This window comes from Kribbella sp. VKM Ac-2571, assembly GCF_004362255.1.
GTDB classification, from domain to species: Bacteria; Actinomycetota; Actinomycetes; order Propionibacteriales; family Kribbellaceae; genus Kribbella; species Kribbella pratensis.
The window spans coordinates 1-450,365 of record NZ_SNWS01000003.1 but is presented as its reverse complement, the minus strand read 5'-3'; the positions used below and the strand labels follow the sequence as shown (position 1 = coordinate 450,365).

Below are 450,365 nucleotides of genomic sequence, written 5' to 3'. Positions count from 1 at the left end.
GTTGTGCCAGGGCCCAGTGTGCTGTTCATTGTCGGGCGGGCGCTGGCGGTGGGGCGGCGGGAAGCTGTGCTGACGATGGTGGGGAACACGCTCGGGGCCGCGATTCTGCTCGGGGCGGTGTCGCTCGGGCTCGGGACGTTGATCGCGGCGAGTGCGATCGCGTTGACCGTGGTGAAGCTTGTCGGGGCGGCGTACCTGATCTATCTCGGGGTGCAGGCGTTTCGCTCGCGGAAGTCGCTGGTCGAGGCGATGCGCGGTACGGCGAAGCCGAGCACTACCCGGCGGACCATCCGTCAGGGGTTCCTGGTGGGGGTGACGAACGCGAAGACGGCGGTGTTCTTCGCCGCTGTGCTCCCGCAGTTCGTCGACAAGGGGGCCGGCGCGCCGGCCTGGGCGCAGATCTTGGTGCTCGGAATGATCTTCATCTTGATCGCGCTCTGCTCGGACAGCGTGTGGGCGTTTGTGGCCGGCACGGCGCGCGAGTGGTTCGCTCGCTCACCGCGCCGACTCGAGCTGGTCGGCGGCACCGGCGGCCTGATGATCATCGGCCTCGGCGCGAGCATTGCGGTCACCGGCTCTAAGGAGTAGCGGTACGGCGGCCTGCTGGCACGCCGAGGAGTGCGAGCAGGGCCGGCAGGCCGAAGGCGACCAAGTACGCCAGTACGGCGGAATGCGGTTCCATTGCGGCGAACAGTGATCCGCCGATCGCGAGGATCGTTGCGGTCGACAACGAGTCGCTGAGCTGCAGGGCGGAGCTGTTGGCGCCTTGTTCGTCGCGTTCGGAGTACTCCAGGACCAGCACCGACAGGGTCGGGAACACGGTCCCCATGCCCAGACCGGTCAGGCTCCAGCCGAGGATGCCCACCAGCACCGGCACGTCCGGGTTGAGCGTCAGCGCTGCCGTGACGATGCCTACGAGGATCGCGAGCATGCCGGCCTGCAGGAAGACCGCATGCGTGAACGGCTGGTTCGGCCGGCCGCGGTACCACGACGCGGCGGACCAGCTCAGCGCGCTGACCGTCAGCACGAGACCGGCGAGCGCCGGCGACAGGCCGCGTTGCCGGGTGAGCATCAACGGCAGGAACACCTCGGCGCCGAACCCGGACGCCGCCACCAACCCGCGCAGTGCGACCACCGACGGCAACCCGCGCCCGAATGCGAACGTCCCGGACGGCAACAGCCGCGGCCCGAACGCGATCACCCCGGCCAGACCGATCACGAGCAGCACGATCTGTACGACGCCACGCTGCTGCCCGCCGTAGTGCAGCAGCCCGACCCCAACCGCGGCCGCGACTGCCCACAGCGCCCGCTTGTCCCACAGCTTCCCCGGACGTACGTCGTACACGCTCCCGCGGGCCAGACCGGGACGCATCACCAGCGCGGCCGGGATCGCGATCGCCGGTACGGCGAGGAACACGAGCCGCCAACTGGAGTGCTCGACGATCAGGCCGGCGATCGCGGGACCGACGAGGGACGGTACGACCCAGCCGGTCGCGAACGCGGCGAAGATCCGGGGCCTGAGGCGGGCCGGGTACAGCTGGCCCACGACGACGTACAGCGCGACCGTGAGCAGGCCGGAGCCGAAGCCTTGGATGATGCGGCCCGCGACGAGGATCTCCATCGACGGCGCCAGGCCCGCGATCAACAGCCCGGCCAGGAACCACGCCGTACCGTGCCAGAGCGGACGGGTCGGGCCCTTCAGGTCGCTCCAGGTGCCGGAGACCACCATCGCGACCACACCGGAGGCGAGCGGGCCGCCGAACGCGAGCGCGTACAGGTTGAGGCCGTCGAGTGCCTGCGCAACGGTCGGCATCGCGGTCGCGACGGCCAGGGACTCGAACGCGACCAGGGTGATCAGCGCGACCATCCCGACGGTCAGTGCGCGGTACTGCGGTGAAAGGACGCCGCCTGTCTCAACAGTTGGCTCGGCAACGGTGGTCATGACGACGACCATCGTTGCTCAAGCGCACTTCAAGTCAACTAGAGAATCGCCGCGAGAACGAGCGCGAGGATCGGCGGCACCGCCTGGGTGGCGGCGGCACGGAGCATGCGACGGTCGGAGGCGAGGAGCACGATGCCCGCGCCGGCCATGCATGCGCACGCGAAGAGCGCGATCGCGTGGCCCTTGTCGCCGCCCCAGATCAGCCCGCCGAGCGCACCGATCGCCAGGAACAGGTTGTAGAAGCCCTGGTTGAACGCCCACGGCCGAGCGGTCTCGACCTCGGTGTCCTTCACCAGGAACCGCCGGTAGGTACTCGGCTTCCGGAACAGCACGCTCTCCATGGCGAACACGACCACATGGAACACACCCGCGACACCCACGAAGATCTGCGCGATCAGACTCATCCACGTCCTCGCTTCGCTGCGGGCGCGGCTGAGGCACGAGACGCCCTGTGCTGGATGATGAATTCGCTTCGCTCATTCATGCGGGGAAGGTACCGCTACGCGCGCCAATCCGTGGCGAAGGCGCGCGCCGGGTTGTTCCGGAACACGGCGTCGGCGACGTCCGCACCGAAGTACCGCGTGATCCGCGGCTTGAGGTGCGTCAGGAGGTACGGCATCCCCGGCCCCTCGCCGGTCGCGGCTCGAGCGCGAGCCGTCGTGGTGTCGCCGCCGAGCAGCAGACGGTCCGCGAACCCCGCGTCGATCAGCGCCGCGAGGCAGTCGGTCAGCCGTGGGTCGGTCGCGTTGTTGGCCCGCGACGGCCCGTCGAACGCCAGCCACGCACCCCGCTGCGCCAGCTCGAGATGGACCCGATGGTCGGGAAACCGGTTGAGATGCCCGAGGATCACAGCGGCCGGGTGTACGCCGAGTTCGTCGACGAGCAGATCGAGTACGGCGTCTGCGGCGGAACCGAGCTCGTGGTGGACGGCGATCGGCGCGTTGGTCGCGTGATGGGCCTCGGCCGCTGCCCGCATCACGAGCTCGGCATGTCCGTCGAGGACGTGGAACCCGCCGGCCACCTTGATCAGCCCGGCGCGGACCGAAGTGTCGCCGATGCCGGTCGTCAGCTCGCGGACGAAGATCTCGGCCAGCTGATCCTGCACCTTGTCGACGTACCCGTCCGGGTAGTGCTCGCGCCGGTGCAGGCCGGTCGCGGCGACGATCGAAACGCCTGTGCTGGTGGAGATTCCGGGCAGGAGACCGGCCCGCCGGTTCAGTCCGTGCGGAGTCCATTGCACGATCGCCTGGCCGCCCGCGTCCGCAAACGCCCGTACCTCGGCAACCGCTGCCGCCTCGTCGTCCAGCTCCTGCCCAGGCAGCGCAGCCGAGCGGAAGAACAAGTGGTCGTGCGAGTCGGTCACGCCAAGCGCTTCCGGCACGAGGTCGTTCAGGACCGTACGGATCCGCATCAGAGCCTCTCTGTCAGGTCACGGCACCAGCACTGGAACCGTAACCCGACAGAGGTGCCTTGAATGTGTCAGCGTCCTCGGCGGGAGCTGCCGGCGCGCGAGCCTGCGGAGAACGCAGCGGCTCCGGCGGGACGAGCGGCCGATCCCGGAGTGCTCGTGCTGTAGCTCTTTGGGCCGCCCGAGTTGGCGCGGGACTTGGAACGACCGGAGCTCCGCGAGCCACCGGCAGCACGAGTCGCCTGGCCGGAACCCGTCTGGCTTGACCGCTTGCCAGTCGCCTGCTGAGCGGGGCCCGAAGCGCGCCGGCGGCGACTACCTCGACCCGATCCGCTACCGCTCGCGCCCGACACGCGGTCTTGCTGGACCGGCCTGGCCGTCGGCTCGACGAAGGTTCGTTCGCCCGGAGCCAGCTCGGCGAGCAGCGGGTGGTCAGCGTTGAGCTTGGTGACCGTCGGAGCGATGCCGGCCTTGCGGGTCAGGTCGCGGACGTCGCGAACCTGGTCGTCGGTCATCAGGGTGACAACCGTGCCCTCGGCGCCGGCGCGGGCGGTGCGGCCCGAGCGGTGCAGGTACGCCTTGTGCTCGATCGGCGGATCAGCGTGGATCACCAGCGTCACGTTGTCGACGTGGATGCCACGCGCCGCGATGTCGGTGGCGACCAGCGTCTTCGCCGTACCGTCGGAGAAGGCCTCCAGGTTGCGCGTGCGGGCGCCCTGCGACAGGTTGCCGTGCAGCTCGACCGCCGGGACGCCCTGGGCGATCAGCTTCTTGGTGAGCGACTTGGCGCCGTACTTCGTCCTGGTGAACACCAGCGAGCGACCCGGCGCGGCGGTCAGGTCGACGAGGACGGGGAGCCGGGTGTCGGGCTGGACGTGCAGGACGTGGTGCGTCATCTGGGAGACCGGCGAACGGGCCGAGTCGACGCTGTGCGTGACCGGGTCGGTCATGAAGCGCCGTACGAGAACGTCGACGCCGGCGTCCAGCGTGGCGGAGAACAGCAGCCGCTGCGCCGTGGCGGGCGTTGCTTCGAGAATCCGGCGTACGGCGGGCAGGAACCCGAGGTCGGCCATGTGGTCGGCCTCGTCGAGCACGGTGATCTCGACCGCGCCGAGCTTCGCGTGACCGGCCTGGACGTGGTCCTCGAGCCGGCCGGGGCAGGCGACGACGATGTCGGTGCCCTTGCGCAGGCCGGTGATCTGCGGGCCGTGACCGACACCGCCGAAGATCGTCATCGAGCGCAGGCCGAGCGCGTCGGCGAGCGGCGTGATCGAGGCCTGGATCTGGGTCGCGAGCTCACGGGTCGGAGCGAGGATCAGCGCGCGCGGGTGGTTCGGCCGGCGCTGGCTGCTGCTCGATGCGAGCCGCGCGAGAACCGGAAGCACGAACGCGTAGGTCTTGCCCGATCCGGTCCGTCCGCGGCCGAGGACATCCTTGCCGGCCAGCGAATCCGGCAACGTGGCCGCCTGGATCGGGAACGGGTTCGACACGCCGGCGGCGGCCAGCGTGGCCACCAGCCGATCGGGTACGCCGAGCTCCGCGAAGCTGCGGTTGTCGGGGGCAACCGTTTCGGCCACCTCGTCATCGTTGCTGATGACAACTTCGAGCTGCGGCTCGGTGCCAGGCGACTGCGGGTTGCGTGCGGCACCGGAACGGCGCCGGCGCCGCGGCCGTGACTGCCCGGCGGACTTGCCGGACTGGGGAGCGGACTGGTTGGACGTGGTTGTAGACGTGAGGCGGCTAGCCGCCATAGTGGTACTCCAAAAATTCGGGGGGTCGTCCTGCCCGGCGCGGCCCTCGGGCCGCGGCGCGTGGTGGTCGACTGCTGGCGCACAGTAGTTGCGCTCACCGGCCCGAGGCAGAACTGGGCGGGCCGTCGGAAACAGTCTACGGCACGACGGGGCCGTTTCTCACGGGACGCTCGTCACACGGGTAGGTTCTGCCCGTGACGGAACAGTTTCGGGCCGACCCTCCGACGGTCGCCGACGAGCGGGTACTACTGCAGGGATTCCTCGACTACCACCGCGGAACGCTGCTGTGGAAACTCTCAGGACTCACGGGCGAGCAGCTCGTCCAGCGCGCCGTGGAGCCGTCCAGTATGTCGTTGATCGGACTCGTGCGGCACCTGAGCGAGGTCGAGAAGTACTGGTTCCATCGCGCGCTGGCGGGCCATGACTCGCCGCCGAAGCACTGGTCCGCCGAGCACCCGGACGGTGACTTCGACCTCGCCGATCCCGCCGCGGCCGAGCAGGACCTCGCCGAGTTCCGCGAGATCGTCAAGACCTCGGACACCCTGGCCGCGAAGTACGCGTTGGACGACACATTCCTCCGCCCCGGCTACGAAGCGCCGTACTCGCTCCGCTACCTCTACATCCACATGATCGAGGAGTACGCCCGCCACAACGGCCACGCCGACCTACTCCGCGAACGCATCGACGGCGCGACCGGCGAATAACTACGGCTTGATCGAGTTGATCAGGCCGACGATGTCGTTGGTGACGCCTCGGACGCCCGGGATGCGGGTCAGGCGGAGCAGGCGGTCCACCAGCGGGACGGCCCGGTCGATCAGGGCACGGCTTCGGCGGACGTCCTCGGACTGGTCGTGGACCCAGAACAGGACCACGCCCATCTGCAGGAGCCAGAGCAGTTCGGGCAGTTCGGCCTTGAGATCGGCGGCCAGCTTCAGGTCCGAACCATCGACGACCCGCCGGAAGACCTCGACACTCGCGTCTCGCGCCGGGCGGGATTCCTCGCTGAACGGCGACAACGGGCTCCGCGGATCGGCCGCCGTCTTGAAGAACGTGCCGGCGAACTCGTGGTACGGCGCGGACACGTCCAGCCAGGTCCGCAGTACGCCGGCCAACCGGGGCACGAACGCCTTCTCGGTCGCGAGAATCGGCTCGACCGCCTCGCGGTGCTGATCCTGCAGCAGGTCGTAGTACGCCTGCATGAGGTGGTCCTTGGAACCGTAGTAGTAGTACGCGTTCCCCACCGACACACCCGCCTCGTTGGCGATCGCGCGCATCGTGGTCTTCCCGTACCCCTGCTCCCGGAACAACCGCAACGCCGTCGACAGGATCAGCTCACGCGTCTGCTCACCCTTCGCGGTCGCACTGTCCGTCACACCCGTCAGCGTAATCACCTCCACTCAACCACCGCAGCCCCGCGGCCGCCTGAACCATCGCCCGCGCCACCGGCCGCATCGCCGGGCTCGCCAGTCGTACGGCGGTGTGCCGGTGCTCCACCGTGGCCCACAGACACACGATCCAGGCGCGATCGCCGACGTACACGGACCCGTCGTCAGCGACCACGGTCACGTCGCGCAGCGTCGCGTCATGATCCAGCGCGGGGTAGCGCGTCCGCGCATCCGTCGAACCCGCCGCGACGAACCGCAGACGCACCACCCCGCCGTACCCGTCCGGCGCCGGATGCTGTGCCGCCAGCCAGTCCTTGAAGCGGCGGCACATTCCGCAATTGGCGTCGTACAGAACTGTCAACTGACGCATCTTCAGTAGCCGTACCGCGCGGCCTGCTCGGTCATCGTGAGCGGCTGGATGTTGTCGTTCGGCGGCACCGGCGGCCGGGTCATGCTGTCGAGCCGGCTGCGGGTGCGGATCTTGTTGAAGATCCACACGTTCGTCAGGTGCACGACTCCGAGCACCAGCATGACGATCCCGAGCTTCACGCTGAGCTGCTCGAACACCCCGCTCGCGTCCACCACCGCGCTCCCGCTGCGCAGGAACAGCGTCACGAACCCGAGGTTGATCAGGTAGAACCCGACCACCAGCAACCGGTTCACCGCGTCGGCGAACTCGGCGTTGCCGTGGAACACGTCGACCAGGAAGATCCGCCCGTTCCGGCTCAGCGTCCGCGCCACCCAGATCGTCAGCGGCACGGCGATCAGCAGGTAGACCAGGTACGTCGTGACTGTCATGTCCATCATGATCCCCACTTCTTGAACACGTTCAATTCTTTTGGTCCCGACCGTACGCCGCTCTTTTGAACATGTTCAAGTAAGAGGTGGCGTGATCTGGATCTCCCCTGGGCGAGAATTGCCCTCATGACGACCTGGGTCTTCGAAGGAACCGTTCTTCCGTCCGGCGAAACCGCCCGCCTGTCCTTCGGCCAGGACTCGTCGAGCGAGCAGCTTCCCGGGCGGTACGCCGTACCGGGTCTGGTCGACTCGCACTGCCATCTGACGCTGGCGGCCGGCCCGAACGGACCCATCCCGCGCGGCGCGGACTTCGCCGCCGAGCGCCTCGCGGAGCTCGCCGACGCCGGAGTGAGCGCGGTCCGCGACGTCGGCGGCAACCGCGAGGTCACCCTCGAACTCGCCCGGACCGCGGACCCCGGCCGTCCGCTCGTCCTCGCGGCCGGCCGGTTCCTCGCCCCGAACGGCCGGTACTTCCCGGACGCGTACGAGCCGGTCGCCCCGGAGGACCTGCTCACCGCGGTCGAGGCCGAGATCGCCGACGGCGCCACCTGGCTGAAACTGGTCGGCGACTTCCCCGAGGTCGGCCCGGACGGACCGATCCGCGGCAGCAAGGTCAGCCCGTCGTACGACATCGAGGTGGTCGCGGCGATGGTCGAGCTGGCTCACGCGCGCAACGTCCGCGTCGCGGCGCACGTCAACACCGACCATGTCAGCGAGCTGATCCGGGTCGGCATCGACTCGGTCGAGCACGGTACGGCGCTCACCGAGCAGGACCTGCAGGCGCTCGGAGCGAGGGGCGGTGCGTGGACGCCGACACTGTGCGCCTCGGTCAGCCCGAGCCCGGACGAGACCCCGGAGAGCAAGGCCAGGCGCGAAGAACGGTCGGCCTACCTCGCGTCGGTCCTCCCGCTCGCCGAGCGGTACGGCGTCCGCGTGCTGACCGGATCCGACGTGGTCGGCACCGTCGCCGCCGAGATCGACCAGCTCGTCCGGCACGGGCTGACCGTGGAGCAGGCGATCACCGCGGCCTCGACCGGCGCGCAGGACTTTCTGGGGCTGAGCGGTGCCGGCAACCTCGTCACGTACGAAGCGGATCCGCGCGAGCATCCCGGCGTACTGGCGACTCCGGCGGCAGTCGTCCTCAACTATCGGCGGATCTCGTGAAGGAGAAGGACCTCGACCGTTGGGTCGACAGATATCGGAGGGCGTGGGAGAGCAACGATCCCAAGGAGATCGCGGCGCTCTGGACCGAGGACGCCGCGTGGTACCGGCGGCCGGACGAACCGCCGGTGACCGGCCGCGACGCGATCGTGGCGGCTTGGCTCGAGATTGCGGATGCACCCGGCGAGACGACGTTCGAGTACGAGGTGCTCGGGTTCGGCGACGGTGTCGCGTTCGTCCGCGGCTGGACGACGTACCTGACCAATCCGCCGGGCGAGTTCAGCAACCTCTGGGTGATCCGGCTGGAGAAGGATCGCGCCTACGAGTTCATCGAATGGTGGATGGAGAAGCCGCGTTGAGCTAATCTGCCGGTAGGCGCTTCAGGGTGCCACCGGTCCGCGGGAAGGGCTCAGCCCACCTGGACGATCGCTGTGGTGTGGCACCAGTTCACCTCCTTTCTCGCCTGACGATGCGGACAGCAGGCTCGTAGAGAGGAGGTCGGCGATGCCGACCCGAAATCTTCCGAACGACCCGCATCTCGATCACCTGCGCGGTCAGGCCAAGACCCTGCTCAAAGGCGTCCGCGCCGGTGAGAGCGCAGCGCTCGCACTGGCCGCGGAGTTCCATCCGGTGAAGACACTGGCGGACGCACAGCTGGTGATCGCGCGCAGCTACGGATTCCCCAGCTGGCCGCGGATCGTGCGGCATCTCGAGCTCGTGGACCGCTACAGCCGCTCACCCCACCGGCAGTCCGTCGGCGGTCCGCTCGATACTCCCGAACAACGCGCCGACGAGTTCCTACGGCTCGCGACCTTGCACTACGGACAGGACGATCCAGCTCGCCAACAGTCCGCGCGCGAGCTCCTGGAGCGTTACCCGGAGATTGCCCAGAGCAACATCTACACCCAGGTGGTGGCCGGCGACCTGAACGGCGTACGGGCGAACCTCGCGCAGGCGAGCATCGAAGGCGGACCGTACCGCTGGGGACCGCTCCTTTACCTCACGTACAACCGCCTCGACGCACCGAACCAGCTCGAGATCGCCCGCCTCCTGCTCGAGAACGGCGCCGATCCGAACGCCGGCTACCTATGGCAGGGCATGCCGTCACCGTTCACCGCCCTCACCGGTGTCTTCGGCCGCGGCGAAGGCGATCAGCCACCGCACGCGCACCGCGTCGAGCTCGCACGACTCCTCCTCGACGCCGGCGCCGACCCGAACGACAGCCAGACGATGTACAACTGCGGTCCCGGCTGTCCCCCGCCGTACGACGACGTGCATCTGGAACTCCTGCTGGAGTACGGATTGGGCCGCGGCGACGGCGGCCCGTGGCACGAACGGATGACGACCGCACACCCGACCCCGCAGCAACTGCTCGAGGACGAACTGGTCTTCGCGTCCTGGGCAGGCCTGCTGCACAGGGCCGAGCTGGTACTTGCCCAAGGCACCGATCCGGAGGGCGTCGGGACCAGGCACCCGGTGTTCGGCGGCCATCGCCCGTACGAACTGGCCGCCGTACAAGGGCACATCGAGATCGCAGAACTGCTCCGCGCTCGAGGTGCCGCGCCGCTGGACGAGATCCATGAGGTGTACGCCGCGGCGATGCGCGGCGAGACGCCCTACGTCGACGCCGACCTGGCCGCACGGGCGGTTGCCCGCACCCCGCATCTGCCCGTGCGCGCCGCCGAGGTCGGACGGGCGGAGGCGATGGATCCGTTGCAGCGGCTCGGGTACGACCTGAGCGGGGTCTCGGGCGGTGCGGCGCCGATCCACCGGGCCGCGCTCAACGGTCATCTGGAGACGGTCAAGAAACTGATCGAGCTGGGCGCCGACCCGGACGTACGCGACCCCAACTACAACGGGAACGCGCTCGGCTGGGCCGAGCACAATCACCAGCAAGCGGTGATCGACTACCTCAAGGGCTTACCGCAAGGAACAGGAACGCACTGAACACCGCGAGGTGAACGGCGCCCTGTAGCAACGTCGCCCGGCCCGTGGAGAGCGTGAACATGCCGGTCACGACGGTCAGTGCGAACAGCACCAGTTCCTTGCCGCCGAGCCCGAGGATGAGAGGTCCGTCGAGCCAGATGGAGGCGACCGCGATCGCGGGGATGGTCAGGCCGATGCTGGCGAGCGCTGAGCCGAGCGCCAGGTTGACGCTGGTCTGGAGACGGTTCCGCAGTGCCGCGCGTACTGCGGCAACCGTCTCCGGCAGCAGCACGAGCAGCGCGATCACGACGCCGACGACAGCCAGTGGCGCACCGGCCGACTCCACCGCGGACTCGAGCTTCGGTGACACGGTCTTCGCGAGCCCGACCACCGAGATCAGGCACACGAACAGCAGCCCGAGGCTCAGCAACGCGGTCTTCCCGCTCGGCGCGGCCGCGTGATGGTCCTCGTCCTCGTCGACGTCACCGTCCGGGGCGACCGGCAGGAAGTAGTCCCGGTGCCGGATCGTCTGGATGAACACGAACACGCCGTACATCACCAGCGACGTCACCCCCGCGAACGCCAGCTGCGCCGAGCTGAACCGCGGCCCCTCCGCGCTCGTGGTGAACGTGGGCAGCACCAAGCTCAACGTGACCAGCGCGGTCGTCACCGAGAGTGCGGAGTACGACGCCTGCACCCGGAACTCCTGCACGCGGTGCCGCAGCGACCCGACGACGAGCGCCATCCCGAGGATCCCGTTGCAGGTGATCATCACCGCGGCGAACACGGTGTCGCGGGCCAGCGACGCGGCCTTGTCGCCGCCCGACGCCATCAGCGTGACGATCAAAGCGACCTCGATGATCGTCACCGCGAGGGCGAGGATCAGCGTGCCGAACGGCTCACCGACACGGTGCGCGACGACCTCCGCGTGGTGCACGGCGGCGATCACGGCGGCGCCGAGACCGAGACAGACCAGAACCAGCAGGACCGCGCCCAGGTCGCGGTGCCAGGTCCCGAGCAGGACGACGAAGGCGAGCGGCGGCACGGCCAAGGTCCAGCGCGGCAGCCCTTGGATCACGGAGTTTGTCATCCTCAAACAGCCTATCGGGAATCCCCCTTGGCAACCGGCGCATCTCGGGTGATGCTTCTCGCAAGATGACTGTTGAAATCAGGAACGCAACCGCTGACGACTGGCCGGCCATCTGGCCGTTCTTCCACGAAATCGTCACCGCCCGCGAGACGTACACCTACGACCCCGACCTCACCGAGGAGCAGGCCCGCGAGCTCTGGATGTCTCCGTCCAGCTCGCCGCTCGCGCGGACCACCGTCGCGGTCGATGCCGACGGCACCGTTCTCGGCAGCGCGAACATGTACCCGAACCGTCCCGGTCCCGGAGCGCACGTGGCCAGCGCGAGCTTCATGGTCGACCGGAAGGCCCGCGGCCGGGGCGTCGGCCGCCTGCTCTGCGAGGACATGATCGCGTGGGCCGGCGGATCGGGGTTCCGCTCGATCCAGTTCAACGCGGTCGTCGAGACCAACGAACCCGCCGTACGTCTGTGGCAGTCCCTCGGCTTCCGCATCGCCGGCACCGTCCCGGAAGCCTTCGACCACCCGACGCGCGGGTACGTCGGCCTGCACGTGATGTACCGCCCGCTCCCATGAATCGCGCGCGGCGGATGTGGAAGGCCCTGGAGCCCTACCACGCGATCACGTACTTCTCCCCCGAGACGCGGAAGGCGACCGACGCGCTCGGTCTGAAGGGCGGGTGGATGAGCTACTTCGGCTGCCGCGCCGCGCCTCTCGGCCCGGTCGGTCCGGAGATCGTGGCCGCGGTGTTCTACAACTTCCACCCGGCGATGGTCGCGCGATCACTTCCGGACGCGTGGAGCTACGCCACCCCGGCCCGGCTCCTCGAGGCGCGCCTGACGGCTGTGGACAACGCCGTACGCCGGTTGTTCCCGGACTCTGATTTCGGGCGGGCGGCCGAGCTGGGGCGGCGTGCGGCGGAGCTCGCACCGGTTGCGGGGCGACCGATCGCGGCGGCCAACGCGGCATTGGAGTGGCCGGACGAGCCGCATCTGGTGCTCTGGCACGCGACCACGATTCTGCGGGAGTCGCGGGGTGACGGGCATGTCGCGGCGCTCGTCGCTGCCGGCCTCACGCCGTGCCAGGCCCTGGTGACGCTTTCCGCGGCGGGCGGACCGTCGAAGGAGATCTTCCAGCTCAACCGCCGGTGGAGCGATGAGGAATGGTCGGCGGCCTCGGACGACCTGCGAAGTCGTGGCCTGCTGGACGCCGACGGAAGCCTCACCGAGAGCGGGCGCGCATTGCGGCAGCAGGTGGAGGACACCACAGACTCGTTGGCTGACCAGGGCTGGCGGGCGTTGGGCGACGAGCTGACCACCGAGTTGCACGACCTCGTTCGTCCCCTGAGCGCCGTACTGATGTCCAACGGCCTGATCCCGTCCGACAACCCGATGGCTATGCGCTGGGACTGACCCGAAGGCCGGCCTCAGCGGCACGCAGCACCGCGGCCGTGAGTGCGTCGAGGACGTCAGACTCGAGCTTCCAGTGCTGCCAGTACAGCGGTACGTCGATGTACTTGCCCGGAGCAACTTCCACGAGACGGCCCGCGGCGAGCTCGGGTCCGGCGACCTGGTCCTCGATCATCCCCCAGCCGAGCCCGATCCGGACCGCTTCGTGGAACGGCGCCGACGCCGGGATGGCGTGCGACGGCGGATCCAGCTTCCGCCGGGTCACCTTGCGGACCAGCCGGTGCTGCAGCACGTCCTTCTCGTTGAACACCACCATCGGGGCCTCGGCGAGCGCCTCCGGCAGCGGCTTGCCGGCCAGCCAGCGTTCGGCGTACTCCGGGGTGGCCAGCGGCAGGTACCGCATCTTCCCGAGCCGTACGACGCGGCAGCCCTGGACCGGTCGTGGGTCAGCGGTCACCGCCGCCAGGACCGTGCCGTTGCGGAGGTACTCCGCCGAGTGTTCCTCATCCTCCTGATGGACCAGGAACCGGGCCTGATGCGTCCGGGAGAGATCGAGCATCGCGGGCAGGAACCAGTTGTTGAGCGAGTCCGCGTTCACCGCGATCGGGATCCGCTGCGCGTCGACAGTGCCGCGGACGGCGGCGATCGCCTCCAGTTCGAGTAGCGAGACCTGGCGGGCGAGCCGGAGCAGGGCGGCTCCCGCCGCGGTCGCTCGCGCCGGCTTGCCGCGCATCACCACGACCTGACCGAGCCGGCTCTCCAACGCCTTGATCCGTTGGCTGACTGCGGAAGGCGTGACGCGCAGCCGCCGGGCAGCGGCGTCGAAGCTGCCTTCGTCGAGGACCACCACGAACGTCTCGAGCTGCACGGAGTCGAACTGCATGATGAAGCAATCCTAATGGTGCATCAGAATCTTTAGCTGGTTTGAAGCAGACCGGCTGCCTACGGTCGAAGACATGCCCCTTCTCGCCGGTTTCGCCACGGCACTGTCGCTGATCGTGGCGATCGGCGCCCAGAATGTGTTCGTCCTCCGCCAAGGTCTGCGGCGCGAGCACGTCCTCCCGGTGGTCCTGACCTGCGCACTGTCCGACGCACTCCTGATCTCCAGCGGCATCCTCGGCCTCGGCGCACTCCTCACCCGCAGCCAACTGGCCCTCGAAATCGCCAGGTTCGGCGGCGCCGCCTTCCTCTACACGTACGCGTTCCTCGCCGCGAAACGCGCCTTCAACCCCGGCACGATGACAGCCGCCGACCACGCCCCGGCCGCCCTGCGCAGCGTCGTACTGGCCTGCTTGGGCTTCACCTACCTCAACCCCCACGTCTACCTCGACACCGTCGTACTCCTGGGCTCGCTGGCAAACCAACGAGGCACCGACGGCCGCTGGCTCTACGGCCTGGGAGCCGTCACCGCCAGCTTCACCTGGTTCTTCTCCCTGGGCTTCTTCTCCCGCAAACTAGCCACCCTCTTCGCCCGCCCAAGAGCCTGGCAATTCCTCGACACATCCATAGCCCTCCTAATGACCACCCTCGCCACCTGGATGCTGCTGGCCTGATGCCGCCAGCCCCAGCTCGCGTTCGGTATCCGTGGTCGGCCGATCGCGTTCGACCCCGAACGCACGCTTCCCGGAACATTTTCGCCGCCGGCTGCCACTTTTGTTCCGCAAACCACCACCCACGGAACGGGTCACAACCGCCGGACAACCCCGCGGCTCTCGGACCCACCCCGCAGGTCCCGATAGGCTTTGAGCAGCAAGACCAGCCCCTCTGCCTCCGGGCACGGGCTGGTCGTCGTTCCGGGGGAATTCACTTGCTTGCTACACCGAGCTGCGCCGGGCAACCAGACTCGTCGGCGATGGGCCTTCTTTTCGGATGGGGTGTTGGCCGTGGACGTGATGGTGTTGTGTGATGCGGTGGCGGTGTTTCCGGAGGCGGTTTCGGAGGCGTTTCCTGGGTGGGGGGATGAGGCGGCGGCGTGGACTCGGCGGGTGATGGCGGGGAATGTTCGGGGGGACGGGTGGTTGCTGCACTTTCATAGTTATTTGGTGGTGTCCGAGTCGGGTGTGGTGTTGGTGGATGCGGGGGTTGGGCCGGCTGGCGGGGAGGCGGCTGAGTGGTTGGGGGTTGCGGGGCGGTTGCCTCAATTGATGGGGCAGGTGGGGGTCGAGGCGGCGGATGTGGATGCGGTCGTGTTGACGCACGTGCATCTGGATCATGTGGGGTGGGCGTCCGACGGAGTGCGGGCTGGGTTTCCTCGGGCGGAGTACGTCGTACAGCGGGATGAGCTGGAGCATGTGCGCGGTGGGTCGACGTACTCGAAGCGGATTCGGCCGATCGAGGACGCGGGGCAGTTGCGGGTGGTCGACGGGGAGGTCGCGCTGCGCGGGATGCGATTGGTGCCTACGCCGGGGCACACACCTGGGCATCAGTCGGTGGTGACTGAGCGGGCGATCCTCGGTGGTGATGTGCTGGTGCATCCGGCGCAGGCGCGGTGGCCGGAGCTGACGTACGTGTACGAGCGCGACCCCGCCGTCGCCGTCACCTCACGCCGCGACCTCCTCGCGCTGGCCGCCGCAACCGGCGTCCCTGTCGCAGCCGCGCACCCACACGCCCCGCTGTCGGCCGACGCCTCGCCCGTGGCGGTTCCGGCCGGCGGGGACGGGGTGTGTGCGCCGTACCGGCTTTAGCGGTAGCCGGTGGTGTCGGCGGGTTTGCCGGCGTTTTCGACCTCGACGATGTAGCGCCAGGCGTCGGGGCGGGAGCCGTCGAGGTCGGTGAAGTCGTAGACCTCGGCCAGTTCGCCGCTCGACGTGGACTTGCCGTTCCAGCGTCGTACGTCGGGGTCCGCCGCGAGCGCCGCCACCGCGCGGCCGACGTACGACGGGCTTTCGGAGATCGCGAAGTGCGGGATCCGTTCGGTCGCGTCCCGCCAGTTGTCCTCGCGGACACCGAAGCCTTCGAGCATCGCCTCGGACCGCAACCACCCGGGCGTGAGTAGTACGGCGGTCGCGTCGTACTTGTCCAACTCGTGCGCCAACGCGAACGCGATTCGCCCGACCGCGCCCTTCGCGACGTCGTAGAAGAACGAGACGCGGTAGTTGTCGGCGTTGAACTCGTTCGTGCCGTCGGTCATCTCGATCACCAGCCCACCGGGTGACTTGATCAGCAACGGCAACGCGTAGTGGCTCGTGATCACGTGCGTGTTCACGCCCAACTGCAGCAGCCGCAGACCGCTCTCAAGATCGCTCTCCCACACCGTCTTGTCCCACTCGGGCTCACCGTGCTGACCCCAAATGTCGTTCACCAGGATGTGCAGCGCGCCCTGCTCGCGCTCGATCCGTTCGACCAGCGCACGGACCTGTTCCGGATCCAGATGATCAACAGGTACGGCGATGCCGTGGCCGCCGGCCTTGTCGACCAGCTCCGCGGTCTCCTCGATCGTCTCCGGCCGATTCATCTCGGACCGCCGGTCCCGCGTGCTGCGACCGGTCACGTACACGGTCGCGCCCGCCGCGCCGAGCTCGACCGCGATTCCGCGTCCGGCTGCCCGGGTCGCACCGGCGACCAGCGCCACCTTCCCCGCCAACGGCTGCATGCCGTCCTCCTTATCCATACGTTGTACGATTATGTACCATACGTCGTATGGTTAATGACGGCAAGCGCTCCGGGCGGCCCCGTGCCGGGGAGGAGCGGCTGAGCCGGGACGCGATCCTGACCGCCGCGCTCGGGATCGTCGACGACGAGGGCATCGACGCGCTGACCATGCGAAGGCTCGCGGCAACACTGAAGGTCAACCCGATGTCGCTGTACCACCACCTGCCGAACAAGGCCGCCGTCCTCGCCGGACTCGCGGAGCTCGTGTTCGCCGGCCTGGAGCTCCCCGACCCGGGCGACTCCGTTCCGTGGGACGAGCAGCTCAAGCAGGCGGCCCGCGCCTACCGCGACGGTCTCCGCCAGCACCCGAACCTCGCGCTGCAGGTCCTGTCGGACACGTCCGCGGTGTCGGACGTGGTCGTTGTCACGATGGAGCCGTTCTACCGGGCCCTCGACCGCGCCGGCCTCGGCCCGCGCGAGATCTTCGAGGCCGCGAACACCCTGATCGACTTCATCCACGGCTTCAGCCTCGGCGAGGCGTCGGTGCGCGCGGAGACGTTCGAACTCGCCCCTGACCTGCTCACCCGGGTCCGCGCACTACCCGCCCACAAGGCTCCGACCCTGACCCGCATCGTCAACGCCCTCGGCGCGGACGGCCTCGCCTACGACTTCGACAGCGGCTTCGAGTCCGGGCTGTCCACGCTGACCACGGGCATCGCGGCGACGGCTCGCCGCCGATAGCGCGAGATCGCGACCCCACCGAGACACAGCACGCCGCCGGCGTAAGCGAGCGGCACGGGGCTCTCACCAAGCAGCAGCCACCCGAGGAAGATCGTGATCGGCGGGACGAGGTACGTCGTGGCACCCATCCGGCCCGCCGTCGTCCGAGCCAACGCGTAAGCCCACGTAGTGAACGCGATCGCGGTCGGAAACGCGCCGAGAAACACCACCCACCAGACGGTGGCCGGACGCGCATCGGCCGCCTCACGCAGCAGCGTCGGCCCGAACGGCAAGCAGGCGACGGCACCGATCACGCACGACAACCAGGTCACCTCCAGCGCGGGCAGGTGAGCGAGCAACGGCTTCTGCGACACGACACCGATCGCGTACGCCGCCGCGGCCACCAGGCACAACATCACGCCCCAGGCGTCCGCGCCACCGTGCGACGAGGAGAGAGCGATCACCACCACGCCGGCGAACGCGACGACGCTGCCGATCACCAACTGGCGCGGGAACCCCTCGCCCAGCAAGATCCCGGCCAGCAAGGCGATCAGCAACGGTCCGATGTTGACGAGCATCGCCGTTGTCCCGGCGTCGAGGTGTCGCTCGGCCCCGTTCAGGGCCACGTTGTACACCCCGAACCACAGCAGTCCGCACGCCAGCAACAGTTTCCAGTCCGCCCGGGCCGGCCGGCGCCGCGGCCGGGTGAACACGAAGATCCCCAGCAGCACACTGCCGACCAGGAGCCGCCCGAGCGTCAGCGCACCGGCCGAGATGTCCTGACCGACATGGCGGATCGCGACGAACGCCGACGCCCACAGCACCACCGTCACCGCGGCCGCGCCGCCGGCGAGCACGCCCTGTTTCCTCATACCTTGAGAACGCCTTCGCTACTCATGATGTGAGGCTAGGTGTCCGACGCTTCGGTATTCACCGAACTTCGCGGTGACGGTAGTGCGAAGGGTACGACGAAGGCCGTCAGCAGCACCGGGATCGTCAACGCTGCCACGAGGATCGACATCGTGAACCACACCGATCCGAGCGCGAACCCGCCGTACACCGCGATCGCGGACACCTCGGCGAACAGCCCGGACACCGATGTCACGGTCGCCCGCGCCGGGCCTGTGATCGCATCTTGCAGGCGTGACTCGGACACCACGATCACCAGCTGCATGAGTCCGTACCCGAACGCGATCGGCAGGAAGCCCCAGGCCGACCGGCTCAGCGATCCGGTCGCGATCAGCACCGCGGTCGCCCCGAGTGCCGCCGCGAAGATTGCTGCAGGCAACTTGTATGCCGGTCCCGCGAGCGCACTGCCGATCGCCTGCGCCGCAACCGTTCCCGCGATCAGCAACGGGATCACGCTTGTCGCCGCACCGGTCTCCCGGGCGAGCAACGGGAAGTACTCGTCGAACGCGAGAAAGCCGCCGAGCAACGCGACCAACGCCACGGACCGGCGGACCAGCCGACTCGTCAGTACCTCCGCCACGCCGGACCTCAGCATGTGGAGATAGTTGCCGAACGCCGCCCGTGCACCCGGCTCGTCCGACTCCCGGGCGTCCTCGACGGGTCGCGCCTCAGGCAACGACCACGCGACGCCTGCCTGCAGAACACAGCTCAGCACGCTGACCACACCGGCCAACGTGTATCCACCGAGGTTGAACAGCGGAGTTGCGAGCGCGGTCGCGGCCAGGTTCATCACGAACGACGCGGAGCGCGCGCGACCGAGGAGCGTCGGGTAGTGCTCGGTGCGATCCCGTGCCGCGAGTTCGTCGTACACGAACGCCTCGTAGGTCCCGGACATCAGCGCCGACGAGGTCCCCCACAGGACGAAGCCCAGCGCGAATCCGGCGTACGACGGGAGCGTGATCCAGGCGGCGTACCCGAGGCCGCTGAGCAGCGCGCCGAGGATCAGCAGCTTGCGCCGTGAGTACGCGTCCGCCCAGGCGCCGGACGGCACCTCGAGAACGAACCCGGTCGCCGACCAGATGACGAACAGCGTCGAGATCTGGGCAGCCGACAGCCCGTGATCGGCGAACAGCAACTGGTACAGCGGGTAGAGCGGGATGAAGTCCTGCAACGCCTCGAAGGCGACGATGCGGACCGACAACCCTCGGTCAGAGGGTCAGGGGTGCGGGCGCGGAAGTGTCATGTGACGACGATACGGCATAAATCAGGAGCGGATCAGGGGAATTTTCGGACAGAGTAGAGCGATGGGAGACGTCAGCGAACGATTCTGGGCAAAGCTGCCGGACGGCAGCCGCGAGGCCCTCGTGGACGGGTTGAGCCAGTCGGAGTTGCAGTCCGTCCTGCTGGACGTGACGCGTCGGCGCGCGGCCAAGGTGACGCCGGCGCGGCTCCTGCAGCGCTGGCAGCAGGACCGGTTCGTGCGCCCGTCGACCATCGATCCGCGGGAGCTGGTGCAGACGCAGCAACGCTTGTGGGGGCTGCTCCCGGAGAAGTTCGACGGCGTGCAGCTGTCTCCGGTCACGCCGCTGGGCACGTGTTCGGCGATCGCGACGATCAACCAGCACCAGGTGGTCGGCACGATCCGCGGCACCGAGGTCGCCAGCGATCCGACCAACGAGCTGGCGATCGAGGCCGCCGTACGACGTCGCGCCGGGCAGGAGCGCGTACACCTGGCAGCCTGTCAGCGGGTGGTGCGGGCGCAGCCGTTCGACGGTCCGGGGATGTCCGCGCACTTCGAGCTGTTCGTGCTCGTCTCGAGCGCGCGGGACACCGGGTCGTGCCGGACGGAGGCGGAGTTGCTGATCGACCACCTGAGCTTCTGGCACGCCGTACTCGGCGACAAGGCCGAGCTCACGTTCACCGCCTTCACCGAGTCGGCGCTGCGCGACCGGATCGAGGACACGGTCCGCCCCGCGCTCGGTGTCGCATTCGCCGAGGACACCGAGCGGACCAAGAGCGCGGGCTACTACGCCGGCACCGCGCTCGGCATCGACCGTGCTGGCGAGGGGCTGGGCGACGGCGGCTTCACCACGTGGACCGCTGACCTGCTCGGCGACGCCAAGGAACGCTGTCTGACGTCCTGCATCTCGACCGAGCGACTGACCGTCATCGGAGCTTGAGCAGGCCCGCGTCTGTCGGACGGAAACCGCACGCATCCTCGTAGAAGGCTTTGAGGTGCGGCTCGTAATCGACGTGCAGCCACTCGCACCCAGCCTTGCGGGCCTCCTCGGCCGCAGTCAGCACGAGTTGCTTGCCGATGCCCTGCCGCCCGTGATCCGGATGTACGGCGGTGTCCAGTACGAACGCGTGGGCGCCGCCGTCCCAACACACCTGCACGAACCCGACCAGTCGATCGTTGCTAAAGGCCCCCACCCAGGTCAGCGCCCACCGCGCCAACCGCTCCGCCCACGCCTGCACCTCCAGCTCCCCCTCGAACGCAGCAGCATGCAACGTCGACAACTCCAGATCATCCACCGGAAAACGTACGACGTACCTCACAGCATCACCACCGCAGCTTCGAGACGAGCGTTCCACTCTGCACCCCCACCATCGGGCAGATCCGACATGCTCAGATACCCCTGCACCATCACCGACCGCAGCACCACGTCCAGCCCGTCGACGTCGCCGTACGCCGTCAACGCTTCCGGCCACCGCGCCGGTTCGACGGACGACACCAGGAACCACGCGAGATCCAGTACGCCGGGCGCCGCCGACACGTCTTCCCAGTCAAGCAACGCCACTTGCCCGTCGGGACTGGTCCGCATGTTCTGCGCCGACGCGTCGCCGTGGACCAACGTCAGTTCCCCTGCCCGCGCCACGTCCGCCTCGGCCTGCAGCACTCGCCCGACCAAGTGCTCGCCGTACGCACGCACTGGTTGTGACAGATCGGACCGCGCCGCCAAGGTCGGCCACGTGCGGTCGTAGAGCTCGGCGACCAATACGTCGCCGGCACCGGGCGCTCGAAGCCATGGCCACTCGCTGTGCGCTCGTCCCCGCCAGCGGTCGTGGAGTTCGCGGAGCGCCCGTGCTCCGGCGGCCGGCTCGGCGCCCGGCGTCCAGTCGGACAGGTCCTCCAGGACCAGTAGTGTTCCGTCCGCGCCGGACTCCGCCTGGTAGCAATCCGGCACGCGGATGCCTACGACAGGCGCGATCTCGCGGTAGAAGCGGACCTCGGACTCGAACATTTGCAGGGCAGCGGGGATCGAGCCCGGTGCGGCAGGCGCACGGCGCTTCACATGGTTCGGCACCAGGTCAGGCTAGGGACATCGGCCGCCTGACGTGACTGATTTTCTAGGCGACGAGCGTGTACGCCGTAGGCGGGCCGGAGTACGCGCGTGGACCGGACGGGATGCGCCGGGACGCAGGGTCCTCGACGCGGATCGCGGCGGTCTGCAGACGGATCGGCAGCGTGGACCGGACCGCCGTGGTCAGATCGAACTGCACCTCGGCGAGCAGGTCGGACAGCTCCAGATCGAGCGCCCGGCAGATCGCGGCGAGGATCTCCGAGGACGGCTCCTTGCGGCCGCGCTCGATCTCGGACAGGTACGGCACCGACACCTGGGCCAGCTCCGCGAGCTCACGCAGGGTGATGCCCCGCTCGCGCCGCAGCCGGCGGAAAACGCTTCCGATCACCTGGCGTAGCAACACGTCTGGCCCTCCTCGCCTCCGGATCTCCTGTACCGAGTGTGCCATCCCCCGAAGGTCCACCGCCCCGAATCTGCCCTGAGCAGATTCCCCACACCGTTCTGCCCGCAGCAGAATCCAACTTTGAGAAGCCACCAACCACTTTCGCGGTCGAAACATGGTTGGTGGCTTCTCAAAGTTGGGAAGTCAGGCGTGGGTGAGGGCTTGGGCTAGGTCGGCCGTGAGGTCTTCGGGGTCTTCTAGGCCGAGGCTCAGGCGGAGTAGGGCGTCGGTTGGTTTGGCCTTCGGTGCGACCAGGCGGTGGGTCAGCGCGGCGGGGTGCTGGATGAGGGTGTCGACTCCGCCCAGTGAGACGGCGTGGGTGATGAGCTTCAGGCCGCTCGCCACCCGGGACGCCGCTTCGTAGCCGCCGCTGAGTGTGAACGCGAGTACCGCGCCCGGCCCTGCCTGCTGCCGGCCGATCAGCCCGGCCGGATCGGTCAGGCCCGGGTAGTGGACCCGCTCGACGGTCGGCTGCGCCGACAGCCAGTCCGCGACCTTGATGGCGGTCGCCTGCTGCGCCCGTACTCGAACAGGCAGCGTCTGCAGTCCCCGGTGCAGTTCGTACGCCGCCAACGGGTGCAGCAGGCCACCTGTCACAGCGCGGATCTGCCGAAGCCGGCCGACCCACTCCACGCCGGCCGCGACGACGCCACCCATCACGTCGCCATGACCGCCGAGGTACTTGGTTGCCGAGTGCAACACCAGGCTCGCCCCGTGCCGAGCCGGTTGCTGCAGGACCGGCGTCGCGAAGGTGTTGTCCACCAGGACCGGTACGTCGCCGGCCGCGGTGGCGACGTACGCGATGTCGACGAGGTCGACGGTCGGGTTCGCCGGGGTCTCGACGATCACCAGACCGGTGTCCGGGCGGATCGCTCCGGCGACCTCGCTCGGCTCCGCGTACGTGACAGTTGTCCCCAGGAGGCCTGTGGACAACAGGTGGTCGGTGCCGCCGTACAGAGGTCGGACGGCGACCACGTGTGGACGGCCCGCGGCGACACTGGCGAGCAGGCACGCGGTGAGCGCGGCCATGCCGGACCCGAAGGCGACCGCGCCGTCGCAGTGCTCGAGCTCCGCGAGCGCGTCCTCGAAGCGCGCGACCGTCGGGTTCCACAGGCGCTGGTAGACGAGGCTCCCGCCGTCGGGCCCGCGACCCTGCGTGAGTTCGTCGTACGACGAACCGCCGGTGTGGACGTCGGGGAGCGGATAGGTGGTGGACAGATCGATCGGCGGGACGTGAACGCCGAGGGCGGCCAGGTCGTCGCGACCGGCGTGGACGGACCTGGTGTCGAGTTGGGTCATCGCTGCCTCCTCCACCTGTGGACAAGTGAGGAGACTGTGGAATCTTCTGCGAGGTTGACGCAATAGTTCCGAAGAAAATTCGTCCACAGGGTCATCCACACGCTGTGGATTCTGTGGACGAGCTCTACAGTGGAGGCATGCCGAAGGATCGTCGGAGCCCGGGACCGGCTCCGCGGGCTGCGCCTGGGACCGGGCCTGAAGGGCTCGACGAAGTGGACCGGACGCTGGTCAACCTGCTGACCGCGGAAGGCCGGATGCCGAACAACGCGCTCGCCGAGGCAGCCGGCATCGCGCCGTCGACGTGCCTGACCCGGGTGCGGTCACTCCGCGAGCGCGGGGTGATCCGCGGCTTCCACGCCGACGTGGACCTGGCCGCGCTGGGTCAGCCGCTGCAGGCGCTGATCGCGATCCGGATCGGCGCGCACTCCCGCGACGAGATCGACCGCTTCCGCACGAACGTCCCCCGGCTCCCCGGGGTGCTGTCGCTGTTCCACGTCAGCGGCGCGAACGATTACCTGCTGCATGTCTCGGCGGCGACGCCGGACGCGCTCCGGGAGTTCGTGCTCGACCACCTGACCGCCGATCCAGCGGTCAGCCACGCGGAAACGAGCCTCATCTTCGAACACGTCCGCGGGACACCGGACGCCCACCACTCACCAAAGTCACGGACGTCAGCCAGCTGACGCTCGAGCGACCCGGGGAATCGGTCGTTCGCGCGGGTTGGTGAGTGCTACAGGTCCGCGGTCAGCGCGGCTTGAGGCCCCAGGCTTCGGCGAGGAGCTGGAACGAGCGGCGGCGTTCCGCGGGGTTGTGGATGTTCGTGGTGATGATCAGCTCGTCGGCGCCGGCGTCGGTGGCTTTGCGGCGGAGCTCGTCGGCGACCTGGTCCGGCGTACCGACGGTAACCAGGCCGGTCCAGTCCTCGATGGCAGCCTCTTCCGCCTCGGTCCACGGGTACTCGGCCGCTTCCTCGGGGGACGGGAGCGGGCCGGGACGGCCGGAGCGGAGGCGGAGGGTCGAGAGCGCGTTGGCTCGGGCGAGTTGTGCGGCGCGCTCCTCGGTCTCGGCGACGATCGCGGCCAGGGCGAGGATCGCGTGTGGGCCGCCGTCGTGCTCGAGGCGCTGGTAGTCCCTCCTGTACGCCGAGATGACGCCGGCCGGATCGAGTGTCCCGAAGTGGCCGGCGTACGCGAACCCGGTCCCGAGCGCGGCGGCCGCCTGACCGCCGTACGTGCTCGATCCGAGGATCCACACCGGCGGCAGCGGTACGTCGTCCGGTTGTGCGCTGATCGGCTCGAACGGATGCCCCGCCGGGAACCCTTCGGCGTACGCGCGGAGCTCGGCGTACTGCTCGGTGAAGTCGTCCGCTCCGAGCGCCTCACGGCTACGGCGCAACGCGAGCGCCGTGCGCTGGTCGGTGCCCGGTGCGCGTCCGAGGCCGAGGTCGATGCGGTCCGGGTACAGCCCGCCGAGGACCCGGAACGTCTCGGCGACCTTGAGCGGGGAGTGGTTCGGCAGCATGATGCCGCCGGATCCGACCCGGATCGTCGACGTCGCGGCCGCCACAGCGGCGATCATCACCTCCGGGCTGGTGCTCACCACACTCGGGATGTTGTGGTGCTCCGCGAGCCAGAACCGGTGGTACCCGGCGGCCTCGGCGGTGCGGGCCAGTTCCAGCGTCTCGTGCAGCGCCTCCGACGGCCGCGTACCCGTCGGCACCGGCGAGAGATCGAGCACGGACAGGGGCATCGCTTCGGCGGTCACGTTCAACTGCCAACGACTGCCTGGTGGAACCTATTCCGGGACGGATCTCCAGCACTCATCAATTGACTGCACGAGGGCCGTTTGAGCGTCGGGCGGGCGGCCGGATCGCAGTTGTGATGGGCTGGCGGTCCGCTAAACCGGATATGGCTGACTAGCGCGGGCGTCGCGCAGGGAGCGGGCCCACCAGGCGAGTTGGTGGAGGAGGGCGGTTGCGGCCGCGGTGGTCGTGGGGTCGGCCGGCTCTGCGTCGATGAAGTCCTCTTCGCGGAAGCCGAGGCTGTCGCGGATCGTCACCGCGTGCAGCTCGCCGAAGACGAGCCGGAGCTGCTCGGCCGCACGCAGTCCGCCCGAGCGTCCGCCGTACACCACGAAACCGACCGGCTTCGCGTACCAAGGCCGGCGTACGGCGTCGATCGCGGTCTTCACGTCCCCCGGGTAGGCGTGGTTGTACTCCGCCGTGACGATCATCACCGCGTCCGCGTCCTCGATCCGCCCCGGCAACTCGGTGAGCGGGACCGTGCTCAGGTCGATCAGATCAAGTTTGAACTCGTCCGCGCGCTCGACCTCCCGCGCGAACCACCGCGTGACCACCGTCCCGAACCGCCCTGCCTCGAGATTGCGCGTCAGCACGACGAGCCGGAGCGGATGAACTGTCACGACGCGACGCTAATACCTCAACAAGACTTGAGGTCAAACCGTCTCATCTGGGGGCCGGTACCGGTGCGGACCGCAATCCCTCGATCGCCAGCCCCACGGCCACCAACGTCACCGCCGCGAGCGGCCATCGGACCGGCGCGATCAGGAACACGCCGAACATCATGAGCATTCCGGCACAGGCCGCGGCCGCAAAGATCGCCACGCCGAACCCGGACCGCCTGCGACCGTTCAGCAAACCCAGCGCGATGAGGGCGACGATCACCACGAGCGCCGTCGGGAAGACACTGAAGATCGCCACGTAGCCATGCGGATCACACGTCGGGGCGTCGCAAGGAATCGACAGCATCGTCACGGGCTGCAGGATCGCCGCGATCGCGATCGCCAGCATCCCGACCGCGTTGGCGGGCCAGAGCCAAGGCTTCGTATTCACTCGACACGCGCCCGCTCGTCAGCCGGCTGCTGGTCGGGTGGGGCGGCGGGTGGGGTGGTGGTTTCGAGGTTGGTCTGGGCGGCGTTCATGAGTGAAGTCTGGTCCCCCAGAACGCCGACGGTTTGCCAGGCCTTGGTCACCGCGGCGAGTTGCGCCGACTCGTCACCGAAAAGGTCGCGCGCCGCGGCCTCGGTCGCGGCAGCAAACTCCTTGAAGCCGGCCGACGCCGCGAGGTTGCCCGACGTCAGCGTCGAGTACCAGATCTTGCCGGTGTCGTCGTACGCGTTCCCGCCCAGCTCCGCCGCGGCCAGGTAGAACGCCCGGTTCGGGATGCCCGAGTTGATGTGTACGCCGCCGTTGTCGTCGGCAGTGTCGACGTACCCGGACATGTCGGCCGGCTGCGGATCCTTCCCCAGCCGCGGATCGTCGTACGCCGTCCCGGGCGCCTTCATCGACCGCAGCGCGACACCCTGCACACCGGGCAGGAACAGCCCCGCCCCGATCAGCCAGTCGGCGTCCGCGGCATTCTGACCGAGCGCGTACTGCTTCGCGAGCGAGCCGAAGACGTCCGAGATGCTCTCGTTCAGCGCGCCCGACTGGCCCTCGTACACGAGGTTCGCCGTGTACTGCGTGACGCCGTGGGTCAACTCGTGGCCGGTGACATCGATCGACGACGTGAAGTTCCCGAAGATCTCGCCGTCCCCGTCGCCGAACACCATCTGCGCGCCGTCCCAGAACGCGTTCGCGTACCCGCGGTCGTAGTGCACCGTCGACGTGAGCACCAGGCCGGCGCCGTCGATCGAGTCGCGCCCGAAGCACTCCTTGTACAACGTCCAGGTCGCGCCCGTGCCGTCGTACGCCTGGTTCGTCGCCTGATCCTGGACGGGGTCGTCGCCCTCGGAGCGGACCAGCGTCCCCGGTAGATCGGTCCCGTTCGCCGCGTCGTACACCTTGCGCTGCCGACCGCCGCCCTCCGCCGCGGCCGCGCGCTCCCGGCCGGCTGCGGGCCGCGTTCGCAGCACGGCGTCGTGCTGCAGCGACTGCCTGATCCGGGCACGAACGCTGGGGTCACCCGCGGATCGCTCGAGCTGCTCGAGGAGGTACGGCGGGACGATGGCGTGGAACACCACTACAGGAAAACCCGGGCACCGGATAAACTCAAGGATTTGTGGCTGCCGCCGGGAGAATTCCACAAATGCGGCTTGAACCAACGGCACGGATTTTAACACAAGGGACAGGAATTGCCGAATCCAGTCGAAACCGAACAGGCCAACCTCATCACGTTCTACGCCGCGCTGGACGCGGAGCGGGAGCGCACCGACGCACGCGCGGACGACGAGCAACTGGTGCACACCCGCAACGCCCAGGCGCTGCACCAGCGGGACGGCCGGATCCGTGACCTCAAGCTCCGGCAGGCCCGGCTGAACGCCGCCGAGGAAGGTCTGTACTTCGGCCGCCTCGACGCCGCCGACGGCGAGGTCCTGCACCTGGGCCGGATCGGTCTGCACGACGACGACTACGAACCCCTGCTGGTGGACTGGCGTGCCCCGGCGGCGCGGCCGTTCTACATCGCGACCGCGGTGGCCAATCACGACGTCGTACGCCGTCGGCACATCCAGACCCGGCTACGGCGCGTGGTCGATGTCCAGGACGAGCAGCTCGACCTCGGGCGGGACGCGGCCGATGCGTCGAAGCCCGGCACCGGCGTGATCGGCGAGGCCGTGCTGATGAAGGCGCTGGAGGCTCGCCGGACCGGTCAGATGGAGTCGATCGTGCAGACGATCCAGGCCGATCAGGACCGGATCATCCGCTCCGAACTGCCCGGAATCCTGGTTGTCCAAGGCGGTCCGGGCACCGGGAAGACAGCAATCGCTCTGCACCGGGCGGCATTTCTGTTGTACACACATCGTGAGCAACTGGAAAAGCGCGGAATTCTCGTTGTCGGGCCGAATGCGGCGTTCCTGCGATTCATCGGCCAGGTACTCCCGTCGCTCGGCGAGGAGGGCGTCCGGCTCGTCACGCTCGCCGAACTGTTCCCGGGCGTGAACGCGACCCGCCCCGAGTCACCGGAGAGTGCCGAGGTGAAGGGCCGGACGGTGATGGCCGACGTGATCGCGAAGGCGGTCGCCGATCGGCAATGGCTCCCGGAGCGCCCGGTCCACATGACCGTCGAGCGCACCGAGCTCACGCTCGACCCTTCCGTGTGCGAGACAGTCCACGCACGTGTCCGCAATCGCAACCTCACCCACAACCAGGCGCGCCCCTTTGTGCTCAACGAGATCACGGACCACCTCACCCATCAGTACGCCGAACTGATCGGCACCGATCCGCTCGACGGGGAGCAGTTGCTCGACGAGTACGACCTCGCCGAACTGCGCAGCGAGGTGCTCGCCGAGCCCGCCGTACAGGCGCTGCTCGAGCAGCTCTGGCCGTTGCTCAGTCCGCAGCGGCTGCTGGAGGATCTGTACGGCGACGAGGATCGGCTCGCGTCCGCGGCGCCGCAGTTGTCCGCGCTGGATCGCGAACACCTGTTGCGGTACGGCGACGACTGGAGTCAGTCCGACGTACCGCTGCTGGACGAGGCGGCGGAGTTGCTGGGTGACGACGGGTCCGAGGCGGCGCGGGAACAGGCCGCGCGGGCGCGCGCGATCGCTTATGCACAAGGTGCTTTGGACGTGCTCGCCGGTTCGGGGTCGACCGACTTCGACGAAGACGACGAGGCCGAAATCCTTACTGCCAAGGACATTCTCGACGCCGAGGCGTTCGCCGAGCGGTTCGAGGCGGAGGACGATCGGACGCTCGCGGATCGCGCGGCCGCGGATCGGCGGTGGACGTACGGTCATGTGATCGTCGACGAGGCGCAGGAGCTGTCGCCGATGGCGTGGCGGGCGATCGCGCGGCGGTGCCCACTGCGGTCGATGACGGTGGTCGGCGACGTGGCGCAGACGAGCTCGATCGGCGGCGGTACGTCGTGGGCGTCCGCGCTCGGTGAGACGTTCGGCGATCGCTGGCGACTCGCGGAGCTGACGTTGAACTACCGCACGCCGGCCGAGGTGATGGAGCTCGCGCACGCCGTACTGCGCGAGGTCGACCCGTCGGCGCAGGCGCCGCAATCGGTCCGCTCCACGGGCGTGAAACCGTGGCACGTCGACGTACCGGCGGCCGAACAGGCCTTGTACGTCTACAAGATGGCGGCAGAGGAGACGGCGTACGGCGAGGTCGGCGTGATCACGTCCCGCAGCCGGCTCGAGCTGATCCAGGAGGCCGTCGACGGACTCACCGGCGTCACGGTCCTCACCGCCCGTGAGGCCAAGGGCCTCGAGTTCGACTCCGTCCTGGTCGTCGATCCGGACGGCATCGTCATCGAGTCACCCCGCGGCCTGCGCGACCTCTACGTCTCCCTGACCCGCTGCACCCAACGCCTAGGAGTGGTCGGCGAGCTACCCGACGTACTCGAGCACTCGACCGCGTGGGATGAGGAGCCCGAACCGTAGACAACGGAGAGTGACGGGGCTTGAATGGCTGGCGGGGGGAATCATGAATGGAGAACCGTCTACACGCACGCATTGTCAGCGGGGGAACGCGACGCTGGCAGCCCTGGGAGGGGTGGCGGTCGGCGTCATCCTGGTGCTGCTGACCTGGCTCGTGGTGCTGATGACGAAGGACGATCCGGCGCCACGGGCGGCTGACACGGCACCGGTTGCGTCGGCGCCGGTCGCGTCGGCGCCGGTGTCGGTGACCACGAAGACCGTCGTACCGAAGCCCACGGTGAAGGGGACGTCGAACCCGGCGCCGGCGGTTGGAGATGTGCGGTCGCTGCCGGCCGGGTTGTTCTGTCGCGATCTGAAGGCCAAGGGATACGGCTACGTCGCGGCGGTGGACTACTGGCGACTGCACGGGCAGCCGAATCAAATGGATGCCGACCGCAACGGAATTCCGTGCGAGACCGTGTATCCGCGCAGCGACGTCGCGGCGTACTGGAACGGGCGCGAGATCAGCGGTGTCGTGTTCTGGTCGGCGGGGCTGTACTGCCGGGACCTCGTCGCGCGAGGGGCGTCGTACTCCGAGGCCGTTCGGTACTGGTGGTACTACGGGATGCCGGACCGGATGGATGCGGACAGGAACGGCATACCGTGCGAAACGGTGTACTCCGCGGCGACAGTTAACGCATTCTGGTTCCTGTGACGCGACGGGCTTGGGTTGCTTTTCTGCTGGCTGTGGTGATCGTGGGCGGCGGTGGGTGGTTCGGATTGTCGGCGGCCGGCGTCTTCGACCGGGCGCAACCGACCGCCGTATCAAGTACGCCTCGATCCACACCACCGACCACTGGTGTGTCACAGCCGAGTGTGCGGCCACGGTCCAGCAAGCCGGCACAGTCGAAGGCACCGGCCGTTACGACCAGTCCACCGCGTGCTTCCGCCGTACGGCGGTATGTGTTTCCTGTTGGTGGTTGTCGGGCGGATGCCTCGCAGAGTCATCATGACTATCCGGCGTCGGACATCTTTGCGCACGTCGGTTGTCTGTTTGTTGCGCCGGTTGACGGGCGGGTGGACGAGGTGACGCGGGTCGACTCGTGGAATGCGAAGACCAATCGGGGTGCTGATCGGGGCGGGCTGTCAGTTTCGGTGGTGGGGGCGGATGGCGTTCGGTACTACGGCTCACACCTCTCGGCGATCCAGCCCGGGATCGCGCCAGGTGTGCCGGTGCGGGCGGGGCAACCTCTTGGACGGACCGGGAAGACGGGGAGCGCCCAAGGGACACCACCACATCTGCATTTCGGGATCAGCTGGCCGACGGCGCCCAACATGTGGTGGGTCCGGCGTGGAGCGGTGGCACCGCAGCAGTTCCTGAACAGCTGGCATGACGGCGGTCAGCTGTCCCCCGTGGCGTTGGTCGCGGCGCGCCATCGGGCGTACGGCGCAGACCACGGCTGCCGCTCGTACTGCTGACAATTAGCGAGCGCGGCCCTCGCGGAGGGCGGCGATCGACTTCTCGATCCGGCGGGTGCGGGTGGCCTCGGTCTTGGCGGAGGTCACCTGGAGGGTGTGCCACTGCCGGTTGCTGTAGCTGAGCGTGTCCCAGAACGCCTTCGCCTCCGGGTCGGCGGCGAGGGCCGTTGCCAGGGGTTCGGGGATCTCGAGTTCGCGTGGCGCTGTGTCGAGTTCGACGTCGACCTCGAGTACGTCGCCGGGCGTGACGCCGGCCTCGGTACGGCGGTCCGCGCTGAATCCGAGCAGGTAGCGTCCGCCCATCCGCGCGATCGACGTACGGAAGGTGTACCCGTTGACCGTCACGCTCACCTTCGGCCGGCCGCCGCCACCGAGCGACTCCACGACCGTTTCGGGCACCTCGAAGCCGGCGGTGTTCTTGCCTGTGGACAGCAGTTCGGCAGTGAACTTCATCTGTTCATGATGCGGGTCGCGCAGGTCATGTCGAGAGTCGGCCGGCTGTTCCGACGTACCGGCGTCAGTGTCAGGCGGAGAGGAAAGATCGTGATTCTCAACAGCATGTTGCTCGGTAGTGCGGACGCGGAGCGGTTGAAGGCGTGGTACCGCGACGGGTTCCGGGCGGAGGTCGACGGGTACGGCAACCTGGACCTCGGCGGGTTCGGCCTGGTGATCGAGCAGCGCGACGACGTCGCGGCCAAGAACGCCGAACCGGGACGGCACATCGTGAACTTCGCCGTCGACGACATCGAGGCGGCGGCCGCGCACCTGCGGACGCTCGACGTCGACTGGCTGGTGCACCCGGAGGACCGCGGGATCGGCTGGTTCGCGACGCTGATCGACCCGGACGGCAATTACGTGCAGCTCATCCAGATGAAACCGGAGTACTACGCGCAAAAGTGAAAAACGTTCGCACCGGAGCTGGGGGATCCGGTGCGAACGGGGTTTTTCGTCAGGCGCATTACAGGGGAGAAATTGGCGGCAAGCGAGGGGCAGAACGCCCGCACTCGCTTGCCGCCGCGTGCCCTTGGAAGAGCACCGCACCGGTTCCTTTGGTTGGTCGAGGTGAGGCGACTCGACCTGGCGACGTTCCGCGTGGGTTGTCTGGTGAGGTACGGAACGCGAAAGGTACCGGAGGTTTTCTCAGCGGGGAGCTACGTCCCACATGCGCTCGCCGGGCAGGGGGTCGGGGAGCTTGTCGACGTCGGGCATCGGGTCGTTCGTGACCCGAAGACCGGCGAATCGACGGCTCATGGCGTCTGCGTACCGCTCGGCCAACGCCGGCTCGGCGTTGTAGTCGGCGATCACGTGCTCACCGAACCAGACACGCACGCGACGACGCGAAATGGTCTGAGTGGCGGTGGCGGTTGTCACTGGTCCTCCTGGCTGATACTTCGAGGGTGGTACGGCCTGGAAAACGCGGGCGAGCGCGGTGCCGGTGCGCCGTGTTGTGTTCACCGTCACGTCACTTCCAACGGAGGACGCAGAGCAGAGGTCACGCCCGGATTCAGATTTTCTGGCCGGTCGCCAAAACTTTTTCGGACCCGCCAGGACCCCATTCTTTCGCCACTTTGTTCGATTACTCGAACGGGCCGCGCACGGAGACGCCGCCGTCCAGCACGAGCTGCTGTCCGGTGATGTACGACGCCGCGTCGGAAGCCAGGTAGACCACTGCCCGGGCCACCTCTTCGGAACGCCCGAACCGGCCAACCGGAATCTCCTCGACGACCTCGGCGGCGACATTCGCATTGGCCACGGCCGTGGCGATCGCTCCAGCGGCGGCGACGTTCATCCGGATCCCGTCCCGCGCGTACTCCGCGGCGACCGTGCGGGCGAGGCTGAGCAGGCCGGCCTTCATCACGCCGTACGCCGCCTGTTTGGGCGCGGCCATGAACCCGGTGACGGATCCGACGCTGACGATCGCGCCGCCGGTGCCCTGGTCGAGGAAGACTCGGAGCGCGGCCCGGACCGCGCGGGCGACGTACCGGAGGTTGACCTCGTAGATCGTGTCCCAGTCCTCGTCGGCCATCTCGTGCAACTTCACCGCGGGCACGAACGCGACCTGCCCGCCGACGACAGTGACGAGTACGTCGAGTCCGCCGAGCTTCTCGACCGCGCCCGCGACCATCGCCTCGATATCGGTCACCGAGCGGACGTCACCGGAGATCGGGTACGCCGTACCGCCGGCTGCCCGTACCGCGTCCGCGGCTTCCGCGGCACGGTGCGGATCGAGGTCCGCGACCATCACCGCGGCCCCTTCGTTGCCGAAGGCTTCAGTCGTCGCCCGTCCGATCCCGCCCCCGCCGCCACCGATCACCAGCACTCGTTTCCGCATGGGCGGAGCGTAGATCAGGGACGTCGTGATATTCACAGGGATTCCTCAGGAAAGACACGCCGAAGCTGTCGGAACGGCTCCGTACGCTGGGACACGTGACCATCGAAGACGCTGGAATCAGGCCGCTCACCAACGGATCCGCGGACAGGGGATCCGAGGACCAGCCGGTCGTGGCGAACGGCCTCGTGGTGCCCGAGCGGATCATCGGCGGCGTCGTACCGTCACCCGTGCGGCCCGGTCCGACGGGGATCGCGGCCGTCCAGACCGAGCACCTGATCAGTGACGTCGGCGATGCGCTCCGGCTCCTCGACGCGGTGGAACGCGTGCGTGGTCACGCGCACCCGCTGATCCTTGGTCTGCAGGAAGCGATCGGGATCAAGATGCCTGCCGCGCTGGTGCTGAGCGCGATCGCGAACGGCCGCACGTCAGCGGACGAGGTCGCGAAGCAGGTCGGCATCACGCCCGGCGAGGCGGAGCTGGCGATCGCCGACCTGGAAGCGCTCGGCATGGTCCGGACCACGCCCGAGTTGGTCGTCACGTCGATGGGTCAGGCCCGTCTCTCCCAGCTCGACGGTCTCACCGTCCGGGTCCTCGACGTCATCACCGGCATCCTCGGCCCGACCGACGCCGCCCACCTGGTCCGCCTCCTGCACACGGTCGCCGACGGCCTCGAGTCCGCCTCGGTAGCCGCCGCCGTAAACCCCACCCTCCCCCAGGCCCTCCACAACTGACCCCGGGGTGTCGAGAACGGGGTGACGGTCTCGACGTAGCTGGTGTCAGACGAGACAAGGAGGGCATCAGATGTTGAAGGACAGCAAGGCGTTCAGTGGGTTTTCGGTGGATGACCTGCCGCGGGCGAAGGAGTTCTACGGCGAGACGCTGGGGATCGAGGTCGCCGAGGAGAACGGGTTGTTGCACCTGCGGACCGGTGGTGGGAACACAGTTCTCGTCTATCCGAAGGACAATCACGTCCCGGCGGAGTACACCGTGCTCAACTTCCCCGTCGACGATGTCGAGGCCACGGTGCGGGAGCTGACCGCGCGGGGGATCGTGTTCGAGAGGTACGTCGACGAGCAGGACGAGCTCGGGATCAATCGCGGTCCGGGGCCGTTGATCGCGTGGTTCAAGGATCCGGCGGGGAACGTGCTGTCGATCATTCAGGAGTGAGGGATCGGGTCGTCGTACTGCCCTAGGCGGCCTTGGTAGCCGGCGCCGTTCAGGTACGGCCAGGCGTATGCGTTGCAGCCGTGCAGGCCGAGCGTCTGCTGTTGCATGACCGGCGCCGGTTGACCGGGGCCCCGGCACAGCTCGTGGCCGCGGCCGAGTCGGTGACCGGTCTCGTGGTTGACCATGTACTGCCGGTACGTCGTCAGTGGGGCGGCGTAGTTCCGTACGCCGTGCACCCACCGCGCCACGTTCAGCACGACCCGGTTCCCGATCCGGCAACTCGTGTATCGATCCCTCGCCCCGCAGAGCGCACTCCGCGTCTGGGGCGTGACCAGCAGCAAGGTGAAATCGGGAATCGTCCCCGGTCCGACCTGCTGGAACCGCCACTGCCCGTGCGACGCCCACCCCTGGGCCCCGCCGTACGTCGCCCGCACGAAGCGCGCGAACCCGCCGCGGTCGATGCCGCTGATCCCGCCCTCGATCGCGATCTGAAACCGCATCAGCTTCCCCGCCCGCCCGATCACCGCGGGGTCCCCCGGCAGTACGGCGTACGACCGCGTCCCCGCCACCGGGTACGAGATCGCCTCCGGAGGTCGCTGCGAAACCACAGACCGTGCCTGCGGCTGCACAGGCCTCGACTGCGCGGGCTGGACAGGCTGGTCCGACTGGACCGACACCGGTACGACGCCACGGCCTGGGTACCCGTGCCTGCCGGATGGGCCGGCAGACACAGCTACCCAGACGGCGACCACGACGGCGATCGCGACGACAACGGTCCAGCGGCGCATCCGGTGAGCTCCTCCCAGCACGCTCGGGGCGGGGTGTTCTGACTCCTTCCTGCCAACTGTGCCCCGAAAACCTTCTCCGCCCACGGGTGGAGACCGGATTTCCATCTGCCGCTTTCTGCTACCCCTGCGTAGTTTCGATCGAAGAAGCACACCTGTATCAAATAAGGAGCCTTCGATGAGACACTGGACCGCAGGCATCACGACTCTCCTGACCGTCATCACTGCGTTGACGGCGTGGACTACGGCGCCGGCACCGCGGCTGACCGCCGACGTGAACCGCGACGGACTGCTGACCCACGCCGACGACCCGGCGAAATCGACCTGGACCGACGCCCGCGGCGCGATCTTCCTACCCAACCTGGACGACGACGAGCACCGTTGCACGGTCGACCCGGCGGACCTCGACGCACCCGGCCGCGCGGTCGACGACAAGCTCGCCGCCTGCAACGACGCCGCCGACGACCGCATCAACGGCGCCCGCGACCTAGCCGACCTGGCACCGCTCACGATCGATGCCCAACGCAACCTCTCCGACCACGCAACCGGTACCGTCACGATCTCCCCGGCGGACAAGGGCCGCGTCTTCGCCAATGGCCGCCCAGTCAGCACACTCACCGCAACAGACCTGCAACGCGGCGTCCGGCTGCAGCTCGAAGGCCGCGACATCGTCCGTAACCCCAAGCAATGGGACGGCCAGATCACCGTGACCGTGTCCGTCACCGACCGCGGGCGCACCGGCACCGACGCGGTCCGGATGCGCGTCGCCCCGCTGATGCTGCAGAACGATCTCCAGCGCGCACAAACCGTCCTGGCCGGCCGGCCCGCCAAGGGCCAGGGTTGGTGGGGCGGCACACCGCCGTACCAGGACGGCGTACCCGGCGAGTGGCGACAGTTCGCCAAGACATTGCGTCAGGCAACCAAGGTCCAGTTCGTGAAAGGTACGCCGAAAGGCTGGAAGGACATGTGGTTGCAGGACACGTTTGAGCCGGCGAGCGCGAGCATGCCGGCCGTGGGCGGTCCGCACACGATGCGCATCCTGATCCGCTCGGGCACTGTCTGGGAAGTCCCCGGCGCCGACACACCACGCCCAGCCGGACGGCTCCTCTACCGCGACCTGCGCGGACCCGACATCGGCGTCGTCCAGGAGCTCGGCGACAAGGCCTCCCCCGGTCTCGACGACCTGCTGAACATGGGCGGCAACCTCGAGGCCCTCCCGCCGTACGACGGATTTCCGCACGGGCGGATCGTCTACGGGTCGGGCGAACGGCACCCCGATCCCGGGTTCATCACGATGGTGACGAGCCAGGGGTACCAGCCGCCGGTCGTGATCGACACGTCCTGGCTGATGGTCGGGCACGCTGACGAGACGACGCACGTGGTCCGCGCGAACAACGCCCGCGGCTGGACGCTCGCGGTCGCCGACCCTCGACTCGCCGCCCACCTGTTGCGTGACGTGCAACGCCAAGGTGGCGGCGGTCAGCGACTGTTCGCGGACACCAACTCCACACACAAGCCGACGGTCGACGAACTGCTCAGCACTGGACTACGAGACAACGAGGCAGCGGCCAAGCACATCGACGACCAACTGAAGGTCCTGCTGAAGGCGACCGGTCTCCGCGAAGACGAACTGGTCCGGCTGCCGGTGTTCTTCACCAAGGTGCCCGGCTACGGGTTGCTCAAGGCAATGACTCCGGGCTTGGTGAACGGGTTGTCGATCACCGATCGCCAGTTCGCGGCACCCGATCCGCATGGGCCGCGGCTGCACGGCCGGGACGTTTTCCGGCAGGCGACGGAGCGTGCCCTCGCGCGTAACGGCGTACGCGTGCACTGGGTCGAGGACTTCTTCTGGGCGCACCTCGGCGGCGGTGAGGTGCACTGCGCAACCAACGCGCTCCGCGACACCAGCGGCGCTACGCCTTGGTGGTCCGGAAACGCAGGGTCGGGTACCTCGACTCGGTGAAGCCGAGCCCACGGTAGAGGTCGATGCCGTAGGCGGTCGCATGCAACTCGACCTGGCCGACGCCGGTCTCGTCCCGGAACCAGTCCATCAGCGCGATCACGCAGGCACGCGCGAGACCCCGCCGCCGGAAGTCCGGTTCGGTGCTGACGTTGAACAGGTGGCCGCGAAGAGTGGTCAGGTCGTTCGGGCCCGGCGCGTGCACGTACACGTTGCCGGCCGCTCCCGCCACCACGCCGGCGCTGGGGTCGTCGACGACGTACGCCGCGAACGTGTCCGGCGACGCCAGCTGTCCGGCGAACCACTCGAGCGCGGTCGTCCGCCACGGCGCGTCCGGTCCGCCGATGTCGTTGCCCATCGCGGCGAGCATCAATCCGCGTAAGTGGACCAGCGACTCCGCATCATCCGGTTTGGCTCGGCGTACCTGAATGTCGGTCACTTGGCCGATCATGCCAACTTTTTGCCGACTCAGTGAATCGAAGAGGGCATGGCCCCGAGCAGAGCGATGCGCGCCAACCGCGCGCGTCGGCCGAGTCCACGCCGACGATCCGCCTTCGCCGCCCTGACGATCGCCGTCCTCGGCGTGCTCCTGCCCGGTACGGCGTACGTCGTCGCTCGCCGGACCAAACTCGGTTCGACACTGATCGTGCTGAGCCTCGCGCTGTACGGCGGTGCGGCGTACGTCGGGCTGCGGCAACGGGACGCGGTGATCTCGTGGGCGCTGAACCCGGCGTTCCTGAACTGGATGATCGTCGGCCTGACCGCGATCGCCCCCGTGTGGATCGTCGTCCTGGTCACGTCGTACAAGATGCTCCGGCCGCTGGCCGTCGGACCGGGCTCCCGGCTGCTCGGGGCGCTGGTGATCGGCGTGGTCTGCTTCGCGATGACGGTGAGCACCGCGACCGGCGCGCAGACGTTGATGGCACAGCGGAACCTGGTCACGAAGGTCTTCGGAGGCGATGAGTCGAAGAGCCAGACGCGGCCGACGATTACCCCGAAGAAGGACATCTGGCAGCAGCTGCCGAGGCTCAACATCCTGCTGCTCGGCGCGGACGACGGCGAGGGTCGCGGGGGCACGCGGACCGACACGGTGATGGTCGCGAGCATCGACACCAAGACCGGGAACACCTCGCTGATCTCGCTGACCCGGAACTTCATGCGGATGCCGTTCCCGGCGGACTCGCCGCTGCACAAGAAGTTCCCGACCGGCTTCTGGGATCCGAACGGCCCGAAGGAGCAGTCGGAGTTCTACCTGGACGCCATGTACCGCAACATCCCGCGGATGTATCCCGGCATCCTCGGCCCCTCGGACAACGAGGGCGCGGACATTCTCAAGGTGTCCGTCGGCGAGGCGCTGGGGCTGCAGATCCACTACTACGTGCAGATCAACCTGGCCGGGTTCGCGCAGCTGGTCGAGGCGCTCGGCGGGATCACGGTGAACATCAACTACCCGGTCCCGGTCGGCGGCAACGACGACAAGAAGATCCCGCCCAGCCGCTACCTCGCGCCGGGTCCGAACCGGAAGCTGAACGGCACCGACGCGCTGTGGTTCGCGCGCGGCCGGTACAAGGTCCCGACCGCGGACCTCGCACGCCAGGCCCGGCAGCGCTGCACGATCAAGGCGATCGTCGAGCGCGCCACCCCGCAGAACGTGCTGACGAACTACGACGCGATCGCGAAGGCCGGCGAGCAGCTGATCCGCACCGACATCCCGCGCAACCAGCTGGGCGCGTTCGCCACCCTGGGAGCGCGGGTGAAGACGGCGAAGATCACCAACGTCGACCTCGACAAGCAGAAGAACTTCCCGACCGGCCGCAACCCGAACTACGCCGGGATGCGCGAGATCGTGGCCAAGGCGCTCAACCCAGCAGCACGCACGACGCCGGTGCCCCGCACGGTCAGCTCACCCCGGCCCCCGACCGCGCCCCAGCCGAAGGCCACCCCCAAGCCCGCCGCGGACGACCTGACGTCCGCCTGCGCCTACAACCCAGGCATGCCCCGCTAGGCCTAGCGGACGTCGGGTTCTACTGTCGCGTTCCGGTCAGGATGCAGAACTCGTTGCCGTCCAGGTCGGCCATCGGGATCGCGTCCGCGCCCTCCTGGCCGCTGTCCAGCCGGGTCGCGCCGAGCCCGATCAGCCGCTCGACCTCGGCGTCGATGTCGCCGTCGGCCGGGACGGTGAGGTCCCAGTGCAGCCGGTTCTTCGGTGCCTTCGGGCTGACCGGCCCTCCGCCCCACGCGACCTTCGGCCCGCCGGACGGCGCCTGGATCGCGGTCTCGTCGTTCTGGTCCCAGACCAGCGGCCAGTCGACCGCCTTGCTCCAGAAGTACCCGACCGCCCGGGTGCCGTCCGAGGCCAGCTCCCCGAGGAACGCGGTGTCGGCGAGGAACTTGTTCCCCGCCTCGATCACACAGAACTCGTTGCCTTCCGGATCCGCGAGGACGATGTGCTTCTCCTCCGGTTTCTGCCCGACGTCGAGGTGCCGGCCGCCGAGCTCGAGCGCCCTCTCCACCGTCTCCTGCTGCTGCTCAGGCCGTTGGCTGGTCAGGTGCAGGTGGATCTGATTCGGGCGATCCTTCTCGACGTTACTGTGCAAGAACCGCAGCCGGAAACTGGTGTCGGCGTCGGGCAGCAACTCGTTCCCGTCGGCCTGCTCCCACCCGAGCAGGCCCGCCCAGAACCGCGCCAGCCCAGCGGGATCCTTCGCGTCGATCGACAGCGAGTAGAAGTTGACACTCATCGAATCTCCCAATCGGCCGGGGATGTCACGGTATGGCGGGGCCGATCGACGCCGCAAAGCAATTAGCGGACCGACGCCGCGGCGATCCGCGCGTGATGATCGGCCTGCTCCCGGGACATCGGCTGCCTCAGGAGGACCATCTGGTGATAGAGCGGCGCGGTCGCGGTGAGCAGGAGTTGATGGGGATCGGTGCCGTTCGGGATCTCGCCGCGCGCGACAGCTCGGCTGACGACCAGCGCGGTGCGCTCGTAGCGGTCCTCCCAGAAGCGGGTGAGTGCGTCGGCGGCATCCGTCGTACGGAAGGAGGCCGCGATGACTGCCTGGGTGATGGACGGCCGGGCGGTGAGCGCGGCGTGGATCTCGCGGTTGACGGCGATCAGATCTCCTTCGAGCGAGCCCGTGTCGGCCGGCTCCCACGAGTCGTCAGCACCTGCCTCGAGCAGATCGACCAGAAGGCCGGGGACCGTCTTCCAGCGCCTGTACAGCGTCGTCCGGTGTACGCCGGAACGCGCGGCGACCGCGTCGATCGTGAGCCCGTCGTACCCGTGCTCGGCCACCTCGGTCTCCACCGCCGCGAGCACGTCCGAGCGCACGCGGGCCGTCCGTCCTCCCGGCCTGCTTGCGCGAACCTCAGCGATCATGACATCATCCTAACGCAACGTCCGTCGCATTTAGGGAGTAGCCGGTGATCTTCTGACCCGCCGTTCGCCAACCACGAACCCGCGAGAGGTCAGGAGGATCCTCATGTCTACACAGCTGTCCCTGCACGACGTCACCAAGTCCTACGACCACCGCCTGGTGCTCGACCAGGTCACGTGCGCCTTCCCGCCCGGGCAGGTCAGCGGCCTGATCGGAGAGAACGGCTCCGGCAAGTCGACGCTGCTGCGGATCCTGGCCGGCCTCGAACCGGCCACGGACGGCACGGTGAACGCCACCGGGAGCATCGGCTTCCTGGCGCAGGACAATCCGTTGCCGCTCGACCTCGACGTACAGGCGCTGGCCGATCACGCGCTCGCCGACCTGCGCCGGATCGAGGCGCGGATGCGTTCGCTGGAAGGCTTGCTTGCCGAGGGACGCACCGACGTCCTGGATGAGTACGGCGAACTTCAGACGGTGTTCGAGATCCGCGAAGGGTACGACGCGGACGCACGGTTCGCCCGTGCGACGTACGGGCTCGGGCTGTCCACGCTGCCGGGCGATCGGCGGTTGTCCGAGCTGTCCGGCGGTGAGTTGGCGCGGCTGCACCTGGCCGCCGTACTCGCGTCGTCGCCGGAGGTCCTGCTGCTCGACGAGCCGACGAACCACCTGGACGTGTCGGCCGCCACCTGGTTGGAGGACCACCTGCGATCCCGGCGCGGTACGACGGTTGTCGTCTCGCACGACCGCGCTTTCCTCGAGCGGGTCGCCTCGACACTGTTCGAGGTCGACGGCGACACGCACCGGGTCACGCGGTACGGCAACGGCTTCCAGGGTTACCTGCAGGAGAAGGCCGCCGAGCGGGCGCGACTCGAGCAGGCCCGGCAGCAGTGGGAGGACGAGGTCGCGGAGATGCGCGTGCTCGTCCGGACCACCGCCGACCGGGTCGCGTACGGGCGACCGATGAAGGACAACAACAAGGTGGCGTACGACCGCGCGACCGGTCGCGTCAACGAGGCGGAGCGGAGCAAGATCCGCAACGCCAAGGAGCGCCTGCGCCGCCTGGAGGAAGACCCGCCGCCGGTGCCGGCGAAGCCGCTCCGGTTCAAGGCGTCGATCCGCACGACCGGCGCTCCGGCGGGGCTGGATGCTGTCGGAGTCGCGGTCACGGACCGGCTCCTGCCGACGTCCCTCGACGTACCCGCTGGTGGTCGCGTACTGATCACCGGACCGAACGGCGCCGGCAAGTCGACCCTCCTCGACGTCCTCGCCGGTGCGCTCCAGCCGGACTCCGGGTACGTCGATCGCCACGGACGGATCGGCTACCTGCAGCAGGAGGTGACCGAGGCGCGCCCCGACGAAACGTTGCGCGAGGCCCTTGCACGCCATCCCGGCGCGGCGGCTCTGGGGCTGTTCCGTCAGGAGCAGTTGCTGACCCGGGTCGGTGCGTTGTCGACCGGGCAACGCCGACGGCTCGCGTTGGCGCGAGTGCTGACCACGCCGTACGACGTACTCCTGCTCGACGAGCCGACGAACCACCTGTCCCTCGTGCTGGTGGAGGAACTGGAGGCAGCGCTCGACCGGTACGCGGGCGCACTCGTCGTAGTCAGCCACGACCGCCGCTTCATCTCCCGCTGGCGCGGCACCATCGTTGATCTCGAGGAGAACACCTATGTCAGTCAATGAGTTCACGGTCGACGGCGCGCCGTACGGCGTCGTCGCGGCGGGCGGTGAGGTGTGGACGACGCTCGTCCACACCGGCCGCGTCGCGACCGTCTCGGGCCGCGTGTTCGACCTCGACGCACCCGGGTCCCGCCCGAGCGTGATCGTCGACGGTCCCGACGACGCCGTCTGGTTCACCCGCAACGGCGACGACCGGATCGGCCGGATCGGGTACGACGGGGCGGTGTCGGCGATCGAGCTCGCGGGCGCGCCGTACGGACTGTGCGTCGGTCCCGACGGCGCCTTGTGGTGCACGTTGATGAGCATCGACGCGATCGGGCGGATCACGGTGGACGGCGAGGTGTCGACGTACCCGATCGGTACGGCGGGCGCGTTCCCCGGGATGATCACGACGTACGCGGGCGATCTGTGGTTCACGCTCAACCAGACCAACGCGATCTGCCGGATGACCACCGGTGGCGAGGTCACGACCTATCCCCTGCCGACGCCCGCCGCCGGTCCGGTCGGTATCAGCGCGGGACCGGACGGCGTCTGGTTCACCGAACTGCTCGCGAGCCAGGCGGGCCGGATCGGCGCCGACGGGTCCATTTCGGAGTTCGTGCTTCCGGCCGAGTCCAAGCCGCATGCCGCGGCGGCGACAGCTGATGGTGGTTGCTGGCTGACGCTGTGGGCGGCGGCCGCACTGGTCCATTTCGATGCCAAGGGCAACATCACCGAACAGGTCGCGTTTGCTGAAGGCGCCGAACCGCACGGTCTGTACGTCGACACCTCGGTGTGGGTCGCGCTGGAGAAAGGTTCCGTAGCTCACATCCAACCGGGCGGGTGAGCAGGTTCACTCGGTGGAGGGAGGACGCGAGGGCCTGTCCGGGAGCACAGTGGTGATGTGAGCACGGACGTGCAGGTACGCGGCCCGCGGGTTCGTGATGTGATCGCGGTGGGCCGCCCGGCGTTCTGGGTGGTGTCGATCGTGCCTTATTACACGGGGATTCTGCTTGCGACGCATCGACTGATCCCGCCGTTCGGGGAGTGGCCGCGGCTGATCGTCGGGGCGGTCGTGATGGGCCCTCTGGTTTGGCTAGCAGTGCTAGCGGTCAACGACGCGTACGACCTGCCGAGCGATCGGCTCAACCCGCGGAAGGCCAAGTCGCCGTTGCTCGACGGGCGGATCACGCTGCGAGCGGCTAAGCGGCTGGCCTTCGCGGCGGCCGTGGCGGCGGTCGGACTGAGCCTGCATGTCGGGATCGTGTTCGCGCTGGGCGTCCTGCTCGCCGTACTCCTGGGCTACGCGTACTCCGTCCCACCGGTGCGGTTGAAGACCCGCGCCGGCTTCGACGTCGCGGTCAACGCCCTCGCCCTGGGCGCCTTCGGCCCGCTGGCCGGCTGGGCCGCGATCAACCCGGACCTGAGCGACTTCCCCTGGCTGATGGGGCTGCAGGGAACCCTCGCCGCGATCGGCCTCTACCTCCCCACGACCCTCGCCGACCTCGACGCGGATCGCGCCGCCGGCTACCAGACCATCGCAGTCCGCTTCGGCCCCCGCACGACGTACCTGATCGGGTACGCCGCCTGGATCGCAGCCGCCGCCCTGTCGGTAATCCTCGCCGCGACCAACACCATCATCCCCCGCACCATGCTGCCCCTCGAGTTGGTGATGGTCCCCGTCCTCGTCGCGGCGTACGCCAAACTCATTGGCCCGCGTCAGTCCTTCAAGGGCATCATCGTTCTCGCCTCCCTGTTCCTCTTCCCCTGTGGAACATTCGCCCTCACCTACACCGGAGTTCTGTAGATGTATCCGGACATCGAGCCGTACGACCACGGCCTGCTCGACGTCGGCGACGGACACCGCGTCTACTGGGAAACCTGCGGCAACCCGGCGGGCAAGCCTGCGCTCGTCGTCCACGGCGGCCCGGGGTCCGGAGCCGGCGCCTGGTGGCGCAGGTACTTCGATCCCACCAGGTACAGGGTGGTTCTCGTCGACCAGCGCAACTGCGGCCGCAGTACGCCGGACGCCGCCGAGCCGACCGTCGACCTGAGCACCAACACCACCGCGCACCTGATCGCAGACTTCGAGCTGCTCCGTCGACACCTCGGCATCTCGCGATGGCTCATTCTGGGAGCGTCCTGGGGCGCGACGCTCGGGCTTGCGTACGCCGAGCAGCACCCGGACGCGATCTCCGAAATCGTCCTGTTCAGCGTCACGAACACCTCCCGCCGCGAGGTCGCGTGGCTCACCCGGGACATGGGCCGGATCTTCCCGGAGGAGTGGGAGCGGTTCCGGGACGGCGTACCGGAAGACCAACGGGACGGGAATCTGGCGCTCGCGTACAGCCGTCTTCTGCACGACCCCGACCCGGCCGTCCGGGAGAAGGCTGCCTGTGACTGGTGCGGCTGGGAGGACACTCATGTCCGCACACATCCGGGCTGGCGGCCCGATCCGCGGTTCGACGATCCCGTTTTCCGGCTGCGGTTTGCGCGACTTGTGACGCACTACTGGGCGCACGCGGCCTGGCTGGAAGAGGACGTTCTCGTGCGGGAGGCGGGGAAGCTGGCCGGGATCCCGGGTGTCCTGATCCACGGCAAGCTCGATATCAGCGGCCCGCCTGATATCGCCTGGCGGATGGCCCAGGCTTGGCCGGGCGCGGAGCTGCACCTGGTCGAGCGGAAAGGTCATGGGGCGGGAGGTTCCGGAACGCAGGACCTGATCCTCGGGGCCTTGGATCGTTTCGCGTTACGGGCCTGACCGGTATTTGGGGCATGCACGTGCACGTGCACGGTGGGCAAAGATTTGATCACTGATCTTTACAGCGATGAAACGTTCATGAACTCTTGGGTCCCATGACTCTGACCCGCCCGGAGCTCGAGACCGATTACGCCCTCAGCCGGTCCGACATCGCACACTTCAAGCAGCACGGGTTCGTGAAGCTGAAGAACGTGCTCAGTGCGGAGACGATCGCGGAGTACGAGCCGGAGATCACCGACAAGGTGATCGAGCTGAACACGCAGGAACAGCCGCTCGACGAGCGCGACACCTACGGCAAGGCGTTCCTGCAGGTCACGAACCTCTGGCAGGACAGCGAGCGGGTGCTGGAGTTCGTCTCGTCGCCGCGGCTCGCGCGGATCGCGGCGCAACTGCTCGGCGTGCAGTCGGTGCGGCTGTACCACGACCAGGCGCTCTACAAGGAGTCCGGCGGCGGCGTCACCCCGTGGCACGCGGACCAGTACTACTGGCCGTTCGCGACCGATCGGTGCGTGACTGTCTGGGTCCCGCTGCAGGAGACCCCGATGGAGATGGGGCCGCTGTCGTTCGCGGCCGGCAGTCACACGTTCGAGCACGGGCGGGACCTGCCGATCAGCGACGAGTCGGAACGCGTGCTGCAGGAGGTGCTGGCCGAGCAGAACTTTCCCGAGGTCTCCGAGCCGTACGAGCTCGGCGAGGTCAGCTACCACCTCGGCTGGACGTTCCATCACGCGCCGCCGAACACTACCGACATCCCGCGCCGGGTGATGACGGTGATCTACGTCGACGCGGCGATGACGATCTCGCAGCCGTCGAACGCGAACCAGGTGGTCGATCTGGCCAGCTGGATGCCCGGTAACCAGCCCGGCGACACCATCTCCTGGCCACTCAACCCGATCCTCTACTGAGCGACCCCGCTCCGTCGCCGGCGACGGAACGCATTCTGTACCTATTGGTATGTACGATGCTGCCATGAACTCATCGATCAGCCGGGTAGTCGTCCTGGATCAGCACCTGCCGGAGGCGCTGCCGGTGCAGCGCGTCGAGATCCGTCGGATCACGATCGACCCGCACACCGCGCTCGGCGCCCACGTCCACAACGGCCCCGTGTTCGGCAACATCGTGTCGGGGTCGGCGATCTACCAGCAGTCCGAGGACACCGAGCCGCAGGTCCTCCACCCCGGCGACGTCTTCTACGAGCCCGCCGTGGAACGGATCGCCCGCTTCGACACCGCGGAAGAGGGCGTCACGTTCCTCGCCTACTTCCCACTCACCGCCGGCCAGGAGGCGACCCTCGACATGGTCGAGCAATAGTGCGATGTGCAAGCTCGACAGGACGTGTGCCCCACGGTCGGTCGGCCGACGGCTGCCTGCAGCCTGCGTCGACTGCGAGTCCGCGGACATGTCCTGTCAAGCTTGCTCAGAGCGTCCGTTTCTGCGGGTAGATCGTCTCGCCGCGGGCCAGCTGCTCGACGTACAGCGCGATGCGCTTGGCCCGCGTCTCCGGACGTTTGGCGTCGTTCACCCGGAAGACAACCGCGAATCGATTGGCTTTGGTCAGGATCTCGAACATGGCCTGCGCCTTCGGATCCGCGGCCAGCGCGGACGCGAGATCATCCGGGACCTCGAGCGCGCGGGACCCGCCGTACGCGTTGTCCCAGCGGCCGTCGGCCTTCGCGCGTTCGACCTCGGCGCGGCCGGCTGGGCGTATCCGGCCTTCCTGTTCCAGCCGCGCGATCAGGCCGACGTTCCGTTTCGACCACATGCTCCGCGCGCGCCGCGGCGTGTACCGCTGCACGAAGGTCTGCTCGTCGCGTCCCCGCCGTTGCCCGTCGATCCACCCGTGACACAGGGCTTCCTCGAGCGCTTCGTCGTACGTCAGGCCCGTGGGCGTCGTCACGTTCTTCTTCGCGAGGACGAGCCACACGCCATCCGATTCCGCATGATGCTCGTGCAGCCAACTCCCCCAGGCGGCAGCATCCACGACGATCAGTTCCGCGGTCATGAGGCAGCCTCCCGATAGCGCGCGGCCAACTGCGTCGCCGCAACCTTCAACTCTTGAGGACCAACAAACTCCAGATCGCACTCGAACATCCCGAACGTCGCAGCCAGCCCCGTCCACGACCATCCGCTGAGCGCGAGCCGGCAACTCGTCGGCGTGAGTTCCTCGACGACGGCACCGTGGCCGGCCCATTGCGCGATGTCCGACGCCTTCGCCTGCAGGATCGCCTCACCACGGCAGGGGTTGCGGTCCTGTCCGCGGAACTTGCTGGAGATGTACGTCGCCACGTCGGGCGCCGGTAGTTCACGCGGCGCGAACCGCGGTCCGGTCGGCGTCTTCGGCGTCATCCGATCCACCCGGAACGTCCGCCAGTCGTTGCGATCCAGATCCCAGCCGACGAGGTACCACCGCCCGCCCCACGTCACCAGATGATGCGGCTCCACCTTCCGCGGCGGCACCCATTCATCGTCCGCTGCACCAGGTGAGGCGTAGTCGAACCGCAGTACTTCGTTCGCGCGAACCGCCGTGCCGATCGCGATCAACTGTTCCGAGTCGACCGTCGTACGGCGGTTGGCGTACCGGTCGACCGTGGTGACCTGCAGGGCGTCGACCCGTTGCCGCAACCGCGCCGGCATGACCTGACGAACCGTGGCCAGCGCCCGCAGCGCGCCCTCTTCGATCCCGGTGACTGTGGTTGTCGCGGTCTGCAGGGCGACCGCGACCGCGATCGCCTGATCGTCGTCGAACAGCAGCGGCGGCAGATCCGCCCCGGCATCCAGGCGATAGCCGCCGTCGGGTCCCTTGGTCGCGCGCACGGGATACCCGAGGTCGCGCAGCCGGTCCACGTCCCGGCGGACGGTGCGCGGGCTGACTTCCAGGCGGTCGGCCAGCAGCTGCCCTGGCCAGTCGCGGCGGGCCTGGAGCAAGGAGAGCAGCGCGAGCAGTCGGGCTGAGGTCTCGGACATGACTTCAGATTGCCATGAGTAGCGGCCAGAACCTGTCCTCTTTCCCTGGAAATGTCTGCCGTAGAGACCCTGACCGAAGGAGAGATCGTGATCAGCACCCGAGCGCTCACCCGGGACTTCGTGGTGAGCCGTACCGAGACCGTGCACGCGGTCCGCGGCATCAGCCTGGACGTCGAACCCGGTGAACTGGTCGCCGTCCTCGGCCCGAACGGCGCCGGCAAGACGACCACGTTGCGCATGCTCACCACCTTGATCACGCCGACCTCGGGCACCGCGACGGTGGCCGGGTACGACGTGACCACGCAACCTAGCCAGGTCCGGCGCCGGATCGGGTACGTCGGACAGGGCAACGGCGCCGGCCACTCGCAACGGGTCGGCGACGAGCTCGTCGGGCAGGGCGTCATCTACGGACTCGACCGCCGTACGGCCAAGCTGCGGGCCGGCGAACTGCTCGAGGCCCTGGAGCTGAAGGACCTGGCGCGGCGCAAGGTGTCGGAACTGTCGGGCGGGCAGCGCCGCCGACTCGACGTCGCGATGGGTCTGGTGCACGGGCCGTCCCTGCTGTTCCTGGACGAGCCGTCGACGGGCCTCGACCCGCAGAACCGGGCGAACCTGTGGGACCACATCCTGCGGATGCGCGAGCAGTACGCGATGACGATCGTGCTGACCACGCACTACCTGGACGAGGCGGACTCGATGGCCGAGCGCGTGGTCGTGGTGGATCACGGCGAGGTGATCGCCGACGACACCGCCGACGGCCTGAAGGCCAAGCTGGCCGGTGACCGGCTTGCGGTGACCGTTGCTCCTAGCAACATCGCGCGGTTGAGCGAGCTGGCCGGGAAGTTGCCCGGAGCCCGCGAAGTGATTGCCGTCGGCGACGAGGTGAGCGTCCGGGTGGCGGACGGGCCGGCCGCGCTTCCCGAACTGGTCGCGGCCGCCCAGCGCGGCGGCGTACCGATCGCGACCGCGCAGGTACACCGCCCGACTCTCGACGACGTGTTCCTCAACCTCACCGGGCGCAGCCTGCGTGAAGACTCGAACGGAAAGGCAGCCTGATGACCACCCTGACCCTGTCGGCAACCTCCACCGCGACCACGGCCCAGCCCTCACGGAACCTGCTCCGCGACATCCGGATCGTGATGGCGCGAGAACTCAAGCCGGTACTGCGAGACCCGTTCAGCCTCCTGTTCGGAATGATTCAGCCGCTGGTGTTCCTCGCCCTGTTCGGGCCGCTGCTGTCCGGATCGATGGGCGGCACGTTCGGCGACGGCGTGTGGCAGTGGTTCGTCCCGTCGATCCTGGTGATGACCACGCTGTTCGGTACGTCGACCACTGGGGCGAACCTGCTGTTCGAGTTCCAGACCGGTGCGCACGAGCGGATGCTGGTCACGCCGCTGTCCCGTTCGTCATTGCTGATCGGCCGGGCGCTGAAGGAGATGGTGCCGCTGTTCGGGCAGGCGGTGATCGTGATCGCGGTGATGACGCCGTTCGCGTTCGACCTGCACCTCGTCGGCGCGCTGATCGGGCTAGCACTGCTAGCGGTGTTCGGGGTCGGGCTCGGCTCGTTCAGCTACGCACTGGCGATCGCCGTACGCAAGCAGGACTGGATGTTCTGGGTGGTGCAGCAGACGTTCCTGTTCCCGTTGATGATCCTGTCCGGGATGCTGCTGCCGCTCGAGACCGGTCCCGGCTGGATGCGCGTCGCCTCGAAGTTCAACCCGCTGTCGTACGTCGTCGACGCGGAGCGGACCCTGTTCTCGGGCGACGTACTGTCCAACGCGGTGCTCTGGGGATGCGTCGCGGCGATCGTGACCGCGGCACTCGGCCTGACCGTCGGCATCCGCGCAATGCTCCGCTCAGCCGACTAACCCAAACGCGTCCCCGCTGCGCCGCCCTCAAGGACGGTCTCATGAGGCCCGCCCCGCACCTCCGGCGGGCGCGGAGGCGGAGCGCCGCTCTCAGGTGGGCGGGGAGGTGGAGCGCCGCCTGCGGGTGGGCGGTTAGCGCACCGGCGACCTCCGGTGGTGGGGCGGCGGCCGTCCGCAGGGGTGTCGAGCGGGCTGTCGCGCTTCGGTGGTGTGGGAGGCGGACGTGCAGCACTCATCAATTGAGGTCTGCGCGGGCGGTTGAGCGTGTGGCCGACTGTGATTCCGCAGTTGTGTAGTGCTGGGCGTCCGCGCCTACCCAGCCCAGACACCGGTCGCCGCGGTCTCGCGGGCCCAGGTGGTGAAGTCGCGGGGGGCTCGGCCCAGGACCTGCTCGACGCCGTCGGAGACGTACTCGGAGCGGTGGTTGCGGATGACGGTGAACAGGTCGCGGACGGCGGTGGCATCTTCGGGCGTGAGACCTTGCTCGGTCAGTTCCGCGACGTGGGTCTCGGGGTCGAGGTCCACGTACTTGATCGGGCGGCCGATTGCGGTGCTCAGCTCGTCGGCGATCTCGGTCATCGTGAGGGTGCGTGGACCGGAGATCGCGATCGTCTGGCCGACGTACGACTCGTCGAGCAGAGCGGTGGTCATCACGTCGCCGACATCGTCGGTGTCGATCCACGCCTCGCCGCCGTTGCCCGCGGACAGCCGGATCTCGCCCGCCAGCACGTGGTAGCGCAGGAAGTCCTCGCTGAAACCCTGCGCGAACCACGCCGGCTGGACGATCGTCCAGTCCAAGCCGCTGGCCCGCACCACGTTCTCGAGAGCGAGCTGCCCGTCGTACACAGCGAAGTCGCGTCCCGAACTGCCGACGCCACGACCCGACAGCAGCACCACGCGCCGCAGCCCGTCGGCCTGCTCGACCAACTTGCCGGCCTGCGCGAGTCCGGTAGGCCCGACCGGCGGCGCGAGGTACGCCGTGTCGGTGCCGCGGATCGCCTCCGCCCAGGTGCTCTCGTCGTACCAGTCGAACCGTCGCTCGCTGGAGCGGGACGCGAGCCGGTACAGGACGCCCCGCGCCTCGAGTTGCGCCGCGATGCGACGGCCGGTCTTGCCTTTGCCACTGAGGATCAGAATCGGGTTCATGACTCCAGTCCACCGGAGGAAGGTGAGACAAACCGTAGCCGTGCGCCGCAATTCGATGTTCGGAACGCTCAACCTGACATAGGCTCGGCGCATGGATGTGCTCGACGAACTGCTGGCCGGGACCCGCGCGCAGGACGGGGTGTTCAACCTGACGATCCTGGATCTGCCCTGGGCGCTGGAGATCCGCGACGAGGCGCCGCTGGCGCTCGCGATCCTGATCCGCGGATCCGGCTGGATAATCCGCGAGGACCTCGAGCCGCAGCGGATGGAGCAGGGTGACGTCGCGATCGTCACCGGCCCGGAGCCGTACGTCGTCAGCGACAGCCTGACCACCGCACCACAGCTGCGGATCCACCCCGGCGGCATCTGCGAACCGTTGCCCGGGGCACCGACCGACTACTCCGCCCGGCTCGGTGTGCGAACGTACGGCGCTCGCAAGTCGGGTGAAGTGATGGTTGCCAGCGGCACCTATCAAGTGGCCGGCGACGTGAACCGACGGCTCGTCACCGCGCTTCCGCCGGTGCTCGTCGTACCGGCGGCCGAGGTGGCTGGGTCGGTGATGGACATGATCACCAGCGAGATCCAGCGGGACGCGCCCGGTCAGCAGAGCGTGCTGGACCGGTGGCTCGACCTGGCGCTGATCACCACGCTGCGGGCGTGGTTCGCCCGGCCGGACTCGCACGCGCCGGGGTGGTACCAGGCGCAGACCGATCCGGTCGCGGGTACGGCGTTGCGCCTGCTGCACGAGGATCCGGCGTACCCGTGGAACGTCACCGAGCTCGCGGACCGGGTCGGGATCTCGCGCGCGTCGTTGGCCCGGCGATTCAGCGCGGTGGTTGGCGAGGCGCCGATGAGCTACCTGACCGGGTGGCGGATCACGCTCGCCGCGGACCAGCTGCGATCGACGCGGGACACCGTCGAGACGATCGCCCGGCGGGTCGGGTACGCGAACGCATTCGCGTTGAGCGTTGCGTTCAAGCGGGTCCGTGGTGTCACGCCTACCGAGCATCGCCGGGCGGCGTGACTCGGTGACGTCACGTGACTGGCGGGGCCGACCCGCGGTTCCGTGCCGAAGGCACAGAACCTGTTGGCGAGCGCACACCGGCAAGAACGGGTTGTTCAGCGCGCGGGTTTACGCCTGCGCTCCGTGAGATGCCCGAAGACGTAGGAGCGATCGTCTGTCCTGAACAGCTCCGCGCAAGTGGTCAGGGTGATCAGAGCCCTGGTCGGCACGGCCCCGGGCCTACCGGGCACCGGGTCGACGATCCACGACTCCGTGAATGGCACGTGGTGATCCGTGCCCGAGTCGTCCAGCGTGTAGATGAGTACCTCGTCGCGAGTCTCCACGGAGACCTTGTCCCCCTTCCGCAGCCGCGGAAAGTCGCGGAACGGCTGTCCATGGGTTACCCGATGCGCGGCGATCGCGAAGTTCCCGGGCTCACCCGGGCGCTGGCTGTGCGGAAACCAGCCGGCTCCTGAGGCCAGCGACTTGTCGTCGATGCCACGGATGATCGGCACCTCGTAGTCCTTCCCGAATCGTGGCACCCGCAGCAGCGCGAACCCTCGCCCGGGATCGACCGAACTCTGGCCGGCCCGCCACTCCTGCTGCAGCGTGCTCTTCGTCTCCTGCTGACGATGTTGGGCGGTCACGTTCGTGCCGACGTACTCCCAGCCGATCCACCCGGACAGGCCTACGCCAGCCGCGAGCAGGGCCACCGCGACCGCCATGGTCGGCGTCCGCCGCCGGGGGCGCCGGCCGGATCGCCGCTCGCTTCCGTCGAACGAGTCTCTCCTCGACCGATTCACCCACCCTCGCTTCGCCGATTCATCCACCAACGCATCTGTGCTCCGGTCCACCGGCCGGATTCACCGGATACCGAGTTGCCGGTCAGACGCGTGGGATGCCTCTCTCTTGGTCGTACGCTGCGCCCGCCCCGCCGCTCCCGATCGGTGCGACGAGGCGGGCTGCGTCATCCTGGCTCGATCAGTCGACGGCTTGCCGACGACGTTTCAGCGCTACTCCGCCGACGAACAGTCCGGCTCCGGCGATGATCAGTACGACAGCGAGGACGATAAGCCTTGGATCCAGATCGCCACCGGTATTGGGCAGATCGCCCTCGTGGTGGACGGTGTGGTTCGTCTTGCAGCCGACCGACTCGTCACAGGTTCCACTCTTCGACGGGCTGGTGACCACGTTGCTCAGGTGGCGGTCACCGGCGTCGGTCACCGTCACCGAATACGTGATGGTGACCTTTGCTCCGACAGCCAGGTCGCCCCTCCACAAGAGCTTCTGGCCCTCGACCTGGACCGTGCCCGCACTGGCCCTGGCATCGCCGTTGTAGCGCGCGTCGTCAAGGACCTTGGAGAGATCGTCCGTGATCGTCGCGTTCTCGACCTGACCGGCGCCGAGCTGAGCGACGCGGACGGTGTAGGAGACCTTGTCGCCGACCTCGACCGTCGATCCGCTTCGCGGATCCGACGTCTTGGAGAACTTGTACCGGCCATTCGTCGGCACGATGTGTTCCGTCGTACAGTCCTTCACTGCCGCGCAGCCGGGCGAGGTGACCACATTCTTCAAGTGGAAGTCACCGGCCGTGTCCCGCACCGTGACCGAGTAGGTGACCACTGCCTTGCCTCCGGCCGGCAGCCTACCGCTCCAGACAACGGCTCCGTCCTTGTACTGCGCGATCCCGGTATCGGCACGAACGTCGCCGTTGTACGACGCATCGTCGAGCACCTTGCTCAGATCGTCTGAGAACTTGGCGTTGACCGGACCGGGCCCTCGCTGCGTCACAGTCACGGTGTAGACGACCTTGTCGCCCGGCATCACGGTCGAACCGCTCTTCGGGTCGGACGTCTTCACCGTCCGGTACGAACTGACCTTCACGTTCGCCGGATCGCAACTCTTGTTGGCGCTCGCGGCGGTCGCGCAGGCGGTGTTCACCACCGAGCCCACCGGGCCGGCCTTGACGGCGTACTCCTTCGACTTGCTCGCCCCGACCGCGAGGCTGTCGATCGTGAAGTTGCCGAGCGGGTATTTGTCGTCCTTGACGGCGATGTTCGTCAGCGGGCTGCGACCGGTGTTCGTGACGACGATCCGGTAGCGGATGGCGTCGCCGGTCTGGAACTGCGCCGCCGACGCCTCATCGTTCGCGTCGTACCACTTGCCGTCGCGGCCTTGTAGGTACTTCTTCAGCTGCATCGCGTGTGACGGCGCGAAGACGAGCGGCGCGGACGTGCGCATCACCAGTTCGGTGTGGCCCGCTCTAGCCTGGGCCCGGTTGACGTACTTGTCGCCGCCGAATGCACCCTTCGTGGTGATCGGCACCTTGAATTCCTGGACGGCACCGGGGGCCAACGCCGGCCCGATCACCCGGACCGCCGTGGCATTCGGCGTGTAGGTCGTCGTCCACCCGACCGTGTTGCCGGAGATGTCGCCCGCGGAACCGTTGCTCGGATCCGCCGGGTCGTCTTTCAGCGTTGCCGGCGCGGCCGTGGTGTAGTACACCGTCGCGCCCGCCACCCCCGTCACCGTTCCTACGGTGTAGGTGCCGTTGTACGCCGTACCTCGGCCATCGCCCTTGTAGGGCAGGATGTCGATCGTGTCGGTGAAGCTCTGGGACAGCGGATCGAACGAGCGTAGAGCGACCGTATACGTGCCGGTTCCTGTGCCGTCTCCGTCAGGGTCGGGAATCAGTTGGGCGTTCGGTGTCTTCAGGATCGTGGTGTAGCCGGACGCCGAGACCGTTACCTGTGCGCACGCCTGGTCGCTCTCCCTGCCGATCGTCGCCCGCACGCAGTTGTTCAGCGCCTGGCCCGGTCGGACGGAGGCACCAGCGACCGCCTTGAACCGCAGACTGAACCAGGTGTCGGTCTTGACGTTGCTGAGCCGCCACGTCAGCACCTGCTGACCCGTCGAACCGGTCGTCACAGTCGGCTCCGGCGTGGCAGAGCCCGGCACGTAGGTGACGCCTGCGGGAAGCGTGTCGGTCAGAACGAAGCCGTTGACCGCCGGCCTGGAGTAGTCCGCCCGGTACCGAAGCGTGTAGGTGAACGGCGTACCCGGCTCGACGACCTGGGGCGTCGCGGTCTTGGTCACCGACGGCACAGGCCCGACGACGTGCAGCACATCCCGAGCGCCAGTCGTGTACGGGTAGCGTCCTCCTGGCACGGGCGTGATCTCGGCAGCGGCGCCAGGCGCGGTATCCCGGCCGTGATCGATCCACTCGGATCGACCCGCCCCCGGGTTCCACCGCAGCGACGATCCCCAGGTCCAGACATCCTGACCGATGGGCGCGTTGGCCTTGATCGTCTGCTTGAGCACCAACTGGCCGGTGTAGCCGGCAGCACTCGCCTTGCGGTAGGTGGCCCGCACGGCCTTGATCAGGGCGAGGTTCGCCGGCTTCTGCGTGGTCCAGCCGGCGTTTCCGGCACAGCTGAACGTGTTCGGGTTCGCGGGAGCCGGACCGACGTAGTACTGCGTTGTCGCCCCGGTGAGTGGAGTCGCGACGTTCGTGGTGCGGTTGATCTTGATGACGTCGTGCGAGACGTACGTCGAGAACCGGCTGTCGATCACGTCGCAGTCGCCGATGAAGGCAGTGTTCGGCACCGTCGGCGTCTCGCCGTATCGGTTGGTGGTGACGCTTTCAACGAGCTCACCCTGCGGTACGCGGTAGGTGTTGTCCCACGGCGTACCGCCCGAGCCAGTGAACTGGCGGACCCAAGCATGCGACCATGCGCCTGCCAGCAAGACAGTCTTACCTTCGGTGTTGTTGGTCGGAAGGCTGCAGCCAGGCGCGCAGCGCTGCGCCGCCGGCGACGCAGACACGTACGTCGGCTCGTTCGCCTGCAGCGTCACGCCGGTGGCCTGGCGAATGCCGTGAACGGTGAACCAAACGGACCCGCTGGCCACCGGTTCCCAGGCGGTGCCCAGCGAAGCGCCCGTCGAGTCCTGGGTCGGCTTCAGCACCTTGGAGTAGTCGATACCAGACAGCGTCAGCCGGAAGATGTCTCTGCCCAGTGCATCCCTGCGCAACTTCACCAGGGTGCAGTCCTTCACGAAAGGTGCCGTTTGGTTCGCCACCTTCCGGCCCGACCACGGGTGGCCCGGCGCGGCGCTGATGTCGAACGGTGTACACGGTGCCCGGACAGGTCCCGTTGCGGCGGTGGCGCCCGCAGTGAGCACCCGGCTGTCGTTGTTGCTGACCGTCAGGGTGTAGGTGAGCGTCTGTGGTCCAGGGTCGCTGCCGGGCCGAGTCCGCAGCGTCCACTCCACGTCGATGCCGTAGTCGCCGGTCTCCGGAGGACCCTGGCTGTAGTCCGACGCCGCGCTCCACTGCATGTCCATGCCGAACGTGTTGCGGATCTCCCTCGGCGGTAGGCCGACGGTCTGACCGCCGATGGTACCGGTCGCAGAGATCGCCTGGCCGGTGAATCCGCTGACGACCATCGGCGCCTGCACCACGTACGCCGTGCCCATGCGCTGCGTCCCGAGGTTGCAGGTCAGAGTCGCCCCGTCAGCCGAGATGGACGATGGCGGCGTGACTCCGGTTGTCTTGCATCCACCGGGGATCGCCGTGAACTTCCCATTCGTCGCGGTGACCTTCAGCGTCACGTTCGGCACCGGGTCGTTCGCCGGCGGGTTCGCGCCGTCATTGACGTTGATGCGCCAGACCCCGGTGACAAGGTTGCCGTTGGCCACGACTGCCGGCGTACCGGCGACCCACTGCCCGGTGATCTGGTAGACCGGCGCGGCCCAGGCAGGCGTCACACCCACGCCGATCAGCGCGGTGGCGGCCGCCAGCGCGATCGCCACCAAACGCCTCCCACTGGACGCCATACGTGGGTCCGCCGCGGTTCTCCGCGTCCGGGAACGGCCCCTTCGTCGGGCAGGCCACGACAATGACTTCGGCATATATCTCCCCATCCAGTCGCCACAGGACCACTACTCGATCCGACCCAGGCGGAGGTGGGAGTTGATGTCGCATTCAATCAGAGGACTAATCGCAGGATGGCGGATCTATCACGTTGCGTGACCATCTTTGATCAAGCTGTAACATCTCATCGTGGGTCATGGCGAAATCCCGCTCAGAACCAAGGCGATCCGGACCGCCACGTGGGCCGCGCTGAAGGCGGCCGGCCAGAAGGAGGATCCGGGCCGCCGGGACCACGAGGCCGTTGCCGTTACGACGAGGCGGCCGGAGGGCTTTCGAAGCGCTGACGCCATTGACCCGGGGAGCTGCCGCTGTGCCGCCGAAATGCCGTGGCGAAGGCGAATTCGTTGCTGTATCCAACATTTCGTGCGATCGTCGCCAGCGGCGCGCTGGTCCTGGTCAAGGCGTCCTCGGCGCGACTCATCCGCAACTCGGTGAGGTAGCGGCCGGGAGATACGCCGACCAGGTCGCGGAACGTGGCCGCGAACGACGCCCGGGACCGGCCGGCAAGCTGCGCCATCGTCTCCAGCCTCCAGTCCGCTGCCGGATTCGCGTGCAGGCTCTCGAGCACACGGCGCAACTCGGGATGCGACAGACCCCGGAACCAGCCCGGCGCCTGACCGCCGGACTGCTCCCACCACGCGCTCAGCGTGTAGATCAGGTTGAGATCCAGCAGCCGATCCAGGACCGCCTGGTGACCTGGGGCATCGCGCTCCACCTCCGCCGCGAGGAGTTCGATGGCAGCCAGGTGCGACGGGTCCTGGTCAGCGGCTCGAACCAGCACAAGGTCAGGAAGGCCGTTCAGCAAGGACGCCGCGACACTGCCGTCGAGCACGTAGGCGCCACACAACAGTTCCGACGCGGCGCCGACGCCGTGATCGGAGCCTTGCCTGCGCGCTTCGTCGATCGGGATCGCCGCGACACCGGGCGTGCTGCCGACGACGTATGGAGGACCGGCTGGGACGAGCACGACGTCGCGGGCACCGAGGTGCACCGGCTGTCGACCTTCACGCTCGAGCCAGCCTTGGCCCTCGAGAAGCAGATGCGCGGTGAGCGGCCGCCTGCCCGCGAACCGCACTCCCCAGGGGTGGATCCGACGCAAGATCGAGAAGACCGCTCCCTGTGCACGGGCTCGAGCGAGTTGATCGCTCAGGATGTCCATCCTTGGACGATAACGAAGGGATCTGAGCAGATGGCACATCTTCCGTCCACGCAGCCGTTCCTACGGTGGCGGTATGACTCATCTGATTCTCGGTGGCAGCGGCAAGGTCGGTCGCCGACTGACCCGACTTCTCGACCACGCCGGCCACCCGACGCGTCCCGCGAGCCGGGCATCGACCACCGTCTTCGACTGGCACGACGAATCCACCTGGGCAGCCGCTCTGAACGGCGTGACCAGCATGTTCGTCATCGGCCCTGGTTCGTCCGCCGACTGGAGCCCTCAGCTGACCCGGCTGCTCGACCTCGCGAGCCACGCTGGCACGAACCAGGTCGTCCTGCTGTCGGCGCGGGGCGTGGAGTTCCTACCTGACGGCGCGGTCGGGCGCGCGGAGCAGGCGCTCCAGCAAGGTCCGATCCCGTGGACCGTTCTGCGCCCGTCACACTTCGCGCAGAACTTCACCGAAGCGATGTTCGCCCCGGTCGACGGCCGCATCGTCGCCCCGGTCGGCGCCGGAGCCGAACCGTTCATCGACGTCGAGGACATCGCCGCCGTGGCAGCCGCTGTGATGACCAGGCGCAGGTACGACGGACGCATCTTGTCACTCTCCGGCCCGGAAGCGCTGACCTTCGAGGAGGCGGCGACGCAACTCGAGCAGGCCACTGGTGTGAGCATCAGCTTCCAGGACGAGAGCGACACCGACCACATCCAGCGTCTGCGCGCCGCCGGTACGCCGGAGATGTACATCCAGTGGCGGATGGCGATGCTCAACGGGATCAGGTCCGGCGCCGACTCGTACGTCTCGGCGGGCGTGGCGGACGTACTGCACCGTCCCGCGACCAGCTTCGCCAACTGGGCCCAGCGCGAAGCAGCTCCCGTCTTGTCCCACTGACGTCCGACCTCACTCGATGTGCTGCAGCACGGTGGTCATCTGCCAGTCCACGGTGCTGTGGTCGATCGCGGCATGCACCGGCGAGTCACCCATCTCGCCGGTGATACCCCCGGCACCCGCGCGGGCATGCTCGATGCTGTCGTACGCCACGATGTCGAGAATGGTGTCGTCGTCGCGCAGGACGATTCGGCGCCACTGGAACCCCGGCCGGCGCTTGAGGTACTCATTGATGTCCGCGTTCGCTGCGACAAAGTCCTCCGGCGTACGACCGGGAGCGGGGCGGAGACTGGTCACTTCCAGGATTTCGGGCATGGCGCGACGCCTCTCGATAGTGGTGGTCCTGCTGGAGCGCCTCAAGTGTCGAGCCTGGGCCGAGGGGCTGGAAGGGACTGTCACCCAGGGGGTACGACACCTGGGCTGCGAGCACCTGTCAGACCGGCTCCGCGGTCGAGGCGAGACGCCCGATGGCGACGTCGCCGGCGGTTCCAGGCTCCGGGCCCCCGACCAGCAACAGCTGGCCGGGGGGCGTCCAGCACCTCGAAGGTCTGATACGTCAGCTCGATGCGTCCTACCACCGGATGGATGAAAACCTTGAACGCTCGGGCCAGGCTTCCGACCTCGTTGTCGTCCCACAGCGTTCGGAATCGCGGCGAAACCTTGCTCAGCCGGGCCACAACATCGGTGATGGCCGGATCGTTCGGTAGCCGACCCGCGTTCAGGCGTAAGGCATGCACGGTGCTGCGTTGCCGGAGCTGCCAGTCCGCGAAGACGACTTCGGCCTGTGGATGGGTGCACAGGATCCACGGCATGTTGCGCTCGTCACCGAACGGAGACAACAAAGCGTCGGCGATCGGGTTCGCCGCGAGCACGTCGAACGCCGGGCCGAGCACGTAGGCCGCCGAGCGTGGGAAGGAATCCAGGAGCCGAAGCAACGACGGGTGCACGACATCCAGAGGACGGTCCGGCGCGGGGACAGGAGGGCAAGACCGGCGTCCGCCGGCTCCAAGCGTCCCCGGGTGGCTCGGAGAAACGGCCCGAGCTCGTTGTCCCGTTGCGCCATGGGATCGATCGTAACCCCGTTCAACGACTTTCTCCGCCGTCCGGAGCCGCTCCAGGACCTGACCCTCGGTGTCCCACACCTGGGTTCCCGGTCCCTTCTTCCGGGCCTGCGGACGCAGTGGAGTTGAGCTGCGGCCACCGTCGCCACACAACACTCCGAGGGAGCAACAGCAGTGAGCACATCGACAGATTCGAAGACCGTCCTGGTCACCGGCGCGAGCAGCGGGATCGGTGAGGCCACCGCCCGGCGGTTGGCGAGCCTGGGCCACGCCGTCTTTCTGGGCGCCCGACGCACCGGCCGGCTGGCATCGCTCGCCGAGGAACTCCGTGCCGGTGGTGCGTCCGTCGCCTACCGAGAGCTGGACGTGACCAGCCTCCAGTCGGTCCAGGCATTCGCCGCCGCAGCGGTGCAGGAGTACGGCCGGATCGACGTACTCGTCAACAACGCCGGCGTCATGTCGCTGTCCCGCATCGCGGAGCTGCGCATCGCGGAGTGGGACCAGATGATCGACGTGAACCTGTGCGGCGTCCTGTACGGAACCGCCGCGGTCCTGCCTCAGATGCGGAAGCAGGATGGTGGGCACATCGTGAACGTGTCGTCAGTGTCCGGGCACCGCGTGGACCCCACGGCAGCCGTCTACAGCGCGACCAAGTTCGCCGTGGCGGCCCTGTCCGAGGGACTCCGGCAGGAGAGCCGGGACATCCGCGTGACAGTTGTCAGCCCGGGATTCACGCAGAGCGAGTTGACCGACCGGGGTGGTTCGGCCGAGGCCCAGGCTGCTGCTCGAGAGGTGGCCGCACAGCTGGCCATCCCGGCTGCCGCGATCGCGGATGCCATTGCCTTCGCGGTGAACCAACCGGCCGCCGTGGACGTCAACGAGCTGATAGTGCGTCCGACTGCCCAAGGCTGAGATCGCGGGGTGTGATGCCGCCGACGGCTCAGGCGACCGTCGACTTCATGAACGCGAGCGCCTGCGGCCACGCGAGCCGGAACGCGTCCGCGTTGACGTCCTTGTCGTGCCGCGACTTGTCCGAGAACCCGTGGTCCGCACCGGGAAGGTACTGCGCGAACGTCGCGCCGGCGGTCCGGGCCTGCAACACGGTCTGCAACGTCTCGAAGTCCGCATTGGGTACGGCGGCGTCCGCGCTCGGGTAGCTCACCAGCACCGGCGCCGTGACCCCGGCGGCCTCCGCAATCGCGTCGTACGTGTGATGCGGTGGCCGGTTCGACGGCACGGTCGGGTGGAAGGCGACGACGTTCGCCACTCGCTGGTCGCGGGCCCCGAGCAGGAAGGCGAACCGTCCGCCGAGGCACCATCCGATGACGCCGACCTTGCTGCACCCGAGATCGTCGAACAGATAGTCCAGTAACGCGCGCTGCTCGGCGAGCGCGGCGTCGTCGTCCATCTCCCGCAGCATCCCGCTGAGCTCTTCCCGGGTGGCGTTGTCGGTGCTGCGCCCCTTGAACGGGTCCCACGCCAGCGCGGTGATCCCTTCCCCGGCAAGCTCGTCGGCCCACTCGCGGATCTGCTCACCGATCCCGGTGATCATCGGCAGCAGCAACATCCCGGCCCGCCCGACCCGCGCGAGATAAGCGTCCTGCTCCCCAACCGTCACAGTCACACCCATGCGGGAATCTTATGGTCAGCTGACGCCGACCGTCTGGTGGTCCACCTCGATGACGCCGATGACGCGTTCCACGTCGCGGCCGTAGGGCCGGCCGATGTACTTCTGGGCGATCTGGTCGACGAGCTCCCAGCCCGCGTCACCGTCGATCCACTCGACGACGCGACCGCGGACGATGACCGGCTCGTAGGGGTTGTCGACCGGCGCGAGGGATACCGCGACGCGCGGGTCGCGCTGGAGGTTGCGCGCCTTCTGCGAGGTCGGACCGGTCAGGAAGATGATCTTGTCGTCGAGCGAGCTCACCCAGAGCGGGATGGAGTGCGGCGACCCGTCCGGCAGGACGGTGGCCAGGTGGGCGATGGAGGTGCTCTCGACGGCGCTACGTACGGCGGGCTTCAACACGACTCTGCTCCTTCAGCAAACGAGGTTTCAGCGGACGATTTCGTAGTGGAGGTGGGTGACGCCGGGGGCGGGCACTGCCTCGATCAGGTTCAGACGGACGTGCTCCGGGAGCTCCTGGAAGAACGGCCGGCCGCCGCCGAGCAGGATCGGCACCTGATGGAGCACGAGTTCGTCGACGAGGCCTGCCCGGAGTGCCGCGGTCGCGACCCCGCCACCCATCAGGCCGACATCCTTCCCGCCGGCCAGCTGACGCGCAGCGGCGATCGCGCCGTCGATGGTGCCGGCGAGAGTCTGCCGTTCGCTGATCTCCGCCACCGGACCGTGACTGAGGACCACCAGAGGAGCCTTCGGGTGCGGGCTGCCGCCGCCGAAGTGGCCCGAGTCGTCGTACGTCTTGTGCCCGGCGACCATGGCGCCGACCCGGCCGGCGAGCGCGTCGAAGATCCGTGCGCTCGGTGCGCTCAACTTGAAGCCGTCGAACACCTGGCTCGGAGTGTCACCGTCGAAGTACCAGTCGAACAGCATCGGCGCGTCGCCGAGGCCGTGATCCGGACCGGAGCCGCGTCCGGTGATGTATCCGTCGACCGAGACGGCGAGGGCGCAGACCACCTTGCTCATCGTGTTCACCTTCCCTTGGGGTTCCTTGAAGGAACGCTAACACGACGGAGTTCCTTTAGGGAACCCCAAAGGCTAGACTGGTGCCATGCAGCGAACGAATTTCTGTGAGATGGCGTGCTCGATCGCGCGCACGTTGGACGTGATCGGCGAGCCGTGGTCGCCGCTGATCCTCCGCGACATCTGGGTCGGCCTCTCCCGGTTCGAGCAGCTCCAGGCGGACCTCGGGATCTCCCGCAAGGTACTCACCGAGCGGCTGAACCACCTGGTCGACCGGGGCGTGCTGGAGCGCCGGCCGTACGACAACCGGCCGCGGTACGAGTACGTGCTGACCGACCGCGGCCGCGAACTGCTCGACGTCCTGATCGTGATGGTTGCCTGGGGCGACAAATGGGTGGCCGGCCAGGCCGGACCGCCGGTCCTGTACCGGCACCACGCCTGCGGGGAGATCAGCCACGTCGACCTCGCCTGCGCCCACTGCGGCAAGCCGATGCACGCCGACGACATCGACGTCCTCCCCGGGCCGGGTGCCGCAGCCTGAGACAGGTCCTAGCTGCAGTACTGGCGGAACACCTCGAGGTCGCTGTCCACGCGGGCGATCCGGTCGAAACCCCAGGTGTCCACGCCGGGTCGATCGACCTCGAACATCACCCGTGCGGACATGTCTCGCAGGCCGCGGGCGAGGAGCGCGAACTCGAGATGGTCGACGTCCAGGTCGTCAGCGCCGTACTCGTCGAGGAACTCCGCCAGCCGGTCCCCGTCGGCTCCGACCCACACGTCGTACTCACGGGGCCCGATCACGGCGTTCTCCCAGTCGAGGATCGCCGCCACCTCACCGTCGTTGTCGATCAAGACGTTCAACCCGTGAAGGTCCGTGTGACACAGGACGACGCGCACCGGCTTGAGTCGTGTTCGTACGTCGTCCAACCGCGCGATCGCCGCAGCCACCACGTCCGCACGGTCCGCGATCCACGGGTGCTGCAGGTGCTGCCCCAAGGTCCTGATGTGGGGTTCGCTGACGTCTGCGGGCGGCAATGTCACCTGCAGCGGCGCCTCATGGATCTGCCGCAACGCCCGAGCCACTGCACGCCGGTCGTCCCAGGTCGCCGTACGCCCTTCGACATAAGGGAAAACTGCGACGTTCTTCGCGGACAGCTCACCCTGCAGCGTCCGCAACGGCTCCACGACCGGCAGTCCGAGAGCGTGCAACTCCGCCAACTGCGACAACCCCGACGGCTCCTCGCCTTCCTTCCACACCTTCACGAACCACCGCCTGTCCGCCACCCACCCGTCGGTGGCGAACCCGCCGGGGTGCGGCTCCAGCGAGGAGACAGTCAGGCCGTAGTCGCGTTCAAGGTCCACACGCGCATCACATCATCTGCGCTGCGCGGCGAGCATCCGGATTACGGCGGCGTTCACCAGGATCAGGATCAGCGCCGAGAAGAGCAGCAGCGCGACCTCGGCCGGGAGGAGCGCGATTCCCAGGCCGATCGCGAGGACCGGGATCGCAAGTCCGGCGTACGCGATCAGGAAGAGGGCGGCCAGCACCTCGCCGCGCGACGACGGGTCCGCGAGCGAAGCGGCCGTTGCGACGGCGCCGCGGAAGACGAGGCCTACGCCGGCGCCGGCGACGATGCCGCCGATGACGAACAGGTACAGGTTCGGGAGGAGACCGCCGACCGCCACGCCCACCAGACCGACGGACATCGCGACCAGCCCGAGGCGGAGCTGAGCCGGGCGGGAGAGCCGGACGAAGACGGCCTGGCTCGCGGCACCCGCGATGAAGACGGCGAAGGTGACGACACCGGCGAGCAGGCGGGACGTGTGGTGCAGGACGCCGGCCAGGAACGTCGGCGCCAGCGACGTGAAGAGACCGAAGATCGCGAACGCCGCGAAGGCGCCGATCGCAGACGCGAAGAAGAGCGGACGGGCGGACGAGGGCAGCGCCACCCGTTGCGGCCGGTACGCCGGACGCTCCTCCAACCGCTCCACTGTCTCCGGCACCAGCGCGATCCCCACCGCGCTGATCAACAGCAGCACCAGGAAGATCTCGTACGGACGCTCCAGCGGCGACGACACGTACTGTGCCAGCAGTCCGCCCACGAGCGGACCGAAGGCCAGCCCGCCGAGGTTCACCATGCTCGAGATCAGCGCGGAGCGACTCGGGTCCTCACCGGGACGCGCGACCTGCCGCAGCTCGGAAAGATGCGCGGTCGCGGTCGCTGTCAGTACACCGACGCCCACCCCGCAGATGAACCGAGCCAGAAGCAGCCCGGGAACCTCCGGCCAGATCAGGAAGATTGCCGCCGACAACGCCTCCGCGAGTACGGCGAGCAACGCGATCCGCCGCCGCCCGAGCCAGTCGCTGACATGCCCCGCCAGGTACAGCGACGCCATCACCCCGACCGCGTAACTGGCGAAGATCACCGTGATCACGTATGTCGGGAAGCCGTCGCGCTGCTGGTAGATCGCATAGAGCGGCGTCGGGATCGTCGAGAAGGCCATCGTGGTGAGGAAGGCCGCCGCGATCACCCAGAACCCCGGAGCATGAGCGAACCGGATCCGTACGCCGGCCCGCGAAGACGTCATGGTGGACATGTTTCTAGGGTGCCGCGCTCCATCTATCGAGTCCAACGAAAGTTCTTGCACGCTCTTATCGCCAAAACCGATAATTGAGCCTGTGGACAGTCGCCAGCTGGAGTACTTCGTCGCCGTCGCCGAGGAACTGAGTTTCACCCGCGCAGCGCACCGGCTGTTCACGGTGCAGTCCACGGTCTCGGCCGCCGTACGCGCACTCGAGACCGACCTGAAGACGACCCTGTTCGACCGCTCGACGCGGCGCGTCGTGCTGTCGGCCGCCGGTCAGGCGTTGCTGCCAGAGGCGAAGGCCGCGCTGGAGGCGTTGGACCGCGCGCGGGCCGCGGTCGAGGAGGCGTCGTCGGGGTTGCGCGGCAGCATCCGGATCGGGACGCTGGCGCGGCTCAGCCTGGTGAACATGGCCGAGCTGCTCGGGGCGTTCCATCGCAAGTACCCGCTGGTCGAGGTGCAGGTCGCGACCTCGCCGACCGGATCCACCGGCCTCGCGGACGACGTACGGCACGGTCGTCTGGACATCGCGTTGCTCGGGCTGCCGCGTCCGGAGTTGTCCGGCCTCGAGGTGCGCGACATCGCCACCGTTCCGTTCGTGGCGCTGGTCCCGTCGTCGCATCCGCTCGCCGGGCGCACCGGCGTCGGACTCGGCGAGCTGGCCGCGGAGCGGTTCGTGGACATGCCGGCGGGATTCGGGAACCGGAAGATGGTCGACCGGGCCTTCGACACGATCGGGACACCCCGGCGGATCCAGGTCGAGGTACCGGAACTGACCACGATCCCGGACTACGTTCGGGCCGGTCTCGGCGTCGGCGTCGTACCGGATCTCGAACTGGCCGAGGAGCCTGGCGTCGCCAAGCTGGCGATCACCGGCGCGGAGCTCACCTGGACGTTGTCCGTGGTGACGATCGCCGGACGGCGACCGAGCAGGGCGGTGAGCGCCCTGCTCGACCTGATCGGCGAATCGATCCGGCCCGAGGGCCCTTATTTCTAGCCGATCCAGATCTTCCAGTCCGGGAGTTCGACGAAGCGGCGGAGGGCTGCGACTCCGTAGAGCCAGCCGGTCCAGGCACCGTACGGCGGGTTGGACTCGTCGAACCCGCTCATCACGAACGTGAGCCGGGTCTTGCCGTCGGACTCGGCGAGCTCCCAGGTGCTGATGCCGCCGTCACCCCAGTCCATCGACATCTTCCGGCCCTCGACGAGGTCGACGATCTCCACGCCCGGGCCGGCGTCGAACCCGCCCATCGCGAACCGGCCGCCTTTCCGGAGGTCGATGTCGACCGGGTACCCGAACCAGTCCGACGCCTTCGCCGGCTCGGTCAGCGCCGAGTAGACCTCCGCGACCGGTGCGTCGATCAGAGCTTCGCCCTCGAACGTCGACGAGGTGAAGTCCGGCCTGGTGGTGAGCTCGCGACCCTCCACGTGGTCGACGAGGTTCGCAAGGGCCAGCGACCAGAAGGTCTGCAGTACGCCGCGGATGTTCGCGCCGCTGATCGCATCCGCGAAGTCGAAGCCGGTCTGCGACAACTCCACCACCGTCGCGTCGTCGCCGTCGGGCGTCAGCGTGATCTCCGTGGTCGTCTCCTCGCCTCCGAGCGTCCACGCCAGGGTCAGCGTGCTTCCGTCGTACCCGACAACTCGCTGGTGCGGCGCGTCGCCCTCGGGAATGTAGCGGCCCCAGAACTCGAACGTCCCGGGCAGGTCGACGGTCGAGTGCTCGCCGAGCCAGAGGTTCAGGGCCTTCGGATCGGTCAACGCCTGCCGGACGTTGTCGATGCCGGCCTTGGCGCGCGCTTGCAGGACAAGTGGTTCAGTCATTGGTTCGGTCTCCCTTGGGGTAACAGGCCACGGCGAGCTTGAAGGCGTCGCCCTCACTGCCGCCGTAGCGCTCGAAGAGGTCCTGCAGCGTGCCGCGCAGGTCCTCGAAGAACTCCCGCCGCCGGTCCGGTGGGACCCGGATCTCACCGGACACCCCGATGGACGGCAGCTCCGGAGCCGACCTGTCCAACGCGGCGATGTCGGTCTGGACCTCTTCCATCAGGTCCAGTACGTAGCCGAGGCTCAGCTCGTCGCGGGTCCGGCGGAGGCCGCCGATCCGGCCGACGAGCGTCGGGGACAGCCAGTACGAACGGGCCGTCGCCTGGTAGATGCCCTCGCGAATCCCGCGCACCTTGCGCTCGTCCACCTGGGTCACCAGTCCCGCCTCGACGAGGCGCTTCACGTGGTAGTAGACGCGCTGCGGAGTCTGGCCGAGCTGCTCGGCCACCTCGCCGCAGGTCGCCGGCTCGGCCAGCCGGCGCAGCACCTCGATTCGCTGCGGCTTGAACAGGGCCTCGGCCTGCTCGAGCTGCTCCAGGTGCATCACGTCTCTCATCACACAAAGAACTTTGTACGTAAAAAACTTCTTTGTCAATCGCGAGATTTACATCACTCGGGAATGTAAATGGGCCGGCGTTCGTTGTCAGCTGTGCTCGGTGATGCGTCACCAAGCAGACACCCAAGACCTGGGGGCCTTTGCTACGGATCGTCCGGCACGTTCCTGCCGGCGAAGGAAAGGAAGCGCGACATGGCAACTGTCTCGTTCAAGGGAGCCACCCGGGTCTACCCGGGCACCGACATCGCGGCGGTCGACAAGCTCGATCTGGACATCTCCGACGGCGAGTTCATGGTGCTCGTCGGGCCGTCCGGGTCCGGTAAGTCGACGGCGCTGCGGATGCTGGCCGGGCTCGAAGAGGTGAACGAGGGAGCGATCTTCATCGGCGACCGGGACGTGACCAACGCCCCGCCGAAGGAACGCGACATCGCGATGGTGTTCCAGAACTATGCGCTGTACCCGCACATGTCGGTGGCCGACAACATGGGCTTCGCCTTGAAGATGCAGGGCATCCACAAGGACGAGCGCGCCCAGCGCGTGCAGGAGGCGGCGAAGCTGCTCGGTCTGGAGGAGTACCTGGACCGCAAGCCGAAGGCGCTGTCCGGTGGTCAGCGCCAGCGCGTCGCGATGGGCCGCGCGATCGTCCGTAACCCGCAGGTGTTCTTGATGGACGAGCCGCTGTCGAACCTCGACGCGAAACTGCGGGTCCAGACCCGCACGCAGATCGCCGAGCTGCAGCACCGGCTCGGCGTCACCACCGTCTACGTCACCCACGACCAGGTTGAGGCCATGACGATGGGCGACCGGGTCGCCGTCCTTCGCGATGGCGTGTTGCAGCAGGTCGACACCCCGCTGAACCTGTACGACCGGCCGCGGAACAAGTTCGTGGCCGGCTTCATCGGGTCGCCCGCGATGAACCTGATCGAGGCCGAGATCGTCGAGGGCGGCGCGAAGATCGGCGACTACGTGGTCCCGATCGCCCGCGACGTACTGGCCAAGGCCGGCGACGACAAGACGCTGACGCTGGGCATCCGGCCCGAGGCGTTCCACCTCGCCGACGAAGGGCTGCCGGTGAAGGTCGCGGTGATCGAGGAGCTCGGATCGGACGCGTTCCTGTACGGCACCGCGGAACACACCGACGAGAAGCAGCAGATCATCGCCCGGATCGGCACCCGCCTGCACAACGACAAGGGCACCCTCGTCCATCTGGCCCCGGACGCCGACAAGCTGCACCTGTTCTCCACCTCGACACAGGAGCGCCTCGTCGTTTGATTCCCGTCCTCCTGCTTCCGGCTTGTAGTTTGACCTTGTGGGTCGTTGGGAGAAGGACGCACCAGGTGTGATGGAGCTGCCGTCGGGTCGGCTCGTGCGCGGACGCGGTCTGCGCCACGGCCCGGCGGCAGACCCGTTTCCGACGTACGGCGTGTATCTGCTCGGCGCGGAACCGCCGGACGTGCCGTGGGAGACGCGCTGGATCAAGTGGCCCGACTTCCGGCTGCCGGTGGATCGCCCGCAGGCGTTGGCGACCTTTCGCGAGGCGTTGGAGCGGACCGGGACCGGACGGGTCGAGTTCGCGTGCGGCGGCGGACGAGGGCGGACCGGGACAGCGTTCGCGTGTCTCGCCGTACTGGACGGGCTGCCTGCGGATCAGGCCGTCGACTATGTACGTCGGGGTTACGACAAGCGCGCGGTGGAGACGCCGTGGCAGAAGCGGTACGTGCTAAATCTGTTGACCCGGAGCTGACGCATCGAGTTGGGTCGAGGCGTGACCATCGAGCGGAGCAATCCCGACGGACTGCATGCGACGCCTGGGTATCACCACGTGACGCGGGTGCAGGCGGACACCTTGATCTACCTGGCCGGGCAGTGCCCGTTGCAGGTGTCCGGTGAGTTGGCCGCGGGCGGTCTCCAAGGGCAGACCGCGCAGGTGATCGCGAACATCCTCACCGCGCTGAAGTCGGTGGGCGCCACGCCGGAAAACGTCGTACGCACGGTGATCTACGTGGCCAGTTCGGACCGTGCCGACCTGGGCGCGGTGTGGGCCCAGCTCAACGAGTCGCCGCTCGCTCCGGCCTTCACGACCGCGAGCACCCTGCTCGGCGTCGCCCAACTCGGCTTCACCGGCCAACTCGTCGAGATCGACGTGACGGCGGCCCTGTGATCGTTCCCGCCGAGGTTGTGGACTACGACCCGCGGTGGCCGCGCTGGTTCGCGGAGATCAGCGCGCGCCTGGCGCCGTACCTCGCCGAGCTCCCCCACACCTGCGAGCACGTCGGCAGCACCGCCGTACCCGGTCTGGCGGCGAAGCCGATCATCGACATCGACATCGTCGTCCCGTCTCCCTCACTCGTGCCGCCGGCGATCGAACGGCTCACGGAGGCCGGTTATCGCCATGAGGGCGATCAAGGAATCCCCGGCCGGGAGGCGTTCGCGTTGCCGGCGGACGCGGTCCACTACCACCATCTGTACGTCGTTGTCGAAGGCAACAAGGCGCATCGGGACCACGTGGTGCTGCGTGATCATCTGCGCGCGGACTCGGCCGATCGCGAGCGGTACGCGGCCCGCAAACGCGAGCTGGCGCACCTGCTCACCACCGACCGCACCGCGTATGTCGACGGTAAAGGTGCGTTGGTCGAGGAGCTGATCGCTAGAGCCGGTGGTTCGGCTGCAGACGACGGGTCGGGTCGTAGCGGCGCCTGAGCACGACGAGCCGCTCGTAGTCGTCGTACGCCTCGGCCACCTCTTCGTCGGTGAGCTTCGCGAAGGTGAAGTTGAGGGCGCGGCCAACGGTTGACGAGGCCCACGGTTCGAGTACGTCCGTCCCAGCCTCACCCTTGCCGGGAGTGAGGACGGTCAGCGAGTACGCCGCATCTCGGTGACCTACCGCGTTCGGGATTTCCGGTTGCCGGGCGAGCGCGCCGCCGAGGTGCCGGATGCCGATCACATGCATCCTCGACGCCTCCGGACCGGCGAGCTCGGGCAGCGTCTCGAGCGCGTCGAGATCCTTCAGCAGCACGTTGAGCGAGGTGTAGCTGTCGGGGCGCTCCGGCTCCGCGAAGATCCGCCCGGAGTCGACGTACGGCAACTCCCCCACGGTGTCGAGGACCGGCTTGCCGATCGCCCGGAGCGGTTCGATCAGCTCCTCGCCACGGTCGCCGAGGATCGCGAGTTGCACCTGCCCGACGTACTTGCCGCGCAAAGGCGCCGGCACCTGCGGGATGTTCGGCATCGGCAGGATCGCGATCGCCGACGTGATCTCCTCCGGCACGGACCTGGTCCACTCCCGCCACGTCTCGGGCACGGTCGGGTGCTCGGCGAGGTCGAAGTACAGACTGCCGCCGAACAGCGTCGGTACGTCGAAGAGGTCGATCTCGATCCCCGCCACGACACCAAAGTTGCCACCGCCGCCGCGCAGCGCCCAGAACAGATCCGGGTCCTCTTCGGCGTTGCGCCGTACGCCGTCCGCAGTCACGACCTCGATCCGGCGAACATGGTCCGCGGCGTACCCGAACCGTCGCGCCATCAGCCCGAGCCCACCGCCCAGCGTGTACGAGATCGCACCGACGCCGGGTGCGCTGCCGGACAGCGGGGCGAGACCGTACGGCGCGGTCGCGTCGAGCACGTCCCGCCAGGTCGCGCCCGCCTCGATCCACGCCGTGTTGCGCTCCGCATCAACCGTCACACCGTTGAATGCACCGGTCGCGATCAGCACGCCACCGTCGATCCCCTGCGTCAGACCGTGCCCGGCCGCCTGGACGGCGATACGCAGATCGTGGTCGATCGCGTACCGCACCGCCTCCTCGATCTGGGCCGTGCTCGTCACCGGAAAGATGGCCGCGGGCCGGTGCGCGTCCCGTCGCTGGAACCCGAGCCGCGCCTCGTCGTACCCCTTACTAGTCGTCGTCAACATCATGCAGATCACGTTAGACACCCTTGCGGACACATCTTGTCCTCAAGGCATGATTTGTGGATGAGTGCTCGCAAGGAGATGCCTGGCCGGATGCTGCGGCTACTGTCGCTGCTGCAGAGCCGACGCGAGTGGTCCGGCCGCGAGCTCGCCGAGCGGCTCGGCGTCACCGAGCGCACGGTACGGCGGGACGTCGAACGGCTCCGGTCCCTCGACTACCCGGTGACCGGTACGACCGGCACTTCGGGCGGCTACCGACTCGGCTCCGGAACGCATCTGCCACCGCTGCAGCTGGACGACGACGAGGCGATCGCCGTCGCGCTCGGACTGGTCGGCGCGGCCGGTGGCGGAGTGAGCGGGATGGCGGAGAGCTCGATGAGCGCGCTGGCCAAGCTGGAGCAGGTGCTGCCCGCGCGCCTCCGTCCCCAGCTCGCCGCAGTGGGCTCGGCAGCGGAGGCGATCCCGCGACCCGGCGTACCGCAGGTCGATCCGGACGCTCTCGCCGTACTCGCACGCTGCTGCCGCAACCACGAGATCGTTGCCTTCGACTACCACGGCCGGCAGCGCGGTACGACGCGACGCCGGGTAGAACCGCATCAATTGCTGACGTTGTCGTGGCGGTGGTACCTGCTCGCGTTCGACCCCGAACGCGACGACTGGCGGATCTTCCGCGTCGACCGGATCGCTTCCGTGACTCCCGCGTTGCACCGCTTCACGCCACGGGTGCTGGACGGGCCCTCGTACCTACTCGAGTCCTTCGTGTCGGCGCAGTACGAGCACACGGTCGTCTTGACGGTCGAGGCGTCGTCGGTCGAGGTGACCTCAACCTTCGAAGGGGTCGTCCGCGGCATCGTGGAACCGCTCAGCCCTTCGTCGTGCAAGGTCCGCTTCAGCGCGGACTCCCCCGCCATGCTGCTGACGCAGGTGGCCGCGATCGCTCACCTCGGTCCCTTCACCGTCGACCAGGCGACCCCGGAAACCGCCACCCTCATCACGGAGGCCGGCGAACGCCTCACACAGGCGTTCGCCGGGTTGCGTTAGGCAACAATCAGCCCGATACCGAGCGTCAGTACGCCGACAGCCAGCGATGCCGCGCCGACCCAGAGGATCCACAAGAACTGGTTCGGCGCGGTGCGGTCCTTACCGGCGGACGAGGCGAAGAAGCCGCCGGACATCAGAATCGCGGCGACCGGGATCCCGAGCCGGCCGACCCACAACCACAATCCGGTCAGGCCGGTCTGGTCGACGTACAGCAGTCCGACCAGGCTGAGGATCACCAGTACGCCGGCGTGCGCGTGACCGGCCCGCGCGAACGACTTCTGGAACCCGGTCATCGGGACCTGGCCGCGGACGATCCTGGTCATGAAGTAGCCGCCGAACTCGATCGTCACGACGGTGAGCAGGATGACGCCGGCGATGACGCGGGACACGTCGGTCATGCGTGGACCTCTTCTCTGGACAAACCTTCTTATGGATAGTTCAAGTATCCGTTTATGGATACTGATACTATCCATCACAGACAAGAGGAAGGCAAGCGATGCGAATCGGGGAACTCAGCAAGGCCACCGACGTCCCGGTGCCGACCATCAAGTACTACCTGCGCGAAGGCCTGCTACCCGCCGGCGAACTCAGTAGCCCGAACCAGGCGTCGTACGGCGACACCCACGTTCGCCGGCTCCGCCTGATCCGCGCGCTGATCGAACTCGCCCAGGTTCCGGTCGCCACGGTGAAGGAGATCCTCGAGTCGCTCGACTCCGACACCGAGCCGCTGCATGAACAGATCGGCCGTGCCCATCGCGCACTCACGCCGACCCGCCGCCTGTCCGCCACCGACGAGGCGCGGACTGCCGCTACCACTCAGGTCACGGACCTCATCGCCGCCCGCGGCTGGTCCGTCGACCCCGCGGCGCCCGCGCTCGCCACACTCATCGACACCGTCGCCGCGCTCCGCACCCTCGGCCAGGACAACCTCGTCGCCCACCTCGACACCTACGCCGAGTCGGTCGAAAGCTTCACCCGCTTCGAGATCGAGGCCGTCACCACGAACCCGACCCGCGACCAACTCGCCGAATCGGTGGTCATCGGCACCATCCTCGGCGAAACCCTCATCTCCTCACTCCGACTGCTCGCCCAGGAGTCCATCTCCGCGGACCGCTGGAAGAACCGCTAGCTGTCGCCGAGGAGTCTCGGGAGGAGCTTCGTCATCGTCTTGTGCAGAGCACGGCGGTCGGTCTCGGTCAGCGGGTCGAAGACGAGTTCGCGAACGAGTTCGACATGTCCTGGGGCAGCCTTCACCAACTCGGCGTACCCGTCGTCGGTGAGGATCGCGTTGGTGAAGCGGCCGTCGTCCGGGTCGGGTTCACGACATACCAGGCCGCGGTTCTCCAGGCGGCGGATCAGGTGGGACAGCCGGGAGAGCTCGGAGTTGGTCAGGATCGCGAGCTGACTCAGGCGCATCGTGTGATCGGGCTGATCCGAGAGGCCGGCCAGGACGTAGTACTCCAGGAAGCTCAGGTTGGAATCGCGCTGCAACTGCTCGCCGAGCGCAACCGTGAGCAGCGACATGACGAACTGCAACGTCCGCCAGGTCTCCAGCTCGTCGGGCGTCAGCCAGCGAGGCTCGGCCGCCTCCCGTGCCGCTTCGATCCCCATGGCTGCAGCATAGCCACCGATGGCATGACTTGAATGTTCATGTATCGTGGTCGGTGACATGAACATTCAAGTCAACCCCTCTGAAGGAGTCGTCGCCATGAGCGACCTGAAGATCGCGATCATCCTCGGCAGCACCCGCCCCGGGCGGAACGGCAAGGCGGTGGCCGACTGGGTCCTGTCCCAGGCCCAGCGCCGGACCGGCGCCACGTATGAGTTGATCGACCTCGTCGACTACCCGCTGCCCCACCTGGACGAGGCCGTGCCGCCGTCGGCCGGGCAGTACGCCGGCGACCACACGAAGGCGTGGGCCGAGAAGATCGCGGCGTACGACGGGTTCGTGTTCGTCACGCCGGAGTACAACCACTCCACGTCCGGCGTACTGAAGAACGCGATCGACTACCTGTACGCCGAGTGGAACAACAAGGCTGCCGGATTCGTGTCCTACGGCTCGCTCGGCGGCGCGCGGGCGATCGAGCATCTGCGCGCCATCAGCGCGGAGCTCCAGCTCGCCGACGTACGTCAGCAGCTGTCGTTCTCGCTCTTCACCGACTTCGAGAACTTCTCCCAGTTCCGCCCCGGCCCGCAGTACGCCGACCAGGCAACCACCCTGTTCAACCAGCTCGAGTCATGGGCACGCGCCCTCAAGCAGATCCGCGTCGTTCAGCCGGTCGCGGCCTGAATATCACAAGCTGATCGGTGACCTACGTCCCCCGCGATCCAGTCGATCGCCTCTGCCGTCCCCCGGCGGCCTGCAGTGTGCTGGCCTCACCAGTCGGCGCCGAGCTCGCCTGTCGGGGATCGGCGGACGACGCTCGTGGCCTGGAGCCGGGGAGGCATGGATGAGATCCGTACCAGCTTCGCATGACAGAGCACACCGACCAGCCGTCGACGAATCGGGGTGGGGTCCGCTCTACCGAGCCGGCAGCATCGCAGCGGGTCTCGCCGTGGTCCTGTACGGAGTCGCGCTGGTCATCGTCAGCATCACGACGTCCCCGCCGACCTCCGGCGGAGCGGCCGTGCTCGAGTACGTCGCCACTCACCGGTCGACCTACATCGTTCGGCAATTGCTGTGGCTGACTCCGAGCCTCCTGCTGATGGTGACGTTCCTCGCGCTGGCCGTCGCGCTACGCCATCGCGGCAGGGGTCTCGCTGCGATCGCGGGCCTGATCGCGGTGGCGTCCTGGGCGGTGTCATTGGCCTGGCCAACCACCGGTGACGGATCCCTTGCCATGGTCGTCCTGAGCGACAAGTACCTCGCCGCCGGTCCCGGCGATCGGGCACCCTTCGTCGCCGGCGCCGAGGTCCTCATCGCGCTCAACGACGTACCGGCCGTTGTCGGCGTCGTGCAGACGATCGGCATCCTCCTGGTCGCCCTCCTGATGCTGAGGGACGTTCCCCCTCAACTCACGGGCGCCGGTAGGTCGTTCTCCCGCAGACTCGCCTGGCTCGGCGTGGCAACAGGCGCGATCGGGATCATCTCCGAGGTCCTCCGCCCCGTCCTCGGTTGGGCCTACGCGACCTACGGCCTCCTCCTGTTCGCCTGGCTCCTCTGGCTCACGATCGCGCTCTGGAAGCACGCCTCCAGAACCTCGGAACCGCCCCAACGAACAGGTGCCTGGTAAGGCAGCACCTCACCCGTCGTGGGCCATGTCTACGAAGCGGGAGTAGTGGCCCTGGAATGCCACGACCACGTCCGCAGTCGGCCCGTTCCGGTGCTTGGCGACGATAAAGTCCGCCTCCCCGGGCCGGGTCGACTCACGTTCGTACGCATCCTCCCGATGCAACAGGATGACAACGTCGGCATCCTGTTCGAGTGAGTTGTGGAGAGCGACTCCGTTGGCCACGAAGTTGTGGGTGCCCAGGACTGTGGCGTCGTACACCTGTTGGTTGCCGAGGCTTTCGACTGCGGTGACGGTGTCCCAGAAGATGTCGTTGGTGGCGAGGACCTCAAGGTCGGCGTCGTCGAGGATGTCGGCGACCTTGGCGAGGCGCTGTCGGCTCGGGGCGTGCTTCCACATCGTCGAGCCGGAGAACTGTGTCCCCAGGGCGGCCGCGAACTCGCGGTGCGTGACGTTGCGGTCGGCAAGCACCTCGCGAACCTGCGACCAGACCTCCTTCGGAACAGTGTCGAGGTTGGTGTTCGCCTTCACGTCCCGCAGAGCCGCCGCGACTTCGAGCGCCTTCAAACCCCTGAGGCCGTGTACGCCGATCGCGTCGCAGAACCGCAGCTGGTTCTCAGCACCGTAGATGTACAGGTGATAGCTGTCGCGGTAGCCCGCCTTCTTCGCGGTCTTGATGCGGCTGAAGATGTTGTGGCGGAGAAGGAGGCGAGCCAGGTCGTCGACCAAACGGCGGCTGGTGCTGGCGTAGTAGATGCGTGCCTGGCCGGCCTTCTCGTCCCAGCGGACGGAGCCGTCGGTGGCCCAGAGGTGGCGGATGAAGTGGGCGACCTGCTCCTTCGGGAGGCCGAACACACCGTCAGGTACGAACTTCTCATGGCTGCGCAAGCCGAACAGGCCGAGGCCGTCGAGCCAGGCTGCGATCGGGTTCCGTTTGCCGCGGGCGAGCCGGTACGGCGCCGGGAGGCGAAGCGTGGTGACCCGGGCGGCGGCGTACTCGTCGCGGATCGCGGTGATGCCGAAGCGCCGGTGTGCCGCCTCAGCGACCGCGGTCAGGTTGGCCTCGTCGATGCTCGCGTACCGGATCGGCTGCCGCTTCACGAACGAGCCGTCGCCCAGCAAGTGAGCAAGCAGCGTGATCTCGTCCTCGTCCCACGGCTTGACGTCGAGCGGAGCCGGAACGTGCCGGAGCGAACCCACACGAGCGCCCGGCGTCAGCTCCCCCAGCGGTTTCCATCCGTTGTACGTCAGGAACGGGTGGTTCGCGGTGGCCTCGATCTCCCGACCGGACGCCAGCTTTACCCGGAAGACCTCCTTCACCCCACTCGGGAAGGCGTGCGTCAACGTGCGCGGCACCAGCTTGAGCCGGTCGTCGAGCGACCAGACCGGAATCTCACGGGTATCCGTCGCGAGCAGTTCACCGAGCGAGATCTCCGCACCGGTATCGGCCCGCATCAGCCGGGTGTCCGCGGTCAAGCAGCCCGATTCGCGGAGGTCGGAGGCCATGGGGCGTTTGTCGGAGCGTTGTTCGGAGCCTCGGTTGAGCTGGCAGATGGCGACTACCGGGAGCTCGAGTTCCTTGGCGAGGAGCTTGATGGAGCGGGAGAACTCGGAGACTTCCAGCTGGCGGGACTCGACCTTCTTGCCGGACGTCATCAGCTGGAGGTAGTCGATGACGATCAGCTTGAGGTCGTGGCGCTGTTTGAGGCGGCGGGCCTTGGCGCGGATCTCCATCATCGTCAGGTTCGGCGAGTCGTCGATGAACAGCGGGGCCTCGGAGACCTCGCCCATCTTGCGGGCCAGGCGGGCCCAGTCCTCGTCGGTCATCTTGCCGTTGCGCATGTGGTGCAGCGGGACCTTCGCCTCCGCCGACAGCAGTCGCATGGTGATCTCGTTACGGCTCATCTCCAGCGAGAAGATGCACGAGGTCAGGCCGTGCTTGATGGACGCCGAGCGGGCGAAGTCCAGACCCAGCGTCGAGTTGTGGGTCGGGATCATCGTCTTGCCGGCCAGGTACAGGTGGTCGGGGTTGTCGACCTCGACGCAGCGCACCGGCACGCTGTCGACCGGGTCGACCCACTCGAGCCGCCGCTCGCCCTCGCCGTGCAGCGCGGCCGGGAAGCCGTGCCCGGTGATCTGCCGCGGCGCCGACCCGGGGATCGGCGGTGTCAGCCCGGGACTCGCCGACATCGCCGTGTACAGGTCGGCGGTCGTGCAGACCACCGGGCGGCCGCCGTCCTCGACGCGCCACTGGTGCTCGGCGTCGGCGACGATCGTGCTGCCGTCGGAGAACGACAGCCGGAAGCACGGCCGGTCCGCCATCACCTCGGTCGCCGCGACCACCGTGGTCGGGAGCCCGTCGGCGTCCAGCAGCTGATCGCCGACCGCGACCTCGGCCATCGTGGTCCAGCCGGTCGGCGTCGGCAGCGGGGTGTCGAGCGCGAGCGCCTTCCCCATCGCGGGACGGGCGGCGACGATGATCATCTGGCCGGGGTGCAGGCCGTTGGTCAGCTCGTCCAGATCGGTGAACCCGGTCGGTACGCCGACCATCGCGTCACCGCGGGAGTCGATCGCCTCGATCTCGTCGAGGGCGCCCTCCATGATGTCCTTCAGCGGCGCGTAGTCCTCCGCGGTCCGTTTCTCGGTGACCGAGTAGATCTCCGCCTGGGCCTCGTCGACGACGTCGTCGACCTCGCCCTCACCGGCGTACCCGAGCTGGACGATCTTGGTGCCGGCCTCGACCAGGCGGCGCAGGATCGCCTTCTCCCGGACGATGTGCGCGTAGTAGCTGGCGTTGGCCGCGAGCGGGACCGACGCGACCAGGGTGTGCACGTACGGCGCGCCGCCGATCCGGGTCATCTCGCCGCGCTTGTTGAGCTCGGCCGCGACCGTGATCGCGTCGGCCGGCTCGCCCCGTGCGTAGAGGTCGGTGATCGCGTCGAAGACGGCCTCGTGCGCCGGGCGGTAGAAGTCCGTGCTGCGCAGATTCTCGATCACGTCGGCGATCGCATCCTTGCTCAGCATCATCGCGCCGAGCACACACTGCTCGGCCGCGAGATCCTGGGGAGGGGTGCGGTCGAAGCCCATCTCCGGACGCCGCTCTTCGTGGCCGCCGTCCTGGCCCCCGCGGAACTCCGCCACGCTCACTTCGTCCGACCTCCTCGCTCGCCGCTGCCCCAGCCACCGCCGGGCCGGGTTCGAACATCTATTCGAACCATAGCCACGGCCCACCGACAGTTTCCGGAGCCAGGCCTCGCGACCGTACGCCGGTCGCGTCACCAAAGGCCACTCGGTCGTCCACACCCCCTGTGGACGAATCGTGGATAACCCCCGGAAGGGGTGTGCACAGGTTGGGCACAATCCTGTGGATATCTGGGGACAAGAACCCACAACAGGCCCGTGACCTGCGGTTTCTCTAGTTCACAACTGTGGAGAAGAAAAAGTCTGAGACCAATTTCCGACGCGCCCGCGCGTCGTGGGTAACCTCGCTCCGGTGAGACGTCGACAGTGGGTGGGCGGACAGGACCGGGAGATCCTCCGGCTGGCCGTCCCGGCGTTCTTCGCGCTGGTGTCCGAGCCCTTGATGCTGCTCGCGGACTCCGCGATCGTCGGTCACCTGGGCACCCCGCAGCTCGCCGCGCTCGGCGTCGCCGGCACCATCCTGCAGACCCTCGTCGGTATCTGTGTCTTCCTCGCGTACGGCACCACGTCCGCGGTCGCCCGCCGGATCGGTGCCGGCGACCACAAGGGAGCCCTTGCCCAGGGCATCGACGGACTCTGGCTGGCGTTGCTGCTGGGCGTCGTACTCGCGCTCCTCGGACTGGCGCTCGCGCCGCAGGCCATCGCGGCGTTCGACCCGTCGCCGGAGGTGGCCGACCACGCGGTGACGTACCTGCGGATCTCCTGCTTCGGCATCCCGTCGATGCTGCTCCTGCTCGCCGCCACCGGCGTACTGCGGGGTCTGCAGGACACGAAGACCCCGATGGTCGTCGCGATCACCGCCAACCTCGCCAACATCGGGCTGAACGTCCTGCTCGTGTACGGCCTCCGTCTGGACATCGCGGGCTCCGCCCTGGGTACGGCGCTCGCGCAGACCGGCGCCGGTGTCGCGCTGGTCGTGGTGGTGGTCCGTGGCGCCCGCCGCGACGGCGCCAAGCTCCGCCCCGATCGCCCCGGGATCCTGGCCTCCGCGCAGATGGGCGTACCGCTCGTGATCCGGACGCTGACGTTGCGCGCGGCAATCGTCCTGCTCACGTTCGTCGCCACGGCCCTGGGTACGACGTCCGTCGCTGCTCACCAGGTCGCCTTCACACTGTGGTCGTTCCTCGCGCTCGCCCTGGACGCCATCGCGATCGCCGCGCAGGCGCTCACCGGTCGCGCGCTGGGCGCCGGCGACGTCGCCGGGACCCGCGCGATCACCCGCCGGATGATGTGGTGGGGCCTGTTCTCCGGGCTGATCGGCGGCCTCGCGCTCTGGGGACTGCGCGACGTCTACGTCCCGTGGTTCACCAGCGACCCCGAGGTACGTCGTACGCTCGCCGCCATCCTGATCGTGTCCGCCGTGTGGCAGCCGATCAATGGGGTCGTGTTCGTACTGGACGGCGTACTCATCGGCGCCGGGGACGGACGGTACCTCGCAGCGGCCGGAATCGTCGCGCTCGTGCTGTACGTCCCGTTGGCGCTGGCGGTGCTCTGGCGCGGCGGCGGGATCGTGACGCTGTGGTGGGCGTTCGGCGGGTACATGCTGCTGCGATTCCTCACCTTGACCACGCGTGAGCGTCGCGACGCGTGGCTGGTCACCGGAGCTACCCGCTGACCCCGCGGTGCGGCATCGTGGAACAGAAGGAAAGGAGCGGCATGCCCGACACCGACGACGACCAGTCCGTCGAGCTCGAACCCGACCAGCGGGAGCAGGGCGACGACGACACCGAGGCCGCGCGTGAGCGGAAGGCCGCCCAGGCCCGAGCGGAGGCCGACAGGTACCCGACCCACGACCTGGCGGAAGAAGCCGAACGCCGGGAAGAGGCGGACGAGCAGGCCGGGCAGGAAGAGGACGCGGAGGCGCGCGCGGAACAGCTCGACGAGCGTGCTGCCAAGGAGCAGCAGGAGCTCACGGAGCGGCGCAGCCGAGAGGAGCTCCTCGATGCCACCGCGGAGACCTCTCGGGCGTTCCAGCTCGCGTACGCCGACGAAGAGGCTCGCGACCGGTACCGGCAGTACGCCACGAACGACGTACAGCGGGGTGTCAGCGACCGGGCCCACGGCCGGCACGAGCTGGACGAGGCGGCAGCGCACCGCGACGAGGTCGGATCGGCAGGGCTGGTCGCGGAAGGTCGCCGGTACCAGAACGCAGCCACCATCGAGGAACGCAAGGCCGTCAGCGACGACAGCATCTCCCGCGAGTACGACGCCTCTGCGCGGGAGCACCGCCGCGAGGCGCAGCCGAACCCGAGCGAGGCCGTCCGCAAGGCACCGGAGGAAGCGCCGGAAGCTCAGCTGCCCCAGGCGCGCCGCCACGTCCGCGGCCCCGGCCGGGTCCGGACCAAGCAGGGCAAGGTCGTGAAGCCGAACCGGGCGAGCGAGCCGGACCTGGAGATCTGATATGGGGTGGGGGTTTGTCAATGGGCAGGGTGAGGCGCCCGTCGCGGTGGTTGGGTTCCGGGCGGGCGCCTCTAGGGGTTTGCTGGGGGGCCGTTCGGGTTTGAGCGTGTCGTTGGCGACGCGTGGTCAAGTCTGATATTCGCGGGTTTGGTTATCCGGCAGTGCGGGTGTGTTCGGCAGGAGCGGGTCGCGTGTCTAGGGTCGAGCGTGGCCCGGTTGAGTGTTGCTGTGCGGGCTGCTTCATAGATCTGACGCGGATCGCTCCACGCGTTGCTGTCTCCCTTAGGTTTCCTTGCAAAACCCCTTGCTTACAAGGGCATCAGTCCATGATCGCGAGCGACCAGCACCAGCCGGCGAGTTCGCGGGCGACCGCGACGTTGGCGATCACGGTGCGTTTGCGGCGCAGGTTGAAAGCGACCCAGCGGGCGTGCAGACGCCGGTTGCCGGCGTCACCGCGGGCTCGGGCCGCGGGCGGGGCGAGCTCCCATCGGTCACGCATGGTCTTGCCCGGCCGGTAGGGGGCGCGGTGGTGCCAGGCGGCCTCGATGAGGAGCCGGCGGACGTGGGTGTTACCGGTCTTGGTGATCGGGCCCAGTGCCCCTGAAGCGCCGGAGGACTGCTCGCTAGGCACCAGCCCGACAAACGCGCCGATGCTGTTGCCGGTGAAGCGATGCCAGTCGCCGATCTCGACCGCGAGCGCGAACCCGGTCAGGGTCCCGATCCCGCGCAGACAGCCCAGCCGCTGCACCACAGGCGTGAACTCGCTGTCGGCCGCAAGAGCGGTGATCGCGGCATCGAGCCGGTCGCGGCGGGCAGTGATCGCCAAGACGGTGTCATGGTCGGACTCGAACGCCAACTGGGCCGTGGGCGGATCGAAGTGCTGGCGCCGCAACCACCTGTCGTGGGCGTCGGTCCAGGCCGCCCCGCCGGAATAGACGATCCCTTGCCGCAGCAGCAGTTTCGACAACCGGTGCCGGGCCCGCATCAAGTCACCGCGGCAATCCTCGCGGGCCCGGACCAGATCACGGGCTGCCTCCTGCTCCACGCTCGGGATCACCACCGACGTGATCTCGTCCAAGCGCAGCAACCGAGCCAGATGGACCGCGTCCTTGGCGTCGGTCTTCACCCGATCACCTGCCGGGCGTTGCAGCTACGACGGCGCCGCCACCTCACACCGCACCCCAGCCGACGTCAACGCCCGATACAGCCCGAACCCGGTCGGCCCGGCCTCATACGTCACCGCAACCGGACCCGGCAACTGACCGATCCAGGACCGGATGTGGTCATAGCCAGGCGTCAGCCTGGCCTGCACCAGCTCGCCGGTCACACCATCGATCGCCGCCGCCGCGACCGACCTGGCGTGCACATCCAGCCCAACACTCGTACGCTCGATAAACACCGGGGCCTCCCCACACATTGTCGGACAGGCCGAGCAGCCGAAATCTGCTCGGTAACCCACGAATCTGTGCGCGCGAGGCCCCGGCCCACAAGCCCTCACCTGCCCGACCCCACAACTCACCGTTTCCTGCAGGCGGCCGAACAACCAGCCGGTGCGACGGAGTCAACGTGGAGCACGCGCAGCGCAGCGAGCATGAACGACGTTGACACCGGCCCACCGACCGGCTTCACAATTCACCCGCCCGGAAACGGGCCACCCCCGGAGCGCAGAATCCGTACGTCACTCCATACCGTCTAGCTCGGCTTCGTCGGCTGCAGCTTCTGCGTGTGGATGATCAGGAGGTTCGCGGCGACCACCACGACGTACCCGACGGCGAGCAGCGGGTGCCCCAGGCTCCACAGGGCGGCACCCGCCAGGCCGAAGACGAGAACCTTCACGATCCAGCGCGCCGACGTCCCGCGCGACGCGGTCGGCGCCGCGAACATTCCCCAGACGACCGCGGCCACCAGCGGTAAGCCGATGACGAGCAGCCACCGCACGAGCGTCGTACCGGCGGTGTTCCAGCCCCACCAGCCGAAGATGCCTAGGGCAACCACCTCGACGACGAAGGCGACCAGGAGGTTGGCACCCTTCCACATCTCAGATGCCGCGGATGTTCGGCTGCCGCTGGTCGAAGAACAGGCCGGCCGGCGGCTCCTGCACCGGGAGCGGCGGGATCGGGTAGTCGGTGTGCTGGTTGTTCCGGCAGGCGGCGAACGGGCCGTCCGGGTCCAGCAGCGACATCATGTGCGGGTCCGCGTGGTCGCGCCACCAGACCGACATACCGGTCGCCGGGTCCAGTCGCAGGTGCTCCCAGGCACGCCAGATCGAGTCCAGCCGGCTCAAAGCCTCCGCGTGCCGGTACCACTCGGGGCACCAGATGAACTGCTGCCCGAGCCGACGCGTGTAGAGGTAGATGAGCCGGTCTTCCACGAACGCCGCGACGTGCGGGTAGAACAGCTCCTGCTCACCATCCACCGCGGTTGTCTCCCTCGTTCTGCTCCCAGACCGGTCGCTCCGGTCCACGCTGCGGAGGCGCCTGGATACTCGAAGCCACCCACGGGTTGTTGCTGACCTGAACGTTCATTGCCGCTCCCGGATCGTACTTCGCCAGCGACGCCTTCACCGCACCGGCGTCCGGCCGGGTGAACCACGGCACCGTCTTCACCAGCGTGGCCGGGATGCCGGACGGGAATACGACCGCGCGGCCGGGCGGCATCGAGGCGAGGTCGGAGACCTCCATGATGTTGTGCCGCTGCACCTGCTGGCTGGTGCCGCGCTTGCCCTCGTTGTACGACACCGAGCTCGAGCTGATGTCGTAGTCGCCGATCATCTTGCTCAGGTTCTCGAGGAAGGACGCGTCGGCCGCGCCACCGCCGTACACCCGGATGTTGGCCGAGCCCCAGAGCTTCTGCATGCCGTGGTCGCCCCAGCACTCCTGGCCCTGCGCCCAGGACTGCAGGATCGTCATCAGCACGATCCCGCGGGAACCGAAGTGCGAGTACAGGTCGGGGAGGTTCTTCCACCGGCACACGTTGGCGGCCTCGTCGAGTACGCCGACCAGCGGGCTGGGCATCCGCCCCATCGGGCAGCCGCGGGCGTACTGCTCGGCGGCCTCCACGACGGCGACCGTCAGCGCGGTGACCAGCGGGCCCGCCGTACCCGCGCCTTCCTTGGACAGGCTGTACAGCGTGCCGCCCTGCCGGACGAACTCGTGCGGGTTGAACTGGGGCCGGTTGTCGTTCGGGCCGTTCGGGATGACCCAGCGGGTCACCTTGCGGTTGACCAGGAACTGGGCGCTCTGCTGCGCCGTTCCGTAGACACCGGCGCGCTGCTTGTCGGGCGCGTTGATCACACCGGACAGGGCGTCCGCGGACAGCTGCAGCCCCGGGGTGTTGCGCAGGATCCGCTCCGGCTCGTCGTTGCGCTGGTCGGCCAGCCAGCTGTAGACCTGGGTGATCGGCCGCTTGGCGACGGCGGCAGCGAGCAGCAGACCGGCCAGCAGGTCCGTACCGGCGGCGTCGAAGAACGCGTCGGTCTGGGCACCGACCTGACGCTGCGAGGCGACGAAGTGCTCGGCCAGCTCCCGCGCCTTGGTCTCGTCGGTGATGTAGGTCAGCGGGTTCCACCACCAGTTCGGCGGCTCCTCACAGACCTCCTGCGGGTCGAACACCCACAGCGGGCCCTTCTCCGAACGCGGCCCGCGGGTGGCGTCGACGATGTCCCGCTTGTTCGAGGTGGCGACGACGCAGCCGGGCGCGTCGAGGATCGCCGGCACGGCGCGCGACGTGGTCTTACCGGTTCGGGGGCCCCAGATGTCGACGTGCATGTCTTCCCAGTTGCCGAAGACCTCCAGGTTGTCCCGGACGGTCCGGCCGATCAGGATGCCCGGCCCCGCGTGCCCGGCGCCGAGCTGGTTCGCCTTCTCCTGCGCGCCTTCCCGGGTCAGCTTGTAGATCTCGGACCGCTTCGACATCAGCTGCGCCTGTCGGTCGACCCGGCCGATCGAGCGTTCCCGGTTCCGGAAGAACATCCACCCGCCGCCGACCAGGCCGAGCAGCACGACGATCTCCACGACCAGGATGCCGGTGGCCGCGCCGGACCACTCCAGGTTCCCCTTCGACAGGTCGACGATCGCGTCGAACGGGTTCCCGGGCGTCCGTGAGCCGTTGATCGCGGACGCGACCTTCAGCGCGCCCCACATCGAGAAGACCACCAGCGCGACCGCGCCGATGATCGCGAAGATCAAGACCGCCTCGGGTGAGATCCCGCCCGGGCCGGTGCTCTTCCTGCCCTGCGCCATGACTCGTCAGCTCCCCACGCGCGTGGTCGGGTCGGGCGGTGGCAGCAGCATCGGGTCGTCCAGGCTGTACTCACCGACGACCTGCTCGGTGCCGTCCGGCGCGACCTCGATCTTCTGCGGCTTACCGTCGTTGCCGGTCGTCCACAGCTTGTTGGTGTCGTTGATCTCGCGCTCGACCGAGGTGAGGCCGACGTGCACCGGGATGCCCGGGCGGCCACCGACCTTGATCAGGAAGTTTCCGCGGCCGGGAGGTGCGGCCTCCTTGCCGGTGGCCGGGTCCCACGCGGGCGGGTCCTGCCAGCCGACGAGCATGTTCTGCTCCTCCATGGACATCGACACGACCTCGGTCAGGTTCTCCATCTCGGCGCGCGGCAGACCGCCGCAGATGACCATGCCGGACCGCTCGACGAAACCCTTCGCCTTCATCCGGTCCTCGGGGTTCGGCAGCGCGAGCAGGTCGGACATGGTGTGCGAGATCATCGCCATGCCGACACCGCGTTGCCGGTTCAGACGGGTCAGCGCGTCGACGCGGTCGACCAGACCGCTCCCGGCCCGCAGCACCCGCCACAGCTCGTCCAGGATGACGAAGTAGTGCCGCCGCGGCTCGAGTCCGGCGTCCGCCAGCGCCTGCGAGACCGCGACCGCGCCGAACCCGTACGACCAGCAGGCCAGCAGTACGGCGGCCTGCAGGCTGGTCTCGGAGTCGTCGACGTTGGACACGTCGAACACCACCGGGCGGTCCATCTGCATCGGGTTGTCGGTCGGTGCGGAGAAGATCTCGCCCAGCCGGCCGCCGCCGACCAGACCGATCAGCGACGCTTCCAGGCCCTCGGTGATCTGCCGGTAGCGGTCCAGGCTGCCGCGGTCCAGGGCGACGTTGCGGACCCGGTCCGGGGCGTCCTGGATGACCTGGAGCAGGTCCTTCAGCACCGGCGTACCTTGGAACCGCTCGTCGAGGACCTTGAGCGCCTCGTCGAGGATGGTCTCCTCGCGGTCGTTCGGGTTCTGGTTACGCATGATCGCGATCAGCGCCGAGACCATCGTCTGCCGGCGGCCGTGCGCGTCGGCCTGGATCGCCTCGCGGGCCTTGCCGGTCAGCCGGAGCGCGGCCTCCCGGGACTCGCCCGGGTCGAGCACGTTCAGGTGACCACGACCGCGGCCGAGCTGGATGACCTGACCGCCGAGGGCCTCGATGAGGTCCTTGTAGTCCGGCTTCAGGTCACCGAGCACCAGCGGCATCACGCCGTACCCGGCCATGCCGAGCGCCATCCGCCGGGTGATCGTCGACTTGCCCAGACCCGGCTTGCCGAGCACGAACATCGACGGGTTCGAGATCAGCTTGGCCCGCATGAACCAGCTGATCGGGTCGCAGCACATGGTCGCGCCGGACAGGATGTTCCGGCCGATCGGTACGCCGACCATCGGGCTGCCGGTCCCGGCCGAGAACGGCCACATTCCGCAGACCTGGACCGTCGTACCGCGCCATTCCTGCGGAGCCTGCAGGTACGTCGAGTAACCGCCGCCCATACCGGGCCAGCCACGGGGCATCGGCCGCCGGCCGCGGCGGCTCGGGTCAACCGGCTTCTTCTGCTTCTTGCTCACTGTGACCCCCCAGATGTCACTGTGCGAAGTCTCATCATAGGGATTCCCGCAGCCCGGCCGGCACTGCGAGGTGGTTCTGTACGACGACACCCAGCGGCAGCGCGGCGACGAACGCGGAGTCTTGCGAGCCGTACACCGGCCGCAGCAGAACACGCGCGGTGGCGCCGAGGTTGTCGATCGCGGCGACCATGTCCGGAATCTGCTCGGCAGTCATCACGGTGCCGGTGACGGCCATACCGAAGTTGACCAGGCCCGCGCCCCGGGCCTCCTCCTGCGCGGAACGTTCGGCGGCCCGAGCCTCCGCCAGGTTGCGCGCGGACGGCCGGGCGGACGCCGTGGCGCGGAACGACGCGTTGCGCTTGTCGGCCTCCACCATCCGGGCCGCCGTACCGGCGTCGAGCGGGCGGTAGAGCAGCGTCACGCGCTTGCGGTCGATGTCGGGGTGCGGCGCGACCAGCTGCGACAGCACCGACGAGAACACCTCGCCGCGCGGAGCCTGCGACATCTGCCAGGTCACGGACCAGGCCGAGTCGTGCCGGTACTTGTCCCAGAACGCCTGGGTCCCGGCCGGGCCGACGTCGGTCCATTGCAGCTCGGGCGGCATGCCCTGGGCACGCGCCTCGTCGATCAAGGCGGCGGACGCCGGGTCGTACGCGATCCGGATCGCCTCGCACAGCTCCTGCGCGCTGACCGGACGAGCGGCGCCCGCACCGGTCGCGTTCAGGCTCTGGGTCAGCGCGGGCAGCCGGGCTGCGAGTTCGCGGCCCATGTCGTCTTCCTTGCGCCGCTTGCCGCTCCGGTCGGTGCCCTTGAAGGTCAGCGCGACCCGGGCCGAGACCAGCGCGGAGCCCTCCGGGTACGTCTGCACGACCTCGGTCAGCATCGCCCGGGCGATCGCCGGGGACCCGTCGACCATGTTGTTGCCGACCTCACGGCGCAGCCGGATGCCGGTGTCCGGTGCGCTCTCCACCGTCACCGAGGCGGCGACGATGCCCGGCTCGTGACCGAGCGAGGCGAGCCACTGGCCCCAGTGCGCCACCCAGATGTCCACCTGCTCCTCGTCGACGAGCGAGGCGCCGTCGGGCTCGGCGTTGATGACGACGGTGAAGTGCCGGGTGCTCGGGTAGTACAGCAGTGCGAACGGCCGGCCGTAGGAGTCCTGGTACTCGCTCAGCTGGGAGGCTGCGGCGAGGCCGGGAAGCTGGAACTTGCCCCAGGGGGTCCGGCCGAGCGGCCCGGAGCGGTAAAGGTTGTGCTTAGCCATCTTTGCTCGTTGCCATCCAATGTGGGTCGAGAGCCGTTGCAGCGTGGAGAACCCGTGCTTGTCCTTCGTGATCAGCAGTCCGAGCGCCGCACCGACGATCAGCAGGCTGACGAGGGCCGCCCTGATGCCGCCCACCATCGTCGAGATGACGACCAGCAGCAGGCCGCCCATCATGATGCCGGTGCCGAGCATCCCCAGGCCGGCGATGCCCGCCGAGGCGGGCCTCCGCCAGTTGCCGTAGGTGCGAGGTGCGCGTCGTACGTTCTCAGCCGCTGCCACTTGGTCCGTCCGGTGGTGGTGGGGGTGGTTGGTTGTTTCGGTCGTCGTCACGGTAGTCGCGAGCGCGGTCTCGCTCGCGGCTCAGGTCGCCGCCACCGCCGCTGCCGGTGGGGCCGCCGCCATCGCTGCCACCGCCGCCTCCACCGCCGCCCCCGCCTTGCGAGCTCTGGTCCATCTCGTCGTTGCCGATGGTCTCGGATGCGGCCGTCTGACCGACCGCCTTGGTGGCATCCATGCCGGCCTTGACCGCGACGACCGCGACCGCGGCCGGTCCAAGCGCAGCCGCGGCACCACCGGCAGCTGCGCCGCCTGCGGCTCCACCGCCGGCAGCACCACCAGCAGCACCGCCTCCCGCAGCACCGCCTGCAGCAGCGCCTTCGCCTCCGGCGGCCGCGCCTTCACCGCCGCCAGCGCCACCTGTGCTCGGGGCCTGCTGCGACGCCCTCCCGACGTTCTGCGCACCGGTCGGACCGTCACCCCCTCCTCCGCCACCGCCACCGCCGCCGCCTTCCGAGCCCTCGCTGACGCCCTTGTTCGCCAGGTCACCGAGCTTGTCCATCCCGGCCATCTTGGCCGCGAGCATGCCGGCGCCGGCGCCGCCCGCCGTCGCGCCGACCATCGGCACGATGAACCGCATCAGCGCCGGCATCGCGAACAGCGCGAGCACCAGCATCGTGAGCCCGGTGACCACGTTCATCACCATGTGGCCGATGTTGTCGGGGTTCAGCAGGCCGTCGCCTTCGGTGATGTACTTGAACGACAGTTCGCCGTTGTTCGAGACCAGCCGGATCGCCGTCGCGTAGATGATCGCCGCCACCGGTTTGTACAGGATGAAGGCGAGCAGCCAGGAGATGATCCGTTTGAACCAGTTCCGGCCCATCTCGGTGTTCGTCGCGGCGGCCGCGATCGGCAGCACGCCGATCAGCAGGATCAGCATGGCGCTGCGGACGACCATCAGCACGATCTGGATCAGGCTCGCGATCACACACAGCAGGCCGATCGCGATCATGATGCCGATCAGCAGCGGTGAACCGGCGATGCCGGCGACCACGCCGAAACCGAGCACAGCCGCCATCGTGTCGCCGAAGGCTTTCGCGTCACCGGACCCGATGTCCTGACACCCGTGGACCCAGGAGCCGGCGGTGGATTTCGAATCCAGAGCGGTGCTGATGATGCAACTGGAGAACATGTCGCCGGCCGTGATCAGCGCCTGCGCGACGGCGATCGAGAACGCCGCGGCGACCGCGAGCGTGATCAGCGACCGGAGGATCTCGCGGGCCGCCTCACCGCGCTGGCTCCAGGCCATCTGCACGGCGCCGAAGATCAACCCGATGGCGGCGATGAAGAGCGCGATGAACTCCGTATGGCCCCAGATCCAGGCGACCGTGTCGTTGGACGGCTTGCCGCTGGTGTTCGGATCGCTGCCGTCGTTCCCGATCCCGATGGTCGGCACATAGACCCAGAAGGTGGCGATCGTGCTCATGAGCGTGCCGACCGCATGGGCGATGGCATCAAGGATTGGCTTGAACACGTGCGAGAGTATCCATTCCACGGCGGGGCCGAGGACAACCCCGAGGATGTCTTTCATGAGGTTGATCGCCCAGTCGAGGACGCTCAGCTGGATCATGTCAGGACGTCCTTGGCGAGACGAAGCGAAGGATGGCCGGCAGCGCGACGATGGCCACCAGCATCAGGGTGACGCCCATGATGATCTTGAGGATGTGTCCAGTGCCTTCCGAACCCATCAGACCGATCGCGGTGGCATAGATGATCGCCGCGACGGGTTTGTAGATGATGAACGACGCCAGCCAGGCGAGTGCGCGCTTGAACCACATCATCCCCATTTCGGTGTTCGTCGCGGCCGCGGTCAGCGGAAGCATTCCGACCAGCAGCACGAGCATGCCGTAGCGCACGATCATCAGCGCCAGTTGGATGACGGCGGCGATCACCATCAGGATCCCGACGAGGATCACCAGTAACCAGCCGAACGGTTCGTCCAGCGTGTCGAGCAGATTCTTCGCGTAGTTCTGGTCGTCCTTCTTCAGCGCCGCATTGACGATCCAGGACGAGAAGCCGTCGGCGGCCGAGATCAGCGTGCTCGCGAAGACCGCCGCGGAACCCGTCACCACGACCAGGGTGATCAACGATTTGAGGATGTCGCGGGCCGGCTCACCCCGGTGCGAGATCGCCATCTGGACCGCACCGACGATGACCGCGAGCGCGGCGATGAACAGCGTGATGAATTGGATGTGTCCCTGGATCCACAGCGCGGGCGTGTTCTCCGCGATGTTCGGGGTCGGGATGTAGACCCAGAGCAGACCGATCGCCTTCATGACCGCGTCGACGGCGTCGATGACGACCTTGGCGATCGCGTCGAAGATGAAGTCGAAGACCTTGCCGAAGGCCCACTCGAGCGCCGTCTTCAGGCCTTCCTCGAAGCAGTCGTCCCAGTCCCAGGGCCACCCCGAACAGCCGAGCGCGATCATGCCGCACCACTGAACCGGACGTAGCCGCTGAGACTGGACAGGATGTCCGGCTCGAGCGAGCCGTTGAAGCTGCCGTCGGTCTGCAGCTCGACGTACCAGTCACCGCGGTACCACCGCATGGTGATCGGCATCGCGCCGTACGCCCTGCCGTTCAGGTCGGCGACGATCTGGATGATCGCCCGGGTCGCGTTCGTCGGGTAGTCGAGCACCTTGAAGGCGGCGAACTGGAGTCCGCCCGTCATGGCCGACGGCGTCGTGCTCGTCTTCCTGGCCTCGGCGAGGGCCGCGTCCCGGCCCGGGCCGGGGTACACCCGGCTCCGCAGTGTGGCGACGCCGACCTCCGGGTTCTGGAGTTGGCCGAGCGCGACCATCGCGGCGAGCACCGCACCCGTCGGCGAGTGCGAGAAGCAGGAGCGCACACCGTTGGGGCTGGTGGTCGCGGGGCCGTTCGCGGCCTGGATGGGGATCAGCATCTGTCCCTCGAACTGCCACGAGACCGCGACCGGGGCGGCGAGCCTGGGGATCGCCGGGTTCGGGTTCTTGTTGTGACAGCCGCCGTCGCGGCTGTTGGCCGGTGGCGGCGTCGGCACCGTGCCGGTGGGTACCGCGGTCGGCGACGCGGGCGGCTGGTTCGTCTCTTCGGTGGGCTGTCCGGTAGGAACGACCGTGCTCGGCGTCTGGCTGGGGTTGGCCGTCGGATTGTCCGAGCGGCTCCCCAGCATGAACCAGACGACCAGGCAGATCAGCACCGCTCCGACGACGATCGCCGACGCGATGAAGCCACGCTCTTCGAGGAACGTGCTCTTCTCGCCGTCGGAGTCGTCGCCGGAGTCCGGGTCCTTGCTGAACAGTCCCACCTAGGATCAGCCTCCGACCAGCTCTGCCTGCGCCCGGATCACTTCAGGGCGTCGACGAGGGCGGTCGCCGCGCCGATGACGATGCAGGCCGCCAGGACCCAGCCGAGCCGGGCGGCGTGCTCGCCACCCTCGCCGCGGCGCTGACCGATGGCCATCATGCCGCCGGCGATGATGATGCCGAGTGCACAGACCAGGTACGCGATCCACTTGACCCAGTCGAGAACCTTGTTCAGGCCCTTCGTCACCTCTACAGGCGGAGCCTCCAGAGGCAGCGAGTTCGGAAGCTCGGTAACCAGGTGGTGAAGCAACATCATTGTCTTGGTGCCTTTCAGTACGGGGCGGGGTAGTCCGCTGGGTTTGACGCGCGAAGTGCGTAGATGGATTCGAGAACTTCGAAAACCTCGTCTGGCGTGTTGTCAGGCGTGGGAGCCTCCCCTCTGCGCCACTCCTCGATCCACGGAATGTCCCAGACCCTCGGAACACCTCCGCCGACGATGTCCGCGAAGTCGTCGAGCACGCGGGGCAGCCGGCCGGGAGCGTCCGCGATCAGCACGAGGCCGAGCACGGCGACACCCTGGACGACACCCGAGGCCCACTCGATCGCGGCCCGCTGCGCGGCGCGCAGACCGGACCCGTGGGTCCGGGCAACCAGGATCACCGGCGTCGGCACCGGCGGCGGCGGGATCGGCCAACGGTGGTTGGACGCCCGGGTCCCCGGCAGCAGCACCGACATGGTGGTCTCGCCGGAGCCGCCGTGGACGCCGACCCACCACAGGGTGTCGGCGGCCGGAATCGCGAATTTGGGCAGGCGCTGATCCTCCGCGGGCGCCGGCACTCCGTGCTGGGGCGCCGACGGCCCCCGCGGAGTGATGTCCGGCCGAGGTCCGGGGCCCGGCGACGGCGGCTGCGGCCCCGGAGACTGCTCCCGTGTCCACGGGTTCTGCGTCATGGCCCCTCCTCTCGCGGTCCGTCACAGGCTGTTGCCCACCGTATTCTCTCGCTTTCCGGGTGTACTTGCGTGACCCATCCACAGGCGAGGATGTTTCTACCCCCTTGTCGGGGTCAGTCGAGCCGACAGGCCCGCGTGGTTTCTGCATGCCCGGAATCCCCGGTATGCCCTCATGCGGGGGCCATGCTAGAACGAGGGCGCCGGAAGCCGATGATCGAGGGAGACCTGTGGCGGGAATGAGAGGACATCGTGGCTGAGAAGATCCCTTCCTGGCCCAAGGTCACGATCCGGCTGTACGACGACCACAACGCCGAGGTGAAGATCGCCGGGCGTAGTCACCCGGTCAACCACCACGATCCGCGGCAGGCTGCGATCCAGCTCGTCAGCGAGCAGGCCGCGCAACTGGGCCGTGCGGTGAAGGCGACCGCGATCGAGGCCGACGGCGCTTCCTGGCCGTTGGTCATCCACCCGGACGGCCAGGTGGAGGCGATCGACACCGACCCCCGCAAGGGAAAGAAGCCGATCTGGCCGATCGTGCTCGCGATGGTCGTTGCGGTCGTCCTGATCGCCGGTACGACGCTGTACATCACCGTCTTCAGCAAGCTCGGCGAAGGCAAACCGCAGGTGACCGAGTCGCCCAAGTTGCCGGTGCTCCCCGGCCCGAGCGTGCGCCCTGACGAGTTCCCCCCGAGGACCCAGCCGAAGGGCTACTCGACGCACGCGGGCTGGACGGTCGACCTCGCCGAGGACAGCACGCCGGCGCTCAAGCCGGACGGCACCGAGGTCGCCATCCTGACGACCGACGGGAAGGTCGCCGTGTTCGATGCCAACGGCAAGGTGTTGTGGCAGGACAAGGTGCCCAAAGACGCCGAGAACCCGGTCTACACCACGATCGACGGGAAGCAGGTACTGGCGATTGCGACGCCGAGCACCCTGTATTACTGGGCGGGCGGCGGCGCCGAGGCGAAGACGATCGAGTTGCCGGACAGCGCCAAGGTGCAGTTCTTCGGCAAGTCGCCGCTGGTCCTGCTCGGCGACGAGTCCGGGGCGATGGTGATCTCGGGCGGCGAACTCAAGACGGTCCCGGATCAGCCGCGCAGCTCCACGATCCTGCTCGCCGAAGGCGACCGCACGCTGATGGCGCAGTACCTCGGTCCGCTCTACTGGACGCAGCCGGGCAAGCCGATCGTCACCGTGAATCTGCAGCCGCCAGGTGGCGCCGGCCAGCTCATCCAGGTGGTCTCGGCGAGCCCGGACTACGTCCAGGCGCTGTGGACCAACGCCAAGAACCCGGCGGAGGAGTCGATCCCGGCGGTGCACTCGACCGCGAGCGGCAAGGTGGTCGCGAGCTGCGGAACGGTACGCAACGGCGACACCGACGGCTGGGACTGGGTCCCCGACCCGAACCGCAAGTTCGCTGCCTGGGGCGAGTGCCTCGTCAACCTCACGCTGACCAAGAACAACACCAGGCGGCTCCCGGGCTTCCAGCCCTTGTCGGTCAGCGGATCGATGCTCTACGGCACGATCAGCAGCAAGCCGTACGCCGTCTCGCCGAACTGGAACACCTACCCGATGAACGAGGGCACCACGCGGCCGTGGGGTGTCGCCGGCAAACGCGCGGTCGTCGTGTACAACTCCGTTCTCTACGCATTGGATCCGGCGAAATGAACCGTCGAACGCGCCGCGCGGCGCGAGTCACGACCGCATTGGTTGCCGTCGGCATCCTGCTGGCGCCCTCGCAGGCGCTCGCCGACACCATCGAGCCGGAGCCGGTCGAGTGGCCCAAGGTCAAGCCGGCCAACGGACCGGTGGTCGAGCCCCAGCCCGTCGACTGGCCGACTCCCGCGAAGCCCTGACAGCGATGCCGGCAACGACAAGGCCCGCGTCCCCCCAACCGGAGGGAACGCGGGCCTCGAACGTCAGGCTGAGATCAGCCGGCCGCGACCTCGAGGCGGACCGTGGCGGCCACCTCCGGGTGCAGCTGGACGGCAACCTGGTGCTTGCCGGTGGTCTTGATCGGCGACGCGATCGCGATCGCGCGCTTCTCGACCAGCGGGCCGCCGGCTGACTTGATCGCCGTGGCGATGTCGGCCGGGGTGACCGAGCCGAACAGCCGGCCGGTGTCGCCGGCCTTGACGGCCAGGGTGACGGAGAGCTGCTCGAGCTGGTTCTTGACCTCGCTCGCGTGCTCCTTGCCCTGGATCGCCCGGGCGTCGCGCGCCCGCTTGATCGACTGGATCTGCTTCTCGGCGCCGCGGGTCCAGCCGATGGCCAGGCCGCGCGGGACCAGGTAGTTACGGCCGTAGCCGTCCTTCACCTCGACGATGTCGCCGGGAGCCCCGAGGCCCTCGACCTCCTGAGACAGGATGAGCTTCATGGTCCGCGCCTCCCTCAGCGAGCGGTGCTCGTGTACGGCAGCAGGGCCACCTCACGAGCGTTCTTGATAGCGGTCGCGACATCGCGCTGGTGCTGCACGCAGTTCCCGGTCACCCGGCGGGCGCGGATCTTGCCGCGGTCCGAGATGAACTTGCGCAGCAGAGCGGTGTCCTTGTAATCGACGTACGTCGCCTTGTCCTTGCAGAAGCCGCAGACCTTCTTCTTCGGCTTCCGAATGATCTTGGCCATTGTGGTGCTCTCTTCCTACTTCCAGAGCCCGGCACGGATGCCGGAATGGTCGTATGCGGGATTGCGGGCCGATCAGAACGGGGGCTCCTCCATCGAGCCGCCGCCCTGGCTGGCCCAGGGGTCGTTCTGCGGGGCGGACTGGCCGCCACCGCCTTGTCCTGCACCTTGCGGGGTCGCCCAGGGGTCGTTCTGCGCGGCGCCACCCTGGCCGCCGCCCTGGCCACCTTGGTAGCCACCGCCCTGGTTGCCGCCACCTTGGTAGCCACCGCCACCCTGGTTGCCGCCACCGAAACCGCCACCGTCGGAACGCGACGTCTTCGAGATCTTCAGCGTCGCGTACCGCATGCTGGCGCCGATCTCTTCGACATCACACTCGAACACGGTGCGCTTGTTCCCGTCGCGGTCGTCGTAGCTGCGCGCCTTCAGGCGCCCGTGCACGACGACCCGGGAACCGCGGGTCAGCGACTCGGCGACGTTCTCGGCGACCTGCCGCCACACGGCACACGAGATGAAGAGGGTCTCGCCGTCTTTCCACTCGTTGGTCTGCCGGTCCAGCGTCCGCGGAGTAGAGGCGATCGTGAAGTTCGCGACCGCGGCCCCGGACGGCGTGAACCGCAGCTCCGGATCACCTGTCAGGTTTCCGATCAGAGTGATGGGTGGTTCACCGGCCATGACAACTTCCTCCTGTACTGCAGACGATGGGTGGTGTGACGCCAGACCACCTGACGCCCGAGGTTCAGTGCTGGTCCGGCCGGATGACCTTGGTGCGCAGGATCGACTCGTTCAGCGTGAGCTGACGGTCGAGTTCCTTCACCACCGCCGGCTCGGCGGTCAGGTCGACGACGGCATAGATGCCTTCGGACTTCTTCTTCACGTCATAAGCGAGCTTGCGACGACCCCAGATGTCGAGCTTCTCGACCGTGCCACCTTCCTTGCGGACGATGTTCAGGTACTGGTCGATGGACGGCTCCACGGTGCGCTCATCGAGCTCCGGGTCGAGGATCACCATGACTTCATAACGACGCATGCGCGAACTCCACCTCCTTCGGACTTGGCGGCCACGGTCTCTCCGTGGCAGGAGGGCGATGCGGTCTGCTCCGCGCCGGCACTTGCCGCCGACGCCAAGCAACGAGCCCGGTCGATGGACCGGGCCACGTCAAAGAGAATACCAGCGTTCGGACGGCCGACGGACCATATCCACAGGCCTGTTCCGGTGACTCCGCGTCATCGCGCCGCGACAGCGAGCTCAGATCGGCGTGTCACCAGCACGAGCAACGGTACGACGAGAACGACCGAGACGACTGCCAGGACCGGGAACCCGCCGAGCGTGAACAGCCACGGCGACGAGGCGGTGGCGAGCGCGGCCACGGTCCAGATCGACGACTCCACGCGACTCTCCAGCTCGGCCGATCCCAACTGGGCGCTGCCGCCGAGGTAGCAGAGATTCCACGCGTACCCGAGCAGGAACAGCGCCGGCGTGAAGACCAGGCCGCTCCGGGTGACCAGCACGGCGGACACGAGCAGCCCGACCAGTCCCGCGAGCATCACCACCCGCGGCCCGAAGCGGTCGATGCACCAACCTGTCAGGGGCGACAACGCGAACATCCCCAGCGTGTGAACGGACAGCATCACCCCGAGCAGCCCCAGCCCGTCGTGGTGCTGGTGCGTGTGCACAGGGACAGCTGTCATCACAGACACCATCACCAGATGCCCCACGATCATGACTCCAGCTGCCAGCAGCACAGGTCGCCCGCCGGTCGCCTGACGGACCTGCGGTGAGTCGGTCGAGCTGGTACGCCGGACGTACGTCGACGCGACCAGTGCGGCGAAGACCGCAGCCAGAGCAAGCAGGAACGGACCTGCGATCGCGGGCAGGCCGAACCCGGAGGCGAACGACTGTGACGGCGCCATGAAGAACGGTCCGCCCGCCGCGCCGAGCGTGCTGGCCCAGACCACGGTGCTCATCGCACGTGCCCGTTGAGCAAGCGGTACGGCGTCTGCGGCGGCGTACCGCGAGAGCAGACTCGCTGCGTTGCCCACACCGAGCAGGAACATGCCCACGAAGAGCAGTGCGACCGGTGCGCCGACAGCAGCGAGCACAGTGAACGCTCCGCCCGCGACGCCGACGCCGTACCCGGTCCGGAGAGCCTGTGCGCGTCCGAACCGCGACGTCCAACGGCCGACCGCCATAGCGCCGACAGCGGTGCCTAGGACGCCTGCGGTATTGGGGAGCCCGGCCAGCGCCGGACCGAGGTCGTCGGCGATCAGGATGGCGCTCACCGCGCTGGCGGCGACCATCGCAGCGTTCATCAGGGCGGCGGCGAGAACGACGGGGATCAGCATGCCAACAACGCTAGAAAGGCCGCCCGCTGCGAAGAATGCCCGAAACAAGGCGTCTGCCCTTGTGCACCGTCGATATCAAAGGTGTTCTGGGGCCATGACCTTTCAGGAGCGGGAACTCGACTCCACCGACTGGCAGATCCTGACTGCGCTGCAGTCCGACGGCCGGCTGTCGTTCAACCAGCTCGGCAAGCGGGTCAACCTCTCGCCGCCCGCGGTGGCGGACCGGGTACGACGCCTGGAGGAGGCCGGTGTCATCACCGGCTACCGCGCCGAGGTGGACCCGGCCAAGGCGGGCCAGCCGCTGTCCGCGTTCGTGCAGATGCGCTGCACGACGGGCCGCTGCCTGCTCAAAACGACCCGTGCGGAGGACTTCCCCGAGGTCCTGGAGATCCACAAGCTGAGCGGCAACTCCTGCTCGATGCTGCGCGTCCGCGTCACCTCGATGCGCCACCTCGAAGGCCTCTTCGAACGCCTCGGCGAACACGGCGAGATGAACACCCACATCGTCTTGTCCACAGAATTCGAGGGCCGCCCCGTCCAGCCCCCACTCCCCGAACAGCGCAAAATAACCCGCTCAGCCGGCTGGTCGACCGACGCGGATTGAGCTGCTGAGCAGTTTGTCGGTGGGCGGTTCTAGGGTGTGGGTATGACTGTGAAGCTTGGTGCGCACGTGGACCAGGAGGACCCGTTGGCCGAAGCGGCCGATCGGGGGGCTGACCTGGTGCAGTTCTTCCTGGGGAATCCGCAGGACTACAAGGCGCCCAAGCTCGCATACGCGGACGGCGAGGAGGCGCTGAAGGAGCGGGCTGCCGCCGCGGGCGTCGACCTCTACGTGCACGCGCCGTACCGGCTGAACGTCGCGAACACGAACAACCGGATCCGGATCCCGAGCCGCAAGCTGTTGCAGCAGACGCTGGACAAGGCGGCGGAGATCGACGTCAAGGGCGTGATCGTGCACGGTGGGCACGTCGGCGACGAGGACGATCCGGAGGCCGGGTTCGACAACTGGCGCAAGTGCATCGAGCGCGCCGAGCTGCCGGTGCCGCTGCTGATCGAGAACACGGCCGGCGGGGAGAACGCGATGGCCCGGCAGCTGGACCGGATCGCGCGGCTCTGGGAGGCGGTGCAGGCGTCGGGCAACGACCGGCTGGAGAACGTCGGGTTCTGCCTGGACACGTGCCACTTCCACGCAGCCGGCGAGGAGCTGCCGTCGATCGTCGAGCGGGTGCTGGCGATCACCGGGCGGATCGACCTGGTGCATGCGAACGGCTCCCGGGACGAGTTCGGCTCCGGCGCGGACCGGCACAGCAACTTCGAGGACGGGCACATCGACCCCGCCGACATCGTCGCCGTCGTGCAGGCCGCCGGCGCCCCGGTCGTGGTCGAGACCCCGAACGCCGACAACGGCCAGAAGGCCGACCTCGACTACCTGCGGGCGCACCTCACGTAGTCGGGGCCTTCGTCAGGCCGTGCAGCCAGTAGGTCACGGCCCACGGGAGCAGGATCGCGAGCGCGGCGGTGTTGTTGGACGGCACGAGCAGGCCGCAGATGACGACGATCGCGACCACAAGGGTGCTGGCCTGGAACAGGTCGGCGGAGCCGAGGACCTTGGTTCGCAGCGTGATGCGGTTCAGCGCGCAGGCGGCGTACGCGGCGATGAGGGCGAGTAGGCCCAGAATCGCCACTACCGCGCCGAGCCAACCGAGAACGTTGTAACCGCCGTCGGCCTGGAGCATGCCGGACAGCAGGAACACACCGACCATCACGGTCAGCCAGGCGCTGGTCCACATCAGGCGGTCGACCGTGCTCCGGGCCTTCTCGGGATCCGGCTTCGGCTCGGCCTCCTTCTCGTCCACAGCCTTCTCGTCCACAGCCTCCTCGTTGTCCACAGCCTCCTCGGCGACCGGCTCGGAGTCGGCGGCCGCGGCGGGCTTGGGGTCGGGGTCTGGCTGCACCATGGCAGCGACGGTAGCGCAGAATGAGGTTATGCAGACCTGGGCGGAGCGGTTCCCCGACCTGTTCGCACCGGGCTACTGGGAGTGGGGCGACCTCGATGTCCGGTACACCGTCGAGCAGCCGCCGGACGAGCTGATCAGCAACGTCCACGTCGTCGGCCGCACCACCGGCGGAATTGTTGTCTGCACCAACGATCTGGGCTGGCGCTTCCTGCCCGGCGGCACCCGCGAACCGGGCGAGACGATCGAGGAGCTCGTCCACCGCGAGCTGCTCGAGGAGGCCGGCGCGCGACTGACCGGTCCGCTTACCTGGCTGGGCGCCCATCGGGCTGATCACCGTCGCCCCGGACCGTACCGTCCACACCTCCCGCACCCGGTCTCGTACTGGGCGAACTACGTCGCGGACATCGTCATCGAGCAGGAGCCGACGAACCCCGAGGACGGCGAACAGGTCACCGACGTACTGGTGCTGCCGCCGGACCAAGCGGCGGCATACTGGACGGGCAGCCCGAAGAGGTGGGATCGATCGTCAGACTGGCTCAGGCAATGCAGCTGGTTTAGCCGCGCGCCAAGGCAGCAGTACGGCGCTCAGCGTGCAACAGATGCCCGCGACCCACAGCGCACCGCGCATCCCGACCACCGTCGCGAGCACGCCGCCGAGCGCCATGAACGCGGGCTGCACGCACCGCGAGCTGATCGACCACGACCCCACCACCCGCGCCATGAACCCGTCCTCGGTCACCTCCATGCGGTACGTCGCGAACGACGGGTTGAACGCGCCGGCTCCCACCAGCAGCGCCGTCTCCGCCAAGGTGAGCAGCACGAACCCGCCCCACCCGTGCGGCGCCAGCGGGAAGAGGAGCAGCCACGGCGCCCGCAGTAGGCCGAACACCAGCAGCATCCACTGCAGCCCGTACCGCCGGGTGAGCCGCGGCGCCATCCGCGCGCCGATGACTCCGCCGATGCATGAGATCCCGAGCATCACGCCGTAGCTCCACGCGGACAGCCCGAGGTCGCGCAACATGAAGACCGCCAGCAAGGGCGAGGTCATCATCACCGGCCCGCCGAACAGCTGCGAGTTCCAGAACAGGATGCGCAGCCCGCGGTGGCGCAGGATGTACCGCCATCCTGCCGTGATGTCGCGCCTGCCCTCCCGCTTCACCGGCTCCGGCTCGGGCTGCTGGATCCGCCGGATACCGAGCGCCGATCCGAGGAACGAGACCGCGTCGACGGCCAACGTGACGGTCGCACCGACCAGACTGACCAGCACACCGCCGACCGCCGGACCGATGCTCAGCGAGACCCAGTTCGTCTGCTCGAACCGGCTGTTCGCCTCGGCCCGTCCCTCGGCCGGCACGAGCGCCTTCAGATGCGCGCCACTCGCCGACTGGAACGCGATCGTCCCGGCCGCTTGAAGCACGCCCGCGACACACAGGTGTGCATAAGTCAGTACGCCGAACGCCGCGGAGACCGGCACCGAGACCAGGGCCGCGAACCGCACGAGATCGGACGCGATCATCACCGGTCGCTTCCGCCGCTGCTCGATGAAGTCGCCCATCGGCAACGCGAGCGCGGCGCCGGCCACCGCCGACAACGCGGCGAGCATCGAGACCTGGAAGGTGCTGGAGTCCAGGGCGAGTACGGCGACCAACGGCAACGCGCCGAGCCCTACCGCCGATCCGAGCGCACTGACCGTGAACGCGACCCACAACCGACGGAAGTCCCGACCCAAAGACATCCCGCGATCGTAGAAGCCGTCACCGACACAAATTCATGCCGCCGTCGAGCATGATCACTTCACCAGTCAGGTAAGCGTTGTGGACAACCGCCGAGATCAGGTCGGCGACGTCCTCGGGCCGGGCGGCGCGACGCATCGGGCTCGAGGTTTTCCACAGGTCCTGGGCCTCGGTCCACGACTCGGTGAGCGGCGTGTCGACGAGTCCGGGTGCGACCGCGTTGACTCGGACGTCGGGTCCGAGCGCGGCAGCCAGCAGTTTCGTCACGTGATTGAGCGCGGCCTTCGAGGCGGCGTACGCGATCGAGCTGCCCTTGGGGCGGACGCCCGCGTGGCTCGTCACGTTGACGATGCATCCCCCGTACTCGCGGAGCGTCGGGAGGGCCGCCGTACACAGCAGCCAGGGTGCGATCAGGTTGACGTCGAGCAGTTGCCGCCAGTCGGACGCGGTCAGCCCGTCGAGGTCCGCATGTGGGACCGGCCAGCTGATGCCCGCGTTGTTCACCAGTACGTCGAGCCGCCCGTGCTCGGCCACCACATCAGGCACCAGCGCCTGAGCAGCAGCGTCGTCGGACAGATCTGCCTGGTGGTACGACCCGCCCAACTCCGCGGCCAAGGCTTCTCCGGCGGACCGGCTCGATCGCGAGTGCACCGCGACGGTCATCCCGTCCGCGGCCAACCGCCGTACGGTCGCCGCTCCGATGCCTGACGCGGATCCGGTCACCAACGCAACCTTCATGCGCGGTACCGGAGGCCGTCCATCAGCAGGTCGAGCAGACGCCCCGCCTGCTCGCGGTCGTCGGCGGCGGCACCCGCGACACCACTGATGCCGACCAGCATGTCCCCGGCCGAGATGTCCGGCCTGATCTGACCGGCCGCAGCGCCCGCGTCGAGTAGCGGCTGCACTGCACCGACGAGGAGCTCGAGGCTCTGCGCGTACGGGTTCGCACCGGAAGCGAAGACTGCTCGCAGCGCGTCGGCCATGCCGCGTTTGCGGGCCATGTAGTCGATGAAGCGGTCCATCCACGCCCGCAGCGCCCGGTCCGGCGGCAGCTGCTTCAGCAGTTCCACGGAGGCTTCGCAGACCGCCGCGAGCTCATTGCGGTACGCCGCCTCGATCAGCAGCTCGCGGGTCGGGAAGTGCCGGTAGAGGGTGCCAATCCCGACCCCGGCGTCCTTCGCGATCCCTTCCAGCGTCGCCTCCAGACCACATTTCGTGAACGCACGGCCCGCCGCGGCCACGACCAGGTCCCGGTTGCGCTGGGCATCCGCACGCAGCGGCCGCTCGCCGATGCCGGTCATCTCCCCCACCTCCCGTAACCCCACAACCTAGCGGACCCAGGTTTGATCAGAAACCGGCTCCGCTACGGATCAGGTGGCTGGGCCGGTAACCTGACCCACCGTGAGTGACTTGAGCATTCGGACCATCTCCGCGGACGAGCACGCCGCCTACATCGCGGCGCAGCCGTCGGCGAGCTTCCTGCAGACCCCGGGCTGGGCTGCGGTGAAGAGTGAGTGGAAGGCGGAGTCACTCGGCTGGTACGAGTCGGGAAATCCCGGCAACCTCGTCGGCGTCGGCCTGGTGCTCTACCGGCAGATGCCGAAGGTGAAGCGGTACCTGGCCTACCTGCCGGAAGGCCCGGTGATCGACTGGGATGCGATCGACCTCGGCAGCTACCTTCGCCCGCTGGCCGCGCACCTGCAGGAGCGCGGCGCGTTCGGCATCCGGATGGGTCCGCCGGTGGCGACCCGGCGCTGGACCGCGCAGACGATCAAGGACGCGATCGCCGGCGGTCAGCAGCCGCGCCTGGGCGACGTCCGCCCGGACGTGATCGAGCCGTCCGGCGCCACCGTCGCCGAGAAGCTCCGCAAGCTGGGGTGGAAGGCGCCTCGGATCGCGGAAGGGTTCGCGGCCGGGCAACCGCAGTACGTCTTCCAGGTGCCGCTGGCCGGCCGCACCCCGGACGACCTGCTCAAGGGCATGAACCAGCTCTGGCGGCGCAACATCAAGAAGGCCGACAAGGCCGGCGTCGAGGTGACGCAGGGCGGGACCGAGGACATCAAGGCGTTCCATCAGCTGTACGTCGAGACCGCCGAGCGCGACCACTTCACGCCGCGGCCGCTGCCGTACTTCGAGAAGATGTACGCCGCGATGGCCAACCAGCCGGCCGATTGCTGTGACTTCCGGATCTACAACGCCCATCACGAGGGCGACCTGGTCGCGTCGACGATCTGGGTCCGGGTCGGCGGTCATTCCTGGTACTCCTACGGTGCCAGCTCGACCGCCAAACGAGACGTGCGCGGATCGAACGCGATCCAATGGCGCATGATGTCGGACGCGCTCGCGGCGGGTGCGTCCGTGTACGACCTACGGGGCATCACCGACACCTTGGACCCGAACGACCCGCATGTCGGGCTCATCCAGTTCAAGACCGGGACCGGCGGCGAGGCCGTCGAGTACGTCGGTGAGTGGGATCTGCCGTTGAACAAGGCGCTCTACACCGCATTCGACCTCTACATGAGACGGCGTTGACACCATGCCCCTAGTCCTGCACGTCGATTCCGATCGATGGCGTGATCACCTGCGTTCCACGTGGAACCCCGACGTCGTCCCGGTCGCCAAGGGCAACGGGTACGGGTTCGGCAACCACCGGTTGTTCGCAGAAGCCCGCGCGCTCGGCGCCCGGACGGTCGCGGTCGGCACGTACTTCGAGGTCCCCGCGGATCCTCGCGAGGACGTCGTGGTCCTGTCGCCGTGGCGGCCGTTCCTCGAGGTGCCGCAGAGCAAGAACGTCGTCCACACGGTCAGCCGGCTGGCCGACCTGGTCTCGATCCCGGCCGGCAGCCGGGTGCTGATCGAGGTGATGACCTCGATGCGTCGGCACGGCATCGGCGCCCGCGAGCTGCGGCACACGATGCTGCTGAACGCGCTGGACCGGATCCGGTTCGAGGGCTGGTCGCTGCACTTCCCGATGGGCGCCGGCGGTACGTCGGCCAACCTCCGCGAGGCTCAGCAACTGGCGAAGGCGGCCCTCGACGTCCGCAAGGGCACGCTGTGGGTGTCGCACGTACCTGCGCAGAAGCTGGCCGACATCGGTCCGGACGTGAAGCTCCGGATGGGCACCGGACTGTGGCTCGGCGACCGTGGTGCGCTGTCGGTCCGGGCGACCGTCCTCGACGTGCACTCGGTCCGCCGCGGCGAGCGCGTCGGCTACCGGCAGCGCCGGGTCAGCGGCGACGGGCACATCCTGATCGTCTCCGGCGGTACGGCGCACGGCGTCGGCCTGGAGGCGCCGACCGCGGCGGCGAGCGTCCGGCAACGCGCGATCGCGATGGCCAAGGGCAGCCTCGACGCGGCCGGCATGGCGCTGTCGCCGTTCACCATCGAAGGCAAGCAGCGCTGGTTCGCCGAACCGCCGCACATGCAGGCCAGCATGCTGTTCCTCCCGTCGTCGGTCGCCCCGCCCGCGGTAGGCGACGAGGTCGACCTCGACGTCCGCTACACCACCACAACCTTCGACAAGGTGTCGATGGACTGATCACCGGCCCGAGAGCTTGCGGTTGAGGGAGAAGATCCGGCCCAGAACGGGCATCAGGACGATGTTCAGTCCGTGCAGGACGCCGATGATCAGCAGGATTCCGCCGACCCGCGCAGCCTCGAAGCCGACCTGCGCGGGCAGCACGCCGAGTCCCCAGGACTCGCGCGGCTCGAAGCTGGCCGTGAACAGGATGTAGGCCGTGAAGATCAGGTAGTACACGATGTCGGTCAGCACGATGTAGCTCTTGCCCGTCTGCGGATTGTCGTGAAACACGTCGGCGGCGTACGCCCGCCCGAACCGCTTGATGAACGGTCCGAGCCAGAGCGCCAGCCCGATCAGCAGTCCGGTGGTGAGCAGCTCGAGGATCCACCAGTCCATCAGCAGGTGTCCGTTCTTCCGGGGCGTGACCAGCAGGACGATTGCTACCAGCAACAACACGGCGACGGTTCCCAGGACGGCGGAACGCCGGATCCGCCGCCGCCGGATCCGGTCGTCGGCGATGCTGCCGAGGACCCGATCGAACAGGTCTGCCGCGGGCGGCGGGGATTCGCCCGGCCCGAGGGCGTCGTGCAGCCGGCGTTCGACGCCGGAGCGCTCGCCGGGGCTTGATCGACTGGTCATCGTGGGTCCTCAAGGTCGGTTTTCAGCGCGCGCAGACCCCGCTGGAGATGGGTCTTCACGGAGTTCGGTGACAGGCCGAGCGTCTCGGCGATCGCGCCGACGGACAACTCGAGGTAGTAGCGCAGTACGACACAGTCGCGTTGCCGTCGCGGCAGGGCCCGCAACGCTGCGATCACCTCGCGGCGGCTCTCGTCGTCCGCGACGAGATCCTCCGCCGAACGGTCGTCGACCTGGGCAGGCGGCCGGTGCCGCAGCGAGACCAGGCCGCGCCGGTTGTGGTCGCGGGCCAGGTTGATCACGATCGACCGCAGGTACGCCGCCGCCCTGGCGGGCTCGTTGATCCGGTGATGATTGCGGGCCAGTCGCAGGAATGCTTCCTGGACCAGGTCCTCCGCGGCCGTTCGGTCGTCCACGAACCACCGAGCAAGCTGCACCAACCGGGCTCCCTCGGTCCGGAACAGGGTGACAACCAGCGCGTCGGCATCACGCCGTACGCCGCCGGCAGGCAATCCGGCGGCGGCCGCGTCCATCTCCCCCATCACAGCCCCCATCACCCCGACGGACGAGCGAGCCGCCGGAACGGGTGACACAGGCAGATTTCCGGCTTCTGCGTCACCCGGCCGGGGATCGCACCCCGTCTGTTGCAGTGATCCGTGTTCCCAGCATGGACATCGAGGGGGAAAGATGACAGCACAAGCACACACCACCCTGTCCGCCGGACAACCGCCGTCGGGTGTCAGGTGGACCATTCCGCGCGCAGCGCTGGCCGGCCTGGGTCTCGGTCTTGCCTGGGGCGTCGCCGCCCGCATCTGGATGCGGCTGATCTCGACCGAGCACGAGTTCAGCTGGAGCGGCACCGGCATGATCATCGGCGCGATGGCCGTCGGCGGGCTGGTCCTCGGATTCCTGTACGGCGTGCGGAGTGCGGGGCGCTCGCGCTGGTGGCGCCTGCTGGCCGTGGTCTGGCTGGTCATCCTGGCCGGACCAGGCACGCCGTTCCTCCCGGCCTTCCTGCTCGGCGGACTGATCTGGCTTCAGCGGACCTGGATTCGGGCAGTGGGGGCGGCGGTGCTGCTGGCCAACCAGGTCGGGTTCTGGCTGCTCATGCGCGGCGAGATCGTCAATCCATGGGCTTTGTACGGCGGGTTCCTGCTGCTCTCGTTGACCCTCAGCGCCGGCTCCGCAGAGATCTTCCGCCCGCGCGGGCGCGCCAGTGACTGTTGACTTCAGGTCCACCTGAAGTTGCAACGTGGAAGGTATGAGTTTTCTGGAGCTGATCGAGGAGCGGCCCGGGGCGGCGGAGTTGCGGGTGGCGTCGTACCGGATGCTGGGGCTGAAGCGTGGCGCGACCTGTGTGGATGTCGCGTGCGGGGCGGGTCACGCGGTGGCCGAGCTGGCGAAGAAGGGCCTGAAGGTGACCGGGGTCGACGCGGATCCCGACGCGATCGAGGCGGCCCGGGAGCGGGCGCCCGGGGCGATGTTTCACGTGGCACATTCCGATGAGCTGCCGCTCGAGGGCGAGTCGATGGACGGCTACCGCGCGTTACGGCTGTTCCATCTGCTCGAGGATTCCGCTCCGACGGTGGCCGAGGCCTATCGGGTACTTCGTCCCGGCGGGCGGATCGTGCTCGGCGGGCAGGACTACGGCTTCGTCCTGATCGACAGCTCCGACCGTGACCTGACCGACGTGATCCGCCTCGGCCTCGAGTCCCGCACGGTGTCACCGCGCGCGGTCCGGACACTGCGCGACGTCCTGCTCGACACCGGCTTCACCGATGTCGAGGTCGCCGTACACACCGAAGTCGTCACCGACTACGAACAGATGGCTCCGCAGCTCAAGAGCGCCGCGGAAGCCGCCGTCGACAAGGCCCTGATCACCCAGGAGGACGCTGCCGGCTGGCTCAGGGAGCAGGCCGGCCGCGGCCGACGGGACCGCTTCCTCGCCGTCATCCCGACACTTCTTGTCGGAGCACGCCGCTAGCGTGTGGTGAATGAACCACAAATACGCGTTGAAAGGCGTCGTACTGGACGCGCCCGACCCGCGAGCGCTCGGTGAGTTCTACAGCCGCGCGCTCGGCTGGGAGCTGAACGCTCACGACGACACGTGGGTCACGGCGACCGACCCCGACGGCACGACCGGCCTGTCGTTCCAGCTGGAGCCGAACTATCAGCCGCCCACATGGCCGAGTCAGACCGGTGTCCAGCAGATGCAGCTACATCTGGACATCCAGGTGGACGACCTCGAGTCGGCGCACCAGCGGGCGATGGACGCCGGGGCGCGGCTGATGGAGTTCCAGCCGCAGCCCGACGTCCGGGTGTACGCCGACCCGGTCGGTCACATCTTCTGCTTCTTCACCGATTGAGGTGACCTGTCCAGCGGACGGTCGGTAGCAGGGCGGCCGGGTCGACGCGGTCCTTGTTGGCGGACACGATGTCGAACATCGACTCGATCAACGTGTCCGACAGCAGGTGCGGCTGCAGGCCCAGGCCGACCAGCCCGGTGTGCTTCACGTTGTAGTAGTGCTCGGCCTGCTCGACGCGCGGGTTCTCCAGGTGCTCGACCTGGACCGGGCCAGGGAAGCACTCCGCGACCAGGTCCGCGAGCTGGGACACCGAGTAGCTCTCGGTCATCTGGTTGAAGACCCGGAACTCGCCGGCGTCCGCGGGGTTCTCCACCGCGAGCCGGATGCACTCGACGGTGTCCCGGATGTCCAGGAACCCGCGGGTCTGCCCGCCGGCGCCGTAGACGGTCAGCGGCTCCCCGAGTACTGCCTGGATGACGAACCGGTTGAGCACTGTGCCGAACACGGCGTCGTAGTCGAACCGCGTCGCCAGCCGCGCGTCCCGCACGGTCTGGTCGGTCTGCTGTCCGTACACCACGCCCTGGTTGAGGTCGGTGACGCGCATCCCCCAGATCCGGCAGCCGAACTCGAGGTTGTGCGAGTCGTGCACCTTGCTGAGGTGGTAGAACGAGCCCGGCTTCTTCGGGTAGAGCATCCGGTCCTTGCGCCCGTTGTGCTCGACCTCCAGCCAGCCTTCCTCGATGTCGATGTTCGGCGTCCCGTACTCACCCATCGTGCCGAGCTTCACCAGGTGGATGTCCGGGTTGGTCTCGGCGATGGCGTACATCAGGTTCAGCGTGCCGACCACGTTGTTGTGCTGGGTGTAGACAGCGTGTTCGCGGTCGATCATCGAGTACGGCGCGGCGCGCTGCTCGGCGAAGTGCACGATCGCGTCCGGCGCGAACTCCCGCACCACCCGGTAGACGAAGTCGGCGTCGAGCAGATCACCGACGTACGCCGGGATCCGCCGGCCGGAAACCTCTTCCCAGGCTGCGACCCGGCTTTCGAGATCCTCGATCGGGACCAGACTCTGGACGCCCAACTCGCGGTCGTAATCACGCCGGGCCATGTTGTCGAGGACGGCCGTGTCATGGCCACGGTCGGAGAGGTGCAGTGCAGTCGGCCACCCTAGGTAGCCGTCACCGCCCAGGACGAGTACGCGCACGGTTCGGCCGCCTTCCGTCGGGAAACGTCGTCACGTTCCTTCCTATCCCGAGTACCCGCTCCAGTAACGTGATCAGAGCCACCTATTAGCTGGTAATCGGCTGAGAATTCCCGGCGTACTGCCGTCGACTGGTGCGCGGGTGCAGAATAGGCCGGGATGCGCGTACTCACCAAGGCCTATCTCTCCCGCAGCCGATTGTTGCTGTGGGCGAAGTACTCTGCGTCGTCCGTGATCGCCACCGTGGTCAGCCAGTTGGCGTTCGCTCTGTGCTACTGGTTCGGCACGGCGGCGATTGTCGCGAACCTGGTCGCCTGGATCTCCGGCGCGGTGCCGAACTACCTGCTGAACCGTCGGTGGACCTGGGGTCGCAGCGGGCAGAAGTTGCCGTACACAATCATCGTGGTCGCGTCGGCGGTCATAGCCGCGGTGGTCACGTCGGTCACTGATCACCTGGTCCAGCCGATCGAGTCCCACGCGTGGCAGACAGTGCTGGTGACCGGGTCGTACCTCGCGACGTACGCGGTGCTGTTCATTGTGAAGTTCGTGCTTTTCGACCGGCTGGTGTTCGCCAAGACTGCTTCCGACCCCGTCGAAGTACGTACTCCCGTAGCCACGTAGTCGTCATCACCCGCCCGTAGTTCGCGCCGTACACGATCCCCGGGCCCTTCTTGCTGCTCCCGTCGCCGCGGCGGCGCATCGTCATCGGCAGCTCGACCACGCGGGCGCCGAGCGCGAGCGCGCCCAGCAGCAGCTCCGACGACTGGTACTGCGGTTCACGCAACGTCACCGCTGTCGCGAGTTCAGCCCGCATCGCGCGGAACCCGAACGAGGTGTCGGTCAGCTTCTTGCGCGTCAGGATCGACGCGAGTACGGCGAACACCCGGACGCCGACCCAGCGCAGCCGGCTGTCCGCGTCCTCGGCCCCGAGGCGGCGCGACCCGGTGACGAAGTCGGCCCGGTCGAGCAGGATCGGCTCCAGGAGGGTCTCCAGCTCGTCGTTGTCGTACTGACCGTCCGCGTCCGTGGTGACGACGTACCGCGCTCCGCCCTGTGCTGCCAGGTGATACCCGAGCCGGAGCGCTGCGCCCTGACCACGGTTGCTCGGGGCAATACACACGTACGCCCCGTGTTCACGGGCGATGTCGGCGGTGTTGTCGGTCGCGCCGTCCACGACGACCAGGACGTCGACCTGGAGGCCGGCACAGGTACGCGGCATGTCGGTGAGCACCTGGCCGATGCCGCCGGCCTCGTTGTACGCGGCGATGACCACCACGACCGGGGCGAAGTTCGGCTTGTCCTTTATTGCTTGGGAATCCACGGCGTCTGGGAAGTCCGCCATCGCGGGTCGTGCCTGGTCCTTGCCGAGCAGTGCCCGGAGACCGATGGCGCCTGCGAGCGGGAAGAACACCAGTCCGGGCAGTTGGTAGCGCCAGGAGAACTCGAACGCAGCTGAGCCGAGCAGGAGGATCACACCGGCCGCTACAGGGAACAGCGTGGCCGACCGGAGCTCTTTAGCTCTTGCTACTGCAGCAAGAGCGATCAGCGCGCACAGCGCGAGCAGTGTGCCGGACGTGTAGCCGCCGTGGAGCTGGTAGGCGCGCAGAATGACCGCAGGTACGTGGGAGACGTGTGGCTCGGACCCTCCCCATTTCACTGCAGCCTCTGTGGTGTTGGGGTCCTTGAGGTTCGGGTAGGTCAGCTGGAACTGCCAGCGGTCCAGCGGTACGTCGTCCGGTGACGTGGTGCGTGTCGGCGCGAAACCTTTCGCGAAGTCCTTCAGCGCAGCCCACGTGACGTCCAGCGGCTGGTGCTTGATCACGAGGTGTGCGAATTCAGTCGCCAGTTGACGCTTCGTTGTACCGGGTGGAAGCGGGCCGGGCCAGTTCGGGTCGCCGTAGTGGTTGTGGGCGTAGTTGTCCACGCCGAGGCGTTGGCCGAGCGGTTCCTTCGGGCAGAACAGCCGCGTGCCCTCGTCGAGCGGGAGCTTGTCGCAGTTGGCGACCGTCGCGGTCCGCCCGTACAGGACCTGGTTCTCGGCGCCGGTGAACCCCCAGCGGCCCGTTTCCGCATGGTAGTAGCCGGCGTACGCGGCGAAGACGACACCGAATCCTGCGACGGCGGCAGCGGTACGGCGTACGCGCTGTTTGCCGACCACGATCAGGTAGAGGACCACTGCGATCAGCAGGACCATGCCGATCGCGCGCACCGTGAAGGCGGCGCCGACCAGTACGCCGACGACGGCCGTGCGCCGCCAGCCCGGCACACCCTTGCCGAGGAGGAGCCAGAGGATCGCCACCAGGATCACGTCGAACGTGGTCTCGGCCATGATGTTCTGCTCGATCTGCACCTGGTACGCGTCGAGCAGGATCGGTGCGGCGGCGAACGCGGCCAGCCAGCGGTAGACGGTGAGCCTGCGCGCCAGGGCGTAGATCGCGACACCGAGAAGCAGCCCGGCGAGGTGCTGCACGATCACGACGAAGGTCAGCCCGCCGATCGCCACCAGCGGGCCGAGCGCGAAGTCGTACCCGATCGGGTTGAGCTGATCAGGGCTCAGCTTGCCCATGTTGGTCAGGTACTGGACCGAGTCGGTGTAGATGATCGCGGGCCGGTACGCGACGGTCGCCAGAACCCGAAGTACCAGCCCTGCAGCTAGGAAGACGGTGAGCAGCCAGTGCTTCCTCACCGCTCCTTGAAGCTTGCTCACTGGTTCTTGAAGTACTGCCACGTCCGGGCCAGACCGTCTTCCAGCGAAACCGTCGGCTCGTAGCCGAGATCGTTGGCGATGTCCACGACCACGGCCGGCATCTCGCCCGCCGGCGCCTCGATGTGCTCGGCCGGCACCGGGCATCCCGTCACCGCACGCACCGCGTCGATCATCTCGAGCACCGACACCGACCGCCCGGACCCGATGATCGCGCGCCCGTCGTACTTGCTGTCGAGCGCGAGCAGTACGCCGTTCACCACGTCGTCGATGAAGACCAGATCCCGCCGCTGTTTCCCGTCGCCGTACACCCGCACGCCGCCACCGCTCAGCGCCGCCCGCATCATCCGCGGCACGAAGCTGTCCTTGTGCGACATCCCCGGCCCGTACACATTGGTGAACCGCAGCGCCGCGGTCGCCATCCCGTAACTACCCGAGTACGCCGACAGCAACATCTCACCCGCCGCCTTCGTCGCGCCGTACGGCGTCAACGGCCGCAGCGGAAGGTCGGCGGTGATAGTCGACGTACCGACATCCCCCACGACCGCATTGGTCGACGCCAACACGAACCGGTCCACGCCACTACCGCGACTCAACTCCAGCAGCACCTGCGTGATCGTCACGTTCTGCGCAAAGGTCTGCATCGGCGCATCCACCGACCGCAACACCGACGTCAACGCCGCGAGATGCACCACCGCGGTAGGCCGAGTCTCGAACGCCGCAACACACGTCTCCTGCTCCGCAAGATCCCCCGTCACCACATGCACCCCGCCATCCCACGACGAATCCGGCGACTCCCGATCCACCGCAGTAACCAACACCCCCCGCCCCCGCAAGGCCCCCACCAAAGCCCGCCCCACAAACCCCGACGCCCCCGTGACCAACACACGCTCGTCCATACCCCTCAACCTACCCGCGCCCCCACACTCCTCCCACCCCCTACAAACCACCCCCCGGAACCTCCTCCCCCGGATACAACTCCCCCCACAACCAAGCGAGGAACTCCTCGTCACTGCCCCACTCGTCGTACTCCGCCGCGGTGATGATGGCCTGCGGATGCAGACCTTCCCGATCGCCTCGCAGCACCCTCGCGAGCTCGCTCTTGAACGTCGCCATGTCGCCGTCGGCCGGATCGGCAAGCCTCGCGCGACTGACCAGATACTCGAAGTTGTCGTAGTGAACCTCGGGGCTGTAGTACTTCTCCAGATACCTCAGGAGCGTCCCGAACGGCACAGACTTGTCATCGAGCCAATACCTCTCGATCAGCGGCATTCCCGTTCACCTTCCTAGTTATCGAGTACCGGCGGCTCAACGAACAAGGTGTTGATTTCGTAACCGCTGCCGTTGGGCTTGAACCGAATAATTGCGTTGCCACCCGCGAACGACTCGATGCGCGTCGCTCGTGGCTCAGGCATACCAGTGACGTCCTCGCCCTGTGCGCGCGCCTGGAGCCATTCCTTGCGCGCTTGCATCGCCTCCGGTCCACCTTCCAGTCGATAGCCAGAGCAGTATTTGTGGCCATCGGGTCCGAGGAGGGCAGCGATCGGCACCTTCACCGGATCCGGAGGATCTATCGTCGGCCCGAGCGGCGTGGCCAAGGCTGCCTGGACTTCTGGCAACTTCACAGCAGCCGCGAAGGCTGCGGCAAAGGCCCCAGCATCGTGGATGCGTGTCGCCTCCCAACTGCATCGGTGCTTCTTGGTCGGATTGAGTCCGTCGATTCCTGCCTCGCGCTTGACGATATCCGTCTGGGCGGGGTCCTGGAGGCGAGCGACTCGGTCGGCGTAGAGCTGGTCGTCGCCCATGGGACCGTGCCGAATGTGGGCATGGCCGGAGCCTTGGTCGATGGCGGTGAAGATGCGTTGAACGGCGGGCGATGCATCGGCCACCGGTTCGAGCCAGGGCCTGGTAGGCGATTTCTCAGCGATATATTCGGCGGCACCTTGATATTCGAGGATGCGCCGAACCTCCGGGTTCAACGACTCGATGGCGTGAGGGCTGAGGGATTTCGCGGATTCGGGGAGCCGGCCGGGTGGGAGACCGGCTTCGGCGGTGTCCCAGCGCTCGTCGTGCTCGGCGATTCGATCCGCGAGTTCACTTTCGAATGTGGCTTCGTGGGCAAGCTCGGGTTCGTCGGTGCTCTCTACCTCGCCGAGATGGTCGCCTTGATTGGCGTCCGATGCCGTGTCGCCCAGCTCACTGGATGTCGTCGCGGCCGCGCCTGCTTGCGTGCTGTCACTCTCGGTAGCAGCCTCGACCTCGTCCTCGGCCGCATCGTCCTCGGCTGCATCGTCCACAGCCGGCCGTTCGCCTGCGGGCTCGCCCGTTTCGTCCGCCGTCTGCTCGGCGGTCTGGTCGGTGGGCTCGGTCGCCGCGCTGTCCGTAGGTTGGTTCTCTGCTGGTTCAGCCTGCTCATCTGGATGGCTGACCGGCTGTGGCTCCGGTGCCTTCTCGGGATCGGCGGGTTGAGGTCTGGAGGTGATCTCGGGTTCGGGTAGGGGGTTGCTGAGGTATTGGAGGCGGGACAGGGTGTCGTCGTGGTGCATGTGGGCGCGGAGTTCGGGAGGGTACGACGCGAACGGGTCGGGTTGAGCGTCGGTTGGCGGTGACTCGACGGCTCGGTCTGGCGAGGGACGGTCGGTCTCGTGGCGCTCCTCGTGCTGGTCGGGCGCTCTGTGGCGGTCGGGCTCGCTGTGCTCGTCGGCGGGGCTGGGGGGCGGCGGGCGGTCGTGCGGTTCGGTGTTGGGCTTGGGTGGGGCGGGTTGATCTGTGTGGTGATCGGGAGTGGGATCGAGGTCGTCTTGAGGCGCGGAGTTGTCGTGGTGTGGGGTGGTGGGCTGGTCGGGGATGGAGTTGTCGGCGCGGTGGCGGCGGCTATCCATGGTTGCCGGTGGCCTCGTCGAGGACTCGTACGGCGTGGGCGTACTTCTGGCGCAACCGCTCTTGGGTCGCTGCATCTAGTTGGCTCTGGCGGGACGGGCTGCTGTTGTGTTCGATGTCGGCTCGTTTGACGAGGACGGCATCGGGGGTTCGGGGGAGTCGCGTCAGATATGCGTCGTGGGATTCGCCGGGCCGACGGGTGAGGGCGTCGACCATGTCCACGACAGGATCGGGGACGCCGAGGTCGCGGAGTTGGGCAAGTGTGCAGACGGTGTCTTCCACGGTGTCGTGAAGGAGCGCCGCCATCTGCTGGTCCGTACGGGCGCCGTTCGCCCGCGCAATCGCCGCAGCGCCACGGACATGGTCGACGTACGGCTGCCCGCTCTTGTCGACCTGCTCCCGGTGAAGGGCCGCCGCGAGTTTGTCGGCAGTCTCGATGCTGTCGACCGGACCCGCCAGGTACGAGTACGCGTCCGCCCAATGCGTGAACAGCCCATCCAGCCGCTCATCCACAGACGCCAACGGAACGAATCGCTCGACGGTCTCCGCATAGTACGAGCGCTGCGTCGCGACCCGCGGATGCGTATGCAGGCGCTGCACATTGCTGTACCGATCCGACAGCTTCAACAGCAACACCTCCCGAGGCGCCCGCGCGAGCGTCGCCAGGTACGCCGTCCGCACCTCGTCCTTCGACTCCCCCGCCCGGACCTCCGGAATCGTGACCGCCTCCACCAACCCCGCCGTACGCTCCCCGAACCGCGCCACCAGATCGGCTCCCGTGCCCGCCGTGTCTTCCACAACGTCGTGCAGCAGCCCCGCCCTCAACAAGTCGATGTCCTTGACGTCCAGATGAAACGCAAGGATCTGCAACACCTGCAGGAGGTGCTGCCAGTAGGGCTCACCCGCCGGTCGGGTCTGACCCTCGTGCCAACCCGTCGCGGCGTCGAACGCTGCGGCCAATTCGCCAACGATCTGATCGGAGAGGAGCGCTCGCAAGTCGTTCTCCGCAGCGCTCCAGTCGTCCCAACCAGGGAAGATGCGCAGGTCAACCACGGAGCACACGCTCTCGGTATTCGTCCCACCCGGGAAGATCGAACGGAACTGGCTCATCGGCCGTGACCTCGTGGAACTCGAACTGGCCTGCCTGCCCGCGCTCCCGCAGCGCCGACCCGGCCTCTTTGATGACCTCGCGCGCGACCGCGTCATCGGCGTAGCGGCGCGCATCCACGACGAACGCCGCCTTGAGGTCACCATCGACCACCGCATACCCGATGCCGACCCACAGGTTGTCCGCGTCAGTCATGCCATCTGCTCCTTGTCTCGTCCTGGTCCAGGGCCGCTGCCTCGGCCTGCATCCGACGGATCTTGTCCTGTTCCGCGGCCGTCGGGCGGATGTACGGCTTGTAGACGGTGTTGTGTTCGAGATCGGACGCGATCGAGGCACGCCACGTGCACAGCTGCAACTCGAACGTGTACGGCGTTCTGTTGACCTCTACCGCGATGATCAAGGGAATGACGCGGTACGACGGATTGTGCGGCTTCGGTCCGGCGTACATGTTCTCCAACTCGAGGATCCGGCCGCCCTCGCCGGATCCGAACCGCTCCTCGATGGTGGCCAGCAGCCGCTCGAGCCGGTCGGTGTCGCCGACCGTTATCCGGGCTCCGACCGCGTCGATCACGTCACCGATCTGGTAGTCGGGGCGGGTGGGCCGATCTTCGGAGCCAGCCGACATCCGCTCGACCTTGTCCAGTAGTCCGTCGGCATCCTTGGCTCGGATGCTCCCGCGGCCTTCGGCCTCGACCGCGAGCTGACGAACTTCGCGCCGCACCTGCGGTACGACGTCGTCGACCAGTCGACGACCGTAGTCCTGAACGAGCAGCCGATCGTCCGTCGACGGATTCGCCCCGACCGTTCGCGCGGCGTCGGCACTCTTGCAATGGGCAACGTACGCCGACTTGCGCGACTGACCGTCCTCTTGATGGTTCACCTCACGGCGAACCGGCTCGAACAGAGGACCGCGTCCCGGACGCTCAGCGGTGAAGTCGTCCAGTCCGCGATCCGCCAGTAGCCGCTCGTCGGCGAGCTCCCGGATGGTCGCCAAGGCCTTTGGCCGACGGTCTGGGTTGTTGAGGCTGGCCACCACGTCCAGGGGGTGTTCCTTGTCGGTGACCAGCCGTTCGACGACGCCTGAAACATCCGCATGACGATCGCTCAGCGCATTGCGTATCTCGCGGATCGTCTCCGCCATGTTCGGTCTGCGGTCGTCGGAAGGTCCCGGCGATTCCTTCACTTCCGGGACATCGTCCGAGGCGTGGTTCTTGGACCGGCCGTCAGGTTGGTCGCTGGCTTCGGCCACTCGCTGCGGGGAGGGAGCGCCCGAGGTTCCTGACGCGATTCGGGTGTCGGCGGGGCGGGAGGTTTCTGGCGTGTCGGGTTCATGGCCGGGCTTGCTGAGGTACTGCAAGCGGGCCAATGTGTCGTCGTGGGCCATGTGGGCTCGGAGCTCATCGGCTGTTCGCCTTGTTGGTGGTGAGGTCGGCTCGGTGGGTTGATCCGGTGCAGGGGATGTATCGCGACTCGCTCGTTGGTCCGGCTCAGGACTCGAACGGGGCGGCTCGCGTCGCGCGGTGGGGTCCTCGGTCGGTGCGGGACGTGACGGGTCGGCTGGCTGATGACCCCTCGGCTGGTCGGGGTCCGACGGGACGCGGCGGAGTTCACTCATGTGGGGCGGTGGTGTGGAAGGGGGTGTCTGCGGTGGTGGCCAGGTCAAAGATGTAGTGGTGCCACGCGTCGGGGATGTGAAGGCGGGCGGCGGCAGCGATGAGGCGGGACGTGGGATCTGACGCGCCGGAGAGTTGGTCGATCGCGGTGGCCAGCTGGCCGTCGCCCCAGAGGAGCTCGGCGGCGGGCAGTCGGCTGCCGGGGCGAACGGCGTACCTCAACAACTGCTCGTCGATGGTGGCGCCGTCCAGATCCAGACCGCGGTCGCGCCAGGCGGAGGTCATCGGATGCGGCCGGTCTCGACGGCCCTGCCAGTGGTGCAGGACCTGCGGTACGTCGGTGAAACGGTAGCGGCCGGCCTGCCATTGGGTCTCCGCGGCGACTGGACATGCCGGAGCGCCCCCGGACAGTGCGCGCGTGACTGTGTCCGCCAGGTGCTCTGCCAACGTGGCCGGCGCGTAGTCCGCGCGAATCAGATGCGATCGAGCGGTGACCGCCCGGGTGACCGCTTCGGCGACGACACATTCCCGGAGGCGATCGGACATGTTGTCCGGAAGCGGCGGGCCAGCCAGCAGCACCGGCCTGGGTAGACCTGCGACGTGGGCGACTGTGAGGAGCTCGACCCACACGGTCAGGTGCGGAGAGTCGGCAAGTAGCGCGGTTGCGTCGCCGATTACGCGGATGCTGCAGGGAGCGTCTCGGCAGACGGCCCCACAGGCAGCGCTCCGACAGGCCGTGGTGGCAACGGTCGGTGGTAAAGCCAAGCGTCTTTCGCGGGGTTCGCCGTGGGGGATTCGGAGGAGGATGGGGCGGTCCATGCCGTCGGCGAAGGTGGCAGCTTGGCCGGGTTGGAGGGAGACCACGGCTCGGGATTGGGGGGTGTCGAGGTTCATGGTGGCGCCGGCGGTTTCGCGGTCGTCGGCGGCGGGGAGGCGGTGCAGGATCTTGAGGGCGGAGTTCTTGACGACGTCCGGAATTACCTTGCTGGGGATCTGCTCGGCGACCACGATGCCTTCGCCGTACGCGCGGATCTCGGCGAGTAGGCCGGCGAACATCTCGACCGCGTGACCGGCCGTTCCGCCGGAGTCGCCGGTGCTTGCCTTGAGCAACCGGTGGGCCTCTTCGACAACCGTGACGTGGCGCAGGCCGGAGGCCGGTCCGCGGCGGACGCGGAGATGTTCGATCAGGCGGATCAGGACGACGCCCATGCAGAACGCCTTGTCCTGGTCGTCGCCGACGTCCTCGAGTTCGAGTACGACGTTCCGGCTGAGCAGGTCCGCGACGTCGAGCGGGTGGCCGCCGCCGAGGAACCGGCCTGGCGTCCCGAGCAGCAACGAGGTGAGGCGGACGTCGACGAAGCCGCGGACATCGGCGGCGAGTTCGGCGCCGTACCCGATGTCGTCGACCACCTGGCGTGCGGTGAGCTGCAGGTCCGCGAGCGTCGGGTACTGCGGGCCGCCGCGGCTCAGTGCGAGGTCCCAGCCGTACGACGTGTAGCACCGGGTCAGCGCCTGACTGAGGACCTGTGGAAAAGGCTCGTTCGCCTCGAAGGCGGCCAGGAACAGCGCGCGGACCAGGTCCAGGTGCGTCTGCAGCGGGAACCCGGCCTCCGGTTCCAGCGGATTCAGGCTCAGCGGTACGGCGTCCGGATCGCCGAGGCGGACGACCGCGACACTCGAGTCCGAACCCAGCCGTCCGGCCATCCCGGCGTACTCCGCCTTCGCGGGCTCGATCACCAGCCACGGTACGGCGGCTGCCGTCAGGCCCTCGAGCAGGTAGCGGATCGTTTGCGACTTGCCCGAACCGGTGGCGCCGGCAACGAACGCGTGCCGGTTCAGCGTGTCCCGCGAAACCGTCATTGTCCCGACCGCGTGCCCCGACGCGTCGATGACGTCGCCCAGCGGGATCCCGTCCGTCGGCGTCTCGGGCGTCAGGTCGAAACGCACCTGTTCGACCACGCGAACACCGGCGATCTCCCTCACCGGCGGCCGCGCGACCGCCGCCAGCAACTCCCCAGTCGCCTCGAAAGCGCGACTCTCAGCCTGAACCGTCAAGGCGTACGGCGTAGCGTGCAAATCGGCCGCGCCGGCGAAGGTCTGCGCCACCACCAGAGCACCAGCTTCATCCACACCACCAGCGAGAATCTCCACCGACCACAAGCCGCCCTGCGCCGCGGAGAAGTCCCGATAGCGAGCGCGACTCCGCTCGAGCTCGAGCGCGTCCCGCCCCGAGATCTTCTCCCGGTCCAGCCCGATCGTCATCCGCAGGTGAAGATCGTCCAGCAACTCGCCGCGCTCCTGCACACCAAGAGGCGACGCCCGCACCAGCCAAGCGAAGGCCGGCAACGCCTCCGCAAGATCCTCCAGCGTCCCCGCAGGCTCGACCTCGGCCTCGGGAAGCGCAGTCAGTACGTCGTGGACGCCGTCCACACCCACCCAGCAAGGGAAATCGACTGCGTCCGCAGCGACTGCCCGCGCACCCACCGGATAGGAAATCGCGCCGTCCACAGGCTCGATACCGACCCGAACCTCGATAGGCCCACCGGCCACCGCGCGAGTCCAGCAACAACTGAAGGAACGCCCCGCCGACGCTTGCAGCATCAAGGCCGGCAACAACCCGCGCCGAAGTGCCGTCAGCCGTTGTGCCAGGTCCGTGTCCGGCCCCCCGGCCAACGGCACCGAGGTGATGCCCCATCGCGGTACACCGGGCGCAATCACGAAGCACCCAAGCGCGGATCGCAGTCGCCCAGCCGCGGACTCGCCGGATCGAGCGGATCCACCATCACAAAGGCGGTCGGCGACAACCCCTGCAACACGGTCGGCTCCACGGAGTACTCGTACGTGCGCTGATACCCGACCGACGTACTCTCCGTGGTCCCGCTCGACGCCGAGCTCGAGGTGGACTCCGACCACGACGTACCGCCAGTGATCGATGATGAGGACTGCTCGCCCGAGGTCTTGGACCCGGACCGATGCCGCCTGCTGAACAGGAGCCCGAACGTCGCCTGCCGGCTGTCCGACGTCTGTACGCCGACCGAATCGCTCGTCGACGAACTGTTGCCGCGCGTCGTGCTGTCCGACGTCGACGTGGACGTGTTCGTCCCGTGTGAATAGGTGAACTGGCTCGCCACCAACCGGTGCTGCCGCCCGATGAACGTGGCGGCCTGCTCGGCCTCCTTCGCGTTCCCGAGGCGCATGAACAGTACGGCGTCCCCGCCGCCGAGGAGCTCTACCGCGCTGTCCCGCAGATGCGCGAACAGCAGCAGAGACGGATCCCGTTGCGCCGGCAGATGCTGTCGAACCGCTCGAGCTCCGGCCGCGCCACCGCATCAGCTCCGGCGATCACCATGATCCGCTCGCCGCGCCCCGACAGCTGGCCGCGCTGGATCCTGACCATCGTGATCTGGAACAGCAGATGCCTGAGCAACGAGGCGGTCAATTCCGGCTCGCGATGCGACAGCTCGAACACCCGCAGCGAGACGTCGTCGTCCTCCCACCCGTCCATCGGCGCATCACCCGTGACCGCCGCCAGCCGCTGCACGCCCGCAGCCAGCCGGAACAGCCGGGCTTCCGCCGTACGCCGGGCAGCCTCGCTCAAGAGGTCGGACAGCCTCGTGTACTCAGCTCGCGTCAACGAAGCCCGCTGATCCGGCGTCAGCTGCCGCAACACCACCTGGAACGCCAGGTGCAGTCTCGTGAAGGTGACCGGGGCGTCCGTCAGGCACTCGACGACCTGCTGCACCAGGGTCGCGTCGACACCCCGCGACTCGGTCTGCTCGGGCTCGGCCGCGCGCAAACCTTCTGCGACCACGACACCGATCTCATCATCGCTCAAGCCGGCGAGAGGGTTCAGCGAGCGCGCTTCGTCCGGTACGACGGCCGACCGGATCGGTGCACCGTGGTCCGAGGCCATGCGGTGCAGCGGCTCGATCACAGAGTCCTGCGTGAGGTCGAGAACCACGAGACGCCCGCCGGCGCTCATCAGCGAGCTCCCCATCGCGAGCAACGCAGCACGCCAGCCCGCGGCGGTCCCGCCGTACAGGTCGACGCGCTCCTTCGTCACCGGGCCGACCGGCACCCACGGGCGTACGGCGCTGACCTGGAGGGACTTGGCCTGCTCCCGGTCGCTCAGGTCCTGTTGCCAGGCCTGTACGTCGCGCTCGAACCGCGCCATCGTGCTGACGCAGTGGGCCAACCACAGCTGATGCTCCTTGGCGGTAGCCCGTCGGAGCAGCTCCGGCCGTCCCCAGCACAGCCAGCCGAGACCGATCGCCACGACGACAGGCACCAGGGCGATCAACGGGTCCACAACGACACCGACCACACCGGTGGCTGCGACGGCCGCGACCATCGTCCAGATCAGGACAGGGCGCATCCGTACGGCGGCAGCTCGTTTGGTCTCGAGCGTCGCGAGCTCCGTCGGCGGCGGTACGGCGGGAACGGGCGGGTCTGACTGCTCGACGACCACGATCTCGCGTCCGCGGTACTCCCAGCCCCACTGCTCGGCCTCACGAGTCGCGACCATCGGCTCAGCCATGCGCCGCACCGTTCAGCCGGTCCAGGACCACGCCACGCGCCAGATCCGCAAGGATCGCCTCGGCGTCCTGGACCGTTTCCGCTGCACGGTTGACCGTCGTGTCCCGTTCCGCATCGTCAGCTGTGATGAATCGCCGACGACATCCCGCACAGTGCGTCGCCGACAGGTCGGACCACGCTCCGCAGGACGAGCACCGTCGTGCCTGGAGCATGCGCTCGGCTGTGGATAACCGTCGACGTTCCAGCAGTGCACGCTGCCACCGCGCCTGCGCCTGTGGCAGGTACTCGACCAGTTGACGGTCCGTGAAGCTCTTCCCGCCGCCCGCCAGCACCGCCGAGGTCAGCCTCGCAGCCGCGTCCCGGTGAACCCCGGTCGCCTTCCCAATCGGGCCCACGGTCACCAGCAGCGGGAACCAGCCGAGCGTCTGCAGTCGCAGAGCGGCGTCGCCACGGTTCCAGCGCAGGGACATCGTCGACGTGTCGTCCGGATCCGCGGTCCAGCCGGCCGGGCGCAGCGCCACCTCGAACAGGGCTCGCTGCGGGGCGTCCAGCGCGGCATGGGGCAGGAGCAGATGAGTGTGCTGCCGACGGACCAGCCCGGCACGTTCGACCGCCACTACGTCCTCCCGAGACCGTGCGGCCTCCCCAGCGGACCGCGCAAGGTAACTGTAGTTGCCGCCTGTGCCTGTCGCAGCCCGATCGCGTTGCCACTTGTGGAAAACTCCGGCCCGAGGCGGACCGAACGCGACGAAGTCTTGACCGCGCGTGATCGGCGGGAGACGATTCCGGCCGGGCGCGGGCTGACAACCTTGTCATCGGGGCCGCGTACCTACACCGGTGGACGGGGGCGTCCCGTCGCGCCGGCCGGATGTGCAAGGAGCGTCGATGAATCTCCGCCGCCCACTGGGGCTCGTCACGTCTCTCACGCTGGTTGTGACACTGTCTGTTGCCATGACGCCAGCGCATGCCGCGTCATCTGCTGCCTCGGAGCAGCCGGTGATCAGCGGTTCGTCGTACTTCACCTCGTTCGAGCCAGGCCAGCCGCAGCCGGGGTACACCGACGCTGTCGAGACCGGCCCGGACGGGAAGCCACGCACCGACGGGGTGCGCGGACCGACGCCGACCGGGATCGGCGGCAGCGAGATGGACAAGGTCACCAAGGTGACCGCGAACGGCGAGAACACCGGTGGCGGCGAGATCGCCACGAACGCCGCCGACGGTGACAAGTTCACCAAGTGGCTGGTGTTCCAGCCGACCGGCTGGCTGGTCTACCAGACCTCGGCCCCGGTGGTGATCAAGAAGTACGCGCTGACCTCGGCGAACGACGCCGACGGCCGCGACCCGCAGAACTGGACCGTCTCGGGTTCGAACGACGGCACCACGTGGACCACGCTGGACACCCAGACCGGTCAGAGCTTCGAGAACCGGTTCCAGACCAAGGAGTACAGCTTCGCCAACGACACGGCGTACACGTTCTTCAAGCTGGACATCACACTGAACCACGGCGAGAACATCGTCCAGCTCGCCGACTGGTACCTGTCGAACGGCGCCCCGCTGCCGCCACCCGGCCCGGTCGCCGAGTCGCGGCTCGACTCCGGCCCGACCAGCGCCTACAACGCCCGCGCCCGCGTCGGCTTCACCGGCGTCAAGTCCTTCCGGTACGCCGGGCACCAGGACGCCGAGGGCCGTGGATACACGTGGAACAAGGTGTCCGACGTCGACCTGAAGGTGGGTAAGGACACCCGCCTCTCGTACAAGATCTTCCCCGAGCACGTCGAGGGCGACCTCAGTTACCCGAGCACGTACGCCGCGCTCGACCTGGCGTTCTCCGACGGCACCTACCTGAGCGACCTGAAGGCCAAGGACCACCACGGCTTCGAGCTCAGCCCACGCGGCCAGGGCGACTCCAAGGCGCTCTACACGAACCAGTGGAACAACGTCGAGGCCGATCTCGGCAAGGTCGCCGCCGGCAAGACCATCACCCGGATCCTGGTCGGGTACGACAAGCCGTCCGGACCGGCCGAGTTCCGCGGCTGGATCGACGACGTCCGCATCGCCGCGGCGATCAACCCGGACCGCGCGGCGCAGAAGACCGCGGCCAAGCACCCGTCGGACCTCGCGCTGACCACCCGCGGCACGAACGCGACCGGCGGTTTCTCGCGGGGCAACAACTTCCCGGCAACCGCCGTACCGCACGGCTTCAACTTCTGGACGCCGGTGACGAACGCCGGGTCCACGTCCTGGCTGTACGACTACGCCAAGGGCAACAACGAGGCGAACAAGCCGACCATGCAGGCGTTGTCGATCAGCCACGAGCCGAGCCCGTGGATGGGTGACCGGCAGACCTTCCAGGTGATGCCGTCGACCGCCGCTACGCCCACCGCGGATCGCAAGGCCCGCGCCTGGTCGTTCAGCCACGACAACGAGATCGCCCGTCCGTACTACTACGGCGTCACGTTCGACAACGGCAACGCGGCCGAGATCGCGCCGACCGACCACGCCGCGATGCTCCGGTTCAGCTTCCCGGCCGGCAAGGCGTCGCTGATCTTCGACAACGTCAACAACAGCGGCGGCCTCACCCTCGACCCGGCAACCGGCGTGGTCACGGGGTACTCCGACATCAAGAGCGGATTGTCCACCGGCGCCGGCCGGTTGTTCGTGTACGGCGTCGTGGACCAAAAAGTTGTTGCTTCGGGCAAACTGTCGGACGGCGGCGGGGCGAACGTCGGTGGATACTTCGGCTTCGATCCCAAGGTCACCCAGGTGCACCTGCGGATCGCGACCTCGCTGATCAGCACCGCTCAGGCTGAGAAGAACCTCGGGCTCGAGCTCCCGGACGGCTCGAAGTTCAGCAAGGTCAAGGACGCCGCACAGCAGCTGTGGGACAAGAAGCTCAGCACGATCGAGGTTGAGGGCGCGACGGCCGACCAGCTGACCACCCTGTACTCCAACCTCTACCGGCTGTTCCTCTACCCGAACAACGGCTCCGAGAACACTGGAACCAAGGACAAGCCGGTCATCACCTACGCGTCGCCGACCTCCCCGAAGGTGGGCACCGACACCCCGACCACGACCGGTTCGAAGATCGTGGCCGGGCAGACGTACGTGAACAACGGATTCTGGGACACGTACCGCACGGTGTGGCCGGCGTACTCGCTGTTCGCCCAGGACGAGGCGGCCGATCTGGTCAACGGATTCGTGCAGCAGTACAAGGACGGCGGCTGGATCTCCCGCTGGTCCTCCCCCGGCTACGCGAACCTGATGGTCGGTACGTCGTCCGACGTCGCCTTCGCGGACGCGTACCTCAAGGGCATCAAGGGGATCGACGTCCAGGCGATGTACGACGCGGCGGTCAAGAACGCGTCCGTCGTACCGCCGTCGCAGAACGTCGGCCGCAAGGGCATGGACCTGTCCACGTTCAACGGCTATACGGCCAACACCACCGGTGAGGGCTTCAGCTGGTCGATGGACGGCTACATCAACGACTTCGGCATCGCGAACCTGTCGAAGGCGTTGTACGACAAGGCGAAGAAGAACGACCCGCGCAAGCAGGAGTACCTGGACAACTACAAGTACTTCCTGAACCGGGCCCGCAACTACGTCACGCTCTACGACCCGACGGTCGGCTTCTTCCAGGGCAAGGGCCCGGACGGTGTCTGGGGCAACTCCCCGAGCACCTTCGACCCGCGGGACTGGGGTCACGACTACACCGAGACGAACGCGTGGAACATGGCGTTCTCCACTCCGCAGGACGGAGCCGGCCTGGCCGCGATCTACGGCGGCAGGGACGGTCTGGCGAAGAAGCTCGACGAGTTCTTCAGTACGCCGGAAGACGCGCTGCACACCGGCGGGTACGGCGGCACGATCCACGAGATGCTCGAGGCGCGTGACGTCCGGATGGGGCAGTACGGCCACAGCAACCAGCCGTCGCACCACATCACCTACATGTACGACGTGGCGGGGCAGCCGTGGAAGACGCAGGCTCTCGTGCGTGAGGCGTTGTCGCGGTTGTACACCGGCTCGGAGATCGGACAGGGGTACCCGGGTGACGAGGACAACGGCGAGATGTCGTCGTGGTACCTGTTCAGCTCTCTCGGCTTCTACCCGCTCCAGGTCGGTTCACCGTCGTACGCGATCGGCTCGCCGCTGTTCACCAAGGCGACGGTCCGACTGGCCGGCGGCAAGAAGCTGGTGATCAGCGCACCGCAGAACTCGACGAAGAACATCTACGTGAAGAGCGTTCGCGTCAACGGCAAGAACTGGACTTCGACAGCGTTGCCGCACGACCTGATCGCAGGAGGCGGCAAGATCGAGTTCGAGATGACCGACCAGCCGACCAAGTGGGGCACCGGCCGCAACGACGCCCCGCCGTCGATCACCAAGCCCGGAGAGGACCCGATGACCTGGCGGGACTCGACCTCCGACACCGGCGCGGTGATCGGTGCGGGTGGCGCGGATGTCTCCGCTCTGATCGACAACGACTCGACGACACAGGTCACGCTGACCGGCGCCCAGCCGACGGTCACGGTCGCCCTGCCACAGGGGCGTCCGGTCGGCATGTACACGCTGACAAGCGGTGCGACTGGCACAGCTCCGTCGGCGTGGACACTGGAGGGCTCGAACGACGGTACGACGTGGACGACAGTGGACCGCCGTACCGGGCAGAGCTGGGCGTGGACGTCGTACACCAGGTCCTTCAGCATCAGCTCGCCCAAGGCGTACATGCAGTACCGGCTGGTGCTCACGCCGGCGGCCGGGGCCGACGGCGTCACACTGTCCGAGATCGAGCTGCTCGGCACGCTGAAGGGCGTCGAGACCGGCACCCACCCGAGCGACAAGCGCGTGGCCGAGACGAAGCCGACCCCGACCCCGTCCCAGTCGATCGACCGCAACTACGGCTAGGACCTGAGCATGACGCGAGGGCGACGGCACCGGCCGTCGCCCTCGTGTGGTCCAGCCGGCGGAGCCTGCCCCTGAGAGGTTCCGCCGGCAGTACTTACCGCAAGTAAGGAGGGGTGGCGGTCCCCGCCCGGACTGCCACCCCTTCACTCCTATCGACGCTCGAACCCTCCCGAGGGTTGCCTCACCCCAGAACTGTCCACATGCCGGACAACGACAGGAACCAGACCAGGTTCACGACGAGCACTCCGGCTGTCGCTGCGACCGCGAACACCCACCCCAGACCGGCCCGCAGAGCCAGCACGGGCAGCGCCAGCGTCGTCGCCACACCCCCGAGCTGTACGGCGAACAGCGCGCCACCGCTCTCCACGGCGCAACTCACCCCGGTCGGCGGGCACAGCGGCGCACCGAACTGACGCATCAGCGCGTACGCGACACCTGCCATCACGCCGACGAAGACCGCCTGCAGGGCGACCCTGCCGATCGTCCGGGCTTCCATGGGACCACGGTAGGTACGGGACGGGGCCAGCGCCTGAGCAGAACTACTCAGCCCGACCAGCGGCCGGTGAAGAAGGCGGCGGCCCAGATGGCGGCCAGGGGTATCGCGACGGCCAGGTAGAGGCGGCCGATCCACGGTCTGCGTCTGGCGAGGACCGCGAGGCCGATCCACAGCGGCCACATCAGCAGGGTGGCCCGGGTGAGTGAGTAGATCCAGAACGACGTACAGAACGCACCGATCGTGGCGGCGACCCAGGCTGCCTCGCCCCAGGATCGGCGCCAGAACAGCCAGGCGAGCAGGATCAGCCCGACGAACAGCGTGACCAGCTCGGCCCGGAACATCCAGGTCCAGTCGCTGCGGTCGGCCGGGAAGTGGCCCTTGCTCGCGGCCTCGAAAGTGTGCACCAGCGAGATCCACGGCCAGGTGAACTCCCGCGCCCAGCCCTTCTCCTGCGCATCCTGCCAGGCGAACCAGGAGCCGTGAATCTGCTTCAGGTACGCCATGAAACCCAGCACCGGTACGGCGGGCAGCGCCAGCCACGGCAGCGACAACCAGTCACGCTTCTTCGAGGTGACGAACTCGACGAGCAGCGCGAAGATCAGGAAGATCCCGGACACCCGCACCGTGGACGCCAGCGCGACGAGAACGGCGGCGCGGGCCCAGCGTCCCTGCCGCGCGGCCAGCCAGGCGGGGAACGCGAAGGCGCAGAACAGCGCCTCGGTGTACCCGGCCGCGAGGAACACTCCGACCGGGGCGCCGTACCAGATCATGGCGGCGTTCGGGCCGATGCCCTTCAGCTCCGGGAACTCGTACTGCGCCAGCCGCGCGAGGTACACGCCCGCCACGGCGCTGGCGACTGCCGACACCACGATGCCGGCGGCAACGTAGCCGATGCCGGTGTAGCTGACCAACCGGACCAGCAACGGGAAGCCCGGGAAGAAGGCAGCCAGCGGCGCACCGGAGGGTTCACCGTGGTTGTAGCCGAACTCGGCGACCGCCTTCAGGTGCCAGACGTCCCACTGCAACCAGGCCTTCCACACGTTCGGGTAGTCGCTGCCCCGGTTGAACAGGAGCGGCGCGGAGACCGACACCACGAACAGAGCCACCCGGGTGACCAGCCACCACCCGAGCACCTCGCGCGCCAGCGGAGTCGGCATCCACCGCTGCCAGCCAACCCCGTCGACCCGGGCTCGCCGAGCCCGCCCCGGCTTGGGCTCGCCGGCAACCGAGCGCTCAAACACGCCCCCACCGCCGGCCACCGCAGTCCACCCGAGTCACGCCCCCATCGTCCCTCATCCAGGTTCCAGCGCGATCCGGCCGGTCGGTCACCGCGAGCAGCCGGCCATCGAATTGAGCCAGGACAGCTCCGTTACCCCGGCGTCTGCGGTGTGTCGGTGGGTTTGGGTTTCGTTGTTCCGCCCGTCGGCAGAGACGGGATGACCGGAGTCGTCGTCGTCCGCGTGGGTTTGGTCTTGGTCGGGGTGTTCGTCGGTTTGTCCGGCGTCGACGGGGGCGGAGTGCTCGGCGGCGGAGTGCTCGGCGGCGGAGTGCTGGGCGGCGTACTCGGCGGCGGAGTGCTCGGGGGCGGGGTGTACGTCGGGGTCGACGTGTCCTTGATCTGGTCCTTGTCCGGGTCCGCGAACTCGGCCTCGGGTACGCCGTCGAGGGCCGACTTCATGAACGCCAGCCAGGTCTTCAGCGGCCAGTTGCCACCGAAGAAGGCCGGGTCGTCGCTGTACGGGTCGAGGTCCGATTCACCAGTCGCACCGGCCCGGTACAGCACGGAGGTGGACTCCTGCGGCGTGTAGCCAGTCCACCACGACGTCAGGGTCGCCGAGCCGTTCTTACAGCCGTCGCACTTCGCGTTCTCCTTGCGGTCCTCGACCGCGACACCACCGGCGGTGCCGGTCTTGCCGGCCACCGCACGGTCCAGATCCTTGGCGCCGGTCCCGGTGCCCTTCTTGACCACGTTCTGCAGGGCGTAGTTCACCAGGTTGGCGATCTCCGGCGTGAAGGCCTGCTTCTGCTGCTTCAGCACGCTCGCGTCCGACCACAGCACCTTGCCGTCCGGGCCGCGGACTTCCTTGATCACGTGCAGCGGCGTGTACTTGCCCTCGGCAGCGAACGTCGCGTAGGCGTTGGCCATGTCGACCGGCGAGGCGTACGCATCCGGGCCGAGCACCGTGGCCGGTGCCCCCCGGTCCTTCTCCAGCGTCTTCGACGCCGGGATGCCGGCCGCCTCGGCGGCGTCGACGACCTTGGCCGGGCCGTTCTCCATGGCGTTGTCGACCAGATCGTAGAAGGCGGTGTTGATCGACTGCTCGGTCGCCTTCATCAGGGTGACGTCGCCGTAGTCGGTGCTGAGCTCGTTGCCGAACTTCTGGCCCTGGATCGTGATCGGGCTGTCGCCCTGGTAGACGTCCCAGAGGGACTTGCCGTCCTTCAGCGCCGCGGCCAGCGCAAACGGCTTGAACGACGACCCCGGTCGCGCCTTGGTCGTTGCCCAGTTCAACTGGCTCTTGAGGAAGTCCGGCCCGCCGTACATCGCCAGCAACTGGCCGGTCCCCGGCTGTACGGCGGCCATCCCGACATGCAGGCCCTTGTTCTTCTCAGGCAGCTCGTTCTGGGCGGCGGCCAGTATCTTCTTCTGCTGGTTGTAGTTGAAGGTAGTGGTCACCTTCAGGCCGCCACCGGTGATCTCGTCCTCGTCGAACCCGCGCTGCGCCAGCTCCTTACGAGCCATGTCGAGCAGGAAGCCGTTCGGCCCCTTGTAGCGGTCGCTCTTCTTCCTCAACTTCGACAGGTCCGGCAGCCGGTTGGCGTACTGCTTCTCCTGGACCTCGGTGATCGTGCCCATCTGCTGCATGCCGTCGAGGACGTAGTGGTACCGCTCGATGATTCGCTGCTTGGTACGGGGATCCGTGTCGGTGACGTCGAACAGGGACGGGTTGTTCAGCACCGTTGCGAGGAGCGCGGCCTGCTGGACGGTGAGCAGCTTCGGGTTCGGCTGCTTGAAGTAGACATCGCCGGCGGCCGCGATGCCGTACGCACCCTGGCCGAAGTAGATCGTGTTCAGGTAGCCCTCGAGCGTCTTGCTTTTGTCCTGCTGCCGGCCGAGTTTGGTGGCGATGAACAGTTCCTTGAGCTTGCGGGAAACCGTTCGCTCCTGCGTCAGGTACATGATCTTCACGTACTGCTGGGTGATCGTCGAACCACCCTGCAACTGCTCACCGCGGGCGATGTTCACCGCCGCCCGGACCATGCCGCTCGGCGAGATTCCCGGGTTGGTCCAGAACGTCCGGTCCTCTGCCGCGATCACCGAGTCCTGGACGTGCTTCGGGATCTGCGCCAGCGGCACCGTGTGCCGGTTCTGCTCGAAGAACGAGCCGAGTGGCTGGCCGCCGTCGGAGTAGGTCACCGTCGTGGTGTTGGTGGCGAACTCCTTGTTCGGGTCCGGGATCTTGGTCGTCTGGTAGACGACGAAGAAGGCCGCGACCGAAGCGATGATGCCGAGGAAGAGAAGTGCTGCGAGCCAGCCGAGCACCCGGAGCGCCCAGTGCTTCTTGCGCCGGGGCGGCGGGGCGGCCTTCCTACGAGCTTCACTCACTGTGCAATCCTCGACGTTCTCGCTGAAGTCATTGCCCCACAGACTACGGTGGGTGTGGTAACAGGCCCGAATCCGCTTCGGATGCTAGCAAGCAGATCCTGCCGCACCCAAAGTCGCTGCAAGCGGTTACCCCGTAACGTGCGGTGCGAGCAATGTCACGGCGATCAGCGCGGCCGGGAAACAGGCCAGGAACATCGTGAACGTGTAACCCATGATGTCGCGCGCCTTGAGGCCGAGGATGGCGAGCGTCGGCAGCATCCAGAACGGCTGCAGCAGGTTCGCGCTCGCCTCACCGAGGTCGTACACAACGACCATCCAGCCCGCGTCGACCTTCAGTTCGTTGGCGGCCTGCAGCACGTACGGCGCCTCGATCACCCACTTGCTGCCGCCGCTCGGGACGAAGACGCCGAGGATGCACGAGTAGATCGCGACCAACGGCGGGAACAGGAACTGGTTGCTCGCCTGCACCAGCCACCCGGCGAGGCGCGCGGAGATCCCGGTGTAGGCGATCATCCCGAAAATCCCGCCGTACAAGGGGAACTGGAGCAGTACGCCGGCTGCGGCGGGCGCACCGTCGCGCACCGCACGCGCCATCCGCCACGGCCGCCAGTGCAGGAGCATCGCGAGCAGGAACAGGATCAGGTTGACCGTGTTGAGGTCCAGCGCGTTGAAGAAGCTCTTGCCGCTGAAGTAGCGGACCAGGTAGACCGCGCCGAGCAGGACGATCAGCAGACTGAACACTGGCGAATGCTCCAGCCAATCGCCCGGCCTGCGGGCTTCTCCTCGTTGACCGTTGTACGCCGATCCGCGGCCGATGAGCGGTTTGAGTTCGATCCCGATCTGCTCCGCGGTCCGCGCGTTGCCCTCGCCCGGGGCGATGAACCACGCCATCCCGACACCGACGGCGTACACGATCAACGTCGCCACGATCGCCTGCCAGGTGAAGATCGTGTCGGTGAGCGGGATCAGACCGCTGGCGTGACCGCCGGCCTTGATCACCTCCTGCACCGGCGCCGGGCTGCTGCTGGCACTCGCCACCTGCAACGCCGCCGAACCGGACAGCCCCTGCGCCCACACGGTCCCGAGCCCGAGGAACGCCATCGCACCGAGCGCGCGGTAGTCCGCCCTCGGCACGTTGCGCGCCACCTCGCGCGCCAGGATCGCCGCGAAGATCAGACTGAACGCCCAGTTCAGGTACGACGCCAGCATCGCAACCGCGGCGACGAACGCGACCGCGGTCCGCGGGCTCTTCGGGATCCGGGCGAGCCGCGTGATCAACCGCGCGATCGGTCCGCTGGTGGCGACGGCGTACCCGCCGATGATGATCATCGCCATCTGCAGGGTGAAGGTGATCAGCGACCAGAACCCGATGCCCCAGGCATCGATCATCCCGAAGCCCTTGGTCGCGGCCGGGTCGTCGGGACGCTTCAGCAGCGGCTCACCGGTGACGAGGCCGAACAGCAGCACCACGAAGGTTCCGACCAGGACGAACCCGAACGCGTCCGGCAACCACTTCTCGGTGAACGCGGTGAACCGCAGCGCCAGCCGGGCGAGTGGACCCTCGGCTTCCACGTCGGACTTGGCGTGCTTCCCATGACTGTCGGTCATTACCGTCCGCTCCCGGGCTACGACGCTGGGTGTCATTCGATTAACGCAGATCGGCGTCTGACGTAACAGGTTTCTAGGCGTGCCGCTCGGCGAGGGTGACAAAGGCCAGCTTTGTCAAGAGTTGTCCACAGGCCCTCCCTCTGCTTACAGTGGCGGCACGATGTATCGAACCGATACATCAGGTCATGACAAACTAGACCGAGGGAGGTGGCTCATGGGAAACCGCAGTGGGGTCCTGGAGCTCGCCGTACTCGGTCTGCTGCACGAAGCGCCGATGCACGGCTACGAGCTCCGCAAGCGCGTCAACGCCCAGTTCGGCTGGGGACGCGTGCTGTCGTTCGGTTCGCTGTACCCGTGTCTGAAGGCGATGCTCCGCAACGGGCTGATCACGGCCGACCCCGGGACGCCGGAGTCGGGCCGCAGGCCCAAGATCGTGTACACGATCACCGCCGACGGCAAGGACTACTTCGCGCACGCGATGCACGAAGCCGGCCCGTCGGCCTGGGAGGACGACACGTTCGGCGTCCGCTTCTCGTTCTTCGGCCGGACCGATCCGGCCACCCGGTTGCGCATCCTCGAGGGCCGCAGGGCCCGGATGGAGGAGCGGCTGGCCAACTTCCGGGCGGCGATGAGCCGGACGGCGGAGCGGGTCGACGCCTACACCCTCGAGCTGCAACGGCACGGCCTGGAGTCGGCCGAGCGCGAGGTCCGCTGGCTGAACGAGCTGATCGACGGCGAGCGGCGGCAACAGCGGCCCCCTGACCAGCACCACCCGCCTACCCAAGGAGATTCCAGATGACCTCGATTCGCGTAGCGATCGTCGGCGTCGGCAACTGCGCAAGCTCGCTCGTCCAGGGCGTGCACTACTACCGTGACGCGAAGCCCGAGGAGCGCGTCCCGGGTCTGATGCACGTCGTGTTCGGTGACTACCACGTCCGGGACGTGGAGTTCGTGGCCGCGTTCGACGTCGACGGCAAGAAGGTCGGCCTGGACCTCGCCGACGCGATCGGCGCCAGCGAGAACAACACGATCAAGATCTGCGACGTGCCGCCGACCGGTGTCACCGTCCAGCGCGGTCACACCCTCGACGGTCTCGGCAAGTACTACCGCGAGACGATCACCGAGTCGGACGCGGCGCCGGTCGACGTCGTCCAGGCGTTGAAGGACGCGCAGGTCGACGTCCTGGTCTGCTACCTCCCGGTCGGTTCCGAGCAGGCGGCGAAGTTCTACGCCCAGTGCGCGATCGACGCGAAGGTCGCGTTCGTGAACGCGCTGCCGGTCTTCATCGCGGGCACCAAGGAGTGGGCCGACAAGTTCACCGCGGCCGGCGTACCGATCGTCGGCGACGACATCAAGTCGCAGATCGGCGCCACCATCACGCACCGCGTGCTGGCCAAGCTGTTCGAGGACCGTGGCGTCACCGTCGACCGCACGTACCAGCTGAACGTCGGCGGCAACATGGACTTCAAGAACATGCTGGAGCGCGACCGGCTGGAGTCCAAGAAGATCAGCAAGACCCAGTCCGTCACGTCGCAGCTGGTCAATGACATCGACCCGCGCAACGTGCACATCGGCCCGTCGGACTACGTGGCCTGGCTGGACGACCGCAAGTGGGCGTTCATCCGGCTCGAGGGCCGCAACTTCGGCGACGTACCGCTGTCGCTGGAGTACAAGCTCGAGGTCTGGGACTCGCCGAACTCGGCCGGCATCATCATCGACGCGATCCGCGCGGTGAAGATCGCGAAGGACCGCGGCATCGGCGGCCCGATCCTGTCCGCGTCGTCGTACTTCATGAAGTCGCCGCCGGAGCAGTACGCCGACGACGTCTGCCGCGACCTGGTGGAGAAGTTCATCCGCGGCGAGGTCGAGCGCTGATCTAGGCAGTAAGCACCGCCCCGACACTCGTCCCTGGTGTCGGGGCGGCGTGCCATCATGACGCCGGATGACCGAGATCCGTGAGTACCGCGAAACGGACTCCGCCAGCTGGCTGCGCTGCCGCCTGCTGAGTTTCTTCGGCACCGAGTACTACGACGATGTCGTGACGCAGCGCCCGGCCTTCGACAACCCGGCGCATCGACTCGTGGCCGTCGACGACGACACAGTGGTCGGGCTGATGGACGTCGAGATCTTCACGGACCGCGCCACCATCGACGTACTCGCCGTACATCCCGATCGCCAACGCCACGGCCTGGCCACGCAGTTGCTCGAGGCGGTTCTTCCTCGGCTTCAGGTCGACGTACTGGACGCGTGGACGCGAGGAGATGCGTCGGCGAACGACTGGTACCAGCGGTCGGGGTTCACGGAGAACTACCGATATCTCCATGTCTACAAGTCCTGGCAGGACGACTCCTCTGGTTTCGAGACACCCGAGGGCCTGGGCAGGCCGGTGACGGCGTTCATGCATGCGCCGACCGCGCTCGAGGCCGCGATGCGTGAGCGGTTCTCGCGCGTGCACATCTGCAGGCAGTACGTTCGATCGCTGTGAACATGCAGCTGTACGTCGGTTGCGCGCAGTGGACTCATGCCGCGTGGCCGCAGCCTTCCCGGGACAAGCTGCGCTCGTACGCCTCGTGGTGCAACGCGGTGGAGAGCAACACGACCTTCTACGCGACACCGTCGCGGTCGACCGTCGAGAGCTGGGCCGCGCAGATCCCGCCCGACTTCCGCTTCGTGGTGAAGTTGCCGCAGGTCATCACGCATGAGCGCCGACTCAACAACGTGGCCGCCGAACTTCGCGCGTTCCTCGCCGCGATCGAGCCGCTCGGCCCGCGCAACCATGCGGTCTGGATCCAACTCCCGGCCGCGTTCGCGCCGACCGACCTCGGTGCCCTCGCCGCGTTCCTCCACCAGGCACCCCGCGAACACCGGTACGCCGTGGAAGTCCGGCACCGCGACTTCTTCGCCGATCCCCGCGCCGCGGGCAACCTCGAACGCGTGCTCGCGCGGGCGGACGCGGAGTGGATCCCGTTCGACACCGGCACACTCTTCGCCCGCCGCCCGACCAGCCTCGCCGAGCGCGACGCCTGGATGAAGAAGCCACGAGTCGCCCGCCGCACCCGCGCCCTGACCGGCCACCCGATCGTCCGCTACATCGGCCGTGACTCCGTGGACGAAACCGTCGACGGCTGGACGTACCTCGTCGAACTGGTCATCAGCTGGCTCTCCGAAGGCCGCTCCCCCACGGTCTTCCTGCACACCCCCGACAACGTCGAAGCCCTCAACCTCGCCCGCCGCTTCCACGCAACCGTCACCGCAGCCGTCCCCACCCTCGCGCCCCTCCCCGACCCCCTCGACCCCGAACCCCCAACCCTCTTCTGAACCGCAGGCCCCTCCAGGCCGCCCCGGCCCCAGATGGGCGACCTTCGGGGACTGGGGACAGGCACTGGTGACTGGGGACAGGCAATACCGGGTGCCGACCCACCATTGCCTGTCCCGCGACCCTGCATCGGGCTGATCACCACCCACACATCGGACATCCAGGCTGGTTATCCACAGTTCCAAAGTGCCCTGCAGATTTGGGGCCCGATCTCCGTATGTTCTCCGCCGACTTCACGACTCGGGAGGACATCTCATGGAGCATTCGACCGGTACGCCGACCAACCCAACCCCGCACGCACCACTCAACCCGCCACCGCCCACGACACAGGCACAAGCCGCCGCGCATGCAGGAACCGCGGCGCAGGCGCAAGGTGCGGCACAGACCCAAGCCGCCGCGCAGGCTGCGGCGCAGGTGCGCGCTGAGCGGCGGGCGCGCGCCGACTGGCTGATCACCGAACTCAGCCGGCTAGCGGCTCAGGCCGATAACCCTAACGATCGCGTGCGAATTCGCCGCACCGCCGACTCCCTCACCCGGCTCGCGACCGCGTTCCGCCCGTGACAACGACCGCGGTGGCCGCCCACCCGACCTCGATCGCCGAACTGTTCGCGCAGAGCGCAGAGACAGCTCGCGCACTCGCCGGCGCCGAGCAATCCGCGTGGAACGGCCACATCATCGAGTCCTCCAGCGTCATGCTCGGCCTCGCCCACTGGGACGGCACCCTCTATCTCGACCGCGAGTCGATCGTCGACCCACTCCGCCACCTCTACGAACACGCCGGCGCCACCCGTCCGACTCCGACCCTCATCGCCTACCGCGAATCCTTGGCCACCCTGCTCCACGAGCACGCCCACTTCCTCGGCCCGGCCGATGCCACCCAGGAAGCAGCCCGCGAAGCCTTCACGAAACTCGGCAGCCGCCAACTCGAGGAAGGCGTCACCGAAGCCTGGGCCCAGGACCACCTCGACGACTTCATCCACCGCTTGGGCATCGACAAGGTTGCCCCCGGCATCGATTCAGTCCGCTCCAACGGCTACTACGCCGCCTTCGTCCCCGCCGTCCGCGAGATCACCACCGCACTGGACGCCCGCAACGGCTTCCCACCCGGCGAAACCCTGTCCGTTCTCAACCGCCAAACCGCCGCCGGCCAGTTCCCGCTCCTGGTCGACGCCGTCTACAACTCGACTCGTCTTCCCGACCTGGAGCCACCCGACGCCGACACCCGATCCCGCCTGGAGTCCATCCTCCGCTCCGGCCTCGCCCACCTCGAAACCTACGAACTCTCTCCCCCGGACCTGGCCACCACCAACTCCCTCGCCACTGCCAACCAAGTCCTTTCCCACCTCGACCACGAGACCCACACCGCAGAAGCCACCTACACCTTGAGCCAGCCCGACCCCTGCGTCCTTCCACGTCCCACACGCCGCATCCCGTCCCCCCACGAGGCAGCCCTCTCCGGACTAACTCCCCCAAGCCCCGCCCGACCCTCACCCACCCTGTCGTCAACCTCTCACCCTTCACCCAGCACCCACCACCACGCCCACCCCCGCAGCTCACCACCGTCCAGGCAACCGCTCGCAAGACACGGATAGTCAGCCGCGACACCAGCCAGCGCAGCCATAGCTTGTCAGTTGTAGGTGCTGTGGCAGGCTGGCGGGCGGGGTCTGGCGTCAACGTCGGGCAATGGGTATTCGAAGGAGCGAAACTGATGAGTCTCGTCGAGGAAGCGACCGCGATCGCGCCCGGGCTGATCGAGCTGCGGCGGGAGCTGCACCAGGTTCCCGAGGTCGGCCTCGAGCTGCCGAAGACTCAGGCCCTGGTGCTCGACGCGATGGCCGGGTTGCCGTTGGAGATCACCACCGGCAAGGAGCTGACTTCTGTGGTCGGCGTACTGCGTGGCGGTCGGCCCGGGCCGACGGTGCTGCTGCGGGGCGACATGGATGCGTTGCCGGTGGTCGAGGAGACCGGGCTCGCGTACGCGTCGCAGAACGGGAACATGCACGCCTGCGGCCACGACCTGCACACCACCGGGCTGGTCGGAGCGGCGCAGTTGCTGAGTGCGCATCGCGACGAGCTGAGCGGGAACGTGATCTTCATGTTCCAGCCAGGCGAGGAAGGCCTCGGCGGTGCCGGGTACATGCTGCGGGAGGGCCTGTTGAGCGCCACCGGCGACAAGCCGATCGCGGCGTACGCGTTGCATGTCTGGTCGCAGGCGGCGAAAGGGACGTTCCAGCTCCGTCCGGGCACGATCATGGCCAGTTCGAACCAGCTGCACATCACGGTGCACGGCAAGGGCGGCCACGGGTCGACGCCGGACCGGACGATCGACCCGGTGCCGGTGGTGGCGGAGTTGGTGCTCGCGTTGCAGACCTACGCGACGCGGCGGGTGAACGTGTTCGATCCGGTGGTGATCACGGTGACGCAACTCGAGGCGGGCGTCGCGATCAACGTCATCCCGAACACGGCCCGGCTCGGCGCGACCGTGCGGACGCTGTCGGACGCGATGCTGGAGCAACTGACCCGTGAGCTGCCGGCGCTGGCGGAGCGGATCGCGGCGGCCCATGGATGCACGGTCGACGCGCGGCTCGACCCGCAGTATCCGGTGACGGTGAACGACGCCGGGCGTACGGCGGAGACCGCGAGCATCCTCACCGACCTGTTCGGCGCGGAGCGGGTGCAGCAGTTGGACAATCCGTTGATGGGCGCCGAGGACTTCTCGATGGTGCTGCGGGAGGTGCCAGGCACGTTCGTGATGGTCGGAGCCCGACCGGACGACGTCTCGGAGGAGGAGGCGCCCTCGAATCATTCCAGCCTCGTCCGGTTCGACGACGCGGTCCTCGCCGACCAGGCCGCCGCCCTGGCCCAGCTGGCCGCCAAGCACCTGATGCCGGCCTAGAACGACCAGGTAGGCCTAGAACGATCAGGTAGGCCTAGAACGATCAGGTAGGCGGACCTGCCAGGTGGGTGTTGACTCGGTTGAGGAGTGCAAACAGCTGGTCGCGCTCCTCGCGGGTCAGCGGCGCCGTGATGTGGGCGTTCACGCCGGCGAGCACCTGATCCAGCTCGGCAAGCCGCCGTACGCCGGTGTCCGTGATCGTGATGACGTTGCGCCGTTTGTCGGCGGGGTCCGGCGTACGGCGGATCCAGCCGCCGTCGGCGAGCTCGTTCAGGACTGCGACGAGATCGCTCTTGTAGACGCGAGCCCGGCCGGCGAGCGCGGACTGACTCGCGGGACCGAACTCGGCGAGCGCGGCGAGCACCACGAAGTGGTCCTTGTGCGCCCCGACCGCCCGGAGAGCGTCGCTGGAGGCGCGGGCGGTCTGGGCCGCCGTCAGCCCGACCAGCCGTGACAGCTGCGCCTTGATGCGCTCCGGCGTCTCCGCGCCACGGTCGAAACGCAGTTCGTCGCCGTCCTCCATGGCGTTCAGCATACGCCTTGCGTTAGTCGGACTAACGATCTACATTCATTGGTACAGCCAACGTTAGTCAGACTAACCATTCAGAGGAGCCCGCTATGACCGCCACCGAAACCCTGATCCGCGAGCTCGCCGACCGCAGTGAACTGGCCTACCTGGTCTCGCGCCACAGCCTGTGGGTCGACGAGCACCGGTACGACGAGAGCGACCGCCTCTTCACCGAGGACGTTGTCGTCAAGTCCCGCGGTGGCGAGGCCGTCGGCATCGAGGCGATCGTCGACATGGTGCGGGCGCGTCACGACGACTACGTCCGCACGCTGCACAACAAGACGAATCTTGTGATCGAGGTCAGCGGCGAGACTGCGACCGTGCGGGCGCACGACGTCGCGGTGTACGTCCTCGACGACAAGACGGAGTCGATCGCGGCCGCCGTACATCACTACGGCGCGCGCCGGACCGAGAACGGCTGGCGCTTCGACCGGCTCGAGGTCAGCCCGGTCGCACTGACCGCGGCGCTCGACCGCAAACTCTAGAACGGGCCTGTGGCTGGTCGGTCCGCCAGAGGCCGACCAGCCACAGGGTTCAGGAGGGCGAAACTCCGAGGGTGTGGGCGCCGCGACTGCCGTACGTCGAATAGCCCGTGTTGAGCGGGTCGCCGTAGCCGACGTTGTCGGTCCGCAGGTAATACCTACCCGGCCGCAGGCTGCCGCTAACACTCGCACCGAGACCCGTCGGCGTGCGGCGAGCTCGCGGAAGAAGAGTTTGCTGTCGGCATCGAGCCACGCGGCCTGGTCTGTGGCAAGGATCTGCCGCAACTGGTCCCGTCGGCAGACCGTTGTGCGCGGCAACCTCGGCCAGCCGCGGCTGGACCTTTCCGAGCGCCGAGCCGCCGGCGGGTTCCTCCTCACGTCCCTCCGGTTGGGCGGGCCCTCAGAGACCCCGGGGCCGTCGGTCTCGGTGGGATCGGCGGCCCCGGGGTGGTCAAAGTGAGGTGTCAGCCGGTGGTGACGCGGACGGTGTAGGCGCCGCGGCTGCCGTACGTCGAGTAGCCGGTGTTCAGCGGGCTGCCGTACCCGGTGTTCTCGATCCGGAGGTAGTAGCGGCCGGCCGTGACCTGGCGGCTGAGGCTCGCGCCCAGTCCGGTCGGGGTGGCCGAGTTGGACTGCCCGGCGGCCGGATCCGCGGTGGCGACGACCCCACCCGACGAGTTCAGCAGCTGGAGCTTGATGTCCAGGTCCGCTCCGGACGCGGCCGCGGAGGCCGCGAAGTTGAAAGTGCCGGCCGCGAGGTCGATCCGGAAGATGTCGACGTCGGAGTCGTCGGCGTACACACCCTTCACGCTCGTCCCGAGTGTCAACGCGGTCGCATCCGAGGTGCCGTTGCCGTGGTCGTCGCCCCGCAGCGCCAGCCCGTTCTGGCCGATCACCGCGAAGTCGTCTTCCTTGTTGTTCGCCCCGGTGTATTCGCCCTTGCTCCACTGACTGATCGCCTTCGAGTACCCGACGCCCATGATCGGCGCCCAGGCCCCGTGGCCCGCGTAGTACCCGACGGACGCAGTGCCGTCGTGCGAGAGGCCGACGTTGTGGCCCGCCTCGTGTGACGCCGCTTCGGCGATGTTCTTCGCACCGGTGCCGACACCCTTGGTGAAGACCAGTGCGGGCTGGTAGTACGCGTGGTTGCTGGTGTTGTCGTACACCCCGACATACGCAACCCCGCCGCATCCGCAGCCGGACTGGTACCAGGTGGTCGGGTCGATCAACACCCGCGTCCCGTACTGCTGGTCAGACGCACCTGACCGCGTGATCGCATCCGCGGTCGGCTGCTGCGTCGTCACGTCCACGTCGAACGGCGCGTAGTCCTCCGCGACGCGAGCCCAGACATCGTGTACGACGTCCTGCTCCGCCGTACTCCAGTTACTGGTGTTTCCGTCGGTGTCGTACGGCGTGACGTTCACGGTGGACGGCTTCCCGTTGGTGTTCCACGCCGTACCGGTGACCGTGTGGCCGTCGAAGTCGAGGTAGATGACGCGGTTCGACCCAGGCTTGCTGTGCAACTCGAAGGCCGGACCGGTCGCGGCGACGACTGCCTGCGTGGCCCAGCGGGGTGACGCCGCGGCTCCGGACTTCCGCTCGACGGCGGTGGCGACCGGCTCGCGATAGAACAGCTTGCCGCCGCGGTCCAGCCAGGCGGTGCGGTCGCTCGCGAGGATCTGCCGCAGGTGGTCTGTGGACAACTTGTTCTGGTCGGCGATCTCGGCGAGCCGGGACTGGACCCGGCCGAGTGCGGCCTTGCCCTGCAGTTCCTGGCCGAGCAGTTGGTCGATGGGGAGCGGAGTTGGCTGCTGGGCGTCGGCCTGGTTACCGACGACGACGGCCAGGGCTCCGAAAACTACGGCACCGGCGACAGCGAGCGCACTGATCCGGCGGGGGCGGGTGAGCATAACTGGGGTCCTCCTCAGGGACTCCGGGCGGCACATCACATCTCGTGGGCGGAGATGCACTGTGCGTAGCCTGCCCGAAAGCGCGCATAGCTGTATAGATTCGTCTCGGGAATTAACGTCGACTTGGGAGGGTCCCGATGCGCTTCATGATGGTTTTCAAGGCCTCCGAAGAGTCCGAGGCAGGACTGCCGCCGAGCGAGGAGGGCCTGACCGCGATGGGCCTGGTGATGGCCGAGATGGCGGAGAAGGGTGTCCTGCTCGCGGGCGACGGACTACTGCCGAGCTCGCACGGTTTCCGGCTGCAACTGGAGGACGGGAAGCGCCGGGTGGTCGACGGTCCGTTCACCGAGACCAAGGAGCTGATCGCCGGGTTCTGCCTGATCGAGGTCGCGTCCCGCGAGGAGGCAGAGGAGTGGGGCTGGCGCTGTATCGCGGCGGACGCCCGCGGCTCCGGCGACCCCCAGAACTCCGGACTGCTGGAGATCCGCCCGGTCCCCACCGCCGACTTCTTCGGTGACAACTACACCGACGAGGCCCGGGACCGCAACGAACACACTTTCCAGAAGGCGGCCGAGAACCTTCAGAAGAGCAACACCTGACGGATCGACGCGCCGGCGGCCAGGTCGTCGAAGGCCTGATTGAGGTCGTCGAGCCCGACCGTGGCGGTCAGCAGCCGGTCGACGGGTAGGCGGCCGGCTCGGTACAGGGCGACGTACCGCGGGATGTCGCGGGAGGGCACGGACGAGCCGAGGTACGAGCCCTTCACCGTGCGCTCCTCCGCGACCAGGCTGACCGCGGGCACGCTGAACGCCTGCGACGGATGCGGCAGTCCGACGGTGACCGTGGTCCCGCCGCGGCGCGTGGCGGCGTACGCCTGCTCGAGTACCTTCGCGCTCCCGACCGTTTCGAACGCGTAATCGGCGCCGCCGGCCGTCGCTTCACGTACCTGTTCGACCGCGTCAGGGGAACGCGCGTCGACGACCGCGGTGGCACCCAAGTCCTGGGCGAGAGCGAGCTTCGACGGTACGACGTCCACGGCGACGATCGGATGCGCTCCGACGAGAACGGCGCCGAGCAGCGCGGACAGGCCGACGCCGCCGAGGCCGAAGATCACCGCGCTGCGTCCGGCCCTGACCTGTGCCGTGTTCACGACCGCGCCGACGCCGGTCATCACGGCGCAACCGAAGAGCGCGGCGATCTCCGGTGGGAGCGACGGATCGATCTTCACGGCTGAACGCGCCGAGATGACAGCGTGATCCGCAAACCCGGAAACGCCCAGGTGGTGGTGCACGTCGGAGGAGCTGGTGCTCGTCAGGCGGCGGGTGCCGCTCAACAGCGTGCCGGCTGCATTGGCAAGGGCGCCAGGCTCACACAACGCGGCGCGGCCCTCGGAGCAAGGGGCGCAGGTGCCGCAGGACGGTACGAAGGCGCACACCACCACGTCGCCAGGCGCGAATCCCGGCGCCTCGGACAGCACGACCTCGCCGGTGGCCTCGTGGCCGAGGAGCATCGGCATGACCCGCGGCCGCGACCCGTCGATCACCGAGAGGTCCGAGTGGCACAATCCGGCCGCGCGGATCCGGATCAGCAACTCCCCCGGACCCGGCGGCGCGAGTTCCAGCTCTTCCACGTGCAGCGGCCGAGACTCGGCGTACGGCGCCGGCAGGCCCATCTCCCGCAGTACGGCGCCGTGCACGATCATCCCGTGATCCCTTCGAGTGCCGCGCGGATCTCGTCCGGCACCGGGACCGGGACGCGGTCCTTCCGCCCGACGAAGACGTGCACGAACCGGCCGGTCGCGGCCGGTTCGTCCGAACCCTCACGGAACAAGGCGATCTCGTAGCGCACGCTGGAGTTGCCCAGCTGCCCGCACCGCAACCCGGCGTCGACGACACCGGGGAACTCGAGCGGTCGCTTGAACGTGCACTGCGAGTCCACGCACAACCCGATTACATCACCGCGATGGATGTCGAGCCCACCGACGCGGATGAGGAAGTCGTTGATCACGGTGTCGAAGAAGCTGTAGTACTCGACGTTGTTGACATGGCCGTAGACGTCGTTGTCCTTCCACCGCAGCGTGATCGCCAGGTGGTGCGGATACGCGTTGCGGATCACGGCTTGCGGCCGACACCCACCCACAGACTGCACATGATGTCGGTGAACTCGCCCGTGTCGACGAGACGCTGGGTCTCCTCGTCGGGGTACCAGCGGAACGGCGACACGACGCCGGGCTCGACCAGCTCGGTGCCCTCGAAGAACCGGGTGACTTCTTCCTTGCTGCGAACCTGCGCCTCGCCACCGTCGGCCTGGTACACCACCATCGCCCGCTCCCACAGCTCCGGCGCGAAGTCGGGCGTGCAGTGCGAGAAGATCAGCAGCGATCCGGGCGCGAGCGGCTCGACCAACTGACGGACCAGGTCGTACGGCTTGAGGTGGTCCGGCAGGTAGTGGAAGACGCCGACGATGCTGAGCGCGACCGGCTTGCCGAAGTCGATCAGCTCTTTGACCTCTTCGGACTGCAGGATCGCCTGCGGGTCGGTGACGTCGGCCTCGAGGTACGCCGTCCTGCCTTCCGGCTTGCTCACCAGCAGCGCCCGCGAATGCGCGAGCACGATCGGGTCGTTGTCGGCGTACACCACGTGCGCCGACGGGGTGATCTCCTGGACGACCTCGTGCAGGTTCGGGCTGGTCGGGATGCCGGTGCCGATGTCGATGAACTGGGTGATGCCCTGCTCGGCGGCGTACTTCGCGGCGCGGTGCATCCACATCCGGTTCGACCGAGCGGCGGTGCGGAAGCCCGGGAACGCCTGCAGCAGGTGCTCGGCGGCCTGCCGGTCGATCGCGAAGTTGTCCTTCCCGCCGAGGAAGTAGTCGTACACCCGGGCGCCGTGCGGCCGGTCGAGCTTCAACTGCTCGTACATCCGCGGGTCGACGTCGGCATCCTGCGATTCAGTCATGAAATTCCCATCCGCGCTGCGGCCCAGAACTGAAGGGACATCGTAACGGGTCCACAACGGACTGTGACACCCGGCAGCACGACATTACCGCTCCTCGGCGGCCATGCCACCAGCTCGGGCGCGTCCTCCAACCGGCCTTTACACAGGATTGATTCCGCCCTCCGTTCTGCCGTGGTGCACTGTTCGCATGGGCGAGGTGATTGCGGGGCGGCAGACGGCGGCGTACGACGGGGAGGTGGTCGTGTTCCTGATCGGGATGCGGGTCAACTCGCTGGTCAAGGTGCGCGAGTGGATTCCGGTGTTCCGCGCGATGGGGCCGATGCTGCGGCAACTGATGAAGGACAAGGAGAGCGGGCTGCTCGGATTCCGGACGCTGCCGACGTGGCGCGGGATCACGCTGATCCAGTACTGGAAGTCGGTGGAGAAACTCCAGGCCTTCGCGAACGACACCGGCCGGACACACCGGCCCGCCTGGGTCGAGTACTTCCGCAACTCGTTCAAGAGCGGCGCGGTCGGCATCTGGCACGAGACATACGTCGTACCGGCCGGCAACACCGAAACCATCTACGGCAACATGCCCCTGCTGGGCCTCGGCAAGGTCAGCGGCGTAGAGCCGGTCAGCAAGCGGGGCGATACCGCCGCGCAACGCCTGCATCAGGCGGAATAGCTACAGTGCAGTCGTGCGGTTCATGCGGGACTTGCGGACGCTGTTGCGGCGGCGTGATTTCCGGCGGTTGTTTGCGGTTCGGCTGACGTCTCAGTGTGGGGACGGGGTCTTCCAGGTCGCGTTGGCGTCGTACGTGCTGTTCTCGCCGGAACGAGCGCCGGACGCAGCTGCGATCGCTGGTCTGTTCGCGGTCTCGCTGTTGCCGTACTCGATCCTCGGACCGTTCACCGGCGTACTGCTGGACCGCTGGTCGCGCCGCCAGATCCTGTTCGCCGCGAACCTGACGCGGGCCGCGCTCGTCATCGGCGTCGGCGCGATCGTCGCGGCCGGCAACGCGGGCGTGCTGTTCTACCTCGCCGTACTGCTCACCCTCGGCGTCAACCGCTTCCTGCTCTCCGGCCTGTCCGCCGGCCTCCCGCACGTGGTCGAGCGCGACGAGCTGGTGATGGCCAACGCGGTCACTCCAACGAGTGGTACGGCGTCCTTCCTGATCGGTGGCGGGATCGGCGCCGGGGTGAAGCTGCTCGTCGACTCCGACCTGGTCGTCCTCGGCCTGACCGTCGTCATCTACACAGCCGCCGCCTTTCTCGCTCTTCGGTTGCGGCGCGACCAGCTCGGCCCGGATCTGAACGGCGACGAGCCCGGCATCACCGAAGCACTCCGTACGATCGCGACCGGCCTCGTCGACGGCGGCCGACACCTCCGCGAGCGCCCGCAGCCCGCGCTCGGCCTCGCCGCGATCGGATCGCTGCGGTTCTTCTTCGGGTTGATGACGGTCGCGATGATCCTGCTGTACCGCAACTACTTCTACCGGCCGGGCCAGCTCGATCAGGCGTTCGGCGGACTCGCGATCGCGACCGGTGCGGTCGGTGCCGGTCTGTTCGTCGCCGCACTGGTCACGCCGTGGGGCACCCGGGTGATGGCGCTGCGGCAATGGATCACGGTGTTGTTCGCGGCCGCCGCGGTGGTGAGCGCCGTACCGATCGGGCTCTACACCAAGCCCGCGATGGTGGTCGGCGGGTTCCTGACCGGGTTCTGTGCGCAGGGCATCAAGATCAGCGTCGACACCCTCGTGCAGACGGGTGTCGACGACGTGTACCGCGGTCGGGTGTTCTCGCTGTACGACATGATCTTCAACGTCGGGCAGGTCTCCGCGGCCGCACTCGGCGCGGCGATCCTGCCCGACAGCGGGAAGTCCTACCCGGTGCTCGCGCTGATCATGGTCGGCTTCGCGGTGAGCTCCCTGGTGTACGGGCGACTCAGTTCACGTGCCGCGCAGCGCGGTGATCGGCTGGATGGCGGAGGCCTTCCAGGCGGGATAGGTGCCGGCGACCAGACCGATGAACGCACCCAGCAGGGGTGAACCGAACGCGAGCCGGTTGTCCAGGATCGGCGTCCAGTCGCGGACCCAGGACACGCCGACGGTCAGGATGACGCCGACCGCCGTACCGAGCAGTCCGCCGAGGAAGCCGACGATCACGCTCTCCACCAGGAACTGGACCGCGATGTGTCTTCGGGCCGCGCCGAGTGCCCTGCGCAGACCGATCTCCGAGATGCGTTCCAGGACGGACAGCAGCGTGACGTTGGCGATGCCGAGTCCGCCGACCAGGAGCGCGACCGCACCGAGCAGCAGGAACAACGCGTTCAGGTCGGACTCCACACCCTTGCGTACGGCGCCCTGCTTCGGCGGAGCGTCGACGGTCAAGGTGCTCGGGTTGTTCGGCTCGATCGCGATCGGGGCCTGCTCCGCGATCAGTTGCGCGGCGCCGACCGCCGTACGGATCTCGACCGCGTCCGGGGACTCGAGGTCGTAGGCCTGCTTCGCCGTACCGTTCGGCATGATCACCGCGTCGTTGAGTTCGGCGCGGCCGGTGACCGAGTCGAGGATGCCGATCACGGTGTACGGCTCGTCGCCGATGAACACTGCCGGCTGCGAGTCGACCCGGTTGATACCGAGCCGCTCGGCCGCGTGCTTGCCCAGGACAACCACCTTGTCGGCACGCCGGTCGTGACCGTCGTCGAAGAACCTGCCGGTTCTGAGCACCGCGCGTACGGCGTCCCAGAGACCGGAGGAGCCGGCCATCACCTGGAGCGCCTTGCCCGTACCGCCGTCCAGGCCGGTGACGTTCTCGACCAGGTCGTCACCGATGTGCAGGCTGCTGACGGTCCCGACTGCTTCGACGCCGTTCAGCCGCTTGATCCGGTCCGGCGCGTCCCACGGCAGTTGTGTCGCCGCCTCTCCTTCCTGCCCACCTTTGTCGTCCGGCTGCACTACGACTCTCGTCGCTGCGGCCAGGTCGAACCGCTGCGTGATCTGCCCGGCCGCCGTCTGCCCCAGCCCGACCGTTCCCACCAGCGCGGCCACTCCGAGCACGGTGCCGAGCGTGGTGAGGATGAGTCGGGTCGGACGGGCGGCGACGCCGGCCAGCGCCTCGTCGAGGAGATCTCGTACGGCGGGGCGGGACCTGAGCCGGCGTCGCCGGGAGCGGGTCGGGGTGGAGGACGACTCCGCTCCCGGCGAGGTGGACGGCCCGCCGGTCGGGTCCGGGGGGCCTGCTTGGGTTACCACTGGAGGGTTCCGTCGACGATGCGGACCTGGCGTTGCGCCCGGCGGCTCACGTGGTCGTCGTGGGTGATGACGGCCAGCGTCATCCCCTCGGAGTGCAGTTCGTCGAACACCTGCAGGATCGCCTCCGCGTTCACACTGTCCAGGTTTCCGGTCGGTTCGTCCGCGAGCAGCAGACTGGGTTCTGCGACGAGCGCTCGCGCGATCGCGACGCGCTGGCGCTCACCACCGGACAGCGTGGTCGGCGCGAACTCCATCCGGTGCGACAGCCCGACCCGTTCCAGGGCCACCCGCGCCCGTGCCATCCGTTGCCGCCGCGGCACTCCGACGTACACCATCGAGAGCGCCACGTTCTCCAGGACGGTGCGATGGTCGAGCAGATGGAACGACTGGAACACGAACCCGATCCGCTCCCCCCGCAGTACGGCGCGCCGTCGCTCGCGCAGGCTCATCGTGTCCACGCCGTCGAGCCGGTAGACCCCGTCCGTTGGGTTGTCCAACAACCCGAGCAGGTGCAGCAACGTCGACTTCCCGGACCCGGACGGCCCGACGATCGACAGGTACTCCCCCTGCCCGATGGTCAGGTCGATCCCGTTGATCGCCTGTACTTCGGGCGGCCCCGGAAAGAACCGTCGTACGCCGATCATCTCGACGACCGGCGCCGGCAAAGCAACCGCGTAGCTCATCCACGTCCTCGCTTCGCTCCGGGCGCGGATGAGGCACCGACCGCGCTGTGTTTGATGGTGAACTCGCTGCGCTCCTTCACTGCCCGACCACCACCTGGTCGCCTTCGGACAACTTGGCGTCGCCCTTCGGCGTGACCTGCGCGAACCCGTCCGCGGTCAGCCCGACCGTGACCGGGATCAGCTCCACCTTTCCGTTCCGCAGTACCTCGACCCGCGAGGCGCCATCGGACCCGGACGACAGGGCAGCCACCGGTACTGCGAGCACCTTGCCGCTGGTGCTCTTGATCGGGATCGTCACCCGCACGTTCGCGTCCCGCAGCAGCGCGAGCTGACTCGCCGTCAGCGCGTTCGGCGCGACGACCACGTCGTACTGGTTCCCGTTCTTGGTGACCCGGCGGACCTTTCCGGCGACGGACACGCTGTCACCGAGATCGAGCGTCGCCGCCATACCTGCCTTCAGCCGCTGCGCGGTTTCCGCGTCGACCTTGACCGTGACGACCAACGACGCACCGCTGGCCGACATCACCACACCGTTCACTGTTCCGCCGCGCTCGACCTTCACGTCGTCGACGCGGCGCGGCAGTGTCTTCACATAGACCACTTCGGACACGGGCAACGGCGTACCGGCCTTGAACTCGGCCTCGTTCTGCGCTTCCTGCGCGTCCGCGAGGTTCTCCTCCGCGTCGTCCACAGCGCCTTGCTGCACAGACGTGTCTTTCGCCTTCGCATCCTTGGCGGCCTTGAGCTGCGACTGGGCCTGGCGGAGCTGCTTCTTGGCCCCGTCGACCTGCTGCTTCGACTGATCGACGGCCTGCTTGAACTTCTCGTCCGGCTCCGGAGCTTCGTATCCGGCGTTCTCGTACAACTCCTCCACCGCGGCCGACGTGTCCAGCGTGTACTTGTCGTCGACCGTCCCCGGGTCGTACCCGAGCCGGTCGAGCGTCTGCTCCAGCTGCAGCACGTCCGGACCCTTGGACCCGGGCGACAGCGTCCGATACATCGGCAGTACGCCGGCCAGCCCGATCACCGGCCGCCCGGTGATCTCGAGCAGGGCCTTGCCCTCGGTGATCGTCGACCCGACCGCAGGCACCTTCCCCGTGACGATCGGCGGTGTCGTCAGCCCGCCGGTCTCGACCCGGATGTTCACCGCGCCGTCGAACGACGCGTCACCCCGGCCGACCACCTTGCTGGACAGCACCTTCTTCGCCACCGGCACGGTGATCTGGGACGCCTTCGGTGCCGCGGTCTTCGCGGCGGCGTCCTCCGGCGAGCTGATCCGGCTGCCCGCGGCGACCCCGACTCCGAGCGAGACGGTCGCGACCGCGGACACCCCGACCAGCACCCGGCGGCGGGACTTGGGCGAAGCGGTCACCGGTTCGCCGTCTCGTCGCGGTACGCCTCGAGCTCGGCCTTGTGCTGGTCGACGAACTCCTTCTCGGCGGCGTATTGCACCTTCTTGTACGCGTCGTCGTACCCACTGGCCTTGCACTTCTGGTCCGCCACCGCGAGCGCGATCTCGGACTTGCGCAGCTCGGACAGCTTCGCCGAGTCGACCTTGTCGAACGACGGCGGGCCGGTGATCGTCTTGGACGGACCGCCCTTCGCGGGCGGCTTGTTCCCGGTCAGCGTGTCGAGTTTCTGCTGGATCTGCTCACGCGGGTCGTCGACCTTCGTGAAACCGGAGTGCCCGGCGTCGGCCATGCAGTCGGCCCACGCGCTGGTGGCGTCCACCACCCGCTGGTCGGTGTCGATCCGCTTCTGCAGCGCCTGGATGTCCTTGAACAGGCTCTCGAACTTCTTGAAGTCCATGCCGCGGTCCTGGCCGTACACCTCCTTGATCGCCTTGCCCCGACAGCCGAGGTCCTGCTGACCGCTCGAGCTCGGGCCGCCCTTGCCGCCCTCGACGACGATCGCCCCGTTGCCGGTCGCGTTCGGTCCGTTCAGCGCCTTGTCGTACGCCTTCTGTGCGGCTGCCGACAGCGCGCTACGGATCTTGGTGTTCGGGTTCGAGTCGTCGTCGCCGCCGGCCTTGGACCAGTCGATCGTGCTGATCCCGTACCCGTACTGCTCGGCGAACTTGTCCGGCGGCAGGTTGAACGCCTCGCTGAACTTGCTCTTCGCGTTCTGCTCCGGCGGTACGGCGACGTACTCGAAACCGGCCGTCTTCATACAGGCGGCGGTGGCGTCCTCGACCTTGCGCTGCTTGGCCAGATCCTCCTCGGACGGTTGCTGCGCGCCGCCGGCCCGGACCGCCATCTTGAACCCGCCGCCGGACGAACTGACGAAGCCGTCGCCCATGTACTCCGCGAGCGGACTCTTGTCGCTGTGCTGATCGGACGCGACCGGCGCCTTGTCGTTCCCGCAGCCGGCGAGTGCCAGGACCGCCACCATGGCGAGGGTTGCTCGTGAGGTCTTCATGGCAGTGGAGCGTGCCGTCGGGGCGGTGAAGAACCTGTGAAGGTCCCGTTTGCACCTGATGCTCTCAGCCGATCTTCATCGGATTCTCATCAACTTCGGGGACATTGAGGACTATGCCAGCGCGGATCCTGGTCGCCGAAGACGACCTCAAGCAGGCGGAGTTGATCCGGCGGTACCTCGAACGGGAAGGGCACCTGACCGTCGTCGTGCACGACGGCCGGGAGGCGATCGACGAGGCCCGCCGGCGCAGTCCTGACCTGCTGGTGCTCGACGTGATGATGCCCAAGGTCGACGGTCTCGACGTCTGCCGGGTGCTGCGCGCAGACGGCGATATCCCCATCATCATGCTCACCGCCCGCTCGACCGAGGAGGACCTGCTGCTCGGGCTCGACCTGGGCGCGGACGACTACCTGACCAAGCCGTACAACCCGCGCGAACTGGTCGCGCGAGTCCGATCGGTACTGCGCCGGACCCGGAGCAGAGCAGAAGGCGAGGTGTACCGGGTCGGAGAGCTCGAGATCGACCCAGCCAGGCACGAGGTCCGGCTGGGCGGGGAGCTGATCGAGCTGACACCTGCCGAGTTCAAGATCCTCGCCTGCCTGGCGGCGTCGCCGGGGCGGGCGTTCTCGCGGCAGCAGTTGCTCGAGCACGCGTTCGGCTTCGACCACTACGTGTTCGACCGGACTGTCGACGTACACGTGATGAACCTGCGGAAGAAGATCGAGCCCTCCTCAGGCGCACCGGCGTACCTGAAGACCGTGTACGGCGTGGGGTACAAACTCGCGGACAAGGCGGTGAGCCATGCGTCGTAGCGTGCTGGTCAGGTTCCTCGGGTTGTCGCTCGCGGTCGCGCTCGGGGCCGTGATCGCCACCGCGGTGATCGCGACGTACAGCACGACGGAGAAGCTGCAGGGAGAGATCGACGCGAACACGGGACAGCTGCAGGTCGACGGCGAGATCTACGGCGAGTTGTCGAAGTACGCCGCGGATCATCCGACCTGGTCCGGTGTGGACAAGCTGGTGCACGAGCTGGCCGACAAACTCGGACGCCGGGTCGCGGTCACCGCCGACGACGGCTCGGTGATCGCGGACTCGGCCCGGATGCTCGGCGCCGCGCCGGAGCTCCCGTCGGTGCCCGCGGCAACGATCGACGTCCGTAGTTCCGGTGGCGCGAAGCTGGCCGGGCTCTCGAGCGTGCTGAACGTTTACACCGCCCGCAAGACCGTCGCGGCCGGCGCGGCAAGTGGGTTCGTCACGACCGCGACCGCGATCCCGCCGTTCGTGGCCGCGCCCGACTGGGGGTTGACCGAAGAGGAGCAGCAGACCAAGGCGAAGCTCGCCCAGCAGGCAGCCGACTGTTACACCGCGAAAGGCAAGCCCGCGAGCGTCGCGCAGACCGGCGGAGCGGTCCCGCAGGTGATGATCGAGTCGAAGCAGTCCCTCGCCGGCGCGCGCGTGATGGAGAAGCCCGGAGCCGCTTCCAAGGACGACAGCTGTTACTCGCCGGCCCTGTACGCCCCGAGCGCCAAGGCCAAGCTCGTCAACGACGACGAGATCCGCCGCGCGGTCGCCTGCCTCGATGCCGCGGGCATCAAATACCAGATCAACGATTTCGAGGGACTGAAGTCGGTCGATCCCCTGGCCAAGGGTGACTTGACGGAGAAGTTCATCGACTGCACCAGCCAGGCCCGCGCGCAGGCGTTGACGCCGTACGTCGCTCCGCCCGCGAAGCTGTACCTCGGGGCGAAGAGCACGTTCAACGTCTTCTCCGGTGAGGGACTGCTGCGGACGGCGGCGACCGCGCTCGGTGTGCTGCTGATCGCGGCGCTAGTGATGTTCTTCGCCGGGCGTCGACTGGTCCGGCCGATCGTGGCCTTGACGGGTGCGACGCAGCGGATGCGGAACGGAGACCACGCGGCGCGGGTGCCGGTGAGCGGGAAGGACGAGGTGGCGCGGCTCGGGCACGCGTTCAACGACATGGCCGAGTCGATTCAGCGGCACGACTTCCAGCGCAAGGCGATGGTCAGCGACGTGGCACACGAGCTGCGGACGCCGCTGGCGAACATCAAGGGGTATCTGGTTGCGTCCGAGGACGGCGTCGTACCGCTCGATCAGTCGCTGGTCACGTCGCTGCTCGAAGAGACCGGGTTGCTCGAGCACTTGGTCGCCGACCTGCAGGACCTCGCCCTCGCGGACGCCGGCATGCTCCGGCTGCACCCGGCATCACGCGACCTCTCTGAGGTGGTCCAGCAGGTCGTCTCCGCGCACGGACCCGCCGCGGACACCGCCGGGGTCACTCTCACCGCTTCGGTCGCCGGCCCGGCTCTTGCCATGGTCGACAGTGCACGCATTCGCCAGGCTCTCGGAAACCTGGTCTCGAACGCGATCCGCTACACGCCACCCGGCGGCCAGGTCATCGTCGGCCTACGACAGGTCGACGGCAGCTACAACCTGACCGTCACGGACAACGGCACCGGCATCGCCGCGGACCACCTCCCGCACGTCTTCGACCGCTTCTACCGCGCCGAACACTCCCGCAGCCGCACCACCGGCGGCAGCGGCCTCGGCCTCGCGATCACCAAACACCTCGCCGAGGCTCATGGCGGCCGGATCACGGTCACCAGCCGCCTCGGCTCCGGCTCGACCTTCACGATCTGGATCCCCGGAGCTGACACACTGTCGCCGTGACACAGCCCCCGAACCCCTACGGCCCCCCGAACAACGGCTGGCAACAACAACCCGCCCAGCCGCCGTACGGCGCACCCGGCCCAGCCGCCCCCGGCCCCGGACCGAGCTATGGACCGAGCTACGGACCGGGTGGACCGGGCTATGGACCGGGGTACGGGTCGGGCGGTTACGGACCTGGTGGGCCGCGGCGGTCGCGGGCGCTGCTGTACGTCGTGATCGCGGTCGTCGGCGTCTTCGTGCTGCTCGGCGCCGTCGCCCTGATCGTCCCGAAACTCATCGGCAGCGACGACGACCAGGCTGCCCCGACCGCGCCGTCCCCTGCCTCGAGCCAACCAGCGGGCTCGCCCCAGCCCACCTCCGAACCCTCGTCGGCACCCTCGTCCGCACCGGCCACACCCGGGCCGCGCCTCACCGAGGCCAGCACACTCGCCACCAAATTCCTCGCTTTCCTCAACGCGAACGATCAGACGCACGCGGTGGCACTCGGTTGCGCGGACAGCAAGAACCTGCTGGCCGGCCAACTCCTGGTCATGATCGACCCACCGACGAAGCTGTCGGTCACCGGACCCGCAGCCTCGGTGAGCAGCTACTACCCGCGGATCTCGGTACCGTTCTCCGGCACCACGAAGGGCGGCGCACCGCTGGCCGGTACCGTTGACATCATGGACGAGCCGTCCCAGCCGCTCTGCGTGCGTCTGACGTCGCTCGCGCGCTGATCGCCCTGGACTGATTCGGATGGCACCGAGGAAAGCGCGCGTGGCCGACGTCCACGAGATCGCGTCGTCGATGCCGCACGTCACCAAATGGGAGCGGGACGACGGGACGGATCGGCCGGTGTACCAGGTCGGTGGGAAGTCCTTCGTGTTCTTCCGTACGCCGCGACCCGACGCGGTGGATCCGGTGAGCGGCGACAAGTACGACGACGTGATCATGATCTGGGTCGAGTCCGAGAACGAGAAGCTCGCACTGCTGTCGGACGACTCGAACCCGTTCTTCTCCACCCCGCACTTCGACGGCCACCCGTCGGTCCTCGTCCGGGCCGGCCGCCTGGGCGAACTCACCAAGCAGGAACTCACCGAGATCATCCAGGACGCCTGGCTCTCCCGAGCCTCCAACCGCCGCGCAACGACCTGGCTACGAGAGCACCGATTGAGCTAGCTCTGGGGTGCGAGGGAGCGGGCGGTTTCTAGGAGGTTCGTGCCGGTGGGGAGGGTGGCGATGATGGGGGTATCGAGGCCGTTCTCTACGTAGCGGTTGATGTGGGCGCGGCATTCGGCGGGGGTGCCGTGGACTATCAGGGCGTCGATGAGGTCTTCGGGGATGGCGGCCATGGCGGCGTTGCGGTCGCCGTTCGCCCAGGCGTCGCGCATCGGTTTCATGATGTCGCCGCGGCCGAGCCAGTCGTGGAAGGCGGCGTACCCGGGCACGGTCAGGTACGTCGCGATCAGGAAGCGGCCGATGTTGCGGGCCATCTCGGCGTCCTCGGTGACGCAGACGAAGATGCGGGCAGCGAGTTCCTTGTCCGGGCCGAGTTCCTCGCGAACCCGGCGTACGTCGTCGGCCGACAACCAGTTCGTGATCGCGCCGTCGGCCTCGCGCGCGGCCAGTCGCAGCATCTGCGGGCGGAGCGCGGCGAGCATGATCGCGGGCGGTACGTCGGGTGCCTTCTCCAGCCGGAACCGCCGGATCGTGAAGCTGTCGAACTCCCCGTCGACCTTCTCGCCCGCGAACGCCTGCCGTAGGAACCGCAGTACGTCGCGGGTCCGCGCCAGCGGAGGGTCGTACGCGATCCCGTTCCACCCGGTCACGATCGTCTCCGACGACGCCCCGATCCCGAGCACGAACCGCCCCGGCGCGAGATCCGCCAACGCCGCCGCGCTCATCGCCAGCGCGGCCGGCCCGCGCGTGTGAACCGGTACGACTGCCGTCCCCAGCCGCAAAGAAGAGTCCCACTCGGACGCGAGCACCAACGGCGTGAACGCATCCGCACCGGCGACCTCCGCCGACCACAGATCCGTATACCTCAACTCAGCCAGCTCCGAGATCAGCGCACGGTGATCACGCAGCGGTACGCCGGTCAGCGGGACGGTCAGACCCCAGCGCATTCAGATCATCCTCTTCAGCAACGGCAGCGGCGCGAACCGCATGACCTGGGCGAGCGGCCACCACGGCCGCGCCGGCACGTACGCCTTCGCCTTCTCCGCCTCGATCGCGGCGACCATCGCGCGCACGCCCGGTTCGGTGTCGACGATGAACGGCGCGTGGGCCACCCGCTCGTTCATCTCGGACCGGATGTACCCGGGGTAGATCGTGCTGACCTTGATCGGCTTGCCGAGTAGCTCGAGCCGCAGCCCTTCTCCGAGCGAGGCGAGCCCGGCCTTCGTCGCGGCGTACGTCGTGACCGTCTTCGGGAATCCGCGCAGCGCGGAGATCGACGCGATCAGCACGAGATGGCCGGCGTTCCGCGCCCGGAACAGCTCCATTGCCGCCTCGGCCTGGGCGAGCGCGCCGACGAAGTTGGTCAGTGCGGTGTCGCGGTTGGCGTCGAACCGGCCGGTGCCGAGCGGCGCGCCTTTTCCGAGTCCGGCGTTCACGACGATCCGGTCCAGCGGCAGTTCGGCGTCGACCTCCCGGAACACCTTGAACACCTGGTCGTGGTCGGTGACGTCAAGGCTGTGGACAACCACCTTGATCTGTGGATAACTGGCCGTCAGTTCGGCGCGCAGCGCCTCCAGCCGCTCGGTACGCCGGGCGGTCAGCGCGAGGTCATGCCCCTTCGCCGCGAACTGCCGGGCCATCTCCGCACCGAGCCCGGAGCTGGCGCCGGTGATCAGGATGTTCCGTCGCATCGGGAGTCCTATCTGTACGTGAGCAGGTCGGCACCGACGTGGACATGCTCGTTGTAGCTCATCACAGTCAGCCCGCTGCGGCCGGACACGACCTTGGTGATCGCGGTGTTGATCGTCACCGGGTTCAGCTTCGCCCACAGTCCGTCGCCGCCCGACAGCAGCCGGCTCACCACGGCCGCGATCGGCCCGCCGGACGTGAAGACGATCGCAGTCTCACCCTTCCCGAGTCGCTCGGCGGTCCGTCGTACCGCCGCCTCGGACCTGTCGCAGAACGCCTGGAACGTCTCGGTGTACCCGTCACCACGGTCGATCCACCGCTGGGTCGCCGCGGTGAACACCTCCTGGAAGGCACGCTTCGGATTGCCGGACCGCGCAAGGTCGGCCACCATCACCGTGTGCCGCCGGTACGCCGGTTTGTGCGCGACGAGCACCTCCTGGTGATCGAACTCGTCGAACCCCGGATCCATCTCCGCGGTGAATCCCGCCAGCGACGCGGTCTGCTGGTGCCGGTGCATCGAGCCGGACAACACGAGCTGCGGCTGGACCTCCGCAAGCGTCTGCCCGAGCCGCTTCGCCTGCTGCTCGCCCAACTCCGACAACTTGTCGTAGTTGCGCGCACCGAACGACGCCTGCGCGTGCCGAATCAGGTAGATGACCGCCACTCACGCCTGCCGGATGATCTTGCGGCAGCGCCGCTCGAGGAGATTCACCGGCAGCCAGAAGTTCTTGAACCGCGGGTTGCGGGTCTGCTTGTGGTGATAGCGGTAGTAGATCTGCTGCGCGATCACCGCCAGCCGGAACAGCCCGAACACCTCGTAGAACGCCCAGTTCTCCGCCTCGAGCCCGGACCGCTTCACGTAGTACTCCACGATCTCGTCCCGTGTGAGCATGCCCGGTGCGTCCGACGGCTGCAGCCGGAACCGGCGGAACGCCCAGTCGTCGTCGGCCTGCACCCAGTACGCGAGCGCACTCCCGAGATCCATCAACGGATCCCCTAGCGTTGCCAGCTCCCAATCGAGTACGCCGACCACGCGGAGCGGATCGTCCGGCGCCAGTACGACGTTGTCGAGCCGGAAGTCGTTGTGGATAACGCAGGTGCGGACGTCGGCCGGCTGATGAGCGGCGAGCCACTCCATCACGCGCCCGTAGCTCGGTACGTTCCACGTCTTCGCCTTGCGGTAACGCTCGGACCAGCCGCTGACCTGGCGTTCGACGTACCCCGCACCTCGGCCGAGGTCGGACAGCCCAGCCGCCTCGGGGTCGACCGCGTGCAGCTCGGCGAGCGTGTCGATCAAGGTGAAACCCAATTGCCGGGTCTGGGTTGGAGTGAGGTCGACGCCCAGCGCGTGATGCCCGGGGATCGTCCCGACCACCCGCTCCATCACGTAGAACTCGGAGCCGACAACCGTCTCGTCCTTGCAGTAGGCAACCATCTCCGGGACGTAGCGGAACACCGGCTTGAGACCGGCCTGGATGCGGTACTCGCGGCCCATGTCGTGCGCGCTCTTCGCCTTCGTCCCCGCCGGTGGGCGGCGCAGGATCAGGTCATGGCCGGGATAGCTCAACAAGTACGTCAGGTTCGACGCGCCGCCGGAGAACTGCTTCACCTCCGGCAGTCCGTCCGGGACCGAGGTGTGCTGCCGCAACCAAGCGTCGACCGCAGGTACGTCGAAGGCGTCCTCGTCGCGCACAGCGCGAGCGCCGTCCGCCACCCCTGTCACGACCCGTCCGGCGGACGGGTCTCCACCCCAGCCGCTCCGCCGGCGCGCTCCGCCCGTTCCTGCGCGCGAGCGGCGATCTTGCGCATCTGCCGGTCGTACAGCGGCCGGGCGAAACGCTTGGTGCGCCACGCCAGCGCGGCCGGCCGGTCGGGGATGATCAGGAACCGCTTCTTCTTGATTCCGTCCAGGACGACGGCGGCGATGTCGTCCGCGGACCGCGGTGACTTCTCGATCAGCTGGCGCGCGGTCGCGCCCATCGCGGTGTCCGCGCCGCGGATCGAGTCCGCGAGGTTGGTCCGGAAGAACGAGGGGCAGACCACCGACACGTTCACGCCGTACGGATGCAGCTCGTGCGAGAGCGTCTCGGAGAGCGCTACGACGCCGGCCTTGACCGTGTTGTACGAGCTCATCATCGGCGGGTGGACGAGGCCGGCCGCGGACGCGGTGTTGACGATCTGACCGGAGCGCTGCCGTTTGAACAGCGGTACGAACGCGCGGCAGCCGCGGACCACGCCCATCAGGTTGATGTCGACGACCCGGTCCCATTCGTCGAGCGTCTCGACGTCGATCCGGCCGCCGGTCGCGATCCCGGCGTTGTTCACCAGGATGTCCAGGCCGCCCCAGTTCTGCTCGCACCACACGACCGCCGCGTCCCAGTCGGCCGGGCTGCGGACATCGAGCTTCAGGTACGCCGTACCGCCGTCGAAGTCCTCGGCCATATCCGTGCTGAGCATCTGGTGGCCGTCAGCAACGAACCGCGCGACCAGCGCGGCGCCGAGCCCGCCGGCCGCGCCGGTGACGAGGACCCGACTCACTTGGCCTCCTGAACTGCCGAGAGGTACGACGCGAGTTCGATCCTCGCGATCACCCCACGATGCACCTCGTCGGGCCCGTCGGCCAGCCGCAACGCGCGGGCGCTCGTCCACGCCGCCGCGAGCGGGAAGTCGTCGGACAGCCCACCGCCGCCGTGCAACTGGATCGCCATGTCGACGACGTCCTGCGCCATCCGCGGTACGGCGACCTTGATCTGACTGACCTCGCTCAATGCGCCCGCGAGTCCCTGCGTGTCCAGCAGGTACGCCGTCTGCAGCACGAGCAACCGTGCCTGGTTGATCGCGATCCGCGCGTCCGCGATCCGCTCGCGGTTGCCGCCGAGGTTGACGAGCGGCTTGCCGAACGCGGTCCGGCTGGTGCCGCGCTGCAGGGCGAGCTCGAGCGCCTTCTCGGCCAGACCGATCAGCCGCATGCAGTGGTGCACGCGGCCCGGTCCGAGCCGGCCCTGGGCGATCTCGAACGCCTTGCCCGGTCCGACCAGGATGTTCGCGGCCGGCACGCGGACCTCGGTGAAGGACACCTCGCCGTGGCCGTGCGGTTCGTCGTACCTGCTCATCGCCGGGAGCAGGCGCTCGACCTTCACGCCCGGGGTGTCCCGCGGGACGAGGACCATGGTGTGGCGTGCGTACCGGTGGGCGTCGGGATCGGTCAGGCCCATGAAGATCAGCAGTTGGCAGTCGGGGTGGCCGACGCCCGTGCTCCACCATTTGCGGCCGTTGAGCACGACCTCGTCGCCGTCGAGGACGGCCGTCGCCTGCATGTTGGTGGCGTCGGAGGACGCGACGTCCGGCTCGGTCATGCAGAACGCGGAGCGGATCGTCGCGTCCAGCAGCGGCTCGAGCCAGCGCTTCTTCTGGTCGTCGTTGCCGTACCGGAGCAGGACCTCCATGTTCCCGGTGTCCGGCGCGTTGCAGTTGAAGATGTACGGCGCGATGAACGAGCGGCCGGTCAGCTCCGCGATCGGGGCGTAGTCGAGGTTGCTGAGGCCTTCGCCGTACTGCTCGTTCCCCGGCTCCGCCGGCGGGAGGAACAGGTTCCACAGGCCTGCGTCCCGGGCTTTCGCCTGCAGGTCCTTGATCATCGGTTGCGGCTGCCACGGGTCACCGGCGGTGCGGATCGCCGTGTGCAGTTCCGCCTCGACCGGCTCGATCTCGCTGCGCAGGAAGCTATCCACGCGCGCGATCAGATCCTGAGCCCGAGCCGTTGGTTCGAACCCCATCAAGACTCCTCCCTGTCGCCTTGACCGTAGCTCAGCTGCTAAGCAATGCTCAATGGCATGGATCACCGACTGTCAGCGGAGGACCGCAAGAAGCAACTGGTCAGAATCGGCCTGATGATGCTTCGCGACCAACCGATCCACGAGCTGTCGGTCGACGCGATCGCCGCCGAGGCCGGGATCTCCCGCGGGCTGCTGTTCCACTACTTCCCGAGCAAGCGTGACTACTACTTGGCCGTCATCGCCGCGGCCGGCCGTCGCCTGCTCCGGGTCACGAAACCGGACGAGACGCTGGCGCCGGAGCAGCAGCTCCGCGAGATGCTGGTCCAGTTCGTCGCCTTCATCGCACGTCGGCGTACCGCATATATCTCGTTCGTCCGCGGTGCCGCCGGCGGCGACGACTTCGCGGTCGAGGTGTACGACGAGACGCGCGCGGGCCTGACGAAGCGCGTCCTCACCTACCTCGACACCCCCGAGGTCGCCGACGAACCCGCGGCCCGCGAGTACCTCCGCATCCACGCGTGGCTGTCGTACGTCGAGGACCTCGCGATCGAATGGTCCGGCCTCCCCGAGTCCGACCGCCCGTACACCGCCAACGAACTCGTCGACCACTCGATCGAAGCCCTCTACCTCCTCCGCAAGCTGTAACGCGGTGGGTTGGGGAGGTTTCTTGCCCGATACGGGTAGAAAACCCTCCCCAACCGCTCACTCCAAGGCGCGATCAGGCCGATGGCAGGAGTTCTACCTTCAGGTCTGGGTCGGTCATGTCTGGGTCGAAGGGGAAGAGGGGGCGGAGTACGGCGTGGTGGCCCAGGCGGAGGAGGTCTTGGTCTACGCCGCCTGGGGTGAGGGCCAGGAGCCAGTCGGCGGCGAGGTTGTAGAGCTCCGGTTCCAGGTAGCCGATCTTGACGATGACCAGGTCGGTGGCCGCGGGGTCGAGGCCGAGGAGGGTGAAGTCGGCTAGGTGGTGGTACGGCTTGCGGCGGGTCGTGAGGATCGAGTGCAGCCCACCGACCTGCACGACCGCGACCGTGCCGCCGACGGGATCCTCGGAGATCGAGAAAACGGTGCCGGACAGCGCAACCGGACCAGCGGGACCGGAGTCGACCTTGCCGCCCGCGGTGACCTCGACCGAGTTCCCGACACCGGCCGCGACACAGGCGGCGACCGCCTCGGCGTCGGCGATGCTGGCATGGATCGCGGTGGCCTTGCCGGAGGTCAGTTCCTCGATCGTGAGCAGCTGACCGAGCGTCCACGACGTGTCGCCCGCGCCACCGGCGGTCGGGTTGTCACCAGAGTCGCTGATCAAGAACGGCCGGGCATCGCTCGCGAGTCCGGCAGCGACGCACTCCTGCAGCGTCCCGGTCGGCGCGACGAAGGCGAATCCGTCACGGGCGTCCCAGTAGGCCTTGGCCAACTCGGCGGCACGCTCAGTGATCCGTGCGTGGTCGTCGCCCGTGACAACCACGGCCGCACGACACCGCGGCTCGTCAGCCCACGCATACCCGACCCATACAGCAGCATCCAGTACGCCGGGCTCGTCCGCGATCTCGCCCACGCGCCGATAAATCGACTTGGCCGGCTCGAGCCGCGTCGACGTCTTCTCGCCCGGCAGCAGCACGGGCACCTGGATCCACGCCTTCCCCGGCTTCCCGAGTCCGGACCGCAACCGCTCGACCAGGTTGCGCAGCGCCCGCTCACGGCTCTCCATCGCGTCCTCGTGCGGCGCCATCCGGTAGCACGTGATCAGATCGACCGCCGTACCGAGCTCGCGGGACACGTTCCCGTGCAGGTCCATCGACGCCGACACGAGGACCTCGGGACCGAGCACGGAACGGATCCGTGTCGCCAGGTCGGCCTCCGCGTCCTGCCGCCCGACGACGCTCATCGCGCCGTGGATGTCGAAGAACAACCCGTCCAAGGGCCCGGCGTCCTCGAGGCGCGTGATGATCTCGGCGGACAGGTCGTCGTACACCTCCGGCAGGACCGCTCCGCCGGGGAGGGACCGCGCGTGCAGCAGCGGGACCCACTCGATGCCCTGCGCCCAGTCCTTGCCGAGGAAGTCGTACCGCTCCAGCAGGTGGTCACCGCGCCGTACGTCGAAATCGGCCAGGCCGGCCCGGTGAGGCGAGAACGTGCTGGACTCGATAGCGATCCCGGCAATGCCGATCCGAAGGTTCATGTCTAAAACCTGCCACAACCGAGCCGTTTCGCGCACGGCCCAACTCCACATCTGGACACCCGCCTCTCTCAGTGGTCGAGTCGTGGCGCTGGGCGAGCATCCCGGCCAATTGGTGAAGCCTGGTGGATCTACAGCTGAGCCTCGATCCAGCAGGCGACCGCGGACGTCTGTTCGTTGCTTGCGGCAATGACCTGGAGGCCGACGGGCAGGCCGTCGGTTGGAATCGGGAGGCTGACGGCCGCGGGCCTGGTGAGGTTCGCGAGGCGGGTGTTGTTGAGGAGCTGCCGGCGTACGTCGACATCGGCCGCGGTCAACGGCGGCGCGGTGGTGAGAACTGTCGGGGTGAGTACGGCGTCGACGTGCTGGAAGACCGCATCGAGCTCGGCGGTGATCCGGGCTGCGTCTTCCTGTGCTCGTCGATAGTCCTCCGGCTTCACCTGTGCCGCTTCGATCAGACGCTGACGTACGTCGGGTTGGTACCGGTCCCGTGAGCGGCCGCGGTGGTTGGCCACCGCTTCGGGTCCTTGGAGGTTGGCTGCGGTCGAAAAGCTGTGCGACCAGTCCGGGAGCCGCACGTCGACGGCGTCGAGTCCCGCCAGCGCAGCAGCCCAGGCACTGCGGACCTCAGGACTCAGTTGCAGGTACTCGGAGTTCGTCACCACTCCGAGGCGGAATCTGCGGGTAGTCGCAGATCCCATACCTGCCAGCACACTCAGGGCGTATGCGGCGTCTGCTGCGGTGCGGGTCAGGACGCCTACGTGGTCGAGGCTCTGGGACAACGGGAAGACCCGATCGGTCGGCAAGGTGTCGTACGACGGTTTGAAGCCGACGACTCCGCACAACGCCGCCGGGATCCGCACCGAGCCCGCCGTGTCCGTCCCGAGCGCGAGCGGCACCACACCGGCCGCGACGGCAGCAGCGGATCCCGAACTCGATCCACCGGTCATCCGCGACGGGTCGTGCGGATTCCGGCACGGTCCGACGCGGTTCGACGTACCTGTGCAGCCGTAGGCGAACTCGTGCGTGTGGCTCAGCCCGATCACGATCGCCCCGGCAGCACGCAACCGGCGTACGACTTCCGCGTCCTGTTGCCCGATCTCGTCCATGGACGCGGATCCGCAGCGGTACGGCAGGCCTCCGACCTCGATGATCTCCTTCACCAGCACAGGTACGCCGGCCAGCGCACCGGTCCGGGTGTGCGCGGCGGCCACCTTCCGCGCACCGTCGACGTCCAGGTGCACGATCGCGTTCAGGTCCGCCGTGTCGGCGGCCCGTTCTAGCGCGTCCTCGACCAGCTGCACCGGATCCAGCGCACCGTCCTGTACGCCGGCCGCGATCTCCTCCAACGTCCTCACTCACCCATCAGACCATGGAGAGAAGACGGAAACAGGAGCGTCATGCCATGTTGCTACCGTCCTATGGCATGGTGATCGAGGGAGTGGAACTGCGAGCAGCGCCGCCGACCGACGCGGAGGTGCTGGCCCTGACCACCGCGCAACAGGCCGAACTGGCAGCGATGTACGGCGAGGACCAGCCGCTTGTCGGCCTGCATCCTGACATCACCTTCACGGTCCTGGCACTGGAAGGAACACCGGTCGGCTGCGTCGGCCTACAGCCGGTCGGGCCCGGGCTGGGCGAGATCAAGCGGATGTACGTCGTACCGTCGGCCCGCGGCTGGGGCCTGTCGCGCATGCTCCTCGAGGTCGTCGAACAGCAGGCCCGAACAGCAGGCCTCACCAGGCTCCGCCTCGAAACCGGCACCAAGCAGGTCGAGGCGATCGCCCTCTACACCAACCACGGGTACCAGCCGACCCCGCCGTACCCGCCCTTCGAAAACGAGGTCGTCTCCCTCTGCTACGCCAAGGATCTCTAGAGGTTCAGCACCAGGTCTTCGCCTTCGCGGCGGAAGCCCAGGGTTTTGAGGTACGGCGTGGAGTCGCGCATTCGGGGTGGGGCTATGACCTGGTGGAAGCCCTGGTCGGTGAAGACGTCGCTGCGGCGGTAGACGAACTCACCCGGGGTGAAGTCGCGGTACTTCGGCACCACGTAGTCGAGATCGATCTGTGCGCGGCCGGCGCCCGCGTCGTGGGCGAGGACAACGCCGACGGTGCGGTCGCCGTGCTGGACCAGGAACGCGTATGGGCTCGTGGGGAGCGTGAAGCCGGGGTTGAACCGGGTGATGTCCTTCTGGTGCCGCTCGAGGATGTAGCCGAGGTACGCGTCGGCGGCGTTCACCGGGAGCACCTGGTACTCCGCCTCGTCGTGCCGGTGCCGCAGCAGTCGCCAGAGATGTACGACGTTGATGATCGCGAGGACCGCGTTCATACCGACCATCGGCCACACGCCGACGACCGCGTTGAACCCGACCAGGATCACGCAGCCGATCAGGTTCAGGATCCGCAACCGAAGGATCCGGGTCTGCAGCAACGACCACACGACAAGCGCGGATCCGCCCCACCCGATGATGCTCCACACGTCCACACCGCGAGACTAGACGTCGTGAGCGATTTCCTGTTGCTGGACGGCGCCCTGTTACCGACGATCGACCCGAGGTTGCTGCGAGCAACGTCGTACGGTCACTTCACCTCGATGCAGGTGCGCGACGGTCGGGTCGACGGGTTGGACCTGCACTTCGAGCGTCTGGACCGCAGTACGCGGGAGGTCTTCGGCCGGCCGCTCCCCGAGGGCCGTGTCCGCGCCGACTTGCGCGCAGCGCTCGACCAGGCGGGCTCCGGCGACCTGTCGATCCGCGTGAACGTCTTCGCCGACGACGAGCTCCACCTACTGACCCGAGTCGGCCCGCCGGTGGCTCCTGGCACCCAACCGCTCCGCCTGCTCGCCTATCAACACGAACGCGCCGTCCCGCACCTCAAGCACACCGGCACGTTCGACCTCACGTACTACGCCCGCGCCGCCAAGCAGGCCGGGTACGACGACGCCGTTTTCCACACCGCAACGGGCGAACTCTCCGAAGCCTCCATCTGGAACATCTGCTTCGCCCGCGGCCCGCACCTCGTCTTCCCCACCGCGCCGACCCTCCCCGGCATCCGCCAGCAGGTCCTCCAACGCGGCCTCGAGTCCTTCGACACAGCCCCGATCCCGCTCGCCGACCTCCCGACGTACGACGCCGCCTACCTCACCAACTCCATCGACCCCGCGCTCCCCGTCGCATCGATCACAACAGCCACAGGCACCACGACGTACGCCCCACACCATCCCTCAGCGACCACCATCACCAAGGCCTACGCAAGCCTCTCCGGCCAACCGATCTGACCGCAAACGGTCAGGTGCGCTCGGCCCACCAGTGGAGGAGGGCTTCGCGGGCCTGGTCTTCGCCGAGGGGGCCCTGGTCGAGGCGGAGTTCCATGAGGAACTTGTAGGCCTCGCCTACTTCGCGGCCGGGGGAGATGCCGAGGATCTGCATGATCTGGTTGCCGTCGAGGTCGGGGCGGAGGGCGTCGAGTTCCTCCTGCTCCTGGAGGCGCTCGATGCGGGATTCCAGGTCGTCGTACGCGGCACGGAGTGACTCCGCCTTGCGGCGGTTGCGGGTGGTGCAGTCGGCGCGGGTCAGGATGTGCAGCCGCTCGAGCTGGTCGCCGGCGTCGCGGACATAGCGGCGTACGGCGGAGTCCGTCCACTCGCCGTCGCCGTACCCGTGGAAGCGCAGGTGCAGCTCGATCAGCTTGCTGACCTGCTCGATCTGCTCGTTGCTGAACCGCAGCGCCTTCATCCGCTTCCGCGCCAGCTTCGCCCCGACCACGTCGTGGTGGTGGAACGTCACCTTCCGCGCGCCCTCGAACTTCAGCGTCTTCGGTTTCCCGATGTCGTGGATCAGTGCCGCGAACCGAACGACGAAATCGGGCGTCGGAACAGACAGACGAGATTCCAGATCGATGGCCTGATCGAGGACGGTGAGTGAGTGCTCGTACACATCCTTGTGCCGATGGTGCTCGTCCTTCATCAGCTGCAGCGCCGGCAGCTCGGGCAGCACGTGCTCGGCCAGCCCGGTCGAGACCAGCAGATCGAGCCCGACCCGCGGGTGGTCGGCGCAGATCAGCTTCTCCAGCTCGTCGCGGACCCGCTCGGCGGACACGATCGTGATCCGGTCGGCCATCGCGGTCATCGCCGTCACCACGGCCGGGTCGGGCGTGAACTTCAGCTGTGCCGCGAACCGGGCCGCCCGCATCATCCGCAGCGGGTCGTCGGAGAACGAGTCCTCCGGCGTACCGGGGGTCCGGATCCGCTGGTGCGCGACGTCCTCCATCCCGCCGTACGGATCGACGAACTGCCGCGACGGCAACCGGATCGCCATCGCGTTCATCGCGAAGTCCCGGCGGGCCAGGTCGCCGTCCAGGCTGTCGCCGTACGACACCTCCGGCTTGCGCGAGGTGGGATCGTAGATCTCCGACCTGTACGTCGTGATCTCCAGGACCCACTCGCCCTTACGACAACCGATGGTGCCGAACGCCTTGCCGATGTCCCAGACATGGTCCGCCCAGCCGGACAGCAACCGCTCGATCACGTCCGGGTGCGCTGACGTGGTGAAGTCGAGATCCTTGCTCCCCCGGCCGAGGAGAATGTCCCGGACAGGACCGCCGACCAGGGCGATCTCGTGGCCCGCGTCGGCGAACCGGTGGCCCAGTTCGTCGACCACTGGAGCGAGTTCCAGCAGGGCCTGGACTGCTCGCCGCTGTACGGCGGGCAACGATCCGGCGGAGGCTGACTGGTCGGCAAAGGGTGACACGGGGAACTAGGTTACGGTGACGGCGTGTTCAGACGGCGACTGAGGCTCTCCGCGATGGCGGGGGCCTGCCTTGTGGTTGCTGCCTCGGCAGCGACTCTGGGCGCTCCCGCCGAGGCGGCGCCCGCCGACGAGCCCGCGGTCCAGGTCACCATCGACTCGTTCGGCCCGACCGCGCCGAAGCCCGGCCAGCCGGTCGTGATCAAGGGCCGGGTGACGAACACCAGCTCGGTGACGTTCGAGGAACCGCAGGCGCTCGCCTGTATCGACCGGACCCGCCTGGCCAGTACGACGGCACTGGACGCGATCTCGACCGAGCAGAACATCCCGATGAGCGAGCGCGACAGCTGCCGCAACCTGACCAGCGACGAGCAGACCTTCCAGCCGTTCGACCAGCCGCTCGCGCCGAAGGAAACAGTCGACTTCACGCTCACGGTGCCGTGGAAGGAATGGCGGATCAACGACCAGACCGGCGTGTACGTCGTCGGCGTCGCGTTCCGGGGGCAGCCGCCGAACAGCTCGCGGATCATGGCCGGCCGGGCCCGCACCCTGATGCCGGTGCTCGGCAAGGAGCCGCTGACCCGCCCGGTCAACACCGCGCTCGTCGTACCGCTGCGGCATCGCCCGACCCAGCTCGGCGGCAAGAACTTCGCCAACGACTCGCTGGCCACGTCGCTGGCTCCGGCCGGATCACTCGGCCGGCTGCTCGCGCTCGGCCGGCAGCACCAGGTCACCTGGCTGGTCGACCCGGCGATGCTCGACGAGATCCGGCAGCTGGCGAAGGGGTACGTCGTCGTCGGCGAGAACGGCCAGACCACGCCCGGGACCGGACAGGCTGTCGCAACCACCTGGCTCAAGGAGTTCGACGCCGGACGGGCCCGCGGCAACCAGGTCGTGCTGCTGCCGTACGGCGACCCGGACGTGGCCGGTCTCCTGGACGCCGGCGACCCGCTGAAGAAGCTCGTTGCCCAGGCCCGCACGAAGACCGAACGGTCCGGAGGCGAACTGGCCCCGGGCTTCACCAACGGGCTGTCGCTCGAGGGCGGCGCGGCCGCCGGCCGCTACCTGGGCGCGGCATCCGGCGGTTTCACCGGCGCCACCACCGACGATCTGAACCTGGTCAGCAGCTCGTCGTGGTCGGCCGCGACCCGCCCGGTGCTGACCACCTCCCCCGTGTACGACGTCCACACGCCCGAAGGCCCTGCTCAGATCGTCCGCACGGTGATCGCCAACTCTTCCCTGACCACTGGTGGCCCGGATCCGGAGACCGCCGAGAGCCCGCTCCAGGTCCGGCAACGGTTCGCGGCCGTGACCGCGCTGATCGCGGCCGGCGGCAAGGGCGCCGCGTCGGTGGTCGTCGCACCGCCTCGCGGCTGGGACAGCGACGGCCTCGCGACCACCGCGCTCGCGGGAAGTCTGTCGCTTCCGTGGATCAAGGCCACCGACGTGGCCGGCGTGGTGGCTGCCAACCCGAAACCGCTGACCACCAGGGCACCGGCCGCGGCGAAGACGAACGGCGTACTGACCGAAACGCAGCTGGACGGCATCAAGCAGCTCGACGAAGCGACCACCACGATGCAGAACCTGCTCGTCGACGGGAACGCGTTGCCGGAGGTGATGACGCAGGCGCTGCTGCGGTCCACCTCCTCCGGCTGGAACGGGTACCCGGAAGAGGCCCGCCGCTTCGCCGCGATCGAGCTCGGATCGGCCAACCAGCAGCTCGGCAAGGTGCACCTGGTCAACGCGAGCGTGGACCGCGGGCTGCGCAAGGAGATCAAGGTCAACCTGGCCGGCAGCAAGGGCACGTTCCCGCTGACGATCACCAACGACACCGACTGGTCGGTCCGGGTCGGCATCGTGGTCAGCTCGGCGAACCGGTCCGACCTGAAGATCAAGCGGCTGCCGACCGCCGTCCTCGGCCCCGGTCAGAAGTGGACGCCACGGATCACCGCGAGCGCCGAGCAGAACGGCCTGATCCGGGCCAGCGCGCAGGTGACCAACGCGGACGGCAAGCCGGTCGGCAAGCCCCAGGAGCTGCTGATCCAGGCCAGCCAGTACGGCAGCGTCGGCTGGATCCTGGTCGGCGCCGCCTGCGCGCTGCTGTTCGGTACGTCGTTCGTCCGCATCTACCGCCGGGTCCGCACCGAGCGCCGCAACACGGCCGCCGCGACCACGGCCGCCACCGACAGCAGCACCGACAGCAGCACCGACAGCACGACCGCTGATCCCGCCCACGATCGCCCCGAGGCGAACGGCGTACCCGAAGCTCCGGATGCGTCCCTGAAAGAAGGAGTCGGTTCGAAGGATGGCTGACCGCACCCTGCGCTCCGCGGCGGTGATGGCAGCCGGAACGGTGCTGTCCCGCCTGCTCGGATTCATCCGGATCGCCCTGCTCGCGGCCGCCATCGGTACGGCGCTGCGCGGCGACATCTTCACCGCCGCGAACACGATCCCGAACAGCCTGTACATCCTGCTGGCCGGCGGCGTCTTCAACACCGTGCTGGTCCCGCAACTGGTGCGCGCGATCAAGAACCACGACGACGGCGGTCAGGACTTCACGAACCGGATCCTGACCTTCGGCTTCGTCGTCCTCGCAGTCGTCACGGTGGCCTGTGTACTGCTGGCACCGGCGATCGCCGAGCTGTACCTGCCGAAGGAGCTGCACGACCCGTCCCGGGTGACCGAGAAGGCGAACATGATCATGTTCGTCCGGCTCTGCCTGCCGCAGATCTTCTTCTACGGCGCGTTCGTGCTGGTCGGGCAGGTGCTGAACGCGCGTCGCCGGTTCGGTCCGATGATGTGGGCGCCGATCGCGAACAACATCGTCGCGTGCGCGTCGATCGTGGTCTTCCTGCTGATCTACCGGGTCGGCGACAACCCGCCGACGTACAGCCACGGCGAGGAGCTGCTGCTCGGCCTCGGGCACACGGTGGGTATCGCCGTACAGCTGCTGGTGCTGCTGCCCTATCTGAAGGCGAGCGGCCACACCTACAAGCCGAAGTTCGGCCTCCGCGGAACCGGTCTGGGACACACTGCCCGATTGGGCACCTGGACAGTTCTCTTCGTCGCCGTGAACCAGGTGACGCTGGTCGTCGTCACCCAGCTCGCGATCGCCGGTAGCGCCTCGAGTGATCCCGGCGCGAAGGCCGGTCTGTTCGCGTACAGCACCGCGATGCTGATCATCCTGGTGCCGCACGGCATCGTCACGGTGTCGCTCGCGACCGCGGCCCTGCCGCAGATGTCGGCGCTGGCGGCCGACGGGGACACCGCCGAGGTGGGGCGGATGTCCGCGCGGTCGATCCGGCAGACGCTCGCGATCGTCGTACCGGCGGCGGCCGCGATGATCGCGTTCGCCTATCCGATCGTGACGATCATCGCCGGGTACGGCTCGGGTAAGAACAACCTGACGCTGATGTCGTACACGTTGATGACGCTGGCGCTCGGGATCGTGCCGTTCACCGTGCAGTATTTCCAGCTCCGCACGTTCTACGCCTTCGAGGACACCCGTACGCCGTTCTTCCTGCAGTGCGTGATCGCGGCGACCAACATCGCGGCAGCGGTGATCGGGGTCCGGGTCCTGCTGGACCAGGCGCACCTGCGGTTCAGCGGTGTGGTGCTCGGCGGGGCCTATGCGCTGGCGTACCTGGTCGCCGTACTGATCTCGCGGCCGGTCCTGCGGCGCAGGGTGCCGCGGGTTCCGGGCGCGGGGATCGGGCTGCCGCTGCTCGCCATGGTGATCGCCGCGGTGGCCGGCGCGGGTGCGGGCCGCGTGGTGCTCTGGCTGCTGAGCCTGGCGATCGACTGGTCCGGACCCCTCGGTGCGATCCTCCAACTGGCAGCCGCGGCGGCCGTGATGCTGCCGGTGTACGCCGCCGTGTCCCGGGTACTCCGTATTCACGAGGTCAACGACGTGGTGTCCATGGTCACATCGAAGTTGCCGATCCGCCGCTGATCCGAACCGCTTGTGCGTTAGTGCACCACCCGTGCGGTCGGTGGGGCACTAACATGGGGCCTGCGATCAGGCCGCTGGGCATCAAGGAGGGCGAGAGACACCGTGTCGAACCAGACCGTGAGTCCTGGTGCCCTCCTGGCCGGGCGGTACCGGATCGCCGAGTTGCTCGCGGAGATCGACGGTGCCCGGGTATGGCGTGCCGTGGACGAGGTTCTCAGCCGCGCGGTCGTCGTCGACGTCCTGCCGGTCGGTGACCCCCGGACCAATCTGCTCTTCGACGCCGCCCGCCGGGCCGCCGCGGCGAACGACCCGCGGTTCCTGCGGGTGCTCGACTGCGACATGCACGACGGCGTGACGTACTGCGTTCGCGAGTGGGCGGGCGGCCGGACGCTGGAGCGGATGCTCGACAGCGGACCGCTCACCGGACAGCAGGCCGGCTGGCTGGCCCGCGAGGTGTCCGAGGCCCTCGAGAACCTGCATCGCACCGGTTACGCGCATGGTGCGATCAGCCCGGCGACCGTGGTGATCACGGACGCCGGCGCGATCAAGGTCATCGGTGTCGCCACCGAGGCGGCCCTGCGGTCGTCCGGTGCCGGTTCGCCCGAGGAGGACGTCCATTCCCTCGGCCAACTGCTCTACGCGTCGCTGACCGGCCGCTGGCCCGGTCCGGCACCGGCCTGGGGCATGCAGCCCGCGCCCGTCGAGCACGGCCGGCTGTTGAGCCCGCGCCAGGTGCGCGCCGGCGTACCGCGCTCCCTGGACGACATCTGTGACCGCCTGCTCGGTGACCCGCCGCGGCACCACGCGCCGCCGATCACCAGCGCGGCCGGCCTGTCCGCGGCGCTGTCCGGCGTCGTCGGCAGCTCGCACGAGCCGCCGAACCAGATGGACGCGACCGTCCAGGTCGCCCGCCAGAACGGCAGCGTCGACGACGCGACCCAGGTGGTACCGCAGGCCCCGCCGCCGGCGATCGACCCGACCCCGCAATCGACGTACGACGCGGAGCAGAACGGCTATCAGCCCCCACAAGCGGCGTACAGCCCGGCCACCGACACCCGTCCGCTACGCCGGCAGCCGCCGCCCGCGAACGGGAACGGCCGGCGCCGGCACGAGGAGCCGAAGGCCAAGGGCGGCTGGGGCGGCCGGATCCTGATCCTGCTCGCGATCCTGGCCCTGCTGTCGGTGATCGCGATGGCGCAGTTCCTGCTCAAGGGCGCGATGAACAACGACCAGAGCGGCGACGGCGGCACGAAGAACAGTGCCCCGCCGCAGACCAGCACCACCCCGTCGGCGACCACCGGCGGGAAGGCGACGATCGCGAGCGCCAAGGACTTCGACCCGGACGGCAACGGCAACGAGCACCCGGACGACGTTGCGAACACCTACGACGGCAAGGCCACCACGACCTGGACGACGATGTCGTACAGCCGGCCGAACCTCGGCGGCGAGAAGCCCGGTGTCGGTATCTACTACGACCTGGGCTCGCCCACGGATGTGTCGAAGGTGCTGGTCGCGCTGAAGGGCGACGGCACCAGCGTGCAACTGATGGTCCCGAAGAGCGACGGCGGCTCGGCGCCGACGGCGACGGACGGCTGGAAGCCGGTTGCCACCCAGGAGAACCAGCCTGAGGGTACGGTGACCCTGACGCCCTCGGCACCGACCGAGACGCAGTACGTGCTCGTCTGGCTGACGAAGCTTCCGAAGGAAGACGGCGGCAAGTACCGGGGCACGATCTCGGAGGTCACGATCCAGAAATGACCGCTCACGTGGACTCGGGCAATCCGCCGCCCCGGCCGGACGTCCCGCGCATCGGCGCGGACGCGCCGGTCCCGCAGGGCGCGGCCCAGCCTGCCGCAGCGATCGGTCAGGCGGGCGGACCGGTGAGCTACGACCAACTGGACGACCACGAGCTGCTGCGGATGCACGTGGCCGGCAACCCGGACACGTTCGGGTTCCTGGTCAAGCGGCACCGGGACCGGATGTGGGCGGTCGCGATCCGGACCCTCGGCGAACCCGAAGAGGCGGCGGACGCGCTCCAGGAGGCATTCATCTCGGCGTTCCGGCGGGCCGACTCGTTCCGCGGGGACGCGAAGGTGACCACCTGGCTGCACCGGATCGTGGTGAACGCCTGCCTGGACCGGATCCGCCGCCGTCAGGTGCGTGCCGCCGACCCGCTGCCCGAGGACGAGGACCGCGCCGCAGAGCTGGCCGGGCCGGCCGAGGACGACCCGGCCGAGGTCCGGGAGCGCCGGCTGGACGTGCTGAACGCGCTGAAGCAGATCAACGAGGACCAGCGCGCCGCACTGGTCCTGGTCGACATGGAGGGGTACTCGATCGAGGAGGCGGCCGCGATCCTCGACTGTGCCCCCGGCACGGTCAAGTCGCGCTGCGCCCGCGGTCGCGCCAAGCTGCTCCCGCTGCTGCGTCACTGGCAGACGACCCGGCAGACCGACGTACCGGAGAAATCCGCCGCGGAAGCGGTGGGAACCGAATGACCCGGTTCCCCGTCCTAGCGAAGTCGCCTGCCTCTGGCGACCGGACGACTGACGCCTTCGACCGGAGCTTCATATGACCACCCCGCGCACCTCCCGTGAGGAGGCGAGCCCCTGATGACCGATCCCGGTCTGCCGACCAGTGAGCACCTCGAGCACCTGGACACGGACACGATCGCCGACCTGATCGAGAACCTGCTGCCTGCCCCCGAGGCGCACCGCGCTCGTGAGCATGTGAAGGCATGCCCGGAGTGCCAGCAGACGTACGACGCCCTTCTGCAACTGACCACCGACCTGGCCGAGGAAGGCCGCAGCGACATCCCGATGCCGACCGACGTCGCCGAGCACCTCGACGCCGTGATCGTGTCCGAGTCGGTGCTGCGCGCGTCCACCGTCGGGGTGCACTCGCTGGCCCAGATCCGTGAGGAGCCGCGCCGGCACCTGCCGAAGCTGCTCGGCGCCGCGGCCGGTGTGGTGCTGATCGCCGCACTCGGCGTCGGCGTGGTGATCGCCACCAAGGACCAGGCAAACGAGGGCTCCGCCTCCGCCGACCCGAACACCCCGCCGGCCGACGCGGTGGCGGTCAGCACGAAGGACATCGGTCCGTCGACCCAGCGGTGGCTGGATCACACCCCGAATTCGATCATGCACGGCTCTGCCGACGAGCAGTCGTGCGCCCGGTCGTTCGCGACCGGCCAGGCGAATTCGAACGTGCGGCTGGTCCAGCCCGCCAAGATCGACGGCAAGCGGGCCACGATCATCGGATTGCAGGGTTCCGGGCCGGGCGAGGTCCAGGTCTTCGCGGTCACCGGATGTAGCGCCCCCGGCGGCGTAGCCACCTCGTTCTTCGAGACCACAGTCACGCTGCGCAACCGCTGAGTCCACGCGCCGTGCGGCAATGCGGTACGGCGGCCCGGCGATGGGTACCGTATTCACACGGTCCCACCCCACCACCCGGCTCCGGGGAATGGTCGGCCTCTAGGATCCGTTGAGTACGACGTCACTGTCTCGACGACACGAGGAACGCCTGCATGAGCGACACAGTTCGCAACGTCATCATTGTCGGCTCCGGCCCGGCCGGTTACACCGCCGCGGTGTACGCCGCCCGCGCGGCACTGGAGCCGTTGGTCTTCGAGGGCTCCGTCACCGCCGGTGGCGCGCTGATGAACACCACCGAGGTGGAGAACTTCCCCGGCTTCTCGCAGGGCATCATGGGCCCGGCGCTGATGGACGAGATGCGTACGCAGGCCGAGCGTTTCGGCGCCGAACTGGTGGCCGACGACGTGACCAAGGTCGACCTGACCGGCGAGATCAAGGTCGTCACCGACTCGGCCGGCACCGAGCACCGCGCCAAGGCCGTGATCCTCGCGATGGGTTCGGGCTACCGCAAGCTGGGCCTGCCCGACGAGGACCGGATGTCCGGGCACGGTGTGTCCTGGTGTGCGACCTGTGACGGCTTCTTCTTCCGTGACCACGAGATCGCGGTCGTCGGCGGTGGCGACTCCGCCGTCGAGGAGGCCACCTTCCTGACCAAGTTCGCGAAGAAGGTGCACCTGGTGCACCGCCGCGACGAGCTGCGGGCCTCGAAGATCATGGCCGACCGCGCGTACGCCAACGACAAGATCGAGTTCCACTGGAACTCCGCGGTCGACAAGATCCACGGTGACGACAAGCTCACCCACCTGACGTTGAAGGACACCGTCACCGGCGAGACCCGGGAGCTGCCGGCCACCGGTCTGTTCATCGCGATCGGCCACGACCCGCGCTCGGAGCTGGTCAAGGGCCAGGTCGAGCTGGACGCGGAGGGGTACGTGCTGGTGAAGCCGAACAGCACCGAGACCAACCTGCCCGGCGTGTTCGCCGCCGGCGACCTGGTGGACCACACCTACCGGCAGGCGATCACCGCGGCCGGCACCGGCTGTGCGGCCGCCCTGGACGCCGAGCGCTTCCTGGCCACCCTCGAGGACGCGGCGACCGCTGCCGCCGCCGCGGCCACCCAGCCCGTCTCTGTCTGACCTGACACCACCACCTGAAGGAGATACGCCCGTGGGCGAGAAGATGAACGCTGTCACCGACGCCGAGTTCGACGCTACGGTGCTGAAGAGCGACAAGCCGGTCCTGGTCGACTTCTGGGCCGAGTGGTGTGGCCCGTGCCGCCAGGTTTCCCCCATCCTGGAAGAGCTGGCGCAGGACCACAGCGACAAGATCACGTTCCTGAAGATGAACGTGGACGAGAACCCGGTTACCCCGAGCAACTACCGGGTTACCGGTATCCCTACCATCAACGTCTACGTAAACGGTGAGCTGGCCAAGTCCATCGTCGGCGCCAAGCCGAAGGCGGCGCTGCTGAAGGAGCTGGCCGACTTCACCGCCTGATGCAGCACGGCCTGAGCACCACCCGCCGCACGGCAAGGAGTAGTGACTGATGGAATCCCCGCACGGCGTCTACCGGATCGGCGACAGCGGTGAGGCCGTCGCCGAGATCGTCGGCAAGCTGCAACGGCTCGGGCTGCTGACCGGCGGCCACGACGTCTACGACGAAGCGGTCGCGAACGCCGTCCGGGGATTCCAGCAGGAACGTGGGCTGATGATCGACGGGATCGTCGGCCCGCAGACGTACCGGGCGATCGACGACGCGCGCTGGCGGCTGGGCGACCGGCTGCTGACGTACGTCCCGTCGCACCCGATGAGTGGTGACGACGTCCTGAGCCTGCAGGCGAAACTGCAGGAGCTCGGGTTCGCGGTCGCCCGGATCGACGGGATCTTCGCCGCGGACACGCAGCGCGCGGTGACCGAGTTCCAGCGCAACATGGGTCTGCCGGCCGACGGCACCTGTGGGCCGTCGACGTTCAAGGCACTGCAGCGGATCCGGCCGATGGCTACCGGCGGCCGTCCGGACGCACTGCGCGCGCGGGAAGCCGTCCGCGCCGCCGGCCCGCGGCTGTCCGGGAAGACCGTGGTGATCGACCCGGGTCACGGCGGCTTCGACTACGGCTGGGAGGGCTACGGCCTGCGCGAGTCCGACATCGCGTACGACCTGGCCGCCCGGATCGAGGGTCGGCTCGGCGCCACCGGCGTACGGGCGTATTTGTCGCGTGGGCGCGATCAAGGGCCGGACGAGCTGGCCCGGGCCGCGTTCGCGAACGAGACGGACGCGAACCTGTGCGTCTCCCTGCACACCGACGGGTCAATGAACCCGGCCGCGCAGGGCGTCGCGACGTACTTCTACGGCAACGACCTGCACGGCGCCACGTCGAGCGTCGGCGAGCAGTTCGCCGGCCTGGTGCAACGCGAGATCGTCGCCCGCACCGACCTGCTGAACTGCCACACCCACGCCAAGACCTGGGATCTGCTGCGCCGGACCAAGATGCCGGCGGTGCGCCTCGAGATCGGGTACGTCACGAACCCGCACGACTCCGCCCGCCTGGCCGACCCGGCCTTCCGCGACGTGATCGCCGAAGCGATCGTGGTCGCCATCCAGCGTGTCTACCTCCCCCCGGAACAAGACGCCGCCACCGGCATGCTCCGCTTCGGCCAACTCACGGTCTAACCAGCTCCTACAACACACGAGCCGGCTGCGCCGACCCAGCGAACCCCCGACCGGCGTTCAGGCACCCGCCGTCCTCGAGTCGTGGATTTCGGCAGCCGACCGCAACCTCGCCCCAAGCGGTGAAGGGCGGCGCATGCATTCTGAACAGGAGGTGTCCCGTGGCTGGGTAGTGCACCTGAGCGTGATTGTGTTCGTGCGTACGGTGTCTCGCTGGTGCTCTACCTGTCGAGCTTGCACACCATCGGCCGACTGGCGGGCACCGGGACTGTTCAGGGAGGGTTCATGGCGCATCCAGTCGTTCATGCCGAGATCAGGTCGGCGGATCCCGACAAGACCCGGGAGTTCTTCGCGGAGTTGTTCGGGTGGAAGGTCGCGTCCGAGGGCGCGGTTCCTGGATACACGTTCATCGACACCGGAGCCGAGGGCGGCCCGTACGTCGCCATCAGCCCGCGGCAGACCGCCGAGGACGAGGTGCTGTTCTTCGTGGCCGTCGAGGATGTCGCAGCGACTCTTGCGCGCGCCGAGGGGCTGGGCGGACATATCGTCCAGCCGGCTCGGCACGTGCCGGGCACCAGCTTCGGTGTGTTCGCCGACGCGCAGGGCCACAAGATCGGAGTCGCCGCCACCGAGTGATGGGCTACTCCTTTTCGAGTGCGATCTTCGGGAGGGCGCGGTCGAGGCTGCTCGGTAGCCACCAGGCGCGGTTGCCGAGTAGCCGGAGTACTGCTGGGACGATGACGCAGCGGATCAGGAGTGCGTCGAGCAGTACGGCGGTCGCCAGGCCCAGGCCGAACTGCTTCAGCATCCGGTCCGGGCTCAGCAGGAAGGCGCCGAAGACCACGATCATGATCGCGGCCGCCGCCGTGATCACGCTGCCTGTCGTCGCCAGCCCTTCCCGGACCGCGACCTGTGCATCGCCCGTACGCCGCCACTCCTCGTGGATCCGGGACACCAGGAAGACCTCGTAGTCCATCGACAACCCGAACACAATCGCAAAGATCATCACCGGGACGAACGCCTCGATCGGTCCGGACTGCGCACCGAACCAGCCCTGCTGGAACACCAGTGTGATCACCCCGAGCGAGGCGCCGATGCTGAGCAGATTGAGTACGGCGGCCTTCAACGGGATCAGCACCGACCGGAACACAGCCATCAGCAGCAACGCCGACAAGCCCACCACGACCAGCACGAAGATCGGCAGCCGCTTGCTCACCGCGGCAGCGAAGTCGTCCGCAGCTGCCGTCGACCCACCGACCAAGTACGTCGCATTGGTCCGTGACTCCAACGTCGGCAACGTGTCGTCGCGCAACCGCTGCACGAGGTCGCTCGTCGCCGCGTCCTGCGGAGCCGACTTCGGGAACGCCAGCACCGTGGCGATCTTGCCGTCCGGCGTCACCTGCGGCGGCGTCACCGCGGCGATCCCGGGATCAGCGGCCAACGTCTGCCCGAGCGCCTGCGCCGCAGCCTGATCCCCCTCGGACACCACGACCAATGGACCGTTGAACCCGGGCCCGAAGCCTTCCGCCAACAGGTCGTAGGCCTTCCGGCTCGTCTTCGCCGGATCGTCCGTCCCCGCGTCCGCGAACCCGAGCCGCATCCCCAACGCCGGAAGCGACAACGCCACCAACGCGAGAACGCCGAGCACCAACGGCACCCACGGCCCACGCTGCACAACGCCGGCCAGCTTCCGCCAACCGTCGCCAGGCGTACGCCGTTGCTTCGCGGCATGCTTGCGCACGCTCCGCTCGATCCGCTTCCCGAAGAGCGTCAGCAACGACGGCAGCAACGTCACGGCAGCGAGCATCGTCATCAGCACGGTCAACGTGACCCCGAGCGCCACGCCTTGCAGCGAACCGAGTCCCAACGCCAGCAGGCCGAGCAGCGCGATGACGACGGTGCAGCCGGCGAACATCACCGACCGGCCCGCGGTGTCCAGGGCAACGACCTTCGCGTCGGCCTCGCCGTTCAGCAACTCGTGGCGATAGCGCGAGAAGATCAGCAACGCGTAGTCGATGCCGACACCGAGCCCGACCAGCATCATCACCGGCGTCGTGTACTCCGGGACCGTGAACAGGTGCGACGCGAGCATCAGCAACGCGACCGTGCTGCCGACCGCGAACACCGCGGTCAACAGCGGAAGCGTTGCCGCAAGCAACGATCCGAAGAGGAACACCAGGATCACCAACGCAGCCAGGATTCCCGCACCCTCGGACGCGCCACCCGAACTCTCGGCAGCGTTCCGGGCCAGATCTCCCCCGGCCTCGACCTGGAACCCCGGCCGCGCGAAGTCCTGCGCTCGATGGATGATCGTCCGGACGTCGTCCACCGGCATGTCCGCCACGGCGACATCCAGTCCGACCGTCGCATACGCCGTACGTCGATCTGTCGACATGGCACCCGGACCGGCGAACGGGTCGGCGACCGAGACGACGTGCGGGAGCCCGCGGACCACCGCGAGCATCGACGCGACCCGCGACTTCTCCGCGTCGAGGCCGCCGTCAGCCTGGAAGACGAGCTGGACCGAGGCCGTGTCCCCCTTCGGCTGGTGCGCCGTGAAGATGTCCGTCACCCGCTGGGAGTCGGTGCCCGGCAACGAGTTGTCGTTCTTGTAGGTGGCGCCGACCACCGTCGCCGCCGCGGTGACCGCCGCCAGCACGAGCACCCAGAGCAGGAGCGCCAGGCCGGCGTGCCGCATCGCCCACCCGGACACCCGGTGCAGCAGACCGGGCCGGGCGGCTTGTCGGATCTCGGTGTCCATCGTCATAGTGAATCCCTGATAAGTAGATTGGCTACATGTTGCCTCTCGACAGTAGCAGGCATATGAGTAGACTGGCTACATGAAGGCGGATGCGCTGCGTGGACACCTGGACCCGATGATCCTGGCGGTCGTCGAGCACGAACCGCTGCACGGCTACGCGATCATGGAGGCGTTGCTGGAGCGCAGCGGCGGTGAGCTCGATCTGCCCACCGGCACGCTCTACCCGGCGCTCCGGCGGCTCGAGCGGGCCGGTTACCTGGCCAGCGAATGGAGCACGGTCGGCGGGCGGAAACGCCGTACGTATCAGCTCACCGGCGCCGGTACGAAGATGCTTGCCTCAGGCAAGCAGGAGTGGTTGACGTTCCGCGCGGTGGTGGAAGGCGTGCTACGCCCGGGCCAGGCGTAGGCAGCGTCCCGCGTGCAACGCCACCAGGAACAGCGGCAGGACGACAAAGCCGACGACGACGGTGAGGTCGAGTGATCCGACCGGGCTCTGGCTGCTCACCGGCATCGCGAGGCTGATGAGGCCGACCGCCGTCGCACCGACAAGCGCGAAGATCCCGGTGACGCGGCTGACGTGGTCCCGGACGACCGGGTGGCGCATCCCGATGCCGGCCGCGAGGACAGCCAGCACGGCGCCAGCTATGACCACAGATCCGACGCCCCGCACAAGGTCCTGGAGGAAGTCGTTCAGCGGGGACCTGGTAGGCGCGTCCTGACTCCACGCCCAGACTCCTTGCCGCCAGATGAGCGGCTGGACGATCAACGACGCGAACAGCAGCATCGCGGTTAGCCGGCCCTGGCTGACCGCCAGCTCGGCCCGATAGCCCGGCGCGACCTCCTCGAGCGTCCCGAACTCGGCCACCGCGTGCTTCTCCGCGTCGTACCTGTCCAGCCCGTCCGCCTCGAAGGCCTCGGTGGCGTCGGTCAGGTGGTCGCGGGCCTCGGCCAGCAGGTCCGCCTTGCGGCGCCGAGGCCCCCAGAGTTCCTTGCTCAGCGCAGCCAGGTACTCGTCGATGGGCACCCCTCCAGTATGGGGACGACTCCGGGGTTTCACGTCCGGGGTCCCACTGACTCGCCCCTGAGCTTCGTCGTACGGCGCCGTACGACGAAGAATCCGACGTACCCGATCACCACCAGGGCGAACCCGACCTTCTCCGCGACCGGCGTCGCACCGTCGGGCCACAGCCAGCCGTTGAGGTAGTGCTGGATGTAGCCGCCCGCGTACACGCTCTCGCCGCCTTCACGGCGGAAGAACTTCTCGGTCGCCGTCACCGGGCAGCCGAAGTCGACCAGCACGATCACCAGGTTCCACACCACGATGCCGAGGTGGACCCAGATCAGCTTCGGCCAGCGCCACGCAAGAAACGCGCCGATCGCGAAGAACAACAGCAAGGCACCGTGCGCGATCATCACCACGTCGGCCAGCGCCCGCCACACCACTGGCTACTCCGGGCCTGATCTCAGGGCATCGCGAACCGTCACCGGCCCGGCCGGGGCCTTCTCCGGCCTGATCGCGCCCATCAGGCGCTCGACGGCGGCCTCCATCTCGCTGCGCCAGGTGATCGCCGAACGCAGGTCCAGCCGCAGCCGCGGATTGCGTGGGTGCTCTCGTACCACCGTGAAGCCCACCGCGCACAGGAAGTCGGTCGGCCAGACACAGCCCGGCCCGTCCCACCGCGAGTCCCCGAACGCCTCCACGGCCCGGAAGCCGCGCTTCAGGACGTCCTTGGCGACCGCTTGGACCAGGATCTTCCCGAGCCCGAGTCCCAGGTACCGCGGGCGGATCCGGCCGGTCGCGAGGACGACGGCGTCCGGGCTGACGGGCGCGGTCGGAAACGCCTGAATCCGGGGCAGGTACGTCGCCGGCGCGTACACCGCGAACCCGGCCGGCTCGTCGTCGACGTACAGAACGATCCCGGCGGTCCCCCAGTCGAGCAGCAACTGGGACAGCCAGGCTTCCTTCTCCAGCCCGGTGTCACCGTCCCGGGCCGCCTGGCGCGCGGCCACCGGGTCCAGTTGCCAGAACACACAGTCACGGCACGGCACCGGAAGCTCACCGAGATTGGCGAGCGTCAGCGGTTCCACCCGTCGGGCCATCAGCGCATCCGATCGGCAATACAGGCTGTTAGCTTCGTCACGGTCCGTATGTCATCGGGCGGCTGGCTCGGCCGCCGGTTCGGGGACGGGGACCGGGGTCCGCGCGTCCGTGGTGCGGGTCGCCTGAGGAGCGACGTACCGCTGCTGCACCTGCCCTGCGGGTTGCCGCCTGAACAGCTCGCCCGCGAACCCGGCCAGCACGCCCACCGCCAAACCACCGAGCGTCCAGCCGGCTGTCCTGCCCACGCTCATCCTTGATCCGCCTTCCGAGTCCACCTCTCAGGCCGCACCAGCCGGGCCGGCTGTCTCAGCAGCCAGATTCCGGCATGGTCGAACCTGCCCCTATAAGGCATGGTAGTGAGAGGTCACGCCGATCCCCAGCCCCGACTGGGGTCTGTCGACGTAACCTGGTGACTTCCCCCTCGATCACCGTTGGAGTGGCCCCCGTGAGTGCTGACGTGCCCGATGTCCGGCAGACCCGACTCGACAACTACGTCGAGGCGTACGCAGCCCGGACCAAGGGCATGACCGCATCGGAGATCAGAGCGCTGTTCTCGGTCGCCAGCCGGCCGGAGGTGGTGTCGCTGGCCGGCGGCATGCCGAACATCGGCGGTCTGCCGCTCGACGTCGTCGGCGGCGCGGTCCGCGACCTGGTGACCGACAACGGCGCCACCGCGATGCAGTACGGCTCCGGGCAGGGCGATCCGGCGCTCCGCGACCAGATCTGCGACATCATGCGGCTGGAGGGCATCGAGGCCCATCCCGACGACGTCGTGGTCACGGTCGGCAGCCAGCAGGCCGTCGACCTGGTGACGCGGGTGTTCTGCGATCCCGGCGACGTGGTCATCTGCGAGGCACCGTCGTACGTCGGCGCGCTCGGCGTCTTCCGCGCGTACCAGTGTGAGGTCGTACACGTCGCGATGGACGACGACGGCGTCGTACCGGAGGCGCTGGAGCAGGCAATCGCGTCGGTGCGGGCGGCCGGCAAGCGGATCAAGTTCTTCTACACGATCCCCAACTTCCACAACCCGGCCGGGGTTTCGCTGTCCGACGAGCGGCGGGCGCGGGTGCTGGAGATCTGCCAGCAGGCCCAGCTGCTGATCCTCGAGGACAACCCGTACGGGTTGCTCGGGTTCGAGGGCGAGCCGCAGCAGGCGCTACGGGCGGCGGATCGCGAAGGCGTCATCTACCTCGGTTCGTTCTCGAAGACGTTCGCCCCCGGGTTCCGGGTCGGTTGGGCCGTCGCGCCGCACGCCGTACGGGAGAAACTCGTGCTGGCACAGGAGTCCGCGACGCTGTGCCCACCGACGTTCAGTCAGCTCGCGATCTCGTCGTACCTGGTCCGGCACGACTGGATGGGGCAGGTGAAGCAGTTCCGGGAGATGTACCGCGAGCGCCGCGACGCGATGCTCGCGGCGTTGACGGAAAAGATGCCAGCGGCAACCACCTGGACGCGGCCGACGGGTGGGTTCTACGTCTGGCTGACGTTGCCGGAAGGGCTGGACGCGAAGGCGATGCTGCCCCGGGCGGTCACGGCGCGGGTCGCGTACGTGCCCGGAACGGCGTTCTTCGCCGACGGTTTCGGCTCCCAGTGCATGCGGCTGTCGTACTGTCATCCGACGCCGGAGCGCATCACCGAAGGCGTCGGCAGGCTCGCCGCGGTGATCAACGAGGAGCTCGAGCTCCGGCAGACGTTCGGCCCACTGACACCAGGCGCCGGGCACGGCTACGACGCCCCAGGGCCAGAACTGAGCTAGGTTCCGGTTCGCAAAGGTTGCGCAAGGGACCTACGGGCGGGCGGGGGTCCAGGATGCGGTAGGGGTACCGTTCGAGTGGGCCTCGGGACCGGCGACCGTGCCGGAGTCGCCCACGAGTGATCGGGATATTTGTGATGAGTGATCTGGGTCGAGTGCTGGTACTGGCAGGTGGACTGTCGCACGAGCGGGACGTCTCGCTGAGGTCCGGCCGCCGAGTGGCGGACGCCCTGCGCAGTGTCGGCGTGGAGGTCGAGCAGCGCGACGTCGACGCCTCCCTGGTCGATCGTCTGCGCCAGGATCCCCCGGACGCGGTCTTCCCCGTCCTGCACGGCGTCACCGGCGAGGACGGCGCACTCCGCCAGGTCCTCGACCTGTACGGCGTTCCGTACGTCGGAGCCGACGCGGCAGCGTGCCGCACGGCGTTCGACAAGCCCGTGGCCGCGACGGTCGTCGGCGCTGCGGGCCTGCACACCCCCGCGTCGGTCGTGCTCGGGCATGACACGTTCCGCGAACTGGGTGCCGCCGCGCTGATGGAGGCGGTGATCCAGCAGGTCGGTCTGCCGCTGGTCGTGAAGCCGGCGCGGGGCGGTTCGGCGCTGGGTGCGTCGATCGTGCGGTCTGCCGAGGAACTGCCGTCGGCGATGGTGAACTGCTACGCGTACGGTCCGGTCGCGTTGATCGAGCAGTACATCGACGGGACCGAGGTGGCCGTGACGGTCGTCGACGTCGGCGACGGACCGCGGGCACTGCCTGCGGTGGAGATCCGGCCGGACTCGGGTTTCTACGACTACGAGGCGCGCTACACGGCTGGGGCGACACAGTTCGTCGTACCTGCGCGACTGGAGCCTGAAGCCGCCGGTGCGTGCGCTGCAGCCGCTGTACAGGCGCACCAGGCACTGTGCCTGCGTGACCTGTCCAGAACGGACCTCGTCGTGGACGCGGCCGGTGTGCCGTGGTTCCTCGAGGTGAACGTGGCGCCCGGAATGACCGAGACGTCACTCGTCCCCCTGGCCGCCGAGGCAGCCGGCATCGAACTCGGCGTCCTCTGCCGCGACCTCCTCGCCACCGCAGCAGCCCGCTGACCCCCGAAGTCCCCATGCCCGACCCCCACGACCCACCGCCCCCCGCCCCCGCCAGCACATCCGATACCAGGGCCCCCGGCACCACGGATGTCGTAAGGTCCGACGCCACGGATCCAGGGACCTCCGGCGCCACGGGTCCTGCGAGCTCCGAGGCGGCGGGTCCCGGACTCTCCGGCGACGCGGGTGGTGGGAGTTCTGGTCGGCCGCTGTGGCGGACGGCTTTGGCGCCTCGGTGGGTCGGGCTTCTCGTGCTCGCCCTGGCGCTCGCGTCGGTCATGACGGTCATGGGGGTGTGGCAACTAGGTGTGTATCGGTCGAAGACGGCCGACGCCACCGCCCAGCGCGCTGCCGCACCTCCGGTCCCTCTGCAGTCCTTGTTCTCGATCGACGACGGCCTGCCGTCGAAGGCTGTCGGCCGTCGAGTCACCGTGGACGGCACCTGGGGCCCGGCCGCGGACCAGGTCCTCGTCGCCGACCGCCTGCAGGACGGTCGAGCCGGCCTGTGGGTCGTTTCGCCGTTGAAGCTCTCCAGCACCGACGCGGTGATGATTGTCCGCGGATGGGTCGCTTCACCTTCTGACCCGGCCGTCACGCCGCCCTCAGGACCGGTGCGATTGAGCGGGTCCGTGGTGGCATCAGAGGCCGAGGACTCGTCGGACGATGCCGCCAAGGGACGAGTGCTGTCGTCACTGCGGATCCCGACAATCGTGCACCTGGTGAACTACCGGGTGTACGACGCGTTCGTCGTACAGTCCGCCGTGGACTCAGGCGTCGTACCCTCCCCCGCACCCGCGGTCGTCGCACCACCCCCGCCCCCCACAGACCACGCCGGCCTCCGCAACGTCGCATACGCCGTCCAGTGGTGGATCTTCGCCGCCTTCACCCTCTGGATGTGGGCCCGCATGGTCCTGGACGCCCACCGCGAACCCAAAGAAGCCACGCCAACCACCCCCGGCCCAGACGCCCCCGCGACAGACGGCTCCGCGCCGGGCGACTCCGGGACCGGCGACTCCGGGACAGGTGACCGTGTCGGGGAGGGTGTGGAGTCAAGCGGTACCGTTTCAGCGTGACTTCCTCTGCCGACCCCGCCACCTCCGCCGGCGCGCAGCCGCTCACCCCGGCCGTCCGCGGCGCGCTGACCCGCTACCGCGTGATCGCGTACGTCGTCGGCGTGATGCTGCTCATGCTGCTGTTCGTAGCGATGCCGCTGAAGTACCTGGGCGACAACCCCGGCGCGATGAACGTGATTGGCCCCCTGCACGGCTTCCTGTACGTCGTGTACCTGCTCGGCACGTTCGACCTCTTCCGCCGAGTCCGCTGGTCCTTCCCCCGCCTGGTCCTGATGGCCGTCGCCGGAACAATCCCCTTCCTCTCGTTCTACGCCGAACGCAAAACCACCCACGAACTCCTCGGCCGCTAACCTCATCACACCGCTCCGTTACGCGCGACCGCGACCGCCTCGCCCACCCGCCGCGCAGATCGCTCCAACCACTGACGGGTTGTGTCACCGGTAACGCGGACTACATCGCGCCACCGACCACATAACCCGCCATCGGTCGCCCGAGCCAGCACCGGCGAAGGACACGAGACCCGCGGGCAGGACGCGAGACCCACGGCGGGGAGCGAGACCCGCGGGGCAGGACGCGAGGCCGGGGGCGCACGCCGCGAGGCCCGGGCAGGGCGCGAGGTCCGGGGGCCGGACGTGGGACCCGCGGCGCAAGGGGCGAGACCCGCGGCGCAGGCCGCGAGGCCCGGGCGCAGGCTGCGAGGCCCGGGGCGCAGGCCGCGAGGCCCGGGGCGCAGGCGCGAGATCCGGGGGCCGGACGTGGGACCCGCGGCGCAGGCCGCGAGGCCCGGGGCGCGGGAGGCGAGATCCGGGCGCAGGGCGTGGAACCCGCGGCGCAGGGGCGAGAGGCCCAGGAACCGGACGCGCGGTGCAAAGCGCGCCCGGGGGCGAGAGGCGGAGACCGGACGCGCGGTGCACGACGCGGACGGCGGTGATCGGGACTGGGAACAGGAAGCGGCTACTGGGCACCTGCTATTTCATGTCCCCGGTAGCCGTTTCCGTCTCCGCCCTCCACCAGTGCCCCCACCGCCGCCCGCCCGCGTACTGCTCCGCAGTCGACGACTCGGTCCGCTCGAATGCAGAGCTTGACCCGCGATCCGGACGAGGCCGTGGTGGACTCCGTGTCGATGGCCGAGCTGCTCAAGCTGCGGAGCGGCGTCGCCGCCGACACGGTCCTGCTGGAGCGCCTGTCCCCGACGGAGCGGGCCACATTCATACCCCGATGGATGTTCGGGTTCGCCCGACAATCCGCGACTGCCGAACCGGACATCTACCCGACGCCGCCGCGAAGTAGGCGCCAACCCACCCTTCTCAACCGGCCTTCCCAACCCACCCACACGCAATGTTTCACATGAAACATTGCGCCACGCGCCGACATAGATTTGTCGACATATCTCCCTGGCGATCTATTGCACTAGTTCACGCCACGAACTAGCTCTGTGAGCGTGATCCTAAGCCGCCTCGGCGAACTTACATCCCTGTGATTCCCGGCCCCAATCCCACCGAGAGCCGCCTCAGCAGCCCCCTTGACGGCCGGCTAGGCCCCAAAATCACGCCGTACGGCGTAATGGAGGCGAACCGCGCCGGCCGCGTCCGACTGCGCCGACAGCAGCTGCAGTCGCGTCGGAGACTCGCCGACCGCGAGTGGCGATCCATCCATGACCGATGGCGTCCCGAGTCCACCGATCAGTGCGGGCGCCAGCGTCAGGTGCAGTTCGTCGATCAGATCTGCCCGCAACAGCGCACCGTTCAGTCCGCCGCCGGCGTTCGACAGGATGCACGTAACACCGAGTTCCGTTCCCATCGCAGCCACTGCTCGGCTCAGATCGACACGCTCCTCGCCGACCACGAGGTAGCAGATGCGTTCCCGGCGGAGGTATCCGAGATAGTCCGCGGGAGTCGACCGCGCCACCAGGACCAGCGCGTCCCAGTTCTCGTGTCTCTCCGTCCAGCGCACCCGTCCGCGACTGTCGACGACGGTGAACCACATGTGCAACGGCGATCGCTGCTCGATGACCTCCGCCGGAAGGTAATGCTCGTAGAGCCCGACCGGGTCCCCGTCGTACGCGGGCAGCTCAGTAGGGATCTCGTCCTCACTCACCAAGCTGCCGCTGCCCTCCAGGACGGCATTACACCCATACCGCTGCCTGACGACCTCCATGACGTCGATCGCAGCCGAGTCCGGCGACTGCGGCTTCATCGATGCCCACAGTTCCGAACTCGGCCGATGCATCAAGAGTGCGTTCCGGGTGAGCGCGACTTTGCCGTCGACACTCGCCTCCACGTTGACCACCACACGCGGTCGCTTCTGCACTGCGTCCTCCCCCAGGTCGCTGAATGGGTGGACGCCAAGTTCTACCAGCGGCCGCCGACAATTCGGCAGGCTTACTCGGAGCTGGACCGCGGAAGTGTGGTCAGGCGTCGGTCGACTTGCCGGGGTCCATCAGACTGACGATGCGCTCCAGGTCGTCCACGGAGGCGAACTCGACGGTGATCTTGCCCTTGGTCTTTCCGAGGTCGACCTTGACGCGGGTCTCGAACCTGTCGGAGAGCCGGTCGGCCAAGTCGACCAGCCGTGGTGCGACTGGCTTGTTCCGGCGGCGCGCCGGAGTGGGGTCCTCGGCACTCATGTCGCCGAGCGAAACGATCTCCTCGACCGTCCGCACCGACAGGCCCTCGGCGACGATCCGCTGCGCGAGCCGCTCGATCGCGTCTCCGCTGGGAAGACCGAGCAGCGCCCGCGCATGGCCGGCGGACAGCACACCGGCCGCGACCCGGCGCTGAACAGAGGCCGGCAACTTCAGCAGTCGCAGGGTGTTGGAGATCTGCGGCCGCGACCGCCCGATCCGCGTCGCGAGGACTTCCTGCGTGCACCCGAAGTCGTCGAGCATCTGCTGGTACGCCGCCGCCTCTTCCAGCGGGTTCAGCTGGCTCCGGTGCAGGTTCTCCAGGAGCGCGTCCCGCAGCATCGCGTCGTCCGACGTGTCCCGCACGATCGCCGGGATCGTCGCGAGCCCCGCCTGCTGCGTCGCCCGCCAGCGGCGCTCGCCCATGACGAGCTCGTACGAGTCGCCCTCGAGCCGGCGTACGACGATCGGCTGCAGGAGTCCGATCTCCTTGACGGAGTGGACGAGCTCCTCCATAGCCTCCTCGTCGAAGACCGTCCGTGGCTGCTTCGGGTTCGGTGTGATCTTGTCGACGTCGATCTCCGCGAACGACGCCCCCGGCACCGCGGCCAGTTCCGGCCCCTGGGGCTCCACCGGCGTCGTCACCGGAGGTGCCCCCGGGATCGAGCTCGACTTGCTGCCGAGGGTCGTGCTGCCAGGCGCCGGCGAGCTGGGGATCAGCGCACCAAGTCCGCGTCCGAGTCGGGTGTTCATCGCGCTCCCTCGAGGTCGACATCCTGCTGAGCTACTGCTGGCCTACCACAACGCGCACCGGAGTCCGCTACTCCCGTACCGGCTCCCGTGTCCCGTTTCACGTGAAACGGCTGCGTCAGGCGTTGTTCCGCATCGCGATTTCGCGGGACGCCTCGAGATAGGACAGTGCACCGGCCGACGCCGGGTCGTACGCGAGCACGGTCTGCCCGTGGCTCGGAGCTTCCGAGATCCGCACCGAGCGCGGTACGGCGGTCCGCAGTACGGCGTCCTTGAAGTGGCCACGTACCTCGGCAGCAACCTCGCCGGCCAGCTTCGTGCGGGCGTCGTACATGGTCAGCAGGATCGTCGACACGTCGAGCCCGGGGTTCAGGTGGGACTTGACCATGTTGATGTGGCGGAGCAGCTGCGACAGCCCCTCCAGCGCGTAGTACTCGCTCTGGATCGGGACCAGCACCTCGCGTGCGGCGGTCAACGCGTTCACCGTCAGCAGGCCGAGCGACGGCGGGCAGTCGATGAAGACGTAGTCGTACTTCTCGCCGGCGGCCTCGGTCTCGGCCAGGTGGGCCTCGAGCACGGTCTTCAGCCGGCTCTCGCGCGCCACCAGGCTGACGAGCTCGATCTCAGCGCCGGCCAGGTCGATCGTTGCCGGGACCACCTGGATCCCGGGGTGTTCTGCGCACGGCTGGATCAGCTTGCTGAGCGGCTCACCTTCGATGACCGCCTCGTACACCCCCGGCGTACCTTCGGCGTGGTCGATACCCAGGGCCGTCGACGCGTTGCCCTGCGGGTCGAGATCGATGACCAGGATCTTCGCGCCGTAGAGAGCTAGGCCGGCTGCGACGTTGACCGTCGTCGTGGTCTTGCCGACACCACCCTTCTGGTTGGCGACGACGAAGACTCGGGTCTGGTCGGGCAGCGGGAACTCGCGGCCCATCGTGCGTCCTTCATTCACCAGCAAGGTCCGTTCGGTCGCGGCGGCGATCGGAGTCTCGAGGAGTCGTCGCTGAAGCTCGTCCGACGTGGCCCGCGCGGCGATCTGTGCGGCAGTCATAGCGCCCATTCCAATAGGTGCGGGACTTGGCCCGAAGAGGATGTCTGTAGGGGTCGGAGCGGGTCTACCCCCAGCTCCATCCACAGGCTTCTGTGGATGAATTCCCGTCTGCGAGGGCAGTTTCATGCGGTCGTCATCCACAGGCGGTGGAGACTCCGAAAGGTCCGGCTCGACGTCCACCAGTGACGCCGAATCAGACCCGGAACCATCATCCCGCATGTCCGGCGTTTCACGTGAAACGGACGCCGGGTCGTCGGCCACCGGACTGTCGAGACCGGCTGCCGCAGCGGCCTGGAGTCCCGAGGTGTCGATCGGTGGCGACAGGGGCGGCTGCTCGGCAGCCGGTGTCGAAGAGGTCGGCACTGCGGCGGTGGGAGCGGGCTCGTGACTCACCACACGAACGGCGGAGTCTGGTTCGGTCGGCCAGCCGATGCCCTGTGACGACGTCGGCACGCCGGTGCTCTTCTCGGGCCACCCGAGGGCACGACTCACCAACCCGCTCACCTCCCGTGTCTTCCGTGCCGGGATCCCCCTGCAGCACGTCCGGCCACAATACTCACCACAGTCGTGGGGTTGGCCAGTTCCTCGCCGCCGAGTTGGTGAATATGACAAACCTCTGCGCCGAGCTTCATCAATTCGCGCTCTGAGGCGTCCAGTTCCTCCTCTGCAGACGCCCCTTTCATCGCCAGCATGAGTCCGCCCTCGACACACAACGGCAGACACCACCTGGCCAGCTTGGCCAACGGAGCGACGGCCCGAGAGGTCACCACGTCGTACGAGGCCGGCGGCAGGTCCTCCGCCCTCGCGCGTACGACTGTCGCGTTCTCCAACTCGAGCAGGTCGACCGCTTCGTCGAGGAAGGTGGTGCGTCGCAGCAACGGCTCGACGAGATCGACCTGGAGATCGGGGCGGACGATCGCGAGCACGATGCCCGGCAGGCCCGCACCGGTGCCGACGTCGGCGACCGATGACTCCTCCGGGATCAGCCGCTCGACGACGGCACAGTTCAGCAGGTGACGATCCCAGAGCCGCGGTACCTCCCGCGGCCCGATCAGTCCTCGCAGAGTCCCCTCGGTCGCCAGCAACTCGGCGTACACCGAAAGCGGCACCGCCGCCCGTGGAAACAGCTTGTCCACGAGCGGCGGTGTTTCACGTGAAACGTCGTTCACGACAGCACAGTCATGGTTGGATCACCACGCGGCGGCGGGGTTCTTCGCCCTCGGACTCCGACGTCAGGCCGGCGGCCGCGACGACGTCGTGCACGACCTTGCGCTCGAACGGCGTCATCGGGTCCAGCCGCACCGGGGTGCCGGTTGCCTTCGCCTCCTCGACCGCCTTGCGACCGACCTCCTCGAGCTCCGCCTTCCGGTTGGCCCGGTAGTTCGACACGTCGAGCATCAGTCGCGACCGCTCACCGGTCTCCCGGTACACAGCGAGCCGGGTCAGCTCCTGGAGCGCCTCCAATACCTTGCCGTTCTCGCCGACCAGGTTGGTCAGCTCGGCGCCGACGATGGAGACCGCGGCCCGGTCGCCGTCGATGTCCATGTCGATGTCACCGTCGAGATCGGCGATGTCGAGCAGTTCCTCGAGATAGTCCGCCGCAATATCGCTCTCGGCCTCGAGCGCCTTCAGGCGGTCGGCGGCGGAGTTCGTACCGGCGGACTGCTCCGCCGTGTCGGTGTTCTGCATGCCGTCAGTCACGGGCACTCCTTTAAAAATTGCTCACAATGTCGGGATCCGCCTCACGGGGACCCCGTCGTCCAAAAGCGCCGCATTCACAAGCAAAAGGGACTCGAGGTGCGCGGGTCAGCGCGAACCGCCGGAGCGCTTCTGCGCCGCCTTCTTCTGCGCGGCCGACTTCGCCGCGGGCTGGCGCTTCGCTCCCGTGCCCTTCTTGCCGGCCGGCTGCTTCTTGGCAGCACCGGCCTGAGTCTTCTTCGGAGTGTCCTGCGGCCGGGGAGCGTCCTCCGGAGCCGACGAGGACGTCTGGCCGTTGTTCGACGCGGCCGGACCGCTTCCCGCCGGACCGGTGGTCTTCCGGTCGCTGCGAGACTGCCGCTTCGGCTGCTGCCGCTGCGCCGGACGACGGTCGGTCGTGTCGGTGTCGGTCGCAGCGTCCGCCGTACCCGGCACGCCCTCGTCGGCCGAGCGGCCGTGGCGCAGGTTGCTCTCACGCTTCCGGGCCTGCATGGCGTCGTACGCCGGAGTGCCCGGAGCGGGGTTGCGGCGGATCACGTAGAACTGCTGGCCCATGGTCCACACGTTGGAGACGAACCAGTAGATCAGCACACCGATCGGGAAGTTGAAGCCACCGACGAGGAAGAAGATCGGGAAGACGTACAGCATGATCTTCTGCATCTGCGCGGCCTGGCCGGTGAGGGCCTCCTTCGGCATGTTCTTGCGCATCAGCTGCAGCTGCGTCGTGAACATCGTCGCCGTCATCAGGATGATCAGCACGATCGCGACGACCTTGACGTTGCCGGCGCCGTCGCCGTTCGCCTTCAGGAAGGTCTGCGAGATCTCGGCGCCGAAGATCTTCGCGTGCTGCAGCGACTGGACGTGCGAGTCCATGATGCTGCTGTGCGTCTTGCCCTTCGACGCGTAGTCGAGCACCCGGAACAGGGCCAGGAAGATCGGCGACTGCAGCAGCAGCGGCAGGCACGAGGAGAACGGGTTGGTCCCGGTCTCCTTGTACAGCTTCATCATTTCCTGACCGAGCTTCTCCCGGTCGTGGCCGTACTTCTTCTGCAGCTCCTTCATCTTCGGCTGCAGCAGCTGCATGTTCCGGCTGGAGCGGATCTGCCGGACGAAGAGTGGAATCAGCAGCGTCCGGATGACGATCGTCAGGCCGGCGATCGAGAGCGCCCAGGCCCAGCCGCTGTTCGGGTCGAACACCTGGCTGAGCAGCCAGTGCCACCCGACCAGCAGTGCCGATACGGCCCAGTACAGCGGCGTCATCACCGTGTTGAACAGGTCTACGATCCCGTCCCACACCGCGAGCCCGGGGATGGCCAGAAGAGTCACTCACACACCTCGCTGCACAGGCCCGGCGTCGGCGGACGGTCCGGGCTGGTTGGCGGAGACAGTGTGGTGACCGTCTCCGCGCTGGTCGACATCTCTGGGAGGAACGGGGTCGTAGCCTCCGGGGTTCCACGGGTGGCAGCGAAGGAGTCGTCTCCCCGCCAGCCAGCTACCGCGCACCGCACCGTGGCGTTCGACCGCTTCCAAGGCATACGCCGAACAACTCGGGTAGAACCTGCAGACCTGCCCGTAGAGCGGGCTGATCAGCAGTCGGTACAACTTCAGGAAACCGATGATCCCGCTGCGCACGGGATTGACGCGCATCATGGCCGCAGCACCCGGCTCAGGGCGCCGTCGACGTCGGCCGCGAGCTCGTCGTACGACGCCGCGGCGGACGACGGGAGCGCGCGGACGACAGTCAGGCTGCCGGCCGGGAGATCGGACAGCCGCGTGGCCATCACCGCACGCAGACGGCGGTGGACCCGGTTCCGCAGAACCGCGTTGCCCACCGCCTTGTTCACAACGAATCCGACGCGCGCCGGGCCGGATTCACCGGCCTGCGCCAGCACGTGCAGAACCACCACGCGTCGCGCCGCGCGCCGTCCGGACCGGACGGCGCGACGGAAGTCGTCGGACCGGCGCAACCGGTTCGACGCGGGCAACACGAGGTGGTCACCGTCAAATGGGTCGCTCAGGCCGCGAGGCGCTGACGACCCTTGCCACGGCGGGCGGCGATGATCGCGCGACCCGCACGGGTACGCATCCGAAGACGGAAGCCGTGCTTCTTGTGCCGACGACGGTTGTTCGGCTGGAACGTCCGCTTGCTCACTGGAATGACTCCGGTTACTCGAGAACACAAAATGTCGACAAATCCACTGATTGGATCTGTCCAAGGTGCCTGTCCTGCACACCGTCGGAGAACCAGAGAACAGATCCCGCAGGGAGCGCAGCACGAAACGGCCGGCTCAACACCGACCGATCCACGGTACGTGGCACCTTGTGGACAGGTCAAACCAGGTATCCCCAGACTTTTCCACAGGCTTGTGGACAGGATAGTGGGCAACCGATCGGGCCAGTGTTCGTCACTGTCCGACCGGAACGACGACAGAGAGCGATTTCGCACCACGGCTACGCTCCGGCGTCTACCCGACACGCCGCAGGTTGCCCCCAATTTGCTGTTCATAGCCTGTGGATGACGGCTTGAAGGTGCCTGCTCGGACTTGTTAGCGTCACTCCCTCACACCAGAGGTCCCACACCCCGCGATCGGTAACCAATCTGCTCCGGCGGTCGTTCACAACTGTGGACAACCGTGTGGACAGAGGCCGTACGGTGGTCGGGTCGAACGGTCGCGCAGCCCGGGATCAACTCCGGATCGCGCCGGCCACCGCAGCGACGAAATCGGGGAGCAACGCGTGGTCGAGGACCATTCCGCCAGTGCGGAATTCACACCGGTGGAATTCACCCCCGAGTACCGGGCGGAGTACGGCGCGGACGGCCGGCAGGACCTTCGGCCCGAACCCGACGCCGACATCCGTCCCGAGCCCGAGGCGAACTTCCGCACCGAGGTCCGGCCCGTGCCGGAGCCGCTGTCGCGCGCCGAGACCGGACCGGTGACGCCACTGCAGCCACCTGCACCAACGCCAACACCAGCGTCGGCACCGACCCAGGCGCCGACACCGCGGATGGACCCTGGCGACTATCTGAGCCCGTCGCTCCCGATCCCGATGCCCGAGCCGCCGGCCGCGGGGTACCGCCCCGCACCACCCGCATCTCTCTACGGCTACCGCTCCGACCTGGAGCGCGCGGCCACTGATCTTCCGTCCGGCCCAGCTCAGTCCACGGCAGGTACGACGTACTTCGGTGCGGCGCCGGCCGTCAATCAGTACCCCGGTGCGGGCGACGCCTGGGGTATGACGGATTGGGGTACTAGGGGCGATGGACCAGGCGCGGTACCGATCGAGGGGGAGGCACGTGTGGACGATGCAGCCACCAACCAGTGGTCACCCGACAGCCGGCCGACGCAGGAGAGCGCGGCCGCGCACCCAACCGCCGAACACGCTCCAGCCGAGCTCCCTCTACCTGAGCCTGTAGCTCCAGAGCCGACCGCCGACCAACTCTTCGCCGAGGCGCAGCTCCCGGAGCAGCACACACAGGACCACCAGGTGCCCGAGCAGCAGGCGCCGACTCAGCAGGCACCCGTCGAGCACACGCCTGACCAGCAGCCGGCAGAGCACAACCCCCCGCAAGAGCCCGTGGCCCAGCAAGAGCCCGTGGCCCAGCAAGAGCCCGTGACTCAGCAGCCGGCCCAGCAACAGCCCGCTCAGCAAGAGCACGTGGCTCAGCAGCAGGTCCCGCAGCAGCACGCTCCGCAAGAGCACGCTCCGCAGGCACCCCAGCAGCAGGCACCTGAGCAGCACACTTCGCGCGAGCACGCTCCGCAGGCACCTCAGCAGCACGTGCCGCAACAGCAGGTGCCGCAACAGCCCACACACCAGCCGATTCCGGCAGCTGCGCAGAACTCTGCGCCCCAGGACGCAGTTCCTCAGCAGTCGTATCAGCAGCCAGCCCAGCAACCGCAGTACACCCAGCAGCCGAGTGATCAGCAGTCAGCTCCGCAGCACCCGGGCTCACACCAGCAGGCTCCGCAACAGCAGGCCCCGCAACAGCAAGCCCCGCAACAGCAAGCCCCGCAACAGCAGACGCCACAGCAGCAAACCCCACAGCAGCAAACCCCACAGCAGCACGCGCCCCAGCAGGCGCAGCCGCAGCAAGGGCAGGGGCAGGCGCCGGCTGTTACGGATCTTGGGGAGGCTTGGGCTCGGGTGCTTGCGGGTCTGCCGCCGAACCAGCGGGCCTGGCTGACCAACTCGCGTCCGGTGACGTTGCACGAGAGCACCGCGATCGTCGCCGTACCCGACGACTTCACCCGCGGTCAGCTCGAGACGCGCCTCCGTCCCGACCTGGAGCGGATCCTCACCGAGAGCTTCGGTCGGGACATCCGGATCGCCGTCACCGTCGACCCGTCGCTCGACCCGGAGGTCCGCGAGCAGCAGGCGCCTCAGCAACCGCAGTACACGCAGCAGCCGGTGCAGCACCCACAACAGCACTCCCAGCACGCACCGCAACAACAACCGATGCAGCAACAGCCGATGCAGCCGGCTCAGCAGCAACCTGCCGCACGCGAACCGCTCCGCACCGACGGCGCATTCCAGCCGACCATCCAGTCCGCCCTGACCGACCCGGACAACCAGTTCAGCCAGCCTCCGGCCCAAGCGCCGCAGCACTACCAGCAGCAACAGTCCTCGTTCGGCCAGCCGCTCGGATCGGTCGCCCCGCCGCCGAACGGCTCGACGCAGTCGGCCACCGAGGCGCAGGGTGAAGCTCGGCTCAACCCGAAGTACACCTTCGAGACCTTCGTCATCGGTAGCTCGAACCGCTTCGCCCATGCGGCCGCGGTCGCTGTCGCGGAGGCGCCGGGCAAGGCCTACAACCCACAGCTGATCTACGGCGACTCCGGTCTGGGCAAGACCCACCTGCTGCATGCGATCGGGCACTACGTCCGCAGTCTCTACACCGGCGCTCGCGTGCGGTACGTCTCCAGCGAAGAGTTCACCAACGACTTCATCAACGCGATCCGCGACGACAAGGCATCCCAGTTCCAGCGCCGGTACCGCGATGTCGACGTACTGCTGATCGACGACATCCAGTTCCTGGAAGGCAAGATCCAGACCCAGGAAGAGTTCTTCCACACCTTCAACACGCTGCACAACGCGAACAAGCAGATCGTGATCAGCTCCGACCGCGCGCCGAAACGCCTGGAGGCGCTGGAGGACCGGCTGCGCAACCGGTTCGAGTGGGGCCTGATCACCGACATCCAGCCGCCCGACCTCGAGACCCGGATCGCGATCCTGCGGAAGAAGGCCGCCACCGAGCGGCTGACGGCGCCGCCGGAGGTGCTGGAGTTCATCGCGTCGAAGGTGCAGACGAACATCCGGGAGCTCGAGGGCGCCTTGATCCGCGTCACCGCGTTCGCCAGCCTGAACCGCCAGCCGGTCGACCTGAGCCTCGCCGAGATCGTGCTCAAGGACCTGATCCCCGAAGGCAGCAAGCCCGAGGTGACCGCGAGCATGATCATGGGCCAGACCGCGTCGTACTTCGGTCTCTCGATCGACGACCTGTGCGGTTCGAGCCGCAGCCGGGTGCTCGTGACGGCCCGTCAGATCGCTATGTATCTGTGCCGCGAGCTGACCGATCTGTCGCTGCCGAAGATCGGCCAGCAGTTCGGCGGCCGCGACCACACGACGGTGATGCACGCCGAACGGAAGATCCGGCAACTCATGTCGGAACGGCGCAGCGTCTTCAATCAGGTCACCGAACTGACCAACCGGATCAAGCACCAAGCCAAGCAGCAATAACCACACAGGCTGGGGACACAGCTGTGGAAAACTGTGGGTACCGCCGTGGAAAGGTCCGCTCAGGGTGTGGATCGGCTGTGGGGACAGATTTCGCCGTCCACGGCCGTCCCCAGCACAAGCGAGCGTCGTCCACACGGCGTCCCCAGCCCAAAACAGGGTCTGACCTGCGAAGTCGGGGCTTTTCCACAGTATCCACCGGTGCGAAGAACACTATGGAATCTGTAGAGAGATCGAAGGCCACAAAACGATCGAGCGGCCCGATCTGGGGAAAACCCCGATCTCGCGCCGGCTTGCCGGACCTGTCAGGCTGTTCCCGGAAGCACGAAAAGCACGACCGGTACGGCGACGACGCGACCCGCCCGAAGCGCCACGTCTGGCCCGATTGGCGCACAGCACACTTGTCCGTGGCAGGATCTGCCTGGCACACAGCCGAAACAGGAGGCACCCAGCGGTGAAGTTTCGCGTCGAGCGCGACGTACTGGCCGAGTCGGTGGCCTGGGCCGCGCGCAGTTTGCCCAGTCGTCCCAGCGTCCCGATCCTTGCCGGCCTGCTGGTCGAGGCCGAGGACGGACAGATCACCCTGTCCGGCTTCGACTACGAGACCTCGGTCCGGGTGACGGTCCCCGCGCAGGTGGCCGACGCCGGCAAGTGCCTGATCTCCGGCCGGCTCGTCGCCGACATCTCCAAGAGTCTTCCGAACCAGCCCGTGGACTTCGCGGTGGACGGCGCGAAGGCACAGGTCACCTGTGGCAGCTCGCGCTTCACGCTCCAGACGCTTCCCACAGAGGAATATCCGGCCCTTCCGGAGCTTCCGGCGGCCAGCGGCACGGTGAAGGCCGACGTCTTCGCCCAGGCCGTCTCGCAGGTCGTGACCGCCGCCGGCCGTGAGGACACACTCCCGGTGCTGACCGGTGTCCGGGTCGAGATCGAGGGCTCCACGATCTCCCTGCTGGCCACCGACCGCTATCGGCTGGCGATCCGTGAGCTGGAGTGGAACCCACAGTCCCCCGACGCCTCGGCTGCTGCGCTGATTCCGGCACGTGTGCTGTCCGAGACAGCGAAGGCGATGACCGGCTCGGACGTGATCGTCTCGCTGGCCGCGCCCGGCACCGGTGACGGCATCGTCGGCTTCGAGGGTGAGGTGGCCGGCGGCAGTCGCCGCGCGACCACCCGGTTGCTGGACGGCGAGTTCCCGAAGGTCCGCGGAATCATCCCGACCGACGCGGCGATCGCGACCCGGGTCCGGATCGACACCGCGACCCTCGTCGAGGCCGTCAAGCGCGTCGCCCTGGTCGCCGAGCGCAACGCCCCGGTCCGGCTGACCTTCGAGGAGGACACCGTGACGCTCGACGCCGGCAGCGGTGACGAGGCGCAGGCGTCCGAGTCGCTCGAGGCGCGGGTCGTCGGCGAGCCCGTGACCGTAGGCTTCAATCCGACGTACCTGCTCGACGGTCTGGGCGCGATCGGTACGCCGGTCGCGCACCTGTCCTTCACGCAGGCCACGAAACCGGCCGAACTGACCGGTGTGAGGGACTTCGACGGCGAACCGATCAGCGAATTCCGCTACGTGCTGATGCCGGTCCGCCTGAACAGCTGAACACCAACAGAACAAGGGGATTCACGATGGAGCTCGGCCTTGTCGGTCTCGGCAAGATGGGCGGCAACATGCGCCAGCGGATCCGCAACGCCGGTCACACGGTGGTCGGATTCGACCACAACCAGGAGATCTCCGACGCCAAGGACCTGGCCGACATGGTCGGCAAGCTCACCGCGTCCGGCCAGCCGAAGGTGGTCTGGGTGATGGTCCCGGTGCAGGCGATCGACCCGGTCGTCACCGAGCTGGCCGAGCTGCTCTCCCCCGGCGACATCGTCATCGACGGCGGCAACAGCCGCTGGACCGACGACACCCGTCGTGCCGCCCAGCTCGCCGAGAAGGACATCCGGTTCGTCGACTGCGGCGTCTCCGGCGGTGTCTGGGGTCTGGAGAACGGCTACGCGCTGATGTGCGGCGGCGAGCAGGACACCGTCGACATCGTGATGCCGATCTTCGAGGCGCTGAAGCCCGAGGGCGACTTCGGGTTCGTGCACGCCGGCAAGGTCGGCGCCGGACACTTCTCGAAGATGGTCCACAACGGCATCGAGTACGCGATCATGCAGGCGTACGCCGAGGGCTTCGAGCTGCTCGAGGCCGCGGACATCGTGGACAACGTGCCGGAGACGTTCGAGTCCTGGCGCGAGGGCACCGTGATCCGGTCCTGGCTGCTGGACCTGATGGTCAACGCGCTCAAGGACGACACCCACCTGGACAAGATCCGCGGGTACGCCGAAGACTCCGGCGAGGGCCGGTGGACCGTCGAGGCCGCGATCGACAACGCCGTACCGGTGCCGGCGATCGCCGCATCGCTGTTCGCCCGGTTCGCGTCCCGGCAGGACGACTCGCCGGCGATGAAGGCGATCGCCGCGATGCGCAACCAGTTCGGCGGGCACGCGGTGAAGGGCGCCGAGGCGGCCGACCCGTCGTACGCGACACCGCCGACCACGCACTGAGGTGTACGTCACCGCCCTGGGTCTGCTCGACTTCCGGTCCTACCAGCAGGCGGAGGTCCAGCTCACTCCGGGCGTGACGTCCTTCGTCGGGCCGAACGGCCACGGCAAGACCAACCTGGTCGAGGCGATCCACTACACCGCGACTCTCGGTTCGCACCGGGTGGCGAACGACGCACCGCTGGTGCGGGCCGGCGCCACCCGGGCGATCGTGCGGACCGAGATCCGCAGCCAGTACGACCGCGACGTGGTGGTCGAGCTGGAAATCAATCCTGGGAAGGCAAACCGGGCCCGGGTCAACCGCTCGCCCGTGCCGCGGCCACGCGAAGTGCTCGGACTGCTCCGCACGGTGCTGTTCGCGCCGGAGGATCTCGCGCTGGTGAAGGGCGATCCGTCCGAGCGTCGGCGGTTCCTGGACGAGCTGCTGACGCTGCGGTCACCGCGGATGGCCGGCGTACGGCAGGACTACGACCGGGTGCTGAAGCAGCGGAACTCGCTGCTGCGGAGCGCCTCGCAGGCCCGCCGGCAGAACCGCTCGAGTGCCGCCGAGAGCCAGTTGCGCACCCTCGAGGTCTGGGATTCGAACCTCGCGCGCGCCGGGTCCGAGTTGCTGGCGACCCGCCTGGAGTTGCTGGAGGCGCTGCGCCCGTTGGTGTCCAGCGCGTACGACGCTGTTGCCCGGGGCAAGGGTGATGCGCGGCTCGAGTACAAGTCGTCCGTGCTGCTCGAGCCCGGTGTGGTGTCGCGGGAGCAGCTCGAGGAGGTGCTGCTCGCGGCGGTGCGCGACAAACGGCAGGACGAGCTCGACCGTGGTGTGTCGCTGGTCGGTCCGCACCGCGACGACGTCGTACTGGGGCTCGGGGACTTGCCCGCGAAGGGGTACGCGAGTCACGGTGAGTCCTGGTCGTTCGCGCTCGCGCTGCGGCTGGCGTCGTACGACCTGCTGCGCGCGGACGGAGGTGAACCGGTGCTGATCCTCGACGACGTGTTCGCCGAGCTCGACTCGCAGCGCCGGGACCGGCTCGCCGAGCTGGTCGCGCCGGCCGAGCAGGTGCTGGTGACCGCGGCGGTCGGTGCGGACGTGCCCGATGAGCTGAGCGGGGCGCGCTTCGAGGTGGGTGAAGGGGTCGTTCAGCGTGCCTGAACCCCCGGATTCCTCTGAGAGCGGCTCTGAGAGCGAGCAGGTCCACGACAAGCAGGGCCTGGAGCTGGCGAAATCGCTGGCAGCCCGGCTGAAGCAGCAGGCGGCGAAGGGCGGCATCATGCCGGTCAAGCGCCGCCGGCGGCCGCGGATCGGCGGTGCCCAGATCAGCAGCGCCCGCCCCGACGACCGCGACCCGCAGCGGCTGACCAACACCCTCGGCCGGCTGATGCGCGACCAGGGCTGGGAGGTCGACGTCGCCGTCCACGGCGTGATGGCCCGCTGGCCGTCCATCGTCGGCCCGGAAATGGCCGAACACTGCAAGCCGGAGTCGTACGACGACACAGTGCTGACCGTCCGTACGTCGTCGACCGCGTGGAAGGTCCAACTCGACCTGCTGGTCCCGCAACTACTCTTCCGGCTGAACGCCGAACTCGGCGAAGGAACCGTGTCCCAGGTGAAGGTCCTCGGCCCCAACACCTACACCTGGCGCAAGGGCCCCCGCACCGTCCGCGGCGGCCGCGGCCCCCGGGACACCTACGGATAACGGCCTGAGTTGCCGGGAGGACCCGGCCCTCGCCTAGGATCAGCCGCGATGCGTACGCTCGTTGACGGCTTTCGCGAGATGGTCCACCTGATCGGAGACACCTTCCGGCTCTGGTGGAAGAACCTCCTGCCCATGACCACCTGGTGGCTCGCCGGGTTCGTGGGGTTCACGGTGTGCGCACAGGGTGCGATCTGGCTGGCACAGCACCTGCACTCGAGTCTGGGCACCGGCCTGTTCGCAGTCGGCGTACTGCTGCAGATCACCGCGTCGGTCGGCATGATCCGGACCTGTGCGATGTCGCTCTACCGCTGGCGGGACGCGGCGAGCAACGAGGCCGAGGAGACGTCCGACCCGACGCAGCGCGGCCTGCTCGAGCTGCTCGCGGTCACGCTGCTGCCACTGGTCGCGGTCTGGTCGGCGTGGGGCTTCTTCGACGCGCAGGTCAGCCAGTTGAGCGCTTCGTTCCTGGTCCAGAACGGGATGCAGCCTGGCTCGTCCTTCTTCAAGGTCGGCAATCACAACTGGCACGGATACCTGCCCGCACTCGCCGTACTGCTGGTGCTGCGCCGGGTGTTCCAGGCCATCGACGACCGGTGGCCGAGTCGTCCGGTGAAGTTCGCCCAGGTCTGGGCCGAGGCCTTCTTCGTGCTGCTCACGTTCGTGATCACGCCGTTCGCGATCGGCCAGGGCAAGGAGTGGTTCAAGGACCGCTCCTTCTGGTACTGGTCGCTGAACTGGTGGGACGACTTCAAGGGCTTCTTCGAGAAGATCCACATCCCGATCCCGGCCGGTATCGAGTTCCTCTGGGGCTTCTTCTGGGAGTCCCTCTGGCCGCTGTTCAAGCTGGGCGTCGCCGAGCCGCTGACGTGGCTGGCGATCACCACCGTGGTCTTCGGTCACCGGGTGCTGTCGGGCGGCGGTGTCTTCCGGGGGACGCGGCTGGAGCGCCGGCTCGGTGCGCACGCCGAGCTGCAGCAGGCGCCGCAGCGTGGCCGGCTGGTCGGCCTCACCTACAAGGCCCCGGACCTGCTGCTGGCGGGCGTGCGGGAGAAGTTCTACCCGGCGATCAACGCGTTCCGCCTCCTGGTCCGGGTCGGACCGGTGTTCCTCGGCGTGGTCTGCCTCGTCTACACGTTCTGGGTGCTCGGCAACGACTGGGCGTTCGTGGTGTTCCAGCGAATGTTCGGCATCCACGGGATGCACTGGGGCCTGATGTACCACGAGATCGCCAACCTGATCCAAGGGCTGCTCTTCGAGCCGCTGCGGATCGCGCTTCTGGCGGCCGCCTTCGACCTGTGCATCTCGGTCGGCAACGAGCGTCGCGCCGAGGCAGCGGCGATCGCCGAGGCCAAGGCGCCGCCGCCGGCCAAGCAGCTGGTTCCCGCGAACGCCTGACCGCAGCCCGCGGTCAGGGAGTGATCAGCACCCGTCGGTGGAGGTAGAAGTCCTCGACGGTCAGGCCGATCAGGTTCGGTACGGCGCTCTTCGGGACGATGTAGACCTTGGCGACCTTGCCCGGCTTGTCGATCGTGAACGGGTGGTCGTCGTCGCCGCAGAAGGTCGGCAGCGGGTAGCCGGTCGCCAGCGTGTCGTCCCAGGTGTTGCCCTTGCTGTCCCGCAGCATCGCGTCACAGCTGAATCCCTGGTCGTCGAGGTGGAGTCCCTTGCGCGGCGTCACGGTGAGCGTGGCCAGCACGAAGATCGACCCGGCCGGTGCGTCGAGCTCGATCGCCTCGCCGTCCTCGTTCAGGATCGACGTGTAGGCCTTCATCGAGTCCAGTTTCCACTCGATGTCCTGGACCGTCACCGGACCCTGGCTGACGACCTCATCGATCCGGCCCTGTTTGTAGAGGTCCTCGTCATCGCTCAGATACGGCTGGACCACGGTGAACACACCCAGGCCCAGCAGGGCCACCATCAGCGAGATCTGAACGGCCAGCCGGCTGGCCCGGCTCGCGAGGTTCACGACGCCACCCGGGTGACGCTGTCGTCGACGACGTACTGGTCGACGGCGCCGTCGACCATCTGCTGGGCGATGGCCTCGGTCGGGACGCCGAGATCGACGCGGATCTCGGAGTTGTACACGTTGAAGAGCATGGTCGGCTTGAGTCTCAGGGTGAGGCCCTTCAGATCGGCCGGGTTGGCCTCGAAGACGACGGTCCCGGTGCTCGCGAAGCCGGCGTCGGGAAAGTCGATTCGGCTCTCGCTGGGCTCGCTGACCTTCTGGTACACGCTGCCCCCGTCGGTGATCAGCGTCGGGGTGAACGAATCGGGATCCTTCACGCCGCGGACGGCATCCCACTCGACCGCGACGAAGACGCCGTTGGTGTCGAACGGCTTGTCGTCGTCACTCGCATCGGCGCTGACGATCGACTTGGCGAACTTGATCCGGACGACCTTCATCGTCGACCCGCTGCCCGCGTACGGGAGCGCCTCACCGATGGTGCCGTGGACGACCTTCAGGTTCTGGTCCTCGCCGTACACATGGTCGGGACCGGCCAGCCGGGTCACCCCGCCGAGCAGGACGAACAGCAGGCCGACCAGGATGGTCGCCGGGCGGTAGAGCTTCATCGGTTCTTCCCGTCGTCGACGACAACGGTCGGCTTGAGCCGTACGACGGCCGCCGCATCCTCGTTGTGCCAGTACGGCTTCTCGTTCAGTCCGAGCGAGCCGTTGTCACCCTCGTAGTGCTCCTGGAGGACCCCGATCTCGACGACGTCGGCGGCGAAGTCCGGATCGACGTCGAACTTGGTGCTGCACTCTTCCGGCGGCAGCCCGTAGACCAACTCCCAGTTCAGGCCGCCCTGGCAGTCACCGCCGTTGGAGTCGATCAGGTCCTTGCCCCCGCCCGGAACGAACTTGAGCAGGCCGCCGCTCACCGACTCGCTCTTCTGTTCCTCGGTGTCGATGTTCTTCGCGGTGAAGTACACCCGCAGCGTGGTCTCAGCCGCGCTGTAGTCGGTCTTCGGCTTCCGGACGATCTCCGCTTTGGTGAAGTTGAACTCGAACCGGCCGGCCGTCACCGTCGCCGGGGCCTCCAGAGTCGGGACCGTGCGGCCCTTCTTCTCTTTCCAGCCGCCGGTGGCCAGCACCACCAGGGCGGCCGCCACGATGAGGGCGATCAGCAGCAACCAGATCCGCCGGTGCCGGTGAATCACCCGGTCGGCGATCATCGCGTCGATGACCTCGTCGAGACTTTCCACGGCTGCGATCCTAAGGGGCGGTGGGTGCGCGCCGGGCACCCGTCGTCCCGGCTCCGCCTCGTACCGCCTCGAACGGGCCTGAGCGGTCTGGACCGGTGAGTGCCGGAGCGGTCAGTGGCGAAACAGTCGGAGGCCACTGAGTGCCCGTGAGCGCTTTCTGGCCCCCCACCCGCGAGAGGGGACTGGAGATGAGGGAGAAAAGACGCCCTGAGGTGAGTTTCGGGCGGCTGGTGGCAGGTTCTGCTTCGGTCGACGGGTAGAATGGACGGAGTAGAGCGAGCCGCACCTCTGCCATCACCGTGGAGGGCGGCTCAACTGTGCCGCGATGCCTCGCGAACGCGGGGTCCGAGGAGGACAACAGCCGGTGACCGACGAGCCGACCGAGATCGACGCCAACCAGTCCGCCGACCCCATCGGCACCGCCGCAACCAGCGAGGAACTCCCCGCGTTGGTCGACGCCATCCCGTCGAACCTCGTTGAGCGCGAGTACGACGCGAGCGCGATCCAGGTGCTCGAGGGTCTGGACGCGGTGCGCAAGCGTCCGGGTATGTACATCGGGTCCACCGGTGAGCGCGGCCTGCACCACCTCGTCACCGAGGTGGTCGACAACGCCGTCGACGAGGCGATGGCCGGGTACGGCGATCGGATCGTCGTCACCCTGCTGCCCGACGGCGCGGTCAGCGTCGAGGACAACGGCCGCGGTATCCCGGTCGACATCGTCGAGTCCGAGGGCAAGCCGGCCGTCACCGTCGTACTGACGGTCCTGCACGCCGGCGGCAAGTTCGGCGGCGGTGGTTACAAGGTGTCCGGTGGTCTGCACGGCGTCGGTGTGTCCGTCGTGAACGCGCTGTCCACCCGGCTCAAGGTCGACGTGCGGTTGAAGGGCAAGCTGTACACGCAGTCCTTCACGCACGGCGTCCCGGACGAGGACCTCGCCGAGATCGGTACGTCGGAGTCGAACGGGACGACCGTGACGTTCTGGGCGGACCCAGACGTCTTCGAGACCACGACGTACTCGTACGAGACGCTGGCGACCCGGTTCCGCGAGATGGCCTTCCTGAACAAGGGCCTCGAGATCGTGATCCGGGACGAGCGTCCGGACCACACCGAGGACGGCCACCCGGTCGAGCAGTCCTTCAAGGCCGAGAACGGCCTGGTCGACTACGTGAAGTACCTGACCGGCATCCGCGAGACCGTGCACCGTGACGTGATCTCGTTCGAGGCCGCGGCCAACGGCGAGAACAGCATGAGCCTCGAGGTCGCGCTGCAGTGGAGCGGCTCGTTCCAGGAGTCCGTGCACACCTTCGCGAACGCGATCAACACGCACGAGGGCGGCACCCACGAAGAGGGCTTCCGGGCCGCCCTCACCTCACTGGTCAACTCGTTCGGCGAGGACCAGGGCATGATCAAGAAGAAAGAGGACAGGCTCACCGGTGACGACATCCGGGAGGGCCTGACCGCGATCATCTCGGTCAAGCTGGCCGAGCCGCAGTTCGAGGGCCAGACGAAGACCAAGCTCGGCAACACCGAGGTGAAGGGCTTCGTCCAGCGAGTCGTGAACGACCGGCTCGGCGCCTGGTTCGAGCAGAACCCGGCCGAGGGCCGCGAGATCATCCGCAAGGCGACCGCGGCGGCGAGCGCCCGGATCGCGGCCCGCAAGGCCCGCGACCTGGCCCGCAACCGCAAGGGCCTGCTGGGTGGCGGCGGCCTGCCGGGCAAGCTGGCCGACTGCCAGTCGACCAACCCGGAGGAGTGCGAGGTCTACATCGTCGAGGGTGACTCGGCGGGCGGCTCCGCGAAGGGCGGCCGGGACCCGAAGTTCCAGGCCATCCTGCCGATCCGGGGCAAGATCCTGAACGTCGAGAAGGCCCGGATCGACAAGGTCCTGCAGAACAACGAGGTCCAGGCGATCATCTCCGCGCTCGGCACCGGGATCCACGAGGACTTCGACGAGGAGAAGCTCCGGTACCACAAGATCGTGATCATGGCCGACGCCGACGTCGACGGCCAGCACATCCGGACACTGCTGCTGACGCTGCTGTTCCGCTTCATGCGCCCGCTGATCGAGCGCGGTCACGTGTACGCCGCGCAGCCGCCGCTGTACAAGATCCGCTGGAGCAACGGGCCCGACGAGCTCGCGTACACCGACCGGGAGCGTGACGGACTGCTCGAGGCGGGCTACGAGGCGGGCAAGAAGCTGCCCAAGGAGAACCCGATCCAGCGCTACAAGGGTCTGGGCGAGATGAACGCGAACGAGCTGTGGGACACCACGATGGACCCGGCCAACCGCGTGCTGCTGCAGATCACACTGGACGACGCGATCCGTGCCGACGAGACGTTCCAGACGCTGATGGGCGACGACATCGAGGCGCGGCGCAGTTTCATCCAGCGCAACGCCAAGGACGTCCGCTTCCTCGACATCTGATCTCGCCGCTGCTCACCGACGTACTGATCTGAACGGGACCTTTTCATGACCGAGACCCCCACCACGCCGGGCCACGACCGCGTCGAGCCCCTCGACCTGCAGACCGAGATGCAGCAGTCGTACCTCGACTACGCGATGGCGGTCATCGTCGGCCGCGCGCTGCCCGAGGTCCGCGACGGCCTGAAGCCGGTGCACCGCCGCATCCTTTATGCGATGTACGACGGCGGTTACCGGCCGGACCGCGGCTTCAACAAGTGCTCCCGCGTCGTCGGTGACGTCATGGGTCAGTACCACCCGCACGGCGACTCGGCGATCTACGACACCCTGGTCCGGCTGGCGCAGCCGTGGGTGATGCGGGCGCCGCTGATCCAGGGCCAGGGCAACTTCGGTTCACCGGGTAACGACCCGGCGGCCGCCATGCGGTACACCGAGTGCCGGATGGCGCCGCTGGCGATGGAGATGGTCCGCGACATCGACCAGGAGACGGTCGACTTCCGGCCCAACTACGACGGCAAGTCGCAGGAGCCGGTGATCCTGCCGGCCCGCTTCCCGAACCTGCTGGTCAACGGCTCGTCCGGTATCGCGGTCGGCATGGCGACGAACATCCCGCCGCACAACCTGCGCGAGGTCGCGGCCGCGGTCGACTGGGCGCTGGAGCACCCGGACGCGACCCGCGAGGAGCTGCTCGACGCCTGCCTGCAGAACATCAAGGGCCCGGACTTCCCGAACGGCGCGCTGATCGTCGGCTACAAGGGCATCGACGACGCCTACCGCACCGGTCGCGGCTCGGTCACGATGCGCGCGGTCGTCGACATCGAGGAAGACGCCAAGGGCCGGACCAGCCTGGTTGTCACCGAGCTGCCGTACATGGTCAACCCGGACAACCTGGCGCTGAAGATCGCCGAACTGGTGAACACCGGAAAGATGAGCGGCATCGCCGACATCCGTGACGACAGCTCGTCGCGGACCGGTCAGCGACTCGTCATCGTGCTGAAGCGGGACGCTCAGCCGCGCGTCGTACTGAACAACCTCTACAAGCACACGCCGCTGCAGGACACCTTCGGCTGCAACATGCTCGCGCTCGTGGACGGCGTACCGCGCACGCTCAGTGTGGACCTGTTCATCAGCCACTGGATCGACCACCAGATCGAGGTCATCCAGCGGCGGACCCGCTTCCGCCTGCGCGAGGCGGAGAAGAACGCGCACATCTACCGCGGATACGTGAAGGCGCTGGACGCCCTCGACGAGGTGATCGCGCTGATCCGGCGCAGCCCGGATGTCGACGAGGCGCGCACCGGCCTGATCCAGTTGCTCGAGATCGACGAGATCCAGGCGCAGGCGATCCTGGACATGCAGCTGCGCCGGCTGGCGGCCCTGGAGCGGCAGAAGATCATCGAGCGGTTGCAGGAGCTCGAGGCGATCATCGCCGACCTCGAGGACATCCTGGCCAACCCGGTGCGGCAGCGGTCGATCGTCAAGGACGAGCTGGCCGAGATCGTCGACAAGTACGGCAACGAGCGCCGTACCGAGATCATCGCGGCCGACGGCGACCTGTCGGTGCAGGACCTGGTGCCGGACGAGGACGTGGTCGTCACGATCACCCGCGGCGGGTACGCGAAGCGGACCAAGACCGACCTGTACCGGACGCAGAACCGCGGCGGCAAGGGTGTCCGGGGTGCGCAGCTGCGGGCCGAGGACGAGATCAGTCACTTCTTCGCCACAACGAACCACCACTGGATGCTGTTCTTCACCACCAAGGGCCGGGTCTACCGGGCCAAGGTCTGGCAGCTTCCCGAGTCCGCGCGGGACGCTAAGGGTTCGCACGTCGCCGGCCTGCTCTCGTTCCAGCCGGACGAGGAGATCGCGCAGGTCCTGACGCTGCGCGACTACGAGCAGTCCGACTACCTGGTGCTCGCGACGAAGCGGGGTCTGGTCAAGAAGACCGCCCTGCGGGACTACGACTCGGCGCGGCAGAGCGGCATCATCGCGGTCAACTTCCGCGAGGAGGACGACGAGCTGATCGGCGCCGACCTGGCCACCGCCGAGGACGACCTGCTGCTGGTGTCCCGGAAGGGCCAGTCGATCCGCTTCACCGCGAACGACGAGCAGCTGCGACCGATGGGCCGGGCCACCTCCGGCGTCACCGGGATGAAGTTCCGGGCCGGCGACGAGGTGCTGTCGATGTCGGTGATCCGGGCGGGTGCGGACGAGGACTCGCAGTTCGTCTTCACGGTCACCGACGCCGGGTATGCGAAGCGCTCGAAGGTGTCGGAGTACCGGCAGCAGGGCCGTGGCGGTCTCGGCATCAAGGCAGTCAAGCTGAACGACGAGCGCGGCTCACTGGTGGGCGCGATCATCGTCGTCGAGGAGGACCAGGTGCTGGCGATCAAGGCCAGCGGTCAGGTCGTCCGCAGCCGGGTCGACAGCGTCCCGGTCAAGGGCCGCGACACGATGGGCGTCCGGTTCGCCGGGGTCGGCGAGTCCGACGCGGTGGTCGCGATCGCCCGGAACACCGATCTGACCGTCGTCGGGGAGGAATCGGAAGCGGCCGAGGAGGGTACTGTCGCTGAAGGTGCCCAGAATGTGGACGGATCGACAACCGAATCCACCTCTCAGAGCGTCCAGTCTGATGACGAGCGTTCGACGGATGTGGACGGCGCGGCTACCGTCGAAGGCGACGAAGCCGGCCAGGAGGGTGACTGATGACCAACCGCGCGAGGCCGACATGGCCTGAAGGTGCGGCCGACAGCTCCAAATCCCAGCGCACCGCGCAGGGTGGGAAGCCGTCAGCTGCCCCGGCCAACCCGGCTTCCAACGGTCGTTCCAACGGCGTTCCCAGCGCCGGCGGCCAAAGGACAGGTACACCGAACGGCCAGCGGCCGTCCGAGTACCGCCCGCAGGCACGCCCCGGTACGCCGGGTGTCGCGCCGGTGCGTCCGCAGCAGCCGGCCCCGAGTACGCCGGGCCGCCCCGAGCCGTGGTCGCCCCCGTCGACAACCCCGCCCGCCGCCGGCACCCCGTCGTACGACGGGAACGAGGCGAAGACCGAGTCGTTCGGTGACCGGATGAACTCGGCGCGTCAGGCCGTCCTGGACAAGGCCGCCGCGGTGAAGTCCGACAAGGCTGACCGTGCCGAGGCCAAGCAGGAGCGGCAGGCCGAGAAGGACGCCAAGGCGTCGGGCCGGCCGCAGACGCGCAAGGCGCGGCTGCGGATGTCCCGGATCGACCCGTGGTCAGTGATGAAGACGGCGTTCCTGCTGGCGATCGCGTTCGGGATCGTCACCTGGGTCGCGGTCTTCATCGTCTGGTCCGCGATCGGCGCGGCCGGGGTGTTCGACAACATCAACTCGACCGTCCAGGAGGTCCTTGGGACGCCGGCGGGCGAGCCGTTCCGGGTCGAGAACTACATCAACACCGGCAAGGTGATGGGTTTCACCACGCTGCTCGCGTGCGCCGACGTACTGATCATCACGGCACTCGCGACCCTCGGATCGTTCCTCTACAACATCGCCGCCACGCTCCTCGGCGGCCTCGAAGTCACGCTGGCGTCGGAGGACTGACCGGGATTTCGTGCTCCGGCCGGGGCTGCTGTGAGCCCGGCCGGAACCGGTTTGGGAGTAGGGCACTTGGTGCGGTAATCTCTCCCGGGTTCGACACCGCAGTACGCGGGCCTATAGCTCAGACGGTTAGAGCGCTGCCCTGATAAGGCAGAGGTCACTGGTTCAAGTCCAGTTAGGCCCACCCTCACGTTGTTTCGCAGCCAGATCCGAGGAGTCTCCAGTGCTGAGAAAGTTCCTGCTGGTGCTGCTGGCCGGCGTCGGTGGATACTTCGTGTACAAGAAGACCCAGCAGTCCCGCGCCGAGAAGGACCTCTGGGCCGAGGTCGCCGACCCGGTAACCCCGGGCCACTGACCACCCCAACGGGGGCGTAGCTCAACTGGCAGAGCACTGCCTTTGCAAGGCAGGGGTTAGGGGTTCAAGTCCCCTCGTCTCCACTTCTGTGCGTACTGTGGTCGGCCCAGCGCGGTGCTACGGGCGGCTCCTCCGTCGCCGTCCTCCGCGCCGCTCCCGCCCACCCGCGCTTAGCGCGCGTCGACCGCCCGTCACCACGCGATCGCGTACTGCTCGAGCAGCTCGTGAAGCCCGGACCCCCCGCGCCGGCTAGCCGCATCGCCGACCAGACCACCGACGTACGGACCGCGGGGCTGCTCTCCCATCGGACGGCCGTCGCAAGCGGTACGGGCAAGCTGTCCGACGGACGGGAGAGGTGACCAGCGAGTCTTCCGTCTTGGGCGGCGCCGGACTCGTGGTGATCCGGCGGAACGGCGAGTTCTCCCAATCCATTTTTCGTAGTTTTGGGCCGCAACTTCAAGACTTATGTTTCGGCGCGCAGCGGCGCAGACTCGTGTCCGCACAGCTGACGACTCCGCGCTCGGCCGGCGGAAGGAAGAGGTCCAACAACTGTGACCGCACCCCTGCATCTGACGTGGCCCAACTGCCTCAACGTCCGCGATCTCGGTGGTCTACCCACGAGTGACGGTCGCCACATCGGTTCTGGCGCGTTGATCCGTTCCGACAACCTTTCACGGTTGACGGAGGCCGGCGTCCAAGCGGTGCGGGAGGCTTCTGTGAGCCGCATCATCGACGTACGGACCCCCGCGGAATGCGACGGTGACCCGTCACCCTTCGCATCTGAGCCTCTCTACCGCAACATGCCGCTCTACAACGCAGACGATCCCTACGATCCGACGCAGAGCATCGACCAGCAGTATGTGGCGATGCTCGACCTCCACCCCGAGCTGTTCGCCGCCGCAGTCGGGGCGATCGCCGATGCACCCGGCGGTGGAGTCGTCGTCCATTGCCATGCCGGAAAGGACCGTGCCGGGACCGTGGTCGCACTGGCTCTGAGCCTCGCCGGCGTACCGACTGAATGCGTCGCCGCCGACTACGCCGTCCTGGACGACCGCATGCGCGATCACTTCGACGAACAGCTCCTCCTCATCGACGATCCCACCGAGCGGAGCCATGTGGCTGAGTCCTTCACCGCCCGGCCGGAGACGATGCTCGCAGCCCTCAAGCACCTCGAAGACAGGTATGGCGGGGTTGAGCCGTACCTGCGTCACGGAGGCCTGAGCGACAACCAGGCCAACGCGCTAAGAGCCCGACTCATCGAGCGACGGACCTGACAGTAGGGCAGGTCCGTGCCCGCTGCGTGCCCAAGCCAGGAGTCGACAGCGGTAGGTAGCGAAGGGCCCTTGCAAGACAGGGCTTTGGGGTTCAAACCCTCTCGTCTCCTCCAAGAGTCGGTGCTTCCGAGCAACCGACTTTCGTGCGTACGGCGGTCCGCCCGCCGCAGCGCTCCGGGCAGACTATGGTCAGCCCGGACGCGGTGCTACGGGCGGCTCCTCCGTCGCCGTCCTCCGCGCCACCCACCCACCCCCGCGCTTAGCCCGCGAATACGCGCTATCGCGCGTCGACCGCCTCGCACCACGCGATCCCGGGCGAGGACGAGGACTGGCGAGCTCACCGCCTCGTCTCGTACCTGGTCATGACCACGTCGCCGGGAAACGTTCGCGTCTCCACCAGGTTCAGGTTCAGCCAGCTGTCCAGCGTGGTGAAGAAGGGTGTGCCGCCGCCCACCAGCACCGGATGGGTGACGATCTCGTACTCGTCGACCAGCCCGGCCCGCATGGCCGCCCCAGCGAGTGTGGCGCCACCGACCCTCATCGGCTCGCCGTCGCCGGCCTTGAGTCGGGTGATCTCCGGGATAGCGTCGCCGGTGACCAGGCGGGTGTTCCAGTCGACCTTGTCGATCGTCGAGGAGAACACCACCTTCGGCGTGTCCCGCCAGTTCCGCGCGAACTCGATCTGCGCCGGGGTGGCGTCGGGCTGCTGGTCGCCGGTCGGCCAGTGGGAACTCATCGCCTCCCACAGCTTGCGCCCGTACAAGAACAGCCCGATCGCCACCTCCCGGTCGAGCCACCACTGAAACAGCTCGTCGCTCGACCCGCCCCAGCCGATGTCGTCGCCGGGCGCGGCGATGTAGCCGTCCAGGGTCAGGTTCATGCCGTAGATCAGCTTCCGCATGGCGCCACGCCTTTCTGTCAGTCCGGCGGGCCTTTCTCCGGCCGCCCGTCACTCCTACTACGAACGCCTCACCCCGGAACCGACAGGTCATCGGCAGAACTTCTCACGAGGCTTCACCGTCCCCGCCTCTACGGCAGTCGCACTTGCTGGGACGGCGCCGATGAGCTCCTTTGACTCCGGGTATGGACCGGCCGGTCCGACCTGGCGGGTCAATTGCGGTTCAACGCCGGACCAACTCGACCCGTGCTGTGGTTCAGCAGCTCCAAGTCGACCATCACCATTGCGACCCTCTCAGAGGCGTCGCGCCCGATTCGGATCGGATAGAACCCATCGCCCATACCGCAGCTGATGAATACAGCGGCTGTCCCACCTGAGGCGTCGGGAATGGCTGCGAATCCGGCATCGCTGGCTTCGCCTAGAGCGGCGTCGACCCGGTCCTCGTCCTCACTAAGCAGCGCGAGCAACTCTCGCTGGGAAGCGTCGTAAAAACAGGCCGTTCCGGCGTCGACACCGATTCCAAGGACCTTGCCATCCGCTCGCTCGTCGACCCAATCCCACTTAGCGACTGGGTTGTCGCTGATTTTGAGTGTGGCCGCCGTTACGGTACGGCGAGGTCGGTGAGTCTCCTCGGTCGAGGGCCATGCGACGACGGAGAGCAATATCGGGTAGGTACCTGGAGGCACCTCGGCGACCACCGGCCGAGCATCATCGAAGCTGTCGAAGTAAGCGGGATCTACGGCGACGACCCGACCTGTGGCAAGGTCCAGATGGCAAACCTCGGCAACCTCTAGCGTGGATTCGTGCCCCTCGCGCCATTGATGGCGCGCTCCCTGTTCCAGGAGTGCCTCGGCATCCAGCCACTCATCAAAAGCCATCCGCCCACCTCCCTAGTGGCGCCTCAAGCTACCAGGACAGTGCGCGGCCGTTCCGGACACGGAGGATTCCGCTGGGGTGGTTTCAGGGGTGCCGCGGTGGGGCGGTAGGTGTAGCCGTTCTTGGTGAGGATCTAGCGGGTTCAGTGGTTGGTGAGAGGCGAAATGGGACATGGTCCTGGAGCCACGGGATGAGCGTGGCCAGGTCCGTCTGTTGCTTCTGGAATCGGCAGGCCGTCGTAGACCACAGCTGACTGAATTTGCTGCGCCGCCCGACTCTCCGATCCTGTCGGTCGGGCCCATCTGCGAGGCTGTCTGGGTGAGTGCACGGTTGAAAGGTAGGCGGCTACGTGCGGAGGCGGCGATCGACGGCATCACCGCCTGGGCGCAAGTGCAGACCGACGTTCAGGGGCTCGCCTTGGTTGGTTCGTACGCATACGGTCGGCCTCGGATGGCGAGCGACGTGGACATCGTCCTGGTTACAGCGGACAAGGACCGCCACATCAGTGGAATGGAGTGGGCACATTCCATCGACCGCAGACCTCGACTGATTCGCTGCCAGGACTGGGGTCCGCTCACGGAGCGGAGGACTCGCCTCAGCAGCGGGCTCGTTGTCGAGCTAGGGGTGGTCACCGAGGAGTGGCTTTCGACTCCTCTAGACCCAGGAACCGCGAAGGTCCTTCGCGATGGGTGCCGCGTCCTGTACGACCCGGAGAACCTCTTCGGTAGCGCCCTCCGCATGCTCTAGCGAGAACTGGTCGAGTCCCACGCCCAGTGGGTCTGCCGGTGCCCTCAACCCGTTCCCTTACACGCCTCCGCGCTGAACTGCTCGTACGACAGCACGGTATCCACGTCTCTGTCCTTGGCGGGGACGTAGGTCTGGGTGACTACTTGACCGGGCTTGAGCTTGGAGAGACGTTCCAGCGTGAACTCAACATGCCACTAGGGGCGGGCCGGCCAACGCACGGATCTTCCGATGTAGAGCCGTGACCCGACGCGCGTTTCGGGCCTGTCGAGCTGCTGTGCGAACGTCGATCGTTGGTACTGTCCCGTCCGTGACTACGAAGGTGCGGGTCCCTGGCAACGCGCTCGCTCTTGGGGGATGGCGAGGTCAGATGGAGATCCTCGGTGACGTTCTTCGAGTAGTCGGCGAGGATCCAACGAACCAACTCGAAATAGATTGCGCCCAGGTGAAGCGCTGCTCCTTCAACTCGAACAACGGGCTCTGGGCCTTCCGCATGAAGGACGGCAAGAAGCTCTATCTGCAGACGTCAGGCCTGATCCTGTCGGCGGACCGAAGTGAGGCTGGGCGGGCGGCCACCGAGTCGATCGCGGGGCTGCTCGCGAAGCACGGCGTACGCGGCTTCTCGGTCTGACCTGCTCGTCCGATACCCGCCCGGTCTCTGTCATCGCGGCGGGGTACTCGCCGGCGTCATCTGAACTGGTCGAGTTCACGCTCAGGAATCCGACGCAACGCCAGGTGGCAGGAGCGTCAGGTGGGGGTGTCCCACTCGTAGTAGTCGGGGGTTGGGTCGACCTTGAAGCGGACGGCGTTGATTGTTTTCAGGCCGTTGATCCAGGCTTTGGAGATTCTGTGGCCGCCGTCCATCAGGCGGCCGTCTGCGGACAGGATGACTGGGTAGCTGAGGTCGGCTTTCTGGATGAGGGCGGCGTGGCGGGCGACCATGCGGCAGGTGACGGGCCGGCCGCCGAACCAGCAGTCCTGATCGAACTCCGGGATTGCGTCGATCGGTACGGATTCGACCGGAAGACCTTCGGACAGCTTCCAGAGGCGTTCGGTCAGGTAGAAGGCACGGCCGCCGGGCACGGGACGTGAGTGCTTTTCAGGCATCGCACCATCATCACGCGTCAAGTCGCTGGCAGCCTGCCCTTTTACCTGCCTAGCATGCGGGCATGCCGGCACCAGCGAGGTACGTCGTTGCGGTTGACTCGGGGGTACTCAGACAGGTAGCTCCCCGGATGCTGAGGCTGCGGTATCTCGGCTGGCTGAGGAGGTTGCAGTTGCCGCGCTCGGTCCGCTCCGTGCTGCGGCGTTGATGGCGTTGGAGCGCGTCGGCGTACCTCGCTCTCCCCAACTCGTCAGGCGATTGCAGACATCGACCGGTCCCGGTGTCGAATTGCGCGCGTCTTGATCGACGCAGTGGTGAGCAACAGTCATTCAACGTCTTCTGAGGAGTTCATCATGTCGCAGGACGACCGCAACGACAGCCGAAGCCAGCGCAAGGTTGTCGGGGGCTACTTCGTAACTCTCGATGGGGTGGCTGAGGCTGCTGATCGGTTCCTGACCGGTTGGGACGACGAGGTGGATGCCAGAGGCGCCGAGCTCATTGCCAACCAAGACACGATCATCCTCGGCCGTCGCACCTACGACGAGTGGCTGGGGTTCTGGCCGCGCAGCGACGTCGAGCCGTTCGCGTCCTTCATCAATTCCGCTCCCAAGTACGTCGCAACGTCGACTCCGCTCCAGGGCGACTGGGCCAACTCGAGCGTGATCGACGGTGACCTGGCCGAATTCGTGAAGCACCTGAAGACCCAACCAGGCGGCGACATCGGCATCCACGGCAGTATCTCGGTCACCCAGACGCTGCTGGCTGCCGGCCTCGTCGACGAACTCCAACTCGTCATCGTCCCGACCATTGCCCCGGCCGCCGGCCAGAAGAAGCTGCTCGACAACCTGCCGCCCATCCAGCTCGAAACGATCAGCAGCAGCACGACGCCGAGCGGCTACCTGTTGGTCTCCTACCGCGTACTTCGCTGACCTCATCCAGCGCACTGCCGATGTCCACAGGCTTCCCCACAGCCGTGAACAACCAAGCTCTCAGCGCAGTTCGGTCGGTCGTACGCTGAGTCACGACCTGCATCTGATCCGGTCGGGAAGATTTGTTGTGGGATGGTGTCGGATCGGGGCGTTGGCGTTCGTGGAGTTGGTGTGGCGACCGTTGGGGTCATCGCGCTGAGAGGAGACGGCAGTGGCTGAGTATCTGATCGCGTTCAACGACGAGTGGGTGCCGGATCAGACGGAAGAGGATCTGCGCACCAAGAGTGCCGGTGGGAGGGCGGTGATCGCGGAGATGGAGGAGGCCGGGGTCTTCATCTTCAGCAACGGCGCGCTCGACGCCTCCACCGCGATCTGCAGCGTCGCGGCGAAGGACGGCGAGCCCATCTTCAGCGACGGTCCGTACGTCGAGACCAAGGAGCACCTCGGTGGCTTCGCCGTCATCGACGTACCGGACGACGAGACGGCACGCTACTGGGCCGGCCGCCTCGCCGTCGTACTCAACTGGCCGCAGGAGGTCCACCGCTTCCCCAACCGCTATCGCCACGACCAGCCGACCGCCTGAACCTGCGCGGGTGGGCGAGCCCCCCGCTCGCCCACCCCGCTGCACTGAGCCGGCGCAGGTACAACTCGCTGGTCAAGGTGTCGGGCCGTCGGTAGGGTCGCTGGAATGTCGGTCTGGAGTGTGCCTGAGCGGGTTGAGCCGCCGAACGATCCGGTCGACGAGCGGGCTGCGCTCGAGGATCGCCTCGAGTTCCAGCGGACCACGCTGCTGCTGAAGTGCGGTGGGCTGACGCCGGAGCAACTGGTGCTGCGGTCGGTGCCGCCGTCAACGATGTCGCTGCTCGGCCTGGTTCGGCATCTGTCCGGAGTCGAGGCCTGGTTCCATGCGTACGACGGCCAACCGGATCACCTGTACTTCTGGGACTACGTGCCGGGGGCGGCAAACGGATTCGACGTCGATGTGGCACGCGCGGCGGACGACCTCGCCAGCTATCAAGCGAGTGTCGCCCGGTCGCGGGCTGCGGTGGCAGGTCTCGGGCTCGACGAAGTGAGTCCTGGCGAGGACTACACGCTGCGGTGGATCTACCTGCACATGATCGAGGAGTACGCGCGCCACAACGGCCATGCGGACCTCCTCCGGGAGCGCATCGACGGCGCTACCGGCGAATAGCTGTCAGCTTGTGAAGGCCCAGGACGCCATGAGGGGGAACTCGGCCCGCCAGAACGGGTCGCCATGGTCTCCTTCGCGTTCGGTGATGATTACGTCCACGTCGGCGTCGCGGAGGGCGTCGGCCCAGCGCGTGGCGTTCTCCATGAACCAAGGTTCCAGCGTGCCGGCGACCAGGTACGCGCGTGGGAGCGGGCTCGGCATGACCTCCGGCGGCCGGTAGCCGCCACCAGGTGAGGCGGCGAAGATCGCGCCGTAGATGTCCGGGTGCCGAACGCCCGTGGCCAGCGCGAGTTCCGCGCTCGCCGAGACGCCGCACACCGCGGTCCGTTCGGGCGGCAGAGCGACGCCGAAGCGGGATCGCACCCAGTCGCGGACGTCCTCGACGAAGAACTTCTCGTGCGCCGCGAACCGCTCCTCGTTGAACGACGGCGAGTACTCCTCGATCCGCACCATCTCGTCCGAGTCGTCCGTACGGTACGCGCCGACCACCATCGTCGGAGGTACGTCGGCCTGCTCGAGATCCCCGCCCCACTGGGTAATCAGTTGACCGTCACCCGCGAACACGATGGCTTCCGGCGGATCCGCCGGCACGTAAACGGCCACCTGCCGCCCACCGTCGTACTCGAACGTCTCGGTGACGAGTTCTCCCATTGACCTCACCGTTCCAGTGGGCAAAGCGTCGCGATGGCCGCGTCGATCGGGTACAGATCGGTCAGCAGCTCGCCTGGGTTCCACCAGAAAGCCTCCGACATCTCGTCGTTCGGTGCGAACGGCTGGGGCGTGTCGACGTACCCGCGGTAGATGGCGAGAAACTCCAGCCGGTCGTCAGGGGCGACCCGGATCTTCACCACCCCGGCGAAGTCGAGGGAATCCGCACGCTGCCCACTCTCTTCGTCGAGTTCCCGTACGGCGGCCTCACGAGCCGACTCCCCCGGGTCGATCATGCCGCCGGGCAGCTCCCAGGCCTGATGGAACCGATTGAAGACCATCAAGCACTTGTGACCCCACCAGAGCACAACCAGTGAGGCGGTCAGCGGCACGGAGGGGTCCAGCGTGCTGAGGTCCTCTTCACGGAGGCGGTCGAAGGTGAGGAGTGCTGAGCCTTCGGTGTTTTGGACCGGGAGGGCGTGCATGGGCATGAGTGTTGCAAGACTGGGGATGTGAGTGAAATGGATTTCAGGGGTTATCAGCAAGCGGCGGCGCGGACCGGTGGGGTGGTTGCGACCGATCATCCGATCGTGTATCCAACCTTGGGGTTGGTGAACGAGGCGGGCGAGGTCGCCGGGAAGGTGAAGAAGATCTTCCGCGATCGGCAGGGCGTGATCACCGACGCGGACCGGCAAGCGTTGACGCTCGAGCTCGGTGACGTGCTCTGGTACTTGTCCGAGCTGTGCACCAGGCTCGAGATCCGGCTCGAGGACGTTGCCGAGCACAACATCGCGAAGCTTGCCGACCGGGCGTCCCGCGGTGTCCTCGGCGGCGACGGCGACCTGCGCTGAGTTTCAGGGCGGGAAGCTGTCGGCCGCTGCCTGCACCTGATCCACGAAGGGGAGTCTAGGGCTAATGCTCGATCAGGCCGCCGGCTTGGACGGGTGGGACGTGGCCGGTGGGTGGGCGGGACTGGGACAAGGCGATGCCGATGTCGACCAGGGCGGCGCGGCGGAGGGTCGGGACGTCGGTGATCGGGGTCCAGACCGATTCGGCGGTCTCGCCGTTGGGTTCGGGGCGGGTGGTGCCGGCGGTGATCCGGACGGCGTAGAAGATGCCGATGTTCTGGTGATCATCGGGCCCGGGACGACGCCGTACGGCGGCCGGCACGATCCGCGAGTCGACCCCCAGCAACCGCTCGACGACCGACTCGTACCCCGTCTCTTCGGCGACCTCCCGCGTCACGGTGTCGAACGGATCCTCACAAGGCTCGACACCACCACCCGGCAGAGTCCACCAACTCCCATCGCCGTACGGCGAGACATATCGCGCCAGCAGCACCCGCCCGTCGTCGACACACACCGCGTACGCCGCCACCCGTCGACTCATCCCGGGACCCTAACCGGCCTGCAGTCAGGTGAGAAAACCTCCTTGGCGCACACCGGAATAGGTTCGTTGGGGTTGAGGTTGGGGCGGGTATGACAGTTGAGATCGGGGTCATTCTGCCGACGTCGTCGCCGGATCCGGCGCGAGCGATTCTCGGGGATGTGCGGGAGAGTGCGCGGTACGCCGAGGAGATCGGGCTGGACTCGGTCTGGTCGACGGATCATCTGATCGCGAGTGCGCCGATGCTGGACAGTTCCGTCGTACTGGCGACCGCGGCCGCGGTGACCGAGCGGATCACGGTCGGGTACAACGTGATGTTGCTGGCGTTGCGGCCGGTTGCATGGGCGGCGAAGCAGATCAGCACGTTGCAACTGGTGTCGAACAACCGGCTCGTGGTGGGAGTCGGGACCGGCAATCCTGCGCACGGTGACATCGGCTGGCGGGCGGCCGGTGTCGAGTTCGCCGACCGCGGGCGGCTGACGGACGAGGCCCTCGCCGTACTCCCGGACCTCATCGCGAGCAAACCCACGACACTCGGGACGGACCTCGACGTGTCGATCGCGCCCGGGTCGCCGGTGCCGCCGATCATCGTGGCCGGGAACGGTGTCCGGGCGCATCGGCGGGCGGCGGCGTACGCCGATGGATGGGCGACGATCGCGGCGACGCCGGCCGAGGTACGGACGAACCTGGAGCGGATCAACGAACTTGCCGACGGCAAGCAGTTGAAGGCGACCGTGGTCGCACCCCAGCTCGACGGTGACCCGCTCGAGCAACTGGCCGCGTATGAGGCGGCCGGTGTCGAGCGCATCATCCTGCCGCCCACCGGTGACTGGCACGACGACTACGACCGGGCCGCAGCGCTGAAAGCGGGCTGACGAAACCCGCAGGAATTGGACCTGTCGAGGGTTCGCCTGGGTGGGGAGACTGGATCTCATGTACGTTCCTGCGCACTTCGCCCCTGACGACGAGGCCGTTCTGGAGTTGCTCGCCCATCACGGGGCAGCGGATCTGGTGACGATGACGCCCGACGGTCTGACGGCGACGATGCTCCCGTTCATCCACGATCGCGAGCGGAACGTGCTGCTCGGGCACCTGGCGCGGAACAACGAGCACTGGCGGCTGCCCGTGATCGGCGATGCCTTGGTGATCATGCGCGGACCAGACGCCTACATCTCCCCGACTTGGTACGCCTCCAAGCGCGACCACGGCCGCGTCGTCCCGACCTGGAACTACATCACCGCCCACGTGCACGGCACGATGACCGTGTACGACGACCCTGCCTGGGTGGAGAACGTCGTACGGCGTTTGTCGGACCATCACGAGGCGGGCCGGGCGGAGCCGTGGTCGGTGGACGATGCGCCGGCGAAGTACGTCAGCGGGCAACTGCGGGCGATCGTCGGCGTCGAGATCGGGATCAAGCGGATCGAGGCCAAGTTCAAGCTCAGCCAGAACCGCCCGGCCGCGGACGTCGACGGCGTGACCGACGGTCTCCGGGCCGATGGCGACGACCGGTCCGCCGCAGCAGTCGCCCAGCACCGCCGCCCTTGACCTTGACCTGAAGGGCAAGGTTTACGATCCCGTCATGTCTGGGATTGTCGTGGTGGGAGTAGGTCCTGGGATCGGGCTCGCGGTGGCGCGCCGGTTCGTCCGGGAGGGGATGAGCGCCGGGCTGATCGCGCGCTCGGAGGCGACGGTGAAGGCCGCGGCCGAGGAGCTCGGGAGTGCCGACGTACTGCCGATCACGGCCGATGTGACGGATGAAGCCGGCCTGTGTGCCGCGCTCGATCGGGTGGTCGAGGTGTACGGCGTACCTGAGGTGGTCGTCTACAACGCCGCACTGATCCAGCCGGACCGGATCGGCGACCTCACCGCCCAGCAGCACCTCGACGCGCTGGCGGTGAACGTGGTCGGCGCGATCACCACCGCCGCTCACCTCGTGCCCGCGATGGCCGAGCGCGGCAGCGGGTCGTTCCTGATCACCGGCGGCATGCCGCTGCCGAAGCCCGACTACGCGAGCCTCTCGCTCGGCAAGGCCGGCGTCCGCACGGTCGCCACCCTCCTCGATCAGCAGTACGGCGCGGCCGGCGTCCACGCCGCGAGCGTCACCGTCAGCGGCGGAGTCTCCCCCGGCAGCGGCTGGGACCCGGACGACATCGCGAACCACTACTGGCGCCTGCACACCCAGACTCCTGCGGAATGGATCCACGAGATCGTCATCTGACCTCTTGTCGTATTGTTCAACAATCTCTATCGTGAGATCACCCGAGAGGGGGTCTCATGACGACGACTGCAACGCTCAGTCCGGCCCAGGCACGGTCGCTGTTCCGGGACGACTACAGCGGGCCGACCACCGGCTGGGCCGGCGGGTACACGCAGACCAACCTGATCGCAGTCCCCGAGGACTGGGCGTACGACGTGTTGCTCTTCTGCACGCGCAACGCGCAAGCCTGCCCGGTGCTCGACGTGAGTGATCCGGGCGACCCGACGACGCGGCTTGCTCGGGGCGCGGACCTCCGGACCGATCTTCCGCAGTACCGGATCTGGCAGGACGGCGACTTGGTGGCCGAGGTGGCGGATGCGACCGAGGTGTGGCGCGACGACCTGGTCGCGTTCTCGCTCGGGTGCAGTTTCACGTTCGAGTCCGCGCTGGCGGCTGAGGGAGTTCCGCTGCGGCACGTCGATCAAGGGCGGAACGTGGCGATGTACGTGACCGACCGCGAGTGCGAGCCGGCCGGGCGGTTGCACGGTCCGCTGGTGGTGTCGATGCGCCAGATTCCGGCGGACCGGGTCGACGACGCCGTACGGATCACGCGAGCGATGCCGGCCGTGCACGGCGGGCCGGTGCACATCGGAGACCCGAGCGCGTTGGGGATCACCGACCTCGCACGGCCGGACTTCGGCGATCCGGTCGACGCGTCCGACGGCGACGTACCGGTGTTCTGGGCGTGCGGTGTGACTCCGCAGGCGGCACTGATGGCGTCCCGGCCGCCGTACGCGATCACGCACGCGCCCGGCTACATGTTCATCACCGACCGCCGCGACACCGACTACCGCGTCTAGAGCAGCTTGCGCCTAAAGCCCTCGGCAACAGCGGCGGAGCGGCCAGACCTGCTCACTCATGTCATCCAGTGAACACCGAGCGAAGGTGCTTGTTGTTCACCTGCAGCGCGACGCCCAGAAGCAGCAGCCCGCAGACAGCCTGCTCGCCCTTCATCCACAGCGGGAAGGTGCCCGGCAGCGCGATGATCACCACGATCGCGACCAGCATCACCGCCGAGACGATCCGGAGCAGGAGGTAGCCCCTTCGCGAACCTCTGGCCGCGCTGCGGGCGAACAGGACGGTCAGCAGGGCGCTCGCGACCACGATCGTCCCGCGGACCCAGACCGCATCATTCACCACGGTTGCATGGTGGCGCAGGGCAACGATGGCGACGAGGGTGCCTCAACCGATCGGTGGATCCGTTCGGTTGTGCCACCGGAAGTCGCAGACGACGGCTCGGTGGTCGGACGGATAGCTGCCGTCGACGGCGTCGCCAGCGATCGCGGCCGACTCGACGTTGACCAGCTGATCCTCGTGGCCCGGGCGGTAGAAGATGTGGTCGATCCGCTGATCGACCAGCTCCGGACCGGCCTCGAGCGGTGCGGACGGATGCGTCGACGGCAATGTCACCGCATCGGCCGCACCGTTGCCCGACGTCCAGGCGTCGATCAGGACCTCGCGCAGCGGACGCAGTACGGCGCTGTCCGCCGCCGCGTTCAGATCGCCCATCACCAGGGACGGGCACGGCCCGTCGGTGGCTGGATCGGTCCCGAGGTCGGCGAGCAGCGCGGCCTGGGCGAGCCGGTCGTCGCTGAAGGTCGTCGCATGCTCCAGGCACGCCACCACGATCGGCAGCGGACCGGCCGGATGAGCGACCCGGGTGCGCAGGGCGACGGGATCCCAGGACCGATGGCGGGCCGGCATCGGAATCGCCTCGTGCTCGACGATCGGCCACCGACTCAGCAGCGCGATACCGAGTTCTACTCCGTCGTGATCGGGCGTCAGCACCGGCTCGGGGGTCCGCGGGTACGACGGCGACGAGAAGACCGCGTGGAACCCGAGCGCGTCGGCGAACTCGTCCGCCTGCGTCGTCCCGTCGGCGCCCCACACCTCCTGTAGCGCGATCACGTCCGGAGTGAACCGCTCGATCGTCGCGAGGATCCCGGGCTGCCGTTCCCGCCAGCGTGGCCCGAATCGCCACCAGATGTTCCAGGTCATCGCACGAAGCTGCGGGTCAGCCACAACGTCTCCTTCCGTTCTCGGGGTGCGAACCCCCTGGTACCCACCACACGATCGTTGCCCTGAGCATCTTGCTTCCGTGTCAGTTTGTGCACGGACTGTCACGGACTGTCACGAAGCGTTTACGGCTGCGTGCAGATGTCCGGACAAGGCTGGCGGCAGCAGGAGCGGTCAGCCGATGGTCGATTCAGGAACACGAAGTCCAGAAGAGTTCGAGTCAGGTCGACCACGGGAGGGTCCGGACACGTGCTCGAGACTTATCGCGGAATCCCACACCTGTTGGACACCTGGCTCGTACTGACCGGCATGACCCTGCCGGTCGCCCTTTCCTCGCTCCGCCGCCCGGGCGACCTGGTCCCCCGGCTGGCCGCGTTCTTCCTGCCGGCCGCGTTCGCGCTGGTGATCGCGGCGACGCTCAGCCCGACGACGCATCGCCTCGGCCAGATCGGCGAGTGCGGCACGCACCTGACCACGACCGGCGGACTGACATCGCTTCAAGGTCTGCTCAACGTCGTGCTGTTCGTGCCGGCGGCGGTCATGCTCACGCTGGCCGGCGGCCGCCCGGGCGACGGCATCGCCGCCGGGATCGGGATGTCGGCCGCGGTCGAGGCGGTGCAGGCGCTGCTACCGCAACTCGGCAGGTCGTGCCAACTGCACGACCTGATCGCGAACTCGGTCGGCGCCTTCTGCGGAGTCGGCCTGGCCGCCGGCCTCCAGACGCTGACCCGGAGCCTTGTCGCGCGGCCGGGCTTCCTGGTCGTCAGCCCGGCGGTGGTCGAGCACGCCGCGATGCTCGTCGTACGGCGGCCGCGGCATCCGGCCCGGCACCGGCGCGAAACCCTGGTCCCGGCCGGTCGCCCGGCGAGATATCACAGTACGAACACACAGTTATCCGGATAGTTATCCACAGGCTGTGGATGGGACCGTGGATGACTGCCTGACTACCTGGGGATATCCACAGCGAGGTCAGGGCCGGACGTCGAGGCCGAGCGCGGCCGCGACGACCATCGCCTGGGTGACGTCGATCCGGGTGTCCTTGAGAGTGACGGTCAGCGGATCGAGCGTCGACAGGTCGGAACCGCGCAGGTCGGCGCCGGTCAGATCGGCCTTCTGCAGGGACGCACCGGACAGGTCGAGGTCCCGGAGCAGGGCCTTGTGGGCCCGCAGACCGGTCAGGTCCGCCTCGCGCATCTTCACCCCGGTGAACTCGGCGCCTTTCAGATCCGCGCCGGGCAGCCCGGTGAACGACCAGTCGCCGCCGACGACCTTCATCAGGCTGTGGGCGCAGTCGTCGAACAGGCTGCCGACCATCTTGCACCGGGTGAACGTCGTGTCGAACAGCGAACACCGCACGAACGTGCAGTTCACGAACGCGGCGTCGGTGTGCGTCGACGCGTTGAACCGGACCCCGCGGAACGTGCACTCCTCGAACACCCCGGCGCGGTTGTCCACCTCGGTCAGGTCAGAGTCGATGAACAGCACCCGCCGGTACGTCTGCCCGGAAGGGTCCGCGTCGTCCCAGTCCCGGATCGTCGACTCGGTCTGCGCCGCCGGACGCCCGCCCCTACGGTCAGCCATGACTCTCCCTCGCTCGATGAGCCCTCACACTCCCACGCCGTGCCGACACTGTGATGCTGACGACGGCGAACGTACGGCGGACCGACAAATAACGGTCGCACGATGGAGGGGTGACCGGAACTGAGCGGGTGATGGTGTTCGGCGCGGGAGGTTTCCTCGGCGCCAGGATCTGCGCGCTGCTCGCCGACCGGGGCATCGAGTACCGCGGACTGAGCCGGACCCGCAGCGAGCCGTACCGGCGCTGCGACCTGGCCGCGATGCACCCGTACGCGCTGGACACCCAGATCGGGATGTACAAGCCGACCGTGATCGTCAACGCCGTCGGCGCCACGTTCGGCGAGCCGGCCGACCTGGTCCGGGCGAACGTGATCGCCGTCGAGGCCCTGCTCGGCTCGGTCCGCGACCAGGCCGGCCATGCCCGGTTCGTCCAGCTCGGCTCCGCGGCGGAGTACGGCGGCGCTCCGCACGGCACCAGCCTGTCCGAGGACAGCGCGCCGCGGCCGCTCGGTCCGTACGGGATCACCAAGCTGGCCGGGTCCGAGCTCGTGCTTCGGGCGCAGCGGGCCGGCGCGGACGCCGTCGTACTGCGGATCTTCGATGCGATCGGGCCGGGAGCGCCGGACAGCACGCTCACCGGGAGGGTGATCCGGGACCTGCGGTCGCGTCAGCTGATCGAGGTCGGGTCGCTGGACGTGTGGCGCGACTTCGTCGACGTACGGGACGTGGCCGAGGCGGTGCTCGCGGTCGCGCTCGCGGACGGGAAGCTGCCGCCGGTGCTGAACGTCGGGACCGGCCGGGCCACGCTCGCACGGGACATCGCCGGGCAACTGTTCGAGCTCAGCGGTCAGCCGGCGACGATCGTCGACGACACCGAGCAGGAGACCGCGCTCGGCGCGCCGTGGCAGCAGGCCGACACCACCCTGATCGGGGACACGCTCGGCTGGTCCCCCAAGATCGCCCTCGAGCAGTCCCTCGCCGACAGTTGGGCCGAGCCTGTCTAATCGGCCTGTGGAAATCCGAGCTCTCAGTGAGGCCGCACCGGATCGGCGACCGCCGGCTGTCAACGAGGACCTCGTCCTGACCGGGCCCGACTTCGCCGTCGTACTCGACGGTGCCACGGCTCCGGCGGGCGTCGAGTCCGGCTGCCGGCACGACGTCCCCTGGCTGGTCATGCGGCTCGCCCGCGAACTGGCCCCTCCACTTCTCACCCGATCGCCCACACCACTTCCCGACCTGCTCGCCGAGGCGATCGCAAGCGTCCGCGCGACCCATGCTGATACCTGCGACGTCAGCAATCCCGACAGTCCGTCGTCCACCGTCTCGATGGTTCGGCTGCACCCGGACCACGTCGAGCATCTCGTCCTGGCCGACTCACCCGTCGTCCTGCGCTCGCCGGACGGAAAGATCACCGTCCACAGCGACGACCGGATCGAGCGTCTCCCGGAACGGACCCTCGAGGCCGTACGCCGGTTGCGCAACCAGCCGGGCGGCTTCTGGGCGGCGAGCACCGAGCCCCAAGCGGCGTACGAGGCGGTCGTCGGGACCACGGACCGGGCCGACGTCGACGTGATCGCGATCCTGTCCGACGGCGCGTCCCGCTTCACCGAACGCTACGGGCACTCGTGGGGAGAACTGCTCGACGTACTCACGACCGACGGCCCGCGACGGCTGATCGACCTGGTGCGGGAACACGACGCAGCGTCGACCGCTCCCGGCTGGAAGCGGTACGACGATGCGAGCGTCGTACTGCTTCAGGGGCCGTAGGTCGGGAAACCCGGGCCGGGGTGCTGCGGACGCGGGGCGTACCGCGGTGGCTGGGGCGGCGGTTGCACGAAGTCCTGGACCGGCGGCGGCGGAGCGAGCCGCGACTGCTGCCAGCTGCCGATCTGGAGCATCAGCAGTGACGCCGTGACCGCCGCGACGATGAGCAGGACCGTCGCGACCGTGAACCCGATGTCGACCGCCAGCGCGACGCGGACCATGTAGTCCTGCAGGTCGTAGACGTCGGCGTACGGACCCTCCGTGTCGCTGTCGGCCACCTCGACCAGCCGCACGATCCAGATGATGAACCCGATCACCGCGGCCGATCCGCCGCCGACGATGATCACCCAGAAGCCGCTCCAGGACACCCACCACGTGTACAACAGGGCGCGGATCCGGCCGGATCGGGCGATCCCGGGCCGGTCCCGCGGCTCGCTGGCGCGGGCGACGTCCTCGACGACCTGCAGCGGGTACCAGAACTGCACGATCGGGCAGATCCACGACCCGACAACCCACCCCGGCGACCGGCGGTGCGCGCCGTGGGTCGGGACGGTCGGGTTCGGGGCGAACGGCGAATAGAGGAAATCGACGTTGTCGCGGGCCCGCCACAGCCAGATCAGGAAGGCGATCCCGGTCCCGATCAGCAGGTAGCTGACCAGGTTCAGCAGCGGGCCGGCGCCGGTGACCGACTCGATGCCGCGCTGGATCTCCTCGTCGGAGAGCAGCCCGTACACGAACCGCTTGACCTCGCCGTACGACCGCCAGAGCAACACGCACTGGATCACGGCACAGAGAGCGGTCACCCCCATCAGCGCGATGCTGACGATCGCGAGCGCCCGCAACGGCCGGTACTGCGGCACCACCGGCATCGGCTGGTACGGCATCGGCTGGTAAGGCCCCGGCCCTTGATACGGCCCTGGTCCTTGGTACGGCTGCGTCACCTTCTACCTCCCCGCAGCCAAGTTAACCCCAAGCCTGGAGTCACACCCCCGCAAAGGCTTCCCGTACGGCGGGCAGCGCGAGCTCTCGGTCCGCCGCCGACAGCCCGATCCGCGTTCGCCGATCCAGTACGTCGTCCTCGGTCAGCGCCCCCTCGTGCCGGACGGCGAACTTCACCTCGGCGTACGTCGTCCGCAGGCCCGGCGCGATCGGGTCCTGCAAGTCGGGTGGGCCCGCGATCACCTGCGGCGCCTCCACGCCGTACCGCTGGACGAACCGCGCCGGCGCCCGCACCGCGGCCAGGTGCACGCGATCGGCCGCGCCCACGAGCGGAATCCGGTGAGTCTCACAGGGACGCCGTACGTCGATGGTCGACTGCGCGAGCGCCTTGTCGAGTGCGTCCTGCGCCATCCGGCGATAGGTCGTGAGCTTGCCGCCGACGATCGTCACGACACCGTCCGGGCTGGTGATGACCGCGTGTCGCCGGGAGATGTCGGCGGTCTTGTCCTCGCCGTTGTGGTGGCCTGTGTCGAGCAGCGGCCGGAGCCCGGCGTACGTTCCGAGCAGGTCCGCGCGCGTGAGCGGCTGCTGCACCGCGGTGCTGATCGTGTTCAGCAGGAAGTCGATCTCCGCGTCGGTGGCATGCGGTACGTCGCTCACCGGGCCGGGCGCCTCCTCGTCGGTGAGGCCGACGTACACCCGGTCGTCGGGCGCCGGGATCGCCATCACCACGCGCCGCAGCTCCCCCGGCACCGGCACGGTCAGCACTGCGGACAGCCCGCCGAACACGGACTGCGGAAGCACCAGGTGGGTACCGCGGCTCGGCCGGAGCTTGATGCCGGAGGCAACTTGATCCGCCCAGATGCCGGCCGCGTTGATCACCACTCGCGCGTCCACCGACCGCCGATCCCCGGTCAGCTGGTCGACCAGGACCGCGCCGCGGCCGGTGACCTCGGTGGCGGCGACGTGGGTCAGGATGCGGGCGCCGTACTGCGCGGCAGTCCGGGCGATCGCGACGACCAGGCGTGCGTCGTCGTACAACTGTCCGTCCCAGGTGAGGAATCCGCCGCGCATCCCCTCGGGCTTGAGCGTCGGCGCGTAGCGCAGGATCTCGGCCGAGCTGACCCGGCGGGAGTGCGGCAGGTAGTCGTCACTGGTCCGCGCGAAGGTGCGTAGTACGTCGCCGCCGAGGAAGGCGGACCGCAGCAGCGCCGCCTGCCCGAAGCTTGCCTGTGGCAACCACGGTGCGATCTGCGGGATCGGGTGCACCAGATGCGGCGCGGTGGTCTTCATCAGGATGCCGCGCTCGACGGCGCTCTCGTACGCGATCCCGACATGCCCGGACACCAGGTAGCGCAGGCCGCCGTGCACGAGCTTGGAGCTCCACCGGCTGGTCCCGAACGCCAGATCGTGCTTCTCCACCAGGGCAACGGTCAGTCCGCGCGCGGCCGCGTCCAGCGCCACGCCGGCGCCGGTGACCCCGCCGCCGACGACGAGCACGTCGACCGCCTTCAGCGAGTCGAGCTCGCGGGAACGCCGTGCTGCGTTGAGGCTCGCGTTGCCCACGCTGATCATGGCGTCAGATACCTGGTGAGCATCACCCGCAGCTCCTCGTCCAGCTTCGGATACTCGTCGTGCGAGGCCATCACCGGACCCGACACCGCCGACGCCAGCGAGACCAGGATGATCTGCCGCGCCAGCCACACCGGGTCGCCGTCGCGGATCGAACCGTCGGCCTGCCCCTGCCGGATGCCTTCCTCGACCAGCGCGAGATGGGCGACGGTGCTGCTGCCGCGGCGCTCCAGCAGGTACGGCGTGAGGAACTCGGGGTCGAGCTCGATGATCTTGCGCATCAGCGGGTGCACGCGAGTCTTCGCGACCACCTCGACGACACCCTCGACCAGGCGCGCCCGCCCGTCCACGGCATCCGGCTGGAAGGCGGACACCAGCGCGATCGTCCACTCCCGGGTCATCAACGCGGCGACCACGGCCTGCACGTTCGGCCAGCGCCGGTACAGAGTCGCGCGGGAGACTTCGGCGTGCCGGGCGATGTCGGCCATCGTCATCCGGCGCATCCCGATCGCGAGCAGCAGCTCGTACGCCGCGTCCAGGATCCGCTCCTCGCCGATCGCGTTCGCCGGCGTGGGACGGGTGCTGGTTTCCTGATCCGAGTCGCTGCTACGCTGAGACATCACACGTCAGAGTGTATCAGCGACTCTGTGATCCCGGAACTGTCCAGGGAGGTGGGAGCCAGGGGGTTCCACCTCCCTGGACGCTACCTCGCAGGAGCACCGAAAGGGAGTCAGCGATGACCGAATCCGACCTCCCGGTGGTGCAACTCACGCCCGGCCGCTGGGGCGACCCAGCCCACCCGGTCGAACTCCCGGCAGCCGCGGCCGACGCCCTGAAGCATCTCGGCGTACGGCGACCCGCCGCCGAGCCCGTCGAACCGACCGACCGACCAGGGCTCACGGCTGACCAGCTGTCGTTCTTGAGTCAGGTCGTAGGGAACGAGCATGTGGTCTCCGACCTGGAGTCTCGATGGGCGCACACCCGGGGATACTCCACGACGGACCTGCTCCGGTTCCGCGCCGGCGACACCTCCGACATGCCGGACGCCGTCGTCTACCCCGGATCCCACGACGAAGTGCAAGAACTGCTCGCCGGTTGCGCCGACCACGACCTGGCCGTCGTCCCGTACTCCGGTGGCACCTCCGTGGTCGGTGGTCTCGCCGCCGCGCGCCGCTTCGTGACCGTCGACCTCCGCCGCCTCGACCGACTCGTCGAGCTGGACGAGGTTTCGCGAACGGCCACGCTCCAGGCCGGTGTACGCGGTCCAGCGGCTGAGGCGTTGCTGTCCGACCACGGCTACACGCTGGGGCATTTCCCGCAGTCCTATGAGGGCGCGTCGATCGGCGGGTACGCCGCGGCGCGGTCGAGCGGTCAATCGTCAGCCGGGTACGGCCGGTTCGACCAGATGGTGGTCGGACTGACGCTCGCCACTCCGCGCGGCACGATCGAGCTCGGACGTGCCCCGATGTCCGCTGCCGGTCCGGACCTCCGCCAGCTCGTGCTCGGGTCGGAGGGCGCGTTCGGCATCATCACGTCGGTCGTCGTACGGATCCGGCCGCGACCGACCGAGCGCCATTTCGAGGGCTGGCGGTTCGAGAGCTTCGACATCGGGCTGGCCGCCGTACGACGGCTCGCGCAGGACGGACCGCTGCCGACGGTGCTCCGGCTGTCGGACGAGGTCGAGACCGCGGTGAACCTGGCCGACCCGGACGTCCTCGGCGGCAGCTCCGGCGGTGTTCTGGCGATCGTCGGCTTCGACGGCCCGTACAACCAGGCGACAGCGGCCGTGCTGACAGCAGCCGGCGGGACGAACCTCGGCGCGGACCCGGGTGAGACCTGGCGGGTCGGTCGCTACCGGGCGCCGTACCTCCGCGATCCCCTGCTCGACCAGGGCGCGCTCGTCGAGACGCTCGAGACGGCCGCATTCTGGTCGCGCATCCCGGCCCTGAAGGCGGCCGTGACCGAAGCGCTCGTGGGCGCCCTGGGCGGCACGCCGCCGCTGGTTCTCTGCCACATCTCCCACGTCTACGAGACCGGCGCATCGCTTTATTTCACGGTGATCTGCGCACAGTCCGACGATCCGATCGAGCAGTGGCGGACGGCGAAACGCGCCGCCAGCCAGGCGATCGCCGACGCCGGCGGCACGATCTCCCACCACCACGGCGTCGGCACCGACCACCGCGACGCCTACGCCACCGAGATCGGCCCCTTGGCGATCGAAACGCTGCGTGCGGTCAAGAACACCCTCGACCCCGGCAATGTCATGAACCCAGGCGTTCTGCTGCCGGAGTCTGGGGCTTGACCTCAAGGTAGCTTGAAGTATGACGGTGTCGGCATGACTCCTGAACCGTCCGACCGTCCTGTTGCTCTCATCACCGGCGCGTCCGCCGGCCTCGGGCTTGCGCTCGCACACGGGCTGGCCGATCGCGGCTGGACGCTCGTGATCGATGCGCGTGGCGCCGAAGCGCTCAAGGACGCCGCCGACGCACTGGCTGACCGCACCGACGTCGTACCGCTGGCCGGCGATGTCACCGACCCCGAGCACCGCGCCGATCTGGTGGCGGCGATCACCGAGCTCGGTCGGCTCGACCTCCTCGTCAACAACGCCAGCTACCTCGGGCAGAGCCCCCTGCAAGCCCTGGCCGCAGCTGACCTCGACGAGCTCCGTCGCGTGTACGAGGTCGACGTACTCGCACCGATCGCACTCACCCAAGCCCTGCTCCCCGCACTCACCACAGCGTCCGGTGTGCTGATCAACATCAGCTCCGACGCCGCAGTGGAGGCCTACGAGACCTGGGGTGGGTACGGCTCCGCCAAGGCCGCACTGGACCACGCGACTCGGGTCCTGGCGGCCGAGCACCCAGCACTCGCGGTGTACGCGGTTGACCCGGGTGATCTGCGTACTGCGATGCACCAGGCCGCCTTCCCTGGTGAGGACATCTCCGACCGGCCTGAGCCCGCAAGCGTCGTACCGGCGTTCCTGCAGTTGCTGGACAGCCGACCGGCGAGTGGCAGGTACCGGGCGGCCGAGTTCGCACCTGCGGTGGCCTCATGATGGTGCACCCACACACCAGGTTCGACCTGCCGGAGGCGCTGAACGCCGGCGAGCCACCGGAAGCCCGCGGCCTCTCGCGGGACCACGTGAAGCTGCTGGTCGCGGAGGGGTCGACCGTCACGCACACGCGCTTCGACCGGATCGGTGAACACCTGCGGCCCGGCGACCTGCTGCTGGTGAACACGTCCACGACGTTGGCCGCTGCTGTCGACAGCACGTCGTACACCGTGCACTTCTCCACACCGCTCGACGACGGCACCTGGGTCGTGGAGCTACGCGACGGCGGTGCACCTATGTTCGACGGTACGGCGGGCGACCGGGTGGAGCTGCCAGAAGGCGCACTGACGTTGCTGGCGCCGTACCAAGGCTCGAACCGCCTGTGGATCGCCAAGCCACCGGTGGCCGACGTACTCGGTTACCTGCAGCGGCACGGGCGGCCGATCACCTACAACTACGTCGGCAAGCGGTGGCCGTTGGCGTCGTACCAGACCGTCTTCGCTCGCGACCCGGGCAGTGCGGAGATGCCTAGCGCTGCCAGACCGTTCAGCTTCGAGCTGGTGAGCCACCTGGCGTCGCAGGGCGTGCTGATCGCACCGATCCTGCTGCACTGCGGCGTGTCCTCACTGGAGAGCCATGAGCCACCTCAACCCGAGAGGTACGACGTACCCGCGCACACGGCCCTTCTCGTCAACTGGGTCAAGGCCAACGGCGGCCGGGTGATCGCAGTCGGCACCACCGCCGTACGTGCTATCGAATCAGCTACGACCCCGGACGGCACTGTCACGCCCGCGCATGGCTGGACCGACCTGATCCTCGGTCCGGAACGCCAGCCATACGTCGTCGACGGCCTGATCACCGGCTGGCACGCCCCCGAGGCGTCCCACCTACTCCTCCTCGAGTCCGTGGCCGGCCCCGACCAGGTGCAACGCGCCTACGACGCCGCCGTACAAGAGCACTACCTGTGGCACGAGTTCGGAGACAGTTGCCTGCTGCTGTCATGACTTGGTACCGGTGATCAGGCGCTCACGGTCGAACAGCGCCGACGCGACGCGCCAACCGGCCCGGTTCAGCAGGAGGAGAATCACCGCTGCGATGATCGCTGTCCGCAGGGAGGGTTGGATGACGTTCAAGGCGATCACGATCGCCAGCGCGACGGCCGGCAGGCTGGCGACGGTGGAGAGTTGCTGGGCCACCCGGTCGTCGTTGAATCGGGTCGAGATCACGATCGCGATCCAGATCGAACATCCGGCCAGCAGCGGTGTGAACACCACCTGGGCGAGCAAGTCGGACGGGCGGACGATCGCCGAGGCCACACCAGGCTTGGCGAACAACTCGACACAGACCAAGAACAGGGCAAAGACGCCGTACGCGACGGCGACAGCGGGGAGGAAAGTGGCGAGCGCCTTGCCGAGCAGGAGTTCCTCGCGGCGGATCGGAGTGGTGAGCAGCGGTTCGAGGGTGCCCTGTTCACGCTCGCCGACCACCGAGTAGGAGGCGACCAGCGATGGTACGAGGGCCGGGATACCGAGCATGTACAGCAGCACGTGCTCGTGCCGCAGCGGCCCCGACGCCGAGGAGGTCAGGGCGAAGACGCTGACCAGCGGCTGCACGGAGAAGACGAGGGGAATGATCGCCATCCCGACGACCAGGGACCGGTTCCGCCGGAACTCTCGCAGTTCCTTGGCGACGATCGCGCGGACCAGCCTCCGGTTCACGCTCACGATCGACCGACCGGTACGTCGTTGTCGACGAGCTCGAGGTAGACATCTTCAAGGCTGTGGTGTGACACGGTGATCGACAGCACGTCCGCGTCCGCCTTCACCAGCGCCCGGGTGACGCCTGGGGCCGCGACTGCCGGATCCGCGACGGTCAGCACGTAGGTCGAGGGACCGTCCTCGTGCCAGCCGGCGACGCCCGGTACGCCGAGGAACACGTGGTCGGGCTCGGGAATCGGGGCCACCGTGCGCACTGTGAGAGTCCGGGCGAAGAGCTCGTCGCGCAGTTGGTCGGGCCGGCCGATGGTGCGGAGCGCGGTGTTCAGGATGGCTACCCGGTCGCAGAGTCGTTCCGCCTCGTCCAAGCGGTGCGTGGTGAGGAAGATGGTGACACCGCGGCGGCGGAGTCCGTCGATCAGGTCGTGCACCTCGCGGGCCGCGACCGGATCGAGTCCGGAGGTCGGCTCGTCCAGGAACAGCACCTGCGGATCGTTGAGCAGCGCGCGGGCCAGCGCGACGCGTTGCCGAAGACCCTTGGACAAGGCACCGCAGGCATCGTTCGCACGATCGGGGAGGCGCACTGCGCCCAGCGCATCGTCAATGCGATCGCGCGCGGCAGGCACCTCGTACAGGTCGGCGAAGCACTGCAGGTTCTCGAGGACGCTCAATCGCAGGTACAGCCCGGGCGACTCGGGCATGATCGAGATCTGGCGGCGGATCTCCACGCCGTTCTCGGGCGTCAGCGGGAGTCCGGCGACGGTGGCCGAGCCGGACGTCGGCGTCAGGAGCGTTCCGAGCGTCCGGACGGTGGTCGTCTTGCCGGCGCCGTTCGGCCCCAGGAATCCGAACACCTCGCCGTAGCCGATCTCGAACGAGACCTCCTCGAACGCCACCCGGTCGCCGAAATGCTTGCTCAGCCGATCGGCCGACAACGCCGGTGCGGTAGAGGTGCCGCTGCCTTCGGTCACCGCGTCCACGGCCCCTCGCTCCGGCTTTCGCTTCCCCTGGGTATTTCGAGATTACCCCGGGGTTCCGCTCGCGCGGCTGCTGAGTCAGGAGGCCTTGGCCTGCTGCTTCTGCTGGGAGATGCGGTTGGTCTGCAAGGCGGTCACCGCGTTCGGAGACTCCGGCGCGGCCGGCCGCACAACCTGATGCTCGTTACCGGGCCGGGCTCGCTTGTCCACAGCACGTGGGCTCATACCGATGTCCTAACCGTTCGGTCCCCCGTCGGGACGTCACTTGATTAGACGAGCACAAGCCCTCACCTGTCATGTCCTTTTATCCAACTGAGCCGAAATTGTGGCCTAGGCCGATTAGTTTCCTTTTGAATCTCCGGAGCCCCTAGCGAGGGTCGAAGTACTTCCAGGTCTTGCCGTGGTCGGTGCTGGTGAGGGCGTGGTCGCCGTTGTACTGCAGCCCGTAGACGAACTCGCCTACCGCGTTCAGTTGGCCCAGGTCGGCCGGCGGGGTCAACGGCCTACCGGCGCCGGGGCGGAGGAGTTCGCGCTTCTTGCCTTGAAACAGCGCGAGCCCCGTTCCGTTGTCGAAGGCAACGGGAGACGACAGGTACGGCGCGTTCCGGGTGGCCACCGTCGTCCAGTGTTCGCCGCGGTCGGTGGACAACCGCAGCGGGACCAGGTCATTCGGCGTACCGGGCTTGCCGCCTGGGATCGCCACGATCGTCCTGCCGTCGGGGCTGACACCCAGGTGGCCGCCCATCCGGCCCGGGCTGATGACGGAGTGGTCCCAGGTCTTGCCGTGGTCGTCGGTCCAGTAGATGTTGCTGACGCCGCTGTTCCTGGCGCCGACCAGCCACCACCGTCCGGTGCTGTCGCGCTGGGGCTCGGAGGCGTTGTCGATCCCGGGGATCTTCACCTCCCGCAGGGTGCCGGTTTCCAGATTCAGCGCCCGCAGAGTGCCGTAAGCCAGCAGCACGTCGCCCTCGGCGAACTCGCTGGTCGGCGCAGCCCAGCGCAGCCGCTTCTCGACCCGGCCCTGATCCGTCAGGCGAACCATCACGGACTGGGCCCAGGTCGGATCGCTGCCCTTCATGCTCGTCGGCATCGACACTGCCAGTGCCTCGTCACGGGTCTGCAGCACGACGTACTGGTTCTTGCGGACCGGTGCGGTGGTCCGTACTCCGTCACGGCTCAGCACCGCGGCGTAGTTCCAGGTGTTTCGCGGCTGTAGTGACGTCCACCCCGAGGCCCACCGCGTCGGTGTGGCGAACGCGATACCGGCCAGACCCGACTTCTTGTCGCCGATCAGCTTCTCGGCCGCGTGGTCAACAGCGATCGACGCCGGCGTGCCGGCGGCCGGCGGCTTCTCGGTGCCGGTCACGTTCTCGAGCGGCAGTACGGCGGCCAGTACTGCGATCGTCACCGCCGCAACGACTCCCGCGCCGGTCAGCGCCTGGCGACGGTGCCGGCGGCGGACGCCACGACGCTCCAGAGCCTCGAAGGGCAACGGCTGGACGGTCTCCTGGACCTCCCAGGACAGTTCTTTCAGCTCTTTCAGCTCAGACATGGTTGACCTCCTCGACGTCGTCAGCGAATTCGTGGACCAGCGGAGCCAGGCGGGACCTGCCCCGGGAGAGGCGAGCCTTGACGGTCCCCACCGGCACACCCAGCTGTACGGCGATCTCACTCACCGGCAGATCGACGATGTGGTGCAGCACGATCGCCTCGCGCTGTTCGTAGGGAAGCCGCCGCAGGGCCTCGACCAGAGCGACGCGGTCCGCGGACAGTCCGGTTGTCGTGGTCTCGGGGACACCTGCCCGGGAGAGCAACCCGTGGAATCGGGTCGCGCGGCGGTAGCGCCGACGTACGGCGTTGAGCGCGACCGTACGCAGCCACGCCTCCGGGTTGTCGAGCTGGGCGAGCCGTTGGGGCTTCTCGACGGCGCGGACGAACGCCTCCTGCACGGCGTCCTCGGCCTCGCCCAGGTTCCCGCAGATCGCGAACAGTTGCCCGACCAGCCGCCGGTAGCACCCCTCGTACAGCTCGCGCACCGTGTCGCCGTCAGCCATCACCACTCCCCAGATCGGACCCTTTGCCTGCACGAGTCCCGGCAGGAGGATCCGGTTGCATCACGAACGCAAGTTCGTGTCAGCGGGCTGGGCGTTCGAAGATGAGCTCGAGTCCGTCCTCTTCGTCCCACTGTTCGCCGTTCTCGACGAACCCGAAGCCGGCGATGGTGGCCAGCGATGCCTGGTTGGTGGGGCTGATCGTCGCCCGGACGGTCCGTACGTCGGGTTCGGCCGCCGCACGCTCGAGGAGCGCGGTCAGGATCGCCTTGGCGAAACCCTGGCGCCGGTACGGCGGGTCGACCGTGTAGCCGATCTCCACCATGCCGGCCTCGTCAGGCGGACCGTGGAACCCGGCGTAGCCGACCACGATGCCTTCGGCCACGGCGAGCTTGACGAGCCACCCGAAGGTGGCGGGATCCCGGTTCAGCTGATCCAGGCGGTACTGCCACAGCCACTTGGCCCTGTCACTGAGGAACTCGTCGCCGAGCGCGAAGCCGAGCTCAGCCTGCGCCGCAGCGCGGTCATCCGCCAGCAACGCGCTCAGCGCAGCCCCGGTCATCTCGACAAAGCGAACCGCCGGAGCGGAAGAAGTAGTCATCCCCCTCATCCTCACCGCCCACCACCCCGCCAGGCGAACCATTAACCAGCTAGGCGGATTGTTTGTTGCGGTGGTGGTTTGCGAGTTGGAGGTAGATCCAGGCGACTGCGGCGCCCACTACGAAGCCGCCCAGGTGGCCTTGCCAGGAGACGTTCGGGATGGCGAAGGACAGGAAGGCGGTGACCGCGACGTACATGATGATCCAGGTGATGTCCTGGCCGCGGGCGCGGCTGATCACCAGGAGGGCGCCGACCAGGCCGAGGACCGCGCCGGAGGCGCCGAGGGTCGCGCCGCCGGGGGCCGACAGGAACCAGACTGCGACGCTGCCGCCCAGCGCGGACAGCAGGTAGAGGACCGTGAAGCGGAGCCGGCCGAGCATCTGCTCCAGGGGCGGACCGAGCTGCCAGAGCATGAACAGGTTCGAGAAGATGTGGAAGAGCTGCACGTGCGTGAACGCCGACGTGAGCAGTCGCCACGGCTCGCTCTCGGTCAGCACCGGGACCATCACCAGGTCGCCGAGGAGCCGCGGGCTGCCGGTGCGGACCGCGATGAAGACCAGGACGTTCAGCGCCAGCAGCGTGTAGGTAACGACCTGCTGGCTGCCGGCGCGCTGGATGCCGCCGAGCGAGGTGCGGGTCCGCGGAACCGAGCGGACGCCCTCGTTGAAACAGTTCGGGCACTGGAAGCCGACGGCGGCGCTGTTCATGCACGCCGGGCAGATCGGCCGGTCGCAGCGCTGGCAGCGCACCCCGGCGGGCCGATCCGGGTGCCGGTAGCAGACGGTCTCGGTCACGCGGGTGGGTCCTCCTGTGAAAGAGCGGGACCGGGCGTGCCCCGGCCCCGCTCCGGAAAATCAGGCGTTCTTGCGCTCGACGACGACCTTGTTGATCACGATCGGCTCGAGCGGCCGGTCGCCGGGCGCGGTGTCGGCGGAGGCGATCGCGTCCACGACCTTCTTCGAGTCGTCGTCGACGACCTCACCGAAGATCGTGTGCTTGCGGTTCAGGTGCGGCGTCGGGACCACGGTCACGAAGAACTGCGAACCGTTGGTGCCGTGGCCGAACTGGATGCCGGCGTTCGCCATCGCGAGCAGGTACGGACGGTCGAACTGGAGCTCCGGGTGGATCTCGTCGTCGAACTGGTACCCGGGCGTTCCGGTGCCGGTGCCGAGCGGGCAGCCGCCCTGGATCATGAACCCGTCGATCACCCGGTGGAAGCCGAGGCCGTCGTAGAACGGCTTGGTGACCTGCTGCCCGGTCTCCGGGTCGGTCCACTCCTTGGTGCCCTCGGCCAGGCCGACGAAGTTGCTCACCGTCTTCGGCGCGTGGTTGGGGAACAACCTGATGACGACGTCGCCCTTGTTCGTCTGCAGGGTCGCGTACAGCTCTTCGGCCACGGGAGTCACTCCTAGTCGGATCACTACGGCTTACCCCTCGATCCTGTCATGTCACTCCAAGAACTCCGACATCGACGCGGATGTGTACGGACAGTGCCGTGGGGGCACCGGGTTATCGGCCGGAAACGTCGTACGATGCAGATGAAGCCGGGTTTGTCCAGAGTCGTCACCAGAAAGCGTCCATGTCGCCGATGGGCGGGAGAGCTGTCCGCGGCGCGGGCGGCACCGAGGAGGGAACCGTGGGTTTGAGGAAGTCCAAGGGCCGGGTCGAGGTCGCGAAGGACCGGGTCAGGCCACTCGCCGAGTCGGCGTCGGAGAAGTTCGGACCGGCCGTCGGTCAGGTCCGTGACCACCTCGGGCCGGCTGTGGGCACCGCACGGGAGAAGGTGTCGCCGTACGCCGAGAAGGCTGTCGAGCGGGGCGCACACCTTGCTCACCAGGCGGTCGAGAAGGCCGGTCCGGTGCTCGACGACGCGCTCGCCAAGGTCGGTCCGGCCACCGAGCACGCTGCCGAGAAGGCCCGCGAGCGGCTGAACGACGACGTACTGCCGAAGGTGACCGCCGCGCTGGCGGCGATGGCAGCCGCCGCCGAACCGGTCGTCGAGGAGACCGCCCGCCGGGGCAAGGCCACCAAGGCCGCGCTGAAGGGCGAGCTCGAGGTGCCGAAGAAGAGCCACAAGCTCCGCAACATGGTGCTGTTCCTGGGCCTCGGCGCGCTGGCCGCGGCAGCGGTGAAGAAGCTGCTCACCCCGCCGGAGCCGGCCTGGCAGTCCACGCCGACCAGCGGTCGCGACTACAGCTCCGCCCCGGCGGGTACGTCGTCGCGCCCGACCGACACCCCGTCGTCCAACGGCAAGACCGACGCCACGCCGGAGGCCGACACGACCAAGACCGACGCATCCGAGACCGAAGCCCCCAAGACCGACGGTCAGGCGGACGGTTCCACGGCCGAGGCGCCGAAGGCGGAGGCCAAGGCAGATGCGGCCAAGGACGAGGTGAAGGCCGCCTCGAACGGCGCCACCAAGAGGACCACCACCAGGAAGTCGACGGGCTCGGGCGAGTCCAAGCCCAGCGACTCCTGACACCACCGCAACGGCGAAGGTCCCGAACCCCGGCTGGGGTTCGGGACCTTCGTCTGTCCGGACGTCGCCTTGCGCGTACGACGTCAGTTGACCTGTGGTTCCGGGTCGTCGGACTTCGCCATCGTGTACCGGCCTGCTGACAGCAGTTGGGTGGCGTACCGGTGCGTGATGCACGGGTAAGTGCCGCCGCAGCTCAGGCAGACCGCGTCGTTGCGGTGCAGCCAGGGGACGACCTTGAGCCGCCTGGTCCAGGTCAGTGGCTCCCGATCGGGGGCGTGCATCCGGAGCGCCGTGCGGGCCGCGTGCTGGATCTCGGGGGCCGACCATTCCTCGGCGCTCTTGTCCATCAGGGCGCTGAGGTCGGGGTGGAGGTGGTCAGTGGTGCGGGCTTTGTTCATTTATATGTGTCTTCCAAGGCAGGTGGGAGGACGCCTGAATCGGGTGGTGGGGTGGGTTTGCGACTAGCACTGAATCACTCGCTTCAAACGTTAGTGCCCCTGTGCGGCCACCGCGCCTCGATCTGCGCCTGCCGAGTGTCAGATCTTCGTCAGGTCTCAGATCCAGAGCGTCTCGAGGGTGACCCGGGCCTCGAGCTCGAGCAGGTGCCGTTTGGTCGGGATGCCGCCGCCGAAGCCGACCATCTTCCCGCCGGCGCCGACCACCCGGTGGCACGGCACGACGATCGCGATCGGGTTCCGGTTGCACGCCGTCCCGACGGCGCGGGCGGCCCCGGCGTCGCCGACGATCTTGGCAACGTCGCCGTACGTCTGCATCTCGCCGTACGGGATCCGGGTGAGCTGGGTCCAGACCACGCGCTCGAAGTCGGAGCCGCCGCGGACCGAGAGCGGCAGTGTGAACTCCTGGAGCTCGCCGGCGAAGTACGCCTTCAGTTGCTCGGCGGCCTCGGTCAGCAGCGGATCGGCGCCGAGCGGCCGGTCGGTCGCCCCGAAGTGCAGCCGGCACAGCCCGGTCTCGTCGACCGCGAGCGTGAGATCGCCGATCGGTGAGTCCACAACAGACCAGTGCATACGACCATCCTCCCCGCCTCCACCGACACTTTTCTGGCAGAAATGCGCCACGGAGTGGCCGCAACGTGAGGTTCTCGCTCGGTCACGGCCTGTTGTGCTATGCCTGATCCATGCCGAGCCGGGCGTCGCAAGTACCGCAGGACCGGTGGTTCAGTTCCGAGCGGGCCATGGGTATCGGTGCGTCGATCCTGATCGGGGTCGTCACCGTCACCACGTGGTCGACCGCGTGGTCGGACTGGAACCTGTACCGGACCCGCAAGGTGTACGGCGGCGACCCGGACAAACTGGCCGAGGCCGACCTGATCTCCGGCTCGCTCGGGATCGTCGCCGCGCTGGCGCTGCTCGCGGCCGCGGTGGTGTTCATCGTCTGGCTGTGGCGGGTCCGCTGGAACGCGGAGATGTTCTGCCGTGGCGAGCACCGGTTCACCCGCGGCTGGGTGCTCGGGTGCTGGCTGGTCCCGGTGGTGAACCTCTGGTACCCGAAGCAGGTCGTCGACGACGTCGTCGCGGCCAGCGACCCGCGGACCGATCCGTTGACCCCGATGCTCAAGGACGTTCCGGGCACGCCCCTGGTCTGGGCCTGGTGGCTGACCTGGGTGGCCGGCCTGGTCACCGGGAACATCGTGCAAAGAGGGGTTCTCGTCGGCGCGTCGGAGCTGGGAGATCTGCGGACCAACGTCATACTGTCCTCCGTCTCGGCGCTGTTCACCACCGGCGCGGCCGTGCTCGCAGTCATCCTGATCCAGCGGATCGACGAGCTTCAGAGCAGTCGTCCGTGGGTGCCGTGGTGGGCGGTCGGGACACCGCAGAGCGGCTTCCAACCACCTGCGCGGTAAACCAAACCGTCACGCCCCGTCTTCTCCCTCGTTACCACTGGTGATGGGCGTACGAAAAGAACACGTTAAGTCGACACCCTCTGCGCTGGGGCCGACTGCCCTGGCATACCTACTTCGTGGTATCAATGTGGCTCGGTCACGCGGGGGTAGGGCCAGGCAGATACGCCGGACAGACGACGGAGTTCCAGCAACGCGAGGGACGCGAGACGTGAGCCACCCGCAGGCATTGATGACTGCTGTCGAGGATCAGGAAGAGTGGCAGCCGCACGCGGCTGAAGAGTTCCAGCAGGTCGGGACGGTCGGCAAGATCGCGATCGGACTACTGGGCGCATCAACGGTCACTCACCTGCTGTCCACCTGGTCCGACTGGAACACGTATTCCGTGGTGCACCGCTATCTCGGCGGCATGCCGAACGTCGACGACGCGGACCTGAACCGCGCCGACGCGATCGCCAAGGTCACCGCGATCCCGAACGTGATCGTCTCGGTCGCCGCAGCGGTCGTCTTCGTCATCTGGTTGTGGCGGGCCCGGGTCAACTCCGAGGTCTTCTCGCAGGCCGACCACCGCCGCAGCCACGGCTGGGTACTGGCCAGCTGGTTCGTCCCCGGACCCAACCTCTGGTACCCGAAACAGATCGTCGACGACGTCTGGATCGCCAGCGACCCGAAGACCCCCGTGTACACCGACGACCTGCGCCGGTTCAGGACACCGACCCTCACCTCCGTGTGGTGGGTCGCCTGGATCGGCGCTCTCGCGTTCGACGTGGTGGTCCGCCGGTTCCTGATGTGGATGGAAGCCACCGTCGGCTCGCTGCGCGGTATCGCTCTGGCCGGTACGGCGTCCCTCGTGCTGACGGTCGTCTCCGCGGTCGCCGCGACGATGGTGATCCGCAAGATCAACCACATGCAGACCACGCGTGAGTGGGTGCCGTGGTGGGACCAGGGCCCGAAGCTCAGCGCCGTTCCGTCGTACGAGGTGACGCAGGTGCCGTCGTACGCGAACGACGACACCGACGAGCAGCCCGCGATCTCCGAGCCGATCGCCGCCGGGCCTTCGCTCGGTCTGGTCCGCGCGCCGCAGCTGCAGATGGCCGGCCCTCCGCAGGCGCCCGTGCAGAACCCGTTCGCCCCAACTCCGGCACCGCAGAGCTTCCCGGGCGACGGTGCTGCCGCCCCGGCGGCGTTCGCCGGCGGTCCTTCGGCCGCCGACGCGCCGAAGTGGAGCCCGTTCGCCCCGGTCGCCGAGAACTGGCAGGACGACGACGCCGGTCCGGCTACCGAGCAGTTCAACCCGATCGAGACCTGGCGGGACGAGAAGCCGGTCGAGGAGACGACGTACGAGGCGCCGCAGCAGAGCTGGGACGACTACCGCAGCTCGCTCACCGCGGACGTGCTCGGTACGACGAGCAGCTGGCGTGACGAGGCTGCGCCGATGACCGTCGTACAGCCCGACCCCTACGGCTACCAGCCCGAGCCGGAACCCCAGCCCCAGCCCCAGCCCCAGCCCCAGCCCCAGCCCCAGCCCGCCGAGGAGCCGTGGGCGGCGCGCTACTCCGAGCCGTACTCGTACGAGTCCGACTACCTCACCTCGACGGCCTCCCCTGTGGAGGCGCAGACCGCACCCGAGCCTGAGCCCGCGCCTGTTGCGCGCGCCGGCCGGCGGGCCGCTCGGGTCGCGGTCGACAGCCCGTCGGCGATTCAGCCGGCGGTGCCGAACCACTCGCCGCGCGTCTCCCAGGCCGAGACGTACTCCTCGTACTCGGACCACAACGTCTACGGGCCGTCCGAGCACACGCAGCCGTCGTCGCACGTGTCCGCGTCGTCCGGGTACTACGAGCCGGCGCCGGCGCCGAGCTACCAGGAGCAGGACGACTTCCTGACCCCGTCGAAGCCGCTCCCGCCGGTGCCGTCGTACGGTCCGGAGCCGACGTACTCCTCCGGTGGGTACTCCGACCAGGAGACGTCGTACACCTCGGACTACTCCTCGTCGTACAACTCCGAGTCCTACGGCTCGAACAACTACGACGCGTACGGCAGCAATGGCAGCTCGGAGTACACGAGCACCGAGTCCTACGAGACCTACAGCCCGAACTACGCCACTGAGTCGTACGGGACGCAGTACTCGCCGGAGCCGGAGCAGACCGAGCACCAGCAACACTCGCCGTACGCCTACGAGCAGCAGCAGCAGCCGACCGACCCCGAGCAGCCGACCGGTCCGCGGACCCTGCCGCGCCGTGGCCGCTGGATCTGATCAGATAGCAGTATGCGTTTAGGTTTCGCCACCCTCGGTTGTCCCGGAGCCGCACTCGACGACGTCCTGGCGCTTGCCCAGGGCAACAACTTCGCCGGCCTGGAGCTCCGGGCCGCGCCGGACGAGTTCACGAACACGGGTCTGTCGGCGACGCAGCGCCGTGAGCTGCGGACCCGGATCGAGGACGCCGGCCTGGAGATCTTCGCGGTCAGCAGCTACGTGAAGCTCTGCGCGGTCGAGGAGCAGCCGCTCGAGGAACACCTCGAACTCGCCGCGGACCTCGGCGCCCGAGGTGTCCGCGTGTTCCCCGGGGACGATCCCGGTGAGGGTACGCCGGACGGCCCGAGCGCCGGTGAGATCCGCGCGCTTGACCGGGTGACGACCGCACCGAAGGACGTCCCGATCCTGCTGGAGACGCACGACTCGCACTCGACGGCCCGGCAGGTCGCCGCGTTCTGTGCGCTGCTCGACACCGACGTCCCCGGCCACAACGTGAAGGCTCTCTGGGACACGTCGCACACCTGGTCGCACGGCGAGGCCCTGGCCGAGTCGTTCGCCCTGCTGCGGCCGTGGCTCGAGTTGGTCCAGTTCAAGCAGGCCGACTCACAGCAGGACTACCGCCCCGTCGCGATCGACGCCGGCGACTTCCCGATCGGCGAGCTGCTGACGGTTCTCGACGGCACCGATTACCCGCTCTCCCTCGAGTGGGAGCTCAAGTGGCATCCGCAGCTCCCGTCATTGGCGGAGACCCTGCCGGCCGTTCACGCCTGGTTGAGCGTCGGAGCCGGCGAGGTCAAGTAGCGGGCCAACGTAGGCCCGAGCCAGGCGACCACCTCGTCGTCGGGCATCGTCGCGATCGGCGGGAAGCCGAGGATGTACCGGCAGAGCGCGAAGCCGAGCACCTGACTCGCGACCAGACCTGCCCGTACGTCGGGTTGATCGACTGCCTGTACCCGCAGCGTGGGAGCGAGCTGCGCCGCGAAGATCGAGCGCATGCGCTCGACCGCGACCTCGTTGGTGACCGCGGTCCGCAGCAGCACCCGCAATGAATCGTCGGCCTCCCACCGCTCCAGGAAGTGCCGCGCGAGTGCCTCCCCCAGCGATTCCAGCGATATGTCGCCGAAGTCCGGCAACCGGATGTCGAACTCGGCTGCCGCCGCGAACAGCTTCTCCTTGCTGCCGTAGTACCGCATCACCATCGCCGGGTCGATGGCCGCGTCGGCCGCGATCGCCCGGATCGTCGCCCGCTCGTACCCGTCCGCGCCGAACCGCTCGCGGGCCGCCGCGAGGATCGCCGCCCTGGTCCGATCGGACTTCTTCTCCGCCATGCCCACAGCATATGCCAACACCTGTTGACTTTTGCTATCCCTGGGCCTAGCGTGAAAGTCAACAGGTGTTGATAAAAGGAGCGACGATGATTCCCCAGCAGGCAGAAATCGTGGTGGTCGGTGCCGGTCCGGTCGGGCTCGCCGTGGCGGTCGGGCTCCGGCTGCACGGACATGACGTCGTGGTCGTCGATCAGCAGGCCGAGGGTGCGAACACCTCGCGGGCCTGCGTGATCCACCCGCGGACGCTGGAGGTGCTGGAGCAGCTCGGCGTCACCAAGCGGCTCGTCGACCTCGGCCTGGAGCTCGAGGACTTCGCGATCCGCGCCGGCGACCGCAAGCTGATCCCGGTCGGCTTCGCGGACCTGCCGACCGCCTACCCGTTCGTCACGATGATCCCCCAGCCGGTCACCGAGCAGGTGTTGCTCGAACGGCTCGAGGAGCTCGGCGGCTCGGTGCTCCGTCCGTACGCCGCGACCGGCCTGACCCAGACCGCCGACGGTGCCGAGGTCACGCTCGACAGCGGCGACGTGATCAAGGCGCAGTACGTCGTGGCAGCCGACGGCATGAACAGCACGATCCGCGAACTCGCCGGCCTGCGGATGCCGGGCAACACCCTGCAGATCTCGTGCAGCCTGGTCGACGTCCGCGTCGACAGTGGCCTGCCGGTCGACGAGGTCGCGCTGTACTTCGCCTCTGCCGGACTGCTCGTCGTGGCGCCGCTGCCGGACGGAAGCTTCCGGCTCGTCGCCGAGATGCACGACGCGCCGGAGCATCCCGATCTCGCCTACGCGCAGCGGTTGCTGGCCGATCGTGGTCCGCGCAAGGCGCACCCGAAGGTCACCGAGGTGGTCTGGGGTTCGCGGTTCCGGATCCACGAGCGGGTCGCCGACGCCTACCGTGCGGGTCGCGTGCTCCTGGCCGGCGACGCCGCCCACACGCACAGTCCGGCCGGCGGCCAGGGCATGAACCTCGGCCTGCGCGACGCGGTCACCCTGGCAGACGCCCTGTCGACCGCCCTGGCAGGCGACGAGTCGGGCCTCGACGCCTACGCCGCGAACAGCCGTGCGGAGGCGGTCCGGGTGATCGGCCTGGCACACCGCCTGACCCGCCTCGCGAACGTCCCGCGCGCGATCCGCCCGGTGCGCAACGCCGTACTCAGCCTGGTCGGTCGAGTGAGCAAGACCCAGAACGGCCTCGCCAAGCAGTTGGCCGGCTTCCCGGAGCGTTAACCCCCGGTCGACTCGCGGATCTGCAACGTGTACGGGACGGTGAGGTCGCGGTGGGTGGACCCACCGTTCCCGGCGATGCGGTCGAGGAGTAGGGCGACCGCGTTGTCGGCCAGCCATTCCGTGTCCTGCGAGATCGTGGTCAGTGACGGCGAGTGGTACCGGCCGTCCTCGATGTCGTCGAAGCCCACCACGGCCACGTCCTGCGGCACCCGCAGGCCCGCCTCGGCCAGCGCCCGCAGAGCGCCCAGAGCGAGCAGGTCGTTGAAACAGAACACCGCGTCCGGCGGCTCGGGCAGCGCCAGCAGTTCCCGCATTGCCATGGCTCCGTCGAGTCGGTGGTACCCCGACGCGGCCAGCTCCAGCGTGGCGTCGTGCGATATCCCGGCAGCCTTGAGCGCCTTGCGGTACCCCTTCCGCCGGACCGCGCCAGTGCTCGTCCCGCCGACGCCGATCGCTGCGATCCGGTGCCGGCCCAGTGAGATCAGGTGGGTGGTTGCGTCGTACGACGCCTGCACCGAGTCGACCGCGACGCGGTCGAACTGACCGCCGGCCGGCCGTTCACCGAGCAGGACCAGCGGCTTCCCGGTGTCCGCCGAGGTGAGCTTGGCCGGGGCCGTGGCCAGCGGGGAGAAGATGATGCCGTCGATCAGCTGTCCGCGCATGCCGTCCAGGACGAATCGCTCGGCGGCGGACTCGCCCTCGGTCTGGTCGATCAGCACGGTGATCCCGCGACGCTTCGCGGCCCGGCTGATCTCCGCTCCGAGTTCGGCGAAGTACGGCGAACCCATCTCCGGGATGGCCAGCGCGATGAAGTCCGAGCGGCCCTTGCGCAGCGACCGGGCGCTGACGTTCGGCTTGTAGTCCAGGGCGGCGATCGCGGCCTCGACCTTGGCCCGGGTGCGCGCGGTGATGTGCGGGTAGTCGTTGATCACGTTCGAGACGGTCTTCACCGACACACCGGCCCGCGCGGCCACGTCGCTCAGCCTGGTCGCCATCGGAGCACCCTCCTGTCACCGTCCCGTCGCCCGAGTGTGCCATTGCTCAGCTCTTTACACCGATTGTCAATCGTTGTAGACATCCACGGTAAACGTTGTAACCGGTCCCCGGGAGGTCGAGGTCGTGTCTGCTCATCACACGCCTACTGCGCGGCACTCGGCACGGCACCTCGCCGCACGGGTGCAAAGGCCACGATGCTCCGCATCGAGACCTTCGCCCCCGCACGCCGATTCACCGCACCGAGCACCTGCTCGCGACGGCGTGTGATGAGCAGACACGACCTGGTGGCGCGCCTAGTGGTGGATCCGGCGTTCGTGGTCGGGGCGCTGGACCGGCGGGTGTTCGGCTCGTTCGTCGAGCACATGGGGCGCTGCGTCTACACCGGGATCTACGAGCCGGGGCATCCCACCGCCGACGCGGACGGGTTCCGGCAGGACGTGCTCGCGCTGGTCCGCGAGCTCGGCGTGACCGCGATCCGTTACCCGGGCGGCAACTTCGTCTCGAACTACGACTGGGAGGACGGCGTCGGGCCGAAGGACGAGCGGCCGCGGCGGCTCGACCTGGCCTGGCGGGCGATCGAGCCGAACCAGTTCGGCACCGACGAGTTCGTCGCCTGGTCGCGCAAGGCCGGCGTACAACCCATCTGGGCGGTCAATCTCGGCACCCGTGGAATCCGCGAGGCCGTCGACCTGCTCGAGTACTGCAACCTCCCGGCGGGCACCGCGCTGGGCGACCGCCGGGTCGCGAACGGCAGCCCGGAGCCGCACGACATCCGGATCTGGTGCCTGGGCAACGAAATGGACGGCCCCTGGCAGATCGGCCACAAGACCGCCGAGGAGTACGCGCGGCTCGCCGAGGAGACCGCGAACGCGATGCGGCGCGTCGATCCCGGCCTCGAACTGGTCGCCTGCGGATCGAGCAACGCCGGGATGCCGACGTTCGGCGACTGGGAACGCGTCGTCCTGGAGCGCACCTACGACCTGGTCGACCACATCAGCCTGCACGCGTACTACGAGCCGCGCGACGGCGACCAGGCGAGTTTCCTGGCCGCCGCCGAGGAGATGGACCGGATGATCTCCGCGGTGGTCGCGACCGCCGACCACGTGAAGGCGCTCAAACGCAGCGACAAGGAGCTGACGCTGTCCTTCGACGAGTGGAACGTCTGGTACCAGCAGCACTTCCCCGGCGAGCTCGGCCTGCCGATCCGCGAGGTCGGCCCACTGATCGAGGACACCTACACCGTCGACGACGCGGTGGTCGTCGGCAGCCTGCTGATCACGTTGCTCCGGCACGCCGACCGGGTGAAGATCGCTTGCCTCGCGCAACTGGTGAACGTGATCGGCCCGATCCGCACCGAGCCCGGTGGGCGCGCGTGGCGGCAGACGATCTTCTACCCGTTCGCCCTGACCGCGCAGTACGCCGGCCCGACCGTGCTGCGGACCGCGATCACCGGAGGCCCGGAGCTCGACACCTCGGCCTTCGGCCGCATCCCGGCTCTCTGGAGCACAGCGACGTACGACGAGAACACCGGGGAGACCGCGATCTTCGTGGTGAACCGGAGCGAGACCGACAAGATCGACCTGGAAATCCCGGTGACCGGAAGTGTGATCCGGCACCTGGCTCTCTATGACGAGGACCGCTCCGCCGTGAACACGGCGGACGATCCGGACCGGGTCCAGCCCCGGGCCGTCGACACCACCGAGGTCGTCGACGGTGTCTGCCGTGCCATGCTGCCGCCCGCATCGTGGCACGTGATCCAACTCAGCAGTTGATTCGAGAGGGGACCCGCCCGTGCCTTCGAAACGACTACTCGCCGCAGTCCTGACTGTGGCTGCCGTCGCAGCCGGCACCTCGGCTGCGACTGCCGCACCACCGGTGACAACGACCAACGCGATCAGCTCCAGCTTCGCCGACACCTTCGCCGACCCGTCGATCATCCAGGGCCGCGACGGCTACTGGTACGCGTACGCCACCTCCGATCCACTGGTGGGAGGAGGCCCGTTCGGCCTGATGCACATGGCCCGGACCAAGGACTTCAGCTCCTGGGAGTACCTCGGCACGGTCTTCAACGACCAGACCAAGCCGGCCTGGGCCGCGCCCGGCTCGTTCTTCTGGGCGCCGGACATCAGGTACTTCGACGGTCATTACGTCATGTACTTCACCGTCACCGACACCGTGGCCAACCCCGGTGGCGACCCCGCAATCGGCGTGGCCACCGCCCCGACTCCAGCGGGACCGTGGACCGCGACCGACGGGCCTGTCGTCGCCCCGAAGCCGGACGGCAACGGCGGCTTCTTCGGCACCATCGACCCGGCGATGCTCACCGCCGCGGACGGCAAACGGTACCTGTACTACGGCGGCTTCTACGGCGGCATCTCCGTCACCGAGCTGAGCGCCGACGGCATGCACGCGGTCGGTGAGCCGACACAGATCACGATCGGCGACCGCTACGAGGGCTCGTACGTCGTCTACCGCGACGGCTGGTACTACTTCATGGGCTCGTCGATGAACTGCTGCGCCGGGCCGACCACCGGATACTCCGTGTTCGCCGGACGCTCCCGCTCCCCCCGCGGCCCGTTCGTCGACGCCGACGGCGCCGCGCTCACCGACTCCCGGGTCGGCGGTACGACGGTCATCACGCAGAACGGCAACAAGTGGATCGGCCCCGGCCACCACGCGTTCATCACCGACGCGGCCGGACAGGACCACATCGTCTACCACGCGATCGACCGCGGTACGCCGTGGCTGACCGATCCGTTCGGGATCAACCGGCGGCCGATGCTGATCGACAACATCGACTGGATCAACGGCTGGCCCCGCACGCGCGCCGGCCTCGGCCCGTCCGAGGGCCCGGTCCCTGCGCCGACCACCGGCTCGTCCCTCGGCATCGACTCCACCGACCCGGCGTCGGGCATCCAAGGCGCCACCAGACAACCGGGCGACTCGCTCGGCGGACCGACCGCGACCATCAACGGCGCCGCCCAAACCCGAGCAGCTGCACCTGCTGGTTCGCTCCGAGTAGAGGCGGATGCCCGACTCGGCACCTCCTTCACCACGGTCCTCGGCAACCAGGTCGTGGCGACTGTCGCGAACAATCGGGTGACGCTCACGGTCGGTCGCCGTACGACGTCGGCGAGCCTGCCGCCCGACTTCGACCGCACCCAGTGGAACAACCTGTCCGTGCAGGTCTCCGGATCCACCGTGACAGCACGACTCAACGACGCCGGCCTCGGAGATCTCTATGCGGAGGCACGGCTGGAGGTGCCCGGGCTCAAACTCAGCTCGGCCCCGGTGCGGTGGCTCGGCTCGGCGGAGGTGGACAACCTGACTGTCCGCCCGGTAGCGCGGCCAGTGACGAAGTTGGCCGACGTACCGCGGACCGGTGACCTGCTGTCCGGCGACGACTTCGACGGTCCGCTCGGTGCGGACTGGTCGTGGGTCCGTCAGGACGACAAGGCGACTGTTGCCGACGGCAAGTTGTCGTGGCCGCTGGAGAACGCCGACATGACCGGATCGTCCAACAACGCCGGGTTGCTGCTGCACGCGACGCCTGCCGGGAACAGCTGGATCGCGGAGACCAAGCTCCACCTCGACACCGGGGAGGGAGATGTCCGCAACTACCAGCAGGCCGGCATGATCGCGTACCTGAACGACAGCGACTTCGCCCGGCTCGGCAGTGTGGCGATCTGGAAGACCCGCCAGACGGAGTACGGGCGGGAGCTCGTGGCACGGCCGTCGGACGGCGCGACGTCGTACGGCGCGGCCGCGATCGGGCGCTCGGCGCCGACGTTGTGGATGCGGCTCGCGTACCACCAGAACGCTGCCGGTGAGCACGTCTACCGCGCCGGTACCTCGGTGGACGGGAAGAACTGGACCTGGGGCGCGTCGTGGGTGCTGCCGAGAGCGGCTCGCATTGGTCTCTACGCACACGGCGAGTTCACCGGCGCGAACCCACCGCCGGTCGCCACCTTCGACTACCTGAAGTTCTACGAGAGCAGATAAATGGGATTCTCCAATCCGGTGTACGACGGCAGCTTCGCCGATCCGCAGATCATTGCGGTCGGCAACGACTACTACGCCTTCGCGACCAACGGGCCGCTGGGCAACGTGCAGACGCTGACCTCCCGCGACCTCGTGTCGTGGGAGGCGGTGGGTGACGCGCTGCCGTCGTTGCCGGATTGGACCGCTCCCGGACGGGTGTGGGCGCCGGAGATCGCGGCGCACGCGCCCGACCGGTACGTCATGTATTACACGTCGCGGGACACCGCGGCGGATCGGCAGGCCGTCGGCGTCGCGGTGGCGTCCACCCCCACAGGTCCATATGTCGACAAATCGATGAAGCCGCTGATCAGTCAGGCCGAGGAGGGCGGCTCGATCGACGCGTCGCCGTTCCAGGACTCGACCGGCGGGCGCTGGCTGTACTGGAAGAACGACGGCAACGCGATCGGCGTCGACACCTGGATCTACGTGTCCGAGCTGTCCGCGGACGGTCTCACGCTGACCGGTCCGGTGCATCGGCTGATCAAGCAGGACCTGCCGTGGGAGGGCGACCTGGTCGAGGCGCCGTACATGGTCGAGCGGAACGGGAAGTTCCATCTGTTCTACTCCGGCAACGCGTTCGACAAGGCGACGTACGCCGTCGGCCATGCACTGTGCGAGTCGCCGATCGGTCCCTGCGTGAAGACCGGCGATCCCATCCTGAAGTCAAGCCCCGACGCAGCCGGGCCCGGCCACAACATGGTCCTCGGCGACTGGTTCGTCTACCACGCCTGGGACCCCACACAGGTCGGCACCGACCCCAAGGGCCGCACCATGTGGCTCTCCCACCTGACCTGGAACGCCGACACCCCAATCGTCCAACCACCCCTGACACACAACCCCCTGGACCCCTGACCCATCTCGCTCCGCCCCGCATCAAAGAGGCCAGGTGCGCCTGAGCTCCACGTTCGAGTCCGAGCCGGACACCGGCGGCGTGGACCGCACCGGGTGGGGGTGGTGGGCGACTCGTCGTACCTGCTGTACGCCAACGGCACAGTTCTCCGCTGTGGCCGGCGCGGCGAGTGCATCCGCACCAACATAACGGTTCAAGAACGCCGATTGTGGCAGCCAGGCACTGCCGATATGATTTGTGAGTCATATGTCTCTGGTATCATAGTTGCGCCGTGCACATCGACTGGCCAGCTGACTTCGGTGCTTGGCTCGACGACCTTGAAGAGCGAGTCGAGAAAGGAGACGGGCATGCGAAGCAGATCCTCATCCTCGTCACCGCTGCACTCAAACGTCTGCAGGAACTCAAGGAGCCACCCACCCGCGACCAAGAAAGCGCGAGCCTCCGGTGGGTCCGGCAGTCGAGGCGGCATCTGCTCTGGCGCGTCTCGCACCCGTACCGGCCGGGTGTCGCCGTCCGGCTCATCTGTTGGTTTCCGCCGGACTCCGAGACCGTTGTCGTCGCCTTGTTCGCCGGTGACAAAGCGCGTATCGGTGACGTGTTCTACAACTCCGTCGGCGCTCGGGCCGACGGTCTCATCGACCAGTGGAAACGAGAAGCGATGAGGGGACGCTCATGACTGGCAACGAGTCCGACCGTACGACGTTCGTGCGCGGGAACAAGCGCCTCGATGACTTGCTGGCGCGTCCGGACATCGCTGCCGGCGTCGCCGAAGTCGAGGCCGAGGCCCGTGAGCTGGATCGAGTCTACGCAGAGAATCTCGCGATGATTCGCCGGGCTGGTGATCTGACTCAGGTGGAGGTGGCGGAGAAGCTCGGAGTCGGCCAAGCAGTCGTGTCGCGGCTGGAGCGGCGCAACGACATGCTGCTGTCCACCCTCGCGGACTATCTCCACGCGACCGGGGCGGAACATCCACGCATCGTTGCAGTCCTCAACGGCATGGAGGTCGAGTTGGACCTCGACCAGTTCCGCGCACCGCGCTCGGCATAATCCAGAACCTTTCCGGTTCGAGGCCGGGTCGGTTACCGCCGCCGGTGCGCATACGGCCACTGGGGCTTCGAGACCCTGATCGCCAACAAGTGCGGCAACTACGGCACGCTCCTGCTGGGCATCGACAAGGACACCAAGAGCGGCTATCTGTACGCCGTTGGTCACGCCAACGGTGATCAACAACCTCGGCAAGGTCAACGGCACCTTCGTCGATCCGGCACTTCCGCTGGGGTCCGGTCGACTTCTACGACCCGCTCAGCGGTGAGTGAGGATTTCGGTCAGGGTTGTCAGGGCGCGGTGCAGGTCGGGTGTTGACGGAGTTGCGTAGCCGATTACGAGGCCTGGGGGGCCCGGCACGGTGCGGCGGTACTCGGACAGTGGTGCTACTACGACGCCGGCCTCGCGGGCCGCGGCCGCGATGCGCAGATCGTCCGCGTCGTCGGGAAGCAAGAGCGTGATGTGCAGGCCCGCGTCCTGGCCGACGATCTGACCGTACGGCGACAGTACTGCGCACGTGTGGGTACGACGGTCCGCGTACATCCGGCGCCCGCGGCGAACGGCCTGGTCGAGGTAGCCGTCGCGGAGCATGGCGAGCATGGCGGCCTGCATCGGCCAGCCGGGCCAGTCGCCGGAGTCGGCCCGGAACGCGGCGAGCCGATCCACCATCGCCTCGGACGCCACCAGCCAGCCCAGGCGGAGTGCTGGACTCAGCGTCTTCGACAGTGTCCCGAGATGGACGACCCGCTCCAGATCCAGTTGCGCGAGGGCGGGCAGCGGCGCGACGTCGTACCGGAACTCGCTGTCGTAGTCGTCCTCGATCAGCAGGCTCCCGGTGCGGCGCGCCCAGCGGACCAGTTCGTTGCGTCGGGCAACGGGCAACCGGCCGCCGAGCGGGTACTGGTGCGACGGCGTGACGTAGACGGCGGCAGCCTCGGTGAGGGCGTCGACCTGCAGGCCGTCCTCGTCGACCGGGACGTCGACGATCTCGAGCCGGTGGTCGCGCGCGGCGACGACCGCGTTCAGATAGCCGGGGTCCTCGATCGCGATCCGGTCGCCGGGCTGCCGCGTGACCGTGAGCAGCAGCCGCAGTCCGTGGACGGTGCCGTTGGTGACGAGCACGTTCTCCGGTCCGCAGGCGATTCCGCGGACCCGGGCGACGTGGTCCGCCAGAGCGGCGCGCAGCGCGGGAAGCCCGGCCGCGTCGTCGTACCCGCGCGGCGGTGACTGGGTGGACACCTCACGCCACGCTCGCCGCCAGCCCGGATCAGGCGTCGGGGCGATGTACGGAATACCGGGGCGCAGCGTGAGGAGTTTCGCGTCGGCACCGGGCCGGTGTTGTGGGCGTCGTCGTACGGCGGGTTGCAGCGGGACGACGTCCGTGACGAAGGTGCCGGCGCCGGTGCGCCCCTCGATCCAGCCCTCGGCATGCAACTGGTCGTACGCCGCCTGCGTCACGGACCGCGAGACCCCGAGCTCCCGCGCGAGATCGCGCGTGGACGGCAGCCGATGACCGGCATGGAGCCGCCCGTCCAGCACCGCCGCACGGAACTGTTCCGCGAGCTGCAGGTGCAACGGCAGTCCGGCGGCCCGGTCGATCGTCAGCGGCAGCGAACTCTGCACGCCAACTAGGATCGCAGCATGACCATGACCGCGGAGGACGTGTCTCGTTTCGAGCGGTCCAGAGGTCGGCTGGAGGCGATCGCGTACCGGATGCTCGGTTCGGCGAGCGAGGCGGAGGACGCCGTACAGGAGACGTTCCTGCGCTGGCAGGCCAGCGACACCACCCGCATCGAGGTCCCCGAGGCGTGGCTGACGAAGGTGCTCACCAATCTCTGCCTCAACCAGCTCGCCTCCGCACGCGCGCGGCGGGAGACGTACGTCGGCCAATGGCTGCCAGAGCCGCTGCTCGACGGCGACCCGATGCTCGGCCCGGCGGACACCGTGGAGCAGCGCGAGTCGGTGTCGTACGCCGTACTCACGCTGATGGAGCGCCTGGCGCCGAACGAGCGGGCGGTCTACGTACTGCGGGAGGCGTTCGACTACGCGCACCGGGAGATCGCCGAGATCCTCGAGATCAGCGAGTCCGCCAGTCAGCAGACCTTCCGCCGGGCCAAGCAGCACCTCGCGGACGGCCGGGCGCGTACCGAGGTCGACGAGGCCGTGGCCCGGCGGATCGTCGACGAGTTCCTGGCCGCCGCGACCAGCGGCCAGACCGACTCGATCGTGCGGCTGCTCACCGCCGACGCCGTCTCGATCGGCGACGGTGGCGGCAAGGTCCCGGCCCGGACCACCGCGGTCGAAGGCGCGCTCGCGGTCGCCCGCTTCCTGCGCGGTCTGTTCAGGCCGACCGAAGCGAAGCGCATGTACGTCGGCGGTCCGGCGGATGTCTACGCCTGGACGGTCAACAGCGAGCCCGCTCTCGTGGTGGTCGTGAACGGCGAGGTCATCGGTGTCATCTGCCTCGAGGTCACCGCCGACGGTGTGACCGCCGTCCGCACCCAGGCGAACCCGGACAAGCTGGCGCGTGCGACCGAACTGTTCGCCGCCTCCGATCACGGGGAACCGCTGACGACCATCCTGTGAGCTGCTTCACATCGCAGACCTGTCATGAAACGCCCGCCTGCCCGGTTCAAGGGGTGACCGAATCAGACGGGAGTACGAATATGAAGCACCGCATCGTAGTTCTCGGCGCCGGGTACTCCGGAGCCGTCGCCGCCGGCCGTCTCGCCGCCCGGCTGTACCGCGACGAGGTCAGCGTCACGCTCGTGAACGCCGAGACCGACTTCGTGGAGCGGGTCCGGATGCACCAGGTAGCCACCGGCCGGGACCTCAAGTTCCGTCCGTTCGAGCAAATGTTCGCCGGGACAGGCGTCGAGCTGAAGTTCGCGAAGGTCACCGGGGTGGACGTCGACCGCAAGACGGTCGCGCTGGACCCCGAAGAGATGGACTCCGGAGAGATGGACTCCGGAGAGATGGACTCCGAAGAGCTGGAGTACGACACGCTCGTGTACGCGCTCGGCAGCCGCTGGAACCCGCAGGGCGTTCCGGGTGTCGCGGAGCACGCCTACGAGATCGCGAGTCGTCCCGGTGCACTTCGGCTGCGTGAGCGCCTGGCGTCACTGACTGCCGGCCAGACCGTGACGGTTGTCGGCGGAGGCCTCACGGGCGTCGAGTTCGTGACCGAGCTCGCCGAGTCGCGGCCGGATCTCGACGTGGCGTTCGCCGTCCGCGGAGAGCTGGGCGATTGGCTGTCCCCCAAGGGACGCCGGCACCTCCGGAAGGTCGTCGACCGGCTGGGCATCACTGTGCACGAGAACGCGGCGGTGACGAGGGTCGACGCGGATCAGCTGACGACGGCAGACGGTGGAACGATCCCGGCCGCGGTCACGGTGTGGACGGCCGGGTTCGCCGTACACCCGATCGTGGAGGCGACGTCGCTGAAGGTCAGCGACACCGGCCGGATCGTGGTCGACGAGACCATGCGGTCCGTCTCGCACCCGGACGTGTACGCCGTCGGCGACGCGGCGTACGCGATGGGCTCGAAGAACAAGCCGCTGCGGATGTCGTGCGCCTCGGGGCAGCCGATGGCGTGGCAGGCCGCCGACTCCATCGCAGCCCGGTTGACCGGCGGCAAGCTCGGGCACGCGCCGCTGTTCTACTTCAACCAGTGCATCTCGCTGGGGCGCAAGGACGGGCTGATCCAGTACGTCACCACCGACGACCGCGCCGTCAACGCGACCCTGACGGGCCGGGTGGCAGCCGTCTACAAGGAGCTGATCTGCAAGGGCGCCGCGTGGGGCACGGAGAACCCGACCATGGGCCTGCCGACTCGGCGCCGCCACGTGATCAACCAGGCCGTCCCGCTGCACGAATGGACTAGCTGATTCGAGCCGGAATGGCCCGTGCAGCCAGTCCACTCAGAATCGAACCTAGTTACATGACCACTACGCCGTTGCAGCCGACCGCCCGGACCTCGTTGCGTCGCTCGAAGGAACGTGCCGCCACCGAGCGGCAGGTGCTGTACGACGTACTGCTCGACGGCATGTTCTGCCACCTCGGCGTAGTGGTCGACGGCGATCCGCTCGTGCTGCCGACCGCGTACGGCGTGGACCTTGACCGCGGACCGGACGGGGAGCTGTACCTGCACGGGTCGGTCGCGGCTCGGAGCGTGGTCGCTGCCCCGCAGCAGACCGTGTGCGTCACTGTCACGCATACCGACGGTCTGGTGCTGGCCCGGTCCGCGTTCCACCACTCGGTGAACTACCGGTCCGCGGTGATCTTCGGCGTACCGCGGCTGGTCACCGACCCGGACGAGAAACTGCACGCTCTGAACCGGATCGTCGACCACCTCGTCCCCGGCCGGTCGACCGCTGTCCGCCCACCGAACCGCAAGGAACTGGCGAAGACCTCGGTGCTGGCGCTCTCCCTCACCGAGGCCTCGGTGAAGACTCGCTCCGGGCCCGCCAACGACGACGAGGAGGACCTCGACCTGCCCTACTGGACAGGCGTGATCCCCCTCCAAGTCGTCGCCGGCGAACCGGAGAACAACCCCGACTGCGACCTGTTGGTCCCCGCCCACATCCGCAGCCGCGCGAACGTCCTGGGCGCACCGTCCTGAGGGGGTGGCTGACGGTCCCGCGCCTACTGCGGGGCACTCGGCACGGAACCATCAGCCACCCCCTAGGCCACGGTCCCCTTGTTGTAGCTGGACTGGGCCCAGAAGTACCCGACCACCGCGATCGCCACGCACCAGGCGGCGGCGAGCCAGCCGCTGCTGGAGTCCATCGGCGTCCCCAGCAGCAGATGGCGCAGGCTGTCGATGATCGGGGTGAACGGCTGGTACTCGGCGAACCAGCGGATGCCGCCCGGCATCGCCTCCAGCGGGATGAACGTGTTGCTCAGGAACGGCAGCAACAGGCTGATCGGCAGTACGACGTTGCTCGCGCCTTCCGGCGTCTTACTGGTCAGCCCTAGTGCGATCGCGAACCAGGTCAGGCCGATGGTCAATCCGATCAGCAACACCGCCGCCAGCAGCCAGTCCCCGATCGACGCGTTCGGGCGGAACCCGATCAGGATCGCGAAGCCGACCACCAGGGCGAGGCTGACGATCGTCACGAGCACGTTTCCCAGCACGTGCCCGGTGAGCACGGCCGGCCGGAAGATCGCCATCGTGCGGAACCTGGCCACGATGCCCTCGGACATGTCCATACACACGGCGACCGCGGGCGACATCGTCCCGGACGCGATCGACATCAGCAGGATGCCCGGGGTCAGGAAGTCGATGTAGTCGAAGCCTCCTGCGCCCCCGCCGAGCCCGGCCGAGAACGTGTCGCCGAAGACCAGACCGAACAGCAGGATCATGATCACCGGCATCCCGAGGGCGCCGAGCGACAGGCCCGGGTACCGCTGGGCGTGCCGCAGGTTGCGGCGCAGCATGGTGCCGATGTCGGCCATCGGGCGGATTGTTGCGGTAGTGCTCATCGTGCGGCCACCTCTTCGGACGTGGGCTGACCGGTGACGGCGAAGAACACGTCGTCCAGGTCGGGGGTGTGGACAGTGAGTTCGTCGACCTCGAGCGAGGCGTCGTCGATCCGGGCCAGCAGATCGCGCAGCGCGTGCACGCTGCCGTCGTTCGGCACCTGCAGGACCAGTGCTTCGGGATTGGGTACGGCGGTCGGCAACACCTGACCGGCAAGCGTGAACTCCTCCGGCGACGTGAAGCGCAGGCGGATGTGCCCACCCGGCGCGAGCCGCTTGAGTTCTTCCGCCGTACCTTGGGCGACCAGTCGCCCGTGGTCGAGGACGGCGATCCGGTCGGCGAGCTGATCGGCCTCCTCCAGGTACTGCGTGGTGAGCAGGACCGTGACGCCGCCGGCAACCAGTTCGCGGATCAATGTCCACATGCGGTGCCGGCTGCGCGGGTCCAGACCGGTCGTCGGCTCGTCCAGGAAGATGATCTGCGGGCGGCCGACCAGCGTCATGGCGAGGTCGAGCCGGCGCTTCATACCGCCGGAGTACGTCGACGCGAGCTTCTTCCCGGCGTCGGCCAGGTCGAACTGTTCGAGCAGCTCGTCCGCGCGGCGACGGGCCTCCTGCTTGCCGAGGTGGTGCAGATCGGCCATCAGGATGAGGTTCTCGCGCCCGGTCATCAGGCCGTCGACCGCGGAGAACTGACCGGTGACGCCGATCGCGGCACGGACCGCTTCCGGCGACTGATGCAGGTCGTGGCCGGCCACCCGGATCTCGCCGGCGTCGGCGGCGACCAGGGTGGACAGGATCTGCACCGCGGTGGTCTTGCCGGCGCCGTTCGGGCCGAGCAGGGAAAAGATGGTGCCTTCGGCAACGTTCAGGTCGATGCCGTCGAGCACGAGTTTCTCGCCGTAGGACTTGCGCAGTCCACGGACGTCGATCGCTGCTGACATGAGGGATCCTTGGGGTGATTTCGGGCAGGGTGAACCTGACCCGGGGTGGTTGACGGGTCTGCTGGAGGAGGATTTGGGCGTGCCCCACCGACCGGACGGCCGGCTGCCGGCGTCCGGTGGTGGTGTGGGTTCAGTTAGATGTCGAGATCCTCGACCGCCGGCTGATCGGCGGCCTCCTCGACGAGTTGATAGAGGTCCTCGGGGATCAGTTCGCGGAGCTCGTCGACCGTGTCCACGACATGCAGGGTGGCCTCGCCCTGCGCCATGCTCCAGGACTGGTCGCTGCTCCAGTTGCCGACCCAGGAACGCCACCCGGTGAGGAAGCGCTCGTCGTCGGCGTTCTGCTTGAACTGGTTGCGGCGGTCCGCGTGCAGGACGAACTTGCCGGTGCGGCTGCGGTAGACCTTGAAGGCCTCGTACCCGGTACTGCTCGACCGGCCGCCTTCAGCGAGCAGTACGCCGGAGAACCGTTGCTTGCGGCCGGTGCCCCGGCCCACCCGCACGGTGATCTCCTCGTACCCCTCGAACCGGCCTTCCTCCAGCTCGACGTACTTGCGCAGTGCGATCGAGATCGCAGAGGACAGGTTCCCGGCCAGCTCCCCGGCCCGCTTGTACAGCGGCAGGTCGTCGTCGGACACGTAGATCGTCTTGTTCGGCATCGTTTGTCTCCTCCTACGTAGAACTATACGCACACGGGTGCGCAGATGTCTACGTATGTCCCTACGTAGAAGGAGACGGCCGCGACGGGATCCGTCGCGGCCGCCTCGGGTGGCTGTCTACTTGGGTGAGTACAGCCAGGGGTGCTCGATGTCGTAGAACATCGGCGGTCCGGAGGAGAGACTGTTCATCTCGTCCATTTCCGCCTTCAGTTCCGATGGCACCTCTTTCTGCTCGCCTTCGCGGGCCTCGGCCTCGGAGGTGAAGTACATCGCCATCGTGTAGTCGCCGTCGTCGTACATGGCGACCTCACTCCCGAGGACCTCGGGCCGGAACTCGGCCCATTCGTCGCGGTGCTGACCCATCAGCTCCCGTGCGCGCTCCGGGTTGCTGCCGGCGCCCTGCATCACCTGGACGAATCCAGCGGCGTCCGGGTCGCCATGGGTGTCGATCACCACGTCCTCCGTGTCGTGGAAGGTGGCTCCGTCGCTGAGCAGCGACGAGAACTCGTGCCACCACTTGTCCTGTGCCGGGCTCTCGCTGTTCCGCCGCGCGGCGTCGGCGGAGTCGAAACGAGCCAGCGCGATGAACTTGCCGTCCGCGGTGACACCGGCGGTGGTCCCCAGCCAGCCGGACGCCCCGGGCGCCAGTTCTTCCATCCACCGATCCATCGCCGTGTGAGCCTGCTCGGCATCGGTGACCTGCCCCTGAATGACCTGAACGAACATCTGAGAGCCCTCCCTGGTCTCGCGGATCGTTCATTGGCGATTTCGACGTTACGCCCGCCCATTCCCGCCGTCGACGGCATCAGCCGCGACAACCCGCCGGCAGCTGGTAGCCCGAGCCCGGGCGAGCATCAGCAGACTCGCGAGCACACCGGTCGCGCCGAGGGTAGTCAGGCGTACGTCGGCGTTCCACAGGCCGAAAACGAGCCAGCAGGACAGCTCGCCGAGGACCAACGCCCAGGTGCCCGCCGAGATCCCGGTCGGGTGCGCGGTCCGGTACGCCGTCCACAGCGAAGGCGTCACCTGGACGATCGAGGCGGCGGCGAGCAGGCTGCCAAGTCCGATCCGGCCGCCGACGATCGCGCCGACCACGAGCAGCCCCGCCCACCCGGCGATCCACCCGACGGCGCGTGTGTTCAGCGCACCACGGCGTACGAGCATCACCGAGAGGGTGCCGGCGAGCGACGCCGCCGCGGTGGAGGGCAGGCTCGCGGTCCAGTAGCCCGAGGCCATGAAGTAGCCGAACCACGCCGCGTTGTTGATGCTCGTCAGCGTCGCCCAGGACCAGGAGACGCCGGCCGTGTCGCCGGTGCGGCGCAGCTTGAGGAGCTGCGGAAGGTACTGCGGGATGCCGAACGCGGCGGCGATGACGGGCAGCAGGGCGAGCATGGCGCAAGATTACTGCCGAATCGCCGACTGATTCGTGCGACTTCATGCCGCTCAGTGGCCTTTGGAGATAAGATCTTTCTTGTGGATGCCATTGATCGCAATATCCTTGCCGTGCTCCAGGAAGACGGCCGGCTGACCGTCACCGAACTCGCGCAGCGGGTCGGGTTAAGTGCTGCGCCGTGTCATCGGCGGTTGCGGGAGCTCGAGCGAGCCGGGGTGATCCGTGGGTACCGCGCGGTCGTCGACGGGGCTGCCGTCGGGCACGGGTTCGAGGTGCTGCTGGCGGTGACGATGGACCGGGAGGAATCGGTCGCCGGGTTCGAGGCGGGGCTCGCCGGGATTGCCGAGGTGGTGCAGGCCGAGCGGCTGTTCGGGGAGCCGGACTATTTCGTCAGAGTGGTGACCGCAGACATTGCCGCGTTCCAGAAACTGCGCGACGAGCGGCTGGCGCGACTGCCGGGGGTGCAGCGGCTGACGTCCACCATCGTGATGAAGAAGGTCGTGGACAACCGGCCGCTGCCGACGTGAACGATGTGGAAACTGGTCGACTCAAACCTGAGTTATCCACAGATTTGAGCCGGTTTTGACCACATTCAGTGGAGAAGTATCACTGAACCTGGGGATAACTCCACGGAATCGGTGTGCACAACTGGGGATACGAGTGTGGATAACTCTCGGTCAGACCCACTGGGTGGAGACGACGAAGCCGACTGCGATCAGGCCCATGCCGATCAGGAGGTTCCAGTTGTTGAGGTCCTTCATCACCGGGATGTCCTGGCCGGCCACGTAGAAGACGACCAGCCAGGCGAGTCCGAGCAGCCAGCACGCCAGCATCAGCGGCGCGACCCACACGCGACTGGTGGTACGTGGCTTCTTCGGGGTCTTCTCGGCCTTGACCTTCTCGGTCTTCTTCTTGGGGCGACTGCTCGACTCGGGCACGACTGAACTCCTTGTAAGGACGGACGCATAAGCTGACCGCGAGGACCTGGTAGGGGTCCGGTCCGGGTTAGCGTAGTGCAGAGAGCAATATGGAGATCACGGGTGCGTAGGTTGAGGCGGATTTCGCTGTGGCGTGCGGTCGCGCCGCTGGCGCTGCTGTGCGCCGGTCTGCTGTTCGCCACCAGCGCCACCAACGCCCGGGGCACCGACCTCCGGCCCAGCCGTAACACTACGCTCGCGGGCCTCGTGGAGGAACAGAGTCGGCGCAGCGCCAGCCTGGTCCGGCAGCACGCGGCCCTGACCCAGGACATCGAGAAGCTCCAGGAGCAGCAGGGCTCGATCGACCCGGCGCTGGCCAAGCAGCTCAAGGACCTGTCCGACGCCGTCGGCACCACCCCGGTCACCGGGCCGGGGCTGACCGTGACGCTGAAGGACGCGCCGTCCGAGGTCGTCAAGGACAACCCGGACGTCGACGCCGACTGGCTGGTGATCCACCAGCAGGACATCCAGGCGGTGGTGAACGCGCTCTGGGCCGGCGGCGCCGACGCGATCTCGATCCAGAACCACCGGGTCATCTCCACCACCGGGATCAAGTGCGTCGGCAACTCCGTCGTACTGCACGGCGTTCCGTACCTCCCGCCGTACAAGATCACCGCGATCGGGGACCGGCGGAAGTTGCAGCAGGCGCTTGACGACTCGCAGTACATCGAGAACCTGCAGGACTACGTGGTCAAGTTCCAGCTCGGGTACGACGTGAAGAACGAGTCGTCGATCTCGATGCCGGCCTACGAGGGCACCCTGGACCTACAGAGCGCGACGGTCCCCGGGTTCCCGCGGACTCCCTCGACAAGCCCGACCGCCAGCGGGCGATAATGGACCGCATGCCGCGGATCCTTGTCGTCGACAACTACGACTCCTTCGTCTACAACCTGGTGCAGTACCTGCAGCAACTGCAGGCCGACACCACCGTGCTGCGCAACGACGAGGTCACCCCTGACCAGGCGGCGGAGTACGACGGCGTGCTGCTCTCGCCCGGTCCGGGTACGCCGGAAGAGGCCGGTGCCTGCGTCGACATCGTGAAGGAGAAGGGCCGTGAGGTCCCGATCTTCGGTGTGTGCCTCGGCCTGCAGGCGATCGGCGTCGCGTACGGCGGGGTCGTCGGCCGCGCGGACGAGCTGCTGCACGGCAAGACCAGCCAGGTGTTCCACGACGGCGCCGGCGTACTGTCCGGGCTCCCGTCGCCGTTCACCGCGACCCGGTACCACTCGCTGGCGATCGCGCAGGACAGCGTGCCGGACGAGCTGCAGGTGACCGCGCGGACCGAGGCCGGCGTGATCATGGCGGCCCGGCACCGTGACTTGCCGGTCGAGGGCGTGCAGTTCCACCCGGAGTCGGTGCTGACCGAGGGCGGCCACCGGATGCTCGCCAACTGGCTCGAGATCTGCGGCGACCCGGACGCGGTCGCCCGCTCCGCCGGCCTGGCCCCGGTCGTCAGTTAGTCCGGAGAACTGAAGAACCCCCGGAGCGTGACTGACGCGCTCCGGGGGTTCTGTCGTCTCAGCCGCCGGGGATCGTGATGGCGGGGCTCGTCGGTGTCGAAGGCGGTGGTGTCTCCGACTCGGTCGGAGTGCTCGACGGAGGCGTCTTCGTCGGCTGCTGGGGGTTGTTGACCGTCAGCGTGATCGTGGTGCCCTTCGGCTTCTTGGTGCCGCCCGGGACGCTCTGCTCGAGCACGGTCTGGTCGGGTGAGTTCGGGTCGTTGCCGTATTTGTAGCCGACCTGGAAGCCGAGGTCCTTCAGTTGCTTGGTCGCGTCGTCGACCGGAACCGTGACGACGTTCGGGACCTCGATCTCCTGCTTGCCTGACGAGACGGTCAGCGTGAACTCGGTGCCCTGCGCGTACTTGCCGTTCGGGTCCGGGTTGACAGCGAGGACCACACCCTTCTTCTGATCGCTCTCCTGCTCGACCGACTGGTCCTTGACCTTGAACTGCCCGGACGAGTTCTCGAGCGTCGAGCGTGCCTTCGACTCCGACATGCCGATCACGTTCGGCACCGGGAACGCCGTCCGGCCGGACGAGAACACCACGGTGACCGTCGAGCCCTGCTCGGCCTCGGTCCCCGCCGGCGGGGTCTGCCGGATCGCGGAGCCGCGGCCGACCGTGTCGCTGGTCTCGGACGGTCCCTGCGCGAATTTCAGGCCCTTGGCGGCGAGCAACGCGGTCGCGTCGGCCACCGACTTGCCGCTGACGTCCGGCACGGCAACCTTCGCCACCGGGGTGTTGGTCGCCCCGCCGCCGGCGGTGGTGTCCTTGTTCAGGTTCGAGAACAGCGCGTACGCGCCGACCGCGATCGCGACGATCGCGAGGCCGAGCAGGAAGTAGGCCAGGCCGCGGTTGCGGCGGGACCGGGCGTCCTGCGCCTCGTCCAGGTCGTCGCCGCCCGGCGGGAGCAGGTCGTTCGCCGAGGTCTGCTGGTACTGCTGGGTCGCGGCCGCCGCCACCGCTGTCGGTGCCATCGATCGGGTCTCGGCGACCGCCGCCATCGGCGCCGTCACCTGTTGGCCGGCCAGCACCCGGTGGATGTCGGCGCGCATCTCGGACGCGCTCTGGTACCGCTCCTCGCGGCTCTTCGCCAGCGCCTTCAGGACGACCGCGTCGACCTCCGGCGGGATGTCCGGGTCGAACGAGGAAGGCGGCAGCGGCTGCTCCCGGACGTGCTGGTAGGCCACCGACACCGGCGACTCACCGACGAACGGCGGGCGGCCGGTGAGCAGCTCGTACAGCAGGCAGCCGGTCGAGTACAGGTCGGAGCGGGCGTCCACGGTCTCGCCGCGGGCCTGCTCCGGGGACAGGTACTGCGCGGTGCCGATCACGGCCGCGGTCTGGGTCATCGTGGAGGACGTGTCGGCGACCGCACGGGCGATACCGAAGTCCATCACCTTGACCTGGCCCTGCGGGGTCAGCATCACGTTCCCGGGCTTGATGTCGCGGTGCACGATGCCGGCCCGGTGGCTGTAGTCGAGCGCCTCGAGCACACCGGAGGTGATCTCCAGCGCCCGCTCCGGCATGATCTTGCGGCCCTCGCGGATCAGGTCCCGCAGCGTCTTGCCGGTCACCAGCTCCATCACGATGTACGGGATGGTGACGCCGGAGCCGTTCGGGTCCGGCTCCTCGCCGGTGTCGTACACCGACACGATCGTCGGGTGGTTCAGCGACGCGGCCGACTGGGCCTCGCGCCGGAACCGCGCCTGGAAGGTGGCGTCACTCGCGAGGTCGACGCGCAGCCGCTTGATCGCGACGCTCCGGCCGAGCCGGTTGTCGAGGCCCTTGCGGACCTCCGCCATGCCGCCGCGGCCGAGCGGTTCGCCTTCTTCGTACCGGCCGCCGACGAGACGTGCCTGCGATGTCATGACTCAGCCTTCCAACCTGTCTGCGGTAAATCAGTCAACTTGCCCACGGTAGCGGCCGCCACACGCGGATCCCCGTTGGAAAGACGCGCTGTCATCGCATCATTCCGTATGGTGCTCATCGGATGCTCATTGGCCCAGCACCGCCTCCATCACCTTCTTGGCGATCGGAGCCGCCAACGTGCCGCCCGCGATGTCGTTGCGCGCGATGTTCGCGTCCTCGATCAGGACCGCCACGGCCACCTTCGGGTCGTTGGCCGGCGCGAACGCGGTGAACCACGCGAACGGCGGGCGGTCCTTCGAGGTCTGCGCCGTACCGGTCTTGCCGGCCACCTGGACGTTCTTGATCTGGCCCGGCCTGCCGGTGCCGTTGTTGACGACATCGACCATCATCGCCGTCAGCTGGGCCGCGACCTGCGGCGTGACCGCCTGGTGCAGCGACTCCGGCTTGGTCTCCGACACCGTCTTCAGGTCCGGGGTCTTCACGTTCTGGACCAGGTACGGCTTCATCACCTCGCCCTTGTTCGCGATCCCGGCCGCCACCATCGCCATCTGCAGCGGGGTGGCGCGGACGTCGAACTGGCCGATCGCGGACTGCGCGGTCTGCGGCTCGTTCGGGTCGCCGGGGAACTGGCTGGTGGCCACGCTCGGCAGCTCGGTCAGCGGCCGGGCGCCGAAGCCGAACTTCGCGGCCTGCTCGTTCAGCGCGTCGGCGCCGAGGGCCAGGCCGACGGTGCCGAACGCGGTGTTGCAGGAGTAGCGCAGCGCGATCGTCAGCGTCGCGCTGTTGCTGCCGCCGCAGTTCTTGCCGTCCTCGTTCACCAGCGGGACCGTGGTCTGCGGGAGCGGCAGCTCGGCCGGCGAGTTCACCTTGCTCTCGGGCGTGTACTTGCCGCTGGACAGCGCGGCCGCCGCGGTGACCAGCTTGAACGTCGACCCCGGCGGATACAGCTCCTGCACCGCGCGGTTGGACAGCGGCTTGTCCTTGTCGGCGTTCAGGTTCTTCCAGGCCGAGCCGACCTTCTCGGTGTCGTGCGAGGCGAGCAGGTTCGGGTCGTACGACGGCCGGCTGGCCATCGCCAGGATCCGCCCGGTCTTCGGCTCGATCGCGACCACCGCACCGGTCTTCCCGGCCAGGCCGTTGTACGCCGCCTGCTGGGCCGCGGCGTTCAGGGTCAGGGTCACGCTGCCGCCTTGCTGCGGGCGGTTGCTGATCACGTCGATGATCCGGCGGAACGCCATCGACGGGTCCGAGCCGTTCAGCTCGGCGTTCATCGTCAGCTCGATACCGCCGCGACCGTACAGGTACGAGTAGAACCCGGTCACGGGCGCGTAGACCTGGCCGCCCGCGTACGTCCGCTGGTACTTGAACCGGTCTCCGGACGGCTTGCTCTGCGCGACCGGCGTACTGCCGATCAGGATCGGGCCGCGGTTGACCGAGAACTGCGAGTCGCGGACCCGGTTGTTGTCGTTGCGGCCGTTGATCTCGTTCGCCCGGAAGGCCTGCAGGTACGTCGAGTTCGCCATCAGCGCGAGCATCAGGATGATCGCCGCCACGGCCAGTCGCCGGATCGCTGAGTTCATGCCTTCTGCACCGCCATCGCGATCGTCTCGTCGGAAACCGGGGCGGCCGGGGTCTGCGGCCGCCGGGCCTGGTCGCTGATCCGCAGCAGCAGCGCGATGATCGCCCAGTTGGCGACCAGCGACGTACCGCCGAGCGCCATGAACGGGGTGGCGAGACCGGTCAGCGGGATCAGCCCGGTGACGCCGCCGACGATCACGAACACCTGCAGCGCGAACGACATCGCCAGACCGGTCGCGATCAGCTTGCCGAAGATGTCCCGGCAGCCGAGCGCGGTCCGCAGGCCGCGCTCGATGATCAGGGTGTAGACCAGCAGGATCGCGATCAGCCCGGTCAGCCCGAGCTCCTCGGCGAACGAGGAGATGATCATGTCGCTGTTGGCGTACAGAGTGGCCTCCGGGTGGCCCTGGCCGAGACCGCGGCCGAGGATGCCGCCCCAGGCCTGACCCATCAGCCCGAGCTTCACCTGGCCGCCGTCGATCGCCCACGGGTTCAGCCAGTCGGTGACGCGGCGGTGCACGTGACCGAACGTCATGTACGCGAAGTACGCGCCGCCGACGAACAGCAGGCCGCCGATGATCAGCCAGCCGGCCCGCTCGGTGGACACGTACAGCAGGAACAGGAACAGGCCGAAGAACAGCAGCGACGAACCGAGGTCGCTCTCGAACACCAGGACGCCGAGGCTGACCGCCCAGGCGATCCCGATCGGGCCGAGGTCGCGGGCCCGCGGCAGGTCGAGCCCGAGGAAGCGATGCCCGGCCAGCGTCAGGACGTCGCGTTTCACCACCAGGTAGCCGGCGAAGAACACGACCAGACAGATCTTGGCGAACTCACCGGGCTGGAAGGACATGCCGGCCAGCCGGATCCAGATCCGGGCGCCGTTCAGGTTCACGCCGAGGCCGGGGATCAGCGGCAGCACGAGCAGCACCAGACCGGCCAGGCCGGCGGTGTAGGTGAGCGCCTGCAGCCGGCGGTGATCTCTGATCACGAGGATGACGACCAGGAACAGCACGACGCCGACCGCGGTCCAGGTGATCTGCTGCGGCGCCGCAGGCCCCTTCGGGACCTTTCCCTTCGCCTCGGCGACGATGGCCAGGCCGAGGTCGATGCGGTGGATCATCGCGACGCCGAGGCCGTTCAGCAGCACGGCGCAGGGCAGCAGCACCGGGTCGGCATACGGCGCCCGGTAACGGAGCGCGAGGTGGGCGATCAGGGCGAGCAGCCCGATACCGGCCGCGTAATACCCGGTGCTGGCCGGTACGGCGTTCTGCACGGTGACGCCGATGTTGACGTACGCGCCGACCGAGACCGCGATCGCGATCACGAGCAGCAGCAGCTCCACCCCACGCCGGGTCCGCGGGATGATCTGAATGACGGAAGTTGACGCGATGCTCATCGACGTCCTCGCTTCGCTCCGGGCGTCGATGAGGCACGAGCGCGCTGTGTTGTCTTGATGCCCTCGCTCCGCTCGGTCATCGGACCCCGTCGCAGTCGTCGGGATCGACCGGCGTGCTCGGCGACGCCGTACCGGTCGGGGCCGTCGACGCGGGCGGCGAGGAAACCGGAGGCTTCGAGACCGGGGGCTTCGAGACCGGCGGTGTCGAGACCGCGGGCTTCGAGACGGGCGGGGTCGATGGCTTCGGCGTCGGGGTCGGGGTCGGCTTGACTCGGGCGGCGCACTCGGCAGCAGTGCGCTGCAGCTCCGCGACGATCGAGCGGGCGCCGGCCAGGTTGTCCGCCTGGATGTTGCCCTCGACCTGCTGCCGGCTGTACGTCGGGAGCTTGTCGACCTGCAGCGCCTGCCGCTCGTACACCTTCGACAGCGTCAAGCCGGGGAGATCCGCCTCGACGCCCTTGAAGATCGCCACGTAATCACCGTCGGTGCCGACGTAGTACTGCTTCTGGGTCCAGCTGTACCCGAACCAGCCGCCGCCGCCGATCAGGGCGAGGACCACAACCAGTACGGCGATCCGGCGCAGCCAGGGGAACCGCCTCGGCGGGCGCGGCGCATACCGCAGCTCCTCCGGGTCGAGCGCACCGCCGTGACCACCGCCGCCGCCGTGTCCGTCACCACCGGCGGTGCGGACCGCGACCGTCGGCTCACCGCGCCCGGTGCTGCCTTGCGCGAGCTCGGCGGCCGCACCGACCAGTTGCGGCTGGACGCCACTCGCGGGCTCGGTCTCGACGACGTCCGCGACGAGGACGGTGACGTTGTCGTTCGACCCCGCCTCCAGCGCGTGCGTGATCAGGTCGACGACGACCGAGTCCGGCGTACCGGAGGCCATCGAGGCCGCGATCACCTCGTCGCTCACGTAGTCGGGCAGGCCGTCGCTGCACAGCATCAGCCGGTCGCCGGCCTGGACGTCGAGCATCTCCAGGTCGGGGTCGGAATCCGGGCGGCCGTCGAGAACACGCAGGATCAGGTTCCGGTGCGGGTGGGTGAAGGCCTCCTCCTGCGAGATCCGGCCCTCGTCGACCAGCGACTGCACGAAGGTGTGGTCGTGGCTCAGCTGGTACAGCTGCCCGTCCCGCAGCCGGTACGCGCGGGAGTCGCCCAGATGGGCCAGGCCGAGCTGCTTGCCGTCGAACATCAGCGCGGTGACCGTCGAGCCCATGCCTTCGCGCTCGGGGTCCTCCTCGACCAGCTCGGACAGGCGCTCGTTGGCCCGGTGGATCGCGCCGGCCAGCGCCTCGATCATGTCTTCGCCGGTGATGTCGGCGGTGTCCAGCCGCCGGATCACCTGGACCGCCGCCGCGCTGGCCACCTCACCGGCTGCCGCGCCGCCCATCCCGTCGGCGAGCAGCAGCAGGTGCGGACCGGCGTACGCCGAGTCCTCGTTGTTGCGGCGTACTCGTCCGACGTCGGAGAGGGTTGCGTAGTCGAGCGACAGGGTCATCGAGGCAGGCCTACTTCGCGATGTTCAGCGTCGTCCGGCCGATCCGGATCGAACCGCCGATCTCGGCCGGGACCGGGCGGGTGACCCGCTGGCCGTCCAGGTACGTGCCGTTGGTGGAGCCGAGGTCCTCGACCCACCACTGGCCCTCGGACAGGAACAACCGGGCGTGCCGGGTGGAGGAGTAGTCGTCGTCCAGCCGGATCTGGCAGTCCGACCCGCGTCCGATGATCACCGGCTCGTCACCCAGCGACGCACCGACCCCGGCCTGCGGGCCGTCCGCGATCGTCACCGACCCGGGCAGGCCCTTGCGCTTCTTGACCGGCTTCGAGGGCTTCGGCGTACGGGAGTTCTGCGCTACGGCGGCAGCCGCGGCCCGGCTGTCCACCTTCGCGCCGAACAGGTCGGACCTGATCACGGACAGCACCGCGAGGACGAACATCCACAACAGGGCCAGGAACCCCAGTTTGATCAGGGTCAGGGTCAGTTCCGACATGGAAGGTCAGTCACCACCCGCTGCTCGGCGGCTGGGCCATCGGCTCGTCCGCGAGACGCAGCGTCATGGTCGTGTTGCCGATCCGGACCGTCGAGCCGTCCACCAGTTCGGCCTCGGTGGTCCGGCGGCCGTTCACCAGCGTGCCGTTGGTGGAGCCGAGGTCGACCATCACCACCCGGATACCGCCCGGGCCCTCCGGCATCAGGCGGATCTCGGCGTGCCGGCGGGAGACGCCCGGGTCGTTGATCTGGATGTCGGCGTCGGTGCCGCGGCCGAGCACCACGCCGGGCGGGTTCACCGGGCGGCGGCGGCCGTTCACCTCGAGCATCACCTGCGGGTGCCCGCGGCGCGGCGCCTGCTGCTGCGGCGGCTGCTGGAACTGCTGCGCTGGCGGCGGCGGGGTCTGCACGACCGGCTCGTTCGGCGGCACGTAGGGCTCCTGCTGGTAGGGCTGGGGCTCGTAGGGCGGGCGCCGCTGGGGCGTCCCGACCGTGGCGCTGACCACCCGGAACTTACCGGTCGGGAGATCATCCTGCTGGACCAGCTCGATGTCGATGGGCCCGGAGAACGTGTAGCGCTGGATGTCGGCGTGGTCCCGCAGCTCGTTGGCGAGCTCGTGGTTCAGGGTCCGGCCGTACGCGTTCAGCCGCTCGAAGTCGTCCGGACCGAGCTCGATGGTGAAGTGGTTCGGCACCAGCCGACGGTCCCGGGACAGGATCCGCGCGGTGTTGTCGATCTCACGCTTGAGCGCGGCGGCCAGTTCGATCGGCTCGACGTCACCCTTGAAAGCGCGCGCGAAGACACCGCTCACAATGCCTTCCAGGCGTCGCTCGAAGCGCTGTAGCGGTCGCACGCCTCCTCCTCCACGGTCGGTACGCCAACAGATGTCCACCGGTCAGGCGGACACACCGGGTACGACGATCGATCGTATCGGGAGGTTCGACCGAACCCGCAATGTGAAGCACCGGCAGAACCCGTGCTACTGTTCCTTCTCGTCGCCAAGAGATGTGTCAGGCGGCTGCGCGCGGGTGGCGGAATAGGCAGACGCGCACGGTTCAGGTCCGTGTGCCCGAAAGGGCGTGGGGGTTCAACTCCCCCCTCGCGCACAACGAAGAGTCCCGGTCAACCAGACCGGGACTTTTGCGTTGTCGGGCATTTCCTCCTTTCGGAGGATCTCGAACTCGTCTCTACGAGTCTGTGACCGATGTACGTTATTCTGTACAGCGTGAAGACGATGAGTTTTACCGAGACGCGGGCGAACCTGGCTGCCGCCCTCGACGCGGTCGAGAACGACGCGGAGGAGCTGGTGATCACCCGCGCCGGGCACGAGCCCGTCGTCGTTGTCACGCTGGCGGAGTACGAATCGCTGAAGGAAACCGACTACCTGATGCGGTCTCCGGCCAACGCCAGACGGCTCCGCGAGGCGATCGAACAGGACAGGGCGGGCGACGGCACTGTGCGCGAACTGGCCGACCCCGACGCCGCCGATGACGGAGGAACGGCGGGTGGCGCTGCATGAAGGTCGTCTTCCTCGACCGTGGTTGGGAGGACTACCTGTGGTGGCAGGGGAACGACCGCAAGCTCCTCAAACGGATCAACCAGTTGATCGAGGACATCGACCGCAACGGTCATGAAGGCATCGGCAAGCCGGAATCACTACGGCACGAGTTCGCCGGCTACTGGTCGAGGCGCATCAATACGGAGCACCGTCTCGTCTACCGCATCGCTGACGACGGAATCCACATCATCGCCTGCCGCTACCACTACGGCCCCTGACGATCACTCCGAGGCGTCTTCGCCGGTGAGTGGGTCGTAGACGTATACCTGGGAGCCGGCGTGTGGGTCGCGGGCGTGGAGCGTGTGGAAGGTCGGACCGAACCGGCCGCCGAGGTCGGCGACGGTGGCGCCTGCGCCGAGTACGCCGCGGACCAGCGCGGGGGGCGCGGTGAGGTCGATCCGCGTGATGACGCCGGGAGTAACCCAGACGGGCTTCTCGCCTGTTTGCCCGGACAGTTGGTGGTGCAGGTGTCCGGAAAGCACGGCGTGCACGTCGCTGCCGGCGAGGACGTGTGCGAGTTCCTCCGGCTCCTGGAGAACGACGGACCGCAGGTACGGAACTGCATCGACCCAGATCGGCGGATGGTGGAGCACGACGATCGATCCGGCCGGCGCGGGTGCGCTCAGTTCTGTCGCCAGCCAGTTCAGTTGGTCGCGACTCAGGACGCCGTACGTTTCTCCGGGGACGAGGCTGTCGAGCGTGATCACCCGCAAGCCGGCGACCTCGCTGACCGCGGCGATCACCCCGTCGAGGCCGGCGGGTCGGCCGATCGGGGAGCCGTCCGGGCCCAGATGACCCGAGCCGAGCGCGGCCGCGAAACCGTCGCGACGATCGTGGTTGCCCGTGCAGTAGACGTGCGGGATGCCGCGTTCGGCCGCGAACTCGCCAACAACGATGCGGACCTTGGCGCACCCCTCAGCGGAACCGTCGTCCGCGACGTCTCCGCTGACGACGACCAGGTCCAGGTCCGGGACGTGTCGTACGTCGTGCAGGAGAGCCTGTAGCGCGGCGAGCCCGTCGACACCGTCCTCATCAGGGCCGGTTCGGCTCACGTGGGTGTCTGACAGGTGTAGAACACGGTGCATGGAGCGACTCCTCGGCGTCGTTGCCGTAGGCACCCAGGCGGTCGATGCCGTTCGCGTCACTCCCTGGTGGTCGTACCCACCCTCGCCAGTCGTGTGAGCTGAGACTACCGCCGCGAAGACGCGCGCTCCGGGTGGGTCGGGCGTGGGAGGCGCAGGGCAGGCGAGCCGCGGTGGCGGGCGGGTCGGGCGGTCGGGGCGGTGGTGCGGTGGTTGCGGAGCATCCAGATCGCGACGGCGGTTGCGGCGATCAGGCCGGCGACGCCGGCGTAGTCGGTGAGGCTCATCATGCGTTCTCTTCTCCAGGGCGGGCGGCTGGCGAGTTCCGCGGGTGTCTGACCGGAAGGTGACGGGAGTTCACCTGCTCCGTGATGACATAACCGTGCCGTGGCTGATGAGTGCCAGATGGAAAATGCTCGCTTCCACGTTGGAATGCCTGCTTAGGTGGTGCCCGGGAGGTGGGGCGGATGCAGGACGGCATGTTGCTGGACGAACGGGAAGAACAGGCGTACCGGCTGCTCGTCGGGCTGTCGGCGGCCAAGGCGGCCGACCTGGCCGAGGTCGCCAAGTTCACGCAGCCGGAGGCCGACGAAGTGCTGCAGCGGTTGCAGGCCAAGGGTTTGGTGACGGCGCAGCCGGCCGACGATCCGGTGTTCCGGCCGTTGCCGCCGGACGTCGCCTTCGGTACGACGTTGCTGCGCCGGCAGGAGTCGCTCGAGGCGGCCCGCAAGACGGTGAGCGCACTCAGCGAGGAGTTCCGGGCCAGCGTGAGCCGGCGCGACGCGCACCACCTGGTCGAGGTCATCGTCGGCGCCACAACACTCCGCGAACGGCTGCGGGACCTGCAGAACTCGGCCCGCGAGGAGATCCTCTGGTTCTGCCGCGCGAACCCGCTCGCGATGCAGGGCGCCGAGAACACCGAGGAGTACGGCGCTTTGTCCCGCGGCGTCCGGTACCGCGCGATCTACGAGCGCGCACTGATCGAGACACCCGGTGAGCTGGACTCGATCGCCGAGGGCGTCAGCTGGGGCGAGGAGGCCCGGGTAGTGCCGACACTGCCGGTCCGGATCGCGATCGTGGATCGGTCGACGGCGATCTGCCCCCTGGTGCGAGACGACGAGCAGAGCATCGGAGAGCCGTCCGCCGCGATCATCAGCCGCGGGCAGCTCCTCGACGCGTTGCTGGCGCTCTTCGAGAGCTACTGGGAGTTGGCCACACCCGTGCGCCTCCACGCCGAGGAGAAGCACGAAGACGAGGGTCTGGACGACTCCGAGCGGCTCCTGCTCTCCATGCTCGTAGGCGGCGTACCGGACAAGTCCATCGCCAACCAGTTGGGTATCAGCCGCCGTACGGTCCAGCGGCGTCTCGACCGCCTCATGGCGCTGGCCGGTGTGGACACCCGCACCGGCCTGGCTTTCCAGGCCGCAAAACGCGACTGGCTCTAGCCAGGCCGGCGGGCTGCCGTACTACTTGACGCCGTACGCGCGGATCACCGTCTGGGTGACCTTCGTGCCGTTCGGGCCGGTTGCCGCGACCTTGAGCGAGACGGTGTCGTGGGCGTTGGGGACGACGGCCAGGTAGTGACCGGAGGCACCGAGCACCACAAGGCGCTGCCAGGTCTTGCCCTCGTCGAACGAGGACCAGGCCTGCAGTCCGGTCGCCCGGAGCGACTCGAATCCGACTACGTGCGTCCGGGCGCTCACCCGGCCGGTCAGGTCGACCGGGACCTTGTAGTCGACCTGCTGCAGTGCGAGCGGCGTTGCCTTGTCGTCCGCCTGCTTGGCCGAGTGGAACTCCCAAGAGGTCTGCGTGCGCGTCCCCCAGTTCCACTCGCCTTCGGAGTCGATGCGCTCGGTGGACAGGTCGAGCTTGTACGCCGCATTGTCGCTGGAGGTGATCACGTCCTCCCACGCGTCCGGAAGCTCAGCCACGACCTGACCGTTGCGGGACAGCGTCGCCGAGGCCTTCGTAGCCTCACCGATCGTGTAGTGCCCGGCTGCGTCCACGAACGACGGGATGCGGAGCGAGAGCCGGTCACCGGTGCGCGTGGACTGGATGCCCGGTGCAGCCGCGGGACGTACGACCGGACCGAACCACGTCTCGTCCGACGAACCGGTCCGGTAGCTACGCGGTACAGACGTCATACCGCCGGCCAGCGGGTTCATGGTGTCCCACGTGTACAGGTGGTGCACCCGGTGCTGCCAGAGTGAGTCACCCGACGTCACCCACTCCTCGCGGACCTTCGGCGTCTCGACGAACCGCTGGGAGTCGTTCCACGAGTACTCCTGCCACGGACGCCACCCGAACCGCTGCTCCTTGGCCCAGTTGAACCCGCCGTTGTCGGCGTACCGCGTGGTGATGCGGGCGCTGTTCGCCGCCGTCACCTTGTAGACGATCTGCGCCGGGATGAACCCGGTGGAGACCTGCTGTACGTCGTACAGGTACGGGCTGGACGTGGTGAGCGTCAGGTCGATGCTCGCGTGGCCCTGACGCGCCCGGGCGATCAGCTTCTGACCGTCCTTGTACGTCGTCACCATGGCTGGGATCGGCTCGCGGTCGCCGACCGGACGCCAGACCGTCCAGGCGGACCAGTCGGCGGGCCGGACCAGGATGACCGCAGCGGCACCGGCCTTCGCGGCTGCTGCGATCTGGTCCTGCTCGCTGCCGTTGCCCCAACCGTCCTCGCTGGAGTCCAGCACCGCCAGCGCGCCCTTGACGCCCTGCAGCGAGGAGTCGGCGTACACCAGTGGGAACCGCCTCTTGCCCTCGTACGACGGCGACTGGTGCAGCAGGTTGATGTCCAACGGACCTGTCACACCGGGGATCGACGCCTGCACCATCGGGGCGACCAGCTGCCAGCGCGACGAGAACTCGAAGCTGCCGTCCTTGACCGGCTTGGTCGGCGTCACGTTCACCTGCTTGACCGTGCTGAAGTGCATGACCCCGTGGCTGATCGACCGCCCGTTGCCGTACTCGCGGTGCACGTAGTAGCTCAGCACCGCCTGCTGCTCCGACGGCTTCGGCGTCTCGATCTTGATCGGGACCGCCTTCCGCGCGTCGATGACGATCTCGGTGTCCTTGTCGACGACGACGTTCGGGTCGGTGAAGAGGCTGGCCTGCTCGTCCTGCGGGTCGCTGTTCTCGACCAGCGAGTGCAGCAGGTAGGTGCCCTCCTCGACCTCGGCGGTGTACGTCGCACCGTTCGGGATCCACGCCAGTACGTCGGACCGCGAGTTGTCGCCGTACAACGAGATCACCGGGACGCCGGTGGGCTGACCGTCCAGGCCGACCGCTCGCAGCGTGACCTTGTGCTTCGGGCCGGAGCGGAGCGCGCCGACCGCGGTGTGCGTGACGACACCGTCGGGGCCGGTGGCAACGATCCAGCCGCTGTACTGACCGCGGCCGAGCTTGGCCGGGTCCAGGGTGAGCGGCACGTCGGCGGTGCCGTTGGCCGGGACCGTGACGGTCGCGGGCAGACCGAAGCCGTCGGTTTCCGGCTGCTTGTCGTCGAGGTTCGTCACCTGGACGGACAGGTTCAGCGTGACCGCGCTGCCGGAGTCGTTCCGATAGGTGATGGTCCGCGTGCCCGCCTCCGCCGTCTGTACGCCGAAGTCCGCCACGCCGCTGGCGGTCACCTTCTGCGCGACGGCCCGGGTGAGGTCGACCCGACCCGCGCCCTGTGCGTACACGGTCTGCTCCGGCTGGGTCTTCGCGGTGCTGACCAGCGCGTTCTTCAACTGGTCAGCCTTCCAGTCCGGGTGCTGCTGCGCGAGCAGGGCCGCTGCACCGGCGACGTGCGGCGTCGCCATCGACGTACCGGAGGCAGCGGTGTAGAGCTCGTCGACCGGGTCGCCCATGACCGTGCCGGTCGCGCGGGCGGCGATGATGCCGACGCCGGGGGCGGTGATCTCCGGCTTCAGGCCCGCGTCACCGAGCCGCGGTCCACGACTGGAGAAGTCTGCGAGCTTGTCCTCGCGGTCCACGGCACCGACCGTCAGCGCGGACGCCGCGGCGCCCGGCGTGCCGACCGTCTCGTCCTGGCCCTCGTTGCCGGCCGCAACCACGAACAGGGTGCCGGTTTGCGCGGTGATGTCGTTGACCGCCTGGCTGAGCGGATCGGTGCCGTCGGTGGCCTCGCCGCCGAGGCTCATGTTCACGACCTTCGCGCCCTCGGACGCGGCCCACTCCATCCCGGCGATGATCCAGGAGTCGTACCCGTACCCGTCGTCGCCGAGCACCTTGCCGACGAGCAGGTCGGCCTTCGGCGCCACACCCTTCCGGGTGCCGCCGGCTCCCGCGCCGGTGCCGGCGATGGTCGCGGCAACGTGCGTGCCGTGGCCGAAGTGGTCCTCGGTGCCGCTCGGGCTGCCGGAGAAGTCCTGGCTCTCCTTGACCTTGCCGTCCAGGTCCGGGTGCGTCGCGTCGACGCCGGTGTCCAGTACGGCGACCTGTACGCCGGAACCCTCGTACCCGGCCTTCCACGCGTCCGGCGCGCCGATCTGCGGGACGCTCTTGTCGAGCACCGGACGGACCTTGCCGTCCAGCCAGATCTTGGTGACGCCGCTGTTCAGCGAGCGGGTGCCGACGCCGGGCTTGAGAGACTTCCACAGCTGCGGCAGTTGGTCCTTCGCGGCGGTCAGGGCGCGGCCGCCGATCGACGGGAGCTGTCGCGTCGTCGTCGTACCGGCGAGGTTCTGCGCAGACCGAATGCCAGGGGTGTCCTTGACGATGAGCGGGAGGCTCGCGGCGTCGCCGTACCCGTCGGCGATCAGCTCGTCGACGTCGAACAGGTCCACGTCCAGGACGCCGCTCGACACGAACGGTACGGCGTCGCTCGGCAGCACGCGGAGTCCGCCGTCGGCCTCGATCGTGTGGAACGAGACGCCTTCGCGGCCGGCCGCGGGGCGGACCGTGGCGGCCTTCTTGCCGGCGCCGGCATCGGTCAGTTCGACGACGTCACCGGTGATCAGCGTGACCGAGGACGTCTTGATCGCTGTGGATCCCGTGGGAGGGGCAGCGGCGGACGGGATCACCGTCGCCGCGCCGAGAGCAAGTACCGCCGCGGTGGTGAGCGCGGCGGCACGTCGGAGGGAGGACATAGGCGGAATTCTCCTTCGAGAGGTTTGGAGCAGGCACACCTCTTCTTCGGACTGAGTTTGCAATCAGGTCACAGCAATCCGCCCTGTCCACCACTGCCGTCCCTGCGACATGGCGCAATGAGGACAGCAACCGGCACCATTCAGTCCATGACACAACAGCTGGTACGCCGGTGGGCCTGGGTGGGGACGTTTCTGATCGGAGCGGGGCTGTATCTGGCCGTGCTGGCGGTGCTGACCGACACCGGGAACCCGAATCTGTTCCCGACGATGATCCTGCTCGGGGCACTCGTAGTACCGCTGACCTTCGTGACGTTCGCCGCCGGCCGGTCCGGGCGGTGGCTGATCGACGGGCCGACGCTCGGGGGTTGCCTGCTGTTCGGCGGAGTGGTCGGGGTCGTTGTCGCGGGCCTGCTCGAGTACGACGCGATACGCCGGCTCGGGACGCGGCCGATGGTCGGTGTCGGGTTGATCGAGGAGGCGGCCAAGCTCGTCGTACCGGCGATCCTCGTGGTGTTCTTCGGGCACCGGTACCGGACCTCGATCGGACGCGGGATCGTCATCGGGGTCGCGGTCGGCACCGGGTTCGCCGTACTGGAGACGATGGGCTACGCGTTCGTCGCGCTACTGCAGTCCGACGGGAACGTCGGCGCGGCCGAGCAGACACTGTTCATCCGCGGCCTGCTCTCACCGGCGGGGCACGCGGCCTGGACCGGTCTGACCTGCTGGGGACTGTGGCGGTTCGTGCTCGAGCCGACCGGCAAGCGGTTCGCCGGCTTCCTCGGCATGTACGCGCTGGCCGTCGCGCTGCACTCCACCTGGGACGGGATCGGCGGCCGCATCACCTACGCCGTCGTCGGCGCGATCTCGATCGGCCTCCTGCTCTACGGCCTCAAGCGCGCCCAGCGCGCCGATGTCCCGGCTACGGTCTAGATCGTGCTGCCTGATTTCCGCCTGGAGACGTACTTCGCGCGCTGGGAGTTCAGCGCGCGCTACCACCTGACCGCGTCGGACGCGCAGACGCTGCCGATGTCCGAGCTGCTGGCGATGGCCGACGACGACGGTCGCGAGCGGTGGGAGTCGCTGACCCTCGGCTACACGGAAACCCGCGGTCTGCCGGCGCTGCGCGAGGCGATCGCGTCGACGTACGCCGAGGTCCGGCCCGACGACATCCTGTGTTTCGCAGGCGCCGAAGAGGCGATCTACCTGGCGATGCGAACGCTGCTCGAGCCCACCGACCACGCCGTCGTCCTCACCCCCAACTACCAGGCAGCAGAAACCATCCCACTGTCCGTCTGTGACGTAACTGGGGTTTCACTGCAGTCCGGCGAAGGCTGGGCACTTGACGTCGACGCGGTAGCAGCTGCTCTACGCCCCAACACCCGGCTCGTGTCGGTCAACTTCCCCAACAACCCGACAGGTGCACTCCCCTCACCGGACGCCTGGTCGCGACTCGTCCAGCTGTGCGACGAGCGCGGCATCATCCTGTTCTCCGACGAGGTCTACCGCGGCCTCGAAGCGGATCCTTTGCCCCAGGCAACAGATCTTTCGGGTATGGCGATCTCTCTCAACGTGATGTCCAAGGCGTACGGGCTGCCCGGCCTGCGGATCGGGTGGGTCGCCTGCCGCGACCGTACCGTCCTGGGTCGGCTCGAACGGGCGAAGCACTACACGACGATCTGCAACGCGGGGCCGAGTGAGGTCCTCGCGTTGATCGCGCTGCGCGCCCGCGACCGCATCTTGGAGCGCAACCGGGGCATCGTCGCGCGGAATCTGCCGCTGTTCGCCGAGTTCTTCGGGCGGTACCCGGATCTGTTCGAGTTCACCGCCCCGGACGGCGGATGCGTATGTTATCCGCGCTACCTCGGCGCTGACGGAGTCGAATCCATGTGCAGCGAGCTGGTCGAGCAGGCCGGCGTACTGCTGCTGCCGGCGAGTATCTACTCGTCCGAGCTCACCGCGACACCGACGGATCGCTTCCGGGTCGGGCTCGGTCGGAGCGGGCCGGACGAGGCTCTGGCGGTCTGGTCCGACTGGCTGGAGAAGCGGCGCTGAAGGTTGGCTGCTCAGCTGATGCGGGTCCAGGTCGGGCCGTCGGTGGTGTCGGTGACCTGAACGCCCAGCTCGGTCAGCTTCGCACGGAGCGCGTCGGCGCGGGCCCAGTCCCGAGCGGCCCGAGCGGCCTCGCGGTCCGCGACCAGTTGATCTACCGCACCCTCGTCGAGCTCCGGCAGCCCGGTCGCAACCGGCTCGACGTCAGCCGGGGTGAGTTGGCCGAACGGCAGCCCGAGTACGGCGGCGCACGCGGCCACGACCGCCCGCTGCCCCGCCTCGGACAGGGCCTGATCACGCAGCGACTCCTGCAGCAACGCGAGCACGCGTGGTGTGTTGAGGTCCGAGCTGATCGCGTCGTCGATCTGGTCGATCACGGCGATAGCCGCAGCGTCGTCACCGGCCGCTGCGCGAGCCTCGTCCGCTGTCGTCACGGGCGGCAGCTCGCCGAGTGACGACGTACGGCGAACCAACCGGCGTAGTGCGGACTGGGCGCTGTCGAGTCCGGCCATCGTGAACTCGAGCTGAGCGCGATAGTGACCGCCGAGCAGGAACAGCCGATAAGCGAGCGGATGGAATCCCTGCTCGGCCAGGTCGCTGACGGTCAGGATGTGACCGGCCGACTTCGAGATCTTCGCCGAGCCGAGCTGCAGGAACTCGTTGTGCAGCCAGAACTTCACCCACGGCTGCCCGTCGCCGAGGTACGCCTCGCTCTGGGCGATCTCGTTGACGTGGTGCAACTGCCGGTGGTCCACACCGCCGGTGTGGATGTCGAAGTGCTCGCCGAGCAGCAGCATGCTCATCACCGAGCACTCGAGATGCCAGCCGGGTGCTCCCCAGCCCCACGGCGAGTTCCAGCGCATCGCCCGCAACTGCCCCGGAGCCTCCGCGCGCCACAGCGCGAAGTCGGTCTTGGCCCGTCGGCCGGGCACCTCCTCGACGCGGGCGCCCTCGAGCTGACCGCTCACGTCGATCAGACCGAGCTGCCCGTACGTCGGATCCTTCGACGTGTCGAAGTACAGCCCGGACTCGATCTCGTAGGTGAAGCCGCGCTCGACCAGCCGTTCCGCGAACGCGATCATCTGCTCGACGTACTGCGTGGCCCGCGGATAGTGGTGTGCGGGCAGGATGTTCAGCGCGGCCAGGTCGGCGAAGAACGCCTCGGTGTACATCGCCGCGATCTCCTCGACCGACCGGCGTTCCCGGGCGGCCGCGACCTCCAGCTTGTCCTCCCCGAGCTCGGCCTCCGCGACCGCGTGACCGACGTCGGTGATGTTGATGACGTGCTCGACCTGCAGGCCCTTCCAGAGCAGGGCCCGGCGCAAGGTGTCCGCGAAGGTGTAAGCCCGCAGGTTGCCGATGTGCGCGTAGCTGTAGACCGTCGGGCCACAGCTGTACAGCCGCACGATGCCGTCTGTGCCGGGGGTGAAGTCCTCGACCCGGCGTCCGAGTGAATTGAAAAGTCGCAACGGCACGGTCACCCGCGCGATGCTACCGGTCGGAGTGTGAGATGGCTCCGGCGAAGGCATGGACAATGCGTGCTGAAGTGAGTACGGTCCGTAAACGGCGTCCGTCCCACGCCGACCTCGACGGTGAGGTGCCGCCCGCCAGTGGCGCCTCGCTGGTGTGTGGGCAGAGCGGGCTGCGGCTGTGCGTCTCGGCCTGATGGGGGCCCATTCACCCAGGTGGGGTGGTGAGCGGCACTCATTCGTTCATCGCCCCACCGGTTCAACTCTTCATCAAGTGTTTGCATGCCGGATGTTCGGCGGCTCGGCATCCTGGGCAGACTGACCTGCGTCCGGTCCCCAACCGCCCCTGGGAGTAGCCGTGTCCCGACTCTTGCGTCCGGCGCTGCTTGTCACCGCCGTACTGGCCCTGCTCGGTTTCGGCATCACGCCGGCCGGGGCCGCCACCTCGATCACGGTCGCCACGGCGATCGGCCGCCAAGACGGTTCGACCGCCTCGGTCACCGGGTACGTGGTCGGCCAGCCGACCGCCACCAGCACCGTTGTCCGCAGCAACTTCCCGAACGACTACGCGCTGGCGCTCGCCGACTCGGCGTCCCAGGCCAGTACGTCGTCGATGCTCTACGTCCAGATCCCGACCGCGTTCCGCGCGTCGTACGGACTGCAGAGCAACCCGAGCCTGCTCGGCAAGCAGATCACCGTCACCGGCACGCTGGCGGCGTACTTCTCGCACCCCGGCCTGAAGAACGCGACCGCCTTCACCGGCGGTGGCGGCACGGACCCGGGCCCGGATCCGGGTGACTACTACGCCGGCGCGGCAGGCAAGACCGGGGCGGCGCTGAAGTCCGCGCTGCACACGATCATCTCGAGCCAGACCAAGCTCACCTACGACCAGGTCTGGGACGCGCTGAAGGTCACCGACCAGGACCCGAACAACAGCAGCAACGTCATCGAGATCTACTCCGGCCGCTCGATCAGCAAGACCCTCAACGGCAGCGACGCCGACGACTGGAACCGCGAGCACGTCTGGGCCAAGTCGCACGGCGACTTCGGGACCGCGACCGGCCCGGGCACCGACATCCACCACCTCCGCCCCGAGGACGTGACGGTGAACTCGGCCCGCGGCAACCTCGACTTCGACAACGGCGGTACGTCGGTCGCCCAGTGCTCCGGCTGTACGGCGGACTCGGACTCGTTCGCGCCCCGTGCGGCGGTCCGCGGTGACGTCGCCCGGATGATCTTCTACATGGCCGTGCGCTACGAGGGCGACGACGGGTTCGCGAACCTCGAGCTGAACGACTCCGTCAGCAACGGCACCGCGCCGTACATCGGCAAGGTCTCGGTGTTGAAGGCCTGGGCTGCGGCCGACCCGCCGGACGCCTTCGAGAAGAACCGCAACGAGGTCATCTACAGCCAGTTCCAGCACAACCGGAACCCGTTCATCGACCACCCGGAGTGGGTCGCGTCGATCTGGCCGTAAGGGTCAGCGGTTCTGCTGTACGTCTTGTTTCGCGCCGAGGGCGGGCCGGTGGTCCACGGTCCGCCCTCCGTTCGTCGTGCGCTGCGCCTGGGGTCTGACCGGTGCTGCGATGCCGGACAGCGCAGTAGACGTGCCGAGCCGGGTCTGTACCCAGTCCTGGAAGCCTGGGTCGGTGACGTGGATCCGGAAATCGGTGCGGGTCAGCAAGCCGCGTGAGATCAGCGTCTTGGACGCGTTGTCGAGGTCCCAGCGATCCGGACTCTCGGTCCGGGACGGGATCGGTACGCCGTGGGTCCCGTGCGCCGCGGTCTTCGCCAGCAACGCCATCTCGTGGTCCGAACAGTTGGCCCAGGCAGCGGCGTACAGCGACTGGGATCGCGTGTTCAGCCGAGAGGCCGCTGTCACGGCGATCTCGGTGGTGATGGTGTTCTGGCCGGGCTGAACGAGCTCGAGGGCCGCGCCGGCCAGTGTCCGCAGCCTGCTCGGGTGGCCCTGTGCGCCCTCCACCAGTTTGTCCACAGCACCCGGCTCACACCGGATACCGGCCTTGGACAGCGGCCGGACAAGTGCCGTGCGCATCTCGTCGGCGTTCATCGGCACCAGCTCGCGGACGTCGAGCTTCAGCTCGGTCTCCGTCCCGGAGCGGCCACCCGATGCCGACAGCAGCCGGGACTCCATCTGGTTGCCGCCCGCCGCGATCAGGAAGGCCGGCTTCCGGTTCTCGTGCAGGGTGGCTGACAGGCCGGTCAGGGCGACCAGATCGGTGTCCGACGCGGCGTCCAGGTTGTCGACCATCAGCACGATCGGTTCGCGGCGTGGGCCGGCCATCTTGCCGAGCTGTTCACCGAGCTCGCTCAAGGTGCGACCGACCGAGTCCTTCGTGACGCCTTCCCACGCCCGGTGGACGCCGATCTTGGGTCCGGGCGCGAGGCCGGCCCGCAGTTGCGCGGTGTTCATCGAGTTCTTGGTCCGGACGGCCATCCGGTTCAGGATCTCTTTCAGCTCCTTGACCTGGTCGGCCGGATACCGCTGCTTGAACGTGTCCAGCTCTTTCTGAACGGCGCGAATGATCCTGGACTCCACCGACTCGCGGCGCGAGGCGCTGAAGCGGATCGAGATCCAGCCTTCCCGGTCGGCCAGCGCCTTGGTCCGGGTCAGCTCGTGACTGGTGCCGATGCCGGGAGGGCCGGTGAACAGCACCGTTGTTCCGATCGGGAGTGCCTGGTCGAGCGAGATCGGCCGGCCGAACTTGTCCTTGCGGTCGATCTGCTCGACGAGCTGACCAGGCGCGCCGAACACCCTGTTGACCGCAGCGCGTTCCCCGGCCAGGTGTACCGGTGCCAGGTTGGCAGCGGGCCGGCCGGCTTCCGGGCCGCGGGCAAGCGCCGGTGTCTGGTCGAGGTGTGTGTTGACCCAGTCCCGGAACCCCTTGTCGGGGATCGTCACGAGCTGGCCGTCGTGCTCCCGGAGCATTCCGCGGGCGACGAGTTCCTGGCGTGCCCTGTCGACCTGCTGCCACTCGTCCGGGAGATCGGGACGGGTCTCGGGCGGCATGTACAGACCGTTCGTTCCCTGCGCTGCGACCCTGGCGAGGAGGTCCTTCTGGGCGTGCGTGGTCTCCGGCTGATTCCACTTGCTCTGGTAGCTGTGTTCCGAGTCCGTCCAGACCCTGACGGTCGCCGCCTCCGCGGCCGCCGCCGTGATCCCGCGCTCCGGCTCCCGCATCGCGACAGCGGCCAGGGCGAACTTCCGCAACTGGCTCGGGTTGCCGTTGGCGGCGCGGACCAGTACGTCGATACCGTCGTGTTCGTACGGGATCTCCGCGGCGTCGAGCGGCTCGGTCAGGAAGACCGCGAGATCCGCGTCGGACAGCGGCTCGAGCTCGCGGACACTGAACTGGTTGGTGATCGTGGTGGCGATGCCGGACATCCGCCGGGACGCGTGCATCAGCGAACTCGTCGACTTCGTGCCGCCGGCGACGACCAGCCACACCGGGCGATCCATTTCCTCGAGATGGATCGCCAGGTCGTTGACGCCCGCCTGGTCGTGCTCCGACGCCGCGTCGATCTTGTCGATCAGCAGCAGGATCGGCTCGTTCTCGTGGCCGGCGATCCGGCCGAGTTCATCGGCGAAGTCGTTCAGCGTGGTACCGAGCTTGTCGTGCGCGGTGGTGTCCTTCTCGCGCTTACCGACGAACTCGACCGGGACGGGACCGCCACCGAGCCGCGCTTCCCATCCCCATCGGGTGTTCCGGCCGCTCTCGGTCAGGTCACGAACCGTCTTGCTGAGGCCGCGTACCCGGCGCTTGCCGAACCTGTCCTGCAGGTCTTCGAGCTTCTTCCGGAACGCGGTGGTGAGGTGGTGCTCGAGCGGTATGTTCTCGGATGCGGTCACCCGGATCGTGGTCCAGCCGTGGAGTTCGGCCAGATCTTCCACCCGGTTCAGTTCGGTGGTCTTGCCCATGCCGGGCGCGCCCTGGAACAGGATCGCTTTGCTCTCCGGCAGTACGCCGCTCAACGAGAGCGGCGTACCGAGCTGGTCCTTGCGCGTGATCAAGTACGCCGGGCGCCCGTCGGCTCCGAAGACCTGGCTCATGGGGACAGCGTGCGGACCGTAGCGGTCCCCGACACGGTCGGTGAGTTACCTACCGGTTAACACTCACCCCCTGGAAGTTGAATTACGCCCCGGCGGCAACCGGTCTACACAGCGCGTCCCGATCGCGCACACCTGAGGCGAAATGCTTGGAAGCGGCCTGTACCGCTGTCACCCTCAGTGCATGAGAACCGGACGAGTGCTCGCTACGCTGCTCGCGGCACCGCTGCTGCTGGCCGGCTTCCCGGCCGTGGCGGCCCAGGCCGCGCCCGACCCCGACCTCAAGATCGACTCGATCACGCTCAACAAGGCCAGCGTCGCCGTCAGCGGACTCAACACCGCGCCGGTCACGGTGACGGTGAAGGGAACGTACGCCGCCGACGCCGGCACGCCGGTGAACGTGATCCTCGAGCGGACCGGCGGCACCGGCCAGGAACGGACGCTGTTCTCCACGAACCTGCCGCGGCTCGCGAACGGCACCTGGAGCGGACCGCTGCAGGTCCCGTCGACGGCGAACGGCACCTTCAAGGTGACCGGCGTACTGACCGGGCCGTTCTTCCCGGGCAGCGGGAGTATGACGGACCCGACGCCGTACGCCGGTCCTTCGCTCGCGGTCACCGGGACGCACCAGCCGAAGATCACCGCGTCGGTGTCCCCGAAGGTGGTGCCGTTCGGCTCCGGCTTCTCGATCACGTGGGCGGTCACCGACGCGCAGACCGGCAAGCCGTACGGGAGCAAGGTCCGCGTCGTCCTCGGGACCGACAACACCTGCGCCGAGTACTTCGGCCCGGGGTACACGAACCTCACCAACACCAGCGGCGTGGTGACCAAGTCCTACCCGGCCTCGGACGCCCAATGGGTCAACTGCCTGCTGCTGCCAGGTAATCCGTCGTCGATCGGCGGACTGGGACTCAACGTCGCGCGGCCCGGCATCGTGTCCGCGACGCCGTCGAAGACCAGCGCAGCGGTCGGCGCGATCGTCCCGGTGAACGGCGTCGTCCAGGGGGCGCCGTCCGCGTGCAAGGTGTATCTGCAGCGGCTGTACGGCGCCACACAGTGGAAGACGGTCAGCCCCGCGGGCAGCATCCGGTCCTACAGCGGAAAGTTCACGCTGAACGCGCAACCGGCGTACAAGGGTCTGATCCCGTACCGCGTCTACTTCCCGAAGTGCTACAACTACCAGGCCGGTGTCAGCAAGGTCTTCTACATCCGCGGAACCTGATCCTCGTTGGGCGGGTGAGTTAGGCTGAGTTAGGTTCACCTAACTTATCCGCCCGAGAGGACCGTGGTCGAGTGACCAGCCCCGCACCCCGCCGTAACCGCGTCAGCAAGCGCGCCGTCGTCCTGAGGACCGAGCGGATCACCCCGCACATGATCCGGGTCGTGCTCACCTCCGACGACTTCGCCGGCAACGGCTTCACCGACCAGTACGTGAAGCTGCTGTTCTGCAAGGACGGCGTCGAGTACCCCGAGCCGCTGGACATGGGCGTGGTGCGGGAGACCTACCCGGCCGAGCACTGGCCGACCATGCGGACCTACACCGTCCGCAGCTGGGACGAGGCTACGCGGGAACTGACCATCGACTTCGTCCACCACGGCGACGAGGGCATCGCCGGTCCGTGGGCCGCGTCGGCGCAGCCGGGCGACGTGCTGTGGTTCAACGGTCCCGGCGGTGCGTACGCGCCGGACCAGGCGGCCGACTGGCATCTGCTCGTCGGTGACGAGAGCGCGCTGCCGGCGATCGGCGCCGCGATCGAGCAGTTGCCGCCGGGTGCGCGCGCAACCGTCCTGGTCGAGGTGGCGGACGAGACCGAGGAGCAGAAGTTCGGCGGCCCGGGCGAAGCCGACGTGCAGTGGTTCCACCGCTCGACCTCCGGCGGTGAACGCGGCAACGGTCTGGTCGCAGCCGTCGAGGCCCTCGATTTCCCGGAAGGTACGCCGCACGTGTTCGTGCACGGCGAGGCCGGATTTGTGTTCCGGATCCGCAAGAACCTGTTCCAGGACCGCGGACTCAGCCGGGACAACGTCTCGCTGTCCGGCTACTGGCGACTCGGCAAGAACGAGGACGGTTGGCAGGCGGAAAAGGCCGAGACCGCCCGCCGCTAACGTTCCTAGAGCCCTCGGATGTAGAACACCCGGCTCACGCCCGCAAGGTATCGGCCGCACTTGGGGAAGTAGACCCGGTACGGGATCAGACCCTTGTACGCCGGTTGCGCGCTCACCGTGTAACGCCCGCTCTGCCGCGTCTTGGCGGTGCTGACACCGCGCCACTGCGAAGCGCCGTACAAGCGCTGCAGCAGGACCGGGCAGAAGGCCGCCGGTCCGAGCACGCTGCCGTTGACCGGAACGATCGTGCCGACGGTCGCGCTCGTCTTCGACGGCACGGCCGACACGACACCGGGCCGGATGACGGCGAGGCCGAGACCGGTGATGTCGAGCGGCGTGCTCTTGATCCGCAGGCAGTTGACCGACTCGCCGGCACTGGACGGGTACGAGTAGGAGACCAGGCCGCCGGTTGTCGTCAGCACGTTGGCCCCGCCCGCTTCCTCGGCGCACTGGTTGTCGACGCCGAGCAGGGCCCGGACGCGGGTGCCGTAGGGCTTACCGGTCGTCCGGTCGGTGATCGCCCAGGTGATCGTGTAGTTCGGGCCGAACGGTACAACCGGTGGTGTCACCTTCGCGGTGATCTTCGGCTGATGCGTGCCGGTGATGGTCAGCGTCGGGCCGTCGACCGGTGTCGGGTCGGGCAGCATCCCGCCTGCCTGCCAGGTGAAGTAGGGGCCGTACGAGACGCCGTACACCTTGTAGGTCCCGTTCGCGGTGGACGGGATGTGCACCGGGCCGGACCAGACCCCGTTCTGCACTGTGCCGGACGTGCGCGGCAGATCGGTCGAGAGCAGCTCGCTCATCGGGCCGGACCCACTGATCCGCTTGATGTACACGAGCAGTACCAGGTTGTTGTCGTCCGGATTGGTCGTGTCGTACTTCGCCGCGACGGTCAGCTTCACCGGAACGGTGTTCAGCCCCGACACCGCGATCGCCGTCCGGTCGGCTGTGACGCTCGTGACCGTCAGTTTGGGATCCACCGCAGCATCAGCTGCCGTGATCCCGGTCCCCACCACTGCCGACGCCACAAGCGCCGCAACCACTCTGTGCCCCCACATGTGAGCAGCGTGGCACTCTGCGGCGGACCTGACTAGACCTCAACTGCTCCGGCGTTCGGTGAGTACGTCGATCAGCGTTGCGGCCTGATTCGTGGGGAGGACCCAGTCCTCGCCGTTCGCCTGCAGGATCACGGCCGGGCCCTGGCCGGCGACCGCGTGGGTCACGGTGATCGGGAAGCGCAGCCGCTCCGAGCCGGAGAGCGAGAACTCGTACGTGCCGGTGATCGCGGTCAGCGGATAGGTGCGGAACTGGTGCGCGGCGCGTGGGACCGGGTGCGACTGGACCGTGACCGAGTCAGCGCCGACGAGGACGGCGGCGAGCGGGATGCCTCGGAGCCGGAAGACCAGTTCGTACGGCGTACCGGCGAGCTCGGGGTCGAACGGGACCAGCAGTGCTCGGTCGGCGGCGCGCGCCAGAGCGAGCCCCGCGACGACCCCGAGGATCAGGCCGGGCAGCGCGAGGATCGCCGGCCACCACACCCCGACCGCCAACGGGAACAGGGTCACCATCAGACCGGCCAGACCGCCGAACAAGCCGGCGACGCCGAGCCACCACCGCGGCTGGTGCCGATGCCGCCGCCGCAGCACGATCCCGATCACCAGCATCGCGACCGGCACGACACAGCCGATCCACGCCGCCGCCGTACCCGTCGCCGCGATCACCGCGACGACCACCAGCAGCACCGCCGGGATCCCCAGGTAAATCGCCGCCACGATCCGCTGCACCCGCCGAAGCCTGCTCTCCACGGCAAAACCCAAGCACATCTTGCCCGAACCACCTACTGTGCAGAGCGTGATCGAGATTCCCGCGAAGCTCGTCCGGAACCACAGCGAGAAGGCCTCCGGCTGGTTGGCCGGGCTGCCCGGGGCGGTCGAGCGGTACGTCGACGAGTGGCAGCTGACCGTGTCCGGCGACCCGTTGAGCGGTGAGGCGTCGCTCATCCTCCCCGTCGTACGGCGTGACGGGACCGAGGCGATGCTCAAACTGCAGAGCGTCAACGACGAGTCCGAGAGCGAGGCGCTCGCGCTGCGGACGTGGAACCACGACGACGTCGTCGAGGTGTACGAGGACGACCCGGAGACGTCGACGCTGCTGCTGGAAAGGCTCGAACCGCGAACGCTCGACGACCTGCCGGACGACGTCGAGGCGACCCGGATCCTCGCCGAGCTCCTCAACCACCTGAGCGCCGTACCCGCCCCACCCGGCATCCGCCGCCTCTCGGACATCGCCGCCGGGATGATCGAGGACGCGCCCCGCGTGATCCCGATGCTCGCGGACCCGGCCGAACAGGCGTTGGCCTGGAGGTACGTCGCGCAGGTGACCGAGCTGCTGCCGGAACCCGGTGACCGCCTCCTGCACTGGGACCTGCACTACTACAACGTGATGGCGGCGAAGCGGCAGCCTTGGCTGGTGATCGACCCGAAGCCGCTGGCCGGCGACCCGGCGTTCGAACTCATGCCGGCGGTGTGGAACCGGTGGGACGATCTGGTGGCGACCGGCGACCTCTCGCAGGCGATCCGCGACCGGTTCGACCTGATGCTCGAGGTGACCGGCACCGACCGGGATCGTGCGCTCGGGTGGACGGCAGGGCGGATCCTGCAGAACGTGCTGTGGTTCACCGCCGACGGCGATACCCGGATCGAAGCGGAATTGAAGGCGGTGTCCGATGCCCTCTACGTGTGATTACATGATTACGTGACTACCCCGACGCTGTACGAGTGGGCCGGCGGGCACGAGGCGCTGCGCCGGCTGACCGAGGTGTTCTACGACAAGGTGCTCGAGGACCCGATCCTCGCACCGGTCTTCGCGCACATGAGCGAGAATCACCGTGAGCACGTGGCGATCTGGCTCGGCGAGGTGTTCCGCGGCCACAGCCGCTACACCGACGAGCTCGGCGGCTACCCGGCGATGCTGTCGCACCACCTGAACCTCGGGCTGACCGAGGAGCAGCGGTCGCGCTGGGCCGCCCTGATCGCGAGCAGCGCCGACCCCGCCGGCCTCCCGGACGACCCCGAGTTCCGCTCGGCCTTCGTCGCGTACGTCGAGTGGGGTACGCGGATCGCCCTGGCGAACTCCCAGCCCGGCGCAACCCCGCCACCGAAGGCCCCGGTCCCGCACTGGGGCTGGGGCGAGGCCCCGCCGTACCAGCCCTGACAAGCGTTGGGGGTCCTGTGGTTGGGTAGAGTCCCGGTTCACGTTGTGTCTGCCGGCGGGGATGCGAGGGTTTACCTGTGACCGCTCAGCTCGAATACCCCGACGTTGAACATTCTGATGCGCTGCTGTCCGTGCAGGGCCTGTGGAAAGTGTTCGGGCCCAAGGCCCAGCGGGTTCCGCGCCGGCCGGAGCTCGCGGCTCTCGACCGCACCGACCTGTACGCGAAGACCGGCTGTACGGCGGCCGTCCGCGACCTGAGCTTCGACGTCGCGCCCGGTGAGGTGTTCGTCGTGATGGGGCTGTCCGGTTCGGGTAAGTCGACGCTGGTCCGCTGTCTCACCCGCTTGATCGAGCCGACCGCCGGTGGTCTGTTCTTCGAGGGCGAGGATCTGCGCGCGGCCGACGAGAAGCGGCTGCGCGCGCTGCGGCGGAGCAAGTTCTCGATGGTGTTCCAGCACTTCGGGCTGCTGCCGCACCGCAAGGTGATCGACAACGTCTCGTACGGCCTGGAGATCCGCGGCGAGAGCAAACCGGACCGGCGGCGCCGCGCCCAGGAGGTCATCGACCTGGTCGGTCTGGCCGGCAACGAGCACCTGTACCCCGAGCAGCTGTCCGGCGGCATGCAGCAGCGGGTCGGCCTGGCGCGGGCGCTCGCCAACGATCCCGACGTACTGCTCTTCGACGAGCCGTTCTCCGCGCTCGACCCGCTGATCCGGCGGGAGATGCAGACCGAGGTCGTGCGGCTGCATCGCGAGGTCGGCAAGACGATGGTGTTCATCACCCACGACCTGTCCGAGGCCCTGAAGCTGGGCGACCGGATCCTGTTGATGCGCGACGGCGCCGCGGTCCAGCTCGGCACCGGCGACGAGTTGGTCGGTGCGCCGGCCGACGACTACGTGCGTGAGTTCGTCCGCGACGTCCAGCGTGCCGACGTACTGACCCTGCGATGGATCGCCCGGCGACCACGCGACGGCGAGCCGTTGGACGGACCCGAGCTCGGTCCGGACGTCCTGGTCCGCGAGGCGACCCGTCTCGTGCTGGAGGCGGACCGGCCGGTCAAGGTCGTCTCGAACGGCACGTTGCTCGGTGTGATCGGTGACGAGGAGATCCTCGCCGTCGTCGCGGACAACTGATGGCCGCCATCACCAGCGACGTGGAGGTCGAGGTACGTCGGCCACGGCGCAGCGTGGTCGTCGGGGTGCTGCTCGTCGTCTGGGTCGCCGCGTACTTCGTCCTGCGTGGGATCGACACGCTCGTCCTCGGCGGGCAAGAGACCACCCCGCTGCATCGCTGGCTGACCGAACATCGCGACGACGTCGGTCAGGGCAACGTGTTCTTCGAGGCGATCCGGATCGTCGTCGACCACTTCGTCGTACTGCTGCAGAACGTCATCTCGCAGCCGTCGTTCGACCGCCCGGTCCCGGTGATCGGGTGGCTCGGTGTGGTCGCGATCGCGTCGTACTGCGCTTGGGCGTTCGGCAACTGGAAGGTCGCCGCACTGACCGCGGCCGGGCTCGGATTCGTCGGGATGCAGGGGTTGTGGCAGGAGAGCATGGACACGCTCGCGTTGACCGTCGCGGCTGTGCTGCTGTCGTTGCTGTTCGCGATCCCGCTCGGCATCTGGGCCGGCCTGTCTAACCGGGCGTTCCGGGTTGCGACGCTGGTGCTCGACCTGATGCAGACGCTGCCGACGTTCGTGTACCTCGCGCCGTTGACGCTGTTCTTCGCGATCGGGCCGGCCGCGGCGACGATCGCCACCCTGATCTACGCGGCGCCGCCCGCGGTCCGGCTGACCGCGCACGCGATCCGCTCGGTGCCACCGGAGAGCGTCGAGGCTGCGCGCTCGCTCGGCTCGACCCGCGGCCAGACATTGCTGAAGGTCCTGCTGCCGATGTCGCGGTCGACCGTTGTCGTCGGCATCAACCAGACCATCATGGCGGCGCTCTCGATGGTGACCGTCGCCGCGCTGATCGACGCACCGGGCCTCGGCCAGACCGTGCTGAAGGCGCTGCAGACGCTGGACGTCGGCGTCGCGTTCAACGCCGGGCTGGCGATCGTGGTGATCGCGATCGTCCTCGACCGGGTGACGACCGCAGCGGGCGACCGGCCCTGGCGTACGGCGAGTGTTCGGCGGAAGGTGCTCCTCGGCGCAGGCGCTCTTGCGGTGCTCATTGCCGTCTGGTTCTCCCGCACCTACGTGTGGGCGGCCGAGTTCCCGTCGGACGTGAACGTGGGTTCGCGGATCGCTGTGGTCGCCACGGACGTGACCGACTGGGTGCAGAACGTTTTCGGCGGGTTCACGTACGGCGTGCGGGACGCGGTCACCATCGGTCTGCTGAACCCGCTCGAAGCGCTCCTGACCGGGTCGCCCTGGTGGCTCGTCAGCGCGGTCGTCGTCGCGTTGGCCGCCGTACTCGGAGGTTGGCGCGGCGCCGTACCCGCGGCCGTGTGCCTCGTGTTGCTGGTGGCAACTGGCGTGTGGCAGGACAGCATGGTCACGCTGGCCTCGACGTTGCTCGCGACGGTCGTGGTCGTGGCCGTCGGGCTCGCGCTCGGTGTGTGGGCCGGGCGGAACCGTCGGGTCGACACCTGGATCCGGCCGGTGCTGGATGCGGGGCAGACGATGCCGCCGTTCGTGTACCTGGTGCCGTTCCTCGCCTTGTTCGGGACGAGTCGGTTCACCGCGATCGCGGCCGCGGTGGTGTTCGCCGTACCGGTGACCACCAAGATCGTTGCGGACGGCATCAAGGCGGTGCCGGTCGCGACCGTCGAGGCGGCGAACTCGGTCGGATCGAGCGCCTGGCAGGTGATCAGCAAGGTGCAGCTGCCGGTGGCGCGGCGGGCGATCACGCTCGCGGTCAACCAGGGGCTGATCTACGTGTTGTCGATGGTGGTCGTCGGCGGACTGGTCGGCGCCGGCGCGTTGGGGTACGACGTGGCCGCCGGCTTCGCGCAGAGCGAGCTGTACGGCAAAGGGCTGGCCGCCGGGCTCGCTATCGTCCTGCTGGGCGTCATGCTCGACCGCATCACGCAGGCGGCGGCCCGCCGTACCCAAGATTTCCAAAGTAGAGGAGACAAGCGGTGAAGAAGCTCCGGTACGCCGGTGTGCTGACGGCGGTGGCGCTCGCGTTGACCGGGTGCGGCGGGGAGAAGATCGGTTCCCAGCCGCAGCCGAGCGCCGGCAAGGAGTGCGGCACCTTCAACCTCACGGTCAGCCCGTGGGTCGGGTACGAGGCGAACGCCGCCGTCGTGGCGTACGTCGCGACCAAGGACCTCGGCTGCAAGGTGGTCAAGAAGAACCTCAAGGAGGAGATCGCCTGGCAGGGCTTCTCCACCGGCGAGGTGGACGTGAACCTGGAGAACTGGGGGCACGAGGACCTGAAGAAGAAGTACATCACCACCGACAAGGTCGCGGTCGAGGCGGGTTCCACCGGGGTCAAGGGCGTGATCGGCTGGTACGTGCCGCCGTGGATGGCCGCCAAGTACCCGGACATCACCGACTGGAAGAGCCTCAACAAGTACGCCGCGCTGTTCAAGACGTCGGAGTCCGGCGGCAAGGGGCAGCTGCTCGACGGCGATCCGTCGTACGTGACGAACGACGAGGCGCTGGTGAAGAACCTGGCGCTGAACTACAAGGTCGTGCAGAGCGGCAGCGAGACCGCGCTGATCCAGGCGTTCCGGGACGCGGAGAAGAACAAGCGGCCGCTGCTCGCGTACTTCTACGAGCCGCAGTGGTTCTTCAACGAGGTCAAGCTGGTGAAGATCAACCTGCCCGCCTACAAGGCCGGTTGCGACGCGGTCCCGGCGAAGATCGCCTGCGACTACCCGCCGTACGACCTGGACAAGATCGTCTCGAAGAAGTTCGCCGACTCCGGCACCCCGGCGTACGACCTGGTCAAGAACTTCAAGTGGACCAACGAGGACCAGAACGCCGTCGCCCGCATGATCGCCGTAGACAAACTGACCCCCGACCAGGCCGCCGAAAAATGGGTCAACGACAACCAGTCCAAGGTCAACGCCTGGCTCGGGAAGTAGTAACCAAATCTAGTTCAACAGGCTCACCCGCCTGATGCGTGGATGATCAGCTCGAGCCGGGGTCGTGGGACAGGAAATGGTGGGTCGGAACCTGCTATTGCCTATCCCCAGTCACCTGCACCTGTCCCCACTCCCCACCCCACCCCGGCCGGGCGTGCGATCGTACAAACTGTTTGTAGTACAAACAGTTTGTACGATCTTTCAGGCTGGTGAGCTGGGGTTGATTCTGGCTTTGAGTCGGTCTACGTCGAAGCGTTCACCTGGTGGCAGCGGTACGCCGATCTGCTGGCGTAGTGCTGTTGCTTCGGCGAGTAGTTCGAGGGCGCGGTCGGGGTTCTCGGTCGCGCCGGCCAGGCCTTCGAGTGCGAGGGCGACTGCTCGGCGGTCGCCGATCTCCCGGGCGAGCCGGAGACCGCGCTGGTGCAGGGTGCGGGCTGTTGCGTAGTCGCCGCGTTGTTCGGCGATGTAGCCGAGTTGGTTGGTGATGAAGGCGATGCCGGGGGTGCCGCCGACCCGGGTCAGCCAGTCGAGCCACTTGGTGAAGTGCCGCTCGGCGTCGTCGAGGCGGCCCTGGCGACGGGCGGTCAGGCCGAGACCGACCTCGGCGTACTCCTCGGCCGACTTGTTGGACTGCTCGATCGCCAGCTGCCGGGCCCGCTCGTGCAGCTCGTCGGCCCGCGCGTAGTCGCCGGTCAGCAGCGCGATCCGGCCCAGGCCCGCGGTCCGGAACGAGACCTCCGCCCACAGCCCGAGATCCTCCGCGTGCCGGATCGCATCCTCCAGGTACGCCGTGGCGGTCGGATAGTCACCGCTGATCTCGGCGGCCACGATCAGCGCGTACGTCGCCTGCAGCCGTCCCCAGTCGTCGTCGAGGGCGTCGAACAGTTCGAGGCTGCGCAGGCTGTCCCGGCGCATCGCGCCCAGATCCGCGCGCACGATGTGCAGCTGCGACCGAGTGCTCAGCGCCGCCGCGAGACCCCAGCGGTCGCCGCGCTCGGTGAACGCCTCGATCGCCCGGTCGATCCGCGTGAACAGCACCTCCGGGTCGCCGTACGCCCAGCGGGTCATGGTCAGGAACCAGAGTGCGTGCGGGTCGTCGCCGACGGCTCGCAACGCTGCTTCACCGGCTTCTGCGACATCCGTGCCCTCGGCGTCGGTCGCGGCCATGCCCGCCAGCCAGACCATGGCCTGTGCACGGAGCGCCGGTTCCTGGTCGGGCAGTGCGAGGGCGGCGGTGAGCGTACGACGTGCTTCGCCGAGCCGGCCGCGCAGGTACCGGTACCAGGCGAGCGCTGTCGCGAGCTCGAGGGAGGGCGGGGCGGCCCGGAAGTTCGCCGCCTCCTGGTCGAGCCGGTGAAGCCATTTCCGCTGGCCGGGCCCGTGCAGGTCGGCCCGTTGCGCGAGCGCGAGGTAGTAGGCCGCGTGCCGGTTCCGGACGGCTGCCTCCTCGCCGGCCTCGCGTAGCCGTTCCAGGCTGTAGGCAGCGACCGACTCGAGCAGTCGGTACCGACCGTCGCTCGCCGCCACCAGCGACTTGTCGACCAGCGCCAGCAGGTGGTGCTCCGGCAGAGCGCTCACCTCGGCCGCAGCCTCCACGGAGAACGTGCCGGCCTGGACCGCGAGTCTCCGGAGCATCTGGCGCTCCTCGTTGTCCAGCAGGTCCCAGCTCCAGTCGATGGTGGCCCGCAGCGTGCGCTGGCGTTCCGGCCCACCCTTGCCACCGGTCAGCAACCGGAAGCGGTCGTCCAGACGCTCGGCGAGTCCCTGGACACCCAGCGCGCGCACACGGGTCGCCGCCAGCTCCAGTGCGAGCGGGATGCCGTCGAGCCGTTCGCAGATCGCGGTTACGTCGTCGGTGACACCGGCCCGGGCCCGGAACAGCTCTCCCGCGGCTGCTGCTGTCAGGGGCGGTACGTCGAGGACTCGTTCACCAGTGAGGCCCAGCGGCTCCCGGCTGGTCGCGAGTACGCGTAGACCGGGAGCTGCTGCGAGCAAACGCCGTACCAGGTCTGCCAGGTCGAGGTGCTCGCAGTTGTCGAGGATCAGCAGGAGCTGCCTGCTGCTGAGTGAATCGAGCAGCCGCGGCAGGAGGTCGGTTGACTCGTCGCGGAGACCGACCGCGGTGGCCACCGCGTCCAGCACGTCGTCTTGCTGAAGCGGAGCGAGCTCGACCAGACGCGCGTTGGGCGCGCCGCGACCGAGCTCCAACGCAAGACGCGTCTTACCGACTCCACCGGGACCGACCAGCGTCAGCAGCCGGTTCGCGGCGAGCTGTTCTTGTGCGTCGGCCAGCGTCTCGTCCCGGCCGACCAAATCGTTCAGCGGCTCCGGGAGCGAGGTCGGGCGGCGGAGCTCGTGGCGCAGGATCGCCTGGTGCAGTTCCTGCAGCTCTGGCCCTGGGTCGGCGCCGAGCTCGTCGGCCAGTGCCTTGCGAAGCTCGGCGTACCGGTCGAGCGCCTCGTGCTGGCGCCCTGCTCGGTAGAGCGCCTTGAGGTGCGCAGCGTGCACTCGCTCGTCGAGCGGGCGCTGCTGGACCAGTGCGGTCGTCTGCTGCAGTACGTCGTCACCGCGGTCGGACAGCTGCTCGATCGCGGTCAGGTAGAGGTCCTCCAGGTGCTCGCGGGTCGCTCGGGCGAACTCGTGGTCGGCGTATGGCTGTCCACGCCACAGTGCGAGCGCTTCCGGTAGCCGGCCCGCCCGCACGTGCTGCTCGAAGATGTTGCTGTCGACAACGTCCGCGGCCAGCGTGTAGCCGGCCGGGCCGTACTGGACGAGGCTGCGCGCGCCAGGCTCGGCACGGTCCAGTGTGGTGCGCAACTGGGAGACGCGGGCCTGCAGCGTGCCGGTCGCGTTGCGAGGCGGCCGGGTGCCCCACAGGTCGTCGATCAGCCGGTCCGCGCTGACCGGGCGGCGTTGGTTCGCCAGCAGATCGAGGAGCAGCGTCCGGACCTTCGTGTCGGGTACGGCGACCGGTTCGCCGGTGTCCGTCCGCACGAGCAGCGGACCGAGCACCCCGAAGTACATACCCGTAGTAAACCCGTAGCGCGTTCTTCGAGCATCGGGTGCATGAGTTCACGTGAAGCAGTGACAGTGATCGGGCTCGGTTCGATGGGGTCCACGATGGCCAGGGTGTTTGTCGCGGCAGGCCATCCGACCACCGTCTGGAACCGGACACCTGGCAAGGCGGACGGTCTGGGAGCGGTACCGGCGGCGACCGCCGCCGAGGCGGTGGCCGCGAGCAAGGTTGTGGTGATCAGTCAGGTCGACTACGCCGCGATGTTCGAGTCGCTGGCCGACGCGGACCTGCGGGGGCGGGTCCTGTTCAACCTCAGCTCGGACAGCCCGGAGCGGTTGCGGAAGGCGACCGAATGGGTGGCAGGGCGCGGCGGGACGCTGGTGACCGGCGGCATCATGGTGCCGCCGCCGGGGATCGGGCAGCCCGGTTCGTACCTGTTCTACGCCGGCTCCGAGGAAGCTGTCGTCGCGCACCGGACGACGCTCGAGGTGCTTGGCCGCGTCGACCACGTCGGCACCGACCCCGGGCAGGCGATGCTCTACTACCAGGCCATGCTGAACATCTTCTGGACCACGTTGATCAGCTACTTCTACTCGGCGACGCTGGTCGGCAGCGCCGAGAAGCTACGCCCGTACGCCGCGACGATGCTCACCGATCTCACCGAGGACGGGCCGATGGGCTTCCTCCGCATCCTGACCGCGGAACTGGAGTCCGGTGAACACCCCGGCGCGGAGAACAACCTTCACATGCAGGCCATCGGAGCCGAGCACGCCGTACAGGCCTTCACCGAGGCAGGCCTCGACGCGAGCGTGCCAGGTGCGGTGGCCGCTCTCTTTGCCCGCGCGGACGCCGCTGGGTACGGCGCCGACGGCCTGAGCGCACTGGTCGAAATGGTCCGAAAGCCCAGCTAGGCGGCGGTGGTCAGCTTGCATTGGCCGTCGACGCAGTCGCGTTGAAGTTTGCCGCGGGAGATTGTTTCGAGCAGGCCGATGACCCAGCAGGTGGGGCAGCCTCGGAAGGCCAGGAGGGTCACGGGCAGGAGCAGGAGGCTGGCCGGCCCGACTGCCGGCAGTAGGGCGAAGGCGGCGATCAGGCTGCCGAAGCCGAGTGCGCCCCGAAGCAGGTGACGGGGCAGTGAGGTGCTGGCGAAAGTCATGTGGGGGCTCCCAGGGATTCGCGCACGGTGCTGCGGGCGCGATGCAGGCGGGACTTCATGGCGGGAACGGTGAGGCCGAGGGCCTTGGCGACCATCGGGCCGCTGTAGCCATGGACGTCGCGGAGGATCAGGACGCTGCGCTGGTCGGCGGGCAGTTGCGCGATGGCTGCGGCAACTGCCTGCGCCTCCAGTTGGCGCAGCGCCTCGTCCTCCGCCGACGGTCCTGTTTCCGGTGCCAGTTGCTGGTCCCGGAGTACGGCGCGCGCTCGGCGGAGGCACTCGTTGCGGATGATGCGGAACATCCACGACGTGAGGGCGCTGGTCGCGCGGAGCATGCCGATCTTGCGGTACAGGATGATCAGCGCCTCCTGTGCCGCGTCCTCGGCGTCCTCCGGCGTCGCGCACAGCGTCCGGGCGAACCGCCGTACGGTCGGATGCGAGTCCGCGACAAGCGCGGTGAGGGCGTTGACGTCGCCGTCCTGGGCGGCGCGGATCAACTGTTCGTCGAGGTCAGCCACGGGCCCTCCGGCGCAGTACGACGATGCTGCAGGTGCCGAGCAACAGGGCGACGACGACGGCCGCGACGATCAGGGTGACGGTCATGGTGAGCTCCTTCATCGGATGCGATTTCGGGAGTAAGAGTCAGCGGCCGGGCGAAAGGATTCACGGCTGAAGTGGGGTTGAGCTTGTACACACGGGCTGGGGGCAACTATCACGATCTCGGCGGGCAACGCCGATGACACGCCGGATTTCGGACAGAACCGGGTAAGTTCTGTTCCATGATCATCGTGACAGCTGCACTGAAGGGCGGGGTCGGTAAGACAACCACGTCGGTGTACTTGGCCGCGCTGGCATCTTCCAACCGTCGCACAGCCACTCTGATCGACGCCGATCCGCAGGGTAGCGCCGCGGACTGGATCGCGGAGTCCGACGACGAGCACCTGAACCGGATCGAGATCGCGGAGGCGCCGACCGAGCGCCTGCTGAGCAAGGCGGTGGACAAGGTTCCGCCGGAGGGTATCGGCATCGTCGACATGCCGCCGTCCCACGAGCGGATGCTCAACAAGGCGCTCGAACGGGCCCGGATCGTGATCCTGCCGACGCGGGTCGGCGGCGTCGAGACGCCCCGGGTCAAGGCGGTGCTGGAACTGGTCCCCGACCACATCCCGGTCGGCCTGGTGATCTGCTCGGCGCGGACCTACACGCGGTCGTACCAGGACGCCATGCAGCAGTACGCGCAGGAGAACATCCCGGTCTGGGGCACCATCCCCGAGCGGGTCTCCATCACCGCCGGACCGACCGGACCGCTCGCGGCCGACGGCCTCGAGTCCTACAAGAAGGTCTGGCGCAAGATCCTCGCCGCGGCCCGTTCCTAGGCGCCACGCTCGAGGGGTGGCTCGCCGCGGACGTACGAACGGATGACCGTGGCGGCCGCCCCGCGGGCCCAGTCGTCGAAGGTGTGGGAGCGGAGCATCAGCCGGCAGTCCCCGGCCGCTCCGAACGCGTGCTCCGCGAACGCGAGCCGCATCCGCTCCTCGTACAGGTCGTACTCCGCGACGCCCTCGCCGGCGATCATCACCAGCTCCGGCCCGACCAGGTTCACCATCGCGGCCAGTGCGGCGCCGATCACCTCACCGGCCCGGTCGAACGCCTCGCGCGCGTGGGCGTTGCCCTCGTGCGCCAACTTGATCGCACCGGCCAGATCCAGGTCCGCCTGTCCGGTGGTCTCCCGCGTCCGCGTCAGGATCGCGTCCGACGACGCCACGGTCTCCACGCAACCGCGGCGGCCGCAGGTGCACACCAGGTCGCCCGGCGCGAGCGGCAGGTGGCCGAGCTCGCCCGAGACGCCGTACGCGCCGGACACCACCTCGCCGTTGATGTACAGCCCGCACCCGATGCCGGAGCCGATCGTCACGACCGCGAACGAGTCCGCGTTCACGCCGACCCCGAACCAGTGCTCGGCGACGGTCAGCGCACGGACGTCGTTCGACACGACGATCGGTACGCGGACCCGTTCGCCGAGCAGCTCCGCGACCGGGACGCCGCGCCAGCCCATCAGCGGTGAGTCCCGCACCACGCCGTGAGCCGCGTCGACATCGCCCGACACCGCGATCCCGATCCCGGCGAGCGGACCGGCCACCGCCGTACCGGACTTGAGGGCTGCGATCAGCGCCTTCACGTGCGCGGCGAGCTGCTCGATCACCGCCTCCGGGTCGGTGCTGTCCAGCTCGTCGTGCCGCACGTTGAGAATGCCCGCGGTGAAGTCGGTGGTGACTCCGATCAGGCTGGTCGGCGTGACCTTGACCCCGATCACCGAGACGCTGCTCGGTACGACGGTCAGCGGGCTCACCGGCCGTCCGATCCCGAGCTGGCCGTCGCCGTCGGCCGGGGCCGCCTGGTCGGTGACGAACCCGGTCTCGATCAGCGGCGCGACCGCCTTCGTCACGGCCGCCTGCGACAGCCCGGTCCGGCGCGCGATCTCCACCCGCGGGATCGGCCCCTGGGTCAGGATCTTGGTCAGCACCTCGACTCCCGCTGGAGTGGCCAACGGGAGTGGACGATGAGGACGCAGCGGCACGAGAACAACCTACCGGCGCGTCATACCTCCGCGCCGGTTTCTGCCACTGTTGGTGAGGCCAGTGTTGGTGAGGCGAGGGCCCAGCGGATGGTCCGGGTCAGGCCGTCGCCGGCAGCCCGTACAACGGTCTGCTCGGCCAGTGGTAGGTACGGGAGCCGTAGCGGCAGTCTGGTCCACCACGGGAGCAGCCCGACCGCAGCAGCCGTCAGTACGCCGTACGCGGGTCGCGCGGCCCACGGCACGGGCGGGTGTATCAGCATGAAGCGGGCCGCCTGGCGTGCTTCCGTCGTACCGCGTAGCTCGGGTTGGTACTGCTTCAGCAGGTCCTGCAGCTTGGCCACCGTCGTCGGCGGGTCGATCACCCCGAGTTTGCCTGCCACGAGCGCCGCCTCCTCGACGTACTGGTCCTGCTCCGCCGCGGTGAGCGGATGCGCGCCGTACCGCTGGTGTGCGGCGAGGAAGCTGTCCACCTCGGCCACGTGCACCCACTTGAGCAGGTGCGGGTCCGACGCCCGGTACTTCACCCCGTCCGGACTGGTCCCCCGGACGCGCTCGTGCACGGACCTGACGTGTGCGATCGCCTCCTCGGCGTCCGGGATCGCGCCGTACGTCGTGATCGCCAGGAAGTAGCTGGTACGCCGCAGACGCCCCCACGGATCGCCCCGGTACCCGGAGTGCGCTGCCACGGCGGCCATCGCCAGCGGGTGCAGCGACTGCAGCAGCAACGCCCGCAGTCCCCCGGCGAACATCGACGCGTCACCGTGCACCCGCCGGATCGGGCTCTCCGGTGCGAACCAGCGCGGACCGGGCGTGTTGTGCACTCGCCCACGCTCAGCCTGCGGATCCGGACCCGCAACCTTCGTCAGAATCATCCGCGCGAGCCCATCGCGCAACGGGCTCAACTGGGCAGGGAAGGTGGCGGCCATACGACCAGTGTTGCTCAGTCGGTGTGTTCCGGTTGCAGCAGTGAGTAGAGGAGGGAGTCGCGCCAGGCGCCGTTGGTGAAGACGTGCTCGCGGAGGTGGCCCTCGTAGGTGAAGCCGAGGCGCTTGACGACGCCGATCGATGCCTCGTTCTCGGGGCCGATCGCGGCCGTGACCCGGTGCCGGCCGAGGGGGCCGAAGGCGAAGCCGAGCAGCACCCGGGCCGCGTCCGTCGCGTACCCGTGACCCCAGTGGTCCGCACCGATCGCGTAACCGAGCTTGGCGGTCCACGACCCGCTCGGCGCGATCCGGCCGAACCCGATCACGCGATCGTCGTCCGGCCGGGTCACGGCCAGCATGTAGTCGGGACGGTTCTCCTGCGCGGACCGCGCCACGATGGCGGCCAGGCTCTGCTCGGCCTTGGCGCGGTCGTAGCTGTCGAACGCCATCCAGGTGGTGACCCGGTCGTCACCGGCGATCGCCAGATAGTCGTCGAGGTCGGTTGTCCGGAATTCCCGCAGTACAGTCAGCCGTCCGCTGAGTGCCTCCATCCGGGCAGGCTACCGGGGGTAGGTCTGCATCGGGGTCCGGGTGAAGGTCTCGATCTCCTCCTGGAGCTCCCGCGCGTCGTCGGCGCGACCGGACTGCCGCAGGGCCTGGTGGACCCGGCGGGCCGAGTGCACCACGCCGTTGATCCGGCGCTCGGTCGGCAGCGTCAGCACCGGGGCCAGCGCGTCCGCCGCACCGTCCAGCTCACCGCTCGCGATCCGGGTGATCGCCATCGCGGCGTGGCTGCCGGCGGCGTCGCCGAAGGCCCACTCCGGGTGGTTCTCGTCGGTGTACGCGTCGACGGCCTGGCTCGAGTACCGCTGGGCCTGCTCGACCTCACCGGGCAGCTGGGCGAGCGCGTCGGCGGCGTAGTACAGCTGGCGGTTGCGGCCGAAGGTGCACAGGCCGCCCATGTCGTCCAGGTCGTCGTTGTGGACCGAGTTCCATGCCTCCTCGGCGCGCTCCAACGCGGCCCGGGTGGCCTCCGGGTTACCGAGCGCTGCCCAGGCACGGGCCTCGCTGACCGGGAGCCAGACACTGGTGGTGCTGTTGGCCTGCTCGGCGTACCCGGCGCCGAGCTGCGCGTACCGCACCGAGTCGTGCGGGTTGCCGGCCCAGTAGGAGACCAGGGACTGCAGGCCGCGCACCCAGGCGCGCAGGCCGTGGTGGTCGGCGTTGTCGGCGCACATGAACGCGGTCCGCGCCTGGGTCAGCGCGGCGTGCGGGTTGCCGAGGTCGTGGGAGGCCTTGGCGAGCAGCCCGCCGGTGACACCGGCCAGGAAGTACAGCTGGCGGTGGTGGTCCGGGCGCTGGCGGCTCTCCAGCAGACCGAACACCAGGTCCTGCGTCTCGACCAGCTGGCCGAGGATCTCCGGGAGTGGACGCTGGGGGTACGCCTGGGCGGCGTGGCGTACGTCGTCGTACACCTGTTCCATGGCCTCGCTTCCGAGACCGGACTGGGCCGCGAGGGCAAACGCCCTCGCGCGGCTGGCAGCCATGTCGAGAACCTCCATCTCATTACCTGTCGTGATCCGTCCACTCGCGGCAGGTGCCGGCACCACCTGGGCGGCCTGTTCCGGCACGTACGGCGCGAGGAGTTCCTCGACCGGTTTGCCGAACAGGCGTTGCAGGGTGCGCCGGGTCTGAGGAGTGGTCCCCGCGCGCTCGCCCGATGCGAGGCGACGCAGGTGCCGCTCGGTGATGGTTCCACCCAGCTCGACGAACTCGGCGACGATCTCGGAGTAGGTCTGGTTCCGGCGCTGGATCAGGTGCGCCAGGACCGTCTTTGGCGCATACCTACTCGCCATCGTTCCTCCCGTTCACGTCAGTCAGACGTTGTCTCGACTTGTGCCCCACGACAAGGTGCTGTCCCCCAGATGTCCGCGAGAGGACCGGAAGAGGTCCGGCAAAGGTCCGGTCCAGGTCCTAGAGCGGTCACGTTGGGCTCGTGCACCATTACTGCCATGACAACCAGTAAGTCCAACTGGTTGCAAGGCCTGAGAGTTACGGGGTGAGAGGTTGTGACCATCGCGGAAATGACGTCGAGACAGCACCGGCGCCGAGTCCGGGTCTGGTTCGGCGAGCACGTGATCGCGCAGTACGTCGCGGAGGCGCCGCTGGCAGCCCGCTACGAACAGGCGATGCGGCGCCGTTTCGCCGGTCTCAAGGTCACCAACGACCTGCTCGGCCCGCTCGACTCGACCGACTGAAACACCTGATCGCTTCCGGGTCCTCCTCAGACCCGGTTGCTGCTCCCTGGAGTCTCCTCACGTCCAGGGGCAGCGCTTGGAAGGTCCGGAGCACTCCTCAGTTCCGGACGAAACCCGAGGTGCGGTCCGGAGCACTCCTCAGCTCCGGACCGCACCGCCCTCCCGACCCGGCTGGGCTTGGCGGTTGAGTCCCTGTGTCGCCGCCGCCCAGCCGTTCCAACCCACCTCCTGGCCGACACCTCGGGCCAGGCAGGGCCGAGTGTCCTGGGCGGTAGGACACCGGAGGCTCCCGACACCTCACCGGGAACCTCCCCCTTGAGGTGGCTGGCTCCGAGTGTGACCGTCGCGCCTGGGCGGTCACACTCGGAGCCTTTTCACGCCAGGTTGCCGGCGAAGAGGTGGGGGTGTGGACAGGAACTGGGGGCGGGGGACCCTGAATAGCCTGTTCAAGGCCCCCGTCAGGGTGTCACCGGGTGATGACGTAGACGGCGAACGGGGCGTCCGGTTGTACGTCGGGGGCGTCGGCGGCCCAGCCTTCTGCGCGGATCTCGCCGGCGTACTGCATTCCGAGGCGCTTCATCACGGCCTGGGATGCGGTGTTGACCTGTTCCGTGAATGCGATCACGGAGGCGGCGTGCAGGGTGTTGAAGGCGTAGTCCAGACTCGCGCGGCCGATTTCTGTGGCGAGACCGCGGCCGCGGGCGGACTCGACGAGGGCCCAGCCGAGTTCGAGGCCCGTCCACTCGGGTCCTACCAGCGCGGCGATTGCCTCGGCAGTCGGCGTACCGGCGGGGATTCGGGACATTCCGCCCCGCCCGGCCAGTTCGCCACTCGACCGCTCGTAGGCGATCCACTTGCCCACCGAGTCGCGGTCCCAGCCCTCCTGCTGTTGGGCGGCTCGCGCGGCTGCTTCCTCCGGTGACCACGACCCGTCGTACCACCTGGCCACCCACGGGTCCGCGTACAGCCGCACCAGGTCCGCTCCATGTCCGGGCAGGACACCGTTCGGACCAGTGATCGGCTCCAACCGGAGGCGGTCCGTGAACCGCGTCCGGACCACATGCGCCACCAGGTCCCGCAGCCGCCGGTCGCCGTCGGTCCGGTTCACCATCAGCAGGTCAAGGTCACCCGGCCCGGCCCACGCGGACGCGTCGTGCTTGCCGGCCTCGAGCCGCGGGCGGCTGAGGTCCCCGTCGACGGTGACGAGGTAGTCGACCTCCCGCCGTACCCGGCCCTCCCACTCCCATTCCCAGTCCGCGACGGTCCTGACGATGTCGCGAACCTTCCAGCCGGTCTCCTCCTCGACCTCCCGCGCCAGCGCCTCCTCAGGCGTCTCTCCCGCCTCCAGATGCCCGCCGACGATGTCCCAGATCCCCGGCAACAACCGCCGCTCCGCCGTACGCCGCTGCAGATAGACGCGATGTTCGCCGTCCCGGATCAATGCACCTACACAGTCGACCGTGCGCATGGCCTCAACCTACAGAGCTAGCGGGGTGGGCGTTCGGTGATTCGGTTGGGCATGAAGAGGACGGCTGCTACGAGGAGGAGGGCGGCTGCGCCGGCGCCGTAGTAGACGTCGTGGATGGCGGGGGCCAGGACCCCGGCGGGGACCTTCTCCAGGTCCGCGTGGTCGTCTCCCAGGCGGGCGGCGACGACGCCGTTCGCCACTGCGCCGAAGACCGCGACCCCGACCGCGCTGCCGACCGAGCGGGCGAACATGTTCGCTCCGGTCACCACACCGCGCGTCTGCCACTCGACGGACGACTGCGCCGCCACGACCGACGGTGATGCGGAGAACCCGAGCCCGATGCCGATGATGAAGCAGGCCGCGGCGAGGTGCAGTACGGCGCTGGTGGCGCTGACCGTGAGCAGGACACCGGATCCGAGGACGACGATGAGGGCGCCCATCGACATCGTCGTACGGAAGCCGACGCGCAGGTAGATCCGCCCGGCGAGCGACGCCGCGATCGGCCAGCCGAGAGTCATCGCGGCGAGCGTGAACCCGGCGACGAGGGCCGACGTACCGAGGACGCTCTGGGCGAACAGCGGCACGTACGTCGACAGCCCGATCATCAGCAAGCCGATCAGCAGCGCGGCCGAGTTGGCCGAGTTCAGGACCCGATGGCCGAGCACCCACAGGGGAAGGATCGGCTCGGCCGCGCGCCGCTCGACCAGCACGAACGAGGTCAGCAGTACGACGGCCGCGGCCAGGATCACGATGCTCGTCGGGGAGTCCCAGGCCCACATCACGCCGCCCTCGAGCAACCCGAGCAGCAGCAGCGAACCGCCGACCGAGAGCAGGATCGCGCCGGCGTAGTCGATCCGGTGCCTGGTCTTGTCCGCCACCTGCTCGTCGAACCGGCGGACCAGCACCCAGGCGGCCGCCATCCCGAGCGGGATGTTCACGAAGAAGATCCACCGCCAGGAGATGAAGTCCGAGAACACGCCGCCGAGCGTCGGTCCGACGAACGACGAGATCCCCCAGACGCTGGCGATGTAGCCCTGCACCTTGGCCCGCTCCGCGACCGTGTAGATGTCGCCGACGATCGTCATCCCGATCGGCTGGATCGCACCGGCGCCGAGCCCCTGGATCAGCCGGAACGCGATCAGCGCCGGCATGCTCCAGGCGAACCCGCACAGCACCGACCCGAGCAGGAACAGCCCGACGCCGAGCAGCATGATCGGCTTCCGGCCGCGCTGGTCCGCGAGCTTGCCGTAGATCGGCACCGACACGGCCTGCGCGAGCAGGTAGATCGAGAACAGCCAGGGGAACTGGGTGAAGCCGCCGAGGTCGGCGACGACGGACGGTACGGCGGTGGCGAGGATCGTCGCGTCGATGGCGACCAGCCCGACGCTCAGCATCACCGCGAGCAGGATCGGGCCCCGCTCCGACCGAAGCCCCACACCCGTCCGGTCGATCCGCTCCGTAGTCATATCACCAACCAATCTATGTGAACCGGCAACTGTTCCCCACTCACAGCCCGCCCACCGGACGGCCCCCTGTGTACGACGAAGCAGTGCGGCCGAGTGCAAGCGGAGGCGCGTCGCGCCGTACGTCGGCTGGGTCTGGCCGGCGATCGGGGTGCTCTGTGTCGTCGCGGTGCTGCCCGCACTCAAGCCGGTTCGTTCAGGGCATAGCTTGGTGCTGCTGGTTGAGCCGGCTCAACCGCGCGGAACAGCGGCTGCCGGCAGCACCGCCCACCACCGCGCTCACCAACGTGACGAGCAGAACGGCGGCGAGTCCGAGCACCAGCGCCGCCGCACGATCCGTCTCGGCGATCGGTAGGGCCGTCCAGTCGATCCTCGCGACGAGGCCGTACTCGCGGTCGGCGAGGTACCCGAGACCGACCATCAGGGCGGTGGCGGCCCAACCGAGCAGCCACACGTCCAGGCCTTGCCGTCCACCATGCGCCGGCACCATCCGTCCGCCGGCGTAGCCGCCCGAGAACGCACCGATTCCCAGCGACACAACAACGACGATCCAGGCGGTGACATAGACCCACTCCCAGCCGGCAAGCCTGTTCCAGCCGATCAGGGTACCGACAGCGCCGACGGCTGCCAGGAGCAGTACGACGATGCCGCTGGCAACCAACCAGCCGAAGAAGGCGACGCCGAACGAGACACCCGCATCGTCCGCGCGCCGCTCGGCACGATCGGCATCGTCCGCAGCCGTATCCGGGTCGGGATCCTGCGCCGTGTGCTCGTAGCCGGTACGCAACAACTCGTCCAGTCCGACCTCGATGACCCTGGGGCCCCCGTGGACCGCGCCTCGCCGACGCATCATGGTCCCTCCCTGACAAGACCGCCGTACCGACGGTGTGCTGTCAGCTACTTTCAGCCGCAGTCCGCGGCGCTTCCGCTGTATCTCCCGGTACCCGCGACGAATCGCGGTCAGCCGCAGTTCAAGCCGGTTCGTCCAGGGCGTAGCCGATCAGGGTGCTGCACAGGACCAGCGCGATCAGTGTGCTGAGGGCGAGGCGCAGAGAGGTGTGCTCGGCGATGGTGCCGAGGACCGGGGTCGCGACGCCGCCGATGCTGACGGCGAGGCCGAGGGTCATGCCGCCCGCCGTGCCGACGCGGCTGGGGAGGAAGTCCTGGCCGAGGGTCACGTGCAGCGAGAAGGGGATCGACAGCGCGATCGCGGTCGCCGCGAGGAAGCCGAAGAACGCCGGCCCGGGGACGAACACCAGGCAGGCGATCGCGGGTACCGCGACGGCGTACGACGTCCGTAGGGTCCGGACTCGTCCGTAGCGGGTGGCGAGGCGGCCGCCGAGGAGCGTGCCGAGTGCGCCCGCGGCGAAGAGGACGAACAAGGCGATCCCGCCGGTCGTGGTCCCGCCACCGACCCGTTGGCCGGCGTACAGCGCGATGAAGGTACCGAGGCCGACGAACACGATCGACCGGCAGATCATGATCAGCGACAGCCGCAGGAACGACGGCCAGTCGTCCGTCCCTTCACCGCCACCCCGGGCAATCACCACGTGAGCGCGCGAGCGGACCGCCCAGGTGGTGATCGCGGCGCCGAGGAGCGCGGGTACGACGAGCAGTGGCGTCAGCGCCAACCCGCCCGCGGCGACGATCGGTGTGACCAGGACCGGCGCCAGTGCGAACCCGACGTTCCCGCCGACCGAGAACCAGCTCATCCCGACGTGGCTGCCGCCGCTCACGACGCGGGCCATCCGGGCGGCCTCCGGGTGGTACGCCGCGACGCCGAGCCCGGACAGTGCGGCCGCCAACCACATGAGCCAGTAGGTCTGTCCGACGCCGAGGAGGGCGATGCCGAGTCCGGCCGTGGTCATCGCGACCGGGATCAGCCAGGTGAGCGGGCGGCGATCGGTCAGTACGCCGAACACGGGTTGGACGACCGAGGAGAGCAGGGTCGCGGCGAGCGTGATGCCGGACACCGCGACGTACCCGAGGCCGCGCTCGGCGACCAGGAACGGTACGAGTGCCGGCACGCAGCCCTGGTAGATGTCCACGCACGCGTGGCCGGTGGCCATCAGCCCGATCGGTCGAAGTCTCCGCACCCCTCGATCGTCACGGCCCGACCTGTTGTCCGGCTTCCGATAAAATGCCAATTGATGCCGGAAACCAGCCAACGTCCCGCGAGCACCGGCCACCAGCCGATCCGGGCCGGTGGCGGCATCGAGCCGCACTGGCACGACCGGAACCAGATCGTGTACGCCGGACGCGGGGTCCTGTCCGTCACCACCGACGCCGGCAGCTGGGTAGCCCCCGGGACCAGAGCCATCTGGATCCCAGCAGGCACCCTCCACCAACACCGCGCGTACGGCGAGACAACGCTCCACACGCTGGGCCTGGAGGAGAACCCGCTAGATCTGGACGCCCCGTCAGCCCTAGTAGTAAGCCCCCTCCTCCGAGAGCTGATCCTCAGCTACACGTCTGACGAGGAAGAGACCGCCCGAAGCGAGCGGGCCTCCGCAAGCGGGCGGGGCGACAGGGCTGAGCGGGGTCGGCTGCTGGCGGTCTTGCTGGACCAGCTGCGGCGGTCGCCTCAGCGGCCTACCTATCTACCTTCACCACGCGATGCTCGGCTTGCAGCCGTCTGCGATCTGTTGCGCGACAACCCTGCGGAGAGCAGGACGCTGACGGAGCTCGGGCGGGAGGTTGGTGCGAGTGAGCGGACTCTCAGCCGTCTGTGCAGAACCGATCTGGGGATGACCTTCCCGCAGTGGCGGACTCAGCTCAGGTTGCATGCTGCGTTGAGGTTTCTGGCAGAGGGAGCCTCCGTGACTCAGGTAGCGCACCGCACCGGCTGGGCGTCGACCAGTGCGTTCATTGACACGTTTCGCCGCGCCTTCGGTCACACACCCGGCTCACGCAGGGCCTGATCGAGAATGCGGCTCCACTGGCGGACAATGCCGCGCCGGCGCGCACTGTCGTCCGTGAGCAGGTCAGCCAACCCAAGACCGCGCGCCATGTCCAGCACCCCCTGCACGGTCTCCCTCACCCCAGGAGTCCGCTCACTGACGTCCAGCACCTCGAGTAGCGCCCGGTGCGCCTGCCGACCCACATGCGACTCCAGCCGCACGATCTGCTGCCGCAACGCCTCCTCTGTCGACGCCGCCACCCACAGGTGCAGTGCGGCGCGAAAGAGCGGCCCGGTGTACACGTCCGCCAGCATCCCCACGATGGCCTCGGTGCGCCCAGCCCCGCTCGGCAACGCGGCGGCCTGCGCGCGGATCTCCGCCAACCGCACCTCGGTCATGTACTCGACCGCCGCCGCGAACAGGTCCGCACGCGTCGGGAAGTGATGTTGCGCCGCACCCCGCGACACCCCGGCCCGCGCCGCGACGACCGACACCGTCGTCGCGGCGTACCCGACCTCGGCCAGCGACTCGACCGAGGCCTCCAGCAGCCGCTGCCGCGTCGCCCGCGACCGGTCCTGCTGAGGTGTTTTCAGAGCTTCACTCACGCGCAGCCTCACGCGCCCGCAGCTCCCGCCGCAGGATCTTCCCCGACGCAGCCTTCGGTACGGCGTCGATGAACTCCACCTGCCGGATCTTCTTGTACGGCGCCACCCGCGCGGCGACGTACTCCATGACATCGTCCGGCGTCAGCGAGACTCCCGGCATCGGCACCACGAACGCCTTCGGTACTTCGTTGCCGTCCGCATCGATCCCGATGACTGCCGCGTCCGCGATCCGGTCGTCGGTGAGCAGCACGGCCTCCAGCTCCGCGGGCGGCACCTGGTAGCCGTGGTACTTGATCAGCTCCTTCACGCGGTCCACGACGTACAGGTAGCCGCGCGCGTCCATCCGCCCGATGTCGCCGGTGTGCAGCCAGCCGTCCGCGTCGATCGTCGCGTCCGTCTCCGCCTGCCGCCCGAGGTACCCCTTCATCACCTGCGGCCCGCGGATCCAGATCTCGCCCTCGTCGGTGTCGTTGCCATCGGCACCGACCAGCCGCATCTCGGTCGACGGGAACAGCTTGCCGACCGCGCCCGGCGGCGGCTCCTGGTCGTCCTGCGGTACGGCGTGCGTACCCGGGGACAACTCCGTCATCCCATAGGCCTGCAGTACGGCGTGCAACCCGAGCCGCTTCGCACACGCCTCGGCCAGCTCGCCGTCGAGCGGAGCAGCGGCCGACGTCACGTACTTGAGCCGCGACAGGTCCACCCCGTCAACGGCCGGATGTTTCGCCAACGCCAGTACGACGGGCGGCGCGACGAACGCCCGCGTGATCCGCTGCTCGTCCAGCGTGGTCAGGAACTGCTGCAGGTCGAACTTCGGCAGTACGACGACCGTCGCGCCGAGGCGCAGCGGCAGGTTCATCAACACCGACAGCCCGTAGATGTGGAAGAACGGCAGGATCGCGATGATCCGCTCCTCCTCGCCCAGCCGGATCATCACCTCCGCCTGGGAGATGTTCGTCGCGATGTTCCGGTGCGTCAGCATCACTCCCTTGGCCGCGCCGGTCGTCCCACTCGAGTAGGGCAGCACCGCGACGTCCACCGCCGGATCGATCGTCACCACCGGCTCGGGACCCGTGGACGCGAACAGCTCCTGCACCGAGCGGTACCCCTCGGCCTGGTCGCAGACGAAGATCTGCTCGACCCCGGTGCCCTCGATCGCCGCGTTCGCGGTCGGCAGGAACAGCGAAATCGTCACCAGCAACTTCGCCTTCGAGTCGATCAACTGCTTGTGCAGCTCGTCCGCGGTGTAGAGCGCGTTCACCGTGGTCACGGTCGCGCCGGCGCGCGTGGCGCCGTAGAACACCACGGGGTACAGGATCGTGTTGGGGCTGTAGAGCGCGATCACGTCACCGCGCCGAATGCCGAGCTCGGCCAGTCCGGCCGCAACCCGCCGGGTCAGGTGGTCAAGCTGGGCGTAGCTCAGCTCTTTACCCGTCACACCGTCGACCATCGCCGGCCGGTCGCCGTACTCCTGGGCTCTGCCGAGCACGGCGTCGTGAATCGGTACGTCGAGCACCTCGACAGGCGGGAACTCACTGGTGATGATCATTGCCCCACTCCTCCTGGTACGACTTGGGCCTAGTACGACTTCGGCAGCCCGAGGCTGTGCTGGGCGACGAAGTTCAGGATCATCTCCCGGCTGACCGGCGCGATCCGGGTCGCACGGGCCGCCGCGACCAGCGACGCGACGCCGTACTCGACCGTCATGCCGTTCCCGCCGAGTGACTGCACCGCCTGGTCGGTGGCGCGGACGGCGACCTCGCCCGCGGCGTACTTCGCCATGTTCGCGGCCTCACCCGCGGCGAGATCGTCGCCAGCGTCGTACAGCGCGGCGGCCTTCTGCATCATCAGGCGGGCCAGCTCGAGCTCGATCTTGATCTGCGCGAGCGGATGCGCGATGCCCTGATGCGCGCCGATCGGAGCCTTCCAGACCTGCCGTTGTTTGACGTACGCCGTTGCCTTGTCGAGGGCGTGCCGCGCGATGCCGATCGCGAACGCGGACGCCATGATCCGCTCCGGGTTGAGGCCGGCGAACAACTGCATCAGCGCCGCGTCCTCGGACCCGACGAGCGCCTCGCGCGGCAGCCGTACGTCGTCCAGGAACAACGCGTACTGCTTGTCCGGGCTGATCAGGTCCATCTCGATCTGGCGGAACTCCACGCCCGGCGCGTCGATCGGGACGATGAAGAGCGCCGGCTTGAGGTTCCCGGTGCGCTCCCCATCAGCCGATAGAGCCTCGGTCCGCCCGACCACGAGGATCGCCTTGGCGACGTCGAGTCCGGAGATGAACACCTTGCGCCCGGTCAGCGACCAGCCGTCCTCGGTACGGCGGGCCGTGGTGGTGATCCGGTGCGAGTTCGAGCCGGCGTCCGGCTCGGTGATCGCGAACGCCATGATCGTCGTGCCGTCGGCGAGACCGGGAAGCCAGTGCTGTTTCTGCTCGTCGGTGCCGAACCGGGAGATCACGGTGCCGCAGATCGACGGTGACACGACCATCATCAGCAGCGGGCAGCCGGCCGCGCCGAGCTCCTCGAGGACGATCGACAGGTCGGCCATTCCGCCGCCTCCGCCGCCGTACTGCTCGGGGAGGTTCACGCCGAGGAACCCGAGCTTGCCCGCCTCCAGCCACAGCTCGGTGGTGTGACCGCCGGTACGAGCCTGCTGGTTGAACCATTTGTAGCCGTACTTCTTGCCGAGCTCGCCGACGACTTTCCGCAGCTCCCGGCGCTCTTCGGACTCGATGTAGCTCATCGTCGTCCTCGCTTCGCTCCGGGCGCCGATGAGGCACGAATCACGCTGTGCTTTCTGATGAACTCGCTGCGCTCGTTCATGCGTCCTCCCCAACCACGACCAGTACGGCGCCGACCTCGACCTGTTGTCCCGCTTCCACCTTCAACTCATCGACGACCCCGTCCGCCGGGGCGGCGATCGTGTGCTCCATCTTCATCGCCTCCAGCCACAGCAGCGGCTGGCCTTGTTTCACCACGTCACCGACCGCGACGCCGACCCGGATCACGGTCCCCGGCATTGGCGCCACCAACGACCCGGCCACGACCTGGTCAGCAGGATCCACGAACCGCTCCACCGGATGCAGCGCGACACTGCCGAGCGACGAGTCCACACACGTGATCCCGTCGTACGCCGCCACGGCGAAGGACCGCCGTACGCCGTCGACCTCGAGTACCACCCGCTCGGGGCTGCTGTCCAGAAGCGAGATGTTGCCGTCGGCAATCAGGCCGTCACGGGTGTGTCGGTAGGCAACCTCGTGCACCACGTCGCCCACGCGGTAGCCCTTGCGCTGCGGCTGCGACGCCAGGTTCCGCCAGCCGCTCGGCACCCGCACCGGAGCCGCCCGCCCGGCCGCATCCGCCAACGCAGCAGCCAACGCCGACAGCCGCACCACCGCGTCGTCAGGTCCCGCTCCCACACCGTGCTTGTCGAAGAACGCGGTGTCGGTGTCGCCCGCGAGGAACGCCGCGTGGCGGAGAATCCACACCAGCAACTCACGGTTCGTCCCTACCCCGTGGATCGTCGCGCGTTCCAGTACGCCGGCGAGTCGTCGCGCGACTGCGGTCCGATCGGCCCCGTAGACGATGACCTTGGCCAGCATCGGGTCGTAGTACGGCGAGACCTCCGACCCGTCCTCGACTCCCGAGTCCACCCGCACCCCCGCACCGCGGCTTTCCGGAACATTTTCGCCGCCAGGTGCAACATTTGTTCCGGAAAGGTGGCCGACCTGGAAGCGGTGGAGGTGACCGGTTTGCGGGCGCCAGTCGGCTAGCGGATCCTCGGCGTACAGCCGCACCTCGATCGCATGACCAACCGTCGGCGGTGGCTCGGGTGGAAGGTGGTCGCCCGCGGCGACGGCGAACTGTAGTGCGACCAGGTCCAGGCCGGTCGTCTCCTCCGTCACCGGGTGCTCCACCTGGAGCCGCGTGTTCATCTCCAGGAAGTAGAACGCGCCCTCCTCGTCCGCGAGGAACTCGACCGTCCCGGCGCCGACGTAGTTGATCGCGGCGGCCGCCTTCCGTGCCGCGTCGAACAGTTCCGCCCGCATCGAGGGGATCCGTTCGACGAGTGGCGACGGGGCCTCCTCGATCACCTTCTGATGGCGACGCTGGATCGAGCACTCGCGTTCGCCGACCGCCCAGATCGTGCCGTGCTGGTCGGCCATCACTTGCACCTCGATGTGCCGCCCGGTCGCCAGGTACCGCTCGCAGAACACGGTCCCGTCGCCGAACGCCGACAACGCTTCCGCCGACGCCGCGTCGATCTCGGCCGCAAGATCCTCCAGCCGCGACACCACCCGCATCCCGCGCCCGCCACCGCCGGCCGACGCCTTCACCAGCACGGGCAGCTCGGCCGCCGACACCTCGGCCGGAGTCAGCTCGGCGAGGACCGGCACCCCGGCCGCCGCCATCAGCTTCTTCGCCTCGATCTTCGATCCCATCGACGAGATCGCATCCATCGGCGGCCCGATCCACGTCAGCCCTGCCTCGATCACCGCCTGTGCGAACGCCGCGTTCTCCGACAGGAATCCGTACCCCGGATGTACGGCGTCCGCGCCCGCCCGCCGCGCCGCATCGATGATCAGGTCGGACCGCAGATAGGTCTCGCCCGGCGTGTTCCCGGGGAGGTGCACCGCCGCGTCCGCCTCGTCGACGAACGGCATCCGGGCATCGGCGCGCGAGTACACCGCGACCGTCGACAGGCCGAGCGACCGGGCGGTGCGGAAGATGCGCCGGGCGATCTCGCCGCGGTTGGCCACCAGGACCGAAGTGATCATGCGCGTCACATCCTGAAGACGCCGAAGGACGACGTACCTTCGACCGGGGCGGAGTGGATGGCGGACAGGCAGATGCCGAGGACGGTTCGGGTGTCGCGGGGATCGATCACGCCGTCGTCGTACAGGCGGCCGGACAGGAACATCGGCAGCGATTCCGCCTCGATCTGCCCCTCGACGTACGCACGCATCTGCTGGTCGGCCTGCTCGTCGTACGGCTGCCCTTTCGCGTCGGCCGCCGCCCGCGCGACGATCGACAGTACGCCGGCCAACTGCTGCGGACCCATCACCGCCGACTTCGCCGACGGCCACGCGAACAGGAACCGCGGATCGAACGCCCGCCCGCACATCCCGTAGTGCCCGGCGCCGTACGACGCCCCCATCAGGATCGAGATGTGCGGCACGCGAGAGTTGGAGACCGCGTTGATCATCTGTGCGCCGTGCTTGATGATCCCGCCCTGCTCGTACTCCTGCCCGACCATGTACCCGGTCGTGTTGTGCAGGAAGATCAACGGTGTGTTCGCGCGGTTGGCGAGCTGGATGAACTGCGCCGCCTTCTGCGACTCCTCGCTGAACAGCACCCCGCGCGCGTTCGCGAGGATCCCCACCGGGTACCCGTGCACCGATCCCCACCCGGTCGCGAGCGACGACCCGTACAGCGGCTTGAACTCGTCGAACACCGACCCGTCCACCACGCGAGCGACCACGTCCCGCGGATCGAACGGGATCTTCAGGTCCCCCGGCACGATGTCGAGCAGCTCGTCCGCGTCATAGACAGGCTCGTCGTACGACGGCTTGGGGGCGGGACCCTGTTTGCGCCAGTTCAGGCGCGACACGATCTGCCGCCCGAGCCGGATCGCGTCCGGCTCGTCCACCGCGAAGTAGTCGGCGAGACCGGACTTCCGCGCGTGCATCGACGCGCCGCCGAGCGATTCGTCGTCCGCGTCCTCACCGGTCGCCATCTTCACCAGCGGCGGCCCGGCGAGGAACACCTTCGCGCCGCCGTCGACCATCACCACGTAGTCGCTCATGCCGGGGATGTACGCGCCGCCCGCGGTCGAGTTGCCGAACACCAGCGCGATCGTCGGGATCCCTTCGGCCGACAACCGGGTCAGGTTCCGGAACATCGCCCCGCCGGGGATGAAGATCTCCTTCTGCGTCGGCAGGTCCGCGCCGCCGGACTCGACCAGGCTGATCACCGGCAGCCGGTTCGCCCGGGCGATCTCATCTGCTCGCAACGCCTTCTTCAGAGTCCACGGGTTGCTCGCACCGCCCTTGACCGTGGGGTCGTTCGCGGTGATCAGGCACTCGACGCCCTCGACCACACCGATCCCCGTCACCAGGCTGGCGCCGACGGTGAAGTCCGAACCCCAGCCGGCCAGCGGCGACAGTTCGAGGAAGTACGAGTCCGGGTCGAGCAACAGTTCGATCCGCTCCCGCACCAGCAACTTGCCCCGCTTGTGGTGCCGCTCGACATACTTGGGACCACCGCCCGCGAGCGCCTTCGCATGCTCGGCGTCCAACGCGGCAAGCTTCTCCAGCATCAGCTCACGGTTACTCATGCAGTGAACCCCAGTCGGTTCGCGGCAAGGCCGGTCAGGATCTCGGTGGTGCCGCCGCCGATGGCGAGGATCTTCTGGTCGCGGTACTGGCGTTCCACCTCGGCCTCCCGCATGTACCCGAGACCGCCGTGCAACTGCAGCGCCTGGTCGCACACCCACTGCCCCGCTTTGACCGCGGTGTTCTTGGCGAAACAGGTCTCGGCGATCACGTCCTCACCCGCCTCGGCCCGCCGCGCCACGTCGTGCACATAGACCCGCGCCACGGAGATCCGCCGCGCCATCTCGGTCAGCGTGTGCTGCACGCTCTGCCGCGAAATCAACGGCCGCCCGAACGTGTCCCGCTGACGGCACCACTCGACCGTCAGATCGAGCGCCCGCTGCGCACCGGCGTACGCCTGCACCGCCAACGTCAGCCGCTCGGCCACGAAGTTCACCGCGAGCTGCACGAAACCGGAGTCCTGAGCCCCGACCAGGTTCTCGACCGGCACGCGAACATCGGTGAAGGACAGCTCAGCCGTGTCCGAGCAGAGCCACCCCATCTTCTCCAGCTTCCGCGACACCGCGAACCCCGGCGTACCGCGCTCGATCACCAGCAAGCTGATCCCGTGCGCTCCCGCCTCACCAGTACGAACAGCCGTCGTCACGAAGTCCGCGCGGCAACCTGACGTGATGTAGGTCTTCGCGCCGTTGACGACGAACACGTCACCCTCGCGACGTGCCGTCGTACGGATCGACGCCACATCGGACCCACCACCAGGCTCCGTGATCGCCAGTGCGCCGATCAACTCACCGTCCAGGGTCGGGCGAACCCACCGCTCGATCTGCTTCTCGTTGCCGCTGGCAATGATGTGTGGAAGTGCGATGCCGCAGGTCAGTAGCGAAGCGACCAGCCCACCGGACGCGCCCGCATAGTGCATCTCCTCAACTGCCCCGAGCGCATCGAGCAACGATCCGCCCCCACCACCGACCGCCTCAGGGAACCCGACGCCCAGCAACCCCAGCGCGCCCGCCTTCTTGTGCAGCTCCCGCGGCAGCTCGCCGTCCCGCTCCCACTGGTCCAGATGCGGCAACACCTCCGCCGCCATGAACCGCCGGACAGACTCCCGGAAGGCGTTCACAACAGCACCTCCGGTACGTCGACGTACCGCGACCGGAGCCACTCGCCGAGGGCCTTCGCCTGGGGATCGAACCGTGCTTGCGCCGCGACGCCCTCACCGAGCAGGCCCTCGACGACGAAGTTCATCGCCCACAGGTTCGGCAGCAGGTATCGCGTGACGATCAGCGGCTGCGTCTCCGGGAGCAGCGCTTGGAAGAGCTCGATCGTGAGCGTGTGCGCGAGCCAGCGCCAGACCTTCTCGTCACGCGCCCACACGCCGACGTTCGCGTCGCCGCCCTTGTCGCCCGAGCGGGCGCCGGCGATCCGGCCGAGCGGTACCTCGCGGGTCCGCGGCGGTCCGCTCGAGAGCTGCAGCAACGGCATCGGCGCCTCGATGTCGTCGACGGGCTGCAGCGGTTGCGTCTCCGCCGCAGGTTCGATCGTGCGACGCGAGCCCCCCGGCAGTACGACGACGTGCTCCACCTCGTGGATGTCGACGTACCCAGCGCGGAACACGCCGTACGGCGAACTGTCGCCGGGCGGCGCGGTGACGTGGAATCCGGGGTAGCTCGCGAGCGCCAGCTCGACCGCGGCGTTGCTGAACGCGCGGCCGACGACCTTCGGATCCGGATCCTTCACCGCGCACCGGAGGAACACGCTGGCCTCCTCCTCGGACTCGGCGTTCGGCTTCTCGGTCCAGGCCAGCGTCCACTTGAGCTCGGCCGGCCGCTTCGGCAATGCTTGCTCGAGCTGCCGCTGCACAAGCTCGGCCTTCTGCTCCAGTTGCAGCCCGGTGAGCACGAAGTCGACCTCGTTGCAGAACCCGCCGACGCTGTTCAGCGAGACCTTGTACGTCGGCGGCGGGGCCTCACCGCGAACGCCCGAGATCCTCACGCGGTCGGGGCCGTCGTCGTCGAGCTCGATCGAATCGAGGCGCGTGGTGACGTCCGGACCGGCGTACCGGGCGCCGGTGATCTCGTACAGGAGCTGCGCCTTGACCGTGTCGATCGTGACCGCGCCGCCGGTGTTGTCGTGCTTGGTGATCACGCTGCTGCCGTCCGCGTGGATCTCCGCGATCGGGAAACCGGGGCGCCCGAAGTCGCGGATCTCGGTGAAGAACGCGTAGTTCCCGCCGGTCGCCTGGCAACCGCACTCGATCACATGCCCGGCCACGACAGCTCCGGCAAGTTCGTCGTACTGCGTCCGCTTCCAGCCGTGATGCGCCGCGGCGGGCCCGACGATCACCGAAGCGTCCGTGACGCGACCGGTCACCACCACGTCGGCCCCGGCCTGAAGCGCTTCGGCAATACCCCACGCGCCGAGGTAGGCGTTGGCGGTCATGGGCGTGCCGAGCCCCAACTCCTTGCTTCGGTCCAACAGGTCGTCGCCCTCGACATACGCGATCTTCGGATGCAGCCCGAGCTTGTCGGCCAGCTCTTGGATCGCCTGCGCGAGCCCGGCCGGGTTGAGGCCCCCTGCGTTGCTGACGATCTTCACGCCGCGATCGAGCGCCTCGCCGAGCCCGGATTCCAGCTGCTTGAGGAACGTCCGTGCGTAGCCCAGCGCCGGGTCCTTCAGACGGTCGCGGCCGAGGATGAGCATCGTCAACTCAGCCAGATAGTCGCCCGTCAGCACGTCCAACGGCCCGCCGGTCAGCATTTCCTGCACCGCGCTGAACCGGTCCCCGTAGAAGCCGGACGCGTTGCCGATCCGGATCGGCTCAGTCATGTTGTCCTGCCCGACGACCCTTCCCGGGCAGGCCGGCGAAAGCCTGGATGATCCCCAGCCACTCCTCGGCGTCCGCGCCCTCAGCCTGCACGGCCAGGTCGTCCCGGTGTCGACGTTGCGTGGCAAGCAAACAGAAGTCGACCGCGGGCGCCGTCACCCGCTGGGCGGCGTCCTCCGGACCCCAGGTCCATGCGTCGCCGTCCGGTCCGGTGAGTTCGACGCGGAACGGTTCGGTGGGCGGCGTGCGATCGTTGAGCAGGTACGCGAAGTCGCGCGTGCGCACCGCGAGGTGGGCGACGTGCCGCAGACGGTTGCTCGGCTGCCGTTGTACGCCGAGGGCGTCGAACACGTCCTGCCCGTGCGCCCACGTCTCCATTAGCCGCGCGGTCGCCATCGAGGTCGGGCTCATCGGCGGTCCGTACCAGAGCACCTTCTCGCCGGCCGGAACCTTCTTCAGCGCCTCGGCAACCTCGGCCCGGGTCTCCCGCCAGTACGTCAGCAGTTGGTCGGGCGGCAGTGTGGCAGTCTCCTCGGCGCCGTCATCGACGTACGTCGTCGGATTCGCGGCTGCCTTCTGCAGCAACTCCTTGAACGCCTCGGGATCGGTCGCGGCCAGCTGCGTCGCCTCATCGGTCCAGGCGAGGTGCGCGATCTGATGCGCGATCGTCCACCCCTCAGCCGGCGTAGGCGTCGCCCATTCCCCAGCCGCCAACCCACCGACCAACCGATCCAACTCCGCACTCTCGGCCCACAAGTCCGCCAGCACTTCGTCCAGTCGCACGCCGCACTCCCTCAAGAGGCCCTCGTGCTCCCGAGCGTCCCACGCCCACCAAAAAGAATCAACCGTGCTTGTTTCTTGGGTGATGTGGACCCCCACGCATGCAGAACCGCGGTTTTGCCCGCTGAATCCGACGGTTGCGGCACTTATGCCTGCATGGGCGTCCGCTCCGGCGGTTGAAGCTCGAGCTGTCCTGCGGGGTCCAGCCAAGCAGCGGGACTCGCCGGCCATGCCACGGCTTGCCCTGTGCGGGGTGGCAACGGAGCTCGGTCGGGGTGACAGACTGCTCGGATGGCGGTTGATCGCGAGGCGGCGTTCGGGGTGGTCCGGGCGGTCGCCGCGAAGCTCGGCCTCGACCGTGGCGAGATCGAGCTACTGGGGCCGATCGCTGACAATGCGGTGTTTCGCTTGCCGGGGCGGACGGTAGCTCGGATAGCGACATCCGCAGCGGAGGATCGGGCTCTCCGCGAGGTTCGCACCGGGCGATGGCTTGCGACTCAGGGCTTCCCGGCCGTGCAGCCGCTGGAGTCGATTCATCAGCCGCTGAGCATCGACAGCCACGTGGTCACGCTGTGGCACGAGATTCCCGAGCCATCCATCGCAAGCACCGCGGAACTCGCAGTCCTGCTGCGTCAACTGCACACATTGCCGATGCCGACGGACTTCGACATCCCTGTACTGGACCCGTTCGTACGACTGAACGAGCATCTCGAGGCCGCCGAGTCCGAGCTGAGTTCGACCGACCGAGACTTCCTCGCCAACCATCTCGAACAACTCAAGGCCGACTACACATCTGTCAGCGCCGGACTGCAGGTTTGTGTGATTCACGGCGACGCCAACCGCAAGAACGCCATCCGTGGTCGCGATGGCAGAGCCGTGCTCCTGGATCTCGAGCGATTCAGCGTAGGTCCGCGCGAATGGGATCTGATCGTCCCAGCCGTCTATCAGCGCTTGGGTTGGTATTCAGACGCCGAATACAACGCCTTCGTCGAAGCCTATGGCTGGGACGTCCGAACCTGGCCTGGCTTCGCCACCTACGCAGCACTCCGCGAATTTCGCATGACTGCCTGGCTGCTCAGTCGCCTGGTCCGCGAGCCACGACTGAGAAACGAAGCAAACATCCGTATCGCCTCACTCCGTGAGCCTGACGCCCCACGCTCATGGACGCCCGGCACCTGACCATCACGAGGCGGTAGCCATCAGCGTCTGGGCGCGTTCACGAAACTCCGTGATCGACCGCTGACGCCCGAAGTCGTCCAACCGGCGATCGAAGACGCTCACATATCTCCGGACCCGCGCAGACTTGATCCGTCCCGCCGCTTCGACGGCCTCGATTGCCGTGTCACAAGCGCGCGGCAGATCACCCGCGTCGAGGTACGACGTAGCGAGGGAGAGTCGGCAGAACGTACGGCTTCGTGGATGCAGGCCCGAGGACTCGCCCAGGGCCAGATTCGCGTGCCGCTCAGCGTCCCTCGGCGCTCGGAGAGCGGTGAAACAATGCGCGAGCTCGTCCTGGAGTTCAGCCTCGTCGAAGTACTCGATCCACGCCGGCTCGTCAGCGCCCGCACTCTGCCCGAAATTCATCTCTGCCTGCTTCATCATCCGCAGACATGCGCGCTTGTCGCCAATACTTGCCAGGCCTCGTGCCTCCATCGCGGCATACATCGCCCGGATCCGGGGCGTTGCCTGACCGCGAGCACCGAGCGCCGCTCCCCTCGCCAGATCCACAGCGTCCTGGTACTCGCCGAGGTAGTTGGCCTGATGACTCATGAGTGCCAGTACCTTGCCGCCCAGCGGGCGATCTCCGGAAGCGTGGGCAAGACTTAACGCCTGGACGAAATATCGCCGCGCCAAACCGTGCACGCCGACGTCGTACGCCATCGCGCCAGTCTTGTATGTGAACTGTGCGGCGACCGAGAACAACTCTCGACCGATCGCATCCGTGTAACTCCCGTGCAGGAGTGGCGTTACTGCATCGCTGAGGTACTGAACCGCTGCGGAGCGGGCGTGGCCGCCGCCGAACTGATGATCGAGACGTTCGAACATGCGCAGCGTCGCACGTATTGCGTCGACATCGTCGATGCCGACCCTTCGGGAAGCATGCGTGCCGTACGGCGGGTCGGCCGGAGGCGACACCAGCCACCGCGCCATCGGAGTAGTGAGTGCACCGCCACTGACGGCCATCCGGAGGAACTCGGATCGCTTCAAGTCTTCTGTCCAGAGCATCTGAGTGGTTCGGATCGTCGCGTCACGTGACTCAGAGAACGACAATGCGAGCGCCAACGGCCGCCCGCCCGCAAAGCCAAGATCGCTTAACGACAAAGCGCGACCTAGGCGTCGGCCAAGCGCCTCGGCGATCAGTGCAGGCTTCTCGCCGCGTGGCGTCATCCCATTCAGCCATCGACCGACATCGACGTGGTCACATCGGACGTCCTTGTGCCCTCTCGCCCGGGCAAGCTCCAGTATGTCCCTGGCGAGTGCACTTCGTGAGCAGCCGGCATCGTCCATCAGCGCGGCAAACAACTCGTTGGGCGAATTCATAAGCCTCTTCGCGATCCTGGACCAGACCACTCACTGTAGCCGGAGCATGGCGCCCCGGACACTCCCTACTTCCGGCGATTTTGCCGCGTAGTGCACAGGTTCTGCACGGGTCGTTGCCTAGTGCACGGTCTTTGCTCCTCCCGGACGGCGGTTGGTTCAGCTGGACTGGTGTCGTTCTCCTCGATCGGCGGGACCGGCGCTGTGAAGCCCTGAGACCGGCGCCGGCCCCGTCCACCACGAGGCACCACGACATGCACTTAGGCAAGAAGACGGAATGAGGTGGCTTGTAGTGATTCCGAGAATGTGGGTGCTGGTCGTCGGTACCGCGGTTGTCGCCGTGCTGATGGTCCGAGACATCATCCGGGATGTGAGTGATCGGTGACGACTCGCATCAAGGCGCCGCTGCCTCCGGATCGACGCGTTCGAGTGTGGTTCGGCGAGCATCTGATCGCGGACTACATCGGTGCCGCCGAGGATGCCGCTCAGTACGAGGCGGGCATGCGGCGACGGTTCCTCAGCCTGCGGGTCACGAACGAGTCGGCTGACCTTGGTAGGGCCCTCGATGCTGACCATGAGCTGGTGGGCTCAGCCGAGGATCGCTCACCGTCCGGCTGGCGCGGGGCGTGAGGCGAGCCCGTCCTGTGCCGGCCACTCCACATCTGAAGCTCAAGCGCTGTGCAATCCACACAGAGGAGTGGTGTTGATGAATGAACGCGCGATCAGACCCTGGGGACTCAGTCGGGCCAGCGACTTCGCGGAGGCCGCGCCCTTGGCCTACACCATCATCGACGTCGATCCGGTGACACAGTTGGGTCGGTTCCGGGACAGCAACGGTGTGGTGGTAGATCCGGTGATGGCTTCGCCGAAGCACGGCTCTGGCACGACGACCAACCCGCGCACGGCCACTGGTCAGGACGGTGGCGGTGGTCCCGCCCCGGACAGCGACTCAGGTTTTGACAGCGACCGTGACTGATGACTCCCCGCCAACTTCACGGGCCGATCGTCATGGTCACCGGGGCCGATGACGTCACGGCCGATGCGGTTATCGCTGAGCTGAATCGGCGCGGGCGTTGTGACGTTGCCCGGGTCGACCCGGGGGAATTCCCACGAGACGTCAGCATGTCGGCATCACTGGATCCCGAATCAGGGCGATGGACCGGGCCGCTCAGTACGTCGAGCCGGCAATTCGACCTCACCGACGTGACTTCGGTGTACTGGCGCAGGCCAACCCCGAGCGCGTTCCCGGGGCTGGATCAGGAGGCTGCCGAGTTCGCCAGGGCACAGGTGCGAGAAGGTGTCGGAGGTGTGCTCGCCAGTCTCCCGAATGCCCGCTACGTGAACCACCCCCACCGCAACTGGGCGGCCGAGTACAAGCCGAACCAGCTGACAGTGGCGGCCGAACTCGGATTCAACGTCCCGGCGACGCTCATCACAGCGGACCCATCCGCGGTCCGGTGGTTCGCCGAGAAACACGCACCGATCATCTACAAGCCGCTGCGAGTCACCTCGCTCGTGCGCGGCGGACGGGCGCAGGCTATCTGGACTCGGCGCGTGGAGCTTGACGAACTGAACGACTCCATCGCAGGCACCGCACACCTGTTTCAAGCGGAAGTGGTCGACAAAGTCGCCGACCTGCGAGTCACCGTGGTCGGGGACGAGGTGTTCTGCGTCCGCATTGACTCGTCGGTCGACCGCTTGGACTGGCGCTCCGACTACGACACCCTGTCCTACGAGGCCGTCGAACCACCTGTCGGCATCAGCGAGCGTGCGCAGTTCTACCTTCGGCGGTTTGGCCTCATCTTCGGTTGCTTCGACTTTGCAATCGACGCCCGTGGCGTGCAGTACTTTCTCGAGTGCAATCCCAACGGCCAGTGGGCCTGGATGGAACCACCGACCGGGCTGCCGATGGCAGCTGCCATCGCCGACGCACTGGAAGGAAATCTGTGACCTCCAACCAGCCTACCTGGTACGCGGCCGACCTGCGAGCACGGCTCGCTATGGACCTTGCCGACGTCGGCCATCTCCGCTCGAAGGAGTGGCGAGCCGCAGTCGAGGAGGTGCCGCGGGAAGAGTTCATCCCCGAGTTCTTCGCCAAGATCGATCGAATGGATGGGCCGACTCTGTGGGATCCCATCTCGGCTGAGCGGTCCGGTGCCGAGAGGTGGCTGCGACTCGCCTACGACGACCTGTCGCACGTGACTCAGCTGAACGGCCAGATCACACCAGCCGATGTCGCAGATCCTGTCGACGGCAACCCAACCTCGTCGTCCACGATGCCGAGCCTGGTGGTTCGGATGTGGGAAGACCTGGAGGTGGTCGACGGAAACCGCGTGCTCGAGGTCGGCACCGGCACCGGGTACTCAACCGCGCTGGGCTGCCACAGGCTCGGTGAAAGCAACCTGACGTCAGTGGAGGTCGACCCCGAAGTGGCTGAACGGGCTCGTCGCGCACTCGCCCGAGCCGGGTACCACCCGCGGCTGATCGTTGGCGACGGGGAGGAGGGGTCCTTCGACGGGACACCCTATGACCGGATCATCGCGACGTGTTCTTTTCGGTATGTTCCGCGGGCGTGGCTTCAGCAGTCCAAGCCCGGGACGATAATCCTGGTCACGCTGTCGGGCTGGCTCGGAGGAACCGGTCTCGTCAAGCTGACTGTCACTGGCGACGAAACAGCCGAAGGGCAATTCCTGCCGGGGTACGTGGGTTTCATGCCGGCTCGGGCACACAGCCCCGAGCCCGTCGTCATCCCCGATCTGTCTGAAGGTGCAGACTTGAGGGAGACAGAGCTCGGGCCGGATGTGCTCACGACCTACGGACCTGGTCAGCTTGTAGCGCAGCTCGCCGTTCCAGAAGCTCAGCACATTAGCTTCGGCCCAGGCAGCGACTTCCCTGAGCATCTGCTTGTCCAGGCTGATGACTCGTATGCCGCCTTCATCGGAGTGCCGGGCGGTTGGACCATCGAGCAAGGAGGCCCGCAACGTCTCTGGGACCAAGTCGAGAGCGCTGTCGCGTCATGGCGTGCCTCGGGCGAGGTGGATATCCAAGCCTTCCGGGTGACCGTGGCACCGGACGAGCAGCGCGTTCACATCCCTGGCGGGCAGAGTTGGCGACTTCCGCTGAGGTAGGAGATTCGCAGCCAGTATGCCGGTCGCGTGTAAGGCTCGGGTGCGATCGGCCGCTTTGACGGTTGCGGTTGCGCGGCATCCCAGGGCAGTCACGGGCGCGCGGCAGCGCGCAGATGCCGGCGGCAGCCGGCAAGTTCCGGCGATAGCCGGCGGGTGGGTGGGAGCGGGCGTAGCGGGCGCGCTGAGGAGCGGAGCGACGAAGGAAGCGGCTGCGCAGCACGCGTGGGCAGAGCACAGGTGTGCGTCCCATCTCAGGTCGGGGTAGCTGACTTGTCATGGTGATTACTTGGGTGGTCGGGGGGTCATTAGGGTCGGGGCATGGATCTGAGCAGCCCGATCAGCACGGTGGTGCCGTCGTTGGATGGGCCGGTGTTGCGGGTGTTGGCTGAGGCTGAGGGTGGTCTGTCGGGGCGGCAGATCCACAAGCTCGCCGGATCCGGAAGCGTTGCGGGTGTGCGGCTCGTGCTGCAGCGGCTGGCGGCGACCGGGCTGGTGCACGTCGACGATCTGGGCAATTCGTTGCTCTATCGCCTCAACCGCAAGCACCTGGTCGCACCGATCGTCGAGCAGCTCGCGAACCTCCGCAGTACGTTGATCACCCGGCTCGCCGACGAGATCAGCGGTTGGCGGATCCCGCCGGTGCACACGAGTGTGTACGGCGCGGTCGCCCGCGGTGGCGGTGATCTCGAAAGTGATGTCGACCTGTTGCTGATCCGTCCTGATCGGCATGAGTTGGAGGACGTGGTGTGGGAGGACCAGGTCGGCCGGCTGATGCAGACCGTCGTCGACCTCACCGGGAACCCGGCCCATGTCTTCGAACTGAGCCAGACCGAGTTCTCGGACCATCTGGCCACCGAGGATCCGATCCTCAACGACTGGATGCAGCCGAACATCCGGCTGACCGGCGTTCCCTTGAACGTGCTCCTGAATGACCTCGAGGCAGCCCTTACCCGGTAACCGGAGCCTGTGGGTACGCTGCCTGTCATCATTGTCAGGACTATCCACCCGGGACCACTCAATGACCCGCATCGCCATCGACGGCGGCCAGTCGGCTCTCCGTCTTCGTGTCCTTCCGTCCCGACGTACCGGCAACGGCCCCGGCTACACGCACGGACCCGATGCCGTCTCCAACCTCCTCGAGGCGATTCGCGCTGCCGCATCCGAGGCCGAGTTGACCGGTCCGGTCGAGGTCGTGGCGCTCGGCCTCACCGGTTACCCACAGGCGCACGGCGCCGCGGAACGGTTCGCGGCCGACGTCGGTGAGGTGCTCAACGCCGACGAAGTACGCCTCACCCAGGACATGGTCACCGCGCACGCCGGCGCCTTGCCGGACGGGTACGGCGTGGTTGTTGCCGCGGGTACTGGGCTCGTGTGTCTTGCCGTCGATCGCGACGGCACGTGGCGAAAGCTCGACGGGCACGGGTACCTGTTCGGAGACGCCGGTAGTGCCTTTGCGATCGGCCGCGCCGGGCTGGTCGCCGTACAGCGTGCTCGGGACGGCCGTGGTCCGGTGACGAAGCTCGCGGACACCGCGCTCGATCCGGTCGCGCTGTACCGGTCGTCCACGCTGGTCGACGATGTGGCCCGCTTCGCACCCGAAGTACTGCGGTGTGCGGCCGAAGGCGATCCGGTCGCGGTCGAGCTCCTGGTCCAAGCGGCCGGCGACATCGCCGAGACGATCGGCGCCGCGGTCGACCAACTGGCCGGTGAGGGACCCGTCCCGGTCGCCTGTGTCGGCGGTCTCTTCGACGGTGCCGGTGAGCAGTTGCTGACACCTGTCCGCGAGGCGCTGCCGTCGCGAGCCCAGCTGACGCCGGCGGCGGGCAACTCGCTCGACGGCGCCGAACGCCTCGCAACCCGAGCAGCCGGAACGTATGCCGATCTGATCGTCACACACCGTCGAGCGCCATCTCGATAATTACGGTGTAGACCGTTATCTTGACCATGCATCGTCCGATCCGTGCCGGTACGACAGCTGGAGACTTCACGTGAACGAACTCCTCCTGGCCGCGACGTCTCTCGACGTCACCCCGCCGCCCGGCCACCGGCTCGACGGGTACGCCGCCCGCGCCGGGCTCTCGACCGGTACCGCGGACCCGCTCCGCGCGACCCTGATCTGGTTGTCCACCGCGGACGATCCCGGCGTGTTGTGGCTGACGCTGGACGCGATCGCCGTCGGGAGCGCGCTCTCATCGGAGCTCGCCGAGGCGGCCGGAGCCGCCGCCGGCATCCCGCCGTCGCATGTCGTGGTGTCCGCGTCGCACACCCACTCCGGGCCCTCCGGCTGGACCGGTGAAATTCATCCCGTCATTCCGGCTGAGCGGGAACGGCCGCTGGTCGACTCGCTGGTCGGTGCCGTACGGGCGGCTGCGCTCGAGCGGCATCCGGTGACGGCGAGCTGGCGCTCGGTCGAGGTGATCGGCGTCGGTACGAACCGGCATCGCAAGAACGGTCCGCACGACAACACCGCCGGCATCCTCGCGCTGCATGGGCTCGACGGGTCGCTCGACGCGGTGCTGCTGGACTTCGCGTGCCACCCGACGACGTACGGCCCGGAGAACCTGCAGTACTCGGCCGACTGGCCGGGAGCCGCACGTGCTGCTCTCGCTCCCGCTGTGGTCGGTTTCCTGCAAGGGGCTGCGGGCGACGTCAGTCCTCGCTTTACTCGACAGGGTCGTGGCGCTGCGGAGGTCGCCCGGTTGGGCGGTCTGCTGGCTTCACGAGTCCGTGAGGCGCTGGCCACCCCTGGCCTGGAGCTGCCTCAGTCTGCGCCGAGCATCCGACGTACCACTCTCACCTTGCCGGTGCGGTCCGTCCCACCCGTTGACGAGTCCGAAAAACTCGTGTCCGCCATGGAGAGCCGCGTCAACGCCGAGCACGCTGGCGGCCCCTCAGGCCGCATCTCTCAAACCCGCCTGGAGGGCGCGCGCGGCCAGGCCCTGATGGCTGCCGCCAACCTCCCACCGGCTCTGGACCTCCCGGTCAGCAATGTGACGATGGGCGACGTCTGCTGGATCAACCTCCCGGTAGAACTCTTCGCCGTCCACGGTGCCTGTCTGCAGGCCGACAGCACGCACCCCATCACCCGCGTCATCGGCTACACCGACGGCTACTACGGCTACGTAGTAGACCCGTCCGCTGCCGAAGCCGGCACCTACGAAGCCCTCATCACCTTCTTCGACCAACCCACCACCAACACCCTCCTCACCGAAACCGCCACCTTCGTCAACAGCTAAAGGGCCAGTTCGGGCTGGAGCTTCTTCGCGGGCCAGACGCGTTGTTTGCGGGCGGCCAGGGTGGAGGCGGCCAGGGCTACTGCGAACCAGGCTGCCAGTGCAAGGAGGTCTCGGCCGAGGGAGGTGCCGGGGCCGCCGTACATGAGGTGGCGGACGCCGTCGATGGCGTAGCTCATCGGGAGAGCGTGGTGGAAGAAGTACAGGGGTTCGGGAATCGTCTGCCACGGGAAGGTGCCGCCGGCGCTGACCAGTTGGACGACCATCAGGACCAGACCGAGGAACTTGCCCACGGCTCCGAACCACGCCGACAGCGCGTGCAGGATCGCGACGAAGGTGAACGACGTCAGGATCAGGAAGCCGACGGTCAGCCACGGGTGAGCCGCGTGGATACCGAGACCCAGAACCACGGCGACGAAGACGAGCGTGGCCTGGATCGCGCCGAAGAGAGCCGGAGGCAACCAACCGCCGAGTGCGACGCGGAACGGCGACTGCAGTGCAGCGAGCGCGCGTGGTGACAACGGCCGGACCAGCAGGAACAAGACGTACGCCCCGATCCAGCAGGCCAGGCTGAGGAAGAACGGGGCCAGGCCGGCGCCGTAGCTGTCGGCCGTGGCCTGCGAGACGTTCTGCAGCGTGACAGGTGCACCCAGCGTCTCGGCGACCGCCTTGCGCTGGTCGGCGGAAGGGTTCGGGATCTGCTTCACGCCCTTCTGGAGACCGGTGTTCAGCTGCGTCGCCCCGCTCTTCAGCTGACCCACACCGGTCGCAAGGCTGTTCACCCCCGTCAGCAACTGCCCCTGCCCAGTCACGGCTTGCTTCTCGCCCGCAGCAAGCTTCTGCGCACCGGTCTGCAACGTGCCCAGCCCGGTCTTCAGCTGCCCAGCGCCCGTGCTGAGCTGATGCGCCCCACTGGACGCCTCACTGATTCCACCCGTCAGAGCTGGCGTTGCCTTGGCCAGCGCCGACGCACCGTTCGACACCTTCCGAGCACCGCCCGCGAGCTGGTTGAGCTGCTTGGACGTCGTCTGGATCTTGGTGTTCGCTTGTACGACGGGAGCACGCAACTTCGCCGTCTCTTGCAGAATCACCCTGATCTGGTGCTGGCTCAGGCCCTGCTGCTTCAACCGCGCAGCCAGCTGTGCGTCGAACGCCTTGAGATCCTTCACCAACGTGCTGGACGCGGTCGCTACCTGCCGCCCCGTGGTCGCGATCTTCTCGTTGCCGTCAGCAACCTGATCCGCTCCGGCCGCCAACTGCTTCGTCTGCCTCGGCAGGGACGCGGTCTTCTTCTTCAACGTACCCAGACCGTTGTCGAGCTTCGCAGCCCCGGTTGCGAGCGAAGACGCCCCCTGAGACGCCTGTGCAGTGCCAGCGGCGAGCTGTGTCGCTCCTGCTGACAGCTGCTTCTGTGCAGTGTTGAGCTGCGTAGCGCCGGATTGCAGCTTCGTGACTCCGGTAGCGGCCGACGTCAGGCCGCTCTGAAGCTGCGCAGCACCAGCAGCCGCAGAACCGACCTGCTTGTGGATGGTGTTGTAACCGGCCAGCAGCTGCGAGGCCGCGGTCTCACTCACCTGCGACGCAACAGTCTTCGTCACCTGCGCCACGACCTGGTTGGCGATCGTGTGCGCGATGTAGTTGTTGGCGTCGTTCGTCAGGAGTTCCAGCTGCGCCTGTCGCGGTGTGAAGTCCGCACTCGACGCCAGGTCGGACGAGAACGACTTCGGCAGCACCAGCGCGAACTCGTACGTCCCGTCCGACACCCCTTGCGTCGCGGCCACGCGGTTCACCTGATGCCAGTCGAAGCTCTTCGACTTCACCAGCTCGTCCGCGACCTGCGGTCCGACGTTGAGCTTCTCGCCGGTCGCAAGCGTCGTACCCGCGTCCTCGACGACGACGGCGGTCGGGATCTTGTTCAGACGCCCGTACGGGTCGTGGTTCGCGTAGAGGTACAGGCCGCCGTACAGCACCGGCACCAGCAGTAGCGCGACCACAGCCAGCTTCGGCAGCCGTCCGGCCGTCAGACGCCGCAACTCACTCAGGGCCATCCGCAGCGCGGTCACGCCTCTGTCTCCTCTTCCTCTTCGTCAATCGGGTCTTCTTCGTCGATCGGGGTGACTGGCTCGACGGGAGCCACAGGAGTGACCTGCACCGGGTCGGGCTGATCGGTCTCACCCATTCGCGCGGCCTTGATGTCCAGCAGCCGTGCTGACGCGTCAGCACACGTGATGATCACGCCGTACCCCTGCGCCGCCAACCCGCGTCCCAGCTCGTACCAGTCATGCGGATCGCCGCCGTGTCGATCCGGCATCGTCAGAATGACCACCTGTACGTCGGGACGCGCCACAGTGAGCTCCGTGAGCAGTCTGGTCCGTACGGCGACCGGCAGGTGCTCGAACCGCTTGTCGGCGTGCTCTGCGGCGTCATGCTCGTTCAGCCACTCCAGCACGGCCTTACGCCCCGCCTTGCGGCCGGCGATTGCCAGTTCCTCGCCCACCACCGTCTGAACAGGCAGTGCATCGTCCGGCTCCGTGATGCCGGGCGCGTCGACCACAGCAACGCGTCGCCGCAGCAGGTCCGGGTCGGTCTTGCCGTCGAACCGGACTCGCCCGGTGTCGGGCTTCAGCCGACCGGACAGGCCCAGGGCCGCCGCGACGTGCCCCGCGCCCGGGTACCCGGTCAGGAGCACCACCTGATGATCCGCGACCGACACCGACGTGGCGTGCAGCATCGGTGCGTGCGGTCCAAGCACACTGATCCCGGTGGCCTCGAGCTCCATCCTGCATCCCCGTTCAATACGGTTGTGTATTCAATACAGAACTGTATCCTACGCTTATGGAAACGCCCAAGCGCCGCCGCTCCAACACCCGGGCCCGACTTCTCGAGGGGGCCCTGGAGGTGTTCGCCGAGCGCGGGTTCCACGGCGCGTCGGTGGAGGACATCTGCGAGCGGGCCGGGTTCACCCGCGGCGCCTTCTACTCGAACTTCGGCTCCAAGGACGAGCTGGTGCTCGCCCTGTTCCAGGCCACGACCGACCGGCTCCTGGAGCAGATCGAGGCGCTGCTCCCCGAGCTGGCGAATCAGCCCGGCACGCTGCTGGACGCCGTCCTGGGACTGCTTGACGAGACCTCGCCGGACGGGCGGCAATGGCATCTGATCTCCGCCGAGTTCACGCTGCACGCGTTGCGTGATCCGGACGCGGCGGAGGCGCTGAACAGGCAGCGGGCGATGTTCCGCGAGAGCCTGACCCGGCTGGTCGAGCAGATCGCCGAGACCGGCGGGCTGGAGCTCACCGTGCCGGCCGAGCAGTTCGTGCGCATGGTGATGGCGCTGCACGAGGGTGCGCGCTCACAGAGCCTGCTCGAGCCGCGGGAGGTCCCGGCCGGTTCGCTCGAGCACACGTTCCTGCCGATGGTGCTGGAAGCGGTCAGCCGACCTTTACGTTGACCGTGTGCAAGCCGGTCGCGCCGTTCGGAGCGGGTGGCGCCGAGGACTCGACCTGGGGATTGCCCTCCGCGTCGAACGCCCGTACCTGCAGCACATGCGTGCCGCGCGACGCGTCCCACGTCCAGTGCCACTGCCGCCAGGTATCGATCGACGGATCCGCGGCCAGCGTGGCTTGTTGCCAAGGGCCCCCGTCGACGCGGACCTCGACCTTCGACACCCCGATGTGCTGGTCCCAGGCCACGCCGGCGACGGTCACCCGTCCCGGTTCGACCTTCTTCCCCAGCGGAGTGTCGATCCGCGACGACAACTTGATCGGGCCGAGCGCCGACCAGCCGCGCGGCGTCCAGTACCCCTCGAACCGGTCGAACCGCGTCACCTCGATGTCCACCAGCCACTTCGTCGCCGACACGTAGCCGTACAGCCCGGGTACGACGATGCGCACCGGGAACCCGTGCTCCACCGGCAACGGCTCCCCGTTCATCGCGAACGCGAGCATCGCCTGCCGGTCGTCGAGCAGCGTCGGCAGCGGCGTACCCGCGGTGAATCCGTCCTTCGACGTCGACTGGATCGCGTCCGCGTCCTTCGACGGGCCGGCCTCCAGGAGCAGGTCCTTGAGCAGTACGCCGGACCACAACGCGTTCCCGATCAGGTCGCCGCCGACCTCGTTGCTCACACAGGTGAGCGTGACCCACTTGTGGATGACCTGCCGTTTCAGGAGATCGTCGAAGGACAGTTCGAGCTGCCGGTCAACCATGCCGTGGATGCGGAGCTTCCAGTCCGCGGGCACGATCTGCGGGACCGAGAGGGCGGTGTCGATGCGGTAGAAGTCGTCGTTCGCCGTCGCCCACGGCACGGCGCCGTCGGCCTGGACGCCGGCGGGCGGGGCGAGGGTCGGCGGCAGTGGGAGGTTGAGCTGTTTGCGGGCATCCGCCACGGCGGCGCGATTCCCGCCGACGACCTTGCCCAGTGCGCCGATCGCCGCAGAGCCGAGGGCGACGCCGGCCGACAACTGCAGGAAGCCGCGGCGGCTGACTCCGTCGTCCGGGAAGTCCAGCAGCGGTTCGAGTCGGCGGCTGAACAGGCGAAGGATGATCAGTGCGGTCACGCCGGCGAGTGCCGACGGGAGGAAGCCGGTCTGGCCGGAGTCGGCGCGCGTCATGGCTGCGGCGACGGCGATGCCGGCCAGGGCGATCGTGATCAGAGCACCTGCCCAATAGCGTCGTACGGCGAGGATGCCGCCGACTGCGGCGAGGGCCGCGACGGCGATCAGGATGCCTGCTCGGAGCGCGGTCTTGTCGTGGGTCCCGAACCAGGAGATCGCCAGGTCCTTCAGCCACGGAGGCACGCGGTCGATGAACGCGGACCCGATCGCGACGACGGGCGTCTGCCGCGTACCGAGGATCCCGGCCGCGACGCTGCCAACTGCCAGTCCGGCGAGGGCGGCGAGTACGCCACCAGCTGCCGCGCGCCAACGGATCGCCCGACGTACCGGCCCTGCCATACCCCGCCCACCAGGACCGCCTGGACCGCCGGCTCCACCGGAACCTCTGGGCCCCCCGGCTCCGCCCGAAGCTCCCGGACCGGCGGTTGCGCCCGAGGCTCCTGGAGTGGTTGCGCTCGGAGCTCCTGGACCGCCGCGGGGTGCGCGGGCGGTGGGGTCCGGCGTGACCGTGCCGGGGTGTAGTTGATCCGGGGGTTGTTTCACTTCTCAACCATTGCGCGATGGGGCGCCCGACACCAGTCGGGCGCCCCATCCGTTAGTCGCGGGTAATGCTCTTGTGTAGTTGTGAGGTTGGTCAGATCCGGTCGGGGGTGATGGGCCCGAGCCCCGGGCGGCCGTTCGGCCAGCGGCGGGCGTTGTCCCGCACTCGACGGAGCTTGCCTAGAACGACGTCCTGCTCGTCGGCCAACTGGGACATCCAGAGGCTGTCGATTTCGAGGAGGTGGTCCGGCAGTGCGTCGCGCAGCCGCCGCTTTCCCTCCTCGGTCAGGACCGCGAACGAGCCGCGGGCATCGTCAGGACAAGGCTCCCGGCGGACCAGTCCGAGGTTCTCGGCACGGTCGACCAGCCGGGTGATGCCGCCGGTGGTGACGGTCAACTCCCGGGCGAGGGAGGTAAGACGCTGCTTCTCCCCGTTGCTGCGGGCCAGCCGCAGCAACAGTTCGAACATTGCCATTTGCAGTCCACTGCGCTTCAGGGAATGACGCATCAAGTGATCCAGCTCGGCTGCTGCTTCTCGCAGCAGGCCGTAAGCCGTCAGCACGTCGCTTTCCCAGGGTTCGGCAGCGCGGGTGGGTTCTGCATCGGCGAGCGCTAGGGGCGAGCAAAGCGAAGGCGCGATGGTCATGCGCGGACTCTATTAGCTGACTAGGTCACTTCGCTACACGGGGTGACCTTTCGGCTACACATCGACCCAGAACCGTAAGCCCCTGAGCGCAACTGAGCACTTTCCGACAGATCCGGTCTAGAACGGTGAAATTCAGACTGCGATGCCGGCGGATCGGTGGGAGGATGACCGTTCGCTCTTGCTGGGGAGGGTGCGCGTGGCGGTGATCGAGGCGGCTGAGCTCGTCAAGGAATTCAGCCGGCCGGCCGTGCTGGAGGGCCGGCTGCCGCGGCTGCGGGCGCTGTTCAGCACCAAACGCGACATCACCCGCGCGGTGAACGGGGTGAACTTCGAGGTCGAGCCGGGCGAGCTCGTCGGGTACCTCGGCCCGAACGGCGCCGGCAAGTCGACAACGATCAAGATGCTGACCGGGATCCTCACTCCGACGTCCGGTGTGTGCCGGGTCGCCGGGCTGGAGCCGTCCCGGGACCGCGCCCGCAACGCCCGCAACATCGGCGTCGTCTTCGGCCAGCGGACGCAGCTCTGGTACGACCTCCCGCTCCGCGACTCGTTCGAAGTCCTCGCGGACCTCTACAACCTCGACCGAACGACGTACCGCAACCGCGTCGGTCTCTTCACCGAGCTGCTCGACCTGTCCGACTTCCTGGACACGCCCGTCCGCTCGCTGTCACTCGGCCAGCGGATGCGCGGCGATCTCGTGGCCGCGATGCTGCACGAGCCGTCGATCCTCTTCCTGGACGAGCCGACTGTCGGCCTGGACGTGGTCGCGAAGGCGCGGCTGACCGAGTTCATCGCCGAGACCAACCGGTCCGCCGGTACGACGGTGGTGCTGACCACGCACGACATGGAAGACGTCGAGCGGCTCTGCCATCGCATCATCGTGATCGACTCGGGCACGGTCCTGTACGACGGCGACCTGTCACGGTTGAAGGAACGCTTCATGCCGTACCGCTTCCTCGTCCTCACCTTGGCCGAGCGCAGCATCCGCCGGGTCGCGGACATCCCGTTCGCGACCGAGGTGGAGACCAGCGCGGTCGGCACCGTCCTGCCGTATCCGGACCGCAGCGTCGTCCTACGGTTCGACCCGCGGGAGATCACCACGCCCGAGCTGATCGCGCGGGCGTCGCAGGTGTACCAGGTGGACGAGTTGTCGATCGTCGATCCACGGCTGACCGACGTGATCTCCCAGCTGTACGACGGATTGCTGACGTGAGCACGGCGGAGCAGGTCAGGGCGTTCCGCGGGATGACCCGTGCCGGCACGCGATCCGTCCTCATTTACCGAGGCGATCTGATCACCGGCGCGGTGACGTTGGTGATCCAGGTCGTCCTCGCGATCGCTGTCTGGCGGACCGTGTACTCCGGGCGTGGGCCGGTCGACGGCGTGGACGCTCGGACCGCGGTGGCGTACGTGGCAATCGCGGCGTGTCTGCAATCGGTGCTCCTTCCGTGGCAGTTCTCGTCGTTGCCGATGCGGATCCGCAACGGGCAGATCGCGACCGACCTGACCCGGCCGCTGGGCCTGATCTGGCAGGTCCTCGGGCAGAACCTCGGCGTACTGCTCGGCCGGCTCCCGCTCGGCGCGTTCGGGCTCGCGGCCGCGGCGGTCCTCGGTGCGTTGACGCTTCCGCCGGGGTGGGCTGCGGGACTCCTCTCGGTCGTGGCGACGGTCGGCGGCGTACTGGTCGCGATGCTGTGCAACCTGATCGTTTCGATGGTGACGTTCTGGACGTTCGAGATCAGCGGGCCGTTGATCGTGTACCGGTTCGGGAGTGCGTTCCTCTCGGGGTCGTTGATTCCGTTGTGGTTCATGCCGGGATGGTTGCGGGCGTCGGTCGAGTGGCTGCCGTTCCAGGCGCAGGTGTACACGCCCGTGTCGATCTATCTCGGTCAGACACGTGGAGGCCAGGCGCTCGCACTGGTCGGCATACAGCTGGTGTGGGTGGTCCTGCTGACGGTCCTCCTCGAACTGGTCTGGCGACGGGCGCGGTACCGGGTGGTGGTGCAGGGTGGCTGAGCAGACGTGGCTGCGTCAGTACGTCATCCTCGAACGCGCCGCGTTGCGGGCGCAGTTGCAGTACCGGGTGAACTTCTGGACGACTCTGATGGGCGGGGTCGCGTACCAGGGCACGCAGTTGCTGTTCCTCGGCGTACTCCTCGGGAAGTTCGGACTGATCGGCGGCTGGGGATTCTCCGAGGTCGCGTTCGTGTTCGCGATGCGACTCGCGTCGCACGCCTTGTACGTCGTCCCGTTCGGGGCGTTGCTGTTCACCGACGAGATGGTCCGCGACGGTGAGTTCGACCGGGTCCTGTTGCGGCCGGTGAACCCGTTCTTGCAACTGATCACACGCAGATTCCAGCTGATGGCCCTCGGGGACGCGCTGCTCGGCTTCGGTGCGCTGTTCATCTTCGGCTGGCAGGCGCCCGTCGACTGGACCCCGGCGAAGATCGGCTACCTGATCCTCGCGGTCGTCGGCGGGGGTCTGGTCGAAACCGGCATCCAGACGTTCTTCTGCGGCCTGTCCTTCGTCGCCACATCCACCTTCTCCCTTCGCATCTTCGCCGACAGCTCGATCACCCAGTTCTCCGGCTACCCGCTGACCATGTTCGGCCGGGCCACCTTCTACGCCTTCTGCTCGCTCTTCCCGATGGCCTTCATCTCCTTCCTGCCGGCAACAGTCCTCCTAGGCCGCACCTCCGACGTCCCGCTCCCCACCTGGCTCACCACCCTCTCCCCGCTCGCCGGCCTCCTCGTCCTCGTCCTCGGCTACTCCTTCTTCACCAAGATGATGCCGAGATACACCAGCCCCGGGAGCTGACTCTTCGGGCCTGTGGATAACTTCCGCGGCGGTCCGGCGATTTTTGCGAGCCTTGATCCGCGAGGTCGTGGATCAACGGAGGCGGGGAGTCGGATGAGCAAGGACAAGGACGAGAGTTCGCCGTACGGCGCTGGATTCGTCGCGGCCTGCATCGTCGGCGGTGCGGTCCTGATCTGCGGGATCGTCATCATCTTCGCGGGCGGGGGCGGCTCGACCCGCGCGAGCGCCACGGGCCAGCAGCCCGTCGCGGCCGCCTCGGTTCAGCCCACGGACGAGCCGGCCTCCGCGCCTGGCACGCCCGAGGGTGGTCCGGCGCAGATCAGCAACACCAACAGCTCCGGAAGCGAGGGACGGACGGGTTCGTGCGGTCTTCCGGCCGGTGACCAGGCCGTTCCCGCTGAGGCGCCGGCGGTCGACGGTTGGGAGGTCAGCCGGCGGGTCGTCGTACCGCGCTCCTCGAAGTACGGACCGGGGACGACCGACTCCGACGGGTTCCGGCATTGCTTCGCGCACTCGCCGACCGGCGCGGTGTACGCGGCGTACAGCGCGATCGCGGCGATCGCGGACCAGAGCAAGCTCGTCCCGACCGTCAAGAAGCTCATGGTTCCCGGCTCGGCGACCGACAGCCTGCTCCGCCAAGTCGCCGCGGACGGGTCCTCGAGCAGCAGCTCGACGGTCCAGATCGTCGGCTACCGGGTCATCGACGCCGCACCGGACCGAGTGACCCTCATGCTCGCCATGCCCGTCGAGTCCGTGTACATGAGCGCCAACCTGACGCTGGTTTGGCACCAAGGCGACTGGCGACTCCAACCGCCACCTCCCGGCGAGGCCGTCGGAGCCCCCTTCTCCCAACACCGCGACCTGAGCGACTTCGTGAAGTGGAGTGGTATCTGATGTGCTCACCGATGGACATGAAGTGCCACGTGGTGGAAGGCGTCCAGTCCGCCGCCAACAACGGGATGGCGGCCTTCGAGCGGATGACCACGGACTTCTTCTCGACGATCCTGAACTCGCTGGCGACGTTCTGGGTCAAGCCGAAAACCCCCGTCGCCCTTGCGACCTCCAGCGCCGACGGGCAGACCTGGACGGAGAGCAAGACGGTCGCGTTCGTGCATGAGAAGACGCTCGGACTGACGTTGACGATCTTCGCTCTCGCGATCGTCATCGCCGGAATGCGGATGGCCTGGGAGCAACGGGCCAAACCGCTTCAGGACCTGCTGAAGGCGATGCTGACATTCGTGGTCGTCTGCGGCGCAGGAACCGCCGCGGTGCAACTTCTCATCGCGTGGTCGGATGAGTTCGCGCTGAGCGTCGTACAGGACGCGATCGGAGGCCACAGCTTCATGGACGCCATGAAGAATGTGGTCAGCGGACCGTCCGACACCGGTGGCGGGTACGGGAACGTGGTCAAGTCAGTGCTGATGCTGGTGCTTCTCGGACAGTTGTCGGCCTGGGCTTCGCTGATCCAGATCGTGCTGATGCTGATCCGATCGGCGATGCTGGTGCTCCTTGGCTCGACGCTGCCGCTCGCAGCCGCGGCGACCAACACCGAGGTCGGCAAGGCGTGGTTCAAGAAGTACTGCGCGTGGACCCTGGGTTTCATCGCCTACAAGCCTGCAGCGGCCCTGATCTACGCGGCTGCGATCAAGCTCAAGCAGGAGAAGATGTTCGCCCAGGGGAGTTCGGGCCTGCTGCCGTCCCTCACCGGCGTGATGATGATGATGCTCGCGATTTTCGCCTTGCCGGCGCTGCTGCGTCTCGCGGTGCCACTCACCGCGGCCGTCGGGGGCGGGTCGGCCGGGATGGGGAGCACCGGGCCCGAGATGGGGTCGTTGGCGTCGGGCGCTGTCAACGTCGGTCCGTCCTCCCGCAGCGGTAGTAGTGCAGGGGCATCCGGTGGCGGTGCCGGGGCTTCGGGGGTCGGGGCCTCGGGTGCGGGGGCGAGTGGGGCTGCGACGACCGGCGCCAAGGCTGCCGGGCTTGGGCCGGCGGGTGTTGCCGCGGCCGCGGCGCGTAAGGCCGCAGGGGCGTTCGCCGGGGCGGCGGCGCATTCGGCGGGTGAGGCGGGTGGTGGCAGTTCGGGGGCGTCCATGCCTCGGTCGAGCGGCAGCCGGTCAGCCGGTGGCCGCGCGAACAGCCGAAGCCCCGGTGGACGGACCAGCCCAAGCCCCAGCCCCAAGGTTCCGGCCGGTTCCACAGCCGGTGGAGACACCGGACCCTCCGGTAACTGGTAGCCAGCTCGTAGACAAGAGGTGGGTGCGATCGCTCTTGTCCCCAGGGTTATCCACAGATGTGGATTGGGGGCTGTCAGCAACGATCTGCCGGGCGTTCATCTGCTGGTCACTTGACCAGCAGGGCCTCGGATCCGACCGGCTTGTAGCCGACCGCCAGGAAGGTGCGTAAGGAGGCCGCGTTGCCCGGTGTGACCTGAGCCCAGATCGAGGTGTCCGGCGGGATCAATGCCCGGGCTGCCAACGCCAGCCGGCGGCCGTTGCCTTGGCCGTGGGCGTTCGGTGGCACCTCGATCGCGCACTCGAGTCGCCCGGCCAGGCCGCGGCCGATCGCCACGATCCCTCCGTGGGCGTCGCCGTACACCCGGACGTCGTCGCGGTATCGCCGCGCGCGTTCGACCCGCGGATGGTCGTGGTCGGCGAGCTCGGTCAGCCCTGCAACTGCAGCCAGGTCGGTGAGGGCCGGGGCGAGCAGCATGGCGTCGATCGCGTCGATCTGCCGGCCGGTGAACTCCTCGAGCGCGGCGAGGAACCGCGGGCTCGTCGGCGCGGACAGATCCCCCTCCGGCACTCGTTCCGCGACCCACGCCGGATCGACGTCCGCGGCGATCACGGTGTGCCCGGTGAACGCGACCACGCACGACTCCCGCTCCGACGAGGCGGGTACGACGGTGAGCCCGAGATCCGGGGGCGGGAACACGCCGAGCTCGACGCCCCGCAGAATGGCAGCAAGAGATGTCATCACGAGCATTGTCGCGGAGACCCGTGCCACGCTCGACGAGGAGGCAGCACGATGCGCGAACCGCAGCTGGTGAAGGCCGAGGGGCTGCCCGACCGGGTCACGATCTACGAGGTCGGGCCCCGTGACGGGTTGCAGAACGAGTCGGCGATCGTCGACGTCGCGGTCAAGGCCGAGTTCATCCGGCGACTGCTCGACGCGGGTCTGACGACGGTCGAGACGACGAGTTTTGTGCACCCGAAATGGGTCCCTCAGCTGGCCGACGCGGCCGAGCTGCTCGACCAGCTGGAGCTGCCGGCCGGGGTACGCGCCCCGGTCCTGGTCCCGAACGAGCGCGGTCTCGACCGTGCGCTCGCGGCCGGCGTCCGGGAGATCGCGATCTTCGCGAGCGCGACCGAGACGTTCGCGGGAAAGAACCTGAATTCCACGCTCGACGACCAGTTCGCGATGTTCACGCCGACGATCCAGCGTGCGCTCGCCGAGGGTCTGTCGGTGCGTGGCTACGTGTCGATGTGTTACGGCGACCCGTGGGAGGGCGACGTACCGATCGATCAGGTGGTCAAGGTCGGTGCGCGGCTGATCGACCTCGGGTGCCACGAGCTCTCGCTCGGCGACACGATCGGTGTCGCGACGCCAGGCCAGGTCGGTGCGCTGCTAGCCGCCTTCGGTGCGGCCGGCGTGGGTGTGGACAAGCTGGCGGTGCATTTCCACGACACCTACGGGCAGGCGCTCGCCAACACGCTCACCGCGCTGCGCGACGGCGTGACCACGGTCGACAGCTCCGCCGGCGGCCTGGGCGGCTGCCCGTACGCCGAGAGCGCGACCGGCAACCTCGCTACCGAGGATCTCCTCTGGCAACTCAACGGCCTCGGCATCGAAACCGGCGTCGACCTGGAGAAACTCGTTTCCACCAGCACCTGGATGGCCGAACAACTGGGTAAACCCTCCCCGAGCCGAGTAGTGCAGGCCCTCGCTGGCTGAAAACTGTCGGTGGCCCATGCCACCCTGGCTTGGTGAGTGCGCAGCGAGCTGAGCTTGGCGAGTTCTTGAAGGCTCGGAGGGCCCGGGTGACGCCGGAGGATGTTGGCCTGCCGAGCGGCGGAAGGCGGCGGACGCCTGGGTTGCGGCGCGAAGAGTTGGCGTTGCTCGCCGGTGTGGGCGTGACTTGGTACACCTGGCTCGAGCAGGGCCGGCCGATCAATGCCAGCGGGCAGGTGCTGGACGCGGTCGCGGCCACGCTGCGGCTGACGCCGGTCGAGCGGGAGCATCTGTACCGGTTGGCCGAGGCGACGCCGGTGCGGTTGCCGCGTACGACGGACTGCGCGAGCGAGGCCGTGTTCGACGAGATCGTGGCGGCGCTCGACCCGCTGCCCGCGGTGATCACGAACACCCGGTTCGACATCATCCGCGCGAACCAGGCGTACCACGACCTGTTCCACGACTGGCACCAGCTGCCCTGCGTCCACAAGAACCTGCTCTGGTGCATCATCACCGAGCCGGCCGCCCGCGAGCAGTTGCTGAACTACGACACCGAGGTCCCGTATCTCGTCGGCCGCCTGCGCTCGGCGTACGGCGAACACATCGGCGACCCGGACTGGGAGACCGACCTCGAGCGCCTGCAGTCGATCTGCCCCGAGTTCGCCCAGCTGTGGTCACGCCACGAGGTCGCAGCCTGTACGCCGCGCCTGCGTCGGATCCTCAACCCGATCGCCGGTGAACTGCACCTCACCGTCACCGAACTAGCGGTGTCGGCGCACCCCGACCTGGTCCTCTACGTCGAGACTCCCGCCGACGACGAAACCCGGGCCAAACTCCAACTCACTCGCAGGGAGGCTACGGCTCGATAGGTCGGCGGATGCGCCGTACCAGGCTCTTGTCGGCGAACTGGCCGACGCGGTACGTCGTCCAGCCGTCGACGCCGGCGCCCACGGCGCCACCGAGCAACGGGATCCGGCGGGTGAAGGTGACCGCCATCCGCTTGCCGCTGATCCGCCCGATCAGCTCCGCGACGACCTCGCCGGAGATCTGACGATCCAGCTCCGGGTCGAACACCGGAGCTGTCGCGATCGCGAGCGGAGACGAGACCAGGCTCGACTTCCGGAGCCGGGCCGCCACGCCGTCCTCACCGAGCAGGCAGGTGATGACCGCCGTACGGACCCGCGGGTCGTCGAGGTCGTATCCGCGCAGGTGCGCGATCGCCGCGACCATCCGGCACTGGACGACCGCGAGACCGGTCAGGTTGGCGGGCAGCGCGACGGGAAGGGTGACGAGACCGCCGATGCTGGTGACGAACCCCTGCACGCCGGCGAGCCGGATGTGCTGGTCGATCACTGCCTCGATCGCATCGGTGACGTCGCCGTCGCACCGCTCGAGCTTGTTGTCCGCGATCCGCTCCGCGCCCGGGAACCGCTGGTACCCGTCGATCGCGATCTCGAGGATCTGGCGCAACACACCGCCCGCTGCCGTCGGGGCGAACCGCTGGGCGGCGGGCGCGAGACTGCTGGCGACGAACCTGGCTACTCCGGCCACGGTGCTCCTTCCCGCCCGGCCCCACGCGTAAGAACCCGGACGTGCTTCAACTGTACGTGGCTCGGCAGCTCGCGGCACTCGGGACAAACCCTAGGTGTGCCCTGGTGCAGGATGGTGTCGTGCCGATCGAACCTGCTCCGTCCCAGTGGGAATTCCCGCCGGTCGGTGTGGCCGGGGCGAGCGATGTGGTCGCGGGCGGCGCCGACCTGGCGCCGGGAACGATTCTCGCGGCGTACCGGAGGGGGCTGTTCCCGATGCCGGACCATCGCGGTTCGGTGCTGTGGTGGTCGCCGGTCGACCGCGGCGTGATCGAGGTCGCCGGATACCGGCCGACCCGGTCGCTGCGGCGGGCTCGCGCGAAGTTCGAGATCCGGGTCGACACCGCGTTCGACCGTGTCATTCGGGCGTGTGCGGACCCGCGCCGCCCGGGTTCGTGGATCGATTCCGCGATCATCGCGTCGTACACCGAACTGCACCGGCTCGGCTGGGTGCACTCGGTCGAGGCATGGGACGGCGACGAGCTGGCCGGCGGGCTGTACGGCGTCGCGGTCGGCGGACTGTTCGCGGGCGAGTCGATGTTCCACCACAAGACCGACGGCTCGAAGGCGGCCGTCGCCGGCGCGATCGAGCTGCTGAACGACGAGTACGCCGCCGACCGGGTCTTCGACATCCAATGGGTCACCGATCATCTGGCCACACTCGGCGCGGTCTCGATCCCGCGTGAGAGCTATGTACGCCGTGTCTCGAAGGCGCTCGAGGTCCCGCTGCCGAAGGCGTTCAGCTGAGCCCGACGAAGGCCGCCATCTGCCGCGCGGCCGACGCGAAGAACTCGTCGGCAGGATCCATCGACCCGACCAGCTGACCGAACAGTTCGAAGCTGAGCATCCCGAACAACTGCGTCCACACGATCACGGTTCGCACCAGCACCGCCGGCGGCACATCCGGAGCCAACGCGACCAGCACCTCCGTCTGCTGAGCTAGCGCTCCCGATGGCGAGGGCGCGTCCACCGGCGTCACCAGTCGCCCGGCCGCCTGGGCGCGCTGCAACACCCCCAGCAACAACAACGGCACCCGGGACGCGGGCTGCACGGTGGTCTGCGGCGCCTGGTAACCGCTGATCGGGGAGCCGTAGATCAACGCGTACTCCTGCGGATTGGCCCGCGCCCAATCGCGTATAGCGGCGTAGACCGCGATCCAGTCGTCCATCGGATCGTCACCGGACGCCGCCGCCTCGGCAGCCGCGCCCAGAGCGTCGTACGCGTCGATGATGAGCGCGGTCAGCAGCTCGTCGCGGCTGGCGAAGTACCGGTAGAGCGCCGACGACACCATCCCGAGCTCACGGGAGATCGCGCGCAGCGACAGCGCCTCGGCGCCGACGGTGGCCAGCTGCTGCCGGGCAACGGTCTTGATTTCCTCGGTCAGCTCGGCCCGGGCTCGCTCACGGGCGGTACGTCCGGCGTTCATGGACCCAGTGTGCCACAGAAACGAGAGCACTGCTCTTGACAGTGAGCGGCGATCTGATGTTCACTGATCACAACAGAGAGCACCGCTCTCGCAGAACAGTGAGGAACCACCGTGACCGAGTACAAGCAGACCTACGACAGCAAGCGCGTGATCACCCTCAACGAGGGCAGCATGCGGGTCTTCAACAAGATCGTCGCGCGGCTGACGAAGCTCGGTCTCAGCCTGATGGGCAGCCGGGTGCTCTCCGTCCAGGGGCGCAAATCCGGCGAATGGCGCAGTACGCCGGTGAACCTGCTGGTCGTCGACGGTCAGCGCTACCTGGTCGCGCCGCGCGGCCACACCCAGTGGGTGAAGAACCTGCGCGCCAGCGGCACCGGCCGGCTGCAGCTCGGGAGCAAGGTGGAGACGTTCCACGCCGAGGAGGTTGCCGACGCCGACAAGATCCCCGCGCTGCGGATGTACCTGAAGAAGTGGGCCTGGGAGGTCGGCACGTTCTTCGAGGGCGACGTCTCGAAGAACTCCCCCGACGAGGTCCTGCACCACGTCGCCCCGGGTGTCCCGGTCTTCAAGATCAGTTAGGGGGTGTCCGATGGTAGGCGGCCGCCTGGATCCGGTAGAGGTCCGCGTAGTGGCCGTCGCGCGTCATCAGTTCTTCGTGCGTCCCGGTCTCGACGACGTGAGCACCGTCCAGTACGACGATCAGGTCGGCCATCCGCACCGTCGAGAACCGATGTGAGACGAGAATCGTGATCCGCCCGTCAGAACTCTCCTTCGCTGCCGCCGCGTACCGCTCGAAGAGTGCGTGCTCGGTCTCGGCGTCCAAGGCAGCGGTCGGCTCGTCGAGCACCAGCAGCAGCGGCCGGTCCCGCATGAACCCGCGAGCCAGCGCAAGCTTCTGCCACTGCCCGAAGCTGATCTCCGCCCCGTCCGGCCAGGTCGAGCCGAGCTGCGTGTCCAACCCCGATTCGAGCCGCTCCAGCACGTCCTCCGCGCCGGCCCGTCCGACAGCAGTGGTCACAGCCGGTATGTCGTCCAGCCGCGGCAGATCGCCGAGTCCGACGCTGTGCGCCGCGCGGAACTCGAACCGGAAGAAGTCCTGGAACGCACCCGCGATCTTCGAGCGCCACGCCTCGGCCGGGATCCGGTCCAGTGGCTGCTCGTCCAGCAGCACCCGCCCACTGCTCGGCTCGTACAGCTTGCAGATCAGCTTCACCAAGGTCGACTTGCCCGCGCCGTTCTCTCCGACGACCGCGATCACCTTGCCGGCCGGCAGCGTGAGGTCGACGTCCTGCAGCGCAGGCCGCGAAGCTCCGGCGTACGAGAACGACACGCGCTCCAGGCGGATGCCGTCGACGAGCCGTTCGGGCGCAGGCTGATCCGCTGTGCTGTCGAACGAGGCCGCGTAGTTCTCCAGCCAGACCAGCCGCCGCGACCCGTCCAGCCAGATCCCCCGCAGGAACCCGATCTCGCCGACCGTCGCTCCGATGTACGCCGACAGCCGCGCACCGGCCGCCAGGATGAGCAGCACCTGACCGACTGAACCGTGTAATCCCGAGGCGACGAACAGCACCGCGCCGACGTACGCCGCGCCGAAGATCGCCCAGGCGATCCCGTGCCACGCGGCACTGGTCCAACGCGCGGCGGCGATCGGTCCGTACCACTGCTCCCACTCGCGACGACGTCCTGCGACGAGCTCGGGCCCGATGCCGATGACTCGGACCTCCTTGCCGGGGGCAGATGTCGTCGCGGTCTTGAAGAGGTGATCGGCCAGCCGGCTGTGCGGGGCCTGCCGCTCCTCCACCTCGCGCTCGACGCCCGGTCGCCAACTGGAGCTGAGGACCGTCGGCAGTGCGAAGAGCAGTAGGAACGCGAGAGCCGGATGGATCGACATGAGCAGGGCGACCGTCACGCCGAGACGCAGGATCCAGCCGCAGGTGGAGAACAACGACATGTACATGTGGTCGAGCACGAAGACCTGTTTGCGCAGTACGGCCAGCCGATCAAGGTAGTCACGGCGTTCGTGGTGCTCGATCGTGGCGACGGACGCCTGCAACCGGGCGACATGCGCCTCCAGCATGATCGTGACGCGATCCCGGAACCGGCGTGAGATCCGCGTCGACAACGTCCGCAGGAACCAGGTCGCCGTCACTGACAACGCCAGGCCGCCTGCCGCCAGCAGTGCGGTCCGCCGATCGCCGTCCAGTACGCCGTCGGCGAGGATCTTCAGCCACAGAGCGAGCAACGCGTCCGGTACGGCGGCCAGCAGCGTCATCAGGAACGCGGCAACGAGCAGCCAGGGCTCGTGCTGGTACCCGAGCTTGCACAGGCGCCACATCGCCGGCAGTGCGCGCGGCAGGTCGTCAGAGCGTGTCATAGCTGAGCCCCTCCTCGTTGACCTCGGCCGTGAAGCGCTGCGCCTGCAGGTCGAACATCGTCCGGTATCGCCCGCCCAGCGCCATCAGTTCGTCGTGGCTTCCGAGTTCGACGACGTGGCCCTGCTCCAGGACGCAGATCCGGTCGGCGTGCCGGACGGTGGAGAACCGGTGCGAGATCAGGATCGTGGTGACGTCGCGGGTCGCGGTCAGGATCCGGTCGAAGATCGCCGCCTCACCGCGAACATCCAGCTGAGCGGTCGGTTCGTCGAGCAGGACGAGACCGGCGCCCTGCCGGACCGCGCAGAGTGCCCGCGCCAGCGCGACCCGTTGCCACTGTCCACCTGAGAGGTCGGTGCCGTCGCCGTACCCCGTGGCCAACCGGGTGTCGAGGTCGGCCAAGTCGTCGGCACCCGCGTCCGCCAGTGCGGCGCGGATGTCCGCCTCGGGCGCACCAGCCGGTGCGACGTTGTCCCGCAACGGCAGCTCGAGCTTGAGGAAGTCCTGGAAGACGGCTGCGACGCGCGTCCTCCAGGCGTCGACGTCGAGCTCCCGCAGGTCGCTGCCATCAACCCGGATCGTCCCGGAATCGGGGTCGTACAGGCGGCACAGGAGCTTGGCAAGCGTGGTCTTACCCGCGCCGTTCTGACCGACGACTGCGAGCGACGACCCGGCCGGGATCGTCAGGTCCAGCCCGTCGAAGACCTGGCGATCGGACTGTGGATAACTGAATCTCAGTCCCCGAAGCTCGACCTCGACGGGACCCTGGCCGGCCGAACCGTGCCCGATGCTCAACGCACCGGCCGGTGCCATCGCGGGCTCCAGCCGCTGTACGGCGGCGACTGGGGCGGCTGCCCCGTCCAACGCCCAGTTCAGTCCGCCGAACGCGATCATGCTGACTCCGATCGCGACCTGGGCGAACACCACCAGCCGGTCGAGCGGGAGGCGCCCGTCGATCGCGGCCGCCCCGAGCGCCCAGAACACGAGACCGTTGGCCACCACCACGATCAGCAGACTCCAGATCATCGGGCGTTCCCGCAGGCGGGTAGCGGCGTACTGCAGCTCGAACAGGCGTCGGCGTCGCTCCGTGAAGCGCCGTACGGTCCAGTCGGCGAGGCCGAACAGGCGCAGCTCCTTCGCCGCGTCCGGCTCGACCGCCAGCTCGTAGGCGTAGTGCGCATGCCGTTGCGCCGAACGGACCTCGGCGGTGTTCCGGTCCTTCCAGACGCCGCTCTCGCGGAGCAGCCAATGCGTCGCGGACCAGGCGGCGACGAGCACCAGCGGCGCCCACCACGTGAACCCGAACAGCACCACCGCGGACGCGATCCCGCCGACCAGCTCGACCAGACTCCCGGCAACGAAGTCGACGTTCAGGTACATCGGCGGCCCGGTCTGCCCGTGGTCGAACTCCCGGGCCACCGTCAGGTCCTCACTCAGCTCCGGATCCTCGAGATGCCCGATGCCCGGCGGCCCCACACAAGCCTTCGCCAACGCGTCGTTCAGGTACGCCGACACTCGACTCCCCAGGTTGGCGCTGACGGCCTGATGTACCGGCGTCAGCACCTGCAGCAGAACGAACGTCGTACCCATCAGCCCCAACGGCGCGGCCAACGACTCCCCGTGCTGCACCGCTCCCACCAGCCACCCCATCGCCACCGCGAACACCGCCGGCAACGCGCCACGGGCAATCAGCAGAACCCACCAAGCAGCAGCCAGCCCTCGATCCGCCCGCGGCAGCACACCGAAGAACCGCCACTCATCCCGCTCCCACAGCCGCCTCACCATCCCCTCACGATGACACCCCCACCGCCCCAAGTCTTGAACGTTTGCCGGATGCCCTACGCCCGCACGGGCACTCAGTCGTCTGCCGGCACTGGAGACGACCGCCGGGGTCTGGGAACACGCAATTGCCTGTTCCCAGACCCCACCGAGTGTCTCCAGTCGTGGTGATGTGCCCCCGCGTCCCTCGCCACGCCAGGGGATATCCGCGCGAATGAATGGGTTGGGGAGGATCGTCTACCCGAATCGGGCAGGAAACCTCCCCAACCCCACCTCATCCGCTGCACACCACCCACCGCACCCGCTCAGCCACAGGCAACGGGCAGCACACGTAGGTGCGTGGGGATGGGGGCGGATTGTGGGGTGGCTGCGAAGATGGCTGGATGATCAGTCCCGAGCAGCTGAACGCGGCGCCCAAGGTTCTTTTGCATGACCACCTGGATGGTGGTTTGCGGCCGGGGACGGTGGTTGAGTTGGCGGGGGAGATCGGGCATGTGTTGCCGCGCACGGATGCGGGTGAGCTCGGGGCCTGGTTCGTGGAGTCGGCGGATTCGGGGTCGTTGGAGCGGTACCTGGAGACGTTCGATCACACGGTTGCCGTGATGCAGACGGCCGAGGCGATCAAACGGGTGGCCAGTGAGTGCGTGCAGGACCTTGCGGCGGACGGTGTGGTGTACGCCGAGGTCCGCTACGCGCCCGAGCAGCACCTGACCAAGGGGCTCACGCTCGAGCAGGTCGTGGATGCGGTTCGGGAGGGGTTCGAGCACGGGATGGCGGTTGCCGAGCGGCCGATCGTGGCGCGGCAGTTGCTGACCGCGATGCGGCACAAGGCGCGCTCGATGGAGATCGCCGAGTTGGCGGTCGCGTACCGCGACGCGGGCGTGGTCGGGTTCGACATCGCCGGCGCGGAGGCGGGGTACCCGCCCACCCGGCACCTGGACGCGTTCGAGTACCTGCAGCGCGAGAACGCGCACTTCACCATCCATGCGGGCGAGGCGTTCGGGCTGCCGTCGATTTGGCAGGCGATCCAGTGGTGCGGTGCGGACCGGCTCGGTCACGGCGTACGGATCATCGACGACATCACGTACGACAGGGCCGGTGAGAAGGCGGAGCTCGGGCGGCTCGCGGCGTACGTGCGCGACCGGCGGATCCCGCTGGAGATGTGCCCGAGCTCCAACCTGCAGACCGGCGCGGCCGACTCGATCGCGAACCACCCGATCGGTCTGCTCGCCAAGCTCCGCTTCCGGGTCACCGTGAACACCGACAACCGGTTGATGAGCGGTACGTCGATGAGCCGCGAGCTCGCCCTGCTCGCGGAAGCGTTCGGCTACGGCCTCCCCGACCTGCGCTGGTTCGCGATCAACGCGATGAAGTCAGCCTTCATCCCCTTCGACGAACGCCTCGCGATCATCGACAACGTGATCAAGCCTTGGTACGCGTCAAACTGACCGCGGAGAAGGGAAGGGAAGAAGAGAAGGGAGGGAGGCAGCCTCAAACTGACCTTTGGTAGGTGCGGAAGGCTCGGGTTGAGAGCCAGCCGACTATCAGGGTGAAGGCCAGTAGATACAGGCAGTGTCGCCACACCGACGACCAGTTGGGGTCGGCGGCGAGGGACTGGCGGGCGGCGATGGTGGCCCAGTCGACCGGGTTGAAGCGGGCTGCGACGTTCACCCAGTGGGGCGCGACCGTCGGGTCGATCATGATCGACGACATGAACGTCAGCGGTAGCGAGACGAACTGGGATATCCCGATCAACGCCTCCTGCTGACGCGTGAGCAGCGCGACCGCGTTCGAGAGCGACCCGAACGCCGTACCGACGAGCATCGACGCGACGATCGTGACCAGGTACCCGACGATCCCGCCGTCGTACCGCGCGCCCGCGGCGATCCCGATCGCGAACACGAGGATCGTCTGGATCAACGTGGTTGTCGCGTTGCTGAGCAACTGCCCCGCCATCAGCCCGCCGCGGCTGACCGGTGACGCGAGCATCCGGTCCATCACGCCGCGCTCCATGTCCTGCACGAACGACGTTCCGCTCCAGCCGCTCGTCATCAGCGCCGTCATCATCACGATCCCCGGCGTCAGGAACGCGATGTACGACGAGTCGCCGAACCCAGGGAGCCGTACGACGCCCTGGAACAGCTGCCCGAACAACAGTAACCAGATCGCCGGCTGCACCAACGTGAACGCGATCAACGCCGGTTGCCGGTACGACGCCCGCATCCATCGCCCGAAGACGAGGCCCGTGTGCGCGATCATGCCGCCTCCTCCGCCACGCGGAACGAACGACCTGTGTGCTGCAGGTACACGTCGTCCAGCGACGGCCGCGACACGGTGACCGCAACTACCGGAATCGCCTTGTCTTCAAGGGCTCCCAGCACAGCCGGTACGGCGGTTGCACCGCGATCGACCCGTGCACGCAACGTGTTGCCTTCGACAACGATCTCACCGATGCCGGGCAACTGCCCGAGCAATGCCCGGACCGTCCCGTCGGTGTCAGGATCGACGAGCTCGACATGTACGGAGTCGCCACGCAACGAGGCCTTCAATGCCTCCGGGGTGCCCTCGGCAACGATCCGGCCGTGGTCGACGATCGCGAGCTGCCCCGCGAGGCGATCGGCCTCTTCCAGGTAGTGCGTGGTCAGCAGCACGGTCAGACCTTCTTGCCCGGACAGCCGGACTACCTCGTTCCACAGGTCGGCGCGGGCCTCGGGGTCGAGTCCCGTGGTGGGCTCGTCGAGGAACAGGACCTTCGGTCGGTGGACCAGGCCGAGCGCGACGTCCAGCTTGCGCTGCATGCCGCCGGAGTACGTCTTCACCGGGCGACCGCCATGCTCTCCCAGTCCGAAGCGCTCCAGCAGTTCACGAGCGCGCTGCAAGGACTCCTGGTGGGACAGGCCGAAGATGCGCCCGCTCAGCACCAGGTTCTCGAGACCGGTCGCCATCGGGTCCGAGCTCGACTTCTGCGGTACATAGCCGATCGACCGTCGTACCTGGTCCGGCGAACGATTCACGTCGTACCCGGCGACCACGGCGGTGCCGGAGTCGGCCCGGGACAGTGTGGTGAGGATCTTGACGGTGGTGGACTTGCCCGCGCCGTTCGGTCCGAGCAGACCGAGTACGACGCCTTCTCCGACGCTGACGGTCAGGCCGTCGAGCGCGCGGAGTGGTGGGTTCTTGCGGCCGGCCGGGTACGTCTTGACCAGCTCGACCGCTTCGACGGCATGCGTAGCCATCACATGACTCCCTAAGGGATCGGGAGTCGTTCCGAGCTGGCTATCCTGATGGTTGTGCCCTTGGGTGCCAGGTCTTCGGACCGACTCGAGGAACTGCGGCCTTCGACCCTGGTGTTGCCGCACCGTGGGTCGAGGGCCGTCTCTTATCGGGCTTCCGGTGGTATCGCCTGCATCCAGGCGAACTCCTGCCCGAAGTACTTGACGGGATCCTTCAGTTGCTCGACAGGACTGATGCCCTCCTCCAGATAGAGCTTCCAGGCCTGACGCCAGAACCGGGAGCCGCCCAGTGCGTCTGTGCGAATCTCCTCGACGAGCTGGTGAACGTACGCCGATTCCGCCTGGAGCAGCGCCAGCCGGAACTCCGACTCGACCCAGAAGATCCGCGGGAACTCCATCGACGCCATGTGGTCGTGTGCCGCGATGATCTCCGAGATCTCCGTGTCGACCGCCTTGAGCCGCTGCTCGAGCAACTCGACGGCGCGATCGGGCGGCAGGCCGGGCAGGTAGGCAAGACCGGCCTCCAGCGGGTGGAACTCCCGAGCCGGCGTACCGACGAGCTCTGCCAGCCAGTCGCGGAACTCACCGGAGCCCGCGTCGGTGATCTGGTAGACAGTCCGCTCCGGCCGGTTGCCCTCCCGGACCGTCTCCAGCGCCTCGACGAACCCGTGCTTCTCAAGGGCCGCCACGACCGAGTAGAGCGAGCCGTAGTTCACCTTGATGCTCTGGTCTTTGCCACGGGCCCGGAGCATCGTCGAGATCTCGTAGGGGTGCATCGGCCGCTCGCTCAAACTCCCGAGCACGGCGAACGCCAGCGGATTCGCCACTTTGCGCCGCGCCATGGACCCTCCTCGATCTCGATTACTCGAAATCGAGTATTAGCTCGTGAGTATCCGATGTCAAGTATTCAGCCAGGCGAACGCGCGGGCACCGAGGCCGCGGACGCGGAGGTGGGCGAAGGCGCGGTACGCCGGCTCCTCGACGTACTTCGTCAGCAGCCAGGCGAGCCCGATCACGCCGATCACCGCGCCCGCGATCTGGGTGAGCCGGCCCGCGCCGAGCTCCATCAGGCGGTACGCGATCAGATAGCCGACCACCTGGTTGAGCAGGTACAGCCCGAACGAGATCCGCGCCAGGAAGTGGATCGGCCGCCGGAACCGGGTGAGCACCGTCCAGTCCGGACCGCGTGCGGCCAGCGCGACGATCACCAGCAGCACCCCGATGCCCAGCGACGACGGCAGGTCCGAGGTGTGCGCGTGCTGCGCGAAGACGGTCGCCGCGAGCAGGGCGGCGAGATGCACCACGCCGATGCGCCGCTGTGCCCAGAGCCAGATCGCGATGCCGATCGCGAACAGTTGCAGGCGATGCAGTCCGAGACCGTTCCACGCCTGCTGCACCCAGAACGGGCTGTGGTCGATGCGGTCGTTCCACTGCAGTACGACCGGCGCGATGATCATGATCCAGAGCAGCGTGGTGATCCGCTGCCCGAGGCCGCGCGGCCAGAGCAGAGCCGCGGCGCCGAACGCCATCAGCTGCAGCGGCAGCGTCCAGTACGAGCCGTCGATGAGCTGGACGCCCGGGTCGAACGAGGCGGCCAGCGTGAGGTTGCTCCACAGATCACGCCGCGTCGGCAGCACCCAGTTGCTGGGCCCGAACCGCACCACGACGAGGTACGTGAACAGCACCGCGATGAAGTACGGCGGGAGCACGCGACACACCCGCCGCCACAACCAGCGGTACGTCGACCCCTTCCGGACCGTCACGCAGACGAAGTACGCGCTGATCACCAGCAGGATGCTGGCACCGACCTGGAACGGGTACGGCCCCAGTGGTGCGCCGAGCTCGGGGTGCAGGAACGGGCCCATGTACGTCGTGTGCGTGAAAATCACTGCCAGCACCGCCAGGACACGCACTACGTCCCAGCTCAGTCGGCGTGCGGTCCTGCCCGGGGGGCGGTCCGGCGTCGTCACAACCACTCCATCTACGTTCGCCTGTTACCCCCCTGTGACCTTAGCCAGAGCGTGGGGTGGCGATGCAAATCCGCCCGGTGATGCCTTGCTCACATCGGGCGGGTCAGAGCGGCTTGACCCAGCGCGACCACTCGGGCTGCGGCGCGTAGCCCGCGGTGGACCAGACGCGGTGCGCGGGGGCGTTGTCGTCGAGCACCATCGCGTCGGCACGGGTTCCGCCGTACGTCAGGAAGCGGGCCTCGGCGCGGGCGACGAGTTCGCGGCCGATGCCCTGGCGGCGATGGGTCGGCGCGACCGCCAGGCGGTACAGGTGGCAACGCCAGCCGTCCCAGCCGACGATGATCGAACCGACGACAACCTCGTTGTCTGTGTCATCAACGGCAAGGACCAGCGCCTCCGGATCACGCTCGATCAGCCGCCGGACGGCGTCGGCCGAGTCCGGCGGGCGGTGCGAATCCTCGGCGGCGGTCGCCCAGAACCTCAGTACTGCGTCGATGTCGGTCGCGGCAGCGTTGCGATAGGCAACCATCAGCCGGCGGTCTGGAAGGTGCGGCGGTAATCCTGTGGTGGCACGCCCACCACCCTACGGAAGTGGTGCCGGAGCAGCGCGGCCGTCCCGAATCCTGACTCGGTGGCGATCTGCTCGATACCCATCCGGGTCTGCTCGAGCAGGGTGCGGGCGCGCAGGACGCGCTGGGTGGTGACCCATTTGAGTGGCGTCGTACCGGTCTCGGCGACGAAGCGGCGGGCGAAGGTGCGCTCCGACATCTGCGCGCGCCGGGCCAGCGCGGGCACGGTGTGGTCGACGGTCAGGTTGTCGACCATCCAGTCGAGGACCGGCTGCAGGCTCTCCCCGGACGATTCGGGCACCGGCACCTCGACGTACTGCCGCTGGCCGCCGTCGCGCTGCGGCGGGACCACCATCCGGCGGGCGATCCGGGTCGCGACCGCGCTGCCGAGCTCGCGTCGTACCAGGTGCAGGGCGGCGTCGATCCCGGCCGCGGTGCCGGCGCTGGTGATGATGTTGCCGTCGTCGACGAACAGCACGTCCGGGTCGAGCTTCGCGGCCGGGAACTGGTCATGGAACTTGTCGATGTAGCGCCAGTGCGTCGTGCAGGCCCGGCCTTCGAGCAGGCCGGCGGCACCGAGCACGAACGCTCCCGAGCAGACCGTGAGCAGGATCGCGCCGCGCGCCTCGGCCCGCCGGAGCGCGTCCAGGACCCGCTCGTCGTACGCGTGCCGCCAGGTGGTGGCCGGGATGCCGATCAGGTCGGCGTCCTCGAGTTCCTCCAGCCCGTACGGCGCGACCACCTGGGAGTGGCTGCTGGTCTCCATCGGCACGCCCGGCGTGGTCGAGCACACCTTGAAGTCGAAGGGCGGCACACCGTCGTCGGTGCGGTCGATGCCGAAGACCTCGGCCAATACGCCGAACTCGAACAGGGCAACGTCCTCCAGCAGGACGACGGCGATCTTCTGCAGCATCTCGCCAGTATGGCAGTAATTTGTCGGACTATGTCAATAGTGCCACTAGTGGCAGGATCTGATACCTAGAATCATTACTGCCATGACCGGATACATCGTTCTCGTAGTCACCGTGCTGGCCGTGATCGCGGCTCTGGAGATCAGCAACAGGCGCAACTCGACCGGTCCGGCTGCCGGACCGCGGGGCACCTGGATCGCCGACGACCGTGACGTGGCCCGGACCAAGCTCGACCTGCTCGCCCTCGGCGCAGCGGCCAAGCCCTTCAACCACAAGCCTGCTTCCACCACCGGGACCGTGCACAGCATCCGCGCGGCCCGCCTGCACCACGGCCGTCACGCGGCCTGAGTGAGTTTTCGCCAGCTAGGGGCGGTCCCGTTGGTGACCGCCCGCAGCACTCCTTCGACCGGGCCGTAGCGGAAGCTGCTGAGCCAGACGTGGCTCAGCAGCACCTGTAGGACGAAGACGCCGACCGCGAAGCCCACTGTCTCCAGCGGAGACACCTGACCCGACAGCCCGAAACCGACACCGGTGAAGATCAGCATGGTCGCCACCGACTGCCCGAGGTAGTTCGACAAGGCCATCTGGCCGGCCGGCGCTAGTAGTTGGCGGATCTCCTCCCCGCGGTCGGAGTGCATGATCCGCAGCAGTGAAGCGACGTACGCCGCAGTCAAGAACGGTGCTGTCATCACACTCATCAGCACTGCCCTGGTGTCGCCGTTGCCGCCCGCCGCGTAGACGAGCCCGCCGGTGATACCGATCGCGAAGCCGACCAGCTGGATGAGCCGCAGCAGTGCATCGGCCCCGTGCGTGTTCTGCAGGAGGCGCCGTCGACCGGCCACCATGCCGACGAGGAACGCGGCCAGTGTGGTCGGGCCCTGCACTGTCAGCAGCGACAGGCCGTACGTCGGGAGCGCGCGGACGTGCTCGCCTATGACGTCGCTGAACGACCCCGCCAGGTTCGCAGTCGTCTCCTGTGCGGCTGCTACTGCCGTGGTGGGGTCGGTGAACTGCGTGGTGTCGACGAAGAGCGCAGCGAGCGCGAGCGTGATGAAGAGGTACGCGTAGATGCCTCCTGCGACCAGGAGCGCCGTACGGTCCTTCACTCGGCGCATGGCGAGCAGGACCAGGCCGATGATCGCATAGACGCTCAGGATGTCGCCCGTGATCAGGAAGACGCCGTGCAGCGCACCGAGCACGAACAGACCGCCGAGCCGCCGCAGAATCCGTGGTCTGAACGCTGCACCGGCTCGCTGCGCCGCCTGCATCTGCAACTGGAAGCTGTACCCGAACAGGAACGAGAACAGCAGGTAGAACTTCATGTCCACGAACACCGACGACAGCCAGTGCACCGAGTGGTCGAGCCAGGAGTCGTACGCCGGATTCTGCGCCAGGTGGATCGGGAACCCGGAGGCGGCGAAGGTGATGTTCACGACCAAGATGCCCAGCAGGGCGAAACCACGCAGCGCGTCGATGTCCTGAATCCGCGTTCGATCGAGTACCTGGCTCATGCACTCCAGCACATCAGGGCAACCCTGAGCGCACACTCACGCTGAATCCTCCTCGACGGTGGAGCTAGCTCTACCCTCAAGCATGTGACTGACTATCGCGAGGTCAACCGGGCAAACTGGAACGAGCGGGTACCGGCGCACGTGGCATCGCCCAGCTACCACGTCGACGACTTCCTGTCCGACCCGTCGTACCTCAGTGGGGTGGTTCGGTTCGACCGGCCGCGGCTCGGTGACGTCAGTGGGCTGCGCGGCGTACACCTGCAGTGCCACATCGGCACCGACACCGTGTCGCTCGCACGGCTCGGTGCGCGGATGACCGGGCTGGACTTCTCGGAGCCGGCAGTCGAGCAGGGTCGGTTGCTGGCAGCGCGGCTGGGGTTGTCGGTCGACTTCCACGTGGCTGATGCCTACGACGCGGTGCGGGTGCTGGGCGCGTCGGCGTACGACTTCGTCTACACCGGGATCGGCGCGTTGTGCTGGCTGCCGGACATCGAGCGCTGGGCCCAGGTCGTGGCCGGCTTGCTGAAGCCGGGCGGGCGACTGTTCGTCCGCGAGGGCCATCCGATGTTGGGAACCCTGGAGCCGGGTGAGCGGTACGCCGACGTGCGGTACCCGTACTTCGAGACCGCAGCGCCGACCGTGGTCGACGAAGGCGGGACGTACGTGGTGACCGACGCCGAGTTCAGCAGTACCGAGACACACGAGTGGAACCACGGCCTCGGCGAGACGATCACCGCCGTACAGACGGCCGGTCTCGTGTTCGACTCACTCACCGAGCATGACAGCGCGCCGTGGAACGCTCTCCCCGGTCTGATGACCGAGGACGCCGAGGGTGAGTGGCGCCTGACGGAGCATCCGCACCGCCTGGCCGCCACCTACACCCTGCAGGCTCACAAGCCTCAGTGAGCCCGGCGCTGCTGGACCTTCTGCACTGCCTGCTTGATCTTCTGCTGGTTCTCCGGCTTGCTCAGCTCGCGCTGCGCGACCTGAACCAACTTGGCCACCACAGCACCCTTGAGCATCGTCTTCACAAACCCCATCAGGGCCTCCCAACTCTGTTGCCACCGAAACTACCGGTACCCACAACCCATCCCCATGGGTGATCCACCGGAACTGTCCCTGGCGTCAGGCACACTAGGAGGGTGCCTGAGTTGCCGGAGGTTGAGTCGCTGGCCGTGTTTTTGCGGGAGCGGGCGGTTGGGCATGCCTTTGTGCGGGCCGACATCACGGCGATCAGTGCGCTGAAGACCTATGACCCGCCGATCTCGGCGATGGTCGGGTTGCTGATCGACGACGTGCAGCGGCACGGGAAGTTCCTGGACATCTCCGCGCAGGGCGTGCACCTGGTGATCCACCTGGCCCGGGCGGGCTGGCTGCGGTGGAAGGACGAGCAGTCGACCGGCCTGGTGCGCCCGGGCAAGGGCCCGATCGCGCTCCGGACGGTCCTGGACGACGGCTCCGGGTTCGACCTGACCGAGGCCGGGACCCAGAAGAAACTCGCGGTGTACGTCGTCCGCGACGTCTCCGAGGTCCCGGGGATCGCACGCCTCGGTCCGGACCCGTTCACGCTGTCGCTCGAGGACTTCGGCGAGATCCTGAAAGGCCAGGGTCGCGTCCAGCTCAAGGGCGTCCTGCGAAACCAGTCCGTGATCGCCGGCATCGGCAACGCATACTCCGACGAGATCCTGCACGTCGCGAAGATGAGCCCCTTCAAGCCGGCGTCGAACCTGTCCGACGACGAGCTCAAGACGTTGTACGACGCGATGCGCGAAACCCTCAAGGACGCGGTCGACCGCTCCGCCGGCCTCGCCGTGCAGGACCTGAAATCGGAGAAGAAGTCCGGTCTGCGGGTGCACGGCCGCAAAGGCCAGAAATGCCCGGTCTGCGGCGACATCGTCCGCGAGGTGAGCTTCGCCGACTCCTCCCTGCAGTACTGCGCGACCTGTCAGACCGGCGGCAAACCGCTGGCCGACCGGAGGTTGTCGAAGCTGCTCAAGTAGGTTCCCGCCATGCGGAAGATCTACGTGGCAGCACACGTCTACATGATTCTCGGGCTGGTCAGCGGGCTGTTCTACCGCGAGTTCACCAAGCTGAACGACTTCACCGGCGACTCGCAGCTCAGCGTCGTCCACACGCACATCCTTGCGTTGGGCATGTTGTTCTTCCTGATCGTGCTCGCGCTCGAGAAACTCTTCACCCTGACCGCGGGCAAGCTGTTCACCGCGTTCTTCTGGGTCTACAACGCGGGCCTCGCGCTCACCATCGGGCTGATGATCGTCCGCGGCTCGATGACCGTGCTCGGCCACGAGCCCGGCGCCGCCCTCGACGGCATCTCCGGCCTGGGCCACATCACCATCACCCTCGGCCTGATCTTCTTCTTCGTCAACCTCGGCAAGTGCCTGCCCGCCAAGGAGGAGGCGCCCAGCTCAGAGGTCCACGACGTACGGCGATGACGCCGAGCGCCGGCCCGCGTCCAGGCGCACCCGCAGTTCGCGTGCACCTGCCGGGCCGGCGATCCGTGTCGCCCAGCCGATCGACCGGCCCGGGTCGAGACCGTCGAACGTCCACGCCTGCTCACTCGCGGACCACCCGGCCGGGAGTGGGAGCTCGACCTCGCCACGCGCCGGGGTCCGGCCGAAATTCGTCACGACCACGGTGAGTTCGTCGCGGCCGGGGTGGATCGAGGCCAGCACGGTGCCGACCGGTGCGACGAGCACCCGCCGTACGCCGGTCGGCACTGTCAGCGGAAGGACGCGGAGCTCGGGCATCGGGAACGGGCCGATCGTGGTCCGGGTCAGCTCGTGACCGGTCACGCTGTACCTGCGACCGGCCAACCGGATCTGGTGCCGGGTGTCGGCATCGACCAGGCCGAAGAACCGTACGGCGACATCGGTGGCGCGGCGGGCGACGAGGTGGGCCGGCGTACCGGTCGGAGTCAGGTCCCAGACGCCGTCGGCGTTGGCGGTGACGGTGTCCGGCGGGACGATCCGCAGCTTGCCCTGCAGCGCGACGCGGACCACCGGTGGCTCACCGGCCTCCGGCAGCCGGACGACCAGGTCGTCACCGTCGCGGCGCCAGGTGAGTGCCCTACCGGTGTGGTCCTCGACGACGTGCCGCGGCGTGGTCGCGAGGCCGGGCAGCCGTACCTCGTGGTCCGGTGGCCGGCAGGCGATGCGGAGCAGGAGCAGCTCGCGACTCCGCAGGACCGCCTCGCCCCAGGGTTGCGGCTCGAACTCCCCCGGGATCCCCTGAATCAGTGCCACCGCAGCCTCCTTCGAGCCACGGTCCGAAATCCGCCGTCCGCTGTCAACGCCTTATCCGGACTCCGGGCAACCGCCTGCCCCCGGGTCTGACATGCTTGGGGCATGTTCCGGAACCAGGAGATTCCTTCGGTCGTGGTGGCCGAGCTCGACGACGACCTGCTGGCGGAGGCGTTCGTGCTCGACGTGCGGGAGCCGGACGAGTGGGACCGCGGTCACATCGAGGGCGCCACGCACATCCCGCTCGGCGAGCTCCAGGAGCGCGTGGGCGAGGTGCCGCTGGACCAGAAGGTGCTCTGCGTGTGCGCGGTCGGCGGCCGTTCCGGCATGGCCACCCAGTTCCTGAACCAGCTCGGCCGCGAGGCGATCAACCTCGACGGCGGCATGCACGCCTGGCAGACCTCCGGCCGCCCGGTCAGCACGAACTGACCGTTCTCGGCTCAGCGACGACCGGGGCCTGAGCGTCCGGCCCGGCGACGGCCACCGTCATCGGGCAGGCTCGCCTCGACCTGCCAGCCTCCCGCGATCGGCCCGGCGACCAGCTGACCGCCGAGGTCCTGCAATCGCTCCCGCAATCCGGCGAGCCCGCGACCCGTACCCGACAGCAGCGGCCGTTCCCGTAGCGCCGTACCGTTCGTGACCCGGACGGTCAGATCCCGGCCGGTGCTGTTCACCACCACGCGGACTGCGGCGCCTGGCGCGTACCGCAGTGCGTTCGTCAGACTCTCCTGTACGACGCGGAAGGCAGCGTGCGCTACCGGAGTGGATACCCCGTCACGGGACCCCTCGAACCGGCACGACACATCCAATCCACTCCGCGCCGCCCGGGTCACCACCTCGTCGATCAAGGACAGGTCCGGGCCACCGACCTCCATTCCGCCGAGCAGCTCGACCAGTCGCCGCAGGTCGTCGGACCCCTGCCGGGCCGACTCCGCCAGCCCGGCGAACACCTTCTCGGTCCCGACCGGATCCCGCTCGACCAGCCGCTGTCCGGCCGCGGCCTGGATCACCATCACGCTGATCGCGTGGCCGACGATGTCGTGCAGCTCGGATGCGATCCGGGCCCGTTCGTGCCGTACGGCGAGCTCCGCGAACAGGTCGCGCTCCTCCTCGAGCTCACGCCCGCGCCGTGCCAGCTCCTCGGCCGACTCCCGGTGCAACCGCAGTACTGTGCCGGCGAGGAAGCTCGGCAGGCTGAACATGATCAACGGCACCTCGTTGCCCTCGCCGAGGATCAGCCAGAGCACGAACAGGTACGCCGCCAGCACGCCCGCGCAGACCCACGCCGCCCGCCCCGACCATCCGAGCGCCGCCACCAGCGTGACCAGCGCCAGGATCGCGAACGTCGTGTCCGGGAACCACCCGTAATCGGACAGCAGCGTGGGCACCAGCCACAGCGCGGCACCGGCCACAGCGACCATCCGCGGATGACTTCGCCACCACACCACCGTCAATCCGCTGGCCAGCAGAGCGGCCGTGAAGAGGTTCCCGGCAACGGTCGTCGGCCACCCGTGGATGGCGGTCGGCAGGGCGACGAGCGCGGCGACCAGCACCACGATCCCGACCTGCTCGAGCCTGCGCACGACCGTCGCCCCCGCTCAGCCGACGACCGGAAGCTGAGCGACCGCGCCCGCCCGGCCCTTGGCGACCTTCAGGTCGAGCGAACCGCCCAGCAGCTTCGCGCGCTCCTTGGCCCGGGCCACGGCCGCCTTCAGGTCGGCGACCTCGCCCACTTGACCGTTCACCCGGATCTCGAGCGCATCGGCGTCGAACCGCACCGTCACCACGATCGGAGCGTCGGCCCGATCGGCCAGCGCGGTCACCAGATGCTCGACGATCCGGTACGCCGACAGCTCGACCGTCGCAGGCAATGCCCGCGGGTCGCCCGTCACGACCAGCTGTGAGTGCGCCGTACGGAGCCGGGCGAGCAACGTGTCGAGATGAGCGACTGTCGGCGCCGGTGCGAGCGACACGTCGTCACCGCGCAACAGCCCGAGGATCTCCCGCATGTCGTCCAACGTCCGGCGGCTGCCTGACTCGATCGACTCCAGGACCGCCTTCGCCTGTGCGGGCGGCAAGCCGTTCGCGGATTCGGCCGCCGTGGTGAGGTCGGCGAGCCGATCCTGCAGCAATCCGTCGAGCTGCCGGGACAGCCGGGCCCGGTCGTCGGCCACCTCGATGGCAGCCCGTTCGTCCCGCAGTTGCCGCAACTCGGCTTCCCGGATCGCCAGCTCTTCGTTCAGCGCCGTACGACGACGAGCCGCGAGGCCGACCCCGAACACGATGCAGACGATCGGCAGCGCCAGCAGGATCGCGCCCGGCCCGGTCGTCGCGTCGATCACCAGCACGAGCACCGTGAGGACGACGCTGAGTCCGCCCACGATCCAGGCCGTCGTCCGGTCGGCAGCCAGCGCTCCGAGGAACGCCAGGACGAACGCGATCGGAAGGCCCGCGCCGCAGCGGGTCACCCAGCCGAACAGCAGGTCGTGCGAACCCATCGCCAGTACGGCGATTGTGGCGACGGCGAGGATGCCTCGCCGCCACCACAGGACCGGAATCGTCGCGAGTGCGAAGACCGGGATCATCCACAGCGAGTGCGAGCTCTGGGCGTGCGCCATCGATCCCTCCGCGATGGCGTTGCGCACCTGAGCGTCGGTCGTCTGGGTGTTCTCGATCATCAGGAGCACGCCGAGCAGGGTCAGGCCGCCCGCGATTCCCCAGTCGCGGGCCTTCACTCCTTCGAGGATCATGGCCTGCTCCTACTCCAGCGGTCCCGCTCAGGCAGCCGTGTGCTCGTGCACCGGCGCGATCCCCCCGGACCGCTTGGTGACTCGATTCTGCACGAGGACACCGGCCGCGTAGAAGAGCGCGATGCCCGGCAGCACGATCGTCAGTGCACTGGCCACCGTGTCGATCGACGCGTCCCGCGCCAGCATCGCGAGCTGTACGACGACCACGCCGGCCAGACCGATCAGCTGGTTGAGCCAGGAGCCGGCGTACCGCGCAACGGCGTACGCGAGCGCGAAGCCCAGCGGGATCACGACGCCGCAGCGGGTCACCCAGCCGAAGGCGATCACATGCGCCAGTGTGGTGACAGCCGTGATGCCGACCACCGCGAGGATGTTGCGCCGCCGCCACAGGATCGGCAGCGTGACCAGCAGGAAGACCGGCAGCATCGCCCACGTCGTCGTCGACAGCGGGTGCGGTAGGTCGGCGTCGGTCGCCGTGATGTTCTCGACCATCACCAGCGCACCCGCAGCAGTCATCAGACCGGCCAGCACGTAGTCGAGGGGCCTGATCCCCTGCAAGCTCTCGTTCATCGGTTTGTCCCTTCGTCCCCGGGTCTCATGACCCCATGGCGTGAAGGTAGATTCCGGCGCCGGTCGTCCACGTCTGGCGCAAGGACGATCCTCCGGACCCGGCGTCGTCCGCGGGGATGACGGCATCCGCCGCGCGGATGACGCACAATCAGCGTGTGCCTGAGACCTCCCGCAAGATCCGGGTGCTGGTCGCCGACGACCAGACGCTCGTCCGCACCGGGTTCCGGGTGATCCTGGAGGCCGAGGGCGACATCGAGGTGGTCGCCGAGGCCGATACCGGTACGGCGGCCGTCCGGCAGGCACAGCTCACCCGGCCGGACGTGATCCTGATGGACATCCGGATGCCTGAGCTCGACGGGCTGTCCGCGACCGAGCAGATCCGGCGGCAGCCGGACCCGCCGACGATCATCGTGCTCACCACGTTCGACCAGAACGAGTACGTGTACCGCGCACTGCGTGCGGGCGCGGCCGGATTCCTGCTCAAGGACTCGCCGTCGACCCGGCTGATCGCCGCCGTCCGCGCGGCCGCCACCGGCGACTCGTTGATCGAGCCGGCGATCACCCGGCGACTGGTCGAGCGCTTCGCCGAGCCGTCCGCACCTCGTGGCCTGCCGGCCGAGCTGACGGCGCTGACCGAGCGCGAACTCGACGTACTGCGACTGATCGCGCGCGGCCTGTCCAACGCCGAGATCGCGGCCGAACTCGTGGTGGCCGAGACGACGGTGAAGACGCATGTCGCCCGGATGCTGACCAAGCTCGGCGTCCGCGACCGCGTGCAGGCCGTGGTGGTCGCGTACGAGACCGGGTTCATCCGTCCGGCCTGATCTGGAGAAAAACCTTCCACGCGGTGACCGCAGGGGTTACTTTGTCACCGGTCGGTTGATCGGCGTACACCTGCGGCTCATGAGGCGGTAGCGAGCGCGGCGTCGGATGACCGCGTCCGTCCACCGTGGGGAGGCTCCTGTGTCGCTCATCCGTCCCTTGACCACAGCGATCGGCGTAGGTGGCCTGTTGGCCGGCGTCCTGGTCAGTCCAGCTGCAGCCGAAACGACTGCAGGCATCCCGGACGCCGCGATCGCCGAAACCGGCGTCCTGACGTCCCGTGACGACAGTCCGGTCGCGCCCGGCGTGAACTACACCTCGTTCGAGCGCCTGGACGCGAAGGGCTGGCAGCGCGGGGACATCCTCGACACCGACCTGGACAAGCACGGCGTGACCGTCGACCTGGTCAACACCGGCAAGGTCTCCGGCGGTCAGCCGCTCAGTCAGCAACTGGCCCGCAAGGGCGCGATCGCCGGCGTCAACGGGGACTTCTTCGACATCAACGACACGACGGCGCCGCTGGGTGTCGGGGTCGAATCCGGCAAGTTGCTGAACGCGCCGGCCGCCGGCCACAACGACACCGCGGTGATCGGCAAGGACGGCCTCGGCAAGATCGCCGAGCTTTTCCTGCAAGGTACGGCGACCGACGACGGCACGAAGCTCGAGCTGACCAACCTCAACTCGCCGACCGTCAACGCCGGCGGCATCGGCCTCTACACCCCGGAGTGGGGCGACGCAGCCCGGACCCGGACCGTGGACGGCCTGCCGACCGTGCGTGAGGTGATCCTTCGCGACGGTGTGGTCGTCTCCTCGGCCACCACTCCGGCCACCACCCCGTTGGCCGCCAATGAGCAGGCGCTGATCGGCCGCGAGGCCGGCGCCGACGCGCTCACCGCGTTCGAGGTGGGCGACAAGGTCGGCGTCGAGTACGGCCTGCGCCCGGACGCGGGTGAGGTGGCCGCCGCCGTCAGCGGCAACTACCAGCTCGCGCAGGACGGCAAGGTCCCGGACACGGTGCCCGACGCCGACCTGGCGCCGCGCACCGCGATCGGGTTCGACGCCGACGGCAGCCGGATGATCCTGCTCACCGTCGACGGCCGCGCGACCGGTTCGCGGGGCCTGTCGCTGAAGGAAATGGGCCAGCTGATGATCAGCCTCGGGGCTGACGACGCGCTCAACCTGGACGGCGGCGGCTCCTCCACGATGCTCGCCCGGACCCCGGGCAAGGCCGCGCCGGAGGTCGTGAACGACCCGTCCGACGGCGGCGAGCGGCTGATCCCGAACGGACTCGGCTTGGTCCCGGTCAAGGGCTCCGGCCAGCTCAAAGGCTTCCGTGTCGAGGCCGTCGGCACGTCCGAGGAGAGCCCCGACACCGACCTCTCCCGCAGCTCCCGTGTCCTGACCGGACTCAGCCGAGTCCTCAGCGCCACAGGTCACGACGAGACCTACGCGCCCGCGACCGGTACGCCGTTCTGGTACGCCGGCAGCAACGTCCGCGTCGACCAGAACGGTGTGGTCACCGGCCGCCGCGCCGGTGACGTGATCGTCACCGCGACCCGTGGCGCGGCGAACGGAAGGTTCCCGATGACAGTCCTCGGTACGCCGGCCCGCCTGGCGCCCTCGACCCGGCAGGTCTCGCTCGCCGACGCCGCCGCCAAGGGCTTCTTCGAGGTCGACGGGTACGACGCCGACGGGTTCTCGACCTGGATCGAGCCGCGCGACGTCAAGCTCAGCTACGACCCGGCACTGGTGAAGATCGTTGCGAAGGGCAATGGTTTCGAGGTCAACGCGGTGAGCGGCGAGGCCGTCTCGGCCGTGGTGACCGCGACCGTCGGCACGCTCAGCACACAGCTCAGCGTCACGGCCGGCCTGACCAGCACGGTGGTAGACGAGCTCGACGACGTCACCAAGTGGGCAGCGAACGCCGTACCGGCCGGGAAGGCGACGGCATCGCTGTCCGCTGCGGAAGGGCATGACGGCGGGCAGGCGATCGCGCTCGACTACTCGCTGACGGGCAGCACTGCCACGCGAGCGGCGTACCTCTCGCAAACTCCGCAGCAGACGCTGCCTGGGCAGCCGCAAAAGCTCGGCGCCTGGGTGTACGGCGACGGCAAGGGCGCCTGGCTGCGCGCCAACGCGTACGACGCTGCCGGCGGGACGGCGCAGACGCTCAACCTGGCTCCCACGGTCGACTGGACCGGCTGGAAGTACGTCGAGGCGGACATCCCGCCCGGACTGGCGATGCCGCTGCGCTTCTGGCGGATCTACGTCGTCGAGACCTCGCCGACCCGGCAGTACTCGGGCCGAATCGTGGTCGACGACCTGACTGTCCGCAGCGCGCCGCCGGTCACGATGGACCCGCCGGCGACGGTGATCGACCCGATGGTCGTGACCGACGGGACCGTGACCACGAGCAATCGCTGGCGGTTCGCGGTGATGTCGGACGCGCAGTTCACTTCCGACGACCCGAACTCGGACTACGTGAAGCAGGCCCGCCGGACGATCCGCGAGGCGCTCGCCCAGAAGCCCGAGTTCCTCGTGATCAACGGCGACTTCGTGGACCGCGCGTTCGGCCCGGACATCGCGCTGGCCAAGCAGATCATCGACGAGGAGGTGGCCGGCAAGGTACCGGTGCACTACGTGCCGGGCAACCACGAGACGTACGGCCCGGGCGACCTGTCCGAGTGGAAGAAGGTCTTCGGCAACGCGACCAGTACGTTCGATCACTTGGGCACCCGGTTCGTACTGCGGGACTCGTCGCTCGGATCGCTGCGCGCCGGAGGGTTCGACCAGATTCTCGATCTCCGCAAGCAACTCGACGACGCGGCGACGAACAAGTCGATCAAGAACGTCGTGGTGATGGCCCACCACCCGATCGACGACCCGTCGCCGACCCAGAACTCGCAGCTCGGTGACCGCAAGGAAGCCGCGATGATCGTGAAGTGGCTGGCCGATTTCCGCGCCTCGACCGGCAAGGGCGCGGCGTACATGGCGGGGCACGCGGGCACGTTCGCCGCGACCCGGACCGACGGCGTACTGCTTCCGCTGACCGGCAACTCCGGCAAGAGCCCCGCGGCGGCACCGGACGCCGGCGGCTTCACGGGCTGGGCACTGGTCGGAATCGCGACGACACCCAGCTCGTCGGCACACCCGTGGTTCCAGGTCGAGCTGCGACCGCACGTCGACTCCCTCGAGCTGACTGCGCCGACGTCTCTGAGGCGCGGCGAGACCGGCACGGCGGCAGCAACCGTCGTACAGGAGAGCCGTCGAGTACCGGTCGCGTTCCCGGTGTCGGCGGACTGGTGGGGCTCGTCCACCCTGCACATCGGTCCCGCGAAGACGGCCCCGTTCTGGGCAGTCGCCTCCTATGACCCGTCCACTGGCGTGTTGACCGCACTACGCCCCGGCACAGCCCAGCTGGGGGTAACGGTGAACGGGGTCTCCAAGAGCTCGACGCTGCAGGTCGGTTGGTAGCGTCGGCGGCGTGACTGACGTGGTGGTGCCGCAGCGGCTGCGGAGCGGCGACCGGGTTGCTGTGGTGGCGCCGTCGGGGCGGGTGGACGCTTCGCGGCTCGACGCCGGAGTGGTCCACCTCAGGTCCTGGGGACTCGAGGTGGACGTGATGCCGTCGGTGCTGGCCGGGCACGAGCGGTTCACGTACCTCGCGGCCGACGACAAGGCACGGGCAGAGGACCTGCGGAACGCCTGGCTGGACCCGCGGTACGCCGCGGTGTTCTGCGCACGCGGTGGGTACGGCGTGCAGCGGATGCTCGAGTACGTCGACGTCGACGAGCTGGTCGCCGTACCGAAGTGGTTCGTCGGGTTCAGCGACATCACCGCGCTGCACGAGCCGCTGAACGCACGTGGTCTCGTGACTCTGCACGGGCCGATGGCTGCTGCTGTGGAGCAGCTCGACACAGATGCGGCACGTGAACGGCTGCGGGCGCTCCTGTTCGAGCCAGAGACCGTCACCGACCTGCTCGCACCAGTCGGGGCACGCACTGTGGTGGACGGCGTCGCCGAGGGTCTACTGCGCGGGGGCAACCTGGCGTTGCTGGCGGCAAGCATCGGTACGCCGACCTACGCGCCGCCGGTGGGTGTCGTCGTACTCGAAGAGGTCAACGAGGAGGCGTACCAAGCCGACCGGCTGCTCACCCAGCTGTTGCGGGCCGGGTGGTTCGAGCAGGTGACCGGTCTGGTCATCGGTGACTTCAGCAAGGGCGGCGAGGGACTCGACGACACCATCCGAGAGCGGCTCGAGCCACTCGGCGTACCGACGGTGGAGGGTGCGGCGATCGGACATGAGGCGCTGAACCTCGCCGTGCCGCTGGGACTGCCGGTACGGCTCGACGCGACCGCTGGGTCCCTTATCCCAAGTGGTCTCGCAGGAAGCTGAACGCTTGCGGGTAGGCGTCCAGGCGGTTCGTGAGCTTGGCCAAGCCGTGGCCCTCGTCCGGGTAGACGAGCAGCTGGCACGGTACGCCGCGCTTCGTCAGAGCGTCCGTGATCTGCTCTGCCTCCGACAACGGGACCCGTGGGTCGTTGGCGCCGTGGATGACGAACAGCGGCGCCCGGATGTCGTCGACGCGGCTGAGCGGACTCGCCGACTCCAGGAACTCCCGGTCCGTCGCCAGGTACCCGTACTCGCGCTCCCGCATCGCCCGGCGGTAGTCCGACGTGTTCTCCAGGAACGTCACCAGCGAAGCGATTCCGACGATGTCCACGCCGGCCGCCCACAGGTCCGGCTGGAACGCGACACCGGCCAGCACCATGTACCCGCCGTACGAACCGCCCCAGAGCGCTGCACGCTGCGGGTCGCCACCGATCGTCGGCAGCCACGCGTTGATCGCGGCCAGGTCCTTCACCGAGTCCAGCCGCAACTCACGGTCGTCCAGCGAGTACCAGCGCTTGCCGTAGCCGGCCGAGCCGCGGACGTTCGGTACGACGACTGTGTGGCCCTCACCGGCCAGCGCCGAGATGATCGGGCTCCAGATCCGCATCGCGGCGCCTTCTGGACCGCCGTGCACATGGACGACTGTGGACCCCAGGCTCGGACCGGTCGGCCGGAACACGAACACCGGCACCTGTTCTCCGTCGAACGAGGGAACGCGCATGCTCTCCGGGTGCTGCAGCTCGGCCGGGACCTCCACCGGGCGTAGCGCGGTCAGTTCACCGCCCGGTACGAACCGGTACACGGTCGGCGGGACGACCGGGGAGTTGTAGGTGATCGCCGCGAACGAGCCGTCCGGCGACCAGATCGGGTCCGGGGTGGCGTACTGCAGCGCCGCGCAGCCACCGGCGGGCAGGTCGAGCGGAGCGATCGCCGACCCGTCCTCCAGCCGATGCAGCGCCAGCGCCACCTCCCCGTCCTCCAGTACGCCGACCAACAGGTGCTCGCCGTCCGGTGAGGGCCAGCCGGCGAGGTCGCGGGCGTCGTCCGCGAGGAGTTCGCTCCACTCTGCGGTGCTGACGTCGTACCGGCGGATCGCCATCCGGTCGCGGTCCGCGTTGCTCGACACCAGGAACGCGGACGAGTCGGGCAGCCAGGCGACCGGCCCCTGGTCGTTGTGCGCGTCCTCCGCGGTGAGCTCGGTGACGGTGCGGCTCGATGTCTCGAGCAGGAGCAGTTGCCTCGAGTTCGCCGGGCTGCTCGCCTTCGAGAGCACGACCCACTTGTCGTCCGGCGACGTGTCGACGCCCATCACCCAACCGCCGCCGGCGTACAGAACGGTCTCGCGGCCGGTGGCCAGGTCGTGGGTGACCAGGTCGAAGTCGACGCCGTTGCGGCGGTTCGTCGTGTAGAGAACACTGCCGGCCCGAGCTGCGACGAGGTGGTGGATGTACTCGGCGTCGGGGACCAGTGGGGTCAGTGTGGGCAGACCGGGCTCGTCGAGGTCGAGCAGCGACAGCTGACCGCGTTCGTCACCGCCGGTGTCGTGCTCGACGACCACACGGCTGCTCCCCGGAACGAACCGGGCGCCGCGGCAGGTGTCGTCGAGATCGGTGAGTGCACGCCAGGTCCCGTCCGGGTCGACCTCGTTGACCTGACGGGTGCCGGTGTCGTCGTACAGGACCAGCATGCGGCCCTCGTCGTCGACGTCCAGGGCCATGGTGGTGGGAAGAGAGAAGAGCGTCGTCAGCAGCACGCTTTCATCCTCACACGACCAGGGGGTGTCCGACGGTGCTCCGCCGGACACCCCCTGGTCGTCATCGGTCGCCGTGCCAGGAGTGCCAGAGCGCGGCGTACGCGCCTTGGGCGTCGACCAGTTCGTCGTGGCCGCCCAGCTCGACAATCTTGCCGTCCTCGACCACCGCGATCACGTCGGCGTCGTGCGCGGTGTGCAGTCGGTGCGCGATCGCCACCACGGTCCGGCCCTCCAGCACGGTCGCCAGCGACCGCTCAAGGTGCCGGGCCGCACGTGGGTCCATCAACGAGGTCGCCTCGTCCAGGACCAGCGTGTGCGGGTCAGCAAGCACCAGACGCGCCAGCGCGACCTGCTGCGCCTGCGCCGGCGTCAGCGAGACCCCACCGGAGCCCACCTCGGTGTCCAGCCCGTTGTCGAACCCGGCCACCCAGCCGTCGGCGTCGACCGACCGCAGTGCCGCCCACAGGTCCGCGTCGGACGCGTCCTGCTTGGCCAGTCGCAGGTTGTCCCGCACGCTGCCCACGAACACGTGGTGCTCTTGGTTGACCAGGGCAACGTGACTACGGACCTGCTCGGCTGACATCCGGTCCAGCGCCGCACCACCCAAGGTGATGTCACCGACGCGTGGCGAGTAGATGCCGGCCAGCAGACGCCCCAGCGTCGACTTGCCCGCACCGGACGGCCCGACGAGCGCCACGCGGGCACCTGGCTCGACCGTCAACGTGACCCCGTGCAGTACGTCGCGGCCCTCCAGGTACCCGAACCGTACGTCGTCGGCCAGCACCGTCCGCCCGTCCGGCTCGTCCTCGCTCGTCGTCGCCTCGGTCTCCACCTCACGGACGCCGACCAGCCGCGCCAACGACACCTGTGCCACCTGCAACTCGTCGTACCACCGGATCATCATGTTGACCGGCTCGACGAGCATCTGGATGTACAGCGCACCTGTGGTCAGCGCACCGACCGTCAGCCAGCCCTGGATCGCGAAACCGCCACCGATGACCAGTACGGCGGCCAACGCGACCGTGTGGGTCATGTTGATCACCGGGAACAGGATCATCCGCAGGTACAGCGTGTACCGCTCCCAGGCGACCCACTGGCCGATCCGGGTGTCGCCGACGGCGATCCGGCGGGCACCGAGCCGGTGCGACTCGACGGTCCGGCCGGCGTCGACCGTCTCGGCCAGCGCTGACGCGACCGCGGCGTACCCGGCCGCTTCGGACCGGTATCCCGATGGTGCGCGGCGGAAGTACCACCGGCCGCCGATGATCAGGATCGGCGCCGCGATCACCACGGCCACCGCCAGCGCCGGTGCGGTCACGATCAGCGCGCCGATCAGCAGCGACGCCCAGATGATCGCGATCGTCAGCTGCGGAACGGCGTCCCGCATCGCGTGCGACAGCCGGTCGATGTCCGTGGTGATCCGGGACAGCAGGTCACCCGTCCCGGCGCGCTCCAGCACGCCCGGCGGCAGTCCGACCGCACGGACCAGGAAGTCCTCACGGAGATCCGCGAGCATCTCCTCGCCGAGCACTGCGCCGCGCAGGCGCGTGAGCCGCACGAACACCGTCTGCACCGCGAGGGCGATGACGAAGCCGATCACGACGTACGGCAGGTCCACATCGGTGTGGCCCTCGGACAGCTTCTGCACGACGTTGCCGAGCAGCCACGGGCCGACCATGCCGCTCAGCGCGGCCACCGCGTTCACCAGCGTCAGCCACAGGAACTTGCGCCGGTGCCGGCGGAACAGCTCCTTGATGTAGGCACGGACGGTCGCGCTACTGGCCACCGGGAGCCGCACTACCTCCTGCGGGGCTGCCGGGTCGTACTCGGGGCGCTTCACACCGACTCCTCGAACGTTGCTTCTTCTTCACGGGTCACAACGGCGCGGTACCGCGCGTTGGTGTGCAGCAGCTCGTGGTGCGTGCCGACCGCCTCGACGCGGCCGTCCGGCACGAACACGACGCGCTCAGCCCGGTCCAGCATCAGCGGACTGGATGTGAACACCACCGTGGTCCGGCCGGCGCGGAGCAACTGCAGACCGTCCGCGATGCGCGCCTCGGTGTGCGCGTCGACCGCACTGGTCGGCTCGTCGAGCACCAGCACCTGCGGGTCGACGTACAGCGAGCGAGCCAACGCCACCCGCTGCCGCTGGCCACCGGACAGCGACCTGCCACGCTCGGTCAGCAGCGCGTTCATGGCGTCGGACTCACCAGCCGGCAGCGTCTGCCGCAGTACGTCGAGGATGTCCGCGCACTGCGCCGCGTCCAATGCTGTCTCGGGTGAGACCGCACCACTGGCCGGTACGTCGAACAGCTCGCGCACCGCGCCTGACAACAGCACCGGGTCCTTGTCCTGCACAAGTACGACGGTGCGCGCCGACTCCAGCGGGATGTCGTCCAGCGCGACGCCGTCGAGCAGCACGGACGCCTCGTCGGTAGCTGACGGGCTGTGGCCGCCCAGACGGTCGGCCAGCAGACCGCCCTGGTCCGGGTTGCCGCAGACGACCGCGGTGAAGCTTCCGGCCGGGACATGCAGCCCGGTGACCGGGTCGAGCACGTCGCCCTCCGGCAGCTGGGCCGCAGCGGTCCCCTTGGTGTCGTCGGTCCGCTGCAACGACAGCACGCGCGCGGCCCGGCGCGCCGAGACCTTCGAGAAGGTGAACGCGCTCGCGGTCTCCTCGAACGTGTGCAGCGGCACCAGCATGAACGTGATGAAGCCGTACGTCGTGACCAGCTCGCCGACCGAGATGTGGCCGGACGTCACCAGCCGCACACCCATCCAGACGACGACCACCAGGAACAGCCCGAACAGCAGCACCTGCAGGGCCGCGATCAGCGACCACATCCGGGCGCTGCGGACCGCACTGCTCCGGTACTCCTGGGATGCGTCGCGGTACCGCTCAAGGAACAGCTGCTCACCGCCGATACCGCGCAGCACGCGCAGACCGGCGACGGTGTCGGCGGCCAGCTCCGTGGCCCGGCCGCCCTTGGCCCGCTGCTCGTCCGCGCGGCGCTCCGCGGGACCCATCAGCGGGACGATCGAGAACGCGAGCACCGGTACGGCGACCAAGACCACCAGACCGAGCTGCGGTTCGTACAGCAGCAGGCCGATCACGACCGCGAAGCAGGTCAGCAGCGCGGCCACGAACCGGCCGAGGACCTCGACGAACCAGCCGATCTTCTCGACGTCGCCGCTGCTCACGGCGACCACCTCGCCGGCGGCGATCCGGCGGGTCAGCAGCGAGCCCAGCTCCGCGGCCTTGCGGAACAGCAGCTGCTGCAGGCGGGACGCCGTACTGATCCAGTTCGTCACCACGGCGCGGTGGAAGAACGAGTCGGCGCCGGCCTTGGCCGCGCCGAAGGCGAGCAGGAGGGCACCGGCCAGCATCAGCTTGGGCCAGGACAGGTCGATCGCCGCCTGAACGGCGAGACCGACGGCGACCGGAGCGGCGGCGATGCCGCCGAAGTACACGAGGCCCCAGAACACTGCGAGGGCCTGCCCACGCAGTTGCTGGTGCTCCAGCCAGAGGATGAGTCGGAGGCCGGATCGGGTGTCGGGCACACCCGGATCGGCGAACGGGACAAGGCGCAAAGACATGACGTCTCACAAGGAGGCATAGAGGGGTGGGAAGAAGGCACCTGACCAGGCGAACAGATCAAGCCTAGGCGGCCCCGCCGACAGTCCGTCAATCCGTTTTCCCGGACACCCGGGAACCGTTTCCAGAACCGGTAGTAAAGTCTTCAACGGACGGAGGGAGCCGGGTGGAGGAGCTGACGCGGGGGCGGCGGCTGCTGGTGCTGGCGATCTGTTGCTCCAGCCTGTTCATCGTCGGTCTGGACTCGACGATCGTGAACCTGGCGCTGCCGGCGATCCGGTTCGAGTTCGGGGCCTCCGTCGCGAAGCTGCAGTGGACGATCGACGCCTACACGCTGGTGCTGGCCAGCCTCCTGATGGTCTCCGGGTCGACGGCGGACCGCGTCGGGCGCCGACGGACGTTCCAGGTCGGGCTGGTGCTCTTCGGGATCGGGTCGTTGCTGTGCGGAGTCGCGACGAGCGTCGATCTGCTGATCGCGTTCCGGGTGCTGCAGGCCGTCGGCGGGTCGATGCTGAACCCGGTGGCGATGTCGATCATCACGAACACCTTCACGAACCCGCGCGAGCGTGCGCAGGCGATCGGTGTCTGGGGCGGTGTGGTCGGGCTGAGCATGGCGGTCGGTCCGGTCGTCGGCGGTTCGCTCGTGGACGCGGCCGGGTGGCGCTTCATCTTCTGGATCAACGTGCCGGTTGCGGTGGCCGCCGTACTGATGACTGCGTTCTTCGTCCCCGAGTCGCGCGCCGCCGTGCCGCGGCGGATGGATCCGGTCGGGCAGGTACTCGTCGTACTGCTGCTGGGTGGTCTGACGTACGGGATCATCGAGGGCCGGTCCGCCGGGTGGGGGTCGCCGTTGATCATCGGGTGCTTCGTCGTGTGCGTTGTCGCACTCGTGGCGCTCGTGTACTACGAGCGCCGTCGAGAGCAGCCGCTGCTGGAGCCACGGTTCTTCCGGAGTGCACCGTTCTCCGGTGCCACGCTGATCGCGGTGTGCGGTTTCTCGGCGCTGTCGGCGTTCCTGTTCCTCAACTCGCTCTATCTGCAGTCGGTGCGTGGTTTCACCGCACTGCACGCCGGTCTGCTCACGCTGCCGATGGCTGCGATGACCGTGGTGTTCGCACCGGTGTCCGGTTGGCTGGTCGGTCACAGAGGTCCGCGGGTACCACTAGTGGTGGCCGGCACCATGCTGACCGCGTCCGGGCTGCTGCTGTCTCAGCTGACCACTACTACTGCCACCGTGCATCTGCTGATCAGCTACCTGGTCTTCGGACTCGGCTTCGGCATGCTGAACGCACCTATTACCAATGCCGCCGTCTCCGGCATGCCACGGGCCCAGGCAGGTGTGGCCGCAGCCATCGCCTCCACCAGCCGCCAGGTCGGCGCCTCCCTGGGCGTCGCTGTCGCCGGCACCGTCCTCACCGCCCGCCTGGTCGGCTCCTTCGAAACAGGTTTCGTCAGCGCCGCCCTGCTCTGCTGGTACATCATCGCGGGCTGCGGAGCCCTGGTTCTTGTCCTCGGCGTCATCACCACGAGCCGCTGGGCTCGCGGTACCGCGGAGGCGCTTGTCAAAGATCCCGGTGCTGCTCCGACCAGGTGACATGACAAACAACAAGATCGTGGTGTCGGTGCAGGCTTCGCTGGACGGCCGGGTGGCGGCGGAAGGCGGCGCACTCGACTGGATGCAGGTGAAGGACGAGTTGCACGCGCACTTCGTCGACGTACACCGGACGGCGGGAATGTTCGTTTACGGACGGAACACGTACGACGGCATGGCCGGATACTGGCCGACCGCCGAAGGGGCGCCGTTCCTGGTTGAGTACGGCAAGGTCTGGACGGCGATGCCGAAGCTGGTGTTCTCGCGGACACTCCAGTCCGCGGACTGGAACACGACCGTGGTCCACGAGCTCGATGGGCTCGAGGAGTACCGCAGAACCGCCGAGGGCGACCTCTATGTGATCGGTAGCCCACAGCTGATCACTGCACTGGCCGACCGGGACCTGGTGGACGCTTACGAGATCTACGTGCACCCGGTGGCGCTAGGCCATGGACCGTCGATCCTGGAGGGGTTGTCGTCCCGGCAGGGCCTGACGCTGACCGGTGCGCGGACCTTCGACGGGAACGTGGTCAAGCTGGATTACAGCCGCTAACTCTCGACCAGCCCGGCGCGGTTCAGGGCCTTGAGGCGGCCGCGGAGGATCTTTTGGCGGCGCTCTTCGTCGGGGAACAGGTCTAGGTAGGCAGGTCCCTCGGCGGCGAGTAGGTCGTCGTCGAGGCGTCGTACCGTGCCGGCCGGGGCCCGGTGCGTCATGGCTGCCTGCACTGCTTCGCTGTCGATACCTGTGAGGAGTTCGGTGAGCTGCTCCTCCGTAGTGATGCCGAGGCGGTGCAGGATGCCCAGGATCCACGCATAGTGCGTGGTCTTCGCGTGCGGCGCGTCGGGGTAGCGGCGGGTCAGGTACGTCGTCAACGTGCCCGTCGTGAGGTCCAACGGCGCCTTGTCCGATGCGGTCGCGGCCAGCTCGCGGTACAGCCGGTCGATCTCGGTGAACTCGTTGTCGGCGAGCTCCATCAACGCGGCGGCCAGCAGGAACCGCCGGTCGAACTCGGGCTTGCGGTCCGGCGGGATGTCCAGCTTGTACCGGATGTCGTGCTCGAACTCGGCCCACGCGTGCTGGACCGCCGTCCGGACCTGGATCTCCATCACCAGGTTCTTCAGTACGGCGTACTCCGGCAGCTCCCGGCGGTGCTCGTTCAGCCGGACCAGGTAGTGCTTGCTGGCGTACCCGAAGACGCCCTGCGCCCGGGTGTGCGCGCCCATGTCGGTGTGCTCGACGATCTCGAACTCTTCCTCGATCACCTCGCAGACCCGGTCCACCGCCTCGACCAGGAACGTGATGACACGGGCCGCGACCAGGTCGGTGATCTGGTTCAGCGGATCGTCGTACTTCGGTCGGGTCGGATCATCGGGATGCGGCTTCGACGCCTTCGCGAGGAACGACTCCGGATCCTTCGCCCGGGCGGTGGCGGTCAGGTAGTTGATGCCTTCCTCTTCACCGATCAGCTCGTTGATCAGCGCCTCGAGCTTGCGTGCGCCGCCGACGTACTGCTGGTGCACCCGCTCGTACAGCGCACCAGCCTGCGGAACCCACTCCACCATGCCGGAACCATAGTGGCCCGCAGGTCGCTCGTGGTGTCTATCGGTTTCTAGTGATTTCGCTAGAAAGCTGTAGAGACCTGTCGCGACACGCTCTGGCCGTCGATCGGTCAATCTACGGAAAACGCTATACGGCCTCATACAGTGAAAGCATGGATCCGATCCGGAATCCCTATGCGCCCGGCGCCGGTCAGCGGCCGCCTGAGCTGGCCGGACGCGACACCGAGGTGCGGCAGTTCGAGGTAGTGCTCGAACGGGTCGCGGCAGGCAGACCGGAGCGGAGCCTGGTGCTCAGCGGCCTCCGGGGCGTGGGTAAGACGGTGCTGCTCAACACACTGCGTTCGCAGGCGATCAAGCGGGCGTGGGGCACCGGGAAGATCGAAGCACGGCCGGACCAGAGCATCCGGCTGCCGATCGCGCAGGCGCTGCACACGGCGATGCGGGAGCTGGGACACCGGCACCGCGACGACGAGAAGGTCGACCAGTTCAGCGCCGTACTGAAGGCCTTCGCGTTGCGGACGGCGGCGAACGACCGGAAGGGGATCCGCTGGCATCCGCCGGTGGACGTGGCCGCCGCAAAGGGCCGGGCCGACTCCGGTGACCTGGAGATGGACCTGATCGAGCTGTTCACCGACGCCGCGGACCTGGCGGGTGACCTGACGGTCGGGGTCGGGCTGTTCATCGACGAGATGCAGGACATCAGTTCGGACGACCTGTCCGCACTGTGCGCCGCGTGTCACGAGATCTCGCAGCAAAGCGCGCCGCTGGTCGTCGTCGGCGCGGGTCTGCCGCATCTGCCCGCCGTACTGTCGGCCAGCAAGTCGTACTCCGAGCGGCTGTTCCGCTACATCCGTGTCGACCGCCTGGCGCGGGAGGCATGCGACCGGGCGCTGATGGTGCCGGCGGAGAGCGAAGGTGTGCAGTACGACGAGGAGGCGCTGGACGAGCTGTACGCGCAGACGGATGGCTACCCGTACTTCGTGCAGGCGTTCGCGCACTCGACCTGGGACCACGCGCCGGCCTCACCCATCACCATCAAGGACGTCGCGGTCGCAGGACCTGAGGCGTCGGCCGAGCTGACCGTCGGCTTCTTCGGCTCGCGCTACGAACGCGCCACCCCCGCGGAACGCGAGTACATGCGCGCCATGGCCGAGCTCGGCATCGGCGTCGACGACGGCTCCGTCCCCACCGCCGAGGTCGCCAACACCCTCAAGCGCAAACCCCAGTCCCTGTCCCCCGCCCGCGACGGCTTGATCAAGAAAGGCCTGGTCTTCTCCGCCGAACGCGGCACCGTCGCCTTCACCGTCCCCCACTTCGGGAAATTCCTGCGGACGCGGACGGCTTAACGAAACCGGGCTTTCGTGCCTTGGCAGGTATCGGTAGGGTCGAGTGTCATGACCACCCGGCGGAGCGGCCAGCGCGGACACACGCCTGGGCGTCGGCGGAGTGGGCGGCACAGTCGGCGGAAGTCGTACAAGGGTCAGTGGCTTGTGGTGACTGCGTTGGCGGTGCTGGGGACTGTGGTGGTGGCGCATCCGGATGTCGCGCACCGCAACAGCCTGGCAGCGCAGGCGGTTGCAGGGGTCAACGAGGTTGCTCAGGAAGAGCCGGTCACGCCCAAGACGACGCCGGTTCCGATTGCCACGCCGACGCAGAAGTTCACCACTCCGTTGCGACCGGCACCGACCCTGACGCGCAAGCCGAAGGGTGCGAAGCCGAACGTCCTGGTGTCGACCGGGAAGCTCGCCGTGGTGCCTGGGTTCAACAAGGCGACCGGTGTGCGCGACAAGATGACGTACCGCGTGGAGATCGAGCAGGGCGTGTCGGTGAACGGTGCCGCGGTCGCGGCGGCCATCCACAAGACGCTGACGGACCCGCGCGGCTGGCAGGCGGTGCACGAGGTGAATTTCGAGCGGACGGACAGCGTCGACGCCGACCTCCGGATCATCCTCGCGACGCCGACCCTGACCGACAAGCTGTGCCTGCCGCTCGACACCGGCGGTGAGGTCTCCTGCCGCGTCGAGGACCGCGTCGTGCTCAACGCGAAGCGGTGGCTCTACGCGATCCCGGCGTACAACGGGCAGGTCGACCTCTACCGCAGCTATCTGGTCAACCACGAGGTCGGGCACGCGCTCGGCCACGGGCACTCGACCTGCACGACCCCGAAGACCCCCGCGCCGGTGATGATGCAGCAGACCAAGGGTCTGGCCGGCTGCCTGCCGAACGCCTGGCCGACGATCAAGGCCACCTGAGAAACTGGGTACGACGGGAGGGAGCAGACGATGTCATCACAGGACTTCCCGACGTACGGCAGGGACGAGCAGCCCGAGCAGCAGGGGTCCGGCGAGGAGCATCACTACGCGCCACCAACGCCGTACGGCGGCGGCACGTACGGCGCTGGTCAGCCCACCCCGCCGGAGCAGTTCCCGTATGCGCAGCCGCAGGCCTACGGAGCGCAGCCACCGCCGCAGGGCAACCCGACGTACCACCAGCCCCCGGCCTACCGTCCCGGTGCACCGTACGGCACCCCGGCGAGCCCGCAACCGCACGAGCTCCCGACGTACGGCCGCGAGGAGCACTCGCGCGACCCACGTGCCGCCCGGGTCGTCGGCCTGGCCGGGTTCATCGCCGCCATCTACGGGCTGCTGGTCGTCTCCGTGCAGCGCGTCGCCCTCCGTGAGATCTCGCAGGCGCCCGGCTCGCCGCTCAATCACCCGCTCCGCACGGATGTGCTCGACGCGATCGGCCAGCTGCTGCTCGTGGTCGTCGGCACTGCCGCGCTGGTGATGTGGATCCGCGACGTGCTGGCCCGCCACAAGGTCGGTCGCCGGCCTGACCCGGCCGAGCTGGCCGGTCTGCTCCTGGTCGCAGTGTCCGTCGTCCCGATCCTGGTCTGGCTGCTCATGGTGTTGTCCACAGGCCTCGGTGCCAGCGACGATGCGGTCCACCGGCTGCCCACGGCGTACGGCTGGGGTGGTTTCGGCCTGCTGATCCTGGCCGTCGGCCTCTTCCTCGGGTACCGAGAGCTCAAGCCCGACGTACCGAACCCGGTCGTCAAAGGCGCTCCTGCCAAGGCTCCCTGGGAGTGAACGCACCTGTAGTCCTCGTGCCCGGCCTAGGCCTCGGCCCGGAGTCGTACGCGCAGACGGTTGAGCACCTCATCACGCCGTACCACGTGGTCACTCTGCCCGGGTACGGCGAACCGGCCGGCACCCGTGAGGACCTGCACCCCCGTGCCCTCGCAGTAGCGCTGGCCGAGAAGATCCGCGAGCGGTCCGTGCTCGTCGGCCACTCGGCGAGCTGTCAGATCGTCGTCGAGCTGGCGGTCCGCTACGCCGAGCTGGCCCACGCGCTCGTGCTCGCCGCCCCGACCGGCGACATCCGGCTCTCGAGTTGGGTCGACCGCGCGGTCCGGCTCGTCGGCTCCGCCATCCCGGACGCGCCGAAGCTGGTCCGGATCAGTCCGCAATACGCCCGTACGACGCTGCCGTCGATCGCCCGCGCCGGCGAGGCGTCGAGACACCACGACCTGGCCGCAATCATGTCCCACGTGCAAGCGCCGGTGGTCCTCGTCCGCGGCCGGCACGACCTGCTGTGTACGGCGGAATGGGTCGAACGGCTCGCGGAACTCAGCCACGGCGAGGCCCGCACGCTGGACTCCGGGGCGCACATGCCGGTCATCACGAACGGCCCCGAGCTGGCCGCTCTCATAGAACGAGCGGCCGCTCTTCCGCACAGTAGCTGACGAGTTAGACTCATCAGCACAAACCTATGCGGGAGCTCGCACCGAGGACGCGCGGGCTGAGAGGGCGACAGCTGGGTCGCCGACCGCCTGAACCTGACCGGGTAATGCCGGCGTAGGGAGTGGGGTCGCTCATGACCGACACAGCTGTTCGTCCTGCCAGTACTACCGAGGCGCCGCTCGTCCTCACCACCGATGCGCCGCGCACGCTCGGCTTCTTCGACCAGTTCACGCTCTGGGGCAACTTCGGCATCTCGCTGTTCGGCCCGGTGACCGGTGCGCTCGTGGCGGCGTACACCGGCTCGCTCTGGCAGGGGCTGCTCGCCGTGGTCGTCGGCTGTGGCATCGGCGCGTTGGTGCTCGGCGGTGCCGCCGTGTTCGGGTCGCACACCGGTGCGCCCGCGATGGCGAGTCTGCGCGGTCTGTTCGGCCGCCGCGGCTCGATCGCGCCGACCGTGCTGAACATCGCGCAGAACGTCGGCTGGGCGACGATGGAGATCATCGTGATCTCGCAGGCCGCGGTCGCGGTCACGAGTGAGCGGTGGCGCTGGGTGTTCGTCGTACTGGCCGGAATCATCGCCACCGCGATGGCGGTCCGTCCGCTCGGCAGCGTGAAGATCCTGCGGAAGTTCATGGTCTGGCTGGTGCTGCTCGCGTCGGTGTACCTGTTCGTGCAGGTGCTCAGCAAGCCGGTGCACGCCCTGCCTCAGGACAGCGTGTTCGGCTTCTGGCCGGCGGTCGACCTGGCCGCTGCCGGTGTCGTGTCGTTCGCACCACTGGCCGCGGACTACACGCGGCACTCGCGGACCAACAAGGCCGCGTTCTCCGGGTCCGCACTCGGCTACGGCCTGGCGGCGATCGGGTACTACGCGCTCGGTGTCGTCGCTGTGGCAACGCTGCAGACCAACAGCGACGACGTGATCACCGCACTGGTCACACTGCCCGCGGGTGCGGTCGCGCTGCTCGTACTGCTGGTGGACGAGGTCGACGAGGCGTACGCGAACGTCTACTCGACCACGCAGTCCGCACACAATCTGATCGGCCACGTCGACCGCCGCTGGATCTCGGTGGCGATCGGCGTGATCGCCACCGGTATCGCGCTGTTCATCGACCTGGGCAACTACACCCAGTTCCTGTACCTGATCGGCTCGGTCTTCATCCCGCTGTTCGCGGTCGCGATCGCGGACTTCTTCGTGGTCAGCAAGATGAAGTGGGACGTCTCCGGTACTGCGAAGTTCCGCTGGCAACCCACCGTCGCGTGGCTGATCGGCTTCGTCGCATACCAGTTGGTGAACCCCGGCACCGTCTCCGGCTGGTCCCCGTTCTGGACGAACGTCCAGCAGGCCCTCTTCAACGACCACCCCGTCCCCACCTGGCTCGGCGCGACGTACACCTCGATCATCGTCTCGATGCTGGCCGCCGTGCTCCTCGGCCGGATCGGCCGCCGGCAGCCTGCCTGAGCAGGACCAGCGCAACCGCCGGGAACAGCAGCACCGACAACAGCCCGGCACAGACGAGAGCGGCGGCGGTGACCGGTGTCATCAGACCGGTTGCCACGCCGATCTGCGTCGCGGTCACGATGAACGGCAGCGACGTCGCCTGCAGCAGCGCGGTCGCCGCCGTCGCGCGAGCTCCGAGAGTTCGCACCGCGAGGTACGCCGGTACTCCGCGAACCGCTAGCAGTGCTAGCAGGAACAGCGGCACGCGCACGAGCGCGGCCGGGTCGTCGAGCAGCCCGCGCAGGTCGAGCCGGAGCCCGCTCGTCACGAAGAACACCGGAATCAGGAACCCGTACCCCAACGCCTCCAGCTTGACCCGGAAGCGTGGATGCGACGTGGCGTCCCGGTCGACCAGCCCGACCACCGCACCGGCCAGGAACGCGCCGAGGATCGTCTCCAACCCGAACTGCTCAGCCAGCGCGACGAACGCGACCAACAGCACCACGGCGGCTCGGACCCGAATCTCCGCGGTGGTGTCCTGTAACCGCAGCAGCACGCCACCGAGTCGCTGCGACCGTCCAGCGGAGGCGACCACCAGACCCGTGACAACCACGAGCAGAGCGAACAGGCCCACCATGACCAGTCGCTCACCCGCGCTGCCACCTTCGGTCGAGAAAACGAGTGACAGCACCAGTACGGCAGCGAAGTCGGCGACCGATGCTGCCGCAATGGTGAACTGCCCGACAACTCCCTCGGCCTTGTCCGCGTCCTTGAGTACCGGCACGACTAGACCCAACGAGGTCGCGGACAACGTGACTGCCAGCAGGAGTGCGCTGTGCACCCAGCCGACTGCGGAAAACCCGAAGCCGACCAGCCCACCCAGCAGCAGCGTCACCAGGTAGCCCAGTACCGCCAGCCGCAACACCTGTCCGCGCAGCCGGTGCACGTCGATCTCCAGGCCGGCCAGGAACAGCAGAAAGCCCAGCCCCAACAGCGAGACGATCTGCAGCGGCAGATCGATGTCGACCAGGCCGAGTCCATGCGGCCCCAGCACGATCCCGGCCACGATTTCCAGCACGACGGCCGGCACCCGGAGGCGCGGAGCGAGCCCGAGCAGCAGCGGTGCGAGCAGCGCGATCAGAGTAACCGCGAACAGGTTGGTGAACTGCACATCCGGCATACGCGTTCAGTGCCGTCGACGCGGCCGGACGTTACGCGGTCAATCGCGCGGGAAGGTGCGGAAGGCGTCCATCAAGCGGTTGCGGGTCTCGTCGGAGAGGTTCCCGGGTTCCACCTGCCCGACCTCGGCGGCCGTCCGACGGATCTGCTCGACGTAGATCTCGCAGCCGTCGCAGAGCGCCAGATGCTCGACGAATCGCTGCTCGGTCGCCGCATCCAACGCGCCGTCGAGATAGGCGGTGACGAGCTCGACCACTTCCGCACACGTCATGACTCAACTCCGGCGGTGGTGAAGTAGCCCTCCAGCCGGCCGCGAACGGCTGCCCGGGCCCGGTGCAGCAGGACTCGCTCGTTGGCCATGGAGATCTCCAGCAACGCGCACACGTCTTCCGCGGCGTGTCCGTCGATGTCTCGCAACGTCAGCACCACCTGCTGCCGGATCGGCAGGCTGTCGATCGCGGCCGCCACCGTCGCCCGGACCTCGTGGGCGAGGACCTCGCTCTCGGTCGTCGGCCAGCGGTCCGGAAACGCACGCCAACCGCCCGGGTACTGCTCGTGGGCGCCGCGGAAGCGCTCCGGATCGACCGTCGGCTCGTGATCCGGGGCCAGGCTGGTCCAAGGCACGGTCCGTTGTTCGCGGGAGGCCCGCTTCCGGGCGATGTTGACGAGGATCCGGTAGACCCAGGTGCGTAGTGAGGAGCGACCCTCGAAGCGCCCGATCCCTTCGAAAACGGCCAGCCAGGTGTCCTGGACGACTTCCTCGGCGCTGGCTGTGGTGGACACGAACGAGCGGGCCAGCCGCAGCATCGACCCCGACCAGCCGTTCAGCAGACACGCGAACGTCTCCTCGTCCCCGGTCCGTAGACCGGCGACGAGTACGTCGTCCGTCGGCACCCCCACCCCCACAGCCCGACGGTACAGCAGCGCGCCGGGAGTCAGCGGTACTCCGGGTTCTCGAAGTCGAACCGGCAGCCGGCGTCCCACTCGGACCGCTGGTTGCCGTGTGCCGGGACCCCACCGGCGTCCTTGAGCATCCGCGCGAAGTGCAGCAGGTTCCAGGTCATGAAGGTCGTGTTCCGGTTGGTGAAGTCGTTGTCCGGGCCGCCCGACTCTTCGTCGAGGTACGACGGACCCGGGCCGGCCTCCCCGATCCACCCGGCGTCGGCCTGCGGCGGGATCGTGTAGCCGAGGTGCTGCAACGAGTAGAGGACGTTCATCGCGCAGTGCTTCACCCCGTCCTCGTTGCCGGTGATCAGGCAGCCGCCGACGCGTCCGTAGTACGCGTACTGTCCGCGCTCGTTGAGGATCGACGAGTTGCCGTACAGGCGCTCGATCACCTGTTTGGTGACCGAGCTGTTGTCGCCCAGCCAGATCGGTCCGGCGATGACCAGGATGTCGGCGGCCATCACCTGCTCCTGGATCGCCGGCCAGTCGTCCTTCGGCCAGCCGTGCTCGGTCATGTCCGGCCAGACGCCGGTTGCGATGTCGTGGTCGATCGCACGGATCACGTCGACCTGGACCCCTTGTTTCTCGAGGATGCGACGGCTGACGTCGATGAGTCCCTCGGTGTTGCTGACGGCTGGCGAGCGCTTCAGGGTGCAGTTGAGGAACAGCGCGCGAAGGTCGTCGTACTCGGTCATTGATGGCTCCTCAGAGAAGTTCGGCGTCCTGCTCGATGCAGAGCAGGGCTGGGCCAGTGGCGGCGAATAGGGTGGTCATCGCGTCCTCCAGATCCTGACGACGGGTGACTCGCAGACCGGTCGCGCCGCAGAGTTCGGCGTACGACGCCCAGTCCGGGTTGTGCAGGGAGGTGTGCCAGACCGGGTAGTCGGCGGCGAGCTGCTCCTTGCTGATCTTGCCGAGCGAGTGGTTGTCGAGCAGCACGTGATTGATCGGGATGCCGTACTTGACCGCGGTCGTGAGCTCCGCGGCGTACTGTCCGAACCCGCCGTCGCCGGTCACCGCGAGGATCGGCCGGCCCGGAGCGGCGGCCCACGCGCCGAGCGCGGCCGGGTAGCCGAAACCGATCGAGCCGAGGTAGCCAGACATCAGCACCGGTTGGCCCTTCGACTCCAGGTACCGGCCGAGCGAGTACGCATGGTTGCCGACGTCAACGGTCACGACGGCGTCCGCGGGCAGATGCCGGGACAGAGCATCGAAGACAGCCGCCGCCGACACGCCCCGGCCGCGGTCGTCGTCGACGCGCCGTCGCTTCGAGTTTGGCGTCGTACAGACCGGTGAGGAGGTTGGTCGACCCAGGTCCGGCGATCGCGAAGCACACCGCGGGGCGGCCTGTCAGCTTGCCGTAGGCGCTTGCCGCGAAGGCTGCCGCGCCTTCGTGCCGGATACCGATGTAGGTGAGCTCGCCGCGGTCCTCGGCCCGACGCATCGCCTCGGCGAACCCGAGGTTGGAGTGCCCGACCATCCCGAACACGTGCGTGACGCCATGCGCGACCAACGTCTCGACGAGGACATCGGCAACCGTCCGGACCGACTCGGCCGGCTCGGGCAATTGCACGTAGACGCCGTCGGCGCGCTCGTCCACCGGGTACGACGGGACACTGTCGGAGAATCCCTCCGGCGGCTGACCCGTTATCGGGTCGTAGTCGTACCCGTGCCACGGGCACCGCAGCAGCCCCTTCTCGATCGAGCCCTCACCGAGCGGGCCGCCCTGGTGCGGGCACTTGTTGTCCAGCGCGCCGAGCCGCGCCCCGCAACGGGCCAGCGCGATACTGCGGCCGTCCACCACCACACTGCGGACCCGGCCGTCCGCCGGTACGTCGACCTCGTCCACCCGATGCCAGTTCGCCGTCATGTAACGTCTCCCACCCCTCGCGACACGGACCGTCTGAATGAACAGTGCCGTCCCGCGGCCCTGCGTTACAGGAGGAGACTGCCGTGATGGATGAACGTTCGCTCGCCGTAACCCGTCGCTCCCTGCACGGCGTCGCCGAACTACTCCTGGCCGGACCGCAGCACCGCGAGGGCGGTGGACTCCGACTACGCGTCGTACCGGGCGGTTTCAGCACCCTAGACGGCACCCGCCGAGTCGAAGGTGAGTTGCTGGTCGCCCCAACGCAAACAGTGCCGCTGGCAGGCACGTACGTCGAGTTGGCGGCCGCGGTGGGCATCGAAGCGTGCCGGCTCGACCACGTGTACTCCGGTGGTCCCAAGATCGCCCCCGAGGAACAACTGGAGATCGACCCCGCCGCAGCCCGTCTGCTCGCAGACGCCTTCACCCGCGGCGACGCCGCCCTCAGAGCCCTCGCGCCGGAGGAGACACCAGTGCTCTGGCCCGAGCACTTCGACGTCGGCATCACCGTCGCCAAGGTCAACTACGGCGTCTCCCCCGGCGACAACTATCTCCCCGAGCCGTATGCCTATATCGGCCCGTGGACGCCGCGCACGGGTGATTTCTGGAACGCCCCCTTCGGTGCCGCCCACCCACTCGCCGAACTACCCGATGTTGTCGACTTCTTCCGAACCGCCCAGTCACACCTGTTGAACGACTGACCGTTACCCAACGCTGAACCTTCTGCCGACCGACTGAAGCGTGTTGTTGTGCGATCGTGGAGCGGTGGATGAGCTTCCGTCGTTGCGTCCTCGGTTGCCGTCGCCGGTGGCGGAGCTTCGCGATGACCGACTGAACGACACGGGTGTCCGTGTCCTGCTGAAACGTGATGACCTCATTCACCCGGAGATCCCGGGCAACAAGTGGCGGAAGTTGAAGTACAACGTCTCGTCGGCGCGCCGGCTTGGTCTCGACACGCTGCTGACGTTCGGAGGTGCCTACTCGAACCACATCCGAGCGACCGCCGCGGTTGGCTACTACGGGGGCTTCAAGACGATCGGTGTGATCCGCGGAGAAGAACATCTGCCGCTCAACCCATCGCTCGCTTACGCCGCGGCCCGCGGCATGCGGCTCACCTACCTCGACCGAACGACCTACCGTGCCAAGACGTCACCTGCTGTGATCAGCGCCTTGCACCGGGAGTTCGGGGATTTCTACCTGCTGCCGGAAGGGGGCAGCAACAAGGAGGCTGTGCTTGGATGCGCTGAAATCCCGGCCGAACTGGTGGAGCCGTTCGATGTCTTGTTCTGCTCCGTAGGCACGGGGGGAACTCTGGCCGGTGTCGCGGCGGGACTGGGCGAGCGTCAATCGGCTGTTGGTGTTCCGGTTCTGAAGGGCGGTGCGTTCTTGGAGGCCGAGATCGTCGAACTGCAGCAGTCCGCCTACGGTTCCCGATCCGGCACGTGGCGGCTCGAATGCCACTACCACTTCGGTGGCTATGCGAAGCGGACAACCGAGTTGGACGCATTTGTCGAGGAGTTCGACAAGAAGCACGGGTTGCTGCTGGATTGGGTTTACGAGGCGAAGATGATGTATGCGCTGTTCGACCTAGTGGGTCGCGGGACCTTCGCACCGGGTACGACGATCGTCGCTTTGATCAGTGGATCGGGTGAGGTCCCAGAAGAGCTCAGTCGTTGAACCAGTCGAGGTGCCAATCACCGGCGTTCACCTTGAACTGCTTGCCGAAGCCGAGCCACCGACCGGTCATCGAGCGCCAGTGCGGACTGACAACGAGCTGTATGGCTCCGTGATAGACCGCGCCGCGGTAGTACCCGGCAGGTGAGGTTCGTTCGGTCCAGGTGCCGGTGGCGATCGCTCCCCGGAGTGACAGGTCCAGAGCGAGCCTGGACTGCTGATCGTCGCGATCACTGGTACCGACGATCCGGCCGCCGGCGTGGCGCAGCCTGATGATGTGCTCGCCGTGCAGTTCCTCGCCGCGGCCCGACGAGTAGTACGTATACGAGGAACGCCACAGGCCAGTCAGGTTCCCGCCGGCCGTTTGGGCGGAGTCGATCTCGCGGAAGTCCGCCAGATCGACAACGAGGTCTGCAACCGAGCATTGGTACAGCTGCGCCAGTCTGGACAGGACATCCAACGACGGTGCGTACCCAGTCGCGGCCGGCCATTGCTCCCAGTACGAGAAGTTCTTGAAGGTCTTCGGGTCGTCCGGCCATCGCCGGTTCCACTGCTCGGCTGCTTCGCGCTGGCTCCAGCTGTGAGCCAGACGGAAGGCGACGCGCCGATTGACGGCGTATCCGTCGGCGAATGTCTCAGCGATCTCGACCCAGGTGGATCCCTGCCCGCGCAGGTCCGACGCCCACTGTCTGCGCGCCTGCCGCAGGCTCGGTCCGCCACTGGACCTGACCACCGGATCGACACTCACAGTACCCATGATGCCACGAAACGTCCCCGTTAGACGGGGAGGAATGATCGAAAGGATCACTGGTCGTCGCGGTGGTTCGGATCGGGGTCGAGCGACAGGCTTGTAGGTAGGTCAGGGCGGTGGGTGAGCCCCGAGTGCACAGGCGGGTGCGTGATTCGCCTGCTGGCTTCGCGGCGAGCGTCAACTCGACGGCGACCCGATAGACCCAGAGCCATCCCACTTGTGGGCGGTTCGCCCCTGGCTGGGCGCTCAACTCGTCGAAGAGCACGTCGCGCCACGTGGGTTGGCCGAGGATCGCGCCGACTCGATCCGTGAGCGCATCGACGGCCTGCCCGGACGCAGGCTCACCTGTGAGCCAGTGCTCGCAGCCGAACACATCGATCCGTAGGAGGAAACTGAATGACAGCCGTGCCGCTTCGCCCGTGGGGTGTACGCCGTGCCGTCGAGTCCGATCTGCTGTCAGATGGCCATGCGCTGTCCCTGACCGCCGTGACTATCGATCCACTGACGCAGCTCGGGATCTATCGCGACCCGAGCGGTCAGATTGTGCAGGCTGGGCCTCCGAAGCACGGGACGCAGCGGGCGCAGTTCAAGAGTCTGCCGACGGGTACCGGCGACGGCTCCAGACCCGGCAACCCCGATGACACCAAGGTCGTTGAGTACGTCCCCGACTGATGAGCGTCGATGGACCGGTCCTCGTCCTGACCTGCGCCGACGATCCGACGTCGGACGTGGTCGTGAACGAGCTCAATCATCGCGGCGTACCTGTGTTCCGTTGCGATCCGGCCGATTGTTGGCAGGCAGGCTGCAGGTGTCGGCCCAGTTCGGCCTCGGCGCCGTACAGCACCTGCTGCAGACCGAAGCGGGAACCGTGAATCTCGGCGACGTGCGATCGGTGTACTACCGGCGCCCGTCGACGTACTCGCCGCCATCAGAGATGAGCGAACAGGACGGAGAGTTCGCGAAGGAGCAGGCGAAGCACGGTATGGCAGGCATCATCGCGGCGGTGCGGGGCAGATGGATCAATCACATCTGGCGGATGCTGGAGGCCGAGTTCAAGGCGACACAACTGGCCGCCGCACAGCAGACAGGTTTCGTGGTCCCGCCGACGATCATCACCAACCGTGTCGACGACGTACGCGCGTTCGCCAAGGAGCACGGATCGATCGTCTACAAGCCATTGCAGAACACTGATCTCGTGGGACCCGACGGAAGGGCCGCTTCGATCTGGGTCGATGAGGTCGATCCCTCCGATCTCAACGACGATGTGGGCTCGACCTTGCACCTGTTCCAACAGCGGCTGGACAAGACTGCCGACGTACGAACGACTGTCATCGGCAACCGGACATTCAGCGTCCGTATCGAATCGCCGTACCTTGACTGGCGCCGCGACTACGAGCAGGTCCACTACACGGTGATCGACACACCGAACCACATCGTGCTGCGATGCCGGCAGTACCTCGACCGGCTCGGACTGCTGTTCGGCGCGTTCGACTTCGGGATCGCGAACGACGGCTCGTGGGTCTGGTACGAATGCAACACCGCAGGACAGTGGCACTGGCTCGAACTCGAAACCGGGCTGCCGATGACAGCCGCCCTCGCGGATCTTCTGGAGATCACCCGATGACCAACAGAAATGAGCAGCTGCCGTGGCACCCCCTCGCCGATGAACTCGTTGCTTCCATCAAGCAAAAGGGACATCTCAGCGACCCACGTCTCCGAGCCGCGTTCGCCGAGACTCCACGACACCACTTCGTGCCCGAGTACCTGCGACTGGACATCGGTCCCTCCGGCGCGACCCACATCGACGGCACAGTCGACCGATCGACCCCGCAGTACCTGACCGCCGTCTACACCGATCAGGCGTTGATGACGCAGACCAAACCCGTTCGGGGACAGCCCGACAGCTTCGTGTGGAGTTCGTCTTCTTCGATGCCGTCGGTGATGGCCGACATGATCGAGGAACTTCAGATCCGTCCAGGTATGACCGTGCTCGAAAGCGGCACAGGCACCGGTTACAACGCAGCGATCCTCTGCCATCTGCTCGGCGAGAGAGCTGTGACCACGATCGAGATCGACCCCGACCTCCGGAAGACAGCACTCGAACGGCTCGTCGACCTCGGATACCACCCGTCGACCACACCACAGGTTCGCAGCTACGACCGAATCCTCGCGACGCACGCCGTCGACAACATCCCGCCCGAATGGATCAAGTTGGGCAAGCCCGGCGCCGTGATCCTCGCCGACCTGCGGCCACCCGCCAACAGCCAGGTCGGTGCGTGGGCAAAGGTCACGATCGATGAAGACGGTCGCGGCGCGAGAGGCCGGCTGATGCCTCCACGCGGCTACTTCATGAGCGCCCGGAAGGTACCCGAGTTCGCCGACGACGGCCAGCAATTGCCCGAGCTGACCCTAGAGGAACACCAACGGCGGGCGGAGATGATCGAGACGCGAGACGTCCTTGTTCAGCCGGAGATCCTCGACGACCAGGCGTTCGCGTTGTATTGCTGGCGCCGCAACCTCGACATTTGGTCGTGGTACCAGAACGGTGAGGTCAGTCTGAGTACAGCCGACGGAGCGTGGGCTCAGGTGCGAGGAACCGCTGTCAGCGTGATCGGCGACCGGGATCTCTGGGCCGAGGTGGAGCACACCCACCGCGACTGGCAAGCCGCCGGACAGCCACCCGTCACTGAATGGACCGTCCGAGTCACCCCCGAGGGGTCCACCGAGATCGAACTTCCTGGGTGATCGCGGCTACTTTGTGCACCAGATCTGTATGGCGCGGCCTCCGGTGTGCGGATCTGGTGCACAAAGTTGACACGCGCAGGCTCCGGGCCGGGCACGCCGCCCGCTGGACAACTGACCCATCGAGACCGGGATACTGGCGGGCATGCTGAACTCCGCATTGCGTAGTCGGGCCGAGTATGCGGAACTCGGTGCCGACGGACTGGCCGCGCGTACGTCGCCCGAGCGGGACGCGTTGATCGTCAAGGCGGTGGAGGAGCTGCTGGAGGGCCGTGAGTCCGTGCTCGACCTGTGCTGCGGGTACGGGCGGGTGGCGCTGCCGCTGCGCCGTGCCGGCAAGGTCGTGCGCGGGCTGGACATCTCGCCGAACCTGCTCGAGGCCGCTCGCGCCCGGGCCGCGGAGGAGAACCTCGCGATCGACTGGGCGATCGGCTCGATGACCGATCTGCCGTACAAGTGGGACTCGTTCGACGCGGTGATCTGCCTGTGGACGGCGTTCCACGAGCTGTTCGCGGAGGACGAGCAGATCTCCACGATCTGCGAGATCTCCCGGGTGCTGAAGCCGGGCGGGATCGCGATCATCGAAGGCCCGGTCTGGGGACCGGCGACTGCGGCCGAGATCGCCAACGGGATGCGGCAGGGACCGGAGCACCGGATCGTCACCACCGAGCACGACGACGACCGCAGCAGCGTGCACTTCATCCACGACGAGATCAGCTACGGCCGCCTCTGCGCCGCGGCCGGCATCACGGACTACAAGGTCTACAAACGCGACTGGGGTGGCCGCCGCCGACTCATCCTCGAGATCCACCAGCCCACAACTTCCTGACATGTCAACAGGAGCAGATCCCCACTCCACATTGGGGATCTGCTCCTTATTTCAGCGAGTGTAAATCCATTCCCGGCAATTCCGGAAAACTCAGCTTTTTGCTTCGAGATTCAGCAAGAATCGTTTTGCGTCGAGCCCGCCGGCGTACCCGGTGAGCGCGCCGTTCGCGCCGACGACCCGGTGGCAGGGCAGTACGACGCAGACCGGGTTCGCGCCCAGCGCCGTACCGACCGCGCGCGCCGCCTTGGGCTTGTCGATGTCGGCGGCAACGGTTCCGTACGTCGTCGTGGCGCCATACCTGGTGTGTGCCGGCAGATCGTTCAGCACGAGCCGCTGGAACGGCGTCGCCAGCGCGAGGTCCACCTCCAGGTCGAAGGCGTGACGGCTGCCGGACAGGTATTCGTCGAGTTGCCGTCGTACGTCGTCCAGCGGCCGAGGCTGCCGTAATACCCGCGGGGACACGGCCCGGGCGAGCCGCGCGGTCATGGTCTCCTCGTCGCCGAACGAGCTGGCGACGACCCGGCCGTTCGCGATGGCGAGCAGGAGAGTCCCGATCGGGGTGTCGTGCAGTGTGTAGGCGACGTCGGCGTCGGGCAGGACAGGTGGCTTCAGGTCAGCGGTGTCGAGCCGGGTCAGCCGGCTCTCGAGGTCAGTCATCGTGTACTCCGAGTTTCGTGCGCAGGGTCGCCAGCGCGTCGCTGACGAGCCGGCGCGACGCGGCGGGCGTGGTATCCAGAGCGGCGGCCACGCCGTGGTGGTCCAGGTCGCCGACGTACTTGAGCGTGATCGCGAAGCGTTGCCGCTCCGGGAGTTCGTTGACCGCCCGCCACAGGTCGGGATCCGGCCAGGCCGCGGCCTCCGGTCCGTCGACCGCGACCGGCGGCGCCTCGTCCAGCGGGCGCTGCGGTTTCCGTGCCCGGTGTACGTCGGTCGCGCACCGGGCGGTGATGGTGAGGAGCCAGCTGCGAAGGTTCTTCGCCGAGGTCAGCTCCGGGTACGCCGCATACGCCTTCTCCCAGGCGCGTTGCGCGACGTCGTCGCCGTCCTGACCGGCCATCGCCCGCGCCAGCCTGGCGACGTCTCGCCAGTGCGCGTCGATCAATGCCTGGAACGGCGGCAACCCGACCTTCTCCCGAGTCATCACGTAAGTAGAACGCACGGCGCCGGTCGGGTGTGAGTCCGGATCCCGAGATTGTCTAGTTAGCCGATAGACATTGATGCGAAGATAGCTGACATGACGACGACACTCCTCACCCGCCGTCGCGTCATCGACCTGCTGCGGACGGCGAGCGCCACCTGTCGGTGACCCGTTCTCTTGCTGCCGTCCGCATGAGGCCTGTCTGATCACGCCTCACTTCATCTGTGGTCCCTGCCCCGTTCCGAGGGAGAGACATGTCTGTACCTGCCCTGAACCGTCCTGCCCTGGCCGTAGTACCTGACCGTTCCGAAGAACGGATCGTGGACGCCGACGTCTACCGCTCCGTGTTCCGTCGCCACGCCGCCGGCGTCGTGGTGATCACCGCGGACTCCGGGCACGGCCCTGTCGGCTTCACCGCGACCTCGCTGGTCTCGATCAGCCTGCTGCCGCCGCTGGTCTCGTTCGCGATCGCGACCAGCGCGTCCAGCTGGCCGACCGTGAGTACGGCGAGCAGCGTCGTGATCAACTTCCTGTCCGCCGACCAGCACGCGATCGCCGGTCGCTTCGCCACCAGCGGGATCGACCGGTTCGCCGAACCGACCCGCTGGTCGCGACTGGCCTCCGGCGAGCCCGCGCTCGACGACGCCCCGAGCTTCCTCCGCGCGCAGATCGCGCACCGTTTCGCCGTCGGCGACCACTACCTGGTCGTCGCCCGCCTCGCCACCCACACCGAACGTCGTGAGCACGAGCCGCTGCTCTACCACGACGGCCGCTACGCGAAAGCCCACCATGTCTAGAAAACGCCTCTACTCCGCCCTCGCCCTGCTCGCGCTCGTCACCGGCTGCAGCGGCAACGCGGCCGCCGACGGCGCCGCCAAGCTCTCGCTGGACGCTCCGCTCCCGACCTCTGTCCCCGACGGCACGAAGATCGTCGTCGGCGATCCCGCCACCGAGGTCGCGCTCAAGCTGTCCGGTCAGCTCGACAAGGTCTCGAAGTTCGTCCAGTTCGCCAACCTGAGCGGCGGTCCGCAGACCACCGAGGCGTTCCGGGCGCACGCGCTCGACCTCGGCTCGGTCGCCGAGATCCCGCCGATCCACGCGACCTGGACCGGCCTGCAGGTGAAGATCGTCGCCTCCAAGTTCCGCAAGGACCCGCTGAACCACCCGATCTACCAGCTGGGCATCGCGCCGGGCGTCTCGGTCAAGACGCTGGGCGACCTGCGCGGCAAGAAGATCGCGTACAGCCCCGGTCAGGCACAAGGCGCGCTGGTCCTCAAGGTGCTGCAGAAGGCCGGCCTGACGAAGGAGGACGTGAAGCTGGTCGAGCTGCCGAGCACGGGTGACGTGTACTCGAACGCGCTGTCCGGCAAGCAGGTCGACGTCGCCCCGATCGGCGGCGTACAGATCAAGCGCTACCTGGCGAAGTACGGCAAGGACGGGGCCAGCACGATCGCCCACGGCCTGCGTGACGACGCCGGCCACCTTTACGGCCCGGTCGAGTCCCTCGAGGACCCGGCGAAAGCCGCCGCGATCCGTGCGTACGTCGCTGCGTGGGGTATCGCGCAGGACTGGATCGACAAGCACCCGAAGGAATGGATCCAGGGGTACTACGTGAAGGACCAGGGCCTGACCGAGGCCGACGGGCAGTGGCTCGTCGACAACGCCGGGCACCCGGACATCAGCGCCGACTGGAGCGACGCGATCGAGCGTCAGCAGCAGACCATCGAGCTGCTCGCCAAGGAGACCGGCAACAAGGTGATCCAGGCCAAGGACCTGTACGACCTGCGGTTCCAGACCGTCGCCGCGGACGCGATCAAGGGAGGCGCCAAATGAGTGCGACCACACTGCCCGGCTTGCGGCCGCGCACCGCCTCGACGCCCGTCGTACGGCGCCGGCGTCTCGGACCCGGCAAGCCGATCAGGTTCGGGGCCGCGACCGGGCCGGTGCTGCTGCTGGTGATCTGGAGCATCGGATCCGCCACTGATTGGATCGACCAACGAGTACTGTCCGCGCCGTGGACCGTGGTGACCACGGCCGGCGACCTGATCGCCGACGGCCGCCTGCAGTCGAACTTGTGGACGTCCGCGCAGCGGGCCCTGATCGGTCTCGCGTTCGGCATCGTGCTGGGCGTGGTCCTCGCGCTGATCTCCGGCCTGTCCCGGCTCGGTGAGGCGGTCCTCGACGGGCCGATCCAGATCAAGCGCGCGATCCCGTCGCTGGCGCTGCTGCCGCTGCTGATCCTCTGGCTCGGTATCGGCGAGTCGATGAAGATCGTCACCATCCTGCTCGGGGTGTTCGTGCCGATCTACATCCACACCCACAACGGCCTACGCACCATCGACAGCCGGTACGTCGAACTCGCGCAGACCGTCGGACTGTCGCAGTGGGAGTTCGTCCGGCGCGTCGTCCTGCCGGGCGCACTGCCCGGGTTCCTGCTCGGGCTGCGGTTCGCCGTCACCGGCGCGTGGTTGTCGCTGGTCGTCGTCGAGCAGATCAACTCCACCAGCGGCATCGGCTACATGATGGAACTTGCCCGCACGTACGGGCAGACCGACATCATCATCGTCGGCCTGGTCGTCTACGGCATCCTCGGCCTGCTGTCCGACGCGGTCGTCCGCCTGATCCAGAGGAGGGCCCTGTCATGGCGACGAACGTTGGCCTCGTAACCGTTCAAGTCCGCGACCTGGTACGCCGGTACGACGACCGCGCCGTGCTGGACGGACTGGACCTGGACATCGAACCCGGTGAGTTCGTCGCCCTGCTTGGCAAGAGCGGATCCGGCAAGAGCACGTTGCTGCGGGCCCTGGCCGGTCTGGATCACGACGTCGACGGATCCGGTGAGCTCGCCGTACCGGAGAACGTCTCGGTCGTCTTCCAGGACTCCAGGTTGTTGCCCTGGGCAAGAGTGCTGGAGAATGTCGTGCTCGGCCTGGGCGGTGCGGACGAGCGCGGGCGGAAGAGCCTCGAAGAGGTCGGGCTGGCCGGCCGCGAGAAGGCGTGGCCGAACGAGTTGTCCGGTGGTGAGCAGCAGCGGGTCGCGTTGGCGCGGTCGCTGGTGCGGGAGCCGGAGCTGTTGCTCGCCGACGAGCCGTTCGGTGCGTTGGACGCGCTGACCCGGTTGAAGATGCACGTCCTGCTGCGGAAGTTGTGCGCGGCGCACCAACCCGCCGTACTGCTGGTGACGCACGACGTCGACGAGGCGATCGTGCTGGCCGATCGGGTGATCGTGCTCGACGCGGGCCGGATCGTCGCCGAGGAGACCATCACGTTACCGGCGCCGCGGAGTGCGGCCGATCCAGGATTCGCCGCGGTTCGTTCGCGGCTTCTCGACGCTCTAGGAGTTTCGGTATGAGTAGGCAGCTGCACCTGAACGCGTTCCTGATGAGCACCGGGCACCACGAGGCGTCCTGGCGGCTGCCGGAGAGCGATCCGTTCGCGAACACCTCGGTGGCCCACTACCAGGCCTTGGCGCAGTTGGCCGAGCGCGGCAAGTTCGACTCGATCTTCTTCGCGGACTCGCCGGTGCTGTTCGGCGACGTCGGGCGACGTCCGGCCGGTTCGCTGGAGCCGACCGTGCTGCTCACCGCGATCGCGGCGGCCACGTCCCGGATCGGGCTGATCGCCACGGCGTCCACGACGTACAACGAGCCGTTCAACCTGGCACGGCGGTTCGCCAGCGTGGACCACGTGAGCGGTGGGCGTGCGGGCTGGAACGTGGTGACCACGGCTGGTCCGGAGGCGGCCCGCAACTTCAATCTGGCCGATCAGCCCGCGCATGCGGAGCGGTACGCGCGCGCAGCGGAGTTCCTCGAGGTCGCGTACAAGCTCTGGGACTCCTGGCAGGACGACGCCGCGATCGCGGACAAGGCCGAAGGCGTTTGGGCGGTCCAGGAGCGGGTGCAGCCGATCGATCACGTCGGCCGGCACTTCCAGGTCCGCGGGCCGCTGAACCTGCCGCGATCGCCGCAGGGGCATCCGCTGATCGTCCAGGCCGGGTCGTCCGAGGACGGCAAGGGACTGGCGGCAAGGTACGCCGAGGCGGTCTTCACCGCGCAGCAGACCCTGGAGGACGCCCAGGACTTCTACCGGGACCTGAAGGCGCGTACGGCGGCGCTCGGGCGGGATCCGGAGACGATCAAGATCCTGCCGGGGATCGTGCCCGTCATCGGATCCACGGTCGAGGAGGCCCAGCGCTTGGAGCGGCAGCTGGACGAGCTGATCCGGCCGGAGTACGCGCGGTTGCAGCTCGCGAAGACGCTGCGGGTATCGCCGGAGGACCTCCCCTTCGACCAGCAGCTCCCGGCGGATCTGCCCGACGAGGACGAGATCGAGGGCGCGAAGAGCCGGTACACGCTGATCGTGACGCTCGCCCGGCGCGAGAACCTGACCGTCCGCCAGTTGATCGGCCGGCTCGGCGGCGGGCGCGGGCACCGCACGTTCTCGGGTACGCCGGAGCAGGTCGCGGACGCGATCCAGCACTGGTTCGAGGCCGGTGCGGCCGACGGCTTCAACGTGATGCCGCCGGTGCTCCCGTCCGGCCTCACGACGTTCGTGGACGAGGTGATCCCGATCCTGCAGGCGCGCGGCCTGTTCCGGACCGAGTACACCGGTACGACGCTACGCGACCATTACGGCCTGGCACGCCCCGCCGGCCGCACTCCTCAGCTGCAGGAGGCGACCGCCTGAGGTTGTTGAGGATCCCGTCAGGTGGCGGGATCCTCAATCTCGCACGAGCATGTGAAAGAGTTTCCTTTCATGGGGAAGCTCCCACGGGTGGTTGCGCACCGCGGTGCCAGCGACGTAAATCCCGAACACACGCTGGCGGCGTACCAACGAGCGATCGATGTCGGGGCGGACGGGCTCGAGTGCGACGTCCGGCTGACCGCCGACGGCCACCTGGTCTGCGTCCACGACCGCCGGATCGACCGCACCTCGAACGGCCGTGGCGTGCTGTCCACGATGAGCCTCGACGAGCTGGAGAAGTACGACTGGGGCTCGTGGAAGCGTCCGTGGGCCGAGCTCGACGACGAGGCCGAACTGCCGGGTCTCGACGTACGCAAGGTGCTCACGCTCGACACGCTCCTCGCGACCGTGCGTGACGCGGGCCGGCCGGTCGAGCTGGCGATCGAGACCAAGCACCCGACCCGGTACGCCGGGCTGGTCGAGCGGCGCCTGATCGAGGCCCTCGACCGCTTCGGCTGGGCGCACCCGAAGGTCGGAACGGAGTCGCCGGCCCGGGTGATGAGCTTCTCCTGGCTCTCCCTGCGCCGGCTGCGGACCGCGGCGCCCGGCCTGCGCACCGTCCTGCTGATGGACCGCGTCCCCCTGCGCTTCCGCGACGGCTCGCTACCGACCGGTGTTTCGTACGCCGGACCGAGCCTGGAGATCGTGTCCGCGCACCCGGAGTACGTCGATCGCGCGCACAAGCACGGACATCAGGTCCACGTTTGGACCGTGAACGCCGAGAACGACATCCGGCACTGCCGCGAGATCGGCGTCGACGCCGTGATCAGCGACCGCCCGGACGTCGCGTTACAGGTCCTCGCGGAGGGCGCGGAACAGGCAGGACGCCGTACCTGACCGTGTAAATGCCGCGACTCCGTCGCGGCGGGTCATGGGCTGTAACTCCCGTCCTTCCCTCGTCGCTCCGGTCGCTGCGCTCCCTCCGCTCCTCAGTCCAGGACGGGAGGCCCATGACCTGCGGGTTTGTGACACGTCGGAACGAATTTGAGTGGGTTGTGTCACGCCGGTCTGGATACGTAACGAGGCGAATGCGGGCGGTTATTGCAACGTTCAATACCGTCGATTTCATCACGGTTTCCCCGTGTTTAGGCGTGATCTTCGCTCGGCTGTGTAACGGAATATCCGCTGGTGTTTTCCGGGCCGGAATCGTGGGGAGAAGTCCTGGTGGCTGAACCCATCACTGAGGAGACCCTGCTTGTCCTCTGCGACCCTGCCCGCCGACGTGAGCGTTGTGGACGTCGTACTGCCGCACGAAGTGTCCGCGGTAGCGGACGCCCGACGCCGTCTGGCCGCCTACCTGAAGCGCTACCGGATCACCGCCGCCGCCTGTGACGACGCGCAACTGGTGCTCTCGGAGTTGCTCTCCAACGCGATCCGGTACGCGCCTCCGCTGCCGGCGGGTGAGGTGCGGGCCGCGTGGTGGATCGACCGGGCCGGGATCCATGTCGAGGTGACCGACGGGCGCGGGGACACCGAGCCGCAGCGGATCACCGACCCGCACCCGGAGTCGGTCGGCGGCCGCGGCCTGGCCATCGTCGACGTCCTCACCTCCAGCTGGGGCGTTCGCACCGCCGCCCGCCACCGCACGGTCCACGCGATCGTGCCGAGCTAGTTCGCCCTGGACCACCCCCGGCTGCAAGACTGCGGGGTTATGGGAAAGAAGTCGCGGCAGCGCGCGAAGAACACGACGACGACCGTCACGCTCGACCCGGCCGATCTGGTCGACGTCGGGCCGCGGGAACCCTGCCCGTGCGGTTCGGGCAAGCGGTTCAAGCAGTGCCACGGTAAGGACCTGGCGCAGGCCGCCGACACCTTCGTGGTGCGGCCGTTCGAAGGGCTGCCGTCGGAGTGCGACCTGATCGCGTTCCGCGAGATCGTGCCGTCGGGCACGGTGCAGGTCGAACTCACCGGTGAGAACGCCGGAACGGTCGTCAACCTGGTCACCTTGCTGCCGATGGCGATGCCGGGCCTGGTGCGCGACGACGAGACGATCTGGATCGGCATGCAGACGCACGCCTCGTCCGGCGACCCGAGCCGCGACCTCGGCCACGCGATCACCGCCGCGCTGAAGACCGACCCGGGCAACCCGATCCAGGTCGGCGACCTGATGAAGGACGGACCGCGGCTGCAGGACCTGATCGACACCAGCAAGCCGATCGAGATCAAGGTCCACGAAGGCTTCGACTACTGGGTCGGTGAGAACGTCGAGGACCCGACCGGTGAGGTCGCGGCCGGCCTGGAGCGTGCGAACGCAGCGGCTGCTCCGACGGTTCGGCTGGAGTCGGTCGAGGCGGCGTACTGGACGAAGATCGGCGACCGCATCTACCTGCGGTGGGTCATGCCGCACACCGAGGACACGCTGCTCGACGCGCTCGCCCGGCTGCACGCCGCCGGTGGATCCGCGCTCATCGACGGCAGCCGCCTGATCGGCTCGTTCCGCGCCCTGGGCGTCCTCGCGCCGGTCTGGGAGCTACCCGCCGGCACCGAGGCCGCCGACGTCGAGAAGCCCGCGGCAGACTTCGCCACCGCTCTCGAGAAGGCGCTCGCCACCGAGGCCCCGCTGACCACCGAAGAGCGCGCCGCCCGCGCCGGCCTCGCCAGCCGCCAGCTCACCATCCGCTGAACAGCAGAACGCCCGGCTGAATCCTCAGCCGGGCGCTTCTGTTCACTCAGAATGGTCTAGGCCATGATCGTTCAAAAATGGCCGAGAACGTGGACGGCCCAAGTCCTGCTGACGGGGGAGCAACAGGGCCTGGGCCTAGGCATGAAGAGTACTCAGGCCGGGGGCTCCGCACAAGCCCCGATTTCACTCCGCGTGTCGTAGGCCTTACGGGGCTGCGGGCGCCCGCAGGACCGGGCACGACATGCACCGCGGACCGCCCCGCCCGGAGCCGAGCTCGGAGCCGGAGATCCGGATGACCTCGATCCCGGACTCCTCCAGGCGCGCATTGGTCTCGACGGTCCGCTCGTACGCGATGCACACCCGCGGCGCCAGAGCCAAGGTGTTGTTCCCGTCGTCCCACTGCTCCCGCTCGGCCGTCACCGGGTCCAGGCCGGTGTCGATCCGCCGCAGCGTGTCGATCCCGAGCGCCTTCGCCGCCGCGACCAGGAACGGCTCGGGCTCCGCGACGTGGAGCTGGTCGCCGTCGGTCGTGACCGCGAGCGCCCGCATCTCCTCAGCCATGTTCGGGTACATCAGCACGGCATCGGTGTCGACCATCGTGCACACGGTGTCCAGGTGCATGGTGGCCCGCTGCTGAGCGATCGGTACGGCGAGAACGGTGTGCGCGAGCCCCTTCGCGAAGACTCGCCGCGCCAGCCGCTCCACACCGGCCGGTGTGGTCCGCTCCCCGACCCCGACCGCGAGTACGCCGGGACCGAGCGCGAGCACGTCGCCGCCCTCGACATGCTCGAGTTGGTGGTCGTACACCTTGTCGGCGCCCGCGAACCGCGGGTGGAACGTGTAGATCAGCTCGGTCAGCTGCGTCTCGCGCATCCGGGCCGGCATCGCCAGCGAGGTGACCGCGACCGAGTCCCGGATCCAGACGCTCGAGTCGCGGGTGAACAGCAGGTTCGGCAAGGGGTCGATCAGGAAGTCCTCGTGCGCCAGCAGCGACGTGACCAACCCGCCCGCGTGCACCTCGTCGTTGCGTACGCCGGCCATCAGCGCCTCGGCCAGCGCAGCCGCATCCAGATCGCCGAGCGACGCCCGCAGATAGTCGCGGAGGGTGTCACCCAGGCGCAGGTCTTCCGTCGCGCCGGCGACCGCCTGTGCCCGGGCCTCGGGGTTGGTGAGCGACTCCGTCAGCAGCTCGCCGAGATACAGCACCTCGACGTCGCGGTCGCGGAGCGCCTGGGCGAACGCGTCGTGCTCGTCCTGCGCCCGGCCGACCCAGGGGATGCCGTCGAACAGCAGCTTGTCGTTGTTGCGCGGGGTGAGCCGCCGGAGCTCGTTGCCCGGCCGGTGCAGCATCACCGTCCGCAGCGGACCGACCTCACTGTCGACGCCGTACGCCGTACTGCCCTGTCGCGTCTCGGTCATCCGTCCGCCCTTCGCTTGGCCGTGCCCACCACGCTACGACAACCTGATCAATCTGTCTGATTGTCCGACAATATGCGTCCGATGGCCAATCGGGGTCAGGCGCGGACCCGGTCGTAGAGCAGGCAGAGCGCGCCGGACTCGGTCGGGGTCGAGTCGGTCAGCTTCCACGACGTGGCCGGCAGGCCGTCCTCGAACAGCCGGGCCCCGCCGCCGACCACCTCGGGGTCGAGGGTGATGCTCAGCCGGTCGATCTCGTCGGCCGCCAGTAGCGCCCGGATCACGCTCGAGCTGGCCAGCACGATGATGTCGCCGCCCTCCTGGTCACGCAGCTGCTTGACCACGTCCGCGGGCTCGCCGTCGGCGATCCGGGAGTTCTGCCACGGCGCCTCGGTCAACGTTGTCGAGAACACCACCTTCTCGGTCTCGTTCAGCCAGCGGGAGAAGGCCCGGTCCTGCGGCGACGCGTTCTCGTCGTCGGCCACCGCCGGCCAGAAGCCGCCGAAGCCTTCGTAGTTCTTCCGGCCGAGCAGTGCCGTGGTGGCCGGCCCGGTCACCCGGATCATGTGGTCCCGGGCACCCTCGGTGATCGCGTGCGGGACGATCCAGCTCATGTCGTAGTCGCCACCGGCGCCGTTCACCCGTCCGTCGAGCGAGAGCGAGATGTTGGCGGTCACTGTGCGGGTCATTTCTTTACCTCTTCCAGTTCGTTTCTTCCTGACACCGAAATCCTGCCGCCGCTGCGACCCGGGAACATCTGCCACCTGGCCGATATCGATCGTCCCCTGGCCGACCGTCGTACGAAAGGACGAGAAATCCGCGGGCGGCGGCTGCTGACGAGGTCGATCGGCTGGAGAGGAACTAGGCTGCGGTGCTGTGCCCGATGAAGACCTGTCTCACGAACCGTTCGAGCGTGCCGTCGCCTGCGTGATCCCGGCGAAGGACGAGGCCGACCGGATCGCGGCGACCGTCGACGCGGTGCACAAGATCATCGGCGTCGACCTGGTCGTGGTCGTCGACGACGGCTCTACGGACGGTACGACGGAAGCGGCCGAGCGGGCCGGTGCGGTCGTCGTACGGCACGAGCGCAACCGTGGGAAGGCCGCCGCGATGGAGACCGGCGCGGCCGCCGTCGCGGAGCGGGACGGTGCGCGGCCGCGGCACCTGCTGTTCCTCGATGCTGACCTGACCGACACCGCGTCCGGAGCGGGTCCGCTGATCGAGCCGGTGCAGACCGGCCGTGCGGACATGACCATCGGGACGTTGCCGGCGCAGGTCCGGGCCGACGGGTCGAAGGCCGGCGGGCACGGGTTCGTGGTCCGGCTGGCGCGGGCCGGGATCCAGGAGGCGACCGGCTGGGCGCCCGAGCAGCCGTTGTCCGGGCAGCGCTGCCTCACCCGGGCCGCGTTCGATTCCGCCGTACCGCTGGCCGCCGGGTTCGGGGTCGAGACCGCGCTGACGATCGACCTCGGCCGGAAGGGTTTCCGGATCGTGGAGGTGCCGATCGAGGTCCGGCACCGCGCGACCGGGACGGACCTGCGCGGCCAGTTGCACCGCGCGAAGCAGTACCTGCACGTCCGGCGTGCCCTCGCCGCTCGCAGTGCGCTGCCCGCGGACGGTGGTGGGCCGTCGCTGCGCAGTCTGTTCCCGCGGAGACTGCGCAATGAGCACTGAGCTGAGCATTGAGCTGGGCCAGAAGTACGGCCGCCGGGCTGTCGCTCTCTACCTGGCCTGCACGGCGCTGATCGTCGCGGTCGGCCTACTCGGTCCGTCGGTGGTCGTGCTGACGCTGACGAACAGGCACGCGTGGCTCCCGTCGTACTGGTTCGACACCAAGCCGAACGACTGGCTGGTGTCGGTGATGATCTACGTCGCGATCGCGCTCGGCGGTTACGGCGTTTACCTTGCCACCAAGGCGTTGAAGCACGGCTGGGCGCCGCGTGTCGACCGGTTGATTGCCTTGGGCATCGGTACGACGGCGGCGATCACGCTGGTGCCGCCGATGGCCTCGGGCGACGTGCTGATCTACGCGGCGTACGGGCGGATCATGGCGCTCGGCGGCGACCCGTACACGGCCTCGCCGGCGGACACCATCCGGCTCGGGTACGACCCGGTGATCGCCGCGACCGAGCGCCCGTGGCAGGGCGCGCGCAGCGTGTACGGGCCGATCGCGACCTGGATCCAGTGGCTGTCCTCGCTGATCGGCGGCGACTCCGCGCAGCTCACCGTGTGGATGCTGCAACTGTCGGTCGCGATCAGCTTGGTCGTCACCGGGCTGCTGCTGGTCAAGCTGGTCGGCAAGGACCTGCCGGCCAAGCGGCGCGTGATCATGCTCAGCCTCGCCAACCCGCTGCTGCTGTGGTCGGTGCTGGCCGGTGCGCACAACGACGCGATCGCGGTGATGTTCGCGGTGATCGCGCTGGTGTTGTTCCGGCGGCACGTGTTCCTGGCCGGCATCCTGATCGGCGTCGCGGGGTGCACCAAGCTGTCGATCGGCCTGGTCGGGATCGCGATGCTGTGGGCGCTGCGTGCCGACCGTCGCAAATGCCTCTACTTCTGCGGTGGCGGCGCGATCGCGATGGCCGGGCTGTACGCGATCGTCGGGCTGCAGGCGTTCCAGCAGGCACGGTCGCAGACGTCGTTCATCTCCACGGGTACGCCGCACAAGGTGCTGCTGAGCTTCTTCACCCTGTTCCTGCCGAACGGCCTGGTGCGGACCGTCCTGGCGATCCTCGCCTGGGTCGGCCTGATCGTGGTCGCGATCCTGCTGACGCAGGTGCTGCCGAAGTCGTTGGTCCCGCAAACGCATCCGGACGACCCGACGCCGGCCGCGATCCGCTACACCGCGATCTATGCGATCGCCTGGGTGCTGACCGCGATGTACTCGCTGCCCTGGTACGACGTGATCGCCTGGGCCGCCCTCGCCGCGGTCGCCGCATCGAAGGTCGACGGCCTGATGGTGGTCCGTACGACGATGCTCGCGATCGCGTACGTCCCCGGGCGGGATCCGCATGCGCGCCAGGTCGCCGCGAGCCTGTCGGACTCCCTGGAGTTCTTCAGCGCGCGCCTGCGCGACACCGTCTGCCCGGCGATCGAACTGGCCGTCCTGATCGGCCTGATCGTCTGGGCTCGCCGCAACGGCGCCCAATGGTGGCCGTACGACTGGCCCCGCCGCAAGCAGAAGGTTGTCGCGCAGAACGCCGAAGCGCGCTAACTCCAGAGGTCGTGGCCGGCTGCGATCGCCTTGGCGAGGACCGACTTCACCGGCTTCTTCAGGACGTTCGCGGCCGCGGCCACGTCGTCGTACTCCGGCTGCACGTTGATCACCTGACCGCCGTAGCGCGCGATCTTCACGTGGACCGACTGGCCGTCGACGTCGACGGTCGCGAACTCGCGGTCCGCGGCGTGCTTGCGGATCCCGAACTCGCGCAGCCCGATCGCCGAGGTCTCGGCCAGGATCACCGCGCGGACCGTCTCGGCGTTCGCACTCCCGACCAGGACCGACAGCGTGTGCGCCGGACGGCCCTTCTTCATCAGGATCGGGGTCAGCCACGCGTCGGCGGCGCCGGCCTCCATCAGCCGGGCCAGGACCTGCGGCCAGATCCGCGGGTCGAGGTCGTCGACGTTGGTCTCGTAGACGAGCTCGGTGGCCAACTCGTCGGCCGACGCGCCGATCACCACGCGCAGGATGTTCGGCACCTCGACCGGGTCCCGGCCGCCCGCACCGACGCCGGTCTGTTCGATCCGCATCGGCGGCAGCGGACCGAACTCGTCCGCCAGCGTCGCCAGCAGGGCGGCGCCGGTCGGTGTCGTCATCTCGTACGGCGCCGGGCCGCCGGTCACCGGTGCTTCGGCCTCGGAGACCAGATGAAGGACCGCTGGACCCGGGATCGGGATGCCACCGTGCTGACCGCGCACCTGACCCCCGCCGCCCAGCACGATCGTCGAGACCACGATGCGATCGAGGTCGAGGGACACGGACGCGGCGGCGACGCCGACGATGTCCGCGATCGCGTCCAGCGCGCCGACCTCGTGGAAGTGCACGGTGTCCGGCTCCACCCCGTGAGCGGCAGCCTCCGCGCGCGCAAGACGCCCGAAAGTGTCCAGCGCACGCGCCCGAACCGCGTCGTCGAGCCGAGCCTCCTCGAGCAGCCGCCGAACCTCGGCCCAAGCCCGAGTCGGCCCATGCCTGTCACCCGCGTCGTCGTGCCCGTGCCCATGCCCGTGACCGGCGTCGTCGTGACCGTGACCATGCCCGTGACCGGTGTCCGGGATGTTCTCCGGGTGCGGCTCGCCGTTGACCTCGACGGTGGCTTTGGTGGCGGCGATCTGGTGGCGGGCGGTCTGCGTGACGGTGACGGACAGCGAAGGGTCCACGGCAGCGACCGCCGCGTTCACCGCGTTCAGGTCGGCGCCTGCCGAGATGAACGCGCCCAAGAGCATGTCACCGGAGGCGCCGGCCGAGCAGTCGATCCAAGCGACTCTCATCAGGCCTCCTTCGTCTCGCGCGGAACCGACTGCCGAGCGACGCGTGCCGCGAACACCCCGGCCCCGAAGCCGTTGTCGATGTTGACGACCGTCACCCCAGGCGCGCACGAGTTCAGCATCCCGAGCAGTGCAGCCAGTCCACCGAACGAGGCGCCGTACCCGACCGACGTCGGCACCGCCACCAGCGGTACGCCGACCAGCCCGCCGACGACGCTCGGCAGCGCGCCCTCCATCCCCGCAACCACGATCAGGCAGTCCGCCGCGTCGAGCCGCTCCCGCTCTCCGAGGATCCGGTGCAGCCCGGCGACGCCCACATCGGTGATGACATCCACCCCGGCGCCGAACACGCGAGCCGTCGTCGCCGCCTCAGCAGCCACCGGAGCGTCCGACGTACCGGCTGCCACGACCGCGACCGTTCCCCGCCGCGTCGGGGGTTCGCCGAGCACCGCCGTACGGCCGACCGGGTCCACCACCGCATCCGGCAGCGCGGCAATCACCGCCGCCTGGGCCTCGTCCGTCAACCGGGTCGCCAGTACGGCGTGACCGGGGTGTGTGGCGTGCAGGGTCCGCAGCAGTTCCACGACCTGAGACGGCGTCTTGCCCGCGCCGTAGACGACTTCGGCGTCTCCCGTGCGCCCCAGCCGGTCGGTGTCGAGTCGTGCGTAGCCGAGGTCGTGGACGCCCGGTTGTGGGCCCTGATCAGGCAAATGTGTCACGCCGCGAATCTACGTTGCCCCGGCCCGAGGTACCGCATCCGTCCCCGGTCGTGCACGCTGTGCGATCACCTGAACACTCAGGAACAACGCTCGATGCCTTAGGCTCTCGTGCTGTGTCTTCGACGTTAGCCGGTGCCTTCGGGGTCGCCGCCCTCTTCGTGGCGGTGCTTGCCCTGGTGTTCGCGATCCAGGCCCTCCGGGCCCGGACGGTCTCGTCGGACCAGGTCGCACCCGCCGCAGCCCCCGAGCCGGAACCCCAACCGGCCCAGCCGGAGGCCAAACCCGGCACCGTGAAGTCGGAGCTGCGCAGGCTCGGCAAGGACCTCGAAGTCACCCGCGGCGAGCTCAAGGAAACCCTCCAGCACCTGGCCGTCGTCCGGTACGACGCCTTCGGCGAAACCGGGGGCAAGCTCTCCTGGTCGATGGCAATCCTCGACGACAAAGGCAACGGCGTCATCCTCACCTCGATCAACAGCCGCGCCGACGCCCGCACCTACGCCAAAGAAATCAAGTCCTTCACCAGCGAGTCGAAACTCTCCCCCGAAGAGGAAGAAGCCCTGGAAACCCTCCGCAAGGAGTCCGAGCAGCCCTAGGGCGTTGCACAGGAAGCGGTTGCTGAGCACAGGTTATTTCCTGTGCAGCGGCTCCGGAGGGGGTGCTGCGGCCCGTCTAGCGGCGTTTGGGGACGCGGGCGGTGAGGGCTCCGGGTTCTATTTCGGTGAACAGGGAGCGGCCGGGGCCGATGGGGTCGCCGTCCAGTTGGCGCTGGACGTCCACGGCGGCGACGAGCTCGACCTTGCGGCCGGTGAAGCGTTCCAGGTACATGTCGGTGCGGTTCGTCCGAGTCAGGAGCCGCCAGACGACGATCGGCCACTGGGTCACGCGCCGCGGGGCGATCACGACGACGTCCAGGAGCCCGTCGTCAGGGCGGGCGTCGGGGAGCAGGGGGATGTTGGCCTGCAGCATGCCGACGTTGCCGATCACGACCGTCCGGACGCGGCGTTCGATGGTCTCGGCGTCGTCGATGGTGATCTGGACGCGGACCGACGGGTGGTTGATGTTCTTCGCCGCCGACACCAGGTACGCCGTCCAGCCGATCTGCTTCTTCAGGTGCGGCGGGGCGTCGGAGATGATCGCGGCGTCCAGCCCGAGCCCGGCCATCACCGCGAACCGGTCGGTGTCGAGCTCGTCACCGTGGACCCGGACCAGGTCGATCCGCCGGTCGCGTCCCTCGAGGATCCGCTCCAGCGCGTCGTCCAGGTCGAGCGGGATGTGCAGGTTCCGCGCCAGCAGGTTCCCGGTGCCGGCCGGGATCACGCCGACCGGGATCCCGGTGTGGGCCAGCGCCGAGCACACCACGCGAACCGTCCCGTCGCCGCCCGCGACCAGCACCAGGTCGGACTCGTTCTCGATCGCCAGCTTCGCCATCGCGTTCCCGGCGTCGTCCACGCGGGTCTCCAGCCAGAGCGGATCGTCGTACCCGCGGACCGCGAGCGCCCGCGTCACCTTCCGCCGGAACGCCACGCCGTCGCCGACCTTGATCGGGTTCACGATGACGGCGGCCCGTGGCGGAGCCGTCGTACCGTCACCGTCCGACGGGGTACGCCGACGGCGCCGCCGCAGCCCCGGCCGGAGGCCGAACCCGATCGACGTCGCGGTCAGGATCGCCAGCCCGAGCGCCCAGCCGCCGAGTACGTCGGACACGTAGTGGACGTTCAGCGCGATCCGGTCGGCCGACGCGATCCACACCACCGCGATCACCGGCAGCAGCACCAGCAGCCGGAACCGCCGTCGCCAGCCCCGCACCGACGGCAGCACGACACCGAGCGCGCCGGCCATCACGAACGCGGCCGTCGCGTGACCGGACACGTACGAGAACCCGTCGTTCTCGACCAGCATCAGCGCCGGCCGCTGCCGCTCGAAGATCGCCTTGACCGCCTGCACCAGGCCCAGCTCGGCGCCGGCGGAGGTGAGCAGCCAGATCGTCAGCAACCGCGCCCGGCGATGCCACAGGTACGCCGCGACGATCACGATCACCGCCCGTGACGTCCACGGCAGCACCACCGCGCCGACGACCTGCCAGAAGTCGACGAGGCCCTCGTGCGCCGCGCCGTACGACGCAGCCCGAGCGGCGACCGACTGGTCCCAGCGGGCCAGCGGCGGCCACTGCCCGAACACGAGCACCGTGATCACGGTGAACGGCAGCGCACCCAGCACGACCGTGAGCACACGACCGATCGGACCGGGTGGGTGATGGTTCATGGCCCGCTCAGATCCCCCTCGATGGTCACGTGTACCTAGACCATCATCCCGAATAGTTTTCGCCGCTTCTGACACGCCCCGATACCCTCAGGGTGTGATTGACGCGAAACTGCTCCGTGAGACCCCTGATGTCGTGCGCGCCGCCCTGACCAAGCGCGGCGAGAGTACGGACCTGGTCGACCAGATCCTGGTCGCCGACGGGGAGCGTCGATCGTCCATCTCCGCCTTCGAGGCGCTCCGGGCCGAGCAGAAGTCGCTCGGCAAGCAGGTCGCCCAGGCCAAGGGTGACGAGCGCACCGCGCTGCTGGACCGGACCAAGACGCTGGCCGCCGAGGTGAAGGCCAACGAGGCCGCCGCGAACGACGCCGCCCGCCGCTTCGACGAGCTCGCCGCCGCCCTGCCGAACCTGGTGTCCGACGAGGCCCCGGTCGGCGGCGAGGACGACTACGTTGTGGTGGAGGAGGTCGGCAAGCCGCGCGACTTCGCGGCCGAGGGTTTCGAGCCCCGCGACCACCTGGCGCTGGGCGAGCTACTCGGCGCGATCGACATGGAACGCGGCGCGAAGATCAGCGGATCCCGGTTCTACTTCCTCAAGGGCGTCGGGATGCTGCTCCAGCTCGGCATGCTGCAGCTGGCCGTCCAGCAGGCGGTGGAGAACGGCTTCACCCCGATGATCACGCCGACACTGGTCAAGCCCGAGGTGATGGGCGGCACCGGCTACCTGTCGGCGCACGACGACGTCTACCGCCTCGAGGACCCCGAGCTGTACCTGACCGGTACGTCGGAGGTCGCGCTGGCCGGCTACCACATGGACGAGATCCTCGACCTGTCCGACGGCCCGATCCGGTACGCCGGCTGGTCGTCCTGCTACCGCAAGGAAGCCGGGTCGCACGGGAAGGACACCCGCGGGATCATCCGCGTCCACCAGTTCGACAAGGTCGAGATGTTCTCCTACTGCAGGCTGGAGGACGCGGCCGCCGAGCACCTGCGGCTGCTGGCCTGGGAGAAGGAGATGCTCGACAAGATGGAGCTGAGCTACCGGGTGATCGACACCGCGACCGGTGACCTGGGCGTCTCGGCGTACCGGAAGTTCGACTGCGAGGCGTGGGTGCCGACGCAGGGCCGGTACCGCGAGCTGACCTCGACGTCGAACTGCACGGACTTCCAGGCCCGCCGCCTGAACATCCGGCACCGCGACGCCGACGGCAAGACACAGCCGGTCGCGACGCTGAACGGCACCCTCGCGACCACCCGCTGGATCGTCGCGATCCTCGAGACGCACCAGCTGGCCGACGGCTCGGTCCGGGTACCGACCGCGCTGCAGCCGTACGTCGGCGGCCGCGAGGTCCTCGAACCGGTCGCCAAATGACCGAATTCCCGCGGCCGACGGCCGTTGCCCTGGACATCGATGGAACGCTGATCGACCACGACGAGGGGATGTCACCGGCGGTCGTCGACGCGGTACGCCGTACCGCCGAGCAGGTGCCCGTGATCCTGGCCACCGGCCGGGCCTGGTCGACCACCAAGCCGGTGGCCGAGCGGCTCGGGCTGCGGGCCGGCGGATTCGTTGTCTGCAGCAACGGTGCGCGCACGCTCCGCTACCCGGACGGCGAGGTCGTCGACGAGCGGACCTTCGACCCGTCGACGGTGATCATGTCGGTGCGCCGGTACGCGCCGAACGCCCGGATGGCAGTCGAGGACCAGGACGGCAGCTACCTGGTCACCGCGCCGTTCCCGGACGGCGATCTCGGCGCGAACGCGCGGATCCGCGTGGTCGGCGACGACGAGCTCGCGCCGCAGCCCGTGACCCGGTTGATCATCCGGGACCCGGACCAGTCCGAGAGCGATTTCGTCCACCTGGCGGAACGCCTCGGCTTGCACGGGGTCAGCTACTTCGTGGGCTGGACCGCGTGGCTGGACATCGCGCCCGAGGGTGTGGACAAGTCGACCGGCCTCAAGGTGGCGCTGGCCCAGCACAACCTGGACCCGGCCGGCCTGCTGGCGATCGGTGACGGACGCAACGACATCGAGATGCTCACGTACGCCGGTCTCGGCATCGCGATGGACTCCGCCCCGGACGAGGTGAAGGTCGCCGCCGACGAGGTCACCAAGTCCGTCCAGGACGACGGCGTCGCCGCGGTCCTGAACCGCTGGTTCTGAGGCAAGCGAAAGGCCCGGAAACCCTGTAATCACAGGGATTCCGGGCCAAACCCATACCCCTCCCTCTTCTTCTTCAGTTCCAAGAAGAGAGAAGGAAGGTGTGGGGGTGTCCGATAGTCCGCTGGCGGGCCGAGTATCAGATCAGGCGACTCGGCTGCTGCCGGTGCGGCGGGGCTGGTGCTGCTGGTCGACGACGGTGTCGAACGCGTCCAGCACGGCGCCCAGCTCGGGCCGCGGCCGCGGCGTCTTGGCTGCCGGGCTCTGACCGCGACGGGCCCGCCGCAGGTGCCTCTTGACCGTCGACAGCGAGCAACCCAGTCGCATGGCCAGGGACTCCAGGCTGTCGTTCGGGTACTGGGTGCGCAGCCGCAGGACTTCTTCGTGGCTGACCGGACGGCGAGTGCCTCGTGCGCCGGCCAACTGGTCGAAGTCGTCCGCCTGCACCTCGACGTCGAGCAGGTTGCGGATCGAACGCCGTTGTGCGGCAGTGGTTCCGGCGACGAAGCCGCTCACGTCGTGCTCGGCGACGGCGCTGTACAGGCAGTCCGTGAAGAGCGGGCACGACGCGCAGATCGTCTTGGCCTCGCGGACGAGCTGCTCGTAGCGCTCCCTGGTACGACGCGTTGCGGACGCCGGCGGCGGCTCCTCCATCAGGCGGTGCTGGAAAATGTCGGAACGCGCGATACAGCCGGTCATTGCCCCCTCCCCCTTGGAACATGTGTCGACAGCCGCTCGGGAGCTACTGCCCCCCGGCCCCGCTAGATTGGCGCTGTTGACGATCATCAAGGCTCCCCAAGTATCAAGACCCGAATGAACGAACGGTGAACGACGTTCGTCCGCACGGATCCGCTAGCTGATGGACCTGCGCAATGTGCCTGCCCACCGTGTCGTCCCGGGCGCGGGACGTACCGATCCATAACTCTTGACGTCGCTGCGGCGGTTTTGGTTGCAGCCAATTCCACAACAGTTCTTCGACGCTTGTAGGTGCTTCCGGAGGTGGGGCGGCATCAGTCGCGCTGATCCAGAACAGACTTACGACGCGAACGAACAGCCCCCGGTTCCCCGCCAGACCACCGCATGAAATCACGCGCCCACCGGGTGGCGCAGGGGAACTAGCTGCCTTTGCAGCATCCTGCCGTAACGGTCTGATGACGTTGTCAAAAGCTCAATCAGATAAGTCAAAAAGACTTGAAACCAACGTCTTACCGCTTGCGCCCGAGGCACCTGGAAGGGTAGTGCGCGACCGGCTCGCGCGAAGGTGCCGTGGCGATATCGTTACCAGGTGAGGCTTCCGCGAAACCCCCGATTGATAGCCACCGATCTCGACGGGACGCTCGTCCGCAGTGACGGCACCGTGTCCGACCGGACCCGCGCCGCGGTCCTCGCGGCGCAGCACGCGGGAAGTGTTTTCGTAATGGTCACCGCCCGGCCACCTCGCTGGCTGCACGACCTGTCGTACCTGGTCGGCGAGCACGGCGTCGCGATTGTTGCCAACGGCTCCATTCTGTACGACGTCCTGCGCCGCAAGGCGATTCGGACCAGGTTGATCGAGCCCGCGGTCGCACTCGAGGTGGCGCAGGCGATCCGTGCGGCGATTCCGGACGTGCAGTTCGCCATTGAGCGACCGGACCGCTACGGACAGGAACCGGTCTACCTGAATCGCTGGCCGAAACCGGACGACACCTTGGTTGCCGCGGTGGAGGAATTGCTCGCGGAGCCGGCGGCGAAGCTGCTCGTCCGGCATCCGAGCATGCAGTCCGACGAGCTGCTCGGGCTGGTGAATCCGTTGGTGGGCCAACGAGTGACCGCCAGTCACAGTGGAGGTCACGGTTTGGTGGAGATTGCGGCGAGCGGCGTCTCGAAGGCCACGATGCTGGCCGATTTCGCCGCCACACAAGGGATCTCGGCTGCTGAGACGATCGCGTTCGGTGACTCGGTCAACGATCTTCCGATGCTCGCCTGGGCCGGAACGTCGTACGGCGTCGCGAACGCGCACCCCGAAGTCCTCGCGATGGTGGACAGAATTGCCCCCGCAAACGACGAGGACGGCGTCGCCGCCGTCCTCGAGGAGTTCTTCCAGCCTTTGAAATAAGGCGTTACAGGTACATCCCGCCGCTGCCCGGGCCGTCGGTGCCGGCGGCCTGGGGTGCGCCGGGAAAGGCGGGGTGCTCTTCGCCGGGCACTTGCTGGCCGCCCGGCAGCGCACGACGCATCTGCTCCAGCTGCTGACGCGCGGCCATCTGCTGCGCGAACAACGCTGTCTGGATGCCGTGGAACAAGCCTTCCAGCCAGCCCACCAGCTGCGCCTGCGCGATCCGCAGCTCGGCGTCGGTCGGCGTGCTGTCGTCGGTGAAGTCGAGGCTGAGACGCTCCAGCTCCTCGACCAGCTCCGGTGCGAGGCCGCTTTCGAGTTCCTTGATCGACGCCTCGTGGATCGAGCGCAGTCGCGCCCGGGAGGCTTCGTCGAGCGGTGCCGACTTCACCTCTTCCAGCAGCTGCCGGATCATGTTCGCGACCCGCATCACCTTGGCCGGCTGCTCGACCAACTCCGTCACCGAGCGCGGTTCGTCGTCGTGCTCGTCCTCGTCGGAGCGCGGCGGTCCCTCGACGGCCATGCCGTCCGGTCCGACGATGAGCACCTTGCCGTCTTCGGTGCGCGCCCCGGCCATCGGGACTCCCTGGCCCTCGCTGCTGCTCTCACTCATCTGCCCATCCTAGGCCGGGGTCAACTTTGAGAACCCACCAACCATCTGCGGTCCAGATTTCTGGTTGGTGGGTTCTCAAAGTTGGTCATGAGGCGCGGGCTCGGTGGCGGCGTACGGCGTCCCGGTTGGCGCAGGCGGGGCTGCAGTAGCGCTGGCGTCCGGTGCGGGAGAGGTCGGCGTACACGTTGTCGCAGCCTTCGGTGGCGCAGCGGCCGAGCCGCGTGATGCCACGGCCCGCCAGGTGCAACGCCGTACCGGTGCTGATCAGGGTCGCGACCAGTCGCCCGACAGGCACTTTGTCCGGGCGGTAGTGCACGTGCCAGCCGTCGCCGGCGTGGTTGGTGAGCCGCGGATGCTCGGTGTACTTCGCGAGCATCGCGTTCACCAGGCCGACCCGCGCCTGCTCGTCCGGTGCGTCCACGACCAGCAGCCACTCGTCGAGCGCGGTGCGTACGGCGGCCAGATCCGCGGCGGTGACGTGCCGCTCGCGCACCAGGCGGCTCTCGACGCCGCTCTCCTCGCACCGCTCGGCCAGCTCGTCAGGCGTAGTCGCCGGGCGCGTCACCAGGTTCACCGCCAGCAGGACCGCGTCCGCGCCGTAAGGGTTGAGATGCATAATGCCATTACATCACGATGGATCCATGACCGACCTCCACCGCCATCGCTGGTCCGCGATCTCGAGCCACCACGTCAGCGAGGGGCTGGTCGTGTACCAGCGGTGTGCTTGCGGTCAGTGGCGCATCACAAGCACACCGCCGTACCCCGTTGCCTACCCAGAGATCGCGCTAGTCGATACGGCTGACCATCGGTAGGCGGGAGCGGGTGAGCAGCCAGGCGAGGAGGCCGGCGAACAGCGGTACGACGACCACGATGCCGCCGATCTCCGCCCACGGGACCACGAAGTGCGGTGACCCGAACGCCGCGTGCGCGGTGTAGCCGTACAGCGCGCCGACCCCCACGCCCAGCACGCAGCCCAACTGTCCGAGCACCCACGCCTGCGCCGCCGCGAGCGACCGCCGTCGCCTCGGGGGCGCACCGATCGCCGCCAGGGTGGCGAGATCGGCTCGTCCCTCGGCAGCTGACAACGACACCGAGATCGCGACGCCGAGCAGCGTGACCACCGTCGCCGCGAGCAGGATCCCGATCAGGAAGAGCCGGCCCGGGCTCTGGTACCCCTTCTCGACCTGAAGCCCCTCATCCGTCCCGAGCGTTCGGGCGACCGCTGCGAGCTCGTCCTTGGACGGCTCCCTGGTCAGCTCGTAATGCACCTCGCTGACCCGGATCGTGCCCAGCTCGCGGGCCGCGTCCCGACTGATCAACGCGGTGTCCCGCAGGAACTGGATCGCGGGCGGGTGGCCCAACGACACGGCGTCGAGGTTCCGCAGATACTTCTGGTCGTCGTCGTTGTGCATGGCAACCTTCTGTCCCGGTTCGAGCTGGACGTCCGGGACCACCACCTTGCCGGCCCGCAGTGCGGCGGCAGCCTTCTCGCCGTACTCCCCGAACCGGGCGATGAACGCCGGATCCACTGCCTGCAGGCTGAATCCGGTCATTCCCTCGGAGTTCTCCGGCGCCGCGACCGCAAGGATCGGCAGGTAGCCGTACTCGTTGAGCTTTGCGTTCGGCAACAGTACGTCGCCGAGCTCGTACTGCGTCCGCACCGGCAACTGTGCGTTCAAAGCCGAGATGAGTGCCGGCGTAATCGTGGTCTCACCCAGAACGCCTTGGTTGACACGCAGTACGGCGTCACCGTGCCGGCCGGCTGCGACGTAGTTCGCGGCGTCGGCCGCAATCGAGTTGGAAGCGGCGAACGCGACCGCGGCAGTGCCGGCGACGGCCATCATGATCGCCGCGGTCGCGGGACCCGTGCGATGCCGGTGCCGTGCGGCGTCGCGCATCGCCATCCGGCCGCTCAACGGCAGCGACCGCGCCAGGCCGGCGACCTTGCCGACCAGACTCGGCAACATCCACACCAGTGCGATGATCGACGCGGTGATCCCGAGCAGGACCAGCGCGATCGGCCCGCTCGGCGTCGCGCTCGCCTGCTGACCCATCGGCGAGTGCCGCGCCGACCTCAACGCGGCGGCGATCATCGCGCTGCCCGCGAAGACGCACGCCAGCCCGCCCGCGAGCAGAATCACCGCGGCGATCCGGATCCGCGCCGCCTTCGCCGTCACGGTGAACCGCCCGGCCAGCGCAGCCATCGGCGCCTGCCGACCTGCACTGATCGCCGGTACGACGGCAGCGGCGAGTCCGGCGCCGAGACCGAGGACGGCGATCGCCACGATCGTGCCCCAGGGGATCTGCCAGGCCGTGAAGATCGTGTCCGTCATCCGTTCCCAGACGGGCTTTGCGCTGACCACCGCGATGGCGGCGATCGCCAGTCCGCCGGCCACGCCGACCAGTCCGGCGAACAGACCTTGCAGCACGACGATCCGCCGGACGTCACCCGGCGTACCTCCGGCCGCCATCACCAGACCGAGTTCGCGGGTCTGGCGGCGCGCGCCGACCGCGAACGCCGTACCGGCGAGCAGGACGATCTCGAGGATGCCGAAGCCGATCACCAGCGCCATCGCGGCGTACGGACCGATGTCGCCGGCGGTCGTGCCGTACGGGTCCGGCGGCGGATCGACAATGGTTGCTCGCGGCAAGAGAAACAGGCCCTTGCCGACCAGTTCGGCGCTGAGTTGGTCGGTGTCGGCCGAGTCCGGCAGGTCGACGAGGTACTGGACCGTGCGCGGCGGGTCGACGTCGTTCAGCGCGGAGTCCGGCGTGGCGAAGATTGCCGGCGTGCTCTGTGTGCTGAGCATCCGGGCGATGCCGACGACGGCGTACCTCTTGCCGTTCGTGCTCTCGACTGTGTCGGTCGAGCCGAGCTTTTCGACGAGTGACGGCGAGATCGCGACCTCATCGGACTTCGCCGGGAGCCGGCCCTTGTCGAGCTTGACGGTCCCGGTCGTCAACGGGTTCGCGCCGTCGCCCGTGAGCAGCGTGACCGTGGTCCTCGAGTCCGGGATGCGGACCTCGACCATTCCCGAGTCGACGAACTGGCGGGCCAGCTTCGTCCCCGCCGGGAGCAGCGGCCTCGGGTCGAACGTCGACGGTGTCCGGACCGCCTTGTCGTGGCCCTCCGCCGGCGACGGTTCGCCGTACGTCATCTCCCGGCCCGGCGGCACCTGAAGCTTGTCGTACTGCGTGACATCGAGCCGGCCGTCCGCGCGGCCGATCGTGTTCGTGGCCAGCGTTTCGCCGCTCGGGCTTGCGGACTTCAGCACGATGCCCAGCCAGCTCGCGGCCAGCACCGGCAGGCCGATCAGGGCCGCGACCAATAACGTGCGGCCGAGCGATCTGCGCGCCGTACGCCGAGCGATGCGCAGCGGCGCAGTCCACTGGCCCATCAGCGGCTCTCCTGCAGCAGCGCATCGGCGTCCGGAAGCGGGCCCGCCTGTCCCACCAGTACGCCGTCGCGCAGGTAGACCACGCGGTCGGCCCAGGCGGCGTGCCGGGCGTCGTGGGTGACGAGGACCCCGCCGATGCCGTGCTGGTCGCAACGGTCGCGGAGCAGCCGCAGTACGGCCTCGCCGGTGTCGGAGTCGAGCGCGCCCGTCGGTTCGTCCGCGAGCAACAGGCGGCGTTCGCCGACGATCGCGCGGGCGATCGCCACTCGTTGCCGTTGGCCACCGGACATGTCGTCGGGAAAGCGGTCGGCGAGTTCCTCGATGCCCACCTCCTGCAGCGCGGTGACGGCGGACTTGCGCGCAGCCCGGCTCCGGGTGCCGTCCAGCTCCAGCGGGAGCGCGACGTTCTCGGCCGCGGTCAGTGCGGGGATCAGGTTGAAGTCCTGGAACACGTAGCCGATCCGGCGACGACGCAGCGCCGCCACGGCGTTCCGGCTGAGGGTGGTCAGATCGTTGCCGTCGACAAGTACCTCGCCTGCGGTCGGCTGGTCGAGACCGCCGGCGCAGGTGAGCAACGTCGACTTGCCGGACCCGGACGGTCCCATCACGGCAACGAGCTCGCCCGGCGCAACGGCCAGATCCACACCCCGCAAGGCATGCACGGCCTGCTCACCCTGACCGTGCGTCCGCGTCAACTGGCGAATGTCGAGGATCACGAGCGGGCCTCCTGCTCATCCGGTACGTCGTACCTCTGGGGGGCCGGCCGTGGTTTGCCACGGTGGCGTAGCAGCATTGCCTCACAGTGGTCGAGCCAGCGGATCTCGGCCTCGGCGCCGAAGATCATCGATTCGATGACAAGCTGCCAGGAGATCTCCCCCTCGGCGCTGTTGCGCTTCTGCCGGGTGAGCTCCTGCAGCGACTGCATGGTCGACATCCGCTGCCGCTGGACCACCGCGCTGACATCCACCCCGGGCACCGCGAGCGCCAGGGCGAGCTTGATCGCGAGCTCGTCGCGCGGGCGCGACTCCCGGGCGACCGGCGTCTGGAACCAGTTCGCCAACTCGTCCCGCCCGGCGTCGGTGATCTCGTACATCGACCGGCCGTCGCCCTCCGACGACGCGGCGCGGACGAGACCGTCGCGCTCGAGGCGCGTCAGCGTCGTGTAGACCTGCCCGATGTTCAGCGGCCAGGTCGCCCCGGTGGCGGCCTCGAACTCACCGCGCAGCTGGTAGCCGTACTTCGGATCGTCCTGGAGCAGCGCCAGCAATCCATGCTTGATCGACATGGATACTGAGTATGCATACTGAGTATGTGGCCGTCAATTCTCGCGGGTCAGACGGCGGACCAGGCAGGCGGTGATCGCCTCCACGTCGTACGGGCGCCCGGTGCCCGGGGTCAGCTGATCGAGGACCAGGCCGTCGATGGCGAAGTGCAGCAGGCGGATCTCCTCGGCGCCCCCCGGCAGGCCGGCGTTCGCGTTGAAGGCCACGTCGGCGTCGAAGCCCTGGCGGAGGGTGCGCGACAGGATCTCGTGCAGGCCGGGTCGGCGGGCCGCTTCGAGGCGGAGCTCGAGGAGGGCAAGCGTGAGTTCCGGCCGGCCGAGCAGCCGCTCGACGATGTAGTGGACGTAGTCCGTCATCAGTTCGAGGCCCGGCTCGCGAGCGGCGAGCGGCTCGAGGACAGCCTCGTCCGGGGCAAGGCGTTCGAAGATCCGCTCGCCGAGTGCGCCGAGCAGTGCGTCGCGGGTCTTGAAGTAGTTGGACGCCGTGCCGGCCGGGAGTCCGGCCGCCGCGTCGACGGCTCGGTGTGTCAGGCCGCGCGCGCCGGCCTCTGCCAGCACGGCGAGGCCGGCGTCGGCCAGTTGGGTACGGCGTTCCGGGTTCCGGGGCATGTTGACAAGGCTAACAGAGTTGAACTACAACTGTCGTACATAACAACAACAGCTGTAGTAGTCAGGAGATTTATGCAACCCGCGGCATTCGGCGCGACCGTCGTCACGGACCACCCCTCGGAGGTCGCCGCCTTCTACACGCAGTACCTCGACCTGCAGGTCGGGATCGATCTCGGTTGGTTCATCACGGTCCGCCGCGGTGCGGCGGACTGGGAGCTCGCGATCATGGAGCGCGGCCATCCGACGATCCCGGCGGCGGTGTCGGCGCTGACCGAGAGCGGATGCGTCTTCGGCTTCGTCGTCGACGATGCCGACAAGATCGCCGCCGCGCTGCGTGCGGGCGGCGTGAAGCTGGAGGGCGACCCGAAGACCGAGGTCTTCGGCCAACGGCACTTTTTCGTCCGCGACCCGGCCGGCACCTGGATCGACGTGATCCAGCTGGTCGAGCCTGACCCGGAATGGGTCGCGGCCAACCTGCCTACAGCGTGAGGAGGACCTTGCCCAGTTGGGTGGACTGCTCGAGCGTCGCGTGAGCCTTCGCGACCTCGGCGAGCGGGAACATGGAGTGCACGACCGGGAGAACCTTCTTCTCCGCGATCAGCGGCCAGACGTGGCCGACGACCTCGGCGATGATCCGGCCCTTGTCCGCCACCGAACGGAACCGCAAGCCGGTGGCGATCACCGATCCGCGCCGGCTGAGCAGCCGCCCGAGGTCCAGCTCACCCTTCGCCCCGCCCTGCATCCCGATCACCACGAGCCGCCCGTCGTACGCGAGCGACTTCACGTTGTCGGTCAGGTACTTCGCGCCCATGATGTCGAGGATCACGTCAGCGCCCGCGCCGTTGGTCGCCTCGTTCACCACGGACGCCCACTCGGCGTCCTTGTAGTTGATCGCGACGTCCGCGCCGAGCCGGGTGCAGAACTCCATCTTCTCCTTGGTACCGACCGTGGTCAGCACCCGCGCGCCGTGCGCCACGCCGAGCTGGATCGCCATCGTGCCGATCCCGGACGAGCCGCCGTGCACCAGCAGCGTCTCGCCCGCCTTGAGGTGGGCGGTCATGAAGATGTTCGACCAGACAGTCGCGACGACCTCGGGCAGTGCGGCCGCGCTGACCAGGTCGAGTCCGTCCGGCACGGGCATTACCTGCGGAGCGGGTACGACGACCTTCTCGGCGTACCCGCCGCCGGCGAGCAGCGCGCAGCACTCGTCGCCGACCGACCAGCCTTCGACCTCGGCGCCGACCGCGGCGATCCGGCCGGACACCTCGAGGCCGATCGTGCCGGGAGCGCCCGGCGGCGGTGGATAGAAGCCCTGCCGCTGGAGCAGGTCGGCGCGGTTCACGCCGGCGGCGACGACGTCGATGACGACCTCGTCGTACGCCGGTTCCGGGTCCGGGATCTCGCCGATCCGGAGGACGTCGATTCCGCCGGCACCATCCACCACGACAGCTCGCATGCTGCCCAACCTACCCTCAGCGCTCTCTCCAGCATTCGACTCGGCGTTCGACTCAGCGTTCGACGAGTTTCGCGAGGTCCTGTGCGATGGAGTCGAGGTAAGTGGTCTCGCCTGTCGACTGGAACCAGTCCCATAGCTCGAGCGAGTGGTAAAGCCGGTAGAGGTCGATCCGGTCCGCGGGTACGGCGCCGTACCCGTCGGTGAGGCCGGCGAGCTTCTCGGGATTGTCGTGGGCGGAGTACTGGATCGTCTTCGCCAGATCGATCAGCGGATCGGCGGCGATCGCGTTCTCCACGTCGATGAAACCGTTCACGCGCCAGCTCGTCGGGTCCACGAGGATGTTGCCTTCGTGGAAGTCGTTGTGACACAGGGCAGCTGCCCGGTTGTCCGCGAACAGGTGCGCGTGCTGTTCGACGTGGGCAGTGATGTCGGCGTGCAGCTTCGGGTCACCGCCGAGCTGCTCGAACTCCTGCAGCTTCTTCGCGAACTGCCGTCGCATGTACTGATCGTTGTCCGGCAGCGGATCGAGGATCTGATCGGTCAGATAGCCGTACGCCGGTTGCGCGATGCGGTGAACGCGCTGCAACAGCTCGCCGAGTTGCGCGTACATCGCCCGCCAATCGGGTGGCTCGGCCTCGGACAGCGGAACGCCATCGACCTTCGACAGCATCGTGACGCCGTCGCCGACGTGCATCACCCGTGGGATCGAGCCGGTGAGCTCCTGCTCGAGCATCCCGTAGACGTGTACTTCTTTCGCCTGCTTCCAGAGCCATTCCGGCGCGTAGACCTTCACGATCACCGGGTCTGCGGACGTGCGCACCTCGTACACGGTGCTCAACTGCCCGCCGGTGCGCTCCACAACCTCGCTGACGTCGACGCCGACGACGTCCCTCACCAGCTGCGCGACATCCATGCGTCGAACTTATGGTCGACGTCCAGCGGTTTCATCCGTCGAGGTCCGACCAGGTATCGACGTCGTCGCCTGCGTGGGTCGGTTCGGTCCAGGCGAGATCGAGGCCGGCGAGCGTACGGCGTACCGACTTATCTCTCGGGTCGCCTACATCGTGGATCGCCTTCGCCAGCGCGGTACGCCGGTACGCGGCCGCGAGCTGCTGCTCCCGGCCGTCGGTGTCGCGTAGCCCGTAACCGTCGTGCTCCGCGAGCCCCTGGACGAGCGTCGTCACGTCGGCCTCGGTGATCCACGGCAGGTCACAACTCACCACCACGACGACCGGTGCCGTCCCGTGCTGAAGTCCAGCGGCCAGCCCCGCCACCGGACCACCCGACGGCGGGTCCTCGACCGTCCAGTCCACTGCCCGGTACGTCGTACGCACCGGTCCGACCACCACAGTCGAGGCGGCCCCTGCCGTCGCCGTCAACACCCGATCCAGCAGCGACATCCCATCGAGCACGACCATCGCCTTGTCCACACCACCGAACCGAGTGGACCCGCCCCCCGCCAGCACCACCACGTCGAACTCCACCGCAGCAGTCTCGCACCTGTCCGGCCCCACCTGCGCGGTGCGGCTGAGGCGCCGCGAGTTCTGCGGCACCATGGAGAGATGAGGATTGCTGTGGTGCAGACCGCCAGCAGCTACGACAAGGTCGCCAACCGGGACGCGGTCAGCCGTCTGGTCGCGGACGCCGCGAAGGGCGGGCCTGACCTTGTGGTGCTGCCGGAGGCGATGATGTCCGACTTCGCGGTCGAAGGGGAGTCGGTGGCGGAGGCCGCCGAGGCACTCGACGGCGAGTTCGTGACAACGCTCCGCAAGGCAGCGGTCGAGCACGGCGTGGCGATCGTGGCGGGGATGTTCGAACGCAGCTGCGACCAGCATCGTCCGTACAACACACTGCTGGCTGTCGGCGCGGACGGCGCACTGCTCGGCGCCTACCGCAAGATCCATCTGTACGACGCGTTCGGGTACAAGGAGTCCGACCAGCTGACACCTGGTGACGTAGCCCCGGTTGTGGTCCAGATCGGCGACCACTCGCTCGGTCTGATGACCTGCTACGACCTGCGCTTCCCAGAGCTCTCCCGCGCGCTCGTCGACGCCGGCGCCGAGGTGCTCGTCGTCCCGGCCGCCTGGGTCCGCGGACCGCTCAAGGAACATCACTGGACCACACTGCTCACCGCCCGCGCTGTGGAGAACACCTGCTACGTCGCCGCGGCTGCACAGAACGGCAAGAAGTACTGCGGTCTCAGCCAGGTCATCGACCCTCAGGGCATTGCACTGGCGTCCGTGGGTGAGTCAGACGGACATGCGTTCGCTGAGATCTCAGCCGAGCGACTGGCCGACGTACGCAAGCGCAACCCCTCCCTGCGGAACCGCCGGTACTCAGTCACGCCCCGCTGACCAGTGTACGGACCGGCTGGCCCGAGGAACTCCCTGACCCGTTAGCCTCCTGAGCGTGGCGGATGGGTTTGATCTGGAGCATCACGGCGATCTCGAGGTCGGTGAGGGGCTGGTCGACCTCGCCGTCAACGTCCGCACGGGCACACCCCCGTCCTGGTTGCTCGAGGCGATCGCGGCGAGTCTGACCGATCTGGCGGCGTACCCACGCCAGGACGCGGCGGTCGCCGCGGTCGCCCACCGGCATGGTGTCGCGGCGGACCGGGTGCTGCTGACCGCGGGGGCCGCGGAGGCGTTCGTGCTGATCGCGCGGGCGTTCCGGCCGCGGCATCCGGTCGTGGTTCATCCACAATTCACCGAGCCAGAGGCGGCGCTGCGTTCGGCCGGGCACCTGGTCGATCGGGTGATCCTGCGGCCCGAGGACGGGTTCACGCTGGACCCGTCCGCCGTACCGCCTGACGCTGATCTCGTTGTCATTGGTAACCCCACCAACCCGACATCGGTGCTGCACCGCGCCGACGACCTGCGCGAACTGGCGCGACCCGACCGGATCCTGGTCGTCGACGAGGCGTTCATGGACGCCGTACCCGGTGAGCCCGAGTCGCTCGCCGGCGCCTCGATCCCCGGACTGGTCGTGGTGCGGAGCCTGACGAAGACGTGGGGACTCGCGGGGCTGCGGGTCGGGTACGTCATCGCCGGCTCGGGTCTGATCGAGCAGTTGGCTGCGGTCCAGCCGCACTGGCCGGTGTCCACTCCTGCACTTGCAGCGGCAATTGCCTGCAGCAACGAGCGTGCTGTCGCGGAGGCGGGCCAGGCTGCGCTCGACATCGAACGCCAGCGTGTCCATCTGCTTGACAGTCTCGGAACGGTCAGCGGACTTTCGACGTACGGCGTGGCGCGGGCGCCGTTCGTTCTCGTTCACGTGCCAGGGGCGGCGGAGGTGCGGGAATCCCTGCGTGCACAGGGGTTTGCGGTACGGCGCGGGGATACGTTCCCCGGTCTCGGGCCGGACTGGTTGCGGGTCGCCGTACGGCCTGAGGACGTGACTGACGGGTTCGTGAAGGTGCTGTCGGAGCTGCTGCGGGCGAATCGAGTTGGCGCTGTAACGCGCGTGGGGTTTAGCTGAGGTCGTCTTTGCGCACAAGATGACCAGTGCCCCGGTTGGTATTCCCTGGGCAACTTTCTGGCCGTTCGCGAAGGGAGCAGCACAATGGGTCTCAACGATGAGGACATGAACACCTCCTCCGAAGGTGGCGAAGGCGGCGAGTACGGAGGCTCGGGCGGCTCGACCGCTGCACCCGGCGGCGGGAGTGGCGGGTACGGCGAAGAAGGTCCGGCCGACGGCGGCGCATCACAGGGCACCCAGGACGGTGGCGCCGACGGCGGTGCTGATGGTGGTGCCGGTGGGGGCGGCGGCTACGGCGAAGGGCCGGCTGACGGTGGCGCATCGCAGGGCACCCAGGATGGCGGCGCCGACGGCGGTGCTGATGGTGGTGCCGGTGGGGGCGGCGGCTACGGCGAAGGGCCGGCTGACGGTGGCGCATCGCAGGGCACCCAGGATGGTGGCGCCGACGGTGGCGCTGAGGGCGGGGCCGGCGAAGGTACTGCGGACGGCGGCGCGAACCCCAGCGGGACCGACGGTGGTGCTGACGGTGGCGCGGGCGGCTCTGATGGTGGTGCCGATGGTGGCGCGGACGGCGGCGCCGGCGGGAACTCCGGAAGCTGGTGACCACTGTGCCGGAGGCCGGGCAGTTCCCGCAGAACAACCATGCGGCCGCGCAGTCGGCGGCCGATGGCGGTGAGCAGTTGCGAGACGACCGCCCGGCACTCCGGCGCTGTGTGGCGGGGGACCTGGACGAATTCGCGAACTCCTACTGGGGTTCGCGGGCACTCTTGTCCCACGGCCCCGACCTCCCCGCGCCGTACGACGACCTGTTCAGTCTCGACGCCGTGGACGAGCTGCTGTCCCGGCGCGGCCTACGCACGCCGTTCTTGCGGATCGCGAAGAACGGGTCGGTGGTGGGAGACAGTCAATTCACCGGACCGGCTGGTGCCGGCGCAGAGATCGCGGACCAGGTACGAGACGACAAGGTGGCCGCGCTGTTCGCCAGCGGGCACACCGTCGTCCTGCAGGCACTGCACCGGACCTGGCCGGCGTTGGTCGACTTCTCCACCCAGCTGTCCGCGGACGCGGGTCACCCGGTGCAGATCAACGCGTACATCACTCCGGCCGAGTCGCAGGGTTTCTCCGCGCACTACGACGTACACGACGTGTTCGTACTGCAAGTAGCCGGCGAGAAGCACTGGACCATCCACGAGCCGGTCCATCCCGACCCGCTCCGCAACCAGCCGTGGACCGACCATGCAGGGGCCGTTCAAAAGGCCGCCCGCGACCAGGCACCGGTGATCGACGAAGTCCTGCGCCCTGGTGATGCGCTGTACGTGCCTCGCGGTTTTCTGCACTCGGCCAAGGCGCTGGGTGGTGTGAGCGCACACCTGACCGTCGGGATACACACACTGACGCGCTACCTGCTCGTACAGGAGCTGACTGCACTTGCTGCGGATCAGGCGTCCCTGCGCACCGCACTACCTCTCGGTTTCGATCCTGGCGACCCGGAGCAACTAGCCCAAGTGCTACCGCAGGTGGTCGAACTCTTCACGCAAGAGCTCCGTACGGCGACCCCGGACGCACTGGGCAACCGCCTCCGCCGCCGTACCTGGTCCAGCAACCGCCCAGCTCCACTCCCACCGCTCGCGCACGCCGCGTCCATCACCTCCCTGGCCGTCGGTACGACGGTCCGCCTCCGCGCCGGTCTCCGCTGCCGCCTCGTCCCGGGCGACCCGCTCGTCCTCCAACTCCCCGACCGCACCATCACCTTCCCGCCCGCCACGACAGCAGCCGTCACGGAGCTCGTCTCGGGCGCCGACTGCAAGGTGGGAAACCTCCCAGGCCTCGACGACGCCGACCAACTCGTCCTGGTCCGCCGCCTCCTGACCGAGGCGGTAGTGGTCGCCACCACCCAATGACCACCGCCCAGTGACCACCGCTCAGCGATCACCGCTCAGCGATCACCGCTCAGTGAGCACCGCGGGTGATCCTCTGCTAGTTGAAGTCGGCGACCGTATCGTGAGGTGGCGTGGACCTCGGTGACATCAGATACCGACCGGAGACCGGCTGCGCGGCGCAGGCTGACCTCCGTCACGACTCCCTGACCGCGACCGCTCCGCCGGCCGAGCGCTGGCTCCTCATCGAGTCCCGCTCCGCCTGGCCCCGCCAAGCCCTGACCTCCCTCCGAAACACCTCGTCCGGTGCCGACCTTCGAGACAGGTCGTCCGGTGCCGACCTCCGAAACAGCGCGTCCGGTGCCGACCTCCGAAACAGCGCGTCCGGTGCCGACCTCCGAAACAGCGCGTCCGGTGGCGAACTGGGTGATGTCGTCGCGCGCCGATGCCGTGAGTTGGGCATCCGGCCCGTACTGATCCGTCGGTACGGCCGGGTCGATCGGACTGGTTCCCGGCGCTGGGGACTGGTGGACTGCCGCCCCGGCCGCGAACTCGTTCGCTGGGGCGACCTACCGACGGACGAACACCTACTGAACGTCCTCACCGGCAAGGATCTGGGCGTGGTGAGCACTGCGCCGGTCTACCTCGTGTGCACGCACGGCCGACACGACGCGTGCTGCGCCGTCCGCGGACGCCCGGTCGCTGCGACGCTGACTGCCGCCTACCCAGAACGCACCTGGGAATGCAGCCACATCGGCGGTGACCGCTTCGCCGCGAACGTGGTCGTGCTGCCGCACAGCCTGTTCTACGGGCACGTCGCACCGACCCGCGCCGTCGAACTCGCCAAGCAGTACGACGAGGGTGCCGTCGTCCCCGATCTCCTCCGTGGATCAGGTGCGTTCGTCCCACCCGTCCAAGCCGCCCAGCACTTCGCCCGCGCCGCGGGTCACTCGCCCGCGGTCGACAACCTCCTTCCGCAAACCGTTGAAGTCCTCGGCGAGCACCGCTGGCGAATCCTCCTCGCATCCACCAACGGATCGGCATCAGGATCTTCGCCGGCCCGCCGCCTGATCGCCGTCGAAGTCTCGGCCCGCCTCGACACCGTCGAAGCCCGCCTGACCTGCGCAGGTTCCTCTCCCGCCCAGATCCGTCACTTCGAACTCCACAAACTGACCACAGCCTGACCGTCACCTGAAGGGTCAGGTCGGGTCTGCCGGGCGGTCCGAAGCGTGCTCGCCGTAGAACGCTGACTGGCGCGCCATGATGTCGCGCATGGACGTACCGCGAGGTACGCCGTACACCGTGCCCGGGAAGTCCAGGTCGCGCTGGATCTGCCACAGCTCCTCGTGCCGGTCGGGGGAGAAGAGCTGGGCCGGGTCGCCGACGGCGATCCATCCGATCGGGAGGACCGTGCCTGCTTCCAGCCGCGAGTTCACGTGCAGCACGCTGTTGATCCGGAGCTCGGCGCCTGCGCCGGCGACAGAACCTGGGAACAACGCGGCGCCCGTGGCGATGAAGACTTCGTCCTCGACCGTGGCGCCGTTGACATGTGCATGGGGACCTACCAGGACCGCGTCGCCGATGAGTGCGGGATGATCGGCCCGGCCGCGCACCAGGGCGTTCTCCATCACCACACTGTTCTCACCGAGCCGGATCTCGCCGTTCTCCGCCGTCAGCACCGCACCGTGCAGGACCCTGCTGCCTTCGCCGAGGACGACGGCACCGCAGAGCACGGCCGATGGGGCAACGTACGCGGATTCGGGCACGACCGGTCGACGGCCGCGATGTTCCAGCAACATCTGCTGTCCTCTCGTCGCGTGATCACCTCGCTCCAGCTTGTACCAAGATCGGTTGTGCGGAATCTCCACTGCCCGGGTCCTCACAACCCGGGCGGCGGTGTCCTCCGGGCCGTCCACATCGGAGGTGGCAGGCTCGGTCCGGCGGACAATCCGGGTGGAGAACCGCGAACTGAGCCAACATTAGAACAAATGTTCGATCAGACGCAACGCATCCTGACAGGTCAGGAATCGCCCGCCAAGATCCGCCCAGATCGAGCTCAGATGCGCTCGGAGCTCAACCGCGGAGCTGTCCGGGCGAGCGCGTAGATCGTCAGACTCGCGATCAGGGCGAGCGCCGCGAGGGCCACCCACGGCAGCTCGTGATGCACCTCGAAGAGCTGTGCGAAGAACGCCGGCGCAAGCACGCTCGAGAAGGTGAACGAGTACTGCCAGTACGACAGGTACTTCCCCCGCCCGACGGCGGGCGAGATCGCGGCCGACAGCGCGTTGTTCGTCGCCGCGTGCAGTACGTCGGCGAACGCGTAGCAGGCCGTGGCGAGTACTAGTACCGGCACAACCCATCCAGCCGCGATATGCACCTGTAGCGCCATCAGCAGCGCCCACGCGGCGTACGTGATCCCAGCGACCACCATGACGTTCGTACGTCGCCGCCGCTCGGTGTGCCGCACGACGAGCGTCTGACCGGTCGCCAACACGACAGACGTCGCCGCGATCAGTACGCCGATCAGCCACTTCGGCACTGTCAGCGCTTCAGCGACGTACACCGGCACGCCGACGCCGAGCATCATCGTGCAGAGCGCCAGCAGCGTGTTGGCGCCGATCAGTGCCATGAACGTCTTGTCCTTGCGCAGCAGCGGGGCCGGGCCGCTGTCCTGGTCCGTCCGCTGGTGGTGCGACGGGTGCAGCCGCAGAAGCAGCAGCCCGGCAAGGTAGAACGTCACTGCGTTGACGGCCATCGCGATCAGGAACGGCGCGTCTCCGCCGACCGCCAGCAGCCAGCCCGCCACTAGCGCGCCCAGAGCGAAACCACCGGCCTGCATCATCCCGCCCAGGCCGAACCACCTGTCCCGCTCGCCTTCGTCGGCGACGTCCGCGAGCAGGCTGAAGATCGCCGACCAGAAGACTCGCTGGCCGGTCGTCATGACCAGCGCGCACAGGAACAGCAGCCACATCGACCGCCCGAAAAAGAAGCCCGTGAACGCTAGCCCCTGAGCGAACTGCGCAGCCACGACAAGGTTCCGCGGTCCGAGGCGATCGATCACCTGACCCACCACGGCGGGCGCCGCGATGGAGAACAGCGTCGCGACGGTCAGCATCACGCCGGCGGTCCCGAGCGGGATGCCGGCGACCTTGTTGAAGAACAGCAACAGCAGCGGCCCGGCGCAGCCGCCGCCGAACGAGTCGATCGCCAGACCGGCCAGCAGTGGGACCCGGCCGCGCACGTTCGGGAGGCCGAGTGACGCGGCTGCGGGCATGGCGGAGCGCTCCCATCGGTCTTTTCGGCGGCTGGCGAACCGTAGCAAGCGCCCGCGAGCCCATTCCATCCGATTTTCAGTCAGTCGCGCCTACCCGACGTACGGAGACGTTCCGCAGCGGACGCCAGGCGATCGCTGTCATCGCCACCATCGCCACGAAGGCGATCGCGAACGGTGCGGCCAGACCATACTGCTGCGCCAGTTCGCCGCCAAGCGCGGAGCCGATCGCGGCACCGCCCACTGAGGCTAGTAGGTACACGCTGTTCACCCTGCCCATCAGAGCGTCCGGTGTGGCCAGCTGACGCGCTGTAGTCGACACAATGCCCCACACCACCGCGTGGACGCCGAACACCGCCATGGTCGCGCCGGCGACCCACGGGTTCTTGGTGAGCGCCAGGATCAGGTGGACCGTCGTCTCGATGACCAGCCCGGCGCGGAGGAGGGTCACGGACCCTACGCGCGGCTCAAGGAAGTGGTACGTCGGCATACCGAGCACACCGCCCACGGCGCCGACCGACACGAGCAGACCGAACTGCGTCTCGCTCAGCCCCAGTTGCTCGCGCGCGAACAACACCCAGGTCGCGAAGGCGGCACAGAAGGTGATGTTCATGACCAGGATCGACAGGGCGAGCGTCCGTACGCCGGAGTGATGCCAGAGCCAGCGCACTCCTTCGCGCACCTCATGCAACACAGCTGCGCGAATGGAGTGATCGGGCAACGGTGGTCGTACCGCGACGCGAGCGATCAGGGCCGCTGCCGCGGCAAAGGTGACCGCGTCGAAGACCAGTGGGATGCCGGCGCCCGCAGCGAACAGCAGTGCGCCCAGCGGTGGCCCGCCGAGTTGCTGGAGCACGGTGCCGCTGGCGAACAGTCGGGCGTTGGCCTTGCCGAGGTGGACCTTCGGTACGGCGCTGACCAGCAACGCACCGGATGCGTTATCTGCCAGCGTTTCCGCCGTACCGAGAAGGAACAAGGCCAGGTAGACCGCCCAGAGCGGCGCGGTGTCGAGCAGTACGGCGACACCGAGCGCGGCCAGGACGATCGCGCGAAAGGTGTCCGCGGCAACGATCATCAACCGGCGGTCGAGCCGGTCGACGAGGACACCGCTGAACAGGGCGAAGAGCAGCCACGGCAGCTGCTGGACGAAGGCGGCGGCCCCGACCGCCGCAGGTTCAGTGGTGATCGAGGCGACGAGCAACGGACCGGCGGCGATCAGGGCGCCGTCGCCGAGGTTGGAGATGATCGAGGCCGGGAAGATCTTGCGGAAATCAGGTCCGAGCTCGGACGGGAACGCGTACGCACCGAGGGAACGCATAGGCACTCCTGAGGGCATGACGAAGCGATGGACGCCGGCTGTGCAGCCGGCCGGTTCGCCCGGTCAGAGCGTCAGCGCGCCGACCGGCCGGCGTGTGCGATGCCCTCGAACGACCGAGACATTGCTCCCACCTCCGTCCGTACCCTCCGCGGCGGCTCCGCCGCTGCGCCGACCATACCGGCCCCTCCCCGCCCCCGCACTCAGTTTCCACCCGGTATCCTCAACCCTCGGCGGCAACCGCCAGGAGGGTTCGCATAGTGGCCGAGTGCGCTGGTCTTGAAAACCGGTATGGCGGGTGACCGTCATCGTGGGTTCGAATCCCACACCCTCCGCTCTGTGTCGATCGATGTGGGCCCACATCCGTTAGTAGCCGCGGGCGCCGTCGGTTAGTTCTCGGAGGATGTCCAGGTGGCCGAGGTGGCGGGCGGTTTCTTCGATCAGGTGGCCGAGGATCCAACGGAGTGAGACGAGCGGGAGTCCTTCGGGAGCCCACCGCTCGAGTTCGTCGAGATCATGATCGGCGACGATCTGTCGTGAGGTCTCACATTGTGCGTCGTAGGCGTCCAGGAGGACGGACAACGGCTCGGAGAGGCTTGGTGTGGTTGGTGTCGGCTCGCCCAGGAACGATCGAACGAACCAACCCAGCTCGACACTGGTGAGGTGGTACACCAGCCAGGCGATGCTCATCTGGGGTGAGGTGTCTGGCAGGAGCCGGCGACGTGCGTCTGCATCGGAGAGATCTGCGCACTTGAGCCGCACGGTCTGTCGTTGCCAATCCAGCCATCCGCTCAGCATGGCCTTCTCATCGGCGGCGGGCTCCGGTCGTTGACGGGGATCCTTGTCCACACCGCAACTTAGCGGGTCTCGATGGTGTTGAGGTCGCGGGTGGCGAAGCGGTGGTGTTCCCAGCCTTCTCCGAGGATGACGTGCAGGCAGGAGCGGGTGGTCTCGGGGTGGGGGCCGTGCGGGTTCTTGCGGGGAGTGTCCAGCTCGGCCGGGGTGACGGTGGCGATGAAGTCGCGGACCATTCCGAAGCGGCTGGCGTGGGCCTCGAGAACGTCGGCGTACGGCGGTGTCTCGGTCAGCGCGTCTTCGGCGGCATGACCCAGGCCGAGCGGATGGAACTCCTCACGTTCGAGGATCGAGCGGCCGAACCACAGGTCGATCGCGTGCACCAGGTGCCGCAGCGTCTGCGCGAACGACCACTCGCCGTCGACCGACACGTCGGCGCTGCCTTCCGGCATACCCGCGACGCGTTCGAGCGTCGCCGACCAGGTCTGCTCGAGCTTGGCCCAGGCGGCGCGGAGACCGTCGGGGTCCTCGGCACGCCGGTCCGCGCGGCCGGGGAAGCGGCGGTTCAGCTCGGCTTGGACGTACGCCGCGACCTCGACACCGTTCACCGTCAGGCTGGCCCCGGGCTCGGCCAGCCACGGTGCGTCGATGTCCGCGCCCTGGATGTCGACTCCGCGCATCACCGCGCCGGACAGATCGGACTCGACGAACCGAGCCCCGCGCAGGTTCGCCTCGAAGAACTCTGCCCCTTGCAAGTCGTCGGACTGCCCGAACTTCGCCATGCCATCTCCCTGGTTCGCTTGCCGTGCGGTGAGCCTAACGGTGACCTAGGACACAAAAGTCGTGCGCGCGACGGGCGGCCCGTGGTGAGGTCGAGGGACAGACCGAGCGCGGCGGAGGGAACAGGTTGTGGACGTTCTGAGTGCGGCGGAACGAGTGGGCTTCACGAAGCGGGACCAGACGCGGTTCGAGGGCCTGGAGGTCGGCACCGACCCACAGTTGCCCGAGAACGCCGAGGAGCTGCTGGCGTACTGCGGTGTGCACCCGGCTGATCGTCACGCGATGCTGGCGGCGCGTCCGGACCCGGATCGCGACCCGGAATGGTGGGCGATCACGTGGGCGCTGGCAGGCGAGGTTGAGCGGGACCTGGATCTGGCGCTGCCGTCCACAGGTTTCAGAGGCTGGCCGGCCGTGCCGCGGAGTGCGTCGCCTGTCGGATTGTTCGCGCCGGCGTGGGCGTTGCTGGCCAACCTGCCGAGGTTGCGTGAGCTCCACGCCCAGCGGGGCGTACCGGAGTCCGTGACTGCCGCAACCGTCGCGGCGCTCGGAGGAGTGATGCACACGCACCGGCACATCTTCGGCTGTGCGGGCGTCGGGCTGATGCCGCTGTGGGGTCCACCGCTGCGGTTCCGAGGTGCCGACTACGAGATCGGTCGGCATGACTTCACCCGTACCCACATGGGACTAGGCGATGGTGTCTCCGGCCACGTGCTCTCCATCCACATCCCACCGACTGGGCGACTCGACGCACAGGAGTCGGAGGAGTCTGTCGCCACTGCAGTCGAGTCGTTCGAGCGCTGGTACCCGGAGGAGCCGCTCGCGGGGCTTGTGTGTCACTCCTGGCTGCTGGACCCGCAGCTGGGCGAGTACCTGCGCCCGGAGTCGAACATCATGCGTTTCCAGACCCGCTTCGATATCCTCCCGCACCTGCCACCAGAGGACCCGACCGAAGGCGACCGTGAGCTGATGCGGCTAGGGCTGCACCTGGACGTACCTGACCATCAGTTGACCGACGAGGACCTCGACAATCTCCCGCAGGACACCACTCTGCAAAGGGCATTCGTCAAGCACCTGCGAGCTGGCGGGCACTGGTACCCGCGGACGGGCATGCTGAAGACATGGAGCTGACGATTCCGGTTGGACAGGACACGATCTGGGCTGAGCATCTCGCGGGCGACGGTGTGCCGATAGTGCTGCTGCATCCGGGGATCGGGGACTCTCGCGTGTGGGATTCCGTGCTGCCCCGGCTCAATGGTCGGCGAGTCGTTCGGTACGACGTCCGTGGGTACGGGCGTTCCCCGCAGCCGACAGGTGAGTTCTCGCTGCAGGGCGACCTGGAGACGGTCCTGGACCAGCTGAACCTGGAACGCGTACTGCTGGTGGGCTGCTCGATGGGCGGCCGTGCGGCGCTCAGCTTCACGCTGGCTCATCCGGAGCGCGTTCACGGCCTGGTGCTGTTGTGTCCGGGAGTGTCCGGCTTCCCGATGCCCGAGGAGCCGGAGCTAGACGCGGAGTACTACGGACTAGTTGCCAAGCGGGATGTGGAGGGGCTGGTGCAGCTCGGGCTGCGGCTCGGGGCTGCGGCAGGGGCTGACGATGCTGCGGTCGCTCAGCTTCGCGCCTCTGCTCCAGCATGGCTCGACCAAGACGAGTATCTGAAGCCGGATCCGCCCGTCTACGACCGGCTCCACGAGATCAAGGCGCCGTCTGTCGTCATGGTCGGTGACAAGGACCGTCCGATCCTCGCAGCCGTGGCCGGCGCTACTGCCGCTCGAATCCCCGGCTGCGAGTTCATCTGGCTACCCGGCGCCGACCACCTGCCAAGCCTCCGCGAACCACAACTGGTGACCGACACCATTCTCCGGTTCGCAGGCGACTAGGAGCGGCTGGTCCAGCGGTCGAGCACTGCTGCTGCTCGGCCGCTGTCCACAGCCTCTCGGCACCGCTCGAAGCAGTCCGCCAACGGTTCCAGACCGGACTCGAGCGTCAGCGTCGCCAGTGCGGCTGCAGCGTTCAGCAGTACGACGTCACGCACCGCACCGCGCTCTCCGTCGACCAGGCCTCGCAACAGGCCAGCGTTGAACGCGGCGTCGCCACCACGCAGCTCAGCCAGCGACGAGGGTCGTAGTCCCAGTGAGCGTGGGTCGAAGACCACTTCCGATGCAGAACCGCCATGCACTACCCAGAGCCGCGAATAGCCAGTAGTGGTGAGCTTGTCGAGTCCGTCGTCGCCGCGGGCGACCAGTGCGGACCGGCCTTGTTTGGCGAGCGCACCTGCCAGCACAGGCAGCATGCGCGGGTTCGCCACGCCAACGAGTTGGTGCTGCGGGCTGGCCGGGTTCAGCAACGGTGCGAGCACGTTGAAGGCGGTGGGGACCGCCAATTCACGCCGTACCACCGCAACTTGGCGTAGAGCTGGGTTGAAGCGTGGAGCGAACAGGTAGGTCAGTCCGACCTCGGCAGCCATCTGGGCGGCGTCTGCAGCGGACAGGTCGAGTGGAACGCCCAGGTACTCCACCAGGTCTCCGGAACCGGCGGCTGATGAGGAGGCAGCTCGCCCACCGTGCTTGACCACGGTGACACCAGTAGCGGCGACAACCACCGCTGCCATCGTGGAGATGTTCGCCGCGCCGGTTCGATCGCCACCTGTCCCGACGATGTCCACGAACGGACCGGTGATCCGCACCGGCGTCGCGTGCGAACGCAGTACGTCGGCCAGCCCGTTGAGCTCATCCGCGGTCTCGCCCTTCGCCCGCAGGGCAATCAGGAACCCGGAGATCTGGGACGGCGATGCCTCGCCCAGCACCAGTTGGTCCATCGCCCAGCCGGTGTCCGCCGTCGATAGGTCGGAACCGGCCAGGAGCGCGGAGATCAGACCGGACCACGTCCGGAGCGTTGTCGCCATCGGCATTCCTCAGGGTGCTGGGCCGCCCACGAGGAGAACATGACAACGGCCGCCTCGCAGGAGACGGCCGGGTGGGTACGCGCGGATTCAGGCCGTCAGGTCGACGGCCCACCACATACTCGCGCGCTGGAACATGCCACCGACCTTAGCGCACCTGCACCCCCATGAGCGGCTGACCCGGCCGCTGTCACATCATGGTGGGCTGATCCGTCAGGGGGCTGAGGAGGTAGTGGTGGACGAGCATGAGCAGCTGGCGCGGCGGTTCGAGGAGAACCGTGGGCACCTGCGTGCTGTTGCGTACCGGATGCTCGGATCGCTACCTGAGGCCGAGGACGCCGTACAGGAGGCCTGGCTGCGGCTGAGTCGTACTGACGTGAGTGATGTCGGCAATCTGGCCGGCTGGCTGACCACGGTGGTGTCGCGGGTGTGTCTGGACATGCTGCGCAGCCGCAAGTCGCGGCGGGAGGACTCACTCGACACGTACGTGCCGGACCCGGTCATCGGCCGTGTGGACGGTGAACTGGGACCGGAGGACGAGGCGGTCCACGCTGACGCGATCGGGTTGGCGTTGCTCGTCGTACTGGAGACCCTGTCGCCGGCCGAGCGGCTGGCATTCGTGCTGCACGACATGTTCGGCGTCGGGTTCGATGAGATCGCCACGATTGTGGACAAGTCGCCGGCCGCGACGCGTCAGCTGGCGAGTCGGGCGCGGCGGCGGGTCCAGGGTGCGCCGGCGAGTGACGGCGACGTCAGCCGGCAGCGAGCCGTCGTCGAGGCATTCATGGCCGCGTCGCGGGGCGGTGACTTCGAGGCGTTGCTAGCACTGCTAGATCCGGATGTGCTGCTGCGCGCGGACGCTGGTACGGCGAGCGGTGAGTTCGCCGGACCGGCCGTGTCGAAGCTGGTCCGCGGCGCGAAGGCGGTCGTCGAGCAGGCGCTCATGTTCAGCCGTATGGCGCCGTACACCCAGCTCGCGCTGGTCAACGGGCTGCCCGGTGCGATCACGGTCGTCAACGACCGCTTGATGGGCGTCATGTCAATCACCGTGGCCGACGGCAAGATCACTCAGATCGACATCCTGGCCGATCTCGATCGCCTCGAAGTCATCCCGCTACCAGCCTGAGCAGCCGCTGCGCCTGCGCCTCCGCGGTCCCTGGCGGATTGCGGTCGGCGCTCGGCCCGCCCGGCCCGATCAGCGTCAGCCAGAACCCGGCCCACAGGCAGCGCGCGGCCCGGAAGCGTGCAGGGTCCGCGGAGAACCGCCGTACCAACGCCGTCGGGTCGGTCTCTCGCCACGACAGGTGCTCGACCAGGTTCGCCAGCTCAACGGTGCGATCACCCAACCCCGCGTCCTCGAAGTCGACGATGCGGACGCGCGAGCCGTCCCACAGGTAGTTGGTGAGGTTGGGATCGCCGTGGGCGAGCACAGGATCGTGTACGGCGGTCAGGTCGGTCGGCTCGTTGTCGAGCCAGGTACGGGCGGCCTCGGCGATCACGCCATCGGTGTCGCGGAGCCCGACGAGCCCCGATCGAGTGCGGTCAAGGAGCGCCTGCAGATCGATGGGCACCAGGTCCTCGGATGGGACCGACCAAAGTGCGGAGAGCGCATCGCCTAGAGCCGCAGTCTGGGTGGAGGTAAGCGAGCCTCCGAGCGGTTCGCCGGGGACGACCGTCATCGTCAGCGACGGCGTCGGCTCGGTGGACAACTCGAGGGGAGTGGGCGTGAGGCCGGGTGCGGCGCGGGACAGCACGGTCAGCGCGGCCCATTCGCGACCCGGCTCGTCGCGGGGCCACGACGCGTAGCGCTTGGTGAGGGTACGTCCGGAGATCTCGACCGAGTGAGTCATCGAGAAAGTTTGGCGGACGTGTCGATCATCGGCGATCTCCTTCGACGTATGGGCAGGAAGCGGATACGGCGAAGGAGCGGGATCAGATGTCTACGCAGGCGATTGCAGCGGTTGCCAGTGACCTCGTGGCGGGTCTGCTGGGGGCAGGTTTCAACGGTGCCGTCCGGCTGCCCGGCGAGCCGGCGTACGACGAGCAGCGGCGTTCCGTGATCCCTTCGGTGGATTCGCGCCCGCTCGTGATCGCCGAGGCGTACGGGCGGACCGACGTACAGGCCGCCGTACGGACCGCTCGCGAGTACGGCGTACCGATCGCTGTGCAGGCGACAGGACACGGCACCCGGGTGCCCGCTGATGGCGGGATCCTGCTGAAGACCACACAGATGACCGGAGTACTGATCGACCCCGAGCGCCGGATCGCCAAGGTCGCGCCGGGCGCCCGCTGGGGTGCGGTGCTGGATGCCGCGCGGCAGTTCGGGCTCGCCCCGCTGTCCGGCTCGCACCGCGACGTCGGCGTCACCGGGTACACGCTGGGCGGCGGAGTCGGGTGGCTGGCCCGCAAGTACGGGTTCGCGGCCGACAGCGTGATCCGCGCCGAGGTCGTCACCGCCGACGGCCGCGCCGTCACCGCGAGCGCCGAGCAGCACCCCGACCTCTTCTGGGCGATCCGCGGCGGCACCGGCAACTTCGGCATCGTCACCTCGCTCGAGTTCCGCCTGTACCCGGTCCGCGAGGTCCACGCCGGCATCGTCTACTACGGCATCGACCGCGCCGCCGCGATCCTCCGCCGGTACCGCGACTGGACCGCCACGATTCCCAACGAACTCAGCACCGCGGTCGTCCTGACCCGCGTCCCCGGCACCGAGCAGCGCGCCGTCGCGATCAAGGTCCTGTACGCCGGCGACGCCGAGCTGGCCGAACATCTGCTGAAGCCGCTGTTCGAGATCGCCGGCCCGCGGCTCGCCGGTGAGCTGAAGACGATCGAGTACGCCGATGCCGCGATGGGCGGCACGCCCGCTCGCCACCTCGACTTCCTGGACACGCTGACCGACGAGGTGATCGACGTGGTCACCGAGCTCGAGGACGCGATGGTCGAGATCCGCCACTGGGGCGGCGCGATGGCCCACCCGGGTCCCGGCGCCGGTCCGATCGGTCACCGTGAGGCGTCGTACTCACTGATCATCGACCGCGAAGTGTTGGGCGGTGGTGTGGGTTTGCGAACAGCGCTGCTGCCCACGTCGGGGCGGACGTTCGTGAACTTCCTCGGCGACCCGGGGCGCGCGGACACGGCGTACGGCGCGACAGATCTGCAACGGCTGCGCGAGGTGAAGCGGGCCTACGACCCCACGAACTTCTTCCACCTGAACGCCAACATCAGGCCTTAGATCAGACAGTGCCGGAGTTGCCGTAGACGGTCACGTGCACGTGGTCGTAGTGGTTCGCGGTGGTGCTACCGCGGTCCTCCATCGCGCGCCAGCCTTCGCTGCTGCGCTGGACCGTCCAGATGTGCTGCTGCCAGATCAGCTGGCTGACGCCGAGCTTCTTGTAGTTGGCCTTCAGCCAGTCCGCGACCTCCTGGCCCTCGGAACCGCTGACCATGATGTCGAGCGCATGCCCGGTGGAGTGCTCCGAGCCGCTGTCGCCGGACCGCAGACCGCCGTACGACGTGATGTCGGGGAACTTCGCGCAGATCGCCCGGTGCACCCGGATCGCGTCCTGGGTCAGGCCGTCCTCGACCGCGGAGCCGGACTTGCAGGCCGCCTGCGAGATCGCCCCGGAAACGCTGGCGACCGGTTTGGTGGCGGACAGGTACTGCGCCTTCACCCAGCGGGACTTGCCGTCGCTGACCACCTCGGCCCAGAGGCCGTCGACCTTGCCGGTGACCGAGACCTTGGTGCCCTTCGGCAGCACGTCCAGCAGCAGGCCGGTCAGCGGCAGCGACCAGAGGTTCACGTCGGTGGTGGTGTACTTCGTGCCGGTGATCTTCGGCGGCGTCGCGTTCGCGTTCAGATCCTCCGCCGCGCGGGTCTTCGCCGACGTCGGCTTCGGGATCGGCGCCTGCTTCTTCAGGTGCTTGGGCGTCGGGCTTGCCTTCGGCTTGGGCGCCGGAGTCGTCGACGTGGTGCTGATCGGCGGACGCAGGGCGTCCCGGCTGATCGTGGCGTCGCGCGACAGCTGCAGGGACGAGCTGGCGATCGACGGGTCGAGCTGAACATGCTGGCTGGGGAGTGCGGCGGCCGAACCGGTGGCAACCATCGCCACTGCCGCGCCCGGGATCGCTACCTTCACGAGACCCGGCTGGATCATCCTGGCGCGCGATTGCCGGTGCCGCGCCTGTCTATGCCGTCCTTCAGCCACTTCTGGAACCCAATCTGCCGAGACCAAAACGTTATCGACCGGAGGAGTCAAGCACACATCGCCGCGCCGGTTCGAATCGGCCCCTACTCTTAACGCATTACGAACATCCACCGGCTGCCGCCAGACGTGATCTGCCCGCTATCCGGATGTGACCGTCCCGACATCAAACGCTTGGTCGGTGTGGCGGTCCGTTGTGACCCACGGCGCGGCGCCTGTACGTCGGTTGCTGCTTGACTGCCCGCGTGGGATTTCGGATCGAGGGTGGGGCGGTTGCGCGGCTGTTCATTGATCGCGCGGCGAAGCGGAACGCGCTGACCCGGGCGATGTGGGCTGCGCTGCCTGGGCTGCTCGCCGACCTGGCGAGCGACGACGAGGTCAAGGTTCTGCTGGTGACCGGCGAGGGTACGAGTTTCTCCGCCGGCGCCGATATCCGCGAGCTGATCTCGGGCGCTGACCCGGCCGATCCGATGGCCGAGCTACGGGCGTCCAACCTGCAGGCCCAGGCGGCGCTGCGGGAGTTCCCGAAGCCGACGATCGCGGTGGTTCGCGGGCACTGCATCGGCGGTGGTCTCGAGATCGCGGTGAACTGCGACTTCCGGTTCGCCGCGCGGGATGCGAGCTTCGGCGTCACGCCGGCCCGGATCGGCGTCGTCTACCCGCCTGCCGCGATCAAGGTGCTGCTCGACCTGGTCGGTCCGGCGACCACGAAGTACCTGCTCTTCAGCGGTGACCTGCTCACTGCGGACCAGGCCGAACTCAAGGGCCTGGTCGACCGCGTGGACGACGATCCGATGGTGGCGGCCGAGGCGTTCGCGGAGACGCTGGTGTCGCGGTCGCAGTTGACGATCCGCTCGGCCAAGGAGTCGGTCAACGCACTGCTGTCCGGCGAGGACGGAGACGCGGCAGCGGTACGGCGGTATCGCGAGACGATCGCCTCGGGCGAGCTGGCGGAAGGGATCGAGGCCTTCACGCAGAAGCGCTCACCGAAGTTCGTCTGGCATTCCTGCTGAGATCAGGGTGCCGCGGAGCTCGACGCGGTCGCCGACCGCGGCCGAGACCCGGCCGGCGATCTCCTGCGCGCGCTTGTCGTCGGGTGCGTCGATCAGGAAGAACCCGGCCAGTTGCTCCTTGGCCTCGCCGAACGGACCGTCGGTGACCACCTGCTGACCTTCCCGGATCTGCACGATCCGGCCGTCCTCAGGCGGTCGCAGGCCCTCCGAGCTGACCAGTTCACCGGACGCGGCGAGCTCCTGTTCGAGCCGCAGCAATCGGCGCAGGGCCTCGTCGTCGTCCGCGGTCCACACCCGGTCGACGCTTCGAAAGATCATCACGACGTACTTCATGGCCACACGGTAATGAACCGCGCCGACAGAACCCCGCGGACGACCCGCGGGGTTCTGGGCTGCTTGCCGATCAGTACCAGTGTGCTCGTCCGCCGACCGCGCGGCCGGTCGCTCCGAGGATCCAGAACACTGCGCCGACCAGCAGCAGGATGATGCCGATGGTCCACAGGATCGAGACGTTCAGGACGAACCCGAGAATCAGCAGGATCAGTCCGAGAATGAGCATGAGCCCTCCTTCGCCGGGGGCCGCCTGGCGGAGATGGCGGCCACGGACGTCCGGTGCCCACCTTTTGTGCCCTGAACCTCCAACGCCCGTTTGATCAGCGCACATCCGGCGAAGCCGACCACGATGAACGCCCACACCGTCACGAAGGCGATCCGATAGCCGTGGACCAGAGCGATCGGCGTAGTGCCCGACGTACTCGCAGTAGCCACCGCGGAGACTGCCGCGACACCGATAGCACCGCCGATCTGGAAGCTGGCGTTCTGTAGTCCGGAGGCGACACCGGCGTCCTCGCCCGCGACGTCGCTCAGTGAGGCGATCGAGCCGGCGACCGTACCTGCGCCCAATCCGGCACCGAAGATCGTCAGCCCCCAGAAGGCCAGCTCGAAGTACCCAGAAGACACGGTGAGCTGAGTCATCAGCGTCGTACCGAGTCCTGCGACCAGTAGCGACACGAACGCGACCCGGCGCGGTCCGACTCGAGTGACGAGGTGCTGGCCGACTATGGACCCCACGACCGCTGCAGCCGCGAGTACGGCGGACATGAAGCCGTAGCGGATCGCTGACGCACCCAGTGCGAGCTGTGCGTACTGCGTGTAGACAAAGTTGAGTCCGAACGCCGCCAGCCCCCAGCTGATCGTGATGAGGTTGCCGCCGACCAGTGTGCGCGAGTGGAAGATCCGGAGCGGTACGAGCGGGTCAGCCGAGCGCTTCTCAACTGCTACGAACAGTGCGAACAGAAGAGCGGAGGCGAGCACCAGGAGTACCGTCCGCGTCGCGGACGACTCAGGTGCCTCGATGACGGCGTACACCAGGACGATGAGAGCGGCGGTGACAGTGATGGCACCGGCCACGTCGAACCCGCGGCGGCCGGGTCCGCGGCTGTCCAGCAGCAGTACGGGCGCCAGTACGACGACCAGCACGCAGACCGGCACGTTGATGAAGAAGATCCACTGCCAGCCGAGTCCGTCCGTGACAGGTCCGCCGACGAGCGAACCCGCCGTACCGCCGATCCCACTGGTCGCTCCCCAGATCCCTAGCGCCTTGTTGCGATCCGGACCGGACGGGAACGTGGTCATGACGATCGACAACGCGCTCGGAGCCAGTACGGCGGCTGCGGCACCCTGCAGCCCGCGGGCGAGGACCAGAGCGTCACCACTCCATGCGAGCCCGCAGAGAAGAGAGGACCCTGCGAAGAGCAGCAGTCCGGTGATGAAGACGCGCCGGCGACCCAGCAGGTCGGAGATCCGGCCGCCGAGCAGCAGGAGGCCGCCGAACATCAGCCCGTACCCGCTGGGCACCCACTGTGCGCCACCGGTCGAGAAGGTCAGCTCCCGCTCGATCGACGGTACAGCGACCAGCACGATCGACGCGTCCAGGATGATCATGAACCCGGTCAGACAGAGCAACGCCAGCGCGAACCAACGCTTCGAATGCGAAACCATCAGGCATCTCCAGTACGGCGGGACGCCCCGGCTGAGCGTCACTCGGCAGAGACGTCGGTGCCGACCGGGTGTACTTCGACATTCCGGTTTTGTCGAAGTACGGCGTACCTGCTTCGACGTACCGGTTAACTGGGGGTCACAGCGGCCTCCACTCGGTACAGGATGGTGACTGTGAAGTACATGCTGCTGATCTACAGCAACGCCGAGAGCTGGGCGAGCCTGTCGCCCGAGCAACGCGACGGGCTGGCCGAGGCGCACGAGGCGCTGTCGCGAGAGCTGACCGAGCAGGGCCTGCTGGTCAGTGCCGCCGGTCTGGCCGACCCGATCACCACCCGGACCGTTCAGGTGCGTGACGACACCACGACCACGACGGACGGGCCGTACGCCGAGGCGAAGGAGCACCTGGCCGGGTTCTACCTGGTGGAGTGCGACGACATCGACCAGGCGATCGGGTACGCCGCGCGCATGCCGGACGCGGAGTACGTCGCCGTGGAGGTGCGACCGGTCATGGACATGTCTGGGCTGGAGATGTGAGCGGCTTCGAACTGCTGCTGCGGGAACAGGCGCCGCAGGTGCTCAGTGCGCTGGTCCGGCACTACGGTCACTTCGACCTGGCCGAGGAAGCGGTCCAGGAGGCTCTGCTCGCGGCCACACAGCAGTGGCCGACCGAGGGCGTGCCGGACAACCCGCGTGGCTGGCTGATCCGGGTCGGGTCGCGGCGGCTCACCGATCTCCTGCGGAGTGAATCGGCCAGGCGGCGGCGTGAGGAGAACGCGGCCCAGCTTGCGGCCCCGGAAGAGTTCGTCGCGCCAGGCCCGGACATCGACGACCCGGGTGGTAGAGACGACACACTGACGTTGCTGTTCCTCTGTTGCCATCCGGCGTTGTCGCCGGCTTCGCAGATCGCGCTGACACTGCGTGCGGTCGGTGGTCTTACCACCGCGCAGATCGCGGCCGCGTTCCTGGTGCCGGAGGCAACCATGGCGCAGCGGATCAGCCGGGCGAAGCGGAGCATCAAGCAGGCGGGCAGTTCGTTCGAGATGCCGCCGGAGGCGGAGCGGGACGAGCGGATGGGCGCCGTACTGCATGTGCTCTACCTGATCTTCAACGAGGGCTACACCGCGTCGTCCGGTACGTCGCTGCACAGTGCGGAACTGACGACCGAGGCGATCCGCCTGGTGCGCGGTGTGCGGAAGCTACTGCCGGACGACGGTGAGGTAGCGGGCCTGCTGGCGTTGATGTTGCTGACCGACGCGCGGCGGGGGGCACGGACCGGTGCGGACGGGACGCTGATCCCGCTGGCCGAGCAGGACCGCTCCAAGTGGAACCGGGCCGCCATCGTCGAGGGCGAGGCGCTGGTGAGCGATGCGCTGTCGCGGACGCAGCTGGGGCCGTACCAGGTACAGGCGGCGATCGCTGCGGTACATGACACGGCAGAGCGTGCTGAGGACACGGACTGGCGGCAGATCGTCGCGCTGTACGACGTACTCGAGCAGCTGGTCGACAACCCGATGGTGAAGCTCAACCACGCCGTGGCGGTGGGTATGGCGGTCGGTCCGAAGGAAGGGCTCGCCGTACTCGAGCCACTCGAGTCGGACGACCGCATGAACCACCGGCTCGAGGCAGTCCGCGCGCATCTGCTCGAGATGTCCGGCGACGTCGCCGCTGCGCGGGAGAGCTATCTACTGGCAGCCCGCCGTACGACGAGCATGCCGGAGCGGAACTACCTGCAGTCGAAGGCGGACCGGCTGACCTGAGGTCGCGTAGGTTGGATGTGTGGATCTCACCAGGGCCTCACTCCTCCGGGAGATGCTGACCGCCACCGAACTGGGCAGCCGGACCACGGAGTTCGGCTATGCGCTGCGACGCTTCACCACCAGGCGCAGCGGGCTCATGCTGTTCGGACCGGTCGACGACGAGCCCTGGCACCTGACCGCGCACCTGGACGACGAACTGCACCGGGCCGGCGTCGAGGACCTACGACCGTCACTGGTCCGCTGGGCGCCGCCACCAGACGCCCCACCGCACCTGGCGATCGGCCTGGACCGTTTGCGCGACGCAGGTCGTGGCGAGTCGTTGCTGGTCGTCGCCGAGGACGCACCGGCCGACACGCTCCTGGAGCGGATCAGCGACGTGCGGCGACGCGGTACGACGATCTTCAGCATTGGCAACGGTGACAAGGAGCTGACGTCGCTCAGCCACGAAACCCTCGTACCCGAACTGCTGGTGCCTGACGGCTTCGGGTGGACGAGTCGATCGCTCGAGTACGAATACGACGAGCAGATGTCGGCGCAGACCGAGGTCGACTCGCAGACCGACGAGAGCTTCGAGACCGCCCAGCACCTGGTCAGCCTCGCCGCCGCCGACGAAGAAGCCGGCCGCTCCGGCTGGCGCCGCCGCCTCCGCAACGCCATAGAAAGACTCAGCGGCGAACCCGCCTAACCAGCCACACGCCGCGCAGACAGCCTGACACCACGCCGGCATCGCCCCCCACGCCGGGGTCACGTCCCACGTCGGGGTCGCGTTCCGCGCCGGGGTCGCGTTCCGCGCCGGGGTCGCGTTGCCCACCGGAGTAACTTTTCACGCCGGGGTCACCTCGCCCCGTGCTGGTGTCGCGTTCCGTGCTGGTGTCGCGTTCCGCGCCGGGGTCACGTTCCGCGCCGGGTCATCTCCCACGCGGGCGTCACGCACACGCCGAGGTCACTTTCACATCGGCGTCACATCCTGCGCGGGGTCGTCTCCACGCCGGGGTCGTCTCCCTCGCCGGGGTCATCTCCCCCCACGCCGGGGTAACCTCCTGCGAGGTCACCTCCTGCGCCGAGGTCATCTTTCGCGTCGGCGTCACATCTCGCGTGGGGGTCATCTCCACGCCGGGGTCGTCTCCCTCGCCGGGGTCATCTCCCCCCACGCCGGGGTAACCTCCTGCGAGGTCACCTCCTGCGCCGAGGTCATCTTTCGCGTCGGCGTCACATCCCGCGCGGGGGTCATCTCCACGCCGGGGTCGTCTCCCTCGCCGGGGTCATCTCCCCCCACGCCGGGGTAACCTCCTGCGAGGTCACCTCCTGCGCCGAGGT

Annotated in this window: 459 protein-coding genes, 4 tRNA genes, 2 pseudogenes and 1 riboswitch; of the genes and pseudogenes, 219 read left to right on the top strand and 246 right to left on the bottom strand. The window is 68.2% G+C overall.

Annotated elements, in window-relative coordinates; genetic code table 11:
• Positions 1-3: 3 nt before the first annotated feature.
• Positions 4-588 (top strand): LysE family translocator, encoded by a 585-nt coding sequence (locus tag EV651_RS09545; RefSeq protein WP_238156769.1) that lies wholly within the window; start codon positions 4-6, stop codon positions 586-588.
• Here the strand turns inward: EV651_RS09545 and EV651_RS09540 are convergent.
• From EV651_RS09540 to EV651_RS09525, 4 genes are all read right to left on the bottom strand, one after another.
• Positions 578-1,942 (bottom strand): MFS transporter, encoded by a 1,365-nt coding sequence (locus EV651_RS09540; protein WP_133784164.1) that lies wholly within the window; start codon positions 1,940-1,942, stop codon positions 578-580. The genes EV651_RS09545 and EV651_RS09540 overlap by 11 nt on opposite strands.
• A gap of 38 nt (positions 1,943-1,980) precedes the next feature.
• Positions 1,981-2,346 (bottom strand): DUF1304 domain-containing protein, encoded by a 366-nt coding sequence (locus EV651_RS09535; RefSeq protein WP_133784162.1) that lies wholly within the window; start codon positions 2,344-2,346, stop codon positions 1,981-1,983.
• 95 nt (positions 2,347-2,441) lie between these two features.
• A complete protein-coding gene (locus EV651_RS09530; protein WP_133784159.1) occupies positions 2,442-3,353 on the bottom strand; it encodes a phosphotriesterase in 912 nt (303 codons plus the stop codon).
• A 68-nt stretch (positions 3,354-3,421) separates the two neighbouring features.
• Entirely contained in the window at positions 3,422-5,101 is a 1,680-nt protein-coding gene (locus tag EV651_RS09525; protein WP_238156768.1) for a DEAD/DEAH box helicase, read from the bottom strand.
• A 194-nt stretch (positions 5,102-5,295) separates the two neighbouring features.
• Between EV651_RS09525 and EV651_RS09520 the strand changes: the two genes are divergently transcribed.
• On the top strand, positions 5,296-5,805 hold the full coding sequence (locus EV651_RS09520; RefSeq protein WP_166658550.1) for a DinB family protein: 510 nt from the start codon (positions 5,296-5,298) through the stop codon (positions 5,803-5,805).
• On the opposite strand, the gene EV651_RS09515 is transcribed toward EV651_RS09520, so the two are convergent.
• The 3 genes from EV651_RS09515 to EV651_RS09505 are packed head-to-tail and all read right to left on the bottom strand — an operon-like array spanning position 5,806 to position 7,293.
• Positions 5,806-6,474 carry a TetR family transcriptional regulator gene (locus EV651_RS09515; protein ID WP_133784155.1) on the bottom strand — a complete coding sequence of 223 codons (669 nt, stop codon included), beginning with the start codon at positions 6,472-6,474 and terminating at the stop codon, positions 5,806-5,808. It lies immediately after the preceding gene.
• A complete protein-coding gene (locus tag EV651_RS09510) occupies positions 6,446-6,847 on the bottom strand; it encodes a thiol-disulfide oxidoreductase DCC family protein (RefSeq protein ID WP_238156767.1) in 402 nt (133 codons plus the stop codon). Before EV651_RS09510 ends, EV651_RS09515 begins: the two co-directional genes overlap by 29 nt.
• 11 nt (positions 6,848-6,858) lie before the next feature.
• Positions 6,859-7,293 (bottom strand): hypothetical protein, encoded by a 435-nt coding sequence (locus EV651_RS09505; RefSeq protein WP_238156766.1) that lies wholly within the window; start codon positions 7,291-7,293, stop codon positions 6,859-6,861.
• Between the two features lie 117 nt (positions 7,294-7,410).
• Between EV651_RS09505 and EV651_RS09500 the strand changes: the two genes are divergently transcribed.
• The 3 genes from EV651_RS09500 (at position 7,411) to EV651_RS09490 (ending at position 10,392) form a co-directional block, all read left to right on the top strand.
• Positions 7,411-8,448: an amidohydrolase family protein gene (locus tag EV651_RS09500; RefSeq protein ID WP_133784152.1), complete on the top strand. Its 1,038-nt coding sequence runs from the start codon at positions 7,411-7,413 to the stop codon at positions 8,446-8,448.
• Positions 8,445-8,804, top strand: a complete 360-nt coding sequence (locus EV651_RS09495) for a nuclear transport factor 2 family protein (protein WP_133784150.1) — start codon at positions 8,445-8,447, stop codon at positions 8,802-8,804. Before EV651_RS09500 ends, EV651_RS09495 begins: the two co-directional genes overlap by 4 nt.
• A gap of 145 nt (positions 8,805-8,949) precedes the next feature.
• Positions 8,950-10,392: an ankyrin repeat domain-containing protein gene (locus EV651_RS09490; RefSeq protein ID WP_133784148.1), complete on the top strand. Its 1,443-nt coding sequence runs from the start codon at positions 8,950-8,952 to the stop codon at positions 10,390-10,392.
• Here EV651_RS09490 and EV651_RS09485 read toward each other — a convergent pair.
• Positions 10,358-11,461 (bottom strand): calcium:proton antiporter, encoded by a 1,104-nt coding sequence (locus EV651_RS09485; RefSeq protein ID WP_133784146.1) that lies wholly within the window; start codon positions 11,459-11,461, stop codon positions 10,358-10,360. The genes EV651_RS09490 and EV651_RS09485 overlap by 35 nt on opposite strands.
• 65 nt (positions 11,462-11,526) lie before the next feature.
• Here EV651_RS09485 and EV651_RS09480 point away from each other — a divergent pair, with 65 nt between their 5' ends.
• Together EV651_RS09480 and EV651_RS09475 are read left to right on the top strand one after the other, a co-directional pair.
• Positions 11,527-12,033: a GNAT family N-acetyltransferase gene (locus EV651_RS09480; RefSeq protein WP_133784144.1), complete on the top strand. Its 507-nt coding sequence runs from the start codon at positions 11,527-11,529 to the stop codon at positions 12,031-12,033.
• Positions 12,030-12,869 (top strand): hypothetical protein, encoded by an 840-nt coding sequence (locus EV651_RS09475; protein WP_133784142.1) that lies wholly within the window; start codon positions 12,030-12,032, stop codon positions 12,867-12,869. The genes EV651_RS09480 and EV651_RS09475 overlap by 4 nt, the downstream gene beginning before the upstream one ends.
• On the opposite strand, the gene EV651_RS09470 is transcribed toward EV651_RS09475, so the two are convergent.
• Positions 12,853-13,749, bottom strand: coding sequence for a LysR family transcriptional regulator ArgP (locus EV651_RS09470; protein WP_133784140.1), 897 nt, complete (start codon positions 13,747-13,749; stop codon positions 12,853-12,855). The genes EV651_RS09475 and EV651_RS09470 overlap by 17 nt on opposite strands.
• A 73-nt stretch (positions 13,750-13,822) precedes the next feature.
• Here EV651_RS09470 and EV651_RS09465 point away from each other — a divergent pair, with 73 nt between their 5' ends.
• Positions 13,823-14,419, top strand: a complete 597-nt coding sequence (locus EV651_RS09465; protein WP_133784138.1) for a LysE/ArgO family amino acid transporter — start codon at positions 13,823-13,825, stop codon at positions 14,417-14,419.
• Positions 14,420-14,758: 339 nt separating this feature from the next.
• Positions 14,759-15,550, top strand: coding sequence for an MBL fold metallo-hydrolase (locus EV651_RS09460; protein ID WP_370352421.1), 792 nt, complete (start codon positions 14,759-14,761; stop codon positions 15,548-15,550).
• Here EV651_RS09460 and EV651_RS09455 read toward each other — a convergent pair.
• Positions 15,547-16,458 carry an SDR family oxidoreductase gene (locus EV651_RS09455; RefSeq protein ID WP_133784133.1) on the bottom strand — a complete coding sequence of 304 codons (912 nt, stop codon included), beginning with the start codon at positions 16,456-16,458 and terminating at the stop codon, positions 15,547-15,549. The two genes, EV651_RS09460 and EV651_RS09455, sit on opposite strands and share 4 nt — an antisense overlap.
• 47 nt (positions 16,459-16,505) lie before the next feature.
• On the opposite strand from EV651_RS09455, the gene EV651_RS09450 reads away from it, so the two are divergent.
• The gene (locus EV651_RS09450) at positions 16,506-17,198 is read left to right on the top strand and encodes a TetR/AcrR family transcriptional regulator (protein ID WP_133784131.1); all 693 of its coding nucleotides are present in this window, start codon (positions 16,506-16,508) and stop codon (positions 17,196-17,198) included.
• Here EV651_RS09450 and EV651_RS09445 read toward each other — a convergent pair.
• A complete protein-coding gene (locus EV651_RS09445) occupies positions 17,120-18,049 on the bottom strand; it encodes a DMT family transporter (RefSeq protein WP_133784129.1) in 930 nt (309 codons plus the stop codon). The two genes, EV651_RS09450 and EV651_RS09445, sit on opposite strands and share 79 nt — an antisense overlap.
• Before the next feature lie 35 nt (positions 18,050-18,084).
• Positions 18,085-19,287, bottom strand: a complete 1,203-nt coding sequence (locus EV651_RS09440) for an MFS transporter (protein WP_202870235.1) — start codon at positions 19,285-19,287, stop codon at positions 18,085-18,087.
• A 103-nt stretch (positions 19,288-19,390) separates the two neighbouring features.
• Here EV651_RS09440 and EV651_RS09435 point away from each other — a divergent pair, with 103 nt between their 5' ends.
• Complete coding sequence (locus EV651_RS09435) at positions 19,391-20,266, top strand: hypothetical protein (protein WP_133784127.1); 876 nt, start codon at positions 19,391-19,393, stop codon at positions 20,264-20,266.
• Here the strand turns inward: EV651_RS09435 and EV651_RS09430 are convergent.
• The 4 genes from EV651_RS09430 to EV651_RS09415 form a co-directional block, all read right to left on the bottom strand.
• The gene (locus EV651_RS09430) at positions 20,253-20,645 is read right to left on the bottom strand and encodes a GNAT family N-acetyltransferase (RefSeq protein ID WP_133784125.1); all 393 of its coding nucleotides are present in this window, start codon (positions 20,643-20,645) and stop codon (positions 20,253-20,255) included. The genes EV651_RS09435 and EV651_RS09430 overlap by 14 nt on opposite strands.
• Positions 20,642-21,394 (bottom strand): phosphotransferase family protein, encoded by a 753-nt coding sequence (locus tag EV651_RS09425; RefSeq protein ID WP_133784123.1) that lies wholly within the window; start codon positions 21,392-21,394, stop codon positions 20,642-20,644. The genes EV651_RS09430 and EV651_RS09425 overlap by 4 nt, the downstream gene beginning before the upstream one ends.
• Before the next feature lie 43 nt (positions 21,395-21,437).
• Positions 21,438-21,794 carry a helix-turn-helix domain-containing protein gene (locus EV651_RS09420; RefSeq protein WP_133784121.1) on the bottom strand — a complete coding sequence of 119 codons (357 nt, stop codon included), beginning with the start codon at positions 21,792-21,794 and terminating at the stop codon, positions 21,438-21,440.
• Between the two features lie 183 nt (positions 21,795-21,977).
• Complete coding sequence (locus EV651_RS09415; RefSeq protein WP_133784119.1) at positions 21,978-23,132, bottom strand: PLP-dependent aspartate aminotransferase family protein; 1,155 nt, start codon at positions 23,130-23,132, stop codon at positions 21,978-21,980.
• Positions 23,133-23,269: 137 nt separating this feature from the next.
• Between EV651_RS09415 and EV651_RS09410 the strand changes: the two genes are divergently transcribed.
• Positions 23,270-23,815, top strand: a complete 546-nt coding sequence (locus tag EV651_RS09410; protein ID WP_133784117.1) for an Lrp/AsnC family transcriptional regulator — start codon at positions 23,270-23,272, stop codon at positions 23,813-23,815.
• A 61-nt stretch (positions 23,816-23,876) separates the two neighbouring features.
• On the opposite strand, the gene EV651_RS09405 is transcribed toward EV651_RS09410, so the two are convergent.
• The 4 genes from EV651_RS09405 to EV651_RS09390 all read right to left on the bottom strand — a co-directional run bounded on the left by EV651_RS09405 (position 23,877) and on the right by EV651_RS09390 (position 27,110).
• Positions 23,877-24,896, bottom strand: a complete 1,020-nt coding sequence (locus EV651_RS09405) for an LLM class flavin-dependent oxidoreductase (RefSeq protein WP_238156765.1) — start codon at positions 24,894-24,896, stop codon at positions 23,877-23,879.
• Positions 24,897-25,028: 132 nt separating this feature from the next.
• Positions 25,029-25,553, bottom strand: a complete 525-nt coding sequence (locus tag EV651_RS09400; RefSeq protein WP_133784115.1) for an NADPH-dependent FMN reductase — start codon at positions 25,551-25,553, stop codon at positions 25,029-25,031.
• A 43-nt stretch (positions 25,554-25,596) separates the two neighbouring features.
• Positions 25,597-25,941 (bottom strand): hypothetical protein, encoded by a 345-nt coding sequence (locus tag EV651_RS09395; RefSeq protein WP_133784113.1) that lies wholly within the window; start codon positions 25,939-25,941, stop codon positions 25,597-25,599.
• Positions 25,942-25,979: 38 nt separating this feature from the next.
• Positions 25,980-27,110 carry a M4 family metallopeptidase gene (locus EV651_RS09390; protein ID WP_133784111.1) on the bottom strand — a complete coding sequence of 377 codons (1,131 nt, stop codon included), beginning with the start codon at positions 27,108-27,110 and terminating at the stop codon, positions 25,980-25,982.
• A gap of 114 nt (positions 27,111-27,224) precedes the next feature.
• Between EV651_RS09390 and EV651_RS09385 the strand changes: the two genes are divergently transcribed.
• The 3 genes from EV651_RS09385 to EV651_RS42285 all read left to right on the top strand — a co-directional run bounded on the left by EV651_RS09385 (position 27,225) and on the right by EV651_RS42285 (position 30,932).
• Positions 27,225-29,477 carry an AAA family ATPase gene (locus EV651_RS09385; RefSeq protein WP_133784108.1) on the top strand — a complete coding sequence of 751 codons (2,253 nt, stop codon included), beginning with the start codon at positions 27,225-27,227 and terminating at the stop codon, positions 29,475-29,477.
• A gap of 112 nt (positions 29,478-29,589) precedes the next feature.
• A complete protein-coding gene (locus EV651_RS09380) occupies positions 29,590-30,168 on the top strand; it encodes a hypothetical protein (RefSeq protein WP_133784106.1) in 579 nt (192 codons plus the stop codon).
• Entirely contained in the window at positions 30,165-30,932 is a 768-nt protein-coding gene (locus tag EV651_RS42285; protein WP_202870233.1) for a M23 family metallopeptidase, read from the top strand. Before EV651_RS09380 ends, EV651_RS42285 begins: the two co-directional genes overlap by 4 nt.
• Before the next feature lie 3 nt (positions 30,933-30,935).
• Here the strand turns inward: EV651_RS42285 and EV651_RS09370 are convergent, their stop codons facing one another.
• The gene (locus tag EV651_RS09370; protein WP_133784104.1) at positions 30,936-31,385 is read right to left on the bottom strand and encodes a YdeI/OmpD-associated family protein; all 450 of its coding nucleotides are present in this window, start codon (positions 31,383-31,385) and stop codon (positions 30,936-30,938) included.
• 90 nt (positions 31,386-31,475) lie between these two features.
• On the opposite strand from EV651_RS09370, the gene EV651_RS09365 reads away from it, so the two are divergent.
• Entirely contained in the window at positions 31,476-31,832 is a 357-nt protein-coding gene (locus EV651_RS09365; protein WP_238156763.1) for a VOC family protein, read from the top strand.
• Positions 31,833-32,072: 240 nt separating this feature from the next.
• Here EV651_RS09365 and EV651_RS09360 read toward each other — a convergent pair whose 3' ends face one another.
• Together EV651_RS09360 and EV651_RS09355 are read right to left on the bottom strand one after the other, a co-directional pair.
• Positions 32,073-32,303, bottom strand: a complete 231-nt coding sequence (locus tag EV651_RS09360) for a hypothetical protein (RefSeq protein ID WP_133784102.1) — start codon at positions 32,301-32,303, stop codon at positions 32,073-32,075.
• Positions 32,304-32,508: 205 nt separating this feature from the next.
• The gene (locus EV651_RS09355) at positions 32,509-33,264 is read right to left on the bottom strand and encodes an SDR family NAD(P)-dependent oxidoreductase (protein WP_133784100.1); all 756 of its coding nucleotides are present in this window, start codon (positions 33,262-33,264) and stop codon (positions 32,509-32,511) included.
• A 95-nt stretch (positions 33,265-33,359) separates the two neighbouring features.
• Here EV651_RS09355 and EV651_RS09350 point away from each other — a divergent pair, with 95 nt between their 5' ends.
• Both EV651_RS09350 and EV651_RS09345 read left to right on the top strand, forming a co-directional pair.
• Positions 33,360-33,995 (top strand): MarR family transcriptional regulator, encoded by a 636-nt coding sequence (locus EV651_RS09350; RefSeq protein WP_238156762.1) that lies wholly within the window; start codon positions 33,360-33,362, stop codon positions 33,993-33,995.
• 70 nt (positions 33,996-34,065) lie between these two features.
• Positions 34,066-34,431 (top strand): VOC family protein, encoded by a 366-nt coding sequence (locus EV651_RS09345; protein ID WP_133784099.1) that lies wholly within the window; start codon positions 34,066-34,068, stop codon positions 34,429-34,431.
• On the opposite strand, the gene EV651_RS09340 is transcribed toward EV651_RS09345, so the two are convergent.
• Positions 34,422-35,219 (bottom strand): DUF3152 domain-containing protein, encoded by a 798-nt coding sequence (locus EV651_RS09340; protein ID WP_133784097.1) that lies wholly within the window; start codon positions 35,217-35,219, stop codon positions 34,422-34,424. The genes EV651_RS09345 and EV651_RS09340 overlap by 10 nt on opposite strands.
• Before the next feature lie 175 nt (positions 35,220-35,394).
• On the opposite strand from EV651_RS09340, the gene EV651_RS09335 reads away from it, so the two are divergent.
• Positions 35,395-37,179, top strand: coding sequence for a protein-arginine deiminase family protein (locus tag EV651_RS09335; protein ID WP_133784095.1), 1,785 nt, complete (start codon positions 35,395-35,397; stop codon positions 37,177-37,179).
• Here the strand turns inward: EV651_RS09335 and EV651_RS09330 are convergent.
• On the bottom strand, positions 37,130-37,615 hold the full coding sequence (locus EV651_RS09330; protein WP_133784093.1) for a GNAT family N-acetyltransferase: 486 nt from the start codon (positions 37,613-37,615) through the stop codon (positions 37,130-37,132). The genes EV651_RS09335 and EV651_RS09330 overlap by 50 nt on opposite strands.
• 66 nt (positions 37,616-37,681) lie before the next feature.
• Here EV651_RS09330 and EV651_RS09325 point away from each other — a divergent pair, with 66 nt between their 5' ends.
• Positions 37,682-39,181, top strand: a complete 1,500-nt coding sequence (locus tag EV651_RS09325) for an LCP family protein (RefSeq protein WP_238156761.1) — start codon at positions 37,682-37,684, stop codon at positions 39,179-39,181.
• A 19-nt stretch (positions 39,182-39,200) separates the two neighbouring features.
• Here EV651_RS09325 and EV651_RS09320 read toward each other — a convergent pair whose 3' ends face one another.
• Entirely contained in the window at positions 39,201-39,917 is a 717-nt protein-coding gene (locus EV651_RS09320; RefSeq protein WP_133784089.1) for a VOC family protein, read from the bottom strand.
• Between the two features lie 62 nt (positions 39,918-39,979).
• Positions 39,980-40,558: a TetR/AcrR family transcriptional regulator gene (locus tag EV651_RS09315; RefSeq protein WP_133784087.1), complete on the bottom strand. Its 579-nt coding sequence runs from the start codon at positions 40,556-40,558 to the stop codon at positions 39,980-39,982.
• Between the two features lie 103 nt (positions 40,559-40,661).
• Between EV651_RS09315 and EV651_RS09310 the strand changes: the two genes are divergently transcribed.
• The 6 genes from EV651_RS09310 (at position 40,662) to EV651_RS09285 (ending at position 46,287) form a co-directional block, all read left to right on the top strand.
• On the top strand, positions 40,662-42,239 hold the full coding sequence (locus EV651_RS09310) for an ABC-F family ATP-binding cassette domain-containing protein (RefSeq protein ID WP_133784085.1): 1,578 nt from the start codon (positions 40,662-40,664) through the stop codon (positions 42,237-42,239).
• Positions 42,226-43,062, top strand: a complete 837-nt coding sequence (locus tag EV651_RS09305) for a virginiamycin B lyase (protein WP_133784083.1) — start codon at positions 42,226-42,228, stop codon at positions 43,060-43,062. The genes EV651_RS09310 and EV651_RS09305 overlap by 14 nt, the downstream gene beginning before the upstream one ends.
• A gap of 57 nt (positions 43,063-43,119) precedes the next feature.
• Complete coding sequence (locus EV651_RS09300; protein ID WP_238156760.1) at positions 43,120-44,022, top strand: UbiA prenyltransferase family protein; 903 nt, start codon at positions 43,120-43,122, stop codon at positions 44,020-44,022.
• A complete protein-coding gene (gene pip / locus EV651_RS09295; RefSeq protein WP_133784081.1) occupies positions 44,023-44,976 on the top strand; it encodes a prolyl aminopeptidase in 954 nt (317 codons plus the stop codon).
• 95 nt (positions 44,977-45,071) lie between these two features.
• A complete protein-coding gene (locus EV651_RS09290) occupies positions 45,072-45,881 on the top strand; it encodes a phytanoyl-CoA dioxygenase family protein (protein WP_133784079.1) in 810 nt (269 codons plus the stop codon).
• 64 nt (positions 45,882-45,945) lie between these two features.
• Positions 45,946-46,287 (top strand): hypothetical protein, encoded by a 342-nt coding sequence (locus EV651_RS09285; RefSeq protein ID WP_133784077.1) that lies wholly within the window; start codon positions 45,946-45,948, stop codon positions 46,285-46,287.
• A gap of 106 nt (positions 46,288-46,393) precedes the next feature.
• Here EV651_RS09285 and EV651_RS09280 read toward each other — a convergent pair whose 3' ends face one another.
• Positions 46,394-46,978: a YdeI family protein gene (locus tag EV651_RS09280; RefSeq protein ID WP_133784075.1), complete on the bottom strand. Its 585-nt coding sequence runs from the start codon at positions 46,976-46,978 to the stop codon at positions 46,394-46,396.
• Positions 46,975-47,940 (bottom strand): YafY family protein, encoded by a 966-nt coding sequence (locus tag EV651_RS09275; RefSeq protein ID WP_133784073.1) that lies wholly within the window; start codon positions 47,938-47,940, stop codon positions 46,975-46,977. The genes EV651_RS09280 and EV651_RS09275 overlap by 4 nt, the downstream gene beginning before the upstream one ends.
• A gap of 87 nt (positions 47,941-48,027) precedes the next feature.
• Between EV651_RS09275 and EV651_RS09270 the strand changes: the two genes are divergently transcribed.
• Positions 48,028-48,996 (top strand): ATP-binding cassette domain-containing protein, encoded by a 969-nt coding sequence (locus tag EV651_RS09270; RefSeq protein ID WP_133784071.1) that lies wholly within the window; start codon positions 48,028-48,030, stop codon positions 48,994-48,996.
• Positions 48,996-49,808, top strand: a complete 813-nt coding sequence (locus EV651_RS09265; RefSeq protein WP_133784069.1) for an ABC transporter permease — start codon at positions 48,996-48,998, stop codon at positions 49,806-49,808. Before EV651_RS09270 ends, EV651_RS09265 begins: the two co-directional genes overlap by 1 nt.
• Positions 49,809-50,120: 312 nt before the next feature.
• On the opposite strand, the gene EV651_RS09260 is transcribed toward EV651_RS09265, so the two are convergent.
• On the bottom strand, positions 50,121-50,954 hold the full coding sequence (locus EV651_RS09260; RefSeq protein WP_133784067.1) for an NAD(P)H-binding protein: 834 nt from the start codon (positions 50,952-50,954) through the stop codon (positions 50,121-50,123).
• 91 nt (positions 50,955-51,045) lie between these two features.
• On the opposite strand from EV651_RS09260, the gene EV651_RS09255 reads away from it, so the two are divergent.
• Entirely contained in the window at positions 51,046-51,978 is a 933-nt protein-coding gene (locus EV651_RS09255; protein WP_133784065.1) for an AraC family transcriptional regulator, read from the top strand.
• A 95-nt stretch (positions 51,979-52,073) separates the two neighbouring features.
• Here the strand turns inward: EV651_RS09255 and EV651_RS09250 are convergent, their stop codons facing one another.
• The 3 genes from EV651_RS09250 to EV651_RS09240 form a co-directional block, all read right to left on the bottom strand.
• Positions 52,074-52,682: a class E sortase gene (locus EV651_RS09250; RefSeq protein WP_133784063.1), complete on the bottom strand. Its 609-nt coding sequence runs from the start codon at positions 52,680-52,682 to the stop codon at positions 52,074-52,076.
• A 256-nt stretch (positions 52,683-52,938) separates the two neighbouring features.
• Entirely contained in the window at positions 52,939-56,769 is a 3,831-nt protein-coding gene (locus tag EV651_RS09245; protein ID WP_202870232.1) for a DUF11 domain-containing protein, read from the bottom strand.
• A gap of 368 nt (positions 56,770-57,137) precedes the next feature.
• A complete protein-coding gene (locus tag EV651_RS09240; protein ID WP_133784061.1) occupies positions 57,138-58,049 on the bottom strand; it encodes an AraC family transcriptional regulator in 912 nt (303 codons plus the stop codon).
• 73 nt (positions 58,050-58,122) lie between these two features.
• Here EV651_RS09240 and EV651_RS09235 point away from each other — a divergent pair, with 73 nt between their 5' ends.
• Positions 58,123-58,938 (top strand): NAD(P)H-binding protein, encoded by an 816-nt coding sequence (locus EV651_RS09235; protein ID WP_133784060.1) that lies wholly within the window; start codon positions 58,123-58,125, stop codon positions 58,936-58,938.
• Between the two features lie 9 nt (positions 58,939-58,947).
• Here EV651_RS09235 and EV651_RS09230 read toward each other — a convergent pair whose 3' ends face one another.
• Positions 58,948-59,250, bottom strand: a complete 303-nt coding sequence (locus EV651_RS09230) for a hypothetical protein (RefSeq protein ID WP_133784058.1) — start codon at positions 59,248-59,250, stop codon at positions 58,948-58,950.
• A gap of 80 nt (positions 59,251-59,330) precedes the next feature.
• Entirely contained in the window at positions 59,331-59,882 is a 552-nt protein-coding gene (locus EV651_RS09225) for a hypothetical protein (RefSeq protein ID WP_202870231.1), read from the bottom strand.
• Positions 59,883-60,170: 288 nt separating this feature from the next.
• Between EV651_RS09225 and EV651_RS09220 the strand changes: the two genes are divergently transcribed.
• Positions 60,171-60,908, top strand: a complete 738-nt coding sequence (locus EV651_RS09220) for an SDR family oxidoreductase (protein ID WP_133784055.1) — start codon at positions 60,171-60,173, stop codon at positions 60,906-60,908.
• 28 nt (positions 60,909-60,936) lie between these two features.
• Here EV651_RS09220 and EV651_RS09215 read toward each other — a convergent pair whose 3' ends face one another.
• Genes EV651_RS09215 through EV651_RS09205 form a run of 3 tightly spaced genes read right to left on the bottom strand, consistent with a single transcriptional unit; the run spans position 60,937 to position 62,643 of the window.
• Positions 60,937-61,626: a dienelactone hydrolase family protein gene (locus EV651_RS09215; RefSeq protein WP_133784053.1), complete on the bottom strand. Its 690-nt coding sequence runs from the start codon at positions 61,624-61,626 to the stop codon at positions 60,937-60,939.
• Between the two features lie 15 nt (positions 61,627-61,641).
• Positions 61,642-62,025 carry a TIGR03618 family F420-dependent PPOX class oxidoreductase gene (locus tag EV651_RS09210; RefSeq protein WP_133784051.1) on the bottom strand — a complete coding sequence of 128 codons (384 nt, stop codon included), beginning with the start codon at positions 62,023-62,025 and terminating at the stop codon, positions 61,642-61,644.
• Positions 62,026-62,052: 27 nt separating this feature from the next.
• Positions 62,053-62,643, bottom strand: coding sequence for a dihydrofolate reductase family protein (locus EV651_RS09205; protein WP_133784049.1), 591 nt, complete (start codon positions 62,641-62,643; stop codon positions 62,053-62,055).
• 85 nt (positions 62,644-62,728) lie between these two features.
• Between EV651_RS09205 and EV651_RS09200 the strand changes: the two genes are divergently transcribed.
• Entirely contained in the window at positions 62,729-63,181 is a 453-nt protein-coding gene (locus EV651_RS09200) for a helix-turn-helix domain-containing protein (RefSeq protein ID WP_133784047.1), read from the top strand.
• A gap of 8 nt (positions 63,182-63,189) precedes the next feature.
• On the opposite strand, the gene EV651_RS09195 is transcribed toward EV651_RS09200, so the two are convergent.
• Both EV651_RS09195 and EV651_RS09190 read right to left on the bottom strand, forming a co-directional pair.
• Positions 63,190-64,002, bottom strand: coding sequence for a phosphotransferase enzyme family protein (locus tag EV651_RS09195; RefSeq protein ID WP_133784044.1), 813 nt, complete (start codon positions 64,000-64,002; stop codon positions 63,190-63,192).
• 12 nt (positions 64,003-64,014) lie between these two features.
• The gene (locus EV651_RS09190) at positions 64,015-65,238 is read right to left on the bottom strand and encodes an MFS transporter (RefSeq protein WP_133784042.1); all 1,224 of its coding nucleotides are present in this window, start codon (positions 65,236-65,238) and stop codon (positions 64,015-64,017) included.
• An 82-nt stretch (positions 65,239-65,320) separates the two neighbouring features.
• Here EV651_RS09190 and EV651_RS09185 point away from each other — a divergent pair, with 82 nt between their 5' ends.
• On the top strand, positions 65,321-66,223 hold the full coding sequence (locus EV651_RS09185) for a LysR family transcriptional regulator (protein WP_133784040.1): 903 nt from the start codon (positions 65,321-65,323) through the stop codon (positions 66,221-66,223).
• On the opposite strand, the gene EV651_RS09180 is transcribed toward EV651_RS09185, so the two are convergent.
• Positions 66,220-67,050 (bottom strand): SRPBCC domain-containing protein, encoded by an 831-nt coding sequence (locus EV651_RS09180; RefSeq protein ID WP_133784038.1) that lies wholly within the window; start codon positions 67,048-67,050, stop codon positions 66,220-66,222. The genes EV651_RS09185 and EV651_RS09180 overlap by 4 nt on opposite strands.
• Entirely contained in the window at positions 67,043-67,606 is a 564-nt protein-coding gene (locus EV651_RS09175) for a transcriptional regulator (RefSeq protein WP_133784036.1), read from the bottom strand. Before EV651_RS09175 ends, EV651_RS09180 begins: the two co-directional genes overlap by 8 nt.
• Positions 67,607-67,798: 192 nt before the next feature.
• On the opposite strand from EV651_RS09175, the gene EV651_RS09170 reads away from it, so the two are divergent.
• The 4 genes from EV651_RS09170 to EV651_RS09155 are packed head-to-tail and all read left to right on the top strand — an operon-like array spanning position 67,799 to position 70,306.
• Positions 67,799-68,878, top strand: coding sequence for an ABC transporter ATP-binding protein (locus EV651_RS09170; protein ID WP_133784034.1), 1,080 nt, complete (start codon positions 67,799-67,801; stop codon positions 68,876-68,878).
• A gap of 37 nt (positions 68,879-68,915) precedes the next feature.
• On the top strand, positions 68,916-69,350 hold the full coding sequence (locus tag EV651_RS09165) for a protein-tyrosine phosphatase family protein (RefSeq protein ID WP_238156759.1): 435 nt from the start codon (positions 68,916-68,918) through the stop codon (positions 69,348-69,350).
• A gap of 21 nt (positions 69,351-69,371) precedes the next feature.
• Positions 69,372-69,767 carry a RidA family protein gene (locus EV651_RS09160; RefSeq protein WP_133784033.1) on the top strand — a complete coding sequence of 132 codons (396 nt, stop codon included), beginning with the start codon at positions 69,372-69,374 and terminating at the stop codon, positions 69,765-69,767.
• A complete protein-coding gene (locus tag EV651_RS09155) occupies positions 69,764-70,306 on the top strand; it encodes a GrpB family protein (RefSeq protein ID WP_133784031.1) in 543 nt (180 codons plus the stop codon). Before EV651_RS09160 ends, EV651_RS09155 begins: the two co-directional genes overlap by 4 nt.
• Here EV651_RS09155 and EV651_RS09150 read toward each other — a convergent pair.
• On the bottom strand, positions 70,254-71,519 hold the full coding sequence (locus EV651_RS09150) for an FAD-binding oxidoreductase (RefSeq protein ID WP_133784029.1): 1,266 nt from the start codon (positions 71,517-71,519) through the stop codon (positions 70,254-70,256). The genes EV651_RS09155 and EV651_RS09150 overlap by 53 nt on opposite strands.
• 57 nt (positions 71,520-71,576) lie before the next feature.
• Between EV651_RS09150 and EV651_RS09145 the strand changes: the two genes are divergently transcribed.
• On the top strand, positions 71,577-72,554 hold the full coding sequence (locus tag EV651_RS09145) for a YafY family protein (protein WP_133784027.1): 978 nt from the start codon (positions 71,577-71,579) through the stop codon (positions 72,552-72,554).
• On the opposite strand, the gene EV651_RS09140 is transcribed toward EV651_RS09145, so the two are convergent.
• Entirely contained in the window at positions 72,551-72,952 is a 402-nt protein-coding gene (locus tag EV651_RS09140) for a hypothetical protein (RefSeq protein ID WP_133784025.1), read from the bottom strand. The two genes, EV651_RS09145 and EV651_RS09140, sit on opposite strands and share 4 nt — an antisense overlap.
• A gap of 98 nt (positions 72,953-73,050) precedes the next feature.
• Between EV651_RS09140 and EV651_RS09135 the strand changes: the two genes are divergently transcribed.
• On the top strand, positions 73,051-73,683 hold the full coding sequence (locus EV651_RS09135; RefSeq protein ID WP_133784023.1) for a MerR family transcriptional regulator: 633 nt from the start codon (positions 73,051-73,053) through the stop codon (positions 73,681-73,683).
• On the opposite strand, the gene EV651_RS09130 is transcribed toward EV651_RS09135, so the two are convergent.
• Positions 73,680-74,165 carry a MarR family winged helix-turn-helix transcriptional regulator gene (locus EV651_RS09130; RefSeq protein WP_133784021.1) on the bottom strand — a complete coding sequence of 162 codons (486 nt, stop codon included), beginning with the start codon at positions 74,163-74,165 and terminating at the stop codon, positions 73,680-73,682. The two genes, EV651_RS09135 and EV651_RS09130, sit on opposite strands and share 4 nt — an antisense overlap.
• A gap of 97 nt (positions 74,166-74,262) precedes the next feature.
• On the opposite strand from EV651_RS09130, the gene EV651_RS09125 reads away from it, so the two are divergent.
• Together EV651_RS09125 and EV651_RS09120 are read left to right on the top strand one after the other, a co-directional pair.
• On the top strand, positions 74,263-74,844 hold the full coding sequence (locus EV651_RS09125) for an NADPH-dependent FMN reductase (RefSeq protein WP_133784019.1): 582 nt from the start codon (positions 74,263-74,265) through the stop codon (positions 74,842-74,844).
• 160 nt (positions 74,845-75,004) lie between these two features.
• The gene (locus EV651_RS09120) at positions 75,005-75,787 is read left to right on the top strand and encodes a hypothetical protein (RefSeq protein WP_133784017.1); all 783 of its coding nucleotides are present in this window, start codon (positions 75,005-75,007) and stop codon (positions 75,785-75,787) included.
• Between the two features lie 9 nt (positions 75,788-75,796).
• On the opposite strand, the gene EV651_RS09115 is transcribed toward EV651_RS09120, so the two are convergent.
• Positions 75,797-78,871 carry a replicative DNA helicase gene (locus EV651_RS09115; protein WP_133784529.1) on the bottom strand — a complete coding sequence of 1,025 codons (3,075 nt, stop codon included), beginning with the start codon at positions 78,869-78,871 and terminating at the stop codon, positions 75,797-75,799.
• A gap of 406 nt (positions 78,872-79,277) precedes the next feature.
• Here EV651_RS09115 and EV651_RS09110 point away from each other — a divergent pair, with 406 nt between their 5' ends.
• Both EV651_RS09110 and EV651_RS09105 read left to right on the top strand, forming a co-directional pair.
• On the top strand, positions 79,278-80,600 hold the full coding sequence (locus tag EV651_RS09110; protein WP_238156758.1) for an MATE family efflux transporter: 1,323 nt from the start codon (positions 79,278-79,280) through the stop codon (positions 80,598-80,600).
• A gap of 41 nt (positions 80,601-80,641) precedes the next feature.
• A complete protein-coding gene (locus tag EV651_RS09105) occupies positions 80,642-81,385 on the top strand; it encodes a hypothetical protein (RefSeq protein WP_133784015.1) in 744 nt (247 codons plus the stop codon).
• A 319-nt stretch (positions 81,386-81,704) separates the two neighbouring features.
• On the opposite strand, the gene EV651_RS09100 is transcribed toward EV651_RS09105, so the two are convergent.
• From EV651_RS09100 to EV651_RS09050, 12 genes are all read right to left on the bottom strand, one after another.
• Entirely contained in the window at positions 81,705-82,511 is an 807-nt protein-coding gene (locus EV651_RS09100) for an IS110 family transposase (RefSeq protein ID WP_202870230.1), read from the bottom strand.
• A 24-nt stretch (positions 82,512-82,535) separates the two neighbouring features.
• Entirely contained in the window at positions 82,536-82,784 is a 249-nt protein-coding gene (locus EV651_RS41820) for a hypothetical protein (protein ID WP_202870229.1), read from the bottom strand.
• A gap of 293 nt (positions 82,785-83,077) precedes the next feature.
• Positions 83,078-83,422 carry a YrdB family protein gene (locus EV651_RS09095; protein ID WP_133784013.1) on the bottom strand — a complete coding sequence of 115 codons (345 nt, stop codon included), beginning with the start codon at positions 83,420-83,422 and terminating at the stop codon, positions 83,078-83,080.
• 1 nt (position 83,423) lies between these two features.
• A complete protein-coding gene (locus EV651_RS09090) occupies positions 83,424-83,801 on the bottom strand; it encodes a DUF4913 domain-containing protein (protein ID WP_130386388.1) in 378 nt (125 codons plus the stop codon).
• On the bottom strand, positions 83,791-85,626 hold the full coding sequence (locus EV651_RS09085; protein ID WP_133784011.1) for a type IV secretory system conjugative DNA transfer family protein: 1,836 nt from the start codon (positions 85,624-85,626) through the stop codon (positions 83,791-83,793). Before EV651_RS09085 ends, EV651_RS09090 begins: the two co-directional genes overlap by 11 nt.
• Positions 85,627-85,632: 6 nt before the next feature.
• Positions 85,633-87,228, bottom strand: a complete 1,596-nt coding sequence (locus EV651_RS09080) for an ATP/GTP-binding protein (protein WP_238156757.1) — start codon at positions 87,226-87,228, stop codon at positions 85,633-85,635.
• A gap of 34 nt (positions 87,229-87,262) precedes the next feature.
• Positions 87,263-88,771 carry an SCO6880 family protein gene (locus EV651_RS09075; protein WP_202870228.1) on the bottom strand — a complete coding sequence of 503 codons (1,509 nt, stop codon included), beginning with the start codon at positions 88,769-88,771 and terminating at the stop codon, positions 87,263-87,265.
• Positions 88,758-90,398 (bottom strand): hypothetical protein, encoded by a 1,641-nt coding sequence (locus EV651_RS09070; protein WP_166658548.1) that lies wholly within the window; start codon positions 90,396-90,398, stop codon positions 88,758-88,760. Before EV651_RS09070 ends, EV651_RS09075 begins: the two co-directional genes overlap by 14 nt.
• A 1-nt stretch (position 90,399) precedes the next feature.
• Positions 90,400-91,257 carry a hypothetical protein gene (locus tag EV651_RS09065; protein ID WP_133784009.1) on the bottom strand — a complete coding sequence of 286 codons (858 nt, stop codon included), beginning with the start codon at positions 91,255-91,257 and terminating at the stop codon, positions 90,400-90,402.
• A complete protein-coding gene (locus EV651_RS09060) occupies positions 91,254-92,114 on the bottom strand; it encodes a hypothetical protein (RefSeq protein ID WP_133784007.1) in 861 nt (286 codons plus the stop codon). Before EV651_RS09060 ends, EV651_RS09065 begins: the two co-directional genes overlap by 4 nt.
• 38 nt (positions 92,115-92,152) lie before the next feature.
• Positions 92,153-92,359, bottom strand: a complete 207-nt coding sequence (locus tag EV651_RS09055) for a hypothetical protein (protein WP_238156756.1) — start codon at positions 92,357-92,359, stop codon at positions 92,153-92,155.
• Between the two features lie 83 nt (positions 92,360-92,442).
• A complete protein-coding gene (locus EV651_RS09050; protein WP_133784003.1) occupies positions 92,443-93,063 on the bottom strand; it encodes a DUF6668 family protein in 621 nt (206 codons plus the stop codon).
• A 249-nt stretch (positions 93,064-93,312) separates the two neighbouring features.
• On the opposite strand from EV651_RS09050, the gene EV651_RS09045 reads away from it, so the two are divergent.
• Together EV651_RS09045 and EV651_RS09040 are read left to right on the top strand one after the other, a co-directional pair.
• On the top strand, positions 93,313-94,731 hold the full coding sequence (locus EV651_RS09045; protein ID WP_133784002.1) for a hypothetical protein: 1,419 nt from the start codon (positions 93,313-93,315) through the stop codon (positions 94,729-94,731).
• On the top strand, positions 94,728-94,919 hold the full coding sequence (locus EV651_RS09040; RefSeq protein WP_133784001.1) for a hypothetical protein: 192 nt from the start codon (positions 94,728-94,730) through the stop codon (positions 94,917-94,919). Before EV651_RS09045 ends, EV651_RS09040 begins: the two co-directional genes overlap by 4 nt.
• 74 nt (positions 94,920-94,993) lie before the next feature.
• On the opposite strand, the gene rplI is transcribed toward EV651_RS09040, so the two are convergent.
• The 5 genes from rplI to EV651_RS09015 form a co-directional block, all read right to left on the bottom strand.
• A complete protein-coding gene (gene rplI, locus EV651_RS09035) occupies positions 94,994-95,440 on the bottom strand; it encodes a 50S ribosomal protein L9 (protein ID WP_133784000.1) in 447 nt (148 codons plus the stop codon).
• 14 nt (positions 95,441-95,454) lie between these two features.
• Positions 95,455-95,688, bottom strand: a complete 234-nt coding sequence (gene rpsR, locus EV651_RS09030) for a 30S ribosomal protein S18 (RefSeq protein WP_012924539.1) — start codon at positions 95,686-95,688, stop codon at positions 95,455-95,457.
• Positions 95,689-95,760: 72 nt separating this feature from the next.
• The gene (locus tag EV651_RS09025; protein WP_133783999.1) at positions 95,761-96,360 is read right to left on the bottom strand and encodes a single-stranded DNA-binding protein; all 600 of its coding nucleotides are present in this window, start codon (positions 96,358-96,360) and stop codon (positions 95,761-95,763) included.
• Between the two features lie 64 nt (positions 96,361-96,424).
• Positions 96,425-96,715: a 30S ribosomal protein S6 gene (gene rpsF, locus EV651_RS09020; RefSeq protein WP_130386399.1), complete on the bottom strand. Its 291-nt coding sequence runs from the start codon at positions 96,713-96,715 to the stop codon at positions 96,425-96,427.
• Positions 96,716-96,912: 197 nt separating this feature from the next.
• Positions 96,913-98,031 carry an MFS transporter gene (locus EV651_RS09015; RefSeq protein WP_133783998.1) on the bottom strand — a complete coding sequence of 373 codons (1,119 nt, stop codon included), beginning with the start codon at positions 98,029-98,031 and terminating at the stop codon, positions 96,913-96,915.
• A gap of 94 nt (positions 98,032-98,125) precedes the next feature.
• Here EV651_RS09015 and EV651_RS09010 point away from each other — a divergent pair, with 94 nt between their 5' ends.
• Positions 98,126-98,635 (top strand): Lrp/AsnC family transcriptional regulator, encoded by a 510-nt coding sequence (locus EV651_RS09010; protein WP_133783996.1) that lies wholly within the window; start codon positions 98,126-98,128, stop codon positions 98,633-98,635.
• Positions 98,636-98,677: 42 nt separating this feature from the next.
• Positions 98,678-99,481, top strand: a complete 804-nt coding sequence (locus EV651_RS09005; RefSeq protein WP_133783994.1) for a deoxyribonuclease IV — start codon at positions 98,678-98,680, stop codon at positions 99,479-99,481.
• Here EV651_RS09005 and EV651_RS09000 read toward each other — a convergent pair.
• Positions 99,474-99,989 (bottom strand): hypothetical protein, encoded by a 516-nt coding sequence (locus tag EV651_RS09000; RefSeq protein ID WP_133783992.1) that lies wholly within the window; start codon positions 99,987-99,989, stop codon positions 99,474-99,476. The two genes, EV651_RS09005 and EV651_RS09000, sit on opposite strands and share 8 nt — an antisense overlap.
• Between EV651_RS09000 and EV651_RS43230 the strand changes: the two are divergent.
• Positions 99,988-100,419, top strand: a pseudogene (locus EV651_RS43230) (NUDIX domain-containing protein); the annotation flags it as partial. The gene EV651_RS09000 and the pseudogene EV651_RS43230 sit on opposite strands and share 2 nt — an antisense overlap.
• A gap of 96 nt (positions 100,420-100,515) precedes the next feature.
• Here EV651_RS43230 and EV651_RS08990 read toward each other — a convergent pair.
• Genes EV651_RS08990 through EV651_RS08980 form a run of 3 tightly spaced genes read right to left on the bottom strand, consistent with a single transcriptional unit; the run spans position 100,516 to position 103,023 of the window.
• Entirely contained in the window at positions 100,516-101,724 is a 1,209-nt protein-coding gene (locus EV651_RS08990) for an MFS transporter (protein WP_133783988.1), read from the bottom strand.
• 19 nt (positions 101,725-101,743) lie between these two features.
• Positions 101,744-102,460 carry an SDR family NAD(P)-dependent oxidoreductase gene (locus EV651_RS08985; protein ID WP_133783986.1) on the bottom strand — a complete coding sequence of 239 codons (717 nt, stop codon included), beginning with the start codon at positions 102,458-102,460 and terminating at the stop codon, positions 101,744-101,746.
• Positions 102,457-103,023, bottom strand: coding sequence for a TetR/AcrR family transcriptional regulator (locus EV651_RS08980; RefSeq protein ID WP_133783984.1), 567 nt, complete (start codon positions 103,021-103,023; stop codon positions 102,457-102,459). The genes EV651_RS08985 and EV651_RS08980 overlap by 4 nt, the downstream gene beginning before the upstream one ends.
• A 100-nt stretch (positions 103,024-103,123) precedes the next feature.
• On the opposite strand from EV651_RS08980, the gene EV651_RS08975 reads away from it, so the two are divergent.
• The gene (locus EV651_RS08975; RefSeq protein WP_133783982.1) at positions 103,124-104,254 is read left to right on the top strand and encodes a peptidoglycan bridge formation glycyltransferase FemA/FemB family protein; all 1,131 of its coding nucleotides are present in this window, start codon (positions 103,124-103,126) and stop codon (positions 104,252-104,254) included.
• A 4-nt stretch (positions 104,255-104,258) separates the two neighbouring features.
• Entirely contained in the window at positions 104,259-105,260 is a 1,002-nt protein-coding gene (locus EV651_RS08970; RefSeq protein WP_133783980.1) for an alanine racemase, read from the top strand.
• Here the strand turns inward: EV651_RS08970 and EV651_RS08965 are convergent, their stop codons facing one another.
• Both EV651_RS08965 and EV651_RS08960 read right to left on the bottom strand, forming a co-directional pair.
• On the bottom strand, positions 105,261-105,881 hold the full coding sequence (locus EV651_RS08965) for a hypothetical protein (protein WP_133783978.1): 621 nt from the start codon (positions 105,879-105,881) through the stop codon (positions 105,261-105,263).
• A complete protein-coding gene (locus tag EV651_RS08960) occupies positions 105,878-106,420 on the bottom strand; it encodes an RNA polymerase sigma factor (protein ID WP_238156755.1) in 543 nt (180 codons plus the stop codon). Before EV651_RS08960 ends, EV651_RS08965 begins: the two co-directional genes overlap by 4 nt.
• Before the next feature lie 145 nt (positions 106,421-106,565).
• Here EV651_RS08960 and EV651_RS08955 point away from each other — a divergent pair, with 145 nt between their 5' ends.
• From EV651_RS08955 to EV651_RS08945, 3 genes are read left to right on the top strand one after another with little or no spacing between them, the layout of a single operon-like run.
• Entirely contained in the window at positions 106,566-107,105 is a 540-nt protein-coding gene (locus EV651_RS08955) for a hypothetical protein (protein ID WP_133783976.1), read from the top strand.
• A gap of 34 nt (positions 107,106-107,139) precedes the next feature.
• On the top strand, positions 107,140-107,862 hold the full coding sequence (locus EV651_RS08950) for a methyltransferase domain-containing protein (RefSeq protein ID WP_238156754.1): 723 nt from the start codon (positions 107,140-107,142) through the stop codon (positions 107,860-107,862).
• A 10-nt stretch (positions 107,863-107,872) separates the two neighbouring features.
• A complete protein-coding gene (locus tag EV651_RS08945) occupies positions 107,873-108,244 on the top strand; it encodes a VOC family protein (protein WP_133783972.1) in 372 nt (123 codons plus the stop codon).
• Here EV651_RS08945 and EV651_RS08940 read toward each other — a convergent pair.
• On the bottom strand, positions 108,234-109,388 hold the full coding sequence (locus tag EV651_RS08940; protein ID WP_133783970.1) for an NAD-dependent epimerase/dehydratase family protein: 1,155 nt from the start codon (positions 109,386-109,388) through the stop codon (positions 108,234-108,236). The two genes, EV651_RS08945 and EV651_RS08940, sit on opposite strands and share 11 nt — an antisense overlap.
• Positions 109,389-109,544: 156 nt before the next feature.
• Between EV651_RS08940 and EV651_RS08935 the strand changes: the two genes are divergently transcribed.
• Positions 109,545-110,006, top strand: coding sequence for a GtrA family protein (locus EV651_RS08935; protein WP_133783968.1), 462 nt, complete (start codon positions 109,545-109,547; stop codon positions 110,004-110,006).
• Here the strand turns inward: EV651_RS08935 and EV651_RS08930 are convergent.
• From EV651_RS08930 to EV651_RS08890, 11 genes are all read right to left on the bottom strand, one after another.
• Positions 109,918-112,071, bottom strand: coding sequence for a glycosyltransferase (locus EV651_RS08930; RefSeq protein ID WP_238156753.1), 2,154 nt, complete (start codon positions 112,069-112,071; stop codon positions 109,918-109,920). The two genes, EV651_RS08935 and EV651_RS08930, sit on opposite strands and share 89 nt — an antisense overlap.
• Positions 112,072-112,088: 17 nt before the next feature.
• Positions 112,089-112,988 carry an NAD(P)-dependent oxidoreductase gene (locus tag EV651_RS08925; protein ID WP_166658547.1) on the bottom strand — a complete coding sequence of 300 codons (900 nt, stop codon included), beginning with the start codon at positions 112,986-112,988 and terminating at the stop codon, positions 112,089-112,091.
• A gap of 40 nt (positions 112,989-113,028) precedes the next feature.
• Positions 113,029-113,361: a hypothetical protein gene (locus EV651_RS08920; RefSeq protein ID WP_133783964.1), complete on the bottom strand. Its 333-nt coding sequence runs from the start codon at positions 113,359-113,361 to the stop codon at positions 113,029-113,031.
• Between the two features lie 14 nt (positions 113,362-113,375).
• Positions 113,376-114,635 (bottom strand): hypothetical protein, encoded by a 1,260-nt coding sequence (locus EV651_RS08915; protein WP_133783962.1) that lies wholly within the window; start codon positions 114,633-114,635, stop codon positions 113,376-113,378.
• A 328-nt stretch (positions 114,636-114,963) separates the two neighbouring features.
• Positions 114,964-116,022: an HD domain-containing protein gene (locus EV651_RS41815; protein WP_202870227.1), complete on the bottom strand. Its 1,059-nt coding sequence runs from the start codon at positions 116,020-116,022 to the stop codon at positions 114,964-114,966.
• The gene (locus EV651_RS41275) at positions 116,015-116,272 is read right to left on the bottom strand and encodes a hypothetical protein (protein WP_166658546.1); all 258 of its coding nucleotides are present in this window, start codon (positions 116,270-116,272) and stop codon (positions 116,015-116,017) included. Before EV651_RS41275 ends, EV651_RS41815 begins: the two co-directional genes overlap by 8 nt.
• Positions 116,265-117,218, bottom strand: a complete 954-nt coding sequence (locus EV651_RS08905) for a hypothetical protein (protein WP_166658545.1) — start codon at positions 117,216-117,218, stop codon at positions 116,265-116,267. The genes EV651_RS41275 and EV651_RS08905 overlap by 8 nt, the downstream gene beginning before the upstream one ends.
• 466 nt (positions 117,219-117,684) lie before the next feature.
• Entirely contained in the window at positions 117,685-120,126 is a 2,442-nt protein-coding gene (locus EV651_RS08900) for an ATP-binding protein (RefSeq protein WP_166658544.1), read from the bottom strand.
• Positions 120,127-120,404: 278 nt separating this feature from the next.
• Positions 120,405-120,887: a hypothetical protein gene (locus tag EV651_RS41270; protein WP_166658543.1), complete on the bottom strand. Its 483-nt coding sequence runs from the start codon at positions 120,885-120,887 to the stop codon at positions 120,405-120,407.
• Between the two features lie 32 nt (positions 120,888-120,919).
• On the bottom strand, positions 120,920-122,227 hold the full coding sequence (locus EV651_RS08895) for a hypothetical protein (RefSeq protein WP_133783955.1): 1,308 nt from the start codon (positions 122,225-122,227) through the stop codon (positions 120,920-120,922).
• Entirely contained in the window at positions 122,220-122,843 is a 624-nt protein-coding gene (locus EV651_RS08890) for a hypothetical protein (protein ID WP_133783953.1), read from the bottom strand. Before EV651_RS08890 ends, EV651_RS08895 begins: the two co-directional genes overlap by 8 nt.
• A gap of 268 nt (positions 122,844-123,111) precedes the next feature.
• On the opposite strand from EV651_RS08890, the gene EV651_RS08885 reads away from it, so the two are divergent.
• Positions 123,112-127,128: a GH92 family glycosyl hydrolase gene (locus tag EV651_RS08885; RefSeq protein ID WP_133783950.1), complete on the top strand. Its 4,017-nt coding sequence runs from the start codon at positions 123,112-123,114 to the stop codon at positions 127,126-127,128.
• A 181-nt stretch (positions 127,129-127,309) separates the two neighbouring features.
• Here the strand turns inward: EV651_RS08885 and EV651_RS08880 are convergent, their stop codons facing one another.
• From EV651_RS08880 to EV651_RS08865, 4 genes are all read right to left on the bottom strand, one after another.
• A complete protein-coding gene (locus tag EV651_RS08880; protein WP_133783948.1) occupies positions 127,310-127,624 on the bottom strand; it encodes a hypothetical protein in 315 nt (104 codons plus the stop codon).
• A gap of 47 nt (positions 127,625-127,671) precedes the next feature.
• Positions 127,672-128,865 (bottom strand): mannosyltransferase family protein, encoded by a 1,194-nt coding sequence (locus tag EV651_RS08875; RefSeq protein WP_238156752.1) that lies wholly within the window; start codon positions 128,863-128,865, stop codon positions 127,672-127,674.
• 128 nt (positions 128,866-128,993) lie between these two features.
• Positions 128,994-131,231 carry a transglycosylase domain-containing protein gene (locus EV651_RS08870; RefSeq protein ID WP_133783946.1) on the bottom strand — a complete coding sequence of 746 codons (2,238 nt, stop codon included), beginning with the start codon at positions 131,229-131,231 and terminating at the stop codon, positions 128,994-128,996.
• Between the two features lie 126 nt (positions 131,232-131,357).
• A complete protein-coding gene (locus EV651_RS08865) occupies positions 131,358-132,839 on the bottom strand; it encodes a short-chain fatty acid transporter (protein WP_133783944.1) in 1,482 nt (493 codons plus the stop codon).
• A gap of 214 nt (positions 132,840-133,053) precedes the next feature.
• Between EV651_RS08865 and EV651_RS08860 the strand changes: the two genes are divergently transcribed.
• From EV651_RS08860 to EV651_RS08830, 7 genes are all read left to right on the top strand, one after another.
• Positions 133,054-133,638, top strand: coding sequence for a PadR family transcriptional regulator (locus EV651_RS08860; protein WP_131284360.1), 585 nt, complete (start codon positions 133,054-133,056; stop codon positions 133,636-133,638).
• Positions 133,635-134,714 carry an inositol-3-phosphate synthase gene (locus EV651_RS08855; RefSeq protein ID WP_133783942.1) on the top strand — a complete coding sequence of 360 codons (1,080 nt, stop codon included), beginning with the start codon at positions 133,635-133,637 and terminating at the stop codon, positions 134,712-134,714. Before EV651_RS08860 ends, EV651_RS08855 begins: the two co-directional genes overlap by 4 nt.
• A gap of 67 nt (positions 134,715-134,781) precedes the next feature.
• Positions 134,782-135,324 (top strand): GNAT family N-acetyltransferase, encoded by a 543-nt coding sequence (locus tag EV651_RS08850; RefSeq protein ID WP_133783939.1) that lies wholly within the window; start codon positions 134,782-134,784, stop codon positions 135,322-135,324.
• 2 nt (positions 135,325-135,326) lie between these two features.
• Complete coding sequence (locus EV651_RS08845) at positions 135,327-136,157, top strand: DUF72 domain-containing protein (protein WP_133784514.1); 831 nt, start codon at positions 135,327-135,329, stop codon at positions 136,155-136,157.
• 253 nt (positions 136,158-136,410) lie between these two features.
• Entirely contained in the window at positions 136,411-136,716 is a 306-nt protein-coding gene (locus EV651_RS08840) for a hypothetical protein (RefSeq protein WP_133783937.1), read from the top strand.
• Positions 136,713-137,747 (top strand): hypothetical protein, encoded by a 1,035-nt coding sequence (locus tag EV651_RS08835; RefSeq protein WP_133783934.1) that lies wholly within the window; start codon positions 136,713-136,715, stop codon positions 137,745-137,747. Before EV651_RS08840 ends, EV651_RS08835 begins: the two co-directional genes overlap by 4 nt.
• A 116-nt stretch (positions 137,748-137,863) precedes the next feature.
• Positions 137,864-139,051 (top strand): M20 family metallopeptidase, encoded by a 1,188-nt coding sequence (locus tag EV651_RS08830; RefSeq protein WP_133783933.1) that lies wholly within the window; start codon positions 137,864-137,866, stop codon positions 139,049-139,051.
• 43 nt (positions 139,052-139,094) lie between these two features.
• Here EV651_RS08830 and EV651_RS08825 read toward each other — a convergent pair whose 3' ends face one another.
• Positions 139,095-139,574, bottom strand: a complete 480-nt coding sequence (locus EV651_RS08825) for a MarR family winged helix-turn-helix transcriptional regulator (protein WP_133783931.1) — start codon at positions 139,572-139,574, stop codon at positions 139,095-139,097.
• A gap of 95 nt (positions 139,575-139,669) precedes the next feature.
• Between EV651_RS08825 and EV651_RS08820 the strand changes: the two genes are divergently transcribed.
• Complete coding sequence (locus tag EV651_RS08820; RefSeq protein ID WP_133783929.1) at positions 139,670-140,104, top strand: nuclear transport factor 2 family protein; 435 nt, start codon at positions 139,670-139,672, stop codon at positions 140,102-140,104.
• A 461-nt stretch (positions 140,105-140,565) separates the two neighbouring features.
• Here the strand turns inward: EV651_RS08820 and EV651_RS08815 are convergent, their stop codons facing one another.
• A complete protein-coding gene (locus tag EV651_RS08815; protein WP_133783927.1) occupies positions 140,566-142,011 on the bottom strand; it encodes a zinc-dependent metalloprotease family protein in 1,446 nt (481 codons plus the stop codon).
• 137 nt (positions 142,012-142,148) lie between these two features.
• On the opposite strand from EV651_RS08815, the gene EV651_RS08810 reads away from it, so the two are divergent.
• Complete coding sequence (locus tag EV651_RS08810; RefSeq protein ID WP_133783925.1) at positions 142,149-142,610, top strand: YciI family protein; 462 nt, start codon at positions 142,149-142,151, stop codon at positions 142,608-142,610.
• On the opposite strand, the gene EV651_RS08805 is transcribed toward EV651_RS08810, so the two are convergent.
• From EV651_RS08805 to EV651_RS08795, 3 genes are read right to left on the bottom strand one after another with little or no spacing between them, the layout of a single operon-like run.
• Positions 142,592-143,713 carry a zinc-dependent alcohol dehydrogenase family protein gene (locus EV651_RS08805; RefSeq protein WP_133783923.1) on the bottom strand — a complete coding sequence of 374 codons (1,122 nt, stop codon included), beginning with the start codon at positions 143,711-143,713 and terminating at the stop codon, positions 142,592-142,594. The genes EV651_RS08810 and EV651_RS08805 overlap by 19 nt on opposite strands.
• Positions 143,710-144,126, bottom strand: a complete 417-nt coding sequence (locus EV651_RS08800) for a thioesterase family protein (protein ID WP_133783921.1) — start codon at positions 144,124-144,126, stop codon at positions 143,710-143,712. Before EV651_RS08800 ends, EV651_RS08805 begins: the two co-directional genes overlap by 4 nt.
• Positions 144,123-144,968 carry an SAM-dependent methyltransferase gene (locus EV651_RS08795; protein ID WP_238156751.1) on the bottom strand — a complete coding sequence of 282 codons (846 nt, stop codon included), beginning with the start codon at positions 144,966-144,968 and terminating at the stop codon, positions 144,123-144,125. The genes EV651_RS08800 and EV651_RS08795 overlap by 4 nt, the downstream gene beginning before the upstream one ends.
• A 187-nt stretch (positions 144,969-145,155) precedes the next feature.
• Here EV651_RS08795 and EV651_RS08790 point away from each other — a divergent pair, with 187 nt between their 5' ends.
• Together EV651_RS08790 and EV651_RS08785 are read left to right on the top strand one after the other, a co-directional pair.
• Entirely contained in the window at positions 145,156-145,635 is a 480-nt protein-coding gene (locus EV651_RS08790) for a DUF4188 domain-containing protein (protein WP_133783919.1), read from the top strand.
• A 22-nt stretch (positions 145,636-145,657) separates the two neighbouring features.
• A complete protein-coding gene (locus EV651_RS08785; protein ID WP_238156796.1) occupies positions 145,658-146,998 on the top strand; it encodes an MFS transporter in 1,341 nt (446 codons plus the stop codon).
• Here the strand turns inward: EV651_RS08785 and EV651_RS08780 are convergent.
• The 4 genes from EV651_RS08780 to EV651_RS08765 all read right to left on the bottom strand — a co-directional run bounded on the left by EV651_RS08780 (position 146,900) and on the right by EV651_RS08765 (position 151,305).
• Positions 146,900-148,204, bottom strand: coding sequence for an ABC transporter permease (locus EV651_RS08780; protein WP_133783915.1), 1,305 nt, complete (start codon positions 148,202-148,204; stop codon positions 146,900-146,902). The two genes, EV651_RS08785 and EV651_RS08780, sit on opposite strands and share 99 nt — an antisense overlap.
• Positions 148,198-148,887, bottom strand: coding sequence for an ABC transporter ATP-binding protein (locus EV651_RS08775; RefSeq protein ID WP_133783913.1), 690 nt, complete (start codon positions 148,885-148,887; stop codon positions 148,198-148,200). The genes EV651_RS08780 and EV651_RS08775 overlap by 7 nt, the downstream gene beginning before the upstream one ends.
• A gap of 76 nt (positions 148,888-148,963) precedes the next feature.
• A complete protein-coding gene (locus EV651_RS08770; protein ID WP_133783911.1) occupies positions 148,964-150,259 on the bottom strand; it encodes a peptidoglycan-binding protein in 1,296 nt (431 codons plus the stop codon).
• Positions 150,256-151,305 (bottom strand): hypothetical protein, encoded by a 1,050-nt coding sequence (locus tag EV651_RS08765; protein ID WP_133783909.1) that lies wholly within the window; start codon positions 151,303-151,305, stop codon positions 150,256-150,258. The genes EV651_RS08770 and EV651_RS08765 overlap by 4 nt, the downstream gene beginning before the upstream one ends.
• A 113-nt stretch (positions 151,306-151,418) precedes the next feature.
• Here EV651_RS08765 and EV651_RS08760 point away from each other — a divergent pair, with 113 nt between their 5' ends.
• From EV651_RS08760 to EV651_RS08745, 4 genes are read left to right on the top strand one after another with little or no spacing between them, the layout of a single operon-like run.
• A complete protein-coding gene (locus EV651_RS08760; RefSeq protein ID WP_133783906.1) occupies positions 151,419-152,117 on the top strand; it encodes a response regulator transcription factor in 699 nt (232 codons plus the stop codon).
• Positions 152,107-153,993 (top strand): cell wall metabolism sensor histidine kinase WalK, encoded by a 1,887-nt coding sequence (locus EV651_RS08755; RefSeq protein ID WP_133783904.1) that lies wholly within the window; start codon positions 152,107-152,109, stop codon positions 153,991-153,993. The genes EV651_RS08760 and EV651_RS08755 overlap by 11 nt, the downstream gene beginning before the upstream one ends.
• Positions 153,990-154,709 (top strand): hypothetical protein, encoded by a 720-nt coding sequence (locus EV651_RS08750; RefSeq protein WP_133783902.1) that lies wholly within the window; start codon positions 153,990-153,992, stop codon positions 154,707-154,709. The genes EV651_RS08755 and EV651_RS08750 overlap by 4 nt, the downstream gene beginning before the upstream one ends.
• A gap of 19 nt (positions 154,710-154,728) precedes the next feature.
• Entirely contained in the window at positions 154,729-155,151 is a 423-nt protein-coding gene (locus EV651_RS08745) for an MmcQ/YjbR family DNA-binding protein (protein ID WP_133783900.1), read from the top strand.
• On the opposite strand, the gene EV651_RS08740 is transcribed toward EV651_RS08745, so the two are convergent.
• From EV651_RS08740 to EV651_RS08715, 6 genes are read right to left on the bottom strand one after another with little or no spacing between them, the layout of a single operon-like run.
• The gene (locus EV651_RS08740) at positions 155,148-156,098 is read right to left on the bottom strand and encodes an LLM class F420-dependent oxidoreductase (RefSeq protein WP_133783898.1); all 951 of its coding nucleotides are present in this window, start codon (positions 156,096-156,098) and stop codon (positions 155,148-155,150) included. The genes EV651_RS08745 and EV651_RS08740 overlap by 4 nt on opposite strands.
• Entirely contained in the window at positions 156,099-156,842 is a 744-nt protein-coding gene (locus EV651_RS08735; RefSeq protein ID WP_133783896.1) for an SDR family oxidoreductase, read from the bottom strand.
• 8 nt (positions 156,843-156,850) lie between these two features.
• Positions 156,851-157,504 (bottom strand): histidine phosphatase family protein, encoded by a 654-nt coding sequence (locus EV651_RS08730; RefSeq protein WP_133783894.1) that lies wholly within the window; start codon positions 157,502-157,504, stop codon positions 156,851-156,853.
• A complete protein-coding gene (locus EV651_RS08725) occupies positions 157,505-158,563 on the bottom strand; it encodes a phosphotransferase family protein (RefSeq protein ID WP_133783892.1) in 1,059 nt (352 codons plus the stop codon).
• Positions 158,560-159,378: an SDR family NAD(P)-dependent oxidoreductase gene (locus EV651_RS08720; protein ID WP_133783890.1), complete on the bottom strand. Its 819-nt coding sequence runs from the start codon at positions 159,376-159,378 to the stop codon at positions 158,560-158,562. Before EV651_RS08720 ends, EV651_RS08725 begins: the two co-directional genes overlap by 4 nt.
• On the bottom strand, positions 159,375-160,616 hold the full coding sequence (locus EV651_RS08715) for an acyl-CoA dehydrogenase family protein (RefSeq protein ID WP_133783888.1): 1,242 nt from the start codon (positions 160,614-160,616) through the stop codon (positions 159,375-159,377). The genes EV651_RS08720 and EV651_RS08715 overlap by 4 nt, the downstream gene beginning before the upstream one ends.
• Positions 160,617-160,673: 57 nt before the next feature.
• Between EV651_RS08715 and EV651_RS08710 the strand changes: the two genes are divergently transcribed.
• Positions 160,674-161,261 carry a TetR/AcrR family transcriptional regulator gene (locus tag EV651_RS08710; RefSeq protein WP_238156750.1) on the top strand — a complete coding sequence of 196 codons (588 nt, stop codon included), beginning with the start codon at positions 160,674-160,676 and terminating at the stop codon, positions 161,259-161,261.
• Positions 161,262-161,334: 73 nt separating this feature from the next.
• Here EV651_RS08710 and EV651_RS08705 read toward each other — a convergent pair whose 3' ends face one another.
• Both EV651_RS08705 and EV651_RS08700 read right to left on the bottom strand, forming a co-directional pair.
• On the bottom strand, positions 161,335-162,795 hold the full coding sequence (locus tag EV651_RS08705; RefSeq protein ID WP_202870226.1) for a M81 family metallopeptidase: 1,461 nt from the start codon (positions 162,793-162,795) through the stop codon (positions 161,335-161,337).
• A gap of 128 nt (positions 162,796-162,923) precedes the next feature.
• Complete coding sequence (locus tag EV651_RS08700; RefSeq protein ID WP_133783883.1) at positions 162,924-164,150, bottom strand: amidase; 1,227 nt, start codon at positions 164,148-164,150, stop codon at positions 162,924-162,926.
• A gap of 68 nt (positions 164,151-164,218) precedes the next feature.
• Here EV651_RS08700 and EV651_RS08695 point away from each other — a divergent pair, with 68 nt between their 5' ends.
• A complete protein-coding gene (locus EV651_RS08695) occupies positions 164,219-164,668 on the top strand; it encodes a GNAT family N-acetyltransferase (RefSeq protein WP_166658542.1) in 450 nt (149 codons plus the stop codon).
• Here EV651_RS08695 and EV651_RS08690 read toward each other — a convergent pair.
• Complete coding sequence (locus EV651_RS08690) at positions 164,665-165,276, bottom strand: YgjV family protein (RefSeq protein ID WP_133783879.1); 612 nt, start codon at positions 165,274-165,276, stop codon at positions 164,665-164,667. The two genes, EV651_RS08695 and EV651_RS08690, sit on opposite strands and share 4 nt — an antisense overlap.
• 18 nt (positions 165,277-165,294) lie before the next feature.
• Here EV651_RS08690 and EV651_RS08685 point away from each other — a divergent pair, with 18 nt between their 5' ends.
• The gene (locus tag EV651_RS08685; protein WP_166658541.1) at positions 165,295-166,068 is read left to right on the top strand and encodes an aminotransferase class IV; all 774 of its coding nucleotides are present in this window, start codon (positions 165,295-165,297) and stop codon (positions 166,066-166,068) included.
• 10 nt (positions 166,069-166,078) lie between these two features.
• On the opposite strand, the gene EV651_RS08680 is transcribed toward EV651_RS08685, so the two are convergent.
• Entirely contained in the window at positions 166,079-167,539 is a 1,461-nt protein-coding gene (locus tag EV651_RS08680) for a CCA tRNA nucleotidyltransferase (protein ID WP_370352318.1), read from the bottom strand.
• Between the two features lie 24 nt (positions 167,540-167,563).
• Here EV651_RS08680 and EV651_RS08675 point away from each other — a divergent pair, with 24 nt between their 5' ends.
• The 9 genes from EV651_RS08675 (at position 167,564) to EV651_RS08635 (ending at position 178,163) form a co-directional block, all read left to right on the top strand.
• On the top strand, positions 167,564-169,849 hold the full coding sequence (locus tag EV651_RS08675; protein WP_133783875.1) for a hypothetical protein: 2,286 nt from the start codon (positions 167,564-167,566) through the stop codon (positions 169,847-169,849).
• Positions 169,842-171,488 carry a murein biosynthesis integral membrane protein MurJ gene (gene murJ, locus EV651_RS08670; protein WP_133783873.1) on the top strand — a complete coding sequence of 549 codons (1,647 nt, stop codon included), beginning with the start codon at positions 169,842-169,844 and terminating at the stop codon, positions 171,486-171,488. Before EV651_RS08675 ends, murJ begins: the two co-directional genes overlap by 8 nt.
• Before the next feature lie 102 nt (positions 171,489-171,590).
• Positions 171,591-173,246, top strand: a complete 1,656-nt coding sequence (locus EV651_RS08665) for a protein kinase family protein (RefSeq protein WP_133783871.1) — start codon at positions 171,591-171,593, stop codon at positions 173,244-173,246.
• On the top strand, positions 173,243-173,983 hold the full coding sequence (gene sigM, locus EV651_RS08660) for an RNA polymerase sigma factor SigM (RefSeq protein ID WP_238156749.1): 741 nt from the start codon (positions 173,243-173,245) through the stop codon (positions 173,981-173,983). Before EV651_RS08665 ends, sigM begins: the two co-directional genes overlap by 4 nt.
• Before the next feature lie 114 nt (positions 173,984-174,097).
• A complete protein-coding gene (locus tag EV651_RS08655) occupies positions 174,098-174,859 on the top strand; it encodes an anti-sigma factor (protein ID WP_133783869.1) in 762 nt (253 codons plus the stop codon).
• 152 nt (positions 174,860-175,011) lie between these two features.
• Positions 175,012-175,995, top strand: coding sequence for a thioredoxin-disulfide reductase (gene trxB / locus EV651_RS08650; protein ID WP_133783868.1), 984 nt, complete (start codon positions 175,012-175,014; stop codon positions 175,993-175,995).
• 31 nt (positions 175,996-176,026) lie between these two features.
• A complete protein-coding gene (gene trxA / locus EV651_RS08645) occupies positions 176,027-176,356 on the top strand; it encodes a thioredoxin (RefSeq protein WP_133783866.1) in 330 nt (109 codons plus the stop codon).
• Between the two features lie 49 nt (positions 176,357-176,405).
• Positions 176,406-177,530 (top strand): N-acetylmuramoyl-L-alanine amidase, encoded by a 1,125-nt coding sequence (locus tag EV651_RS08640; protein ID WP_133783864.1) that lies wholly within the window; start codon positions 176,406-176,408, stop codon positions 177,528-177,530.
• Positions 177,531-177,812: 282 nt separating this feature from the next.
• Positions 177,813-178,163 (top strand): VOC family protein, encoded by a 351-nt coding sequence (locus EV651_RS08635; RefSeq protein ID WP_133783862.1) that lies wholly within the window; start codon positions 177,813-177,815, stop codon positions 178,161-178,163.
• Positions 178,164-178,167: 4 nt separating this feature from the next.
• Here EV651_RS08635 and EV651_RS08630 read toward each other — a convergent pair whose 3' ends face one another.
• Positions 178,168-180,288 (bottom strand): MMPL family transporter, encoded by a 2,121-nt coding sequence (locus tag EV651_RS08630; protein ID WP_238156748.1) that lies wholly within the window; start codon positions 180,286-180,288, stop codon positions 178,168-178,170.
• A gap of 79 nt (positions 180,289-180,367) precedes the next feature.
• Here EV651_RS08630 and EV651_RS08625 point away from each other — a divergent pair, with 79 nt between their 5' ends.
• On the top strand, positions 180,368-180,694 hold the full coding sequence (locus EV651_RS08625; protein WP_133783858.1) for a PadR family transcriptional regulator: 327 nt from the start codon (positions 180,368-180,370) through the stop codon (positions 180,692-180,694).
• On the opposite strand, the gene EV651_RS08620 is transcribed toward EV651_RS08625, so the two are convergent.
• Genes EV651_RS08620 through EV651_RS08605 form a run of 4 tightly spaced genes read right to left on the bottom strand, consistent with a single transcriptional unit; the run spans position 180,674 to position 182,640 of the window.
• Entirely contained in the window at positions 180,674-181,312 is a 639-nt protein-coding gene (locus EV651_RS08620; RefSeq protein ID WP_133783856.1) for a permease prefix domain 1-containing protein, read from the bottom strand. The two genes, EV651_RS08625 and EV651_RS08620, sit on opposite strands and share 21 nt — an antisense overlap.
• A gap of 29 nt (positions 181,313-181,341) precedes the next feature.
• Positions 181,342-181,731, bottom strand: coding sequence for a DUF2784 domain-containing protein (locus tag EV651_RS08615; protein WP_133783854.1), 390 nt, complete (start codon positions 181,729-181,731; stop codon positions 181,342-181,344).
• A 3-nt stretch (positions 181,732-181,734) separates the two neighbouring features.
• Positions 181,735-182,388, bottom strand: a complete 654-nt coding sequence (locus EV651_RS08610) for a GNAT family N-acetyltransferase (protein WP_133783852.1) — start codon at positions 182,386-182,388, stop codon at positions 181,735-181,737.
• Between the two features lie 51 nt (positions 182,389-182,439).
• Positions 182,440-182,640, bottom strand: coding sequence for a hypothetical protein (locus EV651_RS08605; RefSeq protein ID WP_133783850.1), 201 nt, complete (start codon positions 182,638-182,640; stop codon positions 182,440-182,442).
• 194 nt (positions 182,641-182,834) lie between these two features.
• On the opposite strand from EV651_RS08605, the gene EV651_RS08600 reads away from it, so the two are divergent.
• From EV651_RS08600 to EV651_RS08585, 4 genes are all read left to right on the top strand, one after another.
• A complete protein-coding gene (locus EV651_RS08600; protein WP_133783848.1) occupies positions 182,835-184,145 on the top strand; it encodes a PLP-dependent aminotransferase family protein in 1,311 nt (436 codons plus the stop codon).
• Between the two features lie 134 nt (positions 184,146-184,279).
• Positions 184,280-185,227 (top strand): D-alanine--D-alanine ligase, encoded by a 948-nt coding sequence (locus tag EV651_RS08595; RefSeq protein WP_133783846.1) that lies wholly within the window; start codon positions 184,280-184,282, stop codon positions 185,225-185,227.
• Positions 185,228-185,448: 221 nt separating this feature from the next.
• Positions 185,449-186,297 carry an SURF1 family protein gene (locus EV651_RS08590; protein ID WP_238156747.1) on the top strand — a complete coding sequence of 283 codons (849 nt, stop codon included), beginning with the start codon at positions 185,449-185,451 and terminating at the stop codon, positions 186,295-186,297.
• Positions 186,294-186,647: a DUF3817 domain-containing protein gene (locus tag EV651_RS08585; RefSeq protein ID WP_133783843.1), complete on the top strand. Its 354-nt coding sequence runs from the start codon at positions 186,294-186,296 to the stop codon at positions 186,645-186,647. Before EV651_RS08590 ends, EV651_RS08585 begins: the two co-directional genes overlap by 4 nt.
• A 1,183-nt stretch (positions 186,648-187,830) precedes the next feature.
• Here EV651_RS08585 and EV651_RS08580 read toward each other — a convergent pair.
• From EV651_RS08580 to rpmH, 9 genes and pseudogenes are all read right to left on the bottom strand, one after another.
• On the bottom strand, positions 187,831-188,607 hold the full coding sequence (locus EV651_RS08580; RefSeq protein WP_133783841.1) for a RibD family protein: 777 nt from the start codon (positions 188,605-188,607) through the stop codon (positions 187,831-187,833).
• 100 nt (positions 188,608-188,707) lie between these two features.
• Entirely contained in the window at positions 188,708-189,673 is a 966-nt protein-coding gene (locus EV651_RS08575) for a ParB/RepB/Spo0J family partition protein (protein ID WP_133783839.1), read from the bottom strand.
• 115 nt (positions 189,674-189,788) lie between these two features.
• Positions 189,789-190,724 (bottom strand): ParA family protein, encoded by a 936-nt coding sequence (locus tag EV651_RS08570; RefSeq protein WP_305000118.1) that lies wholly within the window; start codon positions 190,722-190,724, stop codon positions 189,789-189,791.
• A gap of 500 nt (positions 190,725-191,224) precedes the next feature.
• Positions 191,225-191,893 carry a 16S rRNA (guanine(527)-N(7))-methyltransferase RsmG gene (gene rsmG / locus EV651_RS08565; protein ID WP_238156746.1) on the bottom strand — a complete coding sequence of 223 codons (669 nt, stop codon included), beginning with the start codon at positions 191,891-191,893 and terminating at the stop codon, positions 191,225-191,227.
• A gap of 10 nt (positions 191,894-191,903) precedes the next feature.
• A complete protein-coding gene (locus tag EV651_RS08560) occupies positions 191,904-192,413 on the bottom strand; it encodes a R3H domain-containing nucleic acid-binding protein (RefSeq protein ID WP_133784500.1) in 510 nt (169 codons plus the stop codon).
• Positions 192,414-192,755: 342 nt separating this feature from the next.
• Positions 192,756-193,682: pseudogene (yidC, locus tag EV651_RS08555) on the bottom strand (membrane protein insertase YidC); the annotation flags it as partial.
• Positions 193,683-193,748: 66 nt separating this feature from the next.
• Complete coding sequence (gene yidD, locus EV651_RS08550) at positions 193,749-194,069, bottom strand: membrane protein insertion efficiency factor YidD (RefSeq protein ID WP_133784498.1); 321 nt, start codon at positions 194,067-194,069, stop codon at positions 193,749-193,751.
• The gene (gene rnpA / locus EV651_RS08545) at positions 194,069-194,410 is read right to left on the bottom strand and encodes a ribonuclease P protein component (protein ID WP_133783835.1); all 342 of its coding nucleotides are present in this window, start codon (positions 194,408-194,410) and stop codon (positions 194,069-194,071) included. Before rnpA ends, yidD begins: the two co-directional genes overlap by 1 nt.
• A 26-nt stretch (positions 194,411-194,436) precedes the next feature.
• Positions 194,437-194,574: a 50S ribosomal protein L34 gene (gene rpmH / locus EV651_RS08540; protein WP_130386492.1), complete on the bottom strand. Its 138-nt coding sequence runs from the start codon at positions 194,572-194,574 to the stop codon at positions 194,437-194,439.
• 2,006 nt (positions 194,575-196,580) lie between these two features.
• On the opposite strand from rpmH, the gene dnaA reads away from it, so the two are divergent.
• The 6 genes from dnaA (at position 196,581) to EV651_RS08510 (ending at position 203,788) form a co-directional block, all read left to right on the top strand.
• On the top strand, positions 196,581-198,161 hold the full coding sequence (gene dnaA, locus EV651_RS08535; protein ID WP_370352418.1) for a chromosomal replication initiator protein DnaA: 1,581 nt from the start codon (positions 196,581-196,583) through the stop codon (positions 198,159-198,161).
• Between the two features lie 451 nt (positions 198,162-198,612).
• On the top strand, positions 198,613-199,758 hold the full coding sequence (gene dnaN, locus EV651_RS08530; protein WP_133783833.1) for a DNA polymerase III subunit beta: 1,146 nt from the start codon (positions 198,613-198,615) through the stop codon (positions 199,756-199,758).
• 26 nt (positions 199,759-199,784) lie between these two features.
• Entirely contained in the window at positions 199,785-200,708 is a 924-nt protein-coding gene (gene gnd, locus EV651_RS08525; protein WP_133783831.1) for a phosphogluconate dehydrogenase (NAD(+)-dependent, decarboxylating), read from the top strand.
• Between the two features lies 1 nt (position 200,709).
• Positions 200,710-201,849 (top strand): DNA replication/repair protein RecF, encoded by a 1,140-nt coding sequence (gene recF / locus EV651_RS08520; RefSeq protein ID WP_133783829.1) that lies wholly within the window; start codon positions 200,710-200,712, stop codon positions 201,847-201,849.
• Complete coding sequence (locus tag EV651_RS08515) at positions 201,842-202,393, top strand: DUF721 domain-containing protein (protein ID WP_133783827.1); 552 nt, start codon at positions 201,842-201,844, stop codon at positions 202,391-202,393. Before recF ends, EV651_RS08515 begins: the two co-directional genes overlap by 8 nt.
• Before the next feature lie 48 nt (positions 202,394-202,441).
• The gene (locus tag EV651_RS08510; protein WP_133783825.1) at positions 202,442-203,788 is read left to right on the top strand and encodes a hypothetical protein; all 1,347 of its coding nucleotides are present in this window, start codon (positions 202,442-202,444) and stop codon (positions 203,786-203,788) included.
• Positions 203,789-203,801: 13 nt separating this feature from the next.
• Here EV651_RS08510 and EV651_RS08505 read toward each other — a convergent pair whose 3' ends face one another.
• From EV651_RS08505 to EV651_RS08495, 3 genes are read right to left on the bottom strand one after another with little or no spacing between them, the layout of a single operon-like run.
• Positions 203,802-204,359 carry a hypothetical protein gene (locus tag EV651_RS08505; RefSeq protein ID WP_133783823.1) on the bottom strand — a complete coding sequence of 186 codons (558 nt, stop codon included), beginning with the start codon at positions 204,357-204,359 and terminating at the stop codon, positions 203,802-203,804.
• Positions 204,356-204,964: a hypothetical protein gene (locus EV651_RS08500; protein WP_133783821.1), complete on the bottom strand. Its 609-nt coding sequence runs from the start codon at positions 204,962-204,964 to the stop codon at positions 204,356-204,358. The genes EV651_RS08505 and EV651_RS08500 overlap by 4 nt, the downstream gene beginning before the upstream one ends.
• Positions 204,961-205,596 carry a hypothetical protein gene (locus EV651_RS08495; protein ID WP_133783819.1) on the bottom strand — a complete coding sequence of 212 codons (636 nt, stop codon included), beginning with the start codon at positions 205,594-205,596 and terminating at the stop codon, positions 204,961-204,963. The genes EV651_RS08500 and EV651_RS08495 overlap by 4 nt, the downstream gene beginning before the upstream one ends.
• Positions 205,597-205,960: 364 nt before the next feature.
• Between EV651_RS08495 and gyrB the strand changes: the two genes are divergently transcribed.
• The 7 genes from gyrB to EV651_RS08465 all read left to right on the top strand — a co-directional run bounded on the left by gyrB (position 205,961) and on the right by EV651_RS08465 (position 213,207).
• Positions 205,961-208,021: a DNA topoisomerase (ATP-hydrolyzing) subunit B gene (gene gyrB, locus EV651_RS08490; RefSeq protein ID WP_238175382.1), complete on the top strand. Its 2,061-nt coding sequence runs from the start codon at positions 205,961-205,963 to the stop codon at positions 208,019-208,021.
• A gap of 108 nt (positions 208,022-208,129) precedes the next feature.
• A complete protein-coding gene (gene gyrA, locus EV651_RS08485) occupies positions 208,130-210,724 on the top strand; it encodes a DNA gyrase subunit A (RefSeq protein ID WP_370352416.1) in 2,595 nt (864 codons plus the stop codon).
• A complete protein-coding gene (locus EV651_RS42275) occupies positions 210,724-211,581 on the top strand; it encodes a DUF3566 domain-containing protein (RefSeq protein WP_238156745.1) in 858 nt (285 codons plus the stop codon). The genes gyrA and EV651_RS42275 overlap by 1 nt, the downstream gene beginning before the upstream one ends.
• A gap of 107 nt (positions 211,582-211,688) precedes the next feature.
• Positions 211,689-211,762 (top strand) — tRNA-Ile (locus EV651_RS08475).
• Between the two features lie 39 nt (positions 211,763-211,801).
• The gene (locus EV651_RS42270) at positions 211,802-211,933 is read left to right on the top strand and encodes a DLW-39 family protein (RefSeq protein ID WP_209696738.1); all 132 of its coding nucleotides are present in this window, start codon (positions 211,802-211,804) and stop codon (positions 211,931-211,933) included.
• Positions 211,934-211,943: 10 nt separating this feature from the next.
• Positions 211,944-212,016 (top strand) — tRNA-Ala (locus tag EV651_RS08470).
• Positions 212,017-212,484: 468 nt separating this feature from the next.
• A complete protein-coding gene (locus EV651_RS08465; RefSeq protein WP_238156744.1) occupies positions 212,485-213,207 on the top strand; it encodes a tyrosine-protein phosphatase in 723 nt (240 codons plus the stop codon).
• Positions 213,208-213,544: 337 nt separating this feature from the next.
• Here the strand turns inward: EV651_RS08465 and EV651_RS08460 are convergent, their stop codons facing one another.
• Together EV651_RS08460 and EV651_RS08455 are read right to left on the bottom strand one after the other, a co-directional pair.
• Positions 213,545-214,108 carry a dihydrofolate reductase family protein gene (locus EV651_RS08460; protein ID WP_133783812.1) on the bottom strand — a complete coding sequence of 188 codons (564 nt, stop codon included), beginning with the start codon at positions 214,106-214,108 and terminating at the stop codon, positions 213,545-213,547.
• A 209-nt stretch (positions 214,109-214,317) separates the two neighbouring features.
• Positions 214,318-214,983, bottom strand: coding sequence for a DUF4241 domain-containing protein (locus EV651_RS08455; protein WP_133783810.1), 666 nt, complete (start codon positions 214,981-214,983; stop codon positions 214,318-214,320).
• 169 nt (positions 214,984-215,152) lie between these two features.
• Here EV651_RS08455 and EV651_RS43225 point away from each other — a divergent pair, with 169 nt between their 5' ends.
• The gene (locus tag EV651_RS43225; RefSeq protein ID WP_133783809.1) at positions 215,153-215,728 is read left to right on the top strand and encodes a nucleotidyltransferase domain-containing protein; all 576 of its coding nucleotides are present in this window, start codon (positions 215,153-215,155) and stop codon (positions 215,726-215,728) included.
• Between the two features lie 307 nt (positions 215,729-216,035).
• Positions 216,036-216,356: a hypothetical protein gene (locus EV651_RS08445; RefSeq protein WP_133783807.1), complete on the top strand. Its 321-nt coding sequence runs from the start codon at positions 216,036-216,038 to the stop codon at positions 216,354-216,356.
• Positions 216,357-216,472: 116 nt separating this feature from the next.
• On the opposite strand, the gene EV651_RS08440 is transcribed toward EV651_RS08445, so the two are convergent.
• Positions 216,473-216,853 (bottom strand): hypothetical protein, encoded by a 381-nt coding sequence (locus tag EV651_RS08440; protein ID WP_202870224.1) that lies wholly within the window; start codon positions 216,851-216,853, stop codon positions 216,473-216,475.
• Between the two features lie 330 nt (positions 216,854-217,183).
• On the opposite strand from EV651_RS08440, the gene EV651_RS08435 reads away from it, so the two are divergent.
• The 3 genes from EV651_RS08435 to EV651_RS08425 all read left to right on the top strand — a co-directional run bounded on the left by EV651_RS08435 (position 217,184) and on the right by EV651_RS08425 (position 218,951).
• On the top strand, positions 217,184-217,759 hold the full coding sequence (locus EV651_RS08435) for a dihydrofolate reductase family protein (RefSeq protein WP_133783805.1): 576 nt from the start codon (positions 217,184-217,186) through the stop codon (positions 217,757-217,759).
• 211 nt (positions 217,760-217,970) lie between these two features.
• Positions 217,971-218,342 carry a YciI family protein gene (locus tag EV651_RS08430; RefSeq protein WP_133783803.1) on the top strand — a complete coding sequence of 124 codons (372 nt, stop codon included), beginning with the start codon at positions 217,971-217,973 and terminating at the stop codon, positions 218,340-218,342.
• Between the two features lie 105 nt (positions 218,343-218,447).
• A complete protein-coding gene (locus tag EV651_RS08425; protein ID WP_133783801.1) occupies positions 218,448-218,951 on the top strand; it encodes a DinB family protein in 504 nt (167 codons plus the stop codon).
• A 3-nt stretch (positions 218,952-218,954) separates the two neighbouring features.
• Here the strand turns inward: EV651_RS08425 and EV651_RS08420 are convergent, their stop codons facing one another.
• Both EV651_RS08420 and EV651_RS42920 read right to left on the bottom strand, forming a co-directional pair.
• Positions 218,955-219,602 carry an esterase family protein gene (locus tag EV651_RS08420; protein ID WP_133783799.1) on the bottom strand — a complete coding sequence of 216 codons (648 nt, stop codon included), beginning with the start codon at positions 219,600-219,602 and terminating at the stop codon, positions 218,955-218,957.
• Between the two features lie 5 nt (positions 219,603-219,607).
• The gene (locus EV651_RS42920; RefSeq protein ID WP_166658539.1) at positions 219,608-220,084 is read right to left on the bottom strand and encodes an NUDIX hydrolase; all 477 of its coding nucleotides are present in this window, start codon (positions 220,082-220,084) and stop codon (positions 219,608-219,610) included.
• Between the two features lie 105 nt (positions 220,085-220,189).
• Between EV651_RS42920 and EV651_RS08410 the strand changes: the two genes are divergently transcribed.
• Positions 220,190-220,450, top strand: a complete 261-nt coding sequence (locus EV651_RS08410) for a nucleoside triphosphate pyrophosphohydrolase family protein (RefSeq protein WP_202870223.1) — start codon at positions 220,190-220,192, stop codon at positions 220,448-220,450.
• 61 nt (positions 220,451-220,511) lie between these two features.
• On the opposite strand, the gene EV651_RS08405 is transcribed toward EV651_RS08410, so the two are convergent.
• Positions 220,512-220,988 carry an NUDIX hydrolase gene (locus EV651_RS08405; RefSeq protein WP_133783793.1) on the bottom strand — a complete coding sequence of 159 codons (477 nt, stop codon included), beginning with the start codon at positions 220,986-220,988 and terminating at the stop codon, positions 220,512-220,514.
• Positions 220,989-221,077: 89 nt separating this feature from the next.
• On the opposite strand from EV651_RS08405, the gene EV651_RS08400 reads away from it, so the two are divergent.
• Genes EV651_RS08400 through EV651_RS08385 form a run of 4 tightly spaced genes read left to right on the top strand, consistent with a single transcriptional unit; the run spans position 221,078 to position 224,045 of the window.
• Entirely contained in the window at positions 221,078-221,860 is a 783-nt protein-coding gene (locus tag EV651_RS08400; RefSeq protein WP_133783791.1) for an LLM class flavin-dependent oxidoreductase, read from the top strand.
• 58 nt (positions 221,861-221,918) lie between these two features.
• Positions 221,919-222,533 carry an FMN-binding negative transcriptional regulator gene (locus EV651_RS08395; RefSeq protein WP_133783789.1) on the top strand — a complete coding sequence of 205 codons (615 nt, stop codon included), beginning with the start codon at positions 221,919-221,921 and terminating at the stop codon, positions 222,531-222,533.
• Positions 222,534-222,567: 34 nt separating this feature from the next.
• Positions 222,568-223,206 (top strand): SDR family NAD(P)-dependent oxidoreductase, encoded by a 639-nt coding sequence (locus tag EV651_RS08390; RefSeq protein WP_133783787.1) that lies wholly within the window; start codon positions 222,568-222,570, stop codon positions 223,204-223,206.
• A gap of 56 nt (positions 223,207-223,262) precedes the next feature.
• A complete protein-coding gene (locus EV651_RS08385) occupies positions 223,263-224,045 on the top strand; it encodes a putative hydro-lyase (protein WP_133783785.1) in 783 nt (260 codons plus the stop codon).
• Positions 224,046-224,106: 61 nt separating this feature from the next.
• Here EV651_RS08385 and EV651_RS08380 read toward each other — a convergent pair whose 3' ends face one another.
• Positions 224,107-224,385 carry a hypothetical protein gene (locus EV651_RS08380; protein ID WP_202870222.1) on the bottom strand — a complete coding sequence of 93 codons (279 nt, stop codon included), beginning with the start codon at positions 224,383-224,385 and terminating at the stop codon, positions 224,107-224,109.
• Between the two features lie 42 nt (positions 224,386-224,427).
• The gene (locus EV651_RS08375; RefSeq protein WP_133783783.1) at positions 224,428-225,267 is read right to left on the bottom strand and encodes an endonuclease/exonuclease/phosphatase family protein; all 840 of its coding nucleotides are present in this window, start codon (positions 225,265-225,267) and stop codon (positions 224,428-224,430) included.
• Between the two features lie 243 nt (positions 225,268-225,510).
• Here EV651_RS08375 and EV651_RS08370 point away from each other — a divergent pair, with 243 nt between their 5' ends.
• The gene (locus tag EV651_RS08370) at positions 225,511-226,164 is read left to right on the top strand and encodes a VanZ family protein (RefSeq protein WP_133783781.1); all 654 of its coding nucleotides are present in this window, start codon (positions 225,511-225,513) and stop codon (positions 226,162-226,164) included.
• A gap of 66 nt (positions 226,165-226,230) precedes the next feature.
• On the opposite strand, the gene EV651_RS08365 is transcribed toward EV651_RS08370, so the two are convergent.
• Positions 226,231-226,842: a pentapeptide repeat-containing protein gene (locus EV651_RS08365; RefSeq protein WP_133783779.1), complete on the bottom strand. Its 612-nt coding sequence runs from the start codon at positions 226,840-226,842 to the stop codon at positions 226,231-226,233.
• A 110-nt stretch (positions 226,843-226,952) separates the two neighbouring features.
• On the opposite strand from EV651_RS08365, the gene EV651_RS08360 reads away from it, so the two are divergent.
• Together EV651_RS08360 and EV651_RS08355 are read left to right on the top strand one after the other, a co-directional pair.
• Positions 226,953-227,843 (top strand): NAD(P)-dependent oxidoreductase, encoded by an 891-nt coding sequence (locus EV651_RS08360; RefSeq protein WP_238156743.1) that lies wholly within the window; start codon positions 226,953-226,955, stop codon positions 227,841-227,843.
• Positions 227,844-227,850: 7 nt separating this feature from the next.
• Entirely contained in the window at positions 227,851-228,606 is a 756-nt protein-coding gene (locus EV651_RS08355) for a protein phosphatase 2C domain-containing protein (protein ID WP_133783777.1), read from the top strand.
• Here the strand turns inward: EV651_RS08355 and EV651_RS08350 are convergent.
• From EV651_RS08350 to EV651_RS08340, 3 genes are read right to left on the bottom strand one after another with little or no spacing between them, the layout of a single operon-like run.
• A complete protein-coding gene (locus EV651_RS08350) occupies positions 228,594-229,544 on the bottom strand; it encodes a DUF4328 domain-containing protein (RefSeq protein WP_133783775.1) in 951 nt (316 codons plus the stop codon). The two genes, EV651_RS08355 and EV651_RS08350, sit on opposite strands and share 13 nt — an antisense overlap.
• A 40-nt stretch (positions 229,545-229,584) precedes the next feature.
• Positions 229,585-231,117 carry a glycerol-3-phosphate dehydrogenase/oxidase gene (locus tag EV651_RS08345; RefSeq protein ID WP_133783773.1) on the bottom strand — a complete coding sequence of 511 codons (1,533 nt, stop codon included), beginning with the start codon at positions 231,115-231,117 and terminating at the stop codon, positions 229,585-229,587.
• The gene (locus EV651_RS08340) at positions 231,114-231,734 is read right to left on the bottom strand and encodes a TetR/AcrR family transcriptional regulator (RefSeq protein WP_133784486.1); all 621 of its coding nucleotides are present in this window, start codon (positions 231,732-231,734) and stop codon (positions 231,114-231,116) included. Before EV651_RS08340 ends, EV651_RS08345 begins: the two co-directional genes overlap by 4 nt.
• Positions 231,735-231,850: 116 nt before the next feature.
• Between EV651_RS08340 and EV651_RS08335 the strand changes: the two genes are divergently transcribed.
• The 3 genes from EV651_RS08335 to EV651_RS08325 are packed head-to-tail and all read left to right on the top strand — an operon-like array spanning position 231,851 to position 235,170.
• Positions 231,851-233,416: an FAD-binding oxidoreductase gene (locus EV651_RS08335; protein WP_133783771.1), complete on the top strand. Its 1,566-nt coding sequence runs from the start codon at positions 231,851-231,853 to the stop codon at positions 233,414-233,416.
• Positions 233,417-233,449: 33 nt separating this feature from the next.
• Positions 233,450-234,169 carry an SDR family oxidoreductase gene (locus tag EV651_RS08330; RefSeq protein ID WP_133783769.1) on the top strand — a complete coding sequence of 240 codons (720 nt, stop codon included), beginning with the start codon at positions 233,450-233,452 and terminating at the stop codon, positions 234,167-234,169.
• Positions 234,166-235,170: an S-adenosylmethionine:tRNA ribosyltransferase-isomerase gene (locus EV651_RS08325; RefSeq protein ID WP_133783767.1), complete on the top strand. Its 1,005-nt coding sequence runs from the start codon at positions 234,166-234,168 to the stop codon at positions 235,168-235,170. The genes EV651_RS08330 and EV651_RS08325 overlap by 4 nt, the downstream gene beginning before the upstream one ends.
• On the opposite strand, the gene EV651_RS08320 is transcribed toward EV651_RS08325, so the two are convergent.
• The 8 genes from EV651_RS08320 to EV651_RS08290 all read right to left on the bottom strand — a co-directional run bounded on the left by EV651_RS08320 (position 235,165) and on the right by EV651_RS08290 (position 240,906).
• A complete protein-coding gene (locus tag EV651_RS08320; RefSeq protein WP_166658538.1) occupies positions 235,165-235,884 on the bottom strand; it encodes an ABC transporter permease in 720 nt (239 codons plus the stop codon). The two genes, EV651_RS08325 and EV651_RS08320, sit on opposite strands and share 6 nt — an antisense overlap.
• A 2-nt stretch (positions 235,885-235,886) precedes the next feature.
• Positions 235,887-236,861, bottom strand: coding sequence for an ABC transporter ATP-binding protein (locus tag EV651_RS08315; RefSeq protein WP_133783763.1), 975 nt, complete (start codon positions 236,859-236,861; stop codon positions 235,887-235,889).
• 75 nt (positions 236,862-236,936) lie between these two features.
• Positions 236,937-237,083: a hypothetical protein gene (locus EV651_RS41265; protein ID WP_166658537.1), complete on the bottom strand. Its 147-nt coding sequence runs from the start codon at positions 237,081-237,083 to the stop codon at positions 236,937-236,939.
• A 142-nt stretch (positions 237,084-237,225) separates the two neighbouring features.
• Entirely contained in the window at positions 237,226-238,410 is a 1,185-nt protein-coding gene (locus EV651_RS08310) for a sialidase family protein (protein ID WP_133783761.1), read from the bottom strand.
• Positions 238,403-238,912 (bottom strand): RNA polymerase sigma factor, encoded by a 510-nt coding sequence (locus tag EV651_RS08305; RefSeq protein WP_133783759.1) that lies wholly within the window; start codon positions 238,910-238,912, stop codon positions 238,403-238,405. The genes EV651_RS08310 and EV651_RS08305 overlap by 8 nt, the downstream gene beginning before the upstream one ends.
• Positions 238,913-238,991: 79 nt before the next feature.
• Entirely contained in the window at positions 238,992-239,510 is a 519-nt protein-coding gene (locus tag EV651_RS08300; protein WP_133783758.1) for a GNAT family N-acetyltransferase, read from the bottom strand.
• A 49-nt stretch (positions 239,511-239,559) separates the two neighbouring features.
• Positions 239,560-240,303: a rhomboid family intramembrane serine protease gene (locus EV651_RS08295; RefSeq protein WP_133783756.1), complete on the bottom strand. Its 744-nt coding sequence runs from the start codon at positions 240,301-240,303 to the stop codon at positions 239,560-239,562.
• Between the two features lie 60 nt (positions 240,304-240,363).
• A complete protein-coding gene (locus tag EV651_RS08290) occupies positions 240,364-240,906 on the bottom strand; it encodes a peptidylprolyl isomerase (RefSeq protein ID WP_133783753.1) in 543 nt (180 codons plus the stop codon).
• Positions 240,907-241,145: 239 nt separating this feature from the next.
• On the opposite strand from EV651_RS08290, the gene EV651_RS08285 reads away from it, so the two are divergent.
• The gene (locus EV651_RS08285; protein WP_133783750.1) at positions 241,146-241,988 is read left to right on the top strand and encodes a hypothetical protein; all 843 of its coding nucleotides are present in this window, start codon (positions 241,146-241,148) and stop codon (positions 241,986-241,988) included.
• Positions 241,989-242,071: 83 nt separating this feature from the next.
• Here EV651_RS08285 and EV651_RS08280 read toward each other — a convergent pair whose 3' ends face one another.
• A complete protein-coding gene (locus EV651_RS08280) occupies positions 242,072-242,386 on the bottom strand; it encodes a hypothetical protein (protein ID WP_133783748.1) in 315 nt (104 codons plus the stop codon).
• A 156-nt stretch (positions 242,387-242,542) separates the two neighbouring features.
• Positions 242,543-243,016 (bottom strand): methylated-DNA--[protein]-cysteine S-methyltransferase, encoded by a 474-nt coding sequence (locus tag EV651_RS08275; RefSeq protein WP_133783746.1) that lies wholly within the window; start codon positions 243,014-243,016, stop codon positions 242,543-242,545.
• A 110-nt stretch (positions 243,017-243,126) separates the two neighbouring features.
• Here EV651_RS08275 and EV651_RS08270 point away from each other — a divergent pair, with 110 nt between their 5' ends.
• From EV651_RS08270 to EV651_RS08260, 3 genes are all read left to right on the top strand, one after another.
• Complete coding sequence (locus EV651_RS08270) at positions 243,127-243,852, top strand: DUF4328 domain-containing protein (RefSeq protein ID WP_133783744.1); 726 nt, start codon at positions 243,127-243,129, stop codon at positions 243,850-243,852.
• Between the two features lie 229 nt (positions 243,853-244,081).
• On the top strand, positions 244,082-246,103 hold the full coding sequence (locus EV651_RS08265; RefSeq protein ID WP_238156742.1) for a DUF4328 domain-containing protein: 2,022 nt from the start codon (positions 244,082-244,084) through the stop codon (positions 246,101-246,103).
• A gap of 12 nt (positions 246,104-246,115) precedes the next feature.
• On the top strand, positions 246,116-246,904 hold the full coding sequence (locus tag EV651_RS08260) for a sugar phosphate isomerase/epimerase (RefSeq protein WP_133783740.1): 789 nt from the start codon (positions 246,116-246,118) through the stop codon (positions 246,902-246,904).
• Here the strand turns inward: EV651_RS08260 and EV651_RS08255 are convergent.
• On the bottom strand, positions 246,865-247,431 hold the full coding sequence (locus EV651_RS08255; RefSeq protein WP_133783738.1) for a TetR family transcriptional regulator: 567 nt from the start codon (positions 247,429-247,431) through the stop codon (positions 246,865-246,867). The two genes, EV651_RS08260 and EV651_RS08255, sit on opposite strands and share 40 nt — an antisense overlap.
• 86 nt (positions 247,432-247,517) lie before the next feature.
• Between EV651_RS08255 and EV651_RS08250 the strand changes: the two genes are divergently transcribed.
• A complete protein-coding gene (locus tag EV651_RS08250) occupies positions 247,518-248,660 on the top strand; it encodes an NAD(P)/FAD-dependent oxidoreductase (protein WP_133783736.1) in 1,143 nt (380 codons plus the stop codon).
• Here EV651_RS08250 and EV651_RS08245 read toward each other — a convergent pair.
• Positions 248,657-249,655 carry a LacI family DNA-binding transcriptional regulator gene (locus tag EV651_RS08245; RefSeq protein ID WP_133783734.1) on the bottom strand — a complete coding sequence of 333 codons (999 nt, stop codon included), beginning with the start codon at positions 249,653-249,655 and terminating at the stop codon, positions 248,657-248,659. The genes EV651_RS08250 and EV651_RS08245 overlap by 4 nt on opposite strands.
• Positions 249,656-249,922: 267 nt before the next feature.
• On the opposite strand from EV651_RS08245, the gene EV651_RS08235 reads away from it, so the two are divergent.
• The 5 genes from EV651_RS08235 (at position 249,923) to EV651_RS08215 (ending at position 255,594) form a co-directional block, all read left to right on the top strand.
• On the top strand, positions 249,923-251,428 hold the full coding sequence (locus tag EV651_RS08235; protein ID WP_133783732.1) for an alpha-N-arabinofuranosidase: 1,506 nt from the start codon (positions 249,923-249,925) through the stop codon (positions 251,426-251,428).
• A 19-nt stretch (positions 251,429-251,447) separates the two neighbouring features.
• Positions 251,448-253,658, top strand: a complete 2,211-nt coding sequence (locus EV651_RS08230) for a family 43 glycosylhydrolase (RefSeq protein WP_238156741.1) — start codon at positions 251,448-251,450, stop codon at positions 253,656-253,658.
• The gene (locus EV651_RS08225) at positions 253,659-254,549 is read left to right on the top strand and encodes a glycoside hydrolase family 43 protein (protein WP_133783730.1); all 891 of its coding nucleotides are present in this window, start codon (positions 253,659-253,661) and stop codon (positions 254,547-254,549) included.
• A 269-nt stretch (positions 254,550-254,818) separates the two neighbouring features.
• Complete coding sequence (locus EV651_RS08220) at positions 254,819-255,223, top strand: hypothetical protein (RefSeq protein WP_133783728.1); 405 nt, start codon at positions 254,819-254,821, stop codon at positions 255,221-255,223.
• Complete coding sequence (locus EV651_RS08215; protein WP_166658536.1) at positions 255,220-255,594, top strand: helix-turn-helix domain-containing protein; 375 nt, start codon at positions 255,220-255,222, stop codon at positions 255,592-255,594. Before EV651_RS08220 ends, EV651_RS08215 begins: the two co-directional genes overlap by 4 nt.
• Positions 255,595-255,849: 255 nt before the next feature.
• On the opposite strand, the gene EV651_RS08205 is transcribed toward EV651_RS08215, so the two are convergent.
• On the bottom strand, positions 255,850-257,214 hold the full coding sequence (locus EV651_RS08205; RefSeq protein WP_133783726.1) for a PLP-dependent aminotransferase family protein: 1,365 nt from the start codon (positions 257,212-257,214) through the stop codon (positions 255,850-255,852).
• An 18-nt stretch (positions 257,215-257,232) separates the two neighbouring features.
• On the opposite strand from EV651_RS08205, the gene EV651_RS08200 reads away from it, so the two are divergent.
• From EV651_RS08200 to EV651_RS08190, 3 genes are all read left to right on the top strand, one after another.
• Positions 257,233-258,177 (top strand): RNA polymerase sigma-70 factor, encoded by a 945-nt coding sequence (locus tag EV651_RS08200; protein ID WP_133783724.1) that lies wholly within the window; start codon positions 257,233-257,235, stop codon positions 258,175-258,177.
• Between the two features lie 80 nt (positions 258,178-258,257).
• Positions 258,258-259,478, top strand: a complete 1,221-nt coding sequence (locus EV651_RS08195; protein WP_133783722.1) for an NAD(P)/FAD-dependent oxidoreductase — start codon at positions 258,258-258,260, stop codon at positions 259,476-259,478.
• Between the two features lie 53 nt (positions 259,479-259,531).
• Positions 259,532-260,212, top strand: coding sequence for a pyridoxamine 5'-phosphate oxidase family protein (locus EV651_RS08190; RefSeq protein ID WP_133783720.1), 681 nt, complete (start codon positions 259,532-259,534; stop codon positions 260,210-260,212).
• A gap of 62 nt (positions 260,213-260,274) precedes the next feature.
• Here the strand turns inward: EV651_RS08190 and EV651_RS08185 are convergent, their stop codons facing one another.
• The 5 genes from EV651_RS08185 to EV651_RS08165 form a co-directional block, all read right to left on the bottom strand.
• Entirely contained in the window at positions 260,275-261,075 is an 801-nt protein-coding gene (locus EV651_RS08185) for an ABC transporter permease (protein WP_133783718.1), read from the bottom strand.
• The gene (locus EV651_RS08180) at positions 261,072-262,016 is read right to left on the bottom strand and encodes an ATP-binding cassette domain-containing protein (protein ID WP_133783716.1); all 945 of its coding nucleotides are present in this window, start codon (positions 262,014-262,016) and stop codon (positions 261,072-261,074) included. The genes EV651_RS08185 and EV651_RS08180 overlap by 4 nt, the downstream gene beginning before the upstream one ends.
• 134 nt (positions 262,017-262,150) lie before the next feature.
• Positions 262,151-262,675, bottom strand: a complete 525-nt coding sequence (locus EV651_RS08175) for an EXLDI protein (RefSeq protein WP_133783714.1) — start codon at positions 262,673-262,675, stop codon at positions 262,151-262,153.
• 117 nt (positions 262,676-262,792) lie between these two features.
• On the bottom strand, positions 262,793-263,401 hold the full coding sequence (locus EV651_RS08170) for a hypothetical protein (protein ID WP_133783712.1): 609 nt from the start codon (positions 263,399-263,401) through the stop codon (positions 262,793-262,795).
• A 48-nt stretch (positions 263,402-263,449) separates the two neighbouring features.
• A complete protein-coding gene (locus tag EV651_RS08165) occupies positions 263,450-264,067 on the bottom strand; it encodes a hypothetical protein (protein WP_133783710.1) in 618 nt (205 codons plus the stop codon).
• A 54-nt stretch (positions 264,068-264,121) separates the two neighbouring features.
• Here EV651_RS08165 and EV651_RS08160 point away from each other — a divergent pair, with 54 nt between their 5' ends.
• On the top strand, positions 264,122-264,595 hold the full coding sequence (locus EV651_RS08160; protein ID WP_370352291.1) for an Lrp/AsnC family transcriptional regulator: 474 nt from the start codon (positions 264,122-264,124) through the stop codon (positions 264,593-264,595).
• A gap of 150 nt (positions 264,596-264,745) precedes the next feature.
• On the opposite strand, the gene EV651_RS08155 is transcribed toward EV651_RS08160, so the two are convergent.
• On the bottom strand, positions 264,746-265,006 hold the full coding sequence (locus EV651_RS08155; protein ID WP_133783707.1) for a cell division protein CrgA: 261 nt from the start codon (positions 265,004-265,006) through the stop codon (positions 264,746-264,748).
• 102 nt (positions 265,007-265,108) lie between these two features.
• Between EV651_RS08155 and EV651_RS08150 the strand changes: the two genes are divergently transcribed.
• Both EV651_RS08150 and EV651_RS08145 read left to right on the top strand, forming a co-directional pair.
• A complete protein-coding gene (locus EV651_RS08150; protein WP_133783705.1) occupies positions 265,109-265,879 on the top strand; it encodes a DUF881 domain-containing protein in 771 nt (256 codons plus the stop codon).
• Between the two features lie 8 nt (positions 265,880-265,887).
• Complete coding sequence (locus EV651_RS08145; protein WP_133783703.1) at positions 265,888-266,505, top strand: aminodeoxychorismate/anthranilate synthase component II; 618 nt, start codon at positions 265,888-265,890, stop codon at positions 266,503-266,505.
• Between the two features lie 58 nt (positions 266,506-266,563).
• Here the strand turns inward: EV651_RS08145 and pknB are convergent, their stop codons facing one another.
• From pknB to EV651_RS43080, 6 genes are all read right to left on the bottom strand, one after another.
• A complete protein-coding gene (pknB, locus tag EV651_RS08140) occupies positions 266,564-268,417 on the bottom strand; it encodes a Stk1 family PASTA domain-containing Ser/Thr kinase (RefSeq protein ID WP_133783701.1) in 1,854 nt (617 codons plus the stop codon).
• A 126-nt stretch (positions 268,418-268,543) separates the two neighbouring features.
• Positions 268,544-269,998, bottom strand: a complete 1,455-nt coding sequence (locus tag EV651_RS08135) for a penicillin-binding protein 2 (protein WP_133783699.1) — start codon at positions 269,996-269,998, stop codon at positions 268,544-268,546.
• A complete protein-coding gene (locus tag EV651_RS08130) occupies positions 269,995-271,392 on the bottom strand; it encodes an FtsW/RodA/SpoVE family cell cycle protein (RefSeq protein ID WP_133783697.1) in 1,398 nt (465 codons plus the stop codon). The genes EV651_RS08135 and EV651_RS08130 overlap by 4 nt, the downstream gene beginning before the upstream one ends.
• 76 nt (positions 271,393-271,468) lie before the next feature.
• Positions 271,469-272,893, bottom strand: coding sequence for a PP2C family serine/threonine-protein phosphatase (locus tag EV651_RS08125; RefSeq protein WP_133783695.1), 1,425 nt, complete (start codon positions 272,891-272,893; stop codon positions 271,469-271,471).
• A 10-nt stretch (positions 272,894-272,903) separates the two neighbouring features.
• A complete protein-coding gene (locus tag EV651_RS08120; protein WP_133783693.1) occupies positions 272,904-273,386 on the bottom strand; it encodes an FHA domain-containing protein in 483 nt (160 codons plus the stop codon).
• Between the two features lie 10 nt (positions 273,387-273,396).
• Complete coding sequence (locus EV651_RS43080; RefSeq protein ID WP_133783691.1) at positions 273,397-274,239, bottom strand: DUF3662 and FHA domain-containing protein; 843 nt, start codon at positions 274,237-274,239, stop codon at positions 273,397-273,399.
• A 169-nt stretch (positions 274,240-274,408) separates the two neighbouring features.
• Here EV651_RS43080 and EV651_RS08110 point away from each other — a divergent pair.
• The 3 genes from EV651_RS08110 to EV651_RS08100 all read left to right on the top strand — a co-directional run bounded on the left by EV651_RS08110 (position 274,409) and on the right by EV651_RS08100 (position 275,162).
• Positions 274,409-274,492, top strand: a tRNA-Leu gene (locus tag EV651_RS08110).
• A 98-nt stretch (positions 274,493-274,590) separates the two neighbouring features.
• Positions 274,591-274,905 carry a type II toxin-antitoxin system Phd/YefM family antitoxin gene (locus EV651_RS08105; RefSeq protein ID WP_238156739.1) on the top strand — a complete coding sequence of 105 codons (315 nt, stop codon included), beginning with the start codon at positions 274,591-274,593 and terminating at the stop codon, positions 274,903-274,905.
• On the top strand, positions 274,902-275,162 hold the full coding sequence (locus EV651_RS08100; RefSeq protein WP_133783689.1) for a Txe/YoeB family addiction module toxin: 261 nt from the start codon (positions 274,902-274,904) through the stop codon (positions 275,160-275,162). Before EV651_RS08105 ends, EV651_RS08100 begins: the two co-directional genes overlap by 4 nt.
• Before the next feature lie 3 nt (positions 275,163-275,165).
• On the opposite strand, the gene EV651_RS08095 is transcribed toward EV651_RS08100, so the two are convergent.
• Complete coding sequence (locus tag EV651_RS08095; protein WP_133783688.1) at positions 275,166-276,029, bottom strand: metallophosphoesterase; 864 nt, start codon at positions 276,027-276,029, stop codon at positions 275,166-275,168.
• Positions 276,030-276,133: 104 nt separating this feature from the next.
• On the bottom strand, positions 276,134-276,316 hold the full coding sequence (locus EV651_RS08090; RefSeq protein ID WP_133783686.1) for a hypothetical protein: 183 nt from the start codon (positions 276,314-276,316) through the stop codon (positions 276,134-276,136).
• 177 nt (positions 276,317-276,493) lie between these two features.
• On the opposite strand from EV651_RS08090, the gene EV651_RS08085 reads away from it, so the two are divergent.
• A complete protein-coding gene (locus EV651_RS08085; RefSeq protein WP_133783684.1) occupies positions 276,494-277,471 on the top strand; it encodes a helix-turn-helix domain-containing protein in 978 nt (325 codons plus the stop codon).
• A 21-nt stretch (positions 277,472-277,492) separates the two neighbouring features.
• On the opposite strand, the gene EV651_RS08080 is transcribed toward EV651_RS08085, so the two are convergent.
• The gene (locus tag EV651_RS08080; protein WP_133783682.1) at positions 277,493-281,125 is read right to left on the bottom strand and encodes a S8 family serine peptidase; all 3,633 of its coding nucleotides are present in this window, start codon (positions 281,123-281,125) and stop codon (positions 277,493-277,495) included.
• Positions 281,126-281,272: 147 nt separating this feature from the next.
• Here EV651_RS08080 and EV651_RS08075 point away from each other — a divergent pair, with 147 nt between their 5' ends.
• Entirely contained in the window at positions 281,273-282,055 is a 783-nt protein-coding gene (locus EV651_RS08075; RefSeq protein ID WP_133783680.1) for a PrsW family intramembrane metalloprotease, read from the top strand.
• A 3-nt stretch (positions 282,056-282,058) separates the two neighbouring features.
• Entirely contained in the window at positions 282,059-283,177 is a 1,119-nt protein-coding gene (locus EV651_RS08070; protein ID WP_238156738.1) for an aminotransferase class I/II-fold pyridoxal phosphate-dependent enzyme, read from the top strand.
• An 11-nt stretch (positions 283,178-283,188) separates the two neighbouring features.
• Here the strand turns inward: EV651_RS08070 and cysS are convergent, their stop codons facing one another.
• On the bottom strand, positions 283,189-284,655 hold the full coding sequence (gene cysS, locus EV651_RS08065) for a cysteine--tRNA ligase (RefSeq protein WP_202870221.1): 1,467 nt from the start codon (positions 284,653-284,655) through the stop codon (positions 283,189-283,191).
• 346 nt (positions 284,656-285,001) lie between these two features.
• Here cysS and EV651_RS08060 point away from each other — a divergent pair, with 346 nt between their 5' ends.
• Positions 285,002-286,120 carry an endonuclease gene (locus tag EV651_RS08060; RefSeq protein WP_238156737.1) on the top strand — a complete coding sequence of 373 codons (1,119 nt, stop codon included), beginning with the start codon at positions 285,002-285,004 and terminating at the stop codon, positions 286,118-286,120.
• A gap of 3 nt (positions 286,121-286,123) precedes the next feature.
• Here EV651_RS08060 and EV651_RS08055 read toward each other — a convergent pair whose 3' ends face one another.
• Complete coding sequence (locus EV651_RS08055; RefSeq protein ID WP_133783676.1) at positions 286,124-288,715, bottom strand: AAA family ATPase; 2,592 nt, start codon at positions 288,713-288,715, stop codon at positions 286,124-286,126.
• A gap of 181 nt (positions 288,716-288,896) precedes the next feature.
• On the opposite strand from EV651_RS08055, the gene EV651_RS08050 reads away from it, so the two are divergent.
• A complete protein-coding gene (locus EV651_RS08050; protein WP_133783674.1) occupies positions 288,897-289,934 on the top strand; it encodes a hypothetical protein in 1,038 nt (345 codons plus the stop codon).
• Between the two features lie 71 nt (positions 289,935-290,005).
• Complete coding sequence (locus EV651_RS08045) at positions 290,006-290,818, top strand: siderophore-interacting protein (RefSeq protein ID WP_133783672.1); 813 nt, start codon at positions 290,006-290,008, stop codon at positions 290,816-290,818.
• Between the two features lie 5 nt (positions 290,819-290,823).
• On the opposite strand, the gene EV651_RS08040 is transcribed toward EV651_RS08045, so the two are convergent.
• A complete protein-coding gene (locus tag EV651_RS08040; protein WP_133783670.1) occupies positions 290,824-291,798 on the bottom strand; it encodes a hypothetical protein in 975 nt (324 codons plus the stop codon).
• A gap of 117 nt (positions 291,799-291,915) precedes the next feature.
• Positions 291,916-292,623, bottom strand: coding sequence for a hypothetical protein (locus tag EV651_RS08035; RefSeq protein ID WP_133783667.1), 708 nt, complete (start codon positions 292,621-292,623; stop codon positions 291,916-291,918).
• 19 nt (positions 292,624-292,642) lie between these two features.
• On the opposite strand from EV651_RS08035, the gene EV651_RS08030 reads away from it, so the two are divergent.
• From EV651_RS08030 to EV651_RS08010, 5 genes are all read left to right on the top strand, one after another.
• Complete coding sequence (locus EV651_RS08030; protein WP_370352281.1) at positions 292,643-293,560, top strand: aminoglycoside phosphotransferase family protein; 918 nt, start codon at positions 292,643-292,645, stop codon at positions 293,558-293,560.
• Between the two features lie 12 nt (positions 293,561-293,572).
• A complete protein-coding gene (locus EV651_RS08025) occupies positions 293,573-294,031 on the top strand; it encodes a group II truncated hemoglobin (RefSeq protein ID WP_133783664.1) in 459 nt (152 codons plus the stop codon).
• A gap of 77 nt (positions 294,032-294,108) precedes the next feature.
• Complete coding sequence (locus EV651_RS08020) at positions 294,109-295,164, top strand: glycine betaine/L-proline ABC transporter ATP-binding protein (RefSeq protein ID WP_133783662.1); 1,056 nt, start codon at positions 294,109-294,111, stop codon at positions 295,162-295,164.
• Positions 295,164-297,116, top strand: a complete 1,953-nt coding sequence (locus tag EV651_RS08015) for an ABC transporter permease subunit (protein ID WP_133783660.1) — start codon at positions 295,164-295,166, stop codon at positions 297,114-297,116. Before EV651_RS08020 ends, EV651_RS08015 begins: the two co-directional genes overlap by 1 nt.
• Positions 297,113-298,066, top strand: coding sequence for an ABC transporter substrate-binding protein (locus tag EV651_RS08010; protein WP_133783658.1), 954 nt, complete (start codon positions 297,113-297,115; stop codon positions 298,064-298,066). The genes EV651_RS08015 and EV651_RS08010 overlap by 4 nt, the downstream gene beginning before the upstream one ends.
• A gap of 201 nt (positions 298,067-298,267) precedes the next feature.
• Here the strand turns inward: EV651_RS08010 and EV651_RS08005 are convergent, their stop codons facing one another.
• Positions 298,268-301,090, bottom strand: a complete 2,823-nt coding sequence (locus EV651_RS08005) for a BTAD domain-containing putative transcriptional regulator (RefSeq protein ID WP_133783656.1) — start codon at positions 301,088-301,090, stop codon at positions 298,268-298,270.
• A gap of 42 nt (positions 301,091-301,132) precedes the next feature.
• Here EV651_RS08005 and EV651_RS08000 point away from each other — a divergent pair, with 42 nt between their 5' ends.
• Complete coding sequence (locus EV651_RS08000; RefSeq protein ID WP_133783654.1) at positions 301,133-301,993, top strand: NAD(P)-binding domain-containing protein; 861 nt, start codon at positions 301,133-301,135, stop codon at positions 301,991-301,993.
• Here EV651_RS08000 and EV651_RS07995 read toward each other — a convergent pair.
• Positions 301,990-302,238 (bottom strand): hypothetical protein, encoded by a 249-nt coding sequence (locus EV651_RS07995; RefSeq protein WP_133783652.1) that lies wholly within the window; start codon positions 302,236-302,238, stop codon positions 301,990-301,992. The genes EV651_RS08000 and EV651_RS07995 overlap by 4 nt on opposite strands.
• On the bottom strand, positions 302,235-302,756 hold the full coding sequence (locus EV651_RS07990; RefSeq protein ID WP_202870220.1) for an RNA polymerase sigma factor: 522 nt from the start codon (positions 302,754-302,756) through the stop codon (positions 302,235-302,237). The genes EV651_RS07995 and EV651_RS07990 overlap by 4 nt, the downstream gene beginning before the upstream one ends.
• A 261-nt stretch (positions 302,757-303,017) precedes the next feature.
• On the opposite strand from EV651_RS07990, the gene EV651_RS07985 reads away from it, so the two are divergent.
• Positions 303,018-303,614, top strand: coding sequence for a ParA family protein (locus tag EV651_RS07985; protein ID WP_133783650.1), 597 nt, complete (start codon positions 303,018-303,020; stop codon positions 303,612-303,614).
• On the opposite strand, the gene EV651_RS07980 is transcribed toward EV651_RS07985, so the two are convergent.
• The 4 genes from EV651_RS07980 to EV651_RS07965 form a co-directional block, all read right to left on the bottom strand.
• The gene (locus tag EV651_RS07980) at positions 303,611-304,762 is read right to left on the bottom strand and encodes an ROK family transcriptional regulator (protein WP_238156735.1); all 1,152 of its coding nucleotides are present in this window, start codon (positions 304,760-304,762) and stop codon (positions 303,611-303,613) included. The genes EV651_RS07985 and EV651_RS07980 overlap by 4 nt on opposite strands.
• A 74-nt stretch (positions 304,763-304,836) precedes the next feature.
• Complete coding sequence (locus EV651_RS07975) at positions 304,837-305,742, bottom strand: oxygenase MpaB family protein (RefSeq protein WP_133783646.1); 906 nt, start codon at positions 305,740-305,742, stop codon at positions 304,837-304,839.
• A gap of 14 nt (positions 305,743-305,756) precedes the next feature.
• The gene (locus EV651_RS07970; protein ID WP_133783644.1) at positions 305,757-306,290 is read right to left on the bottom strand and encodes a GNAT family N-acetyltransferase; all 534 of its coding nucleotides are present in this window, start codon (positions 306,288-306,290) and stop codon (positions 305,757-305,759) included.
• A gap of 9 nt (positions 306,291-306,299) precedes the next feature.
• Positions 306,300-307,595, bottom strand: coding sequence for an XRE family transcriptional regulator (locus EV651_RS07965; RefSeq protein ID WP_133783642.1), 1,296 nt, complete (start codon positions 307,593-307,595; stop codon positions 306,300-306,302).
• Positions 307,596-307,823: 228 nt separating this feature from the next.
• Here EV651_RS07965 and EV651_RS41260 point away from each other — a divergent pair, with 228 nt between their 5' ends.
• Positions 307,824-307,997, top strand: a complete 174-nt coding sequence (locus tag EV651_RS41260) for a hypothetical protein (RefSeq protein ID WP_165549662.1) — start codon at positions 307,824-307,826, stop codon at positions 307,995-307,997.
• A 466-nt stretch (positions 307,998-308,463) separates the two neighbouring features.
• On the opposite strand, the gene EV651_RS07960 is transcribed toward EV651_RS41260, so the two are convergent.
• The 4 genes from EV651_RS07960 to EV651_RS07945 all read right to left on the bottom strand — a co-directional run bounded on the left by EV651_RS07960 (position 308,464) and on the right by EV651_RS07945 (position 313,024).
• Positions 308,464-309,465 (bottom strand): GNAT family N-acetyltransferase, encoded by a 1,002-nt coding sequence (locus tag EV651_RS07960; protein WP_133783639.1) that lies wholly within the window; start codon positions 309,463-309,465, stop codon positions 308,464-308,466.
• 17 nt (positions 309,466-309,482) lie between these two features.
• Positions 309,483-310,931, bottom strand: coding sequence for an MDR family MFS transporter (locus EV651_RS07955; protein WP_133783637.1), 1,449 nt, complete (start codon positions 310,929-310,931; stop codon positions 309,483-309,485).
• Between the two features lie 193 nt (positions 310,932-311,124).
• Positions 311,125-311,781 (bottom strand): hypothetical protein, encoded by a 657-nt coding sequence (locus EV651_RS07950; RefSeq protein WP_133783635.1) that lies wholly within the window; start codon positions 311,779-311,781, stop codon positions 311,125-311,127.
• Positions 311,782-311,899: 118 nt separating this feature from the next.
• The gene (locus EV651_RS07945; protein WP_238156734.1) at positions 311,900-313,024 is read right to left on the bottom strand and encodes an MFS transporter; all 1,125 of its coding nucleotides are present in this window, start codon (positions 313,022-313,024) and stop codon (positions 311,900-311,902) included.
• A gap of 54 nt (positions 313,025-313,078) precedes the next feature.
• Between EV651_RS07945 and EV651_RS43220 the strand changes: the two genes are divergently transcribed.
• On the top strand, positions 313,079-313,849 hold the full coding sequence (locus EV651_RS43220; RefSeq protein WP_133783633.1) for a helix-turn-helix transcriptional regulator: 771 nt from the start codon (positions 313,079-313,081) through the stop codon (positions 313,847-313,849).
• On the opposite strand, the gene EV651_RS07935 is transcribed toward EV651_RS43220, so the two are convergent.
• The 8 genes from EV651_RS07935 to EV651_RS07900 all read right to left on the bottom strand — a co-directional run bounded on the left by EV651_RS07935 (position 313,822) and on the right by EV651_RS07900 (position 324,383).
• Positions 313,822-314,433 (bottom strand): TetR/AcrR family transcriptional regulator, encoded by a 612-nt coding sequence (locus tag EV651_RS07935; RefSeq protein ID WP_202870219.1) that lies wholly within the window; start codon positions 314,431-314,433, stop codon positions 313,822-313,824. The genes EV651_RS43220 and EV651_RS07935 overlap by 28 nt on opposite strands.
• A complete protein-coding gene (locus tag EV651_RS07930) occupies positions 314,426-315,982 on the bottom strand; it encodes an AMP-binding protein (protein ID WP_133783631.1) in 1,557 nt (518 codons plus the stop codon). Before EV651_RS07930 ends, EV651_RS07935 begins: the two co-directional genes overlap by 8 nt.
• Positions 315,983-316,011: 29 nt before the next feature.
• A complete protein-coding gene (locus EV651_RS07925; protein WP_133783629.1) occupies positions 316,012-317,184 on the bottom strand; it encodes an acyl-CoA dehydrogenase family protein in 1,173 nt (390 codons plus the stop codon).
• Between the two features lie 76 nt (positions 317,185-317,260).
• Complete coding sequence (locus EV651_RS07920) at positions 317,261-319,219, bottom strand: biotin carboxylase N-terminal domain-containing protein (protein ID WP_133783627.1); 1,959 nt, start codon at positions 319,217-319,219, stop codon at positions 317,261-317,263.
• Between the two features lie 5 nt (positions 319,220-319,224).
• Positions 319,225-320,778, bottom strand: a complete 1,554-nt coding sequence (locus EV651_RS07915) for an acyl-CoA carboxylase subunit beta (protein WP_133783626.1) — start codon at positions 320,776-320,778, stop codon at positions 319,225-319,227.
• A complete protein-coding gene (locus EV651_RS07910; protein WP_133783624.1) occupies positions 320,775-321,896 on the bottom strand; it encodes an acyl-CoA dehydrogenase family protein in 1,122 nt (373 codons plus the stop codon). Before EV651_RS07910 ends, EV651_RS07915 begins: the two co-directional genes overlap by 4 nt.
• A complete protein-coding gene (locus EV651_RS07905) occupies positions 321,893-323,602 on the bottom strand; it encodes an acyclic terpene utilization AtuA family protein (protein WP_133783623.1) in 1,710 nt (569 codons plus the stop codon). Before EV651_RS07905 ends, EV651_RS07910 begins: the two co-directional genes overlap by 4 nt.
• The gene (locus EV651_RS07900) at positions 323,595-324,383 is read right to left on the bottom strand and encodes a TIGR03084 family metal-binding protein (protein ID WP_133783621.1); all 789 of its coding nucleotides are present in this window, start codon (positions 324,381-324,383) and stop codon (positions 323,595-323,597) included. The genes EV651_RS07905 and EV651_RS07900 overlap by 8 nt, the downstream gene beginning before the upstream one ends.
• A 288-nt stretch (positions 324,384-324,671) precedes the next feature.
• On the opposite strand from EV651_RS07900, the gene EV651_RS07895 reads away from it, so the two are divergent.
• Entirely contained in the window at positions 324,672-325,559 is an 888-nt protein-coding gene (locus EV651_RS07895) for a phosphotransferase family protein (protein ID WP_133783619.1), read from the top strand.
• A gap of 3 nt (positions 325,560-325,562) precedes the next feature.
• Here the strand turns inward: EV651_RS07895 and EV651_RS07890 are convergent, their stop codons facing one another.
• On the bottom strand, positions 325,563-326,921 hold the full coding sequence (locus tag EV651_RS07890; protein ID WP_133783617.1) for a hypothetical protein: 1,359 nt from the start codon (positions 326,919-326,921) through the stop codon (positions 325,563-325,565).
• Between the two features lie 378 nt (positions 326,922-327,299).
• On the opposite strand from EV651_RS07890, the gene EV651_RS41255 reads away from it, so the two are divergent.
• The 7 genes from EV651_RS41255 to EV651_RS07860 all read left to right on the top strand — a co-directional run bounded on the left by EV651_RS41255 (position 327,300) and on the right by EV651_RS07860 (position 333,282).
• A complete protein-coding gene (locus EV651_RS41255; RefSeq protein WP_166658527.1) occupies positions 327,300-327,548 on the top strand; it encodes a hypothetical protein in 249 nt (82 codons plus the stop codon).
• On the top strand, positions 327,484-327,894 hold the full coding sequence (gene tgmA, locus EV651_RS41250; RefSeq protein ID WP_370352270.1) for a putative ATP-grasp-modified RiPP: 411 nt from the start codon (positions 327,484-327,486) through the stop codon (positions 327,892-327,894). Before EV651_RS41255 ends, tgmA begins: the two co-directional genes overlap by 65 nt.
• Positions 327,894-328,868, top strand: a complete 975-nt coding sequence (gene tgmB, locus EV651_RS07880) for an ATP-grasp ribosomal peptide maturase (RefSeq protein WP_202870218.1) — start codon at positions 327,894-327,896, stop codon at positions 328,866-328,868. Before tgmA ends, tgmB begins: the two co-directional genes overlap by 1 nt.
• Positions 328,865-330,046, top strand: coding sequence for an ATP-grasp peptide maturase system methyltransferase (gene tgmC, locus EV651_RS07875; RefSeq protein ID WP_202870217.1), 1,182 nt, complete (start codon positions 328,865-328,867; stop codon positions 330,044-330,046). Before tgmB ends, tgmC begins: the two co-directional genes overlap by 4 nt.
• A 318-nt stretch (positions 330,047-330,364) precedes the next feature.
• Positions 330,365-331,003, top strand: a complete 639-nt coding sequence (locus EV651_RS07870) for a hypothetical protein (protein WP_133783613.1) — start codon at positions 330,365-330,367, stop codon at positions 331,001-331,003.
• 61 nt (positions 331,004-331,064) lie between these two features.
• Positions 331,065-331,964: an N-acetylglucosamine kinase gene (locus EV651_RS07865; RefSeq protein WP_166658532.1), complete on the top strand. Its 900-nt coding sequence runs from the start codon at positions 331,065-331,067 to the stop codon at positions 331,962-331,964.
• Between the two features lie 70 nt (positions 331,965-332,034).
• Positions 332,035-333,282: a hypothetical protein gene (locus EV651_RS07860; RefSeq protein WP_133783609.1), complete on the top strand. Its 1,248-nt coding sequence runs from the start codon at positions 332,035-332,037 to the stop codon at positions 333,280-333,282.
• Here EV651_RS07860 and EV651_RS07855 read toward each other — a convergent pair.
• Both EV651_RS07855 and EV651_RS07850 read right to left on the bottom strand, forming a co-directional pair.
• Positions 333,279-335,342 (bottom strand): YhgE/Pip domain-containing protein, encoded by a 2,064-nt coding sequence (locus EV651_RS07855; protein WP_133783607.1) that lies wholly within the window; start codon positions 335,340-335,342, stop codon positions 333,279-333,281. The genes EV651_RS07860 and EV651_RS07855 overlap by 4 nt on opposite strands.
• Positions 335,339-336,058: a hypothetical protein gene (locus EV651_RS07850; RefSeq protein WP_133783605.1), complete on the bottom strand. Its 720-nt coding sequence runs from the start codon at positions 336,056-336,058 to the stop codon at positions 335,339-335,341. Before EV651_RS07850 ends, EV651_RS07855 begins: the two co-directional genes overlap by 4 nt.
• A 56-nt stretch (positions 336,059-336,114) precedes the next feature.
• On the opposite strand from EV651_RS07850, the gene EV651_RS07845 reads away from it, so the two are divergent.
• The gene (locus tag EV651_RS07845; protein WP_133783603.1) at positions 336,115-336,726 is read left to right on the top strand and encodes a TetR/AcrR family transcriptional regulator; all 612 of its coding nucleotides are present in this window, start codon (positions 336,115-336,117) and stop codon (positions 336,724-336,726) included.
• Here the strand turns inward: EV651_RS07845 and EV651_RS07840 are convergent.
• Complete coding sequence (locus EV651_RS07840) at positions 336,707-338,227, bottom strand: molybdopterin-dependent oxidoreductase (protein WP_133783601.1); 1,521 nt, start codon at positions 338,225-338,227, stop codon at positions 336,707-336,709. The two genes, EV651_RS07845 and EV651_RS07840, sit on opposite strands and share 20 nt — an antisense overlap.
• A gap of 295 nt (positions 338,228-338,522) precedes the next feature.
• Positions 338,523-339,074, bottom strand: a complete 552-nt coding sequence (locus EV651_RS07835; RefSeq protein WP_238156732.1) for a MarR family winged helix-turn-helix transcriptional regulator — start codon at positions 339,072-339,074, stop codon at positions 338,523-338,525.
• Between the two features lie 196 nt (positions 339,075-339,270).
• Between EV651_RS07835 and EV651_RS07830 the strand changes: the two genes are divergently transcribed.
• The 5 genes from EV651_RS07830 to EV651_RS07810 all read left to right on the top strand — a co-directional run bounded on the left by EV651_RS07830 (position 339,271) and on the right by EV651_RS07810 (position 344,126).
• Positions 339,271-340,287: an ATP-binding cassette domain-containing protein gene (locus EV651_RS07830; RefSeq protein WP_133783599.1), complete on the top strand. Its 1,017-nt coding sequence runs from the start codon at positions 339,271-339,273 to the stop codon at positions 340,285-340,287.
• On the top strand, positions 340,284-341,090 hold the full coding sequence (locus tag EV651_RS07825) for an ABC-2 family transporter protein (protein ID WP_133783597.1): 807 nt from the start codon (positions 340,284-340,286) through the stop codon (positions 341,088-341,090). Before EV651_RS07830 ends, EV651_RS07825 begins: the two co-directional genes overlap by 4 nt.
• Positions 341,083-341,892, top strand: a complete 810-nt coding sequence (locus EV651_RS07820) for an ABC transporter permease (protein WP_133783594.1) — start codon at positions 341,083-341,085, stop codon at positions 341,890-341,892. The genes EV651_RS07825 and EV651_RS07820 overlap by 8 nt, the downstream gene beginning before the upstream one ends.
• A gap of 93 nt (positions 341,893-341,985) precedes the next feature.
• Positions 341,986-342,786, top strand: a complete 801-nt coding sequence (locus tag EV651_RS07815) for a hypothetical protein (RefSeq protein WP_133783592.1) — start codon at positions 341,986-341,988, stop codon at positions 342,784-342,786.
• An 11-nt stretch (positions 342,787-342,797) separates the two neighbouring features.
• Positions 342,798-344,126, top strand: a complete 1,329-nt coding sequence (locus EV651_RS07810) for a hypothetical protein (RefSeq protein WP_133783590.1) — start codon at positions 342,798-342,800, stop codon at positions 344,124-344,126.
• Between the two features lie 106 nt (positions 344,127-344,232).
• On the opposite strand, the gene EV651_RS07805 is transcribed toward EV651_RS07810, so the two are convergent.
• Entirely contained in the window at positions 344,233-344,865 is a 633-nt protein-coding gene (locus EV651_RS07805; RefSeq protein ID WP_133783588.1) for a GNAT family N-acetyltransferase, read from the bottom strand.
• 51 nt (positions 344,866-344,916) lie between these two features.
• Between EV651_RS07805 and EV651_RS07800 the strand changes: the two genes are divergently transcribed.
• Both EV651_RS07800 and EV651_RS07795 read left to right on the top strand, forming a co-directional pair.
• The gene (locus tag EV651_RS07800; protein ID WP_133783586.1) at positions 344,917-345,843 is read left to right on the top strand and encodes a hydroxymethylglutaryl-CoA lyase; all 927 of its coding nucleotides are present in this window, start codon (positions 344,917-344,919) and stop codon (positions 345,841-345,843) included.
• A 32-nt stretch (positions 345,844-345,875) separates the two neighbouring features.
• Positions 345,876-346,709 (top strand): helix-turn-helix transcriptional regulator, encoded by an 834-nt coding sequence (locus tag EV651_RS07795; RefSeq protein WP_202870216.1) that lies wholly within the window; start codon positions 345,876-345,878, stop codon positions 346,707-346,709.
• Here the strand turns inward: EV651_RS07795 and EV651_RS07790 are convergent.
• Complete coding sequence (locus EV651_RS07790) at positions 346,696-347,391, bottom strand: EcsC family protein (RefSeq protein ID WP_133783582.1); 696 nt, start codon at positions 347,389-347,391, stop codon at positions 346,696-346,698. The two genes, EV651_RS07795 and EV651_RS07790, sit on opposite strands and share 14 nt — an antisense overlap.
• Positions 347,392-347,510: 119 nt before the next feature.
• Here EV651_RS07790 and aat point away from each other — a divergent pair, with 119 nt between their 5' ends.
• Positions 347,511-348,176: a leucyl/phenylalanyl-tRNA--protein transferase gene (gene aat / locus EV651_RS07785; protein ID WP_133783580.1), complete on the top strand. Its 666-nt coding sequence runs from the start codon at positions 347,511-347,513 to the stop codon at positions 348,174-348,176.
• Here the strand turns inward: aat and EV651_RS07780 are convergent.
• The gene (locus tag EV651_RS07780) at positions 348,169-348,855 is read right to left on the bottom strand and encodes a TetR/AcrR family transcriptional regulator (RefSeq protein WP_133783578.1); all 687 of its coding nucleotides are present in this window, start codon (positions 348,853-348,855) and stop codon (positions 348,169-348,171) included. The two genes, aat and EV651_RS07780, sit on opposite strands and share 8 nt — an antisense overlap.
• A 111-nt stretch (positions 348,856-348,966) precedes the next feature.
• On the opposite strand from EV651_RS07780, the gene EV651_RS07775 reads away from it, so the two are divergent.
• On the top strand, positions 348,967-349,434 hold the full coding sequence (locus EV651_RS07775; RefSeq protein WP_238156731.1) for a nitroreductase family deazaflavin-dependent oxidoreductase: 468 nt from the start codon (positions 348,967-348,969) through the stop codon (positions 349,432-349,434).
• Here the strand turns inward: EV651_RS07775 and EV651_RS07770 are convergent.
• Both EV651_RS07770 and EV651_RS07765 read right to left on the bottom strand, forming a co-directional pair.
• Entirely contained in the window at positions 349,427-351,229 is a 1,803-nt protein-coding gene (locus EV651_RS07770; protein ID WP_133783576.1) for an ABC transporter ATP-binding protein, read from the bottom strand. The genes EV651_RS07775 and EV651_RS07770 overlap by 8 nt on opposite strands.
• On the bottom strand, positions 351,216-353,012 hold the full coding sequence (locus tag EV651_RS07765) for an ABC transporter ATP-binding protein (protein ID WP_133783574.1): 1,797 nt from the start codon (positions 353,010-353,012) through the stop codon (positions 351,216-351,218). Before EV651_RS07765 ends, EV651_RS07770 begins: the two co-directional genes overlap by 14 nt.
• A gap of 377 nt (positions 353,013-353,389) precedes the next feature.
• Here EV651_RS07765 and EV651_RS07760 point away from each other — a divergent pair, with 377 nt between their 5' ends.
• Positions 353,390-354,454, top strand: a complete 1,065-nt coding sequence (locus EV651_RS07760) for an adenosine deaminase (protein ID WP_133783572.1) — start codon at positions 353,390-353,392, stop codon at positions 354,452-354,454.
• A 43-nt stretch (positions 354,455-354,497) separates the two neighbouring features.
• Here EV651_RS07760 and EV651_RS07755 read toward each other — a convergent pair whose 3' ends face one another.
• The 6 genes from EV651_RS07755 to EV651_RS07730 all read right to left on the bottom strand — a co-directional run bounded on the left by EV651_RS07755 (position 354,498) and on the right by EV651_RS07730 (position 359,691).
• Entirely contained in the window at positions 354,498-355,265 is a 768-nt protein-coding gene (locus EV651_RS07755) for an ABC transporter permease (protein WP_133783570.1), read from the bottom strand.
• Complete coding sequence (locus tag EV651_RS07750) at positions 355,262-356,242, bottom strand: ATP-binding cassette domain-containing protein (protein WP_133783568.1); 981 nt, start codon at positions 356,240-356,242, stop codon at positions 355,262-355,264. The genes EV651_RS07755 and EV651_RS07750 overlap by 4 nt, the downstream gene beginning before the upstream one ends.
• Before the next feature lie 143 nt (positions 356,243-356,385).
• A complete protein-coding gene (locus EV651_RS07745) occupies positions 356,386-357,081 on the bottom strand; it encodes a PadR family transcriptional regulator (protein WP_133783566.1) in 696 nt (231 codons plus the stop codon).
• 57 nt (positions 357,082-357,138) lie between these two features.
• Positions 357,139-358,209, bottom strand: coding sequence for an acyltransferase (locus tag EV651_RS07740; protein WP_202870214.1), 1,071 nt, complete (start codon positions 358,207-358,209; stop codon positions 357,139-357,141).
• A 103-nt stretch (positions 358,210-358,312) separates the two neighbouring features.
• Positions 358,313-358,738 carry a GNAT family N-acetyltransferase gene (locus EV651_RS07735; protein ID WP_133783564.1) on the bottom strand — a complete coding sequence of 142 codons (426 nt, stop codon included), beginning with the start codon at positions 358,736-358,738 and terminating at the stop codon, positions 358,313-358,315.
• Complete coding sequence (locus EV651_RS07730) at positions 358,738-359,691, bottom strand: GlxA family transcriptional regulator (protein WP_133783562.1); 954 nt, start codon at positions 359,689-359,691, stop codon at positions 358,738-358,740. Before EV651_RS07730 ends, EV651_RS07735 begins: the two co-directional genes overlap by 1 nt.
• Before the next feature lie 82 nt (positions 359,692-359,773).
• On the opposite strand from EV651_RS07730, the gene EV651_RS07725 reads away from it, so the two are divergent.
• Positions 359,774-360,037 carry a hypothetical protein gene (locus tag EV651_RS07725; protein WP_133783560.1) on the top strand — a complete coding sequence of 88 codons (264 nt, stop codon included), beginning with the start codon at positions 359,774-359,776 and terminating at the stop codon, positions 360,035-360,037.
• On the opposite strand, the gene EV651_RS07720 is transcribed toward EV651_RS07725, so the two are convergent.
• The gene (locus tag EV651_RS07720) at positions 360,025-361,200 is read right to left on the bottom strand and encodes a DUF418 domain-containing protein (RefSeq protein WP_133783558.1); all 1,176 of its coding nucleotides are present in this window, start codon (positions 361,198-361,200) and stop codon (positions 360,025-360,027) included. The genes EV651_RS07725 and EV651_RS07720 overlap by 13 nt on opposite strands.
• A gap of 84 nt (positions 361,201-361,284) precedes the next feature.
• On the opposite strand from EV651_RS07720, the gene EV651_RS07715 reads away from it, so the two are divergent.
• Positions 361,285-362,106 (top strand): bifunctional 2-polyprenyl-6-hydroxyphenol methylase/3-demethylubiquinol 3-O-methyltransferase UbiG, encoded by an 822-nt coding sequence (locus EV651_RS07715; RefSeq protein WP_133783556.1) that lies wholly within the window; start codon positions 361,285-361,287, stop codon positions 362,104-362,106.
• On the opposite strand, the gene EV651_RS41245 is transcribed toward EV651_RS07715, so the two are convergent.
• Positions 362,100-362,240, bottom strand: a complete 141-nt coding sequence (locus EV651_RS41245; RefSeq protein ID WP_165546414.1) for a hypothetical protein — start codon at positions 362,238-362,240, stop codon at positions 362,100-362,102. The two genes, EV651_RS07715 and EV651_RS41245, sit on opposite strands and share 7 nt — an antisense overlap.
• A gap of 102 nt (positions 362,241-362,342) precedes the next feature.
• Between EV651_RS41245 and EV651_RS07710 the strand changes: the two genes are divergently transcribed.
• Both EV651_RS07710 and EV651_RS07705 read left to right on the top strand, forming a co-directional pair.
• Complete coding sequence (locus EV651_RS07710; protein ID WP_133783554.1) at positions 362,343-363,200, top strand: DNA-formamidopyrimidine glycosylase family protein; 858 nt, start codon at positions 362,343-362,345, stop codon at positions 363,198-363,200.
• A gap of 9 nt (positions 363,201-363,209) precedes the next feature.
• On the top strand, positions 363,210-363,653 hold the full coding sequence (locus EV651_RS07705) for a DUF2871 domain-containing protein (protein ID WP_133783552.1): 444 nt from the start codon (positions 363,210-363,212) through the stop codon (positions 363,651-363,653).
• Here the strand turns inward: EV651_RS07705 and EV651_RS07700 are convergent.
• On the bottom strand, positions 363,627-364,463 hold the full coding sequence (locus EV651_RS07700; protein ID WP_133783550.1) for a hypothetical protein: 837 nt from the start codon (positions 364,461-364,463) through the stop codon (positions 363,627-363,629). The two genes, EV651_RS07705 and EV651_RS07700, sit on opposite strands and share 27 nt — an antisense overlap.
• A gap of 102 nt (positions 364,464-364,565) precedes the next feature.
• On the opposite strand from EV651_RS07700, the gene EV651_RS07695 reads away from it, so the two are divergent.
• Positions 364,566-364,889 (top strand): rhodanese-like domain-containing protein, encoded by a 324-nt coding sequence (locus EV651_RS07695; RefSeq protein WP_133783548.1) that lies wholly within the window; start codon positions 364,566-364,568, stop codon positions 364,887-364,889.
• 11 nt (positions 364,890-364,900) lie between these two features.
• Here the strand turns inward: EV651_RS07695 and EV651_RS07690 are convergent, their stop codons facing one another.
• From EV651_RS07690 to EV651_RS07680, 3 genes are read right to left on the bottom strand one after another with little or no spacing between them, the layout of a single operon-like run.
• Positions 364,901-366,043 (bottom strand): sensor histidine kinase, encoded by a 1,143-nt coding sequence (locus tag EV651_RS07690; protein WP_133783546.1) that lies wholly within the window; start codon positions 366,041-366,043, stop codon positions 364,901-364,903.
• A gap of 15 nt (positions 366,044-366,058) precedes the next feature.
• Positions 366,059-367,210 carry a sensor histidine kinase gene (locus EV651_RS07685; RefSeq protein WP_133783544.1) on the bottom strand — a complete coding sequence of 384 codons (1,152 nt, stop codon included), beginning with the start codon at positions 367,208-367,210 and terminating at the stop codon, positions 366,059-366,061.
• Between the two features lie 27 nt (positions 367,211-367,237).
• Positions 367,238-367,780: a hypothetical protein gene (locus EV651_RS07680; protein WP_133783542.1), complete on the bottom strand. Its 543-nt coding sequence runs from the start codon at positions 367,778-367,780 to the stop codon at positions 367,238-367,240.
• 155 nt (positions 367,781-367,935) lie between these two features.
• Here EV651_RS07680 and EV651_RS07675 point away from each other — a divergent pair, with 155 nt between their 5' ends.
• From EV651_RS07675 to EV651_RS07665, 3 genes are all read left to right on the top strand, one after another.
• Positions 367,936-368,604: a response regulator transcription factor gene (locus tag EV651_RS07675; protein ID WP_238156730.1), complete on the top strand. Its 669-nt coding sequence runs from the start codon at positions 367,936-367,938 to the stop codon at positions 368,602-368,604.
• A 139-nt stretch (positions 368,605-368,743) separates the two neighbouring features.
• Positions 368,744-372,076 carry a phosphodiester glycosidase family protein gene (locus tag EV651_RS07670; protein ID WP_238156729.1) on the top strand — a complete coding sequence of 1,111 codons (3,333 nt, stop codon included), beginning with the start codon at positions 368,744-368,746 and terminating at the stop codon, positions 372,074-372,076.
• A 10-nt stretch (positions 372,077-372,086) separates the two neighbouring features.
• Positions 372,087-372,998 (top strand): LD-carboxypeptidase, encoded by a 912-nt coding sequence (locus EV651_RS07665; protein WP_133783537.1) that lies wholly within the window; start codon positions 372,087-372,089, stop codon positions 372,996-372,998.
• Here EV651_RS07665 and EV651_RS07660 read toward each other — a convergent pair.
• The 3 genes from EV651_RS07660 to EV651_RS07650 form a co-directional block, all read right to left on the bottom strand.
• Entirely contained in the window at positions 372,970-374,748 is a 1,779-nt protein-coding gene (locus EV651_RS07660; RefSeq protein WP_238156728.1) for an alpha/beta fold hydrolase, read from the bottom strand. The genes EV651_RS07665 and EV651_RS07660 overlap by 29 nt on opposite strands.
• Before the next feature lie 61 nt (positions 374,749-374,809).
• Positions 374,810-376,588 (bottom strand): ABC transporter ATP-binding protein, encoded by a 1,779-nt coding sequence (locus EV651_RS07655; protein ID WP_133783535.1) that lies wholly within the window; start codon positions 376,586-376,588, stop codon positions 374,810-374,812.
• Positions 376,585-378,345 (bottom strand): ABC transporter ATP-binding protein, encoded by a 1,761-nt coding sequence (locus EV651_RS07650; protein ID WP_133783533.1) that lies wholly within the window; start codon positions 378,343-378,345, stop codon positions 376,585-376,587. Before EV651_RS07650 ends, EV651_RS07655 begins: the two co-directional genes overlap by 4 nt.
• A gap of 164 nt (positions 378,346-378,509) precedes the next feature.
• Here EV651_RS07650 and EV651_RS07645 point away from each other — a divergent pair, with 164 nt between their 5' ends.
• Positions 378,510-379,937, top strand: a complete 1,428-nt coding sequence (locus EV651_RS07645; RefSeq protein ID WP_133783531.1) for an MFS transporter — start codon at positions 378,510-378,512, stop codon at positions 379,935-379,937.
• A 1-nt stretch (position 379,938) separates the two neighbouring features.
• Entirely contained in the window at positions 379,939-380,487 is a 549-nt protein-coding gene (locus tag EV651_RS07640) for a dihydrofolate reductase family protein (RefSeq protein ID WP_133783528.1), read from the top strand.
• On the opposite strand, the gene EV651_RS07635 is transcribed toward EV651_RS07640, so the two are convergent.
• Complete coding sequence (locus tag EV651_RS07635; RefSeq protein ID WP_133783526.1) at positions 380,484-381,497, bottom strand: GTP pyrophosphokinase family protein; 1,014 nt, start codon at positions 381,495-381,497, stop codon at positions 380,484-380,486. The two genes, EV651_RS07640 and EV651_RS07635, sit on opposite strands and share 4 nt — an antisense overlap.
• Positions 381,498-381,646: 149 nt before the next feature.
• Between EV651_RS07635 and EV651_RS07630 the strand changes: the two genes are divergently transcribed.
• From EV651_RS07630 to EV651_RS07610, 5 genes are all read left to right on the top strand, one after another.
• Complete coding sequence (locus EV651_RS07630) at positions 381,647-382,840, top strand: ATP-binding protein (protein ID WP_133783524.1); 1,194 nt, start codon at positions 381,647-381,649, stop codon at positions 382,838-382,840.
• A 48-nt stretch (positions 382,841-382,888) separates the two neighbouring features.
• Positions 382,889-383,746, top strand: a complete 858-nt coding sequence (locus EV651_RS07625) for a DUF3152 domain-containing protein (RefSeq protein ID WP_133783522.1) — start codon at positions 382,889-382,891, stop codon at positions 383,744-383,746.
• A 30-nt stretch (positions 383,747-383,776) separates the two neighbouring features.
• Positions 383,777-384,583 carry a hypothetical protein gene (locus EV651_RS07620; RefSeq protein ID WP_133783520.1) on the top strand — a complete coding sequence of 269 codons (807 nt, stop codon included), beginning with the start codon at positions 383,777-383,779 and terminating at the stop codon, positions 384,581-384,583.
• On the top strand, positions 384,580-385,239 hold the full coding sequence (locus EV651_RS07615; RefSeq protein WP_133783518.1) for an alpha/beta fold hydrolase: 660 nt from the start codon (positions 384,580-384,582) through the stop codon (positions 385,237-385,239). The genes EV651_RS07620 and EV651_RS07615 overlap by 4 nt, the downstream gene beginning before the upstream one ends.
• Positions 385,240-385,257: 18 nt before the next feature.
• A riboswitch (TPP riboswitch) is annotated at positions 385,258-385,375 on the top strand.
• Positions 385,371-386,696: a cytosine permease gene (locus EV651_RS07610; protein WP_133783516.1), complete on the top strand. Its 1,326-nt coding sequence runs from the start codon at positions 385,371-385,373 to the stop codon at positions 386,694-386,696. Its footprint overlaps the riboswitch before it by 5 nt.
• Here the strand turns inward: EV651_RS07610 and EV651_RS07605 are convergent.
• Genes EV651_RS07605 through EV651_RS41805 form a run of 6 tightly spaced genes read right to left on the bottom strand, consistent with a single transcriptional unit; the run spans position 386,635 to position 390,669 of the window.
• On the bottom strand, positions 386,635-387,855 hold the full coding sequence (locus tag EV651_RS07605; protein ID WP_133783514.1) for a cation:proton antiporter: 1,221 nt from the start codon (positions 387,853-387,855) through the stop codon (positions 386,635-386,637). The two genes, EV651_RS07610 and EV651_RS07605, sit on opposite strands and share 62 nt — an antisense overlap.
• A 39-nt stretch (positions 387,856-387,894) precedes the next feature.
• Positions 387,895-388,125: an anti-sigma factor gene (locus tag EV651_RS07600; protein WP_133783512.1), complete on the bottom strand. Its 231-nt coding sequence runs from the start codon at positions 388,123-388,125 to the stop codon at positions 387,895-387,897.
• Entirely contained in the window at positions 388,122-388,760 is a 639-nt protein-coding gene (locus EV651_RS07595; RefSeq protein ID WP_133783510.1) for an RNA polymerase sigma factor, read from the bottom strand. Before EV651_RS07595 ends, EV651_RS07600 begins: the two co-directional genes overlap by 4 nt.
• A 29-nt stretch (positions 388,761-388,789) precedes the next feature.
• Positions 388,790-389,494: a flavodoxin family protein gene (locus EV651_RS07590; RefSeq protein WP_133783508.1), complete on the bottom strand. Its 705-nt coding sequence runs from the start codon at positions 389,492-389,494 to the stop codon at positions 388,790-388,792.
• A gap of 10 nt (positions 389,495-389,504) precedes the next feature.
• Positions 389,505-389,975: a thiamine pyrophosphate-dependent enzyme gene (locus EV651_RS41810; RefSeq protein WP_202870213.1), complete on the bottom strand. Its 471-nt coding sequence runs from the start codon at positions 389,973-389,975 to the stop codon at positions 389,505-389,507.
• Positions 389,965-390,669 carry a thiamine pyrophosphate-binding protein gene (locus EV651_RS41805; RefSeq protein WP_202870212.1) on the bottom strand — a complete coding sequence of 235 codons (705 nt, stop codon included), beginning with the start codon at positions 390,667-390,669 and terminating at the stop codon, positions 389,965-389,967. The genes EV651_RS41810 and EV651_RS41805 overlap by 11 nt, the downstream gene beginning before the upstream one ends.
• 86 nt (positions 390,670-390,755) lie before the next feature.
• Here EV651_RS41805 and EV651_RS07580 point away from each other — a divergent pair, with 86 nt between their 5' ends.
• Positions 390,756-391,367 (top strand): hypothetical protein, encoded by a 612-nt coding sequence (locus EV651_RS07580; protein WP_133783506.1) that lies wholly within the window; start codon positions 390,756-390,758, stop codon positions 391,365-391,367.
• Between the two features lie 64 nt (positions 391,368-391,431).
• Positions 391,432-392,343, top strand: a complete 912-nt coding sequence (locus EV651_RS07575; RefSeq protein ID WP_133783504.1) for a 1-aminocyclopropane-1-carboxylate deaminase/D-cysteine desulfhydrase — start codon at positions 391,432-391,434, stop codon at positions 392,341-392,343.
• Here EV651_RS07575 and EV651_RS07570 read toward each other — a convergent pair.
• Entirely contained in the window at positions 392,333-393,097 is a 765-nt protein-coding gene (locus tag EV651_RS07570) for a hypothetical protein (protein WP_133783502.1), read from the bottom strand. The genes EV651_RS07575 and EV651_RS07570 overlap by 11 nt on opposite strands.
• A 390-nt stretch (positions 393,098-393,487) precedes the next feature.
• Here EV651_RS07570 and EV651_RS07565 point away from each other — a divergent pair, with 390 nt between their 5' ends.
• The 4 genes from EV651_RS07565 to EV651_RS07550 all read left to right on the top strand — a co-directional run bounded on the left by EV651_RS07565 (position 393,488) and on the right by EV651_RS07550 (position 396,662).
• Positions 393,488-393,763, top strand: coding sequence for a putative ATP-grasp-modified RiPP (locus EV651_RS07565; RefSeq protein ID WP_133783500.1), 276 nt, complete (start codon positions 393,488-393,490; stop codon positions 393,761-393,763).
• A gap of 136 nt (positions 393,764-393,899) precedes the next feature.
• A complete protein-coding gene (locus tag EV651_RS07560; protein WP_166658531.1) occupies positions 393,900-394,715 on the top strand; it encodes an ATP-grasp ribosomal peptide maturase in 816 nt (271 codons plus the stop codon).
• Positions 394,712-395,836, top strand: a complete 1,125-nt coding sequence (locus EV651_RS07555; RefSeq protein ID WP_166658530.1) for an rRNA adenine N-6-methyltransferase family protein — start codon at positions 394,712-394,714, stop codon at positions 395,834-395,836. Before EV651_RS07560 ends, EV651_RS07555 begins: the two co-directional genes overlap by 4 nt.
• A 142-nt stretch (positions 395,837-395,978) precedes the next feature.
• Positions 395,979-396,662 carry a class I SAM-dependent methyltransferase gene (locus EV651_RS07550; protein WP_133783494.1) on the top strand — a complete coding sequence of 228 codons (684 nt, stop codon included), beginning with the start codon at positions 395,979-395,981 and terminating at the stop codon, positions 396,660-396,662.
• 90 nt (positions 396,663-396,752) lie between these two features.
• Here the strand turns inward: EV651_RS07550 and EV651_RS07545 are convergent, their stop codons facing one another.
• Entirely contained in the window at positions 396,753-397,319 is a 567-nt protein-coding gene (locus tag EV651_RS07545) for a methylated-DNA--[protein]-cysteine S-methyltransferase (protein WP_133783492.1), read from the bottom strand.
• Positions 397,312-397,803 (bottom strand): RNA polymerase sigma factor, encoded by a 492-nt coding sequence (locus tag EV651_RS07540; RefSeq protein WP_133783490.1) that lies wholly within the window; start codon positions 397,801-397,803, stop codon positions 397,312-397,314. The genes EV651_RS07545 and EV651_RS07540 overlap by 8 nt, the downstream gene beginning before the upstream one ends.
• 251 nt (positions 397,804-398,054) lie before the next feature.
• Between EV651_RS07540 and EV651_RS07535 the strand changes: the two genes are divergently transcribed.
• From EV651_RS07535 to EV651_RS07500, 8 genes are all read left to right on the top strand, one after another.
• Positions 398,055-398,597 carry a flavin reductase family protein gene (locus tag EV651_RS07535; protein WP_133783488.1) on the top strand — a complete coding sequence of 181 codons (543 nt, stop codon included), beginning with the start codon at positions 398,055-398,057 and terminating at the stop codon, positions 398,595-398,597.
• Positions 398,590-399,633: an ABC transporter substrate-binding protein gene (locus tag EV651_RS07530; RefSeq protein WP_133783486.1), complete on the top strand. Its 1,044-nt coding sequence runs from the start codon at positions 398,590-398,592 to the stop codon at positions 399,631-399,633. The genes EV651_RS07535 and EV651_RS07530 overlap by 8 nt, the downstream gene beginning before the upstream one ends.
• Entirely contained in the window at positions 399,630-400,466 is an 837-nt protein-coding gene (locus EV651_RS07525) for an ABC transporter permease (RefSeq protein WP_133783484.1), read from the top strand. The genes EV651_RS07530 and EV651_RS07525 overlap by 4 nt, the downstream gene beginning before the upstream one ends.
• The gene (locus tag EV651_RS07520; RefSeq protein WP_133783483.1) at positions 400,442-401,152 is read left to right on the top strand and encodes an ABC transporter ATP-binding protein; all 711 of its coding nucleotides are present in this window, start codon (positions 400,442-400,444) and stop codon (positions 401,150-401,152) included. The genes EV651_RS07525 and EV651_RS07520 overlap by 25 nt, the downstream gene beginning before the upstream one ends.
• Positions 401,149-402,486, top strand: coding sequence for an LLM class flavin-dependent oxidoreductase (locus tag EV651_RS07515; RefSeq protein ID WP_133783481.1), 1,338 nt, complete (start codon positions 401,149-401,151; stop codon positions 402,484-402,486). The genes EV651_RS07520 and EV651_RS07515 overlap by 4 nt, the downstream gene beginning before the upstream one ends.
• A gap of 69 nt (positions 402,487-402,555) precedes the next feature.
• Complete coding sequence (locus EV651_RS07510) at positions 402,556-403,380, top strand: glycerophosphodiester phosphodiesterase family protein (RefSeq protein WP_133783479.1); 825 nt, start codon at positions 402,556-402,558, stop codon at positions 403,378-403,380.
• Between the two features lie 358 nt (positions 403,381-403,738).
• Positions 403,739-404,155 (top strand): ATP-binding protein, encoded by a 417-nt coding sequence (locus tag EV651_RS07505; protein WP_133783478.1) that lies wholly within the window; start codon positions 403,739-403,741, stop codon positions 404,153-404,155.
• A gap of 39 nt (positions 404,156-404,194) precedes the next feature.
• Positions 404,195-405,166 (top strand): DUF5926 family protein, encoded by a 972-nt coding sequence (locus EV651_RS07500; protein WP_133783476.1) that lies wholly within the window; start codon positions 404,195-404,197, stop codon positions 405,164-405,166.
• Positions 405,167-405,370: 204 nt separating this feature from the next.
• Here EV651_RS07500 and EV651_RS07495 read toward each other — a convergent pair whose 3' ends face one another.
• Positions 405,371-406,585: an arginine deiminase gene (locus tag EV651_RS07495; protein ID WP_133783474.1), complete on the bottom strand. Its 1,215-nt coding sequence runs from the start codon at positions 406,583-406,585 to the stop codon at positions 405,371-405,373.
• Positions 406,586-406,680: 95 nt separating this feature from the next.
• A complete protein-coding gene (locus EV651_RS07490; RefSeq protein WP_133783472.1) occupies positions 406,681-407,271 on the bottom strand; it encodes a dihydrofolate reductase family protein in 591 nt (196 codons plus the stop codon).
• Positions 407,272-407,458: 187 nt separating this feature from the next.
• Here EV651_RS07490 and EV651_RS07485 point away from each other — a divergent pair, with 187 nt between their 5' ends.
• Both EV651_RS07485 and EV651_RS07480 read left to right on the top strand, forming a co-directional pair.
• Positions 407,459-408,256 (top strand): glycosyltransferase, encoded by a 798-nt coding sequence (locus EV651_RS07485; RefSeq protein WP_133783470.1) that lies wholly within the window; start codon positions 407,459-407,461, stop codon positions 408,254-408,256.
• A complete protein-coding gene (locus tag EV651_RS07480) occupies positions 408,246-409,796 on the top strand; it encodes a DUF2029 domain-containing protein (protein WP_133783469.1) in 1,551 nt (516 codons plus the stop codon). Before EV651_RS07485 ends, EV651_RS07480 begins: the two co-directional genes overlap by 11 nt.
• On the opposite strand, the gene larC is transcribed toward EV651_RS07480, so the two are convergent.
• Both larC and larB read right to left on the bottom strand, forming a co-directional pair.
• Positions 409,793-411,070, bottom strand: coding sequence for a nickel pincer cofactor biosynthesis protein LarC (gene larC / locus EV651_RS07475; protein ID WP_133783467.1), 1,278 nt, complete (start codon positions 411,068-411,070; stop codon positions 409,793-409,795). The genes EV651_RS07480 and larC overlap by 4 nt on opposite strands.
• A complete protein-coding gene (gene larB / locus EV651_RS07470; RefSeq protein ID WP_133783464.1) occupies positions 411,070-411,786 on the bottom strand; it encodes a nickel pincer cofactor biosynthesis protein LarB in 717 nt (238 codons plus the stop codon). Before larB ends, larC begins: the two co-directional genes overlap by 1 nt.
• A 113-nt stretch (positions 411,787-411,899) precedes the next feature.
• Between larB and EV651_RS07465 the strand changes: the two genes are divergently transcribed.
• A complete protein-coding gene (locus EV651_RS07465; RefSeq protein WP_238156727.1) occupies positions 411,900-412,379 on the top strand; it encodes a DUF4446 family protein in 480 nt (159 codons plus the stop codon).
• 76 nt (positions 412,380-412,455) lie between these two features.
• On the opposite strand, the gene EV651_RS07460 is transcribed toward EV651_RS07465, so the two are convergent.
• Positions 412,456-414,015, bottom strand: coding sequence for a diacylglycerol kinase family protein (locus tag EV651_RS07460; protein ID WP_238156726.1), 1,560 nt, complete (start codon positions 414,013-414,015; stop codon positions 412,456-412,458).
• A gap of 127 nt (positions 414,016-414,142) precedes the next feature.
• Here EV651_RS07460 and serS point away from each other — a divergent pair, with 127 nt between their 5' ends.
• Together serS and EV651_RS07450 are read left to right on the top strand one after the other, a co-directional pair.
• Complete coding sequence (serS, locus tag EV651_RS07455; protein ID WP_133783460.1) at positions 414,143-415,417, top strand: serine--tRNA ligase; 1,275 nt, start codon at positions 414,143-414,145, stop codon at positions 415,415-415,417.
• On the top strand, positions 415,414-416,208 hold the full coding sequence (locus EV651_RS07450) for an HAD family hydrolase (RefSeq protein ID WP_133783458.1): 795 nt from the start codon (positions 415,414-415,416) through the stop codon (positions 416,206-416,208). Before serS ends, EV651_RS07450 begins: the two co-directional genes overlap by 4 nt.
• Positions 416,209-416,349: 141 nt before the next feature.
• On the opposite strand, the gene EV651_RS07445 is transcribed toward EV651_RS07450, so the two are convergent.
• Positions 416,350-416,904 carry a WhiB family transcriptional regulator gene (locus EV651_RS07445; RefSeq protein WP_238156725.1) on the bottom strand — a complete coding sequence of 185 codons (555 nt, stop codon included), beginning with the start codon at positions 416,902-416,904 and terminating at the stop codon, positions 416,350-416,352.
• Between the two features lie 586 nt (positions 416,905-417,490).
• On the opposite strand from EV651_RS07445, the gene EV651_RS07440 reads away from it, so the two are divergent.
• On the top strand, positions 417,491-418,300 hold the full coding sequence (locus EV651_RS07440) for an HAD family hydrolase (RefSeq protein WP_133783454.1): 810 nt from the start codon (positions 417,491-417,493) through the stop codon (positions 418,298-418,300).
• A gap of 4 nt (positions 418,301-418,304) precedes the next feature.
• Here the strand turns inward: EV651_RS07440 and EV651_RS07435 are convergent, their stop codons facing one another.
• The 6 genes from EV651_RS07435 to EV651_RS07410 all read right to left on the bottom strand — a co-directional run bounded on the left by EV651_RS07435 (position 418,305) and on the right by EV651_RS07410 (position 424,202).
• A complete protein-coding gene (locus EV651_RS07435) occupies positions 418,305-418,913 on the bottom strand; it encodes a bacterial proteasome activator family protein (RefSeq protein ID WP_133783451.1) in 609 nt (202 codons plus the stop codon).
• An 85-nt stretch (positions 418,914-418,998) separates the two neighbouring features.
• Positions 418,999-419,529: a CGNR zinc finger domain-containing protein gene (locus tag EV651_RS07430; RefSeq protein ID WP_133783449.1), complete on the bottom strand. Its 531-nt coding sequence runs from the start codon at positions 419,527-419,529 to the stop codon at positions 418,999-419,001.
• A 169-nt stretch (positions 419,530-419,698) separates the two neighbouring features.
• The gene (locus EV651_RS07425) at positions 419,699-422,311 is read right to left on the bottom strand and encodes an ABC transporter permease (protein WP_133783447.1); all 2,613 of its coding nucleotides are present in this window, start codon (positions 422,309-422,311) and stop codon (positions 419,699-419,701) included.
• Positions 422,311-423,027, bottom strand: coding sequence for an ABC transporter ATP-binding protein (locus tag EV651_RS07420; protein WP_133783445.1), 717 nt, complete (start codon positions 423,025-423,027; stop codon positions 422,311-422,313). The genes EV651_RS07425 and EV651_RS07420 overlap by 1 nt, the downstream gene beginning before the upstream one ends.
• Positions 423,024-423,596, bottom strand: a complete 573-nt coding sequence (locus EV651_RS07415) for a PadR family transcriptional regulator (RefSeq protein WP_133783443.1) — start codon at positions 423,594-423,596, stop codon at positions 423,024-423,026. Before EV651_RS07415 ends, EV651_RS07420 begins: the two co-directional genes overlap by 4 nt.
• A 33-nt stretch (positions 423,597-423,629) precedes the next feature.
• Positions 423,630-424,202, bottom strand: coding sequence for a TetR/AcrR family transcriptional regulator (locus EV651_RS07410; RefSeq protein WP_133783441.1), 573 nt, complete (start codon positions 424,200-424,202; stop codon positions 423,630-423,632).
• A 72-nt stretch (positions 424,203-424,274) separates the two neighbouring features.
• Here EV651_RS07410 and EV651_RS07405 point away from each other — a divergent pair, with 72 nt between their 5' ends.
• Positions 424,275-424,691, top strand: a complete 417-nt coding sequence (locus EV651_RS07405; RefSeq protein WP_133783439.1) for a VOC family protein — start codon at positions 424,275-424,277, stop codon at positions 424,689-424,691.
• On the opposite strand, the gene EV651_RS07400 is transcribed toward EV651_RS07405, so the two are convergent.
• Genes EV651_RS07400 through EV651_RS07390 form a run of 3 tightly spaced genes read right to left on the bottom strand, consistent with a single transcriptional unit; the run spans position 424,681 to position 427,142 of the window.
• Entirely contained in the window at positions 424,681-425,658 is a 978-nt protein-coding gene (locus EV651_RS07400; RefSeq protein WP_133783437.1) for an NAD(P)H-quinone oxidoreductase, read from the bottom strand. The two genes, EV651_RS07405 and EV651_RS07400, sit on opposite strands and share 11 nt — an antisense overlap.
• 52 nt (positions 425,659-425,710) lie before the next feature.
• The gene (locus EV651_RS07395) at positions 425,711-426,571 is read right to left on the bottom strand and encodes a phosphotransferase family protein (RefSeq protein WP_133783435.1); all 861 of its coding nucleotides are present in this window, start codon (positions 426,569-426,571) and stop codon (positions 425,711-425,713) included.
• A 31-nt stretch (positions 426,572-426,602) separates the two neighbouring features.
• The gene (locus tag EV651_RS07390; RefSeq protein WP_238156724.1) at positions 426,603-427,142 is read right to left on the bottom strand and encodes a molybdenum cofactor guanylyltransferase; all 540 of its coding nucleotides are present in this window, start codon (positions 427,140-427,142) and stop codon (positions 426,603-426,605) included.
• A gap of 78 nt (positions 427,143-427,220) precedes the next feature.
• Here EV651_RS07390 and EV651_RS07385 point away from each other — a divergent pair, with 78 nt between their 5' ends.
• From EV651_RS07385 to EV651_RS07365, 5 genes are all read left to right on the top strand, one after another.
• Positions 427,221-428,012 carry a carbon-nitrogen hydrolase family protein gene (locus tag EV651_RS07385; protein ID WP_133783431.1) on the top strand — a complete coding sequence of 264 codons (792 nt, stop codon included), beginning with the start codon at positions 427,221-427,223 and terminating at the stop codon, positions 428,010-428,012.
• Between the two features lie 55 nt (positions 428,013-428,067).
• Entirely contained in the window at positions 428,068-429,135 is a 1,068-nt protein-coding gene (gene cobC, locus EV651_RS07380) for an Rv2231c family pyridoxal phosphate-dependent protein CobC (RefSeq protein WP_238156723.1), read from the top strand.
• 84 nt (positions 429,136-429,219) lie between these two features.
• Complete coding sequence (locus EV651_RS07375; protein WP_133783428.1) at positions 429,220-429,738, top strand: BatC protein; 519 nt, start codon at positions 429,220-429,222, stop codon at positions 429,736-429,738.
• A complete protein-coding gene (locus EV651_RS07370; RefSeq protein ID WP_238156722.1) occupies positions 429,735-431,036 on the top strand; it encodes a cupin domain-containing protein in 1,302 nt (433 codons plus the stop codon). The genes EV651_RS07375 and EV651_RS07370 overlap by 4 nt, the downstream gene beginning before the upstream one ends.
• Before the next feature lie 110 nt (positions 431,037-431,146).
• Positions 431,147-432,196, top strand: coding sequence for a sucrase ferredoxin (locus EV651_RS07365; RefSeq protein ID WP_133783426.1), 1,050 nt, complete (start codon positions 431,147-431,149; stop codon positions 432,194-432,196).
• A gap of 15 nt (positions 432,197-432,211) precedes the next feature.
• On the opposite strand, the gene EV651_RS07360 is transcribed toward EV651_RS07365, so the two are convergent.
• The 3 genes from EV651_RS07360 to EV651_RS07350 all read right to left on the bottom strand — a co-directional run bounded on the left by EV651_RS07360 (position 432,212) and on the right by EV651_RS07350 (position 435,601).
• Positions 432,212-432,811: a gamma carbonic anhydrase family protein gene (locus tag EV651_RS07360; protein WP_133783424.1), complete on the bottom strand. Its 600-nt coding sequence runs from the start codon at positions 432,809-432,811 to the stop codon at positions 432,212-432,214.
• 257 nt (positions 432,812-433,068) lie between these two features.
• Positions 433,069-434,286, bottom strand: coding sequence for an MFS transporter (locus EV651_RS07355; protein WP_133783422.1), 1,218 nt, complete (start codon positions 434,284-434,286; stop codon positions 433,069-433,071).
• 76 nt (positions 434,287-434,362) lie between these two features.
• On the bottom strand, positions 434,363-435,601 hold the full coding sequence (locus EV651_RS07350) for an MFS transporter (protein WP_133783420.1): 1,239 nt from the start codon (positions 435,599-435,601) through the stop codon (positions 434,363-434,365).
• Positions 435,602-435,844: 243 nt separating this feature from the next.
• Between EV651_RS07350 and EV651_RS07345 the strand changes: the two genes are divergently transcribed.
• Positions 435,845-435,933, top strand: a tRNA-Ser gene (locus EV651_RS07345).
• Between the two features lie 31 nt (positions 435,934-435,964).
• Here EV651_RS07345 and EV651_RS07340 read toward each other — a convergent pair.
• Both EV651_RS07340 and EV651_RS07335 read right to left on the bottom strand, forming a co-directional pair.
• A complete protein-coding gene (locus tag EV651_RS07340; RefSeq protein WP_133783418.1) occupies positions 435,965-436,396 on the bottom strand; it encodes a DinB family protein in 432 nt (143 codons plus the stop codon).
• 59 nt (positions 436,397-436,455) lie between these two features.
• A complete protein-coding gene (locus EV651_RS07335; protein ID WP_133783416.1) occupies positions 436,456-437,175 on the bottom strand; it encodes a DinB family protein in 720 nt (239 codons plus the stop codon).
• A 127-nt stretch (positions 437,176-437,302) separates the two neighbouring features.
• On the opposite strand from EV651_RS07335, the gene EV651_RS07330 reads away from it, so the two are divergent.
• Positions 437,303-438,301, top strand: a complete 999-nt coding sequence (locus EV651_RS07330) for an acyltransferase domain-containing protein (protein WP_133783414.1) — start codon at positions 437,303-437,305, stop codon at positions 438,299-438,301.
• Entirely contained in the window at positions 438,292-439,053 is a 762-nt protein-coding gene (locus tag EV651_RS07325) for an alpha/beta fold hydrolase (RefSeq protein ID WP_133783411.1), read from the top strand. Before EV651_RS07330 ends, EV651_RS07325 begins: the two co-directional genes overlap by 10 nt.
• Here the strand turns inward: EV651_RS07325 and trpD are convergent.
• A complete protein-coding gene (gene trpD, locus EV651_RS07320; protein ID WP_202870210.1) occupies positions 439,050-440,078 on the bottom strand; it encodes an anthranilate phosphoribosyltransferase in 1,029 nt (342 codons plus the stop codon). The genes EV651_RS07325 and trpD overlap by 4 nt on opposite strands.
• A gap of 232 nt (positions 440,079-440,310) precedes the next feature.
• On the opposite strand from trpD, the gene sigJ reads away from it, so the two are divergent.
• The gene (gene sigJ, locus EV651_RS07315; RefSeq protein ID WP_133783407.1) at positions 440,311-441,201 is read left to right on the top strand and encodes an RNA polymerase sigma factor SigJ; all 891 of its coding nucleotides are present in this window, start codon (positions 440,311-440,313) and stop codon (positions 441,199-441,201) included.
• Here sigJ and EV651_RS07310 read toward each other — a convergent pair.
• The gene (locus EV651_RS07310) at positions 441,182-441,925 is read right to left on the bottom strand and encodes a phosphotransferase family protein (protein ID WP_133783405.1); all 744 of its coding nucleotides are present in this window, start codon (positions 441,923-441,925) and stop codon (positions 441,182-441,184) included. The genes sigJ and EV651_RS07310 overlap by 20 nt on opposite strands.
• Positions 441,926-442,011: 86 nt before the next feature.
• Between EV651_RS07310 and EV651_RS07305 the strand changes: the two genes are divergently transcribed.
• On the top strand, positions 442,012-443,307 hold the full coding sequence (locus EV651_RS07305; protein ID WP_133783403.1) for an FAD-binding oxidoreductase: 1,296 nt from the start codon (positions 442,012-442,014) through the stop codon (positions 443,305-443,307).
• 1 nt (position 443,308) lies between these two features.
• On the opposite strand, the gene EV651_RS07300 is transcribed toward EV651_RS07305, so the two are convergent.
• The gene (locus EV651_RS07300) at positions 443,309-444,211 is read right to left on the bottom strand and encodes an SH3 domain-containing protein (protein ID WP_238156721.1); all 903 of its coding nucleotides are present in this window, start codon (positions 444,209-444,211) and stop codon (positions 443,309-443,311) included.
• Between the two features lie 311 nt (positions 444,212-444,522).
• Here EV651_RS07300 and EV651_RS07295 point away from each other — a divergent pair, with 311 nt between their 5' ends.
• Complete coding sequence (locus EV651_RS07295; protein ID WP_133783399.1) at positions 444,523-445,290, top strand: enoyl-CoA hydratase/isomerase family protein; 768 nt, start codon at positions 444,523-444,525, stop codon at positions 445,288-445,290.
• On the opposite strand, the gene EV651_RS07290 is transcribed toward EV651_RS07295, so the two are convergent.
• From EV651_RS07290 to EV651_RS07285, 3 genes are all read right to left on the bottom strand, one after another.
• Positions 445,261-445,623 (bottom strand): YciI family protein, encoded by a 363-nt coding sequence (locus tag EV651_RS07290; RefSeq protein ID WP_133783398.1) that lies wholly within the window; start codon positions 445,621-445,623, stop codon positions 445,261-445,263. The genes EV651_RS07295 and EV651_RS07290 overlap by 30 nt on opposite strands.
• A 70-nt stretch (positions 445,624-445,693) precedes the next feature.
• Positions 445,694-445,849, bottom strand: a complete 156-nt coding sequence (locus tag EV651_RS41240) for a DUF6131 family protein (RefSeq protein ID WP_166658529.1) — start codon at positions 445,847-445,849, stop codon at positions 445,694-445,696.
• On the bottom strand, positions 445,831-447,291 hold the full coding sequence (locus EV651_RS07285) for an MFS transporter (RefSeq protein WP_133783396.1): 1,461 nt from the start codon (positions 447,289-447,291) through the stop codon (positions 445,831-445,833). The genes EV651_RS41240 and EV651_RS07285 overlap by 19 nt, the downstream gene beginning before the upstream one ends.
• A gap of 180 nt (positions 447,292-447,471) precedes the next feature.
• On the opposite strand from EV651_RS07285, the gene EV651_RS07280 reads away from it, so the two are divergent.
• From EV651_RS07280 to EV651_RS07270, 3 genes are read left to right on the top strand one after another with little or no spacing between them, the layout of a single operon-like run.
• The gene (locus tag EV651_RS07280) at positions 447,472-447,825 is read left to right on the top strand and encodes a YciI family protein (RefSeq protein ID WP_238156787.1); all 354 of its coding nucleotides are present in this window, start codon (positions 447,472-447,474) and stop codon (positions 447,823-447,825) included.
• Positions 447,822-449,048, top strand: a complete 1,227-nt coding sequence (locus EV651_RS07275; RefSeq protein ID WP_133783391.1) for an RNA polymerase sigma factor — start codon at positions 447,822-447,824, stop codon at positions 449,046-449,048. Before EV651_RS07280 ends, EV651_RS07275 begins: the two co-directional genes overlap by 4 nt.
• Before the next feature lie 19 nt (positions 449,049-449,067).
• Positions 449,068-449,733, top strand: coding sequence for a hypothetical protein (locus EV651_RS07270; protein ID WP_133783389.1), 666 nt, complete (start codon positions 449,068-449,070; stop codon positions 449,731-449,733).
• Between the two features lie 417 nt (positions 449,734-450,150).
• On the opposite strand, the gene EV651_RS42245 is transcribed toward EV651_RS07270, so the two are convergent.
• Positions 450,151-450,365, bottom strand: a 215-nt coding sequence (locus tag EV651_RS42245; RefSeq protein ID WP_238156720.1) for a hypothetical protein, incomplete at its 5' end; no start/stop codon positions are given.

What these genes read in the sequence shown, in the direction of transcription:
- EV651_RS09115 (WP_133784529.1), bottom strand. Translation starts at nt 78,871, where the DNA reads ATGGGCTTCGACCGCACCCCTCCCCAGGATCTCGCGGCCGAGCAGTGT.
- EV651_RS09190 (WP_133784042.1), bottom strand. Translation starts at nt 65,238, where the DNA reads ATGTCCACCATGACGTCTTCGCGGGCCGGCGTACGGATCCGGTTCGCT.
- EV651_RS07335 (WP_133783416.1), bottom strand. Translation starts at nt 437,175, where the DNA reads ATGGCGAAGTTCGGGCAGTCCGACGACTTGCAAGGGGCAGAGTTCTTC.
- EV651_RS07650 (WP_133783533.1), bottom strand. Translation starts at nt 378,345, where the DNA reads ATGTCTTTGCGCCTTGTCCCGTTCGCCGATCCGGGTGTGCCCGACACC.
- EV651_RS08195 (WP_133783722.1), top strand. Translation starts at nt 258,258, where the DNA reads ATGAAGCACCGCATCGTAGTTCTCGGCGCCGGGTACTCCGGAGCCGTC.
- EV651_RS07500 (WP_133783476.1), top strand. Translation starts at nt 404,195, where the DNA reads ATGGGAAAGAAGTCGCGGCAGCGCGCGAAGAACACGACGACGACCGTC.
- EV651_RS08000 (WP_133783654.1), top strand. Translation starts at nt 301,133, where the DNA reads ATGAGTTCACGTGAAGCAGTGACAGTGATCGGGCTCGGTTCGATGGGG.
- EV651_RS08990 (WP_133783988.1), bottom strand. Translation starts at nt 101,724, where the DNA reads ATGTCTTTGGGTCGGGACTTCCGTCGGTTGTGGGTCGCGTTCACGGTC.
- EV651_RS08080 (WP_133783682.1), bottom strand. Translation starts at nt 281,125, where the DNA reads ATGTCCTCCCTCCGACGTGCCGCCGCGCTCACCACCGCGGCGGTACTT.
- EV651_RS07340 (WP_133783418.1), bottom strand. Translation starts at nt 436,396, where the DNA reads ATGCTGAGCGGATGGCTGGATTGGCAACGACAGACCGTGCGGCTCAAG.
- EV651_RS09530 (WP_133784159.1), bottom strand. Translation starts at nt 3,353, where the DNA reads ATGCGGATCCGTACGGTCCTGAACGACCTCGTGCCGGAAGCGCTTGGC.
- EV651_RS08905 (WP_166658545.1), bottom strand. Translation starts at nt 117,218, where the DNA reads ATGGCGGAGACGATCCGCGAGATACGCAATGCGCTGAGCGATCGTCAT.
- EV651_RS08175 (WP_133783714.1), bottom strand. Translation starts at nt 262,675, where the DNA reads ATGCCGAACAAGACGATCTACGTGTCCGACGACGACCTGCCGCTGTAC.
- EV651_RS09305 (WP_133784083.1), top strand. Translation starts at nt 42,226, where the DNA reads ATGTCAGTCAATGAGTTCACGGTCGACGGCGCGCCGTACGGCGTCGTC.
- EV651_RS08980 (WP_133783984.1), bottom strand. Translation starts at nt 103,023, where the DNA reads ATGACCGGCATCGGCGAGCGGCCGCTGCGTGCGGATGCCCAGCGCAAC.
- trpD (WP_202870210.1), bottom strand. Translation starts at nt 440,078, where the DNA reads ATGGCGACAACGCTCCGGACGTGGTCCGGTCTGATCTCCGCGCTCCTG.
- EV651_RS07545 (WP_133783492.1), bottom strand. Translation starts at nt 397,319, where the DNA reads ATGACTGACCTCGAGAGCCGGCTGACCCGGCTCGACACCGCTGACCTG.
- EV651_RS08955 (WP_133783976.1), top strand. Translation starts at nt 106,566, where the DNA reads ATGACAGCACAAGCACACACCACCCTGTCCGCCGGACAACCGCCGTCG.
- EV651_RS07610 (WP_133783516.1), top strand. Translation starts at nt 385,371, where the DNA reads ATGACCGACACAGCTGTTCGTCCTGCCAGTACTACCGAGGCGCCGCTC.
- EV651_RS08710 (WP_238156750.1), top strand. Translation starts at nt 160,674, where the DNA reads ATGGATCACCGACTGTCAGCGGAGGACCGCAAGAAGCAACTGGTCAGA.
- EV651_RS08455 (WP_133783810.1), bottom strand. Translation starts at nt 214,983, where the DNA reads ATGGCTTTTGATGAGTGGCTGGATGCCGAGGCACTCCTGGAACAGGGA.
- EV651_RS09480 (WP_133784144.1), top strand. Translation starts at nt 11,527, where the DNA reads ATGACTGTTGAAATCAGGAACGCAACCGCTGACGACTGGCCGGCCATC.
- EV651_RS09410 (WP_133784117.1), top strand. Translation starts at nt 23,270, where the DNA reads ATGCCGAAGGATCGTCGGAGCCCGGGACCGGCTCCGCGGGCTGCGCCT.
- EV651_RS07965 (WP_133783642.1), bottom strand. Translation starts at nt 307,595, where the DNA reads ATGGCGAGTAGGTATGCGCCAAAGACGGTCCTGGCGCACCTGATCCAG.
- EV651_RS09180 (WP_133784038.1), bottom strand. Translation starts at nt 67,050, where the DNA reads ATGACTGAACCACTTGTCCTGCAAGCGCGCGCCAAGGCCGGCATCGAC.
- EV651_RS07970 (WP_133783644.1), bottom strand. Translation starts at nt 306,290, where the DNA reads ATGGAGGCACTCAGCGGACGGCTGACTGTACTGCGGGAATTCCGGACA.
- EV651_RS07810 (WP_133783590.1), top strand. Translation starts at nt 342,798, where the DNA reads ATGGACATGAAGTGCCACGTGGTGGAAGGCGTCCAGTCCGCCGCCAAC.
- EV651_RS09310 (WP_133784085.1), top strand. Translation starts at nt 40,662, where the DNA reads ATGTCTACACAGCTGTCCCTGCACGACGTCACCAAGTCCTACGACCAC.
- EV651_RS08560 (WP_133784500.1), bottom strand. Translation starts at nt 192,413, where the DNA reads ATGCAGAACACCGACACGGCGGAGCAGTCCGCCGGTACGAACTCCGCC.
- EV651_RS07835 (WP_238156732.1), bottom strand. Translation starts at nt 339,074, where the DNA reads ATGACCATCGCGCCTTCGCTTTGCTCGCCCCTAGCGCTCGCCGATGCA.
- pknB (WP_133783701.1), bottom strand. Translation starts at nt 268,417, where the DNA reads ATGACATCGCAGGCACGTCTCGTCGGCGGCCGGTACGAAGAAGGCGAA.
- EV651_RS07400 (WP_133783437.1), bottom strand. Translation starts at nt 425,658, where the DNA reads ATGCGAGCTGTCGTGGTGGATGGTGCCGGCGGAATCGACGTCCTCCGG.
- EV651_RS08815 (WP_133783927.1), bottom strand. Translation starts at nt 142,011, where the DNA reads ATGCTCACCCGCCCCCGCCGGATCAGTGCGCTCGCTGTCGCCGGTGCC.
- EV651_RS08330 (WP_133783769.1), top strand. Translation starts at nt 233,450, where the DNA reads ATGACTCCTGAACCGTCCGACCGTCCTGTTGCTCTCATCACCGGCGCG.
- EV651_RS08365 (WP_133783779.1), bottom strand. Translation starts at nt 226,842, where the DNA reads ATGGCTGACCGTAGGGGCGGGCGTCCGGCGGCGCAGACCGAGTCGACG.
- EV651_RS09015 (WP_133783998.1), bottom strand. Translation starts at nt 98,031, where the DNA reads ATGCTGATCCCCGTCGTTCTCGCCGCCGCCCTGATGAACGCTGCGATG.
- EV651_RS08435 (WP_133783805.1), top strand. Translation starts at nt 217,184, where the DNA reads ATGTCGCAGGACGACCGCAACGACAGCCGAAGCCAGCGCAAGGTTGTC.
- EV651_RS09490 (WP_133784148.1), top strand. Translation starts at nt 8,950, where the DNA reads ATGCCGACCCGAAATCTTCCGAACGACCCGCATCTCGATCACCTGCGC.
- EV651_RS07845 (WP_133783603.1), top strand. Translation starts at nt 336,115, where the DNA reads ATGGAAACGCCCAAGCGCCGCCGCTCCAACACCCGGGCCCGACTTCTC.
- EV651_RS07735 (WP_133783564.1), bottom strand. Translation starts at nt 358,738, where the DNA reads ATGGTTGCCTATCGCAACGCTGCCGCGACCGACATCGACGCAGTACTG.
- EV651_RS08705 (WP_202870226.1), bottom strand. Translation starts at nt 162,795, where the DNA reads ATGAACCTTCGGATCGGCATTGCCGGGATCGCTATCGAGTCCAGCACG.
- EV651_RS08120 (WP_133783693.1), bottom strand. Translation starts at nt 273,386, where the DNA reads ATGTCGGAACTGACCCTGACCCTGATCAAACTGGGGTTCCTGGCCCTG.
- pip (WP_133784081.1), top strand. Translation starts at nt 44,023, where the DNA reads ATGTATCCGGACATCGAGCCGTACGACCACGGCCTGCTCGACGTCGGC.
- EV651_RS07540 (WP_133783490.1), bottom strand. Translation starts at nt 397,803, where the DNA reads ATGACTCGGGAGAAGGTCGGGTTGCCGCCGTTCCAGGCATTGATCGAC.
- EV651_RS09470 (WP_133784140.1), bottom strand. Translation starts at nt 13,749, where the DNA reads ATGCAGTTCGACTCCGTGCAGCTCGAGACGTTCGTGGTGGTCCTCGAC.
- EV651_RS09255 (WP_133784065.1), top strand. Translation starts at nt 51,046, where the DNA reads ATGGATGTGCTCGACGAACTGCTGGCCGGGACCCGCGCGCAGGACGGG.
- EV651_RS09315 (WP_133784087.1), bottom strand. Translation starts at nt 40,558, where the DNA reads ATGATCGCTGAGGTTCGCGCAAGCAGGCCGGGAGGACGGACGGCCCGC.
- EV651_RS09265 (WP_133784069.1), top strand. Translation starts at nt 48,996, where the DNA reads ATGACCACCCTGACCCTGTCGGCAACCTCCACCGCGACCACGGCCCAG.
- EV651_RS09450 (WP_133784131.1), top strand. Translation starts at nt 16,506, where the DNA reads ATGGTTAATGACGGCAAGCGCTCCGGGCGGCCCCGTGCCGGGGAGGAG.
- EV651_RS09395 (WP_133784113.1), bottom strand. Translation starts at nt 25,941, where the DNA reads ATGCTGGCGATCGCGATCGCGGCGATCCTGCAGCCCGTGACGATGCTG.
- EV651_RS07765 (WP_133783574.1), bottom strand. Translation starts at nt 353,012, where the DNA reads ATGGTGAGGCGGCTGTGGGAGCGGGATGAGTGGCGGTTCTTCGGTGTG.
- EV651_RS09260 (WP_133784067.1), bottom strand. Translation starts at nt 50,954, where the DNA reads ATGAACCCGATTCTGATCCTCAGTGGCAAAGGCAAGACCGGCCGTCGC.
- EV651_RS07620 (WP_133783520.1), top strand. Translation starts at nt 383,777, where the DNA reads ATGTCATCACAGGACTTCCCGACGTACGGCAGGGACGAGCAGCCCGAG.
- EV651_RS08265 (WP_238156742.1), top strand. Translation starts at nt 244,082, where the DNA reads ATGACTGCTGTCGAGGATCAGGAAGAGTGGCAGCCGCACGCGGCTGAA.
- EV651_RS07925 (WP_133783629.1), bottom strand. Translation starts at nt 317,184, where the DNA reads ATGAGCTACATCGAGTCCGAAGAGCGCCGGGAGCTGCGGAAAGTCGTC.
- EV651_RS07755 (WP_133783570.1), bottom strand. Translation starts at nt 355,265, where the DNA reads ATGATCGCGCACACGGGCCTCGTCTTCGGGCGATGGATGCGGGCGTCG.
- EV651_RS43220 (WP_133783633.1), top strand. Translation starts at nt 313,079, where the DNA reads ATGCCGGAAACCAGCCAACGTCCCGCGAGCACCGGCCACCAGCCGATC.
- EV651_RS08245 (WP_133783734.1), bottom strand. Translation starts at nt 249,655, where the DNA reads ATGGCGACCAGGCTGAGCGACGTGGCCGCGCGGGCCGGTGTGTCGGTG.
- EV651_RS07695 (WP_133783548.1), top strand. Translation starts at nt 364,566, where the DNA reads ATGTTCCGGAACCAGGAGATTCCTTCGGTCGTGGTGGCCGAGCTCGAC.
- EV651_RS07985 (WP_133783650.1), top strand. Translation starts at nt 303,018, where the DNA reads ATGATCATCGTGACAGCTGCACTGAAGGGCGGGGTCGGTAAGACAACC.
- EV651_RS08075 (WP_133783680.1), top strand. Translation starts at nt 281,273, where the DNA reads ATGACACAACAGCTGGTACGCCGGTGGGCCTGGGTGGGGACGTTTCTG.
- EV651_RS09205 (WP_133784049.1), bottom strand. Translation starts at nt 62,643, where the DNA reads ATGAGCAAGGTGGTCTGCGCCCTCGCCGTCTCGGTCGACGGATACATC.
- EV651_RS08305 (WP_133783759.1), bottom strand. Translation starts at nt 238,912, where the DNA reads ATGGCTGACGGCGACACGGTGCGCGAGCTGTACGAGGGGTGCTACCGG.
- EV651_RS09040 (WP_133784001.1), top strand. Translation starts at nt 94,728, where the DNA reads ATGAACCGTCGAACGCGCCGCGCGGCGCGAGTCACGACCGCATTGGTT.
- EV651_RS08225 (WP_133783730.1), top strand. Translation starts at nt 253,659, where the DNA reads ATGGGATTCTCCAATCCGGTGTACGACGGCAGCTTCGCCGATCCGCAG.
- EV651_RS08395 (WP_133783789.1), top strand. Translation starts at nt 221,919, where the DNA reads ATGTACGTTCCTGCGCACTTCGCCCCTGACGACGAGGCCGTTCTGGAG.
- EV651_RS08760 (WP_133783906.1), top strand. Translation starts at nt 151,419, where the DNA reads ATGCCAGCGCGGATCCTGGTCGCCGAAGACGACCTCAAGCAGGCGGAG.
- EV651_RS08180 (WP_133783716.1), bottom strand. Translation starts at nt 262,016, where the DNA reads ATGTCAGCAGCGATCGACGTCCGTGGACTGCGCAAGTCCTACGGCGAG.
- EV651_RS07605 (WP_133783514.1), bottom strand. Translation starts at nt 387,855, where the DNA reads ATGCCGGATGTGCAGTTCACCAACCTGTTCGCGGTTACTCTGATCGCG.
- EV651_RS08735 (WP_133783896.1), bottom strand. Translation starts at nt 156,842, where the DNA reads ATGCGACGGAACATCCTGATCACCGGCGCCAGCTCCGGGCTCGGTGCG.
- EV651_RS09120 (WP_133784017.1), top strand. Translation starts at nt 75,005, where the DNA reads ATGAGATCCGTACCAGCTTCGCATGACAGAGCACACCGACCAGCCGTC.
- EV651_RS41270 (WP_166658543.1), bottom strand. Translation starts at nt 120,887, where the DNA reads ATGCGCCTCGGGAACGCGAAGGAGGCCGAGCAGGCCGCCACGTTCATC.
- EV651_RS09005 (WP_133783994.1), top strand. Translation starts at nt 98,678, where the DNA reads ATGACTGTGAAGCTTGGTGCGCACGTGGACCAGGAGGACCCGTTGGCC.
- EV651_RS07590 (WP_133783508.1), bottom strand. Translation starts at nt 389,494, where the DNA reads ATGACCGAGTACGACGACCTTCGCGCGCTGTTCCTCAACTGCACCCTG.
- EV651_RS08200 (WP_133783724.1), top strand. Translation starts at nt 257,233, where the DNA reads ATGACCATGACCGCGGAGGACGTGTCTCGTTTCGAGCGGTCCAGAGGT.
- EV651_RS08105 (WP_238156739.1), top strand. Translation starts at nt 274,591, where the DNA reads ATGTACGTTATTCTGTACAGCGTGAAGACGATGAGTTTTACCGAGACG.
- EV651_RS09010 (WP_133783996.1), top strand. Translation starts at nt 98,126, where the DNA reads ATGACCTTTCAGGAGCGGGAACTCGACTCCACCGACTGGCAGATCCTG.
- EV651_RS08280 (WP_133783748.1), bottom strand. Translation starts at nt 242,386, where the DNA reads ATGAACAAAGCCCGCACCACTGACCACCTCCACCCCGACCTCAGCGCC.
- tgmA (WP_370352270.1), top strand. Translation starts at nt 327,484, where the DNA reads ATGCTGACCATGAGCTGGTGGGCTCAGCCGAGGATCGCTCACCGTCCG.
- EV651_RS07445 (WP_238156725.1), bottom strand. Translation starts at nt 416,904, where the DNA reads ATGACCGGCTGTATCGCGCGTTCCGACATTTTCCAGCACCGCCTGATG.
- EV651_RS08755 (WP_133783904.1), top strand. Translation starts at nt 152,107, where the DNA reads ATGCGTCGTAGCGTGCTGGTCAGGTTCCTCGGGTTGTCGCTCGCGGTC.
- EV651_RS08860 (WP_131284360.1), top strand. Translation starts at nt 133,054, where the DNA reads ATGGGAAACCGCAGTGGGGTCCTGGAGCTCGCCGTACTCGGTCTGCTG.
- rplI (WP_133784000.1), bottom strand. Translation starts at nt 95,440, where the DNA reads ATGAAGCTCATCCTGTCTCAGGAGGTCGAGGGCCTCGGGGCTCCCGGC.
- gnd (WP_133783831.1), top strand. Translation starts at nt 199,785, where the DNA reads ATGGAGCTCGGCCTTGTCGGTCTCGGCAAGATGGGCGGCAACATGCGC.
- EV651_RS09050 (WP_133784003.1), bottom strand. Translation starts at nt 93,063, where the DNA reads ATGACGCAGAACCCGTGGACACGGGAGCAGTCTCCGGGGCCGCAGCCG.
- EV651_RS08820 (WP_133783929.1), top strand. Translation starts at nt 139,670, where the DNA reads ATGACCGCCACCGAAACCCTGATCCGCGAGCTCGCCGACCGCAGTGAA.
- EV651_RS08945 (WP_133783972.1), top strand. Translation starts at nt 107,873, where the DNA reads ATGAACCACAAATACGCGTTGAAAGGCGTCGTACTGGACGCGCCCGAC.
- EV651_RS08845 (WP_133784514.1), top strand. Translation starts at nt 135,327, where the DNA reads ATGCAGCTGTACGTCGGTTGCGCGCAGTGGACTCATGCCGCGTGGCCG.
- EV651_RS09215 (WP_133784053.1), bottom strand. Translation starts at nt 61,626, where the DNA reads ATGGGTGTGACTGTGACGGTTGGGGAGCAGGACGCTTATCTCGCGCGG.
- EV651_RS07360 (WP_133783424.1), bottom strand. Translation starts at nt 432,811, where the DNA reads ATGTTGCTGGAACATCGCGGCCGTCGACCGGTCGTGCCCGAATCCGCG.
- EV651_RS09485 (WP_133784146.1), bottom strand. Translation starts at nt 11,461, where the DNA reads ATGACAAACTCCGTGATCCAAGGGCTGCCGCGCTGGACCTTGGCCGTG.
- EV651_RS08420 (WP_133783799.1), bottom strand. Translation starts at nt 219,602, where the DNA reads ATGGGAGAACTCGTCACCGAGACGTTCGAGTACGACGGTGGGCGGCAG.
- EV651_RS08745 (WP_133783900.1), top strand. Translation starts at nt 154,729, where the DNA reads ATGGCACCGAGGAAAGCGCGCGTGGCCGACGTCCACGAGATCGCGTCG.
- EV651_RS08400 (WP_133783791.1), top strand. Translation starts at nt 221,078, where the DNA reads ATGACAGTTGAGATCGGGGTCATTCTGCCGACGTCGTCGCCGGATCCG.
- rpsR (WP_012924539.1), bottom strand. Translation starts at nt 95,688, where the DNA reads ATGGCCAAGATCATTCGGAAGCCGAAGAAGAAGGTCTGCGGCTTCTGC.
- EV651_RS07305 (WP_133783403.1), top strand. Translation starts at nt 442,012, where the DNA reads ATGTCTACGCAGGCGATTGCAGCGGTTGCCAGTGACCTCGTGGCGGGT.
- EV651_RS07310 (WP_133783405.1), bottom strand. Translation starts at nt 441,925, where the DNA reads ATGACTCACTCGGTCGAGATCTCCGGACGTACCCTCACCAAGCGCTAC.
- EV651_RS08270 (WP_133783744.1), top strand. Translation starts at nt 243,127, where the DNA reads ATGCCGAGCCGGGCGTCGCAAGTACCGCAGGACCGGTGGTTCAGTTCC.
- EV651_RS08810 (WP_133783925.1), top strand. Translation starts at nt 142,149, where the DNA reads ATGCGCTTCATGATGGTTTTCAAGGCCTCCGAAGAGTCCGAGGCAGGA.
- EV651_RS07745 (WP_133783566.1), bottom strand. Translation starts at nt 357,081, where the DNA reads ATGGCGCGGCGCAAAGTGGCGAATCCGCTGGCGTTCGCCGTGCTCGGG.
- EV651_RS07840 (WP_133783601.1), bottom strand. Translation starts at nt 338,227, where the DNA reads ATGGCAGGGCCGGTACGTCGGGCGATCCGTTGGCGCGCGGCAGCTGGT.
- EV651_RS08595 (WP_133783846.1), top strand. Translation starts at nt 184,280, where the DNA reads ATGAGTGATCTGGGTCGAGTGCTGGTACTGGCAGGTGGACTGTCGCAC.
- EV651_RS07975 (WP_133783646.1), bottom strand. Translation starts at nt 305,742, where the DNA reads ATGGCCGCCACCTTCCCTGCCCAGTTGAGCCCGTTGCGCGATGGGCTC.
- EV651_RS08625 (WP_133783858.1), top strand. Translation starts at nt 180,368, where the DNA reads ATGAAGGCGGATGCGCTGCGTGGACACCTGGACCCGATGATCCTGGCG.
- EV651_RS08925 (WP_166658547.1), bottom strand. Translation starts at nt 112,988, where the DNA reads ATGGACGAGCGTGTGTTGGTCACGGGGGCGTCGGGGTTTGTGGGGCGG.
- EV651_RS07780 (WP_133783578.1), bottom strand. Translation starts at nt 348,855, where the DNA reads ATGAACGCCGGACGTACCGCCCGTGAGCGAGCCCGGGCCGAGCTGACC.
- EV651_RS09105 (WP_133784015.1), top strand. Translation starts at nt 80,642, where the DNA reads ATGCCCGACACCGACGACGACCAGTCCGTCGAGCTCGAACCCGACCAG.
- EV651_RS09125 (WP_133784019.1), top strand. Translation starts at nt 74,263, where the DNA reads ATGAGCGACCTGAAGATCGCGATCATCCTCGGCAGCACCCGCCCCGGG.
- EV651_RS07375 (WP_133783428.1), top strand. Translation starts at nt 429,220, where the DNA reads ATGGGTCTCAACGATGAGGACATGAACACCTCCTCCGAAGGTGGCGAA.
- EV651_RS07435 (WP_133783451.1), bottom strand. Translation starts at nt 418,913, where the DNA reads ATGAGTGAGAGCAGCAGCGAGGGCCAGGGAGTCCCGATGGCCGGGGCG.
- EV651_RS07930 (WP_133783631.1), bottom strand. Translation starts at nt 315,982, where the DNA reads ATGATCATCACCAGTGAGTTCCCGCCTGTCGAGGTGCTCGACGTACCG.
- EV651_RS09535 (WP_133784162.1), bottom strand. Translation starts at nt 2,346, where the DNA reads ATGAGTCTGATCGCGCAGATCTTCGTGGGTGTCGCGGGTGTGTTCCAT.
- EV651_RS07285 (WP_133783396.1), bottom strand. Translation starts at nt 447,291, where the DNA reads ATGGTTTCGCATTCGAAGCGTTGGTTCGCGCTGGCGTTGCTCTGTCTG.
- EV651_RS07950 (WP_133783635.1), bottom strand. Translation starts at nt 311,781, where the DNA reads ATGATGCGTCGGCGAGGCGCGGTCCACGGGGGCCCCAGGGTCATCGAG.
- EV651_RS08460 (WP_133783812.1), bottom strand. Translation starts at nt 214,108, where the DNA reads ATGCGGAAGCTGATCTACGGCATGAACCTGACCCTGGACGGCTACATC.
- EV651_RS09445 (WP_133784129.1), bottom strand. Translation starts at nt 18,049, where the DNA reads ATGAGGAAACAGGGCGTGCTCGCCGGCGGCGCGGCCGCGGTGACGGTG.
- EV651_RS09130 (WP_133784021.1), bottom strand. Translation starts at nt 74,165, where the DNA reads ATGGGGATCGAAGCGGCACGGGAGGCGGCCGAGCCTCGCTGGCTGACG.
- EV651_RS09320 (WP_133784089.1), bottom strand. Translation starts at nt 39,917, where the DNA reads ATGAGTGTCAACTTCTACTCGCTGTCGATCGACGCGAAGGATCCCGCT.
- EV651_RS07405 (WP_133783439.1), top strand. Translation starts at nt 424,275, where the DNA reads ATGCAACCCGCGGCATTCGGCGCGACCGTCGTCACGGACCACCCCTCG.
- EV651_RS07640 (WP_133783528.1), top strand. Translation starts at nt 379,939, where the DNA reads ATGACAAACAACAAGATCGTGGTGTCGGTGCAGGCTTCGCTGGACGGC.
- EV651_RS08740 (WP_133783898.1), bottom strand. Translation starts at nt 156,098, where the DNA reads ATGCGCTGGGGTCTGACCGTCCCGCTGACCGGCGTACCGCTGCGTGAT.
- EV651_RS08170 (WP_133783712.1), bottom strand. Translation starts at nt 263,401, where the DNA reads ATGTTCGTTCAGGTCATTCAGGGGCAGGTCACCGATGCCGAGCAGGCT.
- EV651_RS08640 (WP_133783864.1), top strand. Translation starts at nt 176,406, where the DNA reads ATGGAATCCCCGCACGGCGTCTACCGGATCGGCGACAGCGGTGAGGCC.
- EV651_RS07555 (WP_166658530.1), top strand. Translation starts at nt 394,712, where the DNA reads ATGACCAACAGAAATGAGCAGCTGCCGTGGCACCCCCTCGCCGATGAA.
- EV651_RS08340 (WP_133784486.1), bottom strand. Translation starts at nt 231,734, where the DNA reads ATGTCTCAGCGTAGCAGCGACTCGGATCAGGAAACCAGCACCCGTCCC.
- EV651_RS42275 (WP_238156745.1), top strand. Translation starts at nt 210,724, where the DNA reads ATGACCAACCGCGCGAGGCCGACATGGCCTGAAGGTGCGGCCGACAGC.
- EV651_RS08985 (WP_133783986.1), bottom strand. Translation starts at nt 102,460, where the DNA reads ATGAAGGTTGCGTTGGTGACCGGATCCGCGTCAGGCATCGGAGCGGCG.
- EV651_RS09335 (WP_133784095.1), top strand. Translation starts at nt 35,395, where the DNA reads ATGAGACACTGGACCGCAGGCATCACGACTCTCCTGACCGTCATCACT.
- EV651_RS41275 (WP_166658546.1), bottom strand. Translation starts at nt 116,272, where the DNA reads ATGACTGACGCGGACAACCTGTGGGTCGGCATCGGGTATGCGGTGGTC.
- EV651_RS08960 (WP_238156755.1), bottom strand. Translation starts at nt 106,420, where the DNA reads ATGGGGGAGATGGACGCGGCCGCCGCCGGATTGCCTGCCGGCGGCGTA.
- EV651_RS07850 (WP_133783605.1), bottom strand. Translation starts at nt 336,058, where the DNA reads ATGGAGCTCGAGGCCACCGGGATCAGTGTGCTTGGACCGCACGCACCG.
- murJ (WP_133783873.1), top strand. Translation starts at nt 169,842, where the DNA reads ATGGCTGACCGCACCCTGCGCTCCGCGGCGGTGATGGCAGCCGGAACG.
- EV651_RS08965 (WP_133783978.1), bottom strand. Translation starts at nt 105,881, where the DNA reads ATGACCAGTCGATCAAGCCCCGGCGAGCGCTCCGGCGTCGAACGCCGG.
- EV651_RS08630 (WP_238156748.1), bottom strand. Translation starts at nt 180,288, where the DNA reads ATGGACACCGAGATCCGACAAGCCGCCCGGCCCGGTCTGCTGCACCGG.
- EV651_RS08405 (WP_133783793.1), bottom strand. Translation starts at nt 220,988, where the DNA reads ATGAGTCGACGGGTGGCGGCGTACGCGGTGTGTGTCGACGACGGGCGG.
- EV651_RS07630 (WP_133783524.1), top strand. Translation starts at nt 381,647, where the DNA reads ATGGATCCGATCCGGAATCCCTATGCGCCCGGCGCCGGTCAGCGGCCG.
- EV651_RS08510 (WP_133783825.1), top strand. Translation starts at nt 202,442, where the DNA reads ATGCGTACGCTCGTTGACGGCTTTCGCGAGATGGTCCACCTGATCGGA.
- EV651_RS09435 (WP_133784127.1), top strand. Translation starts at nt 19,391, where the DNA reads ATGGGAGACGTCAGCGAACGATTCTGGGCAAAGCTGCCGGACGGCAGC.
- EV651_RS08880 (WP_133783948.1), bottom strand. Translation starts at nt 127,624, where the DNA reads ATGGAAGCCCGGACGATCGGCAGGGTCGCCCTGCAGGCGGTCTTCGTC.
- EV651_RS08855 (WP_133783942.1), top strand. Translation starts at nt 133,635, where the DNA reads ATGACCTCGATTCGCGTAGCGATCGTCGGCGTCGGCAACTGCGCAAGC.
- EV651_RS08795 (WP_238156751.1), bottom strand. Translation starts at nt 144,968, where the DNA reads ATGACTGAATCGCAGGATGCCGACGTCGACCCGCGGATGTACGAGCAG.
- larC (WP_133783467.1), bottom strand. Translation starts at nt 411,070, where the DNA reads ATGAGAGTCGCTTGGATCGACTGCTCGGCCGGCGCCTCCGGTGACATG.
- EV651_RS08715 (WP_133783888.1), bottom strand. Translation starts at nt 160,616, where the DNA reads ATGGGGTTCGAACCAACGGCTCGGGCTCAGGATCTGATCGCGCGCGTG.
- EV651_RS07625 (WP_133783522.1), top strand. Translation starts at nt 382,889, where the DNA reads ATGACCACCCGGCGGAGCGGCCAGCGCGGACACACGCCTGGGCGTCGG.
- EV651_RS08885 (WP_133783950.1), top strand. Translation starts at nt 123,112, where the DNA reads ATGAATCTCCGCCGCCCACTGGGGCTCGTCACGTCTCTCACGCTGGTT.
- EV651_RS07535 (WP_133783488.1), top strand. Translation starts at nt 398,055, where the DNA reads ATGTCTGTACCTGCCCTGAACCGTCCTGCCCTGGCCGTAGTACCTGAC.
- EV651_RS07870 (WP_133783613.1), top strand. Translation starts at nt 330,365, where the DNA reads ATGGATCTGAGCAGCCCGATCAGCACGGTGGTGCCGTCGTTGGATGGG.
- EV651_RS07905 (WP_133783623.1), bottom strand. Translation starts at nt 323,602, where the DNA reads ATGACTGAGCCGATCCGGATCGGCAACGCGTCCGGCTTCTACGGGGAC.
- EV651_RS08300 (WP_133783758.1), bottom strand. Translation starts at nt 239,510, where the DNA reads ATGACTACTTCTTCCGCTCCGGCGGTTCGCTTTGTCGAGATGACCGGG.
- EV651_RS08655 (WP_133783869.1), top strand. Translation starts at nt 174,098, where the DNA reads ATGACCGATCCCGGTCTGCCGACCAGTGAGCACCTCGAGCACCTGGAC.
- EV651_RS09135 (WP_133784023.1), top strand. Translation starts at nt 73,051, where the DNA reads ATGCGAATCGGGGAACTCAGCAAGGCCACCGACGTCCCGGTGCCGACC.
- EV651_RS08970 (WP_133783980.1), top strand. Translation starts at nt 104,259, where the DNA reads ATGCCCCTAGTCCTGCACGTCGATTCCGATCGATGGCGTGATCACCTG.
- EV651_RS09280 (WP_133784075.1), bottom strand. Translation starts at nt 46,978, where the DNA reads ATGACCGCGGAACTGATCGTCGTGGATGCTGCCGCCTGGGGGAGTTGG.
- EV651_RS08085 (WP_133783684.1), top strand. Translation starts at nt 276,494, where the DNA reads ATGCAGGACGGCATGTTGCTGGACGAACGGGAAGAACAGGCGTACCGG.
- EV651_RS08695 (WP_166658542.1), top strand. Translation starts at nt 164,219, where the DNA reads ATGGTGATCGAGGGAGTGGAACTGCGAGCAGCGCCGCCGACCGACGCG.
- EV651_RS09340 (WP_133784097.1), bottom strand. Translation starts at nt 35,219, where the DNA reads ATGCGCCGCTGGACCGTTGTCGTCGCGATCGCCGTCGTGGTCGCCGTC.
- EV651_RS09240 (WP_133784061.1), bottom strand. Translation starts at nt 58,049, where the DNA reads ATGGACATCCTGAGCGATCAACTCGCTCGAGCCCGTGCACAGGGAGCG.
- EV651_RS09235 (WP_133784060.1), top strand. Translation starts at nt 58,123, where the DNA reads ATGACTCATCTGATTCTCGGTGGCAGCGGCAAGGTCGGTCGCCGACTG.
- EV651_RS08055 (WP_133783676.1), bottom strand. Translation starts at nt 288,715, where the DNA reads ATGAGCCAGGTCTTCGGAGCCGACGGGCGCCCGGCGTACTTGATCACG.
- EV651_RS09095 (WP_133784013.1), bottom strand. Translation starts at nt 83,422, where the DNA reads ATGTGGAAGGGTGCCAACCTCCTGGTCGCCTTCGTCGTCGAGGTGGTT.
- EV651_RS07720 (WP_133783558.1), bottom strand. Translation starts at nt 361,200, where the DNA reads ATGAGCCAGGTACTCGATCGAACGCGGATTCAGGACATCGACGCGCTG.
- EV651_RS09355 (WP_133784100.1), bottom strand. Translation starts at nt 33,264, where the DNA reads ATGCGGAAACGAGTGCTGGTGATCGGTGGCGGCGGGGGCGGGATCGGA.
- EV651_RS41805 (WP_202870212.1), bottom strand. Translation starts at nt 390,669, where the DNA reads ATGACGGCGAACTGGCATCGGGTGGACGAGGTCGACGTACCGGCGGAC.
- EV651_RS08500 (WP_133783821.1), bottom strand. Translation starts at nt 204,964, where the DNA reads ATGAAGCTCTACCGCCCGGCGACCATCCTGGTCGGCCTGCTGTTCGTC.
- EV651_RS07495 (WP_133783474.1), bottom strand. Translation starts at nt 406,585, where the DNA reads ATGACCGAGACGCGACAGGGCAGTACGGCGTACGGCGTCGACAGTGAG.
- EV651_RS07960 (WP_133783639.1), bottom strand. Translation starts at nt 309,465, where the DNA reads ATGCGCACGGTCGACTGTGTAGGTGCATTGATCCGGGACGGCGAACAT.
- EV651_RS07280 (WP_238156787.1), top strand. Translation starts at nt 447,472, where the DNA reads ATGCTGCTGATCTACAGCAACGCCGAGAGCTGGGCGAGCCTGTCGCCC.
- yidD (WP_133784498.1), bottom strand. Translation starts at nt 194,069, where the DNA reads ATGCGCGTCAATCCCGTGCGCAGCGGGATCATCGGTTTCCTGAAGTTG.
- EV651_RS08100 (WP_133783689.1), top strand. Translation starts at nt 274,902, where the DNA reads ATGAAGGTCGTCTTCCTCGACCGTGGTTGGGAGGACTACCTGTGGTGG.
- rpsF (WP_130386399.1), bottom strand. Translation starts at nt 96,715, where the DNA reads ATGCGTCGTTATGAAGTCATGGTGATCCTCGACCCGGAGCTCGATGAG.
- EV651_RS41265 (WP_166658537.1), bottom strand. Translation starts at nt 237,083, where the DNA reads ATGAGCCCACGTGCTGTGGACAAGCGAGCCCGGCCCGGTAACGAGCAT.
- EV651_RS08950 (WP_238156754.1), top strand. Translation starts at nt 107,140, where the DNA reads ATGAGTTTTCTGGAGCTGATCGAGGAGCGGCCCGGGGCGGCGGAGTTG.
- EV651_RS07490 (WP_133783472.1), bottom strand. Translation starts at nt 407,271, where the DNA reads ATGACCCGCACAGTGACCGCCAACATCTCGCTCTCGCTCGACGGACGG.
- EV651_RS08165 (WP_133783710.1), bottom strand. Translation starts at nt 264,067, where the DNA reads ATGCTCGCCCTGCTGCCCGTCATCGCCGCCGCGTTCGGCATCCCGCAG.
- EV651_RS08145 (WP_133783703.1), top strand. Translation starts at nt 265,888, where the DNA reads ATGCCGCGGATCCTTGTCGTCGACAACTACGACTCCTTCGTCTACAAC.
- EV651_RS08825 (WP_133783931.1), bottom strand. Translation starts at nt 139,574, where the DNA reads ATGGAGGACGGCGACGAACTGCGTTTCGACCGTGGCGCGGAGACGCCG.
- EV651_RS09415 (WP_133784119.1), bottom strand. Translation starts at nt 23,132, where the DNA reads ATGACCCAACTCGACACCAGGTCCGTCCACGCCGGTCGCGACGACCTG.
- EV651_RS09345 (WP_133784099.1), top strand. Translation starts at nt 34,066, where the DNA reads ATGTTGAAGGACAGCAAGGCGTTCAGTGGGTTTTCGGTGGATGACCTG.
- gyrA (WP_370352416.1), top strand. Translation starts at nt 208,130, where the DNA reads ATGCAGCAGTCGTACCTCGACTACGCGATGGCGGTCATCGTCGGCCGC.
- EV651_RS08325 (WP_133783767.1), top strand. Translation starts at nt 234,166, where the DNA reads ATGATGGTGCACCCACACACCAGGTTCGACCTGCCGGAGGCGCTGAAC.
- EV651_RS07685 (WP_133783544.1), bottom strand. Translation starts at nt 367,210, where the DNA reads ATGATCCTCGAAGGAGTGAAGGCCCGCGACTGGGGAATCGCGGGCGGC.
- EV651_RS08335 (WP_133783771.1), top strand. Translation starts at nt 231,851, where the DNA reads ATGACCGAATCCGACCTCCCGGTGGTGCAACTCACGCCCGGCCGCTGG.
- EV651_RS07955 (WP_133783637.1), bottom strand. Translation starts at nt 310,931, where the DNA reads ATGACTACGGAGCGGATCGACCGGACGGGTGTGGGGCTTCGGTCGGAG.
- EV651_RS07730 (WP_133783562.1), bottom strand. Translation starts at nt 359,691, where the DNA reads ATGCTGCAGAAGATCGCCGTCGTCCTGCTGGAGGACGTTGCCCTGTTC.
- EV651_RS08765 (WP_133783909.1), bottom strand. Translation starts at nt 151,305, where the DNA reads ATGAAGACCTCACGAGCAACCCTCGCCATGGTGGCGGTCCTGGCACTC.
- EV651_RS08390 (WP_133783787.1), top strand. Translation starts at nt 222,568, where the DNA reads ATGTCTGGGATTGTCGTGGTGGGAGTAGGTCCTGGGATCGGGCTCGCG.
- EV651_RS07600 (WP_133783512.1), bottom strand. Translation starts at nt 388,125, where the DNA reads ATGACGTGTGCGGAAGTGGTCGAGCTCGTCACCGCCTATCTCGACGGC.
- EV651_RS08635 (WP_133783862.1), top strand. Translation starts at nt 177,813, where the DNA reads ATGGCGCATCCAGTCGTTCATGCCGAGATCAGGTCGGCGGATCCCGAC.
- EV651_RS07920 (WP_133783627.1), bottom strand. Translation starts at nt 319,219, where the DNA reads ATGATCACTTCGGTCCTGGTGGCCAACCGCGGCGAGATCGCCCGGCGC.
- EV651_RS08895 (WP_133783955.1), bottom strand. Translation starts at nt 122,227, where the DNA reads ATGGCTGAGCCGATGGTCGCGACTCGTGAGGCCGAGCAGTGGGGCTGG.
- EV651_RS08840 (WP_133783937.1), top strand. Translation starts at nt 136,411, where the DNA reads ATGGAGCATTCGACCGGTACGCCGACCAACCCAACCCCGCACGCACCA.
- EV651_RS07580 (WP_133783506.1), top strand. Translation starts at nt 390,756, where the DNA reads ATGGATGAACGTTCGCTCGCCGTAACCCGTCGCTCCCTGCACGGCGTC.
- EV651_RS07520 (WP_133783483.1), top strand. Translation starts at nt 400,442, where the DNA reads ATGGCGACGAACGTTGGCCTCGTAACCGTTCAAGTCCGCGACCTGGTA.
- EV651_RS09525 (WP_238156768.1), bottom strand. Translation starts at nt 5,101, where the DNA reads ATGGCGGCTAGCCGCCTCACGTCTACAACCACGTCCAACCAGTCCGCT.
- EV651_RS09325 (WP_238156761.1), top strand. Translation starts at nt 37,682, where the DNA reads ATGCGCGCCAACCGCGCGCGTCGGCCGAGTCCACGCCGACGATCCGCC.
- EV651_RS08275 (WP_133783746.1), bottom strand. Translation starts at nt 243,016, where the DNA reads ATGCACTGGTCTGTTGTGGACTCACCGATCGGCGATCTCACGCTCGCG.
- EV651_RS08915 (WP_133783962.1), bottom strand. Translation starts at nt 114,635, where the DNA reads ATGCACCACGACGACACCCTGTCCCGCCTCCAATACCTCAGCAACCCC.
- EV651_RS08920 (WP_133783964.1), bottom strand. Translation starts at nt 113,361, where the DNA reads ATGCCGCTGATCGAGAGGTATTGGCTCGATGACAAGTCTGTGCCGTTC.
- EV651_RS09540 (WP_133784164.1), bottom strand. Translation starts at nt 1,942, where the DNA reads ATGACCACCGTTGCCGAGCCAACTGTTGAGACAGGCGGCGTCCTTTCA.
- EV651_RS08345 (WP_133783773.1), bottom strand. Translation starts at nt 231,117, where the DNA reads ATGATCAGCGTGGGCAACGCGAGCCTCAACGCAGCACGGCGTTCCCGC.
- EV651_RS07395 (WP_133783435.1), bottom strand. Translation starts at nt 426,571, where the DNA reads ATGGATGTCGCGCAGCTGGTGAGGGACGTCGTCGGCGTCGACGTCAGC.
- EV651_RS08190 (WP_133783720.1), top strand. Translation starts at nt 259,532, where the DNA reads ATGACCACTACGCCGTTGCAGCCGACCGCCCGGACCTCGTTGCGTCGC.
- EV651_RS08095 (WP_133783688.1), bottom strand. Translation starts at nt 276,029, where the DNA reads ATGCACCGTGTTCTACACCTGTCAGACACCCACGTGAGCCGAACCGGC.
- EV651_RS09285 (WP_133784077.1), top strand. Translation starts at nt 45,946, where the DNA reads ATGAACTCATCGATCAGCCGGGTAGTCGTCCTGGATCAGCACCTGCCG.
- EV651_RS08135 (WP_133783699.1), bottom strand. Translation starts at nt 269,998, where the DNA reads ATGAACTCAGCGATCCGGCGACTGGCCGTGGCGGCGATCATCCTGATG.
- EV651_RS08215 (WP_166658536.1), top strand. Translation starts at nt 255,220, where the DNA reads ATGACTGGCAACGAGTCCGACCGTACGACGTTCGTGCGCGGGAACAAG.
- EV651_RS07805 (WP_133783588.1), bottom strand. Translation starts at nt 344,865, where the DNA reads ATGACATCTCTTGCTGCCATTCTGCGGGGCGTCGAGCTCGGCGTGTTC.
- EV651_RS08605 (WP_133783850.1), bottom strand. Translation starts at nt 182,640, where the DNA reads ATGAGCGTGGGCAGGACAGCCGGCTGGACGCTCGGTGGTTTGGCGGTG.
- EV651_RS07350 (WP_133783420.1), bottom strand. Translation starts at nt 435,601, where the DNA reads ATGCGTTCCCTCGGTGCGTACGCGTTCCCGTCCGAGCTCGGACCTGAT.
- EV651_RS08425 (WP_133783801.1), top strand. Translation starts at nt 218,448, where the DNA reads ATGTCGGTCTGGAGTGTGCCTGAGCGGGTTGAGCCGCCGAACGATCCG.
- EV651_RS09500 (WP_133784152.1), top strand. Translation starts at nt 7,411, where the DNA reads ATGACGACCTGGGTCTTCGAAGGAACCGTTCTTCCGTCCGGCGAAACC.
- EV651_RS08050 (WP_133783674.1), top strand. Translation starts at nt 288,897, where the DNA reads ATGAGAACCGGACGAGTGCTCGCTACGCTGCTCGCGGCACCGCTGCTG.
- EV651_RS09460 (WP_370352421.1), top strand. Translation starts at nt 14,759, where the DNA reads ATGGTGTTGTGTGATGCGGTGGCGGTGTTTCCGGAGGCGGTTTCGGAG.
- EV651_RS08830 (WP_133783933.1), top strand. Translation starts at nt 137,864, where the DNA reads ATGAGTCTCGTCGAGGAAGCGACCGCGATCGCGCCCGGGCTGATCGAG.
- EV651_RS07415 (WP_133783443.1), bottom strand. Translation starts at nt 423,596, where the DNA reads ATGTCGATCAAGCATGGATTGCTGGCGCTGCTCCAGGACGATCCGAAG.
- EV651_RS09145 (WP_133784027.1), top strand. Translation starts at nt 71,577, where the DNA reads ATGAGTGCTCGCAAGGAGATGCCTGGCCGGATGCTGCGGCTACTGTCG.
- EV651_RS07290 (WP_133783398.1), bottom strand. Translation starts at nt 445,623, where the DNA reads ATGAAGTACGTCGTGATGATCTTTCGAAGCGTCGACCGGGTGTGGACC.
- EV651_RS07565 (WP_133783500.1), top strand. Translation starts at nt 393,488, where the DNA reads ATGACAGCCGTGCCGCTTCGCCCGTGGGGTGTACGCCGTGCCGTCGAG.
- EV651_RS07425 (WP_133783447.1), bottom strand. Translation starts at nt 422,311, where the DNA reads ATGGGCCAGTGGACTGCGCCGCTGCGCATCGCTCGGCGTACGGCGCGC.
- EV651_RS07890 (WP_133783617.1), bottom strand. Translation starts at nt 326,921, where the DNA reads ATGAATTCGCCCAACGAGTTGTTTGCCGCGCTGATGGACGATGCCGGC.
- EV651_RS09275 (WP_133784073.1), bottom strand. Translation starts at nt 47,940, where the DNA reads ATGTCCGAGACCTCAGCCCGACTGCTCGCGCTGCTCTCCTTGCTCCAG.
- EV651_RS09150 (WP_133784029.1), bottom strand. Translation starts at nt 71,519, where the DNA reads ATGATGTTGACGACGACTAGTAAGGGGTACGACGAGGCGCGGCTCGGG.
- EV651_RS08235 (WP_133783732.1), top strand. Translation starts at nt 249,923, where the DNA reads ATGAGCAGACACGACCTGGTGGCGCGCCTAGTGGTGGATCCGGCGTTC.
- tgmB (WP_202870218.1), top strand. Translation starts at nt 327,894, where the DNA reads ATGACTCCCCGCCAACTTCACGGGCCGATCGTCATGGTCACCGGGGCC.
- EV651_RS07800 (WP_133783586.1), top strand. Translation starts at nt 344,917, where the DNA reads ATGCGCGAACCGCAGCTGGTGAAGGCCGAGGGGCTGCCCGACCGGGTC.
- EV651_RS09370 (WP_133784104.1), bottom strand. Translation starts at nt 31,385, where the DNA reads ATGAAGTTCACTGCCGAACTGCTGTCCACAGGCAAGAACACCGCCGGC.
- EV651_RS09065 (WP_133784009.1), bottom strand. Translation starts at nt 91,257, where the DNA reads ATGATCGCGCTCGGCTGTTCGGGGTGGCCCTGGGACTGGGACGACTGC.
- EV651_RS41240 (WP_166658529.1), bottom strand. Translation starts at nt 445,849, where the DNA reads ATGCTCATTCTCGGACTGATCCTGCTGATTCTCGGGTTCGTCCTGAAC.
- EV651_RS07355 (WP_133783422.1), bottom strand. Translation starts at nt 434,286, where the DNA reads ATGCCCGCAGCCGCGTCACTCGGCCTCCCGAACGTGCGCGGCCGGGTC.
- trxB (WP_133783868.1), top strand. Translation starts at nt 175,012, where the DNA reads ATGAGCGACACAGTTCGCAACGTCATCATTGTCGGCTCCGGCCCGGCC.
- EV651_RS09085 (WP_133784011.1), bottom strand. Translation starts at nt 85,626, where the DNA reads ATGGCGCAGGGCAGGAAGAGCACCGGCCCGGGCGGGATCTCACCCGAG.
- EV651_RS08575 (WP_133783839.1), bottom strand. Translation starts at nt 189,673, where the DNA reads ATGAACACCCGACTCGGACGCGGACTTGGTGCGCTGATCCCCAGCTCG.
- EV651_RS08570 (WP_305000118.1), bottom strand. Translation starts at nt 190,724, where the DNA reads ATGACTGCCGCACAGATCGCCGCGCGGGCCACGTCGGACGAGCTTCAG.
- EV651_RS09170 (WP_133784034.1), top strand. Translation starts at nt 67,799, where the DNA reads ATGGCAACTGTCTCGTTCAAGGGAGCCACCCGGGTCTACCCGGGCACC.
- EV651_RS09140 (WP_133784025.1), bottom strand. Translation starts at nt 72,952, where the DNA reads ATGACCGACGTGTCCCGCGTCATCGCCGGCGTCATCCTGCTCACCGTC.
- EV651_RS07480 (WP_133783469.1), top strand. Translation starts at nt 408,246, where the DNA reads ATGAGCACTGAGCTGAGCATTGAGCTGGGCCAGAAGTACGGCCGCCGG.
- EV651_RS08385 (WP_133783785.1), top strand. Translation starts at nt 223,263, where the DNA reads ATGACGACGACTGCAACGCTCAGTCCGGCCCAGGCACGGTCGCTGTTC.
- EV651_RS08005 (WP_133783656.1), bottom strand. Translation starts at nt 301,090, where the DNA reads ATGTACTTCGGGGTGCTCGGTCCGCTGCTCGTGCGGACGGACACCGGC.
- EV651_RS07915 (WP_133783626.1), bottom strand. Translation starts at nt 320,778, where the DNA reads ATGAGTAACCGTGAGCTGATGCTGGAGAAGCTTGCCGCGTTGGACGCC.
- EV651_RS09505 (WP_238156766.1), bottom strand. Translation starts at nt 7,293, where the DNA reads ATGATGGACATGACAGTCACGACGTACCTGGTCTACCTGCTGATCGCC.
- EV651_RS07815 (WP_133783592.1), top strand. Translation starts at nt 341,986, where the DNA reads ATGAGCAAGGACAAGGACGAGAGTTCGCCGTACGGCGCTGGATTCGTC.
- sigM (WP_238156749.1), top strand. Translation starts at nt 173,243, where the DNA reads ATGACCGCTCACGTGGACTCGGGCAATCCGCCGCCCCGGCCGGACGTC.
- EV651_RS07680 (WP_133783542.1), bottom strand. Translation starts at nt 367,780, where the DNA reads ATGAACGAGAGCTTGCAGGGGATCAGGCCCCTCGACTACGTGCTGGCC.
- EV651_RS42920 (WP_166658539.1), bottom strand. Translation starts at nt 220,084, where the DNA reads ATGCACGCCCTCCCGGTCCAAAACACCGAAGGCTCAGCACTCCTCACC.
- EV651_RS08255 (WP_133783738.1), bottom strand. Translation starts at nt 247,431, where the DNA reads ATGGCGGAGAAGAAGTCCGATCGGACCAGGGCGGCGATCCTCGCGGCG.
- EV651_RS08015 (WP_133783660.1), top strand. Translation starts at nt 295,164, where the DNA reads ATGGCCGCCATCACCAGCGACGTGGAGGTCGAGGTACGTCGGCCACGG.
- EV651_RS07325 (WP_133783411.1), top strand. Translation starts at nt 438,292, where the DNA reads ATGGAGCTGACGATTCCGGTTGGACAGGACACGATCTGGGCTGAGCAT.
- EV651_RS07750 (WP_133783568.1), bottom strand. Translation starts at nt 356,242, where the DNA reads ATGGCTACGCATGCCGTCGAAGCGGTCGAGCTGGTCAAGACGTACCCG.
- EV651_RS08935 (WP_133783968.1), top strand. Translation starts at nt 109,545, where the DNA reads ATGCGCGTACTCACCAAGGCCTATCTCTCCCGCAGCCGATTGTTGCTG.
- EV651_RS07570 (WP_133783502.1), bottom strand. Translation starts at nt 393,097, where the DNA reads ATGGGTACTGTGAGTGTCGATCCGGTGGTCAGGTCCAGTGGCGGACCG.
- EV651_RS07760 (WP_133783572.1), top strand. Translation starts at nt 353,390, where the DNA reads ATGATCAGTCCCGAGCAGCTGAACGCGGCGCCCAAGGTTCTTTTGCAT.
- EV651_RS09250 (WP_133784063.1), bottom strand. Translation starts at nt 52,682, where the DNA reads ATGGCGGTCGCGGTGGCCCTGCTCGCGGCTGGCGTAGGCCTGTCCGGG.
- EV651_RS07450 (WP_133783458.1), top strand. Translation starts at nt 415,414, where the DNA reads ATGACCGAATTCCCGCGGCCGACGGCCGTTGCCCTGGACATCGATGGA.
- EV651_RS07865 (WP_166658532.1), top strand. Translation starts at nt 331,065, where the DNA reads ATGACCCGCATCGCCATCGACGGCGGCCAGTCGGCTCTCCGTCTTCGT.
- EV651_RS07410 (WP_133783441.1), bottom strand. Translation starts at nt 424,202, where the DNA reads ATGCCCCGGAACCCGGAACGCCGTACCCAACTGGCCGACGCCGGCCTC.
- EV651_RS09465 (WP_133784138.1), top strand. Translation starts at nt 13,823, where the DNA reads ATGCCCCTTCTCGCCGGTTTCGCCACGGCACTGTCGCTGATCGTGGCG.
- EV651_RS09070 (WP_166658548.1), bottom strand. Translation starts at nt 90,398, where the DNA reads ATGATCCAGCTGAGCGTCCTCGACTGGGCGATCAACCTCATGAAAGAC.
- EV651_RS09025 (WP_133783999.1), bottom strand. Translation starts at nt 96,360, where the DNA reads ATGGCCGGTGAACCACCCATCACTCTGATCGGAAACCTGACAGGTGAT.
- EV651_RS08790 (WP_133783919.1), top strand. Translation starts at nt 145,156, where the DNA reads ATGGGCGAGGTGATTGCGGGGCGGCAGACGGCGGCGTACGACGGGGAG.
- EV651_RS07705 (WP_133783552.1), top strand. Translation starts at nt 363,210, where the DNA reads ATGCGGAAGATCTACGTGGCAGCACACGTCTACATGATTCTCGGGCTG.
- EV651_RS41260 (WP_165549662.1), top strand. Translation starts at nt 307,824, where the DNA reads ATGACGTCGAGACAGCACCGGCGCCGAGTCCGGGTCTGGTTCGGCGAG.
- EV651_RS43225 (WP_133783809.1), top strand. Translation starts at nt 215,153, where the DNA reads ATGGTCCTGGAGCCACGGGATGAGCGTGGCCAGGTCCGTCTGTTGCTT.
- EV651_RS08090 (WP_133783686.1), bottom strand. Translation starts at nt 276,316, where the DNA reads ATGATGAGCCTCACCGACTACGCCGGCGTCGCCGGCCTGATCGCCGCA.
- EV651_RS07770 (WP_133783576.1), bottom strand. Translation starts at nt 351,229, where the DNA reads ATGACACGCTCTGACGACCTGCCGCGCGCACTGCCGGCGATGTGGCGC.
- EV651_RS08775 (WP_133783913.1), bottom strand. Translation starts at nt 148,887, where the DNA reads ATGAGCTACGCGGTTGCTTTGCCGGCGCCGGTCGTCGAGATGATCGGC.
- EV651_RS07525 (WP_133783484.1), top strand. Translation starts at nt 399,630, where the DNA reads ATGAGTGCGACCACACTGCCCGGCTTGCGGCCGCGCACCGCCTCGACG.
- EV651_RS08310 (WP_133783761.1), bottom strand. Translation starts at nt 238,410, where the DNA reads ATGTCTGAGCTGAAAGAGCTGAAAGAACTGTCCTGGGAGGTCCAGGAG.
- EV651_RS08805 (WP_133783923.1), bottom strand. Translation starts at nt 143,713, where the DNA reads ATGATCGTGCACGGCGCCGTACTGCGGGAGATGGGCCTGCCGGCGCCG.
- EV651_RS07530 (WP_133783486.1), top strand. Translation starts at nt 398,590, where the DNA reads ATGTCTAGAAAACGCCTCTACTCCGCCCTCGCCCTGCTCGCGCTCGTC.
- EV651_RS08865 (WP_133783944.1), bottom strand. Translation starts at nt 132,839, where the DNA reads ATGACCGACAGTCATGGGAAGCACGCCAAGTCCGACGTGGAAGCCGAG.
- EV651_RS08610 (WP_133783852.1), bottom strand. Translation starts at nt 182,388, where the DNA reads ATGGCCCGACGGGTGGAACCGCTGACGCTCGCCAATCTCGGTGAGCTT.
- EV651_RS09455 (WP_133784133.1), bottom strand. Translation starts at nt 16,458, where the DNA reads ATGCAGCCGTTGGCGGGGAAGGTGGCGCTGGTCGCCGGTGCGACCCGG.
- EV651_RS08185 (WP_133783718.1), bottom strand. Translation starts at nt 261,075, where the DNA reads ATGAGCACTACCGCAACAATCCGCCCGATGGCCGACATCGGCACCATG.
- EV651_RS09000 (WP_133783992.1), bottom strand. Translation starts at nt 99,989, where the DNA reads ATGGTGCAGCCAGACCCCGACCCCAAGCCCGCCGCGGCCGCCGACTCC.
- EV651_RS08785 (WP_238156796.1), top strand. Translation starts at nt 145,658, where the DNA reads ATGCGGGACTTGCGGACGCTGTTGCGGCGGCGTGATTTCCGGCGGTTG.
- EV651_RS08125 (WP_133783695.1), bottom strand. Translation starts at nt 272,893, where the DNA reads ATGACCCTGTCGCTCGACTACGCAACCCTCTCCGACGTCGGACGAGTA.
- EV651_RS09290 (WP_133784079.1), top strand. Translation starts at nt 45,072, where the DNA reads ATGACTCTGACCCGCCCGGAGCTCGAGACCGATTACGCCCTCAGCCGG.
- EV651_RS09230 (WP_133784058.1), bottom strand. Translation starts at nt 59,250, where the DNA reads ATGCCCGAAATCCTGGAAGTGACCAGTCTCCGCCCCGCTCCCGGTCGT.
- EV651_RS07725 (WP_133783560.1), top strand. Translation starts at nt 359,774, where the DNA reads ATGACCGGATACATCGTTCTCGTAGTCACCGTGCTGGCCGTGATCGCG.
- EV651_RS07995 (WP_133783652.1), bottom strand. Translation starts at nt 302,238, where the DNA reads ATGACTTTCGCCAGCACCTCACTGCCCCGTCACCTGCTTCGGGGCGCA.
- EV651_RS08130 (WP_133783697.1), bottom strand. Translation starts at nt 271,392, where the DNA reads ATGAGCATCGCGTCAACTTCCGTCATTCAGATCATCCCGCGGACCCGG.
- EV651_RS08250 (WP_133783736.1), top strand. Translation starts at nt 247,518, where the DNA reads ATGATTCCCCAGCAGGCAGAAATCGTGGTGGTCGGTGCCGGTCCGGTC.
- EV651_RS07635 (WP_133783526.1), bottom strand. Translation starts at nt 381,497, where the DNA reads ATGGTGGAGTGGGTTCCGCAGGCTGGTGCGCTGTACGAGCGGGTGCAC.
- EV651_RS08850 (WP_133783939.1), top strand. Translation starts at nt 134,782, where the DNA reads ATGACCGAGATCCGTGAGTACCGCGAAACGGACTCCGCCAGCTGGCTG.
- EV651_RS07550 (WP_133783494.1), top strand. Translation starts at nt 395,979, where the DNA reads ATGCTGAACTCCGCATTGCGTAGTCGGGCCGAGTATGCGGAACTCGGT.
- EV651_RS07895 (WP_133783619.1), top strand. Translation starts at nt 324,672, where the DNA reads ATGGCGGTTGATCGCGAGGCGGCGTTCGGGGTGGTCCGGGCGGTCGCC.
- EV651_RS08260 (WP_133783740.1), top strand. Translation starts at nt 246,116, where the DNA reads ATGCGTTTAGGTTTCGCCACCCTCGGTTGTCCCGGAGCCGCACTCGAC.
- EV651_RS09200 (WP_133784047.1), top strand. Translation starts at nt 62,729, where the DNA reads ATGCAGCGAACGAATTTCTGTGAGATGGCGTGCTCGATCGCGCGCACG.
- EV651_RS07430 (WP_133783449.1), bottom strand. Translation starts at nt 419,529, where the DNA reads ATGCATCTCAACCCTTACGGCGCGGACGCGGTCCTGCTGGCGGTGAAC.
- EV651_RS07510 (WP_133783479.1), top strand. Translation starts at nt 402,556, where the DNA reads ATGGGGAAGCTCCCACGGGTGGTTGCGCACCGCGGTGCCAGCGACGTA.
- EV651_RS09175 (WP_133784036.1), bottom strand. Translation starts at nt 67,606, where the DNA reads ATGAGAGACGTGATGCACCTGGAGCAGCTCGAGCAGGCCGAGGCCCTG.
- EV651_RS09475 (WP_133784142.1), top strand. Translation starts at nt 12,030, where the DNA reads ATGAATCGCGCGCGGCGGATGTGGAAGGCCCTGGAGCCCTACCACGCG.
- EV651_RS07385 (WP_133783431.1), top strand. Translation starts at nt 427,221, where the DNA reads ATGAGGATTGCTGTGGTGCAGACCGCCAGCAGCTACGACAAGGTCGCC.
- EV651_RS41245 (WP_165546414.1), bottom strand. Translation starts at nt 362,240, where the DNA reads ATGGGGTTTGTGAAGACGATGCTCAAGGGTGCTGTGGTGGCCAAGTTG.
- EV651_RS07515 (WP_133783481.1), top strand. Translation starts at nt 401,149, where the DNA reads ATGAGTAGGCAGCTGCACCTGAACGCGTTCCTGATGAGCACCGGGCAC.